The following is a 451,665-nucleotide window of genomic DNA, read 5'->3' as shown; positions in this document are numbered from 1 at the left end:
ACACCTTCGCCGCCACCTTCAAACCCGCCAAGTAGGCTGCACCGCGTGGAACGGCTGGTCAGCAACCGCTATCGCCTCATCGAGCCGATCGGCGAAGGCGGCATGGGCGTGGTGTGGCGCGCCCACGACGAGCTGCTCGACCGTCCCGTGGCCGTCAAGGAGGTCCGCTACTCCGGCGTCGGCGAGGCCAAGCGGAGCGAGCTCAACCGGCGCACGATCCGGGAGGCGAGGGCCGCCGGGCGACTGGAGCACCCGTCGGTGGTCGTGGTGTACGACGTGGTCGAGGAGGACGGCCGCCCCTGGATCGTCATGAACCTCGTGCGCTCGCGCTCGCTGGCCAAGGTGGTCGGCGACGGCGGCCCGCTGCCGCCCGGCACGGTGGCGGCGATCGGCGCGGCGCTGCTGGACGCGCTGCGCACCGCGCACGCCGCGGGCGTGCTGCATCGCGACGTGAAGCCGGAGAACGTGCTGCTGGCCGACGACGGCCGCGTGGTGCTGACCGACTTCGGCATCGCCACGCTGGAGGCCGAGCAGGGCCTGACCGCGACGGGCCACCTGGTCGGCACGCCCGCGTACATGCCGCCCGAGCGCCTCAACGGCCTGCCCGCCGGGCCGGAGTCCGACCTCTGGTCGCTGGGCGCGACCCTGTACACCGCGGTCGAGGGCAGGCCGCCCTACCGCGGCGACTCGTGGGCCGCCACGGTGGCCGCCGTCCTGCGCGACCCGCCCGCCCCGTCGGCGCGCGCGGGCGCGCTCGCGCCGGTCATCGAGGGTCTGCTGCGCCGCGACCCGGCCGCCCGCATCCCCGCCGCCCAGGCCGCCGCACTGCTCCAGACGGCATCCGGTACGGCCCCGCCGCCCCACGGCCACGGCGGGCCACCCGGCGTCGCCGGCCACGAACCCACCCTCCACAACGACGGCCACCCCACGGGCGCGTCGCGGACCGGACGCCGCCCACGCTGGGTCGTCGCCTCCACCGCGCTCCTCGCCGTGGGCGGCCTGGCCACGGCCGGTTTCCTGCTGTCGGGCCGGCTGGCCGGCACCGCCGCGCCCAAGTCCACCCCCACGCCGCCCGCCACCGGCGTCACCGTCCCCCCCACCCCTTCAACGACCGCCACGCCGTCCCCGGCGCCGCCCGACGGCTGGCGCACGGTCACCAGCAAGACCGGCGCCTTCTCCGTGGCCGTGCCCGAGAACTGGAAGGGCAGCAAGAGCCCCGACCGCGACAGCATCTCCTGGACCGGCCCCGGCACCGGCGGCCAGCTCATCGTCGAATGGACCGACGACGTCTGGAGCGACCCCGTCCAGCACTGGAAGAACGTCGAAGGCGACATCCTGCGCAGGAACGAGTTCCGCGACTACAAGCGGATCGCGATCAGGCGGCTGACGTACCTGGGCCGGCCCGCCGCCGACTGGGAGTTCACCCGGGTGAAGGGCACGACGAGGGTGCACGTCATCACGCGCGGCTTCCGCGCCGCCGACGGCCGCCCCTACGCCGTCTACTGGGAGCTGCCCGACAGCCGCTGGGAGGACCACGTGAACTACTTCAACACCTTCGTGGAGTATTTTCGGGTGTTGTGAAGGAGCAGGCGAACTTCTGGCGGCACCCGGCGGTGCCCGAGGTCAACCTGCTCAAAGCCCGCTACGTCACCCACCGCTTCACCCGCCACACCCACGCCGAGTACGCGATCGGGCTGATACTCGACGGCGTCGAGGAGTTCCAGAACCGCGGCTCCACCCACCGGGCGGGCTCCGGCGAGATCGTGCTGGTCAACGCCGACTCGGTGCACACCGGTCACGCGGGGACGCCTGACGGGTGGGCCTACCGGATGCTGTACCCGTCGGCCGAGGCCATGGCGGAGGTGGCGGCCGAGCTGGGCCTGCCGTACGCGCGGCCGTTCTTCCCCGAGCAGGTGGTGAGCGATCCGGCGCTGGCGGGGCTGCTGGGGCGCACGCATCTGGCGGCCGAGCGCGGCGACGACCTGACGGCCTCGACGCTGATGCGGACCTTCTTCGCCCAGCTGATGTCGCGCCACTCGACGCCGCCGCACGCTCCGCCGGACGGTCCGCGGGCGGGCGGGCGTGAAGTGGAGGCGGCGCTGGAAATGCTGCGCGCGCGCATGGTGGACCCGCCGACGCTGGAGGAACTGGCGGCGGCGGTGGGCGCGCGGCCGTTCCCGCTGCTGCGGGCGTTCAAGGCGGCGACGGGCCTGCCGCCGCACGCCTACCTCACCTCTTTGCGGGTACGGCAGGCCCGCTCGCTCCTGGAGACGGGCACCCCGCCGGCCCTGGTGGCGGCCGAGGTGGGCTTCACCGACCAGGCCCACCTGAACCGGCACTTCAAGCGCATCGTGGGCGTGCCACCGGCGGCGTACCGGCGCTCCGCAGGAACGTACAAGACGGAGGAAGGCCCAGCTTCCTAGCCTTACCCTCATGGAACAGACAACAACCCGTTCCGCCGCGATCCGGGACGGTTTGGGCGTCGGACTGGCGGTGGGCCTGTCCGGCGTCGCCTTCGGAGCCGCGGCCGTCACCGCGGGACTGGACGTGGCGCAGGCGTGCGTGCTGAGCCTGCTGACCTTCACGGGCGCCTCGCAGTTCGCCCTGACCGGCGCCGTCGGCGCGGGCGGCGACCTGGTCTCGGCCACCGCCGGGGCCCTGCTGCTCGGCACCCGCAACACCCTGTACGGCCTGCGCCTGGCCGACCTCCTCCAGGTCCGCGGCGGGCGCAGGGCGGTGACGGCGCACGGCGTCATCGACGAGAGCACCGCCGTCGCCCTCGCCCAGCCGAACCCGGCGGCGGCCAGGGCCGGGTTCACCACCACGTTCGTCACGCTCTACGTCATGTGGAACCTCACCACGCTCGCCGGCGCGCTCGGCACCTCCTTCCTGGGCGACCCGGGCATGCTGGGCCTGGACGTCGTCGGCCCGGCCACGTTCCTGGCCATCCTGTGGCCGCGGCTGCGGGAACGTTCCGAGCTGCGCACACTCGCGCTGACCGGCGCGCTCATCGCGCTGGCCGCCACGCCGTTCCTGCCGCCGGGCGTGCCCGTGCTGGTGGCGGCGGCGGCCGTGCTGGTGGTGATGGTCCGATGACGCTCTGGTGGGCGATCGCGATCGTCTGCGCGGGCTGCTACGCGCTGAAGCTGGCGGGCCTGGCCGCTCCGCGCAAGGTGCTGGACCACCCGCTCGTGCACCGCTTCTCCGAACTGGTGCCCGTGGCGCTGCTGGCCGCGCTGATCGCGGTGCAGATGTTCACCGCGCAGGGCCGCCTGGACTTCGACCTGGCCAGGACCGCCGGGCTGGGCGCCGCCGTGGTCGCGCTGCTGTTGCGCGCGCCCTTCCTGGCCGTGCTGGCGTCGGCGGCCGTCGTCACCGCGCTTGTCAGGCTCTTTACCGGGTAGACGCCCCGCATGTCCGAATCTGCGGGGATCGTCGGCGGCCGCTACCGTCTGCTCAGGACCATCGGCAAGGGTGGCATGGGCACCGTCTGGCAGGCCCATGACGAGGTGCTCGGCCGGGACGTGGCGGTCAAGGAGATCCAGCCGCCACCCGGCCTCAGCGGCCCCGAGCGCGAGGTGTTCACCGTACGGACCTTCCGCGAGGCGCGGGCCGCAGGACGGGTCGCCCACCCGGGCGTGGCCACCGTCTACGACGTGCTGGAGGAACACGGGCACCCCTGGATCATCATGCAGCTCGTGCCCTCGCGCACGCTGGGTGAGCTGGTGCGGGAGGAGGGCGCGCTGCCGCCGGTCCAGGCGGCGGCGATCGGCCTGCAGCTCATGCGGGCGTTGCGGGCGGCGCACGCGGCCGGGGTCCTGCACCGCGACGTCAAACCGGACAACGTGCTGCTCACCGACGACGGCCGGGCGGTGCTGACCGACTTCGGCATCGCCACCACCGAGGACGACGCCTCCCTCACCAGGACCGGCGTCCTGGTCGGCACCCCCGCCTTCATCGCCCCGGAGCGCGCCGCGGGCACCACCGCGCGTCCCGCCGCCGACCTGTGGTCGCTCGGCGTCACCCTGTACATGGCCGTCGAGGGCCACTCCCCCTTCCAGCGCGGGCACGCGCTGGCCACGCTGGGCGCCGTCATGCACGATCCCCCGGGGCCGCTGTCCAAGGCGGGGCCGCTGGGCCCGGTCATCCTGGGACTGCTGGAGAAGAACCCCGCCGACCGCCTGACCGCCGAGGACACCGAGCGCCACCTGCACGCCATCACCACCGGCCTCGCCCCCGAACCCACCGCCCCCATCCCGGGGACCGGAGCCGCAAGCACGGGCGGCGTGGGAGCGGGCGGCTCGGGCTCGCATGGCGCGGGCGTCGCGGGAGCGGGCGCGGGCGTCGCGGGAGCGGGCGCGGGCGTTGCGGGTGCGGGCGCGGGTGTCGCGGGTGGGTATGGCGGGCCGGGGGCTGGTGGCGGGAGCGGTGGCCGTGGCGGGCGTGGGTCCGGACGGCATGGGCGGGGCAAGGGGCGGGCGGGGCGAGTGGCCGCGCTGAGCGGGCTCGTGCTGGCGGCGGGCCTGGTGACGGGCGGGGTGGCGTGGTGGTCGGAGCGCGACGTGGCCACCCCGACGCCCTCGACGCCCGTGGTGAAGAGCACCCCCACGCGCGGCTCCTCGCCGTCCGGCACTCCCCCGCCGTCCTCCGCCCCGCCCACCGAGTCCCCGGTACGGCAGAGCCCCACCGCCCGGCCCACCACGCGATCCCCGGACCCCGATCCCACCCCGTCCAGGAAGCCCACCCCCACCCGCTCGGCCACCGAGAAGGGCGACGACGACAAGCCCGGCGAGGTCGACCCGTCGGAGAACGGCGACGGGAAGGGCGGCGAGAACAAGCAGGACGAGGGCAAGAACGAGGACCAGCAGAACGAGGACCCCGGTTCCGGCGTCGCGATGGGCCGGTCCGGCGCAAAGGGCTGAAGCACCCGGGCCCGAAGACGCCCTGGGCTCGCGAAGGCCACAAAGGCGTGGGGGTCAGGTCAGAGCGGTAGCCGTACCGTGAAGGTGGTGCCTGTGCCGGGGGTGGACGCGGCCCCCACCTCGCCGCCATGGGACGCCACGACGGCGGCCACGATCGACAGCCCCAGCCCCGACCCCCCGAGCCGGCGCCCGTCGGCCTGCCGGTGCTCGCCGCGCCAGAAGCGCTCGAACACCCGCTCGGTCTGCTCCTCGCTCAGGCCCGGTCCCTCGTCGGCGACCTCCAGCACCGCGTGCCCGCCCTCCCTGTCCAGGCGGACGACGGCGGGGGTGCCGGGCGGCGTGTGGTCCAGGACGTTCTTGAGCAGGTTGCCGACGACCTGGCGGAGCCTGAGCGGGTCGCCGGTCACGGTGACGGGGGTGGCGCACTCCAGTCCGATCACGCGCCCGGGGTCCATGGCGTGGGCGTCGGAGACGGCGTCGGCGGCCAGCGCCATGAGGTCGACGGGCGTGCGCTCCAGGGGGCGGCCCTGGTCGAGGCGGGCCAGGAGCAGCATCTCGTCGACCATCGAGCCCATGCGCCCCGCCTCGGCCTCGATGCGGTGCATGGCCCGCGCCAGGTCCTCCGGGCGGCCGTCGGCGCCGCGGCGGAACAACTCGGCGTAGCCGCGGATGGTGGCGATCGGGGTGCGCAGTTCGTGGGAGGCGTCGGCGACGAACCTGCGCAGCCGTTCCTCCGAGGACTCCCGCTGGCGGAACGCCCCCTCCAGCTGGCCGAGCATCGCGTTGAGCGCGTGGGCCAGGCGGCCCACCTCGCCGACCGGGCGGGCGGCCTCGACGCGGCGCTCCAGGTTGCCCGCGCCGATGTCGGCGGCGGCCTCGACCATGCGGTCCAGCGGGCGCAGCCCCTTGCGGATCAGGTGGGCGGCCAGGAACGTCAGCAGGACCAGCGCCGCCGCCGAGGTGCCGGCAAGGACCCAGGCCACTCGCGAGGTCAGCTCGTCGGAGGCGGCCACGAGCGCCTCCGGCGTGTTCATGGCCAGCAGCCTGCTGCCGCCGGATCCGCGCCAGTCCTGCAGCGCGCCGAACGTGGCCCCGGCCACGAGCCCCAGCGCCAGCGTGACCAGCCCGACCGTGGTGAGCACCAGCCGGGTGCGCAGGGTCATCGGTCCTCCCTGGGCAGGCGCAGCACGTAGCCGATCCTGGGCATGGTGTGGATCAGCGGGGGCTCGAAGGCGTCGACCTTGCGGCGCAGGTAGCTGATGTAGGTCTGGACGACGCCGTCGTTGCCGCCGAAGTCGTAGTCCCAGACGTGGTCGAGGATCTGGCGTTTGGACATGACCTTGCCCGCGTTGGCGACCAGGAAGCGCAGCAGCTTGAACTCGGTCGGGGTCAGGTCGATGCGCCGGCCGGCCCGCCAGACCTCGTAGGTGTCGTCGTCCACGACCAGGTCGGCGAACCCGGCGCGGGCCGGGCTCTGCGCGGCCCCGCTGGTCCTGCGCAGCACGGCGTGGATGCGCAGGATCAGCTCCTCCAGGCTGAACGGCTTGGTGACGTAGTCGTCGCCGCCGACGGTCAGCCCGGTGATCTTGTCCTCGGTGGCGTCGCGCGCGGTGAGGAAGACGACGGGCACCTGGGAGCCGGCCGTCCTGATCCGGTGGCAGACCTCGGTGCCGAGGATGTCGGGCAGCAGCACGTCCAGCACGATCAGGTCGGGGTCGAAGCTCTGGGCCAGCGCGACCGCGGACGCCCCGCTGCCGGCGATCCGGGTCTCGAACCCCTCGTAGCGCAGGGCGGTGGAGACCAGGTCGGCCAGGTACGGTTCGTCGTCGACGACCAGGATTCGGCTCACGGGACCAGTCTTTCCCGTCCGTTCTGTGAAAGCCCATAAAGATCTCTGTGAAACCGCACTCACATGCTTTCCTCAGAACGCCCACAGAGCGGGCACCGGCGGCGCTGCTCGACTGTTCGCATGGAGAGAATCTCGGCCTTCGTACTCGGCCGCAAGGGCCTCGTCACGCTGCTGGCCGTCCTTGCCTTCCTGATCGGCATGGGCGCCACCCCGATCGCGATCCAGCGGCTGTCGGAGGAGTACTCCCACGCCGGCATGCCCGCCTTCGACGCCAACCAGGAGATCGTCCGTCTCTACGGCAACGGCGGCTACCAGCGTCCGTTCGTACCGGTCGTGGTGCTGCCCGAGGGCACGACCGCGACCAGCCAGCGGGCGGCGCTCGCCCGCGCGTACGACGCGGTGTCCGCGGCGATGCCCCAGGCACGTGTCGTGTCGTTCGCCGGTACCGGGGACACGAAGCTGGTCGGCTCGGACGGCCGTACCACCTTCGGCCTGGTCTACCCCGGCACCTACTCCGACGGCAGCCCACCGGGCGGCGGCCTCGGCGAGACGCCCGACGAGGGCCCGGTGATCAGGGCGGCGATGAGCCCGCACCTTCCCCAGGGCAGCCGGGTCGAGGTGACCGGCCTGGACGCGCTGGCGCCCAGCGTAGACGCCGGCGGCGTGGACGTGCCCACGAAGATCGGCATCGGCGTGCTGGCCGCCGTGCTCGTGCTGCTGCTGGTCTTCCGCTCGGCGCTGGCCCTGGTGCCGGTGCTGATCTCGGTGCTGGCGGTGTTCGTGTCGTTCATCGCGATCCTGCTGCTGACGTTCGTGATGACCGTGCACGACGTGGCGCTGACCACGATGCCGCTGCTCGGGCTCGGCATCGCGGTGGACTACTCGTTGCTGATCGTGGCGCGCTGGCGGGAGGAGCAGGCCAACGGCCACCGGGGCGACGAGGCGGTCCACCGGGCCATGGCGGGGGCCGGGCGGGCGGTGCTGTTCAGCGGCGTGGCCGTCGCGATCGGGCTGGTGACCATGGTGGTGCTGCCGGTGCCGTTCCTGCGCAGCCTGGGCGTCGCCGGGATGATCATCGCGGCGGTGAGCGTGCTGGTGACGCTGACCGTGCTGCCGGTCCTGCTCGCCCGCGCCGGCCGGCGCCTGGACCGCAGGAGGAGCGGCTCGCAGGACGGCGGCGTACGCTTCGCCCGCGAGGCGCGCGCGGGCCGGGCCTGGTCGGCGTGGGCGCACGCGGTGGTGCGCCGGCGCTGGCCGGCCGCGATCGTGGCCGGCGGGCTGCTGGCCGCGCTCTGCTACACCGCCCTGGGCGTCAACCTCGGCCTGCCGGAGAGCGCGCACCTGCGCACCTCCGGTTCGGGGTACGCCGGGCTGACCGCGCTGCGGCAGGCGGGTGTGCCGACCGGCTCCATCACCCCGTTCGACGTGCTGGTGAAGGGTGACCCGGCGACGGCCACCGCCATGATCGCCGGGGTGGAGGGCGTCTCGGCGGTGCTGTCGCCTGACACGCCCGGCTGGCGCCGCGAGGGCACCGCCGTCCTGGCCGTGCTGCCCTCGGCCGAGAACGGCACCGACGCCGGCGAGGCGACCATCGCCCGCGTGCGCGCCGCGGTGCCGGACGGCGTGCTGGTCGGCGGCAACGCGGCGCAGAGCATGGACTTCCGTGAGCACACCTACGGCGCCTTCCCGTGGATGTTCGCGATGATCGCGCTGGTGACGTTCGTGATGCTCGCCCGCGCGTTCCGCTCGCTGCTGCTGCCGCTGAAGGCCGTTCTGCTCAACCTGCTGTCGCTGGGCGCGGTGATCGGCGCGATGGTGCTCATCTGGCAGTACGGCTGGGGCACCAGGGAGATCCTGGACATCCAGCCGACCGGGGCCATCGGGGAGTTCGTCCCGCTGACCATCTTCGCGTTCCTGTACGGGCTGAGCATGGACTACGAGGTGTTCCTCCTGGCCAGGATGCGGGAGGAGTACGACAAGTCCGGAAACACGGCGCAGGCGGTCGTGGAGGGGGTCGGGCGGACCGGGCGGCTGGTGACCTCGGCGGCGCTGATCCTGTTCATCTCCTTCGCGGTGCTGGCGATGACGCCGGAGCTGGACGTCAAGGTGTTCGCCAGCGGGCTCGCGCTCGGGATCGCCCTGGACGCCACACTCATCCGGGCCGTGCTCGTGCCGGCGGCGGTGGCGATGATGGGGCGCTGGAACTGGTGGCTGCCGGGGTGGGCGGCACGCGTGCTGTTCGTGCGGCCCTCGCCGCTGCGGCACGAGGATCGGGTGGCGCCGGCCGTACCGGAACCCGTGGGCTGACCCCCGACCGGGCCGCCGCCCCACCCGGGGCGGCGGCCCCTCCCGGACCAAAGCCCCCTCCCGGACCAAAGCCCCGCACAGACCCAAAGCCCCGCACAGACCCAAAGCCCCGCACAGACCCAAAGCCCCGCACGGATCGTAGGCCCCGCACAGGTCCAAAGGCCGGTGCGGAGCGCAGGGCCTGTCGGAGCGCAAGGGCTGTGCGGGCGCCGAAAAGCCCGCCCCCGGACGGGAGGCGGGCTGGTCGGGACGGGTGGTCAGGGGCGGGTGAGGACGGCGGCGGAGTTGAAGCCCCCGGCGCCGCGGGCGGTGACGAGGGCGGCCGACAGCCCGCGCACCAGGCGCGGCTCGATGACCAGGTCCAGGTCGGTGGAGGTGGTGTTGATGGTGGGCGGGATGACCCCGTCGGCCAGGGCCAGCGCGGCCCACGCGAGGTCGAGCGCGGCGCCGCCCGAGCACAGGCGGCCGGTCATGGTCTTCGGGACGGTCACCGGTACCCGGCGCCCCCCGAAGACCTCCCGGAGCGCGGCCACCTCGGCCGCGTCCCGCTCCCGGCTGCCCGCGCCGTCGGCGAAGACGACGCCGACGTCGGCGGGGGTCAGCCCGGCTCTGGCGATCGCCTCGCGCATGGCCCGCGCGTACTGGCGGTGGTCGGGGCTGGGGTCGGTGACGTGGTGGGCGTCGTGGGTGGAGGCGGTCCCGGCGATCTCGGCGTAGACCGTGGGCGCGCCCCTGCCGTAGGCCGAGTCTCTCTCCTCGACCAGCAGGATCGCGCCTCCTTCCGCTGGGACGTACCCGGCGGCGTCCGGCGAGAAGGGCCGGTAGGCCAGGTCCGGGTCGGCGCCGCCGGACAGGGCCGTCTCGCTCGACTGGCAGGCCAGCGCGTAGGGGGACAGCGGCGCCTCGGTGCCGCCGGTGACGACCGCCTCGGTCCCGCCCCGTACGAGCCGCGCGGCCTCGGCCAGCGCGTCGATCGCCCCGGCCGCGTCGGCGACCAGGACGCCGCAGGCGCCCTTGAGCTGGTGCTTGATCGACAACTGGCCGCTGCTGGCGGTGCCCGCCCCCGGCCCGCCGCAACTACCTCTACGTGCCGGCGATCATCGAGGCGGCGCTGCGGACCGGGGCGGACGCGATCCACCCGGGCTACGGGTTCCTGTCGGAGGATGCCGACTTCGCCCGGATCTGCGCCGCCCACGGCATCACGTTCATCGGCCCGCGCCCCGAGGTCATGGACCTGGTCGGCGACAAGGCGCGGGTGCGCGCGCTGATGGCGGAGGCCGGGTTGCCGGTACTGCCCGGCAGCGACGGCGCGGTGCCCTCACTGGCCGACGCGGAGAAGGTCGGGGCCGAGATCGGCTACCCGGTGATCGTCAAGGCCGCGGCGGGCGGCGGCGGCCGCGGCATCGCGGTCGCCCGCGACGCCGGCGAGCTGCGCGAGGTCTACCGCGCCACCACCGCGCTGGCCCAGCAGGTCTTCGGCGACGGGTCGGTGTACGTCGAACGGTTCGTCCCCGCGGCCCGGCACGTCGAGGTGCAGCTGCTCGGCGACGCCTCGGGCAGCGTCATCCACCTGGGCGAGCGCGACTGCTCGCTGCAGCGCCGCAACCAGAAGCTGGTCGAGGAGGCGCCCTCCCCGCTGCTGCCGGACGAGCTGCGCCGCCGGCTCGGCGCGTACGCGGTGGCCGGGGCCCGGCACGTCGGCTACACCGGCGCCGGCACGATGGAGTTCCTGGTCGACGCCGGCGGCAACGCCACCTTCATGGAGATCAACGCCAGGATCCAGGTCGAGCACCCGGTTACCGAACTGCTCACCGGCGTGGACCTGGTCGCCGAGCAGATCAGGGCCGCCTCCGGGGAACGGCTCTCGCTCACGCAGGAGCAGGTCACGCCGACCGGGGCGGCCATCGAGTGCCGCGTCAACGCCGAGGACCCGGCCGCCGGCTTCCGTCCCACGCCGGGGCTGCTCACGGTGTTCCGCCCGCCGGGCGGGCCGGGCGTCCGCGTCGACTCGGGGTTCGCGCAGGGCGACCGGGTGCCGCCCGACTACGACTCGCTCGTCGCCAAGCTGGTCGTGTGGGCGCCGACGCGGGCACAGGCGATCGCCAGGGCCGACCGGGCGCTGGCCGAGTTCGCCGTCGAGGGTCCCGGCGTGGCCACCACCGTCCCGCTGCTGCGCGCGCTGCTGGCCCAGCCCGAGTTCGCCGCCGGCACCCACACGACCGCCTTCGTCACCGACTTCCTCTCCCGAACCCCGGTCCCCACCGGATAACGCGATCCCGGCCCTTTTCGCGAGCGGGCCGGGCCCAGGCGGTCAACGACCGTCTGGGCTCGGCCCAGACGGTCAAGGAACCCATGGGGCCGGTCCGGGTGGTCAAGGGTGGCCGTGACGGCGGTGCGTCTGTCCGGCGTGAGAAGCGACCCCCACGATCGGCGCCCGCGCGCGGCGGCGGGTGGCGTGGGGGCGGCTCGCCGTAACGGAGAGAGCGCCGGAAAGCCCCGCGGCGACGGAGAGCTACGACTCGGCGCGCACCAGGTCGAGGGCTTTCTGGAGGTCTTCGGGGTAGTCGGTGGTGAAGGAGATCCACTCGCCCGAGGCGGGGTGCTCGAAGCCCAGGGAGACCGCGTGCAGCCACTGCCGCGTCACGCCCAGCCGGGCCGCCAGCGTCGGGTCGGCGCCGTAGAGCAGGTCGCCCACGCACGGGTGCCGCAGGGCGGACATGTGCACCCGGATCTGGTGCGTGCGGCCCGTCTCCAGTTTGATGTCCAGCAACGACGCCGCCCGGAACGCCTCGATCGTGTCGTAGTGCGTCACCGACGGCTTGCCGCCCGCCACCACCGCCCAGCGCCCGTCCCCGGCCGGATGCCGGTCGATCGGCGCGTCCACGGTGCCGCGGAACGGGTCGGGATGTCCCTGGACGAGGGCGTTGTAGCGCTTGTCCACCGTACGCTCCTTGAAGGCGCGCTTGAGGTGGGAGTACGCGTGCTCGCTCTTGGCCACGACCATCGCCCCGGTGGTGTTGGCGTCGAGCCGGTGCACGATGCCCTGGCGCTCGGCCGCGCCGCTGGTGGCGATGGTGTGCCCGGCGCCGAGCAGGCCGCCGATCACGGTGGGGCCGGTCCAGCCGACGGTCGGGTGGGCGGCCACGCCGATCGGCTTGTTGACCACGACGATGTCGTCGTCCTCGTACACGATCGTCATGCCGGGCACCGGCTCGGCGACCGGCATCGGGGTGGTGACCGGGGGCGGCATCGTCACCTCCAGCCAGGCGCCCGCGTGCACCCGGTCGGACTTGGCCGCCTCGTTGCCGTCGACCAGCACCTCACCGGCGCCGATCAGCTCGGCGGCGCGCGTACGGGAGAAGCCGAACAGCCGCGAGAGGGCGGCGTCCAGCCGCTCTCCCTCCAGCCCGTCCGGGACGGGCAGGCTGCGCTGTTCGCTCACTTCTTCACCTCGCGGGTGCCGTCGATCTGCAGGCCGCGCCAGGCCAGGATGACCGCCAGGATGCCGCCGCACACGATCGCGGAGTCGGCGATGTTGAAGACCGGGAAGTAGTCGATGATCGGGAAGTTGCCCGGCAGCACCTCGATGAAGTCGACCACGTGCCCCTGCAGCTGGGTCGACCGGCCGAAGCCGGACGGCCAGCGCAGCAACCGGTCGGTGAGGTTGCCCAGCGCGCCGCCCAGCAGCAGGCCCAGTGTGATCGCCCACGGCAGGCTGCGCAGCTTGCGGGCGGTGCGGATGATCGCCACCACCACGCCCGTGGCGATGATGGTGAACACGAACGTCATCCCGGTCCCGATGCTGAACGCGGCGCCGGAGTTGAAGATCACCCGGAACTGGAGCACGCCCGGGATGATCACGTTGGGCGGCTCGCCTTCGAGCGTCCGCAGCACCACGGTCTTGGTGACCAGGTCCGCCACGTAGATCACGAAGGCGAGCGCGCCCAGCAGGAGGAGGAGCTTGCGCTTTACCTGCGCTCCTCCCGCTGCTTGCACGTCACGCACAGCGTCGCCCTCGGGAACGCCTGCAGGCGCTCCTTGCCGATCGGCTTCTGGCACGATTCGCACACTCCATAGGTCCCTGCGTCGATCCTGGCGATCGCACGTTCGTTCTGCGCGACCAGGTCGCGCGCATTCAGGGTAAGGGCGATCTCGCGTTCGCGCTCATAGGTCTTGGCTCCGGCGTCCGCCTGGTCGTCGCCGGCGCCCTGCGTCACGTCGCCCGAGGCGATCTCCGACTCGTGGCGGCGAATGTCCGCGTTGAGCTCGTCTATCTCCCTTTGCAGGGACTCGCGTACCTCGGCCAGCTCCTGCTCCGACCACATCGACGGTGTTGCGGTCTGCGTGACTGCCGCCATGGCTGCCTCCATGCTGATCAAGGCCGGTGAATGGTGCGGGCAGCTTAGGTGCCCGATAACGGATCGGCAAACGACCCGCCGTGCGGTTTACCCCTCCCGTACTATCCCGCCCCGCGCATTCAACTCCTCCGCTGGAGAGTCCATTCCCACCGCTTTGCCCGCCACGGACGCGGCCCGCGGAAAACGGGGAAGTCTTTCGCTCCACTCTGCGTTATGGTTTGAGCCTGCAAGGCGTTGATGGGGCCCGACTGTGAGGGATATCACCCCGGAGCCGCCGGAAGAACGGCTCGTCACCGAGCTCACTAGAACCGGCCGCAGCCCTGAACGAAGAGGGCCCTTTCCGGGGCCAAGAAGGGTGGTACCGCGGAGCCCTCCGGCTTCGTCCCTTCACGCACCTGTCAGCTTGTGACCAGCGTGGAGGTCCCGCCCGAGATGTCTTCCCACTCTTTCCGCTCTCTTCCCGCGCAGGTCGACCTGCCCGCGCTCGAGCGCGAGGTCCTCGACCGCTGGCGCGACGGGAAGATCTTCGAGCGCTCGGTGGAGCAGAACGAAGGCAACCCGTCGTGGGTCTTCTACGAGGGCCCGCCCACCGCCAACGGCCTGCCCGGCGTCCACCACGTCGAGGCGCGCGTCTTCAAGGACCTGTTCCCGCGCTACAAGACCATGCGGGGCTTCAGCGTCCCCCGCAAGGCCGGCTGGGACTGCCACGGCCTGCCCGTCGAGGTCGGCATCGAGAAAGAACTCGGCCTGTCCGGCAAGAAGGACATCGAGGCGTACGGCATCGCCGAGTTCAACGCCAAGTGCCGCGAGTCCGTGCTGCGCCACGTCGACGCCTTCGAAGAGCTCACCGAGCGGATGGGCTACTGGATCGACCTGTCCACCGCCTACCGGACCATGGACCCGTCCTATGTCGAGTCGGTCTGGTGGTCGCTGAAGGTCATCTTCGACAAGGGCCTGCTGTTCCGCGACTTCCGCATCACCCCGTACTGCCCGCGCTGCGGCACCGGCCTGTCCGACCACGAGCTGGGCCAGCCGGGCGGCTACGAGACCGTGTCGTCGCCCTCGGTGTACGTGCGCATGCCGGCCACCTCGGGCCGCCTCCAGGAGCTCGGCGCCTCGCTGCTGGTCTGGACGACGACGCCGTGGACGCTGGTGTCCAACACCGCGGTCGCCGTACACCCCGACGTCACCTACGTCGCCGCGCGCACCGCCGACGGCGAGGTGCTCGTGGTCGCCGAGCCGCTGCTGGGCGTGCTGGGCGACGGCGCCACCGAGGTGGCCCGCTTCACCGGCCGCGAGCTGGAGCACACCTCCTACGCGCGCCCCTTCGACCTCGTCGACATCCCGGGCGCGCACTACGTCGTGCTCGGCGACTACGTCACCGTCGAGGACGGCACCGGCCTGGTCCACCAGGCGCCCGCGTTCGGCGCCGACGACCTCACGGTCTGCAAGAAGTACGGCATGCCGGTCGTCAACCCGATCGGCCCCGACGGCCGCTTCCTCGACGACGTGCCCATGGTCGGCGGCCAGTTCTTCAAGGACGCCGACGAGGGCCTCACCGAGGACCTGCGCGCCCGCGGCCTGCTGTTCCGCGGCGGCCACTTCGAGCACAGCTACCCCCACTGCTGGCGCTGCCACACCGCGCTGCTCTACTACGCGCTGCCCTCCTGGTACATCCGCACCACCGCGGTCAAGGACCAGATGCTCGCCGAGAACGAGAAGACCAACTGGTTCCCCGACACGATCAAGTGGGGCCGCTTCGGCGAGTGGCTGCGCAACAACGTCGACTGGTCGCTGTCGCGCTCGCGCTACTGGGGCACGCCGCTGCCGCTGTGGGTGTGCACCGCCGACGAGAGCCACGTCACCTGCGTCGGCTCCCTGGAGGAGCTGGGCGAGCTGGCCGGGCGGGAACTGTCCGCGCTCGACCCCCACCGCCCGTTCGTGGACGACGTGTCCTTCCCCTGCCCGTCCTGCTCGGCCGAGGCGCGGCGCGTGCCCGACGTCATCGACGCCTGGTACGACTCCGGCTCGATGCCGTTCGCCCAGTGGGGCGCCCGCGGCAAGCCCGAGGGCGTCTACCCGGCGCAGTTCATCTGCGAGGCCACCGACCAGACCCGCGGCTGGTTCTACTCGCTCATGGCCGTCGGCACGCTGACCTTCGGCCAGTCCTCCTACGAGAACGTGCTCTGCCTCGGCCTCATCCTGGCCGAGGACGGCCGCAAGATGAGCAAGCACCTGGGCAACGTGCTGCAGCCCATCCCGCTCATGGACCAGCACGGCGCCGACGCCCTGCGCTGGTTCATGGCCTGCTCGGGCTCGCCCTGGGCGGCGCGCCGGGTCGGCCACGGCACGCTGGAGGAGATCGTCAGGAAGGTCCTGCTGACCTACTGGAACACCGCCTCCTTCTTCACCCTCTACGCCAACGCCTCGTCCTGGACGCCGCAGGACGCCTCCCCCGGCGCCGAGCGGCCGCTCATCGACCGCTGGGCGCTGGCCGAGCTCCACCGCACCGTCGCCGAGGTGAGCGCGGCGCTCGACGAGTACGACACCGTGCGGGCCGGGCGCCGGCTGGCGGAGTTCCTCGACGACCTGTCCAACTGGTACGTGCGCCGCTCGCGCCGCCGGTTCTGGCAGGGCTCGCAGGACGCCTTCGCCACCCTGTACGAGTGCCTGGGGACCGTCACGCGGCTCATGGCGCCGATCACCCCGTTCGTCACCGACTACCTGTGGGACGTGCTGCGCCGGGAGGGCGACCCCGCCTCGGTGCACCTGACCTCGTGGCCGGCCGTACGCGAGGACCTGCTCGACCCCGCGTTGTCCCAGCAGATGGCCCTGGTGCGGCGGCTGGTCGAACTGGGCCGCTCCGCGCGCGCCTCGTCGGGGGTGAAGACCCGCCAGCCGCTCGGCCGCGCGCTGGTCGGCGCCCACGACTGGCCCGCCCTGCCCACCGAACTGCGCGAGCTCATCGCCGACGAACTGAACGTGCAGACTCTGGAGGACATGTCCGGCTACAGCGCCGACCTCGTCTCCTACACGGTCAAGCCCAACTTCCGCGCGCTGGGCAAGCGGTTCGGCTCCCAGACCAAGCTGGTCGCCGCCGCCGTCTCCGCCGCCGACGCCACCTCCCTGGCGCGCACACTGCGCTCCGGGGGTACGGCTTCGCTGGAGGCGGCCGAGCTCGGCACGGTCGAGGTGGGCCCCGACGACGTGATCGTCACCGAGCAGCCGCGCTCCGGCTGGGCGGTGGAGACCGGCGCCGTCGACACCGGCACCGGCGAGACCGTCGCCCTCGACCTGGCCATGACCGGCGAACTGCGCAGGGCCGGGCTCATCCGCGAGGTCATCCGCCTGGTGCAGGACGCCCGCAAGTCGAGCGGCCTGGCCATCACCGACCGGATCGACCTGTGGTGGACGGCCGCCTCGTCCGACCTCGCCGAGGCGCTGCGGGCCGACGGCGGGCTGGTGGCCGACGAGGTCCTGGCCCTGTCGGTCACGGAGGGCTCGTCCGAGCTGCCGGTGTTCACCGACGCCGACCTGGGGCTGACCTTCCAGCTGCGCCGCGCCTAGATGGGACAAGACGCGGTCCCCGATGCCCGGGGGCCGCGTCTCTTCGTGTGCGGGCCGCTTCGTCCTGGAGCGCGGGGCGGTCAGCCGACCGATTCGCGGTCGTTCTGGCAGACCGAGCAGCTCGTCAGCCCGGCGGCTTCGGCCTGGGCCAGCGTCATGGTCTCCACGCCCGTGTCGCCGGCGCCGCGGATCAGCGGGCAGGCGGTGCTGTGGTAGCGGCGCGTGCCGACGATGACCTTCACCGTGCCCGGCCGCGTGTCCTTGGCGGACGCGTCGTCACCGGCGTCGTCCTCGGCCGGTCGTGACTTCGGCTCCGGCTTCGGGGACGGCGCCTCCGGCTTGCCCTCCGCCGAGGACTCGGCGGGCGTGGGCCGTGAGCCGGGCTCAGGCTTCTTCTCCGGGGTCGCGGGCTTGGCCTCGCCGTTGGCGGCCGTGGGGGCGACATAGGGCGCCACACGAGGTCCTGACGGGCTTTTGCCGGTGGCCCTGCCCTCGTCGGCGACCGGCGCCTCGGGCCGCCGGCCCGCGCCGTTGTCGCCGGTGACCGGATGCCCGGCCGTGACCGGCCGCTCGGGCTCGTCCGTCCCGGGCATGTCGTCCGTCCCGGGCCTCTTGTCCGTCGCGGGCTTCTCGTCCTTCCGGGCCTTGTCGTCCGCGGGGCTCGCGGGCCCGGCGTCCGCACTCGCGGGCTTGCCCGTCATGCTCGTGGGACCGCCCGCCGGCGGCTTGGACGGGGACTCCATGGCGGGAAGCCGGAGGTGCGGGTTGGTCGTCTCGGCGTCGGACTCGTCGTCCGGTCCCGGGGCGGGCGGGGTGTCGTCACCGGCCGCGGAGGGCTTCGCCGTACCGGAGGAAGAGGCTTTGGGGGCGAACCAGCCGCCAGGCTGGCCGGGCCCGGACTCCGGAGTGGGGGTGGAAGCGGCGGGGGCCGGCTTCGGCGCTGCGACGGGGCCCGGAGGCCGGATGTCGCGGGTCGCCTCGGAGGGTTCCGCCGGAAGCTCGGCGGAGACGGTCCTGGTCTCCGGCGAGGCAGCGGGGTGGGGCGTGACGGGCTCGGGGTCGGCGGCAGGCGGCAGCTGCCGTCCACCGAGCGCCGCGTCGGGCAGGCAGCTCGTGCAGGGCGTGAAGCCCTCCTCGCGCGCCTCCTCGAAGGTGAGCTCCTCGTGATCCCGTCCGATCAGCTGACGGCATCCCGGTACGTGGTAACGCTTGCGCCCGGGGATCACCAGGACGAGAGCGTCGGGGGAGATCCCGCGTGCCGCGGGCCGGCGGGGAGCCGGTGAGGGGACGGTCGCCGTCTGCTGGAACGTCTGGGGACGCGGAGGAGACGGCGGCGCTCCCGCGGGAGCCTGGTCGGAGTGCGGCGGCTGCGGGTACCCGAACTTCGCGGGTTCGGGAGGGGTGGCCGTGGCCCCGGCACGCCCGCCGGGGAACAGCTCATGACGCCGCAGCAGCGCCCCGATCACCAGGAACAACGCGGAAAGCACGCTCACCACGATGGACCACATGATCAGGAACGGCTTTGCCAGCACGAAGCCCGCGATCAGTAGTACAACCGCCGCGAGCACCAAACCAGCACTGATAAGGATCACTAGGGGGCTCTCTCGAGTGACGGGTCCTTGTGTTGACCCGCTACTTTACCGGCGGTCGTTGTGCGGGCCGTCGGCGCCGGGGAAGGCGCCCTGGGGAGCCTCGCCGCCGAACGGGCTGGGACCGCCGGGAAGCGGCTGCTGACCACCCTGGGGTACGGCGTGCGTCATGGCCGGAGCGCCGGGGTTCGGCAGAACCGGGAACCCGCCGCTGCCCTCCGCGGAGACGTTCAGCTCGGCGAGCTGGTTCTCCAGGTAGAGCTTGAGGCGGCTGCGGTACTCGCGCTCGAAGCTGCGCAGCTCCTCGACCTTGCGCTCCAGCTCGTCACGGGTCTGGACGAGGGAGCCCATGGCCTGGCGGTGGCGCTCCTGCGCGTCGCGCTCCAGCGTCTCGGCGCGGGCACGGGCGTCACCGATGACCTGCTCGGCCTGGCGGCGAGCCTTGGTCAGGATGTCGTCGGCCTCGCGGCGGGCGCGGGTGACGGTCTCGTCCGCCTCGCGGCGGGCGTCGGCGATGGCCTGGTCGGCCGTCTGCTGGGCGAGGGCGAGCACGCGGGCCGCGGTGTCCATGTTGTCCTCGGCGGGAGGCATGTTCATGGCGACGGGCTGGGGCTGCGGCTGCATGGGCTGCATGGGCTGCATCGGCTGCGGCTCGGGGGCCCGCATGGGCTCCGGCTGCGGGGGCAGCTGCATCTCGGCCTTCGGCTCCTGCACCGGGGCGGAGGCCATGGGCATGTTCATGCCGCCGGGCACCTTCCCACGCAGGCACTCGGCCAGTTTGGCGCGAAGCTCCTCGTTCTCTTGGATCAGGCGGTCAAGCTCAGCTTCCACCTCGTCGAGGAAGGCGTCTACTTCTTCCTCGTCGTAGCCCGGCCGTAGCCGGGTGGTACTGAACTGCTTGTTCCGCACGTCAGCGGGCGTCAGCGGCATTTTTTGGTCTCCTTGGCGCGCTTGGAGTCTGTCCGGAGGGGGCAGACCCGAATCACTTCAGCGCGGACACGAGTCGGTTCTCGACCGGACCTCGCAGGCCCGTCACCTGGCGAGTGACCCAGCGATCTGGATCAGGATCAGCACCACGATGAACAGGACTGTGAAGCTTAGGTCAAAGGCCACCGTACCCAACCGGAGGGGAGGAATGAAACGGCGGAGAAACTTGAGAGGTGGGTCGGTTGCGGTGTATGTGGCCTCTGCGAGGACCAGCACGACGCCGGAGGGCCGCCACTGGCGGGCGAACGCCTGCACCGTCTCAAAGATCATTCTTCCGATGAGCAACACCAGGTAGAGGGACAGGACAACCACCAAGATCTGACCTACGATCCCCACGGCGTGGCCGCGCCTCCACTTCTGATGAGCCCTCCCGTCGGTCTCGGTGAGACCAGGTTGGGTCCGATAGACATACAGAGACTCTAACTCTGGTTGAAGAATCCGCGTTCCGCGATTCGAGCCTTGTCCTCGGCGGTCACCTCGACATTGGCAGGGGACAACAGGAACACCTTGTTGGTAACACGTTCAATGCTGCCATGTAGGCCAAAGACCAGACCTGCCGCGAAATCCACTAGCCGCTTGGCGTCGCTGTCAACCATTTCAGTCAAGTTCATGATGACCGGGGTACCGTCCCGGAAGTGCTCTCCGATCGTACGCGCCTCGTTGTACGTGCGCGGATGGAGTGTGGTGATCCTCGCGAGGTCGGTGGTACGCCGCTCCAGAACCGTCGTCGAGGGCCTCGGCGCGGGTACGCCGGGGTCGGTCTCGTCGTCGCGGTCCTGGACCGTGACGGCCCGCTCCTCACCGGTCCGCGGCGACTCCTCCTCGTACGGAGGGTCGTAGTCCGCGTAGGCCTCGTACCTCTCGTAACGGTCGTCCTCCACGAGACCGAGGTAGACCGCCATCTTGCGCATCGCGCCGGCCATACTACGTCGTCCTCCTGCTCATGGTCGCACTCGCTCGGGCGGGGACCCGAGGCGGTAGCCGTACCCCCTTGGAGCTCACCGCGGATCGACCTCTACTAAGACCCACTTGAGGGGACATTACCTGACGAAGGGCTTGCGGCGACCGAGCAACGCCGTACCGACCCGCACGTGTGTCGCGCCGTGAGCGACAGCCTCGGACAAATCCCCACTCATCCCCGCGGACACCATGGCCGCGCCCGGATGGCGCGACTGAAGCGCGAGCGCGATCTCCCGCAGCCTGCCGAACGCCTTGCCCGGATCCTCCCCCAGCGGCGCCACCGCCATCACCCCGCCCAGCCGCAGACTGTCGGCCGCCGCGATCACGTCGGCCAGCGCGGGCACGTCGGCGGGCAGCGCGCCGCCGCGTTCCGGGTCGTCGTCGAGCGCCACCTGGACCAGGCACGTCACCTCACGCCCCGCCCGGACGGCCTCCTTCGAGATGGCCCTGGCCAGCCGCTCGCGGTCGACGGAGTGGATCACGTCCGCGTACCCGACCACCGACCTGACCTTGTTCGTCTGCAACTGCCCCACGAAGTGCCAGGTCAACGGCAGATCGGCGCATGCGGCGGCCTTGCCCGCGGCTTCCTGGTCGCGGTTCTCGCCGACGTCGTGGACACCCAGCTCGGCGAGGATCCGCACGTCGTCGGCGGGGTAGGTCTTGGTGATCGCGATCAGCGTCACCTCCGCCCGGTCCCTGCCGGCGGCGCGGCACGCCCGCGCGATCCGCTCCTCCACCTCGCCCAGCCGCTCGCCGATCTCCGCCTTGCGCGTCACTGCACACCTTTCTCCCTGTACGGCAGGCCGCCGTCACCAGGAGGCCTGCGGTAAGAACGCTACTCCAGGGCAGGGTGGGGCCTCGCACGTGAGTTCGATCACTCTGCGCCCACGGCGGCATGTCGCCGGCGGAAGAGCACCGGTCCGGATGTGGGCGGAACCCGGCAGCAGGGCATCCCCGCCCTGGGTCACCGGGTCCGGCGGCAGAGCATCCTCGCCGCAGGCCGGCGGGAACCGGCACAAAGACGTCTCCCGCCGTGGGCCGGCGGGGCGGTGGACAGCAGAGCGCCCGCGCCGGTTGCGGCGCGGGCGCACAGTGAAGCTGCGGCTACTTGAGGAAGTCCGGGACGTCCAGTTCCTCTTCCTGCTCCTCGAAGACCACCGGACGGCGCTTGGCCGGCTCCGACATCCGGGAGTTGATCGGTGTCGGCGGGTTCGGGGGCTCGGGGGCCGGGCGGGGGATGGAGACCGGGGCGGGCGGCTCCTCCGCGACCGGCTCCACCGCGGGTGCCACCTGGGCGGCGGCGGGCGCGGACTGCGCGGGCGCCGGTTCCGGCGTGTGATGCTCGGCCGCGCGGACGGGCTCGGGCCTGGGCTCGGGCCGCTGGTCGGGGCGCATCGGCTCGGCGCGCAGCTGCGAGTAGGGGACCGAATCCGCGCGTACGGGCTCGGGACGGGCGGGCTCCGCGCGCGGCGGCGCCACCGGCTCGGCCTTCACGCTCGGCGCCTGGACGCCGCTCGGGCGCACCGGGGCCGAGGCCTGGGCGGCGGTGGCCGACGAGGCGGCCGGCCGTACGGCGGCCGGAGGCAGCTTGGGCACCTCGTCGAAGCCGGCGGCGATGACGGTGACCCGCACCTCGTCGCCGAGCGCGTCGTCGATGACCGTGCCGAAGATGATGTTGGCGTCCGGCGCGGCGGCCATGGACACCAGCTGAGCGGCCTCGTTGATCTCGAACAGGCCCAGGTCGGAGCCGCCCGCGATGGACAGCAGCACCCCGTGGGCGCCGTCGATCGACGCCTCGAGCAGCGGGCTGGATACCGCCATCTCGGCCGCCGCCACGGAACGGTCGTCACCGCGCGCATGCCCTATCCCCATGAGGGCCGAGCCGGCGCCGGACATGACGGATTTCACATCTGCGAAGTCCAGGTTGATCAGACCGGGCGTGGTGATCAGATCCGTGATGCCCTGGACACCGGACAGCAGCACCTGGTCGGCCGCCTTGAAGGCGTCCAGAACACTGACCTGGCGGTCGGAGATCGACAGCAGGCGGTCGTTCGGGATCACGATCAGGGTGTCGACCTCGTCGCGCAGCGTCTCGATGCCGGCTTCGGCCTGCGAGGCCCTGCGCCGCCCTTCGAAGCTGAACGGCCTGGTCACCACACCTATCGTCAGCGCGCCAAGTGACCTGGCGATGTTGGCCACCACGGGCGCGCCACCGGTGCCGGTGCCGCCGCCTTCGCCCGCCGTGACGAAGACCATGTCGGCGCCCTTGAGCACCTCTTCGATCTCTTCACGGTGGTCTTCGGCCGCCTTGCGCCCCACATCGGGGTTGGCGCCCGCGCCAAGTCCGCGCGTGAGCTCACGGCCCACGTCCAGTTTCACGTCGGCGTCACTCATCAGCAGCGCCTGGGCGTCGGTGTTTATCGCGATGAACTCGACGCCCTTGAGTCCCTCTTCGATCATCCGGTTGACGGCGTTGACTCCGCCGCCGCCGATGCCGACGACCTTGATGACCGCGAGGTAGTTCTGCGGTGCTGCCACGACGAGGGGCCTTTCCGCTCGTTGACTTGCCATTTCGGTGCGGATTGTTCTCCGCCATTTCTCACTTCGGGTAACTCTCAACCTCAGGTTGAGATTTAGATTTATGTCAACCTGAGGATTGATACGGACAGTAGGAGTTACGCTCCGGGCGGGTCAACTAACCGCGCCGCAAGCACGTCCGGCGTGTCGCGGGCTGTCCGATTCGTTCCCGTGTCATGCCTGGCCGGGCTCCCGTCCGGGATACAGACTCTCACGCTCCACCCCCCGGATCGGACAGGCTCCACCCATTCTCCTCCCAAACCCTCACCACCCCAAGCCACCGCGGCCTGCCCTGGAACTACCACGCACCGGGCAATACATGTGTTAACCCACTCCCACCCCAGCTCACGCCCCTCATCAAGGGGCAGGGCAGCCCCTTGGGCCACCCCCGCGGGGGACACCCGCCAAGGGCCATCCGGCGAACCGCACAGCCACCACCGAGGCAAGGGCTCCGGGCCACCCGGAAGACGCCACCAGGCGAGACAGGCAAGGCAAGTGGCGGAGAGCGGGGAAGGGTGCGCCGGGGCGGCCGGCGCGGCGGGAGGGCGGGTGCCAGGCGGGAGGGTAGCTCCTGGCAAGCCGTCGGCCCCATGACCGGGGCCGTGACGGCGGGGGCCACGTCCGACGTGAGAAGCGATCCCGCCGACCTGCGCCAGGGCACGTCGGCGGGTGGCGTCAGCCCGGCTTGCCGTAACGGAGAACAAGCACGACGCAACGAGGACGCATCACTTGAGAGTGACCACGTCCGGCGAGCTGACGTCGTACACGTCCGCCTTGCGGGACAGGAGGGAGAGCAGCACGGCCGCCTTGTCCTCGCCACGGTCGGTGCCGCCCCACACCACGGTCCGCCCGTCGTTGAGACCGAACGTGATCCCCTCGGCCGACGACGCCCGCACCGTCCTCACCTTCCCCGACAACGTGTCCGGCAGGGTGCTGACGACCTTGAGCGCCGCCAGCGTCACGGGGTCGGTCGGGCTGGGCCGGGCCATGTGCAGCACCGGCAGGTCAGGCGGCCCGACGGCGCGGATCTCGGTCACGACGCCCTGCTTGTCGACGAGCGCCGCCTTCCCGCCCACGGGCAGCACGGCGACCGGCTCGCGTTCGGCGACGGTGATCTCCAGCGTGGACGGCCACACCCGCGCGGCCTTCACGGTCGCGAGCTGCCGGATGCCCAGCACGCGGCTCTCGACCGAGGCCAGGTCGACGGTGGCCAGCGGGTGCAGGGCTGCGATCGCGGCCTGCTGCTCGATCTGGTCGGCGGGAACTGTGAGATTCCCCACGATCTCGACATTTCGCACGCCGAGGACAGGTGAGTAGAAAACCAGCCATACCGCCGTGCCCACGACCCCGGCGGTCAGCAGCCCGATGAAGGCGGTCCGTGCCCTCACCGGGTGGACAGCTCCGCGACGATCTGCGGCCCGAGCTCGGTGACGTCGCCCGCGCCCATGGTCAGGACGATGTCGCCCTGCCGCGCCTTGTCCGCCACCAGCGCGGGCACGGCGGCCTTGTCGGGCGCGTAGTCGACGTGGGATTCGGGCAGGTCGACCCGCTCGGCGACCATGGCCCCGGACACCCCGGGCTCGGGATCCTCGCGGGCGCCGTAGACGTCCAGGACGATCGCGCGGTCGGCCAGGCCGAGCGCCGCGCCGAACTCGTCGGCGAAGAACCGGGTACGCGAGTACAGGTGCGGCTGGAAGACCGCGATGACCCGGCCGTCACCCGAGTAGGAGGCGACCACGTCGCGGGCGGCCCGCAGGTCGGCGGCCAGCTCGGTGGGGTGGTGGGCGTAGCTGTCGAAGACCGCCACGCCGCCCGCCTCGCCCTTGGCCTCGAAGCGCCGCTTGGCCCCCGTGAAGGCCGCCAGACCGTCCCTGATCTCCTCGAACGGCAGGCCCAGGGCATCGGCCACGGCCACCACCGCGGTGGCGTTGAGCGCGTTGTGCGCCCCGGGAACGGCCAGCCTGACCTCGCCGCGCCCCTCGATCGTGAAGCGCGTGCCGAACCCGTCGGGCCGCACCCCGGTGACGCGGTAGTCGTCGGACTCGGTGCCGTAGGTCCTGACCCGCAGCCCGCGCCTGGCGGCCACCTCGGCCAGCGCCGCCGACCCCGGGTCGTCGGCGCAGATGACCAGCAGCGAGCCGACCCGTTCCACGAAGCGGTTGAAGCTGTCGTACACGGCCCGCGGGTCCCCGTAGTTGTCGAGATGATCCGCCTCGACGTTCGTCACCAGCGCGATGTCCGGCGCCAGCATCAGGAACGACCCGTCGCTCTCGTCGGCCTCGGCCACGAACACGTCGCCGTTGCCCTCGTCCGCGCCGAGCCCGGTGGTGACCAGCTGCCCGCCCACGCAGTAGGACGGGTCGGCCCCGCTCTTCTGCAGCGCCACGGTCAGCATCGAGGTCGTGGTGGTCTTGCCGTGGGTGCCGGCGATGGCCACGGCGGTGCGCCCGGCCATCACCGAGGCGAGCGCGGCGGCCCGCGGGATGACCCGCACCCCGCGCTTGAGCGCCTCCCCCAGCTCGGGGTTGGAGTCGCGGATGGCGGTGGAGACCACGACGGTGTCGGCGTCCTTGACATGAGAGGCGGCGTGCCCGATGTGCACGGTCGCGCCGAGCTCGCGCAGCTCGTTCACCAGGTCGGAGCCGCGGGCGTCGCTGCCGGTCACGCGTACGCCGCGCTTGAGCAGGATGCGGGCGATGCCCGACATCCCGGCGCCGCCGATGCCGATGAAGTGGACCCTCCCCAGGTCCTCGGCGGCGACCGGATCGACCAGCTTCACGAGACTCATTGGGCTATCTCCAACACTTTCCTGGCCAGCGTGATGTCCGCGTCCTTGCGCCCCAGTCTGACCGCGGCCTCGGACATGACGGCGACGCGTTCGGGGTCCCGCAGGATGGGCAGCACGTTCCGGATGATCCAATCAGGTGACAAATCGGCATCGTCGATGAGCAGCCCCCCGCCGCCGCCGGCGATGCGTTCGGCGTTGATCCGCTGCTCGCCGTTGCCGTGGGGCAGCGGCACGTACGCCGCGGGCAGGCCGACCGCGGTCAGCTCCGCGCAGGTGAGCGCGCCGCTGCGGCACAGGGCCAGGTCGGCGGCGGCGTAGGCGAGGTCCATGCGGTCGAGGTAGGGCAGCAGCACGTACTGCGGGTCGCCCGGCGGAGGCTCGCGCTCGACGGTGTTCTTGGGGCCGACGACGTGCAGCACCTGCACCCCCGCCGAGCGCAGGGCCGGCGAGGCGGCCAGTGCGGCCTGGTTGATCGAGCGGGCGCCCTGGGAGCCGCCGAAGACGAGCAGCGTCGGCCGGTCGGTCTGCAGGCCGAACCAGGAGCGCGCCTTGTCGCCCATCGACAGCCGGTCGAGCTGGACGATCTCGCGCCGCAGCGGCGTGCCGATGTACTCGGCCTTGGCCAGCACGCAGTCGGGGTGCCCGGTGAAGACGTGGTCGGTGAGCTTGGCGCCCAGCCGGTTGGCCAGGCCGGGGCGCGGGTTCGCCTCGTGCACGACGATGGGCACGCCGCGCCGCTTGGCCGCCAGGTACGCGGGCGTGGCCACGTACCCGCCGAAGCCCACGAGCACGTCGGCCCGCACCCGGTCGAGGACCGCGGCCGCGGCGTTGACCGCTCCGGCCAGACGGCCCGGCATGGTCAGCAGCTGCGGGGTGATCGCCCTGGGCAGGGGTACGGCGGGCACGAGCTCCAGCTCATACCCCCGGCCGGGCACCAGCCGGGTCTCCAGGCCGCGGTCGGTGCCCATGCAGGTGATGCCGATGCCCGGGTCCAGCCCGCGCAGCGTGTCCGCTAGGGCGAGAGCGGGCTCGATGTGCCCGGCCGTCCCGCCACCGGCGAGGACCACCCTCATGATCGGTCACTCCCTAACGTCTCGCTCGGCCCCTGCTCGTTCTTCCCCCCAGGCCAAGCCAGCTTAGAGCCCGAGCGGCCGGTCCGGGGCCACGAGCGGCCAGCGCCTCGCGCGCGCCGGGTTCCTGTTTGGCGAACGACAGGAGCATCCCGAGCGCGGCCAGCGTCGGCAGCAGGGCCGAGCCGCCGTAGGAGACCAGCGGCAACGGGATGCCGGTGATCGGCAGCACGCCGATCACCGCGCCCATGTTGACGATGGCCTGGCCGCAGATCCAGGCCACGACCGCGGCGGCGGCGAGCCTGATGAACGGGTCCTTGACCCGTCCCGCCACCCGCAGCCCGGCGTACCCGAGCAGGCCGAACAGCGCGACGACGACGAGCGTGCCCATGAGGCCGAGCTCCTCGCCGAGGATGGCGAAGATGAAGTCGCTCTCGCCGTGCGGCAGCCAGCTCCACTTCTGCCGGCTGGACCCGAGCCCCAGCCCGAACCAGCCGCCGGAGCCCATCGCGATCTGCCCCTGGACGGCCTGGTACCCGGCGCCCTGCGCCTCGGCCCACGGGTCGAGGAAGGCGCCGATGCGGGCCATGCGGTACGGCTCGACCTTGATCATGATGACCGCGGCCAGCACCGCCACGCCGAGGATGCCGCCGAACAACTTCAGCGGCGCCCCCACCACCCACAGCAGCGACAGGAAGATCATCATGAGCACGAGCGTGGTGCCGAGGTCGCGCCCGAGCATGACCATGACGGCCAGGATCGCGGTGCCCGGCATCAGCGGGATGAGCATCTGCCGCCACTCGATCCGCCCGGCGCGCGCCCGGCGGGCCAGCATGTCGGCGCCCCACAGCGCCAGGCCGAGCTTGGCCGGCTCCGACGGCTGGACGGTCAGCGGCCCGATGTAGATCCACCGCTGCGCGCCCAGCTCGGAGGAGCCGATGAACAGCACCATGACCAGCGCGATGATCGACAGCACCATGAGCGGGTAGCCCGCCCAGCGGAAGAACTTGTGCGGCAGCCGCGAGCACACGTACATGACCGGCACGCCGATCGCCGCCGACAGCGACTGCTTGATGAACCACGAGAAGGGGCTGCCGGTCTTGTTCAGCGCCTCGATGCTGGAGGCCGACAGCACCATCATGAGCCCGAGGATCAGCAGCAGCGCGCTGCAGCCGATGATCAGGTAGTAGGTGGTCAGCGGCTTGCCGAGCAGCTCGCGCAGCGCGCCCATCTGCTCGCGCGCCCACACCGACGGCCCCTCGACGGCGCCGCTCTTGCGGGGCCGCTCGTCCGTGGTCGCGCTCACGTCCGCGGCTCCCGGCGCAGGCCGTGCTCGTGTACGGCTCGCGCGAAGGCCTCCCCCCGCGCCGGGTAGTTGGCGAACATGTCGAGCGAGGCGCCCGCGGGCGCCAGCAACACGGTGTCTCCGGGGGAGGCGAGCGCTGCGGCTTCGGTGACGACGCGGTCCATCACCCCAGTGTCTTGGTCGGCGATGTCCACCACGGGGACATTCGGCGCGTGTCGCGACATCGCTTCGGCGATCCTGGCGCGGTCCACGCCGATCAGCACGGCTCCGCGCAGCCTCGGCGCGGCCTTGCGGACGAGGTCCTCGACGTCGGCGCCCTTGAGCTGGCCGCCGGCCACCCAGACGACCGACGGGTAGGCGGCCAGGGCCGCGGCGGCGGCGTGCGGGTTGGTGGCCTTGGAGTCGTCCACGTAGTCGACCTCGGCGACCCGCTCGACGAACGCCACGCGGTGCGGGTCGGGCACGAAGTCCCGCAGGCCCTGCCGTACCGCCCCGGCCGGTACGCCGTGCGCGCGGGCCAGAGCGGCGGCGGCCAGGGCGTTGGCCACGTTGTGCGGCGCGAACGGGTGCACGTCGGCCAGGTTCGCGAGCTCCTCGGCGGCGTGCACGGGGTCGGGGCAGAAGGCCCGGTCGACGATGAGGTCCTCCACCACGCCGATCTCGCCCGCCCTCGGCACCCGCAGCGTGAACCCCACCGCGCCCGGGTACGGCGCCGCCAGCTCCGCCGCGATCGGGTCGTCGGCGTTGTAGACCACGGTCGCCGCCCGCTCGAAGATCCTGGCCTTGGCGGCGGCGTACTCCTCCAGCGAGCCGTGCCAGTCGAGGTGGTCGGGGGCCACGTTGAGCAGCGCGGCCGCCTTGGGCGCCAGCGATCCCGACCAGTGCAGCTGGAAGCTGGACAATTCCACGGCCAGCACGTCGTACGGCTCGGCGACGGCCTCCACGACCGGCACGCCGACGTTCCCGACGGCCAGCGCCTTCTCCCCCGCCGCCAGCAGCATCGAGGTGAGCATGCGCACGGCGGTGGTCTTGCCGTTGGTGCCGGTCAGGGCCAGCCAGGGGGCCGCCCGCTCCGGGCGCAGCCGCCAGGCCAGCTCGACCTCGCCCACGACCTCGACGCCGGCCGCGAGCGCGGCGGCGATCAGCGGGTGGTGGGGCGCCCAGCCGGTGGTGACCAGCCGGGTGGCCTCCCCGGGCAGTTCCATGGGGCCGAAGCGCACCTCGACGCCCAGGCGGGCCAGCTCGGCGGCGGCCAGCCGCTGGCGCTCCCCCTCGGCCGCCTCCAGGACGACGACCCGCTCGCCCCGCTCGGCCAGCACCCGGGCGGCGGCCGTACCGGAGACTCCGAGCCCCGCGACACACGTCAACGTCATGGGCGCGGCATCCACTCCACGTAGAACAGGCCGAGTCCCACGGCCGCGCACAACCCGGCGATCAGCCAGAAGCGGACCACGATCGTGGTCTCCGCCCAGCCCTTCAGCTCGAAGTGGTGCTGCAGCGGCGCCATGCGGAAGACCCGTTTACCGGTCATCTTGAAGAACCCGACCTGGATGATCACCGACATCGTGATGATCACGCAGAGGCCGGCCAGGATGATCAGCAGGAGCTGGGTGCGGGTGGCGATCGCCAGCCCGGCCAGCACGCCGCCCAGCGCCAGCGACCCGGTGTCGCCCATGAAGATCTTGGCCGGCGGGGCGTTCCACCACAGGAACCCGATCAGCGAGCCCAGCACCGCCGCCGCCACCACCGCCAGGTCGAGCGGGTCGCGCACCCAGTAGCAGTTGGGCCCGAGCTGGTCGATGCAGTTGTTGCGCAGCTGCCAGTTGCCGATCAGCACGTACGCGCCCAGCACCACGGCGGTCGCGCCGCTGGCCAGGCCGTCGAGGCCGTCGGTGAGGTTCACCGCGTTGGAGAACCCGACGATCATGATGAGCACCCAGATGGTGAACCCGACCAGGCCGATCGACGGCCCGAAGTCCCGCAGGAACGACAGCCGGGTCTCGGCGGGCGTGATGCCGTACACGTTGGCCTGCTGGGTCACCAGCACCGCGAAGACGGCGCCGACGATCAGCTGGCCCAGCGCCTTGGCGCCCGAGCGCAGGCCGAGGCTGCGCTGCTTGTAGATCTTGATGAAGTCGTCGAGGAAGCCGACCGCGCCGAGCCCGGTCATCAGGAACAGCACCAGCAGGCCCGAGATCGTCGGCGACTCGAACGTGACCAGGTGCGAGGCGCCGTAGGCCAGCAGGGAGGCCAGCACGAACACCACGCCGCCCATCGTGGGCGTGCCCTTCTTGCTCAGGTGCGCCTGGACGCCGTCCTCGCGGACCTCCTGTCCGTAGCCCCGCCTGGCGAACAGGCGGATGGCGAGGGGGGTGCCGAGCATCGACAGGATCAATCCCACCGCGCCGGCGATGATGATGTTGGTCACCGCGCACTCCCGAGTACACGCTCGGCCGTGCGTTCGAGCCCCATCGCCCGCGGGCCCTTGACCAGCACCGCGTCACCGGGCAACAGCCACGAAGCGAGCTCCTGCGCCGCCGCCTCCGCATCGGCCACGTGCACGATCCGCGTGCCCTGCTGTGGGTACGGCCCCGCCGGCGGCGCGCCCGGTGGCGGCGCCCCCTGGACCGCCGCCACCTGGCTGGAGGCGGCGAACGCGCCCTCCAGCACCGGCCCGGCGTCGGGCCCAGCCACGATCAGCCCGGCCAGGCCGGCGCTTCCCGCCAGGCGGCCCAGTTCCTCGTTGAGCGTGGCGCTGTCCTCGCCGAGCTCGCGCAGCGCGGCGATGACGGCGAAGCGGCGCCGCCCGCCGCCGACCACGCCGAGCGCCTCGAAGGCGGCCCGCATGGAGTCGGGGTTGGCGTTGTAGGCGTCGTTGATCACGGTCACGCCGTCGTGGCGGTCGGTGACCTCCATGCGCCAGCGGCTGCGGGGCTCGGCCTCCGACAGTTCCTCGGCGATCGTGGCCACCGGCAGCCCGAGCTCGTAGCCCGCCGCCGCCGCGGCCAGCGCGTTGTCGACGGCGTGCCCGCCGTACAGCCGCAGCCGCACGTAGGCGACGCCGGACGGCGTGCGCAGCCGGAAGGAGGCGCGGCCACGCTCGTCGACGGTCACCTCCTCGGCGCGGATGGCGGCTTCCTCGCCGCGGCCGAAGAACGTGACGCGGGCGTCGGTGCGCCCGGCCATGTCGCGCACCAGCGGGTCGTCGGAGTTGAGCACGGCCACGCCGGTGGCGGGCAGCGCCTCGACGAGTTCGCCCTTGGCCTTGGCGATGGCGTCCTTGCCGCCGAAGACGCCGAGGTGGGCGGTGCCGACGTTGAGCACCACGCCGATGCTGGGCGGCGCGATGGCGGCCAGGTGGGCGATGTGCCCGGCGTCGCGGGCGCTCAGCTCCAGCACCAGGAAGCGGGTGTCGAGGTCGGCCTTCAGGACGGTCAGCGGGTGGCCGATCTCGTTGTTGAACGAGCCGACCGGCGCGATCGTGGGCCCGATGCGGCCGGTCAGGCGGGCCAGCAGGTCCTTGGTGGTGGTCTTGCCGGCCGAGCCGGTCACACCGAGCACGGTCGCCTGCGGCAGCGAGCCGGCCACCGCGGTGGCCAGGGCCGCCAGAGCCGCGGCCACGTCGGGGACGATCACCGTGGGCGCCTCGACCGGACGGCTGGCCAGCACGGCCACCGCGCCCGCGCGCACCGCCTGGACGGCGTACTCGTGCCCGTCGACGTTGGCGCCCCGGAAGGCGGCGAACAACGATCCCGGCTCGACCTGCCGCGAGTCGATCACGACGGGGCCGCGCACCACGGCCCGAGGGTCGGCCATGCCCGACAGAGCGCCCGAGGTGAGCTCGGCGATCCTGGCCAGTGGCAACGGGATCATTGGTAAACCTTCCTGTGGATCGCTTCGGCGACCACCTCGCGGTCGTCGAAGGGGATCACTTCGCCTGAGACGTACTGGCCCTGCTCGTGGCCCTTGCCCGCCACGACGATCACGTCGCCGCGCCCGGCCCGGCGCACTGCCAGGTCGATCGCCGCCGCGCGGTCGGGCTCAATGATCACATGAGCGCGCTCATGCTGGGGAACGCCGAGCGCCCCCTCCATCATCGCGGCAAGAATATGGAGAGGATCCTCTGTGCGTGGATTGTCGCTGGTGAAAATGGCCACATCCGCGAGGCGCGCCGCAGCTTCTCCCATCATGGGCCTTTTGCCCCTATCGCGGTCGCCGCCGCAGCCGAGCACGATGGTGAGCCTGCCAGAAGTCACCTGGCGCAGCGAATGGAGCACCGACTCGACGGCACCGGGCTTGTGGGAGTAGTCGACCACGGCCTGGAAGTCGTCCTCGGACGTCGTCACCCGCTCCATGCGGCCGGGAACGCCCTTCAGCGTGCCCACGCCGTGCACCGCGGCCTGGAGCGGCACGCCCGCCTCCACGAGCGTCACGATCGCGCCCAGCGCGTTGGCGACGTTGAACGAGCCCGGCAGCGCCACCTGGGCGTCGGCCTCGACGCCGCCGGGGCCCACGACGCGGAAGGAGCTGCCGTCGGCGCCCAGCCGTACGTCGAGCGCCCGCCAGTCGGCCTCCGGGTCACCCGTGGGTGAGAACGTCGTCATCGGGATCTTGGCCACCGTCAGGAGCTCGCGCCCGTGGGGGTCGTCCAGGTTCGTCACGCCGGCCCGGCTCAGCTCCGGCTGGAACAGCCTGACCTTGGTGGCGAAGTAGTCGTCCAGGTCGCGGTGGAAGTCGAGATGGTCCTGCGACAGGTTCGTGAACAGGGCCACGTCGTAGAAGATGCCGTCGATGCGGCCCAGCGCCAGCGCGTGGCTGGAGACCTCCATCACCGCCGAGGAGACGCCCTGCTCGCGCATGAAGGCGAACAGCCCGTGCAGCTCCGAGGCCTCCGGCGTGGTCAGCCGCGACTCGAAGCGCACCTCGCCCGCCCGGATCTCCACGCCGCCGATCAGGCCCGTCGTGTGGCCCGCGGCGCGCAGCCCGGCCTCCAGCAGGAACGTGGTCGTGGACTTGCCGCTCGTGCCGGTCACGCCGATGACCGACAGGTCGTGGGACGGCTGGCCGTACACCCAGGAGGAGAGCTGCCCGAGCAGGCCGCGAGGTTCCGGCACGACCAGCACCGGCAACCCGGTCGCGACCGCGGCGTCGCGGCCGGCCGGATCGGTGAGGACGGCGACCGCGCCGCGGGCCATGGCCTCGGCGGCGAAGCTCGCCCCGTGGGCGTGGCTGCCGGGAAGCGCGACGTAGAGGTCTCCGCGCCGCACCTGGCGGGAGTCGATGGTGACGCCGGTGATCGCGGCATGCGGCGAACGCGCCGTGCCGGAATCGGCGTCGAGCATGGTGGCCAGGCCGGTCAGCGGGCGCGGCGGGCTGGTCGTGGGACGCATAGACGACGGGGGACGCACGGCGAGAGCGTACCTTCCCCGGTCACTGTCCGGCGCTCAACCGCACCGGAGGCGCGGTCGAGCTTGTGGGCGGAATCTTCCTGCTCTTGATGGCGAACGTCATCACCTGCTTGAACACGGGGGCCGCGAGCTGCCCGCCGAAGTGGCCCTTCTGCGGGTTCTGCAGCACCGACAGGACCACCAGGCGGGGCGCGTCGGCGGGCGCGAAGCCCACGAAGGATGCGGTGTAGCCGTCGTAACGGCCCAGCTTCGGATCGTAGCGGTTCGCGGTACCGGTCTTGCCGGCCACGCGGTATCCGGGGATGGCCGCCAGGCCGCCGGTGCCCTCCTCGCTCGCCGCGCTCTCCAGCATCGCGGTGATCTCCGTGGCCGTCCGCTCGCTGACCACCCTGGTCTGCTTGCCGGCGCCGGCCGCTGTGAACCTGCCGTCCTCGCCGGTGGTGCCGGCGACGATCTGCGGAGGCACCCTGACGCCGCCGTTGGCGATCGTCTGGTACACGCTGGCCATCTGCAGCGCCGTGACCGAGACGCCCTGGCCGTAGGCGATCGTGCAGCTCTGGCTGCCCGACCAGGTCTTGTAGTCGGGCAGCAGTCCGGCCTCCTCGCCCGGCACGCCGCCGCCCGGCTTGGCGCCGAACCCGAAGGACTTCAGCATGCCGTGCAGCCGCTGCGAGCCCACCTTGCGGGCGGCCATGATCGTGGCGACGTTGCTGGACTTGGCGATCGCCGTCTGGAACGTCATCGTCTCCGTCGGGTGCGGCTCGGCGTCGCGCAGCGTGCGGTCGTAGCAGCGGATGTTGTCCTTGACGCGGAAGCTCGTCGTCGGCCTGACCGCGCCGCTCTCCAGCGCCGCCGCCGCGGTGATCACCTTGTTGGTGCTGCCCGGCTCGAACACGTCGGCCGCCGCCCGGTTGATGTAGTTCTCCTGGGGGGCCTGACGCCAGTTGTTCAGGTCGAGCTCGGGGGCGTTGGCCATGGCGACGATCTGCGCGGTCTTCACGTCCATGACGATGACCGTGCCGCTCTCCGCGCCCACCGCCTGCACCTGCTCGGCGATCGACTTCTGGGCCGCCCACTGGATGTCGCGGTCGATCGTCAGCCGCACGTCGCTGCCCTCCAGGGGCGCCTGGCGCTGGCTGTGCGTCATCGGGATGCGCTGGCCGTCACGGCCCTGCTCCACCCGCTGCTTGCCGTCGCGGCCGGCCAGGAGCGAGTTCTTGGCCTCCTCCAGACCGCCCAGGCCGGTGCCGTCCACGCCCACGAAGCCCACCAGCGTGCCGGCCAGGTCGCCGGCCGGGTAGATGCGCTTGTACTGCTTCTTCGCGGTCAACGCCGGGATCTGCGCCTTGAGCAGGCGACTGGCCACGACCGGGTCGACGTCCTTGGCCAGGAGCTGGTACCGGGTGGTGTCCTTGGCGAGCTTGCCGGCGATCTCCTGCTGCGACTTGCCGAGCTCGGCCGCCAGGACGTTGGCCACCTTGGCGCGTACGCTCGGATGCACCTTCGACGGGTCGATCGCCACCTCGCGGGCCTCGACGGTCATGGCCAGGGCGTGGCCGTTGACGTCGGTGATCGAGCCGCGCTTGGCCGGGATGACCTCGGTGATCATGCGCTGGCCCACGGCCTTGGCCTCGTAGATCTTGGAGTCGAGCCCCTGCATCTGGATCAGGCGGCCGGCGAAGATCGACAGGATGAACGTCATGACGATCATGCCGATGTTGATGCGGCGGCGCGGGTTGCCCAGCCTGAGCACCAGCGGCGGCCTGGGCGGGCGCGGCGGAATCGGTGGCCTGCGCGGCGGCACGCCGCCCCTGCGCGCGCCGCGCTCCGGGTCTCCGGGCCCGCGCGGCGCCCCGCCACGCGGTCGCGGCACCTCGCTCCTGGGCCGTCCTCCGTCGGCGCCGGGCCTGCCGGGCCGTGTCCGCGGGTCACGCGCCTCGCGCTCGTCCCGCCCGTCGGGCCTGGCCGGCCGCTGCCTGGACTCGCGCGCACCGTCCTGAGCGCCCCGCCGTTCGCGGGAAGCGCGCCCTTCTTGAGACGTGCGGCCCTCCTGAGACGCACGGCCTTCTTGAGACGTGCGGCCCCGCGGCTCCTGGGGCGAGCGCCCGCCCTCCTGGGAGGCGCGGCCGCGTGGACGCTCGTCCTGCTGCCCGTCGCCGGTCTCGGGGCGGCGGCGGTCGTCGGTGAAAGGCAGGTCGAACGGGTCGTCGCCCGGCGCCGGTCGCCCGGTCCTGCCGGTCCGCCCGGTGCCGCCCGTGCCCCGGGGCGTACGCCGAGCGGCGCCGGGCCCTCCTTGAGCGCCGGCGCCGCCTGGTCCGCGGCCGGGTCCCTGCCCTCGGCCGCCTGAGTCCCTCACCGGTTCGCGCCGCCCACCTTGCTGGAGTCCTCGCTGGCGGGAGTGATGACGTTGGGGTCCTTCCAGTCGGGCTGGAGGTGCTGCCGCTTGCCGGCCTCGGCGATCTCGCCCGGCTGCTTGCGGCGCTCGTTGTCCACCCCGAGCTGCTGGTTGCCGAGCTCGAGCTGGGCGATCTCGGACTTCAGGTTGCCCGCGCGGATGGAGTCCTGCGCCAGCACGGTGTTGAGCAGCAGCAGGCTGACCAGCCCGCCGCCGAGCAGCCCGAGCACCAGCACGATGAACGGACCGCGCTGCCGCCGCGCCGGACCGCGCCGCGCGCTCGCCGGCCGCCGCGCCCCCTGGGGCCGCACCGGCCGCCCGCCGCGCGTCCGCGGAGCGACGCCGGGCTCACCCTCGGCCTGGGGCGAACCGGCGGACCGCCCGTCGCGAAGCTCGTCACCCTGACGCGTCCGCAGCGCACCGGCACGCTCGTCGGCCATCTCCTCCGCACGCCGCGCACTGACATGCTCGCCACCGTCGGCACGCCGGGTCGTCACACGCTCCTCGCCGTCGGCACGCCGCGCGCCGACACGCTCGGCGCCGCGCGTCGAGGCGCGGTCGTCGGTGTCCTCGGCGCGGCGGGCGCGGCCGGTCGGGCCGCGGCGGGCGCGGGTGGTGGCGGTGCGCTCGTCGCGGGGCTCGCCCTGGCGGGGCCGTACCGAGCCGGTGCGCTCGTCGCGGGCCTCGTCGGCGTGGTCAGGGGTGGAGGCGGCGGGACGCGGGGGCGGGACGGGCTTGTTCGCCGAACCGGACCTGCCGGCGCCACTCTTCGGCGTGCCGGCGCCGCGTGCGGGCGCGCTCCTCCTGATCTCCTGCTCAGTCCTCGTCGTCAACACGGATCCTCTCTGCCGCCCTCAGCCGGGCCGATGTCGCCCGCGGGTTGCGGGTGACCTCTTCTTCACTTGGGAGCTCCGCTCCCCTCGTCAGCAGGCGGAACCTCGGCTGGTGTGCCGGGAGCGGGACGGGCAGCCCGTGCGGGCTGGTGTCCCTGGTTCGCGCCGTGAGGACCTGCTTGGCCAGCCGGTCCTCCAGGGAGTGGTAGGCGAGCACGACGACTCGCCCACCCAGCACCAGCGCGTCGAGGGCGGCGGGCAGCGCCGCCTCCAGGGCGGCGAGTTCCGCGTTCACCTCGATGCGCAGCGCTTGAAAAGTCCTCTTGGCGGGGTTTCCCCCTGTGCGCCGGGTCGCGGCAGGAATCGCCTCTCGGACGATGTCGGCAAGCCGCTTAGTCGACGTTATGGCCTCCTTGGCCCTTTCCTTGATAATTAGGCCCGCGACACGCGGTGCGAACCGTTCCTCTCCGTAATCACGAAGGATGCGCGTTAGCTCCCCAGCCGAGTAGGTATTGACCACCTTCTCCGCCGTGAGGTCCTGGCTCGTGTCCATCCGCATGTCGAGCGGAGCGTCGTAGGAATAGGCGAACCCGCGCTCGGCCTCGTCGAGCTGAGGCGAGGAGACGCCCAGGTCGAACAGCACTCCGTCGACCTTCTCACGGCCCAGCCGCGCGAGCACGGAGGCCAGCTCGTCCGACGTCGCGTGGACGAGCGAGGTCCGCTCGGCGTACGGCACGAGCCGCCGCGTGGAGAACTCGATCGCGAACGGGTCGCGGTCGATCCCGATCACGTGCAGTGAAGGGTGGGCGGCGAGCAGGGCTTCCGTATGGCCACCGAGGCCGAGGTTGGCGTCGACGACGACTGGGCGCGCACCGGTCAGCGCCGGCGCCAGCAACTCCAGAACGCGCTCGAGCATCACCGGAACGTGAGCGCTCTCTGCCATCTCTCCAACCCCCCTCTCGCGTCCTTGCTCGCGGATGACGCGACGGCCGATCCTTCCAAAGGTCCCCACCCGGTGCCCGTCCGGCCAGGTCCCCATCCGCATCCTCTTCGAGATACCGGTACATCTGACACCGGGGAAGGTGCATCAGCTGCCGGACAGTGGTTGCGGGTGGAGACCTCGCCGAACGACCACACCGTCGAATCGACCGTGACGATTACAGAATCCCTGGCAGCACCTCCTCCGAGAGATCGGCGAAGGCCTGCTCCTGTGCGTTGAGATAGGTCTCCCAGGCCTGCGCGTCCCAGATCTCCAGGCGGGTGTTGGCCCCGATGACCACGCAGTCACGTTCCAGGCCCGCGTACGTGCGCAGGCCCTGCGGGATCGTGATGCGTCCCTGCTTGTCCGGAGTCTCGTCGGACGCACTGGCGAAGAAGACACGGCTGTAGTCACGCACCGCCTTGGCGGTGACCGGGGCGGTGCTGAGAGCCTCGGTAATGCGCTGGAACTCCTCCACCGGAAAGACGTAGAGGCATCGCTCCTGGCCTTTGGTAATCACAAGACCCTCCGCCAGCTCCTCACGGTACTTAGCCGGCAGGAACAGCCGTCCCTTGTCGTCGAGACGCGGCTGATGGGTGCCGAGGAACATCGGCCCCACCTCCCGTGCCTCATGAAGCGCCTAGCGCTGGTGCACCGGCCCTCCACTGCGCACCACCATACTCCACTTCTCCCCACCGTCAACTGATTACAACCCAGGTCGCCGCCTATGCGTCTTGCAAAACCCCAGGTCAGAGCGATGGCGCTCGGTGGAGCGGGCTGGGCGGCCGGTCAACCCTCATGGGCGTGTCGAGAGTTGAAACGCCCCACGGAATAGGGCCTGGAGGGGCCCCGCGGGGGCAGTGGTGGAGGAAAGTGGAGCGCTTCGCGCCACCGACTGTCACGGGATTCGCACCGCGACGGGACAAGAACACGAAGGTTCCTTCGGACACTGATCGAACGCTCTCAGGGCTGGAGGAATACCGACAAATGTCGCTCAAGAACCCCCAGCGTCGTAGGGTCGGTACACACAATGGAAAAGGAATGGCATGGCTCCCGCCAAGGCACGCTCCAGCGGGACAGCCGTCGCACTTCTCATGGAGGCCTGGTGGCAGTAACCCATGACGTCCCTCAGCGGCTGGAAGAGCTCGTGTCCACCGCGCACCGTATTCGGCAGGCTATCGAGTCGGTGATCGAGGGCAAGAGCGACGCCGTCCGCCTCACCCTGACGGTGCTGCTCGCCGAGGGGCACCTGCTCATCGAGGACGTGCCCGGAGTCGGCAAGACCATGCTCGCCAAGGCCTTGGCGCGCTCCATCGACTGCCCGGTGCGCCGCGTGCAGTTCACGCCCGACCTGCTGCCCAGCGACATCACCGGCGTCAGCGCCTACAACCAGCAGACGCGCGAGTTCGAGTTCAAGCCGGGTCCCGTCTTCGCCAACATCGTGGTCGGCGACGAGATCAACCGCGCCTCCCCCAAGACGCAGAGCGCCCTCCTCGAGTGCATGGAGGAGCACCAGGTGACGGTCGACGGCGTGACGTACCACCTCGAGTCGCCCTTCATGGTCATCGCCACGCAGAACCCGATCGAGATGGAGGGCACCTACCCCCTCCCCGAGGCACAGCGCGACCGCTTCACCGCCCGCGTGGCGATGGGCTACCCGGAGCCGGCCGCCGAGCTGGAGATGCTCGACGTGCACGGCGGCACCCCTCCGCTGGACAAGCTGGAGCCCGTGGCCACCACCGCCGAGGTGCGGGCGCTGATCGAGGCCGTGCGCGGCGTGTACGTCTCGCAGCCGGTCAAGAAGTACGCCATCGACCTGGCGGTCGCCACCCGCCACTCGCCCGACCTGCGACTGGGCGCCTCCCCGCGCTCCACGCTGCAGCTCGTGCGCGCCGCCCGCGCCCACGCGGCCCTGTCCGGACGCGACTACGTCATCCCCGACGACCTCCAGGACCTGGCCGTGCCGGTCCTGGCCCACCGGCTGCTGCCCAGCGTCGAGGCGCAGGGCCAGCGCCGCCTGCCTGAGCAGGTCGTGGGCGATCTGGTCAGGAGGGTGCCCGTACCGGAGACACGGGCGTGAGAACGGGACTGCGCGCACTGACCGCGCGCGGCAGGTCGTTCCTCGCCGCGGGGCTGGCGGCGCTGCTCATGGCCCTGTTGCTCGGTGAACACGACCTGCTGCGCATCGGCGTGCTGGTGACGGCGCTGCCGCTGCTGGCCGCGATGGTGGTGGCGCGCACCCGGTACCGGCTCAGCTGCGCCCGCCGCCTGTCGCCCTCGCGGGCCGAGGTCGGCGGCGAGGCCACCGTGACGCTGCGGCTGGAGAACGTCACCCGGCTGCCCACCGGCCTGCTGCTGATCGAGGACACCGTCCCGTACGCCCTGGGTGTGCGCCCGCGCTTCGTCCTGGACCGGGTGGAGGCCAAGGGCATCAGGGAGATCGACTACCGGGTCCGCTCCGACCTGCGCGGCCGGTTCACCATCGGGCCGCTGTCGGTGCGCATCGCCGACCCGTTCGGGCTGGTGGAGCTGGCCCGCGCGTTCACCATCAGCGACACGCTCGTGGTGACGCCGCAGGTCGTGGCGCTGCCCCACGTACGCCTGTCGGGCGAGTGGACCGGCGGCGGCGACAGCCGTACCAGGAGTGTGGCCGCGGCGGGCGACGACGACGTGGCGCCGCGCGAGTACCGGCAGGGCGACGACCTGCGGCGCGTGCACTGGCGCTCCACCGCCCGCCACGGCGAGCTGATGGTGCGGCGCGAGGAGCAGCAGTGGCAGAGCCGCGGCGCGCTCCTGCTCGACACCCGGCGCTCCGCGCACCGCGGCGAGGGCCCGCGCTCGTCGTTCGAGGTGGCGGTCTCGGCCGCGGCCTCCATCGGCGTGCACCTGGCGCACGAGGGGCTCGGCCTGCGGCTGGTCACCGACCAGGGCGCCGAGCACCTGACCGACGGCGGGCTGAGCTGGTCGCTGCTCGACACGCTCGCGATGGTCCGCAACAGCCCGGCGCGCTCGCTGGAGATCGGCGTCTCGGCGCTGCGGCAGGGCAGCGGCGACGGCCTGGTCGTCGCCGTGCTCGGCGCCATGGACCCGGAGGAGGCCCGCGACCTGGCCAGGATCAGGCACAGCGGCATCACCGGCGTGGCCGTCCTGCTCGACGTCGACACCTGGGACGCCGCCCAGCCGAACACCTCGGAAAGCTACCTGGCCGTCCAGACCGTCCTCGCCGGGTACGGCTGGCGCACGGTCAGGCTCCCGGCCGGCACGTCCATCGCCTCGGTGTGGCAGGACGCCGCCAGCCGGGGCCGCTTCGCCGTCCATCCCGGAGGTGCGGCATGAGGCTGTCCGTCGCCGCGGCCGTCGCCACGTTCTGCGCGGCCATCCTGCTGCACCCGTTGTTCGAGGGCGGCGCCTGGTTCTGGGGCTCCCTGGGCGCGGTCCTGACCATCCTGGTCGCCAGCGCGATCAGCGGCCGGCTTTCGCTGCCCACGTGGGCGGCGGCGCTGGTCAGCCTGGCCGCGCTCGGCGTCTACCTGACCGCCTCGTTCGCCGGTGACAAGGCGTGGGCGCTGCTCGTGCCCACGAAGGGCTCGGCGGCCGAGCTGCTGAAGCTGCTGGCCACCGGCTGGGACGACATCCAGCGCTTCGCCGCGCCGGTGCCCGGCGACAACCCGGGGATCGCGCTGCTGACCACGGGCGGCGTGGGGATCATCGCGATCGCGGTGGACCTGCTGGCCGCCCGGATGCGGCGGGCGGCGCTGGCCGGGCTGCCGATGCTGGCGCTGGCGACCGTTCCCGCGACGATCCTGCTGGAGCCAATCGCCTGGTGGGCGTTCATCATCGCCGCGCTCGGCTTCACCGGCCTGCTGATCGCCGACGGCCGCGAGCGGGTCGGGCACTGGGGCCGGGCCGTCCTGGTACGCAGGACCCGCGCGGCCACCACTCCGTCGCCGGGCGAGAGCGCGGACACGCGGGGGCTGCGACTGTCCGGCAAGCGGATCGGGTTCGCCGCGATCGCGATCGCCGTGGTGGTGCCGGCGTTCCTGCCGCCGCTGGAGCCGGTGTCGTTCTTCAGCTTCGGCGTGGGCGGCCAGGGCACCGGCGGCAAGGGGAACATGATCCAGATCCCCAACCCGGTCACGAACATGAAGGGCCAGCTGACGCTTCCGGAGAAGCGGACCGTGCTGACCTATACCAACAACGACGACGTGCCGCGTTATCTGCGGATCTACTCGCTGGACGTCTTCGACGGCGATCAGTTCGGCCTGACCAAGCCGAAGGGCGCGCCGGAGAACCGCACCGACGCCGGCCCGCTGCCGCCTCCTCCTGGGCTGGGCGGCGGCGTCGAGACCGTGAACGCGGTGACCGACATCAAGATCAGCGAAGAGGTCGAGAACCTGGCGTTCCTGCCGCTGCCGTACCCGCCGCGCGAGGTGCGGGCGGACGGGGACTGGCGGGCGGACGTGAGCACGCTCATGGTCTTCTCCACCCGCGACAGCGCCTCCGGCCTGGAGTACCAGGTGGCGACGAGCGAGCCGCGGCCGACGCCCGACCAGTTGCGCGCGCTCCAGCGCCCGCAGCAGCCCAACGTCGAGGCGCGCTACCTGCGGCTGCCGGAAGACTTCCCCTCCGACCTGCGCGACCTGGCCTACGAGCAGACCAAGGGCGCCGAGACGCAGTACGACGCGGCGCTGAAGCTGCAGGAGTTCTTCACCAAGACCGGCAACTTCACCTACGACCTGCGCACGCAGGGCAGCAGCACCTCGGCGCTGCGCGACTTCCTGCTGAGCAGCAAGGTCGGGTACTGCGAGCAGTTCGCCAGCGCGATGGCGGTGCTCGCCAGGGCGATCGGCATCCCCGCCCGGGTCGCGATCGGCTACACCGGCGGCGACAAGACCGGCGACCAGTGGACGGTCGGCACCGACGACTCCCACTCCTGGCCGGAGCTCTACTTCGAGGGCGTCGGCTGGCTGCCGTTCGAGCCGACCCCGGCGGGTTCCGCCGGTCAGGGCAGCGCGCGGGTCCCGGAGTACGCCCGCCCGCAGCCGACTCCGGCCGCGACCTCCTCCAGCCCGACGCCCGGCTCCACCGCCCAGGGCGAGGAACTGCCGCCCGGTCAGCAGCCCGGCCGCAACCCGCGCGAAATCGACGACCGCGAGGCCAGGCTCGGCGGCAACGGCCTGCCGGCGGAGGAGCCGACGCCGCTGATCGCCAAGATCGGCATCGGGGTCGCGATCCTGCTGCTGATCCTGCTCATCCCGGCGGCGATCCGGCAGATCACCCGCAGCCGCCGGGTGCGCGCGCTCGGCTGGAAGGTCTCCGCGCCCTCCGACGAGCTCACCGCGCGCGTGATCGCAGGCAGCCATCCGTCGGTGGCCGCCGCGTGGGCGGAGCTGGACGACATCCTGTACGACTACGGCATGGCCCGCGAGCCCAGCGAGACGCCACGGGCGCTGGCCCGGCGGCTGACGCAGCGCTACGAGTTCGACGCCGAGTCGGCGGCGGCCATGACCTCGATCGCCGCGACGGTCGAGCGGGTGCTGTTCGCGCGCGACCCCGGCGTGGTCGGGCCGATGGGCAAGGACCTGCGCAAGGTACGGCGGGCCCTGGCGTCCACGCTCTCGCGGGGACGGCGGATCAGGGCGGCGCTGCTGCCCCCGTCGACGCTGCGCAGGCTGCGGTCCATGGGCGAGGGCGTGCTGGACGGCTTCGACCGCCTGGAGAACCTCAGGTTCAGGAGAGGCGCGACCAGGTAGATCAGATGAAGGAAGGTGGCTTGCCCGGTTCTGGGCAGGCCACCTTCGTCTGTCGCCCTGGTCGGCTCGTCCCCGTCGGCCGGTCGAGGCCGGCCGTTTCGGCGGGGACCACGTCCGGCGTGAGAGGCGATCCCCCGATCGAGGCCAGCCCTCATCGGCGGGTGGCGGTGGGGCGGCACCGCCGTAACGGATGGAGAAAGGTCAGCGGTCGTCGTGACGACGCCGCCAGCGCTCCTCCATACGTTCCATGAACGTGCCACGGCTCTTCCTGGCTCCCTTGCCGCTGCCGGGCACCGGAGCGCCTTGGGCAGAGCCGGAGTCACCGAACCCGTTCATACGTTTCCAGCTGGACAGACCCCACAGACACGCGGCGAGCATGACCACGAAACCGCCGACGCCGAGCGGGATCATCTGGATGACGACGCCAACCATCATGATGACGACGCCCAGAGCAAAGCCGATGGAGGCTTTGATCAGGCGACGCTTGTAATGGCTGCGCGGGTCACTGATCCTTACGGTGTTGGCCCACTTCGGGTCCTCGGCGTAGAGGGCCTGCTCGATCTGGTCGAGCAAGCGCTGCTCGTGCTCAGAGAGCGGCACGGCGCCTCCCAAGGACGGCCCCAGGACGGGGAAGACGGCAACGGACGACACGGGGTGTCCGAACCTCGCGGTCGGTTATCCCCAGAATACGAGCCTGTAGACGTAGGCGAAAGGAAACGTCCAACGCAGACCAAACCGGAGGTGACGTCATACCTCCATTTTGGGCTATTCGCGACATGGGCGTCATGCCTCCATTTCATCAAGTCTGCCCCGAACAAGCGAAGCCGGGAGTACCGCATCCGGCCCGAAGCGCCGGATCGCCTTGTCCATCGCCTGTTCGGCCTCGCGCCAGCCGGTCTCCCGCGCACCCAGGCTGAGCTGGCGAGAGGCCGCCTGCGCCGGCCCGAGGTTCTCCATCCGGACGCCCACCAGGCGCAGCCGCACGCGCTCCAGGCCCGCCGCGTCGAACAGGTCGCAGGCCGTGGCGTAAATCTCCTGGGCCACGTCGGTCGGCTCCCTGAGCGTGCGGGAGCGGCTGATCGTGGAGAAGTCGGCCCGGCGCAGCTTCACACTCACCGTCCTGCCCACGTGCCCGCTCTTACGCATCCTGGCGGCGACCTTCTCCGACAGGCGGAGCAGCTCACGCTTGATCATCTCGGGATCGTCCACATCTGTGGCGAATGTCTCTTCGTTGCCGATGCTCTTGTCGGGCGTGTGGACGGTCACGGCGCGCTCGTCGCGCCCCCAGGCCAGCGCCGCGAGGTGACCGCCCGCGGCGGGGCCCAGCTCGCGCTGGAGCGTCGCGGGCGGCACTCTGGCCAGATCGCCCACGGTACGGATGCCGAGGCGGACCAGGGCCTGCTCGGTGCGCTCCCCCACCCCCCACAGCGCCGAGACCGGCAGCGGGTGGAGGAAGTCGACGATCTCGTCGGCCGGCACCACCAGCAACCCGTTGGGCTTGCACTGTTTTGAGGCGAGCTTGGCGATGAACTTGCTCGCCGCCACGCCCACGGAGCAGGTGATGCCGTATCTTTCCCGAACCTGTTCCCGGATCAGCACCGCGATCTCCGCGGGCGAGCCCAGCCGGCGCCGCGCCCCGCCGACGTCGAGGAAGGCCTCGTCGGAGGCGATCGGCTCGACCAGCGGGGTGATCGAGTGGAAGATCTCCATGACGCCCTTGGAGACCTCGGAGTACTTCCCGTGGCCGGGCGGGATGATCACGGCCTGCGGGCACACGCGGCGCGCCCTGCTCATGGGCATCGCCGAGTGCACGCCGAACGCCCTGGCCTCATAGGTCGCGCTGAGCACCACGCCGCGACCCGCGGGCGAGCCCACGATGACCGGGCGGCCCCTGAGCTCGGGCCGCTCCAGCAGTTCGACGCTGGCGAAGAAGGCGTCCATGTCGACGTGGAGGATCGGGCAGCCGGTGTCGTCGGCCCCGGTGGTGGGAGCGGGGCCGATGCCGGTGATCTGCTTGCGTGCCACTCCGTGATTCTATCCGAACAGACGTTCTACGGCTTGTGGGCGAGGATGTGGACCTGGGCGGCGATCTCCCGCAGGACCGGATGGGCGGCGGCGGCCTGCTCCAGCGCCACCAGCGCCTCCACGGCCCCCGGCTCGCCGTCGACCAGCCTGCTGGGCACCAGGTCGGCGAAGACCCGCACCCCGAGCGCCGGCCCGACCGCGAGCCCGGTCACCGCCAGCAGCTCCGACAGCGCGGCGGGCGTGAAGCGGCGCGGCGTGGGGTCGCGATCGCCCCAGCGCCCCCGAGGATCGTCCAGTACGGCGAGCGCCTCGTCGAAATGGCCGGTGAGCGCCCGGTGCAGGGCGCTGGCGAGCGGGTTGGCGGCCAGCACGCTGACGGCTCCCCCGTGGCGCAGCAGCCCGGAGACGGCGGTCAGCGCGCTGATGGGGTCCTCGACGTACTCCAGGACGCTGTGGCACAGCACCAGGTCGGCGCTGTCCTTGGGCAGCAGCTCGCCGAGGTCGGCGGCGTCGCCCTGGATCGCCCTGACCCCGACGCCCTTCTCCTTGGCCCGCCGCTCCAGCGCGGCCAGCGAGTCGGGGCTGGGGTCGACGACCGTGACGTTGTGCCCGAGCTCGGCCAGCGGTACGGCGAAGCCGCCCGTGCCCCCTCCGGCGTCCACGATGTCGAGCACGCCGCGCCCGGCGGATCCGGCCCGTTCGGCCAGCACTGCCCGCAGAGCGTCCCAGACCACGGCAGTGCGCACCGGGCTCCTCGTCACGTGTTCCCCTCCCACTCGAGCCAGCCGGTGTCAGCCTACGCTCTCCGGCGGCACCCTGGTGTCCGGGGCGAGAACGCTGATGCCCCGCCCGGCGAAGAAGTCGCCGAAGCGGGCCAGCGGCAGCCTGGCCCGCCTGCTGTCCTCGGTGTGGCCGGAGGGGTTGTTGAAGAGCACCGTCCCGTCCGCGGCCCCGGTGACCAGGACCAGGTGCCCGCCCCGGCCGGGCGCGGGGCGCTCGGGGCGGCGGATCTCCGGGTGGACGGAGGCGATCACCATCCGGCCCGCGGCCAGCAGCTCTTCGAGCTCGCCCAGCTCCATCAGGGGGTGGACCTCGGCGGTGAGGCCGTGCTCGGCCCGCGCGTAGTCGGCGAAGGGGGCGTAGTAGAGGCCCTTGATGCCCTCGGGCTCCTCGCGGTAGCCGCCGTAGGCGCGGCAGCCGTACACGAGGTCGAGCAGGGGTGGCGCGTGGCCGTCGCGGTGGTGCAGGAGCATGCGCAGGCAGGCCATCCCGCACGCGTGGCGGCACCAGCGGGAGTACTCCTCGCGGGTGCGCGCGCCCGACCGCCGCCACAGCGGGTCCTCGCCCGGGTCGGCGCCGCCGTAGACGTAGGAGGCGATCCGGTCGGCGCTCATGAACTGCGTGAAGGCGGCTACCTGCATGAACGTTCAGGGTAGCGGGCTCAGGGGACGAGGGGTCGCAGCCTCTTGGGCGCGCGCAGCCGCCAGGCGTCGGTGAGCAGTTCGGCCATCTCCTGCTCCCCGACCACCGGCATGCGGACCAGGACGACGGCGTGACCGTCGTAGTGAGGCAGGGTGAAGAAGACGTCCGGGTCGGCGGCGATCAGCTCGTGCTTGTCCTCCTCCGCGGCCAGCGGCAGCGCCAGCACGTCGCCCTCCTCGCGGATACGGGCGAACCACCTGGCCTTCACGTAGAAGGCGGGCGTGCCGTACATGGGCTTCTCGCCGGTCTCCGGCAGGGCCAGGGCCAGCCGGCGGACGTCTTCCTCGGTCACCATAAACCGATTGTCACCCCCGGCGGCCGGCGAGATCGAGCGCGATGTCCACGATCATGTCCTCCTGGCCGCCGACCATGCCGCGGCGGCCGACCTCCACGAGGATGGCGCGGGTGTCGAGCCCGTAGCGGGCGGCGGCGTCCTCGGCGTGGCGCAGGAAGCTGGAGTAGACGCCCGCGTAGCCGAGCGTGAGGGTCTCGCGGTCCACCTGGACGGGGCGGGTCTGCAGGGGGCGGACGAGGTCGTCGGCGGCGTCCATGAGCGCGAACAGGTCGCAGCCGTGCTCCCAGCCCATCAGGTCGGCGACGGCCACGAACGCCTCCAGCGGGCAGTTGCCCGCTCCCGCGCCCATGCCGGCCAGGGAGGCGTCGACGCGGGTGACGCCGTTCTCGACGGCGACGACGGAGTTGGCGACGCCGAGCCCGAGGTTGTGGTGGGCGTGGATGCCGAGCTCGGTGCCGGGGTCGAGGACCTCGCGGTAGGCGCGCACGCGCTCCTTCACGCCGTCCATGGTCAGCCGGCCGCCGGAGTCGGTGACGTAGACGCAGTGCGCGCCGTACGACTCCATGAGCCCGGCCTGGCGGGCGAGCTCGGCGGGCGGGGCGAGGTGGGACATCATGAGGAAGCCGGAGACGTCCATGCCGAGCTCGCGGGCGACGCCGATGTGCTGGGCGGAGATGTCGGCCTCGGTGCAGTGGGTGGCCACGCGTACCGAGCGGACGCCGAGCGCGTGGGCGCGGCGCAGGTCGGCGATGGTGCCGATGCCGGGCAGCAGCAGCGTGGTGAGGACCGCGCGGTCCATGGCGGAGGCGGCGGCCTCGATCCACTCCTCGTCGGGGCAGGCGCCGAAGCCGTAGTTGACGCTGCTTCCGGCCAGCCCGTCGCCGTGGGCGATCTCGACGGCGGCCACGCCGGCGGCGTCGAGGGCGCGGGCGATGGCCGCGACCTGGCCGGCGGTGTACTGGTGGCGGATGGCGTGCATGCCGTCGCGCAGCGTCACATCCTGGATGTAGAGCTTCATCGGGCCGCCATCCTCTCCGCGACGCGCAGCGCCGCCGACGTCATGATGTCCAGGTTGCCGGCGTAGGCGGGCAGGTAGTGGGCGGCGCCCTCGACCTCCAGGAAGACCGAGACGAGCGTGCCGCCGTCGGCCGGGCGGAACTGCACGTCCTGCTTGAGCCGGTAACCGGGCACGTAGGCGGCCACGGCGGCCACCATCTCCTTGACCGAGGCGGCGACCTCGGCCTCGTCGCAGCCGGGCACGAGGCAGTAGACGGTGTCGCGCATGATCACCGGTGGTTCCGCGGGGTTGAGCACGATGATCGCCTTGCCGCGCCCGGCGCCGCCGACGCTCTCCAGTGCGCGCGCGGTGGTCTCGGTGAACTCGTCGATGTTGGCGCGGGTGCCGGGACCGGCCGAGCGGGAGGCGATCGAGGCGACGATCTCGGCGTAGCGGACGGGCGCGACGCGGGAGACGGCCGCGACGATCGGCACCGTGGCCTGGCCGCCGCAGGTGACCATGTTGACGTTGTCCTCGCCGAGGTGGTCGCCGAGGTTCACGGCGGGCACGACGTAGGGGCCGATGGCGGCGGGCGTCAGGTCCACGACCTTCTTCCCGTACGGCGCCAGCGCCGCCGCGTTGTGCCGGTGGGCCCCGGCCGAGGTGGCGTCGAGCACCACCGCGACCTCCTCGAAGCAGGGCAGCGCGAGCAGGCCCTCGACGCCCTCGTGGGTGGTGGCCACGCCCATCCGCCGAGCTCTGGCCAGGCCGTCGGAGCCGGGGTCGATCCCGGCCATCGCGGCGACCTCCAGCGACGCGGACGTGCGCTTCACCTTGATCATCAGGTCGGTGCCGATGTTGCCGGACCCGATGATGGCGATCTTGCTCATGTGTCCTCCTCGCCGCGGCAGAACCGGGCGAACTCCTGGGTCATCTCCGGCACCGGCTTGTGGCCGGTGAACGGGGTGCCGTGGTTGCCGAAGTACAGCGGCACGTCGGCGAGGTGGCAGGCGCCGAGTTCGGCGCCGTCGCGCGTCATGGGTGAACGCGCGTCGCTGACGAGATGGCGGGCGGGGCCGGGGTGGATGCGCACCAGTTCCCGCGCGGGCTCGGTGAAGATCTCGCGGGTGGACGGCCGGCCCATGCCGGCCGCGGTGAACAGCCGCCCCTCCTGCGCGGTGGTGGTCACCAGCAGCGGCACTTTCGCGAGATTTCCTGACATGGGGTGTTCCTTCAGCAGGTCGCCGTCCAGCACCGGGGCGACGGGCAGCAGTCCTCCCGCCGGGGGCCGGGCGCGGGCGGCCCGTTCCTCCCCCGCCAGCAGCGTCTCGATCGGCGCCGTGGCGGGCTCGGGGACGGCGGCCGCCCTGGTCCAGGCCTCCGCCTGGCCGGGGGTGGCGAAGCCGTAGGGGACGGGGCTCATGGCCGCCGCCCGCGCGTACAGGCCGGGGGCGCAGGCCAGCAGGGCCAGGACGCTGGTGCCGCCCGCCGAGTGCCCGGCGAGCGTCACGTCGCCCGGGTCGCCGCCGAAGGCGTCGATGGCGTTCCTGACCCACTCCAGGGCGGCGATCTGGTCGCGCAGGGCGAGGTTGGCCGGTACGGCGCCGCCGTACCACAGGCCGGTGGCCCCGAAGCGGTAGTTGACGGTCACCACCACCAGGCCGTGCTCACGCGCGAGCACGGTCCCGTCGTACATGGCCTGCGCGCCCGAGCCGAACACGAACGCGCCCCCGTGCAGGAACACCAGCACGGGGCGGCGGCCCTCGGTCCCCGAGGTCCAGACGTTGAGGAACAGGCAGTCCTCGCGGCCCGCGGCCGGGTCGATCTCCAGGCCGGGCACCCACGCCATCCGGCCCGGCCGCTGCGGGGCCGGCGGGCCGGGGGCGAGCGCGTCGCGTACCCCCTCCCAGGGCCGGGGCGGCTCGGGGGCGGTGAAGCGGCGGGCGGGGGCGGCGTACCTGATGCCCTTGAACGCCAGCGCTCCCCCGAGTCCGAGCCCCCGCAGCGTGCCCTGCGGGGTGTGGGCGAGCGTCATGCGCGTGGCGCGCTCTCGGTCAGGCCCAGGAAGCGGGCGGCGTTGCCGCCGAGGATCGCCTCGCGTTCGGAGTCCGTCAGCCCCGGGCAGGCGCGCACGACCGAGCCCGGGTCCTCCTCGCCCAGGGGGAAGGGGAAGTCGGTGCCGAGCATGACCCGTTCCGCGCCCATGACGTCGACGAGCAGGCGCAGCGCCCGGGGGTCGAAGACGGCGGAGTCCACGGAGAAGCGGCCGGTGTAGGCGGAGGGCGGCTTGGGCGAGTCGCGGCGGACCAGGTCGCGCCGATGCCAGGCGTTGTCGGCCCGGCCGAGCAGGAACGCGAAGCTGCCGCCGCCGTGGCAGAAGCACAGCCGCAGGTTGCCGGGCAGCTTCTCGAAGGCGCCGGAAAGGATCATCGTCAGGATGCCGAGCTGGGTCTCGGCGGCCATGCCGACCAGCCAGGGCAGCATGTAGCCGCGCATGCGCTCGGCGGCCATCATGTCCCACGGGTGCACGAGGACCGGCATGTCCTGGTGGGCGCAGTGCTCCAGGAAGGCGAGCAGGTCGGCGTCGTCGAGGTTGCGCGGGCCGACGTGGTTGCCGATGTGCACGCCCCGGTGCCCGGCGGCCTTCGCCCTGGCCAGGGTCTCGATGGCGTGGCCCAGGTCCTGCAGCGGCACCTGGCACAGCGGGACGAGCCGGGCGGGGTCCTCCGAGCAGTACGCGAGGATCCGGTCGTTGACCATGTCGCACCAGTCGGCGGCGCGGCCGGGATCGGCCTCGTAGCCGAACAGCAGCGGCGTGGAGGAGACGGCCTGCACCGCCACGCCGGTGCGGTCCATGGCGGCCAGGCGCGCCCCGGCGTCCCACAGCTCGGGGGTGACGGGGCGGTAGTCCTCGTCGCCGCTCATCATCATGCCCTCGCGCAGCCACGGCTCGCCGGCGCCCGCCAGGGTGCGCGCCTCCTCGCGGGAGATCCGCGGGAAGACGTGGGCGTGGATGTCGATCACTGGACCACCGGGCGGAGCGCGTCGGGCCAGTCCTTGCCCGGGTGGACGGCGCCGCAGTGCGGGCAGGTGCGGTCGCTGCCGTAGAAGGCGTTGAAGACCGGCGGCAGGTCGTCCACGATCGACTCCAGCTGCACCTCGGCGCGGTGCACGAGGCGGTGGCAGTTGACGCAGTACCACTCGAAGGCGTCCAGGTCGCCCTGCGGGCGGGCGTACTCGACGACCAGGCCGATGGAGCCGGGCACCGGCCGCTGCGGGGAGTGGCGCACGTGCGGCGGCAGCAGGAAGACGTCGCCCTCGCGGATCTGGATGTCGACCGGCGGCTTGCCCTCCTCCTCCATGACGCGCAGCACCATGCCGCCCTTGAGCTGGTAGAAGAACTCCTCGATCGGGTCGTCGTGGAAGTCGGTGCGCTGGTTGGGGCCGCCGACGACGGTCACCATCAGGTCGGCCTCCTTCCAGATCTGCACGTTGCCCACGGGCGGCTTGAGCTGGTCGGCGTGCTCGTCGATCCACGTGGCGAGATTGAACGGCGGGATCATGGGGTGCTCCTCGTCGGGATGTGGGCGGTGCAGGAGATCTCGATCAGCAGGTGCGGGTGGGGCAGCTGGTGGACGGCGACGGTGGTGCGAGCGGGGCCGTGCTCGTCGAAGTAGGCGCCGTAGACCTCGTTGTAGCCGCCGAAGTCGTTCATGGAGACCAGGTAGGTGGTGACGTTGACGACGTCGGCCAGACCGCCTCCGGCGGCCTTGAGGATGTCGGCGAGGTTGCCGATGACGGCGCGGGTCTGCTCGCGGATGTCGAGGCTGGTGGTGCCCATCTCGTCGGCGCTCGCCCCGGCGAAGGTGCCGTCGGGGCGGCGGGAGCTCGTACCGGAGACGAAGACCAGGTCGCCGGCCCGCCTGAAGTGCGGGAAGCGCCCGCGCGGGCGCGCCTTGCCCGGCACCAGCATCGATTCTTCGCTCACGTGGTCACCTCCGCGTGGCCGAGGCCCTGTCCGCTGACGCGCACGTGGGCGCCCGGCGGCAGCGGGACGGCGGCGGTGGCCGCGCCCGCCAGGACGATCCAGCCCGCCTCCAGCTCGATCCCGGCGGCCTGGGCCAGGCGGGCGGCGGCGTGCAGGGAGCGCATCGGGTCGCCGAGGATGGCCGCCGACGACCCCGAGGCGACGGTCCGCCCGTCGATCTCCAGGGTCAGGCCGACGTTGGCGACCGCGCGCGGCGTGTGCCAGGGACCGAGGCCGAAGCCGCTGGCGGAGGCGTTGTCGGCGATGACGTCCTCCAGCGTGAAGGAGAAGTCGGCGAAGCGGGAGTCGAGCACCTCGTAGCCGACCGCCACGCCGCCGACGGCCGCGCCCACGTCGGCGGGCGAGCGGACCGGGCGCTCCAGCAGGAAGGCGATCTCGGGCTCGACGCGCGGGTGGATGAGCGTGCCCGTGTCCAGATGCGACTCGATCAGCATGGCGTCGGTCAGCAGGCCCCAGATGACGTCGTCCACGCCCATCTGGATCATCTTGGCCCGGCTCGTGAAGCCCATCTTGACGCCGATGAGCTTCTCGCCGCGGGCCTCGCGGCGGGCGATGACCTCGCGTTGCACCCGGTAGGCCGCGGGCACGTCGAGCGCCGTCTCCTCGGTCAGCTTCGCGATGGCCGTACGGCTCAGCGCCGCCTCGTCCAGGCGCTGCGCCAGGCGGTTCACAAGGTCTCCTTCGCGAAGGCGGCCCGGACGTCGCCGAGCCCGTCGATCCTGGCCTCCAGCACGTCGCCGGGCACGACCGGCACCACGGGCCCGAGCGCGCCGGTCAGCACGGTGTCGCCCGCCCGGAGCGGGCGGCCGAGGCGGGCCAGGGTGTCGGCCAGCCAGACGGCGGCGTGCAGCGGGTGACCCAGGCACGCGGCGCCGATCCCGGTCGAGACCTGCTCGCCGCGGCGCTCCATGACCATCCCGGCCAGGCGCAGGTCCAGGTCCTTCAGCGGGACGGGCCGGTTGCCCAGCACGTACAGGCCGGAGGAGGCGTTGTCGGCGACGGTGTCGGCCAGCGTGATGTCCCAGCCGCGGATCCGGCTGCCGACCACCTCGATCGCGGGCAGCGCGAACGCGGTCGCCCCGATCACGTCGGCCACCGTGTGGCGCTCGTGCGGCAGGTCGTGCTCCAGCACCAGCGCCACCTCGGCCTCGGCGCGCGGCTGCAGCACGGTCCCCGCCGGGATCTCGGCGCCGTCGGGAACCGCCATGTCGGCGAACAACGCCCCGAAGTCCGGCTGGTCCACGCCGAGCTGCTTCTGCACGGCCGCGCTGGTCAGGCCGATCTTGCGGCCGGTCAGCCGCCGTCCCTCACCCAGCCACCTGCCGGTCAGCCAATCCTGTACGGCGTACGCCTCCTCGACCCCGCCGACCAGATCGCGCACGGGCTCGCAGGGCACGCCGGAGGCGTGCGCCCCCAGCAGCCGCTCGGCGGCCTGTTGAACATTCGTCACCGATGACCTCATATCTTCACGCACACGTTGACCGGCTCGGAGAAGAAGTCGAGCGAGTACTCGCCGCCCTCCCGGCCGATGCCCGACGCCTTCACCCCACCGAACGGGGTGCGCAGGTCGCGCAGGTTCCAGCAGTTCACCCAGACGATCCCGGCCTCGATCCTGGGCGCGACCCGGTGGGCGCGCGACAGGTCGCCGGTCCAGACGGTGGCGGCCAGGCCGTACGGGCTGTCGTTGGCCAGCCGGATCGCCTCGGCCTCGTCGTCGAAGGGCGCGAGGTGGCAGATCGGGCCGAAGACCTCCTCGCGGACGGTCCTGGCGCTCTCGGGCAGGCCGGTGACGACGGTGGGCTCGACGTAGAAGCCGCCGTCGCGCTCGTCGCCGAAGCTCGGGGCGCCGCCCCCGGCGAGGACCGTGGCGCCCTCCTCGACGGCCAGGCGGAAGTAGGACAGCACCTTGTCGCGGTGCTCGGCCGAGATCATCGGGCCGTAGTCCTTCAGGTTCCTTGCCCGTTCGGCGAGCTTCGCGGTGAACGCGTCGAAGATCGGGCGCTGGACGTAGACGCGCTCGGTGCACAGGCAGATCTGGCCGGAGTGGGTGAAGCTCGACCGGATCGTGCCCTCGACCGCCTCGTCCAGGTCGGCGTCGGCGAAGACCAGGGCCGGGTTCTTGCCGCCGAGCTCGAAGGAGACCGGGGTGACGTGGTCGGCGGCGGCGCGCATGATGGCCGAGCCGGTGGCCGACTCGCCGGTGAACGCGATGGCGTCCACGCCGGGGTGGGAGGTCAGGAACTCGCCCGCCGCCGCGGCGCCGTGGCCGTGGATCAGGTTGAAGGCGCCTGGCGGCAGCCGTACCTCGTCGATGACCTCGGCCAGCAGCGTCGCGGTGGAGGGCGTCTCCTCCGAGGGCTTGGCCACCACGGCGTTGCCCGCCGCCAGGGCGGGCGCGACCTTCCAGGTGAGAAGCAGCAGAGGGAGGTTCCACGGGGAGATGACGGCGACGACGCCGAGCGGGCGGCGCACGGTGTAGTTGAGCGCTTCGCCGGTGCCGCTCCAGCCGGGGACGCGGGTGTGGTAGGCGCGTTCCGGGCGGCCGTAGGACAGGTCGGCGTAGGCGCGGAAGTTGCCGATCGCGCGGGGGACGTCCACGGTGGCGGCCAGTTCGCGCGGCTTGCCGGTGTCGGCGACCTCGGCGGCGACGAACTCGTCGAACCGGGCCTCGATGCCGTCGGCGATCCGCCGCATCCAGGCGCAGCGCTCCTCGGTGCTCGTGGCGCCCCAGGGACCGGCCAGCGCCGCCCTGGCCGCGGCGACCGCGGCGTCGACGACCTCGCGCGGGGCCTCGGGCACGGTCCCCGTCCGGCGCCCGTCGACGGGCGAGATCAGCGGGAAGGGGGTCCCCGTGGTCTCGAAGACCCCGTTGACGTAATGCTTCATGGCGCCATTGTCCGGCCGCATCGCCATATCAGGCCAATACCTGATCGCGGCCCAGCTATGACAATTCCGATATATAACGCTTTTTACATACGTGACGGCCAGAACAGTATTCGCCGTGACATAGCACCTGCGTGCATCCTCGTCCGTACCCCCTGATCGGAAGGTACAGACGAAAATGGACACTGACCGCCGCAGGGCGGCGCGCCGCGTCTCGTGGGCGGCCTTCATCGGCACGACCATCGAGTGGTACGACTTCTTCCTGTACGGCACGGCCGCCGCGCTCGTCTTCAACAAGCAGTTCTTCCCCGCCATGGACCCCGTCGCCGGATCGATCGCCGCCTTCGGCACCATGACCGTGGGATTCCTGGCCCGACCGCTGGGCGGCATCGTCTTCGGCCACTTCGGCGACCGGCTCGGCCGCCGCAACACGCTGGTCGTCTCGCTGCTGATCATGGGGATCGGGACCACGCTCATCGGCGTGCTGCCCACCTACTCCAGCATCGGCATCTGGGCCGCGGTGCTGCTGGTCGTCATGCGCATCGCCCAGGGCATCGGCCTCGGCGGCGAACTCGGCGGGGCCGTGGTGCTGACCATGGAACACGCGCCGAAGGGCCGTCGCGGCCTGTTCGGCGCCTTCCCGATGATGGGCACGCCCGCCGGGATGCTCTGCGCCAACCTCGTCTTCCTGGGCACCTCCTCGGCCCTGAGCGAGGAGGCCTTCATGTCGTGGGGCTGGCGGGTGCCGTTCCTGCTGAGCGTCGTGCTCGTGGTGGTCGGCATCTACCTGCGGCTGCGTATCGAGGAGAGCCCCGACTTCGTCGTCCAGCGCAAGCCGGTCAAGCTGCCGATCGCCGAGGTCCTGCGCGGCCACTGGCGCGGGGTCGTGCACAGCATCGCGGTCATCATCGGCAACAGCGCCGTCGCCTACGTCTTCATGGTCTACATCCTCCAGTACGGCCAGGCCCCCGCGATCGGCCTGTCCCGCACCTTCCTGCTGACCTGCGTGATCGGCGGCGCGACGGTCTGGCTGGCGACCGCGCCGCTCTGGGCCCACCTGGGCGACCGGTTCGGGCTCCGGGCCCTGTTCTCCCACGGCTCGTGGGTCCTGCTGGCCGGAGCCGTCGCCATCCTGCCCGTCGTCAACACCGGCAGCAACGTGCTGATCGCGGTCTTCATGGTGGCGATGGGCGCCGTGCTGGCGATGACCCACGCCGCGCAGGGCACGCTGACGGCCAGCTTCTTCCCCGTCGCGATCCGCTACTCGGGCACCTCGGCCGCCTATCAGCTCGCCGCGCTGCTCGGCGGCGGCATCACCCCGCTGGTGGCAGCCTCCCTGCTGGCCTCGACCGGCTCGTCGTGGTCGATCACCGCGTACCTGGCGGTCGTGACCGCGATCAGCCTCGTGGCCGCGCTGGTCCTGCCCCGCAACGACGCCGAACGCTTCGGCGACGTCCCCGAAGCCATACCCAATCGGGTCGTCCAGGGCTGAAAGCTATGCTGAAATGGTGATGACCCGCGCTCTGGACCTGCTCGCCGGCCGCCTCAAGCTCCGCCACCTCGTGCTGGTCACCGCCATCGCCGACCACGGCAGCGTGCTGCGCGCCGCCGAACACCTCCGCCTCGCCCAGCCCGCCGCCACACGCGGCCTGCGCGAGGTGGAGCAGATCCTCGGCGTCGAGCTGTTCACCCGGGGGCCGCGCGGTGTCACCCCGACCGTGTTCGGCACCGCCTTCGTCGACCACGCCCGCGCCGTCCAGGCCGAGCTGCGCCGGGCCGGCGACCGCATCACGGGCCTGGCCAACGGCGAGACCGGCACCGTCACCGTCGGCACCCTGCTGGCCGCCACGAACGTCCTGCTGCCCCGCTCGATCGCCGCGCTCAAGGCCGAACGGCCCGGCATCACGGTCATCGTGCGCGAGGGCACGTTCGACTCGCTGGTCCCCCGGCTCATCGACGGCGACACCGACCTGGTCCTCGGCCGTCTCAACCCCATCGACGACCGGCACGGCCTGCGCCAGATCCCGCTCTACGACGAGCCCATCCTCCTGGTCGCCCGCTCCGGCCACCCCGCCTCGGCCGCCTCGACGCTGGCCGGGCTGCTCGGCTACCCGTGGATCCTGCCGCTGGAGCAGACGTCGCTGCGGCAGGAGCTGGAACAGGTCTTCAAGAACCAGGACCTGCCGTTGCCCGAGGACCGTGTGGAGTGCACGTCGATCCTGACGATCCGGTCACTGCTGCTGCAGACCGACATGGTGGCCGCGCTGCCGGCGCTGCTGGTCCGGTCCGACCCGCAGCTCGTGTGCCTGCCGGTGCCGCTGGCCTCGGTGAAACGCTCGGTCGGCGTCACGCTGCCGGGGTCGCGGGCCCTGACTCCGGCGGCGAAGGTCATGCTCGACCACCTGCGAACCCAGTCGGCGACCCTTGAGCCCTGACGGCATCCGGGTGGCACACCGTTCGGTCTTGACCGGGGTCCTTTGGTCTTGACCGGGTCAACGGCGGAGTCGTCGCGGCGGGGACCCGTGAGCCCTCACGAGCGGCGGTGCGGGTGGGGTGGCGGGAGCCGTAACGGAAAAGAGCGCGCCATGAAGATCACGGCGCGCCCTCCCCCGAGTGCGCCGTGATGATCACGGCGCCCCCTTCAGAGCGACAGACTCGGCTTGAGCTGCTTGAAACGGGCCAGGAGGCCGTTGATGAAGCTGGGCGACTCGTCGGTGGAGAGCTCGCCCGCCAGGTGCACCCACTCGCTGATGACCACGCCCTCGGGGACGTCGGGCATCCACAGCAGCTCGTAGGTGCCGCCGCGCAGCAGGTTGCGGTCGACGGCGGGCATGCGCTCCAGCGTCCAGCCCTCGGAGTAGGTGGTGATGAGCTCGTCGATGCGGGCCCGGTGGCGGGCCACGCCCTCCACGATCGCCGAGGTGTACTCGTTGACCGGCGGCTCACTCCGCTCCACCCGCTCGGCGAGGATCTTCAGCGGGTCCTCTTCCCTGGCCTCCGCCTCGAAGAGGATGTCGAGGGCGCGCCTGCGTGCTTTGCCGCGTGCCGACACCTCAGGCCCGGCCGAGGTATTCGCCGCTGCGGGTGTCGACCTTGACCTTCTCGCCGGTGGTGATGAACAGCGGGACCTTGATCTCGGCGCCGGTCTCCAGCGTGGCGGGCTTGGTGCCGCCGGTGGAGCGGTCGCCCTGCAGGCCCGGCTCGGTGTTGGAGATCAGCAGCTCGACCGCGGCCGGCAGGTCGACGTAGAGCGCGGCGCCCTCGTTGAAGGCGATCGTGGCCATGGTGTTCTCGAGCATGTAGCTGGCCGCGTCGCCGACGGTCTTGGCGGGCACGTTGACCATGTCGTAGGTCTCGGTGTCCATGAAGACGAAGTCGTCGCCGTCCTTGTAGGAGTACTGCATCTCGCGCTTGTCGACGTTGGCCACGTCGACTTTCACCCCAGCGTTGAAGGTCTTGTCGACGACCTTGCCGGAGAGCACGTTCTTGAGTTTGGTGCGCACGAACGCGCCGCCCTTGCCCGGCTTGACGTGCTGGAACTCCACAACGGCCCACAGCTCACCGCCGTCGAGCTTCAGCACCATGCCGTTCTTGAGGTCGTTGGTCGTCGCCACTCGTTTTCTCCCGCGTGTTGCCGCTCTTAAAGGACGAGCAGCTCTTTGGTCGTCTTCGTGAGGAGTTCCGGCCCGCCCGCACGCGTGACCAGCGTGTCCTCGATGCGGACACCGCCCTGTCCCGGGAGGTAGACCCCCGGCTCGACGGTGATGGGAACTCGATCCTCTAGTCTACCGGTCCTGGCGGGGCCCAGGAACGGCTCCTCGTGGATCTCCAGGCCGACGCCGTGTCCGAGGCCGTGCCGGAAGTGCCCGGCGTGGCCCGCTTCGGCGATCACGCCGCGCGCGGCGGAGTCGACCTCCTTGGCCGTGGCGCCGGGCGTGAGGGCGTCGCGACCGGCCTTCTGCGCGGCGGCGACGAGGTCGTGGATCTCGCGCTGCCAGGCGGCGGGCTCGCCCAGGCTGACGGTGCGGGTCATGTCGGCGTGGTAGCCGCGGTAGTTGGCGCCGAAGTCGAGGGTGACCAGGTCGCCTGCGCGCAGCTCGCGATCGGTGGGGGTGTGGTGCGGTACGGCCCCGTTCTCGCCCGCGGCGACGATGGACTCGAAGGCGATCTTGTCGGCCCCGAGTTCGATCATCCGGTGCTCAAGGATGCGGGCTACGTGGCGTTCGGTGGCGCCTGGGCGGATTTCTTGGGAAATATCGCTGAATGCCTGGTCGGAGATGGCGCAGGCCGTACGCAGGAGCTCGATCTCTTCTTCGTCCTTGACCGTCCGCAGGAGCTCCACCAGCGGCTCCAGCGGGACCAGGCCCTCTCCCAGCCGCCGGTACGTCGCGACCGACATGTGCGCGGCCTCGATCCCCGTGCCCGGCGCGGCCAGGGCGCCCGCGGTGTCCGGCGCCTCGACGACCTCGACGCCCAGGTCGCGGGTCATCTCGATGTAGCGGGAGTCGGTCGCGAGCGTGGCGCTACCGTCCTCGCGCACCAGAACCGCGGCGTTGGAACTGTCGAGTCCGGTCAGGTACCTCACGTTGACCAGGGAGGTGACGAGCACCGCGGGGACCGCGCGCTCGGGCAGCAGCGCGGCCAGGGCGGCTCGGCGCCGCGCGTGAGTGTCGGTCATTTCGTCAATGTACGCGTATTGACCTTCCTCACGCTCCGCGGCTACCGTGCGCAGCAAGGTTAGTAAGGTTTCCTAACCTTCAAGGAGCGTGCATGAAGCTGGCAGCGGCGTTGACCGCGTTATCCGTCCTGATCGCAGGGAGCCCAGCGATGGCCGAGAGCGCGTCGTTCATCAGGGTCGACCAGGTGGGCTTCGCGCCGGAGGAGGCCAAAGAGGCCTACCTCATGGCGGATCGTCCCCTCCCCTTCACCGTCGTCGATCGCCGGGGGCGGGTGGTCCTGCGCGGTACGGCGGGCCGCGACCTCGGCAAGTGGAACGACACCTACCGTCATGTCTACCACCTGGACCTTTCCAGGCTCCGTACCCCCGGCAGCTACCGGGTCAAGGCGGGCGGGCAGACCTCCGCCGAGTTCGCCGTGGCCCCCTCGATCGCCCTGTCGCTGCCCGCGGCCAAGATCGTGACGTTCTTCGGCGGCCAGCGCGACCGCTGGCACAAGAGCGACAAGGCCGCCTCCGTCTATGACTGGCCCGAGTTCACCGGCCCGGACACCGACCAGATCAAGGGCGACCTCACCAAGGTCGGCGGCCCGGTGGACGTGTCGGGCGGCTGGTTCGACGCCGGCGACTACCTGAAGTTCACCCACATCCTCGCCTATGTCGACACCCTCCTGTGGGCGGCCAAGCGCGACGGCGCCATCGACCCCCGCCTGCGCGGCGAGGCCGACCACGGCCTGAGGTTCCTCGACAAGATGTGGGACGAGACGTCGAAGACCCTCTACATCCAGGTCGGCATCGGAGCCGGCAACGCCGAGGGCACCTTCGCCGGCGACCACGACATCTGGCGCATGCCGGAGGAGGACGACCACTCCACCGAGAAGTACATCCGCGACCGGCCCGTCTTCCGCGCCGCCGCGCCCGGCCAGCCGATCAGTCCCAACCTGGCCGGCCGTACCGCCGCCGCCTTCGCCCTGGCCGCGCAGGTGGAGCCCGACCGCGGGCGCGCCCGCGAACTGCTGGAGAAGGGCGCCTCCGTCTACGCCATGGCCAAGACCGAGAACGTCGGCCGGCTCGTCACCTCGCTCCCCCACGCCTTCTACCCGGAGAGCGTCTGGCGCGACGACATGGAGCTGGGCGGCGCCGAACTGGCCCTGGCCGCCCAGCGCCTGCGTGACCCGCGCGCCGGCGAGTGGCTGCGGCAGGCGGCCCACTGGGCCGGCGAGTACCTGAAGCACGACGCCGGCGGCGACACCTTCAACCTGTACGACGTCAGCGCGCTCGGCCACACCGACCTCGTCAAGGCCATCCGCCAGGCTCGGGGCGGCACGCTGCCGGTCACCGAACGGCAGCTCGTCGGCGACCTGAAGGCGCAACTGGAGATCGGCGCCGCGCGGGCCGGCCAGGACCCGTTCCAGGCGGGTGCGAGCTATGACCAGTTCGACTCGGTGCCGCACGCGTTCGGGCTGGCGGCCACCTCGCGCCTCTACCGGTCGGTGAGCGGCGACCGCTCCTACGACTCCTTCGGCACCCGTCAGCGCGGCTGGGCCCTCGGGGCCAACGCGTGGGGCGTGTCGTTCGTCTCCGGGGTCGGCGACAACGCGATCACCTGCCCGCACTATCAGATGTCCAACATCACCGGCAGGCCGCCGACCGGCGCCGTGGTCAACGGCCCGAACAGCGCTTCCCTGTTCGACGACGGGCTGGGGGGTCACATGGACCGCATGAGCCCCTGCCCCGCCGACGGAGTCGACCGCTACGCCCCGTTCACCGGGCGCGGCAGCCGCTTCGTCGACGACGTCCGGTCGTGGCAGGCGTCCGAACCCGCCGACGACTTCGCCGCGGTGGCGCTCTACGCGCTCACGCTGATGTCACGGGGCGGGTAGATCCCCCCGCTCACGCGGAGGTCCCGGGGCGGTTGAGACCCCAGTCGGCGAGGAAGTTCGCGAGGGGGCCGGTGGCGGCCATGTCGCCGTCGCCGGCCGCTTCGCGCAGGTCCGCCGCCGCCTCCAGCGCGTGGCGGCGGGCCTGGTCCTCGCGGCCCTTCCTCATCCGGTCCATCGCTTTGGCGATCTTCTTGCGGGCGTCGGCGGCCACCCCGCCGTCGATGCCGTTCAGCTGCTGCTGGAGCCGCACCGCCTCGTCGAAGCGGCCCAGCCAGTTCTGCCAGCCGCCCGGCGGGGTCTGCCGCAGGCCGGTGGTGTCGCGCGGCTGGGGGGTGAGGGTGTCCAGAGGGTTCGCCGGGCCCAGCGTGTCGACCAGTCCTGTGGGTTCTGGTGTCGGCTCTTCCGGGGTGAACGTCGGGTCCGGCTCCTCCCGGGTGGCCGTCGGTGTCGGGTCTGGCTGTTGCGGGGTGAAGGTCGCGCTGGGTACGGGCGTCGCGGCCGGCTGGTCACGGCCGGACAGGACGATGAAGCCGATCGTGACCAGAGCGATGACGGCCAGGGCCGCGACCATCTGGATGATCAGGCGGCGGTTCTGGTTGGGCGGGTCCTGGATGGGGCCTTCGAAGATCTGGGTGTGGCCGTCCTTGAAGGGCGGCTGACCGCCCGGGGCTGTGTGCGGACCGGTTCGCGGGCCTGGTTGTGAGCTGTATTGGCCTGGTTGTGGGCTGTATTGGCCTGTTTGCGGACCGCCCAGACCTGAGGCGCCGTAACCCACCTGTGTGTCCCCGAGACCCGGGCCCCCGTGGCTTTGGCCCCCGTGACCCGTTTGTGGGCCCCCGATGCCCGGCGCGCCGTGGGCCGCTTGCGGTCCTTCGTGACCTGGGGCGCTGTGGCCTGGTTGCGAGCCCGGTCCGGCGTAGGCGGGTGGCCGGCCGTCGGTGGTTCCGGGGGCGTTGAAGGGGGTCTGGGCGTCCGGGAGGTTGGGGAGGGGGCCGGTGCGCTGGGTGGCGCCGGGGCGGGCGATGCTCGCCAGGCGGCGCCGTACCGTGTCACCCCCCGCGGGACGTGCGGCGGGATCCTTGGTCAGCAACGCCAGCAACAGCTGCTCCAGCTCGGCCGGAACGGCGGGACGGTGGCGCGTTGGCGGCTCGGGCTCGGCGGTGCGGATGCGCTCGGCGAGCTCCTCCCCCTCGCCCTCGAACGGCGGCCGCCCGCACAACATCTCATAACAAACCGCAGCCAGCGCATAGAGATCGGCGGCGGGCCCGCCCTGCCCGTCAAGCTGCTCAGGCGCGCGGTACGGCGTCACCGGCCCCGGATCCGCCCCCTGAATCCCGAACCCGACCACCTTGAGCACCCCGCTGCCCGCCCGGCGGAAGGAGTTCGGGTCGATCTGCCCGTGCACCACCCCCGCCCGGTGCGCCGCGTCAAGCCCGGCCGCCGCCTGTCCGAACAGGTCGCACGCCTCGACGATCCCCAGCGGCCCGTGCGCGACGCGCTCCTCACCGAGGCTCGCCCCCGTCAAGAACTCCATCACCAGGTACGGCACGCCGTTGTGGCCACCGATGTCCAGAACCATGGCCACATGGGGATGCACGACCTTGGCCACGGTCTGGGCATGTTTGTGAGCCAGTTCGCTGGAGCCCGCGGTGAGCATCTTGACCGCCACGGTCCAGTCGGCGTTCTCGTCGTGCGCCCGCCACACCTCACCGGCCTGCCCTCGGCCGATGAGCTCGTCCAGCCGGTAGCGGCCGGCGACCAGCGTCTCCTCGGACATATCCCCGCCAATGCACTCAAGGTTGGCAATTTGCCCCCAACCTTAGGGGCTTCAACCGCCCTCAAGCCCCCGAACTCCACCACCCGGCCCCCAGGCCCACGGAGATCACCCACCCGGCACCGGACCACGCCGCAACCTCCCCATTCCCCCACACACCGCGCAGACCGCCCCGACCGCACCCCCACAGCCCGCCGCCACGTCCCCACCGCCGGCCATCCGCCACACCCCACCCGCGCGGGCCGCCGCACCCACACCCGCCCGGACCTCCGCACTCCCACCGCAGGCCGTCCGCCAGATCCCCGCGTCAGGCTGCGACCGGGCGAAGAGCCCGGACGCGGGCCACGCGAGCGGAAGCCAGGGACTCCCTGTCCGCGCGTCCCGCCAAACGGGGGTGGTGGGGTGGGGTCAGCGGAGGAAGGCGGCGGGGACGCCGGCGTCGACCGGGATGTGCAGGCCCGTTGTGAGGGCCAGGTCGCCGGCGGTCAGGGCGAACACCGCGGCCGCCACGTGTTCCGGCAGGACCTCGCGCTTCAGCAACGTGCGCCGGGCGTAGAACGCGCCGAGTTGCTCCTCGGGCACCCCGTAGACGGCCGCGCGGTTGGCGCCCCACCCGGAGGCGAAGATGCCGGAGCCACGGACGACGCCGTCCGGGTTGACGCCGTTGACGCGGATGCCGTGTTCGCCCAGTTCCGCGGCGAGCAGGCGGACCTGGTGGGCCTGGTCGGCTTTGGCGGCGCCGTAGGCGACGTTGTTGGGGCCGGCGAAGATCGAGTTCTTGGAGGAGATGTAGATGACATCTCCCCCCATGCCCTGATTTATCAGGACTCGGGCGGCTTCGCGGGAGACCAGGAACGAGCCCTTCGCCATGACGTCGTGCTGGATGTCCCAGTCGTCCGCCGTGGTCTCCAGCAGGGGGCGCGACAGGGACAGTCCCGCGTTGTTGACGACCAGGTCGAGGCCGCCGAAGGCCAGCACGGCCCGCCGTACCATGTCCTGGACCTGCGCTTCGTCGGTCACGTCCGCGCGGACCGCCACCGCCGCGTCCGCTGTGCCGATCCGCGCGGCCACCTTCTCCGCGGCGGCGAGGTCGCGGTCGGCGACCACCACGAGGGCCCCCTCGGCGGCCAGGCGGCGCGCGGTCGCCGCGCCGATGCCGGAACCGCCGCCGGTGACCAGCGCGATCCTCGTGGCCAGCGGCTTGGGCGGCGGCAGGCGGCGGAGCTTGGCCTCCTCCAGGTCCCAGTACTCGATGCGGAACTTCTCACTCTCCTCGATCGGCGCATAGGCGGACAACGCTTCGGCGCCGCGCATGACGTTGATCGCGTTGAGGTAGAACTCGCCGGCGACGCGGGCGGTCTGCTTGTCCTTGCCGAAGGAGAACATGCCGACGCCGGGCACCAGCACGATCGCGGGGTCCGCGCCGCGCATGGGGGGTGATTCCGGTACGGCGTGGCGGGCGTAATACGCGGCGTACTCCGCGCGGTAGGCGGCGTGGAGCCGCCTGATCCGTTCCTCGTCGGGGTCCGGGGGCAGGACGAGGGGGGCGACCTTGGTGCGCAGGAAGTGGTCGGGGCAGGAGGTGCCGAGGGCGGCCAGGCGGGGGTGTTCGGCGCGGGCGAGGAAGTCGAGGACCTCGGGGGTGGCGGTGTAGTGGCCGGCCATGGGCGCGTCGGTCGAGGCCAGGCCGCGCAGCAGGGGGAAGAGCCGGGCCGCCGCGGCCAGCCGTACTTCTTCGCCGGGGGTCTCGTGCACGATCGGGCCGAAGGGGTCGGGGCGGCCGTGGGCGGCGATGTACCGCTCGGCGGTGCGGATGATCTCCAGCGAGTTGGCGCGGCACTCCTCCGAGGTGGCGCCCCAGGCGGTGATGCCGTGGCCGCCGAGGATGACGCCGATGGCCCGCGGGTTCGCGGCCTGGATGGCGGCGATGTCCAGGCCGAGCTGGAAGCCCGGACGGCGCCAGGGCACCCACACCACGCGGCCGGCGAAGATCCGCTCGGTCAGGGCGGGGCCGTCCTGGGCGGCGGCGATCGCGATGCCGGCGTCGGGGTGCAGGTGGTCGACGTGCGCCGCCTCGACCAGGGCGTGCATCGCGGTGTCGATGGACGGCGCGGCACCGCCCTTGCCGTGCAGGCAGTAGTCGAACGCGGCCACCATCTCGTCTTCGCGTTCAACGCCGGGATAGATCGTTTTAAGCGCGCGGACGCGGTCGAGCCGCAGGACGGCCAGGCCGCTCTCCTTCAGCGTGCCCAGGTCGCCGCCGGAGCCCTTGACCCACAGGAGATCGACGTCCTGGCCGGTGACGGGGTCGTGGCCGGCGGCCTTGACCGAGGCGTTGCCGCCCGCGTAGTTGGTGTTGCGGGGGTCGCCGCCCAGGGCGTGGGCGCGGTCGAGCAGTTCCCTGACCTGCGCGGGAGTGTCGTGGCGCGTGCTGCTCATCAGGCTCCCCAACCTGCCTGGGCGCCGCCGACGCGGGCGGCGCTGATCTCCTGGAAGTATCCGGACCTGGCGTAGGCGGCCATGGGGTCCGGGTCGAGGCCCGCCTCCTGGCGGAGGTCGGCCAGCAGGAGGCGTACGTCGGTGTTGTAGGCGTCCATGAGGACGGCGTGGGCGGCGAGGATGTCGCCCACGGCCTGCGCGGACTTAAGCGCATTCTTGTCGACGAGGAGGGCCTTCGCGGTCGCCTCCTGAACGTTCATCACCGAGCGGATCTGGCCGGGGATCTTGGGCTCGAGGTTGTGGCACTGGTCGAGCATGAACGCGATCCCGGGCTCCTCCGCCACCTCGTACATGATCCGGAACAGCTGGAACGGGTCGGCCGCCCCCACCATCAGGTCGTCGTCGGCGTAGAAGCGCGAGTTGAAGTCGAAGCCGCCGAGCTTCCCCTCCCTGAGCAGGAAGGCCACGATGAACTCGATGTTGGTGCCCGGCGCGTGGTGGCCGGTGTCCACGACGACCTGCGCCTTCGGGCCCAGCTTGACGCAGTGGGCGTAGGCGGTGCCCCAGTCGGGCACGTCGGTCGTGTAGAAGGCGGGCTCGAACAACTTGTACTCCAGCAGGAACCGCTGCCCCTCCCCCAGCCGTGCGTAAACCGATTCAAGAGCCTCGGCCAGGCGGTCCTGGCGGGCACGGATGTCGTCCTGGCCCGGGTAGTTGGTGCCGTCGGAGAACCAGAGCTTGAGCGTGTCCGACCCGGTGGCGTCCATGATGTCGACGCATTCCAGCAGGTGGTCCAGGGCCTTGCGGCGGACGCGCGGGTCGGGGTTGGTGACGCTGCCCAGCTTGTAGTCGTCGTCCTGGAAGACGTTGGCGTTGATCGCCCCGATGCTCAGCCCGAGGCCGTCCGCGTGGCGGCGCAGGCCGGCGTAGTCGTCCACCTTGTCCCAGGGGATGTGCAGGGCGACGCTCGGGGCGATCCCGGTGAAGCGGTGCACCTGGGCGGCGTCGGCCAGCTTCTCGTAGGGGTCGCGGGGGACGCCGGGCTGGGCGAAGACCTTGAAGCGCGTGCCCGAGTTCCCGTACGCCCACGAGGGGGTCTCGATCCGTTGCTCCCTGAGCCGCGGTCTGATGTCCATGGAGGCAATCCTTTGAATCGTTTTAACGACGTGTGCGACGCTAGACAGCGATCTCGCTGCCGTCAATTGCCGTTTCGTGGTTGTTACGTTTTAATCAGGTCTTGTGGTGAACATCAAGGAGGTCGCCGAACTGGCCGGAGTAAGCCCCGGCACGGTCTCGAACGTCCTGAACCGCCCGGAGAAGGTCTCTCCCACGACCCGCCGGCGGGTGGAGGCGGCCATCGAGGACCTCGGCTTCGTCCGGCACGCCTCGGCCTCGACGCTGCGCGCGGGCCACAGCCGGACGATCGGCCTGTCGGTGATCGACATCGGCAACCCGTTCTTCACCGACGTGGCCGCCGGAGTGGAGGAGACCGCCAGCGCCCTGGGGTACGCGGTCATCCTGGGCAACTCGGCGGGCTCGCGTACCAAGGAGGAACGCAACCTGCGCGTCCTGGCCGAGCAGCGGGTACGCGGCGTCCTCATCACCCCGTCCGACGAGGACCCCGCGCGCCTGGACCGCCTGCGCGCCCACAACATCAACGTCGTCCTCGTCGACCACCCGCCGCACCGCGCCGACCAGTGCTCGGTGGCGGTGAACGACGTGGTCGGCGGCAAGCTGGCCCTGGAGCACCTCCTGGCCGGCGGCGCCACCTCCGTCGCCTACGTCAGCGGCCCCCTGACCATCCGCCAGTGCCAGGATCGCTTCGACGGCGCCTCTCAGACGTTCCCCGGCACCATGCGCCTGATCCAAATGCCCGCCATGACCGCCCGCGCCGGCGAAAGAGCCGCTCAGCTCCTTCTGGACTCCGGCATCCCGGACGCCGTCTTCTGCGCCAACGACCTGCTGGCGCTGGGCGTCCTGCGCGGCCTCACGCAACTCGGCGTCCGCGTCCCCGACGACGTGGCTCTGATGGGCTACGACGACATCGACTTCGCGTCGGCCTCGGCCGTCTCGCTGACCTCCATCCGCCAGCCGACCTACCAGTTGGGCAAGGTGGCCACGGAACTGCTGCTCGACGAGTGCGACCGCCCCGGCACCCACGCCCACCAGCAGATCGTCTTCCAGCCCGAACTGGTCGTGAGAGAGTCCACCCGATGACCCGCTTCGCCGCCATCGACCTCGGCGCCTCCAGCGGCCGCGTCATCGTCAGCGACGAGTCCCTGACGCTGACCGAGATCCACCGCTTCCCGAACGGCGCCACCCGGCGCGAGGGCGCCCTGCGCTGGGACATCCACCGCATTTTTCACGAGATCCTGTACGGCCTGGCCAAGGCGGGACCGGTCGACTCGATCGGCATCGACTCGTGGGGCGTCGACTACGGCCTCCTGGGCCACGACGGCGCCTTGCTCGGGGACCCGGTGAGCTACCGCGACAGCCGTACCGAAGGCGTGGTGTCCGCCACGATCGACCGGCTCGGCGCCGCGGCTCTCTACGAGGCCACCGGCATCCAGCCCCACCCCATCAACACCATCTTCCAGTTGCTGGCCGACGACCTGACCGACGCCGCGACCATGCTCCTGATCCCGGACCTGATCGCGTACTGGCTGACCGGCGAAGTGGGCGCGGAGGTCACCAACGCCTCCACCACCGGCCTCCTGGACATCCACTCCCGGACCTGGTCGTACGACCTGGCGGGCAAAGCAGGCATCCCCACCCACCTCTTCCCACCGATCCGCCACCCCGGCACCCCCATCGGCGTCATGGCCCCCGCCCACGCGCCGACGTCGTGCTGCCGAGCCGCCTTCCCGGACTGGTCGGCCCCGGTCGTGACCGTGGCCTCCCACGACACCGCCTCCGCCGTGATCGCCACCCCGGCCGCCACGGACGCCTTCGCCTACATCTCCTGCGGCACGTGGTCGCTGGTGGGCGTGGAGCTGTCGTCGCCGGTGCTGTCAGAGGCCAGCCGTACCGGACATTTCACGAACGAGACCGGTCTGGACGGCACGACCCGCTACCTCCGCAACGTCATGGGCCTGTGGCTTCTCCAGGAATGCCTGACCACCTGGGGCACGCCCGACCTCCCCACGTTGCTGCGGTCAGCCGCGGAAGCCGAACCCCACCGCTCCCTGATCGACGCCGCCGACCCGTCCTTCCTGGCCCCCGGCGACATGCCCGCCCGCATAGCCGAAGCCTGCCGAAGAGCGAACCAGCCCGCCCCGAGAACGCAGGCCGAGACAGTCCGCTGCATCCTGGAAAGCCTGGCCCTGGCCCACCGAAACGCGGTGACCGACGCGACAGCGTTGTCCGGCCACCCGGTGGAGGTCATCCATTTGCTGGGCGGCGGCGCCCGCAACCGTCTCCTGTGCCACCTGACCGCCGAAGCCACCGGCCTGCCTGTGCTGGCCGGCCCCGTAGAGGCCACCGCCTTGGGCAACATCCTCGTGCAGGCCCGAGCGGCCGGAGTGGTCGACAGCTTCCGCGAAATCCGCACCCTGGCGCGTGACTTTCACAGCGGACCGAGGGCTCCGCTGGGGCACACCTAAGTCCTTCGGCACGACGAAAGGGCGAGAGGCAGGAAGCCTCTCGCCCTTTCGCCGTCTTGCGGTTATGCCAGCGCCGGTTCCCTGGCGGGGGACTTGGCGGCGGGGGCGTCGTCGTCGAGGGCCTGGGGCGGGGCGTTGAAGACGGCCTCGTCCAGGCGGCCCTCGGAGCGGGCGACCAGGACCGGGACCACTGCCTGGCCCGCGACGTTGGTGGCGGTGCGGATCATGTCCAGGATGGGGTCGATGGCCAGGAGGAGACCGACGCCCTCCAGGGGCAGGCCCAGGGTGCTCAGGGTCAGGGTGAGCATGACGATGGCGCCGGTCAGGCCGGCCGTCGCGGCCGAGCCCACGACCGAGACGAAGGCGATCAGCAGGTAGTCGCCCACGCCGAGCGGGACGTTGAAGACCTGGGCCACGAAGATGGCGGCCAGCGCGGGATAGACCGAGGCGCAGCCGTCCATCTTGGTGGTGGCGCCGAACGGGACGGCGAAGGAGGCGTAGTCGCGGTCGACGCCGTTGCGCTCCACCGTCACGCGCTGGGTCAGGGGCAGGGTGCCCACGGAGGAGCGGGAGACGAAGGCGAGCTCGATGGCGGGCCAGGCGTTGCGGTAGAACTTCAGCGGGTTGACCTTGCCGAAGACGGCCAGCAGCGTCGGGTAGATCGCCAGCAGGACGATGAAGCAGCCGATGTAGACGCCGGCCGAGAACTTGGCCAGCGGGGCCAGCAGGTCCCAGCCGTAGGTGGCCACGGCCTTGCCGATCAGGCCCGCGGTGCCGATGGGGGCCAGGCGGATGACCCACCACAGGGCCTTCTGGACGAGTTCGAGGACCGAGCGGCTCAGGTTCAGGAACGGCTCGGCCTTGTCGCCGATCGCCAGGGCCGCGGCGCCGAGGACGACGCCGAGGAAGACGATCTGGAGGACGTTGAGCTCGGTGAAGGCGGTGACGATGTTCGTGGGGATGATGCCGGTCACGAAGTCGAGCCAGGTGCCGGCGCCCTCGGTGTCGACGGGCTTGGCGGTGCTGGTGTCGAGGGTGACGCCCTGGCCGGGGTTGATGATGAGGCCGAGGCCGATGGCGAAGGCGACCGAGATCAAGGCGGTCGCGAGGAACCAGAACAGGGTCTTGGAGGCCAGCCTGGCGGCGCCGTTGACGTTGCGCAGGTTGGCGACGCTGACCAGCACCGCGGTGAACACCAGCGGCGGGACGGCCAGCTTCAGCAGCTGGACGAAGATCTTGCCGACTTGGGTCAGGGTCTCTGCGAGCCAGGAGACGTCCCAAATTTTGGCGACGAATCCGAGGGCGATGCCGGCCACGAGGCCGGCGAGCAGTTGCAGCGAAAAGCTGAATCTCTTCACGAGAGGAAGGCTCCGGAGATGACGGCATGCCGAAGGCGCACCGGAAAGGAGAAAAGGGGTGAGTGGCGATCTAGCGCGTCATGGCGCGATCAGCGACAGCTCGTCCCCGTCACGCGGCACAGGTCGATGTGCAGCCGCTCAACGAGCCACACGATGACTACCGAAAACCTCACGAATCGTCACAACACCGCTCTTATCTCTGGCTATTCCCGCCGCCCTGCGTGATCCAGGTCACTGTCCCTTACGGCTCCGCCCCCGAACCACCGCCCGCCGCCCCGGCGCGCCAGCCCGGCCGATGCTCCCCACCGCACTTCGGCTGGGCGCCGCGACAGCCATCCGCCGGCCAGGCGCCGTGGCCCACGCCGGGCACCGCACCGGGTGCGCCGAGCCCCGCCGCAACCCTTCCGTCCGCGCGGCGCACAAAACCCCAGAAACCAAGACACCCCAAGACCGAAGCAAGTCCAGGGCAGGCCGGACCCTGGGCACGAGCGACCGGCGCGGAGGCGGGCGGACCCAGAGCGCTGGAGTGCGGGGCGCCAGGACGCCGGGGTGTCAGGTGGTCAGGTGGTCAGTTCTTTCATCTTTTCCACCAGGCGCAGGCGCTCCTCGTGGGTGTTGGCCAGAGGCGTCACGTTCAGCGTCGTCACCCCCGACTCGCGCAGAGCCTGGATCCGGTCTCGGACGAAGCCCTCCGACCCGATCAGCGACATCTTCTCCAGCAACTCCTGCGGCACCAACGCCGCCGCCTCCTGCTTCTTCCCCTCCAGGTACAGGTCCTGGATCTGCTCGGCCTCCTTCTCGTAGCCGTAACGCCGGGCGAGCTCGTTGTAGAAGTTGCGCCCCTTTGCCCCCATCCCGCCGATGTACAGGGCCGCCATGCCACGCCCCAGTTCCAGCAGCCCCTGCACGTCGTCCCCGATCGCCAGGGCGGCCTGCGCGATCGTGTCCAGCGGGCCGAGGGACGGGTCGCGGCGGGCGGCCCCGGCGGCCAGCGACGGCCCCCAGACGTCGGCCGCCTTCTCCGGTACGTAGAAGATCGGCTCCCAGCCCTCGGCGACCTCGGCGGTCAGCTCGACGTTCTTGGGGCCGATGGCGGCGACCACGATCGGGATGCGCGGCCGTACCGGATGATTGATGATCTTGAGGGCTTTGCCGAGTCCGGTGCCCTGCTCGGGAGGGAGCGGCAGGGTGTAGTGCTTGCCGGAGTAGGTGAGCTTCTCGCGGCGCCACACCTGGCGGCAGATGTCGATGACCTCGCGGGTACGGCCCAGCGGCGCCGTGTAGGGCACGCCGTGGAAGCCTTCGATCACCTGCGGGCCCGAGGCGCCGAGGCCCAGGGTGAAGCGGCCGTCGGAGACGTAGTCGAGCCCGGCGGCGGTCATCGCGAGCAGGGTCGGGGTGCGGGAGTAGATCGGCAGGATGCCGGAGGCGATCTCCAGGCGGTCGGTCTTGGCGGCGATGTAGCCCATCTGGCTGACCGCGTCGAAGCTGTAGGCCTCGGCCACGAAGACGATGTCGAGCCCGGCCCGCTCGTAGTCGGCCAGTTCGGCGACCGTCTCTTTGAAGCCGCCTGAATAGTTGAGCGCCATACCGATCCGCATGCCGGGCTCCCTCGAACCGAGTAGTAACCGAACTATATTCGGCACCAGGTTAGCCTGTCCGCATCCCGAGCCCGCACCGGCTAGCCTGGGACAGGTGCTGAGTCGGGTCGTCATCGTCGTGTCCGCCCTGGTCGCCGTGGCCTTGGCGGGTCATCAGCTCTTTCCGGCCATGGGTGGATTCACACCTATCTGGGAGAGCATGCTGCCCTGGGTGGGGCTCATGGTGCCCGTGCTTCTGCTCGGCGCGGCGCTGTCGCGCTCGAAGGGCGCCGCGATCGCGGCTCTGGTGCCCGGCCTGGTGTGGGCGCTGATGTTCGGCTCGACCATGCTGCAGTCGCCGCCCGGCGGCGCGAGCGACCTGAAGGTGGCCACGGTCAACGTCGGCGTCACCAACAGCGCCTCCGGCGAGGCCATGCGCAAGATCGCCGAAGGGCTCGACCTGGTCGCGGCCCAGGAACTCACCCCGGGCGGACCGGCCGCCAAGCAGCTCGACCGGATGTTCCCGCACAAGTACCCGGTCGGCACGGTCGGGCTGTGGAGCCGCTACCCGCTGAGCAAGCAGCAGAAGCTCGACGTCGGCATGGGCTGGCCCAGGGCGCTGCGGGCGGTGGCCGACACGCCGAAGGGCAAAGTGACGGTGTACGTGATGCACCTGGCCTCGGCCCGCCCCGGGCACACCGCCTTCCGCGACAAGTCGCTGGCCCACGCGCGCTCGCTGGTCGACAAGGACTCCAGCAAGCGCATCCTGCTCATGGGCGACCTCAACACCGCCACGACCGACCGCGGCATGTCCGGGCTGACGCCGCCGCTGCGGGACGCGCAGCGCGAGGCGGGCGACGGGTTCGGGTTCACCTGGCCGTCGTCGTTCCCGATCACCCGGCCCGACCACATCCTGTACAAGGGCATGACCGCGACCAAGGCGGGCGTCGCCCCGGCCGTCGGCAGCGACCACCGCGCCGCCCTGGCGTCGCTGCGCCTGTCATAGGAGCCCTTGACGGGCGGTGGCGGCGACGGCCGAGACTCGGCTAGAGGCCTTTCAGAAGCTCCAGGTCCTCGGGCGTGTCGATGTCGGCCGGGCTGCCCAGCCCGTCGCACGGCACGTCGGTGATCAGCTCCGGGTACGCCTTCAGGAACGGCCTGGCCCCCACGTCCCCCACGGCCAGCCCGGCCACCTCGGCGAAGTGGTCCCGGCCGAACAGCACCGGGTTGCGCCGGGCGCCGCCGTACGTGGCCACGGCCACCTCGCCCCCGCTGGCGATCAGCGCCGCCACGGCGGCGGGCGTCACGAACGGCTGGTCCACCAGCGCGACCACGACGGCGGCGGCGTCCGGCGGCAGCGCGGCCAGCCCGACACGCAGCGAGGAGCCCATCCCGGTGCGCCAGTCCGGGTTGCGCACGACGACGGCGCCGCGCACGGGCACGGTCGCCGCCCCGAGCACCACCACGACGGGATGGCAGCCGCCGGTCTCCAGCAGCCGCACCCCGCGATCGACCAGCCGCTCGCCCTCGTACTCCACGAGCGCCTTGGGCGTGCCCAGCCGCGCTCCGCGCCCGGCCGCGAGCAGCAGCCCGGCCACGCTAGATCGCTTCATCCCGCTTTTCTGCCCATCCGTGAATGCGTCCACGCGTCTCGCTCAGCGGCCGTCCGGAACCGCCCCACCGCAGCTGGATGAGCTCGGCGGCGATGGACACCGCCGTCTCCTCCGGGGTGCGGGCGCCCAGGTCGAGGCCGATGGGCGAGCGCAGCCGTCCCAGCTCCTTGGCGGTGAGCCCGGCCTCGCGCAGCCGTTCCAGCCGGTCCTCGTGGGTACGGCGCGAGCCCATCGCGCCCACGTAGCCGGCGTCGGTGCGCAGGGCCAGCTCCAGCAGCGGCACGTCGAACTTGGGGTCGTGGGTGAGCACGGCGATGACCGTGCGCTCGTCCACCTTCTGCGTGGCCAGGTAGTCGTGCGGCCACTTGACCACGACCTCGTCGGCCTCGGGGAAGCGCTTGGGGGTGGCGAAGACGGGGCGGGCGTCGCAGACGGTGACGTGGTAGCCGAGGAACTTGCCGACCCGGGAGACGGCGGCGGCGAAGTCGATGGCGCCGAAGACCAGCATGCGCGGCGGCGGCGCGAAGGAGTGCACGAACACCGCCAGGTCGTCCAGGCGGCGCTCGCCGTGGCCGCCGTAGTGGCGGATGCCGGTCAGGCCCTGGGCGAGCATGCCGCGGGCGTCGTCGTCGACGGCCTGGTCGAGGCGGTCGAGGCCGAGGGTCCCTGCGGTGCGGTCGGGCCAGATCACCCTTCTGGCCCCCATCCGGCCGGGGCCGCCGACGATGGTGGCGACGGCCACGGGCTCGTGGGCGCGTACCGAGGCGTAGATGTCGCCGAGCTCGGGGAAGGTCTCGATGGAGACCGGCTCGACGAGGATGTCGATGATGCCGCCGCAGGTGAGCCCGACCGCGAAGGCGTCGTCGTCGCTCACGCCGTACCGCCGCAGGACGGGGACCTCGGTCTCGGCGGCCAGCTCGAACACCGCGCCCTCGACGCAGCCGCCGGAGACGCTGCCGACGACCTCGTCCCCGCGCACGGCCATCGAGGCGCCGGGCGGCCGGGGCGCGCTGCTGAACGTGCTCACCACCGTCGCCAGCCCGAACCTCAGCCCGGAGCGCCACCACCGCATGATCTCCGGGAGCACCTCACGCATGGCCGAGCCTTTCGCTGAGCGCCTCGAACGCGGCCAGGCTGTGCCCGGCCACGAGGTCGTCTATGTACGGCAACGCCGCCCGCATCCCACCGGTGAGCGGCTCATAACCCTCATACCCCTTGTGCGGGTTCACCCAGATCACCCGGTACGCCTGCCGGGCGAGCCTGGCCATCTGGGCGCCGAGCAGTGCCGGGTCGCCGCGTTCCCAGCCGTCCGAGGCGAGGACCACGATCGCGCCACGCGCGTCATGATTTTTCAGGAAACTCCGGAGCTCCTCCCCCAGCCGGGTGCCGCCGCTCCAGTCCGGTATCACCCGCGACGCCGCGTTCAGCGCGGTGCCCGGATCGCGGTGACGCAACTCGGCGGTGACGTGCGTCAGCCGCGTCCCGATCGAGAACACCCTGGTCGCCCTGGGTTCGCCGCGCACCAGCGCGTGCGCGTACCGCAGCAGCGTCTCCGCGTACGGCGACATCGACCCGCTCACGTCGACCAGCAGCACCACTTCACGCGGGCGCGTGGCGTGCGCCTTCCTGCGCAGCCGCGCCACCTCGCCCTTGCGCAGCGCCTCGCGGATCGTCCGCCTCGGGTCGAGGACGCCGCGGTGGGCGGGATGGTAACGCCGCGAGCGCCGGCGGGCCCGCCGATCGCGCAGCATCGCCAGCATCCGGTGCACTTCTGCGCGTTCGGCCTCGGTCATCCTGGCCACGTCGCGGTGGCGCAGGATCTCGGTGCGGCTGGCCGTGCCGGGCGCCGCGTCCGCGTCCTCCTGCTCGCCGTCCTCGCGCGCCTCGCCCGCCGCCACGTGCCGCGTGACGACCTTGTCCGCGGTACGGCCGGCCGCCCGCAGCCCGCCGAAGTAGGCGGCGAAACAGCGGTCGTACCGGGGCAGGTCGTCCGGCGCGGCGCACAGCGTCAGCCGCCCGGCCCAGTACACCCGTGCGGGGTCGCCCACGTCGAGGTGGTCCAGTGCGAGCAGCAGGTTGCGGGTGCGCTCGTGGTCGGCCGCGACCCCGGCCGCTCGCAGCGTCCTGGCGAACCCGGTCATCGTCGCGGCGAGCTCATCCATGGCGCAGCAGCCCGTTCGCGAGCACGGCCTCGACGTCCTCCCGGTACTTCAGCGCCGCGCCCAGCGTGGCCGCCGCCAGACCCGGGTCGAGCTCGCGCGCGCCGAGCGTGAGCAGCGCCTCGGTCCAGTCGAGGGTCTCGGCCACGCCGGGCGGCTTGATCAGCTCGGCCGCCCGCAGCCGCTCCGCCGCCCCCGCCACCTGCAGGGCAAGCGTCTGCGTGCACCCGGGCAGCCTGCGCAGCAGGATCGCCACCTCACGGTCGAATCCCGGATGCTCCAGCCAGTGGTACAGGCAGCGCCGCTTCAGCGCGTCGTGCACCTCCCGCGTCCGGTTGGAGGTGACGACCACGACCGGCGGCGTGGCCGCCCTGATCGTGCCCAGCTCGGGGATGGAGATCGTGAAGTCGGACAGCACTTCGAGCAGGAACGCCTCGAACTCGTCGTCGGCCCGGTCGATCTCGTCCACCAGCAGCACGCTGGGCTGCGTCTCGACCGCCTTCAGCAGGGGCCGGGCGATGAGGAAGCGCCGGTCGTAGATCTCGCTCTCCAGCCGGGCCACGTCGGTGACCCCGGCCGCCTCGGCGGCCTTGAGATGGAGGAGCTGGCGGGCGAAGTCCCAGTCGTAGAGGGCCTGGGCGGCGTCGAGGCCCTCGTAGCACTGCAGCCTGATGAGCGGCGCCTTGAGCAGGTCGGCCAGCGTCTTGGCCAGCTCGGTCTTGCCGACCCCCGCCTCCCCTTCCAGGAACAGCGGCCGGCCCATCCGCAGCGCCAGGAACGCCGCCGTCGCCAGTCCTTCGTCGGCCAGGTAGGAGTGCCGGTCGAGCAGCTCGACCAGCTTTTCCGGTGACTCGATGTCCGCCGCCCTGATGGTCCGCCTCAGCACCCCTTCAGGCTACGCCGACATTCAGAGGATCGTTCGGTAGTGCGTCGTCACGCGGCCCTCGTCGAGCACGTGGAAGGCCAGGGACGGCGGCTGGTCGAGGTCCACCACGCCCTTGGGCAGCTCCCACGGGAGCCGGAGCGTCGAGACGACACCGGGCGCCACGAGCAGGGGCCGGCCCGCGAACGTGGTGGCCGCCGGGGTGTGGGCGTGCCCGGCCAGCAGGGCGGCGACGTGGGGGTGGCGCTCCAGGAGGTCGGCCAGGCGCCGCTCGCCGTACTGCCGGATGCCGTCGATGAACGGCACGTGCAGCAGCGCGGGAGGGTGGTGAAAGGCGACCAGCGCCGTCCGCTCCCCCGCCTCGGTCAGGATCTGGTCCAGCCACTGGAGCGTCTCGTCCTCCAGCAGCCCCTCGTCCTTGCCCGGCACCGAGGAGTCGCACGCCGCCACGACGAAGCCGGAGCCGTGGTGCGCCTGGTTGACCGGGCCCCGGCCGGCGTCGCCGCCCAGAAGGTGCGCGCGGAAGGCGGCGCGGTCGTCGTGGTTGCCGGGGCAGACCAGGACGGGGTGCCGGGAGTCCAGCAGCTCGCGGGCCCGCTCGTACTCCTCCGGCAGGCCGTGGTCGGCGATGTCACCGGTGACCAGGACGAGGCCGAGGTCGTGCGGGAGGTCGTTCAGGTAGTCCATGACGGCGCGGGTCCGGTCGGAACTGCGCGGATCGGCGTCGATGTGGACGTCGCTGAGATGCGCGATCACGTTCATGTCCGTGCAGCGTAGCCCCGGGGTGGTCGCCGGCAAAGGTCCACCTCACCCCCGAATTCCCAGGCCACTTCAGTCTTCGCCGGCCTCGCCCCGGGTGCGGATGAGGGCCCTGAGCTCGGCCGTGGCCTGCTTGGCGCGAGCCTTCTCCGAGCCCTGGATGCCCATGGCGCCGACGGTGCGGCCGTCGGAGAAGTCGATCTTAGGCCAGGGGTCGCCGACCAGCAGCGTGACGTCCAGGACCTCGGGCCAGGTGTAGCGGTGGGTGCGCAGGGCGTTGACGAGGGTGATGCCCTCGTCGTCGGCCTCCACGCGGACGCGGCCCAGCAGATGCAGGATGTACGCCACCGCGCAGCCGAACAGCACGATGGCGATCCGGTCGGCCAGCTGGAACGGCTCGGCGATGAACAGGGCCATCAGCACGGCGCCGATGAGGATGACCACGGCGAAGCCGTACGGGACGATTCTGCCGCGGCGCGGACGGAAGGTCACGGGCAGCGGCGGCGGGCTGACGGGCTCGGGCACGCAGGAAACTTACCGCACGTCGGGGTCGGTCCGGCGAGCGGACGGCCGCCGCCACCTGCCACAGCCCGTGGCAGGCCGCCCGCGACCGCGCCGCCCGCTTCGTGCGCCGGCGCCCCGGCGATCAGACGGTCAGCCCGCGGAGCAGCAACGCCGTCTCCAGCGCCGCCATGGCCGACTCGTAACCCTTGTCCTCCTTGGCGCCGGGCCCTCCCGATCGGTCCTCGGCCTGCTTGAGGTTCTCGCAGGTCAGGACGCCGTTGCCGACCGGGGTCTCCTCGTCGAGCGAGATCCTGGTCAGTCCCGCCGTCACCGAGTCGCAGACGTACTCGAAATGGGCGGTCTCACCCCGGATCACCGCTCCCAGCGCCACCACCGCGTCGCAGCGCCTGGCCAGCGCCTGCGCCACCACGGGGATCTCCAGCGAGCCGGCCACCCTCACCACGGTGGCCAGGGCGCCGCTGTCGTCGCAGGCCTGTACGGCCCTGGCCACCAGCCGGTCGGTGATCCCCGCGTGCCAGCTCGCCGCGACGATCCCGACCTTGAGTCCGGATGCGTCCACCACGGACGCCCCGGGCCGTCCTTCGCCGCTCATGAGGTCTCCTCCACGAAGTGGCCGAGGCGTTCCCGCTTGGCCGTCAGGTAGCGCTCGTTGTGGGGGTTCACGGCCACCGGCATCGCCTCGCGGCCCAGCACCTTGATGCCGTAGCCGTCCATGCCCTTGAGCTTGGCCGGGTTGTTGGTCAGCAGCCGGATCGACTTGACCCCCAGATCGGCCAGCATCTGGCCGGCGTTGGAGAACTCGCGGGCGTCCACCGGCAGCCCCAGCTCCAGGTTGGCGTCGACCGTGTCGCTGCCGTTGTCCTGCAGGCTGTAGGCCTTGAGCTTGGCCAGCAGGCCGATGCCGCGCCCCTCGTGCCCGCGCAGGTACACGACGACGCCCCTGCCCTCCTCGGCGATGGCGGCCATGGCGTGGTCGAGCTGGACGCCGCAGTCGCAGCGCAGCGAGCCGAAGACGTCGCCGGTCAGGCATTCGGAGTGGGCGCGGACCAGCACGTTCTCGCCGTCGCCGAGCTCGCCGAGCACCAGCGCGAGGTGCTCGCCGCCGTCCAGCGAGCTGGAGTAGCCGTAGGCGCGCCACATGCCGTGGCGGTTGGGCAGGCGGGTTTCGGCGACCCGGGTGACCATGCTCTCGGTGCGCCGCCGGTGCTCGACGAGCTGCTCGATGGAGATGAGGGCGAGGTCGTGCTCGTCGGCGAAGGCGCGCAGCTCGGGCAGCCTGGCCATGGTGCCGTCGTCGTTGACGATCTCGGCCAGGACGCCCGCGGGTGACAGCCCGGCCAGGCGGGCCAGGTCGACGGCGGCCTCGGTGTGGCCCCTGCGCATCAGGACGCCGCCGTCGTGGTAGCGCAGCGGGAAGATGTGGCCGGGCCGTACCAGCTCATTGGGTTCCGTGGCGGAGTCGGCGAGCGCGCGGATGGTCTTGGCGCGGTCGGCGGCCGAGATGCCGGTGGTGACGCCGTCGCGCGCGTCGACGCTGATGGTGTACGCGGTCCGCATGCGCTCGCGGTTCTGGAACACCATGAGCGGCAGGCCGAGCCGGTCGAGCTCCTTGCCCTCCATGGGCACGCAGATGACGCCGCTGGTGTGGCGGATGGTGAAGGTCAGGAGCTCGGGGGTGGCCTTCGCGGCGGCGAAGATGATGTCGCCCTCGTTCTCGCGGTTCTCGTCGTCGACGACGATGACGGGCCTGCCGTCGCGGATGTCGTTGATGGCCCGTTCGACTTGGTCCAGCATGGTCATGTCGCCACCGCCATGGGCTTGAGCTCGGTGGTTCGTGTGCGGTACTCGCGCAGCCACTTCACGAAGCCGATGAGGACGAGGATGAAGAAGAGGCCGTAGACGGCGCCGGAGACGTAGAGCTGGGAACGGAACAGCAGCGGCACGCCGACCAGGTCGACGGCCATCCACACGATCCAGAAGTCGACCAGCGCCCGCCCCTGCGCCCAGGTGGCGACGGCCCCGCCGACGAAGATGTAGGCGTCGGCGGCCACGAGGAAGAAGGCCTCCGGCGCGGGCGCGTGCACGCCCCAGGACAGCGGCAGCTCGAACAGCACCCACGCCCCGTAGAACACCGTGCCGACCAAGGCGGTGCCGAGCAGCATCGCGGTGACCAGACCGACGCGCTCTCCCATCCGGGCCGGGCGCACCTCGAGGGCCTGACCGTCCTGGGTGCCCTGGCGCCACTTCCACCAGCCGTAGACCGCCAGCGCGCCGAACAGGACCTGCTTCAGGGCGTTTCCGGTGACGTGCGCGCTGACCGAGGCGATGAACAGCAGCACCGCCCCGACGAACTGCACCGGCCACGTCCAGATGGACTTGCGCATGGCGAACAGCACGGTCGCCACCGCGAACACGTTGCCGAGCAGATCGGTCCACTTGACCGGCAACCCGAACACATTGATTGAGGCATCTGCCCAGCTCACCGCAGTGCCACCAGCCTTTCCACATACTTGGCGATCACGTCGACCTCCAGGTTCACCAGCTCCCCGGCCTCGCGCCCGCCCAGGTTGGTCAGGCGCAACGTGGTCGGGATGAGGCTCACCCCGAAGCTGTCGTCGTCAACCGTCGTGACCGTGAGACTGATTCCGTCGATCGCGATCGAGCCCTTCTCCGCCACGTACCGGGCGAGCTGGGCGGGCAGGCTGAAGCGCAGGTTGTCCCACGCCTCGCCGGGCTCCCTCGACAGCAGGACGGCGGTGCCGTCCACGTGGCCCTGCACGATGTGACCGCCGAGCCGCTGGTCGGCGCGGACCGCGCGCTCCAGGTTGACCGCCGAACCCTCCTTGAGCCCGCCGAGCGAGGTGCGTTCCAGCGACTCCTTCATCACGTCGACGGTGAACACCCCGTCCGCCGACTCCACGACGGTCAGGCAGACGCCGTTGACGGCGATGGAGTCGCCGTGGCGGGCGTCGGAGGTGACGACCGGGCCGCGTACCGACAGCACGGCCGAGTCCCCGCGCGTTTCGAGGGCGACGACCTCGCCCATTTCCTCGATGATTCCGGTGAACATCACTTCTCCTTAGGGGAGCCCGGCCGCGCGGTGAGCCGCAGGTCCGGGCCGATCATGGAAACCTCTTCGAAGACGAAGGAGTGGATGCCGGCGATCGTGGACACGCCCGCCTGCCCCAGCGCCGCCCGCCCCGAGCCGAGCAGCGCGGGCGCGACGTAGGCCACGACCCGGTCGACCAGGCCCTGCCTGACGAAGGAGCCCGCGAGCGTCGGCCCGCCCTCCAGAAAGACGCTGACCACGCCGCGCCGGCGCAGCTCCGCGAGCAGCGCGTGCAGATCCAGCCCGTCCGGCCGGTACGGCAGCCGCACGAGTTCGGCCGTCAGCCCGGTGCGCGTGGTGTCGGCGACGGCCACGAGGGTCGGCGCCGCCCCGTCGAGCACCCGCGCCCCGGCGGGCGTACGGGCTCCGGAGTCGACCACCACCCGCAACGGCGGCCGCGCCCGCCGCCGAGCCTCGGCGAGCTGCTCACGCATCACCCCGCCCAGCCCGCCGTCGCGCCGGTCCCGCCCGCCGTCCCGCCCGTCCTGCGGCCCGCCGTCCGGCCCGTCCGCCGGCCTGTCGTCCGGTACGGCTTCCGCCGGCCGGGCGGTCAGGAGCGGGTCGTCGGCCAGGACGGTGCCGATGCCGGCGACGATCGCGTCGGAGGTGGCCCGCAGCCGGTGGACGTCCTGCCTGGCCTGGGGCGAGGTGATCCACTTGCTGGTGCCGTCCGCGGCGGCCGAACGCCCGTCCAGGGTGGCGGCGAACTTCCACGTGACATGCGGCCTGCCCAGCCGCACCGAGGTCAGCCACGCGGCGTTGACCCGCTCGGCCTCCTCGCCCAGCAGGCCGTGCGCGACCTCGACGCCGTGGGCGCGCAGCCGCTCGCCGCCGCCGGCCGCGAGCGGGTTGGGGTCGGGGACGGCGTAGACGACCCGGGCGAGGCCGGCGGCCAGGAGCGCCTCGGTGCACGGGCCGGTGCTTCCGGTGTGGTCGCAGGGTTCGAGGGTGACGTACGCGGTGCCGCCACGGGCCCGCTCACCGGCCGCGCGCAGGGCCACGACCTCGGCGTGGGGGCCGCCGGCGTAGGCGTGGAAGCCCTCGCCCGCGACCTCGCCGTGGGCGTCGAGGATGACGCAGCCTACGACGGGGTTGGGGCTGGTCGTGCCCAGGCCGAACGCGGCCAGTTCGACGGCCCGCGCCATGTAGCCGGCATCCCGCTCGTCCGCGGTGCGCCGTTCATCGGAAAGGGGGTCATCCCGGAAGGGTTCGTCCACCCCCGGACCTCCTACTCGCCAGTAGCTCCAAGCCACGGCGAACCCCGGGGGTGCGTGGTGCGCGTACGCCACCACAACGGCGCCCGGCCACGGCCGGACGCCTGCGCGCTTCCTCCCATCCGGACTTTAACCGTCGGTCCCGGAATTTCACCGAGTCAACCGGCCGATGGCATCGGCCGGGTCGCGGACTGTAACCGCCGGTTCGGAATTTCACCGACCCCGGAGCACGCTAGCTCTTCTTTCGCCTATCAGTCTGCCATGCCCGAATCGGCATCTGCGACCGCCCCCATATTCTCAACCAAGCGCTCGCTTGGTCAAGCGGCCATGAGCTTCCGTGCACGGCGGGCGTCGGGGGCGTAGCGCATCTGGGCGGGCACCAGGCCGAGTCCCGCGTGCAACGCCCGCAGGGTGGCGGTGGCCCACAGGTCGCCGACGGGGGTGGCGGGCAGGCCGTACAGGCGGCGCGCCCAGCGGGGCAGGGTCGCGAACGCCAGCAGCGTCAGGGCGGGAAGCACGGGCTTGAGCGGCGCCAGCCGCAGGGGCAGCGGCGCGGTCAGCGACTGCCGCAGCGGGTGCGCCGCCTCGGGCACCAGGCGCAGGCCCGGCCGCTTGGACTCGATGTAGTCGCGCAGCTCGGCGACACTGCCCGGGGCGTCACCGGGGTTCAGGCCGACGACCTCCGCGGCCCGCCGCCATTCCAGCACGAACCGATCGGCGTCCCCGGCCGACAGCCGCACCCCCGCCCGCCGCGCCACCGACAGGTAGGAGTCCACCTCGCCGACGTGCACCCACATCAGGGCGCCGGGCTCGTCCAGCCGGAAGCGCTCACCGGTGTCGGGGTCGTCGGCGCGGAGCGTGGAGTGGATCTTCCGTACCCGCCTGCCCGCCCGCTCGACCTCGGGCAGCGTGCCGTACGTCCGGACCCGGACGAACTCGGTGGTCCGCATGAACCGCGACCAGGCCTCGTCGGGGTGCATGAGCGCGGAGTTCTGCAGGACACCGCGCATCGCCCTCGGGTGCAACCCCTGCATCAGCAGCGCCCGGAACCCGCCCACCAGCAGGATGGGCTCCCCCATCACCCGCCACGTCACCGATTCCGGCCCGAACAGCCCATGGTCCGTCATAAGTAAACAGTTACCCATAACCCCCAACCAGACAAACGTTCCAGAACGCCCCCGAGCCAAGGAACGCCCACCCGTTCCCGGCGCTCGGAGACACCCGCGATCCGGATGCCCGGCACCGGAGGCTTCTGGGCGCGCGACAAGCCCAGGGCACCCAGCGCGGAGAACGGCCCTCCGGCCCCCGTGCCGGAAGGCCGGAGGCTTCTGGGCGCACACAGGGCCAGGGCCGCGGCGCGACGAACTCCCGAGAGAGAGCGGGGCACCGCAAGGGCGGGTGTCGTCCTGGGGCGTGCCTCTGGAGGGTTAGATCGCGCCGCCTGGGCGGGGGACGCTCTCGGCCAGGGCGCGCAGGTGGTCGATGGCGGCGCGTGGGTCGGTGGCTCCGTAGACGGCGCTGCCCGCCACGAACACGTCCGCGCCCGCCTCGGCGCAACGTTCGATCGTGTCGGCCGCCACCCCTCCGTCCACCTGGATCCAGATCTGGCCCCCGTGCCGGGACACCAGCTCACGGGCGCGGCGGATCTTGGGGAGCACCACGTCGAGGAAGCGCTGTCCGCCGAAGCCGGGTTCGACCGTCATCAGCAACAGCATGTCGATCTCGCCCAGCAGGTCCTCGTACTGGGTGACGTCGGTCGCGGGGTTGAGGGCGAAACCGGCCCGCGCCCCCAGAGCCCTGATCTGGCGCAGCGTCCGTACCGGCGCCTTGGCCGCCTCCGCGTGGATGGTCACGCTGCCCGCCCCGGCCTCGGCGTAGGCGGGCGCCCAGCGGTCCGGGTCCTCGATCATGAGGTGGCAGTCGATCGGCGTGGACGTGGCCTTGAGCAGCGCTTCGACGACGGGCAGCCCGAGGGTGAGGTTGGGCACGAAGTGGTTGTCCATGACGTCCACGTGGAGCCAGTCGGCGTTGGGCACCGCGGCGGCCTCGTCGGCGAGCCGGGCGAAGTCGGCGGACAGGATGCTGGGCGAGATCTGCACGCTCCGATTCTAGGGAAGCCCCGGACCCGCGACGGGCACCGGCCATGATGCGGGAAGGCCCGGCGGCGCCAGGAAGCCCTTTACGGCACCTTGCGTTCGGCTCCGCTCATCAGGCCCAGCCGGATGAAGGTCAGCGGCGCCCCGAGCTGCACCCACAACGTCAGCAGCGCATAGCGGAGATATCTCAGCACATCATGCTCCGGCAGCAGTTCCCGCAGCCCGAACCACAGCGCCCCCACCACCACCGACCCGAGCGCCCACCGCGCTGCCTTCCGGCCCAGCGTCCCGCGCACCGAGAACCACCCGAGCCGGTACATCACCGACGCCCCCGCCAGCATCCCCAGCACCGACCCGCACATCGCCACCAGCGTGTCGAGCGCGGCGGGGTCGACGTCCCCGGCCAGCCGCCACGCCGCCGGCAGCGACCACCCGGCATGGGGCACGTCGGCCAGCGCGGCCGCCCCCAGCGGGAGTACCGAGACCAGCGCCGACGCGGCCAGCTGCCGGCCCAGCGTCAGCCCCCGCCACCACCGTACGGCGGGCGGCTCCAGCTTCACCACCAGCACCAGTACGGCCACGCCCAGCAGCACCCCCGCCACCACGTCGGAGATGAAGTGCACCCCCAGGTAGACCCGGGACAGCCCGATGAGCGCGACCGCCGCCACCGCGCCCCACCACGCCCACGGCCGGCGCACGGCCGCGGCCAGGGCGCCCCACGTGGCCGTGGCGATCTGCGCGTGACCGGACGGCAGCCCGAACGTCCCCTCCAGCGACAGCGGCCTGACGCGGGCGTCCACCCAGTAGGGACGCGGCGCGTGGAACAGCAGTTTGAGCACCGCGTTGCCGGCCGCCGCGCCCAGCACGACCACGCCCATCCGCAGGCCGAGGCGGGGGCTGACGCACCAGTACAGGACGGGCAGCAGGAACAGGAAGGTCTGCTCGCTGCCGAACAGCGACACCGCCTCCATCACCGGTTCCAGCCAGCCGGGCAGCCCCTGGAGCGCGATGATCGGCCCGAGCTCGGCCCCGCGCAGGCCGTCGAGGATGTCCACGTGGCCGATGGGACCACACCGGCCCAGGGCAAGGACAGGCTTAGAAGGCGAATTGTGACCTAACGCTTGCTTGTTACCGCTTGCGGAGCAGGGCCAGGAACATGGCGTCCATGCCGTGCCGGTGCGGCCAGAACTGCGCGTGCGGGCCGTCGCCCAGGTCGGGCACCTCGGTCAGGTACGAGCGCGCGTCCAGCTGCTCGACGTCCTCGCGGCCCCGCAGGACGTCGGAGACCACGATCCCGGTCTCGGCCAGGTGGGGCGAGCAGGTGACGTAGGCGACGACGCCGCCGGGCCGTACCGCGTCGAGGGCGGTGCCCAGAAGACCGCGCTGCAGCGCGCCGAGGCCGGGCACGCCCGCGGGGTCGCGCCGCCACCGCGCCTCGGGACGGCGGCGCAGCGCGCCCAGGCCGGTGCAGGGCGCGTCGAGCATGATCCGGTCGAAGACGCCGGACCGCCAGGCCGGCTCGGTGCCGTCGGCGGTGATCACCGAGGCCTCACGGGTGGTCTGCCAGACCAGGCGGGCACGGTGGTACTGGACGTCGGCGGCCAGCAGGTGCTTGCCGCCGGGGAAGCCCTCGTCGGGGTCGCCGTAGGCGGCGATGGCGTCGAGCAGGCCCGCCTTGCCGCCGGGGCCCGCGCACATGTCGAGCCAGAACTCGTCGCGACCCTCCACCGGCACCCTGGCCAGGGCGAGGGCGACGAGCTGACTGGCCTCGTCCTGCACGGCGGCGCGATACTCGGCCACCGCCCGCACCTGGCCCGGGTCGCCCTCGGGCAGGTACGCGGCATAGGGCGAGTAGCGGCCGGCCTCGGCGCCGGAGTCCTGCAGCTCGGCCACCGAGCTACGGCCGGGACGGGCCACGAGCGTGACCAGCGGGCGTACGTTGTCGGCCGCCAGCAGATCGGCCGTCTCCGCGTCGTCGCCGCCGAGCGCGTCGCGGAAGGCGGACACGATCCAGCGCGGATGGCTGTGGGCGATCGACATGTGACCGACCGGGTCCTCGGGGGCCACGATCGGGATCCAGTCGTCGAGGGGCCTGGCGGCCACCTTGCGCAGGACGGCGTTGGCGAACTTGGAGGCGCCGACGCCGACGCGCAGCCGTACCAGATCGACGGTCGTGCCCACCGCGGCGTGCGGCGGGACGCGCATCTTGAGCAGCTGGTGGGCGCCGAGCCGCAGCGCGTCGCGCACGTCGGGGTCGGGCGCGCGGTCGGTGCAGTACTCGATGATCGCGTCGTAGGTGCCGAGCCCGCGCAGCGTCCCGTAGGCCAGTTCGGTGGCGAGCGCCGCGTCACGCCCGCCCAGCCGCCGCTCGCGCAGCAGGCGCGGCATCAGCAGGTTGGCGTAGGCGTCCCGCTCGTCGACGGCGCGTAGCACGTCGAAGGCCGCGTTGCGCGGCTCGTCCCGCACCGGCCCCTTCCCGGTACGGCTCCCGCCGCCCCTGCCCCGGCCGTAGCCGCCGTCACCACGACCGCGGCCCCGTGCGCCGCCGTCTCCCCGTGAAGCCGTCACGCGAACTTGTCCCCTTCGCCCAGGCGCGAGCCGCGGGCCCACTCGGCCGCGCTCATCGCCCGTTTGCCCTGCGCCTGCACCTCGGTCAGCTCGACCGGATGGGTGGCGGTGCCGACCAGCACCTCATGCTTGGTGGCCGCGATCACGCCGGGCTCCAGCCGGGCGGCGTCGGGCCGCGGCCGGACCGGGCCGAGCTTGACCCGCTGACCGCGGAACTCACTCCACGCGCCGGGGTTGGGTGTGCAGGCGCGCACGAGCCGGTCGACCCGCATCGCGGGCGCCTGCCAGTCGGCCCTGGCGTCGTCCACGTTGATCTTCGGTGCGTAGCTGATGCCGTCGGCGGGCTGAGGCCGGGGCTCCAGGGTGCCGTCCTCGATTCCGTCGAGGGTGGCGGCCAGCAGCCCGGCGCCGGAGATCGACAGGCGCTCCAGCAGCGCGCCGCTGGTGTCGCCGGCGCGGATCTCCTCGGTGACGACACCGTAGACGGGTCCGGCGTCGAGCTCCTTGACGATCTGGAAGGTGGCAGCGCCGGTGATCTCGTCGCCGTGGAGCACCGAGTGCTGCACGGGGGCGGCGCCGCGCCAGGCGGGCAGCAGCGAGAAGTGCAGGTTGATCCAGCCCCGGCGGGGCACGTCGAGCGCGGACTGCGGCAGCAGCGCCCCGTAGGCGACGACCGGGCAGCAGTCGGGCTCCAGCGCGCGCAGCCGGTCGAGGAACCCTGGGTCGCCGGCCTTGGCCGGGCGCAGCACCTCGATGCCGGCCTCCTCGGCCAGCTCGGCGACCGGCGACGGGTGCACCTTGCGGCCGCGGCCGGTCTGGGCGTCGGGACGGGTGACCACGGCCACGACGTCGTGGCGTGGCGAGTCGATGAGGGCGCGCAGCGAGGGCAGGGCCGTCTCGGGCGTGCCGGCGAAGACCAGGCGCATGGTCAGAGAGCCTTCCCGCCGGTGGCGTGCGGGGAGATCTTGACCGCCGGCGGGGTCAGACCGCTCCACTCGGCCTCTCGGATGGCCTTCATCGCGAGCTTGCGCTGCGCGGAGTCCATCCGGTCGATGAACAGGACGCCGTCGAGGTGGTCGGTCTCGTGCTGGAAGCAGCGGGCCATCAGGTCGGTGCCTTCGAGGGTGACCGGCTCGCCGTGCATGTCGAGTCCCTTGGCGACGGCGCGGATGGCGCGGGGCGTCGGGAAGGACAGGCCGGGGAAGGACAGGCAGCCTTCCTCGCCCTCCTCGTCGAGGTCGGCCGACAGGTCGAGGTCGGGGTTGATCAGGTGGCCGAGCTGGTCGTCGACGTAGTAGGTGAAGACCCGCAGGCCGACGCCGATCTGCGGGGCTGCCAGGCCGGCGCCCGGCGCGTCCATCATCGTGTCGGTCAGGTCTTTGACCAGTTTGCGCAGCTCCTTGTCGAAGTCGACGACCGGGGCCGCCGGGGTGCGCAGCACCGGGTCTCCGAACAGCCGGATCGACTGGATCGCCAAGAGGCCAACTCCGTTCCGCGAAGGCAGGGTGGGATCAGCCCAGTTTAGTGGTCTGGAGAGACCTGGCTTTCATCGCTGCTTTGCGCGCCGCCTTGGCGACGGCCGCGTCACTGTGGGTGGAGGCCAGGAGTTCGAGGACGGCCACGGTGTCGGGGTGGCTGGAACCGGCCATCTCCCCCACGCTCCTGACCAGGTCCTCGCCCGACTCCAGCGCGCCGAACTCGCCGACGGACTCCGGACTGCCGGAGATGTGGAGCAGGGCGGCCACGGAGTCGACGGCGATCCAGGTGTGGTCGTCGGAGCTGAGCGGCGGCGCGTCGAGGTCGCGGATGTGCAGCCAGGAGGCGGCGTAGCGCCACAGGGTGGGGTCGGCGAGCGAGTCGCGTACCGGCGACTGGGCCTCGGGGCCGAGCTCTTCGAGTATGGCGCCCACGGCGCCGCGGTGGCCGGCGCCGCCGGCCGTGGCGACGGCCAGGAGGTCGCGGGCGGCCTGCTCGGGCGGGCGGCGTTCCAGCCAGGTCGTCACCGCGCTCTGCGTGACCGCGCCACTGACCAGGGACTCCACCAGCGCTTCCGCGTCGAGCCCGGCGAAGACCTCGACCTCGGCCAGCGTGGGCGCCTCGTGGCCCTCGCGCAGCAGGTCGTGGCGGACGGCCCACACGCCGAGCGGGGTCAGCGCGATCCGGCCGGTGCCGGTCTGCTGCACCAGGCCGCAGTAGGTGAGCAGGGACAGCGCCTCCAGCAGTTCGCCCGGCAGGCTGCCGCTGAGCTCGCGCAGCTCGGCCTGGCTCGGCTCGCAGGCCACCTCGTGCGACTGCAGCAGGCCCTTGGCGAGGTTGGCGATGGCGACGCCGGAGCGCACGGAGTAGATGGTGGCGAGGGTCTCGGCCAGGTGGCCGTCGATGACGCGCGAGCCGGTCAGGCGGGAGGACTCGGCCTGGTCGAGTACGTCCATGACGACGCCGTCCCAGAACTCCAGCGTGCCCTCGACGGGCAGGAGCAGGGGCAGCGCGCCGCGCGAGGCGGTGCCGCGCACGATCTGGAGCAGGCGGGTGTTGACCGCCACGATCCAGGCCAGCTGCAGCCGGGCCCGGGAGACGCCGAGCTCCTTGGCCGCGGCGCCGGCGTCGGTCTCGGACAGCAGTCCCTCATCGGTGACCGGGCGCTCGCCGGTCCAGGAGGTGAGCTTGATGGCGTCGGCGACGAGCGGCACCCCGGGCACCGCGGCGGCCAGCTCCGCGTCGGCGGCCAGCGCGACAGGCGGGAACGTCAACGCCTCCCTGACCTGGGGCGCGGGCGTCTCCACGGGAGCGGGCTCCTCGATCAGCTTGCGGAGCTCGGCGAGGTCGAAGACGTTGTTTGCCACCCACGAAACTTACTGCACACGAGTCACAGGGATGTACTTCATCGGATGGCTCGTGAGCGCGCTTTGAACGCCGCCTTGCGCGCCGCCTTGGCCTCTCCGCTGCCCGGCAGCGACTGCCCGAGCAGTTCGAGCACCTCGACCACGTCGGGGTGGTCGACCCGCCACATCTCCTCGATGAGGTGGGCGGGCGGGCCGGAGGCGGCCATGTTCTCGGCGAAGATCTCGGGGTCCTCCCGGGCCGCGGGCATCGCCAGCGCGAGCATGTCCACGCTGACCCACAGGAGCTCGTCCTGGGTGAGCGGCGGCGCGGGCATGCCCCTGGAGGTCAGCCAGTGGATGGCGTGCGGGCGCAGTTCCTCGTCGTCGAGCACCGCGCGCAGCGCCGGTTCGGCGGCGGCGCCGAGGTGGTCGACGATGGTGACCGCGATGCCGCGGGCGACGGCCGGGGCGCCGGTGGCGGCGGCCAGCAGCTCGGTGGCGGCCTGCTCGGGCGTGCGCCCGGCCAGCCAGCGTTCGATGTCGTGCTCGGCCGCCTCGGTCGGCATGCCGTCGAGCAGTCCCTCGATGAGGCCGACCGCGTCGGCGACGGCGAGGTCGGGCGCCTCGGGCGCCTCGCGGCCGTGGGCGAGGTAGAGCTCGCGCAGCCCCCATACGGCCAGCGGGCTCAGCCCGGCGCCGTCATGCCGGCGCTCGACCAGCCCGCACCAGGCCAGCCGGTCGAGCACCGCCTCCACGTCCACGTCCGCGTCGGCCAGCTCGACCACGTGGTCGGCGATTACCTCGTCCGGCACCCGCGTCTGCATGCGGTAGAGGCGGTCGAGCAGGTCGTAGAGGGCGTCGTCGAGCTCGGGCAGGCCGGTGACCGCGCCGGCGGTGTCGTGTTCGACCAGGTAGGCGACGGTGCTCGCCCAGCCGCCGAGACCCGTGTGCCCGGCCAGCGCCCACAGCAGCCTCGGCTCGGGCACCGGCGCGGCGGCGGCGTCCTTGGCGCGCAGCGCGCCCTTGGCCGTGGGGGTGCTGCCCCGGTCGCCCAGCCAGGCCAGCAGCCGGTCGCGGTCGGCCAGCAGGGCCACGCCGCCGAGCGCGTCCGCCAGCTCCCGCGCGGGGGCCAGCCGTACGGCGGGCAGCGGCGTGCACGCCGGGCAGTCGCAGGGCGCCTCCTCGATCTCGGGAAGCTCACTCCCGGGCGCGTCGGCGGAGGGGATCGCGATGTCCTGCTCGAGCGATTCCGGTCCGATCGAGCTGAACAGGCTCTTGGCCATGCCGAAATTGGCCGGGTCGGCCAGGGCGGCGGGCATCTCCTCGGCGATCTCGCTCAGCCGCGCGCGCATGGCCCGCGCCCGGTCGGCGCCGGCGGCGCCGGAGGACTCCAGGTAGTCGACGAGCGTGCCGGCCGCGGCGATCGACTCGGGGGCGCTCTCCGGCGGCGCGATCACCTTGCGCGGGTAGATGGACAGCAGCAGGTCGTCGAAGGTCGAGGGAGCGAAGTCCGCCAGCTCGTTCACGCCCAGATAGTCGCTGGCGTAGTCGCAGAGCAGCCGCACCTCGTCGGCGTCCACCTCGACGCCCCGCGCCCGCCCCCATGCGCGCAGGTCGTCGATGGCTCGGTTCACCCATTCGATCGACACAGGGAGACGCTAACGGCTGGCCAACAGATGAGCGAATCGGGGAAAGCGGCTAAATCAGGTCGAGAGGGTCGACACTCACCCGGACGACATCAGCCGCCTTACGCGCCGCACGCACCCCGGTGGCCCCTTTGAGCGCGGCGGCCAGCACGCCGCCGGAGGCTCTCGGGACCCGGATCATGGCGCGTTCCCGCTCGTCGTCGACCTGGACCGGGCCGAGGACCTGGGCTTCCTCCGGCAGGCGGACCTCGTCGAGCATCTGGCGGACGGCGGCGGCCGTACCGGTGAGCGTGGCCATCCGTACCGCCGGCGGGAAGCCGAGCTCGGCGCGGTCGGCGAGCTCGCGCTCGGCGTGGGTGACGGGGTCCCACCGCAGCAGCGCCTGTACGGCCGGCAGCGCCATGTCCGCCAGCACCACCAGCTCGGCGCCGGGCCGCAGCAGGGCGGCGGCGTTCATCCAGCGGCGCACGCCCTCCTCGGCCGCCCGCAGGTCCGCCCGGCCCAGCAGGGCCCAGCCGTCCAGGAGCACGGCCGCCGTGTACCCGCCGCCGGCCACCGGCTCCGCGCCCGGCGTGGCCACCACCAGCGCCTTGCCGGGGCCGACGCGCGCCAGGACCCCGTCCCTGCCGGACGTCTTGACCGGCACGGACGGGAAGGCCCGCCCCAGCTCCTCGGCGGTGCGGCGGGCGCCGACGACGACCGCGCGCACGTGCGCGCCGCCGCAGTGCTCGCAGCGCCAGGCGGCGTCCACCCGGCCGCACCAGCGGCAGTAGGGCGCGCTGTGCCCGCTGCGCAGCGCCAGCGGCCCATGGCAGGCGGCCTTCCCCGGTACGCCGTCGTCGATCCTGTTGCCCTGGTCGGGGGCGGTGCGGGTGGGCGGCAGGGCGCAGCGGGCCGGGCGGCGGCACTGACGGCAGGCGATCGAGGGCAGGTAGCCGCGCCTCGGAACCTGGACCAGCACCGGGCCGGACTCCAGCCCCTCGCGCAACGCCCGCCAGGCGACGCTGGGCAGGCGGGCGGCGCGTGCGGCCTGGTCCTTGGCCAGCTCGGCGTCCTCGCCCGCCGGGCGCACCCTGGGGGCCTTGGCGCGCACGGTCTCACGGGCGGCCACGATCGGCCTGGCCCAGCCGGTGGCGATGAGCTGGGTGGCCTCGGCGGTGCGGGCGTAGCCGCCGATGAGCATGGCCGCGCCGCCGCGGTGGGCGCGCAGGGCGAGCACTTCGCGGGCGTGCGGGTAGGGCGCCAGCCGTTCGGCGTGGAGGTCGTCGCCGTCGTCCCAGAGGGCGACGAACCCCAGGTCGGCGACCGGCGCGAACATGGCCGCACGGGTGCCGACCACCGCGCGCGCCTGCCCGCGCAGCACCCTGAGCCAGCGCCGGTAGCGCTCGGCCGGCCCCAGGCCCGCGGTGAGCGCCACGTGCGCGCCGTCGCCGAGCAGCCGCTCGAGCACCTCGTCGGCGAGCGCCACGTCCTTGCCGTCCGGCACGACGACCAGCGCGCCCCGGCCGCCGGCCAGCGTGGCGCGCACCGCCTCGCCGATCGCCTCGGCCCACCCTCCGGCCCCGGGCAGCGCCGACCACACGGCTCTGGGCGCCCGCCCGTGCTCCAGCGCGTCCAGGAACGACGGCCCCATCGGGTAGTCGGCCCAGGCCTGGCCGTCTCCGGGCTCCGGCGGGCCGCCGGCGGCGGCCGCCTGCCGGGGCTCCGCCTCGACCTTGGCGTGACGCGGGGGTACGGCCAGCCGCAGCACGTCGGCCAGCGTCCCGGCGTAGCGGTCGGCCACGGCCCTGGCCAGCGCGGCCACCTCGGCCGTGAGGACCGGCTCCGCCGACACCACCCGCTCGATCGCGGCCAGCTTCCCCCGGTGCTCGCTCTCCTCGGTCCGCTCCAGCAGGAACCCGTCCACGAGCTTGCCCGCGAACCGCACCCGGACCCGCACCCCCGGCCGCGCGCCGTCGTGCAGGGCGGCGGGCACGAGGTAGTCGAAGGGCCTGTCGAGGTGCGGCAGCGGGTTGTCGACCGCCACCTTGGCCACGGGCGCCTCGGGGGCGGGAACGACCGAGCCCTTGGCCTTCTGCGCGGCCGGGCGTACCGCATCCAGCGGCAGCAGGGCGTGGTCGGTCTCGGTCACGCACTACGTCTACCAGACCGTGGCCTCAGGTAAGGCCGGTCGGTCACTGGCCAGGTCGTGGTGGATGCGGGCGCGGGGCACGCCGTCGCGCAGCAGCCTGCGTACGGTGGCCTCGACCATGGCCGGCGGCCCGCAGACGTAGGCCTCGTGGTCGGTCCAGGCGCGGAAGCGCTCCAGCGCGTCGGGCAGCATGCCGCTCAGCGTTTCCCCGGAGGCGAGCCCCCTGGCGGGGCCGCCGTGGGAGACGACGGGCACCAGCCGCAGCCGGGGGTGGCGGGCGGCCAGGACGAGCAGGTCGGGCAGGTCGTAGAGGTCCTGGGCGCTCCTGGCGCCGAACAGCAGGTGGATGCCGGGCCGCCGGCCCGAGGCGAGGATCTGCTCGATGATCGCCTTCAGCGGCGCGAGGCCGGTCCCGCCCGCGGCGAACAGCAGTTCCCGATCCCCCTCCGGCGCGGCCATGGTGCCCATCGCGGGCCCGACGGTCAGCTCCTCTCCCGGCCTGGTGTCCTTGACCAGGGCGGTGGAGACGTGCCCGCCGGGCACCGCCCGTACGTGCAGCCGGATGAGGCCGTCGGGCGCGGGCGCGTTGGCGACGGAGTAGGTGCGCCAGATCCGGGGGTGGCGCGAGGTCAGGACGCTCACGTACTGCCCGGCGCGGTACGGCACGCGCCCCGCCGGCCGGAGCGTGAGCACGGCGACGGACTCGCCCCTGCGCTCGTGCGCGACCACCTCGGCCCGCGTCCAGGCGGGCCCGTCGGTCTCGGCGGCGGCGCCGATCATGTGGTTGGCCGCCATGGTGTAGGCGCTGACCCAGGCGGACTCGGTGGCGCTGTCCCATGAGTGTCCGCTGTAGCGGCGCACGGCCGCGATCAGGGCCCGGCCGACGGCGGTGTAGTGCTCGGGGGCCACGCCGTACTTGCGGTGGTCGCGCCCGAGCTGTCCCAGGTACTCCCGCAGGTCCCGCGGCCGGTCGAGGAGGGCGACGATCTGGCCGAGCGACACGAACAGCCGTTCCCTGCGCACGTCCATGACCGGCGGGAACATCGCCCGCAGCGCGGGGTCCTCCGCGAACAGCCGCCCGTAGAAGTACGCGGCCGCCCGCTCGGCGTGCGGTTCCACGCGGGCGAGGCTGGCCCGCACCAGGGCGGGGTCGATCGGCATCGGCTTCCCCTCGTCGCTGTGGTGCCGGCGGATGGACGCGGGGCGCCGGACCCTGGGACCCCTCCCCTGGACGACGCCGGTGGTCACCCGCCGGCATGACAACAGTTCGCCGTGGACCCGGCCTCCCGCATCCAGAGAAGTGCCGATTAATCGCTGGAAGCCACCCACGCGGCGACGTGGGTGCGGGAGGCGAGGTGCCCCTTCGCGAGGATGTTGCGGACGTGCGCGTCGACCGTCCGCTTCGAGATCACCAGCCGCCCGGCGATCTCCAGGTTCGTCAGGCCCTCGGTGATGAGCCTGGCGACCTGCAGCTCGCGGGGGCTCAGAACCACGTCACCGGCCTCGGGGCCACCGCCGGGCGCGGGCACGGGCGCGGCCGTGGCGGCGCCGTAGCGGGCCGTCAGGCGCCTGCGCGCCCGCGCCTCGAGAAGCTCCAGCCCGACCTGCCGGTACGGCCGCAGCAGCCGGTAGCCGGCCTGCTCCCGCAGCACCACCGAACCGGCGACGAGATCGCCCAGCACCGCGGCCACCCGCACCCTGGGCAGGCCCGCCTCCACGCCGATCGCCTCGGCCGTGTCCCGTGCGAACCCGCCGTCCACCACCGACAACGCCGCCCACAGCGCGCGCTGCTCCGTCCCGCACAGCGCGTGACTCCACTCGACCGTGGCGCGCAGGTCGCGCTGGCGCGGCAGCGTGCTGGTGGTCCCCGCCGCCGGCAGCGGGCAGCGGTCGCGCAGCCGGTCGCGCAGTTCGGGCGCGGTCAGCGAGCGCAGGCACGCCGCGGCCAGCTCGATGGCCAGCGGCAGGCCGTCCAGGCTCCGGCAGATCTCGGCGACCGCGGCGCGCGTGCCGCCGCCGGACAGGGAGAAGTCGGGGTCGACGGCGGCGGCACGCTCGGCGAACAGCGTGACGGCGTCGGCCTCCTGCAGCGGGCGCACGTACAGCACGCGCTGCCCGGCCAGGTCGGGCGGCTGCCGTCCGGTCACCACGATCTTGACGTGGGGCGCCCGGCGCAGCAGCACCTCCGCCAGGCGCGCGACGGGGCCGGTCAGGTGCTCGCAGGTGTCGAGCACGACCAGCGCCCTGCGCTCGCGCAGCGCCGCGGCGATCCCCTCGGCAGTACGCGCCTGCGGCCGGCCGATCGCGGCCGCCACGCGGGCGGTCAGCGCCGGTTCCCCGGTCACCGCCGACAGCTCGGCGTACCAGGTCCCGCCGGGGAAACGCCGCCGGGCGTGCCGGGCGACCCTGACCGCCACGCGGCTCTTGCCCACCCCTCCGGGCCCCGTGACCGCGAGCAGTCGCGTGCGCGCCAGCGCCCGCAGGCCCTCGGCCACCTCGGCCGCGTGGCCGATCATGCTGGTGAACTCGGCGGGGAGATTCCCCCTGCCTCGCTCGACCATGGACTCTCCCTCCTGGCGGCGGGAGGCCCGGCGGGCCGTCCGTGCCGCGGACCATACGGGCTCGCGTCAGCGCGCGAACCGCCCCCGCACCCCCCGGCTACGGACACGATGAGTATTCACCGTCTCACCCAGGGCAACATCGGGGACTATGCCTATCCTGCTCAGCCTTCCTCCCTCTGCCGGCGCCTGATCACCCACGCGGCGATCTGGCTGCGTCCGGAAAAGCCGAGCTTGGCGAGGATGTTCTCGACGTGGGTGTCGACCGTGCGCCGGGCCACGACGAGCCGGTGGGCGATCAGCCGGTTGGTGAGCCCGGCGGCGACCAGGCCGGCGACATCGGCCTCGCGCGGCGTCAGCGGCGCCCACGCCGGGACCGCCCGCGGCTCACTCTCCTCCGGCTCGCCGGACAGCGCCTCGGCGATCGCCTCCTCAGCCGACAGCGCCCGCCCGGCGGCCTTGACGCGTTCCAGCTGCGACCCCAGGGCCTCGGCCAGCTCATCCTGGTAGCGCTCGCGCTCGGCGGCCATGTGCGGCGAGCCCAGCAGCGGCCGCACCTCGGCGCCCCAGAGCCGGTGCGCGGCGCTCAGCAGCCGTGCGGCCCGCGCGTGCGCGCCGCGGTCGGCCGCCAGCCACGCCAGCACCTCCACGCAGAACGCCCGCCCGAACGTCGTCTCCACCCGCGCGTGCGTGCGCAGCGCCGCGCGGGCATGCCCCTCGGCCTCGGCGGTCCGTCCGCACCGCCGCAGCAGCAGCGCCAGCGCCAGGTCCGCCCACGCCGCGCCGCACCCGTCACCCGCCTGCCCGCACAGCCGCGCCGCCCGCGTCAGCACCCGTTCCGCCTCTTCGGTACGGCCCGCCGTCAGCAACGTGAACCCCAGCTCGATCAGGCCGTTGAGCAGGTGGATGCCGCCGTGTCCCGCCAGTCCGTCCACGCTCTCGCGCAGCAGCCGCTCGGCCGCCTCCAGGTCGCCCTCGCAGAACAGCAGCGTGCCGCGCATCTTCGTGAGATGCAGGCCGCCGAGCGTGCCCAGCCGGGCCGCCGGCTCCCCGGCCCCGGCCAGCGCGCGCCGGGCGGCGGGCAGGTCGCCCTGGCCGATGGCGATGTGGGCGAGCTCCAGGTGGGCGCCCAGGCGGATCCAGTCGGGGGCCTCGGTGCCGGGGAGCAGGCGGTCGAGGTACTGCCGGCCGTACCTGGCCATGCCGCCGAACACCCACAGGTAGCCGAGGCGCAGGCCCATCTCCAGACCGGCGGCGCGCCCGGCGGGGTCGGCGGCGTAGGACTCCAGGGCGGCCCGCAGGTTCGGCCAGTCGGAACGCGCGCGCAGCACCTCCTCCACGCGGTCGCGCCCGGCGCGCTCCACGCCGAAGCGGCGGGCGACGGCGAAGTAGTGCTCGCGGTGACGCGTCCGCAGCCGCTCCGCCTCGGGCTCCGGGACGCGTCCCATGGCGTACTCGCGCAGGCCGTCCAGCATCCGGTACACGGTGCGCCGCCCGTCGTGCTCGCGGACCACGATCGACTTCTCGACCAGCGCGGCCAGCGTCGGGTAGACGAGGGTGCCGGGCAGGTCGGCGCCGGAGCAGACGCGCTCGGCGGCGTCCAGGTCGAAGGAGCCGGAGAAGACGGTCAGCCGCTCCCACAGCAGCCGTTCCTCCTCGGCGCACAGGTCGTGGCTCCAGGCGATGGCCGCCTGCATCGTCGAATGGCGTCCGCCGCGGGCGCGCGAGCCCGTGTGGCCCAGCGAGCCGTGGGCGTCCATGAGCTGCAGGAGCCGGGCGACGGGCAGCAGCCGGGCGCGCACCGCGGTCAGCTCGATGGCCAGCGGGATGCCCTGGATGCGCCGGCACAGCTCGGCCACGACGGGCGCGTTGCCGGGCCCCAGTTCGAACGCCGGGTCCACGGCGGCCACCCGATCCAGGAACAACGCGACCGACTCGACGTGCGCGACCGCCGCCGGCTCGGTCTCCGGCCCCGGTACGGCCAGCGGCCGGACGATCACGATGTGCTCACCGGGTGCGCGTAAGGCCTGGCGGCTGGTGACCAGGATGTGCAGGCCGGGCGCGGCGCGCAGCAGAGCCTGGGCCAGCCTGGAGCAGGCTTCCGCGACGTGCTCGCAGGTGTCGAGGACCAGGAGCATGCGCCGATCGGCCACGTGGGCCGCCGACTCGGCGGGCGCGCCGACGCCCAGGGCCTGGGCGATCGCCTCGTCCACCGCTTCCGCCGTGGTGGCGCCGGAGAGCTCGACGTAGGTGACGCCGTCGGTGAAGGCGCGCCGCATGAGCTGCGCGGCGCGTACGGCCACGCGCGTCTTGCCCACGCCCGCTATCCCGGTGACCGTGACCAGGCGGCTGCGCTGGAGCATCCTGCGTACCCCGGCGATCTCCTGACGGCGGCCCACGAAGCTGGTGACGGCGGTGGGGAGGGCGGCCCGCGACAGCATGGTCCCGCACCCCCAACGAGCCGCACCCGCGGCCCCGTGTGGCAGGCCCGGTTCTGGAAGATCCCTGGGAACACGTTATATGGATCTTGGACCGGACAAGACACGGCCCTCCCCTTCCGGGCCGCCCCCGGCCGCACGGGAGTCAGCCCCGCGGACCGCTCTTCCCCGGCCGTGACCGCGTCCGGGGCTCCTCGGTGTCCTGTCCGGGCATGCGTGAGCCCTGAGGCCGCCGGGTGGCGGAACTCAGGGCTCAGGCGGTGGAACGGGCGCCGGTCAGAGGCCGGCGGCGGTGCGGAGGGACTCGGCGCGGTCGGTCGACTCCCAGGAGAAGCCCTCGCGGCCGAAGTGGCCGTAGGCGGCGGTCTCGGAGTAGATCGGGCGCAGCAGGTCGAGGTCGCGGATGATGGCCGCGGGACGGAGGTCGAAGACCTGCAGCACGGCGGCCTGGATCTTCTCGATCTCGACCTTCTCGGTGCCGAAGCACTCCACGAACAGGCCGACCGGCTGGGCCTTGCCGATGGCGTAGGCGACCTGGACCTCGCAGCGGTCGGCCAGGCCGGCCGCGACGACGTTCTTGGCGACCCAGCGCATGGCGTAGGCGGCCGAGCGGTCGACCTTGGACGGGTCCTTGCCGGAGAAGGCGCCGCCGCCGTGACGGGCCATGCCGCCGTACGTGTCAATGATGATCTTGCGGCCGGTGAGGCCGGCGTCGCCCATGGGGCCGCCGATCTCGAAGCGGCCGGTCGGGTTGACCAGCAGGCGGTAGCCCTCGATGTCGATCTCGAGCCCGGCGAGCACGGGGTCGACCACGTGCTCCTTGATGTCGGGGGCGAGCATCTCCTTGAGGTCGATCTCGGCCGCGTGCTGCGTGGAGACGACCACGGTGTCGAGGCGAACCGGCGTGTCGCCGTCGTACTCGATCGTGACCTGGGTCTTGCCGTCGGGGCGCAGGTACGGCACGGTGCCCGACTTGCGGACCTCCGACAGGCGCTGGGCGAGCCGGTGCGCGAGCATGATCGGCAGCGGCATCAGCTCGGGGGTCTCGCGGCAGGCGTAGCCGAACATCAGGCCCTGGTCACCGGCGCCCTGGCGGTCGAGCTCGTCGCCGACGCCCTCCTCGCGGTGCTCGTAGGCGTCGTCGACGCCCTGGGCGATGTCGGGCGACTGCGCGCCGATCGAGACCGAGACGCCGCAGGACGCGCCGTCGAAGCCCTTGTGCGAGGCGTCGTAGCCGATCTCAAGGATCTTCTCGCGGATGACGCCGGGGATGTCGACATAGGTCTCGGTCGTCACCTCGCCCGCGACGTGGACCTGGCCGGTAGTGATCATCGTCTCGACGGCGACCCTGCTCTTGTGGTCGTCCTTGAGCATGGCGTCGAGAATCGCGTCACTGATCTGGTCGGCGATCTTGTCCGGGTGGCCCTCGGTGACCGACTCGGAGGTGAACAGGCGACGTGACAACTCAGTGGCTCCTCATGCAGCGGCTGCTGACGTATGTGCGGCACGGACAGGTGGACACCAGCCTGGGCCTCGCCGAAGTCTAGCCCCACGGGAGGCCAGGTAGCGAAACCGCGGGCCGATTCAGAGATCCGGCAGGGGGTCGGGCGGAAGCGTCTCGGGCGCGAAGATCTCCGCGTCCGCGGCTCCCACCACGGCGGCGTACTCCTCATCGAACTCGAAGGCCATCGAGCCGAGCTCGATGATCGATCCAGTCATGATGGGGCCCAGGCGTGTCGCCCTCGGGAACGTGGCGTAGACCGACACCGGCCGGTCGCTCCTGAGCATCCTGGTGGCGAGCACCGAGATCGCCCCGTCGCTGACCACGATGAGGAAGTTGGCCATCCCCGGCGGCCCCACCGACAGCGCGGGAAACACGTATCTGATCTGTTCGCCGGGCCCGAGCAGCGTCCTGCAGCGGTCCCTCACCGCGGTTCCTACCGGCATCTGTGTTCTCCCCCTTTGTGTAAGTATCCGCAGGGGTACGGCAACGCGGCAACATCCAAATCCCGATCCACCCACCCCAGCCCGAGGAGACGACCACGGCGCAGACCCGAGGCGAGGTCACCACGGCGAGGCGCAGGGCGACAGCGGCGTGGGCGGAGGCGTCCCGGCGGCCGGCCACCACGGCGGGCCCAGGGGTGAGCCCAGGGTGAGCCACGGCAGTGGGCCGGGGCGGAGTCGTCACGGCGGGAGAGCCGTTGGCCTTCACGACCGGCGCTCGACGGGCGCCCGCCCGCGACGGCGGGGCGGGCAGGCCGGCGGAAGCCGTAACGGATGGCGGGCGTGACGGACGCGAGCGCCAACGGACCAGCGCCGAAGCAAGACGGGGCCCTGGAGAGCCGCCCGGCCGCGCCGGGGAGAGCAGGCGCGGCCGGGATGGGTCAGTTGGGGCTGGGGGACTGGATGGGGAGGGGCTTGCCCATCTTCAGGGCGGCCAGGCGGGCCTCGATCTCGGCCTGGGCGCTGACGTCCTCCAGGCTCTCGAACTGCGCGTCGAGCGACGAGGCGGCCAGTTCCTGCTGTCCGATGACCTTCGCCTCCTCCCGCTTGATCTTCTCTTCGAAGCGGCTGACCTCGCTGGTCGGGTCGAGGATGTCGATGCTCTTGATCGCGTCCTGGACCTGCGACTGGGCCTGGGCGGTCTTGGCGCGGGAGACGAGTTCGTCGCGCTTGCCCCGGAGCTCGCCGAGCTTGTTCTTCATCTGCTGGAGGCCCGCCTTGAGCTTGTCGACGACCTCCCGCTGCGCCGTGATGCCCGGCTCGGCGGCCTTCGCCTCCTGCTCGGCGGACATCTGGCGGCCCAGGGCGATCTTGGCGAGTTCGTCGAACTTGTCGCCCTCCGCCCGCTGCCCCGACGCGCGCAGCTGGTCGGCGCGCTGGCTGGCGGCCATGGCCTTCCTGCCCCACTCCCCCGCCGCCTGGACGTCCTCGCGGTAGTCGGCCTCGACCATCCGCAGCGACCCGATGGTCTGCGCGATGGCCTTCTCCGCCTCGGCGATGTTGTCGGTGTAGTCGCGCACCATCTGGTCGAGCATCAACTGCGGATCCTCGGCCGAGTCCAGCAGCGCGTTGATGTTGGCCCTGGCCAGCTGGGCGACACGGCCGAAGATGGACTGTTTGGACATTGCTCATTCCCCCGATATGTGATCGTTTCCGGGTCAGAAGGCTCCCCCTGAGCCCCTCCGCCCTCGTGTACCCGAGCCGCCGAAGCTGCCCGGCGCCTGGCCGCGCCTGCCCGTCCCCGCGGTCTGGCGGCCGCCCGCGCGGCCCGCGCCGCGGCCGGACATCATGCCGCCCATCATCCCGTCGATGAGGATGCCGCCCAGGACCGCGCCCATCATCGCGTCGGCGCCGCCCCTGCCGTTGCCGGTCCTTCCGTAGCCGAACGCCGACACCTCGCCCCGCGCCGCCTGCCCGGCCTCCTGGGCGAGCTGGTCGGCGCGCTGGGCGGCGGCGAGCGCCGCCGACGGGTCCTCCCCTGCCCGCGCCCGCGCCTCGGCCAGCAGGCGTTCCGCCTCGGCGATCCGGGTGCGCGCGGTGCTGCCGACCGCGCCGCGGTTGGTGGTGATGAAGTCCCTGGTGGCCGCGATCTCGCTGCGGGCCGTGAGCATCGCCTGGCCGAGCATGCTGCGCGCCTGCTCCTGACGGGCCTTCTTGTCGCGTACGCCCTTCAGCGCCTCGTCCAGCGTCGCCTGCGCCTCCTCCACGCGGCGCAGCAGCGCGATCGGGTCCACGCGGGTCGCGACGACGTCCTCGGCCACCTGGGTCGCGGTGCTCTCCGCGTACGCGATCTGGGGCGCCAGGTCCGCCGCGTACGCCTGGTCGGCGGCCAGCGCCTTCGCCGCCGACAGGTTGGCCGCGACGGTCTCCAGGGCGGGCTTGAGCCCGGCCGCCGCCTGGTGGATGTCGTCGGCCCGCCTGGTCACCGCCTCCATGAGCTGCCGGGCCTGGTCCACGGCCGACTGCGCGGCCAGCACCTGGGCGACCGCCTTGCCCGACTCCCCCGCGTCCAGCGACGCCTGCGCGGCGGCGAGCGTCTGACCGGCGAACTCCAGGCGGTTGGCCGCGTCGTCCGCGTTGTCCTCGACGGGGGTCAGGGCGCTGTGGGCGAAGCGCTCGGCGGTGGCGGCCATGGCCCGCCGTACCTCGGCGAGCTTGGGGGTGAGCTCGGCGTGCGCCTGCCGGACCTCGGCCAGTACGCGCGGGGTCTGCTGCTCCATGTCGCGCAGCTTGTCGAAGGCCTCCGACTCGGCGTCGAGCCGGGCGTTGGCGTCCGCGCACCGCCTGACGATCTCCTCCAGCATCGCCTGGCGGGTCACGTCGTCCTCCGGGACCTCGTCGTCGAGCTGCTGGCGGAGCCGGAAGGCCTGGTCGAGCTCGCCTTTGGCGTACTCGAGCGCTTCGGCGAACGGCTGGGCCGCCTCCTCGCCGAACTGGGCCGTCGCGAAGCCCACCTCCTGCTCGGAGGTCTTGACCGCGTCGTCGGTGTGGACGAGCGCCTGTCCCGCCCGGGTCTCCAGGTCCTTGGCCGCGGCGGCGTGGCGGGAGGTCGTGCGGCGGCGCGAGTACAGGTAGACGCCCCCGCCGGCCGCGGCCAGCACCCCCGCCCCCGCCAGCCACCAGGCGCTGCGGCCTTCGGGGTTGGCCGGGTTCGCCATGGCCGTGCCGTACCCCTTGGCGGCGCCGACGGCCGCGCCCGCCCAGTCGTCCTCCCGCAGCGCGGGGACGATGGCGTCCTGCGCGACCGCGTTCATCTGCTCGGTGGACAGGGGGAAGTTCGCGTCGGCCGATACGGCGTAGCGGCGTTCCTGCGTGGCGACGGCCATCAGCAGGTCGTCGCGGCCCAGGCGGCTCAGGCCGGCGGTCTGGTCGGCCCAGGTGGTGGCGTTCCAGCCGGAGAAGCCGGTGACGTAGACGACGTAGAGGCGGATGCCGTGCTCGGCTTCGAGCTGGCTGATGGCGGCCTGGACCTCGCCCGCCCGGTCGCCGAGGGCGCCGGCGTGGTCGGTGACGGTCTGGGTGACGGCCTCGGGCGCCTCGGCGGAGGCCGCCGCGGGGACGGACAGGAGGGCGCCGGCGATGAGCAGTACGCGTATGACGTGCCTGAATGCTGACAACCCCGACCGCCCCCAGTCGTAGCTTCACTGACCCCTGAGGCGTCTCATCCCCACATTACGGAGCGTGTACACATTTGTCCCATTAGTGAGGAAGCCAGGTCACGGGGGGCTCGATCACGCCAGGCGTGGGGCGACCAGGGACCAGAGGGTGTCGGCCAGATCGTCCTTCGGGCCCCTCGGGACCTCGACCGGGTCTCCCCCGGCGACCAGGATCGTGGCCGCGTTGTCGGGGGTGCCGAAGGCGAGGTGCTCGCCGACCTGGTTGACCACCAGCAGGTCGCACCCCTTGCGGGCCAGCTTGGCCTGGCCGTTGGCCAGCACGTCATCGGTCTCGGCCGCGAACCCCACGATCACCGCGGGGGTGGCGCCGTTCCCGGCCTGGGTACGCCGCACGCCGAGCTCGGCGAGAATGTCGGGATTCTTCGTCAGCCGAATGGCCTCGGGATCGCCGGACGTCTTCTTGATCTTGGACGTGGCCCGCGCCACCGGCCGGAAGTCGGCCACGGCGGCGGCCATCACCACCGCGTCGGCGTCCTCCGAGGCCGACAGCACCGCCTCGCGCAGCTGCTCCGTCGACTCCACCCGCACGATCTCGGCCCCGGCCGGATCGGGCAGCGTGACGTTGGCCGCGATCAGGGTCACCTCGGCGCCGCGTGCCACGGCCGTGCGCGCCAGCGCGTACCCCTGAAGGCCGGACGAGCGGTTGCCGATGAAGCGGACCGGATCGATCGCCTCGCGGGTGCCGCCCGCGGAGACGACCACGCGGCGGCCGGCCAGGTCGCGCGGGGCGCCGCGCAGCACGCGGCGGCAGACCTCGAAGATCTCTTCAGGGTCGGGCAGCCGTCCGGGGCCGGTGTCGGCGCCGGTCAGGCGTCCCGAGGCGGGGTCGATGACGAGGGCGCCGCGCTCGCGCAGGGTGGCGACGTTGGCGCGGGTGGCGGGGTGGTCCCACATCTCGGTGTGCATCGCCGGCGCGAACACCACCGGGCAGCGCGCCGTCAGCAGCGTGGTGGTGAGCAGATCGCCGGTCAGCCCCTGGGCGGCCTTGGCCAGAACGTCCGCGGTGGCCGGGGCGACGATCACGAGGTCGGCGTTCTGCCCGATGCGCACGTGCGGCACCTCGTGGACGTTCTCCCACACCTCGGTGGTCACCGGGTTGCCGGACAGCGCCGCCCAGGTCGGTTCGCCCACGAACCGGAGCGCGTCGCGGGTGGGCACCACGCGCACCTCGTGCCCGGACTCGGTGAACAGGCGGAGCAGCTCACACGCCTTGTAGGCGGCGATGCCGCCGCTGACGCCCAGTACGACCCTCATCGGCGCGCCGCCACCCCTCTCCTCCGCACGAACCGCCCCAACCCTAGAGCTCCGCGCCGGTACGGCTCCGCCCGGGGTCCGGACATGGCGCAGCTCCCGGCTCCGCCCTGGGCGGCGTCGAGAGCTGGAGTCGAACGGTCAGACCGCGCCTTCGATGGGCTCGGCGTTGAGCAGCCCCTCGGAGACCTCGCGCAGCGCGATGGACAGCGGCTTCTCCTGGGCGTGGGTCTCGACCAGCGGGCCGACGTACTCGAGCAGGCCCTCGCCGAGCTGCGAGTAGTAGGCGTTGATCTGCCTGGCGCGCTTGGCGCCCATGATCACCAAGGAGTACTTGCTGTCGACGATGTCGAGCAGAGAGTCGATCGACGGGTTGGTGATTCCCTCAGCGACCGGGGCAATGCCTGCCACGATTGTCAGACCTCTCGGTTGGTGGATGTCGTGACCCCCTGAGGGTCCGTCATCAAGGCTATCAGCCGATGACATACATCCTGGACACTCGTGTTCACAAGTGTGATGTCGAACTCGGGTTCCGCGGCGCATTCGACGCGCCCGGCGGCCAGGCGGCGTTCGATGACGTCCTCCGGCTCGGTGCCGCGGCCGCGCAGCCGGCGTTCCAGCTCCTCCCACGTGGGCGGGGCCAGGAAGACCAGGAGCGCCTCCGGCATCGTCTTGCGCACCTGCCTGGCGCCCTGGAGGTCGATCTCCAGGAGGGTGGGCACGCCGCTCGCGAGCCGGTCGAGCACGGGCCGGCGCGGCGTACCGTAGCGGTTGCCGGCGAACTCGGCCCATTCGAGCAGTTCGCCCGACTCGATGAGCCGGTCGAACTCGTCGTCGCCGGCGAAGAAGTACTGCACGCCGTGTGACTCGCCGGGCCGGGGCTTTCTGGTGGTCACCGAGACCGACAGCCACACCTCGGGGTGGGACCGCCGGATCTCGGCGACGACCGTGGACTTCCCCACGCCCGACGGCCCGGACAGGACCGTCAGGCGCCTGGAGGGAAGGAGGTCGACCTGTGTGTCGTGGGCCCTCAAACTGTCGGACCAAGACATGTCGGTCACTTCCTACCCCCCGCTGAAGCTGCGCTTTCGTGTGAAGACGAGATTAGCTCTCGCCGCCACCGAACTCGCGCTCAAGGGCGGCCCTCTGGTTCGCGCCGAGGCCGCGCACGCGGCGCGACTCGGCGATGGTGAGCCGCTCCATAAGCTGCTTGGCGCGGACCTTGCCCACGCCTGGGAGCGACTCCAAAAGCGCCGACACCTTCATCTTGCCGATGACGTCGTCGGTCTGCCCATCCTTGAGCACCTCAGCCAGAGAAACCGCGCCATGCTTGAGCCGGTTCTTGACCTCGGCACGCTCTTTACGGGCCTTGGCAGCCTTCTCCAGGGCTGCGGCGCGCTGCTCGGGGGTCAACGGAGGAAGAGCCACGCCGGGTCACCTCGAATTTCTGTCGATGTACTCGGACGAGAGGGGAAACTAGCTGGTCATCGCCACCTAAGCAACGCCAAGAGCGGTTTCTCTCACCACAAAATCCAGTTCTTAACTCTCCGTGTTTGTAAAACTACGATGAGCTGATCAAATCGCGCTCACTTCCCGGTTCTCGAAGATCGTCGCCCGCCAGGGGCGATAACGATCATGACTACTGACCGTCACCCGAAAACCCTCTTACCGCGACCCGAAAAGCCGTTATCAAACCGAGACCTTCCATGCGCCCGAACAGCTCCGCCGCCCCCGCGATCACACCCGCGGGTGGAGGATTCTTCTATCCGGTGGAAGGTTCTTCCACCCGCCGACGGCCGGCGGAGTGATCACGTACTGACTCCGGGTTAGCTTGGCGGCACGCGAGTCTCACTCGCGATCGACGTGGGGATCGGCGAGGGCAGGCGAGGGGGAAGCACCGCACGACCGGAACACGTTCTTGGTCGTGCGGTACTTCCGGGAAGCCGGCCCACCGGGCAACTCCCGGAAGACCCCGCGCGCGGCTACGAACGGAGTTCGGCGGTGGCGGCGGTTCTCGCCGCCCACGTCGTGACGGCCAGCACCGCCACCGAGCACGCGGCCGCCGCCGGAAGGTTCGCCGGATCGTCGATCCAGCCGAGGGTGACGCCCATGAGCGGCGACACGATGAGCACGGCCCGCCGCCCCACAGGCGACCGCACCGCGACCACCGCGAGCACGAGGATGGGCAGGAACCCGGCCGCAGGCAGGGGAATCCGCGTACTCACCACGACGCCGGCGAGCAGGGCGGCTGCCCACCCGATCAGCCGCCGGGCTTCCGGGCGCGCGGGGCCGGACGACGGGGCGAGCGTCAGCATCACGGCGACCAGGCAGGCGGGCAGGACGAGCCGCCATCCGGCCCCTCCGACGAGGAGCACGCCGTCCCGCACCACGTAGATGGGCGAAAGGCCGAGCTCCGACCAGCCGGCGACGAGCACGGTCCACCCCCATGCGACGGAGGCCGCGACCTTGCGCGCGTCCCGCCATGCCAGGAAGGCGATCACCCCGTACGGCAGGGCGAGAACGAGGGCTTGCAGGGCCGCTTCCGGGTACGGCGGCGCGTCCCCGGCGTAGGCGGCGGCCCGGCCGGCTTCGAGGACGAGCGGCCAGATCGGTGCGAGCAGCGCCGCGAGGCGGAAGGCGGCGTTCCAGTGCCGGCGGGAAGCGGCTCCCACGGCGCGGCGCAACCGGATGGTGAAGGCTCCCCGCAGCAGGTCGAACGTCTCGCGAGCGCTTGGCCGCTCGCGACCGGCGTCGGCCCCCGCCAGGAGAACCGCGACCATTTCCTCCTCGTGCGACGCGCGGTGCTCTCTCGGATACCACGCCAGCAACCGCCGGTAACGATCCTCCAGGCTCACGTGGCGCTCCCGAAGGAGGCGGCGAGGCCGGGCGGCGCCGCTCTCATGCTGAACGCCGGGCGCAGCCCGCCGCCGCGCAGACGGGAGGCGGCGGTGTCGGCGTTGCGACGCAGTCGCTCCGCCTCGACCGCCAGCCGGGCCTCGCCGTCGGAGGTGAGCCGGTAGTAGCGCCGCGCGCGGCCGTCGACGACTTCCTCGCGATCGGTCTCGACCAGCCCCTCCCCCTGCAGCCGGTCGAGCGCGGCGTACAGGGTGCCGGCCTGCAGCCGTACCCGATCACCCGAGATCTGCAGAACATCCGTGATGATGCCGTAGCCGTGCTGGGGCTCGGCGGCGAGCGCCGTCAGGATCAGGAAGGTCGGTTCCTGCATGGATCTTCGACTCATGTGATCTATATATACAGATTATCTGACCTTCGTGGGATGACTTCAGGAAATCGGTGGCGCGCGAGAGGGCGCTCGGGCAGGCTCCCGCTCATGGTCTCAGTCGTGCAGAACGTGGCGATCGATTGTGCGGACGCCTTTGAGCTGGCCGGATTCTGGAGCGAGGTGACCGGCGGGCCCCGGCATCCGGAGGACCGGCCGGGTGACCACGAGACCCAGGTACTGCTGCCCGAGGGCCCCGTCCTGCACTTCAACCAGGTGCCGGAGAAGAAGACGACCAAGAACAGGTTCCACCTGTGCCTGCGTCCGGAGACCTCCCGGGAAGAGGAGGTGGAGCGGTTGCTGAGCCTCGGCGCCACCCCGGTCGCCGACCACCGGAACCCCGACGGCTCGGGCTGGGTCATCCTGGCCGACCCCGAAGGCAATGAGTTCTGCGTCCTGCGCAGCGACTCCGACCGCGCCTCGACGCCTTCCTGATCCCGAAACGGGCCCGGGTCGCGGCCCACAGCTCATACCCCGACGAGGAACAGGATCGCCGCCACCTACACCCCGGCTTCGAAGACACGGGCGCTCATCCGCATGACGCTACGGCCGGGGTAAGGATCAGCCCGAGCCGGAGCACCTGGAGGCGGCGACCTTGGTCAGATGGATGAACAGCGACGCGGCGGCTTTCGGCGCCGGCGCAGGCACCGGTGACCAGGCTCTCGCACTCCCGGACGAACTCAAGACCGGCCTGTCCGAGGATGCCTGGCAGATCGAGCACAAGGGCCGCTCCGGAGAGGACGCGTGAGCACTGTTCGCCTTGTCAGTGGGTCCGCTTGGGAGTGGGCCCGGCCGCATGCGCCGACTCCACGCTGATCCTCGATGAGGCGACCACCGCGACCTGCCACGTGGCCACTGGGGACAAGGGCAGAGAAGCCGACGCCTCTCCGCTCAAAGCCAAGACGCGGTTCTCAACCGGCCAACGCTCGGGGAGCGCGAGGGGCCGGAGGCCTCTCGCCGGGGTTCGGGGCGAAGCCCCGATCAGAACAGCCCGAAGGCCCGAGCTCTCAGGTGGTGCGGCGCAGGGAAGCGGCCAAGGCCGCTGCCGTGGCTCCCGGGTCCGCCGAGCCCGTGATCGGGCGGCCGATCACCAGGAGGTCCGCGCCGTCGGCCATCGCCTGTGCCGGGGTGGCCACGCGGGCCTGGTCCTGGGTTTCCGCGCCCGCCGGCCGTACACCAGGAGTGATCAGTGTGATCGCGGGGCCGACTTCGGAGCGGACGGCGGCCACCTCGTGCGGTGAGCAGACCAGCGCGGTCGCGCCCGCCCCCACCGACAGTACGGCCAGCCGCCGCACGGCGTCGTCGGCCGGCCCCGACAGTCCGATCCGGTCGAGGTCGGCCTCCGACAGCGACGTCAGCACGGTCACCGCGGCGATCTTGGTGTGTGGAGCGGCCTGTACGGCCGCCTGGATCATCGCCGGGCCTCCGGCGGCGTGGACGGTCAGGATGGCGGGCCGGAGCCGGGAAACGGCCTTTGCGGCCCCCGCGACGGTGTTGGGGATGTCGTGCAGTTTGAGGTCCAGGAAGACCTGCACCCCGCTGCCTCCGCGGACGGAGTCGATCACGTCGGGCCCGTAGCGGAGGTAGAGTTCGAGCCCGACCTTCACCGTGCTGACGTGAGGGGTGACCATCGCGGCCCAGCGGGCCGCGGTCTCGAGGTCCGGCGCGTCCAGGGCGACGGCGATCGGGGCGGGCGTCACGGTGGTCTCTCCTCGTGCGGGTGCGAGCGTCAAAGGGAACTCTCTTCGTGCAGGTGCCGGGCGGCGCTGCCGGGCGGGCGGTGGGCGAGGCCGACGGCGTCGGCCAGTCGCTGGAAGCCGCGTGCGCGCAGCAGGTCCTCGAGTTCGCGCTCGATGCGCAGGCACGCGTACGGGTCGTGGAACAACGCGGTGCCCACGCCGACGGCGCAGGCTCCGGCGAGGATGAGCTGGAAGGCGTCGGCGCCGGTCATGACGCCGCCTACGCCGATGATGGGCGTGCCGGGCAGGGCGGAGTGGACCTGCCACACGCACCGTACGGCCAGCGGCAGGATGGCCGGGCCCGACAGCCCGCCGGTCACCGCGGCGAGGGCGGGTTTGAGCGTGACGGTGTCGATGCTCATCCCGAGCGGGTTGTTGATCATGGAAAGCGCGTCGGCCCCGGCGTCCACGCAGGCGCGGGCGACGGCGGCGATGTCGGCCACGTCGGGCGCCAGCTTGGCGATGACGGGCACGTCGTAGCGCATCACCGAGCGGACGGAGGCGATGACCTCGGCCGCCGCTCCGCCTTCGCGGGCGAAGACGCGCCCGCGGTCCTCGATGTTGGGGCAGGACAGGTTGACCTCGACGGCGGTGACGCCGGGCGCGTCGGCGAGCCTGCGGGCCAGGGCGGCGTACTCGGCGACGGTGCCGCCGCCGATGGAGACGATGGTCTTGATGCCGCGCTGGGCGAGCCAGGGCAGTTCGCGTTCCAGGAAGGCGTCGACGCCCGGCCCTTGGAGGCCGACGGCGTTGAGCAGGCCGGCGGGCGTCTCGGCCATGCGGGGCGTGGGGCGGCCGGCGCGCGGCGCCATGGTGATGGAGCGGGTGACGAGCGCGCCGAGCCGGTGGAGGTCGAAGAACTGGGCGAGTTCGCGCCCGGAGGCGGCGCAGCCGGCCGCGGTGGTGATGGGGTTCGCTAGCTCGACATGTCCCAGAAAAGTCCGCATATCAACTGACATGTCGGGCTCCACCTCCGGGCGCGCCCAACGCGTCGAACGGGATCGTTCCCACGTCCTCGAAGCGCACGCGCTCCCCCCTGAACACCGGCCCCTCCGCGCACGCCCGCGTCATCCTCGTCACCCCGTCGTCGCCGATGACCGGCAGCACGCAGGTCATGCAGATGCCGATCCCGCACGCCATCGACTCCTCCACCGCCACCTGCACCGGGATGTCGGCCTCCATGGCGACGGCGGTGACCGCGCGCAGCGTCTGCATCGGCCCGCAGGCGTAGACGACGTCGGCGCGGGTGCCGGCCACGACCGCCGGCAGCGCGTCGCTGACCGTGCCGCGCACGCCCAGCGAGCCGTCCTCGGTGGTGAGCGTGACCGTGGCCCGCTCGGCCATCCGCCTGGCCCGCATCGCGCCGAACACCCGGTCGGCCGAGGCGGCCCCGAGCACGAAGTCGACCCGGCAGCCCCGCTCGGCCAGCGCGTCGGCGAGCGGGAACAGCACGGCGGAGCCGTACTCGGAACCGACGAGCACGCAGTGGACGGGGTCGCGCGGCAGCGGGAACGGCCGCCCGAGCGGTCCCACCAGGTCGATCGTGTCGCGGGCGCGGCGCTCGGCGAGCCAGGCGGTGCCCGGCCCGCCGGTGCTGAAGACCAGCTCGACGGTGCCGCCGTACTCCGGCTTGACGTCGTGCACGTAGAAGGCGCGGCGCGTCACCATCGCGGTGTTCGCGCCGCCGACCGACACGGACACGAAGTGGCCGGGGCGGAAGCGCTCGGCGATGCCGGGCGCCACCACGGTCAGCGCATGATAGGCGTCGACCCGGCGCGTCGTCAGCACCGTGCCCGTCACCTGCACCGGAGTGCCGGCCAGTGTCGCTCACCTCCCGCGGGGGCTCACCCCCGAAGCGCTCGTGCGTGCTCCTGGAGGGACCGTACGCCAACATCGCCCCGCACCTTGGCCTGGATGCCCGCGGCGGCCGCGGCGAGTCCCTGGACCGTGGTGATGCACGGGATGCCGCGCAGCACCGCGGCGGTGCGGATGTCGTAGCCGTCCAGGCGCGGCCCGGACTGGCCCGGACTGCCGAACGGGGTGTTGACGATCAGGTCGACCTCACCGTCCAGGATGCGCTGGACGATCGTGGGCTCACCTCCGGGTCCCGTGCCGTCGCTCTGCTTGCGCACGATCTTGGCATGGACACCGTTGCGGCGCAGCACCTCGGCGGTGCCCTCCGTGGCGAGGATCTCGAATCCGAGATCGGCCAGCGCCCGCACGGGGAAGATCATCGCCCGCTTGTCGCGGTTGGCCACCGAGACGAACGCGCGGCCCTTGACGGGCAGCTCGCCGTACGCGGCGGCCTGCGACTTGGCGAAGGCGATGCCGAAGAACTCGTCGATGCCCATGACCTCGCCGGTCGAGCGCATCTCCGGGCCGAGCACGGTGTCGACGCCCCTGAACCGGTTGAACGGCAGCACCGCCTCCTTGACCGCGATCGAGGCGTCCAGCGGCAGCGTGCCCCCGTCGCCCTCGGCCGGCAGCATGCCCTCGTCGCGCAGTTCCTTCAGCGTGGCGCCGAGCATGACGCGGGCCGCCGCCTTCGCCAGCGGCACCGCCGTCGCCTTGGAGACGAACGGCACGGTACGGCTGGCGCGCGGGTTGGCCTCCAGGACGTACAGCACCCCGGCCGACATCGCGTACTGGACGTTGAGCAGCCCGCGCACCCCGACGCCGCGGGCGATGCCCTCGGTGGCGGCGCGGATGCGCTTGATGTCGGCCCCGCCGAGCGTGATCGGCGGCAGCGCGCACGCCGAGTCGCCGGAATGGATTCCGGCCTCCTCGATGTGCTCCATGACGCCGCCGAGGTAGAGCTCGTGGCCGTCGAAGAGCGCGTCCACGTCGATCTCGATGGCCTCGTCCAGGAACTTGTCGACCAGCACCGGGTGCCCGCCCTCCTGGGCCGACATGTACGTGGTGAGGGTCTCGTCGTCGTAGACGATCGCCATGCCGGCCCCGCCCAGCACGTACGAGGGACGCACCAGCACCGGGTAGCCGATCTCCTCGGCCACCGCCAGCGCCTCCGCCACGGTGGTGGCGGTGCCGTGCTTGGGGGCGGGCAGGTTCGCCTCGGCCAGCACGCGCCCGAACGCGCCGCGTTCCTCCGCGAGGTGGATCGACTCGGGAGAGGTGCCGACGACGGGCACGCCCGCGTCCTTGAGCGCCTGCGCGAGGCCCAGCGGCGTCTGCCCGCCGAGCTGCACGATGACGCCGGCGACCGGGCCGGTCTGCTGCTCGGCGTGGACGACCTCCAGGACGTCCTCCAGCGTCAGCGGCTCGAAGTAGAGCCGGTCGGAGGTGTCGTAGTCGGTCGAGACGGTCTCCGGGTTGCAGTTGACCATGACGGTCTCGAACCCGGCCCTGGACAGCTCGAAGCTGGCGTGCACGCAGGCGTAGTCGAACTCGATGCCCTGGCCGATGCGGTTGGGCCCGGAGCCGAGGATGAGGACCTTGGACCGCTCGCCGTAGGGGACCTCGTTCTCCTCGTCGTAGGTCGAGTAGAGGTAGGGCGTGGTCGCCGCGAACTCGGCCGCGCAGGTGTCGACGGTGTTGTAGACCGGGCGCAGGCCGAGCGCGTGGCGCAGGTCGCGTACGCGCGTCTCGTCGAGGCCGCGGATCTCGCCGATCTGGACGTCGGAGAAGCCGTGCCCCTTGGCCCGCTCCAGCGTCTCGCGGGTGAGCTCGGGCGCGGCGGCCAGCGCCATCGCCTCCTCGTGCAGCAGGAAGAGCTGGTCGACGAACCACGGGTCCACGCGGGTGGCCTCGAAAAGCTCCTCCGCGGTGGCGCCCGCCCTGATGGCCTGCTGCATCGTGCGCAGCCGTCCGTCATGGGGGGTACGGCACGCGTCCAGCAGTTCCGCCTTGCCGGTGTACTCCCCGACCCAGGAGAACGACGAGCCCTTCTTCTCCAGCGACCGCAGCGCCTTCTGCAGCGCCTCGGTGAAGGAACGGCCGATGGCCATGGCCTCGCCCACGGACTTCATGTGCGTGGTGAGCGTCTGGTCGGCCCCGCGGAACTTCTCGAAGGCGAAGCGCGGCACCTTGACCACGATGTAGTCGAGCGTCGGCTCGAAGGAGGCCGGGGTGACCCGGGTGATGTCGTTGGGGATCTCGTCGAGCGTGTAGCCGATGGCCAGCTTCGCGGCGATCTTCGCGATCGGGAAGCCGGTGGCCTTGGAGGCCAGGGCGCTCGACCGGGACACGCGCGGGTTCATCTCGATGACGATCATGCGGCCGGTGGCCGGGTCGACGGCGAACTGGATGTTGCAGCCGCCGGTGTCGACGCCGACCTCGCGGATGACCGCGATGGCCACGTCGCGCATGTTCTGGTACTCGCGGTCGGTGAGGGTCAGCGCGGGCGCGACGGTGACGCTGTCGCCGGTGTGGACGCCCATCGGGTCGATGTTCTCGATGGAGCAGACGATGACCACGTTGTCGTGCTTGTCGCGCATGACTTCGAGCTCGTACTCCTTCCAGCCGAGGATGGACTCCTCCAGGAGCACCTCGGTGGTCGGCGAGGCGTCGAGGCCGGCTCCGGCGATGCGGCGCAGGTCGGACTCGTCGTAGGCGAAGCCGGAGCCGACGCCGCCCATGGTGAAGGAGGGCCGCACGACCAGCGGGTAGCCGAGCGTCGTGGCGGCGGCCAGGCAGTCGTCCATGGTGTGGCAGATCACCGACTCGGCGCTGGAGGCGTTGAGCCCCTGCTCGCGGGCGACCTTGGCGACGATCTCCTTGAACCGCTCGCGGTTCTCCCCCGCCTGGATCGCGTCGAAGTCGGCGCCGATCAGCTCGACCTCGTAGCGCTCCAGCACGCCCGCCTCGTGCAGGGCGACCGCGGTGTTGAGCGCGGTCTGCCCGCCGAGCGTCGGCAGCAGCGCGTCGGGCCGCTCCTTGGCGATGATCTTCTCGACGAACTCGGGGGTGATCGGCTCGACGTAGGTGGCGTCGGCGAACTCCGGGTCCGTCATGATCGTCGCGGGGTTGGAGTTGACCAGGATCACCCGGAACCCCTCGGCCCGCAGCACGCGGCAGGCCTGGGTGCCGGAGTAGTCGAACTCGCACGCCTGCCCGATCACGATCGGCCCCGAGCCGATGACCAGGACCGATTGGATGTCTGTTCTCTTAGGCACGCTGCATGACCTCGCAGAACTCGTCGAAGAGGTACGCGGCGTCATGCGGGCCCGCCGCGGCTTCCGGGTGGTACTGCACGCTGAAGGCGCGCCCGTCGAGCAGGCGCAGTCCTTCCACGCAACGGTCGTTGAGATTGACGTGACTGACCTCGGCCGGGCCGTACGGGGTGTCGAAGGAGCCGTCGAGCGGCGCCTCCACCGCGAAGCCGTGGTTGTGCGCGGAGATCTCCACTTTTCCGGTACGCACGTCCTGGACCGGCTGGTTCACCCCGCGGTGACCGTAGGCGAGCTTGTAGGTGCCGAGCCCGAGCGCGCGGCCGAACAGCTGGTTGCCGAAACAGATGCCGAAGAACGGCACCCGCGCCTCCAGTACCCGCTTCAGCGCGCCGACGTCGGCGGTGGCCGGGTCGCCCGGCCCGTTGGAGAAGAAGACGCCGTCCGGCTCGACGGCCATGATCTGCTCGAAGGTGGCGGTCGCGGGCAGCACGTGCACCTCGCAGCCGCGCTCCGCCATGCGGTGGGGCGTCATGCCCTTGATGCCCAGGTCGACGGCGGCCACGGTGAACCGCTTCTCGCCCTGGGCGGGGATCACGTAGGTCTCGCCGGTGGAGACCTGCTCGGCCAGGGAGGCTCCGGTCATCTGCGGGGCCTGCCGTACGCGCTCGACGAGCTCCTCGACCGGGACGGTGGGCGCGCTGAAGACGCCCGCCCGCATCGCGCCGCGCTCGCGCAGGTGGCGGGTGAGCGCGCGGGTGCCGCGCAGGGCGATCCCGACCACGCCCTGTTCCTTGAGGTAGGCGTCGAGGGAGCGGTCGGCGCGCCAGTTGGAGACGATGCGGGACGGCTCGCGCACGACGTATCCGGCGACCCAGACCTTCGACGACTCGGGGTCCTCGTCGTTGACCCCGGTGTTGCCGATGTGCGGGGCGGTCATGGCGACGATCTGCCGGTGGTAGGAGGGGTCGGTGAGGGTCTCCTGGTAGCCGGTCATGCCGGTGTTGAAGACCATCTCGCCGAACGTCTCACCCTCGGCGCCGTAGGGGGTTCCCTGGAAGACACGACCGTCTTCCAGGACAAGCACCGCGTTCACATGTGGCTCCCTCTGGTCGTGCACGGGTGTCAAACCAGCTTTCCTTCCAGAACGGTCGGCTTGCCCCGGAGGAAGGTGGCGACGACCCGGCCCGGGAGGGTCATCCCCTCGTACGGGGTGTTGCGGCTCTTGGAGGCGAAGGCGCGCGGGTCGACCTCGGTGCGGGCGCCCGGGTCGTACAGGGTGATGTTGGCCGGGGCGCCGGCCTCGATCGGGTTGCCGTGGCCGGACAGGCGGCCGATCTCGGCGGGCTTGAGCGACATGCGCTCGGCCACGCCCGCCCAGTCGAGCAGGCCGGTGTCGACCATGGCCTCCTGGACGACGCTGAGCGCGGTCTCCAGGCCGATCATGCCCATGGCCGCCGCCGCCCACTCGGTCTCCTTGTCCTCGACCGGGTGCGGCGCGTGGTCGGTGGCGACGACGTCGATGGTGCCGTCGGCCAGGGCCGCGCGCAGCGCCTCGACGTCGGCGCGGGTACGCAGCGGCGGGTTGACCTTGTAGATCGGGTTGTAGGAGCCGTTGGGCGACTCCTCGACCAGTTCATCGGTCAGCAGCAGGTGGTGCGGGGTGACCTCGGCGGTGACGTTCCAGCCCTTGGACTTGGCCCAGCGGATGATCTCCACGGAGCCGGCGGTGGAGACGTGGCAGATGTGCAGGCGGGACCCGACGTGCGCGGCCAGCAGGCAGTCGCGGGCGATGATCGCCTCCTCGGCGACGGCGGGCCAGCCGGCCAGGCCGAGGCGGCCGGAGATGACGCCCTCGTTCATCTGGGCGCCGGAGGTGAGGCGGGGCTCCTGGGCGTGCTGGGCGACGACGCCGTCGAAGGCCTTGACGTACTCCAGCGCGCGGCGCATGAGCACGGCGTCGTCGACGCAGTGGCCGTCGTCGGAGAAGACGCGCACGCGGGCGGCGGAGTCGGCCATGGCGCCGAGCTCGGCCAGTTGCCTGCCCTCCAGGCCGACGGTGACGGCGCCGACGGGCTGCACGTCGCAGTGGCCGCCCTCCTGGCCGAGCCGGTAGACCTGCTCGACGACGCCGGCGGTGTCGGCGACGGGCGAGGTGTTGGCCATGGCGTGCACGGCGGTGTAGCCGCCGCGGGCGGCCGACTGGGTGCCGGTCAGGACGGTCTCGGCGTCCTCGCGGCCGGGCTCGCGCAGGTGGGTGTGGAGGTCGACCAGGCCGGGCAGCGCGATCGCGCCGCGGCCGTCGACGATCTCCTCGGTGCCCTGCAGCCCCGCGCCGATCTCGGTGATGGTTCCGCCGGAGACGCGGATGTCGGCGGGCTCGCCGCCCAGGACGCGGACATTGCGAATGATCATGCGGACTCTCCCCCGAGGAGCAGGTACAGGACGGCCATGCGGGTGGTCACGCCGTTGGCGACCTGCTCGACGATGGTCGAGCGCGGGGAGTCGGCCACGTCGGCGGCGATCTCCATGCCCCGGTTCATCGGGCCGGGGTGCATCACGATGGCGTCGTCCGGCATCTTGGCGAAGCGGTCGCGGTCCAGGCCGTAGCGCCTGGAGTACTCGCGCTCGCTGGGGAAGTAGGCGGCGTTCATGCGCTCCTTCTGCACGCGGAGCATCATGACCACGTCCGACTTGGGCAGCACCGCGTCGAGGTCGTAGGAGACCTCGCAGGGCCAGGTGCCGACGGAGACCGGCAGCAGCGTGGGCGGGGCGACCAGCGTCACGTCGGCGCCGAGCGTGGCCAGCAGCAGCACGTTCGAGCGGGCCACGCGCGAGTGGAGCACGTCGCCCACGATGGTGATCTTGCGGCCTTCCAGCGAGCCGAGGCGGCGGCGCATGGAGAAGGCGTCGAGCAGGGCCTGCGTGGGGTGCTCGTGGGTGCCGTCGCCGGCGTTGACGACGCTGCCGCGCACCCAGTTGGCCAGGCGGTGCGGCGCGCCGGAGGCGCCGTGGCGGATGACGACCGCGTCGGCGCCCATGGCCTCCAGGGTCAGCGCGGTGTCCTTGAGCGACTCGCCCTTGGAGACGCTGGAGCCCTTGGCGGAGAAGTTGATGACGTCGGCCGACAGGCGCTTGGCCGCGGCCTCGAAGCTGATGCGGGTGCGGGTGGAGTCCTCGAAGAACAGGTTGACCACCGTACGGCCGCGCAGTGTCGGCAGCTTCTTGATGGACCGTTCCGAGACGGCCGCCAGTTCCTCCGCGGTGTCGAGGATGAGCAGCGCGTCGTCCTTGGACAGGTCCGCGGCGGAAATGAGGTGCTTGTTCACTTGATCAACTCCACTGCGTCGCGCCCGTCGATTTCGTCGAGGAAGACCTTGACCTTCTCGCTCTTGGCGGTCGGCAGGTTCTTCCCGACGTAGTCGGCGCGGATGGGGAGCTCGCGGTGGCCCCTGTCGACCAGCGTGGCGAGCTGCACGGCCGTCGGGCGGCCCAGGTCGTTGAGCGCGTCGAGCGCGGCGCGGACGGTGCGGCCGGAGTAGAGCACGTCGTCGACGAGCACGACGGTCCTGCCGTCGACGCCGTCCGGCGGAAGCTCGGTGTGGCCGAGGGGGCGGGCGGGCTTGAGCCGCAGATCGTCGCGGTACATCGTGATGTCGATCGAGCCGACGGGGATCTTCACGCCTTCGAACTGCTCGATCCGCTCACCGAGCCGGCGGGCCAGAGTCACGCCGCGGGTCGGGATGCCGAGGAGGACGACGCCGTCGGCGCCCTTGGTGCGCTCGAGGATCTCGTGCGCGATCCGGGTCAGCGCCCGGTGGATGTCCGGGCCTTCGAGAACGGCCCTTGATTCGGACATGGGAAATCATCACCACCTTCCCCGCCTCACGGGACGGGACTTAAAAGGGTGTCGGTCGGGACACACAGTACCAGGCGCCACCAGCCACGATGCGGCGCCCCCTCGGCGCGCTAGCCTGATCGCGCACACCATGTAGTCGGGGGGTCACATTGGGTGCTCAGCTACGCCTGATCAGGCAGCGGATCAAGTCCGTGAAGTCGACCGCGAAGATCACACGAGCTCAGGAGCTGATCGCCTCGTCGCGCGTGGGCAAGGCCCGCGACCGCGCCGACGCGGCGCAGCCGTACGCGCGGGAGATCTCCGCGGCGGTCTCGGCGCTCGTCAGCCACCACATGAAGATGAACCACGCGCTGCTGAACGAGCGGCCGGACACCTCGCGGGTGGCGGTGCTGGTGCTGACCAGCGACCGGGGCTTCGCCGGCGGCTACAACCACAACGTCATCAAGAACGGCCAGGCCCTGCACGCCATGTTCGAGGCGCAGGGCAAGGAGGCGGTCTACTACGTGGTCGGCCGCAAGGGGGTCGACTGGTTCCGCTTCCGGGGCCGGGAGATGGCCGGGCACTGGTCGGGGATGAGCGGCCGGCCGGGCTACGACACCGCCGCCGAGATCGGCAAGACGCTCATCTCGGCGTTCGACATGCCGACCAGGGACGGCGGCGTGGGCGAGGTGCACGTGGTCTACACGGAGTTCGTCACGATGCTCACGCAGACGCCGCGCGTCACCAGGATCCTGCCGCTGCTGGTGGAGGAGGTCGAGGGCGAGGCGGAGGCGGCCCCGGGGCCGCCCAAGGCGCCCTACGAGTTCGATCCCTCGGCGGAGGCGGTGCTGGACGAGATGCTGCAGAAGTACGTGCGCTCGCGGATCTGGTACATGCTGCTGTCGTCGGCGGCGGCCGAGCACGCGGCGCGCCGTACCGCGATGACGGCGGCGACCGAGAACGCGCAGGAGCTCATCGAGAAGCTCACGCGCGAGGCCAACGAGGCGCGGCAGGCGGAGATCACGACGGAGATCACCGAGATCGTCGGCGGCGCGGAGGCGCTCAAGCACTCCTGACGGATTTGGCACAATCGGACAATGCAGTATAAAACCTCCTTCAAGGTCTCTTGGGGGAGGTTTCATCATGGCGCTGTCCGCGCGCGAGCAAACGGTCCTGGACGCGATCGCCCGCCAGATCGCGGTCGAGGACCCGGCGCTGGTCAAGGACCTCTCCGAGCACGGCAGCGGGGTCGTGAGCGCCGAGCGCATCCCCCGGGCCTGGGACGCCTGGCCCGTGGCGCTGATCGCGCTGTGCCTCGCGGTCTTCACGGTCGTGCTGCTGCTGAGCGGTTCACCGTCCGATCTGCCGCATGCCGTGATCAGGTAATTTCCGGACAAGGCCCCGTGTCAGCGCTCTGAGTGCCGGGCACGTCACCGTGAGTCGCACGCGTTCCGCCTGCGGCTTTCCACGGACCGACGTGCACGGGGGCACCGCATGGGGGAACCACGACCGCCCGAGGGCGGTGTCACGACCGCGATTCCCACCGAGACCGCTCCCGGCTCCGGCGGACTCGGGCTCGGCTCGGCCATCGCGCTCATCATCGGCAACGTCGTCGGCACCGGGATCTTCCTGCTGCCCGCCTCGCTGGCCGCCTTCGGCACCGTCAGCCTCATCGCCATGGGCGTGGTCACGATCGGCGCCGTCGCCATGGCGATGGTCTTCGGCAAGCTCGGCGAGCGCATCCCCGCCGGCGGCGGCCCCTACGCCTACGCGCGCAGCGCCTTCGGCGAGTTCGCCGGCTTCTGGAACGCCTGGTCGTTCTGGCTGACGGCGTGGATCGGCAACGCCGCGATCGCCGTCGCCTGGGTCGGCTACGTCCAGTACTTCGCCCAGCAGGTCTTCGGCCTCGACTGGAACGGCGTGCCCATCGCCATCGGGCTGGTCGGCCTGTGGATCCCGGCGGTCGTCAACCTGATGGGCGCCAAAAACATGGCCGCCTTCCAGCTCGTCACCACGATCCTGAAGTTCGCCCCGCTGCTGTTCGTCGGCGTCATCGGGCTCTTCTTCATCCAGGGCGCCAACTTCGGCGCGTTCAACGCCACCGACGGCAACTGGGTCGGCGCCATCTCGATGGCGGGCGCGGTCGCCCTGTTCATCTACTCCGGCGTCGAGAGCGTGTCCATCGCCGCCGAGAAGATCAGGAACCCCGAGCGCAACATCGGCAGGGCCAGCGTCATCGGCGTGCTCGCCTGCGCGGTGCTCTACATCCTGAGCACCGTCGCCGTCATGGGCACCGTGCCGCACGAGCGCCTGGTCAACTCCACGGCGCCCTTCGCCGACGCGCTCAACAACATGTTCGGCGGCTCGGCCGGCGGCATCCTCATGGCCGCCTGCGCGATCATCTCCGGCATCGGCGCGCTGAACGGCTGGACCATGCTGGTGGCCGAGATGCCGCTGGCCGCGGCCAGGGACGGCATGTTCCCGCCGGTCTTCGGCAGGGTCTCGCGCCGGGGCGTGCCTGCCGCGGGCATCCTGGCCGGCACCATCCTGACCTCGGTGATGCTGCTGGTCGGCTACGCCTCGGAGAACGCCTTCAACACCATCGTGCTGCTGGCCTCCTTCACCACGGTCATCCCGTACTTCTTCTCCGCCGCCGCCCAGATCTTCTGGCTGGCCACCGGAGGGCGCCTGGTCGACAAGCGCCGCCTGGCCAGGGACATGGTCATCGCGGTCATCGCGCTGCTGTTCGCGTTCTGGATGGCCTTCGGCTCCGGCGCGGAGGCGGTACTCGGCGGGACGCTCATGCTCCTGGTGGGTGTTCCGGTCTACATCTGGGTCAAGTCCAAGAGGGGCGAGTACGGCCCGCGTGACGCCCGCGTTTCCTGAGGGGATAGAGAAGAAATGACCTTTCACGTCGATTCCGAGGTGGGCAGGCTCCACCAGGTGATGCTGCACAAGCCCGAGCTGGCCCTGAAGCGCCTCACACCCTCCAACAAGGACGAGTTCCTCTTCGACGACGTCCTGTGGGTGCAGCGGGCGCTTGAGGAGCACGAGGAGTGGCAGCAGGTCCTGCGCGACCGCGGCATCACGGTCTACATGCTGGCCGACCTCCTGCGCGAGACCCTCGACATCCCCGAGGCGCGCAAGCACGTGCTGGAGCACGTGGTCGACGAGCGCTGGATCGGCCCGCTGGCCGTGGACGCCGTGCGCAACGTCCTGGACGCCATGCCCTCGGCCGAACTCCAGCAGTACCTGACCGGCGGCATCACCAAGGGCGAGCTGATGGAGCGCGGGGTCGACCCCAAGAGCGTCGCCTACCACGTGCTGGAGGTGTCCGACTTCGTGCTGCCGCCGCTGCCCAACCACCTGTTCACCCGCGACACCTCCTGCTGGATCTACAACGGCGTCTCGATCAACGCCATGAAGAAGAAGGCCCGCCAGGCCGAGACGATCAACCTGGAGGCCGTCTACCGCTACCACCCGGTCTTCGCCGCCGGGTTCCGCCGTCCCGAGGCGGGCGGCTTCAACGTGTGGATGCCCGGCACCGCGGTCGCCCCGGCCACGATGGAAGGCGGGGACGTGCTGGTCATCGGGCGCGGGGCCGTACTCATCGGCATGAGCGAGCGCACCCAGCCGCAGGCGGTGGAGATGCTCGCGCGCAACCTCTTCAAGCACAACGGCGCCAAGAAGATCGTGGCGCTCAACATGCCGAAGGCCCGCGCCTTCATGCACCTCGACACGGTGATGACCAACGTGGACGTGGGCGTGTTCACCAAGTACGCCGGCCTCGGCATGCTGCCCTCCTACACGATCGAGCCCGGTGACAACGACAAGGAACTCAAGGTCACCGACCACCGCCCCGAGGACATGCACAAGGCGATCGCGCGCGCCCTGGACCTGGACGACATCAAGGTCCTGACCGCCCACCAGGACGTCTACGCCGCCGAGCGGGAGCAGTGGGACGACGGCTGCAACGTGCTGGCCATCGAGCCCGGCGTGGTCGTCGCCTACGAGCGCAACACCACCACCAACAACTTCCTCCGCTCGGAGGGCATCGAAGTGATCACCATCAGGGGCAGCGAGCTCGGCAGGGGGCGCGGCGGCCCGCGCTGCATGAGCTGCCCGCTGGAACGCGACGGCATCTGACCTTTCAGGTTCTCGGGGGGAACTTCATGGCATTCAACCTGCGCGGGCGCAGCTTTCTCAAAGAACTGGACTTCACGCCCGAGGAGTTCGGGTTCCTGCTGCGCCTGGCGGCCGACCTGAAGGCGGCCAAGTACGCCGGCGTCGAACAGCAGCGGCTCAAGGGCAAGAACATCGCCCTGATCTTCGAGAAGTCCTCGACCCGCACCCGGTGCGCGTTCGAGGTGGCCGCCCACGACCAGGGCGCGCACGTCACCTACCTGGACCCGTCCGGCTCGCAGATGGGGCACAAGGAGTCGGTCAAGGACACCGCCCGGGTGCTCGGCCGGATGTTCGACGGCATCGAGTACCGGGGCAGCGCCCAGTCGAACGTGGAGGAGCTCGCCCTGTACTCGGGCGTACCGGTGTGGAACGGGCTCACCGACGAGTGGCATCCCACGCAGATGCTCGCCGACATGCTCACCATGAAGGAGCACAGCGACAAACCGCTGCACGACATCTCCTTCGCCTACCTCGGCGACGCCCGCAACAACATGGGCAACTCGCTGCTGGTCACCGGCGCGATGTTCGGCATGGACGTACGGCTGGTCGCCCCCAAGGCGCTGCAGCCCGACCGGCAGATGGTCGTCAAGCCGGCCAAGGATCTCGCCAAGCAGACCGGGGCCACGGTCACCATCACCGACGACGTGGCCAAGGGCGTCAAGGGCGTCGACTACCTCTACACCGACGTGTGGGTGTCGATGGGCGAGCCCAAGGAGGTCTGGGACGAGCGGATCAAGCTGCTGAAGCCGTACCAGATCAACGACAAGGTGGTGAAGGCCACCGGCAACTCCAAGGTGAAGTTCATGCACTGCCTGCCGGCCTTCCACAACCGGGAGACGAAGGTCGGCGAGGACATCTACGAGAAGACCGGCCTGGACGCGCTGGAGGTGACCGAGAGCGTCTTCGAGTCGCCGCGCTCGATCGTCTTCGACGAGGCCGAGAACCGCCTGCACACGATCAAGGCCATCATGGTGGCCACCCTCGGGGACTGACCGCGATGCGCGTCATCGTCGCCCTCGGGGGCAACGCGCTGCTCAAGCGCGGGGACCGGCCGGACGCCGACACCCAGATCGCCAACGTCACCATCGCGGTGAAGACGCTGGCCAAGCTGGCGGAAGAGCACGAGCTGATCATCACCCACGGGAACGGTCCCCAGGTCGGGATGCTGGCGCTGGAGAGCGCCTCCGACGCCAGCCTGTCGCGGCCCTACTCCTTCGACACGCTCGGCGCCGAGACCCAGGGCATGATCGGCTACTGGATGCTGCAGGCCCTGCAGAACGCCCTGCCCGGCCGTCAGGTCATGGCGCTGGTCACCCAGACGCTCGTCTCGGCGGTCGACCCGGCCTTCGACAACCCGACCAAGTTCGTCGGCCAGGTCTACGAGCAGGCCGAGGCCGAGAAGCTGGCCAGGGAGAACGGCTGGGTGGTCAGGCAGGACGGCCCGTACTGGCGCCGCGTGGTGCCTTCTCCGGCGCCGCAGCGCGTGGTGGAGACCCGGCTGATCCGCAAGGCCGTACGCGACGGCGTCGTGGTGGTCTGCGCGGGCGGCGGCGGCATCCCGGTCGTCCGCGACGCCCAGGGCCGGCTGTCCGGGGTCGAGGCCGTCATCGACAAGGACCTGACCGCGTCGATGCTGGCCGAGGCGCTGGACTGCGACGCGTTCCTCATCCTCACCGACGTGCCGAGGGTCATGAAGGACTTCGGCACGCCGCAGCAGAGCGAGATCGGGCACACCACTCCGTACGAACTGCGCTCCATCGACTTCCCCGCCGGCTCGATGGGGCCGAAGGTGGAGGCAGTGTGCAGGTTCGTGGAGACCACGGGTGACATGGCCGCGATCGGCAAACTCGACCAGGCCGTCGAGATCCTCAAGGGGAAGGCGGGCACGATCATCACGCCGAGCGCCACCTGGCCGTTGACGAGCACGCTTTAGTCACATCGGGGCCGGTGGCCCCTTCTTTGGGGAGGTGCCGGTGGCACTGACACAGTTGTTCCGCATCAAGCCGACGGACGAGATCGTCGCGGAGGCCGGCAGGGGCGAGGGCGGCGAGCTACGGCGCACGATGGGCCTGTGGCAGCTCACCCTCTTCAGCGTCGGCGCCACGCTCGGCACGGGCATCTTCGTCATCCTCGGCCAGGCCGTGCCGAAGGCGGGCCCGGCGGTGGTGCTGGCGTTCGTGCTGGCCGCCATCACGGCCCTGTTCTCCGCGCTGAGCTACGCCGAGCTGGCCGGGACCATCCCGGTGTCCGGCTCGTCCTACTCCTACGCCTACGCCACGCTCGGCGAGATCGTGGCCTGGGTCTGCGGCTGGTGTCTCATGCTGGAGTACGCCGTGTCGGTCGCGGCCGTGGCCGTCGGCTGGGGCGAGTACCTCAACACGTTCCTGCAGGGTCTGTTCGGCTGGCAGCTGCCCGCCGAGATCACCCACTCCCCCGGCGACAAGGGCGGCGTCGTCAACGTGACCGCCATCCTCATCGTGCTGCTGTGCACCTGGCTGCTGCTCGGCGGCTCCTCCGAGTCGGCCACCGCCAACGTGGTCTTCGTGCTCATCAAGGTCGCGGTGCTGGCGTTCTTCTGCGTGGTGGCGTTCACCGCCTTCCAGGCGAAGAACTTCACCCCGTTCGCCCCGCTGGGCGTCCTGGGCATCACCGCCGCCGCCTCGCAGGTCTTCTTCTCCTATATCGGCTTCGACGCCGCCTCCACCGCCGGTGAGGAGGCCAAGAACCCCAAGCGCGACCTGCCGCTGGCGATCATCTTCTCCCTGGTGATCGTGACGGCGATCTACGTACTGGTCGCGGTCGCCGCCATCGGCGCCATGCCGTGGACCGACTTCGACCCGGAGAACACCGAGGCCAGCCTCGCCGTCATCGTCGACATGGCCACCGGCGCCACCTGGCCGGGCCTGGTCGTCTCCTTCGGCGCGGTCATCGCCATCGCCAGCGTCGTCCTCACCGTCATGTACGGCCAGACCCGCATCCTGTTCGCGATGTCGCGCGACGGGCTGATCCCGAAGGTGTTCCAGAAGGTCAACCCACGCCGCCAGGTCCCGGTCGCCAACACGCTGATCGTGACGTTGTTCATCAGCGTCCTGGCCGGGCTCATCCCGCTCGGGCAGCTGGCCGAGGCCACCAGCATCGGCACCCTGTTCGCCTTCGCGATCGTCAACGTCGGTGTGATCGTGCTCCGCCGTACCCGGCCCGACCTGCCGCGCAACTTCAAGACACCGCTGTTCCCGATCACGCCGGTCCTCGGTGTGATCATGTGCGTGGTCGTGATGGCGGGCCTGCAGGGCGTCACGTGGCTGGCGTTCGCGCTGTGGATGGCCGTCGGTTTCATCTGCTATTTCCTGTACGGCTACCGCCACTCCAGGCTCCGCACGGAGGTGCCCCGATGAAGATCGAGAACGTGCTGACCGGCTTCATCGCCGAGCCCCGTGGACGCGACGGGCTGGCGCTCGCCGTACTCCTGGCCAGGCAGGCCAGGGCGAAACTGACGGTCGCGACCGTGCAGCCGCCCGCCTGGAACACGCCGGGACCCGCCAAGGCCGACGAGAGCGCCTGGCGCGCCTACCTGCGCGAGCAGGCGGACGCGACGCTGGAGCAGGCCCGCGAGCTGGCCGGCGACGAGGCGGACTACGTCGTCCACACCAACAGGGGCAGCGGCCGCGGCCTGGTGGAGCTGGCCCGCAAGCGCGAGGCGGACGTGGTCGTGATCGGCTCGGCGCCCTCGGGCGCCAAGGGCCGCATCTCGCTCGGCAGCACCGCCGACCAGCTGCTGCACTCCTCGTCGGTTCCGGTACTGCTGGCGCCCAAGAGCTGGTCGGAGGAGCCGCCGGCCGAGTTCGAGCGCCTCACGGTCGCCTACCGGCGCGGCCCCGGCTGCGACCACGCGGTGGCCGAGGCGGCGCGGGCGGCGGTGAGCCTGGACGTGCCGCTGCGGCTGGTCACGCTGGTCCTCAGCAGCGCCAGGAAGGCGAAGATCGAGCAGGAGATGTCCGAACGGCTGCGCGAGCAGGCGGCGGCGGACCTGAAGGCGGCCGCGCGAGGGCAGCGCCGCAAGCTGCAGGTGGACGTGGAGATCCTGGAGGGCAGGAACGTGGCCCAGGCCCTGGGCGCGGCCACGTGGCTGGACGGCGAGCTGATCATCTGCGCGTCGAGTAGTTCCGGGCCGCTGCGCCGGGTCTTTCTGGGCGACACCTCCATCAAAATCGTCAAGGCGGCAACATGCCCCGTGATGATCCTGACTCGAGAGCCATAGCTGGATATCCCTCGTCAAACTATGACGAAGTACTGTTATCAACGGGACAAGAGGGGCGTTTGAGGCGATCCATACCGGACCGGATTCGGCATCTTTTTTCCAATCAGCTTGACCTTCGGCTTAACCCCCTTTACCGTCACTGTGCGTAACCACTTTGCGCGGCGTTCTGGGGTAAACCCGGGGCCATGGCTACCGATGGTGCCGAGCTTGGCACCAGACCCCCCGGTGGCCGGGTCAATCGTCGCAAAGGCGCACAATCTACTGAGAGCAGTACATAACACGAGCCGGGGGGCCACAACGATGCCGTCTGAGTACGCAAAGTCGCTGGGTGCACGACTCCGCGCGATCCGCACCCAGCAGGGGCTTTCCCTGCACGGAGTGGAGGAGAAGTCGCGCGGACGCTGGAAAGCCGTGGTCGTGGGCTCCTATGAGCGCGGCGACCGGGCCGTCACGGTGCAGAAGCTTGCCGAGCTTGCCGACTTCTACGGGGTACCGGTGTCCGAGCTGCTGCCGGGCGGCGCCGCCCCCAGCCCGCTCGGCCCGACACCCAAGCTTGTGATCGACCTCGAGCGTCTGGCGACGCTGCCGAAGGAGAAGGCCGGGGCACTCGCCCGGTACGCGGCGACGATCCAGTCGCAGCGCGGTGACTACAACGGCAAGGTGCTCTCGATCCGGCAGGAGGACCTGCGCTCCCTTGCCGTGATCTATGACAAGTCGCCGAGTGAGCTGACCGAGGAACTGATCAGCTGGGGCGTACTCGACGCCGAGGCCCGGCGGGCGGTCGAGTCGTTCTGACCTGGTTCGTGAGAGGGCGCGCCTGAACACCTCAGGCGCGCCTTTCGCGCTTCCCCGGGGGCTTTGCGGTGTCCGCCGTGGCCGGGGTGCGGCCATGTGGGCTCCCGGGGGCTTGGGGAGCCGCAGGATCTCCAGGCCGGGCATCCAGCGGAACCCCGTGCGCTCGCCACACACGAGCTCAGGAACACGCGGGCTCGCGAGCTCCGGGACGCTCGACCTCGCCCGGGGCTTGAGGGCCGCAACGGCCGAGGCGCACCGGCTCGCCGGCCCCCTGGAGCCTCTGGGCCGGGAGGGTGCCGCGTGGTTGGGCTGGTTGTGGGCTTGGCCGGTCAGCAGTGCGCCGTTGCAGCGGGCACCACGTCCGACGTGAGAAGCGATCCCCACGATCGGCGCCCGCTCACGACGGCGGGTGGGGTGGGGGCGGCTGTGCCGTAACGGAGGGAAATCTGGACACCCACCGCCGCTGCCAGGGGGTTTCGACGGCGCGGGGGTGGTGGTGGGCGCGGGTCCAGGCGATCGCGTCGGCGGGGGCGAGGCCGGACAGCACGGCGAGGCACGACAGGACGGTGCCGGTGCGACCCACTCCGCCTCCGCAGGCGACCTCGGCGTGTTCGCCCGCCTGGAGCCGTTCGTGCAGGGCCCGGATCAGGCGGACCGCTTCGACCGTGTCGCGTGGCAGCAGAAAGTCCGGCCAGTCGATCCAGTCGTGCGGCCAGGTGTGCTCGTGCTTGCGTCGTAGCTTGGAGGTGCCGAGGTACAGGCCGTAGCCGGGGTTCGGTCCCTCGGGTGCGGGGTTGCGCAGCCCGCGCCCGCGCACCCAGCCACCGTCCGGCAGTTGGATCGCGCCGGTGAGTCGATCGTTCATCCGGCGACGATAGACCCGGCCGCTCCCCCTGGGCCCTGCCCAGACGCGGCGGCCGGTGCGGTCGACGACATCGGTGACCGCACCGACCAGGCATGAAGGCGCTCGCCCCAGGCCAGATCGGCCCATAGCGAAACCACCAAGCTCTGCTCAGAGCAGCGGGCTTCGGCCACATCTGCCAGCCGCCTGCGCACGCGCCGCCTGCGCCCACCACTGCCGCCCCTCGCGATGGCTGTTACCCCGTTGCTGTCGCCGCCAGGTGCCCGATGGCGTGCTGCCGCTGGGCAGGCGGCGCGGACCCGATAGAGCGCTGTTGCCGGGCAGGCGGCGCAGCCCGGATGGCGAGCTGTCGTCGGCCAGCGGAGGGCGCCTGATGGTGTGCTGTCGCTGGGCGGTGCTGCGGGTGGCTGGGTGGCCGCTAGCAGCCCGGGTATGCGCCTGCCCGCCTGCGCGGGGCGCTGTTGTCCTTGGCGGCTTCGGTGGGCGGCTCGTCGGTGGGTGGGTCGTCGGTTGGGTGATCCGGATTGCCGGGGGAAGCGGCCTCCGTAGTGGCCTGGGGCATTTTGCGGGCGCCCGGGGCGGACCGGGAGCGCGCTGGGATGGTGGTTGGGGTGCCCCCTCGCCGGTAGCGGGAGCCGGCATGGGGGAAGGCCATGCCGTGGTGCTCGTGCTAGCCGGCGAGGGGGATGTCCATGGGGAGCTGGGGCTGGGCGGGGACGCCCAGGAGGGACTCGGCCGTCGTGACGAAGGTCTCGGCCTCGGCCAGGAGTTCGTCGGCGTCGGCCGAGGTGATGCCGCGGACCACGCCCGCCTCGGCAGCCGCGCGCTTGGCGGCGCTCTGCGCGAAGTAGGCGGCCCACGGGGCAAGGTCGGGTTCGGCTTCGGGCAGGAGCTCCCAGGCGCTGCGCAGGCGGCGTCTGCGGCCCTCCATCGGCCTCGGGTGGGCGGCCAGGATCGCGGCGGACGCTCTCAGCGCCGCCAGGTGGGCCGCCACATATCGTGTCGCCGGGGTGCGGGCCGTCATCGCCTCAGCCAGGCAGGCACGTGAATCCGCCAGGTGTGCCCGCACCGCGGGCGACAGCCGGGGGCCGGTGTTGTCTGTCTGCCGTCGGGACATCTTGCGCGCCTCCTTGGGGTTATGAGGGCTTCCGGCGTTTCCACCGGTGGTGCTAACAATTTCAGAGCCCACCGACATTTCCGCCGGGCGGCCGGACGAGGAGCTTCCCCTCACCCCGTCCGGCCGGGACGCGCCCACTCGTCTCCGCCGACGACGAGGACACGCCCTTCGCCCGTGGACCCTGATCGCGGACCCCGCCATGGGGGAGGCGGTTCGCCCGCGACCAGGACCTGCAGACGCGAGCCGCGAGCCCCGCGTCCAGCATCGAACATAATTTCGATCACGTTGGATGTCAACCAATTCTGCGAACACGGGTTCGATCAGCGACAGGCATCCCAGCTCCGGCACCCCGCCCCCTGCCGACGCCACCCGATACACCCCCACCCCGCCCCGGGCGGCTCACAGCCCTGCCCGGGAGGCGGGACCCGCCCTCCGGGGCCTCATCCACGGTGTCGAGGAGCCGCAACGCTCCATCGGGTACGCGCCGCGAAGAAGAGCCGCGCCACAACCCCTGGCCACCCGGCACGAGGGGCCGGACACGAAGCATCGCGCCGAGAAGCGTTGGTGATCGTTTGCTCGGGGTTGGGGAGCGCTTTACCGGGCGTAGGGGTGGGACGCGGAGGATCTGGCACGCAATTACCGACAATAGGAGCATTGCGTGCGATTCCCCCTTCGAGGCGCGGTCATCGCCGCGGCCATAGCCGTCCTCAGCGGGACCCAAGCCGTCGCCTTCGCCGGCACGCGAGCCGCCGAACCCCCCGCCGCGGACTCGGCCTCCGGCGGCCGGTCCGTCGACGTGCAGCTGCTGTCCCTCACGGACTTCCACGGCTACATCCGTCCCCACACCGACGCCGGCAACGGCACCATCAAGGACGCCCAGGGCAAGACCATCGTGGTGGGCGGCGCGCCGTACATCGCGACGCATCTCGGCAACCTGCGCCAGGGCAAGCGCAACACCGTCACCTTCACCACGGGAGACAGTTTCAGCGGCTGGCCGCCGGAGGTGGCCAGGCTGGCCGACGAGCCGACGATCGAGTTCCTGAACAAGATCGGCGTGGACTTCTCGGCCGTGGGCAACCATGAGCTGGACATCTCGCTGGAGTTCCTGCGTGACCACATGGGCCGCGGCAAGTGCTTCGGGCAGCGTGGCGTGGACAGCTGTTTCACCGACTCCGACGGGCGCCGATTCCGCGGCGCGCGCTTCGACTTCTCCGCGGCCAACGTGACGCGCAAGGGAAGCACGCGGCCGGTGCTCAAGCCCTATGTGATCAAGTACTTCCAGGGAGTGCCGGTCGGGTTCATCAACCTGACGACCACGACGACGGTGGACGGCTCGACCTCGTTCCAGCCGTCGCTGGACAACCTGCCGCTGGTGGAGACGGCCGACAAGTACGTGGCCGAGCTCAAGCGGCGCGGCGTCGAGGCGATCGTGGCCAACGTCCACGAAGGCGGTACGGCCGGCGACGTCTACGACCGGTGCAACGCCAACCCCACCGGCCCGGTCATCGACTTCGCCCGCCAGGCCTCGGCCGAGATCGACGCGATCGTGACGGGCCACTGGCACGCGCCGTTCAACTGCTCGATCCCCGACCCGGAGGGCAACCCGCGCCCGGTCGTCGAGGCCGCCTTCCACGGCAAGCTGATCAACGAGATCAACCTGAAGATCGACCGCCGCAGCCGCGAGGTGATCCGCTCGGCCACGGTCTCCACGAACCACCCGGTCACCAGGGACGTCCCCGCCGACCCCGCGATGGTCAAGCTGGTCGACCACTGGGTGGCGGCCGAGAAGGGCGTCTCCGCCCGCCAGGTCGGTACGATCACCGGCGACCTGACCAGGACCCGCGACGCCGACGGCGAGAGCACGCTCGGCAACGTGCTGGCCGACGCCGAGCGCGCCGACAGCGCCGACGCCGACCTGGCCATGGTGGCGGTGGCGCCGGCGAAGGGCTCGAACTCGTTGCGCGGCGACCTGCGCTTCGCCAAGGGCGCCGACCCGGCCGACGGCGACGGCAAGGTGCTGTTCGGCGAGGCTTGGAACACCTGGGGCTACGCCAACCCGGTGGTCACCGCGACCGTCAAGGGCGGCCAGATCGACCAGGCGCTCGAGCAGCAGTGGCAGACGCAGCCCGACGGGACGATCCGGTTCGCCCCGCTGGCCGTATCAGGAAATGTCCGCTTCTCGTATGACGTGAGCAAGCCGGTCGGCGAGCGCGTCCAGAACGTGCTCATCGACGGCAGGCCGCTCGACCCGGCCCGCGGCTACCGGCTGGCCGCCCTGGCCTACACGCTGATCGGCGCCGACGGCTACAGCGCCTTCGCCGGGTACACGGACGCGGTCCGCGGCAGCCGGGACTACGAGGCCTTCCGCGCTTTCCTCGCGAAGGGCCCCGTCTCCCCGCCCGCCCTGGACCGCGCCGTCGCCGTGAACGCCGCTTCCTGACCCGTGCTCAGACGCTGATCGCGCCCGAAGGGCACTGCTGGACGGCCCGCCGTACCAGAGCCTCCTGCCCTTCCGGAACGGGTGAGACGAGCACCACGACGGTGCCCTCCTCCTCGCTCTGGTCGAACACCTCGGGCGCGGTCAGCGCGCACATGCCGGCTCCGATGCAGACGTCCGTGTCCGCTTTGATCTCCATGCCTACCTCTCTACCAGGTCACGGGGAGGCGGTGCACGCCATAGATGGCCATGTCCGAGCGCATCGGCACCTCCGACGGCGCGCACGCCAGCCGCAGCCCGGGAAAACGCCGCAGCAGCGCGGGGAAGGCGATGCGCATCTCGATCCTGGCCAGTTGCTGGCCGAGGCACTGGTGGATGCCGTGCCCGAAGGTCAGGTGGCCGCTGGTGGCACGGGTGAGGTCGAGCCGGTCGGGCGCCTCGAAGTGGGCGGAGTCGCGGTTGGCCGAGGACAGCGAGATCGTGACCGACTCCCCCGCCTTGATCTGGTGGCCCTCGATCTCCACGTCCTCCAGCGCCGCCCTGATCGGGCCGGCGTGGATGATCGTGAGGTAGCGGAGCAGTTCCTCGACCCCGTTGTCCACCGCCGAGGGGTCGTCGCGCATGAGCGCGAGCTGGTCCGGGTTGGTGAGCAGGGCGTAGGTGCCGAGGCCGAGCATGTTCGCGGTGGTCTCGTGACCGGCGATGAGCAGCAGGAACGCCACGCCGAGCAGTTCGTCGTCCTCCAGGTCGAGCAGCCCGCTGAGCAGCGCCTCGTCGGGCTGGGCGCGCTTCTTCGCGATGAGCCCGTACAGGTATCCGGCCAGGTCCTGGTAGGCGGCGATCATCACGTCGGCCTCGCCGTCGAACGACAGCAGCGTGGCCGAGTCGCGCTGGAAGGTCTCCCTGTCCTCGTACGGCACGCCGAGCAGCTCGCAGATGACCAGCGACGGGATCGGCAGCGCGAAGTCCTTGACCAGGTCGGCCGGCGCCGTCATGGCGTCGAGCCGCTCCTCGGTGATCTCGGCGATCCGCGGCTCCAGCCCTTTCATCCGCCGGACCGTGAACTGGCCGGTCAGCAGCTTGCGGTAGCGGGTGTGGTCGGGCGGGTCCATCCGCAGGAACATCCCCGCCGGCGGCTTGCTGTTCGGCATCTGCTTCTTGAACTTCTCCGCGATCGCCGCCCGCGACGGGACGGCCTGGTGCTGGAGCTCCATCCGGTTGCTGAAGCGGTTGTCGGCGAGGATGGCGCGGGCGACGCCGTATCCGGTGACGAGCCAGCCCTCGTGGCCGTCCGGGTAGGTCATGCGGTGCACGGAGCCCTGCTCCCTCAGGACGCCGAACTCGTCGGGCGGGTCGAGCGGCCGCTGCCGCCGCATGGGAAAGGTTGTCATGAGTCCAGAAAACCTCAGTTGATGTAATTTTTCAATGGATGCAAATCATAAGGCAGTGTAGAGTTTCGCCATGACGGGGCTACGCGAGCGCAAGAAGGTGCGCACCAGGCACGCGCTGATCGAGGCGGCGCTCCGGCTCTTCGCCGAGAAGGGCTACGAGGAGACCACACTGGCCGAGATCGCCGCGGCGGCCGACGTGTCGACACGCACGTTCTTCAGCTACTTCGACAGCAAGGAAGACGTGCTCTTCCATGACGGCGGCCTGCGGCTGGAGGCCGTACTCGACATGGTCAGGCAGCACCCGCCCGGCGAGCCGATCGGCGACCTTCTGCTGCGGGTGTGCGAGACCAGCCTGAACTGGACGGCCAAGGAGGACCTCGCGATCGACCTGAGCCCCGAGCGGGCCAACCTGATCATGAGCGTGCCCGCCCTGCAGGCCAAGGCGCTGCATCTGCTGTTCGACAGCCAGTTGCGGCTGGCCAAGGCGCTGCACGAGGCCTACCCGGACGAGCTCGACCTCCTGGAGGCGGCCACGATCGTCGGCTCCCTGGTGGGGGCGGCCAAGCTGACCGTGATGGCGGCCATGGACCGGGGCGACTCGCTGGAAGTGGTCTGGCAGGCCGCCCGCACCGCCGCCACCGTGACCATCAGCCGGTTGCGCTAGCCGGGACCCAGGCCGATGAGGGTCATGATCGTCACCGCCGCCGCGGCGCGCGCCCACGACTCGGGGGGCAACGGCTCGACGATCAGCGGGCAGCCGCCCGCCGCCCCGAACGCCTGCGGGCCGTAGGCGGCCCGCAGATCCCTCTCCAGTACGGCCACACTGTCCCCGGTGACCACGACCTTCTCGGGCCCGAACATGTTGACCATGGCCGCGATGCCCCGCCCCACCGCCCGTCCGGCCGCGGCGAACGACTCCAGCGCCGCGCGCTCGCCCGCCTGGGCCAGGGCCATGGCGCCGGGCAGGTCCAGGGCGGCCCGGCCGGTCGCGGCGCGGATCCGGGCCACGACGGCGGGCTCGGCGGCGATCGCCTCGACACAGCCCCGGCCTCCGCAGTGACAGCGCGGGCCGGCGTCGTCCACCGGGACGTGGCCGATCTCGCCGGCCACGCCGTATCCCCCCTCGACCAGCGTGCCGTTGACCACGAGCCCGCAGCCGACCCCCTCGCCCACCGTCACCAGCGCGAACGAGCGGGTTCCCGCTCCCTCCCCGAACCACTGCTCGGCGACGGTCAGCGCCCTGACGTCGTTCTCGACGGTGGCCGGCAGGCCGGTCGCCTCGCGCACGAGCGCCGCGAGCGGCACGTCGCGCCAGCCCGGGTACGGCCCGCGCCGCACCGTGCCGGAGCCCCGGTCCACCTCCCCCGGCACCGCCACACCGACCCGCCGCACCAGGGCGCCGGGCTCGCCCACGACGGCGACGGCACGGGCGATGGCGGCCACCGCGGCGGCCACGTCGGCGCCGGGCAGGGGGACCTGGTGCGCGGCCCGCACCCCGGCCCGCAGGTCCGCCAGCACCACGACCAGTTCCCCCGCCCGCAGCCACACCCCGGCGAAGAACTCCCGATCGGCCCGTACGGCCAGCGGCGCCGCCGGCCGTCCCGACCCGGCCGAGGCCGGCCCGACGGGCAGTTCGTCCAGGTACCCGGCGGCCAGGATGGGCCGGACCACTTTGGTGACCGCCGCCGTCGACAGCCCCGTCACCCGCGACACCTCGGTCCTGGAGATCGGCCCGCGGGTGAGCACGGTGGCGAAGACGGCGGTGGCCGCGGGCGTCAGCGTGACGCGGTCCATGCGGCTCAGACCCGCACCGGCAGGCCCGTCTCGATGGACGTGTTGGCCGCGATGCCGATCCCGGCGGCGCGGATGCCGTCGGTGTAGTCGGCGCGGCGGCCCAGCGGGTCGGGGGCCGGCGTGCCGAACAGGTCGTCGAGCAGGAGCCGGTCGCCGCCGCCGTGCCCGCCGGAGCCGGTCGGGATCTCGATCTCCTCGGCGGGTTCCCAGTGGCGCTGCAGGACGAGGCGCTCGCCGCGTACCCGGCCCTCGGTGAGCCGCCTGGCGCCCTTGCCGAGCTTGGCGGCGGAGCCGGGGTCGGCCCATTCGCGTTCGACGACGTCGAGCTCGATCCGGCCGAGCGTGCCGTTGAGCGCGACCCGGTAGCCCTCCCAGGGCGCGTGCGCGTGCAGCGAGTAGGTCAGCAGGGCCCGGGAGTCGTAGCGGACGAGCACCGCCATGTTGTCCTCGATGTTCACGCCGGGGGCGAAGACGTCCTGGTCGCGGTGGTAGCCGTCCTCGTGCTCGGCCTGGAGGTAGAGGGTTTCGAGGCGGGGGTCGGCGGCGAGGTCGATGGAGAAGCGGTCGGCGCCGATGAGGCCGGAGCCCCGGCTGCGGGGCGGGCGCGGGCCCGGCGCGTTGGCGGGGCCGTAGAAGCGCAGGTCGCCTTGCGCGTAGACGGTCCGCGGGGCGGCGGCCAGCCACCAGTTGACCAGGTCGAAGTGGTGGCCGGACTTGTGCACGAGCAGGCCGCCGGAGTTGGCCTTGTCGCGGTGCCAGCGGCGGAAGTAGTCGGCGCCGTGCATGGTGTCGAGCAGCCATTCGAAGTGCACGGAGGTGACCTCGCCGATGGCGCCCTCGGCGACCAGGCGCTTCACCGCGGAGTTGCGCGGCGAGTAGCGGTAGTTGAACGTGATCGTCACGTCTCCCGCGGCCTTGGCGATGGCCCGGCAGCCCTCGGCCGTGGTGGCGAGGGGCTTCTCGACGATGACGGCGCAGCCGCGTTCCAGGGCGGCGACGGCGTAGACGTGGTGGGTGCGGTCGGGGCTGGTGACGATGACGACGTCGGGGCGCGCCCGGTCGAGCATCTGGCCGAAGTCCCGGTAGGCGGGCACGTCGGCGCCGTAGGAGGCCATGCGGGAGGCGTTGGTGTCGCAGAAGGCGACCAGGTCCCCGGCGTGGTTCCAGTCGCCTCTCAGGGCGTTGACGTACATCCCGGCGCGGTGTCCGAGTCCGACGACGGCGTAGCGGCGGGTCACGGCTGCTCCTTGCGCAGGCGGATGAGGGCGCTGGCGTAGTCGTCGCCGGGGAAGGGGGGCAGCAGGCCCCGGGAGGTCAGCAGCACGCCGTGGTGGACGGCGCCGGTGTCCTCGTCGCGGTAGCGGGCGTCGGGGTCGAGCCCGGACAGGCGCAGGGGCACGCCGGGCGCGCCGAACGCGGCGCGGCGCCTGAAGGCGAGCACGACGACGCGCTCGCCGAGCGTGTACTGCACGGCCTCGCGCAGCCGGTGCAGCTCGCCGTGCTGGACGACCGGGCGGATGTCCTTGTAGACGGCGACCAGTTCGGCGGCCTCGTCGAGCTCCCGCTCGCTCCAGTTCGGCAGGTCGCCGCCGAGTCCGAGCACGCCGGCCATGGCCACGTGGAAGCGGAAGGCGAGCGGGACGCGCCGGCCGGTGATCGGGTTGGGGCTGTCGGTGACCCAGGCCGCCATCGCGCCGGCGGGGTAGATCTGGGTGAAGCCGTGCTGGATGGACAGGCGGTCGGCGGCGTCGGTGTTGTCGGAGGTCCAGACCTGGTCGGTGCGGGCCATGATGCCGAGGTCGGTACGCCCGCCGCCGCCCGAGCAGGCCTCCACGCGCAGGTGCGGGTGGTCGGCGCGCAGCCGGTCGAGGATGGAGTAGACGGCCCGCACGTGGCCGACCAGCAGGTCGCCCGGGTCGGCCTGGGTGAAGGTGCGGTTGCAGTCCCACTTGAGGAAGTCGATGGCGTGCTCGCTGACCAGCCGGTGCAGCCACTTGTGCGCCCAGTCGGCCACCTCGGGGCGGGAGAAGTCGAGCAGGAGCTGGTGGCGCAGCTCGGTGCGCGGCCGTCCCGGCATGTGCACGACCCAGTCGGGGTGCTCGCGGTAGAGGTCGCTGTCGGGGTTGACCATCTCGGGCTCCACCCACAGCCCGAACTTCATGCCGAGCCCATGGACCTCCTCGATGAGCGGCGTCAGCCCGTGCGGGAAGCGCCCGGGGTTGGGCCACCAGTCGCCGAGCCCGGCCCGGTCGCTGGTGCGCCCGCCGAACCAGGCGTCGTCCATGACGAACACCTCGGCCCCGACCCGCGCGGCCAGCGCCGCCATGCGCTTCTGGCTCTCCTCGCCGACGTCGAAGCCGACGGCCTCCCACGAGTTGTAGAGCAGGGGCCGCAGCTCGCCGGCGGCCGGACGGACGTGCTCGTTGACATAGCGATGCCAGGTACGGCTGGCGCCCCCGAACCCGCCGTCGGAGTAGAGCCCGGCGAAGACCGGCGTGCTCCACTCGGTCCCCTGCCAGGACACCCCTTCGTGGCCGAACCCGCCGGTCCAGCCGGTGCGCCCGGAAGGGGTGCGGCCGATGGTGACGCGCCAGCTCCCGCTCCAGGCCAGGGCGCCGCTCCAGACCTCGCCGTGCTCCTCGCCCGCGTCACCGGCGTCCACCATGAGCCAGGGGTTGGCCTGGTGGCTGGTGATGCCGCGCCGGCTGGTCAGCACGGTCTCGCCGACGGGCAGCTCCACGCGGCGCACCGCGTTCTCGGCGGCCCATCCGCCGCTGGCGTGGCTGAGCCGGTATCCGGGCAGCGGGGGCGGGTTCCAGGCGGCCGAGTCGCAGCGCAGCAGCGTGACGGGCTCCTCGGAGCGGATCTCCGTCCAGCGCTCCACCACGTCGGCGTCCGCGTACACGCGGTAGTGCAGCGCCACCTCCACCGGATGGGCGCGGTCGCGCATGAGGATCGTCAGGTGGCCGTCCTCGATCTCGTGCCCGGTGTGCTGCCACTCCACGCCGGTGTCGCCGTTGGCGAAGCGGATCTGCAGGGAGGCGGCGCCGTAGCGGGCGCCGGCCTCGGTGAGGAGTTCCTCGGCCACGCCGGATTCGTCGAAACTGCTGGCCCTGAACGGCGCGGCCCCGGGCAGCGCGGCGGCCTGCACGGGTGTGAGCCTCGGCCCCCAGTGCAGGCAGGCGGGCACGTCGTCGTCGGTGAGCCCGATGACGTAGCTGGTGCGTGGAGTGGTGAGCGACCAGCGGCGTCGCGAGGGGTCGAAAGCGATGAGGCTCATGATCTGGAGCCTAGGCACGGCCTCGCGCGAATTCAATTCTTGACGAAGTTAATTACTGCTACTATGCGGCCATGCTGGATCCCTCGCGCGGGCGGGCGGCGACGATCACGAGCCCGGCCTCCGCCACCGTCTTCACCATGGTCCTGACGCAGGGTCCGGTCTCCCGCGTGGAGATCGCCAGGCGCACCGGCCTGTCGTCGGCGGCCGTCACCAAGGCGGCGAGGCCGTTCATCGACGCGGGATACCTCTTCGAGATGGCGGCCACCGAGCGTACCGGCCCCGGCGCGGGGCGCCCGGCCAGCCCTCTGGCCATCCACCCCGACCGGGAGTTCTTCGCCGGAGTGAAGATCACCGACGACGACCTCATCGGCGTCGTCACCGACCTGCGCGCCCAGGTCGTCGAGGAGGCCCACCGGCCGCTGACCGCGCGCACGCCCGAGCACGTGGTGACGGAGCTCAAGGCGCTCACCGGCGAGCTGCTCGGCCGCGCGCCCGGCTACCGCGAACGCTGCCACTCGCTCGGCCTGGCCATCTCCGGCGACGTCGACAAGAGCACCGGGCTGGTGCGCTACTCCCCCTTCCTGCGCTGGCGCGAGGTGCCGCTCGGCGAGCTGGCCGGGGCCGCGACCGGCCTGACCGTCACCGTGGAGAACGACGTCAAGGCGCTCACCGTGGCCGAGCACTGGTTCGGCGAGGGCGTGGGCGCCTCGTCGTTCGCGCTGGTCACGGTCGGGCTCGGCATCGGCTGCGCGGTCGTCGTGGACGACCGCCTGGTGGCGGGGGCGCGCGGCGTGGCCGGCGAGATCGGGCACGTGCCGGTCGGCGGCGACAGCCCTCCGTGCCACTGCGGCGGCCACGGCTGCGTGGAGGCCATCGCGGGCACCCCGGCCGTCGTCGCGGCGGCCCGCGCGGCGCTGGGCGACGACACGCTGACGCTCGACGCCGCCATGGCCGCGGCGCGTTCGGGCTCGCCGGCCGCCATGGCGGTCTTCGCCCGCGCGGGCGAGACGATCGGGCGGGCGATGGCGGCCATGGCCAACCTCATCGGCCCCGAGCGCATCATCGTCAGCGGCGACATGCCGGGGCTGGCGGCCTATGAGCTGTTCGAGGACCAGCTCCGCGCGGCCTTCGCCCAGCAGGCCTTCGGCGCGGCGGCCGACTGCCGCCTGGTCCTGCGGCCCTCGCCGTTCGAGCAGTGGGCCCGCGGCGCCGCCGCGGTGGCCATCCAGACCCTCTTCACCCTCCAGGAGAGATGAGTGACCGCGACCATCTGGCAGCCCCACGACACCGCCGCGGCCTCGGGCGTGGTGGAGATCCCCCTGGGCCTCGGCGACCTGGTGGCCCAGGCGAGCGCGGTGGCCGTGGACGCCGCCGACGCGCCCGTCGAGCTGGCGTGGGAGGTCGTGCCCACCGGCGACGGCGTGGTGGAGGTGCGGGTGACGCCCGGGGCGCCGGCGGCGGTGCGCGTGGCGTGGCGCGTGCCGTGCGTGGACGTGACCGCCTTCTGGGCGCCCGACAGCGGCGAGCACCGGGGCCTGCCGCCGTTCTGGCGCCGCCCGCGCCGGACCTCGCTGGAGAAGGGCGCGCCGGTGGGCGCGCTGATCGGCGCGGGCGACGTGTCGGTGTGCACGTACGCGGTGGCCGAGGTCGTGCGGCCGGTGCTGATCCGCACCGGCGTGGTCGAGGAGACGGGTGACTTCGGCTTCTGGGCCGAGCATCGGGCCGCCCCGGGGGCCGGCCTCGTGCTGCGGCTCGACCTCGGCGGCAGGCACTTCGCCGACACGCTGGCCGGCGTCGCCGCCTGGTGGTCGGCCGGGCGCGGCGCGCGGGAGGTTCCGCGCGCCGCGCGGATGCCCGCCTACTCCACCTGGTACGCCATGCAGCAGCACGTGAGCGCCGAAAGCGTGGAACGCCAGGCCGCGGCCGCCGCCGCCCTGGGCTGCGAGGCGATCATCGTGGACGACGGCTGGCACAGCGACGACCGGGGCCGGGGTTACGGCTACGTCGGCGAGTGGCTTCCCTCCCCCACCGCATTCCCCGACATTTCCGGGCACGTCGCCAAAGTCCGCGCCCACGGCCTCGCCTACCTGCTCTGGTACGCGCTCCCCTTCGTCGGCCGCCACACCCCGCTCTGGGACCGGGTCCAGGACTACAGCCTCACCTACAAACCGCACATGAACGCCGTCGTCGTCGACCCCCGCTACCCCCACATCCGCGACCTGCTCACCGGCAACCTCGCCCGCGCCGTCGAGGAGTGGGGCATGGACGGGCTCAAGATCGACTTCATCGACCAGTTCGCCGTCGAGGACCCGCCGGAGCCCGGCCCCGAGGCCGACTGCGCCACGGTCGACGAGGGCGTGCGCCTCCTGCTGGACGAGCTGGGCGCGCGCCTGCCCGCGGACGCGCCGATCGAGCTGCGGCAGCCCTACGTCAGCCCGGGGCTCTGGCGGCACGCCGCGATGGTGCGCGCCTCCGACTGCCCGCTCAGCGCACTGCACAACCGCCAGCGCACGATCGACCTGCGCCTGGTCGCGGGGCCGCTGGCCGTACACGCGGACATGATGATGTGGCACCCGGCGGAGAGCGCCGAGCGCGTCGCCGTGCAGCTGATCAACGTGTTGTTCGCGGTGCCGCAGATCTCCGTGGACCTCACCGCGCAGAGCGCCGCGCAGACGGCGGCGCTGCGCTTCTGGCTGGCGTTCGTGAAGGAGCACGCCGAGGTGCTGCAGCGCGGGCAGCTGCGCCCGTCGCGGCCCGACCTGCAGTATCCGCTGGTCACCGCGCGGGGCGACGGCGTGGTGATCGCCGCGCGCTACGCGCCGGTGCCGGTTGCGGTGCCCTCGTCGGGCACGCTGTGGCTGGCCAACGCCGACGACGACACCGCCGTCCTGCTGACCTCCGCCCTCGCCGGTACGGCCCGCGCCACCGTCCACGACTGCCGCGGCGAGGTCGTGGGCCGGGGCACGCACACGTTCGAGGCCGCCGGCACGCACCGGATCACGGTGCCCACCGGCGGCCTGCTGAAGCTGGTCAGATCTGGATGACCGACAGCACGTTGCCGGCCGGGTCGGTGAACCACGCGATCGGCGGCCCGCCGGCCCGCATGACGCCGTTGGCCTCCTGCTCGAAGCCCGGATAGCGGACGAACTCCACGCCGCGCTCGCCGAGCCGCTCGACGGCCTTGTCGATGTCGTCGACCGGGAAGTTCAGGATGGTGTAGCCGGCGGGCTCGTGGGCCTCGCCCTTGGGATAGACGAGGGTGTCGCGATCGCCGGCGAGGTGCAGGGTGAGCATCCCGTTCTCCTCCGAGACCCGCAGGCCGAGCACGCCCTCGTAGAACGCCTTGGCCCTGGGCACGTCGTCGACGGAGAACCCGCTGAACGCCTTGGTCTGGCCGAACATCACTTCGCCTCCATTTCCGCGCGGTGCTCGGGGCTGAGCTGGATGACCTGGACGTAGTTGCCGTCGGGGTCGATCGCGGTGGCGAACAGGCTGCCGTCGCGCTCCTCCAGCGGAGCCAGCCAGGTCACCCCGAGGCCCTCCATGCGGGCGGTGACCTCTCTCGCATCGTCCACCTGGAAGTTGAGTATCATCCTGGCGGGCTCCGGGTTCTTGGCGCTGACGTCGGCACGCCGGTCGAAGAGCACGCCGAACGTGCCGAAGCGCAGGAAGAGGTAGTCGCCGAGGTCGGCCTTCTCGGCCGGCTCCAGCGCCGCGGCGTACCAGTCGCTGAGCCGGACCGGGTCGGTGCTGGCCAGCAGCATGCTGTCCAGGGCGGGGCTGGTCATGTCTTCCTCCAGGGTCGTGGATCGCTTTCCCGTACAGACCCCGGAGGAAGCCGGAACTCATCGGTGGCGGTCGAAGAACTGTGCCTGATAGAGCGAGGGCGGCAGCAGGCCCGGCCGGTTGGCGCCCTCGATGTAGCCCGCGGGCTGGGCGAACGGGCCGTCGCCGGTGATCGTCCCGCGGCAGCCGATGGCGTAGTTCTGGGCCGTGGGCGGTTTCTGGACGATCAGCCTGCTGGTGGACACGTCGCAGTTCCAGGCGACGGAATGGGCCGCCGACCAGCCGTGCGAGGTGCCGTAGCGGCCGCGGTTGTACAGGCCGAGCGTGTAGTCGTGATGCGGGTCGAGGTCGCGGCGGTCGTGGCGCACGAGGGCGGACTGCCAGAGGGCGCCCGCCCGTGCGGGCGCCGGGCCCGCGGCGGCGAACGCCAGCGCGCCGCCGGCGGCCAGTATCCCGCGTCTGGTGAGATCCATGCTCCGCTCCTACCTGATGACGATCTTGTCGAGCTCGGGCGTCCTGGCGGTGAGGTTGAAGAAGCGGACGTTGTTGACGCCGGCGATCAGCGGCACCTGGACGGTCGTCGTGGTGATCGTGCCGAGGGTGCCGGTCATGGGCACCTCGAAGGAGTCGGCGCCGTTCACGCTGACGCGGAAGGACTGGGTGCCGTCGACGACGGCGTGGACGGTCATCTCCTTGGTCGCGGTGGTCTCGGAGAGGATGCCCTTGACCGTGGTGTAGTCGTAGGTGTTGCCGCCGATGAGGATGGTCTTGAGCCCGCCGGAGCAGATCCCGCAGTAGGCGGGTTCCGCGGCGCCCTCGAAGATCGTGCCCTTGCGCTCGGCCTCGTACGCGGCCGGGTCGGGCGCCGGCAGCCGGACCGGCGGGTTGACCGGCCCCAGCGTCCATGCCTTGAGGTCCCTGACCAGCATGTGGGTGTCCTGCAGGCCGGTGCTGCGGATGCTGCGGTAGATGCCCCACTTCGGACGGTTGTACTGCTCCTCGGTCCAGAAGAAGTCGATGTCGTCGATCCGCTGGTCCACCAGCGTGCGGTGGCCGTCCTTCAGCACCCACCGCATGTAGCCCTTGTCGCTGGACTTGATCTCGATCGTGGTGGTGACCCACTTGTTCTGGATCGCCTCCAGGTCGTAGGAGGCGAAGCCGTGCGTGGCGTTGTCGGCCAGCGTCCAGTAGCGGGCCTCGATCTTCTGCACGCCGCTCTTGACCGGCAGGGAGAGCTGGGCGACCGGGGTGCCGATGTCGGAGGTCTTGAGCTGCCAGATGTGGCTGAAACTGGAGGTGGCGTCCAGGGTGTCGGGAATGTACATCTGCCAGCTGATCCGCCAGGTCTCGTCCTTGCGCATCTCCAGGGCGCGGCCCCGGCCGTCGCGCATGCCGCGTACCTCGTTGCGCTGGCGGTCGGAGCCGTCGCGGTCCACGGTGTGCATGTCGAAGCGCCAGGCGTTCCTGTCGGTGGAGACGTGCGGCAGGCCGTCGGCGTGCGAGCCGCGCCGGTCGTCCTCCAGCGCCTCGAAGGCGCCGACGCCGTCGCGCGAAGGGCTGGGGTTCCAGCGCAGTTCCCAGCGATCGCCCGCGGCCTGCGCCGCGGACGGGGTGAAGGCGGCCACCAGCACGAGCGCCGCCGCGATCTGCCTGATCATCGAATCTCTCCCACGGCGTAGACGTTTCCGGTCTGCACGGTCTGGTCCTGGGTCCCGGTGTTGGTCTCGGCGAGCATGCGGACCGGGTCCTTGCCGCCCTCGATCACGTTGCCCTTCTGGAGCTTGGTGTCGGTCCAGACGTACTGCCCCTGCCGCCAGTTCCGGCCACGGTCGAGGGTGAAGGCGGTGATGCCCGACTCGCTGCCCCTGGTGGTGTAGACCCGGAGCGTGTGGGGGCCGGTCTTCTCGCTGTCGAGCAGGCCGTACTCCTGGGTGAGGCGGGTGAAGTCCCACGAGCGGCCGTTCCAGCGGCCCGCGGTCAGCCAGGCGCGCTGTCCGCCGGTCTGGTTGTCGTAGAAGACGATCACCGGCTTGCCATCGGCCATGACCTGGACCGAATGGGTGAAGCCGGTGCCGTGCAGCAGTTCCCTGTTGCTGCGCCAGACGATCGCCTTGTCCAGCATCTCGGCCTGGTCGAGCTGGGTGCCGAGGTCCTCGCCGGCGACGGTCGAGAAGCGCCGGGTGGCCGGGTCGAAGACGGCGTAGAACACGTCGTGGATCTGGGTGCCGTGGCCGTGGACGTCGGGTTTGCCGCCGCCCGCCATCGTCCAGAGCATGTGGAAGCGGCCGCCGTACTCGGTCATCTCGGCGACGTAGACCTCGTCCATGTTGTCCGCGCGCTCGGAGCCGAGGATGTACGGGTGGCCGGTCAGCTCGCCCGAGCTCTTCCAGGTCACGCCGTCGTCGGTGGACATGAGGTACTGCATCGGCCGGTCGTCGACGAAGGCCGTCCCGTCGTCCTCCTTGAGCGTGTCGCGGAAGAAGACGTAGACGTCGCCGTTGCGGGCCTTCAGCGCCATCGGGTAGGAGGCGTAGTAGGGCGCGACGTCACCGAGGCCGCGGTCGCTCCACGTGCCGTCGGCCGCCCGCGTGGCCAGGCGCAGCGGCGAGTTGTGCGCGCCGTGGAAGACCAGCAGCTTGCCGTCGTCGGCCTGGACCATGACCGGGTAGTTGTGCTTGTCCTTGAAGGAGGAGCCGATCTTGACCGGCGTGCTCCAGCGGCCGCCCTGGTGGTCGTAGTCCTGGAAGTAGGCGTCGGAGTCCTTGCCCATCCAGGAGACGTAGGTCCGGTCCGCCTCGCGGTCGTACAGGCCCGCGCCCATCGGGCGGCGGTCGCTGTGGACGCGGGCGTGGGTGGCGGTGGTCTGCGCGACGAGCGTGCCGCCCCTGTCGTGCTGGGGTTCGGCCCGCGCGCTGGTGAAGACACCGAGAGCGAGGGCGGCCGCCGCCGTGGCGGCGCCGATCCGGGTGGGGTGCACGGGTCCTCTTTCCGCTCTTTACGGCTGGCGCCGGGCCAGCCGTAAGGTGAAACCGCCGTTGGCGGCCACGGGGATGTCGAGCTTGGCGCCCGGGGCGACGTCGGCCTCCTCGGCCGCGAGGCCGTCGCCGGGGGCGTCCTGGTAGATCTCGGCCGTCCACTCCCCGTCGCCGAGGAAGCCGAGCGCGACCGTGATCACGCGGGACTCGCCCGCCGTGCCGCAGGCCACGTACCAGACCTCGCCGTCGCGGCGGGCCAGTACGAGGTGGTCGGCCGGGTCGCCGGACAGCAGGCGGGTCTCGTCCCAGGCGACGGGGACCCGGGCGAGCAGGCGCCGGGCTTCGGGGCGCGCGCCGTACGCCTCTATGCTGTCGGCGAAATGCTGCACGCCGGACTCGAACAGGACGGCGAGCGCGAGCTCGAACCCGGCCGAGATGCTCCGTACGGCGCTGAAGGTGACGGGGGTGAAGTCCATCGGGCCCTGCACGTTGCGGGTGCAGGCCAGCGACAGGTAGTGCGTGGGCGGGTAGAGCGGTTCCTTGCCGGGTTTCGGCTTGATCCACTCGGCGCCCTTGACCGCCTCGGCGGTCATGAAGTGCGGCCAGGTGCGCTCGGTGCCGCGCGGGATCGTGCCGCCGTGGAAGACGACCATCAGCTCCAGCCGCGCGGTGGCCTCCAGGATGGAGTCGAACCAGCGCATGCGGTCCTGGCCGTCGGACTCGGTGAAGTCGATCTTCACGCCGACGGCGCCCCACTCCTTCCAGAGGGCGAGCTTCTCGCGGTGCTCCAGCGGGGTGTCGACGTGCTGCCAGTGCGACCAGAGCCAGATGCCGACGCCGCGCTCGCGGGCGTAGGCGATGAGCTCGGGCATCCACTCCTTGTTCCATCCGGCGTCGGCCAGCACGTACGGCCAGCCCATCCCGGCGGCGAAGTCCACCCAGACCTTCTGGGCCTCCAGGTCGCGGGTGGAGGGACCGTCCGACCACCAGGACCAGGCTGCGGCGCCCGGTTCGACCCAGGAGGCGTCGGCCACCTTGGACGGCTCGGCCAGGCTGGTCACCAGGTCGCTCGCGACGATGGCGGCGAGGTCGCCGACGATCGCCGTACGCCAGGGCGTGACCAGCGGGGAGGCCGCGGTGACGTACGGGTCGGGCAGGTCGAGGCGGAAGGCGGTGCCGTCGAAGGCGAGACGGGTGCCGGCATAGCCGCTGTCCAGGTTCGACTCGGTGACCAGCATCCAGCTCTCGCCGATCTGGAACAGCGACGGGTAGCCGTACAGGATCGGCTCGGCGCGCCCGACGGTGGTGTGGTGGTGGATCTCCTCGTAGTCGCAGCGGCCGTTCTCGTAGGGCAGGAGGATGGCGCGGGCCGCCGCCGGCACCACATACTCCGAAATTTCATCGCAAATCGTGACAGGGCCGGTCCAGCTGACCCTGTACCGGCACGCGACCCCGCCCGAACCCACCCGCACCTGGAATTCCAGGCCCGGAGTGAACGAGAGGGTCCATTCGGTGGCGGTGTAGCGGTGCGCGCGGCTCTTGCCGGTCACGGTCTCGTAGCTCTCGTCGACGGCCCGGCTGGTGATCCCCTCGAACGCCAGGCCGCGGGTCAGGTCGGCGTGGGCGGCCTTCAGGCCCAGCCGGGACGGGCAGACGACCACCCGGCCGGCGTGCCGTACCTCCCATGAAAGCTCGCCGTCGGGCGAGAGTTCGATCACTGCTTCCAGATCGTCGGCAGCACAGGTCCATTTGGGCACGAAAGCCTCCATGGCTAGCTCACAGTGCGCCCGAGCCTAGGTTGCAAGCGATTGCAATTCAATTCTTGACGAAGTTAATTACCAGGTCTACGGTACGGCCATGCCCCTGAGTCATCGGACCTTTATGGCGAGACTGACCGAACCGGGCCTGGGTGCGCCCGGCACCTTCACCCTGCGACCGCCGGTGCGGCCATCGAGATCTTCCTCGGAAAGAGGTCATCCATGGACATGAACCGCCGCCGGATGCTGGCCCTCGCCGTAGCCGCCGCGTCCATGCCCGTCCTCGCCGCCTGCGGGGGCGACACGCGCCAGCAGAAGCAGGCCGCCGCGCCGGTCAAGACGGGCATCCAGACCATCGACCCCAACCGGCCGGGCAACGACACCTGGCCGTTCGAGGAGGCCGAGAAGCTCAACGACTCGCTGCGGTGGCCGAGGTCGGACGTGGCCGACCCCGCCGCCAAGGTGACGATCACCATCGCCTCCACCTCGGACGTCATCGCCGAGGTGCGCAACATGCAGTTCGACTACTTCTTCAGGAAGCGCCACCCGAACATCGAGATCAAGCGCGAGACCTCGACCTTCGACGGCTTCCTCACCAAGTACATGGCCCAGGCCGCGGGCGGCTCCCTGCCCGACGTCATGTACAACCACTACTCCTGGACCCAGAACTTCATCTCCAACAACATCGTCGCCCCGCTGGAGGACTTCATCGCCAGGTCCCCCGACTTCGCCAGGGACGACCTGCCCAAGGCCGGGCTCGCCTACTTCGAGCGCGGCGGCAAACTGTACGGCCTGCCCACCGACATGGCCCCCAAGCTGCTCTTCTTCAACAAGGACATCTTCGACAAGGCCGGCCTGAAGTACCCGGACGAGACCTGGACCTTCGAGCAGATGATCGAGACCGCCCACAAGCTCAAGAGCGGCTCCGGCGCCACGAAGATCTTCGGTTTCTCGCCGACCCCGAAGCCCGCCCCCGACCTGTCGACGGTCTTCCTCATGCCGTACGGCGGGCGCTTCCTCTCCCCCGACGAGACCCAGGTCCAGGTCAACTCCCCCGAGGCGGTCAAGACGCTCGGCATGTGGCTCGACCTGCTGCTCAAGGACGGCGTCACGCCGAGCCTGGCCGAGGAGCTCCTGCTGGAGAAGGTCGACCCGTGGAAGTCCGGCCACGCCGCGATGCACATCAACGGCGCCTGGATCATGACGGAACTGGCCAAGCAGAAGGCGTTCAAGTGGGGCGCCACGCACGTGCCCAAGGGCCCGCAGGGCCGCTTCTCCCCCGCCGTCGGCAGCGCCCTGGTCATCACCGAGGCCTCCCGGCAGAAGGAGGCGGCGTGGCTCTACATCTACGAGTACCTGTCGTCGTCCGGCTACCAGTTCCGCCGCATCAGCGCCCCGGCGCGCCAGTCGGCGTGGCTGCCCAACGCCGAGGCGCTCGGCATCCCGGCGGAGACGGCGGAACTGGTCAAGGAGATCCTCGCCGACTACGCCACCAGTGACGGCGTGCTGCGCCTGCCCGCGACCAAGAAGGCGGTCGACACGGCCAAGCCCATCTGGGAGCGCGCGATGCTCGGCAAGATCGACGCCAAGGCGGCGCTGGACGAGATCGCCGCCAAGGTCGGCCCGTTGCTCGCCGAGAACAAGATCGCGTGATGGCCACGCTCGCCCAGCGCGAGGCGCGGCGCTTCCACCTGTTCGTCTCGCCGTGGCTGCTGGGGTTCATCCTGTTCACGGCCGGCCCGATCCTCGCGGCCATCGTCATCAGCTTCATGGAGTGGAACCTGCTGAAAGCGCCGCAGTGGGTGGGCCTGGCCAACTACGAGCGCATGTTCGGCGACCCCGAGTTCTGGGAGTCGATCGAGAACACCGTCCAGTACGGGGTCGGCTACGTCGCGCTCGGCGTCACGTTCACGTTCGTGATGGCGCTGCTGCTCAACCAGCCGCTGCGCTTCCAGGGCCTGTTCCGCACCGTCATGTACATGCCGTCCGTGGTCTCCGGGCTGGCGACGGCGCTGCTGTGGCTGAACATCCTGCACCCCGACTACGGCCTGATCAACAAGGTCCTGGCCACGGTCGGCATCTCCGGCCCCGGCTGGCTGGCCTCGCAGGAGTGGGCCATCCCGGCGCTGGTGCTCATGGCCGTGTGGGGCGCGGGCAACACCATCGTCATCTACCTGGCCGGGCTCCAGGGCATCCCGAAGTCGCTCTACGAGGCGGCCGAGATCGACGGCGCCGGCTGGTGGCGGCGTTTCTGGAACGTCACCGTGCCGATGATGTCGCCGGTCATCTTCTTCAACGTGGTCACCGGCTTCATCGGCGCCCTGCAGGGCTACGTGCTCATCCTGGCCATGACCGAGGGCGGGCCCGGCAACGCCACGATGGTGCTCGGCCTCTACATCTACCGGCACGCCTTCGTCTACTTCGACATGGGGTACGCCGCCGCGCTGTCGTGGGCCATGTTCGCCATCATCATCGCCGTCACCGCCATCCAGTTCGCCCTGGCCAGGCGCTGGGTGCACTACGAGTTCAGGTGAGGTCACGATGCTGCTGAAGAGAGCGGAGCCGAGGACCCTCACCCCGGCGCAGACCGAGCGGATCCGGCGGGCGCAGCGGGCGGGCGCGTACGTGCTGCTCATCGCGAGCACCGTCGTGTTCGTGCTGCCGTTCCTGTGGATGATCACGACGTCGCTGAAGTCGGACGCGGAGAACCTCGCCTTCCCGCCGCAGTGGCTGCCCGACTCCTTCCACTGGGAGAACTACTCGCGCGGCTGGTTCGGATCGCTGGACTACACGCGGTTCATGCTCAACACCGTGCTGATCACCGCGCTGTCGATGGCGGGCAACCTGATCTCGTGCGTCCTGCCGGCCTACGCGTTCGCGCGGATGCGGGCGCGGGCGGCGACGCTGATGTTCGGGGCACTGCTGGCCACCATGATGATCCCGCGCGAGATCACGCTGGTGCCGAAGTTCATCCTGTTCTCCAAGATCGGCTGGGTGGACACGTACCTGCCGCTGATCGTGCCGGAGTTCTTCGGGGTCGCGCTCTACATCTTCCTGCTGCGGCAGTTCTTCACCACGATCCCGCAGGAGCTCATCGACGCCGCCCGCATCGACGGCGCCTCCGAGCTGCGGATCCTGTGGCGGATCATGCTGCCGCTGTCGAAGCCGGCGCTGGCGGCCATCTGCCTGTTCTCCTTCGTGGGCAACTGGAACCAGTACCTGGAGTCGGTCATCTACATCAGGACGACCGAGAAGTTCACGCTGCCCATGGGGCTCGGGCTGTTCACCGACCAGTTCGCCACGCAGTACAACCAGATGATGGCCGTGGCCCTGATCGCCATGATGCCCATCGTGATCATCTTCTTCATCGCCCAGAAGACCTTCATCAGGGGCGTCACTCTGACCGGAATCGCAGGAAGGTAGGACGTGGACTATCGACGGTGCGGGCGCAGCGGTCTGCTGCTGCCCGCTGTCTCCCTCGGGCTCTGGCACAACTTCGGCGACGGCCGTACGCCGGAGAGCCGGCGCGCGATCGTGCGCGCGGCCCTCGACCTCGGCATCACCCATTTCGACCTCGCCGACCGGTACGGCCCGCCGCTCGGCGCCGCCGAGCGCACGTTCGGCTCGATCTTCCAGCTCGACCTGCGCGGCATGCGGGACGAGATCGTGGTCACCACCAAGGGCGGCAACCCCATGTGGGACGGCCCCTACGGCAAGGGCAACTCCCGCAAGCACCTGCTGGCCACCCTGGACCAGTCGCTCGGCCGCCTCGGCCTGGACCACGTCGACATCTACTACCTGCACCGCGACGACCGGGACACGCCGCTGGAGGAGCAGGCCGCGGCCCTGGACCACATGGTCCGCACCGGCCGGGCGCTGTACGTGGGGGTGTCGAACTTCGCGCCCGGCCGCACGGCGGCCATCGCCGGGCTGCTGCGCTCCCTGGGCACGCCGCTGCTGGTGCACCAGCCCGTCTACTCGCTGCTGCGGCGCGACATCGAGGAGGAGTTGCTGGGGGTGCTGGAGCGGGAGGGCGTGGGCTGCGTGGTGTACTCGCCGCTGGCCCAGGGGTTGCTGACGGACCGGTATCTGGCGGGCATCCCATCGGACTCGCGGGCGGCCGAGGGGCGGTTCCTGACGGCTGACCGGGTGACGGAGGAGGTGCTGTCCTTCGTACGGCAATTGTCGGAAATTTCGGCTGATCGTGGGCAATCGGTGGCGCAGCTGGCCCTGGCCTGGGCGCTGCGCGACGAGCGGATCACCTCCGTGCTCGTCGGCGCCTCCAGCCCCGAGCAGCTCGCGGCCAACGCCGCCGCCGTGGACCGCCTCGGCTTCACCGCCGACGAACTGGCCGCCATCGAGCGGGCGGCCAAGGAGAGCGGCGTCCTCGGCTGACGGCATTTCGGCCGACGGCGTTTCAGCCGACGGCGTTCGCGCCGCCACGGACCGCGTGCGCGCCCGGTGCCAGGGGCGCGCACGCACCCTTTCTTCCTCAGAATCTCCGGAAAGGAGCCCCGATGCGCAGGAGCACGCTGGCCGAGCACGGCGACGGGATCTCGTTACCCGGCTACCGGGTCGAATCCGGCGGCGTCTCCACCCTGCCCCCCGGCCAGATCAGCCACCACCGGGGCCCGCACACCCATCCCGACCCCGAGATCTTCCTCATCCTGTCCGGCACGGGCCGCATCCACCTCGACGGCGAGGCGTCCGGCTTCGCCGCCGGGGACGTGCTCATCGTCGAGGCCGGCGAGGACCACCACCTGGAGGCCGTCACCGAGGTCGTCACCACCTGGCTCCACCTGGAACCCGCCCCGTGACCCTGCCCCACCTGCCCGAGCTGGGGCTGGGCGGCGGCCCGCTCGGCAACTACCTGCGCCCCATCAGCGACGGGCAGGCCCGCGAGGTCGTGGACGCCGCCTGGGAGTCGGGCATCCGCTACTTCGACACCGCCCCCTACTACGGGCTCGGGCTGGCCGAGCGCCGTCTCGGCGCGGCACTGCGCGAGCGGCCCCGATCGGAGTACCTGCTGTCGACCAAGGTGGGCCGGCTGATCCGGCCGGGACCCGGCGGCCCGGGGATCTTCGCCGTCGACGACGACCGGCACGCCGTCCACGACTTCTCCCGCGACGGCGTCCTGCGCAGCCTGGAGGAGTCGCTCGAACGGCTCGGCACCGGCCATGTCGACATCCTGCTCGTCCACGACCCCGACCGCCACTGGCCCCAGGCCCTCGACGAGGCGTTCGCGACGCTGGCCGACCTGCGCGCGCAGGGAGTGATCAAGGCGATCGGCGTCGGCATGAACCAGCCCGCGATGCTCGCCGCCTTCGTCAGGAACGCCGATCCCGACGTGCTGCTGGCCGCCGGCCAGTGCACGCTGCTGCGCCGAACCGCGTTCGACGAGCTTCTGCCGCTGTGCGCCGAGCGGGGCGTCCCGGTGGTGGCGGCCGGCCTGTTCCACCGCGGCCTGCTGGCCGAGCCGCCCGCCGATCCGCCGCCGGAGGTCCGGCCGATCCTGGACGCCTGCGCCGCGTACGGGGTGCCGGTGGCCGGTGCCGCGATGCGTTTCCCACTGCGCCACCCGGCCGTGCGCTCGATCCTCATCGGTGCCCACACTCCGGCCCAGGTGCTGGCCAACGTGGCGGACTTCCGTACCCCGGTCCCCGAGGAGTTGTGGGCCGCGCTCTAGGAGGCCTGGACGACGGCGGCCAGCTCGGCGCCGAGCGGGTAGGGACGCTCGTCGGGCAGCAGCCCGGCGACGTCCCGCTTGGCCCGCAGCGCCGCGTGCACGGCCTTGACCTGCGGGGTGATGTCGCGGATGGCGGTGATCCACTCATCGGTGTAGCGGGTGACCGCCTCGCCGGACAGCCCGATCTGGATCGAGCGGTGGGGCAGCGGGTTGTGGTGGAGGTCGCGCTCCGGATCCCACTGCACCCGCACCGGCCTGCCGCGTGCCTCCGCGCCGCCGTGGTGGCTCAGCGACGCGTTGGCCAGCGCCCACGCGAAGCCGTCGCGGCTGATGTCGACGGCCAGCACGCGGGCCTGGCCGGGCTTGGTGGCATAGCCGCAGCGGTACATCATCCAGAGGAACGACGGCTTGATCCACGTCATCCGCTCGCGCTTGAACGGCGCCACGAACCGCTGCGCCGCGACCGCCGGAGCGGCGATGGCCGGATCGTAGGCCTGGTAGACGGTGATCGTCTCCTCGGTGTAGACGGCACGGATCTGCCGATAGGGCACGTTCATCCGCCCAGCGTGGCGAAAGCGGCGACAACCCCGCAACGCGTTTACCCGTGTCGGTCGATACGCGGGCCGCCCGATCGTGTAAAGGGAGAGGACCGCCGCAGAAAGGGAGACACGGCATGACGTTCACCGACGAGGAGCGCGCCTACCTGCGTTCCCAGTCCCTCGCCCGCCTCGCCACGCTCGACGCGGGTGACCAGCCCGACGTGACGCCGGTCGCCTACGAGTTCGACGGCACGCACTTCTGGGTCGGCGGCGGGCAGAGCGTGGTGGCCACCCGCAAGTTCCGCAACGTCGCCGCCGGACGCGCCAAGGTCGCGCTGGTGGTCGATGACCTGCCGTCCTTCGACCCGTTCGTCGCGCGCGGAATCCGCGTGTACGGCGTGGCCGAGCAGCCCTTCGAACGCACCGGCATGGTCGGGCCCGGCGTGTACCTGCGCGTCACGCCCACGATCTCCTGGAGCTGGAACCTGGCCGGCGAGCCGGTCTGCGAAAGCTGGTACCCGTCCCGCCGCGCCGTACATCAGACCTGAGCCTCCTTGAGCTTGGCCGCGGCCAGGCGGGCCGCGCGCCGGCTCAGCGCCGGGTCGAAGGTGCCGAAGTAGCCGTCGCTCACGACCAGCGTGACGGCCTGGCCGACCCGCATGAGCACGACGTCCTGGGCGTGGATCGGGCGGGCGAACTCCTGGGGATGGTCGCTGTAGCGGATCGCGTACACCCAGGTGCCCACGCGCCCGACGGACAGCCGCTTGATGCCCTCCTTGCGCTTCTTGGTGCTCTTGTCCACCCCGGCGCAGTCACGCGCCATCGCCTTGCCCGCCGCCTGCCAGGAGGCCAGCCCTGCCGGGGTGGCGCCGAGCGCGAACTGCCGCAGCCCGGACGGCTTGCCCTGCTTGTCGATGAAAGCGGCCGCCTTGCTCCTGAGCAGCGGCTTCAGCCTGCCTATCGCCGTCCGGCAGGCCTTGGTGTGCGCGGAGTCCTTGTCGAGCGCCTCGCGCGGGCGCTTGGGGTTGTCGGTGTAGCCGTCACCCAGGTCCTCGGGCGTGAGGACGGCCTCGGCGAGCTGGGCCGGGGCCGGCGGCTTGGCCGACGCGGGCGTAGCCGACAGCACCATGGCGGCGACGCCGCCTAAGATCACGAAACGCATGGCACCGGATCCTAGTGTCCTAGGGTGGGCGGCATGACGCGGAGCTGGACCGACGCCGGCGTCGGGCGCTACTTCACCCCGCGGTACGTCAGGGGCTGGGTGGGCGTCGAGCCGCCGCCTACGACGCGTCCAGGCGCCGGTAGCCCTCCCCGAACACCCAGGGATCGGCCTCGCACTCGGCCAGGAAGTCCCCGGGGAAGCCGGCCTCGAAGGCGGCCGCCGCCTCAAGCCTCCTGACCGCCTCCTCGTCCAGCACGACCTCGGCCGCCCCGAGGTTGTCGGCCAGCTGCCGGACGTCCCTGGCCCCGACGATCGGATGCACGAACGGATGCCGCGCCCGCGTCCAGGCGATCGCCACCTGCGACGGGCTCGCGCCCACCTCCCCCGCGACCTCCCGCACGGCCCGCGCCACGGCGTGATCCCGGTCGCCGAGCGTCCCCGGATCCACCCGGGTGGGCCCCTCCGCCCCCTCGCCGCCGCTGAACTTGCCCGACAGTACGCCCCCGGCCAGCGGCCCCCACGCCGCCACGCTCAGCCCGAGCTCACCCGCCATCGGCAGCAGCTCCCGCTCGACGTCCCTCTTGAGCAGGCTGTACGGCACCTGCACCCCCGCGAACGGCGTCCACCCGCGCCACTCCGCCAGCGTGTCGGCCCGGCTCACCACCCACGCGGGCGCATCCGAGATCCCCACGTACAGCACCTTCCCCGCGCGCACCGCGTCGTCCAGCGCCCGCATCGTCTCCTCCAGCGGGGTGCGCCGGTCCCACAGATGCACCCAGAGCAGGTCCACGTAGTCGGTACGCAGCCGCCGGAGGCTCCGCTCCAGCGAGTGCACGAGGTTCTTGCGGTGGTTGCCCGCCGCGTTCGGATCCGTCTGGTCGCGGGAGATCGAGTACTTGGTGGCCAGGACGAGCCGCTCGCGCCGCCCGGCCAGCAGTTCGCCGAGGACGCTCTCGCTCTCGCCGTAGGCGGAGGCCGTGTCGATCACGTTGCCGCCCGCGCCCTCGTAGGCGTCGAGCATCGCGCGGTGCTCCTTGCCCGCGCCGCCCTCGTAGAAGCCCATCGCGCCGAAGAAAAGCTCCGACACCCGCAGTCCGGTACGCCCCAGCAGCCGGTACCTCACGCCGCCACCTCCCTGGCGGCGAAGTCGCCCTCGATGCCCCAGGCGAGGATCCGGCGCGGCAGGATCAGCATCCACGCCTCCTCGAACGGGAACGGCGCCGCGAGCCGCTCCCCCACCTCCACGCCGCCCTCGTCGAACGTCCGCGCCACACCCCTGATCTCGATACCCCGCGGAGTCCACGGCTCGACCGAAGCCAGATCGTCCACCACGAACGCGACGTCCGGGTGCCGCCGGGCGTCGCGGAACTTCTTGCTGCGGGCCATGCCGGAGCCCGTGACGCCGCCCACGATCAGCCCGCCGGAGCCGGGATCGTAGATCACCCCGACGGGGCGCACCGACGGCCTGCCGTCGGCTCCGGTCGTGGCCAGGCGGCCGAGGGGCTGGCTGGTCAGGTAGGCGATCTCGCCCGGTGTGAATGCGCTCATGGGACGAGACTGCCGGGCCGTGCACGGGAGAGGGAGACCGCCGTGAGCCTGGCTCCCGCAGGGCCACCCTCTACACTCGGGCCATGGGTAACAACGAGCTGGGCGCGTTCCTGCGCGCCCGGCGCGAGGCGGTGCCGCCCGAGGCGGTCGGGTTCCCGTCGGGAGCGCGCCGCCGCACCCCGGGCCTGCGCCGCGCCGAACTGGCCACGGTCGCGGGCGTCAGCGTCGACTACCTCACGCGTCTGGAGCAGGGCCGCGACCGGCGCCCGTCCACCGAGATCCTCACCGCGCTCGCCGACGCCCTGTCGCTCTCGCCCGACGAACGCATCCACCTGCACCGCCTGCACAAAGCGGAAGCCGGCGGCGTCTGCGCGGGCGTCCCGCCGCTGTCCCGCACGCTGCGCCCCACGGTGGAGGCGATGCTGGCCCGCCTGGCCCACACCCCCGCCGTGGTCGTCAACCAGCTCACCGAGATCCTGGCCCACACTCCCGCGTACGCCCGCCTGCTCGGCCCCTTCGGCCTGCTCGACGACGACCCGCCGAATCTGTCCCGCTACCTGTTCACCGACCCCCGCGCCCGCGACGCCTTCCCCGGCTGGACGGAGGTGGCCGCGCAGCGCGCCGCCGACCTGCGCGCCGGGGCCGCGCTGGGCGACCGGCACGCGGCGCACCTGGGCGACGAACTGTCCCTGACGGCCGGAACCACCTTCACCCGGCACTACGCGAACGCGATGCTCCCCGCCCGCATCGGCACCGAACGATGGGCGCACCCGGAAGGCGAACTTCTGCTCGCCTACGAGACCCTCACGCTGGCGGGCACCGAGGACCAGCGCCTGATCGTCTACGTCCCGGCCGACGAGGCGACCACCGCCCTGCTGGCCGAGCCCACCCGCACCAGCCTGCCGTAGGACACCCCGCCCGGAGCGGTTCACGCTCCGGACGGGACGTCATGCCCAGCCCCGAACGGCCAGTGCTGGACCCCGAACGGCGGTGCTAGATCCCGAACGGCGCCGCGTACCGGATGGTTCCGGATGGCAGCCGCTCACCGGGCACGAGCGCCAGCGCCATCAGCGCCTCGTCGGGCACCTCGAACGTGACCCCGATCCCGTGCTCGGACGCGCGCCCGAACCCGAACCTCGGGTAGTACTCCGGATGCCCGAGGACGACGACGAACCGCTCGCCCATGTCGGCCGCGGCCCGGAGCGCGGCCCGGGTGGCGGCCGACCCGGCGCCGGTCTTCTGCCGGTCGGGCCGCACCGAGACCGGCGCCAGGCACAGCGCCGGCGTGTCCCCGATGTGGCACCGGGTGAGCAGCGCGTGGCCGGCCGGCCGGTCGTCGTCGTCGACCGCGACGATGGACAGCCCGTCGATCCAGGCGGAGTCGGTGCGGAGCGCGTCGACGAGATCCGCTTCCAGCGGGGTCTCGAACGCCGCCAGGACGATCTCCCGGACAGCGGGGACGTCGGCGGTGGTCTCGGCGCGCGTGATCCACTCAGAACGTGAAGACATGATGGATGAAGATCCGTTTCGTGATGAGTTGACGATGTCCTCCGGCGGGCTCACGCACCCGGCCGGTCAGAAGGGCGCGAATCAGGCCGTCGTCCGGGACGTGAGGATGCTCCGGACGCTGTGCACGACAGTGGCCTCCAGCGCGGTCATCAACTCACCTCCCCCTCTCTCCATCTCGATCGCCCACTCTACCAGCCGCACATGCCTCCTCGCCCTCCGCGGGAGGAGGACGAGGAGACATGGGTCAACCGGCCGCGCGCCGCATGATCTCCCGCTCGGTGAGCGGATCCGGCGGGTGACGGCTCAGGCAGTGCGGTCTCCGAAAAAGGAACCGCATAGTAGTTTGCAGGCATGCCTAGATCACCAGCATTCCTCCGGCGTAAGCCCGTTGTGTTAGCCGTGGTCGCGGGAGTTGTCGCGCTCGGCACGCCGCCCGCGTACGCCGCGGATTCACCGCCGAATGCCATCATCGTCTGGGACAAGAACGCCGAAACGGCGATCTGGGAAATCGCCCGGCAGCAGCCGCAGGTCCAGGCCCGTAGTTTCGCCATGGTGCACGGCGCCGTTTACGACGCGGTCAACGCGATCGCCGGCCGGCCGTACCAGCCCTATCTGCGCGCGCCCCGCGCGGACGGCGGTGAATCGACGGAGGCCGCCGTCGCGACCGCGGCTTTCCATGTTCTGCGCTCGCTTTTCCCGGCGCAGCGGGAAAGGCTGCTGACGCAGTACGACGCGTCGCTCGCCGCGATCCCCGACGGCACGTCGAAACGGCGCGGTATTGACGTCGGCGGACAGGCCGCCGCCGCGATGATCGCCGCCCGGGAGAACGACGGCGCGTTCGGCGGCCAGACCTGGCCGGTCGGCACCGAGCCGGGTCAGTGGCGGCCGACCCCGCCCGTGCCGAGCACGGATGGCGCCTGGGTCGCCTACCTGAAGCCGTTCATGCTGGCGAGGGCGTCGATGTTCCGCACCGCCGGCCCGCCCGCCCTGACCGGCAGCCGGTACGCCCGCGACTTCAACGAGGTCAAGACCGTCGGCTCGGCCACCAGCACGGTCAGGACCCCGGACCAGACCCAGGCCGCCATCTGGTGGCACGACCGGCACCTGGCCGAATGGGAGATCAAGCGCCAGCTCGCCACCACGCGGCGCCTGACCCCGCTGCAGACGGCGCGCATGTTCGCCATGGTCGACCTCGCGGAGGCCGACGCCACGACCGCCTGCTACAACGAGAAGGCCGCCTGGAACTTCTGGCGCCCCATCACCGCCATCCGCCTGGCCGACACCGACGGCAACCCGAGGACCGCCGCCGACCCGGACTGGACGCCGCTCCTGGTAACCCCGCCGCACCCCGACTACACCTCCGGCCACACCTGTTTCACGGGGGCGAGCATGTCGGCGCTCAAGCACTTCTTCGGCCGCGACGACATCTCCTTCAGCGGCTACAGCAACGACTCGGGCACGACCCGCCACTTCCGCAGTTTCTCCCAGGCTCTGGAAGAGGTCACCAATGCCCGTATCTGGGGTGGAATTCACACCCGCACCGCCGACGTCGAAGGCGCCAAGATCGGCAAGCAGGTGACCGCGTATATGGTCAAGCATTACTTCAAGCCCAGGAATCACTGACGCCAGAGCTCCTATCGGCCGAATGCGGACACGCGGAAGGTGTAACGGCCACGAAGCCCCGGCTGTGAGCTGGGCGGAGTGGCCGGCGCGGCCTGATCACCCACAACGGGCATCACGTCATGGGGCTGGGCGGTCCGCGAATCCGGTGGGACGATGCGGATGTGGAATATCTGAACGCGGTCGAAGCTGAATTAAAGTCCGTCTCGCCCGGGATGGAAGGGAAATTGTGGAGCCGCACGCCAGGCAACAAATTCGACACGACCGGCGATGACGCCGCGTCCTGGATACTGCAGGTTCCCGACTGCTGGGGATGGACCGCCTCCAAAGGCATCCCGATAGGCGCCGAAAAGCCCGGCGTCAAGAAGCTCCTGAACCGGCTGCGGCACAACCTCGCCCAGGCGAGCAGAACCGTGGACATCACCGGCTTCGGCCCGCCGGACATGATAGGTTCCCCGGCCGGGCCGTTTCCGGACGGTGATTTCCTCGACGCCATGTTCGACGGAATCAAGGAAGCCGTCGAACGCCGCGACGAAGGCGATGACCGGTTGATCGTGCGGTTCATGACCGGTGTGGTGGGCGTGGACCGCACGGCCGATCCGTGGGTGTTCCGCGACGCGCTGATCAAGCGGTTCGGCACGCTGGCCCGTGAGATCGACCTGCGGGTCTGCTCGATGACGACGCGCGGCGTGTCGTCCTACAACCACACCAAGTTCGTGATCGTGGACGGCCGGTCCGTCATTCACGGCGGCATCAACTGGATGACGAACTACTACATCGAGGAAGGCCCGTTGTTCAGCCGGGGCTTCGGCGACACGGCGCCGGTGACCGACCTCGACATCGCCCTGCGCGGCCCCGCGGCCCTGTCGGCCGGCAAGTTCCTGGACATGTTGTGGGAGTGGGCCCGCACCCACGCGGGCTGGGTCAAGTCAGGCTGGATCAAGAACCGCAAACAGTATCCGGCCTGGATCGCCGTCGAAAAGCCCAGTCCACCGGCCGAGGGATGGTCGTTGTACGACGAGGAGGAAGAAGAGCCCTACACCCCGGGCACCCTTCAGGTGATCTCCGTCGGCAGCCTCGGATACGGCATCCTGGACCGCGACAAGGACTCCGCCTACGAGCGGCCGTACGCCGAACGAGAAGAGCAGGCGGCGAGCTACCTGAACAACGAGACCAACCTCGACAGCGCGTTCATGACGGTCAATCCCGACGCGAACGCCATCCGGGCCTTGGTCGCCCACGCGAAAACCAGCATCGTGCTGTCCCAGCAGGACATCAACGGATTCACCGGCCTGCCGCTGATGCACGCGCTGTTCGACGTCAGGCTGCTCGACGTCCTCGCCAAGAAGATGATGGACGGGGTCAAGGTCCGGATCGTCATCAGCAATCCCGGGAGCCCGGACTACTCCAACATCAGCAGCGTGGACGTGGCCTACAAATCGTTGTACCAGCGGGTCAGGCTCAAGACCACGTATGACGCGGAGGCGCATCGGGTGCTGAGACACGGCCTGCAACTGGCGCCGTTGCGCGTGTCGAATGAGCAGACCTGGCCGGGCGGCTACAAATACCGGCTGCACAGCAAAGTCGTCTGCGTGGACGACACGGCGTTCTACGTCGGCTCCAGGAACGTGTATCCCGACACGACCCAGGACCACGGATTCATCATTCAGGACGAGGCCGCGGCCGCCCACCTCGTCGAGCATTTCCTCGACAAACTCTGGCTCTATTCCAGGAACGCCGCTATCTGCGACTGGGAGTGGTGACCTTCGGGATCCGCCGGGTCGCACGGCGGTGACGGTGTCGTGGGCGTTCGGCCCGTGATCACCTGGGTCGCCACCAGTCCGGTCCGCCCGTGGCCTGACCATCCGGCTTCAGCGGGCTCGCTCCGGCAGGCGCACCCACAGATCCGGCGGGCCGATGACGGCCCGGGCGCCGGGCGGTCGCGGCCCTGCCTTGGCGCACACATAGGCCACGGCCTCGCCCTGGTAGAGGTATTCGACGGCGTCGGAACGCGAATCGGGACCACGCCCGACAGGACCGCCTGGTGGAGACCCGCCAGAGGTCCTGGAACGTCACCGGCACGTAGGTGATCTTCGCCGGGTCCACGCCGTACCGCTTGAGCACCTGGGCGAGGGCCAGTTCCTGGAAGTTCTTGAGGACCTGGACGTTGATCGTCTTGCCTTCCAGGTCCTCGGGGGTCTTGATCGGCGAATCGGGCAGGGCCATGATGCTCAGCGATCGGGGGGCGGCTCGTGAGCCTACCGCCAGGATTTTCACCTGGAGGGCGCCGGTGTCGTTCGCCTGGAACAGGGAGACGTAATCGGCGAAGATGATGTCGGCTTCGCCGTTGAGAAGCATGGGGACGCCCTGCGGGCCCGCCTGGACGGGGACCGGGGTCACCCATGTGCCGTCCTCTCGATTGTGCGGCATCCATGCGCGAAGATCAGGCCGCCCTTTCCAGGGTTTCGCAAGGACGAATTCGCGCGGGGTCGGCGCGGTGGCGTACATGCTGGAGTCATGACTGATGATCAGATGGCCGCCGTCCGTGCCTTGATCAAGGAGTATGACCCCGAAGGGTTGCTGGGTATGGGGGCTCCTGACGACGAATACGACCCCGAAGTGCGCGATCTCGTCGCTCTCGTGCGCGGCGAAGAAGAGATCACCCCCGACGCTGTCGGCACCATCTGGAACAGGTGGTTCAACAACGTCTCCGACTGGTGCGCCCGGGAACCGGAGCAGGTCCGTGAGGTCGCGGCCGCACTCGAGAGACTTCGCGGCCGGGCAGCTGACTCCGCGGGACCTGGCTGTGGCGTGGGCCCGGGCGAATAGAGCAGGCGCCCTTTCCGCGTCGACCGCTACCGACGCCTCGGCTTCCGCCGATGACCCGTGCCGGAGGAAAGCCTTGTCAGCACACAGTCGGCTTCTGGATGGCGTCCTTTCACAACGCCAGAAGGGCTACACCACTTGCCCCGCTTGGTAGCGAGATTCGAACCCTTGATCTTCTGATCTTGCCGCCGTGCCCGGGGGCCGGGCGCCGGCGGGCCACCGGCGAGGGGGAACTGGGCTCCCCCGTCGGGCCGGTCCTCCCCCTGACGCGCGAAGCGCGCCCATGGGGAGGACCGTGCCTTTTGAGGTCAGCGTTTGAAGGCGCCGCGTACGTGGACCGGGACGCCCTTGCCGAGCATGCCGGGCAACGTCTGGGCCACGTTCATCGGCAGACGTACGCAGCCGTGCGAGGCCGGGGACAGCGGAACCGACAGCGCTCCGTGGAACGCGATGCCGCCGTTGAAGAAGATCGGGTTGTACAGCTGGCCCAGGTAGCTCTTGTGCCAGCCGCTCCTCCGCCACGTGGTCCGGAAGTTGCCGGTCGGGGTGCGGGCCGAGCCGCAGAAGCGCTGGCTCTTGCCCTGCCACGTCGTCGTCTCGCAGTAGGGGATGCCGCTGCCCGACGAGATGTGGGTGATCAGCTTGGGCTCGCCCTTCACGTACATGACCATGATCTGGGTGCTGAGGTTCACCTCGGCCCGGGTCGGCTTGCCGTTCTTGACGAGGACCTTGGGGAGCTTCGGGGTCTCCAGGGCGTTCCAGGTCCTGTTGCTGATCGTGCTGGTCGGCCTGATGCCGTTGACCTTCTGGAAGGCCCAGATGGCGGTCAGCGTCGAGCCGCCGTAGCGGCCGTCGGCCTTGCCCGGGCGGTAGCCGAGCTCCGCCAGTCGCTTCTGGAGCAGGACGACCGTCTTGCCCTTGGCTCCCAGCTTCAGCTTCTTCTTCGGGGCGGCGAACGCGCTCGCGACCGCGCCGCCCGCGCTCACCGCCGCCTGTGTGCGCGTGCCGGCTGCCGTCTGGCTTGCGGCCGGTACGGCCTCGGCCCCGGCCGTACCCGCTCCCGTGAACGCGACGGCCCCCACCGTCATCAGAGCGGCAAAGCCGAGCGCCCCGCGCCGACGAGGTCCCCCCACGTACATCACCCCTCATATCACTAACAATCGAATCAAGGGACCCTACACCACCACCATGTCGAGGTAATCCGCGGGTCAATCTGTTTAGAGTGTCGGCATGCCGGAGAAGTTGCCTGCCAACGCCGTCCATGTGGCCGATGTCCTGCGCGGACTCGGAGCGACGGGTGAGATCGTGATATTGCCGGAGACAGCGCCGACGGCGGCCACGGCCGCGGCCCAGCTCGGCTGCGAGGTCGGCGCCATCGCCAACAGCCTCATCTTCGACGCCGACGGCGCCCCGCTGCTGGTGCTGACGAGCGGCGCCCACCGCGTCAACGTGGAGCTGATCGCGGGCCTCGTGGGAGTGCGGAAGGTACGCCGGGCCTCGCCCGAGTTCGTCAGGGAGGCTACCGGCCAGGCCATCGGCGGCGTCGCCCCGGTCGGCCACCCCGCCCCGGTCCGTACGCTGGTCGACACCTGGCTCGGCAAGCACGAGGTGGTGTGGGCGGCCGGTGGCCATCCGCACACGGTCTTCCCCACCTCGTTCGACGAATTGGTCCGGATGACCGGCGGCACCCCCGCGGACGTGGAGTAGCGTGCACCGGGTGATCGAGTTTCGCGGCGCGGGGCCGGCGGAGTTCGCCGAGCGGCTGGACACCGTGATCGACGTCTATACCGCCGCCATGCGCCCGCCGGTGGAGCAGGTCACCGGTCGCAAGAGCATCATGCACAACCACAGCACGTACCCGCTGTTCCAGTGCTATTTCGCCGAACTCCGGCACGTGCCCGCCGTCCGCGCGGGCGCCGTGGACCTCGGCCCGGCCGGTGAGGGGGCGGACGAGCATCGGGTGGTCGGCTTCGCCTACGGTTTCCACGGCGCGATCGGCCAGTGGTGGCACGACGTGGTCACCCGGGCCCTGGCCGAGAAGTCGGGCGGCGAGGCCGCCGACGCCTGGCTGGGCGACGCGTTCGAGCTGGCCGAGATTCACGTGCACCCGGACTTCCAGGGCAAGGGCATCGGCCGGGCGATGATCAACACGTTGTGCGCGGGCAGGAAGGAGCGTTCCGGCGTCCTGTCCACGCACGACCGCCCGACGGCCGCCCGCCACCTGTACGCCGCGCTCGGCTTCACCGACCTGCTGACGCACTTCGTCTTCCCCGGCGGCTACGAGGAGTACGCGATCGTCGGCCGCCCCCTCCCCCTTTCTTGACCCGCGGCGGCGTTTGACCGCCGGCACTCCGGGCATCCCTTCGATCGCAGAGCGTGACCGTTCATTGACTCCATGAAGGGGTTGCCATGCCCAGCGCCCCGGACCGCCTCGACGCGCGGCTCAACGCCTTCCACCTGGCGCGGATCTCGGGCACCTGGGCCGGGCCGCTCATGCTCGCCAGCCGGCCGCCGGACCCCGACGCGATCATCCTGACCGGCAGCGACTGTCTGGCGATCGCCCGGCATCCGCGCATCGTCTCGGCGATGGCGCGGGCGATGGAGGCGGCAGCCGTACCGGAGAGGCAGGATCGTCTGGAGGCGGAGTTCGCGGCCTTCCTCGGCGCGTCGGCGGCGGTGCTGTGCCCGTCGGGGTGGGCGGCGAACACGGGGCTGATGCAGCTGATCGCCGACCCGCACCTGACCGTCTACCTGGACGAACGCGCGCACCACTCGCTTCGGGAGGGCGCGCACGCCGCCCGCGCGCCGGTGGTGTGGTTCCGCCACAACGATCCCGACCACCTGCGCGGCCGTCTGCGCAGGCACGGCTCGGGTGTGATCGCCGTGGACGCGGTCTACGGCGTCGACGGCGCGGTCTGCCCGCTGGCGGAGATGGCCGCGACGGCGCGGGAGTACGAGAGCCTGCTGGTGGTGGACGAGTCGCACGCGCTCGGCACGCACGGGCCGCACGGCGAGGGGCTGGCCGCGCGGGTGGGCGCCGACTTCAGGACGGCCAGCCTGGCCAAGGCGATACCGGGGCGGGCGGGGCTGATCGTCTGCGACCGTCCGGAGTTCGTGCCGTATTTCCGGGCGGAGGCCTTTCCCGCGGTGTTCAGCTCGCCGCTGCAACCGCACGACGTCGCCGGGCTGGCCGCGGCGCTGGCGCTGGTGCGCGAGGAGGACTGGCGGCGTACCCGGCTGCGCGAGATCACCCGCCGGCTGCGCCAGGAGATCACCACGCTCGGCTACGCCCCCGAGCCCGGCCACGCCCACATCCTCGCGCTGGGCGCGCGCAGCAGGACCGACGTCCTGCTCGCCCGCGACCTGCTGGAACAGCGCGGAGTCTACGCCTCGGTCTGCTTCCCGCCCTCCGGCTCGCACGAGCGCGGCCTGGTGCGCCTGGCCCTGCACGCGGCCCTGTCCGACCAGGACGTGGACCGCGTGGTGGGCGCCTGCCGCGACATCCGCACGCTGTGCGGCTTTTGAGCGGGTACGGCGGGCCTCAGGTCAGACCGCCACCGCCGAGTGGTTGAGCCGCTGGAAGACCTCGGCGGAGGCGCTGGAGCGGTTGAACGTGATGAAGTGGATGCCCGGCGCGCCCTCGTCGAGCAGCCGCTGGCACAGCTCGGCGCCGTGGTCGATGCCCAGCCGCCGCACCGCCGCGGGGTCGTCGGCCACGGCCTCGAAACGCGCGGCCACGTCCGGCGGGAACGGCGCCCCGGACAACTGCTCGGAGCGGGCGATCGTGCTCATCTGGGTGACGGGCATGATGCACGGGATGATCGGGGTGGCGCAGCCCTTGGCCGCCACCCGGTCACGCAGCCGCAGGTAGTCCTCGGCCTGGAAGAACATCTGGGTGATCGCGTAGTCGGCCCCCGCGCGGCACTTCTGCACGAAGTAGTCGGTGTCGGACTCGATCGACGGCGAGCGGGGGTGCTTGTAGGGGAAGGCGGCCACGCCCACGCAGAAGTCTCCGGCCTGGCGGATCAGCCGGACCAGTTCCTCGGCGTAGAGGACGCCTTCCGGGTGCTGGACCCACTCGGCGCCCGGGTCGCCGGGAGGGTCGCCGCGCACGGCCAGGATGTTGCGCACCCCGGCGTCGGCGAAGCGGCCCACCAGGTGGCGCAGTTCGCGGATGGAGTGGTTGACGGCGGTGAAGTGCGCCACCGGGGTGAGCGTGGTCTCGTGGGCGACGCGTTCGACGATGTCGACGGTGCGGTCGCGGGTGGTGCCGCCCGCTCCGTACGTCACGGAGACGAAGGTGGGGCGGAGCGACTCCAGCTCGCGGATGGCTCGCCACAGCTGCCGCTCGCCTTCGTCGGTCTTCGGCGGGAAGAATTCGAAGGAGAACGACCGTCCACCGGAGGCGAGCAGCTCGCGCACGGTGGGAACACGATCGGGCAGGATGGAGGGTCGACCAAGCGCCATGCACCAAGGTTACCGCCCGCGGATCGAGCGGAGATCGAAGCCTGGTCCACCGCCCGTTAGTCTCATGAGCATGACCACTGACGCCCTGCGCCAGCAGGTGGACCGTTCGCTCAGGCAGTTCGTCGGCCGGCAGGAGCCTGCCCTCGGCGACCCCGACCTGGAGCCGCTGCTGGCGGCGGCGAACGACCTGCTGTCGGGGGGCAAGCGGCTGCGCCCGGCGTTCTGCTACTGGGGCTGGCGCGGCGCGGGCGGCGAGGACGGGCCCGGCATCTTCGCCGCGGCGGCCTCACTGGAGCTGCTGCAGGCCAGCGCTCTTGTCCACGACGACGTCATGGACAAGAGCGATCTGCGCCGCGGCATGCCGTCGGCGCACCGCCGTTTCCAGGCGCTGCACGAGAAGGCCGGCTGGCACGGCGCGGCCGAGCAGTTCGGCGAGGGCGCCGCGATCCTGCTGGGCAACCTGCTGCTCATCTGGTCGGGCGAGATGTGGCGCACCAGCTCGCTGCCGCCGGAGTCGCTGGCGGCCGCGCAGCCGTTGCACGACCACATGCGCACCGAGCTGATGTGCGGCCAGTACCTGGACCTGCTGGAGCAGGCCCACGGCGAGAACTCCTTCGACTCGGCGCTGCGCGTGGCGCTGTACAAGAGCGGCAAGTACTCGGTGGAGCAGCCGTTGCGGCTCGGGCTCGTGCTCGCGGCCCGCAGCGCGCAGCCGTGGATCGACGAGCTCTGCGTGGAGTACGGCCGGCGCGTCGGCATCGCCTTCCAGCTGCGCGACGACATCCTGGGCGTGTTCGGCGACCCCGCGCAGACGGGCAAGCCGGCCGGGGACGACCTGCGCGAGGGCAAGCGGACGATGCTGGTGGCCAAGACGCTCGCGGCCGCCTCTTCCGACGACGCCCAGATCGTGCGCCGCCTGCTGGGTGATCCGGCGCTGGACGAGCAGGGGGTGGCGACGCTGCGCGGCATCATCGCCGACACCGGGGCACTGCAGGAGTGCGAGGACCTGATCGCGTCCTACCTGGACGAGGCGCTCGCGGCGCTGGCCAGGGCGCCGATCACGGAGGAGGCGCGGGCGGCGCTGGACGGCCTGGCCGTCGCCGCCACGTCCCGCAAGTCCTGACCTTCCTGATCGCCCGCTCCAGGCACTCCGGCAGAAGGGCGAAGCCGTACGTCTGACCGACGCACGGCCCCGAACACCTACCGCATCAGGCGGCGGACAGCCGCTTGGCGAACTCGGCCGCCGCGGCGCCCGGGTCGGGCGCCTCGGTGATGGCACGGACGACCACGGCGCGGCGCACCCCGTAGGAGAGCACCTCGTCGAGGTTGTCCAGGTCGATGCCGCCGATGCCGAACCACGGCCGGTCCGTGCCGAGCGCCGCCGCGTGCCTCAGCAGCGCGGGTCCGGGCGCGTGGCGTCCGGGCTTGGTCGGCGTCGGCCAGATCGGGCCGCAGCAGTAGTAGTCGACGCCCGGCTCCACCGCGGCGGCGGAAGCCTCCGCGGCGGAGTGGGTGGACCGTCCGATGACGATGTCGTCGCCGAGGATCTCTCGCGCGACCGTCACGGGAAGGTCGTCCTGCCCCAGGTGGAGCACGTCTGGTCGGGCCGCGTAGGCGATGTCGGCCCGGTCGTTGACGGCGAGCAGTTTGCCGTGCCGGTCGCAGGCGTCGCGGAAGACCTCGAGCAGCGCGAGCTCTTCGCGCGCCTCGAGTCCCTTCTCCCGCAACTGGACGATGTCCACGCCGTTGGCCAGCACGGCGTCGAGGAAGTCGGCCAGGTCGCCGCGCCCTCGCCGCCCGTCGGTGCAGAGGTAGAGGCGGGCCTCAGAAACCGAGGGCTTGGGCACGCCGCTTGACCTCTGTGTGTCTACCGGCCTTGATCGCGTCAACGGGCGATCCTGGCAGTGAGTCATCTGGGGTGAAGAGCCAGCGCAGGGCTTCGGCCTCGTCGTAGCCGGCGTCCTGCAGCACGGTGAGCGTGCCTGGCAGGCCCTTCATCACTTCCTTTCCGTCGAGGAAGACCGCGGGCACCTGGGGCCCGCCGCTGCCTCGCCGTACGCCGAGGAGCTTGTGGTCTTTGAGGAGCTGCTTGGCCCGCCCGATCGTGAGATCCAGGCGCGCGGCCACTTCGGGGAGAGTGAGCCACTCGCTGACGAGCTGGTCGGTCTCCCGGTCGATCTGTGCAACAGAAAGCGTCACGAAACCACAACTACCACATGGAGTGCTTGCTCAAACAACACAATCTCGTAGGGTCACATCCGGATCTACCAGGCGTTCCACATCAAGACGGGCGCCAGCCTCGATGAGACGGCGGCCCTGGACGAGGTCGCGGGGCCGATCGGCGGCCAGCACGGCGGTGATCCGATCTTCTGAGGTCAGCCACACCGCCGACCACTTCTGCCCCTCGCGGTACACGACCCGGCCGCCCGCCGGGTGGTATCCGGCGTACTGCAGCATGTGACCGAACTGCTCCGACCAGAAGTACGGCACCGGGTCGTAGACCGCCTTCTCGCCCAGCAGCGTGGCGGCGGCGACGTCGGGAGAGTTGAGCGCGGTGTCCCAGTGCTCGACCCGCATCCGGGTCTGGAACCGGCGCGACCACCAGTTGGCGCAGTCGCCGACGGCCACCACGCCGGGCAGGGAGGTACGCAGGTGCTCGTCGGTGACGACGCCGTTGTGCAGGTCGATGTCGGCGTCGGCGAGCCATTCGAGCACCGGGCGGGCGCCGATGCCGGACACCACCACATGGGCGGGCACGAACTCGCCGCCGACCAGCTCCACACCGCCTTCGACGACCTCGCTGACCATCGTGCCGAGCCGCAGGTCGACGCCCTCGTACCAGGGCAGCGTGCGCGCGCCCATCTCGCCGATCGCGTGCGACAGCGGCGTTCCCGCCGCCTCGATCACGGTGACCACGCAGCCCGCCTTGCGCGCCGCGGTCGCCACCTCGGCGCCGATCCAGCCCGCGCCCACCACGGCCACCCGCGCGCCGGGCACCAGGGCGGCCCGCAGCACGTGGGCGTCGTCGAGCGTACGCAGGACCAGCTGGGGGCCCTCGCCCGGCAGCCGGATCGGCTCGGAGCCCGTCGCGATCACCAGGCCGTCGTAGGGCAGGTCGCCCTCGGTGGTCTCGACCACGCCCTCACGCAGGCTCTTCGCGGCCACGCCCGGCCGGAAGTCGGCCCGCAGGGCGGCCAGGTCGGTGTCGACGAAGCTGTCGTCGCTCGTGCCCAGCAGCACCGCCTTCGACAGGGGTGGACGGTCGTAGGGCCGGTGCCTCTCCTCGCCGAGGAGAGTGATCCTTCCTTCGAACCCGCGCCCGCGCAGCGATTCGACACTGCGTACTCCGGCCAGGCCGGCTCCCACCACCACCACGTGATCCACGGTTCCGACCATACCGGGGTCAATCGTGAGAGTGCCTGCCGAGGCCGTAGGCTGGGACCGTAAGACGCGCGGGAGTCCGGCCTTAACCGGACTGAGAGGAAGGCTTCATCGGGCCTTCGACCGCAAGACACCTGATCCGGATCATGCCGGCGTAGGGAGCGGACATGCACGTGATCGTGGGCGGCGGCGTCGTCGGGCTCAGCGTGGCCTGGCGCCTTGCCCGCTCAGGACGGCCCGTCACCGTCGTCGACCCCGCGCCCGCCTCGGGCGCCACCCACGCCGCCGCGGGGATGCTCGCGCCGGTGAGCGAGGTCACGTTCACCGAGGAGCCGTTGCTGCGCCTGGGCGCGGCCTCCCTGGCGCGCTGGCCCGCCTTCGCCGCCGAGCTGACCGCCGACGCGGGCCTCGCCGCCGGGGCGCTCGACTACCGCGCCGACGGCACGCTCGACGTGGCCTTCGGCGCCGACGACCTGGCCGTCCTGGAGGAGACGGCGGGCTTCATGGAGAAGCTGGGGCTGCGGGTCGAACGACTCGGCGGGCGCGAATGCCGCCGCCTGGAGCCCATGCTCGCGCCGTCCGTGCGCGGCGGCCTCCTGGCGCCCGACGACGCCTGGGTGGACCCGCGCAGGGTCGCCGGCGCGCTGCTGGCCGCCTTGGAGCGCCTCGGGGTCCCGATCGTGCGGGCGCGGGTGCGCGAGCTGCTGCGCGGCGATGAGGGCGTCCAGGGGGTACGGCTGAGCCCGGGTGACACCGGTGACGGGGCGCACCGGGAGGCCGGTGGCGGCCCTTACCGGCAGGAGCGCGGCGAGCCTTACCGGGAGGAACACGGCGGGCCGTTCCGGGAGGAGCTGCGCGCCGAGCGGGTGGTGCTGGCGGCGGGGGCGTGGAGCGGGTCGCTGGCCCCGGTGCCGGTGCGGCCGGTGAAGGGGCAGATTCTTCGCCTGCGCTCGCCGGAGCCACTCCTGGGCAGGTGCGTGCGGGGCACGGTGCACGGCCTGCCCGTCTACCTGGTGCCGCGCGGCGACGGCGAGCTGGTCGTGGGAGCCACGCAGGAGGAGCTGGGGTTCGACACCCGGGTGACCGCGGGCGGGGTGTACGAGCTGCTGCGCGACGCCCGCGAGCTGGTGCCCGGGGTGACCGAGCTGGAGCTGGCGGAGGTGGTGGCGGGGCTGCGGCCCGGCACGCCGGACAACCTGCCGCTCGTCGGGCCGGGCGGTGAGCGGGGGCTGCTTCTGGCCACCGGGCATCACCGGGGCGGGGTGCTGCTGGCTCCGCTCACGGCCGCCGTCCTCATGGGCGAGGAGCGCGAGCTGTCGTCGTTGTGCTCGCCCGCCCGGTTCGCACCCTGAGCAGCCCTGCCGCCCCATACCGGCCGACCAACTACCCGCCTCCCGAACCCGACCACCCGAAGCTCGCCTCCCCAAACCTGGCTTCCCGAATTTTCATCCCGAAGGGGGATATTTCATGAATGTGACGATCAACGGGGCCTCGCATGAGGTGCCCCACGGGACGACGGTGGCGCAGGCCGTACGGACGCTGACGGAAGCCACCAAGGGGGTCGCGGTGGCCGTGAACGACGAGGTGGTCACGCGCAGTTCGTGGGAGACCACGGCGCTGGCCGACCGCGACCGGGTCGAGGTGCTGACGGCGGTGCAGGGTGGATGAGCTGATCATCGGCGGGGAGAAGTTCGCCTCCCGCCTCATCATGGGCACCGGCGGCGCCCCCTCGCTGGACGTGCTCGACCAGGCGCTGGCCGCCTCGGGCACCGAGCTGACCACGGTGGCGATGCGGCGGCTCGACCCGTCCGCGCCCGGATCCGTGCTCGACGTGCTGCGCGAGCGCGGCATCAAGGTGCTGCCCAACACCGCGGGATGCTTCACCGCGGGCGAGGCCGTGCTGACCGCCCGGCTGGCCCGCGAGGCGCTCGGCACCAACTGGGTCAAGCTCGAGGTCATCGCCGACGAGCGCACGCTGCTGCCCGACCCGATCGAGACGTTCGACGCGGCGGAGCGGCTGGTGGCCGACGGGTTCGTGGTGCTGCCCTACATCGGTGACGACCCCGCGCTGGCCCGCCGCCTGGAGCAGGCCGGATGCGCGGCGGTCATGCCGCTCGGCGCGCCCATCGGCTCGGGGCTCGGCATCCGCAACCCGCACAACATCGAGCTCATCGTCGAGGCCGCCTCCGTGCCGGTCATCCTCGACGCCGGGATCGGCACCGCCAGCGACGCCGCGCTCGCCATGGAGCTGGGCTGCGACGCGGTGCTCCTGGCCACCGCCGTGACCAGGGCGCAGCGGCCCGAGCTCATGGCCGCGGCGATGAGGCAGGCCGTCCAGGCGGGCCGGTTGGCGCGCCAGGCCGGGCGCATCCCCCGCCGCCGCTATGCTGAAGCGTCCTCGCCCATGCACCCTTAGTGACGACGGAGTGCCACGTAATGGCATCGGTTTCGGATGGTCAGGCCCCTCCAGTGGCAAAACGACCGTAAACTCGGCCACGTGGACACGACGACCGCGGACCCTCTCGTCGGGCGACTGCTCGACGGGCGCTATCGCATCGAGTCCCGGATCGCCCGGGGCGGGATGGCGACCGTCTACCTGGCGCTCGACGTCAGGCTCGACCGCACGGTAGCGCTGAAGGTCATGCACCGCTCGCTGGCCGAGGACCCCGCGTTCGTGCGCCGGTTCATCGGCGAGGCCAAGTCCGTGGCCAGCCTCTCCCATCCCAACGTCGTGCACGTCTTCGACCAGGGCACCGACGGCGACGTCGTCTACCTGTCGATGGAGTACGTGCCGGGCAAGACGCTGCGCGACATCCTGCGCGAGCGGGTCAGGCTGCCCGCCCGCGAGGCCCTGGAGATCATGATCCCGGTGCTGGCCGCGCTCGGCGCCGCCCACCAGAGCGGGATGGTCCACCGCGACGTCAAGCCGGAGAACGTCCTGCTGACCGACGACGGCCGGGTCAAGGTCGTCGACTTCGGCCTGGCCCGCGCCATCGAGGCCACGAACCAGACCCGCACCGGCGTGATGATCGGCACGATCGGCTACATGTCGCCCGAGCAGGTGACGACCGGCGGCGCCGACGTGCGCAGCGACGTCTACGCCGCGGGGATCATGCTGTTCGAGCTGGTCACCGGGCAGCAGCCCTACGACGGCGAGACGCCCATGTCGGTGGCCTACCGGCACGTGCACGACAGCGTGCCGCCGCCGTCGTCGCTGGTGCATGAGACGCCGCCGCTCATCGACACGCTCGTCACCCACGCCACCGCCCGCGATCCGCAGGACCGTCCGGCCGACGCCACCGCGATGCTGGTCGCGGCCGTCGACGCCCACCGGATGCTGCCGAGGCAGAGCACCCCGCCGCACGCCCCGCCCCACAGCGGGGCGCACGCCCGCATGTCGGGCCCGCAGCACGTGCCGCCGCCCAGCCACACGCTCATCCAGCCGCGCGCCGACCTCCACACCGCCCCGCCCGCGCCGCCGCGCGGGTCGCGCGGCGGTGGCAAGGGGTTCAGGCCCAGCTGGTTCCTCATCGGGCTGGCCACCGTGATGGTCGCCGCGATCGCGATGACCGGCGCGTACTTCGCGCAGACCCGCTACGTCAAGGTGCCCATCCTGATCGGGGAGAACGTCGACGTCGCCATCAAGAACGCCCAGGGGATGGGCTTCGTGGTCAAGCCCGCCGAGGGCCGCCACGACGAGAAGTACGGCAAGGGGCTCGTGCTCAGCACCGACCCCGTCGCCGGGTCGGAACTGGCGGAGGGCTCGACGCTGACGATCGTGCCGTCGCTGGGGCCGAAGCGCGTGGCCGTACCCAAGACCCAGGGCATGTCGGAGGCCGACGCGCGCGCGGCGCTGGCCGCGGCGGGGCTGCAGGTCGGCAACGTGCGGCGGATCGAGAACCTCCAGGTGCCCCGCAGCACCGTCATCCGCTCCTCGCCCGACGTGGGCGAGCAGGTCAAGGAGGGCTCGAAGATCGGGCTGTTCGTCAGCGCCGGGCTGATCATGCCGGACGTCGGCGGCATGCCCAAGGACGAGGCCGCCGCCTACCTGGGCGAGCGCGGGCTCGGGGTGCAGGTCAACGAGGTCGACGACGACGCCGAGCCGTGCACGGTCATCGCGCAGAGCCCCAAGGCCAAGTCCGAGGTGGACAAGGGCACGCCCGCGCAGCTCACGATCTCGCGCTGCCGCGACTTCTTCGACTGGTTCCGCGGCGATGACGACGAGGCCCGTGACGACGCCGAGTTCCGGATCGTGCCGCAGGTGATCGGCAAGACCGTCAACGACGCCAGGAGCGAGTTGTCGGCGCAGGGGTTCAAGGTCAGGGTGCGCAGCCTGATGGGCGGGGACGTGGTGCGCTTCCAGCGGCCCACGCCGAACAGCGAGCGTCCGCCGGGAGCGTTGGTGTACCTCTGGCGGTGAACCTTTCGCCGTCTGGCGCGGTATGAGGTTCATGAGAGTCGCTGTGGTGCCGGCCGCTGTGGTGGTCGTGGCCGGGTGCACGTCATCGGGTACGGCCGCGCCTTCTCCCACCGCCTTCCCCCGGGGCGATCGGCCCATGGCGCCGCTGACCGGCGGGCCGCTGACCGGCGGCGGGTTGCGGTTGCTGGTGACCGGGGCGCGGGCGTACCTGCTGGAGGTGGACTCCGGGCGGCGGACGGCCGTCGAGGGGCTGCCGCCCGGCAGGGAGTACTGGGGGTTCGTGGCGGGGCGGACCGCGGTGGCCGCGGTCAGGCCCGGGCGGCGCGATCCCGGGCGGGTCTATGTGCTCGACGGCGCGCGGGCACGGGCGCTGGCGGACGGGGTGTGGATCCGGCGTTCCCGGGCCCCGGCAGTACCTGGACGTGTGGGTGCTGGATGTCGAAACGCTCCGGTGGACCCGGCTGCCGTCGATGCCGGTGCCCGCCTCGATCAAGACCACGTCCATGGCGTGGACCCCGGACGGGCGGCTGGTGCTGACGGGGGACTACGTGATGACGGACAAGGTGTATCCCGCCGAGCCGGACTACGCGTCGATGGTGGTGGACTGGCGGCCGGGTGAGGGTGCTCTGCGGGTGAAGCGGCTGCCGGTCGCGCGGGGCGAGATCGCCGTCCTCGCCCCACGCTGACCGCTCCCCCGCTACCCCTGCCGCCCCGCGCTCCGCGGGCTCGCCGGGCCGTCCGGTTGGTCCGGGCAGAGGACCGACTCCGCGGCCTTGGAGATGGCCCTGACCACGTTCAGGCTCTGCTCGGCGTCCAGCGTGGTGGAGATCGCGAAGTGCTTGCGCCCGTCGCGGGTGCTGATGGTCGCCGAGGTGAAGCCGGGGGCGCCGCCGTTGGTCTGCACGATCTGCCCGCCGCACGGCGGTGACGGCATCGGGGGCGCGCCCTCGGGCGGGTCGGTGATCACCCGCTGGAGGTCGGCCGGCAGGAGCCTGCCCTGGAGGAAGGCCCGCCGGTAGGTGCTCAGGTCGCGGGCCGTGGAGATGACGCCGCCGGCGCCGTGTCCCCAGCTGGCGTTCAGGCGGTCCATGTCGTGGAGCCTGCCGTCGGGGCCGGGCGCGTAGCCGTGGCCGTGCGGGCCCTTGATGGCCTGCGGCGGCCGGATCGGCAGGTAGGTGTCGCTCATCCCCAGTGGCCGGAACAACCGCCGCTCGAACTCGGCCGCCAGGCTCCTGCCCGCGATCCGCTCGATGATCATGGTGAGCAGCGTGTAGTTGGCGCTGGAGTAGGAGAACTTCTCCCCCGGCTCGCCGGTACGCGGCTGCGCCCGCGAGAGCTTGAGCAGGTCGGCCGGGCGGTGGTAGGTGGTGAAGTCGAAGACGTCGACGAGCTCCGGCCTGAACCACTCCGGTACGCCGGAGGTGTGCCTGATCAGCTGCCGCACGGTGATCTCGCCGGCCCGTTCGACCAGGTCCTTCTCGGCCACGACCGGCAGCACGTCGGCGACCTTGTCGTCCAGGCCGAGCCTGCCCTCCTTGACGAGCTGAAGGATCACGGTGGCGGTCATCCCCTTGGTCTGGGAGCCGATCCGGTAGCGGGCGTCGGTCGGGATCTTCCCGCCCGTCCCGCCGAGCAGCCGCGACCCGGCGCTGCTCCGGCCGACGCGCCTGCCGTCCACGTAGAGCTCTCCGATCGCCCCCAGCACCCCGTCGGCGTCGGCCAGCTCGGCGATGGCCCGCCGTACGTCACCCGTGCGGGCGTCGGCCCCGGCGGTGGCGGGCTGGGCCAGACCTAGCGCGAGAGCGGCACCGGCCAGTCCCGCGGTCACACGTTTCCCCACAGTGGGTCCTTTCCACGTCCGGCGGCACGAGGGTGTCCCTCACGCCGAGGTCGAGGATCTTTGTAGGCCCACCGGTGCTAAGTGCCGATAAGTCAGGCGGTCAGGGCGCGTTCCAAGGGGGTGCGGAAGCGGGGAGTCACCTTGGCGCCGTCCAGCCAGGTGGCCAGGCCCGCCGCCTCCGACTCGATGGCGGAGCGGGCCTCGGAGCTCACGTCGGACAGCAGGCGCCAGACGATCTCGCCGTCCGCCCGGGTCGCCCAGCCGCCCACCACCTGGCCGTTCCACCACACGGTCGGGCCCACGTTGCCGCTGCGGTCGAACAGGTCGGCGCGGTGCTCCTGGGGGAGGTACCAGTCGCGTCCCTGCCAGCCCATCGGGGTCGGGTCCAGCGCGGGGAGCAGCGCCGCCCACGGCTCGGGTGACGGGGACGCCAGGTCGCCGGGGAGGACGTAGCCGGTGCCCTCGTCCAGTTCGACCCGCACCGCGTCCAGCGCCTTCAGCGCGCGGCGGGTGTCGCCCAGCGTCCAGCCGGTCCACCACTTGATGTCGGCCTCGGTCCCCGGGCCGAAGGCCCGCAGCCACCGCTCCACGAGCGCGGACTGGGCCTCCTCCACCGGCAGGCCGGGCATCGGGCCGCCCAGAGCCCATCTGTGCTGGCCGCTGATCCACGTGCCCGCCGGGCGGCCGCGGCGCACCACCGTGCCGTCCATGGCCATCAACGTCAGCAGGCGCGTGGCCACTCCCTGGCGGGTCTCTTGACGGGTGCCGGGGGCGTACACGATCTGCCGGCGCAGTTCGGGCACGACGGCGCCGAGTTCGGTGGCGGCGGCCTCGCCGAGCTCGCCCAGGGCCGTGACCACCGCGGCCTCCGCGGCGGCGATCCACTCCTCGTCGTACGGCCCGCCCTCGGCGAAGTGCTTGACCAGCGCCCTGCGCTCCCTGGCGGCGATGGCCACGGTCGAGGAGTGGTGCACGACGGGTACGAGCGCCTCGGGCACGACGAAGACGGTGCGCCGCATGCCGGTCATCCGCACGAGGGTCCGGTCGGCGTAGAGGGCCTTCTCCACGGCCGAGACCGCGGGCAGGGCGAGGCGGGCGCCCGCCGACAGGAACACGGTCGCGGGGTCGGTCGCGTGGAGTGCCACGACCGACTCCACGACCTGCTCGACGCCGGCCGCCTTGCGCGCCAGCGCATGCCGTGCGCCCAGGCGGGCGCGCCGCTGCCGCGCCGTGATCCGCTCCACGAGTGCCTCCGTCCTTTCGCCGAGGCCACCATCGCACACAACGCGCTCCTCAGCCGCATGGGCTTGGCACAACGCACAAGCTGATCGCGTACGGCACGCGCCGGCTTCGGACGTCTGGCGGCTAGACCGGCCACGAGGCCGCTGGGTGTACTGAAACGGCACTCAGGCACCGCGCTGCCCGCCACCGGGCAGACCTACGGGCCCCGTCCCCGGCGAAGGAGCCTGCATGACCCTGATGTTCCTGAACGGCGGCGCCATGCGGGGCGGACCGCTGCACCATCTGCTCGGCGACGCGCCACTTGTGGCCGAGACCCGGACGGCGGCCAAGTACCGCTTCTACTCCGTCGGCGGCCGCTGCCCCGCGCTGTACCCGGTCTCGCACGGCGGCGCCGAGATCGACGGCGAGCTGTACGACCTGGACCTGGACCGGCTGCGTGACCAGGTCCTGCCGGCCGAGCCGCCGGAGCTGGAGCTGGGGGTGATCGAGCTGGCCGACGGCAGGTCGGCGCTGGCCATGCTGCTGCGCCGGCCGAACACCTCGCACGCCGAGCTGGCCGACATCACCGATTTCGGTTCCTGGACGACCTACAAGGAGAGAGCGTGAGGTTCGACGTCAACTGCTCCATCCTGTTCACCGGCCTCCCCCTGCTGGAGAGGCCGGCCGCGGCCAAGGCCGCCGGGTTCGAGGGGGTGGAGTTCTGGTGGCCGTTCGCGGCCGCCGTACCGGATGACCATGAGGTGGACGCGTTCGTCGCCGCGGTCGAGGACGCGGGGGTGCGGCTGGTCGGGCTGAACTTCGCCGACGACATCGCCGAGGGCGGGCGCGGGCTGTTCTCGCGGCCCGCCGACCGGGCGCGGCTGCGCGACAACCTCGACGTCGCGGTCGGCATCGCGCAGCGGCTGGGCTGCACGGCGCTCAACGCCCTGTACGGCAACCGCGTCACCGGCCAGGAGCGGCAGCAGGACGCGCTGGCGCTGGAGAACCTGGCGCTGGCCGCGCGCAAGGCGGCGGCGATCGGCGCGGTGGTGCTGGTCGAGGCGCTCAACAGCTACGAGTCGCCGTCCTACCCGCTGGTGTCGGTGAAGGGCGCGATCGACGTGATCGAGAACGTCGGGGAGCCGAACGTGCGCTTCCTGTGCGATCTGTACCACCTGGCCCGCATGGGCGAGGACCTGACCGCGGCTCTCGCACATCCGCTGGTCGGCCACGTCCAGATCGCCGACGCGCCGGGCCGGGGCCGTCCGGGGACCGGGGAGATCCCGCTCAGGAACCTCCTGGACGGCTACGACGGCTGGGTGGGGCTGGAGTACAAGGACCCCGGCCTCGACTTCGACTGGATCAAGGAGTTCAGCTAGTGAAGATCGGTTTCATCGGGCTCGGGATCATGGGCAGGCCCATGGCCGGGCATCTGGTCAAGGCCGGACACGAGGTGACGGGCTACGACCTCAACCCCGTGGAGTTCGGGGGCGCCCTCGCGGGCGGCGTGGCCGAGGCGGTGAGCGGGGCGGACGTGGTGATCACGATGCTGCCCGCCGACCCGCAGGTCGAGGCCGTCTTCCCGGAGATCGCGGCGAACGCCCGGCCGGACGCCCTGTACATCGACTTCTCCACCATCACCCCGCGGACCTCGCAGAAGGTCGCCCAGCGGTGGAAGCGCAGCCTCGACGCCCCGGTCTCCGGCGGGGAGAAGGGCGCGGCCGACGCGGTCCTGTCGATCATGGTGGGCGGCTCGGCGGACGACTTCGAGGCCGCGAGGCCGGTCTTCGAGGCCGTCGGCACGACGTACAAGCTGGTCGGCGGCCCGGGGGCCGGCCAGTACGTGAAGGCCGCCAACCAGCTCGTCGTCGGCGGCACCTACGCGCTCGTCGCCGAGGCGATCGTGCTGATGGAGGCCGCGGGCGTGGACGCCGCCGCGGGCCTGGACGTGCTCGCCGGCGGCCTGGCCGGCAGCCGCATCCTGGAGCTCAAGCGCGTCTCGATGCTGGCCCGCGACTTCCGGCCGGGCTTCCGCGTCGACCTGCACCACAAGGACATGGGCATCATCCTCGACGCCGCCCGCGGCGCCGGGGTGGCCGTCCCGATGGGCGCGCTGACCGCGCAGCTCATCGCCGCCGCGCGGGCGCAGGGCCACGGCGGCCTCGACCACTCCGCCCTGCTCAAGGTCGTCGAAGGGCTCAGCCGATGAAGATGCCGGCGATGGAGGCAGTCGTCCACGTCCTGCGGTCGGAGGGCGTCGACGTCGCCTTCGGCTGCCCGGGCGCGGCCATCCTGCCCCTGTACAAGGCCATGGAACGGCTCGGCGGCATCGAGCACCTCATCGTCAGGCACGAGGAGGGCGCCACCCACATGGCCGACGGGTGGGCGCGCACCAACGGCCGGGTCGGCCTCGCGATCGGCACCTCGGGCCCGGCGGGCACCAACATGATCACCGGTCTGTACACCGCGATCGCCGACTCGATCCCGATGATCTGCGTCACGGGCCAGGCCGCCTCCACGAAGCTGCACCAGGAGGCGTTCCAGGCGGTCGACATCGTGGAGATCGCCAAGCCCGTCACCAAGTGGGCCGTGCAGATCAAGGAGGCCGCGCAGGCGCCCTGGATCTTCCGCGAGGCCTTCCGCATCGCGCGATCGGGCCGTCCGGGGCCGGTCCTGATCGACATCCCGGTGGACATCGCCAAGCAGGAGATCGAGTACGACCCGGCCATCGACGCCCCGCTGCCCGTCACCCGGGCGCACCCGCACCCGCCGCGGGTCGAGCGCGCCCTGGACATGCTGCTGGCCGCCGAGCGGCCCATCATCCTGGCCGGCGGCGGCGTCATCCTCGCCGACGCCTCGCCGGAACTGGCCGAGCTGGCCGAGCTGCTGCAGATCCCGGTGCAGGCCACGCTCATGGGCAAGGGCTCCATCGACGAGGACCACCCGCTGTACTGCGGCATGACCGGCATCCAGACCTCCCAGCGGTACGGCAACGCCTCCTTCCTGGAATCGGACCTGGTGCTGGCGCTCGGCGCCCGCTTCGGCGACCGGCACACCGGCACCCTCGACGTCTACCGGGGGTCGCGGAAGTTCATCCACGTGGACATCGAGCCGACCCAGATCGGCCGGGTCTTCGGCCCCGACCTGGGCGTCGTTTCCGACACGCGGCTGTTTTTGCGGGCGGTCACCGCGCTGGCGCGCGAGCGCGGCGTGAGCCGTACCCCGGGGGCGTGGGTGGAGCGGGTGCGGGAGCTCAAGCGCACGCTCACCCGCCGCGAGGACTTCGACGAGGTGCCGATCAAGGCGCCGCGCGTCTACAAGGAGATCAACGAGTACTTCGACGACGAGACCTACTTCGTCACCGCGATCGGCCTCTACCAGATCTGGGGCGGCCAGCACCAGAAGGCCGGCAAGCCGCGCCGCTACCAGGTGTGCGGGCAGGCCGGGCCGCTCGGCTGGGAGATCCCGGCGGCCATCGGCGTGAAGAAGGCCAGGCCGGAGGCCACCGTCGTGGGAGTCGTGGGCGACTACGGCTTCCAGTTCCTGGTCGAGGAGCTGGCGGTGGCGGCGCAGTACAACGTGCCGTTCGTGCTGGTGATGCTCAACAACGAGTACCTGGGTCTGATCCGGCAGGCCTCGATCGGCTACGACATGAACTACGAGGTGAACATCCACTACGACGCGTTCGGCTCGGACAACGTCAAGATCATGGAGGCGTACGGCTGCGCCGGCACGCGCGTCTTCGACCCGGCCCAGATCCGTTCCTCGCTGGAATGGGCCACGAAGGAGGCCGAGCGGACCTCGCGGCCCGTGCTGGTCGAGATCATGATCGAGCGTGAGGCCAACACCCCGCACAGCCTGTCGTCCATCGACGCGGTGAGGGAGTTCGAACCCCTTCCGGAGCAGGTGTGATGATAGGCACGCCTTCCTGCCCGCTCGCACCGGGCAGGAAGGCGCGTCCGGCCATTCTGTAACAGCTCGCGAGGAGTTCGTAGTGGTGGAGCACGTGCTTGTTGCCCCCGACAAGTTCAAGGGGTCGCTCACGGCGGCCGAGGTGGCCTCCCGGGTCAGCGCCGGCCTGGGTGTCGCGACGGTCGAGCTGCCCGTGGCCGACGGCGGCGACGGAACCGTCGATGCCGCCGTGGCCTGCGGTTTCGAGCGCGTGCCCCTGACCGTCACCGGTCCCACCGGCGAGCCCGTCGAGGCCGCGTACGCCTGGCGGGCGCCGGTCGCCGTCGTCGAGATGGCCGAGGCGTCCGGGCTGCGCAGGCTGCCCGGCGCGCCGGACGCGCTCGGCGCCACCAGCTACGGCACGGGCGAGCTGATCGCGGACGCGGTCAAGCGGGGCGCCACGCGCGTCGTGCTGGGCATCGGCGGCAGCGCCTGCACCGACGGCGGCGCCGGGATGGCGCGTGCGCTGGGCGCCCGGTTCCTGGACGAGGCGGGTGCGGAGCTGCCGGAGGGCGGGGCGGCGTTGCGGAACCTGGCGAAGATCGACATGTCCGCTTTTATCGAGCTTTCTGGGGTCGAGGTGGTGGTCGCCAGCGATGTCGACAACCCGCTGCTCGGCCCGCACGGCGCCGCCGCCGTCTACGGGCCGCAGAAGGGCGCCTCGCCCGAGGACGTCCAGGTGCTGGAGGCCGGGCTGTCGCGGCTGGCCGCCCGCGCCGCCGCCACGCATGGCCTGGTCGGCGCGGTGGAGCACGACGGCACGCCCCGGCCGATGGGCGTCGCGGGCGCGCCCGGCGCGGGCGCGGCGGGCGGGGTCGGGTTCGCCGCCCTCGCCTTCCTGAGGGCCGAGATCCAGCCGGGCATCGAATACCTGCTCGACCTGCTCGGCTTCGGCGAGCACGTGCGCGGCGCCCGCCTCGTCGTCACCGGCGAGGGCTCGCTCGACGAGCAGTCGCTGCGCGGCAAGGCTCCCGTGGGCGTCGCCAGGGCCGCGGCCAGGGCGGGCGTGCCGGTCGTGGCCGTCTGCGGGCGGCGCACGCTCACCGACGAGCAGCTCAGCGCCGCCGGGATCCGCGCCGCCTACGCGCTCAGCGACATCGAGCCCGACCTGGACCGCTGCATGGCCGAAGCCGGCCCGCTGCTCGAACGGCTGGCGGCGCGCATCGCCGCCGACTGGAGGTGAGATGGACGACCTGGTGATCCGGTCGCGGCGCGTGGTGACCCCGGAGGGGGTCCGCGCGGCGGCGGTGGCCGTACGGGAGGGGAAGATCGCGGCGGTACGCCCGCACGAGGCGAGCACGCCCGCGGCCACCGAGCTCGACCTCGGCGAGGTGGCCCTGCTGCCCGGCCTGGTCGACACCCATGTGCACGTCAACGAGCCGGGCCGCACCCACTGGGAGGGGTTCGCCTCGGCGACGCGCGCTGCCGCGGCGGGCGGCGTCACCACGATCGTGGACATGCCGCTCAACTCGCTGCCGCCCACCGTGACGCCCGCCGCGCTCGCCGCCAAGCGGGCCGCCGCCGCCGGGCAGTGCTTCGTGGACGTCGGATTCTGGGGCGGGGCGGTGCCCGGCAACGTCAAGGAGCTGCGGCCGCTGCACGAGCTGGGCGTGTTCGGCTTCAAGTGCTTCCTGTCGCCGTCGGGCGTGGAGGAGTTCCCGCCGCTGTCACTCGACGAGGTACGCCTCGCGCTGGCCGAGATCGCCGCATTCGACGGCCTGATGATCGTGCACGCCGAGGACCCCGCGCTGCTGGCCGACCCGGCCGGCCCGAGCTACCCCGAGTTCCTCGACTCGCGCCCCGGCTCGGCCGAGCGCAGCGCCGTCGAGCAGGTGATCAGGCTCACCCGGGAAACCGGCGCGCGCACGCACATCCTGCACGTCTCCAGCGCCGGCTGCCTGGAACCGCTGCGCGCCGCCCGGGACGAGGGCCTGCCGATCACCGCCGAGACCTGCCCGCACTACCTGACCATCGCCGCCGAGCAGGTGCCCGAGGGCGCGACCGCGTTCAAGTGCTGCCCGCCCATCCGCTCGGCCGCCAATCGCGACCTGCTCTGGCAGGGACTCGCCGACGGCGTGCTGACCTGCGTCGTCTCCGACCACTCGCCGTCGCCGGCGGACCTGAAGGTGCCCGACTTCGCCGCCGCGTGGGGCGGCATCGCCTCGCTGCAGCTCGGGCTGAGCGCCGTCTGGACCGAAGGATCGCGCCGCGGGTACGGCCTGGCCGACCTCACCCGCTGGATGGCGGAGAATCCCGCCCGGCTGGCCCGCGTCCCCGGCAAGGGCGCCATCCGCCCCGGGTACGACGCCGACCTGGTCGCCTTCGACCCCGAGGCCGGTCACCGGGTCGACGCCCTCGCCCTTCACCACAAGAACCCCGTCACCCCCTACCACGGGCGCGCCCTGCGGGGCGTCGTCCGCACCACCTGGCTCCGCGGCCGGCGCGTCGACGTGACGGCGGGGCCGTTCGGAACCTTTCTGCAGTTGGGAGCACACTGAATGCCCGCCTTCACCAGACTTCCCGACCTCGCCCTGCGCGGGTACGGCGGCGCCGTCATCGCCGCGAGCGACGAGTCGTTCGCCGAGAAGGAGGCGCTCGTCCGGCCGGGCAGACCGGCCTTCCAGGCGGAGACGTTCGGCAACAAGGGACAGGTGTACGACGGCTGGGAGACCCGCCGCCGCCGCACGCCCGGTCACGACTGGGCGATCATCCGGCTGGGGCTGCCCGGCACGGTGCGCGGCGTGGTGATCGACACGGCGTGGTTCAAGGGGAACTTCCCGCCGCACGCCTCGGTGGAGGCGTGCGAGGTGACCGGGACCCCGTCTCCGGAGGAGCTGGCGACGGCCGGATGGGTGGAGATCGTGCCGCGCGCCGACCTCAAGGGCGATGCCGAGCATCACTTCGAGGTGCGCGACGAGCGCCGCTACACCCATGTGCGGCTGAACATGTACCCCGACGGGGGGATCGCCCGGCTGCGCGTGCACGGCGAGGTACGCCCTGACCTGTCGCTGTATGACGGGCTGAGCCTCGACCTGGCCGCGCTGGCCAACGGCGCGGTGGTGACCGGGTGCTCGAACGAGTTCTACTCCGCGCCCCACAACGCCATCGCCCCCGGTCTGGCCAGGCACCAGGCGGAGGGCTGGGAGACCGCGCGGCGGCGCGACGAGGGCAACGACTGGATCGAGGTGCGCCTGGCCGGGCGGGGCGTCATCGGGCTGGCCGAGATCGACACGACGAACCTGCTGTTCAACGCGCCGGGCGCGATCAGGCTGCGGGGCAGGGACGGCGAGGGCGACTGGTTCGACCTGCTCCCCCGGACCGGCCTGCAGCCCGACACCCCGCACCGCTTCCGGGTCGGGGAGGCCCGGCCCGTCACCCACGTGCGGGCCGACATCTACCCGGACGGCGGCCTGGCCAGGATCCGCCTGCACGGCAACCTGGCGTGAGACGCCTTATGCCATCGCCGCGTCCGTGGTGACCCGGCGGCGTTCGGCCACGGAGGAGCCCAGGGCGACCAGGGTGCTCAGGGCCACGCACAGGCCGATGGCGGGCTGGGCGCCGACGCGCTCCACGAGCCAGGCCACGGTCATCCCGGCGGCGCCGTAGCCGAGCCCGCCGGCGGCGTACATGCCGGAGAAGCCCACGGCCCACTGCGACTCCGGCAGCCGGTCCTGCAGCGACACCGCGCGGGCGGTCAGGGCGGGCGTCTGCAGGAGGCCGGCGACCGCGAACAGGGCCACGACCAGGCCGAGCACCGGGACCAGCGTGGCCGCGCCCAGCGCGAGACCGATGCCCGCCGACAGCAGCGCCGCCTGCGCCGGCGGGGTGCCCGGCCAGGCGCGGGCGCCGTACAGGAGGCCGCCGCCGATTCCGGCCAGGGTGTACGCGGTCAGGACCGGGCCGGCCAGGGCGGCGTCGGCGTCGTGCGCGGCCAGGAGGACCGGCAGCGCCAGGCTGACGGCGCCGAAGGCGAACATCATCGCCCCGTCGTACGCCATCGCGGGCCAGCTGATGCGCCACAGGCGGGCGCGGTGGGCGGTGGCGGTCCTGGGCGGGTCGAGGAGGCGGCGTCCGGCCAGCGCTCCCGCCGCCGCCACGGCGGCCATGAGCAGGATCGGGAGGCGGGCGTCCACGACGGCCAGGAGCGCCACCACCGCGGGGGCGACGGTCCAGACGGTCGTGCCGGCCACCGATTCGAGGCTGAGCGCGGGCACGCGTCGCTCGGGTGGCGCCAGCCGTACCAGGAGGGCGCGCAGGCCGCCGTGGGCGCCCGCGGAGATCGCGCCGCCGAGCCCGGCCAGGGCGAGCATTCCCGCGGGCGTCCACCACTCCGCGCGGGGGGAGGCGGTGGCGAGCAGGGCCAGCAGGGCGAAGGCCGCGGCCTCCACACCCAGGACCAGGGCGATCTCGGAGCGGGCGGGGCGGCGGTCGAAACGCCTGCCCAGAGGGCCTGCCGCGACCGCCTCGGCGAGCGCGTGGCCGCCGCCCAGGAGGGCGCCGACGGCGTAGGAGCCGGTGGCGGCGTGCCCGAGGAAGACCAGCGCGAGCGGCGCGGCGGCCACCGGGAACCGCTGGCAGACCAGGACGGCGAACCAGACCCCGACCCCCGGCGAACGCAGTACGGCCAGATACTGTTTACCGGTCATACTTATAGACAGTAACAGTTACCGGCTATCGAGTAAACTGGTTACATGACGGAGAGCGTGGCGCCGGGAGCGCTGGAGCAGGTGCGGTCGTTCCTCAACACGTGGTGGGTGCCCAACGACACGCGGGTGGCCGAGGACACGCTGCCCGGCACGCTGGCCGATCCGGCCGACCTCGGTGAGATGTCGGAGCTCAGGGCGGCGTTGCGGGCGGCTCTGGGGGTCGAGCGGCCGGCCGTACTGGCGTCATGGCTGGAGCGGCACCCGCTGCGGGCCGGGCTCTCGTCCGACCCCGGGAGCCCGCCGCTCGTGCTGACCCCCGAGGACGGCACGGCGGCGGGCCGGGTTCTGGCGGTGGTGGCGGAGGCGGTGCGGGCCGGGCAGTGGGCGCGGCTCAAGGCCTGTCCCGACTGCTCGTGGGTCTTCTACGACCACAGCCGCAACGGCAGCCGCCGCTGGTGCGTGATGAGCCCGGGAGGTTCGGATTCGCGGGGGTGCGGGAGCATCGCGAAGGTGCGCGCCTATCGGGAGCGCAGGCGCGCCTAGCGGGTGAGGGCGTGGACGGGGCCGGAGGTGGTGGTCAGGGGGCGGCAGGTGCCGCCGCGCCGGGTGGCCACGAGCTCGGCGGCGATGGAGACGGCGACCTCCTCCGGGGTGCGGGCGCCGAGGTCGAGGCCGATCGGGGAGCGCAGGCGCGACAGTTCGGCCTCGGACAGGCCCGCCTCGCGCAGACGGCGCGACCTCTCCTCGTGGGTACGGCGCGAGCCCATCGCGCCCACGTAACCGGCTTCGGTGCGCAGGGCCCGTTCCAGCAGGGGGATGTCGAACTTCGGGTCGTGGGTCAGGACGGCGATGGCGGTGCGGGCGTCCACGGGGGTGCGCTCCAGGTAGCGGTGCGGCCAGTCGACGACCACCTCGTGGGCGTCGGGGAAGCGCTTGGGGGTGGCGAAGACCGGGCGGGCGTCGCAGACGGTCACGTGGTAGCCGAGGAAGCGACCGGCGCGGGTGAGGGCGGCGGCGAAGTCGACGGCGCCGAAGACCAGCAGCCGGGGCGGGGGCGCGTAGGTCTCTGCGAACATCCGCAGGCCGTCACAGCCCACCTCCCTGACGCCGGTCAGGCCGGTGTCCAGCATGGCCGCCGCCTCCGCCGCCACGAGGCGGCCGACGACGGGGTCGCCGGAGGCGCCGGTGACTCGCCCATCCGCCTCAACCGTCAAGGAGAAGGGGTCGCCACTGGCCGGGGGCAGGATCCGGGCCAGGGCGACCGGCTCATCGGCGGCCAGCGCCTCCAGGTAGGTGCGGAAGGCGGGCTCGGCGGTGTTCGGCCATACGAGGATCTCGATGACGCCGCCGCAGGTCAGCCCGACCGCGAACGCGTCGTCGTCGCTGTAGCCGAACGTCCGCAGCAGGGGCCGGTTCTCTTCGAGGGAGCGCAGGCACAGCTCGTACACCGCGCCTTCCACGCAGCCGCCGGAGACGCTGCCGACGGCGGTGCCGTCTTCTGCCACGGCCAGCGCGGCTCCCGGCTCGCGGGGCGCGCTGCCGCCGACCCCGACGACGGAGGCGACCGCGAACCGCCGGCCCTCCCCGGTCCAGGCCAGGAGGTCGTCGACGAGATCACGCATGGTGTCTCCCTGAGCTGTAGGCGGGGGAACGCCCGCGGGCGTTCCCCCGGGCGGAAGGGGCCTAGCCGAACAGGCCCTCGATGAACGAGATCCCGAAATAGGCCACGAAAATGGCGGTGATCAGCCACAACAGCCAGTGGATCTCGGAGAACCTGCCGCGCGCCGCCTTGATCACGGTGTACGCGACGATCCCCGCCCCGACCCCGTTGGTGATCGAGTAGGTGAACGGCATCAGGGAGATCGTGAGGAAGGCCGGAACGGCCAGCTCCAGATCGTCCCAGGAGATCTTGCGGGCGGCGGTCATCATGAGCGCCCCCACCAGCACGAGCGCGGGCGCCGCCGCCTGGGCGGGCACGACGGCGGCCAGCGGGGTCAGGAACATCGCGCCCGCGAACAACCCGCCGGTGACGAGGCTGGCGAGGCCGGTGCGAGCGCCCTCCCCGACTCCCGCCGCCGACTCCACGACGACCGTGTTGGCCGAGGCCCCGGTGGCGCCGCCGATGATGGCGCCGAAGCCGTCGATGGTGAGGATCTTGCCGATGCCCTTGATCTGCCCCTTGTCGTCGGACAGCCCGGCCTCCTCGCCGACGCCGATGATGGTGCCCATCGCGTCGAAGAAGCCCGACAGCACAAGCGTGAACAGCACCACGGTGGCGGTCAGGATTCCGGCCTGGCCGAAGCCGCCGAACAGGTCGACGGAGCCGAGCAGCCCGAAGTCGGGGGTGGCGAAGACGTCCTTGGGCACGGCCGGGGTGACGACGCCCCACTTCAGCCCGTCGACGGCGGCGTTGACGACGATGGCCAGCGCGGTCGCGGCGACGATGCTGATGAGGATGGCTCCGGGCACGCGGCGCACGTACAGGCCGAGCATGAGCAGCAGCCCGGCGCAGAAGACGACCACGGGCCAGCCCTGCAGGTGGCCGCCGGCGCCGAGGGTGATGGGCGTGCCCTCGCCCCTGCCGACGAATCCGGCGTCCACGAGGCCGATGAGCGCGATGAACATGCCGATGCCGACCCCGATGGCGTGTTTCAGGCCGGTGGGGATGGCGTCCATGATGAGCTGCCTGATGCCGGTGAGGGCGAAGACGACGATCACGACGCCTTCGAGCACCACCAGGCCCATGGCCTGGTCCCAGGTCATGAACGGCGCCGCCTGGAAGGCCACCACCGGCGCCACGCCGAGCCCGGAGGCCAGCGCGAACGGGGCGTTCCCCACCAGGCCCATCAGGATGGTGGTGAGCGCGGCCGACAGCGCGACGGCGGTGGTCAGCTGCGGGATGGTGAGCTGGGCTCCGGTGACGTCCTTGGCGCCGCTGAGGATGATCGGGATGAGCAGGATGATGTAGGCGACGGCCACGAACGTGGTGATGCCGCCGCGCACCTCCCTGCCGACGGTGCTCCCCCTGCCCGACAGGTCGAAGAACCGGTCCAGCGCTCCGGTTGGGGGTTTTGTCTGGAGTTGGGTCATGGTCGGGGCCCTCCTCGGGCGTGGTCGACCTGCGGCTGCGCTGCCGCTGGGTGCGGTTGTGGAGTCTGTCCCGCTGACATGGGGGGTGCGGGCTGCCCCTGTTGATCAACTCACCCGGAGTGGTTCATCCCGTGATGTGCTCCGGACGCACAGGCACTCGGTGGAGTGCGAGCCCCGTGGCGTCGCGGATGGCCGCGACGATGGCCGGGGTGGAGGAGAGCGTGGGTGGCTCTCCGGCGCCACGCAGCCCGTATGGGGCCCGCGGGTCGGCGTTCTCGAGGATCTCCAGCCGCATGGGCGGCATGTCGAGGATGGTGGGGATGAGGTAGTCGGTGAAGGACGGGTTGCGTACCTTGCCGTCGCTGACCACGATCTCCTCCATCACGGCGAGGCCGAGGCCCTGGGCGGTGCCGCCGTGGATCTGGCCTTCCAGGGAGAGGCGGTTGAGGATCTTGCCGACGTCCTGGACGGCAGCCAGCTCGACCACCTTCACCAGGCCGAGTTCCACGTCGACGTCGACGACGGCGCGATGCACGCAGAGCGCGACCTGGGTGTGGGTGTCGCCCTGGCCGGTGACCGGGTCCATGCCGGTGGTGGGGTGGTGGTGGTACTCGCGGGTCTCCTCGATGACCTGGTCGCCCAGGACGTCCTCGATGCTCGCGACCACTCCCCGCGAGGCAGAGATGATTTTTCCCCCGGCGAGCGACAAATCGTCGTACACCCCGTCCACGAGGGCGAAGAGGCGATCGCGTACGGCCCAGCAGGCCGCCTGGACCGAGCCGCCCGTCATGTACGACTGCCGCGACGCCGACGACGACCCCGCGCTGCCCACCTGGTTGTCGGCCGGATGGATGACCACGTTCTCGATTCCCAGCTCGGTGCGAGCGATCTGGGCCTCGATGGTCACCAGCCCCTGGCCGACCTCCGCGGCGGCCGTGTGCACCAGCGCGGTCGCGGCCCCGCCGATGACCTCCAGGCGCACCCGGGCTGTGGAGTAGTCGTCGAAGCCCTCGGAGAAACAGATGTTCTTGAGGCCGACGCCGTAGCCGACGCCCCGCCGTACCCCCTCTCCGTGGGTGGTCTGGGAGGCGCCGCCGGGCAGGTTGCGGAGGTCGGAACTGTCGAGCGGAGGGGGCATGGGCAGGTCGCGGGCCTGGGCGAGCATGTCCTTCATGGGCAGCGGCGCGTGGATGATCTGCCCGGTGGCCAGCGCGGACCCTTGGGAGGCGGCGTTTGTTCGCCTGATGGTCACCGGGTCGATCCCGCAGGCTTCACCCAGCTTGTCCATCATGGACTCGTAGGCGAAACACGCCTGGACCGCGCCGAACCCCCGCATCGCCCCGCAGGGCGGGTTGTTGGTGTAGACGCCATAAGCGTCGATCTTGACGTTCGGGATCTCGTAGGGGCCGACGCCGAGCGAAGCGGCGTTGCCCACGACGTTGAGCGTGGCCGAGGTGTACGCGCCGCCGTCCAGGACGATCTCCACGTCGGCGTAGAGGATCTTGCCGTCCCGGGACGCGCCGTACTCGTAGCGCATCTGGGCCGGATGCCGGTGCACGTGGCCGAAGAACGACTCGTGCCGGTTGTACATCATCTTGACCGGCGCGCCGGTGCGCAGGGCGAGCATGGCGGCGTGGATCTGCATGGACAGGTCCTCGCGCCCGCCGAACGCGCCGCCGACCCCGGACAGCGTCATCCGGATGCGGTCCTCGGGCAGGCCGAGGCAGGGGCCGATCTGCTTGAGGTCGTTGTGCATCCACTGGGTGGCGACGTACAGCTCGACGCCGCCGTCCTCCGCGGGCACCGCGAGGCCGGATTCCGGGCCGAGGAAGGCCTGGTCCTGGATACCGACCTCGTAGGTGCCGGTGACCACGACCTCGGCGGCGGCGCGCACGGCCTCGACGTCGCCGACCCTGACCGGCTGGTGGCGGGCCGGGTTCGGCCGGTCCTGCACCCGCGGGTAGGAAGGGTCGAAGGCGGCCCGCCTGGCGTCGGTCAGCGGCTCCAGGATCTCCCACTCGATCGCGATCTTGTCGAGCGCGCGGCGGGCGGTCTCGGGGTGGTCGGCCGCGACGAGCGCGATCGCCTCGCCCTGGTGGCGTACCTCGCCGATGGCCAGCACGGGCTGGTCCCAGGTGAGGTCGAGCCCGTAGTGCTTGCGGCCGGGGACGTCCTCGTGCGTGAGTACGGCGCGCACCCCCGGATGGGCGAGTGCGGCGGCGGTGTCGATCGAGACGATGCGGGCACGCGGATGGGGGCTGCGGAGCGTCGCGCCCCACAGCATCCCCTCCGCCCACAGGTCGGAGGCGTAGGCGAACTCGCCCTTGACCTTGAGGGTCCCGTCGGGCCGCAACGTGCTCTCGCCCACTCCCCCGATGCCGGGGGCGGCGATCTCGTGCGGCGCGCGCAGCGGGAGTGTCACGTGTGTACCTCCTTGGCGACGGAGAATCCCCGCTCCCGCGCCAGCCGCATCAGGCGCCGGTGCGCCTCGGCGCCCGCGCGTCCCGACGCGTCCTGGTCGACGGTCTTCAGCTCGTCGTTCTCGACGACGCTCTCGCCGCCGACGAGCAGGCGGGCCAGTGGCGGCTGCCGGGTGGCGAACACCAGCTGGCAGACGGGGTCATCGACGGCGCCGGCGAAGGCGCCGTCGACGCGCCACAGCGCGATGTCGGCGAGCTTGCCGGCCTCCAGCGAGCCGAGCTCGCCGGCGCGGCCGAGGTTGCGCGCGCCGCCCATGGTGGCCATCTCCAGCGCCTGGCGGGCGGTGAGCGCGGTGGGCCCGTGCGCGGCGCGCTGGAACAGCAACGCCTGGCGCATCTCGCCGGACAGCGTGGTCAGCTCGGAGGAGGCGTTGCCGTCGACGCCGAGCCCGACGTTGGCCCCGCGCCGCAGCATCTCGGAGACGCGGGCGATGCCGGCGCCGAGGCGGCCGTTGGAGGAGGGGCAGTGGGCGGCGCCGGTGCCGGTCGCGGCGAACTTGTCGATGTCGGCGTCGCTCAGGTGCACGGTGTGGGCGAACCACACGTCGGGGCCGAGCCAACCGAGCTTCTCCATGTAGTCGACCGGCCGCACGCCGAACGCCTCGACGCAGTGCTCGTCCTCGTCGAGCGTCTCGGCCAGGTGCGTGTGCAGACGTACGCCCTTGGCCCTGGCCAGCTCGGCGGCGTCGGTCATCAGCTCGGCGGTGACCGAGAACGGCGAGCAGGGCGCGACCGCGACGCGCAGCTTCGAGGAGAACGACGGGTCGTGGTAGGCGTCGATGGCCTCGGAGGTGGCGGCCAGGACGGTGTCGCGGTCCTCGACCACCACGTCCGGCGGCAGGCCGCCCTGCGACTGACCGCGGTCCATGGAGCCGCGGGCGGGGTGGAAGCGGATGCCCAGCTCCCTGGCGGCCTCGATCTCGGCGGCGAACAGGTCGCCGCGGCCCTTCGGGAAGACGTAGTGGTGGTCGCTGGAGAGCGTGCAGCCCGACAGCGCCAGGTAGCCGAGCCCGGCGGCGGCGGCGCCCTTGACGACCTCGGCGTCCATGGCGGCCCACACCTGGTAGCTGGCGACCAGCCACTCGAACAGGGTGGCGTCCTGCGCCAGGCCCTGCGAGGCCCACTGGTAGAGGTGGTGGTGGGTGTTGACAAGGCCGGGCGTGGCCAGGCAGCCGGTGCCGTCGACGCGGGTCTCGCCGGGGTCCGGCGCGGCGGCGCCGGAGCCGACCTCCGTGATCCGGTCCCCCTCGATCCGGATGTATCCGGACGGGATCTCGGGGCCGGTGACCGGCGCGATGTAGACGTTCTCGATGATCATGGGGTGACGGCCTTTCGGGACGCGGCCAGCCGTACCGCGTCGAGGATCTTCTCGTAGCCCGTGCAGCGGCACAGGTTGCCCGCGAGCGCCTCGCGGATCTCCGCGTCGGACGGGTCGGGCACTCTGCCGATGAGGTCGTGCGCCTGCACGATCAGCCCGGGTGTGCAGAATCCGCACTGCACGGCGCCGCACTCGACGAACGCCTCCTGCACGGGGTCGAGGCGGTCGCCGTCGGCCAGGCCCTCGACCGTGCGGACCTGGCGGCCCTCGGCCTGACCCGCGGCGACCAGGCAGGCGCAGACCGGCGTGCCGTCCAGGTAGACGGTGCAGGAGCCGCACTCGCCCTGCTCGCAGGCGTTCTTGGAGCCGGGCAGGCCGACCCGCTCGCGCAGCACGTACAGCAGGCTCTCTCCGGCCCACACGTCGTCGACGGACTCTTCGCGGCCGTTGACGGTGAAGGAGACCCTCATCAGGCGGCCCTCACTTTCCGGTAGTCGTTCCACGCCCAGGTGAGCGTGCGGCGCGCCATCACGGCGATGGCGTGCCTGCGGTAGTCGGCGGTGCCGCGCACGTCGTCGATCGGCGAGGCGGCGCGGGAGCACAGCTCGCCGAAGCGCCTGAGCACCGCGGAGTCGAGGCGGGCGTCCCAGTCGAGTTCGTTCGCCAGGAACTCCTCGGCCTCAAGGGCGCGGCGCGGGGTGGGGGCGGCCGAGCCGATCCCGGTTCCGACCCGGCGCTCGCCGGGGTGCAGCGCGACCGAGAACGAGCAGACCGCGATGACCATGGCGTTGCGGGTGCCGACCTTGGAGAAGTACTGCGGTCCGCCCGCTGCCTCGACCCGCACCGCCCTGATCAGCTCGTCCGGCTCCAGCGCGCTGCGCTTGACGCCCAGGTAGAACTCGTGCGCCGGGATCATCCGCACGCCGCGCGCCCGCGACTCCACCTCGACGACCGCCCCGGCCGCCAGCAACGGCGGATGGCTGTCGCCCGCGGGCGAGGCCGCCCCGAGGTTGCCGCCGACGGTGCCGCGGTTGCGGATCTGCGGCGAGCCGACCGTCCGCGAGGCCTGCGCGAGCCCCGGCAGCACCCCGCCGAGCTCCTCGATGATCTTCACGTACGGCAGGCCCGCCCCGACCCGGTAGGTGCCGCCCTCCCGCGACCAGGTGGCCAGCTCGCCCACCTGGTTGAGGTCGAGCAGCGCCGGCGGCCGGTGCACGTCGAAGTTGATCTCCACCATCACGTCGGTGCCGCCCTGGATGGGCACGGCCTCCGGCTGGTCCGCCTTGGCGGCCAGCGCCTCCGCCCACGTGGTGGGCCGCAAGAACTCCATCAGTCAGTCACTCCCAGGCGAAGGCGGCCTCAGGGGCGTCGTCCCGCAGGACGGCGCCCTCGATCAGCCCGTAGGGCCGGTCGGCCGCGTAGTAGACCTCGTTGTCGTTGTCGAGCCCGAACGGCGCCAGGTCCACGAGGAAATGGTGCTTGTTCGGCATCGCGAACCTGATCTCGCAGACCTCCTCGCGGGTGTCGAGCACCCGCCTGCCCATGGCGTAGAGGGTCTGCTGGAGGGAGAGGCTGTGGGTGTCGGCGAAGGCTTCGAGCAGGCAGCGCCGTACCTCGTCGTAGGACGTGCCGAAGGAGGAGGCTTCGCCTGTGTGCCGCCACCCGGCGCTGACGGCGGTCGCGAGGATGCGGTCGGTGGTGGGCTTCAGCGTCGTGTACGCGTCCTCGATGTAGCCGTGGAACTCCGAGCCGGTCGAGTTGAGCACCACGAGGTCCTTCAGGCCGGACACGACGGTGGTGCGGCCGTCCCTGTCGTGGTGGACCACGCAGGTGCGCACCTCCTGCCCGTCGCGGACGAAGGAGTGCCGGTGCTCGCCGGAGACGGGGATGCGCCGCCAGGCGTACTCCTCGATCTCCACGCGGGCGTGGCCGATCGTGGGCTGGCTGTCGACGTAGTGTCTGGCCAGCAGGAGGGCGAAGTCCTCGATCTGGTCGACGCCGTGCTTCCTGGCGAAGGCGAAGGCCGTGTTCTTCTGCGTGTCGGTGGGGAGAACGGCCGCGTTGCTGCCGGTCAGGTGGACATCGGCCATGTCGCCGGACAGGGCCGAGCTGACGTTGATGTCCTTGATGTGATGGACACCGCCGTCCCGCACGACCCGGACGACCCTGGTCTCCGCCTTTCCGTAGCGGTTGGGCCCGAGAATGACAGGCATCTAGCTCCCTCGATAAGTGGAGTACGCGAACGGGCTGAGCAGCAGCGGCACGTGGTAGTGCTGGTCCGGGTCCTCGACGGCGAAGGTGATGACCACCTCGGGGTAGAAGGCGCTCAGCGCGCCGGTGTCGAAGACGACGCGGTGCACGCCCCGGCCGGGGTTCCAGCCCTTGATCCGGCCGTCGTCGTCGGTGCGGCCCTCGGCCACGACCTCGCCGTCCCGCTCCAGCCGTACGGGGACTCCCGCGGCGGGGCGGCCCGTCGCGGCGTTCAGGATGTGGGTGGAGAAGCTCATGCCACGCCCACCAGCTTCGCCATGCGCAGCCGGGTGATCTTGGCGAGCTCGTCGCGTACCACGCGGCGTTCGGCCTCCTCGTCGTTGAGCAGGCGCTCGTTGAGGCGGTCCAGCATCTGGCGGCCGCTCAGGCCGGTCGCGCAGATGAGGTACACGTGGCCGAACCTGTCCTCGTAGTCCCGGTTGCCCCGCGCGAGCTCGGCCAGCACGTCGTCGCCGACTCCCGCCTGCTCCTGACGCGACCACTTCTCCGTGGTGCGCTCGCCGATCCTCGGGTGGGCGCCGAGCGCCTCCAGCACCTCGGGCCACTCCAGCGCGCGCACCGCGGTGTCGGCGGCGGCGGTGAGCTGGGCCAGGTCCCGGTGGGGCCGCAGCGCGGCCACGGTCCTGGCGAAGGCGGGCGAGGCGCAGCAGGCCATCAGCTCGCGCTCGGCGTCGGCCGGGCCGAGGGCGTTGAAGTCGGCCAGCCCGGACACGGTCTGCAGGTTCGGCATGTCAGAAGTACACACAGGGCTCTCGTGCCCGGTCCATCCGCAAGAACTCCGAACTGCTCCAGGGGTTGGTCAGGACTTTTCGTGTCATGCTCCAAGTTCTCGGGGCCCGCACCCGCGGGTACTGTCCGTGCATGCGACTCAACGCGCTGCTGGAGATGCCCGAACTGGGCCTGTCGACCGTGGTCGGGCACGACGAACTCGACCGGCCGCTGCGCTGGGTCGTCACCACCGACCTGCTCCACCCCGGCCGCTACCTGAGCGGCGGCGAACTCGTCCTGACCGGCCTCATCTGGCGCGACTCCCCCGCCGACAGCGAGACGTTCGTGGCCGCGCTGGCCGCCGCCGGGGTCTCGGGGCTGGGCGCCTGCGAGGCGGCCTCCGGCGGCCTGCCCGCCGACCTGGTGGCCGCGTGCGAGAAGCACCGGGTGCCGCTGTTCCACGTGCCGCAGGCGCTCGGGTTCGCCGAGGTGACCGAGCACATCGTGCGCCGGCTGTCGGGCGCGCGGGCCTCCGACGTCAAAGCCGTGCTCGACCGGCACCGTCAGCTCGTCTCCGGCGCCGGGCTCGACCCCGTGATGGAGATGATCGGGCGCGACCTCGGCATGCGCGGCTGGGTGCTGACCGCCTCCGGCCGTACCGTGGCCGGCGCCGAGCCGCCTGCCGACCCGGCCATGCTGGCCAGGGCGTTCCTGACGGCCAAGCGGCTGCCGTGCGTACGCGGCGGCCACACGATCTTCCCCGTGGACGAGCAGACCACCTCGCGGGTGGCCGACTGGTTCGTGGCCTTCGAGGGCTCCATGGACGACTGGCCGGAGGAACGGCTCGCGCTGGCCGCGGAACTGGCGGCCGTCGCCGCGCTGGAGCGCATGCGGCTGGACGACCGGCTCAGCCCCGAGGGCCGCATCGGCCAGGAACTGGTCCGGCTCGTGCTCACCGACGGACGGCCCAGCGACATCCTGCCGCGCCTGCAGGTGACCGGCCTGGCCGAGGCGGCCGGTTACGTCGCCGTCGCCGCCGCGGCGGGGGGCAGCCTGCGCCCCGGCGAGCTGCGGGCGGTCGTCAAGGAGATCCTGTACGGCCTGCGCCCCGTCGTCGGCGTCGTCGAGGACGAGACGATCGCCCTCGTGCCGGCGACCGGCGAGGACGTCACCGGCCGGGTACGCGACGCCGTACACGCGCTGGCACCCGGGCTCGGCGGCAGCAGGCTCAAGGTCGGGGTGAGCGGCCAGGCGCAGGTGGAGGGCCTGCGCGGCGCGGTCGAGGAGGCCCGCTACGCGCGCCGGATGGCCGAGGGCAGGGCCGAACCCGACGCGGTCGTGGGCCACGACGAACTGGCCACGCACGTGCTGCTGCTGGCGTCGGTGCCCGACGACGTGCGGCACATGTTCCGGGTGCGGCTGCTGGACCCGCTGCGCTCCTACGACCAGGTGCACCGGGCCGACCTGGTGCGCACGCTGGAGGCGTTCCTGCTGTGCTCGGGGTCGTGGACCAAGTGCGCCGAGCTGCTCCACGTGCACGTCAACACGCTGCGCTACCGCATCCAGCGCATCCAGGACCTCACCGGGCGCGACCTGTCGCGGCTGGAGGACCGGGTGGACTTCTTCCTGGCGCTGCGGCTGGGCTAGACGGGTAAAGAGAGGTCAGGGCGACGGAGACGGGCGGAGCGCGGCGATAGACTGGACGCCATCATGACTCCCACTTCACTCATCGGCGGGCACGTCTCCGTCGCGGGCGGCCTGGCCACCGGCGGCCTGAAGTTCATGGCCGACATCGGCGCCGAGATGATGCAGGTCTTCGTCACCAACCCGCGCTCGTGGGCGCTGACCGAGCGCAAGCCCGACGAGGACGCCAAGCTCGCCGAGTCGGGAGTGGAGAGCTTCATCCACATCCCCTACCTGGTCAACTTCGGCTCGCCCAGCCCCGACACGCTCGCCAACTCCATCGAGCTGACCCGCTACACGCTGCGGCGCGGTGTCGAGACGGGCGCCAAGGGCGTGGTCGTGCACACCGGCTCGGCGGTCACGCAGCCGCGCGAGGCCGCGATGGCGCAGTTGCACGAGCACCTGCTGCCGCTCCTGGAGGAGATCCCCGACGGCGGCCCCGACCTGCTGCTGGAGCCGATGGCCGGGCAGGGCGCGATGTTGTGCGCGACGGTCCAGGACCTGGAGCCCTATCTCGCGGCGCTCGACTGGCACCCGAAGGCGGGCATCTGCTTCGACACCTGCCACGCCTTCGCCGCCGGGCACGACCTGGCCAAGGAGGGCGGCGTCACCGAGACCCTCGACGCGCTGCACAAGATCGCGCCGGGCCGGTTGAAGCTGGTCCACGCCAACGACTCCAAGGACGTCTGCGGCTCCAAGAAGGACCGCCACGAGAAGATCGGCCAGGGCGAGATCGGGCTGGCCGCCTTCGGCGAGCTGTTCCGGCACGACATCGTGGCCGGGGTCCCGGTCTGCATCGAGACGCCGGGCAAGCCGCCGGAGTACCGCATCGACATCCAGGCGCTCAAGGACCTGCGCGACGCCCCGCTCTAGGACGGGGCCGCGGCGGTGCTGTTCCTGACGTTCAGCTCGTGCGGGAGCAGCAGCCGCTCGGGCCGCGGGTCGCCCGACAGGAGCAGCCGGCCCGCGGTCTGGCCGGCGAGCTGGCTGTGCTGCCTGACCGAGGTGAGGTCCGCCTCCTCCGCCGCGCTGTCGGAGAAGCCGACCACCGACAGCTCGTCGGGCACCTTGACGCCCGCCTCCGCCGCCGCGTCCAGCACGCCGAGCGCCAGCACGTCGGTGTTGCACAGCACCGCCGTGGGCCGGGGTGAGCGGGCCAGCAGCGCCCGGCCGGCCTCGCGGCCCGCCTCGCGCTCGTTGCCCACCACCTCGTAGACCGGCACGTCCGCCCAGTCGACTCCTCCGGCCTCGAAGGCGGCGCGGTAGCCGAGGATCCGGTTGCGCATGGCCTGGAAGACCGCGCTCTCCTGCCGTCCGACGTCGGCCCAGCCGTGGCGGCCGTCCTGGTGGAGCCCGACGACGGCCAGCCCGACCCGTCTGTGGCCGAGGTCGAGCAGGTGCCGCGCGGCCGATCCGGCCGCGGCCGGTTCGTCGATCCCCACGAACGGCACGCCCTCCACGAACGGCTCGTCCACCATCACCGTCGGCAGCCGCCTGGCCAGCACGGCGTCGAGCGCCGCGTGCCCGTCGGGCAGCGAGAACACGCAGAAGGCGTCCACCACGGCGTCGCGCACCAGCTCGGTACGTTCGACGCCGCGCGGCTGCTGCAGGATGAGCAGCCCGACCGCGGCCTCCTCGGCCGCGACCGCGAGCCCTTGCAGGAAGCCGATCGCGTACGGGTCGGCGAAGGCGTAGGGCAGCGTCTCGGTGAAGATCAGGCCCAGCGCCCCCGCCCTGCCGAGTCTCAGGGATCGCGCGGTCGGGTTGGGGCCGGCGTACCCGAGCTCGTCGGCCACCCGCAGGATGCGCTCGCGCAACTCGGCGCTGAGCTGGTCGGGGCGGGAGAAGGCGTAGGAGACCGTGGCGCGCGAGACGCCCACGCGGTCCGCGATCGTCTGCAGGGTCACTCGCTCGGTCATCCACACACCCTAGCGAACCGTTTCTTAATCAGTTAAGCTCTTAATGGATTAAGGAGGCAACATGGATGCCATGCAAGTGCTCGCCCACCAGACGGCGATGGGGTACGAGGACGGCCTTCGCACCGCGCTGCCCGATGCCCCGCGACAGCCCGGCCGAGACGTCGAACGCGTCAGGGTCCGGCTGGCCCGCACCCTGCGCCGCACCGCCGACCACCTGGACCCGGCCCCCGCCAGGACGGTCACCGAGTAGGTCAGAACGTGGCCGCGCGCAGGGCCAGCGCGATCACCGCGGCGTCCTCGGGTGCGCGGACGTCGCGGCCCGTCAGGTCCTTGAAGCGGGCGAAGCGGTGCTGGACGGTGTTGCGGTGGCAATACAGGGCGGCGGCGGTGGCGGCGATCGCCCCGTCGCCGGCCAGGTGCACGCGGACCGTCTCCAGGAGCCGTTCCCGCTCGGCCGCGCCCACCGTGTAGAGGGGGCCGAGGACCCGGGCGGCCAGTTCGGCCGACAGCTCGGGATTGTGGGCGGTGAAGACCTCCAGCCAGCTGTCCTCCAGGCGGACCGGGCCGCCCTCCGGCGCCGAGGCGCGGGCGGTCGCGGCGGCCAGCCGTACGGCGTGGGGGATTCTCGCCAGGCCCGCCACCTCGGGCGAGACGCCACAGGGGACGCCCGCCAGCGCGTCGAGCACCACGCGTTCCGCCCCGCCCGCGCGGGCCGGGAGCTGGACGACGAGGATGTCGCCGGTCGGCGCGTCGTGGCGGTGCAGGCGCAGGCCGAGCGAGCTCAGCGTGGAGAGCGCCGCACGGAGCGAGGCGCCCGCGGCGGGGTCGGCCAGCGATGAGGACGGCGCGGAACCTGACCGGAGCGGGCCCGTGCTGCCGTCGGTGACGACGGCGACGAAGGCGGCAGCGGTGTCGAAGCCGAGGACCCGTCCGGCGTCACGCACCACGTCGGGGTTGCGGCCGTCGTTGTCCAGCAGCCGGGCGAACCACGTGCGCCGCTGGTCCTCGCGCTGGCGGCCCATCTCCAGCACCGCCCGCTGGTAGCCGGTCATCAGGCCGGTGTTGTGCTGCTCGACCGCCTCCCACACCAGGTTCGCCGAGCGCAGCAGGCCGGGCAGGTCGTCCGGTCCGGCCTGGGCGATGAGGCCGTGCCACAGCACCTTGGCGTCCAGCCGCGCCGCGGCCAGCAGCGACTCCAGGGGCACGCCCTGCCCGGCCCGGCGTTCGCCCATGCCCTCCGAATGCGAGGCGAGCTCCTCCGGGGTACGCCCGTCGGCCAGCACGCGCAGGATCAGCGCGAACCCCACCCGCGCCCCCGCCCGCACCTCCTCCGGCGGCACGAGCCCGCGCGCGTAGGGCTCGATGGCCATCACCTCGGGCAGCCAGGCGTCGATGAGGTCGTCGTAGCCGCTCAGGCATCGCGTGGCCAGCCGCGAGACGACATCGTTGGTCATATGCACAATCTAACGCGTTGTTTACGCGCCGTATCACCGTTGGCCACCTCCGTGACCTGGGCTTACGGTGGCCGCAAGGGAGGTAGCACGTGCATCTGACGCCTCGTGAGCAGGAGCGGCTCACCATCTTCACGCTCGCGGAGCTCGCCCGCCGCCGCCGCGCCCGCGGCCGCCCGCTCAATGCGCCCGAGTCCATCGCCCTCATCTGTGACGAGATCCTGGAGCTCGCCTGGGACGGCCTGTCCCTGGAGGAGGTCATCGCGGGGGCGAAGGCCGTCCTGGACGAGGGCGAGGTCATGGACGGCGTCGCCGCGCTCGTCACGCACGTCCAGGTCGAGGCGCTCTTCCCGAACGGCACCGCGCTGGTCGCCGTCGACGCCCCCATCGGCCCGGCCCGCGAGGGCGGCCCCGGCGCGGTGCGGACCGCCGCCGAGCCGGTCGAGATCAACCCCGGCCGCCGGCGCGCCAGGCTGCGGGTGACCAACGAGGGCGCGCGCACGGTCTTCGTCTCCTCGCACTTCCCGCTCGGGGAGGTCAACGCGGCGCTGACCTTCGACCGCGACCCATCCGGCCTGCGCCTGGACATCCCAGCCGGTACGGCTACCGCGTTCCGCCCCGGCGAGAGCGTCGACGTGGAGGTGATCGAGTCATGACCACACCCGGAATCGACCGCGAGACCTACAACGCGATCTACGGCCCCACCACCGGCGACCGGATCCGCCTGGGCGACACGAGCCTGTGGGCCGAGGTCGAGCACGACGACGTCCCGCACGGCGACGAACTGCTGGGCGGGTGCGGCAAGACGCTGCGCGACGGCCTGCTGGCCCGCCCGCGCGGCGACCGGGAGTCGGCGCTGGACCTGGTCGTGGCCGGCGTCGTGCTGATCGACCCGGTGCTCGGGGTGCGCAAGACGCACATCGGGGTCAAGGACGGGCGGGTCGTGCCGTTCCAGGGCGCGATCGTCGACTCGCACACCGCGATCGTGCCGGGCGAAGGTCTGATCGCGACGCCGGGCATCGTGGACTCGCACGTGCACCTGTCCTCTCCCCAGATCGCCCCGGCGGCGCTGGCCTCCGGTGTCACGACCGTGGTCGGCATGGGGCTCGGCGGAGTGTGGGACGTCGGCGTGAACCCGGCGCGCAACCTGCACATGCTCATGTCCGCCTGGCGCGGGACCGCGCTGAACGTCGCCTTCCTGGCCCGCGGCTCCTCCAGCTCGCGGCGGCTTCTGGAGGAGGCGGTGCTGGCCGGCGCGGGAGGCTTCAAGATCCACGAGGACTTCGGGGCGACGCCGCGCATCATCGACACCTGTCTCGGGGTGGCCGAGGACGCCGACCTGCCGGTGGCGTTGCACTCCGACTCGATGAACGAGTCGGGCTACCTGGCCGACACGATCTCGGCGACGCGGGGGCGGACCGTGCACGCCTACCACGTGGAGGGGGGCGGCGGGCATCCCGACCTGCTGGAGATCCTCAGCGAGCCGCACGTGCTGCCGTCCTCGACGACGCCGACGATCCCGTACACGACGAACACGGTCGGCGAGCTGTTCCCGATGACGATGACCGTGCACCGGCAGAACCACCACATCGGCAGCGACGTCGAGGTGACCAGGAGCCGGGTGCGCGCGCACGGCATCGCGGCCGAGAACGTCCTGCACGACCTGGGCGCGATCAGCATCGTGAACTCCGACTCCATGGGCATGGGCCGCGTGGCCGAGACGGTGCGCCGTACCTGGCAGCTCGCCCACCTGCACGAACTCCGCGAGCTCGCGGTGACCGGCGCTGCCGGGCCCGGCGGGGGCGCGCGGAACGCCAATGAGCGGATTCTGCGGTATCTGGCCAAGCTCACGGTCAATCCGGCGGTGGCGCACGGGATGGTGCACGAGGTGGGCACGCTGCTACCGGGGCGGCTGGCCGACATCGTGCTGTGGCATCCGGCGTGGTTCGGGGCGAAGCCGGAGCTGGTCATCAAGTCCGGATTTGTCGCCCATGGGGTGTCCGGTAGCGGGTCCGGATCCACGCGGCTGACCCAGCCCCGCGTCTACCGCGACTACTTCGGCGGCCTCGGCGACGCGCCCGCGCAGCTGTCGCGGATCTTCGTCGCCCACGACGCCCTCGACGCCGCCGACAGCAGGGACGCGCTGCCCCGCGGGCTCCGGTACGCGGCGATCAAGAACGCGCGCGGCCTCACCCGCATCGACATGTACCGAAACATCGCGACGCCGTCGGTGGTGGTCCCCCGCGAACCCGGACCCGTCCTCGTGGACGGCGCCGAGGTGAGCATGGACCCCGCCACCCAGGTGCCGCTGGCCCAACTCCACCACTTCGCCTAGGAACCCCCCTCATGAGCAATCCCCGTGGCGCCGGAATCGCGTCCTTCGTCGGAACCTCCATCGAGTGGTACGACTTCTACATCTACGGCACGGCCGCCGCGCTGGTCTTCGGCAGGCTGTTCTTCCCCGAGGCCAGCCCGACCGCGGGGGTGATGGCGTCCTTCGCCACGTTCTGGGTGGGTTTCCTGGCCAGGCCGCTGGGCGGCGTGATCTTCGGCCACCTCGGCGACCGTATCGGCCGCAAGGGCACGCTCGTCGCGACGCTGCTGCTCATGGGCGGCGCCACCACCCTGGTCGGCGTCCTGCCCACCTACGCCTCCATCGGCATCCTGGCCCCGATCCTGCTGGCCACGCTCCGCTTCGTCCAGGGCATCGCCGTCGGCGGCGAGTGGGGCGGCGCCGTCCTCATCGCCGCCGAGCACGCCGGGCCGAAGCGCGTCTTCTACGCCGCCTTCGCCCAGCAGGGCTCCCCCGCCGGATCCATCCTGGCCACCGGCGTGTTCGCCCTGGTCAGCCTCATGCCGGAGGACGCCTTCCTGTCCTACGGCTGGCGCATCCCGTTCCTGATGTCGGCCGTCCTGGTCATCGTCGGCCTGGTCATCCGGCTGCGGGTGGAGGAGTCGCCGGAGTTCGTGCGGATGCGCGAGAAGCGCGAGGTCGTGAAGCTCCCCGTCGCCGAGGTCTTCCGCACGTCGTGGACGCTCGTCCTGCTCGGCATCGGCGCCAGCGGCGTCGGCATCGCCTCCGCCTACTTCACCAACACCTTCATCCTGTCCTGGGCCACCACCGACCTGGGCATCACCAAGAGCACCATGCTCAACGTGCTGCTGATCGTCTCGGTCACCCAGTTCGTCACCCAGCCGATCGGCGCGGTCCTCGGCCAGCGGATGGGCGCGGCCAAGTACATGCTGATCGCGTTCACCGCGCTGATCGTGTGCACGCCGGTCACGTTCCTGATGGTCGGCACCGGCTCGCCGGCGTGGGCCACGATCGGCCTGGCGCTCAGCGTCGTCTTCAGCGGCTCCTCCTACGCCGCGCTGGCCGGCTTCCTGGCCGAGGCCTTCCCCGCCCGGATCCGCTACACCGGCATCTCGCTGGCCTACCAGCTGTGCGGGGCGCTGATCGGCGGCACCACGCCCATGATCGCCCAGGCGCTGCTCAGCTCGACCGGGACGATCTGGGCCGTCGTCGGCCAGTACCTGGTCGTCATCCTGCTCACCATGGCCTGCGTACTGGCCCTGAGCCGCCGCTCGGCCACCCGCCCGACTCCTGTGGAGGTGTGATGCGCCTCGACGCGCTCTACGTCAACGGCCGGTTCACCACGCTGGACCCCGACCGGCCATCCGCCTCCCGGCTCGGCGTGTTCGGCGGCCGGATCGCGGGGCTGGACGAGGAGCTCGACGGGCTCACCGCCGAGCGGGTGGTCGACCTGGGCGGGCGGCCCGCCGTACCCGGATTCAACGACGCCCACCACCACCTCAGCATGCGCGGCCAGCGGCTGCGCGAGCTGGACCTGCGGGTCGGCACGCTCGGCGAGCTCTACGCGCTCGTGGCCGCGCGCGCGGCCGAGCTGCCGCGAGATGCGTGGGTACGCGGCGCCGGCTACGACCAGAACAAGCTCGGCGCGCACCCGGAGCGCGAGGCGCTCGACCGCGCGGCCGGCGGGCGGCCCGTCTGGCTGCAGCACAACTCGGGCCACATGGGCGTGGCCAGCACCGCCGCGTTCGCGCTGATGGGATTTCCCGGCCTGGACGTGCCGGACGTGCCCGGCGGTTCGGTCGGCCGGGGCCGGGACGGCCGGCCCGACGGGCTGCTGACCGAGCAGGCGCAGGACCTGGCGCACCGGGTGCTGCGGCCGGTGGCGCAGGAGGAGTTCGTGGAGGGCATCGGCCTGGCCTCGCGGGTCGCGGCCGCGGAGGGGCTGACCAGCTTCGCCGAGCCCGGCGTCGGCCGGGGGCTGGCCGGGAACGGCCCGCAGGACGTGGCCGCGTTCCAGGAGGCGGTGCGCCGCGGGCTGCTGCTCCAGCGCGCCGTCCTGATGCCGGGCTCGCCCAACCTGCACGAGGTCGGCGACGGCTTCGGCCTCGATCTCGGCATCGGTCCCGGGCTGGGCGACGAGCGGCTGCGCCTGGGTCCGGTGAAGGTCTTCTCCGACGGCTCGCTGATCGGGCGTACCGCCGCCATGTGCTGCGACTACGCCGGCGAGCCGGGCAACCGGGGCTTCCTGCAGGAGGAGGCCGAGGCGCTGCACGCGTTCATCCTGCGCGCCCACCGGGCCGGCTGGCAGGTGGCCGCGCACGCCATCGGCGACCGCGCCGTCGACGTGGTCCTGGACGCCTACGCCGAGGCCCAGTCGCGCTGGCCGAGGACCGACGCCCGCCACCGCATCGAGCACTGCGCCGTCACCAGCCCCGCGCAGGTGGCCAGGATCGCCGCGCTCGGCGTCATCCCGGTGCCGCAGGGGCGGTTCATCTCGGAGATCGGCGACGGCATGCTCGCCGCCTTGGGACCCGAGCGGTCGGCCGGGTGCTACCGGCAGCGTTCGTTCCTGGAGGCCGGGATCGTGCTGCCGGGCAGCTCCGACTGCCCCGTGGTCGAGGGGGCGCCGCTGCTGGGCATCCACGACCTGGTCAACCAGCGGACCTCGGGCGGGCGGCCGTTCAATCCCGGCGAGGCGCTGACCGCGGAGCAGGCCCTGCGCGCCTACACCTCCGGGTCGGCGTACGCGGTCTTCGACGAGCATCTCAAGGGGACCCTGACGCGGGGCAAGCTGGCCGACTTCGCGGTCCTGTCCGACGACCTGCTGGCGGTGGCGCCGCGGAGCATCGGGGACATCGCCGTGCTGGCCACCGCGATCGGCGGCGAGCTGGTCCACGACCTGCTCGGCTGAGCAGGGGCATCCCTGCGTCGTCGGTTGAACGGCTGAGCCACGGCATCAGCCGTAACGGCCCCGCGCCGGGGCATCAGCCGTAACGGCCCTGTGTCGCCGGGAGGACGGCGGCGGCGAGGGCGGTCGCCACGGCGGGGATTTCCCGCAGCGTCAGCGCCGCCACCGTGACGCGGATCGCGGGCGGGGTGGCGAGGCGGTTGCGGGCCCCGGGGGCGGCCGCCCAGCCGTGGGCGAGCAGGCCGGTGATGGCGGTGGTCTCGTCGGCGACGGGGATCCAGACGTTGAGTCCGCTGCGGCCGTGCGCGGGGATGCCGTGTCCGGCCAGGGCGTCCATGAGGGCCTGGCGGCGCGCGGTGTAGGAGGCGGCGACGTGCGCGGTGGACACCGCGCCGGCCTGCCAGAGGTGGGCGACGGTGCGCTGCAGGAGGTGGCTGACCCAGCCCGCGGCCAGCCGCTGGCGGCCGCGCAGGCGGTCGACGGTCTGGGCGTCGCCGGTGACGACGGCCAGGCGCAGGTCGGGCCCGTGGGACTTGGCGGTGGAGCGGGTCAGGATCCAGTGGGCCGTGGTGCCGGTCAGCGTGTGGACGGGCAGGTTGGCCAGGCCCGCGGCGTGGTCGTCCTCGATGAGCAGGACCTGCGGGTACGCCGCCAGCAGGGGGCGCAGGGCGGCGGCGCGGCCGGCCGATACGGCCGCTCCGGTGGGGTTCTGGGCGCGGGCGGTGACGATGACCGCCCGTGCGCCCGCGGCCAGGGCGCGCTCCAGCCCGGCGGCGCAGGGGCCGTCGTCGTCGACCGGCACCGGGACCGGGCGCAGCCCCAGGGCGGTGACGAGGTCGAGGGCGGCCGACCAGCCGGGGTCCTCCACGGCCACGCCGTCGCCCGGTCGCAGGCGCATGGTCAGCACGCGCTCCACCGCGTCCAGCGTGCCCGAGGTGACCGCCGGGCGGGCGCCGCCGAGGATGCCGTCGGCCTCGAAGGCCGCGGCGGCGTGGGCCACGAGGTCGGGGAGGTCCGCGGTGCCGTACAGGGCAGGGCCGGCGGCGTGGGCGCGGGCGGCGGCGGCCAGGGCGTCGGTGAGGTCGGGCAGCAGCGCGGGGTCGGGGTTGCCGCGCGACAGGTCGCGGGCGCCGGGCGGGACGTGGATGCGGATGTCCTCGCGGGCGGTGCTGGCCGGGCGGGGCCTGACGCGCGAGCCGCGGCGGCCGGCGGTCTCCACGACGCCGCGCTCGCGCAGCAGGCGGTAGGCGGAGGCGGCGGTGTTGGCGTTGACGCCGGTCCTGGCGGCGAGCTCGCGCACGGTCGGGAGGGCGGAGCCGGGCGCGAGCGCGCCTTCGGCCACGGCGGCCTCGATGCCGGCGGCGATCTCGCTGGCCGTCCCGCCAGCGAACGTGTAGCTTACTAGCACAAAGTCTATTTTGTATTAGTACAAAGGGATTTTCAAGATGCTGATTCATCCTTGGGACGCCGCCCGCAGCGAGGACGAGTGGCACGAATGGCTGCGAGGGCGCGACTTCGGCCTGCTGGCGGCCAACGGGGTGGACGGCGGGCCGCCGGTGGTCGTCCCCTCGCACTTCCTGTTCGACGGCGAGCGGGAGGTGTGCCTGCACCTGGCCAGGCCGAACCCGATCTGGGCGGCGCTGGAGGCCGACCCGCAGGTGACGCTGACCGTCGCCGACGACTACGCCTACATCCCCTCCACCTGGCGCGCCCCCGTGGACGGCGTGCCGACCAGCTACTACGCCGCCGTCCAGCTCATCTGCCGGGCCGAGATCCTGGACGAGCGGGAGGGCAAGGCCGAGATCCTGCGCCGCCAGCTCGCCCACCACCAGCCCGGCGGCGGCCACGGCGCGATGTCGGCCACCGAAGGGCCGTACCACAAGATGCTCTCGGCCATCCGCGGCCTGCGGCTGGAGGTCGTCGAGGCGCGGGCGAAGTTCAAGTACGACAGCCACAAGCCGGCCGAGCTCCGGGAGCGGGTGGCCGGCCGCCTCGCCGCCCGTGACCAGGTCCGCGACGCCGGGGCACGGGCCCAGGTGCTACGCCGCCTCGCCGCCGGGGCGGGCGGCTGAGCCGTACCTCATCCGGCGACGGGACGGCGGCGCGGAACGGGCAGGAGCGCGCGCTCGGCACCCCTGGTCGCCCAGAGGGCGACCGCGATGAACAGCACCTGCTCGGGCGTGCGGAACCACAGCGGCGTGGCCTCGCCGCCGGCGAACGAGACCCCCGCCAGCGCCGCGTGGACGTTGGCCGGGAACATCGCCACGAACAGCGCCGCGAGCGCGAACCCGGCCGCCCAGCGGGTACGGGCGAGCAGGAGCCCGGCGGCCCCGAGCAGTTCCAGCACCCCGGTCAGATAGACGACGGCACTCGGGAACGGGACGAACGGCGGCACCATCGCCACCATGTCGGCGTGTCCCGGCATCGGCAGCGGCGAGCCCGAGGGCACGAAGTGCGCGCTCGCGGTGACCACCAGCAGCACGGCCATCCCGTGCGCCGCGCTGACCGGCCACGACGCGAACCTGCCCACCCCGAGCGCCCCCAGCAGCCGGAATCCCAGCACGGCGACCACGAGCACGATGACAGTGAGAAACATGACCCCTCCACGTGGATAGCGTTCTATTAGATAGTACAGCTATCTAATGAACTTTGCCAAGGGTAGGGACAGCCCTACCCCCACGACGCCGGTACGCAGGGTCGTCGCGCCCGCGCCCGCTCCGTAGCGTCTTCGCCATGAGAACCCTCCAGCACCGCATCACCACCGACACCCGCTATGTCCTGATCGGCTTCCCGGTCACCGTCATCGCCTTCGTGCTGGTCGTCGCGGGCGTGGCGGCAGGTCTGGGCGGCGCCGTGGCCTTCGTCGGCCTCCCGGTGCTCGCCGCGACCGCGGTCCTGGCCAGGAAGTTCGCCGACGCCGAGCGGGCCGCCCTGCCCGACGTCGTCGGCCGGCCGCTGGCCCGGCCCGAGTACCCGGCCGCCCCCGTGGGCGCGGGCTGGTTCCGCCGCACGATGACCCCGATCGCGAACGGCCAGGCCTTCCTCGACCTGCTGCACGCGATCGTGGCGCTGCCGTTCGCGATCGTCTCCTTCGTCCTGACGGCCGTGTGGTGGGCCGGCGCCATCGCCGGGCTGACCTTCCCGATCTACGGCTGGGCGCTGGCCAAGCTCCCCGGGCTCGACGGCGGCCTGCCGGCGCTGCTCGGTCTGGGTGACGGCGACGGCGTCTTCGTCGCCTTCAACACCGCGGCCGGTCTGCTGTTCGCCCTGACGCTCCCGGCGGTCGTGCGGATCGCCGCGACGCTCAAGGCGAACCTGGCCGAGGCCCTGCTCACCCGCCCGGCCCCGCGGCCGCAGGCGGTCCGCCACCCCTACGAGGAGAGCGTGCTCGCCGCGTGAGCGCCCTTCCGGGGCCGTCGCCGCATCCCGCGGCGGCGGCCCTTGCCGCGTGCGGCCCTCCGAGGCGGTCCACCACGGCGATCAGCCGGGGCGGTCCTCCGGCGGGGCCTGCTCACGGAAGGCCTGCTCGCGGAAGGCCGTCGGTGACATTCCCGCCCGCTGGGTGAACACGCGGGTGAAGTAGGCGTGGCCGGTGTACCCGACCCTGCGGGCGATGGCGCCCACGGGCAGGTCGGTGTCGGCGAGCATCACCTTCGCACGGTCCAGGCGGTGCCGGGTGAGGTAGTCGATCGGAGTGTCCCCGGTGACGGCGCGGACCGCCGCGATCAGCGTGTCGCGCGAAACGGACAGTTCCCGGGCCACCTCACCGATCCGCACCGGGCGCTCCAGATCGGCGGTGAGCAGCGCGATCGCCCGGTTGCCCAGCGGCGAGGCGGGCGCCCGGTCCGGCGGAAGCCGACGTCCCGGGCCGACGGCGTGGATCACCGCGTGGAGCGCCGCGCCGAGCGCGACGTGGTCGGGCAGGGACGTGGCCCGTCCGGTCAGCTCGACCAGCCGGGTCATCGCCACCCCCACCCAGGCGGGATCGGCCACCTCCACGGCCGCCACTCCCCCACCGAGGTAGCCGAGGCTCTCGTAGCCGCCGGTGCTCGGTCCTTCGAACAGCACCCAGTGCTCGTCCCAGGTCCCGCCCGAGGGCCCGTACGTGTGCCGGACTCCGGGTGGGAGCCAGAAGAAGGTGCCGGGCCCGATCCTGTGCCGTCCCGGGCGGTCGTGCAGGACGAGATGCCCGGTGCCCGAGGTGACCATGACCCCGGCGTACCCCGTCAGCGCCCGCCTGGGCCGGGGCCGGCCCTGGCCCAGGATGGTGCCGGCTCCGGTGACGGCCAGGCCGAGGGCTCTGACGCCCTCGGGCGGGGTCCGATAGTGGGCGATCTGCACCGGCACCCCCACCCAACTCCCGACAAAAGTGCAAACGGCTCCGGAAACACTGCATACCATGACGGCCGCCCATGCCCTGAACATGGGGTCATGTTCCGCACCGAGACCGCACCGGCATCGACAGATGTCCTGACCTCCAACGGCCACCGGCTCGATCCGAGCCCCCAGCGGCTCGGCCGGCTCGAGCCCGTCCGCGCCGCCGAGCGCCACGACCGGGCCGCGTTGCGGCGCCGGCTGGCCCGCGACGGCTACCTGTTCCTGCCTGGCTTCCTCGACCGGGCGGAGATCCTGGAGTTCCGCCGCCACTACTTCGCTGCCCTGGAGGGGACGGGCGTCACCGAGCCGGGCAGCGACCCCCGGCTCGGCAGGGCCGGCGGCGGCGACCTCGACCGGGCGACGATGCGCCGCGTGCTGTTTCGCGACATCGTCCCCGGCGCCGAGTACGAGGCGTTGTGCCGCCACCCCCGGATAGCCGGCTTCTACCGGTGGCTGCTGGACACCGAGGAGGTGCATCTGCACCGCAGGAAGCTGATCCGGCACGTCGGACCCGGCGAGACGGGCGTCGGCACCGCCACCCAGGCCCACTACGACCTGGTCTACCTGCGTGAGGGCACCGACAAGGTGCTGTCGTCGTGGATTCCGCTCGGAGACTGCCCCGTGGAGCGCGGGCCGCTCATCTATCTGGAAGGCAGTCACCGCCGTGTGCTGGCCGAGGAGGCCGCGGGCACGCTCCGGCGTCCCGCCGCCTCGATCACCGCGGACCTGCCCGCGCTGGCCGAGGAGCACGACGCCCGCTGGCTCGTCACCGGCTTCCGGGCCGGCGACATGATGGTGCACGGCGCGCACATCATCCACGCATCCCTGGACAACGTCGACCCGGAGGGACTGGTCCGCCTGTCCACCGACATCCGCTACCAGTCGGCCACCGAGGTCATCGATCCGCGCTGGCAGAACCACTGGCACGCGGACGACGGGCTCTAGGCTCCGGTCTGCGCGACCGCCCCGAGCACGCAGCAGGTTGTCCCCGCCGCGGACGACCGTCTCGACCGGCGGCCGTCATCCCGCCGAGGGCAAGGTCACACGGGGAAAGCGCGGACGTGGCGAGCAACGACGCCGAACCTGGGCGGACATCACCCCAAGAGGTGTGATCTCAGCGCGGCAGATCGTCGCGGCCCACGAGCCCGTTCTCGTAGGCGTGGATCACCGCGTGCACACGATCGCGCAGGTCCAGTTTCTGCAGGACGGCCCGGACGTGCGACTTCACGGTGTTCTCGCTCAGCACCAGTTCCGCGCAGATCTCGCCGTTGGACCTGCCGCGGGCCAGCAGGCCGAAGACCTCGACCTCGCGCGGGGTGAGGCCCTCCAGGGCCTTCGCCCTGCGCATCGGCACCTGCCGTACGAGATCAAGGACCGTCGCTGCCACTCCCGGGGCCAGCGCGGACGTCCCGGAGGCGACGTCGCACACGGCCTGGGCCAGGGCGGCGGGCCGGACGTCCTTGGTCAGGTAGCCGCTCGCGCCGGCCCGGATGGCGGCCACGACCAACTCGTCGTCGTCGAACGTCGTCAGCATGAGCACCCGGGTCGCCGGTGCGATCCTCACGATCTCCGCGGTGGCGGCGACCCCGTCCATGCGGGGCATGCGGATGTCCATCAGCACCACGTCGAGGCGATGGCGCCGGACGACCTCGATCGCCTCGCCGCCGTTCCCGACGTCGTGGGTGACCTCGATGCGCTCGTCGGCCGACAGCACCGTACGGAGCGAGGCCCGCAGCAGTTCCTGGTCGTCGACGAGCATGACGCGGATCATGCGCCCTCCTTCGTGGGGAGCCGCGCCCGCAGCACCCAGCCGTCGTGCCCGTCGTCGATCGACAGGGTGCCGCCCGCGGTACGCACGCGTTCTTCGATTCCCAGGAGTCCGGTTCCCGCGCTGCCGGCCTCTCGAGAAGCCTTGCCGCCGTCGTCGCGTACCTCCACCGTCACCTCGTTCGGGCTCCAGCGCAGGTGAACGGCCACCTTGACCGGTGGTTCGAGGTGGCGCAGCGCGTTGGTGATGCCCTCCTGCACGGTACGGACCGCCGCGACCTCGGCGCTCAGGCTCAGCGGCCGCCGCTCACCCGCCTCCGCGAACGTCACCGTGTGGAGCGGGCTCGCCGCCGAGGCCACGAGGTCGGGGAGGGCGTCGAGCGAGATCGGAACCTGTCCGCGCGGCGCCGCGGTGGCCGGGCCCAGCGTGGCCAGCATCGCCCGCAGGCCTTGGTGGGCGTCCCGGCCGGCCTCGGCGATGTCGCCGAGTTCGCGGCGGGTGGCCGGATCCGCCGTCGTCACCGCCGCGGCCTCGATCCGCACGACCATGACGGTGACCGTGTGGGCGATCACGTCGTGCAGGTCGCGGCGGATGCCGGCCCGTTCGTCCGCGATGGCCGCGGCCAGTCGTTCGCTCTCGGCTCGCCGGCGGCTCTCGTGCCTGCGGCGGAGCAGAAGGGCCGCGAGCCACACACCGCCGACCACGAGCATCAGCAGCCCGCCCTCACTCAGGCGGGTCCACCAGGGAACGCCAGGGGGCAGCCGGGCCCACGAGACCAGCTCGTTGAGGACGATCCCGAGCACGGCGACGGCCAGCGCGAGCGCCGAGGACCTGACCGGGACCTGGCCGGTCAGCCGCCACAACGTCAGGGGGAAGAACACGGCGGAGGGCAGCATGACCGGTGACCAGCCCGGGAAGGGCAGCGTCACCAGGACGAGCATGCCCAGCGCGCCGATCGCGTACCCCGCCCACGGCCGCCGGAGGGCCACCTCCGCTCCCGCGTGGAGCAGGGCGGCGGCGCCCGCGGCGGTGAGGACCTGCCACAGGTCCGCGCCGAGGTACCGGGCGGCCGCCAGGATGATCACCGTCAGGAGGGCCAGGACCACGTGCGCCGCCACCGTCGTCGCCAGCCATGGGCTCCGGCGCTGGACGGCTGTCACGGTGGTCGCCTCCCGGTGGGCTCGTGGTGGGGAGCCGTACCTGGCTCGACGTGCCACAGGATAGCCAGCGGCGGGCGGCCCGCCGCCACGAACCCGCCGTTGAGCCCCGTGCTCTCAGCGGTAGGACGCGATGAGCCGGGCGAGGTGGCGGCCCGCGATGCGCAGGGGTTCCTCGCTCTCGGCGACCTGGGCGGCCATCTCGGCCCCCTCCAGCGTGCTGATCACCGTGTGCGCGAGCTCGTGGGCGACGTCCTCGGGGAAGCCGCTACGGCGCAGCTTGCCGCCGACCAGCTCCCGCCAGCCGGCGAACTCCTCCTCCGCGGCCCGCTGGATGTCCGGCGCCGTGCCGGTGCTCTCCAGCGCGGTGATGACGATGGGGCACCCGTCCAGCCATTGGGAGGCGCGCAGCCCCTCCGCCAGCTCGTCGGCGCAGGCGGCGATCGCCGTGGCCGGGTCGTCCTCGCGCTCCAGCGCCTCGCGCAGCATGCCGGCGAACTCCTGGCCGCCGTGCCGCAGGGCCGCGATCGCCAGCTCCGTCTTGCCTCCGGGGAAGAAGTGGTAGACCGAGCCGAGCGTGGCCTCGGCCTCCTGGGAGATCTGCTTGAGGCCCGTGGCCGCGTACCCCTGCCGCTGCATCAGGCGGGCGGTCGAGCGGACGATGCGCTCCTTGGTCTTCATGACTCCGCATCCTATTGGATAGAGCGTTCATTTTAGCGCCGTGCTACTGTCCGTCTTATTAGATAGAACGTTCATTTTAGGGAGAACGCATGTCCGTCACCGTCATCGGCCTCGGCCTCATGGGCCACGCCATGGCCGCCGCCTACCTGGACAAGGGCTACGACGTCACCGTCTGGAACCGCACCGCCGGCAAGGCCGACGCCCTGGTCGCCCGAGGGGCGCGCCTGGCCCCGGACGTGGAGGCGGCGCTCAGGGCCAACGAGCTCGTGGTGCTGAGCCTGACCGGCTACGACGCCGTCTACGCCGTCCTGGAGCGGGCGCCCCGGGCGCTGGCCGGCCGTACCGTGGTCAATCTGACCTCCGGCACGCCCGCCGAGGCGCGGACGGCGGCGGAGTGGGTGGCCGGGCACGGCGGGACGCAGATCACCGGGGGCGTGCAGACGCCGCCGCCCGGTATCGGCACGCCCGGCACCTCGACGTACTACAGCGGCCCCGCCGAGGCCGTCGAGACCCACCGAGCCGCCCTCGAAGCGCTGACCGGGATCGACTACCTGGGCGAGGACCCAGGCCTGGCCGCCCTGTACTACCAGATCGGCATCGACATGTTCTGGACCGGGCTCGTGGGCTACCTGCACGGGCAGACGGTGGCGCGGGCGTACGGAGTGTCGGCGCGGCAGTTCCAGGAGCATGCGGTCAAGTCCATCGATCTCCGGTATTTCGTGGAGCTCTACGCACCGCGGATCGACGCGGGCGACCACTCCGGGGACATGGAGAACCTGGGGATGGCGGCGGCGAGCCTGGAGCACGTGGTGCGCACGGCCGAGGCGGCGGGGGTGGACGGTTCGATCCCGCGGGCCATGCTGGACACCTTCCGCCGCGGCATCGCCGCCGGTCACGGCCAGGACAGTCTCACCCGCCTCACCGACGTCCTGCGGGGGTGATGTGAGGGGGCGCCCGCTCGCGCGATCCGGCCGCCCCCGTCAGGCCGGATCGCGGTCCGGATTCCGCGGCCCAGCGGGCGCCCCTCCACATTCCGGCCGGCGGGCCCCACCCCCCGGTCGAGGGCCCGACCGCCGTGGTGACCGCGTGGTCACCGGTGAACCCGCCACATCAGGTCTGTGTGAGCCTTCCGGCTCGTCCCCCCCGATGCGGCGGTGCGGCTTCGATGCGGGCAACACTACGGTTGCGATCTTGTGGGCGAAACCCCGTTTACGGACAGCTCGTTGAACGGTCTGTAGTCATCGATATGCGGAGCGTGTCAGGAGGTCGAACGGTCGTCCTCGCGCGACGAACGGTCGGTCAAGAGGCCGACGGCCGGCTCGGGAAGGTGCATCCGCGCCATCATCGCCGCCACCCCGGCAGGGATCCGACCGGGCGTGAGCAGGGAAATCATGACCATCACGACGAAAGCCAGCGGCACGCCGGCGGCCGGCGGGACGAACGGCTTCACGCCCACCCATTCCAGCCCCACGAGCGCCGCGGTCAAGCCTCCACCCGTCGCGAACCCCGCGACGGCGCCCGGCGCGGTCAGGCGCCGCCACCAGATGCCCAGCACCAGCAGCGGGCAGAACGTGGCCGCCGACAGGCTGAAGGCGGCGAGCACCAGCTCCACCGACCCGACCGGGACGGTCGTCGCCGTCAGGACCAGGGCGGCCACGGTCACCCCGGCCAGCGAGGCACGGAACGAGCGCACCCCGGGCCGCGCCACACAGGCCGACACCGCCCCCGACACCGCCCCGAGCACCCCGCACGACGTCGCGAGGAACGCCGCGAAGGCGCCCGCCGACAACACCCCGGTCAGCACGTTCCCGGCGACGCCGGGCAGCATCCGGGACGGCAGCAGCAGGACGATCTCCTCTCCCCCCGTCCCGGGAAAGTGCACATTAGCCAGAATTCCATATAAAGGGGGCACCACGGCGAACACCCCGAGTAACACCTGCGCCGCCACGATCGACCGGCGCGCCCCGCGCCCGTCCGCGGCGGCGTAGACCCGGACCACGACGTGCGGCAGCCCTATGGTCCCGAGCGCGCAGGCCAGCAACACCGTCAGCACGCCGGGCAACGACTGGTCGCCAGAGCCGTACCCGCCGGAAAGCCCTTCCGCGGGCACCTGACCGCAGTGCCACGTGCACCACAGCGCCAGCCCCACGCCGAGGAAGGCGACCAGCTTCACCCAGAACTGCGAGGCCTGCACGCTCGTGACGCTGCCCATGCCACCGGCCAGCGCCACGCAGGCGGCGGTCCCGGCGACCGCCGCCCAACCGGCCCAGGGCGGCAGCCCGGTCAGCAGCCGCGTGACGATCCCGGCCGCCTGGAACTGCGCCACCAGGAACAACAGCCCGATCCCCAGCACCCAGCACGTGGTGAAGCGCCGAAGGCGCGCCGAGCCCAGCCGCCATTCGGCGAAGTCGGGCAGCGTGAACGTCCCGGACCTGCGCAGCGGCGCGACCACCAGCGCCAGCACCACCACGAACCCCGCCGCCGCCCCCACCGGGTACCACAGCATCGGCGCCCCGTGCGTGGCGATGAGCCCGGCCAGCCCCAGGCAGACGGCGGCCCCGGTGAACTCGGCGCCGATGGCCGCGCCGTTGCGCCACGGCCGCACCGCCCGCGCCGCCACGTAGAACTCCGGCACGCTGAGGTAGCGGCGCGGCCGCACGGTGCCCACCGTCACGGCGAGGACGAGCACGACGACGATCCCGGCCAGCGCCGCGACGGTCACGGTCCCGCTCGTTCGGCCTGTTCCGCATGCCGCAGATGGCGTACGGCCAGCAGCACCCACACCGGCTGGACCCCCACCGACAGCACCACCCACCAGCGCACGTCGGCGAACCCGGCGGCCAGCACCGGCGCCCCGACCAGCACGGCCAGCCCGGCGCCCGCGGTGACGGCGCCCGCCGAGAGCTGACGGCGCATGGCCGCCCGCGTCTCGGTGTCGCGGGAGACGTCGGCGGGCGGCACGGGATCCAGGCGCCCGACCGCCGCGGGACGCCGCTCGACCGGCACGCGCCGCACGGTCACTGCGCGACCCGATGCTGGTTGACGAGCTGCTCGCGCACCTGCCTGGTGTGACGGCGGCTGACGGGCAGCGTCTCGGTGCCGACGGTGAGCGTCACCTTGCCGCCCTCGAAGCGCAGTTCGCTGACGTGGCGGGCGGAGACGAGCGTGCTGCGGTGCACGCGGATGAAGCCGACGCCGGCCCAGCGGCGTTCGAGCGCGGCCAGGGACATGCGCACGAGGTAGCTGCCGTCGACGGTGTGCAGCCGCACGTAGTCGCCCTTGGCCTCGGCGAACCAGACGGCCTGCTGCGGCACGAACCTGGTGCGCCCGCCCAGCTCCACCGGGATGACGTCGTCGAGACCGCAGTCGTCGGGCGGCGCGGAGACCGCCTCCAGCCTGCGCACGGCTTCGGCCAGCCGGTCGGCGCGCACCGGTTTGAGCAGGTAGTCGACGGCCTGCAGCTCGAAGGCCTGCACCGCGCAGTCGTCGTGCGCGGTGACGAACACCAGGCGCGGCGGGCTGGGGAACCCGCCGATGAGCCGGGCCAGGTCGAGCCCGTCGAGGCCGGGCATGCGGATGTCGAGGAAGACCCCGTCGAGGCGCTCGCCCGCGCCGATCATCTGCACCATGTCCTGCAGCGCCGAGACCCCGTCGGCCGCGGTGAGGACCTGCTCCACCCTGCTGTCGCGGCGCAGCAGGTAGGCCAGCTCTTCCAGGGCCGGCACCTCGTCGTCAACGGCCAGAACGCGTAGCATGCCGTCCACGCTGCCGCAAGAACGCCCTGCTCACAAGCGACACGCCTACGTTGAGTAAAGAATTGACTACAAAGAGCTAGGTCGGGTCTTGGGGACGCGCAGCCGTACGCGGGTGCCGGCGCCCGGCGCGGTCTCGACCGCGAGCCCGTAGTCCTCGCCGTAGATCTGGCGCAGCCGCACGTCGACGTTGGCCAGGCCGATGCCGCCACCCTCGCGGCACGGGCCGTCGTCGAGCACCTGCCTGGCGTGCTCGGGGTCCATTCCGGCGCCGTCGTCCTCGACGGTGATGTGCGCCTCGGGGCCGGCGTCGCGGACCACGACGCGTACCTCGCCCGCGCCGCCGGCGGCGCGCGTGCCGTGCTTGATCGCGTTCTCGACGAGGGGCTGCAGGCACAGGAACGGCACCGGCACCGGCAGCACCTCCGGCGAGACCTGGACGGTGAAGCGCAGCTGGTCGCCGAACCGGGCGCGCTCCAGCAGCAGGTAGCGGTCGACGCAGGTCAGCTCGTCGGCCAGGGTCGTGAAGTCCTGGGCGCGGCGCAGCGCGTACCGGGAGAAGTCGGCGAAGTCGAGCAGCAGCTCGCGCGCGCGGCCGGGATCGGTGCGCACGAAGGAGGCGATGGTGGTGAGGGCGTTGTAGACGAAGTGCGGCGAGATCTGCGCGCGCAGGGCGCGCATCTCGGCTTCGAGCGCGCGGCGGCGGGAGGTGTCGAGCTCGGCGAGCTCGAGCTGGCCCGAGACCCAGCGGGCGACCTCGGTGACGGTGCGCACGAGCGCCGCGCTCAGCTCCTCGTCGTAGGCGGCCAGCGCGCCGACCACCCGGCCGTCGACGGTGAGCGGCACGACGACCGCGCCGTGCGGCTGACCGGCGAAGACCTCCGCCCGGCCGGAGGTCAGCGCCGCGCGGGCGTGGTCGAGGACCTCGTCGGTGCAGGGCCCGTCCCACGCGAGGGCCGCGTCGGTGGAGGTGATCGCGAGCGCGTGGGTGCCGAGCAGTACGCGCAGATGCCTTACGGCCTTGCGTGCGGACTCCTTCGTGAGCCCGCCCCGCAGGGACGGCGCGGCCAGCGCGGCGATGTGCAGCGTCGTGAACGTCGCCTCGTCCTTCCAGCCGCCTTCGGGCAGCTCGGGGCGGCGGCGCGCGACGAGGTAGCCGAGCGCGAATGCCAGGAGGGAGGCGAGCGCCACGGAGGCGGCGATCGACATGCGGGAAACCGTAGCCCGTCACGCGGGGTGTCCGGGCGGAAACGCTACGGCGGCCCCTCCCCCGGTTCCTCTTGGTATGAGTAGCGCTGCTCTCGCCACGGATCCGCCACGTTGTGATAGCCGCGTTCCTCCCAGAAGCCGCGCCGGTCCTCCAGCAGATACTCGATGCTGCGCACCCATTTCACGCTCTTCCAGGCGTAGAGATGGGGGACCACGACACGCAGCGGGAAGCCCCGGTCGGGGCTGATGGGCTTGTCGTCGAGCTCGGTGGCGAACAGCGTCTCCGGGGCGGTGAAGTCGGAGAGACGGACGTTGGCGCTGTAGCCGTACTCCGCCCAGATCATCACGTGCGTCACTCCCTCGGCGGGCGGCGCGGCGGCCAGGATCTCCCGCGGGCTGACGCCGCGCCACTCGTTCCCCATGATCGAGAACTTGGTGACGCAGTGGAAGTCGGCGAGCACGCCGGTGCGCGGCAGCTTCTCGAACTCCGGCCAGCTGAAGCGGTGCATCTCCCCTGAGGCGGTGGCGCCGAAGACGCGGAAGTCCCAGCTGTCGGGCTTGAACTGCGGCACCCGGCCGTAATGGATGACGGGCCGGCCGCGCGGGACGTACTGGCCTGGGGGCAGGCGCGACTCCTCCTCGTTCATTCGGCCATCCTGTCATCGCCCGGCGTACGGCTCGTCGCCGGGTAGGAGTGCGCTACTATTGCGGCCTATGCGCACCGCATTCATCTTTTGGTATGGCGACGGACCCGTGAGGACCGATCGCCATGTGGCGCTGCGCTAGCAGACACAGACGATCGAAAGGCCCCGGGTCCGTAAGGATCCGGGGCCTTTCGCATGTTCAGAGGAGAAAACCATGGTCATCGTGATGGGCCCCGAGGCCACCCAGGACGACGTCGCCGCGATCGTCGCGGTCGTGCAGGCGGCCGGGGTGGAGGCGTTCGTGAGCCGGGGCGTACGGCGCACGATCGTCGGACTGGTCGGCGACGTGGCCCAGCTCGACCAGGGCAACCTGCGCGGCATGGCCGGGGTGCGGGACGTGATGCGCGTGTCCACGCCGTACAAGCTCGTCAGCCGGGAGAACCATCCCGAACGCTCCACCGTGCACGTGGGCGGGGTGCCGATCGGCCCGGACACCGTGACGCTGATCGCCGGGCCCTGTGCGGTGGAGACGCCGCAGCAGACGCTGGACGCGGCGCTGATGGCCAAGAAGGCCGGGGCGACGCTGCTGCGGGGCGGGGCGTACAAGCCGCGCACCTCCCCGTACGCCTTCCAGGGCCTCGGCGAGGCGGGCCTGCGCATCCTGGCCGACGTGCGCGAGGAGACCGGGCTGCCGGTCGTCACGGAGGTCGTGGACGCCCACGACGTCGAACTGGTCGCCTCCTACGCCGACATGCTGCAGGTCGGCACCCGCAACGCGCAGAACTTCGCCCTGCTGCAGGCGGTCGGCGCGGCGGGCAGGCCGGTGATGCTGAAGCGCGGCATGAACGCCACGATCGAGGAGTGGCTGATGGCGGCCGAGTACATCGCCCAGCGCGGCAACCTGGACATCGTGCTGTGCGAGCGCGGCATCCGCACGTTCGAGACGGCCACGCGCAACACGCTGGACGTGTCGGCGGTGCCGGTGGCGCAGCGCCTGTCGCACCTGCCGGTCATCGTCGACCCGTCCCACTCGGGCGGCCGCCGCGACCTGGTGCTCCCGCTGACCCGCGCGGCCATCGCCGTGGGCGCCGACGGCGTGATCATCGACGTCCACCCGGCGCCGGAGACCGCCCTCTGCGACGGCCCCCAGGCGCTGGTGGACTCCGACCTCGACGTTCTCGCCGACGTGCTCGCCACCTTCCCCCCGCTGCTGGGCCGCGCCGCCGCCGTTCCCGCTGCCCCGGCCCAAGGTCGCTGATCCTTTACGGCACAGCCACCCCCACCGCCACCCGCCGACGCGCGCCGGCGGGTCGGCGGGATCGCTTCTCACGCCGGACGAACGCGCCACCGTCACGGCCCTTCGTGAACCACCCGACGGGGCAGGCAAGAACCCGCGACGACCTCGTGGACCCCGCCAGGCGACACACCCGGGAACCGGGCCCGCGGAGACCCCGTGGACCGGCCGGGCGGGGAGCCCGTGGTTGCGAAGGTCTTGGGGGTGGGCCGGGGAAGGTCCCGGGGTTCTTCGTGGGTGGGGTTCAGGCGGTGGGGCTGACGCCTTCCAGGGTGTACTCCTGGATGGAGTCGGCCAGCTGGACGGCCAGTTCTTCGGCGTCGAGGCGCTTCTCGATCTGCTTCAGATCCTCGATCTTGGCCCGGGTCTCGGCCCGCTTCGGCGCCAGCAGGGAGCAGCAGTCCTCGTCCGGCAGCTCGGAGATGGCCAGTGTGTCGATCCGGCGCGCCTCCGCCATGATCTCGGTCTTGTCCCAGCCGACGAGCGGCCGCAGGATCGGCAGCTCGACCGCGTGGTCCTGGGCGGTGATGTTGGCGAGGGTCTGGGAGGAGACCTGGCCGAGCGCGTCGCCGGTGATGAGGGCGGCGGCGCGGATGCGGTGGGCCACCTCCTCGGCGGTCTTCAGCATGAGCCGCCGCTGCGCGATGACCGCCAGCCGGTCCTGGCCGGAGTTGCGGATGGACTGCTGCGCCTTGCCGAACGGCACCACCCACAGCCTCGACCCGCCCTGGAAGCGGTCGAGCTTGCGCACCAGCGCGTACGCCTTGTAGATCGACTCGCTCGTCGTGAACGGGATGCCGGAGAAGTGCAGGAAGTCCACGTGCAGGCCGCGGCGCATCATGCGGTAGGCGGCGACGGGCGAGTCGATGCCGCCGGACATGAGCACGAGCGCCCTGCCGCTGGAGCCGACGGGCAGGCCGCCCTGGCCGGGCAGGCCGTCGGTGAACACGAACACCTCGTCGCGGTCGACCTCGATGTGGAGGGTGAGCGCGGGGTTCTTGAGGTCGACGGGCAGGCCGTACTCGTCGTTGATGGCGCCGCCGACCATGCGGTCGAGCTCGTTGGAGCGCAGCGGGAAGCGCTTGTCGCGGCGGCGCGAGCGGACGGCGAAGGTGGCCTTGCGGGCCGCCTGCTCGGTGTCGCGGACCAGTTCGAGACCGGCCTTGACGACCGTGTCCGGGTCCTTGGCGACCCGCCAGGCGCGGTGGATCCACACCAGCCCCGGCACGTCGGCGACCCGGGCGGCCACCGCGTCGGCCCGCTCGACGGTGGTGCCGGTGGGCAGGAAGATGGCGATCACGCCGTGCCGCTTGCGCACGTCGACCTTGATGTCGAGCTCGCGCAGCGCGTTGCGGATGTTGCCGATCAGGCGGCGTTCGAACAGCTCGCGGTTCTTGCCCTTGAGGACGATCTCGCCCAGCTTGAGCAGTACGCACGGCTCACCCAGGGCGGTGATCGTCATGGGGGTCCTCCGATATGTCCAGTGCTTTCGACCTACCGAGTTTAGTCCTCGTCCAGACCACGCTCGATCGCATATCGGACGAGCTCCACCCGGTTGTGGAGCTGGAGCTTGTTGAGCGTGTTCTGGACATGGTTCTGCACGGTCCGGTGGGAGAGCACGAGCCGGTCGGCGATCTGCCGGTACGACAGCCCCTTGGCCACGAGCCTGAGCACCTCGGTCTCCCGTTCGGTCAGGCGCGGCCCGTCCTCCTCCTGCGCCGGTTGGGCCGCCAGCCTGCGGTACTCCCCCAGCACCAGCCCCGCCAGCCCCGGCGTGAACACCGCGTCGCCCTCGGCCGTCCGCCGTACCGCGTCGAGAAACTCCTCCCGGGAGGCCGACTTCACCAGATACCCCGAGGCCCCGGCTTTGACCGCCGCCAGCACGTCGTCCTGTTCGGCGCTGGCCGACAACACCAGCACCCGGGGCGGGCTCTCCAGCCCGCTGAGCCCCTGCGCCACCTCGGCGCCCGACAGGTCCGGCAACTGCAGATCGAGAACCACGACCTCGGGCCGCACCGCCCCGGCCACCCGGATCGCCTGCCGCCCCTCCCCCACGGCCGCCACGACCTCGTACCCGGCCTCCGCCAGATCCCTGGCCACCCCGTCACGCCACATCGGGTGGTCGTCCACCACCATGACCCGCACCATGCCCGCAGCGTACGGCAGCGCCCTACTCGAACTCGCCCAGCGCCCCGGGATCGAAGGAGAAGACGAACGGGAAGTCGCCGCTGAACATCTGACCCGCTTTCACCTCACGCGCCAGCACGTAGACGTCCCCGTCACGGTCAAAGACGGTGATCTTGGGCTCAGGTTCAAGGTCCACAATCCAGTACTGGGGGATCCCGGCCTCCGCGTACTCCCGGACCTTCCGCACCCGGTCCGTCTGCTCACTGCCGCTTCGAGGTGACACCACCTCGACGACGATCAGGATGTCTCCGGCGTAGAAGGTTCTCGCGTGGCTCTCGATCGTGGCACGGGCCGCGTCCTTGCTCATGACGAACACGTCCGGTTTGCGCACGCCCGCCGGAGTGGTCACGTCGTTGGAACCTCCAGCCACGTACATCTCCGCGCCCGCCGCCTTGGCGGCCTCCTTCAACACGTCCTTCAAACGATCGGCCGTATGGTCATGCAAAGCGCTCGGGGACGACTCGAACAACCACCCGTCGGCGAGCTCGTAACGCTTGCCTTCTTCCGGCATCGCGTCCAGGTCATAGATGGTGTAGCGACCATAGTCGTGGATGGGAGCGACTCTCCTTCCCGTCTCCATGAGGCCTACCCAACATTACGTGTTCCCTCCTGCCGGGATCCTGATTTCGACCTCGGTGCCCTCGCCGGGGGCGGTGATGATGGTGACGGTGCCGCCGGCGTCGGCGATGCGACCCTTGATCGACTGGGCCACGCCCATCCGGCCGTCCCGCTCGGCCTCCTCCAGGCGGCCCGGCGGGATGCCGTTCCCCTCGTCCCTGACGCTGACGATGACGCAGTCCTCCTCCTGCTCGGCGAAGACCCAGGCTCGGGCGTCCGGCCCGACGTGGGTGCGGACGTTGTCCAGTGCCGCGCCGACCGCCGCCGCGACCTCGGCGGCCGTGGCCGGGGGCAGGACGATCGGGGTGGCGGGGGTGGAGACGGTGACGGTGGCGGAGCCGTACCTGGTGAGGAGGGAGCGCAGGTCGCCGGAGGGGGCGGGGCGCAGGGAGATCAGCTCGCGCAGGGCGGCTTCCTGCTCGCCGGCCAGGCGTCCGAGTTCGGCCGCCTCGCCGCCGATCTCCTGGCCGCGCCGCTGCACCAGCGCGAGCACCTGGAGCACGGAGTCGTGGATGCCGCGCGAGAGGCGGTCGCGCTCGCGCTGGGCGGCCTCCATCTCGGCGGCCCGCTGCATGCGTTCCTCGGCCTGCTTGGCCAGGCGCGCGACGTGGCCGACCACGACGCCGGACAGGAACAGCAGGACGGCGCCGTTGATGAGGACGGGCGCCTCGGGGGTGCGGACGCGCAGCCACACGTCGGCCGCGGCGACGATGGCCGCGCCCAGCGCGCCCAGGCGGCGTCCGCCGTAGACGGCCCAGGCGAGCACGGGTCCGGCGATCCAGGTGGCGGGCAGCGGCATGACGCCTTCGGCGTATTGGTAGGGCCCTTCCACGTACGGCGAGGCCAGCAGGCAGGCCAGCGTCACCAGCATGTCGATGACCAGCAGCGGCCAGCCGCGCAGCGCCTCCACGGAGTAGGCGAAGATCGACGCCGCGGTCCACAGCGCCATGAGGCTGAGGACGAACCACCCCATGACGGGCCGGGCGTACCCGTCGTGCTGGACCAGGAGCACACCGGCGTAGACCAGCGACGCGACCCTGAAGACGGCGATCGCGCGCCAGAACGGTCCCTCGATACCCATGAATCTTTCTCACGTTTCCGACAGAGACGGTTGACAGATAGTCGAAGTATCCATGCGAATCGGGCCACACCACTGCCAGAATCCGGTGATCCCTAATGCAAGGAAATATCGATACATGTCTTCCGCTGTTAATCATTTCACCCACGGCCCGCTCACCCCGGCCCTCGCCTACGTGATGTCGTGCATCGGGTCAATGCTCGGACTGCGGCTGACCGCTCAGGCCCACGCCTCGCGCGGGGGTTCGCGGGTGCGCTGGTTGCTCGGCGCGGCCGTATCGATCGGCGGCACCGGCATCTGGGTCATGCACTTCATCGCCATGATGGGCTTCGACATCGAGGGCACCCCGATCCGCTACGACGTCCCGCTGACCGTGGCCTCCGCTGTCGTGGCGATCGTGGTCGTGGGCACCGGCCTGTTCCTCGTCTCCTACGGCGGCGGCCGGGTGCTGGCGCTGCTCGGCGGCGGACTGCTCACCGGCCTCGGCGTGGCGAGCATGCACTACCTCGGCATGTACGCCATGAACATGTCCGCCCACGTCTCCTACGACCGCCTGACGGTGGCCCTGTCGGTGGCGATCGCGGTCGTGGCCGCGACGGTGGCGCTCTGGTTCACGCTGCGGGTCAGGCGGCCCATCTGGATCGCCGCCGCCGCCCTGGTCATGGGCGTCGCCGTGGCCGGCATGCACTACACGGGAATGTTCGCGATGACCGTCACCCCGCACCACACGCCGGCAGCGGTGCCGGGTGCCGACGCGCTCGACTTCCTCGTGCCGCTCATGACCGTGATCAGCCTGATCACGCTGACCATGCTGCTCATGGTCATCCTGTCGCCCTCGGAGGAGGAGCTCCACGAGGACGCCGAACTCCTCGCCAGGCTGGAGCTGCGCAGGCGGACGTCGCAGCAGCTCACCTACCCCGCGCCGGTCCCCAGGCCGCAGCCCGCGGGGAGGTCGCGCCGCCGGTAGTTGCACAGACAGCGACCTGGGCCTCATACTCCCCTTGCTTTTCTCATCAAGGGACGAATGCCCATGTCAGCTGTCGATCACTTCTCCTTCGGGTTCCTGACACCCGCTCTCGCCTACGTGATGTCAAGCGCGGGCTCCATGCTCGGCCTCCTGCTGACCTCCCGCGCCCGCCTCGTCGGCGGTCGCGAGGGCCGGTTCTGGCTGGCCGGCGCGGCGCTCGCGATCGGCGGCACGGGCATCTGGACGATGCACTTCATCGCCATGATGGGCTTCGCCGTCACCGGCACGCCCATCCGCTACGACGTCCCGCTCACGGTGGCCTCCGCGGTCCTGGCGGTGGCGGTCGTGGGCGCCGGGCTCTTCCTGGTCGGCCGGGGCGGGTCGCGCCCGCCGTACCTGCTGGGCGGCGGCGCCCTGACCGGGCTCGGCGTCGCCGGCATGCACTACCTCGGCATGGCCGCCATGAACATGTCCGGGCACGTGCACTACGACCCGCCGGTCGTCGTCCTGTCGATCCTCATCGCGATCGTCGCGGCGACGGTGGCGCTCTGGTTCACGCTGCGGGTGCGGGGCGCCTGGCGCATCGGCGGCGCCGCGCTCATGATGGGCGCGGCGGTGTCCGGGATGCACTACACCGGCATGTTCGCGATGTCCGTGGAGCTGGTGCCGCCCGCCGGTCCGATCCCGGGCTCGCGCGCCCTGGACTTCCTGCTGCCGCTCATCGTGGGCCTGTGCGTGGTCACCGTCGGGCTGCTGCTGCTGGTGATCCTCTCCCCCTCGGAGAAGGAACTGCGCGGCGAGATCGCCTTCCAGGCCAGAAAGGCCGCCAGAGACGACGAAGGCGCGCCGGAGGTGAATCTCTTCGGCACGCCTCGCGGTTGAGCTATGTCCTGGGTACGGCTCGCGCCCCGGTGGGCCGCCGATGCTTCCGCGGCGCGAGCCGTACCCTGAGAGGGGTTGCAGCGGTTCGTCTAACCCCGCTGCGTTGAACGGTACGGCCCGCCACTTGCAAGCCGCTTACGGATGATCACGGTCCGCTTGCACGCTCAGCCGAAGAAGACCTCGGCCTCCGCGTAGCGCTCGTCCGGGACGGTCTTGAGCTCGGCCGTCGCCTCGTCGAGACCGACCCTGACGATGTCGGTGCCGCGCAGCGCGACCATGGAGCCGTAGGCGCCGTCGTGCACGGCGTCGATGGCCTGCAGGCCGAACCTGGTGGCCAGGACCCGGTCGAACGCGGTCGGGGTGCCGCCGCGCTGGATGTGGCCGAGCACGGTGGTGCGGGCCTCCTTGCCGGTGCGCTTCTCGATCTCCTTGGCCAGCATCTCGCCGATGCCGCCGAGGCGGACGTGGCCGAAGGAGTCGAGCTCTCCGGTCTGCAGGGTCATCTGGCCCTCGATCGGGTGGGCGCCCTCGGCGACGACGATGATCGGCGAGTAGCGGGTGCGGAAGCGCGACTCCACGTACTCGCAGACCCGGTCGATGTCGAAGGGCTTCTCCGGGATGAGGATGACGTTGGCGCCGCCGGCCATGCCGGCGTGCAGCGCGATCCAGCCGGCGTGCCGGCCCATGACCTCGCAGATCAGCGCGCGGTGGTGCGATTCGGCCGTGGTGTGGAGGCGGTCGATGGCTTCAGTGGCGATGTTGACCGCGGTGTCGAATCCGAAGGTGTAGTCGGTGCCCGACAGGTCGTTGTCGATCGTCTTGGGCACGCCGACGACCTTGACCTCGCGATCCCACAGCTGCTTGGCCACGCCGAGCGTGTCCTCGCCGCCGATGGCGATCAGCGCGTCGACGCCGCCCGCCGCGAGGTTCTCCTTGATGCGGTCGACGCCGCCCTCGATCTTGATGGGGTTGGTCCTGGACGAGCCAAGTATGGTGCCGCCGCGCGGCAGGATGCCGCGTACGGCCTGGATGTCCAGCGGCATCGTGTCCCCCTCCAGGGGGCCACGCCAGCCGTCACGGAATCCGACGAACTCATGACCGTAAACACTCACGCCCTTGCGGACGACGGCCCTGATCACAGCATTGAGACCGGGGCAGTCGCCGCCGCCGGTGAGCACTCCAATACGCATGGCGGGTTCCTCCCAATGGGGTTCACGACCCAGAATCGCATTGTGCCCGTGGCCTCGGGCAGTGGTCTAGACCAAAATTCACGGCCCAGATTAGTAACAGGAAGGCGGTTCCGTGACTGTTTTGGCCATTGACGCGGGAACGACTGGAGTCACCGCCCTGATCGTGACCGAGGACGGCCGGATCGAGTCCCGGGGATATGAGGAGTTTCCGCAGCACTTCCCCGAACCGGGCTGGGTCGAGCACAACCCCGAGGACATCTGGCAGGCCACGCTCGCCGCGTGCGCGACGGCCCTGCGCGGCGCGGGGACGACGCCGTCGTGCGCCGGGATCACCAACCAGCGCGAGACCGCCGTCCTGTGGGACCGGCGGACGCTGGCCGCGCCCCGCAGGGCCGTGGTCTGGCAGGACCGCCGCACGGCCGGGGTCTGCGAGCGCCTGCGCGCCGCCGGGCACGAGCCGCGCGTGTCGGAGCTGACCGGCCTGCGCCTCGACCCGTACTTCACCGCCACCAAGCTCACCTGGCTGGCCGAGCGCGACCCCGCCGCGTGGGCGGGCGTCACCTCGGGCCGCACCGCGCTCGGCACCGTGGACAGCTACCTCGCCGCCCGCCTGACCGCGGGCGCGCGCCACGTCACCGACCCGTCCAACGCCTCGCGCACTCTCCTGTACGGCCTGGCCTCCGGAACCTGGGAGCCGGAGCTGTGCGAGCTGTTCGGCGTCCCGGAGTCCGCGCTGCCGGAGATCGTCCCGAACTACGGCCCGATCGGCCGCACGGACCCGGACGCCTTCCTCGGCCTCGACCTGCCGATCAGCGGCATGGCCGGGGACCAGCAGGCGGCCCTGTTCGGCCAGACGTGTTTCGCGCCCGGCGAGGTCAAGTGCACCTACGGCACCGGCTCGTTCATCCTCACCAACACCGGCTCGGAGATCGTCCGCTCGGATGCCGGGCTGCTGACGACGGTGGCGTGGCAGAAGCCGTCGGGCGAGCTGACGTACGCGCTGGAGGGCTCGATCTTCGTGACCGGCGCGGCCGTGCAGTGGCTGCGCGACGGCCTGGGCGTGATCGGGACGGCGCCCGAGTCGGAGGCGGTCGCCCGCACGGTCCCCGACAGCGGCGGCGTGGTCTTCGTGCCCGCGCTGACCGGTCTCGGCGCCCCGCACTGGAACCCGGAGGCGCGCGGCCTGATCACCGGCATCACCCGCGGCACCACGCGCGCCCACCTGGTGCGCGCGACGCTGGAGGCGATCGCGTTCGAGGTGCGCGACGTGGTGGAGGTGATGGGCGGTTCGGTCGCCGGGCTGAAGGCCGACGGCGGTGCCAGCGGCAACGACCTGCTGATGCAGGTGCAGGCAGACCAGCTGGGCGTAGCGGTGGAGCGCCCGGTCATTCAGGAGACCACCGCGCTGGGCGCCGCCTTCCTGGCCGGTCTCGGCTCCGGGGTCTGGGACTCGGCCGAGGAGTTGCGCGCGACCTGGCGCCTGGACCGCCGCTTCGAGCCCGGCGCCCGCGACGACGCCGCCTACGACCGCTGGCGCGCCGCCGTCGCCCTGACCAAGCACTGAAATCGTCAACCAAAGGTTGACGTTTCGCGCATCGTCAACCTATCGTTGACGCATGGATGGAACCGTTCGTCTCGACGACATCATCAGCGCGATCAAGCAGCGCCACCCCGACGGCGACCCTCTCGGCGAGTTGTCGGACGCCGTGTACATGGGTGAGCACCTGGGCGAGGTGGCCGATCATCTCATCGGCCACTTCGTCGACCGGGCCCGCCACTCCGGCGCTTCCTGGACCGAGATCGGCCGCAGCATGGGCGTGACCAAGCAGGCCGCCCAGAAGCGGTTCGTCACCAAGGAGGGCTCGCTGAGCGACGACCTCTCCGCCTACACCCGCTACACCGACCGCGCCCGCCGTTGCGTCGTCGGCGCGATGGAGGAGGCCAAGGGCACCGGCCACGACCACATCGAGCCCGCCCACGTCGTCCTGGGACTGCTGCACGAGCCGGAGGCGGTGGCCGGCAGGTGCATGGTCGCGCTCGGCGCCCCCCTGGACACGGTCAAGGAGGCGATGCGCAACTCGCTGCCGCCCGGCACCGGCGCCCCGGGCCCGCAGGTCCCGTTCTCCGCCCAGGGCAGGAAGATCATGGAGCTGACCCTGCGCGAGGCCCTGCGGCTCGGCCACAACTACGTGGGCACCGAGCACATCCTGCTCGGCACGCTGTCCCTGACCGAGTCGGCCGAGGTCCCCGCGCTGATCGTGCTGGAGGGCCTCGGCGTCACCAAGGAGGGGGCCGAGCGGGAGATCCTGCGCATGCTCGGCGAGATCACCGGCGGGTCGTAGCCGGCCGGCCGGCGGGGCCCTTGGCGAACCTGGCCAGGATGTTCGCGGTGGCGCGGCGGGTGAAGGCGGCGGCGTCCTTGGTGACGCCGTGGCCGCAGCGCCGCCCCCGCATTCCGCAGACCCAGCGCATGGTCCCGCTGGCGAACACCCCGGCGCCGCTGGGCGCGACGTAGTAGGTGCTGTGGGACACGGTCTCTCGGCCACCGCAGTCGACCGGAGACTCGGCCAGCACCTCCACCCCGCGCGGCGAACCGCGCGAGACCCGGTCCGTCTCCACTCCGGCCATCCCGGGGAAGCGCCGTCCGCGCGTGCCCTCGAAGATCCAGTGGCCCGGTTCGCGCACCACGTACGCCGCCTCCGCGGGGAAGCAGTCGTACATCTGCCCCACCAGCGAGCTCTCCGGCGCGACGCTGCGCCAGAGCGGGCAGCGCGTCTCCTTGTCGCACTCGACCACCCGCCCGGTCAGCCCGATCTTCCAGTAGACGGCGTTCGCGCCGAGGAAGGCCAGGTTGACGCCGCGGTCGCGGGCGCGGGTGACGGTCTCGCGCATGCCGGCCGTCCAGTACTCGTCGTGGCCGAGCGAGACCACGGCCCGCGCCCCGTCCAGGACGCCGGGGCGCAGGTCCGGCGAGGTCAGATAGGCGAGGCGGACGCCGCTGCGCTCGGCCACCTCGATGGCGTCCTTCTCCAGGTCGAGGAAGAGGCGGGCGCCGTTGGTGTCGTAGGGGCGGTCGAAGGTGACGGCCCGGGAGCGCGCGGCGAAGCCGCCGGGTCCCTCGTACAGGTTGCGGCCGCCCCAGCGGTTGTAGGCCTGCCAGGTCGTGACTGCGTTGACGATCACCACGCGGCCGGAGGTGGCGGCCGACCTGACGGTGATCGGCACGTACCGCTGGCCGCCGGTGGAGGCGTCCAGGCGCAGCAGGTAGGCGCCTTCCGGCCAGCCGCCCGTGTGCACGCGCAGCGACGGCTTCCAGTGGGCGGCGGTGACCATGCCGCGCGCGCCGGTCCTGGGCGCGGCCTGCCGTACGCCGGAGACCTGACCGGAGGCCCACACCTGCGTGACGGGCGCGCCCATGCGGAAGGCCCGCACGGTGAAGCGCGGAGCCGTCGTGGACACGCGCAGCCCGAACCGCTCGCCCGGCAGGACACTGACGCGGTCGGCGTAGCCCTCGATCTCGTGTTCGGCGCCCTGCTCGGTGATCCGCCACGGAACCGCACGCGACGGCGCGGCGGCGTCCGGCGGCGCCGCGGGCGGGGCGACGGCGGCGGGGGTGACGGCGGTGCAGCCGGCGGCCAGGGTCAGGGCCAATGCCAAGGCCGCGGCCGGGGCGGCGGGCGGGAAGAGCGTGCGCACGAGCGCTCATGATCACCGTCGCCGCCCGGGGACGCGGGCGGGTTTGCCTACACCGGCAGCACGCAGGCGGGACTCTTGACCGCGATCGCCTCGCCCGTGGGGACGGGCAGGGCGTCGTCCAGGGTGAAGGCGTCGAGGGTGCCGGAGTTCTGGTTGGCGATCCAGAGGGTGTCGCCGGCGATGGCGAAGTGGCGCGGCCAGTCGCCGCCGGAGGGGAGTTCGGCGAGCTTGTCCCCGTCGGCGGTGAAGACGGAGAGGGTGTTGGGGCCGCGGTTGAGTACGTAGAGGCGGCCGTCGGCGGCGTCGACGTGGGAGGGGAAGTTGACGCCCGCGGCGGCGCTGGCCGGCGCCTGCCACAGTTCCCGCCAGCCGGCGGCGTCGTAGGCGCGCAGCGTGCCGTCGAGCTCGCCGGCCACGTAGACGCGCCCGTCCGGGGTGAAGACGAGGTGACGGGGGCCCATGCCGGGCGCCAGGCGCACCGGTTCGAGCGGGTCGCCGGTCAGCGTGTAGCGGCGGATCTCGTCGGTGCCGAGGTCGGAGACGTGGAGCACGTCCCCGTGGAAGACGCACTGGTGGGCGTGCGGGCCGCGCTGGCGGTCGGGGTGGGGGCCGGAGCCCTGGTGGGGAAGCAGGATCGGCTCGCCGGTGAAGCGGCCCTCGGCGTCGAGGTGGTGCAGGCTCGCGACGCCGTCGCCGTAGTTGGCCGCGGCCAGCAGCGCGCCGGACGGGTGCACGGCCAGGTGGCACGGGCTGTCGCCGCCGCTCGGCCGCCGTCCGGTCTCGCTCAGGCCGCCGCCGGTCGCGTACGACAGCAGCAGGCCCTCGCCGAGCTCGCCCGCGGCGTACAGGACGGGCAGCGCCGGGTGCGCGGCCAGGAAGGAGGGAGACGGGGCCGGGGTGATGCCTTCACCGGCGGTGAGAATGCCGTCGCCGTAGGAACCGACGTAGAGCTGCGTCACGGGAGAGTCCTCTTCATGGTTGACTAGGGCAATGAGTTCGTTGACGGAAGCAAGGGTTTCTGAGGTCAGGGCCTTCAACCGGTTCTATACGAAGGTGATCGGCGTCCTGCAGGCAGGGCTGCTCGACTCCCCCTACTCCCTGACCGAGGTGCGGGTGCTGTTCGAGATCGCGAACGCCGGCGAGCTGGAGACCGGCGGGTTGCGGGCCCTGCTCGACCTCGACGCGGGCTACCTGAGCCGCATGCTCACGCGCTTCGAGAACGACGGCGTCATCTCCCGCCGCCGCTCCCCCCACGACGCCCGCAAGCAGCTGGTACGGCTCAGCCCCCTCGGCGCCGCCACCTTCGACCGGCTCGACGACCAGGCGGCCGGCGAGGTCGCGAGGCTGCTGGCCGGGCTGACCGAGGAGGACCAGGGGCGGCTGGTGGGCGGTATGGCCCTGATCCGCCGCCTGCTCGGCGATCCGGCGGCGGCGGCCGGGCGGGAGCCGTACCTCATCAGAGCGCCCCGCGCCGGAGACCTGGGCTGGGTCGTGCAGCGTCACGGCGCCCTCTACGCCGAGGAGTACGGCTGGGGGCTGGCCTTCGAGCAGACCGTGGCCGGGATCTGCGCCGCCTACTCCCCCGAGCGCGACGCCGGGTGGATCGTCGAGGTCGACGGGCAGCGGGTGGGCTGCGTGTTCTGCGTGCGCAGGGACGAGGAGACGGCGCAGCTGCGGATGCTGCTGGTCGAGCCGTCCGCCCGGGGGCTCGGGATCGGGCAGAGGCTGGTCGGGGAGTGCCTGCGGCACGCGCGGGAGCAGGGGTTCGAGCGGATCATGTTGTGGACGCGCGACGGCCTCGTGAGCGCGCGGCGGATCTACCAGGCGGCCGGGTTCGCGCTGGAGTCGGAGGAGAAGGGCGAGGAGAACGGCGTCGCGGTGACCGAGCAGATCTGGTCGCGCGCGCTCTAACCCTTCCTGGGCCACCGGTTCAGCGGGCCGGCCAGGCGCATGGCCGCCGGGACCAGGATCGCCCTGACCCGTTACCTCGCCCCCTGAGCGCGGGGTCAGAGGGCGGCGGCGATCCGGGCGGCGGCTTCGGTGACGAGCTTGCCGTATTCCGGGCGCAGCTCGTCGGTCATGCGCGTGGCGGGGCAGGAGACGCTGAGGGTGGCCACCGGCCCGTCGGCGCCGAGGACGGCGGCGGCCACGGCGGCGATGTCGGAACGCCACTCCCCCCTGTTGGCCGCCCAGCCCTGGGCGCGGATCGCGGCCAGTTCCTCCTTCAGGACGACGGGGTCGGTGATGGTGGCCGAGGTGTAGGACTCCAGCTCAGGCAGTTCCCCGGACAGGTGGGCCAGGACGGCCTTGCCGTTCGCCGAGGCGTGCAGCGGCAGCCGGATGCCGAGCGGAAGGACGATGCGCAGGGGCTTGTCGGTCTCCAGGCGCTCGATGAGCACGACGGCGTCGCCCTCCGGGACCATCAGGTGCACGGTCTCGCCGGTGCGCTGCCGCAGTTCCTCCATGACCGGCAGCGCCACGTCGCGCAGGCCCAGCTCGGCGCGCCGGCCGACCTGCAGCGCCTTGGTGGTCACCAGCCAGCGGGTGACCTCGCCGCCGGCCGGCCGGATCCAGCCGGCCTCGTGCAGTGTGCGCAGCGAGCGCTGCACCGTGCTCTTCGGCAGTCCGAGCGCGCGCGACAGCTCACCCACGCCGATGGGCTGGCGGGCGGCGACCTCTTCGAGCGCGCGCAAAGCGTTGACGACGTTCTGCATCCATTGACTCCTTCGACGACCCGCTTCTAAGGTTAGTGAACCGCACCACGGCACGCTGTGCCGCTACACGGCACGGAGGAATCGTGCACTTCCTGCAGATCCCAGGCCCCACCAACGTCCCCCACCGCGTCCTGCAGGCGATGGCCCGCCCGACCATCGACCATCGCGGACCGGAGTTCGCCGCGCTCACGCTCGACCTGCTGCCCCGCCTCGCCGCGGTCGTCCAGACCGGCGGCGACGTGGTCGTCTACCCGTCCTCCGGCACCGGCGCGTGGGAGGCCGCGCTGGTCAACACGCTGTCGCCGGGCGACCGGGTGCTGGCCTTCGAGACCGGGCACTTCGCCATGCTCTGGTGCCGCATGGCCGCCAACCTCGGGCTGGAGGTCGACCTCGTCCCCGGCGACTGGCGGCACGGAGTGGACCCCGACCTGGTCGCCGAGCACCTGACCGACGAGACCGCCGCCGTCATGGTGGTGCACAACGAGACCTCGACCGGCGTGCGCAGCCGCGTCCCCGAGATCAGGGCGGCGCTCGATCGCGCGGGGCACCGGGCGCTGCTGCTGGTCGACACGATCTCGTCGCTGGGCTCCATCGACTACCGGCACGACGAGTGGGGCGTCGACGTCACCGTCGGCTGCTCCCAGAAGGGCCTGATGCTCCCGCCCGGCCTGGCCTTCAACGCGGTCAGCCCCAAGGCGCTGGACCACCGGGGCCGCCTGCCGCGCGCCTACTGGGACTGGCGGCCGATCATCGAGGCCAACCACTCCGGCTACTTCCCCTACACCCCGCCCACCAACCTGCTGTACGGCCTGGCAGAGGCGCTGTCCATGCTGGAGGAAGAAGGACTGGCCCAGGTCTTCGCCCGGCACGACCGGCACGCGGAGGCGACGCGGCGGGCCGTACGGGGATGGGGGCTCGAAGTGTTGTGCGCCGACGAGCGGGAGTACTCAAGCGCGCTGACCGCGGTCATGGTGCCGAACGGCTTCGACGCCGACGAGGTGCGGCGGATCGTGCTGGAGCGCTTCGACATGTCGCTCGGCACCGGCCTCGGCAGGCTCGCCGGCCGGGTCTTCCGCATCGGCCACCTCGGCCACTTCACCGACCTCATGCTCGCCGGCACGCTGAGCGGTGTCGAGATGGGACTGCGGGCGGCCGGGGTGCCGATCAAGGACGGCGGCGTCCAGCGGGCCCTCGCCTACCTGGAGGGCGGGGCGTGAGCCTCGCGCGGACGCTCGGGCCGCTGCTGGCAGGCGAGGTCAGGGACGACGACTACACCCGCCACCTGTACTCGTCCGACGCCAGCATGTACGCCATCGAGCCCCTGGCCGTCGCCTACCCCAAGCACACCGACGACGTACGCGCGCTGGTCACGGCCTGCGGCGGGCTCGGGGTGCCGGTGCTGCCCAGAGGCGCGGGCACCAGCCTGGCCGGGCAGACCGTGGGCGCGGCGGTGATCGTGGACTTCTCCCGGCACATGAACCGCATCCTGGAGCTGGACGGCGACCTGGCCCGGGTCCAGCCCGGCGTGGTCCAGGACCAGCTCAACCGGGCCGCCGCCAAGCACGGGCTGATGTTCGGTCCCGACACCTCGACGAGCAACCGGGCCACGATCGGCGGCATGATCGGCAACAACTCCGCCGGCAGCCACTCGATCCGCTACGGCTCGACGATCGACCACGTGCGGGCCCTGAGCGTGGTCCTGGCCGACGCCTCCACCCCCGACCTGGCCACGGACGGACGGCTGCGCGCCGGGGTGGACAGGATCCTCGAGAACCTCGACCTGGCGGGCTACCCGCGCTTCTGGCGCCATTCCGGCGGCTACCGGCTCGACCGGGTCACGCCGGACGACCTCACCCCGCTCGTCGTCGGCTCCGAGGGCACGCTGGCCATCGTCACGGAGGCGACCGTGCGCCTCGTGCCGCGCCCCACGACGCGGGCGATCGCCGTCGGCCACTTCACCGGGACCCTGCCCGCCATCGCCGCCACCCACGACGCCCTCGCCCTGGACGCCGCCTCCGTCGAGCTCATGGACAAGGCCATTCTCGACCTGTCCCGGCAGCGGGTGGACTACGCCCGGCTCGGCGACATCCTGGAGGGTGACCCGGAGGCGCTGCTGTTCGTGGAGTTCTTCGGCGACGACGCGGCCGGCAAGGTGGAGAAGCTGGCCAAGGCCTGGAAGGCGGGCGGGCACGGCTATCACACGCTCCGGGCCGTCGACAAGGAGCAGCGCGAGGCCGTGCTGAAGGTGCGCAAGGCCGGGCTGGGGCTGCTGATGGCCTCCAGCGTCGGCAGCCGGCGCCCGCTGGCCTTCGTCGAGGACACCGCCGTGCCGCCCGAGGCGCTGGTGCCGTACGTGGCGGAGTTCGAGAAGATCCTGGAGCGGCACGGCATGAAGGCCGGCTTCTACGGCCACTGCTCGGTCGGCTGCCTGCACGTACGCCCGTTCGTCGACCTGCGCGCCCCCGGCGAGATCGCGGCCATGCGGGCGGTCGCCGAGGAGATCGCCGACCTGGCCGCCCGGCACGGCGGCGTGAACTCCAGCGAGCACGGCGACGGCCTGGCCCGCTCGGAGTTCAACGAGAAGCTGTTCGGCCCGGCCGTCTACGCGGCGATGCGGGAGGTCAAGCGGTTGTTCGACCCCGGCAACCTGCTGAACCCCGGCAAGATCGTGGACGCCGCCCCGATGACCGAGCACCTGCGCGACCCCTCCCGCCCCGAGCCTCCGCCGCTGCGGACGGCACTGGCGTTCGCGGACGGCATGCACGCCGCCGCCGACCGCTGCATGAACATCGGCGCCTGCCGCAAAGAGGACACGGGCGTCATGTGCCCCTCGTACATGGCCACCCGCGAGGAGGAACATTCCACCCGCGGCCGGGCCAACGCCCTGGTCAAGGCGCTGTCCTCACCCGACCCCCGGGCGGCGCTCGGCGAGGAGCGGCTGCACGGCATCCTCGACCTCTGCCTGGAGTGCAAGGCGTGCACGTCGGAGTGCCCGCTCGGCGTGGACATGGCCTCGCTGAAGAGCGAGGCGCTGCACCAGTACCACCAGACCCACGGCGTGCCGCTGCGCTCGCGGCTGTTCGGCGCGATCCGCACCCTCAACCGGCTCGGCTCTGCCACCGCGCCGCTGTCCAACCTGCTCGCCGCCCCGCTGCGCGGCGCCCTGGGCCTCGCCCGGCAGCGCCCGCTGCCCCGCTTCCAGCGCGACACGCTGCCGCGCTGGCACGCCCGCCGCACCCCCGCCCCCGGCCGGCTGGGCGAGGTCATCCTCCTGGCCGACTCCTTCACCTCCTTCACCGAGCCCGCCATCGGCCGGGCAGCCGTCGAACTGCTGGAAAAGGCCGGCTACACGGTACGGCTGGCCGCCGAAGGCTGCTGCGGCCGGTCGAGCCTGTCCAAGGGCCTGCTCGACCGGGCGAAGAGCATGGCCGAAGCCATGGTCGAACGCCTGTCGGCCTCGGACGCCCCGATCGTCGGCCTGGAGCCGTCCTGCCTGCTGACGCTCAAGGACGAGTACGCGACGCTCCTGCCCGGCGACCCCCGCGTCCAGGCGGTGGCCGGGCGCGCCCGCCTCGTACCGGAACTGCTGCTCGAAGCCATCGACGGCGGCGCGCTGCCGCTGGGCGACGCCCTCAGCGGCCGCACGATCCTTTTCCACGGCCACTGCCATGAGAAGGCCGTCACCGGCACCGCGGCCACGCGCGAACTGCTCGCGCGCATCCCCGGCGCGCGGGTGAGCGAACTCGACGCCGGCTGCTGTGGCATGGCCGGATCGTTCGGGTTCGAGGCCGAGCACTACGAGTTGTCCATGAAGATCGGCGGCCTGCGGCTGTTCCCTGCCGTGTCCGCCACCGCCGAGGACACCCTGGTCGCGGCCACAGGGGTGTCCTGCCGCCAGCAGATCGCGCACGGCACCGGCCGCACCGCCCGCCATCCCGTCGAACTCATCCGACTGCTGACCTGACTCGGGGGAGAACGGAGTCATGTCATGTCCGCCGAACTTCTGTCCATACTCGCCCTCATCCTGATGTTCGTGGTGGCCACGGCCTTCCCGGTCAATCTGGGAGCCCTGGCCCTCGTCGGGGCCTTCCTCGTCGGCACCCTCGCCGCCGGGATGGGCACCGACGACATCCTCGGCGCCTTCCCCGGCAGCCTGTTCGTGATCCTGGTCGGGGTGACGCTGCTGTTCGCGATCGCCACCAACAACGGGACCGTCGACTGGCTCGTGCGCGCCGCCGTCCATCTCGTGCGCGGGCGCATCGTGGCCATCCCGCTGGTGATCTTCGCGATCGCCGCGCTGCTCACCGCGGTCGGCGCGCCCGCGCCCGCCGTCGCCGCGATCCTCGCCCCCATCGCGTACGGCTTCGCCGCCCAGTACAAGATCCACGCCCTGCTCATCGGCCTCATGGTCGCCCACGGCACGCAGGCCGGGGCGTTCTCCCCGATCTCTGTGCTGGGCGGCATCGTGAACGGGGTCACCAAGGAGGCGGGGCTGCCCAGCTCGAACCTGGTGTTGTTCCTGTCCAGCTTCGCGTTCAACGCTGCGGCGGCGGTCATCGTGTTCCTGCTGTTCGGCGGGCCCGCGCTGGCCCGCCGTACCGCGTCGGACGGGCCTTCGGAGGAGGAGGTCGCGGAGGAGAAGCTCGCGGAGGAGCACGGCGGCGGGACCGGGGTTTCTGGCGGCACGGTTCCCGGCGGCGGCGGGACCGCCACGATCGCCAGGCCGGGGACGGGGCTGCGGCTGACCGTGCACCAGGCGCTCACCCTGGCCGGGATCGTGGGCCTGTGCGCGGGAGTGCTCGCGTTCAAGCTGGACCTCGGCCTGACCGCGGTCACCGTCGCGGTCGTCCTGTCGCTCACCTCGCCCAAGGCCAACAAGGGCGCCGTCGAGCGGGTGGCGTGGCCGACGGTGCTGCTGATCTGCGGCGTGGTCACCTACGTGGGCGTGCTGCAGGAGATCGGGACCATCGACTGGGTCGGCACGCACGTGGCCGCGATCGGCGTCCCGCTCGTGGTCGCGCTGCTCATCTGCTACGTGGGCGGCGTGGTGTCGGCCTTCGCCTCGACCGTCGGCATCCTGGGGGCGCTGGTGCCGCTGGCGGTGCCGTTCCTGTCGCAGGGGACGCTCGGCCCGATCGCGATGATCGCGGCGCTGTCGGTGTCGTCGGCGATCGTGGACGTCAGCCCGTTCTCGACCACGGGCGCGCTGCTCGTGGCCAACGTCCGGGGCATGGACCGCGACGTCTTCTACCGCAAGCTCCTCGGCTACGGCGCCGCCGTCGTGGTCGTCGGCCCGCTGGCGGCGTGGGCGCTGCTGGTGGTGCCGGGCTGGCTCGGCTGACGCCGCTTGACCGACCCCTCGTCAGCCGATAGAAAACCAATAGGTTATAGAAACGAGGGGTTATGAACGAGATCACCGACGTCTACCGCCGCCGGGCCGACGCCTTCGAGGCGAAGGTCGCCGCCGTCAGGCCGGAGCAGTGGTCGGAACCGTCGCCCTGCGCGCAGTGGACCGCCCGCGACGTGGTGGGGCACATCGTGGACATGCACGCCGTCATGCTGAGCCCGATCGGCCGCGCGCTCAGCCCCGCCCCCTCGGTGAAGGAGGACCCGCTCGCCGCCTTCCGCGCCGCGCGCGCGGACGTCGAGGCCCTGCTCGCCGACCCGGTCGCGGCCGCGACCGAGTGCGACACCCCGGCCGGGCGGTTCACCGCCGCCCGGCACGTCAACGAGGTCATGAGCGCCGACCTGCCCCTACACGGCTGGGACCTGGCCAAGGCCACCGGGCAGGACGCCACGATCGACCCGGAGGACGTGCGGCTGTCGTGGGAGTCGGTCTCCGGACTGCCGCCGGAGCTGATCGAGCAGTACCGGACGCCGGGGGCGTTCGGGCCGGGAGTGGAGGTGTTCGGACCCGAGGTCAAGGTCGGGCCCGACGCCTCCCCGCAGGACCGGCTGCTCGGGATGATCGGCCGCGACCCGAACTGGCGGCGCCCCTGACGATCGTGCGCGTCATCCCCGGGGCCGCGCCCGTCGCGCCGGCGCCGGGCGCCTTGTCCAGGCTTGGGGACTACGACTTGTCCAGGTTCAGTACTACGACAGCGCGCCCGCCCGGTGCGGCAGGTGTGGCCGCACCTGCCGCGCCTGCCGCACCGGATCCCCGGGGAGCCGGGTGGGGGCTGCCGGGGAAGGTGGGCGGCGGTGGTGGAGTGCCGCCGCCCGGGTGATGGAGTCAGCCCGCCCCTACGGCCTGGCCGCCGTCCTCCCAGCGATTGTTGCTCCAGAGGTTGCCCTCGGCCTTGGCGTCGAAGTGGGCCATCGGGCCGTAGAAGCCGCACTTGCTGAAGACCTGGCGGCTGAAGACGTTGTCCTTGATGACCACGTTGTACGGCGAGTACGGGTGCTCGATGTGCTTGGCACCGCCGTAGATGCAGTAGCCGCCGCCGGCGAGCAGGTTGCCGGTGACCTCCACGTCGTGGATCGGGCCGAAGACCGGGCTCAAGATGATGGCCGAGGTCTGGTTCTCCGGGTTGATGATCGTGTTGTGGCGGATCACCAGCTTGTTCTTTTCCTTATTGCCGTTGGTCTGGATGCCGTCGGTGTGGTCGCCCGGGTTCGCCTGCCACATGTCGTGGATGTAGTTGTCCTCGATGAGTCCGGACTTGGCCATGATGGCGGCGTTCGACGTGGTGTGGATGTTGTTGCGGCGGACGGTCATGTTGCCGGTGCCGTCGTTCCAGATGCCGATGTCGAGCTTGGTCTTCTTGTTCGAGCCGATCTCGCAGTTCTCGACCGTGAGGTTGGTGTGGCCCTCGCGTAGCTGGATGCCCCAGTAGCCGCCGACGATGATCTTGCAGTTGCGGATCGTCACGTTGTCGGCCCAGATGTCGAAGCCCTCACTGACCTCCACCCCGTCGAAGACCGCGCCGTCCTGCTTGACCTCGCCGCCCTTGATCTTCTTGAACGTGGAGACGGTGGGGCCGGTGTTGCCCTCGTTGGGGAAACCGGTCATGGGGGGCGGGTCGGTGGGCTTGGTGGGCGTACTGGTCGGCTTCGTTGGCGTGCTGGTGGGCTTGGTCGGGGTGCTGGTGGGCTTGGTGGGGGTGCTGGTCGGCTTCGTTGGCGTGCTGGTCGGTTGCGTCGGGGTGCTGGTCGGCTTGGTGGGGGTGCCGGTCGGGGTGGTCGTGGGGGTGCCGGTCGGCTTCGTCGGCGTGCTCGTGGGCCTGGTCGGCGTGGTCGTCGGCGTCGCGGTCACCGTGGGCGTGGGCGTGGGCGTGGGCGTGGCGGTCGGGGTGGGACCGGGTGACGGACGGTAGTTGAAGATCACGTCCGTGAAGTAGTTGAACTTCGCCGGGTTGGCGTAGGCGGGGAAGCGGGAGCGCTTGCCGTACGCGAAGACGCCGTTACGGTCGGACGGCGCGGAGAGCGGACCGGAGACGACCGGCTGCGAGAAGCCGCCGCGCTGGGCGACGTAGGTGCCGTGGCGGGTGTGGTAGGAGGCGGTGTAGACCGCGCCCGCCCAGACCGGGACGGGGGTGCCGAAGAGCGCCGTCTGCCATCCTTCGCGGGTCTCGCCGGTGAACTGCACCCTGGCCAGCGCGCGGCCCCGGGCGTCCCAGAGGGTGCCGACGTGGCGGCCGCGCTCGCCGCGCGGCTTGTAGAAGCGGATGCCGGCGATCTCGCCGTTTCTGTCGGCGGTGAAGCGTACGCCGAGTTCCAGGGGGATCCGCTCGGCGCGGCGCGGGGCTGTGACCGGGCCCTTGCTCCACAGGCTCGCCTGAAGCGTGCCGGGCACGGCCTGCGCCCGCATCTTTTCGGCTTTCTGCGCTTTCTGCGTTTTCTGGGCCTGGCGGGCTGACTCCCCCGCCACGGCGCTCGTCGTCGGTATGGCGACAAGCGCGATGGCCACGAGCACCCCTAACGCCAGTCGCGATCTTTTACGCTTCGACCTGGCAGCATGAGATCCCACTGTTCGGCGCTCCGTCGTTTGAGGGTATCCGAATTTATGGATTTGAGATAACCGCTTTCGAGCCCTCGTTCTAATCTCGGCGCCAGATCATACCGAGGCGATAAGCGCGCGCAAGGGAAATACGAAATTCCCGTCTATTTACGCATGGCCCCCACAGATCGCCCCCACCCCACCCGACACGGTACGGCCGCCGCGACCATCCAGCCGCCCCGGGCCGCTCCCTCGCCTGCCGCAACCGATGCTCACGACCTGACTCGCGCGATGCGACGGGCGCCCCCCATGACGCGCCACTCCCGCATGGCGCTCCGTCGGCCCGCCTGTCCATGCCCCTTGCCTGGAGCCTTGGGAGCCGGCCAGGCGGAGGGCGGGAGCCAGGCGGTGCGGACCGGAGGCGAGGGGCGGCAGTGCGGGCCGAAGGTGGAGGGGTGGGTGGGTGAGGCTGAAGGGAGGGGTGGGGGGCGCGGGAGCATAGCGAGGTCGTGGGGCCCGGGGTGCGGTTGCCGGTGAATCATGCTAAGTCGCTATGAGACATATATTTCGGTCTTTATACCGCTAACTGGGGACCTGCCGCCTGTACGGTGGTTGACTACTCACTGAATCACCCACAGACTCGCATCATACTGAATCATGACGAATCACTGCGCATCGGATACGCGCGGGGATCTCGGGCGATGCGGGAGGCACGTGCCTGTGGTGACGGACGACGGTATGGATCCGCAGATCAAGCGGCAATGGCTTGGAGCAGAGTTGAGGCGTTTGCGTGACATGGCCGGCGTCTCCGGACGAGATCTCGCCGAGCAGATCGGGATCAGCCAGTCCAAGGTCTCGCGGATCGAAGCCGGTGCGGCGATGCCGTCGTTCTCACAGGTGATGGCGTGGGCGGAGGCCGTGAACGCGCCCGACGACACCCGGCAGGTACTCGCCTCGCTGACTCAGGCGGCCTTCACCGAGGTGCAGACGTGGCGGGCGGCCCTGCGCAACCGGCCGCATCTGCAAGGGGAGATCCAGAAGCTGGAGCGGGGGGCGCAGGTGATTCGTACGTTCCAGCCGGCGCTCGTGCCCGGCCTGCTGCAGACGGCCGAGTACGTGAAGCGGGTGCTGACGTTGTTCCAGCCCGGGTACGCGGAGGACAAGCTCGCCACCGTCCTCGCCGCCCGGCTGGACCGGCAGCTCGCGCTGTACGACGAGGCCAAGCGCTTCGAGTTCCTTGTCACCGAGGCCGCCCTGCGATGGCGGCCGGGACCGCCGCGCCTGCTGCTGGCCCAGCTCGACCGGATCGCGTCGCTCAGCACGCTGGAGAACGTCTCCATCGGCCTCATCCCGCTCGCCACCGAGGCGGTCACCAGCATGGCGCACGCGTTCGTCATGTTCGAGGCGGACGGTGGCGCTTGCGGCCACGACCACGAAGACGAGGAGGAGGACGGCGCGGTGGTGACGGTGGAGACGGTGCACGCCAACCTGGTCGTCAAGGGGGCCGAGAGCGTGAGCCTCTACCACGACCGGTGGACGTCGCTGCGCCGGATGGCGATCTTCGACGACGAGGCCCGGTCCTTCCTGTCCCAGATCAGCACCACCATCCGGGCGGGAGGCTGACATGCCCACACCACCCTTACCACCCGCCCCACCCCAGCAACCCCGCGGCCCACGCCCGCCAGACCCACCACCGCCTGCCCAAAAGCCGCCCACTCCCGGGCCGCCAACCCCCGAGTCGGCCAGCCCCATGTTGGCCGGCCCCAGGCCGCGAACCCCCGAGATGGCCAGCCCCGAAACGGCGGGCCGGCGAACATCCGGGCCAACGGTGGCCGGGCAGGAGACGGCCGGACCGAGGACGGTGGTCGGACAGGAGGGGGTCAGGCCACAGACCGTCGGACCACCGGCCGTCAGACCGGGGGCCGTCGGACCACAGGCTGCCAGCTCACCGGCCGTCGGACCTGGGGCCGTCAGACCGGGGGTGGGCTGGGGGCGTTGGGGTTCGGGGCGGGTTCGGGTGTGCGGGGGCCTCGGGGTGTGGAGGGCCGGGTCCTCGGGGGGCGGGCTCATCGGGCGCGAGCCCGTCAAGACGCTCGGGCCGCCGCCGGCCGGGCGCCCGTCGTCCGCGCGAGGGCCGCGTGAGACGTGGGCGCCCGGCCAGGCGGGTCCCGAGTCGCGGCCGTCCGGGTGGGGGTCGCCCGGACGGCCGCTCAACGTGTCACGCGATCGCGGCCCACCCACCCGGCGCGTCGAACTCGCCGGCCTTCACGGCCCCGGTGAACTCCTCCCATTCCTTGCCGTCGAACAGCAGCACCGGCCCGTGCGGGTCCTTGGAGTCGCGCACGGCCACGACCTGCACCATGGCCACCTCCACGCAGGTGCCGCCCTCGCACGCGCTGCGGAACTCTGCCTGCGTCTCCAGCTTGATCTTGCTCATGTCGCGCCCTTCCTGGTGTCGAGTGTTTCTTCCTGACTCCAGAGTCCAAGGCTTCACTGGCAATCATCTGGTCCGTGACCTGGGAGTACTCCGAAATTCTCCTGGGCAGCGCCCAGCCGTTTCTCCGGGTGTCCGGAGACTTTCGAAGGAGGTAGACGAGGGAAATGACAGCGGAAATAGCGGTCCGCGAGGGCCCGTCGCCGGTGCTGAGCCTGCTCGGCCCGGTGGAGGTCCTGCGGGGAGACTCGCGCTTCTCCCTGGGCGGCCCGCAGGTCAAGCGCATGATCGTGGCGCTCGTGGAAGCCGGGGGCAAACCCCTCTCCCACGACAGATTGAAGGAGTGGGTCTGGCAGGGCCGGCCCGCCGACGGTTACCCGGCCGACGCCCTGCACGGCCTGGCCAGCGCCGTACGCAAGGCGTTCAAGGACGCGGGGGTCACGGCGTCCCTCGGCAAGGAGGGCCTGTCCTACCGGCTGCGGATCGCCGATGAGCACGTGGACGTCCGTCTGTTCCGCGCGGAGGTACGGCAGGCCGTCCACCTCCTGGCCGCAGGCAGGGACACGCCCGCGGTCCGGCTGCTCAACCAGGCGCTGGCCCGATCGAGGGGCGAGCCGCTCACCGGCCTGGACGGCCGCCTGATGGGCCGGTACCGCGAGGCGCTGAGCGCGGAGGTCACGCAGGCGCGGCTGGTCCTGGCCGCCGCCCGCATCAAGGGCGGGGAGCACGCCGAGCAGATCGCCCCGCTCAAGGCGGTGGTGGAGCAGGACCGGAACAACGTGGCCGCGGCCTGGCTGCTCATGCACGCCTACTTCCGCGACCACCGCTGGGAACTGGCCCATCGGGTGCTGCAGGGCGTCCCGACCGCGCCCGAGTTTCTGCGCGACCTGGAACGCAGGATGCTGAAGTCGGACCCGGACCTGTACCGGCCCGAGGCGATCGACCTCCCCGGCGCGCCCGCGCCGCCCGTCACCGTGACCCGCGCCGACACCCCGGAACCCGAGGAGCCACAGCAAGAGGAGAATCCACCGGCGAAGCGAGAAACCCCTGGTCAGCGGGACACCGTCACCAACACCAGTTACGGCGACGGCGCCATCCACTCCTACCATGCCGACACCATCAACCTCGGGAACCGGCCATGACCGAGCTCGTGCCGTACGGCGGGCCGTACCGGAAGGAAGAGCCGCAGCCCGGCCCCGCGCAGGACCAGAACGACCCCACGCCACGCAAGGCACCCGAACCCAGCGCGGAGGAGGAGCAGCGCCAGGCCGACACCGAGCGCGGACGGCGGGCCGACGGGCTGCGCTACCTGTTCGGCCCGGCCTGGTACGCCGGCCCCGGCGGCGCGGGCCGTGACCGGACGACGTCGTGGGCCGCCCGCGACGTGCACAGTTACCACGCCGACACGGTCAACATGCACACCGTCTACCAGGTCGCCCAGGACTTCGTCACGCCTCCCAGGTTCGGCGGGCTGACGCGGGACGACCTGGATCTGCGCCACCGGCTCCACGTCGGCACCGGCTCCGACGAGTGGCTGCGCGCGAGCGTGGCGCGGCATCGGGCGGTCGTGCTGTGCGGGGAGGCCTCGACGGGGCGGCGCGACAGCGCGCTGCGGGTGTTGTCGGCGATCGTCCCGGTGCCGCGGGCGCACGAGTTCCCGGTGGAGATCGCCGAGGTGGGCACGATCGAGGCGTTGTTCCCCGAGCCGCCGGGCGATCCGGCGCCGGGCAGGTGGGCGGGCTGGCGGGTGGAGCCGGAGCGAGCCTATGTGCTCGACGCGTCCGGGCTGAGCGGGCGGGTCAACCGCGCCCATCTGGACGCGCTGAAGCGGGCGGCGGGCGGGTGGTCGTGGGTGATCGTGCTGGCCGCCGAGCCCGCCCTGGCCGAAGATCTCCACGGGGCGGCGGAGGTGGTCGGGCACGAGTGTCCCGACCTGATGAGCGTGCTGGAGAACCACCTGTGGGGGCGGCTGGAGGACGCGGCCGCCGAGGTCATGGAGAACGCGCGCCGCCTGCTGAGCTCCGACGCCCTCCTGCTGGAGGTGGGCACGCTGCGCTTTCCGGCGGAGGCGGTACGCCTGTCCGGCGACCTGGCCATCCAGCTCCTGGCGGGCACGTCGGCCAGGGACGTGCTGACCCGGCTGCCGGGGCGGCGCAGGGAACGGCTGCGCGAGTGCTTCCACGACGTCGATCCCCGGCATCTGGCGCTGCCGCTGGTGGCCGCCGCCGCGTTCCAGGGGCAGCCGGTCGGGAAGGTCGTGCGCGCGGCGGACCGGCTGCGGGAGAGCATGCCCGGCCAGGAGATCCCGCCGGACCCGTTCCTGCGCTGCCTGCCGGACAACCTGGACGTCTTCGTCAGCGGCTTCAAGGGCATGGACGAGGAGGCCGCCCGGCGTGGCCGCGACCCGCGGGTGATCCTGCTGCCCGAATCGCTCGGCCGGGACGTGCTGACCGTGGCCTGGCGCGACCTGCCGGGCCTGCGGGCCACGATCCTCGGCTGGCTGCGGGCGCAGGCCGAGCAGGAGGACCCGGCCATTCGCGTCCAGGCCGCGCAGGCCGTCGGGATGTTCGCCGTACTCGACTTCGAGCACGTCGCCGGCTCCACCCTGCTCCCCTGGCGCGACTCGCCCAGCCCGCTGCACCACCGCGCCTTCAGCCTGGCGCTGGAGGCCGCCGCCGGCGCCGACGAGCGCACCGCCGAGCGGGTCCGCCGCCTGCTGAATCCGGGCGGTTCGCGGCCGGCGCGCGGCGCCCTCATCGACGCGTACGGCACGCGGATCGGCGCCCTGTTCCCCGGCGACGCGCTGCGGGCGATCGACGGCTTCCTGCGCGAAGCCGCCACGAACGCCGATCCCGAGGACGGCGCCCAGGTGGCGGCCGAGGTCGGGCTGTCCAGGATCGCCCGCGTGGTCACGGAGATCTTCGCGGGCGGCGCGGCCCACCAGGTCCTGAACCAGCTGCGCGGATGGTCGGGCGGGCCGCGGCACGGCAGGGAGCCGGTGGTGGCGTTCGTCCGGCGCAAGGTGGCGGTGCGCGCGATGGTCCGCGTGGCCAGGTTGCCCGCGCCCGGCACGGCCGTACCCCGTCCGCCCGCGCTGTTGCGCATGCTGGCCGGCGGCGAGGTCTCCGCGGCCAGGCTGCGCCCGCTGTGGCAGCTCAGCCTCGCCGACCGGGACATGGGCGACAGCGCGTGGCAGGTTCTGCGCCGCTGGGTCGAGGCGGCCGACGGCGACGAGGCCCTGATCGAGCCGGTACGCGCCCTCGTGGTCCCGCTCGCCACCCGCAGCCGCCTGGAGCGCAAGCGGTTCTACCACCAGATCGAGCAGTGGAAGCGGCGCCGTGGGGGCGCCGCGTTCCAGGCATTCCCCTATATCTGACACCTGAGGACGTCATATGACGGCAACCACGGCAACACCCCGGCCTTCGCGGCCGGGTCTGGGCCGGCGCATGCTGAGCTGGTTCCGGCGGCTCACCCCCGAGGTCCCGCCGGTGAACGTGATCGGCGGCTTCACCTTCACCTCCCCCGCCCGCGACGACGCCTTCTCCTTCACCGTGACCGTGCGGTGCTGCTGGTGCGCGCGCGGCGGGCCCGACCGCGGCAAGATGGAGGCCTTCGTCGGCGAGCGGCGGCGCCTGGACGAGCAGGCCATCCGCCGGATGGTACGCGCGGCGGTGCGGGAGTTCCCGCCCTACGCGGCCAAGGACGCCGAGGACGCGGCCAACAAGACACTCACCGACGACGGACCGGTGCTGCTCGGCACCACCACGCGCGAGGACATGAGCGCGACCTGCACCGCCTGGGTCGAGATCGACGTGGCCGAGCCGGTGCGCGCCTACCAGGAGAAGGAGTGGCGGGCGAGCCTGTCCTGGGCGGCGCACGCCCACGACTCCACGCAGGCCATCGGCACCCTGACCAAGCTGCGCGACGAGTGGCTGGTGTTCCTGGGCGCCGATCCGGGCAAGCTCACGCACGATTGGCGGCTGCCGTTCGCGATCCGGCTGGCAGAGCACGGACGGCAGGTGACCGAGACGGTGGCCAGCATGCACTGGCGGCGCAGGCGCGACGTCACGTTCGCCGCGGGCTTCTACCAGGACGTCATCAAGCAGCTGCGCGGCGCGGGGCACTACGACTTCGCGGTGAGCGTGGAGGACCTGCTGCGCAAGATGGTCAAGGCCTACGACCTGCCGAGGTACGACCTGGTGGGCGAGATGCTGCAGAACGAGCTGCTGCCCTACAACGAGAACGACCCGATGCTTCACGTGTTCGGCATGGGCCAGGACACGGAGGGTCCCGAGCCCGAGATGTTCGGCACCTCTCCGGGCGAGGACGCGGAGCCGGACTGGCGGACCTGGCACGGGGAGCGGCTCCAGGAGCCGGTGGCCGTGCCCGATCCGGACGACGAGGAGCCCGAGGAGCCCGCCGCCGAGCTTCCGCAGGAGCCCGACGGGCAGGCCGGCGCCCAGATTCCGCAGCCGCGCACGGCCGACGAGGGCGAGTGAGCCGATGAGGACGCCCAAACGCGTCGCCGGCCTGCTGGCGGTGATCTGTCTCACCGGCTGCGTGCGCACGGAGCTGCAGCCGCGGGCCGGCGCCGGCGATCCGTGCGCGGTGATGTCGCGACCCGGCGCCAGGCCCGTGTCCACGAACGTCGTCCTGGTCGACCGCTCCGGCTCCACGCTGGCGAAGGGTCAGGGCGCGTTCGTGCCCGTCTGGGCGAAGCGCCTGGGCGGGGTGCTGCCCGTCGGGGACGGCGAGCAGTACCTGATCGCGCCGTTCGCCGGCGGCGACTACCTGTCCTTTCCCGACGAGCCCCTGGTCGCGCCGCCGATCAGGGGGACGGGCAAGAAGCAGGCGCCGCTCAAGGACGCGGTCCGCGAGTGCCTCCGGCTGCGGGTCGGGGGCGCGGCGCTGAAGCCCGGGATACCCAAGGGCACCGACATCCTGGGCGCCCTGAACGCGGCGGGCCGGCAGCTCACCGGGCTGCCGCCGGGCTCGGCCAAGCACATCTTCGTGGCCACCGACGGCTACGCCAGCACCGGCTGCGCCGAGATCAAAATGGGCCGGCGGCTCAGCGACCGCGACATCGCCCGCATCGCCGACGGCTGCGCCGGTGAGCTGCCGACCAGCGTGAGCGGCATCCCGATCACGATGGTCGGCATCGGCACCGCCTCCAGCAAGATGCGCCCGGTGCCGCCCGACGCGGTCACCTCCCTGGCCAGGCTCTGGCACACGTTGTGCCGCCGGATGACCACGACGTGCGTCGTGCTGAGCGGCGCACCGACCGACGACGCGTCCGCCACCGCGGGTTAGCGGATCGCGAGAGGAACACGAATGGTCCTGACCGAAGAACATCCCCGCGCCGCGGCCTCCCGCGGCCGGCCCCGCAGGGAGGCGCCCGCCTACTGCGCCGACGGGTGCCGTTGCGCGCTCTGGGAGAGCCTGGGCGAGGCGGAGCCGGGTGCGGAGGAGCCGGCCGTACAGAAGGAGCATCATCCCGATCCCGCGGTGCTCAGCTACGCCGAGACCTGCGCGCTGCTCGGCGGGGCGCAGACGGGCCTGCGGCGGCTGCTGGAGTCGGCGGAGACGATGCGCGCCCGCAGGCAGGCGCTCATCCGCGCGCACCACGACGCCGACGCGGCGGTCAACGCCTACGAGCGGTTCGTGGCCGAGGGGCGGCACGCGCGCCAGGTGGGGCGGGCCTGCCGGGACGAGCGCGCGCTCGCCGACCGCGACCGGCCCGCGCCGCCGACCTGGCTGCGGATCTTCCGCTGGCCGGCGGTCCTGCTGATCGGCGCGTTCGACGTGTGGTTCTTCCAGCAGTACTTTCTCGACGTCGGCTACACCGGCGCCGACGAGGACCCCGGCCTGATCCAGAACCTGATCGCCCTGGTTCCCGGCATCGCGGTGGTCTTCATGGTGCTGCTCAGTGCCACCCTCGTCAGCGGCCTGATCCGGCGGCGGCCGGCCGGCGGCCGGGTGTCGCGGTTCCTGAGCGGGCTGGTGCCGGTGGTCTACCTCGCCCTGGTGCTGGGGCTCGTCGGATACTTCGCGTATCTGCGGGCCTTTGACTCCTTCGCGGCCGAGACTCAGAGGCAGATCGCCGTGGACGACCAGGTGATCCTCATCGCGGCGCTGATCGGGCTGCTCACGCTCACCTCGATCCTGATGAAGATCAAGGGCGACGATCCGGAGGCGGACGCCGTGCTCGTCGCGCGACTGCGGCGCCGGCGCAGCGAGAAGCGGTGCGCCAAGGTCCAGGCTTCCGCCAAGGCGTCGCTGGCCAGGCACGTCGAGGCGTACTCGGACCTGCGGGCGGCCCGCGACGAGGGCCTCAGCCGCTTCCGCGAGGCGATGCTGGAGGCCTACCGGCGCGGCATCCTGGAGCCGAGGGCGCAGCAGCGGCCCGGCACCGAGGTACCGCCCGCGCTGACCCTGCCGCCCACCCTGCAGGCCCCGGCGGTGAACGGCGCCGGCCCGGCCAGGGGGGCGGCGGCCCGCGAGTACGCCCGTCTGCTGGACGACTCCCTGGTGGACGGCGCCGGCCCGCTGCTGCCGGAGTTCGAGGACATCCGGCAGCCCCGGCCCTCGCTGGGACCGCTGCCGGAGATCTGCCGGGTGCTGGCCCGGCTGGACCCGGTGCCGCTGCAGGAGCGCTGGCAGCGGGTGGAGAGGCGGCTCACCGACGACATCGCCCGGCTGTCGTGACGGCGGACTGGGCCAGGCTGCTCGACTCGGCCGCCGCGCTGGTGAGCGCGCTGGCCTGGCCGCTGGCGCTCGTGCTGTCGGTGCGGCTGGTGATCAGGAGGCAGCGGGCGGCGTTCGAGCGGCTGGTCGACCGGGTCAAGGCGGTGTCGTACCCGGGCGGGCAGATCGACCTGGCGGTGATCGAGGCCAGCCAGGAGGCGCAGGTCGAGGAGCTGGCCGAGCGGCTGACCAGGGCCAAGGCCGACGACGCCGAGCGGCTGCGGGCGGCCCGGCTGATCGTCGGGCGGGCGGTGGAGCTCGGCAGGCTGCGCGAGGCCACCTGGTGGGGCGCCAAGTACCGGGGGTGATCACCGGCAGCCGTCCTGGCTGCCGGTGATGCCGGGTCGATACACACCTGAGCGCCGCCCAACACACGCGTACGGCGGGCCGGATGCGTCCACCACCCACTGTGGGCTGTATGCGACTTTTCCTGCTGTTCCTCCTGCTGGCAGGCGCGGTGTCCGGCTGCGCCGCCGTATCGGCGACCCCCAAGTCCGGCGTGCCGCTGCCCTGGCCGGATGAGGGGCAGGCCGCGGTCGAGGTCGAGGGCATGGGCAGCCTGGGCACCAGCGGTGACGGCGAACCCGTCCCGATCGCCAGCGTGGCGAAGGTGATGACCGCCTACGTGGTCCTGCGCGGCCACCGCCTGCGCCCCGGCGAGCGGGGCCCGCTGATCGAGGTGGACCGGACGGCCGCCGACGAGTCGCACTCCCGCGAGGAGTCGACCGCCCCGGTCAGGGAGGGCCAGCAGGTACGGCTGCGCCACCTGCTGGAGCTCATGATGGTCCCCTCCGGCAACAACGTGGCCCGCCTCCTGGCCCGGTGGGACGCCGGATCGCAGGAGCGTTTCACCGCGAAGATGAACGCCGCCGCCCGCCGCCTCGGCATGCGCGACACCACGTACACCGGGGCGAGCGGCAACGAGGACAGCACGGTCAGCACCGCCACCGATCAGCTGAAGCTGGCCAGGGCGGCCATGGCCGACCCGGTCTTCCGCGAGGTGGTGGCGCTGGCCAGGACGTCCGTCCCCGGCGGCGGGCAGAGCCTGCCCAACACCAACACCCTGCTGGACGAGCACGGCGTCATCGGCATCAAGACCGGCTCGGGCACGGCCGCGGGCGGCAACCTGATGTGGGCCTCCCGGGTGCGGGGCCGCCTGGTGCTCGGTGTGATCCTCGCCCAGAAGCCCGGCACCACCCCGGCCGCGGCCAAGGCGGCGGCGCTCCTGGCGGGGGCGAAGATGACCGGCGCGGTCGAGCGGTGGCTGCTCAGGCCAGAAGCTCTCGTGCCGGAGCCCGCCGCCACCACGCCTCGACGCGCTCCGGCGTCCGGCCCCGCTCGCTGACGAGCGTGATGGAGACGTCGACGCTGCACAGCGCCGCGTGGACGTCGACCGCGGTGGCCACGTCCACCCCCGGCCCGAGGGCGCCCTCCGGCCAAGAGGAGAAGACGCGCACCCGGGTCTCGGGCGCCTGCGCGGTACGGCGCAGCGAGTCGTCTCGGCGCGCCAGGTCATGATCTCTCCATTTGACTTAACGCTACTTCTAATGAATATAGTGCAGGTCATCCACCTGGAGAGGCAAGCACATGAAGCTCGTGATCTTCGGCGCCAACGGCCCCACGGGCCGGCTCACCACGGCCCGGGCGCTCGGCGACGGGCATGTCGTCACCGCGGTGACCCGTCATCCGGAGGAGTTCCCGATCACCCATCCGGGCCTCGACGTCGTCCGGGCCGACGCCCTCGACCCCGCTGCCGTCAGCCGCGTGGTGCAGGGGCACGACGCGGTGATCTCCTCGCTCGGCGTGCCGTACAAGTCGCCGGCCGTCACCACGGGCTCGCAGTCGGCCCGGCACATCACCGCGGCCATGGCCGAGCACGGCGTACGCCGCCTGGTCTGCACGACCTCGACCGGCGTGCCGATGAAGCCCCCGCCCGGCGAGACCCTCGTGTACCGGAAGGTGGTCGTGCCCCTGTTGCTGCGGATGGGCCGCCCGCTCTACGAGGACGCCGCGCTCATGGAGCGGATCGTCTCCGGCACGGACCTCAACTGGACCATCGTGCGCCCGTCCGGGCTGTTCGACGGCGCGGCGGTCACCCGCTACACCGTCGGCGCGCCCCAGATGATCGGCCGGTTCACCGCACGCCGGGACCTGGCCGACGCGCTCGTCAGGGAGGCCGTGGAGCATCGCCACGTCCGCTCCGTCGTGGAGGTCATCACCACCGAGGGCACCCCGAGCATCTACCGCGTCTTCCTCAAGGAGGCACTGCGCATCGGTTAATTTCAGAAGCGACTAAAACAACTGAAACACGATAGAGTGCCCCCATGACCTCTCCGCACGGCCCCGACCGCGAGCAGGCACTCGAGTGGGTCGAGCGCGTGGCCACGTTCGTCTCGGAGGAATGGGGGCTGGCGCCGATCACCGGCCGCGTCCTGGGCTGGCTCATGGCCTGCGACCCGCCCGAGCAGACCGCCGGCGAGATCGCCGAGGCCATCGGCGCCAGCCGCGCCTCGCTCACCACGAACATGCAACTGCTCACCTCGATCCGGCTGGTACGCCGCTTCCGCAAGCCGGGCGAGCGGACCGTCTACTACCAGATCGAGGACGACGCCTGGTCCAAGGTCCTCCAGCAGAAGCTGGCCGCCTTCTCCGCCTTCGGCGACCTGGCCGAGGAGGGGCTGAAGCTCGGCTGGAAGGACGAGGCGGGCAGCGCGCGCATCCGCTCGGCCCGCGCCTCCATCGCCGCGCTGACCGCCATCCTCAGCCAGGCCACCGCCATCGAGGACCCGGACCGCAAGCGATAGCGCCGGCCAGCTTCGCGACTGCACGCCAGGTAGTAGACGTGTGCCGCCACCAGGTCCTTCAGCGTCGCCGTCGTGAGGAGCGGGTCGCGGTGCCGCCGTGCAGTCATTTGATCACTTGCTGCCAGACCTGTTTGGGAGCGCTCCCGAAATCGCTTCTTCTCGCGGACCGGAAGCGGTCTTGACGACGACCCGCCGGAGGCTATCTTCGCTTTTAGGAAACTTTCTTAACAGAAAGCGAGGATTCGCCGGTGAGATCCAGGAAGCGGGCAGTCGCCCTCACGTGCTCCACGTTGCTCGCGACCGCCGCGTTCATGAGTTTCTCCCCCAGCGCCCATGCGATCCCCGAGAACTGCACCAGCAGCCACCAGCCCGCCGCCAACACCGTCTCCAGCCACTGCGCCGGTGGCACCGGTGAGCACCAGGTGGCCGTGACGCTCATCCACGTCAACCCCATGGTCGGCTACGTCGCCACCACCGGCCCGTGGGTCGCCGCCGGCCAGACCTCCGTCGCCACCCTTCCGCCCGGCACGATCGTCTCCCTGCGCGTGAACAGGCGCTGACCACCCCCCACGCGGCGGGCTCCCGCACGAGCCCGCCGCAACCCCGCTCGCCCTCAGCGGCTGCCCTTCCGTTCGACGACCAGGATGCGGGCCTCGGGAACCGGATGGGCCACGTGCTCGTCACCGGGCTCGGCGTAGCAGACGCGGCCCGGGGTGAGCCGCTCGACGAACTCCTGGCCGTCGCGCCGGTAGCGCATGTCCACGGCGCCGTCCAGGACGACGAAGACCTCGGGACCGTCGTTGACGTGCCACACGTACGGCGTGTCCGTCCAGTGCAGGCGCACGGTGGCCCGGTCGATCTCGGCGATGTCCAGAGCGCCCCAGGGGCGGCTCGCGGTGTAGGACGGGGCGTCGATGAATCGCATGCCCCGATCCTGTCGGGGCCCGGCGCCGGCTGACGAGTGACAGGAATGCCGATATCCGTAAGAATCCTGCCATGCATCGGGTGGTGGCGCTGGCGCTGCCGTCGGTGGTGGCCTTCGACCTGGCCATCCCGGCGGAGGTCTTCGGCGGCGAGGAGTACTCCTTCGCCGTCTGCGCGCGGGCGCCCGGCCCGGTGCCGGCCACGACGGGGTTCGAGATCGCCGTCGCGCACGGCCTCGACGCGCTGCTTGAGGCCGACACGGTCGTGGTCCCCGGGTACGCGCCGCTGGACGAGCCCGCGGAACCCGTCCTGGAGGCGCTGCGCACGGCGGCCGCACGTGGCGCGCGCATGGTCTCGGTGTGCACCGGGGCGTTCGCCCTCGCCGCCGCCGGGCTCCTCGACGGGCTCCCCGCCACCACCCACTGGATGGACGCGCCCGCGCTCGCCGCACGCTATCCGGCCGTCGAGGTGAACCCGGGCAAGCTGTACGCCGGCGCCGGCAACGTGCTGACCAGTGCCGGGTTCGCCGCCGGCATCGACATGTGCCTGCACCTCGTGCGTACCGACCACGGGGCGGAGGCGGCGGTGCGGGTGGCGCGGCGGCTGGTGGTGGCGCCGCACCGCGAAGGCGGGCAGGCCCAGTATCTGGAGCAGCCGATCCCCGCCGCCGGCGGCGGGATGGCGCAGGTGTGCGCCTGGGCCCTGGAACGGCTGGCCGACCCGCTCACCGTCGCCGACCTGGCCGGGCGGGCCAATCTCGCGCCGCGTACCTTCGCCCGCCACTTCACCGCCCAGACCGGCGTCAGCCCGCACCGCTGGCTGGCCGCCCAGCGCGTACAGCTGGCCCGCCGCCTCCTGGAGCGCACGGACCTGCCCGTGGACGAGGTCGCGCGCCGCTGCGGCCTCGGCACGGCCGCCAACCTCCGCCTCCATCTGTCCCGTGACGCTGCCACGACCCCGACCGCCTACCGCCGCACGTTCCGCGGCCCCTGACCGCTCACCTCGTCCGGCGAAGAGCGCCTGGCCGCCCACGGCGTCCCGCGAAGAGCGCCGCACGGCCCCTGACCGCTCGCGGCGTCCCGCGAAGGACGCCGCCCTCACCGCACTCACGCCTTCTGAGAGGGTGGTGGGGTGCGGATCGAGCTACTGGGACGGGTGCGGGCGGTCGGCGACGACGGGTCACCGCTGGAGATACGCGGCGCCAGGCTGCGCGTCCTGCTGGCCAGGCTCGCCCTCGACCCGGGCCGGGTCGTCCCGGCGGACGCGCTGGTCGACGACCTCTGGGCCGCGGGCCTGCCGGCGGACGCCGCCAACGCCCTGCAGGCGCTGGTGTCGCGGCTGCGCAAGGCGCTGGGCGGCCCCGAGACGGTCGAGTCGGTCGCCGGCGGCTACCGCCTCGCGGCGCGGGCCGAGGACGTGGACGCGCACCGCTTCGAGGACCTGCTCGCCCGCGGCAGGAAGGAACTGGCGGCCGACCGGCCGCAGGCCGCGTCCACCCTGCTCACCGAGGCCCTCGGGCTGTGGCGCGGACCGGCGCTGGAGGATCTGGACGGCGCCGCGTTCGCCGGGGCGTCCGCCGCCCGGCTGGAGGAGCTGCGGGCGGCGGCGGCCGAGGAACGGTTCGAGGCGGAGCTGCGGCTGGGCAGGCACGCCGAGGTCCTGGCCGACCTGGAGGCGGCCGGCGCCCGCCATCCGCTGCGCGAGCGGCTGGCCGTCCTGCGGATGCGGGCGCTGACCTCGGCGGGACGGCAGGCGGAGGCGCTGGCCGTGTACGAGAACGTCAGGGCGGCGCTGGCCGACCAGCTGGGCGTCGATCCCGGCCAGGAGCTGCGCGAGGCGCATCTGGCCGTGCTGCGCGGCTCCTACGACCGGCCCGCCGCCCGTGCGGAACCCCGGCTGCCGGCCCGCCTGACCAGCTTCGTCGGCCGCGACGAGGAACTGCGCACGGTGCTCACGCTCATGGAGGGCTCCCGGCTGGTCACCGTCGTGGGGCCCGGCGGCGCGGGCAAGACGCGGCTGGCGGTGGAGGCGGTGGTCCGGCACCGGGCCTACCGGGACGGGCGGCTGTGGTTCGTGCCGCTGGCGGGAGTGGAGACGGCCGACCGGCTGGCCGACGCGGTGCTCGGCGCGCTCAGGTCGGCCGACCTCCGGCCGCCGGAGGGGCGTCCGCTGCCTGCCGATCCGGCCGGGCAGGTGGCCGAGCTGCTCGCGGGCGGGGAGGCGGTGCTGGTGCTCGACAACTGCGAGCGGCTGGTCGACGGCGTCGCCGAACTGGTCTACGCGTTGCTGGGGCGGCTGCCGTACCTCATCGTGCTGGCCGTGAGCAGGGAGCCGCTGGCGATCACGGGCGAGGCGCTGTGCCCGCTCGGCCCGCTCGGGCGGGAGGCGGCGGCGCGGCTGTTCACCGACCGCGCGCTCAGCGTGCGGCCGGGCCTAGCGCCCGACCCGGAAGCGGTCGCGGACATCTGCCGGCGGCTGGACGGGCTGCCGCTGGCGCTCGAACTGGCGGCGGCCCGGCTGCGCTCGATGAGCGTCGAGCAGGTCGCGCGCCGGCTGGACGACCGGTTCCGGCTGCTCACCTCGGGTGACCGGGTCGCGCTGCCGCACCAGCGGACGCTGCACGCGGTGGTCCAGTGGAGCTGGGACCTGCTGAGCGAGCCGGAGCGGGCGCTGGCCAGGCGCTTCTCGGTGTTCCAGGGCGGCGTGGACGAGGGGGCGGTCTCGGCGGTCTGCGCCGAGCAGGACGGCCCCTACGTCCTGGACGCGCTGGTCGAGAAGTCGATCGTGGAGGCGGCCGGCGGCCGGTACCGGATGCTGGAGACGGTCAGGGCCTTCGCCGCCGACGAACTGGCGCGCAGCGGCGAGCAGGAGGCGGTCCGCGACCGGCTGATCGGCCACTTCACCCGGCTGGCCGAGGCGCACGAGCCGCTTCTGCACACGCGCGACCAGCTCGACGCGTTCGCGGTCTTCGACGCCGAGTACGACAACGTGGTGGTGGCGCTGCGCTCGGCGGTCGCGGCCGGGGACGCCGCCGCCGCGGCCCGGCTGACCGTTTCGCTGTTCTGGTACTGGAACGTCCGCTACGACGCCAGGGCCGAGAGCTTCATGGCCGAGGCGCTCCAGCTCGGCGAGGCGGTCCCCGAACGACCGCGGGCGGCCATCGCCGCGATGCACGAGCTGGCCAACGACCGCTCGTGGTTCCCCAGCGTCGAGCGGATCCGCACGCTGATCGGCGACTGCGTGCGGACCGGAGCCATCGAGGAGTATTGGGTGCTCGTGCCGGTCATCCTGGGCACCGCGTTCACCCAGGGCCTGGACGACCTGGCGGATCAGGAGCTGCGGCGCGCGCTGGAGCACCGCGAGCCCTGGGTGCGGGCGTGCGCGCACTGGGTCGAGGCCTTCGTCCTGGTCGAGCGGGGCGACTGGCGGGCCGGCACCCGGGCGCGGGCCAAGGCCCTGCGCGGGTTCGAGGAGCTGGGCGAACGCTACGGCATGGCCTGGACCCTGCTCGCCGCCGCCCAGGCGGCCTCCGTCGACGGCGACCACGGCACGGCGCTGGAGCACTACCGGCGCGGCGTGACCGTGGCCACCGAGCTCGGCGCGGGCGAGGAGATCTGGCACCGCACCTGGCTGGCCGCCGAGCTCGTGCGCGCCGGCGACGCCGCCTCCGCCTGGCGCGAGATCGAGGCGGTACGGCGCCGCGCGGAAGGCGGCGTGCGACGGCACTCCGAGATGGAGCTGCACCGCCGGATCGCCGACCTGCACCGCCGGGCCGGCGAGCTGGACGAGGCGGAACGCGCCCTCGACGCCATGGAGGCGCTCGCCCGCGAGCTGTCGGTCGAGGAGGAGGCGATCGCAGACCTGGCGGCGCCGGACCGGATGGCCATCCTGCTGGCGGCCGGGCAGGCCGGGCGGGCCCGCGCGTTGCTGCCTTCGGCGGTCAGCGGCACCGCCGCGCAGGGCGCCGCCGCGAGCGCCGCGGAACTGCTGGCCCGGCTGCTCCTGCTGGAGGGCGATCCGGCGGGCGCGGCCACCGCGCTGGGCCTGAGCGAGGCGGTCCGCGGGGCCTTCGACCGCGGCGAGCCCGAACTGGCCGCCCTGGCCGGGGACCTGCGGGCACGCCTCGGCGCCCCGGAGTACGAACGCGCGTACCGACGGGGCGCCGGGCTGTCGCGGCAGGAGGCGCTGTCGCGGCTGTGACCGCCGTCAGAACCAGGCGGCCAGCAGCTCCGCGTCGAACACCATCGGCGCGATCCGGTGCTCCGGCGGCTCGGCGCCCATCACGTGCCGCACCAGGAAGTCCCACCTGCGGCGGGTGACGTGGTGCTCGTAGCCGAAGAACAGGTGCTCGGCCCCCGGCACGATCAGCATCTCGACGTCCTTGTCCAGCATGATCAGCCGTTCGGCCAGCCGCATCGTCTGGTCGGGCAGCACGTTGGGGTCCATGGCACCGTGGATCAGCAGCAGCTTGCCCCGCAGCCGCTCGGCGTGGTCGACCGTGGAGACTCCGGCGTAGTCGGCCTCGCCCCTCATGCCGTGGTAGAGCTCGCCGTACCCGGCGTGGGTGTGGCGCAGGTCCTGGTTGCCGCAGCTGGAGACGCCGGCCTTGTACAGGTCGGGGTACTCGAGCATGGCGCGCACGGCCTGGTGGCCGCCGGCCGAGGCGCCGGCGACGCCCACGCGGTCCATGTCCATCCACGGCCTGGTCTCCGCCAGTTGCCGCAGCGCCGCGACGTGGTCGGCGGGGTCGCCCAGGTTGCCGAGCGAGGCGTCGGAGAACGCCTTGTCCCTGCCCGGTGAGCCGCGTCCGTCGAGCGCGACCACGACGAACCCGAGCGCGGCCATGCCCTCGGCCTCGTAGCCGTAGTAGCCCTGGTCGAACGTCGGCTGGACGCGGTTGGTCTGCGGCCCCGGGTACGGGTGGTCGACGACCGGGTAGCGCAGCCCGGGGTCGAAGCCGTGGGGCAGGTGGAGCAGGCCGTACAGGTCGGTGCGGCCGTCGGCGGCCTTGACACGGAACGGCTCCGGCGGGGTCCAGCCCGTCGCGCGCAGGGCCGTGACGTCGGCGCGCTCCAGTTCGGCCAGGATGCGGCCGTCCCAGTGGCGCACGGTCGTCACCGGCGGGATGCCGGTGGTGGAGGCCGAGTCGACGAAACATGATGTGTCCGGCGCGACGACGACCTCGTGGTCCAGGTCGTCGGCGGTGAGCCGGGCGAACCCGTCGCCGTCCAGCCCGATCCGGCAGACCGTGCGGCGGTACGGGTGGCCGGCGACCAGGCCGGAGGCGGTGAAGTAGACGACCCGGCGGGACTCGTCCACGTGCAGGATCTGGCGTACCGCCCAGGCGCCCGAGGTGACCTGGCCCTTGAGCGTGCCGTCCGCGGCGTACAGGTAGAGGTGCCCCCAGCCGTCGCGCTGCGAGTACCACAGCACCTCGCCTCCGCCGGAGATCACCTCGACCATGGGCGCCTGGCCTTCCGCCCACTGGTTCGGCTCGACGCGGGTGCGGCCGGTCTCGGTCAGCAGCGTGTCCACCCGGCCGGTGACCGGGTCGAGGCGGCGCAGCGACAGGCCGTGCCCGTCGCGGGTCTGGTGCAGGTAGTACACGGCGTGGCCGTCGGGCGACCACCACACCCAGCGCGTCATGATCGGCGAGACCACCGACATCGGCAGCGGCTCGGCCTGGGCGCGGACGACGGAGCCGGTCGTGATGTCGAGGACGACGAGCTCGGCCAGCGGGATCCGCTCGTCGCCGGGGTAGGCGTAGCGCTGGGTGTGCAGGAGCGCGGGCCCCTGGTCGGCGGGCAGCGCCTCGACGAAGGCGTTGCGGCGCACGCCGCGCTGGTCGGTGCGGTGGGTGACCACCCGGGTGCCGTCCGGCGACCAGGCGGCGGCCGGCGGCATGGTGGGGAATCCGAGCCGGCGCACCAGCACGGAGTTCTGCCACCAGTCGGGGCTCGTGCCGTACTCGCGGTCCGGCTCGCCGTCGGAGGTCAGCGCCCGCTCCCGGCCGCCGCCGAGCTCGCGCAGCCACAGGTTGTGCTCGCGGCGGAAGAGCGCGCGCGCCCCGCCGGGCGCGGCGAGCTCGACGAAGGCCGCCGCCGGCCGCGGCTCGGCGCGCTCCACCGCGTAGGTGTCCAGGGGACAGCGCCAGTACTGACCGAACGCGGCGAACTCGACCGCTCCCCCGTCCGTCTCGATGGCGGTGAACGGCAGCGCCGCCGCGTCCACTTCCTGCCCCGAGGCCTTGGCCAGCGCATCGGCCAGGCGGGCGTGGTAGAAGGCCGGCTCGCGGGTCCCCGCGGCCGGATCCACGAGCAGGAACCGGCCACCGGCCCGGTACCAGAAGCGCGGCCCGCCGCCGATCCACATGGGCCGTACCTTGGCGCCGGTGACGAGCTCGTGCCGGTGGTGGGGCAGCAGCTTCTCGGCGCTCCGGTAGGCGGTGACGTCAAGGTGTCGCATAGTCCTCGTCCTTTCTCTGCTCGACGGGAGCGACGGGAGCGGCTGGACGGCGGAGCCCGACGAGGGCGAAGACGGTCCCGGCCACCGACAGCACGGTGGCCACGACGCTCACGAGGGACATGGACGACAGGAACGCCTCACGCGCGGCCTGCGCCAGCCCGTCGGAGCCGGTCGCCGCGGCCACGGCCAGCGCGTCGGTCAGTGAGACCCTGGCCGCCTCCGGCGCGGACTCCGGCAGCGCCGAGGTGTACCCGAGCGAGAGCACGCTGCCGAGCACGGCCACCCCCATGGCCGTGCCGCCCTGCTGGATGGTGTCGTTGACCGCCGAGCCCACCCCCGCGTGCTCGCGCGGGATGGCGCCCATGAGCGTGGCGTAGATGGACGGGCTGGCGATGCCGGTGCCGACGCCCATCAGCGTCAGCGACACGGCCAGCAGCGGGTATCCGTCGCCGGGGCCGATGGAGGCCAGGACGGCCTGCGCGGCGGCGACGACCAGCATGCCCGTCACGATCAGCGTCTTGTTGCTGAGCCGCTTGCCCAGCGTGGCGCCCACGACGTTGAAGACGAGCACCGCGATGGCCATCGGCACGAACGCCAGCGCCGCCGTCATGGCCCCGTAGCCGAGGACGAGCTGGAGGAACTGGGTCAGGGCCAGCTGCATCGCGGCCGTGGAGAACACCAGCAGCACCACCGACAGGGCGGCCACGGTGAAGTCGCGGTTGCGGAAGATCCCCAGCGGCAGCATCGGATGCTCCGTGCGCGCCTCCCACCACGCGAACCCGCCCAGCATGATCACGGCGCCCCCCAGCGCCACGATCACCGGCGCCGACCAGCCCTCGTGCGGCAGCGAGATGATCGCCCAGACCAGCGCCGCCATCCCGACGACCGACAGCAGCACGCCCGGCGGGTCGGCGCGTCGTGCCGGCCCCCGAGACTCCGGCACGACGACGAAGACGCCGATGAGGGCGGCCACCACGAGCGGCACGTTGACCAGGAAGACCGCGCCCCACCAGTAGTGCTGGAGCAGCAGCCCGCCGAGCGTGGGACCGGCCACGAGGCCGACGATGCTGACCATGCCCCACACCGACATCGCCTTGCGCCGCTCCGACTCCTCGAAGACGACGATGACGATGGACATGGTGCTGGGCATCGCCAGCGCCCCGCCGAGGCCCATGACCGCCCGGCAGGCGATCAGCTGCCAGGGCTCGCTCGCGAACGTGGCGAGCAGGGACGCGGCGCCGAGGACGACCAGCCCGAGGATCAGCATCCTGCGGCGGCCGAAGCGGTCGGACAGGCTGCCCGCGGTGATCAGCATCCCGGCGAAGACCAGGATGTAGGCGTCCAGGATCCACTGGACGTCGGCGGGGCCGGCTCCCAGCTCACGCATGAGCGAGGGGATCGCCAGCGTGAGGATCATGTTGTCGACGGTCAGGACCAGCAGCGCCGTACACAGAACGCCGAGAATCCACCATCGGCGTGGATGGGACATCGGGAACTCCCCCGGATCGTTGGGATCGATTGCGTCCCCAACGATGCGGCGGAGAGCTGACGCGGACCTGACGCCCCGGAGCCGCGCCTGTCAGGTCACGTCAGCTGACGCCGGCGGCCACGTGCCTGATGTGCTCGGGGGTGGTACGGCAGCAGCCCCCGATGAGGGAGGCGCCGAGCTCCTGCCATTCCTTGGCCGCCTGGCCGAACTCCATCGGGTCGGACAGGCCCAGCCAGCGGCGGTTCCCGGCGTCCCAGGTCTCGCCCGAGTTCGGGTAGACGACGACCGGCAGTTCGGTCAGCCGGGAGATGAGGCCGGGGATGTGGCGGGGCGCGGTGCAGTTGACGCCGACCGCCACCACCTGCGGGTTTCCGGAGAACAGCGCGGCCGCCTCGGTGATGGGCGTGCCGTCGTTGAGGTGCGCCTCGTCCCGGCAGGAGAAGCTCACCCAGACCTTGACCTGCGGCGTCTCCTCCAGCAGGCGGGCGATCGCGCGCGCCTCCTGGTAGGAGGGGATGGTCTCGACGGCCATCATGTCCGGCTCGGCGGCCGCCAGGATCTCCCAGCGCGGCTCGTGCCAGGCGCGCAGGCCGTCCTCGTCGAGGTCGTAGTCGCCGGTGTACTCGGCGCCGTTGGCCAGATAGGCGCCGTACGGGCCCACGGAGGCGGCGACCAGGCCGCCGCCGGCCTCGTCGCGGGCCTGCGCGGCCAGCTCCACCGACAGCGTGATCAGCCGCGCGGCCTCGGAACCGTCCAGCCCGCGGGCCATGAAGCCGTGCACCGAGGCCTGGTAGCTGGCCGTGGTGGCGACGTCGGCTCCGGCCGCGAAATAGGCGGCGTGCACGGCGCGGATCAGGTCGGGGTTCTCCAGGAGCAGCCGCGCCGACCAGAGCTCGTCGCGCAGGTCGGCGCCGAGCGCTTCGAGGTGGGTGGCCAGGCCACCGTCCAGGACGAGGGTTTTCACCTCAACAGCCTATTCGCCCTATTCAAAGCGTAAGCCGATCTCCCTGACCAGATCCACGAAGTTCGCCCCCGCGTCCGGCGCGACGTCACCCGGTGTGTAGCACACCTCACGCAACCGCCCGCTGAACGGGAAGGGCCCATGGCGTTCGAACACCTCCCACGATACCGGCGAGCGCCGGTCGGCCCCCACGTCGATGCCCTCCATCGGGCAGAACGCCGCCAGCATCGGCAGTCCGGCCAGCTTCCCGCGTTCGCGGCCGTCCACCCGGACCGCCGCCTCCCACACCCAGTCGCCCGGCGCGCGCACCTCCACCTCGATCCGCTCCCCGGGCGGCCCGGCCCGCAGCTCGCGTAACTCTCCGTAGCCGTTGTGGACGAAGACGACCTCGCCGTCCTCCACGTACAGCAGGTAGCCGCCGCCCTGGCCGCCGTGCGCCACCAGCACGCCCTGTCCCGGCTCCGCGACGTCCACTGTGATCGTGAACGAGCGCCACTGGATCAGCTGCAGCGCCCGCCAGCGCTCCAGCGTGGGGACGGGGGGCGTCAGCCGTACCGGGGAGGGGTCCTGCTGCCACGGCGGGCGCAGCAGGTAGCGCAGGCGCGAGCCCTCGTCGAGCGGGTAGACCTGGCCGTCGCGGGCGGCGCGCTCCCACGCCGCGGCGAGTTCGCGCACGATCCCGGGGTGGCGGCCGGCGAGGTCGCGCGTCTGCGTGCGGTCCGACGGGCGGTGGTAGAGCTCCCACTCGTGCTCGCCGAACGGCGTCAGCGGCGCGTGCCTGGTCACGATCTCCCACTCGCCGCGCACGTGTCCGCGGTGTCCCTGCAGCTCCGTGTACTGCTCCACATGATCGTGTACGGCCTGCGGATCGCGCAGCGCCTTCACCAGCGAGGCGCCCGAGCGCGGCAGCCCCTCGGCCGCCTCCACCCCGGTCAGCTCGATCAGCGTCGGCAGCACGTCGGTGACGTAGGCCCACTGGTGACGCAGATCGCCGCGCGCGGGCAGCCCGTCCGGCCACGAGACGAGCAGGGGCACGGCGTGGCCGCCCGCGTGGGCGTTGCGCTTGTACAGGCGGAAGGGGGTGTTGGAGGCCATGGCCCAGCCGCGCGGGTAGTGCGACAGCGTGCGGGGGCCGCCGATGAGGTCGATCCTGGCCAGATCGGCCGCCGGGTCCTCGCGGTCGTGGCGGCTGTTGGCCGACAGCAGCGTGCGCAGGTACTGGGTGGTCCCGTGCCGCTCGCCCTCGCGGGAGGCGCCGTTGTCGGAGGTGAACACGAAGATGGTGTTGTCGAGCTTGCCCAGCTCGCGCAGGGTCCGGCGCAGGGCGCCGACGCTGCGGTCGATCCCGGCGATCATGGCGGCGTAGACCTCCATGTAGCGCTGGAACAGGCGGCGGGTGTCCTCGTCGAGTGAGTCCCAGGCCGGGACGTCGTCGCCGTCCTCGGCGTTGCGCTCGGGCAGGACGGCGCCCTCGGGGTGGAGCCCCAGCTTCTGCTGACGCTGGAAGCGCCGCTGCCGGACGGCGTCCCATCCCGCGGCGTAGTGGCCGGCGAACCGCGCGATGTCGGCCTCGGGGGCCTGCAGCGGCGCGTGGGCGGCGCCGTGGGCCAGGTAGAGCAAGAACGGCTGGTCGCCCGCCTGCCTGACCATCGCGACGGCCTCGCGGGTGAGGTCGTCGGTGAGGTGGTAGCCGTCCGGGTAGCGGTCGACCTCGACGGCCGAGTTGTCGCGGATGAGGCGGTGCGGGTGGTGGAAGTTGGTGAACGCCTCCAGGAAGCCGTAGAAGCGGTCGAAGCCCCGCTGGAGGGGCCAGGCGTGGCGGGGACCGGCATCCGACATGTCGGAGTCCTTGGTCAGGTGCCACTTGCCGACGGCCAGCGTGAGCCAGCCCGCGTCCCTGAAGATCTCCGCCATGGTGACCGCGTCACGGGAGGGCTCCCCCGCGTACCCGGGGAACCCCGGGTCGGAATTGGCCACGTGCCCGACGCCCACGCGGTGCGGGTCGACCCCGGTGAGCAGGGCCGCCCTGGTCGGGGAGCACATGGGGGTGACGTGGAAGTCGGTCCACTGGGTTCCGTGGGCGGCCAGCTCGTCCAGGTGGGGGGTGGGGATCTCCGACCCGTAGCAGCCCAGGTCGGCGAAGCCGACGTCGTCCACCAGGACCAGCACGATGTTGGGCGCCCCGGAACCCGGCGACGGCCGCGGCGGCCACCAGGACTCGGAACCTGCGAACGTCCGCCCTACGCGTCCCTGGAATTCCATGGTTCGGGTTATAACCCGAAAAGATCACCCCAGCCAACCGCAGACCGCCCCACCCTTCCCCGCGCCCCCACCGGAGCCGCCGGCCCCACGGGCCCCAAGCCCACAAGCGCACAGACCCGACAGATCCGGCGAGTCGGGAGATCTCCAGCCGCGCTTCGGAAGGCCCGTCGCTTCGGGGTGGCCCCCCGCTGTGGTGGATGCCGTGCGCGCCGGGCTGGCCGACGCCCACGGCGAGGTGGTCAGGGGCGCTTCCAGAAGGCGGCTCTGGGGGTGCCGTCCGAGGTACCTCCGTCCGAGGTCAGGGAGGTGAGGACCTCGATGGCGCGGGCCCACAGGGCGGCCAGGTCGGCGCCCGGCCGGTCGGCGGACTCCAGTTCGCGGGCCAATGCCGCCAGCTCCGCGTGTCCGCCCAGGAAGGCGGCGAGCACGGACAGCCGGGAGGCCAGGTCGGCCAGGTACAGCGGGTCGGGCACGCCTCGGGTCGCCTTCAGGCGGTCCAGTTCGGCCACCAGCTGCGGGCGTACCGCGTCGAGGGAGTGACGCACCGCGCCCGGGGCCATGGGCCGGGCGGCGGGCATGGCCCTCGCGAAACCCCGTCCGCGCTTCATCGCCTGGCCGCCGCCCGTGGGAGGAGGCGGGGTGAAGCCGCGCGAACCGGCGGCGCCGCCCGCGCTGCCGTAGCTCGCGATGCCGTCGGCCGCCTCGTGGATCTCGGCGGCCGGCCCGGCCAGGGGTGAGCCGGGCGCCGGCATGTGGAAGGCGGCGGCGGCCATCGGGGCGGCGGCGGGCATGTCCCAGCCGCGTGGCATCTCGACCGGCTGTATCACCCGGTGCTCCGGCCCGCCCTCGGCGACCTGCCGGGTGTCGGCGGCCACGTAGGCGGTGAAGCGGCACAGCACGCCGTACTCCAGAGAGGTCCGCACGATCTGGCCCTCCAGCTCGTGCTCGCCCATCGCGTAGCGGTCCTCCAGCTCGCGCAGGTGGGCGCGGGCCCAGACGGCCCTGAGCGCGGGGTTGTCCACGACGGTCGCGGGCACCTGCTCCTCCCACGGTGCGCCCGCGGCCAGCCCGCGCACGGTCACGGCGGCCGCCTCGCGGTAGCGGCCGTACACGCGCAGCGGCACCCCGGGGAAGATCGAGCCCAGGTGCGTGACGGTGCCCGGCTCGGTCTCCAGGCCCTTCAGCGACAGGTCGGTCACCAGCGGCGCGCCGATCCTGCGGTGGATCTGCTCCATGGCGGCGTCGAGCCGGTCCTCCGACTCGACCAGTTCGCAGCGGCCGGCGCCGAGACCGGCCAGACGGCTCAGGAACCCGGCGTTGACCGCCTGGTCGATGCCGACCGTGTGCACCCGCATGGCCGACAGCGCGCCGCCGGTCTGCTCGAGGATCTGGTCCTCGTTGCCGACCTGGCCGTCGGTGACCAGGACGATCACGCGCTCGCGGGTGGTCTCGCCGAGCAGGGTGATCGCCTGGCGCAGGGGTTCGAGGAGCTCGGTGCCGCCGCGGGCGTCCATGCGCGACAGGTGCTCGACGGCCCGGTAGCGGTTGCGGTCGCTCGCCTCGCGCAGGCCGTCGAAGGCCGCCTCGACGTAGGAGTCGAAGGCGAGTACGGCGAAGCGGTCCTGGTCGGTGAGCGTGTCGACGATGCGGGAGGCGGCACGGCGGGCGGCGACCATCTTCCAGCCGCCCATGCTGCCCGAGCGGTCGAGCAGCAGCACCAGGTCCCGCGGCGTACGCGTCCCGGCCGGCGGCGGTGGCACCACGGTGAGCGCGAACGTCCCGGCGCCGTCGAGCTGCAGCGCCGTCGAGGCGTCGAACCCGAGGCGCAGGATGAAGTCCCGGTCCAGCCGTTCGCCCGGCTCCAGGCTGAGCCGGTTCCCCTCCCGCCGGACCAGGTGCAGGCTGGAGGCCAGCTCGCGCAGTTCCAGGCCGGCGGCGTCCACGTCGACCGTGAGCGACAGCCGTACCGGATTCGGGAAGCCCGGCAGCAGCACCGGCGGCGAGACGCGGGAGGCGTCCGGCACCGCGTCGGTGTCGGGCGCCACGCCGTCACCGGCCGGCGCCCCGTCCAGTGGCGTGCCGGGAACGTAGCGCGGCGCGACCACCAGCGGGAAGCGGAAGGTGGCGGCGCCGTCCTCGTAGGGAAGCGGCTGGCTCAGCGTGAGCCGGACGGTGACCCGCTCGCCCGGCACGATGTTGCCCACCCGGATCGTGAACACATCCGGCCGATCCTCCTCCGCGATCGCCGCCCGCCGCCCCTCGCGCAGCGCCTGGTCGTAGTCGGCCCTGGCCTCACCGCGTTCCTTGAGCACACCCTCGATCACCCGGTCGCCGGCCTCCATGCGGAAGGCGGTGACGGCGGCGCGGTCGGGCAACGGGAAGACGTAGGTGGCCTCCAGCGGCACCTCGAACGGGTTCCTGAACCCCTGCGCGACCTCCACCCCCGCGACCAGCCCCGAGATCGAGGCGGCCACGTCGACGCTCTCCAGCGGGAGGTTGCCGCGCCCGGTCTCCAGCGCCCCCAGCCCGGCGTCGGGCAGCGGCAGGCAGCGGGCCGGATCGAGAGAAGTGATCTTCATGTGAGCTTCCTCTCCTGTAGCACCTGAAGAAGCGGTCCGGCCGCGGCGAGGACTGCCTCGATGTCATCGTCTGTGGGGGTACGGCCGGCGCTATCCAGCACCAGCGCCACTCCGGGCGCCAGCCACACCCCAGAAACCCGCCCGCCCCGCCCGTCCCGGCCGGAACCCCGATCGGGTCGCCGGACGCCTTCCCGGACGGCAGCCGGCGCCTCTTCACGAGCAGCCGCCGGCGCGGACTTCGGGGCCGCCTCCGGCGCGGTTCCCTGGGCCGCCTCCGGCGCGCTTTCCTGGGCGGCGTCCCTCGCGCTTTCCTGGGCGGCGTCCCTCGCAAGCCCATGGACAACCTCCGAGGCGGAACCCTGGGTGGCCGCGCCCGGGGCGGCCTGCGGCGCGCCGACGGCGGAGGCCGGGAAAGGCTCCGCCGGGGCCCGGGACGAGCCTTCCGGCCCGGCCGCGGTGGGTGCCGCCGGGGCCGGTGTGGCGGGTGCCGATGGGGTGTGTGGGGTGGGTTCTGTTGTGGGGTGGGAGGCCCAGAAGTGGGGGCGCGAGCCCTGGTCCCGGGTCCCGTCGGGAAGGTCACCGCCCGAGTGGCCGCCCAGGTCGCCGCCTGGGTCGCCGCCTGGTGGCTCCAGGTGGGCGGTGGCTTCCAGCATGGAGTCGGTGGCGCCGGTCAGGCGGGTTTGGATCTCGGCTATCGAGTGGCCCTCGGCCTGCAGACGTTTGACCGCCACGACCTGGAGCAGGTGCCGCCTGCCGTACTGGGCGAGGCGGCCGCGTCTGGTCAGGGGCGGGTCGACGAGGCCGATGGTCGTGTACCAGCGGATGAGACGCTCGCCGGGCACCTCGCGGATCCGGCCGTTGGCGCGCTGGAGGCCGGGCCGCAGCGCGTCCGCCGCCCGCTCCGCCAGCTCGCCGATGGTCCAGGTATCCCTCATACCCTCACAATTACACTGTCACTATTGCAGTGTCAATGCGGAAGAATCGGGCAGCAAGATCTGTTGAACCAGACGAAGCGGATTTACAAGGAGGATTCAGATATGGCACCGATCACCGGACCTCTCTCCGGAGACGCCAAGAAGGTCGTGGCCGACGCGCTCCAGGGCGCGCTGGTGGACCTCATCGACCTCTCCCTGGTCGCCAAGCAGGCGCACTGGAACGTCATCGGCGCGCACTTCCGCCCCCTGCACCTGCAGCTCGACGAACTCGTCGCGATCACGCGCGAGCACGCCGACACGCTCGCCGAGCGGGCCGTGGCGCTGGGGCTGAACCCGGACGGCCGGGCCGCCACCGTCGCCGGCGCCACGAAGCTGGCCCAGCCCGAGCGGGCGTGGATCGAGGACGGCAAGGTCGTCGCCCTGTTCACCGACATCCTCGAGGGCGTCGGCCGGCGTCTGCGCGAGCGCATCGCTGCCACCGACGAGCCGGACCCGGTCACCCAGGACCTGCTCATCGCGGTCGCGCAGGACATCGAGAAGCAGCACTGGATGTTCCAGGCCCAGCGCTAGAGACAGACCCGGCGCCAGAGACAGACCCGGCGCCAGAGACGGACCCGGCGCCCAGCGCCAAGGCGCTAAAGCAGGGTGCGGGCCAATGCGGCGATCGGCGGCCGGGTGGCCAGGAGCTGGCGCAACGCCTCCTCCTCAGCCAGCCCGGCCTCCGCCATCGTGCGGGCCCACCCGTCGCCGTCGCACGCCAGCGCCGCCTCCTCCAGCCGTTCGAGCACCGTGGCCCCCGGGTGCGCCTCCTGCGCCAGCGCCCACAACAGGTGCGGCCACCTGATGGTCAGCGCCGCCACCTTGGCCACGCACTCGTCACCGTGATGCGGCTGCCCGGCCAGATGGCGGCGGTAGGTGATGAAGGAGTAGAAGCGGAACACGTTCAGGTACCGCTTCACCTCGCGCGGATTGGTGAGGTTGAGCGCGGGCAGCGCCGTCTCCACGGCCCTGCAGGCCCGCTCGTCGCTGTAGAGCTCGTCGAACACCCGGTCGGCGGCCCTGGCCGCGGCGAGGGAGGCCGCCTCGGACGGCCCCGCCGCCGCCTGCGCGCTGCGGGCCGCCTGGTCCAGCGTCTCGATCGTCGGTGACAGGCTGCGGATCGCGGTCTCCAGCCGGTCGACGAGCTCCGCTCTCGGCTCCGGCACCGGCTGGGCGAGGGGCGCGGACGAGCGCAGCCCCAGTACCTCCTTGATGTAGTCGGGCGCGCCCTCGTCCAGCGACGGGACGCTCAACGGCAACTGCACGATCTTCTCCAGGAAGCGCCAGCCGAGCCGGTAGGTGCGCTCGTCTGGCAGCGTCCCCATCAGCTCCCGGTAGGCCAGCCCGACGTGCGCCGCGACCACCTCGGGCTCCATGCCCAGCACGAACACGCAGTTGCCGAAGTCGCCGGCCACGAACAGGTTGATCGCCTCGATCACCTGCGACACCGTTCCCGGCGAGCAGCGGTCGAGGTCGTCGACGAAGACCACCAGCGGGCGTTCCTCGGTGGCGACCAGGTCCAGGACCCGGCGCATGTCGCCCTGGACCAGGTGCAGCAGCCCGGCCTGGTTGCGGTAGCCCTGGTCGGCCACGCCGAAGCGGGCCAGCGGATCGGGCTGGCGCACCAGCGGGCCGAAGGCGCCGTCGGCCGACTCGGCCAGGAACCTCGCCATCCGCATCACCCCCGCGCCCACCGAGGCCAGGCAGCCGGCCGAGGCGACGGCGGCAGCCGTACCCTGCAAGGAGGGGAACAGGGCGCTGGCCGCCGTGCAGGCGGCGGTGACCAGCCCCGTGGCCAGCAGCCCGAGCGCCACGGGCGCGAGGCGGGTCAGCGCCAGCCAGTACATGCGCCGGCGCACCTCCTCGGTGTCGATGCGCGACAGGTTCAGCTCCAGCCAGAAGCGCTCGCGCTCGGCGGCCGGCAGCCGGCCGGTGATCTGGCTGATGATCTCGTGCGCGAGCCCGGCCCAGACCTGCTCGCCGTTCTGGTACATCCAGGGGTTGAACCACACCGTCGGCCGCCAGCCCGCGTCCGCGGGCGCCTGCGCGCACGCGTCGGCGGGCCGCCGCACGCGCAGCCGGCCGAGCACGTCGAGGTTGGTCAGCCTCCCCGTACGGCGCCGCAGCCGCAGCCCGCCCGACCCGGGCGGATCCAGCAGGTCCTGCACCATCCGCATGAGCGAGGTCTTGCCCGCCCCCCACGGCCCCTTGATGCCGATCGTCAGCGGCGGCGAGGTGTCCCGGTGCCGCAGGAACGCCGCGATCGCCTCGGCGTAGACGCGGTGGCCCAGCCGGTCGTCGAGCGTCCAGCGGTCGGAGGCCAGCAGCGTGCGCGGCCGTACGGCCCGCCCCTGGGCGTCCCTGCGCCGCCTGGCCGGATCGGCGGTGAACCGCTGCCCGGTGCCGACCGGCACGTGCGCGATGTCGCCGTGGCTGAAGAGCATCGCGGTCAGCCCCGAGCCCGCGTACCTGGCGGTGGCCAGTTCGTGCAGGTCGGCGATGGTGAGCGGCCCGTCGGCTGCGAGCAGCGCGTCGGCCAGCACCCCGGTGAGGCTGGGCGCGCTACCGGGCCTGTCGCTCGTGGAGGCCATGGAGGCGGTCAGCGCGGCGGCGACGACGGGCGGGTCGCCTGGCACGTTCAGCCGGGCCTCGCCGTCGCCGTTGACGACCCAGCCGAAGTCCACGACCAGTACGAGCGCGGCGGCGGGCGAGTCGCCGAGGCGGCGGCCGAAGTCCACGATGAGCCGCGTGAACGAGCTCGGCGCCCACCCGGCGCCCGACGGCCAGCGCACCAGCAGGAGTTCGTCCGGCTGGGCAGAGGTCAGGAACGCCGCCAGTTCCCGCGGAGCCGCGTCGGCCGCCTCCACGGTGCGCACGTCGTATCCGGTCATGCGCAGCGCTCGGGCCAGGCGGGGCGCCGACGGCGTCCCGTCGAGATAGACCAGGGCCCTGCGTGCTTTGATCGCGGGCGCCAGCCGTAGAGCTGTCATGATCGAAATGTGCCGACTCCGCGGTACCGGTGGCCCCAGGTTTGCGGAGAGTTTGGCCTTGCGAGTACCTCCCATTCACGTCGGTGCGATCGACTGACGGCATGTTGCCCAGCACGCCCCTCCGCGCGAGCGCCGCCGTGGCGGTGGGCACGCTCGGGCAAGATACGGCCGGGGCCGGCGCCGGCCCGTACGGGCCGCTGCTGCCGCCCAACGGCGACGGGCTCGCGCTCCCCGAGGGGTTCACCAGCCGGATCGTGGCGAGAAGCGGGCGGAAGGTGGCGGGCCTGAAGTGGCACGCGGCGCCCGCCGGCGGCGCCTGTTTCCCCGACGGCGACGGCTGGATCTATGTCTCCAACTCGAAGGTTCCCCTGCTGGGCGGGGCGTCCGCGCTGTGCTTCGGCGCCAACGGCACCGTGATCGAGGCCTACCGCGTCCTGCCGGGCACCACGCTCAACTCCGCCGGGGGCGCGACACCGTGGAACACCTGGCTGTCGTGCGAGGAGACGGAGAGCGGCCGCGTGTTCGAGTGCGACCCGTACGGCGAGCGCGCCGCCCGCCCGCGCCTGGCGATGGGCAGGTTCCGGCACGGGGCGGTGGCCTGCGACCCGGAGCGCCAGGTGGTGTACCTGACCGAGGACGAGCCCGACGGCTGCTTCTACCGCTTCCGCCCCCGCGACTGGGCCGACCTCACCGAGGGCACGCTGGAGGTGCTCGCCACCGGCGGCGCGTGGCGCCCGGTGCCCCATCCGGCGGCGCCGGTCGAACCGACCCGCTTCCAGGTGCCCGACGCCCTGCGCTTCGACGGCGCGGGAGGCTGCCGCTACGCGGACGGGATCTGCTCCTTCACCAGCGAGGGCGACGGCCGGGTGTGGAGCTACGAGGCCGGCACCGGCCGGCTGGAGACGCTCCGTGACGTGAACCGGGACGGCGGCACCATGGAGATCAGCGTGATCACCCGTGCCGGGGAGGCGGCGCCCTTCGCCCGGCTGGAGGGGCACGGACGCTCCGAGCCGGCCGGTCCCGCCTTCAGCCCGGACGGCACCCGCCTCTACTTCTCCTCCCAGCGCGGCCGCACGGGGGCCAGGGCCGGCACCGACGGGCACACGTTCGAGGTGACCGGCCCGTTCCGCGCGTGAGAGGTGATCGCGCGGGCGCCCGCCCGGGGTGGTGCAATGGTGGGGTGACACAGACACGGTGGCTCGACGAGACGGAGGCGGCCGCCTGGCGGGCCTTCCTGTTCACCGCGCATCTGCTCGAACGGCGCATCGAGGAGCAGCTGAAGACGGAGGCCGGCCTGACGCATCCGCAGTACGAGATCCTCGTACGGCTGTCCGACGAGCCTGACCGGCGGCTGCGGATGACGCAGCTGGCCAGGGAGGTCGTGGTCACCAAGAGCGCGCTGACCTACCAGATCACCCAGCTGGAGAAGGCGGGGCTGGTGGAGCGCACCACCTGCCCCTCCGACGACCGGGGCGTGCTGGCGGTGCTGACCGACGACGGCCTGCGCTGCCTGGAGCGCACCGCGCCGGGGCACGTGGACGTGGTGCGCGAGTACCTCATCGACCATCTCACGCCCGACGAGCTGCGCACGATGACACAGGCGCTGCTCAAGGCGCAGGCGGTGCTGCGGGACTAGGACTGCTGGCGCGCCGCGCGGGCGGCGCGCTCGATCTCGACCCTGGCGCTGGCGGCGTACTTGTCGACGTACTCCTGGCCGGACAGCTCCATGAGCGCGTACATGATCTCGTCGGTGACCGCCCGCAGCACGAGCCGGTCCTCCTCCATGCCGTAGTAGCGGGAGAAGTCGAGCGGCTTGCCGAAGCGCACGCCCGGCCGGATGCCGAGCTTGGGCAGGACGCGGCCGGGCGGCATCATCTCGTAGGTGTTGACCATCGCCCACGGGATCACCGGGACGCGCGACTCCAGAGCCATGCGGGCCACGCCGGTCTTGCCCTTGTAGAGGCGGCCGTCGGGCGAGCGGGTGCCCTCGGGGTAGATGCCGAGGACGTTGCCCTCGCGCAGGATGCGCTTGCCGGTGCGCAGGGCGGCTTCGCTGGCCTTGCCGCCGGAGCGGTCGATGGGCACGGTGCCGACCCCGCTGAAGAACATCCGGGTGAAGAAGCCCTTGAGTCCCCGGCCGGTGAAGTAGTCGGACTTGCCGAGCGAGATGACCTTACGGCGGAGCTGGAGCGGACCGAAGAAGTGGTCGGCGAACGACAGGTGGTTGCCGGCGAGGATCGCCGGGCCGTGCTTGGGCACGTTCTCGACGCCCTCTGCCCAGGGGCGGAACACCACGTGGAGGATCGGCGCCAAGATGGCCTTGACCACCCAATAGAACACCCGGCCACCCCTTCGCGAATCTGGTTCTGCGAGCAGAGTCATCTTCGCATCCCAGGGCCGATGCTCCTACACATGCTCTCGCACAACGGCGATAACCGTGCGACGATCGGGCAATTCCGGGATGAATTACAACCACGCCGATGTTGTGGGAGCTGTCATGCCGCTCATGTCTGGCGCTGAGCCATACCACCACGAGGCCGGTCCGGTCGGCGTGTTGTTATGCCACGGATTCACCGGCACGCCGCAGTCGCTGCGGCCGTGGGGTGAGTTCCTCGCCGGGCACGGGCTGAGCGTGTCGCTGCCACGCCAGCCGGGACACGGCACGACGTGGCAGGAGATGAACCGCACCCGCTGGGAGGATTGGTACGCCGAGGTGGAGAAGGCGTTCCAGGATCTTCTCGGCCGGTGCTCGGAGGTGTTCGTGGCCGGGTTGTCGCTGGGCGGCTGCCTCGCGCTGCGGCTGGCGGAGGTCCACGGACCGGCGGTGAAGGGGGTGGTGGTGGTCAACCCGTCGATCGCGCTCGACGTGCCGCTGCTCAGGCTGGCGCCGGTGCTCAAGTGGTTCCTGCCGTCGGTGCCCGGAGTGGCCAACGACGTCAAGAAGGCCGGGGTACAGGAGCTGGCGTACACGCGGACCCCGGTGAAGGCGGCGGCGTCGCTGCCGAAGTTGTGGTCCTTGGTCCAGGCGGACCTGACCAAGGTCACGCAGCCGCTGCTGGTGTACCACAGCACCGATGACCATGTAGTCAAGCCGACATCTGTCGGGATACTACGACAAGTCCTCAAACACGCGACGATCGAGGAACTCTCCGATAGCTACCATGTTGCGACGCTGGATAATGATGCCGACAGGATCTTTGCCGGGAGCCTCGACTTCATCCGGACACATGCCTCGGTACCCTTGCAGAGGGACTGAACGCACCCAGGGGGAAGGCGCGTAGGTGACGCCCCAGAGTGACGAGGACGAGGTCTGGCGTCAGATCGTCGCGTCCTTCAACGAGACAGCCGAGCGCGACTCGGCCGACCAACCATGGCCCGACAGCGAGAACGTGCCGGAGGAGCCGACCCGGCGGGTGGTGCGTCCGCCTGAGTTCCGCGAGGTCGACACCGACCTCGCCGAGCCCGAAGGCGAGACCGAGCCTGTGCGCGAGGAGGAGGAAGAGGGGCATTACGTGCCGCCTCCCCCGCCCCCGCTGCCCAAGCTCGACCTGCCCACCAAACTGGCCTGGGTGGCGCTGTTCGGCGGCCCCGCCTATCTGCTGCTGGCCGCGATGGCCGAGTGGGAGATGGAGGGCTGGGCGCTGTTCACCGCCGTGGCCGCCTTCATCGGCGGCTTCGTGGCGCTGGTGGTGCGGATGGGCGACGGCCCGCCCAACGACTCGGGCTGGGACGACGGCGCGGTCCTGTAGCGCCCGCCCTCAGGACTGGGTGGGCGTCTTCAGGCCGAACGTCTCCACGACGTCGGTGTAGCGGTCGGTGGCGTCCACGACGTGCCCGACCGCCCACACCGTGCCCTTGCCCGGCAGATAGGTCACGGCCTGCAGGCGTACGGCGTCGCGGCCCTTGAGCGTGCCGCCGCCCCTGATCACCTGGAAGCCGTCCTTGCCCTGGCGCATGAGGAAGCCCTCGGTCGGTCGCGCCGCGTCGTACCCGGCGATCCAGTAGCGGCCCTTGCCGTCGCCCGTGACGCCGTAGAGGCGGGCCTCGACGGCGGGCAGCTTCTCGCGGGTCCACTTCTTGCCGTTCCACGACAGCACGAGCGGCTCGACGCTGCCGGGCCCGTGGTAGACGCCGCCGACGGCCAGCGCCCGCTTGGCGTTGTCGACCTGGATGTCGCGCAGGTAGCCGCCGGGCACCGACGGGACCGGCATCGCCTTCCACGAACCGCCCGACTGCCGCACGATCAGCGGCTGCTCCCCCGTGTCGCCGACCGCGAACCCCGAGGAGACCGCGTAGAGCGCGCCCTTCTCCTTGGTCTTCTGCACCGTCCAGGAGTTGCCCTGGCCCGTGACGATCAGCCCGGTCTTGTCGCGCCGCCCGACCGCGACGACCTTCCCGCCGCGCGCGTCGAGCCCGCCGAGCCAGTCACCGCTCCAGAGCCCCGGCACCTGCACGCGGTCGAAGCCCGCGAGGTCGCCCTTCGCCAGGTACGGCAGGCCGTCGTGCCCGTCGCCCAGCGCCCAGACCTCACCCGGCGCCGCGGCGGCCACGCTGCGCAGGTTCCCCGCGCCCGTGGAGTCGCGGATGGCGACCTCGCCCCAGGCCTTGCCGTTCCAGTGGCGGATGGTGCCGCGGTTCTTCCAGACGTCCCAGATCGCCTGCTGGCCCACGGCCCAGATGTCGCCCGCCGACAACGCCAGCACGTCGGAGAGTGAGCCGTCGGCGTCCAGCCGCGCGCTCGTCGACTGCTGCCACGCCTCGATCGTGGCAGGGCGAGGGTCAGCATGCGCCACTCCGGCCGGGGCGACCAGCGAGGACGCCAGACACACCGCCGCGGTCAGGGAGAGCGCACGCCGCCGAGAGCGACGGGTCATGAGCAAATGGTACGGGCTGCGCGAGCACGCCCGCCCGGGGACCCCGCCATCAGGCCTCGCGCGGCGCCCAGGCCCGTGGCCCGCGGGGATCCCGTATCACCCGGTCTGACCTGGGCAAGATCACCCAGCGTGCGCGGAACGACACGGGAAGATGTTCAGCTGACCGTTGCCTGGGCGTGACCGGCCAGCTCGGCGACGACGGGCAGGTGATCGGTGGCGGAGATCAGGTCGTCGCGGGCGGCCCCGACGCCCCCGCAGGCCATCACCCGGACACCGGCGCCCGTGAACACCCCGTCGATCCGCTTGCGCGGCTCCCGGGCCGTGAACGTCATCCCGTCCCCCCGCGGCGCCCACACGTACGCGTCCGACAGCCGCCCGGCCAGGTACCGCCAGGTGGGCGCGTCACTCTGCTCGTTGACGTCCCCGCACACCACCGGGACGGCCCCGAACCGCGCCGCGGCCTTCTCCAGCCGCCCCAGCGCCTCCACCGCGTGGTGGAAGCGGGCCGCGGCGCTCAGGTCGAGGTGGATGGAGGCGACCGCCAGCCGTACCCCGTCGAGCTCCACCACGGCGATCGCCACGCCCCGGATCTCCAGCCCCAGGAAGATCTTCAGCACGTGGTGCTCGGCGTGCAGGACCCGTGCCCGCGGACCCACGTAGACCGACACCCCGCCGAGCCGCCCGCCGGCCGCCACCCGCATACCCGCCGCCTCGGCCAGCGCCTGGCGCCGTCCGCGCCAGTAGAGGAAGCGCGGCGCCTCCTGCACGCACAGCACGTCCGCGCGCATCGCCGTGATCACGCGGACCAGCGCGGGCACGCTGTCCTTCAGCCCGCGCACGTTGTACGTGCCGACCCTCACGCTGGGGAATCTAACCCCGTCCGGCGCCCCTGTCAGCGCTGCCGCGCCAGGTCGGCCGCGCCGACGACCCCGGCGGAGGCGCCGAGCTCGGCCAGCCGGATGTCGGCGACGGGACGGTGCCCGCGGCCGGTGAGCTGACGGGCGAAGGTCTCCTTCGCCTGGTCGAAGAACAGGTCGGCGGCGCGCGAGACGCCGCCGCCGATGATGAAGCAGCCGGGGTCGAGGACGGCGGCCAGGTCGGCCATGCCCTGCCCCAGCCAGTCGGCCAGCGAGGCGAAGGCGGACAGCGAGGCGTCGTCGCCCTTGCGGGCGGCCTCGGTCACCTCCTCGCCCTCGATCTTCTCCCCGGCCAGCTCGAACAGGATCCGCGCCCGCTCGGGCTGCTGCCTGGCGATCTCCCGGGCGTCGGCGACGAGGGCGTTGCCGCTGGCGTACTGCTCCCAGCAGCCGAGGTTGCCGCACCCGCACAGCCGTCCCTCGGGAACGACCTGCATGTGCCCGAGTTCGGCGCCCATCCCCCACCGGCCGCGAAACAGCTTGCCGTCGAAGACGAGCCCGCCGCCGATGCCGGTGCCGACGGTGATGCAGACGACGTGGGTCTGCCCGCGTCCGGCGCCGAAGTTGGTCTCGCCCCACGCCATCGCGTTGGCGTCGTTCTCGACGACGACCGGCAGGCCCACCAGGCCGGTGATCTTCTTCTGCAGAGGTTCCTCGCGCCACGCGAGGTTCGGGGCGAAGCGCACGACCGAGCGGGTCTCGTCGACGAACCCGGCCGCGCCGACGCCGATCGCCTCGATCTCGCGGCCCTCGGCGAGCTCCTTGACCACGTCGGCCACGGTCTCGGCGACGAGGTCCGGCTGGTCGGCCGGCGTCGGGCGCAGCGCGTGCGCGACGATCTCGCCGTCCTCGTCGACCACGCCGGCGGCGACCTTCGTGCCGCCGATGTCCACCCCGATAGTCAGCATGCTCACCCCAGGTCGATGTGTTCCACGTCGTCGCCGCCGCGCTCGTCGCGCGTGCGGTCGCGAGTCCTGTCGGCGGCCCCGGGGGTGGGCCTGTTCAGCGCGTCGAACGCGCCACGGACCGCGGCGAACAACTCTCCGCCCGCGGCCACCAGGTGCCCGGCCACGTCCGAGCCGGATTCCCGCCGCGCCGCGATCGCCCGGCAGACCGGGCAGGCGCGGCAGATGTACTCGTCGTGGGGCTCGGACACGGCCTCGCCCCACACGTCCTTCTCCTTGCGCCCGCCGCCGGTGACGGTGCTGGCGACGGAGTTGAAGACGGTCTTGCCGACCTGCCTGGTCGCGCGGTCCTGGATCACGCCGAACAGCTTGCGCGCCTCGTCCGCCACGGATCCGATCGGGTCCCTGTCGTTGCTCGTCTCAGTCATCTGGCCCTCCCTGCCGAAGAGTCGCTCATCCTCCTCACTCACTACGCGGCCGACCTCCTCCGCCGGTCGTCCGCTCCGTTCGCTGCGTCGGATTCGCTTCTGAGACGAACCGTACCTTCAGGAACCCGTCCTGGAGCGCCGCGGCACCGATCTTCCTGCGGGCGAGCGCCGCGGGCAGCGCGATGATCCTGCGGTACGGCCCCGCCGTCACGATCAGCTCGTCCCGCTTGCGGGCCAGGTCGACCTCGCCCTTGCTGGCCCCGGGCAGCGCCAGGCTGAGCTCGTCGGCGGTCAGGACCAGCGGCGCTTCGACGGCCGGCGGGGCGAACGGGTCGGTCTCGCCGTAAAGGCTCTCGCCGAGGGCGGTCAGGGCGTCGGCGCCGACGGGTTCGGCGGGCAGGTAGGGCACCACGTGGATGGGCAGGGGCGCGAACGACTCCTCCGCCTCGGCCAGCAGCCGGGCCTGGGCGCGTACCCACTGGGCGCGCCACTCGTCGGCGTCGCCGGCGGGGAAGACCCGATTGGCGATGACGGCGTCGACGCGGTAGCCGTACAGATTGAGCGAGGTGAGGGTGCGGCGCGCCTCGGCGAGCACCACCGACTCGGGCGTGAGCACGAGGCGCACGGACGCGCCGGGGCCGGTGAGCAGTTCGCGGATCTCCATGAGCCCGCGGTGCAGGCGCTCGCCGGCGCTGACCACGTCGTCGCCGGGCGCGCTGACGTGGGCGACGCTGCGCATGAACGGCGAGACGACCTTCATGATCCGGCGGCCGACCGGCAGCAGGCGGCTGACGTGCCAGTCGAGCGCCTCCGGCAGGGCGAGCAGGCGCAGCGTCTCGGCGGTGGGCGCGCAGTCGACCACGATGACGTCCCAGCCGCCGGAGCGGGCGTGCTCGCGCAGCTCCAGCAGCGCGATGACCTCTTCGGCGCCGGGCAGGACGGTGATCTCCTCGGCGGTGATCTGGTCGAGGCCGAGTTCGCCGAGCAGGCCGCGGGCGTAGTCCTGCAGTTCGCCCCAGTGCTCCTCCAGGGACTTCTGGGTGTCGACCTGGTGCAGGCGCAGGCCGGGGGCGATCTCGCCGGGCTGCACGGCCAGGGCGTCGGCCAGCGAGTGGGCGGTGTCGGTGGAGATCACCAGCGTCTTGAGCCCGCGGCTGGCGGCGAGCGTGGCGGTGGCCGCGGCGACGGTGGTCTTGCCGACGCCGCCCTTGCCGGTGAACAGCAGGACGCGAGGACTCACCGGCGTCCCTCGACCCGCTTCTTCAGGCCCTTCAGCGCCGTGTCGACGATCACCTTCTCGGCCTTGCGCTTGATCATGCCGATCATCGGGACCTTGAGGTCGACGGCGAGTTCGTAGGTCACCTCGGTGCCACTGCCCGTCTCGGCGAGCCGGTAACTCCCGCTGAGCTCGGAGATCATCTTGCCCTGCTCGACGACCCGCCAGCTGACGCCGGTGTCGTCGTCCCAGGTGTAGCCGAGAGTGTAGGAATCGCTGATCACGCCGGCGTCGAGCACGAAGCGCACGTCGGCCGGCCGCCCGTCGGCGCCGGTGGTGCGGACCTCGGCGCTCTTGACCGCGCCGGCCCATTCCGGGTACGCGGGCAGGTCCGCGATGACCGCCATGACCGCGGCCCTGTCGGCGGAGATGGTGATGCTCGAAGTGGTGCGATCAGCCATGCGACCACAGTATCGGTCCGCTCACCACTCCAGCACGAACGGCCGTCCCTTTCCCCGGAAATGGCCGACGTTCACACATTCGGTGCGGCCGATCCTGGTGCGCTGGTAGAGCGGCTGGTGGACGTGCCCGAACAGGGCGTAGCGCGGCTGGACGCGCCGGATGTAGTCGAGCGTCGCCTCGCTGCCGCGCTCGAAGCGCCTGGCGACCGTGTCGTACAGCAACTGCGGCACCGCGGGCGGGATGTGCGCGCACAGCACGTCCACCTCGCCGAGCGCGGCGACCTTCGCCGCGTACTCCTCGTCCTCGATCTCGTACGGCGTGCGGTACGCCGTCTTCAGCCCGCCCCCGACGAACCCGAAGCGCCATCCCCCGATCTCCGCCTCCTGCCCGTCGAGCACCCGGTGCCCCGGCTTGAGGTAGTCGGCCCACAGGCGCGGCACGTCCACGTTGCCGTAGGTGAGGTAGGCGGGCTCGGGCATGGCGGCGAACAGCGCGGCGTACTGCCTGCGCACGTTGGCCTCGATGTGCTCGCGCGGGTCGCCGCCGAGCCCCTTCCACAGCTCCGCCGACATGGCCCTGGCCTCGTCGAAACGCTGGGCGGTGCGCAGCGCGATGAACGCGGCCGCGTTCTCGGCGCCGAACAGGTCGGCGAAGATCCCCTGCGCGTGGTCGTCGTAGTCGATGTAGAGGATGAGGTCGCCGAGACAGATCAGGGCGTCGGCCCCGTCGCCCGATCGGGCCAGCGCTTCGGCGCTTCCGTGGACATCGCTCACGACATGGACCCGCATGCGGGAAATCCTATGAGTGGCGGCGGCTAGCATGAGGTTTGCCCTTCATAACGCCTGTATGACGAAGCTACCGGTGCGTAACTTAACGCGGTAACGTCTCGCCGGTCCCCGAAGAGGAGTTTGATCCGTGCGCGAGTACAGCGTCCCCGTCCTGGTGGATGTGCCGGCTTCGGCCAGCCTGACCGACACCGTGTTCAGGCGAGGCGAGCAGGAGCCGGGCGCGGTGGTGCTTCGGCGCAAATCGGGTGACGACTGGCCGGCCGTGACCGCGGCCGCGTTCAGGGACCAGGTCGTGGCGCTGGCCAAGGGCCTGGTCGCGGCGGGCATCGAGCCGGGCGACCGGATCGCGATCATCTCCCGCACCCGCTACGAGTGGACGCTCGTCGACTACGCGATCTGGGCCGCGGGCGCGGTCTCGGTGCCGGTCTACGAGACCTCCTCGGTCGAGCAGGTGCGCTGGATCCTGTCCGACAGCGGCGCCAAGGCGGTCTTCGCCGAACTGGACAACCACGTGGAGACCGTACGCGAGGCCGCGCCCGAGCTGAAGCCGATCTGGCGGATGGACGAGGCGCTCGACGGCTCCGCTGTGAGCGGCGAGGAGATCGAGCGCCGCCGTACCGCCCTGACCGGCGCGGACCTGGCCACGATCATCTACACCTCGGGCACCACCGGGCGGCCCAAGGGCTGCCGCCTGACCCACGACAACATGCTCTTCACCGCGCGCAACGTGGCCGGCGGGCCGCTGGAGACGGTGTTCATGACCGACGAGCCGGGGGTGCTGCTGTTCCTGCCGCTGGCCCACGTCTTCGCTCGGCTGATCCAGGTGGTCGCGATCGAGACCGGAACGGTCCTCTCGCACACGCCGAACATGAAGAACGTGGCCCCGGACCTGGTCTCGGCCAAGCCGACGCTGCTGCTGGGCGTGCCGCGGGTCTTCGAGAAGGTCTACAACGGCGCAGAGCAGAAGGCGATCCAGGGCGGCAAGGGCAAGATCTTCGCCCGCGCGGTGGACGTGGCGGTCGCCTACAGCAAGGCGTCCGGCAAGGCGGGGTTCGGGCTGCGGCTCAGGCACACGGTGTTCGACAAGCTCGTCTACTCCAAGCTGCGCGCGGCCACCGGCGGCCGGCTGTCCACGGCGATCTGCGGCGGCTCGGCGCTGGGCGAGCGCCTGGGCCACTTCTTCCGCGGCGTGGGCATCGAGGTGCTCGAAGGCTACGGCCTGACCGAGACCTCGGCCCCCTCGACGGTCAACCTGCCCGGCGGCAACAAGATCGGAACGGTCGGCAAGCCGCTGCCCGGCGTCACGGTGCGCATCGGCGAGGACGGCGAGATCCTGGTCAGGGGCCGCCACGTCTTCGCCGGCTACTGGAACAACGACCAGGCCACGGCCGAGGCGGTCGACGCCGAAGGCTGGTACCGCACGGGCGACGTGGGCGAGCTGGACGACGACGGCTACCTGCGCATCACCGGCCGCAAGAAGGAGATCCTGGTGACCGCGGCGGGCAAGAACGTCGCCCCCGGGCCGCTGGAGGACGCGCTGCGCGCGTACACGATCATCTCCCAGGCCATGATCGTGGGCGACGACCGGCCGTTCGTCGGCGCGCTGGTCACGCTCGACCCCGAGGCGCTGGAGCACTGGAAGAAGGAGAACGGCGCGCAGAGCGAGACGGCGGCCGAGCTGACCCGCGACCCGCGGATCCTGGCCGAGGTGCAGAAGGCGGTCGACACCGCCAACCTGATGGTCTCGCGGGCCGAGCAGATCAAGAAGTTCGTGGTGCTCGACATCGACATCACCGAGGAGAGCGGCCACCTGACGCCCACGCTGAAGATCAAGCGCAACATCGTCATGCGCGACTTCGCGGACACGGTCGAGGACCTCTACACCCCGTAACCCCTCCGATCACTTTTCTGTTTGAGAACGGTTGCAGGGCCGATATTGACAACTTGAGACGGATCACAGCTACTAGAGGTCGTATCATTCAGCGGCCCTGACTAGCAGTGCTCCGATGAATGGGCCGCACAGTCAACCCGCCGGTTCGTCACGCCCGGCGAGGAAGGCGGCAAGGGTGTACAGGACCCTCGCAGCAGGCTTAGCGGCCCTGCTCGCGCTCACCGCGTGTTCGGTGAACGAGGCGGCCGCGCCGTCGTCGCCGGCCCCGGCAGGCGCCAAAGAAGTCACGTTTCTGCTGTTCGAGTCGCCCAACCTGAACGCGGCCTACTGGGACGCGCAGATCAAGCGGGCGACCGACGCGGTTCCCGGCATCACCGTGAAGAAGGTCGTGGCGCCCGCGGCGGGCAGCCGCGACGAGTTCGCCAAGCAGCTCATCGCCTCGGGCCAATTCCCCGACGTGCACATCGGCCTGCAGGACATCCTCGGCTTCGCGCCGAACCTCTACGCCTGGACGCCCGAGGACCTCAAGGACTTCGAGTGCGCCACCTGCGGCGCGACCGGCGGCAAGGTCGTGCAGCTGCCCACCAACACGCAGACGCACTCCAACGTCTACTACAACAAGGGCCTGTTCGCGAAGGCCGGCATCACCGCCCCGCCCACGACCTACGCCGGACTGCTCGACGCCGCGGCCAAGCTCAAGGCCAAGGACATCACGCCGTTCGTGACCGGCGGCGGCCCCGACGCCTTCGCCTCCACCCTGGCCTGGACCGGCGTCCTGACCACCGACGTGTACGCCAAGAACCCCGGCTGGATGCGCCAGCGGCGCGAGGGCAAGGTCAAGTTCTCCGACCCCGGCTTCAAGGCCGCCACCCAGAAGTTCGCCGACCTCGCGGCCAAGGGCTACATCGACAAGAAGGACCTCTCCCGCGACTACGGCGCCACGCAGACCGCCTTCCTCGAAGGCAAGGGCGCCATGTACCCGATGGGCAGCTGGTTCGCCTCGCCCGGCGCCGGCGACAACCCCGAGAACAAGATCGAGATCGGCCGCTTCAACTGGCCCGGCGAGACCGGCTCCGCCCAGCTGGCCGGGTTCACCGGCGGCGGGCTCACGGTCAGCGCCGCCGCCAAGGACCTGGAGTCGGCCAAGAGGTTCGCCCTGGCCTTCCAGCTCGACAAGGCCAACCTGGACGCCTCGGTCAAGGCCGACGCGCTCTTCCCGGCGATCAAGGGCTACGCGCCGCCGTCGATGGGGCCCGTGTTCACGGAGTCGTACAAGGCCTGGTCGGACGCCAAGACGGCGGGCGCGATCGTGCCGTCGTTCGGCTGGGAGGCCGGCGACGACGCCATGCTGCCCGGCATGAAGGAGAAGTGGTGGTCCTCGGCCCAGGACCTCGTCAGCGGCAAGAAGAACGTGGACGACGTGCTGAGCTACCTCGACGACGAGTGGGACAAGTCCTCTTGAGAGTCGCGTACAGGAGGGCCTGGTACTTTCTCAGCTTCGGCGCGCCCGGACTGCTCGTCTACGTGTGCTTCGTGCTCGTGCCGATCCTGCTCAGCGTGGGCTACAGCATGACGAACTACAGCCTGCTGCGCCCCGGCTGGACCTGGGTGGGGTGGCGCAACTACGAACTGCTCCTCACCGACCAGGCGTTCCTGACCTCCCTGCGGGTCACCACGATCCTGACCGTCATGGTCCTGGTCGCGCCCAACCTCCTCGGGCTGGCGATCGCGGTGCTGCTGGATCGCCGCGGATGGTTCTACAACGCCATGCGCAGCGTCTACTTCACCCCGATGGTGCTCAGCTCCGTCGTGGTCAGCGTGATCTGGACCCGCGTACTCGACGACGAGGGCCCGCTCAACCAGGCGCTGCGCTTCCTCGGCGTCGCCGACCCGCCGGGGTGGCTGTCCGACCCCGGCTACGCCCTGTTCTCCCTGGGCGGCATCGTCTCGTGGCAGATGCTCGGCTTCTGCGTCGTGGTCTACCTGGCCGGACTGCAGGGCGTGCCGAACGAGCTGGCCGAGGCCGCCTCCATCGACGGCGCGGGACCCTGGACGCGCTTTCGCCGCATCACCTGGCCGCTGCTGGCCCCCGCCCTGACCGTCAACACCGTGGTCCTGCTGATCACCACCTTCAAGATCTTCGACCACGTCAAGGTCATCACCAACGGCGGGCCCGGCACCGGCACCACCGCCACCGTGGCCTTCACGATCATGCAGGAGGGCTTCGTCGAGAACCACCAGGGCTACGCCTCGGCCATGGCCGTGGTCATGCTGGTGATCATCGCCGTGGCCTCCGTCGTCGCGCTGCGCGTACTCCAGAGAAGAGAGGTGCAGCTGTGAGACGTCCGCTCGTCACGCTCGCAGTCACCAGCGTCTTCTTCGTGCCGCTCTACGTCGCGCTGGTCAACGTCGTCAAGCCCAGCGCGCTCATCCCCGGCGCGGGCGCGATCGCGCCGCCGATCCCGCCGACGCTGGACAACCTGAGCGCGGTCCTCACCGACCCGACCAACCTGTTCTGGGCGAGCCTGGCCAACAGCGTCATCGTCACGACGCTGTCGGTGATCGCGCTGACGCTGCTGTCGGCGATGCTCGCCCACTACCTCGCCCGTACGGCGGGCCGCTGGGGCCGGCTCATCACGGTGCTCCTGCTGTGCGGCCTGATGATCCCGCCCCAGGTCATCCTGGTCCCGATCACCCAGGTGCTGCGGGCCTTCGGCCTCATGACGACGGTTCAGGGGCTGGTGCTGTTCAACGTGGGCTACTACATCCCGTTCGGGGTGTTCGTGTTCACCGGGTTCCTCAAGGGCATCCCCGCCGACCTGGAGGAGGCGGCGGCGATCGACGGCGCGGGGCGCGGGCAGGCGTTCTGGCGCATCGTCTTCCCGCTGCTGCGCCCGGCCACCGCCAGCGTCCTGATCTTCCTGTCGGTGTGGATCTGGAACGACTTCCTCAGCCCGCTCATCATCCTCGGCCCCGGGCAGGGCACCACGGTCACCACCGGCATCTACCGCTCGCTCGGGCAGTACTCCTTCGACTACGGCGGCGTGTTCGCGCTCATGTTCCTCTCGACGCTGCCCGTCCTGATCTTCTATCTCGCCCTGCAGAAGCAGTTCGTCAAGGGACTCACCGGCGGTGCCACGAAGGGGTGAGTTTAGCCGGCCTGACAAACGGAAAAAGATCTCAGTCAACGCAAGGAAGCAGGTGCACCCCCCATGATCCTGCCGTCCACCAGAACCGCCGCCGCGTTGCTCGTCGCCGCGCTGGTGCTGGCCGCGTGTTCGTCCGGCAAGGAGGAGACCACCGCGGGCGCGGGCAAGGCGCCGGCGGGCGGCAAGGTCTCGATCGCCTACCTCCAGAAGCAGGGCGACCAGGAGTACTTCATCGGCGAGGCCCAGGGCGCCAGGGACAAGGCCGCGGAGCTCGGCGTCGACCTGCAGGTCGTCGACCTCGGCGAGGACACCAACAAGGCGGTCACCGAGACGCAGGCGGCCATCGGCAAGAAGGTCGGCGGCATCATCATCGTGGTGCCCTCCCCCGCCGTCGGCCCCCAGATCGTCCAGCTCGCCAAGGACGGCGGCATACCGCTGCTCACCTCCGACGACCAGGTCTGCGTCGACGGCCCCGACCCGGCCGCCTGCGACAAGTCCAAGCTGGTGCCGCGGGTCGGCTTCTCCGGCGCCCAGATGGGCGAGTCCGTCGGCACCCGGGCCGGCGAGGAGTTCAAGAAGGCCGGGTGGAAGAAGGAGGACTCCGCGATCATCACGGCCTGGCAGCAGGACGTGACCGTCTGCACCGACCGTGTCAAGGCCGCGGTGCCCACGTTCGAGGCGGCGGCGGGCGTCACCGGCGTGAAGGTCATCGAGGTCGGCACCGACAACACCCCGACCGGCGCCCAGGACAAGGTCGCGGCCACGATCAGCGGCAACCGGGCGGTCAAGAACTGGGTGATGCTCGGCTGCAACGACGAGAACGTCAGCGGCGGCGTCACCGCCATGCAGAACTCCGGAATCAAACCGGAGAACATCATCGGAGTGGGTTTGGGCGCCTATCTCGCGTGCAAGGACTGGAACAGCGGCAAACCTTCAGGTATGAAGGCAGCGTTGTTCATCAACGGATACGAGGTCGGCAAGCTCGCCGTGCAGACGATGTTCGACAACATCAAGAACGGCACCGCCATGCCGGCCGAGGCCTTCGCACCGACGAAGATGGTGGATGCGACCAACTGGCAGGCCGAGGGAGTCAAGTGCAGCGCCTGACACGGTTATCGGTGGCCGCCGCGGCGGCGGCCACCGCTCTGGCAACGCTCGCGAACCCGGCGGCGGCCGACGAGGTGCCGGAAGGCGCCCTGCTCGGCGACGGCAGCCGGGTCGTTCGCGTCGAGGACGGCCGCTGGGTGGTGGCCAAACACCTGCCCAACGGCGACATGGCGGTGGCGCTCTACAACGACAGCGGGCACCCGCAGCGCATCGCCACCACGGTCACCGACATCGGGCTCCCGGCGGCGGCGCCCGCCTACCGCGTACGCGAGCTGTTAACCGGCGCCGACGCCCACACCGCGGGCGTCCTGGCCGCCAACGTGCCCGCCAGGCAGGCGATGCTCTACCAGATCTCCCGGGACGCGGCCTGGTCCTCCTACCCGCCGCTTCTCGAGTTCGACCTCCAGGTTCCCGCCCCCTACCAGGGGGCCGCCGCGCTCATCGAGCCCGGCGCCACCGCCCAGGTGACCACCGTCGTCACCAACCACGGGCTCACCAACGCCGCCGACGTCACCTCGGCCCTGCGTGTGCCCGACCGCTGGCTGTCGGCCGCCGCGACCCCGGCCGGCGCCAAGATCCTCGGTCCCGGCCAGCGCCTGGCCACCGCCTGGAACCTCACCACCCCGGCCGACCTGCCCCGCAACGCGTACTGGCTGGAGGCCAGCGCCGCCAAGCTCCGCGCCGCCTCGGTCTTCGTCGTGCCCCCGCCCGCCCCCTCCGGCACCGCCTACGTCAGCGACCTGCGCTGGCTCAGCATGGCCAACGGCAAGGGCGCGGTCGAGCGGCGCAAGATCGTGGTGAACGGCGCCACCTACGCCAAGGGCCTGACCGCCCACGCCCCCGGCACCCTCGACTACTACCTCGGCGGGCGCTGCACCAAGCTCACCGCGCACGTGGGCGTCGACGACACCGCCGGCACGGGCGGCACCGTCACCTTCGAGATCTGGGCAGACGGCCGCAAAGCCGCCGGCTCCGGGGTGCGGACCGGCGCGATGGCCGCGCTGCCTCTCGCCGCCGACGTCACCGGCGCCCGTCTCGTCAGGCTCGTCGTCACCGACGCGGGCGACGGCCCCACCGGTGACGCGGCAGCCTGGGGAGACCCGGTGATCGCGTGCTCAGGGTAGAGGAGCTGGCCAAACACTTCTCCGGCGTCCAGGCGCTGCGCGGCGTCACCTGCGACTTCCCCGCCGGCCAGGTCACCGCCCTCATGGGCGAGAACGGCGCCGGCAAGTCCACGCTCATCAAGATCGTCAACGGCGACCACCGTCCCGACGGCGGCCGCGTCCTGCTCGACGGCCACCCCCTCGACCTCCGCTCCCCCGCCGACGCCCGCCGCCACGGCATCCGCGTCATCCCCCAGGAGCCGGAGATCATCCCGCACGTCTCCGTCGCCGAGAACGTCCACGCCGGCGCCCTGCCCCGCCGCCGCGGCCGCCTGCTCGACCGCGCCGCCCTGCGCGAGCGCGTCCAGTCCCAGCTGGTACGGCTCGGCTTCGAGCACGCCCTCGACCCCGGCGCCCTAGGCTCGGCCCTGACCCCCGCGCAACGCCAGCTCGTCGAGATCCTGCGCGCCCTGACCGGCGAAGCCCGCGTCATCGCCTTCGACGAACCCACCTCCTCCCTCGGCGAACACGAGGCCGAAGCCCTCTTCACCCTCATCACCCGGCTGCGCGAACAGGGCCTGGCCATCGTCTACGTCTCCCACCGCCTCAAGGAGATCTTCCGCCTGGCCGACCGCATCGCCGTCCTGCGCGACGGCGCTCTGGCCGGCGTCCGGCAGGCCGCCGAGGCGAGCGAGGGCGAGATCGTGCGCATGATGGTCGGGCGGGACCTGTCGTCCCTGTTCGAACGCCCCGGCACCGAGCCCGGCGACGTCGTCCTCGACGTACACGAGGTCACCACCGACGACGTGCGCGGCATCACCTTCCAGGTGCGGGCCGGCGAAGTCGTCGCCCTGGCCGGACTGGTCGGCGCCGGCCGCTCAGAACTCTCCCGCGCCCTGGCCGGCGACCTGCCCATCCGCTCCGGGACCGTCAGCGTGGGCGGCCGGATGCTGCGGCTGCGCCACCCGGGCGACGCCGTACGGGCCGGGCTGGGCTACGCCCCAGAGGAACGCAAGGCCCAGGCCCTCTTCCTCGACCGGAGCGTACGCGACAACACCTCCCTGGTCATCCTCGACCGCCTGCGCACGTTCCGCTTCGTCCGCCGCGCCGCCGAGAACCGGGCCGTCGCCGAGTTCGTCGACCGCCTCCGCGTCCGCACCCCGTCCCTGGAACACGAGGTACGCAAGCTGTCCGGCGGCAACCAGCAGAAGGTGGTCCTGGCCCGCTGGCTGGCCCGCCGCCCCAAGGTGCTCATCCTCGACGAGCCGACCCGGGGGATCGACGTGGGGGCGAAGGCGGAGATCTACCACATCGTCGCCGACCTGGCCCGCTCCGGCGTGGCCGTCCTCGTCGTCTCCTCGGAACTGCCCGAGGTCCTGGGCCTGGCCGACCGCATCCTGGTCATGCAGAACGGCCGCATCACCGGCGAACTCCCCCGCGCCCGCGCCACCGAGGAAGCCATCCTCTCCCTCGCCATGGCCGACGACCTAACCCCCACCCCCTCCTAACCCCACCCCCTCCTAACCCCACCCCCTCCTTGCCCCCCGCCCCAGGGCCCACTCCCGCCCAAACCCGTCCTCACCCCCACCCCGGGCCCACCCATCCCCCGACCACACCCCCCAACGCCCGCCCCTCTCCCGGCCCGGCACCTCAACGCCCGCCTCTCTCCTGGTCCGGCGCCCCACCCCACCCTCAAACCCCGCCCGATACGCCCCTTCCCTCAGCCGGTGCATCCCCACAACCCCCGCCGTCCGCACCACGCCCGCGCCACGGGTCGCAGCGACCCCGCTCAGCCCGTGACACCACCACGACCACGCACCACGACGGCCGACCTGCCCACGGCTTGGCCGGCGCACCGCCGTACACCTGACCGCCACTCCCCGCCGAGGCCCGCACACCCATGACGACCGCAGCAGAACACGCCGACCCCATGCCAGGAGGCGCGCGATGACCTCCCAGACCAGCGCCCACCAGGCCCCCACCGACCCGCGCGAGAACCGCGGCCGGTGGGCGGGAGCCGTCGCCGCCATCGGCGCCCAGAACCTGATCCTCGTGCTGGCCATCGTGGCCGTGGGCGCGCTGTTCGGCGTCCTGGACCCCGGCTATCTGGCGTGGAGCAACGTCCGGGTGATCGGCGACGCCGTGACGATCGCCGGGCTGCTGGCCGTCGTCCAGACGGTAGTGATCATCTGCGGCGCCCTCGACATCTCCGTCGGCTCGGCCACCGGCGTGGCGTCCGTGGTCAGCGCGATGGCCTTCATGTCCACCGGCCGTGACCCGATGCTCGGCATGGCCGCCGCCCTGGCCGTGGGACTGCTGCTGGGTCTGATCAACGGCATCATCATCGTGTACGGCCGCGTCAACGCCGTCATCGCCACCCTGGCCACGCTGGCCGCGTACAAGGGCCTGGCCCAATTGCTGTCCGGCGGCGCCGCGCAGGGCTATGTGCTGGGCGACGACCTGTTCATCTTCATCTCCCGGGGCAGCCTGGCCGGTCTGCCCACGATGGTGTGGATCCTCATCCTGGTCGCCCTGGCCATCCACATCCTCCTGAAATACACCGACATTGGCCGCAACCTCTACGCCATAGGCGGCAACGACACCGCCGCCCGCCTCGCAGGCATAAACATCAACAAATACCTCATAGCCGTGTACGCCCTGGCGGGCCTGGTAGCCGCGATAGCCGGCATCATCCTCACCGCCCGAATCGGCTCCGGCCACCCCACCTCGGGCAGCGCCGGCCTGGAACTGAAGGCCATCACCGCCGCGGCTCTGGGCGGCTGCGCCCTGAAGGGCGGAAAGGGCGGAGTGGGCGGCACGCTCCTGGCGGTGGTGTTGCTGGGCGCCCTGGAAAACGGCCTCACCTTCCACGGCATCAGCACCTTCTGGCAGAACGTCGCCCAGGGCGCCCTCCTCGTCGTGGCCGTGGTGATCCAGCAACGCCGCAGCGGCGAACGCGCCGTGGGCCTCCCCACCTGACCACCGGCCCTCGGAAGGCCAGGTCAAGGGGTGAGAGAGCGAACTCCAGGGCGAGGAGCGCGCCGGGGGCCCAGTACTTGGGCGGTCGATGAGCGAGGGTCGAGGCCGGCGCGGGGGTTGGGACCAGAAGCGTGAGGTTCAGACCAAAGCGTGGTGGCGACGTTCGAGGGCGCGTCGACGCTCGGACACGGTGTTCAGGTCCAGGCGGTGTTGAGGTTGGGGCGATGTTGAGGTCCGGGCGGGGGTGGTGGGCTAGCGGGGTGTCGGCTGGGGGTCGATGGCGTTGGCGAGGGTGTGGAGCGCTCGGGCCGCTCGATGGCGGAGGCCGTGCGTGGCACCGGAGAGGGCGGGGCCGGAGAGAGTGGGTCTTGAGGCGGTGGCTCCTGAGGGGGCGGCTCCGGAAGTGGCGGCTCTGGCTCGTTGGTCGGGTGGTGGGGAAGGGGCCCGGCGACTGTGGTGGGTGATGGTGCGTTCGTTGGCGGCCTCGGATATCAGGTCGGCGTGGCGGGTGCGGACGTACTCGGTGATCATGTATTCGTTCATCGGGTGGACTCCGCTCGGGTGATGGCGATGCCGCCGCTCAGGCTGCGGGCGGTGATCTCGACGGTCCGCTCCGCGGGGGACGGCTCGGTGGCGTCCTGGGTGAGGGCGGAGGTTACGCGGCCGGTCAGGGAGTTGATGTCGAGCCAGGCGGCGGTGCCCTCGTGCACGGCCACCGTGGCGTCGCCCGAGGTGGTCCGGATGCCGATCTTGCCGCTGGTCACGCAGCGGAGGGACACTTCGCCGGAGGTCGACGTGATGGAGGCGTCGGAGGCGGCCTTTCCGATCACCAGGTCGCCGGAGATGACGGTGGCGGTGACGGGGCCTCGGGCTTCGGTGATGCGGACGTCGCCTGAGGCGGTGTTGATGCTGGCGACGCCATCGATGACGTCAATGTTGACGTCACCTGACGCCGTCTTGGCGATCGCGGTGGCGGCGTGGGTGGCGTCCAGGTCGCCGGAGGCGCTGGAGAACTCGATTCCGGCCAGTTCGCCGCGGATTCTGACGTCGGCGGAGGCGGTCTCGACCACCACACGCGAGCCGGTGGGAACCTCTACGACGATGTCCAGGCTGGGAGTACGGCGCAGGCGCGAGCTGTCGGGGGCCTTCACCCGGACGACGCCGTCACGGTGGGTGATCTTGACCGATTCGGCGTAGTCGGCCATGCCGTGTTCCAGGTGTTCGGGGGTGACCTCGACGGTGGTGTCGGCACGGTCGGACGCGGTGACGACCAGGTCACCGGCCGGGAAGTTCACGTGAAGGGCGATGGGGTCCGGGGTGCTGAACGTGGGCATGACGAGATCTCCGATCGGCGTGGTCAGAACACCCCCGAGGTCGAGCACGGCGAGGGTGCGATGGGTACCGCCCTGGACAGGCCGAGGACGGGAGTGCTGCCCGCGGATGACTTCCGCGGGCGGGCCGGGCTGAGGTGTAGTTCTGCCTGAAGAGCGTCCACCTTGGGGCGCGTCTCCAACAGGGGCACAACGGCCCCTGCCTGGGGTCCGCCCCCGACGGGTCCGTCTCTGGCGAGGCCCGTCCCTGAGGACCCGTCCCTGGTGGGGCCGTCCCTGGCGGGGGTGGGGGTTAGCGGGCCCAGCCGGTGATGCGCTGGCCGGGGAAGCCGGAGGGTGGTGGGGCCGGTTGGCCGGAGACGGCCTGGCTCAGGGCGCGGACCATCCAGGCGTTCACCGACATGCCCGCCTGGCCCGCGACCTGTTCGATGCGGGACTTCAGCGGCTCGGGCAGGCGGAGGGTCATCCTGGCGGTTCCGGCGTCGCCCTCTCCAGGACCGGGTGGCTCGGGGGGCGAAGGCGGGACCGGGGGCGTGGGAGGCATGGGCGGGGTCGGTCCCGGCCACGCGGCGTCGGGCCAGCCGGGCGGACCGGGAGGGCCGTAGCCGCCAGGGCCACCAGGGCCGTGGCCACCACCGGGCCCGTAACCAGCACCAGGGCCGTAGCCACCGGGACCGAAGCCACCTGGGCCGTAGCCACCTGGGCCGTAGGCGCCGGGACCAGGGCCACCGGGACCGGGATCACCCGGACCGCCTGGACCGTAACCGCCGGCGCCCTGGCCGGTGGCGGCGCCCCAGCTCGGGTCGTGGCCGGGCGGGGCGGTGACCACCAGCTCCGGCTCCCTGCCGCGGATCCGCAACTCGACGAGGCCGGGCTCGATCTGGCTGGTCACCGACTCCGCCGCGTCCGACAGCACCTCCAGCAGCGTCAGCCGCACGGAGGACTCCAGCGCCGAGGTCAGCGACTCGGCCGCGGCACGCATCTCCGCGCCGCCCACGTCCGCGGCGGCGGTGAGCTCCCTGCGGAGGGTGTCGATGTGGGGCGTCAAGTCCATGACGTCATCATGACATCAGAGTGCTGTCATGGCAAGCGGCGACCTGACACAACCACGCACCACCCCGACGTCACCCGTCGAGAATGTCGTGGAAACGCCTCGCCACCAGCTCCCACGACCACGCGGAAGTGATCCACTCCCGCCCCAGCGCCCCCATCTTCCCCGCCCGCTCCCGGTCCACCAGCAGCTCGACCAGCGCCTGAGCCACCGCCCCGGCCGACCCGCCGTCCACGACCAGCCCGGTCTCCCCCTGACGTACGGCGTCCGGCGCCCCGCCAGAGGCCCCGGCCACCACGGGCAGCCCGCTGGCCGAAGCCTCCAGGAAGACGATCCCGAGCCCCTCCACATCCGCCCCCCGCAACCGCGTACGGCAGGGCATGGCGAAGACGTCGCCGGCCGCGTAGTACCCCGGCAGGCTCTCCCCCGGCACCGCCCCGGCGAACACCACCGACCGGGTCCCGGCCGCCAGCCGTTCCAGGCGCCGCCGGTCCGGCCCGTCCCCCACCAGCAGCAGCACCGCGTCCGGCACCGCCCGCAACACCCTCGGCCAGGCCCTGATCAGCTGGTCCTGCCCCTTGCGCCGCACCAGCCGGGACACGCACACGACCACCGGTCCCCCGAAGGAGCCGGCGGGCGCCACACCGGGGTGGAAGGCCGCCGTGTCGACGCCGGGCGCCAGCCGTACCAGCTTGGCGGCGGGAACGACCCCGGCGAGCCGCGCGCGTGTGTACTCCCCCAGGTAGGTCACCACGTCGGCGTGCGCGCCGATGCGGCGCAGCACGCCGCGCAGGAGTGGCGTGCTCGCCCAGGACGCCTCGTGGCCGTGCGTCAGCATCACCACGCGCCGCGCCCCCGCCGCGCGCAACCGGGGCGCGAGCAGCCCCAGGGGAGCCGCGGCGCCGAAGACCACCGTGTCGGCGCCGAGGCGGGTCACGAGCCGCGCGGCCCGCCGCGCGACGCCGGGCGTGGGCAGCATGAGCGAGGTGGGGTGCCGGACGATGGGGTACGGCTGCCGCCGGTCGAACTCGGCGCTGCCCGCCCAGGCGGGCGCGTAGACGACGACTCCGGGGGTGCGCACCGCAAGCCCGTGCACGAACGACTGGATGCCACCCTGACGCGGCGGGAAGTCGTTCGTGACGATGAGGACGCGCCTCACGGCTCCGGGACGCCGTTCAGCAGCGCCCAGGAGCGGGCCATGGCGATGCGCTGCGGCGCGGTGGGGTGGGAGGAGTACAGGACGTACTCGACGGCGTCCGGCGCGAGGTCGGAGATGTTGGTCGTGGCCAGCCGCTTCTGCATGGCCGTGAACGTCGCCGGGTCGCGGGTGAGGTCGAGCGCGTGGGCGTCGGCGCGCGCCTCGACGTGGCGGCTGACGACGTTCTGGGCGGGTCCCGACAGGACGGTGGCCAGGCTCATCAGGCCCATGACGGCGCCCACGGCCAGGGGTTCGGTGATGGCGGTGACGCGGGCGCGCCGCCGTACCAGCGGGAAGAGCGCGAACAGCAGGGCGGCGCCGAACGCGGCGCCCAGCGCGCCGATGAGCGTGCCGTTGAGCACGTCGTTGTACTTGGCGTGGCCGAGTTCGTGGGCGACGACGAGCTCGACCTCCCGCTCCGGCGCCTTGAGCAGCGTGTCGTAGACGACGATGCGGCGAGTGGCGCCGAAGCCGGAGACGTAGGCGTTGAGCGCGGTCGTGCGGCGGGAGGCGTCGGCGACGAGCACGTCCTCGACCGGTACGCCGTCGCGCTCGGCCATGGCCAGCAGGCCGGTACGCAACTGGGACGGCGGCATGGGCCGGAAGTCGTTGAACAGCGGCTCGAAGACGACCGGATACACGAACGAGGCGGCGACGGTCAGCGCGGCGGCGCCCACGGCGGCGGGCACCCACCAGCGCCGGAACCTGCGCGCCAGGCCCACCAGCGCCACGATCATGATGGACAGCAGCACGACCCTGACCGCGATGTTCTTCAGCCGGTCGCCGCTCCAGCCCGCCCAGTCCTGCGTGGACAGGCCGAACTCGCGCAGCCGTACCTCGAACCACATGCCGAGCGGCCAGCGCACGACCTCGACCAGCACGGTGAGCAGCAGCACGCCCAGCACGACCCGCACCCACCACGGGCCCTTGAGCCGCCCGAGGACCTTCGCGCCGAGCGGCGTGGCGACCAGCAGCCCGGCGAACAGGATCGTGAGACCGAACGACAGGTACGACGGCACGCTGGTGGCCGCGTCGAACGCCTGCGACCTGGCGATCTCGGCGGCGGAGAAGTCGCGGGCCGGATCGGGGGCGACCCGGGGCGCTCCCGGCGGCAGCGCCCGCCAGGGCGTGGTGAACGCGGCGACCGCGACCACGACGGCGCCGAGCGCGACGGCGGCGATCCCGGCCTGCCGGTGTACCCGCGCGGGGGCCTTGTCCCGCTGATCGGTCACTCGAGTTCCTCCCGTAGATAGGCGCGCCATCCGGCGACGAGCTCGCCGGACGGCAGGGGCAGGGCCCGCTCCACGCCCAGCCGCCGCGCGTCGCGGTAGAGCCTCACCAGCCTGTCCTCGCCGAAGCGCGCGGCCAGGAAGCGACACGCCAGCCAGGCCTCCTGGTAGGACTGTGCCAGCCGCGCGGCCCCGGGCGCGAACGCGTCCGCCCCGGGCAGTTTCCCTGGCACCCGTCCGGCCCGTACCTCGGTGGCGAGTTCGGCCGCCGCCACGGGCACGGCCAGGCCCGCGTCCTTGTAGGCCACGTAGTCGGCGAACCCCTCGTACAGCCAGGCGGGCAGTCCGGCGGTGCCGGCGGCGACGTGGGTGAGCTCGTGGGCGAGGACGACGTCGCGTCCGGTGGGGGTGAGTTTGGCGTAGTTCTCCGGGATCACGATGACCCTGCCGTCGTGGGCGATCGCGGCCAGCCCCTCGACCGAGCCCACGCCGGCGGTCCGCGCCGCGTGTGCGGCGTCCTCGGCGAGTTCGACGCTGGGCCGTACCCGCTGGCCGAGGATCGCCGCGACGCGCACCGCCGCCCGCTCGGCGCGCCGCTGAAGGTCCGCTTCCGCATCGGGCGCCCGTTCGGGGGCGCAGCCCAGCGTGAGGACCAGGAGGGCCGCGAGCGCGGCGCGACGGCTCACGACCACGGCCCCGATGGTAGCCGGACGCGCGAAGGCCCCGTCCCGGGAGGGGACGGGGCCTTTCGGACCGGGCGACTACAGACCGGGCCGGACGGCTCCCGCGAAGGACGACTTGCGCCATCCGCTGAGCCGCTCGATGCGCACCCGCTTGCCGGAACTCGGCGAGTGGACCATCTTGCCGTTGCCGACGTACATGCCGACGTGGCCTCGACCGCGGAAGAACAGCAGGTCACCCGGCTGTAGAGACTTCCACGAGATCTTCTTCTTGATGCGCGCGTACTGGCTGTGCGTCACGCGGGGGATCTTGACTCCGGCCTTCTTCCAGGCGAACTGGACGAGACCGGAGCAGTCGAAGGCGCCGGGTCCCGTTCCACCGTAGCGGTACGGGTCGCCGATCTGCGCCCTTGCCGCGGAGACGGCCTTGCGGGCCTTGCTCTTCTGCCGGGCAGTCGTCGACTGCGTCGCCGTCTTGGCCGAGGTGGTGGTCTTGGCCGTGGTACGCGCCTGGGCCGCCGGGGCATGGAGGGCGAACCCTCCGGCCGTCACGGTCATGGCGAGCGCCGCGCCACCGAGAACAAGACGGGGGTTGTGCAGGGAGGTAGACAGGATTTCTCCTTGGTTCTTCCACGAACGCCTACCGGGTTAGCTGACGGATTCGGGCCTGGAAGTCGCCCTACGGCACGCTGAACGCGCCGATTCACCCCTTGATCCCGGGGGAATGGGATCGGTGGTTCCCCGGCTCCGTGCCTCCTGGCTGCACGGACTCGGCAGGTCGCGGCCCCTGGTCATACGGGGGCGACCGGCGGATCTCTATGGGTCCTCATCGAGCCCGGACGGGGCCGATGCCGGTTCGCGGCGCCATGGCTTGTTCGCCGCGACGCCAGAACGTACTCCCGGGTTCATGACCCGGCAAAGTCCCGGCAAAGTTGTAAAGATCAGATAAAGGACCTTGTCAGGACGGGAACTCCTGCTGGACAGCGGGGTCCCGTTACTCAAATGTGACCCTCCTCACACTTGGAGCTCCAGGGGTGAGTCAGGTCCCATCCGCCCCTCCTGTCACACGCGTCACAGCGGTCAGCCGGAAGCCCGTCGGCGTGTGCCGTACCTCTTCGATCTCCTTCAGCCGCGCGGCGTGCTCGCCGCCGAGATAGCGGAACAGGTACGGCACGCGCCGCCTCCGCCGGATCTCGAACCGGGCGGCGATGGCGTCGAGCATGTCCTCCGCGGGCGAGTGATCGACGTGCGCCTCGCGCCAGCGGGTCATCGGGTCGCGCTCGGGCCCGTCGAAGCGGCCGAGCAGGGTTCCGGCGTCGTAGAACCAGGTGGCGGCGGCCTCGTCGGCCCAGTCCCAGGCGAACTCGTCCACCACGAGCAGCCCGCCCGGCCTCAGCAGCGCGGCCGCCCGGTCGAGTGCGGCCTCCAGCGGATGCATGTGGTGCAGCGACAGTGACAGCACGATGACGTCGAACGGGTCGTCCTCGTAGACGGTCAGGTCGGCGCGCTTGGCGGGCACGCCCGCCGCGAGCGCCGCGGCCGGGTCGAGGTCGATGGCGGTGACGTCGTGGCCGCTCGCGATCAGCGCACCGGCCAGCGCGCCGTCGCCGCAACCGGCGTCGAGAACGCGGGCGGGAGCCTCGGGCAGCGCGGAGAGAATCCAGGTATCCATGGGTCCGATCGTGCAGCGAGCGATCCATGCGCACCACTGCGGGTTCGGCATGAAAGACATAAGCTCCATGCATGCTTGACGTCTGGTCGCTGAAGGTGCTGTCAGAGGTGGGACGGCTCGGGTCGTTCTCGGCGGCCGCCGAGGCGCTGTCCATGACCCAGCCGGCCGTCTCCCGGCAGATCGCCGCGCTGGAGCGCCGGTCGGGGGTGCTGCTGTTCCACCGCCTGCCACGCGGCGTACGGCCCACCGGCGCCGGGCAGGCCGCCCTGGAGCAGGCCGCGCACGTGCTCGACGGGATCGCGCTGCTGGAGACCCGGCTGGCCGCGCACGCGTCGGGCGAGCACGGGCGGGTGCGCGTACAGGCGTTCCCGAGCGCCGTCACCGCGTTCGTGCCCGAGTGCTTTCGCGTCTTCGCCGCCCGTCACCCGGCGGTCGAGCTGTCCCTGACCGTCGGCGGCGGCGGCGCGTCCGCCGTCCTCGCGGGAGAGGCCGACCTCGCGCTGCTCACCTCGTGGGACCCCGAGCCCGCCGGCCTGGAACTGGTGCCGCTGCTCGACGACGAACTGCTGGTCGCGCTGCCGGAAGGCCACCCGCTGGCGGCCGGGGAGAGCGTGCGGCTGCGTGCGCTGGCCGGTCAGGCCTGGATCGACGGCAGCCACCCCGACTGCCTCGGGCCGCTGTCGGAGCTCGCCGCGGCGCTGGGGGCGCCGCCGCGCGTCAGCCACCTGTGCGACGACTGGAACGGCCGCCAGGGCCTCGTGGCGGCCGGCGTCGGGGTGATGGTGTTCCCGTCGATCGCGGGCGGCGCGGCCCTGCGCCCGGACATCAGGCTCCTGCGGCCGGATCCGGCCCTGCCCGCGCGCCGCGTCCTCGCCGCCGTCCTGCCCGCGCCCGGCCGCTCACCGGCCGTGGAGGAGCTGCTGCGGACCATGCTCGGGTACGGCAGGCCGTAACGCCGGCCGGGGCTTCAGGGCCGGATCGCGCCCACGACGCGCCTGCCGTACGAGGTGAACTTGACGACCTTGATGACGTCACCCGTCTGGGGCGCGTGCACGATGTTGCCGTTGCCCGCGTAGATGGTGACGTGGCCGAGGCCCTCGCTGAAGATCAGGTCACCGGGGCGCAGCGCGTCGAGCGAGACCCGGCGCTTGGCCCCCCACGCCCACTGCTGCCAGGTCGTACGCGGCAGCGAGACGCCGGCCGCCCGCCAGGAGGCCTGGGTGAAGCCCGAGCAGTCGTACCCGCGCGGACCGGTGCCGCCGTAGATGTACGGCTTGCCGACCTGCCCGAACGCGAACTTCAGCACCGCCGCCGCGTTCCCCGTGGCCGGGCCCGTGTACTTGATGCCGGTGCTGTTGGGATCGCCCGACTTGTACGCGCCGAGCTCACGCAGGAGCTTCTTCTGCTCCTGGATCAGCTTGAGGATCTCGGCTCGTTCCTTCTCGACCTTGTCGCGCTCCTCGTCGGCCGCGACCAGCGCGTCCTGGGCCAGGTCGCGCTCGGTCTTGAGACCCTTGTTCTCCCGGTCGAACGCGGCCAGCTTCTCCGCCCGCTCCGCCTGGAGCTGGCCGGTGAGTGCCATGCCGTTGAGCATGCTCATCGGGTCGCCCTGGCCCAGCATCGCCGGCCACGAGGTCACGTCGGCGCCCAGCTGGTAGTCGTTGACCGCCATGGTGATGACCTGGGCCCTCAGGCGGGCGACGGTGGCCAGCTTGTCCTTGTAGGAGGAGTTGAGCCGGCCGTACTTCTTCTTCGCGGTCTTGTGCCGCTCGGTGGCGGTGTTGAAGCGCTCGACGACGTGGTCGGCCTTGTTGTTGAGGCGGGAGAGCTTCGCCTTGGCCTGTTTGATCGTGGGCTTGGGATCAGCCACGGCCACGCCGACCGGCGACGCCAGCAGCCCGATCGCCAGACCAGTCGCCAACGAAACCCGGCCAAACCTCACAGCGTCGCCTCCCAGTGATCACACCTGGGGGCAAATAGTACAGAAGTGATGGGTGTGTTCTCAGCCTTTAGCCTGATTTGTAACCCACACCCCACCATCCCCACCTCCCCCACCCATCACCAGGCACAACGACGGGCGACCCGTCGGCGGGCACAGCGGACGCCCCACCGCGCGACCGGCCGCCGTCCGGATGCCCGGGACCGCTGAGGGAGCCCGTCGAGCGGCCGGCCGCGCCGATGGGCGCAGATCGGAACGTACGCCCAGCCGGGGCGCCCGCGCACCCAGGCAGACCAATCCGGTCTGAACACCCCTCACCCCAGAGGCGTCACGTGGCAGCCGGCAAGGAGCACGACAACTTTTCCGTGCGAGACCGAGGAGCCGTGGGAGGGATCAGACGCGGCCGAGGCGGCGCAGGATCAGGGCGGAGGGGACGGGCCGGGCGCCCATGCGGCGGACCGACTCGGCCACCTCGCGGTCGGACGACACCACGGCTATCGCGCGGCCCGGCGGCTCGGCGCGGACCAGCTGGCGGATCACGTCGTCGGCGATCTCCCCCGGAGCGCTGAACAGGACGCGGACCCCCCGGGGAGCCACCACCTGGACGGGTGAGTTGAGTTCGGCGCCGTCGAAGACCACCGTGACCTCCACCCGGGTCTGGGCGACCAGACCGCCGAGGCCGGTCATCAGGCGGGCGCGCTGGTCGGCGAGGGTGAAGTTGCCGTAGCCGGTCTTGGTCACGTTGTAGCCGTCGATGATCAGATGCACCTGCGGCAACGCCAGCAACTGGTCCAGCAGCTGCGGGTCGTCGTCGGCCAGGGCACGCGCCGGCACGCCCCGGACCCCGGGGGCGCCGGGAGACACCGCGGCCACCGAGTCGGCGGGGCGGCTGATGGTGGTGGGCAGGGCCAGTTCCCTGCGCAGACCGGCCGACGCGTCCTGGAGCGCGTCGAGCAGGACCCTGATGCGGGCGTCCTCGATGCTCCTGCCCTCGCGCGCGGCCCGGCGGGAGGCCTCCAGCTGTTTCTCCACGTCGCTCAGCCGCTCACGTACCCGGCGCAGCTCGGCCTCGCCCGCGCTTCCGGCGGCCGTGGCGGCGGTCTTCACCTCGACGGCGGCCTGCTCCACCGCGCTCACGCGCTGCTCGGCCGCCTTGGCGCGCTCGCGGGCCTCGTGGAGTTTGCGGCGCAGGTCCGAGTTCTCGGCGCGGGCGGTCTTGAGCTGCTCGCGCAGCCGGTCGGACTCCTCCTTGGCGGCGGTCTTCGCCCCGGCCAGCTGTTCGCGCAGCCGTACGACCTGCTGCTCCTGCGCCGAGCCCTCGGCCGCGACGGCGGACTGCTCCAGGTCGGCCCGCGCCATCTCCACCATCTCCGCCCAGCCGGGCGGGCGGGTGAGGTAGGCGGCGGCGGCCACCAGCACGGGGTCGGCGGCGGGCGGCACGTTGCCCTCGGCCAGCGCGGCGACGAGCTCGGGCCAGCCGGCCGCGACCGACTCGGCGACGGCCTCGCGGAACTCCTTGTCGCTCTCCAGCTGAGCGGCGATGGGCGCGCTGCCGAGCTTCGCGCGCTTGCGCGGATCGAACCTGGCGATCCCGCGCAGCGGCGGAGGCACGATGGCGGCCGGCATCGACCCCAGGACCTGCGCCGCGAGGTCGACGACGTTCAGTCTTACCTGCTCAGGGAGCGGGCGAGACAGGCCTTCACCGGCTGAACTCATCCCGTAGTGTCCCTTCGCGCCTTGCTCTTTCAGTCAAGGGTACGGCTGCCGCGTACCTAACCGTAACTGTGCGTTGCATCTGGACAAGCGCTTGGTTGGCGGTATACGACTGTGCCAGGCCAGGGAGGTCCAGGGTGACGGAGCAGATGCGCACCTCCACGCGTGACCTGGAGGAACTGCACGATCGGGTGTCCGCGTGGCTCGGGGCCAAGCTCGGCCGGGCCGTACCGGTGTCGGGGCTGGAGCGTCCTTCGGGCAACGGAATGTCCAGCGAAACGTTATTTTTCACAGCAGAATGGGCTGAAAAGCCCACACGGTGCGTCGCTCGCATGGCGCCGACCGCCGAGGCGGTGCCCGTTTTCCCCGCCTATGATCTCGGTGCCCAGTTCGAGGTCATGCGGCTGGTCCGTGAGCGCGCGGGCGTGCCGGCGCCCCGGGCGCTGTGGTTCGAGCCGGACCCGGCGCCGCTCGGCATGCCGTTCTTCGTGATGGAGCGCGAGGAGGGGCTGGTCCCGCCCGACGTCATGCCGTACACCTGCGAGGGCTGGCTGCTGGAGGCCGGGCCAGAGGGGGCGCGGACGCTTCAGGACGAGACCGTGGCCATCCTGGCGGCGGTGCACGAGGCGCCCGTCCGCCCCGCCGAACTGGCCTTCCTCGGCGCCGCCGGGCTGCGGGCGCATGTGGAGGACCAGCGCGCCTACTACGCCTGGGCGCACGGCAGGCGCCGCATCCCCGTGCTGGAGCGGGCCTTCGACTGGCTGGAGGCGCACTGGCCGAAGGACCCCGGACCCGACGTGCTGACCTGGGGCGACGCCCGGCCGGGCAACGTGATGTACCGGGACTTCCGCCCGGTGGCCGTGCTGGACTGGGAGATGGCCGCCGCGGCCCCGCGAGAGCTCGACCTCGGCTGGATGATCTTCCTGCACCGCTTCTTCCAGGACATCGCGGAAATGCTGGAACTGCCCGGCATGCCAGACTTCATGCGCCGCGACGACGTCTGCCGGAAATATCAGGAACTAACCGGCTACGAGCCCCGCAACATGGACTTCTACGAGATGTACGCCGCCCTCCGGCACGGCATCATCATGGCCCGCGTCTGGCAGCGGCGCATCCACTTCGGCGAGCAGGCCGACCCCGAGGACCCGGACGACCTGGTCATGCACCGCGCCGCCATCGAGCGGATACTCGCCGGGGATCAGGGGCCCGCGTCGTAGACGGTCAGCGCGATCTGGACCCGGTTGTTCAGCTCCAGCTTGGTGAGGATGCGCGACACGTGCGCCTTCACCGTGGCCACGCTCATGTAGAGCTCGGCCCCGATCTCCGCGTTGGACCTGCCCTGCCCCACCGCGACGGCCACCTCCCGCTCGCGCTCGCTCAGCCGCGCCAGCAGGACCCGCGCCCGGTCGGTACGCTGCCCCACGCCCCCGTCGGACACATGCGAGATGAGCTGCCGGGTGACCACCGGCGACAGGATCGGCTCCCCCGCCGCCACCTTGCGGATCGCCGCCACCAGGTCGCCGGGCGGAATGTCCTTCAGCAGGAACCCGGCGGCCCCGGCCCGCAGCGCCCGCAACACCTGGGCGTCGGCGTGGAACGTGGTCAGCACCACCACCTCCGGCGGCGACGCGGTGGCCCGCAGGGCCTCGGTGGCGGCCAGGCCGTCGACGCCGGGCATGCGGATGTCCATGAGCACCACGTCGGGCCGGTGCTCGGCCACGCTCGGCGGCACCTGCGCGCCGTCGGCAGCCTCGCCGACGATCTCGATGTCGCCCGCCCCCGAAAGGATCATCGAGAGCCCGGCTCTGACCAGGGCGTCGTCGTCGACGATCAGTACGCGGATCGGAGCGGTGGTCATGTCGTCCACGGTAGCCATGCCTTCACCAGAAAATCCCCATCGGGTCGCGGGCCGTGCTCCAGACGGCCGCCGGACAGTTCCGCGCGCTCGGTCAGGCCGATCAGCCCGGCCCCCGCGCCGGGGATGCGCGGGCCGAGCCGTACCCCGACCGGATTGCGCACCTCCACCGTGAGGCCGTCGCCGGGACCGCCCGAGACCCGCACCGTCACCGGCGCGCCGGCGGCGTGCTTGCGGGCGTTGGTGAGCGCCTCCTGGACGATGCGGTAGGCGTTGCGGCCCAGCGCGTCGGGGACGCCCTCCCGGTCGGGCAGGATCAGCGCGACGTCCATGCCCGCCCGGCGGCACTCGGCGACCAGGGCGTTGAGGTCGGCGAGCGTGGGCTGCGGGCGGTCGGGGACGGGGTCGTCGCCCGCGGCGTGGCGCAGCACGCCGATCACGCCGCGCAGGTCCTGCAGGGCCTGGTGGGCGCTCTCGCGGATGGCGCCGGCCGCCTTGGCGATCTCGGCGGGCTTGGCGTCGGGGCGGAACTCCAGCGCGCCCGCGTGCAGGCTCAGGATCGACAGGCGGTGGGCGAGCACGTCGTGCATCTCCCTGGCGATGCGCTCGCGTTCGAGATGCTTGGCCTGCTCGGCCGCGGTGTCGGCCTGGACGCGCAGCGACCAGACGAGCTGCCGCCTGGCGCGCACCACCAGCCCCCACGCGAACAGCACGGTCACGATCGAGGCCCCGAGCGTGAAGTTGCCCCAGAAGCCCAGGTCGGGGCTGGGCCGGAAGTAGGCGAAGGGGAAGAGCGTGACGAGGTTCGCCAGCGCCACCGGGCCAGAGATCTTGAACGGCCGGTGCACGGCCACGGTGAACAACGCCACCGCGGAGGCCCCGCCCACCAGCACGAGCCCGGTCGACAGCAGGGTGAGCGCCAGCGCCAGCGTGACCGGCCAGCGACGCCGCAGCCACAGCGACGCGCACGCCAGCGCGCCGACCACCTGCTCGGTGGCCTGGAGCGGCTCGGGAACCCGGCTGATCTCGGGCAGGGTGAGCAGCGTGAGGCCGCAGGCCAGCACGAACATGAGCGTGTCGACGATCCAGTCGCGCGTCGAGCGCTTGACCGGCCGCCCCTCCTCGCCGTCACCGAGCAGGACCGAGGGCAGCGCCCATCGATATTCCTGCCCGGGTGACCGGGCGCCGTCCGACTCCTTCATCGTTTCCCGAGGTTAGAGCCTTCCTACGACAGAAGGCCAGCGACCAAAGTCGATGTCTCGCTCAACCTACGGCCGAGGCGGCGTCAAGGGCCGCGGGGCCAGGCTGGAGCCATGAGAGTGGTCCTCGAGATAGCCGGCTGGCTCCTCCTGCTGCAGGGAGCGGGCGGCGTGATCAATACCTTGTTCGGCTGGTGGAGCTGGGCGCACGACCTGCTGCTGGTCAACAGGCTGTCGTTCCTGAGCGGATACGAGGTGTTCGCCAGCATCGTCCTCGGCGTGCTCGGCGCGGCGCTCCTGGCCGCCACGAGCGCGGCCAAGAACAGGGAGGCCTGAGATGAGCACGCTCGCCCTGCGCCCGCCGCGCCACCAGGCTGACCCGAGGGCCGTCTCCTGGTGGACGGTTCAGTCGCTGCTGCTGGCGGTGCCGCTCGCCGCGGCCGCCGGGGCCGCCTATTGGTTCTTCTCCGACCGGCCGTTGTGGCTGGGGCTGGTGGTGGCCGCGTTCGTCCTGATCTGCCTGGTGCTGGCCCTGGTGGCGCCGCGTGCGTACTACCGGGTGAAGCGCTGGGAGGTCACCGACGACGCGGTCTACACCCGCCAGGGGTGGGTGACCCACACCTGGCGGGTGGCGCCGATGTCGCGCATCCAGACGGTCGACACCGCGCGGGGGCCGGTGCAACGGCTGTTCGGGCTGGCCGACGTCACCGTGACCACCGCCTCGGCCGCCGGCCACATCAAGATCGAGGCGCTCGACCACGAGCTCGCGGCGCGCCTCGCCGAGCGCCTGACCGCGATCACCCAGGCCACTCCCGGAGACGCCACATGACCGCCGTGCCGGACGAACAGGAGGTCCTGCCCGAGCAGGACGGCTGGCGGAAGCTGGCGAGCAGGAGCGTGGCCGCCTCGACGGTGATGTCGGTGGCCATCATCGTGCCCGTGGTCGTGGTGCTCGGCCGGATCCTGCTCGGCCAGGACTGGTCGTTCGCCGCCGTGGTCGGCGTCGGCGCGCTCGCCGCCGTCGTCATCATGGCCGCCGTGGCCGTCTACGACGTGCTGCGCCTGCGCACCACCCGCTGGCGGCTGACGGGCGAGCGCCTGGAACTGCGCTCGGGCATCGCCGAGCGCCGCCACCGGTCCGTGCCGCTCGATCGGGTGCGCAGCGTGGACATCACCGCCGATCCGGTACGGCGGGCGTTCGGGCTGGCCGTGGTCAAGATCGGCACCGGCGAGCACACCGGCGAGACCAAGGAGCTGACCCTCGACCCGCTGGTCAGGCCGGAGGCGGAGGCGCTGCGCCGTACGCTGCTGGAGGGAGAGCGCCCGCGGGCGGAGACGGCGGAATCCGCCGACGCGGCGGTGGCGCGGCTGGACTGGGCCTGGATCAGGTACGCCCCGTTGAGCATCTGGACGTTCGTGGGCGGCGCGATCGTGGCCGGAGCGCTCTACAAGCTGCTCGACGCGCTCGGCTTCAACCTGGTGAGCGACGGCACGCTGAAGGAGGCGTGGTCGTGGGTGCGGACGCACCCGTGGCTGGCCGTGCTCGCCTTCGTCGGCGCCAACGCGTTCGTGGGCCTCGTGGGGGCGCTGGGGCTCTTCGCCGAAACGTGGGGACGCTACCGGCTGGAGCGCGAGCCGGGACGGCTGCGCCTGCACCGCGGCCTGCTGACCACCCGCTCGCTGACGCTGGAGGAGCGGCGGCTGCGCGGCGTGGAGGTGGCGGAGCCGCTGCTGCTGAGGCTGGGCGGCGGCGCCAAGGTGAAGGCCGTGGCGACAGGCCTGCGCAAGGCCGAGGACAACGAGACCGAGGACGTGGCGGCGCTCACCCCGCCCATGCCGCGCGAGCTGGCCTGGAAGGTGGCCGCGGCCGTCTACGGCGCGCTCCCCGGCGAGCGGCACCCGGTGCTGCTGCGCCACCCGCGCGCGGCCAGGCTCAGGCGGCTGCGCTGGGCCGTGGCGTACGTGGTGGTGCTGGCCGCCGCTGTGGGCGTCCTGGACGCGGTGTTCGCGTGGGTGCCGGTCTGGGCCTGGGCGGCGCCGGTCGTGGCCCTGCCGGTGGCGCTGGGGCTCGCGGTGGACGCGTACCGGGGGCTGGGGCACGGGCTGGGGCCCAGGCACCTGCTCACCCGGTCGGGTTCGGCGCTGCGCAGCACCGTGGCGCTGGACCGCTCGGGCATCGTCGGGTGGACGGTGCGCCAGTCGTTCTTCCAGCGCCGGGCCGGGCTGCTGACGGTCTCGGCGACCACGGCGGCGGGCAAGGGCCACTACGACGTCCTGGACGTCGCCCAGGACGAGGGCCTGCGCACGGCGTCCGTCGCGGTGCCGGGGCTGCTGGAGCCCTTCGTCGTCAGGCGATGAGGCAAGCCGCGCTTTGCCCAGGCCCCTGTGCTGGGCAAAGCGTGACTTTGGCTGACAACCCTAGTCATCGCACTTGCAACCCAGTTGCAGGAACCTCAACTGCCGATCGGCTGTTCCTTCATCGCCGCGGCGAAGGCGCGGGCCAGCTTGAGCGCGCCCTCGCGGGCCTCCCGCTCGGCCAGCAGCCGCGCCTTGGCGGTGTTGGGCGCGGCGCCCTCCGGGACGTCCACGCCGGCGTAGTCCACGAGCACCACCTTGGCGCCGACGCGCAGGACGATCGTGCCGCTGCCGTTGTGGAGCAGCCCCTTCTGGTACTTGACGTACTGGCTGAAGGCGCCGTCGCCCAGGTCCTTGATGTCCGTCATCTTGCTCCAGGTGATGCCGCCGAAGCCCATCTCCTGGTTGGCGCCGCGCTTCTGCGCGTACATGCCCCTGGCCGCGCCCTGGTCCTCGGCGCCCGCCCGGTTGGTGAACTCGTGGACCGTGATCATGGCGCTGCGCAGCTTGTAGCCCGCGCCCTCCATGGGGATCTTCTTGTTCAGCCAGCGGCACTCGCTCTGGCGCTCCTGGCCGGCCTCGGCGGCGCGGGCGCGGGTCTCGCCCTCCGGCACGAGCTCCAGCGCCACCCGCGCGACCTTCTGGCACACCGGCGGGAAGACCGCCACCGGCGTGGGTGACAGCGTGGGCCGGGCGGTCGGCGACGCGGAGACCTTGGGCTTGGGCTGGGCGAGCACGTCCGGGTTGGCCGCCTGCCAGGCCGCCATGCCCTTCACCACGTGGCCGACCAGGGCGCTCGCCTCGCGCAGGGCGTTCTCCTCGTTGATGGACTTGGTGCCCTCGTTCGTGAGCATCTTGGCGTCCTTGGGCTGCTGGCTGGCCTGGAACTTGACCTTGACGGTCATGTCGCCGTTCCTGGCCTGGGCCTCGCCGAAGGAGTACCACAGCAGGTCACCGGAGCGCCGCCAGGTGTACTGGACGAAGGCGCCCTCGCCCACGCCCGGGACCTCCCGCATCGGGGAGATGTACTCCTTCTCGTCCTTGCGCAGTTCGGGCTTGGCGGTCTCGCGGTACTTGGCGCTGCTGAGGTTGAGCTCGTAGGAGCTCTGGGCCATGGAACGGCCGGTCTTGGCGCCGTCTCCCTTGTGCTGCTCGACGCGGATGTCGATCTCGCGGCTGCGCCAGAACTCGTTGTAGGAGATGCGGCGGTTGGCCCAGTTGCAGGTGAAGGAGATCGTGTAGGAGTCGGGGGTGTCGCGCGAGTCGCCGCTGACGGTGGCGCCCGGCACCAGCCGCTCGGTCTCCTTGCCCGGCACCATCGCGCAGACGTCGAGCGCGGACGGCGCCGCCGGCTTGCCCGAGCCCGAGCCGGAAGGCGCGCCCGTCGGCTTGGCCGCGGGCGGCCGGGTGCCGGGCAGCGCGACCTTGCCCGTGAGCACGAGCGCGGCCACGGCGCCGGCGCCCAGGACCACCACGACCGCGGCGGCGACCAGGGCGACGATCCAGCTCCTTCGCCGGGGCGGGGGCAGTTGGGCCGGCGGCATGGTCGGCTGCTCGAACGGTCCGCGGTACGGGTTGGTCGGCGGCTCGAACTGGCTACCGGGGTTCACTGCGTCACTCCTGACTTGCCCGGGAACGGTGGGGAAACATGCTAGTCATGGGGCTTGCAAGGCACTTGCAGGTATCAGCCCCTTACGCTCCGTCCCATACGCATCAGCCCCTCAGGGCGCCCGCCACGGCCTTCGCGGCCCGCGCGGCCAGGTCCTTGTCATCCGCGCCGACTTCGCGGGCGTCCTGCTCGTACACCAGGACCTCCCCGATGAGGTTGCTGTCGCGGAACAGCACCCGCGCGGTGGCCTGCCCGTTGCTTCCCGTCAGGTGCCTCTTGAACGTCGACTGCGCGAACGCCGCCTCGCCCACCCCGGGCACGTCGGCGACCTCGCCGGTGGTCAGCCGGAACGTGGTCCCCTTCGAGGCGTTGCTGTTGACCCGGTCGGCGTCGAACAGCGTGCGTGCAGCGCCCGGCCCGTCCAGGCCCCCTCGGGGCTGCTCGGCACGGGTGCGCACGGTCAGCTCGCGGGCCGGCCGCGAACCCCGCCAGACCCGCCAGCGGCACTCGCCCTCGCGGGTGCGCTCGGCCTTGGCCGCCGTCTTCAGCAGTTCGGCCGCCTGGGCCGCGGGGAGCAGGGTGCACGGGTCGGGGGCGGTGGCGTACCTTCCGGCGTCCGGAGCGGTCAGTACGGCCACGCCGTACCAGACCCCGGCCCCCAGCACGAGAACGGCGGCGAGCACGGCCGGCAGCAGCCATCGGCGCCGGCGCGGCCCGGAAGCCTGGACCCGGGGCGGCGGGCCGCCCGACAGCGCGGTGCGGACCTGCGCGGCCGTGGGCCGGGCGGCGGGCTCCTTGGCCAGCATCGCCATGAGCAGCCCGCCCAGTTCCGGGCCCGCGCGCGTGGGGAAGGGCGGCTCGTGCAGCAGGACGGCTGCGGCCACCGCGGCGGGCATGGCCCGTTCGAACGGCGGGCGCCCCTCCACGACGGTGTACAGGCTCGCGCCGAGCGACCACAGGTCGGAGGCCGGCCCGGAGGCGTGGCCGTTGAGCCGCTCCGGCGCCATGTAGCCGGGCGAGCCCGCGCTGCCGTAGCGGTCGCCGCGCCCGCCGACGGGGGCGGCGATGCCGAAGTCGGTGAGCATCGCGGTGCCGTCGGCGTCGAGCAGGATGTTGGCCGGCTTCACGTCCTGGTGGACGATCCCGGCGGCGTGCGCCGTCTCCAGCGCCGACAGCACGCGCAGCCCGATCCCCGCCACCAGGCCGGGCGGCAGCGGGCCGTGCTCCTTGACGACCTTGTCGAGCGAGCGGCCCGTGGACAGGTCCATGATGATCCACGGCTGGTCGCCGTCGAGCACCACGTCGTGGATGAGCACGATGGCCGGGTCGCGCAGGCGTCCCGCCGCCCTGGCCTCGTGGATGGCGTTGTGGGCGAACTCGGCGCGCTCGTGCGGGCTCAGCCCGCCCGGCACCCTGACCTGCTTGACCGCGACGGAACGGTGCAGGGTCTCGTCGAGCGCCCGCCAGACCGTGCCCGCGCCGCCTTCGCCGAGCCGCTCGAGGAGGCGGTAGCGGCCGGCGAGGAGATAGGAGCCGTCAGCCCGCACGGCGCAGCCCCTGCTCGACCAGTTGGGCGGCCTTCTGGGCGGTGTTCCTGATCTCCACGTCCGTGGGCTTGTTGTTGATCGTGGTGTACTCGACCTGCACGACCAGGTTCGCCGTCCTGAACAACACGAACGAGCTGTGGATCCGCCCGGTCTTGCCGGACAGCTCGAAGGCGAAGCCGCCCTCTCCCGGGGCGGTGACCTTCCTGATGGCGCCGCGGCTGGCGGGCAGACTCTGCTTGACCCCGATCTCCGGCCAGGTCCACTGGAGCTTGCCGGAGCGGTTCCAGTAGCGCTCCTGGTTGGTCAGGAGGCGTCCGGCCGTGGCGGAGGTCATCCGCCAGGGGTCGGGGGTGTCGGAGTCCTTCTGCACCTGCAGTCCGAGACCGGTGCCCTGCAGCGTCCAGCCGCACTTGGGCCCGACCTCGTCGGCCGACGGCTTGACCGCCGGCGCCTGGCGGGTGTCGAGCAGCGTGCCCACCTCCTCCGGGGTGAGCAGCTTGCACAGGTCGAGCGGCACGTTGTACGCGCTCGGCGGCGCGTTCTCCCCCGGCCGCAGCAGGAAGAAGCCGCCCACGCCCGCCACCAGCAGCACGGCGGCCGCGGCGGCGATCCAGATCCAGGCCCGGCTCCGGCCCTTGCGCCGCGTGGGCACGGTGGCGTCGTGGCCTCTGGGCAGCTCGGGGTTCTGGCCGGCGGCAAGCTGCCGCAGCGCGTGCAGGGCCGTGGCCGCGTCGGGGCGGGCGGCGGGGTCGCGGGCGAGCATGGCGGCCAGGAGGGGGCCGATCTGGCCGCGGGCGGGCCTGGGCGGCCTGGTGAGCGTGTTCTTGATCCGCTCGGCCACCGGCCCGTCGTACACGGGGCTGCCCTCGGCCGCCAGGAAGAGCGTGGCGGCCAGGGACCACAGGTCGCTGGCGGGGCCGCCCGGGTGGCCCTCCAGGCGTTCCGGCGCGATGAAGCCGGGCGAGCCGATCATCAGCCCCTGCTCGGTCAGCGTGGCCTGGCCCTCCTGGCGGGCGATGCCGAAGTCGGTCAGCACCACGCGGCCCGAGTCGGTCAGGAACACGTTGCCCGGCTTCACGTCCCGGTGCTGCAGGCCGCGGGCGTGGGCGGCCGACAGCGCGTCGAGCGTCTCGGCGCCGATGCGGGCGACCTGGGCGGGCGGCAACGGCCCCTGGGCGGCCACCAGCGCGCCGAGGTCGCGGCCGCGCAGCAGTTCCATCACCAGCCAGGGCCGGTCGTGCTCGACGATGACGTCGTGCAGCGCGACGATCCCCGGGTGGCGTAGCTGGGCGGTGGCCTGCGCCTCGCGTACCGCCCTGGTCACGGCCTCGTGGCGCTCGCGCGGGGCCAGGTGTTCGGGCAGCGTGAGCTCCTTGACCGCGACCTCGCGATCAAGCATCTCGTCTCGTGCCAGCCAGACGCGGCCCATGCCGCCGCTGCCGAGCGGCCGGATCAGGGCGTACCTGTTGGCGAGTCGTCCCCCGGACATAGATAGGAGACTAACGAAAGATCAGGATTTATCGGTCAGGTACGCTCCCGAACCCCCGGCGCGATCGGTGAGACAGGGGATGCGGGCGGATAACTGTCGGTCCTCCCTTCTATGGTCTTGGGTCGTGGACGCGGTTCAAGGCACTCTCGACGAGCTAGGCACTCCCCTCAGCGAAGTCACGTTCGTCGTCTTCGACCTTGAGACGACCGGCGGCTCCCCCGCCGAGCACGCGATCACCGAGATCGGCGCGGTGAAGGTCAAGGCCGGCGAGGTGCTCGGCGAGTTCTCCACGCTGGTCGACCCGGGTGGACCGATCCCGCCGTTCATCTCGGTGCTGACCGGCATCACCGACGCCATGGTCGTGGCCGCGCCACGCATCGAGTCGGTGCTGCCGAGCTTCCTGGAGTTCGTCAGCGGCGCCGTCCTGGTCGCGCACAACGCCGGGTTCGACACCCGCTTCATCAAGGCCGCCTGCGCCGCGCTCGGCTATCCGCCCCCGCTCAACCCGGTGGTCGACACCGTCGACCTGGCGCGCCGCGTGCTCACCCGCGACGAGGTGCCCAACGCCAAGCTCGGCACCCTCGCCCGCTTCTTCCGCAGCCCCACCGAGCCCTGTCACCGCGCCCTCCAGGACGCTCGGGCCACCGTGGACGTCCTGCACGGCCTGATCGGCCGGGCCGGCTCGTTCCAGGTCCACACGCTGGAGGAGCTCAAGTCGTTCGTCCGCGCCCCCACGCCCGAGCAGCAGCGCAAGCGCCACCTCGCCGAGTCGGTGCCCCACGCCCCCGGCGTCTACCTGTTCGAGGACGAGCGCGGCGAGGTCCTCTACATCGGCAAGTCCAACAACCTGCGCAACCGCGTCCGCTCCTACTTCACCGCCAGTGAGACCCGCCCGAGGGTGCGCGAGATGATCGGCATCGCCGAACGCGTGCGCCACGTGGTCTGCGCCACCGCCCTGGAGGCCGAGGTACGCGAGCTGCGCCTCATCGGCGGCGCCAAACCCCGCTACAACCGCCGCTCCCGCTTCCCCGAGAAGGTCGTCTGGCTCAAGCTGACCCAGGAGCCCTTCCCCCGGCTCTCGATCGTGCGCGAGGTACGCGACGACGACGCCGCGTACCTCGGCCCCTTCAGCAGCGCCAGAGCCGCCGACGACGCCAGAACGGCCCTGCACGAGGCCGTCCCCCTGCGCCAGTGCACCCAGCGCCTGACCGCCTCCACCCGCGTCGCCGCCTGCGCCCTGCACGAGATGGGCCGCTGCGGCGCCCCGTGCGCCGGCCACGAGAGCCCCGCCGACTACTCCCTGCACACCGAGGCCGCCAGACGCGCCATGCAGCACGACGCCGGCGCCGTCTACACCGCCGTCAGCGCCCGCATGGAACGCCTGTCGGTCGAGCAGCGCTACGAGGAGGCCTCCGTCGACCGCGACCGGCTGGCCACGTTCATCCGCGCCGCCGCGCGCATGCAACGCCTGTCCGCGCTGACCGGCATCCCGCAGATGGTCGCCGCGAGCCCCGCCTTCGACGGCGGCTGGGACATCCACGTCATCCGCTACGGCCGCCTCGCCGCCGCCGGCGTCATGGCCCGAGGCACCCACCCCGTCCCCTATGTGGAGTCACTGGTCGCCGCGGCGGAAACCGTCATTCCCGGCCCCGGCCCCACCCACGCCGCCACCGCGGAGGAGACGGAGTGCATCCTGCGCTGGCTGGAGTCCCCCGGCATCCGCCTCGTGGAGGTCGACGGCGAATGGAGCCTGCCCGCCCGCGGCGCCGCACGCCACAAGGCCCGCATCGACCTGGCCTACCGCGGACTCGACCACAAGGCGCTGCGATAAGGTGGCAGCCATGGTCACGGCAATCGTTCACATCAACGCCGAAGTCGACCGCATCCCGGAGGTCGCGCAGACGATCGCCGAGATCGACGGGGTCAGCGAGGTCTACTCCATCACCGGCGAATACGACTTGCTGGCCATGGTCCGCGTGTCGGCCTACGAGCAGATCGCCGAGGTCATCCCGGGCCGCCTGAACAAGGTGGCCGGCGTGCTCCACACCGAGACCCACATCGCCTTCCGCACGTACTCCAAGCACGACCTGGAGTCGGCGTTTTCCATCGGCCTCCCCGAGACCGACTGATCTTTCTCTCCTCAAGGCCCTTTTCCATTACGGCCCGCCGCGCCCCCCACCACCCGCCGCCGTGGGCTCAGGCCGATCGTGGGGATCGCTTCTCACGTCGGACGACACCCCACCGCAACGGCCATAGGCAACACGCGGCCGCGCCCCGCCCGCGGCTCCTGGGCCCTCTGGGCTCTTGAGCCGCCCAGTGCCTTCAGGCCGCCTGCCGCTCTCCCTGGGTTGGCCGCCTCCCCCGGCCGGCAGAGCCGTGACGGAGGCGCCCGAACGGACAGCCCACCACACGAAGAGCCGGAAACGCGCGAAGGGCCCGAACACCTGGTTCGGGCCCTTCGCGGTATTACTGGTGAACTAGTGGCGCGTGATGGACTTGTCCTCGCCGGCGCCGACCGCGGCGTGTTCGTCCTCGTGGCCGTGGCCGTCGTCGAGGGGGATCTTCTCCCCGCCGTACGACTTGGACATGGCCGCCCGCAGCCTGCCCAGCGGCCCGCGCATCCCCTTGGGCGGAATGCCCGCACTGTCCTCGGCGACCGCCACCATCGGCACCGCCTCCTTGGCCCGCAGCGAGTCCTCGACCGTGTCGATCGGCGGCGTGTGCACCTCGATGAACTCACCATGCGGCAGCCGCTTGATCACACCCGACTCCACCCCATGACCGATCACCGCGGCATCCGAACGCTGCAGCCCCAGGCAGATCCGATAGGTGATCACATACGCCAGCACCGGCCCGATGAGCACCAGCACCCGGCCCGCATACGTGGTCACATTCAAGCTGATCTGGAAGACGTTGGAGATCTCGTCGTTGGCCCCCAGCAACCACAACACGCCATAGAACACGATGGCCGACATGCCGATCGAAGTCCGGTGCGGGTTGTTGCGCGGACGATCGGAGACATGCAGGGCACGATGATCACCGGTCACCCAGCGCTCCAGGAACGGATACAACGCCAGCCCCGTCATGATGATGCCCATCGGCAACAACGCCGGAATGATCACACTCAACGGCAGCGTCCCCGCATGGGACGTACCGAACAGATTGATCTCCCAAGCCGGCATCAACCGCAGCGACCCCTCCAGGAAACCCATGTAGAAGTCAGGCTGCGACCCCGCCGAGATGTCCGCCGGGTTGTAAGGCCCGAAAATCCAGATCGGGTTGATCTGCGCGAACGTCCCCAGCCCCGCCACCAGCGCGAACGTGAACAGGAACATCGCCCCGGCCTTGAGCATGAACGCCGGATAGAACGGCGCGCCCACCACATTGTGGTTGGTGGCGCCCCGGCCGGGCATCTGCGTGTGCTTCTGCACCCAGGTCAGCACCACATGAGCGCCGATCAACGCCAGCAAAATGCCCGGAATGAGCAGAATATGCAGCGAGTAGAACCGGGAAATGACATCCATACCCGGATACTCACCACCGAACAGAAAGAACGTGATGTACGTCCCCACCAGCGGCAGCGAGATCGCCACACCCTCGGTGATCCGCAACCCCGCACCCGACAGCAGGTCATCCGGCAGCGAGTAACCGGTCAAACCCTCGGCCAGCGCCAGCGTCAGCAGAATGACACCGATCAGCCACGTCAGCTCACGCGGCTTGCGATAGGCGCCCATGAAGAACACCCGCAGCATGTGCACCATCATGCTCGCCACGAACAACAACGCGGCCCAATGATGCATCTGCCGCATCAGCAGGCCGCCACGCACATCGAAGCTGATCTCCAGCGACGACGCGTACGCCTGCGACATCCCCACACCCTTCAGCGGGGCGTAGGAGCCGTCATAGATCACATGCTCCATACCCGGCTTGAACCACAGCGTCAGGAACGTACCGGTCAGCAGCAAAATGATGAACGAGTAGAGCGCGACCTCGCCCAGCAGATACGTCCAGTGATCCGGGAAGATCTTGCGCAGGTTGCGCTTGAGGAAGTTGCCCGCCCCCAGCCGGTCGTCGAGGAAACTCGACGGCCCGCTGATGGCCTTGGGCACTGACGTGAGCTCACTCATGCCGTGCTCCCTTCCCTGGCCGCCTTCTCGGCGTCACCGCGCTCCCAGTAGCTGGGGCCGACGGGGACGTTGAAGTCTTCCTTGGCGATGAGGAAACCCTCGGCGTCGACACCGATGTGCAGTTGCGGCAGCGGCCGCGCGGCCGGGCCGAAGATGACCTTGGCGCCGTCGGCCGCGTCGAACGTCGACTGGTGGCAGGGGCACAGGATGTGGTGCGTGGTCTGCTCGTAGAGGGCCGCGGGGCAGCCGACGTGCGTGCAGATCTTGGAGTACGCCACGATCCCGTCGTGCGTCCAGTTCTTGTTCGTGCCCGGCTTGAGGTCCTCCGGCCTGAACTTGATCAGGATCAGCGTGGCCTTGGCCAGGGCGTTCATGTCGTGCTCGTAGCCCTCGGGCACGACCGACAGGATGCCGCCGGGCGAGTTGAAGTCCGCGGCGCGGATCGGCTGCCCGGTGCCCTCGACGATCAGCTTCATCGGCTTCTTGAGCGTCTCGGCCCACACGGTGTGGCGCAGGAGCTTGTTGAAGTTGGCGCCGGTCATCTTGGAGTTGTCGAGGTCGCGCAGCAGTACCAGCGGCAGCAGGCCGAGCGGCGCGGAGGCCAGCAGCAGCGTGCGGCGCAGGAGCGGCCGCTTGACGAAGCCGCTCTCGTTGGCGCCCTGCAGGAACGTGTCGGCGACCTCTTCACGGGTCGTCTCGTCCGTGGCGAGGTCGTGGCGTTCCTGGATCAGGTTGTACTTCGGCATGATCGACCGCACCCAGACGGTGACACCGACGGCCAGGCCGAGCAGCGCCAGCGTCAGCGTGCCGCCGAGGGCCAGGTTGGACTGGCCCGTCGACTCCGGCGTGCCGACCTGGATCTGCACGTACAGGATGATGAAGGCGATCGCCGACAGGAACGTGATCGTGAAGCAGAGCGCCACGACCTTCTCCGCCTTACGCGCCGACTTCTCGTCGGGGATCATCACGCCGGGCACGTCGGCGTCCTCGACGGTCTCCTTCGCACCGAGCATCGAGGTGCCCGGTGCGGGAGTGCCGATGACACGCTTGGGTACGCGCTCGTCCGGCTGCTCGATCTCGTGCTCGTTGTCTGTCATGACTTCTTCCGCTTCTTCGCGGTGATCCAGATGGCGACGAGCGCCATGAAGCTGATACCCACGACCCACGCCACGAGACCTTCGGTGACCGGGCCGATGCGGCCCAGGCCGAAGCCTCCGGGGTCCCTCTGGGAGCGGACCTCGGTGATGTAGGCGATCATGTCGCGCTTTTCCTGCGGCGTGATCGTCGTGTCGTTGAAGACCGGCATCGCCTGCGGGCCGGTGACCATCGCCTCGTAGATCTGCTGAGGAGAGGACTCGTTGAGGCTGGGGGCGTACTTGCCTCGGGTCAGCGCGCCGCCGGCGCCGCCCCAGTTGTGGCACTGGATGCAGTTGGCGCGGAAGAGCTCACCGCCCTTGGCCGCGTTGCCCATGGCCGGGTCGATCTGGTCCTTGGAGGGGATCGTCGGCCCGCCGCCCAGCGACTGCACGTATGCGGCCAGCTGGCGGGTCGTCTCCTCGTTCACCCACCGAGGGGTGGGCTTGCGCGGCGCCTGGGCGCCGGGGTTGGCCGCCGGCATGCGGCCGCTGCTCACCTGGAAGTCGACGGCCGCGGCGCCCACGCCCACGAGCGTGGGGCCCGTGGAGGTGCCCTCCGCGCTGAGGCCGTGGCAGCTGGAGCAGTGGGCCTGGAAGAGGCTCTTGCCCTGTGCGACGTCGTCGAGCTTGCCGGACGCGAGAGCCGCGTCCGCCGGCCGGCTTCCCTGGACGAGCGTGGCGTAAGCCACCCCGATCAGCGCCAAGGCCAGTACCAGGACGGCATATCTCGCGAGGGGATGCCGCCGCCAGGCGGTGGTCCTAGTCACAGAGATCCCGTTCCTTAACGAATGATGTAGATGGTCGCGAAAAGACCGATCCAGACGACGTCGACGAAGTGCCAGTAGTAGGACACGACGATCGCGCTGGTGGCCTGCTCATGCGTGAAGCGCTTCGCGGCGTACGTGCGTCCCAGCATGAACAGGAACGCGATCAGGCCACCGGTCACGTGCAGGCCGTGGAAGCCCGTCGTCAGGTAGAACACCGAGGTGTAGGCGTTCGCCGACAGGGTCGCGCCCTCGCTCGCCAGCTCCGCGTACTCATACAGCTGACCGGCCACGAAGACCGCGCCCATGAGGAAGCTGACGAAGTACCAGAATCGGAGCTTGCCGACCTGGCCCTTTTCCGCGGCCCACACGCCCAGCTGGCACGTCACGGAGGACAGAACCAGGATGATCGTGTTGACCGTCGCGAACGGGATGTTCAGGTGAGCAGCCGCCTCCGTGCCCGCAGGCTGGAGGGACGGGCCCCATTCGAAGCCGTCACCGATGCTCACCGACCGGATGGTGAAGTACATCGCGAACAGCGCCGCGAAGAACATGAGCTCAGAGGACAGCCACACGATCGTCCCGACGCTGACCAGGTTCGGTCTGCGCGACGAATGTGCTGTCGTCGTCGAAGTTATTGCGGATGCTGTCGCCACGGGCAGCATTATTGCGGTTCCTGTGGTCGGTCCGGCGCACGACCCCCCGTTAGCAGGAACAAACATGCCACCAACCAGGGATAATCAGGGCAAATCACCCGCCAGGCCCGGCGGCCTGGGATTCCGTCCCGCGCCCCCGGTACGATCCAGTTGACCCTACCTCTACGACCGATAGCGAGCGCAGCAGTGAGCACCACTGGGAGCACCGACGAGACCATGAAGGTCCTCGTCTACAGCGACGACGCCGGCACCCGGGACAAGGTGCGGCAGGCGATCGGGCGCCGCCCCGCGGCCGACGTGCCGTTCGTGGAGATCGTCGAGTGCGCCACCGAGCCCAAGGTGCACCAGTGGCTCGGCTCCGGCGAGATCGACGTGGCCGTACTCGACGGCGAGACCCAGCCCGCGGGCGGCATGGGCGTCTCCCGCCAGGCCAAGGACGAGGTCTACGACTGCCCGCCCATCTGCCTCATCATCGCCCGCCGCGACGACCGCTGGCTGGCCGACTGGTCCAAGGCCGACGCCGTGGTCCCCCAGCCGATCGAGCCGATCGTGCTGGCCGACGCCGTCGCCGGTCTCATGCGCCGCCGTTCCTCCTCCCGACTCAACGCGAAGTAGGTACCCGACGATGGACTCCCGCACGACCTGGCCCGCCCTGCTGTCGGCCCTCCTCGCCGGAGAGCACCTCACCGCGGACGAGACCGCCTGGGCCATGCGGGAGATCATGTCGGGGTCGGCGACACCCGCCCAGATCGCCGGGTTCGCGATCGCGCTGCGGGCCAAGGGTGAGACCGTGGCCGAGGTCGTGGGCCTGTCGCGCACCATGCTCGACCTGGCCACCCCGCTGCACGTGGACGGTCCCGTGGTCGACGTCGTGGGCACCGGCGGCGACCGCGCCCACACCGTGAACGTCTCCACGATGGCGGCGATCGTGGCCGCCGCGGCGGGCGCCCGCGTCGTCAAGCACGGCAACCGGGCCGCGTCCTCCTCGTGCGGGGCCGCCGACGTGCTGGAGCACCTGGGCATCCGCCTCGACCTGACGCCCGAGCAGACGGCCGGTGTGGCGCGCGAGGCCGGCATCGCCTTCTGCTTCGCGCCCGTCTACCACCCGGCGCTGCGCTTCGCCGGTCCCCCGCGCAAGGAGCTGGGCGTCCCCACCGTCTTCAACTTCCTGGGCCCGCTCACCAACCCCGCCCGCCCCTCCGCGCAGGCCATCGGCGTCTACGACCTGGACATGCTGCCCGTGCTGGCGGGCGTGTTCGCCGAGCGCGGGGTCTCCGCGCTCGTCTTCCGCGGCGACGACGGCCTCGACGAGCTCACCATCGCGACCACGTCCACGGTCTGGGTGGTCAGGGACGGCACCGCCACGCAGACCACGTTCGACCCGGCGGTGCTCGGCATCCCGCGCGCCGAGGTGGGCGCGCTGCGCGGCGGCGACGTCGATTTCAACGCCCAGGCGGTGCACAACCTGCTGCGCGGCGACAAGGGCCCGATCCGCGACGCGGTCCTGCTCAACACGGCCGCGGCACTGGTCGCGCTGGACGGCGCGGGCGACGACCTCGACTCGGCCATGATCGACGGCTATGCGCGCGCCGTCCAGGCCATCGACTCCGGCCGCGCCGCCGCCACCCTGGACCGCTGGATCGAGACGAGTCGTTCTCATCGGCCGCTGTGATCTTCAAGGGCTTTTCCATCTGTTACGGCTTTCGCCGTGGCCGCCCGGACTCGCCGCCGTGAGCTGAGGTCTGTCGAGCGCCGGTCGTGAGGGCTCACGGGGTTGCGCGCCGCTACGACTCCGTCCTTGACCGGCCACCGCGCACCACGCCGGCCACCGCCCAACGGCGCCGCCCACTACCGACCCCCACCCATCGCGCGGCGCCGCAACACCCGTGTGGGGTGCCCGTCTCACGGACACCCCACCCGCAGACCTTCCCTGCGCCTTCCACCAAGGCCCCGGCGACCTCCCGGGAGCTCGTATCCCCCGGGAGGGTCTCGGCGGGTTCGAGGGGTCAGCGGGATACCTGGTCGAGTTCTTCCGCGGGGTGTGCGCCGGGGCTTGGCTGGGTGGGTGGGATGTGGCGCAGGAGGCGGGCTATAAGGACGGCCATCGCGGCCAGGGCTACCGCGGCGACCAGTGCCACGACGTTCAGGCTGGTCGTGAAGGCCTCTCTGGCGGTCGTCACGAGGGCTGCGCCCGTTTCTCCGCCCACTCCCTCGGCTGCGGCCAGTGCGGTCGCCAGCGTGTCTCTGGAGGCCGTCTCCACGGCAGGTGCGAGCGAGCCGGGCAGGGACAGGGCGCCTCGGTAGAGCGCGGCGCCCAGGCTGCCCAGGATGGCGATGCCGAGGGAGAAGCCCAGTTCGCCGCTGGTCTCGTTCAGGGCGGCGGCCGAGCCGGCCTTCTCGGGCGGGACCGAGCCCACGATCAGGTCGGTGCTCAACGTCACCAGCGGGCCCGCGCCCAGGTTGATCAGGATCCAGCCGCAGGCCAGCGTCAGCGGGCCCGAGACCGTGTCCACCTGCGTGATGACGAGGAGACCGGTGACCGAGACGGCCAGGCCGTACCCGATCAGGTAGGCGGGGCGCACGCGGCGGGCCAGCAGCGGCGAGAGCAGGAAGCTGACGCCGTTGGCGGCCACGGCGGGCAGCATCCACAGGCCGGCGGCCAGCGGCGACAGGCCCTCGACGAGCTGCAGGTGCTGGGTGAGGAACAGCATGAGGGCGCCCATCAGCAGGGTGGCGGCCATCATGCCGGCGAGTGCGGTGCTGAAGGCGCGGCGGGTGAACAGCTTCAGGTCCAGCAGCGGGTGGGCGAGCCTGCCCTGTCTGCGGGCGAAGAGGATGCCCATGGCCAGGCCCAGAGCGAGGCAGGCGAGGGCGGCGGGCTCCCAGCCGTGCTTGGCGATCTCCTTGAGGCCGTAGACCACGGGGAGGATGGCGGCCAGCGAGAGCGCGACGCTGACGAGGTCGATCCGGCCCGCCGACGGGGCGCGGTACTCGGGCAGGAGCACCGGGCCGAGGATGAGCAGCAGCACCATCGCCGGCACGCCCAGCAGGAACGCCGACCCCCACCAGAAGTGCTCGAGCAGCGCGCCGCCCGCGATCGGGCCCAGCGCGGCGCCGCCCATGAAGCAGGCCAGCCACACCCCGATCGCCAGCCCGCGCTGGCGGGCGTCGGTGAACATGTTGCTGATCAGCGCAAGCGTGGACGGCGCCAGCGTCGCACCGGCCAGTCCCAGCAGCGCCCGCGCGGCGATCAGCATGCCGGGGCTGGTGGAGTAGGCGGCGGCGACCGAGGCGAGGCCGAAGGCGGCCGCGCCGATCAGCAGCAGCCTGCGGCGGCCGATCCGGTCCCCGAGGGTGCCCATCGTCACCAGGAACCCGGCCAGCACGAACCCGTAGATGTCGGTGATCCACAGCTGCTGGGTGCTGCTCGCGCCCAGGTCGGCCGCCAGGTGGGGCAGGGCCAGCAGCATCACGAACACATCGATGGAGACCAGCAGCGAGGTCAGGGCCAGCACCGCCAGCCCGATCCATTCGCGGCGTCCCGCTGTCGTCGCCGTCATGGCGCGTCCTTCCGTCGTCTCTCCCGCGTTCACGGGAGAGTTCTCCTGTCCGCGCAGGAGAGTTCTCCTGCTTTCACGGGAGAGTCGGAACGGCACGCGCGTTCTCTACATGACCGGGCGCGCTACATCGCGTCGGTGCGGCCCGACTTGATCGAGCTCCACTGCAGCCACTGCTTCCAGTCCTCCTGCCAGTGGCCCCAGCCGTTGGTGGGCTCCAGCTTGCGCGGCGTGCCCGTGATGATGATCGGGTCGCCGATCAGGGTGTTCCTGATGAACCAGGAGGCGTTGGCCGGGCTGATGTTCACGCAGCCGTGGCTGACGTTGGAGTAGCCCTGGGATCCGACGGACCAGGGGGCGCTGTGGACGTACTCGCCGCTGTTGGAGATGCGGACGGTGTTGTAGACGACCATGCGGTAGTAGCCGGGCGAGCCGGGGCCGATGCCGGGCGAGATCATGATGGTGACCGGCTCGCGGGACATCGCCAGGTGGACGCCGGAGGTCGTGTAGTACTTCCAGACTCCGCCCTGGCCGGCGCTCATCGGGATGTCGCGGATCTTCTTGCCGTCTCTGCGCACGGTCAGGTAGTGGGCGTCGGTGCTGCCCTTGGTGATCTGCTCGCGGCCGATCTTGAAGTCGAGCACGTGGTCGCGCTTGCCGTACATGCCGGGGCCGCCGCGTACTCCGGCCAGGCGCGCTTCGAGGCGGACCTTGGTGTGCGCGGGCCAGTACGTCTTGGGGCGGAAGTCCACGTGCCGGTCGTCGAACCAGTGCCAGGCTCCCTCGACGGGCTTGCTCGCCTTGACGTACAGGTTGCGCTCGACACTGACCCGGTCGGTGATGTCCCGGTCGAAGGCGATCATGATGGGCATGCCGACGCCGACGGTCAGGCCGGTGTTGTCTTTGTGCGGGGTCAGCTGCTCGATCTCGAAGCTCTTGGTGGCCTTGACCGTGGTGAACGTGCTGGTGCTCTGCTTGCCGTCGCCGGTCGTGACGGCGACCGTGTAGGTGGTGCCCGGCCTGGCGGTGCGGGTGCTGCGCCAGCGGGTGCCGTCGCCGCTGAGCACGCCGGGCAGCGTGGTGCCGGGGCCGGTGACGCGGACGCTCTTCAGCGTGCCGCCGCCCGGCGCGGCGACGATCACGGTCTCGTCGGTGCCGATGTTCACGGCCTGGTTGGCCGGAAGCACCGACACGGTGGTGGTTCCCGCCGCGGCCGCCACCGGGCTCGCGCCCTCGTCCGCTCCGGCCGCGTTGCTCGCCGAGCACGCGGTCGCCAGTGCCAGGGCAAGCAGCCCGGCCGATCCAGTCGTTACGCGCCCCACGACAACTCCCCCGTATGTGATCACTCCGCCCACGTCCCCTTACTACCCTCAGTGAGCGAAACGCCACGTATGGCAAGCGGTAAAAAACGCGAAAAACGGGTGCCCTCCCCCGGTTCGGAGGAGAACACCCGTGATCGCGGTCTCAGTGGGAGAAGTTGCCCCGGTAGTACTGGAACACGAACCCGATCATGGCCATGACGACCATGAACAGCCCGATCAGGAACATCCAGAGGCCGATCGCGAACCCGGCGAAGGCGAACGCCGCCGCCAGGCAGAGGAACAGCGGCCACCAGGAGCTCGGGCTGAAGAAGCCGATCTCACCGGCGCCGTCGCTGATCTCGCCCTGCTTGTTGTCCTCCGGCTGGTCGCCGATCCGGCGCGCCGTGAACATCAGGTAGTAGCCGATCATGAAGGCGAAGCCGACCGAGATGGCCATGGCCGTGGTGCCGACCGGCTCGCCCTGCCCGGTCGCCGACTTGGTCCAGAACCAGTAGGCGACGTCGACGGCGGCGAAGAACAGGCCGCAGAGCAGGAACAGCCAACCCTGTACCTTCATCAGGCCTCAACCTCCTGCTTGGCCGAAACGTGCGGGTAGTGCAGGTCGAACGCGGGCCGCTCGGAGCGGATGCGCGGCAGCGAGGTGAAGTTGTGCCGCGGCGGCGGGCACGAGGTCGCCCACTCCAGCGAGCCGCCGTAGCCCCACGGGTCGTCCACGGTGACCTTGGGCGCGCTGCGCGCGGTCTTCCACACGTTGTAGAAGAACGGCAGCACCGAGATGCCCAGGACGAACGCGCCCACCGACGAGATCATGTTGAGGTCGGTGAAGCCGTCGGCCGGGCTGTAGTCGGCGTAGCGGCGCGGGAAGCCGAGCACGCCGAGCCAGTGCTGGACCAGGAACGTCATGTGGAAGCCGATGAACAGCAGCCAGAACTGCAGCTTGCCGAGCCGGTCGTCGAGCATCTTGCCGGTGAACTTGGGCCACCAGAAGTAGAAGCCCGCGAACATCGCGAACACCACGGTGCCGAAGACCACGTAGTGGAAGTGGGCCACGACGAAGTAGGTGTCGGAGATGTGGAAGTCGAGCGGCGGCGAGGCCAGGATGACGCCGGTCAGGCCGCCCAGGAGGAAGGTCACCAGGAAGCCGACCGAGTAGAGCATCGGCGACTCGAACGACAGGTGTCCCCGCCACATCGTGCCGATCCAGTTGAAGAACTTCACGCCCGTCGGCACCGCGATGAGGAACGTCATGAACGAGAAGAACGGCAGCAGAACCTGCCCGGTCGGGAACATGTGGTGCGCCCAGACCGTGATCGACAGACCCGCGATGGAGATGGTCGCGGCGACCAGCGAGATGTAACCGAAGATCGGCTTGCGGCTGAAGACCGGCAGGACCTCGGTGACGATGCCGAAGAACGGCAGCGCGATGATGTAGACCTCGGGATGGCCGAAGAACCAGAACAGGTGCTGCCAGAGCAGCGCGCCTCCGGTCTCGCTGGCGAAGATGTGGGTGCCGAGCTTGCGGTCGGCCTCCAGGGCGAGCAGCGCGGCGGCCAGCACCGGGAAGGCCATCAGCACGAGCATGCTGGTGAGCAGGACGTTCCAGGTGAAGATCGGCATCCGGAACATGGTCATGCCGGGCGCGCGCATGCAGATGATCGTGGTGATGAAGTTGACCGAGCCGAGGATCGTGCCCAGGCCGGACAGCGCCAGGCCCATGATCCACAGGTCACCGCCGAGTCCCGGCGAGCTGATCGCGTTCGACAGCGGCGTGTAGGCGAACCAGCCGAAGCTGGCCGCGCCGTTCGGGGTGAAGAACCCGGACACCGCGATGATGCTGCCGAACAGGTAGAGCCAGTAGCTGACCATGTTCAGCCGCGGGAACGCCACGTCGGGGGCGCCGATCTGCAGCGGCATCAGCTCGTTGGCGAAGCCGGCGAACAGCGGCGTCGCGAACATCAGCAGCATGATCGTGCCGTGCATGGTGAACAGCTGGTTGAACTGCTCGTTCGAGGTGAACTGCAGGCCCGGCTGCGCCAGCTCGGCGCGCATGATCAGCGCCATCACGCCGCCGATCAGGAAGAACGCGAACGACGTGATGAGGTACAGGTGACCGATGATCTTGTGGTCGGTCGAGGAAAGCCACTTTGCGATGATCCGGCCCTTGGGAGTCGGACGCGCCGTGGTGATCGGCTCTTGGATGGCGGTCACTGGGTGCTCCCGGCCTGTGCGAGGTACTTGTCGTATTCATCCTGCGCAACGAGCTTCACCGAGAACAGCATGCGGCTGTGGTCGACACCGCACAGTTCCGCGCAACGGCCCGCGTAGACACCGGGCTCGTTCAGCGTCTTGACCTCGAAGGTCCGGCCGGGGTTGCCCTCCTTGATGCCGGGGATCACGTCACGCTTGAACCGGAACGCGGGCACCCAGAAGGAGTGGATCACGTCAGGAGAGGACAGGTCGAACTGGACCGTCTTGCCGACGGGCAGCACGAGCTGCGGACCCTGCCTGTAGTCGCTCACCGGCTGGCCCACCACGGGCGTCAGCTTCTTGCCGCCGACCTCGGTGGTGAAGCGCCAGCTCCACTGGAAGGCCTCGACCTTCACCTTGACGTCGGGAGTGGCCGACACCTTCTCCAGCGTGTTGCTGTCACGCGCGGTGTAGAAGAAGAACACCGAGACCATGACCAGCGGAACGAGCGTGTAGAAGATCTCGATCGGCAGGTTGTAGCGAACCTGCGGCGGCAGCTCGGCCGACTTTTTCCGCTTGCGGTGGAAGATGCATGCCCAAAGGATCAAGGCCAGGACAACGGCACCGGTGGCGAGAGCGGCGATCCAGGCCCCGTTCCAGAGGCTCTCGACGACATTTCCCTGCTCGGTTACGCCCTTCGGCAGGAGGCCGCTGGACCAGTCGGCCTCGGGAACATCATTCGCACACGCCGTAGCGGAGGCCAGCAGCAACGCCAAAGCGGCGGCGCGTGGCACTCTGCCCCGGACCAACGAACGCCGCGTCGAACGGCGAGTCGGACTCACGGATCGCCTACCCCACAGATGAAGCCCAGGAGTCACTCCTGGGCGCTCGTATTTCCAAATGCACAGCTGATTGCAGACACATTAGCGCGGAGGGGCCTCGCCCTCCCGCCCGCCCCCTCGATGGCGCGCCGGGAGTGGGACGATAAGTCGCGTGGCGTACTTCGACGCGGCCTCCACCGAGCCGCTTCACCCCCAGGCACGCGAGGCGTATCTGGCGGCCCTGGACGTCGGCTGGGCCGATCCGGCACGGCTCTACAACCAGGCCCGCCGCGCGCACATGCTGCTGGAGCAGGCTCGCACGGAGGTGGCAGAGGCGCTCGGCGCGCGTCCCGACGAGGTGTCGTTCACCTCTTCCGGCACGCAGGCCGTGCATCTCGGCGTGCTCGGCACCCTACACGGGCGGCGCCGTACCGGCCGCCATCTGGTCACCAGCGCGGTCGAGCACTCCAGCGTCCTGCACGCGGCCGGGGTGCACGAGCGCGACGGCGGCACGGTCGAGACCGTGGGCGTCGGGCTGACCGGCCGCGTCGACCTGCCCGCCTTCACGGCGGCGGTCGCGGCCGAGGGCACGGCTCTCGCCTGCCTGCAGACCGCCAACCACGAGGTCGGCACGCTCCAGCCGGTGGCGGAGGCGGCGGCGGCCTGCCGCGAGCACGGCGTGCCGCTCCTGGTCGACGCCGCCCAGACGGCGGGGCGGCTGCCGATGCCGGAGGGCTGGTCGGTGCTGACGGCCAGCGCGCACAAGTGGGGCGGACCGGCCGGGGTGGGCGTGCTCGCGGTGCGCAAGGGCACCAGGTTCCGCTCGTTCCTGCCGGAGGACGAGCGCGAGCGCCGCCGGGTGCCCGGCTACGAGAACGTTCCGGCGATCGTGGCCGCGGCGGCGGCGCTGCGCGCGATGAGCGCGGAGGCGGCGCAGGAGCACGCGCGGCTGTCGGCCCTCGTGGACCGGATCAGGAACACGGTGCCGAAGGTCGTCCCCGACGTGGAGGTCATCGGCGAGCCGGTCGAGCGGGCGCCGCACATCGTCACCTTCTCCTGTCTGTACGTCGACGGGGAGGTGCTGCTCACCGAACTGGACAAGGCGGGATTCGCGGTATCGTCCGGGAGCTCGTGCACCGCTAGTACGCTTCGTCCATCGCATGTTTTGGAGGCGATGGGCGTGCTCACGCACGGGAACGTCAGAGTCTCGCTGCCCCGTGGAGCTTCCGCGGCGGAGGTGGACAGGTTCCTGGAGGTCCTTCCCGACATGGTGCGCCGGATCCGGCAGGACGCAGGAGTGGCATGACAGAAGTGACTCAGCCCGCACTGACGATCGACGCGCTCGGGAAGAAGTGCCCGATCCCGATCATCATGCTCGCCGAGCAGATCAACTACGTTCCGCTCAACGCGGTGGTGGCGGTGCTGGCCGACGATCCGGCCGCCTACACCGACGTGCCCGCCTGGTGCCGGCTGAAGTCGCATCCGCACGTGGGCACGTACGAGCTGCCCGGCGGCGGCTGGGCGATCCACGTGCGGCGCAATTACTGACCTGCGATTGTGGGTAGGACCGTGCGGGAATGTCATCTCATTTCGGGGGGAATCCGATGACCGCTGGACACCCGCACGAGACCGCCCGCGACCTGATGAGCGCGGGCGTGGAGTGCATCGCCGCCCACGAGACCCTGGACCGGGCGGCGCAGATGATGCGCGACCGCGGCGTCGGCGCGCTGCCGATCTGCGGTTCCGACGACCGGCTCAAGGGCATCATCACCGACCGTGACATCGTCACCAAGTGCATCGCCGAGGGGCACGACCCGTCCAGGGTCACCGCCGGCGACCTGGCCACCGGGCTGGTGTGGGTCCCGGCCGACGCCACCGTGGAGGAGGCGCTGGCCCGGATGGAGGAGAACCAGATCCGCCGGCTGCCGGTGATCGAGAACCACCGCATCATCGGGATGATCAGCGAGGCGGACCTGGCCAAGCACCTGCCGGACGACCAGCTCGCCGGGTTCGTGCACCGCGTCTACGCGGGCGTCTGACGGCCGGGCCGTACCGGGGAAGGAGCGGGCGCGGCGTTGACGGCCGCGCCCGATGCCGTCGTCAGGCGTAGTGGCACGTGACGTGGCCGGAGATCTCGGCGGCCGCCTCGGCGCCGTAGGCGGCCGTGAAGCGCTCCAGGAAGGACTTCTGGCCCAGTTCGTACTCCTGGCCGCCGACGCGCTCCAGCACGTGCGTGGCGGTGAGGTTGCCCACCTGGCCGCAGCGCTCCAGCGACAGGCCCCACGCCAATGCCGACAGGAAGCCCGCGCGGAAGGCGTCGCCGACGCCGGTCGGGTCGGCCTTGCCGAGCTCGGGCGCGGGCGCGACCTGGATGGACGGCTCGCCCTTGCGCGCGATGACCGCGCCCTTCGGGCCCAGCGTGGTGATGCGCACGCCCACGCGGTCCAGGATCTCCTCGTCGGACCAGCCGGTCTTCTGCTCGATGAGCCCCTTCTCGTAGTCGTTGGAGAAGAGGTACGCAGCCCCGTCGACGAGCTGACGGATCTGCTCGTCGGCCATGCGGGCCAGCTGCTGGGAGATGTCGGCGGCGAACGGGATGCCCCGCTGGCGGCACTCGTCGGTGTGCCTGAGCATCGCGTCGGGGTCGTTGGGGCTGATCAGCACCAGGTCGAGCGCGCCCACGCGGGCGGCGGTCGGCTGCAGCTCGATGTTCCTGGCCTCGGCCATCGCGCCCGTGTAGAAGGAGGCGATCTGGTTGTGGTGCTCGTCGGTGGTGCACAGGAACCTGGCGGTGTGGTGAGTCTCCGACACGTGCACCGAGTCGCAGTCGACGCCGTGGCGCTCCAGCCAGGAGCGGTAGTCGGCGAAGTCGGAGCCGACCGCGCCCACCAGGATGGGGGTCAAGCCCAGGCAGCCCATGCCGAACGCGATGTTCGCCGCACAGCCTCCCCGCCGGATCTGCAGGTCGTCGACCAGGAACGAAAGTGACACCCGATCCAGTTGTTCGGCGATGAGCTGATCGCCGAAGCTTCCTGGGAACGTCATCAGATGGTCTGTCGCGATGGAGCCGGTGACGGCGATGCGCACGGGATTCTTCTTCCTCGTTGTCTGCAGGCCAAGTAGAGCCTCACGAGGATATGCGAAGGCCACGTCCACACCAAGGTGAACGCGGCCTCCCACCAACCGGCCACCAGACCGGCTGGACGACGACCACAGCCCCGGCGCCCTCAGGCGGTCCGGGGCGGATCGGCGCGGACGCCTTCTTAGTTGAAGGAGTCGCCACAGGCGCAGGAGCCGGTGGCGTTGGGGTTGTCGATGGTGAAGCCCTGCTTCTCAATGGTGTCGACGAAGTCGATCGTCGCGCCCAGCAGGTACGGCGCGCTCATCCGGTCCGTCACGACACCGACGCCGCCGAAGTCGGTCACCACGTCGCCGTCCATCGAACGGTCGTCGAAGAAGAGCTGGTAGCGCAGGCCGGAACAGCCACCGGGCTGGACGGCCACCCGCAGCTGCAGGCCTTCCTCACCCTGCTGCTCCAGCAGGCTCTTGACCTTGGCCGAGGCCGCGTCGGTCAGGATCAGGCCCTGCGTCGTGGTCTCGCTGCTCTCAACCGTCATGTGCGAACTCCCGCGGTCTGTTTCTGACTTCCTACTAAGACGTTAGCAACACCGGCCGGCCTCTTCACATTCCCCACCGTCCGTGCGGCCGGCCGTACCCCCTCAAAAGGGGTGGGGTACGGCAAAGCGCAGGGAAGGGTATGTCATCATGAGTATCGTCAATCCGACGATAAGGGGTTCGGCCATGACCACCACCCAGCTGTTCATCCTTGGCAGGAGCGCCGACGCGGGCAGCGAGCGCGGCGTCGACTGTCCCGGCGAGCTTCCCGCCGCCTCCGACCCTGACCTGGTCGAACGGGCGCGCAAGGCGAAGGAGGCGCTGGGCGAGCGCGTGTTCGTGCTCGGCCACCACTACCAGCGCGACGAGGTCATCCAGTTCGCCGACGTGACCGGCGACTCCTTCAAGCTGGCCCAGCAGGCGGCCGCCCGGCCCGAGGCGGAGTTCATCGTCTTCTGCGGCGTGCACTTCATGGCCGAGTCGGCCGACATCCTGACCGGGCCGGATCAGCGTGTGGTCCTGCCGGACCTGGCGGCCGGGTGCTCGATGGCCGACATGGCCACCTTCGACCAGGTGGAGGAGTGCTGGGAGGCGCTGGAGGACGCGGGGCTGGCCGGCGACGTCGTGCCCGTCACCTACATGAACTCCAGCGCCGACATCAAGGCCTTCTGCGGACGGCACGGCGGCGTCGTCTGCACGTCCTCCAACGCCAGGCGGGCTCTGGAGTGGGCTTTCGAGCAGGGCAAGCAGGTGCTGTTCCTGCCCGACCAGCACCTCGGGCGCAACACCGCGGTGCTGGAGATGGGCATGTCGCTGGAGGACTGCGTGGTGTGGAACCCGCACCGGCCCAACGACATGGGCAAGGTCGCCGAGGCGAAGATGATCCTGTGGAAGGGCCACTGCTCGGTGCACGGGCGCTTCACCGCCGAGTCCGTGGACGACGTGCGGGCCCGCATCCCCGGCGTCAACGTGCTGGTGCACCCGGAGTGCCGCCACGAGGTGGTGCTGAAGGCCGACCAGGTGGGCTCGACCGAGTACATCATCAAGACGCTCCAGGCCGCTCCGGCCGGGTCCAGCTGGGCCATCGGCACCGAGCTGAACCTGGTCAAGCGGCTGGCCCAGATGTTCCCCGACAAGAGCGTCTCGTTCCTGGACAAGACGGTCTGCTACTGCTCCACCATGAACCGGATCGATCTGCCCCACCTGGTGTGGGCGCTGGAGTCGCTCGCCCTCGGCGAGACGGTCAACCAGATCACGGTCGACGGGGACACCGCCCACTGGGCCAAGATCGCCCTCGACCGCATGCTGGCGCTGCCGTAACGGCTCAGCCGAAGGCGTAGACGACCCGGACCGACACCGTGACGGACTGCTCACCCGGGCTGATCGAGGACTGGTCGGCCATGGCCGCCGCGGCCATCATCATCGGCCGCGGCGGGGCGTCGGCCTCCTCGCTGACGGACACGACCTGGCCGAGCGGGCGGCCCGCCAGGCCCGCGTACTGCTCCGCCTTGGCCCTGGCGTCCTTGAAGGCCCGGTCGCGCGCGTCCCTGAGCGCCGCGACCGGGTCGGAGATCTCGAAGCTCACGCCGTTGAGCCTGGCCTCCTCGCCGACCCCCGCCACGAGGTCGATGATCCGGTCGGCCTGCGACAGGTCGCGCACCACCGCCTCGACGCCCTGGGCGGCGCGGTAGGCGGAGATCTTCGGGTAGTTCTCGTACTCGGGCCCCAGCGACAGCTCGCTGGTGCGCAGGTCCTTGGCGGCCAGGCCCGCCTCGGCCAGCGTCCGCAGGAGCCGCACCGCGGCGGCCCGGACGGCGGCGAAGGCCTCACCGGCGCTCGCCTTGCGCACCTCGACGCCGGCGTTGAGCCGCATGGCGTCGGGGGCGGCCGAGACCGCGCCCTGACCGAGCACGGTGATCTGCTGGCTGTCCACGTGTACCCCCTTCGAGGCGTCCGGAGCTTCTTGATCCTAAGCGCCTAGTGTGCTCCTCGCGTGTAGAGGAAGCCCATGGCGTCGAAGTCCTTCTTCTTGGGCGCGGTGGCCAGGATCCGCTTCGTGTCGCCCTTCATGTCGACGACCACGGCCTGGTAGCCGCCGGCGTGCACGCGCCAGATCGCCACGTGGTCCTCGTCCCACCAGCCGATCAGCCGGTTGGTCTGGACCGGGATGGGCGGCCTGCTCTCGCCCTGGCCGGTGACGGGCTTGGCGCACAGGCTGCTGCCCGCCTCGTCGCAGTAGGCGAGGTAGTGGGTGCCCGAGGGCGACAGCACGTCGCTCTCGACCCACAGCGGGTGGCCGCCGTCCGGCAGGGTGCGGGTGACGGGCTTGCCTTCGAGATCGAAGAAGCGCATGTCGCCGTTCGCCCACGTGCCGACAGACTCGCCGTCGCCGTCCCAGAAGTAGTCGTAGGTGCTGGTGTCGACGTCCTTGATCTGGAAGACGCGTGGTTTGCCGGTGGCGATGTCGAGGATGGCGTAGCCGTACGGGACGCTGTCGTTGTCGGTGGCCTTGTACAGGGTGAACAGGCCCAGCCTGCCGTCCGGCGACCAGCGCGGCGCGCTCGGGTAGACGGGGGCGGCGGTCAGCTTGATCGTGCGCTTGACGCCGGTGACGTGCTCGACGATCGAGACCTGGGAGTAGCCGTCGCTGCTGTAGTCGGCGTCGGTGGCCAGGGCGCGGGCGCCGGTGGTGTTGAGCGCGTACTCGAAGTAGGCGCGGTTGAGCACGAAGCGGTCGGCGCCCGCCTTTCTGACGTAGACGCGCTTGCCGCTGTCGGCGCTGTAGGAGACCAGCTTGATCGGATCGTCCTCGTGCTCCTCGACCGTCACCACCGTTCCCGGCAGCGTGAACCGCTTGGAGGCCACCGGTGGCGGCGTGGGGTTCTGGGTGGTGGGGGCGGGCGTGGCCGGGCGCGACGTCCTGGGGGTGGCGGAGGTCGTCACCGGGCCGCCCGCCAGCCGGGTGGCCGTGACCACGCCGACGACCGCCAGCACCAGCACCGCGACGGCGGCCGCCGCGATCACCCAGCCCGTGCGCATGCCGCGCGGCACGGTGGCCGGCGCCTGACGCATGGGCCGCGAGTGCTGCGGGGGCGGCAGATGAGCAGCCGGTACGGCCGGCGGCCCCACCCACGTCCCCTGCCCGGGAGGCGGCCCTTGACCGGGCATCCCTTGACCGGGAGGCGGCCCTTTACCGGGCATCCGCTGTCCGTGCGGCATCCCCGGCGGCGGCGTCGGCTGCCCCGGCGGGACGCCCTGCCGCGGCGGCATCCCGGGACCCCGCATGCCGGTGTGCTGCGGCGTACCGGGGCCCGGCGGCGTCCCGGTGTGCGGCGGCGCCCCGGAGCCCGGCGGCGTCCCGGCGGGGCCGGTGTAGGGGCGGGCGTCCGGGGGCGCGAACGGCGCCCCACCCGGCCCCGCGGCCACGGCCGTGCCCTCGACCAGCAGGCCGGGCGGCTGCGGGCCCGAGTCGGGCCCCTGCCCGAACGGGCCGCCCGGCGCGTGCCCCAGCAGGCGCATCAGCGCGTCCCCCGCGCTCGGCCGCCGGTTCGGGTCCTTGGCCAGGCAGTCCTGGACGAGCGCGCGCAGCTGCGGATCGGCGATGCCGCTGATGTCGGGCGCCGCGTTGAGGATGCGGTTGACCATGGCGGGCAGGCTGTCGGCCCCGAAGGGCGTGTGCCCGGTGGCGGCGTACAGCATCGTCGAGGCCCACGCGTGCATGTCCGCCCGTGGGCCGGGCACCGCGTCGGTGAGCTGCTCCGGCGCCATGAACGCGGGTGTGCCGATGGCGGTGGCGGTGAGCGTGGAGGTGAGGTCGAGCGCCTTGGCGATCCCGAAGTCGATCACCCGCGGGCCGTCGGGGGCGAGCACCACGTTGGACGGCTTGAAGTCGCGGTGCACGATCCCGGCCTGGTGGATCGCGACGAGCGCGGTGACGGTGCCGATCGCCAGGCGGTGCAGCGCGGGGCCGGAGCGCGGCCCCTCCCGCTGGACGACCTCGTGGAGCGTCGGCCCGTCGATGTACTCGCTGACGATGTACGGCCGGCCGTTCAGCAGCCCGGTCTCGATCACCTGGGCGGTGCAGAAGGGCGCGACCCGGCGGGCCATGGCGACCTCGCGGACGAAACGTTCGGAGGCGTCCTCGTCCCCGGCCAGGTCGGCGCGGAGCAGCTTGACGGCGACCCTGACGCCGGCGGAGTCCTCGCCGAGGTAGACGGTGCCCTGTCCGCCCTCGCCCAGGCGGCCGGTCAGGTTGTAGGCCCCGACCCTGCCGGGGTCTCCCGCCCGCAGGGCAACGAGCTCCGGCATCCCCACCCCCACATTTGGCGACTTTCCCGGCCATTGTGGTGGGTGTCTGGCAATCTCGTCATCTCTTTGCGGGACGTACCAGCGGGAAAGGCAGCGTCTGGCGGATGGGCGCGCCGGTCAGGAGCATGACGAGCCGGTCCACGCCGAGGCCGAGCCCGCCGGTCGGCGGCATCGCGTACTCCAGCGCGGCCAGGAAGTCCTCGTCCAGCTCCATCGCCTCGGGATCGCCGCCGGCGGCCAGCGACGACTGCTCGGCCAGCCGCCGCCGCTGCTCGGCCGGGTCGGTCAGCTCGGAGTAGGCGGTGCCCAGCTCCGCCCCGAACGCCACCAGGTCCCAGCGCTCGGCCAGCCGGGGGTCGTCGCGGTGCGGGCGCGTCAGCGGCGAGACGTCGGCGGGGAAGTCGACGTAGAAGACGGGCGCGGTGGTCCGCGCCTCGACCAGCCGCTCATACAGCTCCAGGACCAGCTCCCCGCGCCGCCACTCCGGGTGGTACGGCACGCCGAGCCGGTCGCAGAGCTTCCTCAGCTCCGGCGCCCCGGTGGCCGCGCCCACCTCCTCACCGGCGGCAGCGGAGATCGCCCGGTTGACCGGGACGACCGGCCACTCGCCCGAGATGTCCGCCCCTCGCACGACCAGTCCGCCCAGCGCCGCCTGGGCCGCTTCCTGGATCAGCGAGCGGGCCAGGTCCAGCATGTCCCGGTAGTCGGCGTACGCCTGATAGGCCTCCAGCATGGTGAACTCCGGGTTGTGCTTGTACGACACCCCCTCGTTCCTGAACGTCCTGCCCAGCTCGAACACCCGCTCCACCCCGCCCACGCACAGCCGCTTGAGGTAGAGCTCGGGCGCGATCCGCAGGTACAGGTCCAGGTCGTAGGCATTGATGTGGGTGCGGAACGGGCGTGCGCTCGCCCCGCCGTGCACCGGCTGCAGGATGGGGGTCTCGACCTCCAGGAAGCCCCGCCGTACCAGGCCGTCGCGCAGGGCCCGGACGGCGGCGGCCCGTACCCGCAGCATCTCCCGCGCGGCGGGCGAGGTGATCAGGTCGAGGTGGCGGCGGCGCACGCGGGCCTCGGGGTCGGTCAGCCCGCGGTGCTTGTCGGGCAGGGGGTGCAGGCACTTGCCGGTCAGCGTCCAGTCCTGGGCCAGCACGGAGACCTCGCCCGTGCCGGAGCGCTCGACCCGCCCGCTGACCCCGACGTGGTCGCCGAGGTCCACGACGCGCCGCCAGCGCGCCAGCAGCTCCGGGTCGGTGACCATGAGCTGCCGCTCCCCCGCCCAGTCGCGCAGCGTCGCGAACAGGATGCCGCCGTGGTCACGCACCAGCATCACCCGCCCGGCCACCGCCACCGTCTCGCCGACCCGCCCGGCCTGCGCCGTCGTGTGCGTGCGCGGGAAGTTCACCGGGTACGGCTCCGCCACCAGCGCCAGCTTCCCCGCCCGGACCCCGTCCTGCTCCGGCGGCCCGGCGGAGCGCGTGGCCGCGGGCGCGACCTCGGCGGCGGTCGCTTCGAGGGCGACCGGCGTCACGGACCCGGCCGCCCGGCCCTCACCGCGCCGCAGCAGCGTGGGCAGGCTCGGACCGGCCAGGAACCCCTCGGCCACCGCCGAGGCCAGCCCGACCTTGGGCAGGTCGCGGGTGTCGGCGTAGGCGAGGAAGCGCGGCACCCACTCGGGCCGGTACTTCACGTTCGACCGGTAGAGCGACTCCAGCTGCCACCAGCGCGAGAAGAACAGCAGCAGCCGCCGCCACGCCCGCAGCACCGGGCCCGCCCCGATCCTGGCGCCCTCCTCGAAGGCGGCGCGGAAGACGGCGAAGTTGAGCGAGATCCGCTCGACGCCCAGCTCGGCCGCCCGTTCGACCAGGCCGGCGACCATGAACTCCATGAGCCCGTTGTCGGCGCCCCGGTCGCGGCGCATGAGGTCGAGCGAGAGGCCGCGCTCGCCCCACGGGACGAACGACAGGATCGCCGCCTCGTCCCCACCGGCGGTGAGCGCCTCGACGAGCACGCAGCGGCCGTCGGCCGGGTCGCCGAGCCGGCCGAGCGCCATGGAGAAGCCGCGCTCGGTCTCGGTGTCGCGCCAGGCGTCGGCCTTGGCGATGACGCTGCGCATCTCCTCGGGTGACAGCTCGGCGTGCCGGCGTACCCGCAGCGTGTATCCGGCGCGCCCGACCCGGTTGACCGCCTGCCGCACGCCGCGCATCTCGCGGCCGTCCAGGGTGAAGGCGGCCACGTGCAGGATCGCCTCGTCGCCGAGTTGCAGGATCTTGAGCCCGGCGCGGGCGTAGGCGCGGGCGCCGTCCTCGCCGGCGCCGATGGCGGCGGGCGTCCAGCCGTACTCCTCGGCCTGGCGCCGCCAGCGGGCGATGGCCGGCTCCCACGCCTCCACATCGCCGATCGGGTCGCCGCCCGCCAGGCTCACCCCGCTGACGACGCGGTAGGAGACCGCGCTCTTGCCGCTCGGCGAGAAGATCGCGGCCCGGTCGCGGCGGGTGGCGAAGTAGCCGAGCGAGTCGCGCTCGCCCGCGGCGGCCAGCAGTTCGCGGAGCCTGGCCTCGTCGCCGGGCAGCAGTTCGGCGATGGCCCACTGCGAGCGGAACAGCACCGCGAACGCCCACAGCAGCGCGATCGCGCTCAGCAGCCCGATCGTGAACGCCACCCAGGCCGGCCCGTGCCCCTCGCGGTCGAAGTCGAGCGTGATCGCGCCGCCGAGCGCCTTCTCGATCACCCACGGCAGCCGGTCCTGCCGCCGGAGCGTGCCGTGGAAGGCGCTGATCAGCGCGTACCCCACCCCGACCGAGACCAGCAGCCCGGCCACGAGCGTGAGCAGGGCCTTGCGGAAGGCGGCCCGCTGGGTCTTGGCGAAGAACTCCGCACGCGCGGCCACCAGCAGCACGAGCAGGACGAGCGTGACGCCGAGGTTGACCGCGACCCTCCAGAGCGGGTAGTCCTCGCCCGCCGCCGGCTCCAGCCAGACGATCAGCCAGTAGAGCGCCAGCAGGACCAGCGTGAAGATCAGGAAGACCAGCATCAGCCGGTACGCGGCCCGCTTGCGCCGGGCGACGGCCCCGGCCAGCAGGGCCAGGAAGACGGCGTAGGCGAGGTTGGGCTCGGCGGGGAAGACGAGGTCGTTGAAGGTGTCGGTGACCGGCCGCAGCAGCGCGCGCAGGGGCCGGACCAGCGCGATCAGCGCGCAGTAGACGGCCAGGGCGGCGAGGATCCCGGCCAGGACCTTCGGCACCCACCTCCAGCGCGTCGTCATTGGCCGGATATACCCGGCTACTTTCCGTTAAATGACCTGGTGATGGCCTCGGGAGCGTCAAGCTGGACCTGGTGCCCGGCCCGCGGCAGCCGCAGCAGGTCCGCGCCGAGCGCGTCGGCCAGCCGCTCGTGGCAGCCGTCGGTACGCCCGGCCGTGATCACCAGCGTCGGCACCCGCGGATAGGGATGCTCCCGCCGGATCAGCTCCAGCTCGGCGGCCATGTCCCGGTAGGCCAGCCACTCCCCCGCGACCGCCGCCAGCACCTTGCCCTCGCGGTAGACGCCCGCCAGGTCGGGCCCGCCACCGGCCAGCCGGTGCGCCAGCGGACCGAAGCAGCGCGCCAGCGCCGCGGCGGCCCACGTGCCGCCGAAGGCCGGCAGCCAGCGGCCCAGCGCCCTGCCGGGGGCCGAGGTGCCGCGGCCCGGCTTCGTGCGGCAGCTCGGGTCCACCAGGACCACGCGGGAGACACGCAGCGGGTGCAGGCGGGCGAAGGCCTCGGCGTGCCAGGCGGCCACGGAATGGGCGATCACCGCCACCTTCTCGGGGTGGGAGGGGGCCAGCGCGGCCAGGCGGGCGGCCTCGCCGTACAGGGTGGGCGGGGTCTGGGGGGCGGGGCTGCGGCCGAGTCCGGGACGGTCGAAGCGGATCACGCGGTGCGCGGAGGCGAGCCCGGCGGCCACGGCGTCCCAGTGGAACCAGGCGCCGCCCATCCCGGCCGCCACCAGGACGGCGGGGCCGCGGCCGTCCTCGACCACGTGCGGGCGGCTCTCGCCCCGGACGGGCTGGGGCGCGGCCAGCAGGCGCGCGGCCACGTACACCAGCCAGAGCGCGATCACCAGGACCTGGACGCGCTGGGCCACCCCGATGAGGTGGGCGGCGGTGACCGCGGCCAGCGTGAGCACGCTTGCCAGCACGTACGCCCCGGCCAGGAAGACGGCGGCGCGCGTACGCCAGCTCCTGGCCAGCTCCACCATCGCGGCCAGGGCGGCGACGGAGGCGAGCGTGCTGGTGAGCGTGTGGAGGTGGTGCGGCAGCGAGAGCGGCCCGCGCGCGCACGCGGGATCGCTGACGACCGCGCAGTCCAGCGGCAGCGCGCCGTCGGCGATCGTGAACACCCCGAACAGCGCCAAGGCCAGCCAGCCGCCCCACGCGACGGCCGCCCTGGGCGCGAGCGCGACGCCGATCACGACGGCCAGCCCGGCCAGCACGTCGGCCAGCCGGAACAGCCGCGACCAGGGCTGGTCGCGGGCGGCCAGCTCACTGAGGTAGCCCTCGGCCGAGTCGACCGCCGGGCTGGCGAACTGGCCAGGCACCCAGGCGCTGTACACCACGCCCGCGACGAAGAAGGCGCAGGCCGAGACCATGATCAGACGACGCTCCACGTCGCCATTAGATCACTCTGCGTGACAATTCCGGCGCTCCGGGGCACCGTCTCAGAGACCGGGCGCGCCCCAGACCGGGAACCAGCGCGACAGATCCTCCTCGATCGGCAGCTCACCGGCCAGCGCGCCCCTGGCCTGGAGTTCGAGCGCGTTGTCCCGGCGCTCACCCGGCCGCGGGGCGAACGGGTAGAAGGTCCCGCGCTTGTAGAGGTAGACCACGGCCATGCGGCGGCCGGCCGGGTCGGCGAAGGACACCAGCGAGCACAGCAGCGACGGGCCGAACCCGGCGCCCTCCAGCGAGGAGTTCACCGCGTGGAGTTCGGTGACCAGGTCGCTGAGGTCGGACGGAGCCCGCCGTACCAGGAGCCAGGTGTAGCCGTAGGCGTCCGTGGAGCGCTCGACGCGCTCGCCCAGCAGCGCGCGCACGTCGCTCTCCAGCGTGGCGAACGCGCCGCCCTCGGCCGCGCGGAAGCTCACCGAGCCGAGCCCGGTGGGCGCCAGCCCGGTCGCGGCCCGCAGCGTCACCGCGGCCGACGGCAGCGCGAACAGCGCGTCGAGGTTGGGTTCGGCGGCCTTCGTCCGGCCCAGGAGGGAGTCGAGCCACTTCATCGGCCCAGCTCCGCCGAGATCTTGGCCAGGTTGTCCAGGCGCTTCTGCAGCGGCGGGTGCGTGGCGAACAGGTTCGCCAGCGACTGCCCCTTCGACAGCGCCGGGGCGAAGTAGAAGGCGTTGAACGGCTCCGCCGCGCGCAGGTCGCGGGTCGGGATCCTGGCCATCTCCCCGCTCACCTTGGTCAGGGCGCTGGCCAGCGCGCTCGGCCGCTGCGTGAGCAGGGCCCCGGCGCGGTCGGCGGCCAGCTCGCGGTAGCGCGACAGGGCTCTGGTCAGCAGGAAACTGACCGCGTAGACGAGGATGGAGACGAGCAGGATGATCAGGCCGACGGGCAGGCCGCCCCGGTCGTCACGGCTGCGCCCGCCGAGGCCGGCGTAGAGGGCGAAGCGGGTCATCAGCCCGGCCACGATGCCGAGGAACGAGGCGATCGTCATCACCGCGACGTCGCGGTGGGCGACGTGCGAGAGTTCGTGGGCCAGCACTCCTTCGAGCTCCTGCGGCTCAAGGCGGCGCAGGAGGCCCGTCGTGACGCAGATCACGGCCTTCTTCTGATTGCGGCCGGTCGCGAAGGCGTTGGGCACATCGGAGTCGGCGATGGCCACGCGCGGCTTGGGCATGTCGGCCAGCGCGCACAGCCGGTCGATCAGGCCGTGGAGTTCTGGCGCCTCCTGCGGAGATACTTCCCGCCCGCCCATCGCGAACAAGGCGATCCGGTCGGACAGGAAGTACTGCGCGAACAGCATGACACCGGCGATGACCAACACGGTCAGCGCCCTCACCCCCAAAGCGATGAGAACGCCGACGAAAGCAACGTAGAGCAACCCGAGCAGGAACATCGTCACGACCATGCGGCGAGTCAGGCCGCCGTCGGACGCGAACCGCGTGCGCACGGGTTAACCAGGGATCAAGCCCTGGTCGCCCAGCATCTCCCGGACTTCCTCGATCGAGGCGTCCGCGGGGGGAAGGATCAGCTCTGACGGCTCAAGGCTGTCGTCGGAAAGCGCCTTGCCCACGTGGCGCACCTTGTCGAGCAGGGCGTGCAGCCGTACTCGGAAGTTCTCCTCGTCGTTGGCCTCGATGGCCGACTCAAGCTCGCTGTCCAGCTGGTTCAGGACGGCGATGTCGTCGGCGGAGATCTCCACCTGACCCTCGCCCATGATCCGTACGATCATGCTCCATCCCCCTGCCTGGGAAGCTGCTGGGTCTGGGGCTGCTGCTGCGGCTGGGCCTGCGGCTGAGGCTGCTGGGCCTGCTGCGGCTGCCCCTGCTCGATCGAGCCCTGCGGCGCCGGGCCCTGGCCGAGCTCGGCCTTCATGCGGGCCAGCTCGAGCTCGACGTCCATGCCGCCGCCCATGCGGTCGAGCTCGTTCTGGATGTCGTCGCCACGGGTGCCGCTGAAGTCGTCGAGCGCGCCGCTGGCCAGCAGCTCGTCGATCGCCCCCGCCCGCGCCTGCATCTGCGCGGTCTTGTCCTCGGCACGCTGGATCGCCAGGCCGACGTCGCCCATCTCCTCGGAGATGCCGGAGAAAGCCTCGTTGATGCGCGTCTGCGCCTCGGCGGCCGTGTAGGTCGCCTTGATCGTCTCCTTCTTCGTGCGGAAGGAGTCGACCTTGGCCTGCAGGCGCTGGGAGGCCGTGGTGAGCTTCTCCTCCTCGCCCTGAAGGTTGTCGTGCTGGATGCGCAGATCGGCGATCTGCGTCTGCAGACCGGAGCGACGGCTCAGCGCCTCACGCGCGAGGTCCTCACGGCCAACGGACAGCGCCTTGCGGCCCTGGTCCTCCAGCTTCCTGGATTGCTGCTCCAGTCCATTGATCTGCAGCTCGACCCGCTTACGGGAGGTGGCGACGTCGGCCACGCCCCTGCGTACCTTCTGCAGCAGCTCAAGCTGGCGCTGGTACGAATAGTCGAGGGTCTCGCGCGGATCCTCCATTTTGTCCAGGGCCTTGTTGGCCTTGGACTTGAAGATCATCGAAAGTCTCTTCATCACGCTCATGCGCGTCGGCCGTCCCCTTCTTAGGTCGTGCTGTTGGTCACCCACTGCAGCGCAGCCGCCTTGGGATTACCCTACGCATAACGCACGAGGGCGTCACTAAGTTGCAGTACAGGTAGGGTTGACGACGTGTTGCGACGCCGTTCCCAAACCTCCGTGGACGACACCCCCGTCCCCGCTGACGATCCTAAACCCCAGGGTAAGGGTCGTCCCACACCCAAGCGCCGGGATGCCGAAGGCAGAAGGCGCCAGCCGGTCTCCGCGCCGAAGGACCGCAAGGAGGCCTACCGCGCCGCGCGGGCGAAACAGGCCGCCGAGCGCGACCGTGCCAGAAAGGGCATGCTGGCCGGTGACGAGAAGTACTTCCCGGTCCGTGACCGGGGGCCCGCGCGCAAGTTCGCCCGTGACTGGGTCGACTCGCGCCGCCTGCCCAGCCAGTACTTCCTGCCGTTCTCCCTGCTCATCCTGCTGCTGACCTGGATTCCCTGGCCGGCCGGCCAGCGGGAGGTCGTCCTTTACTGGGTGATGCTGACGGGCTGGCCGATCATGATGGTCGGCGTGCTGTTCACGTCGGTGTACGTCTCCTGGAAGGTCAAGAAGGAGGCGGCGGCCAAGTTCCCGAACGAGCCCATGAAGGGCGTCGGGTTCTACGCCGCGATGCGGGCGCTGCAGATCCGCAAGCTGCGCTTCCCGCCGCCCCAGCTTCTTCCCGGCGGCAGGCCCGTCCCGCCCAAGAAGTAGGAGATCTTTTTCCGGTACGGCGGCGCGGTCAGTATTCCAGGTACTCCAGCTCCCACTGGAGTACGCCGCGCTCCGCCTTCGGCGTCCAACCGGCGACGTCACCACCGCGTTCCAGCACGTCCGCGGTGGTGCGCAGCAGGAAGGTGACGGGCGTGGGGTCCGCGTCGAGGCCGAAGCCCGCGACGTCGTCGTCCCAGCTCACGTTGTGTGACGCGGCGTCGACCACGGCCCAGCGCCCCGACCATCGGTACTGGAACGGGATCATCCGGGGAGCCTGCCACCACTCCCCTTCCACGCGGCACTGCCCGCGCCAGGTGTCGCGGATCTGCCTGATCGTCAGGTCGAGGCCGCCGGCGATCACGTCGTTGCCGCCGTTGTGGCGCAGCAGGGAGGCCCGCAGGTCGTCGGGGAAGTTCACGCCCATCTGCGACTCGGCTACCGCGATCGTGCGCGCCCGTCCCGGGCCGCCCAGCGTGCGGTAGGTGGTGGGGGCGTTCGCCTTGAGCCAGCGCTCGATCCTGCGCCATTCCCTCGTGACCTGCCGCTTCACCGCCGGGTCGATGGGCCGGACCGCCACCGGCCGCCTGGCGGGGGTGCACGTGGCAGGCCCGGCGAGCGCCTGCGGCGTGGCCTCCCCGGCTGACGGCGTGGCCTCCGCGGGGGACGGTGTCGCCTCTGCAGGGGACGGTGTCGTCTCCGCGGCGGCGGGTGTCGCGACCGGCATCACCTGCTCATGCGAGTTCGGGGTGAGCGCCCGCCCGGGTTCCTCCTGGTCCGTCCCTTCGGCCCGGTCCCGGCCCTGCGCGGGGATCAGCGCCACGGCCAGGACCACCGCGACCACCGCCGCGATGACCGCCCAGGCGAGCCACATGCCCGTCTTCTCCCGGACCTCCACCGGCCGGGGAGCGGGAGGGGGCGCCGGGCTCGGCCTCCTGGCGCGGCGGCGCAGCCGTACCCCCAGTGCGACCAGAATCGCGGCCGTCAGCGCGACCCGCACGAGCTTCAGCACGCCGGGCACCCTATCCCGAAAACTCCGCCCGGACGGCCCGGTGGCGGGGCGCCCCGCCCAGAGCACCTAAGGTCGGACGTATGGAATTCCGTCACCTCGGCCGCAGCGGTCTCCTGGTCAGCGAGATCAGCTACGGCAACTGGATCACCCACGGCTCACAGGTCGAGGAGGACGCCGCCAAGCTGTGCGTGCGGGCTGCGCTCGACGAGGGCATCACCACCTTCGACACCGCCGACGTCTACGCGGGCACGAAGGCCGAGGAGGTCCTCGGACGGGCGCTCAAGGGTGTGCGCAGGGAGTCGCTCGAGATCTTCACCAAGGTCTACTGGCCCACCGGCCCCGGGCCGAACGACCGCGGGCTGTCGCGCAAGCACATCACCGAGTCCGTCCACGGCTCGCTGCGCCGCCTGCAGACCGACTACGTCGACCTCTACCAGGCGCACCGCTTCGACAACTCGACACCGCTCGAGGAGACGCTCAAGACCTTCGACGACCTGGTACGCCAGGGCAAGGTCCTGTACGTGGGCGTCAGCGAGTGGACCGCCGGCCAGATCGCCCAGGCGTTGAGGATCGCCGACGAGATGGGCTTCGACCGGATCGTGTCGAACCAGCCGCAGTACTCGGCGCTGTGGCGGGTCATCGAGGCGGAGGTCGTGCCGCTGAGCGAGAAGGAAGGCGTCAGCCAGATCGTCTGGTCGCCGATCGCCCAGGGCGTGCTGAGCGGCAAGTACCTGCCCGGCCGCCCGCCGCCCGCGGGCTCGCGCGCCACCTCCGAGTCGGGCGCCGGGTTCATCTCCCGATTCCTTGACGACGACGTGCTCACCCGCGTGCAGGAGCTCAAGCCGATCGCCGCCGACCTGGGCCTCACCATGGCCCAGCTCGCCGTCGCCTGGGTCCTGCAGAACCCGAACGTGGCCAGCGCCATCGTCGGCGCCACCCGCCCCGAGCAGGTGCGCGACAACGTGAAGGCCGTCGGCGTCAAGCTCGACGCGGAGGTGCTGAAGCGCATCGACGACGCGCTGGGCCCGATCGTGGAGCGCGACCCGGCCAGGACGGTCAGCCCGGAGAAGCGCCCCTGACGTCTTTTGACGTCGTCCCGGCGGAAAACAAAAACCCCTTGAGTCACTCAAGGGGTTTTTCGTTACTCCGAGCGCAATGTCATTCCCGTGTATTCGACACGGTCCTCTTCCAGCAACGCAACTTGTTCGACACCGGCTTCGAGCAGCTCACGGTAGTTTTCCCCGAGCCAGGACTCGGCATCGGCCTGGCTCGGAAAGACTTCTCGCGGCAATGGGCGGTCGGTTACCTCACCACCATTTGCATTTTCATAACGCCACCGCCATGTCATGCCATACGCTCCTTTTTCCGCGGGTTCGCCGGTGCACCTTCCGACGGTTATGGAACCCTACTCCCCAGCTGGAGGTCATTCGATGCTGCGCAGAATTCGTGTTGCCGCGGGAAGTGCGGCGGCGGCACTGGCCATCCTCACCGTTCCCGCCCTCGCCACTCCGCCGGTCTCACCCGGCGATCCCGTGCCGGGGGCGCCCGATCCGAACGCCGTGCGCGTCTGGAGCGTATGGGAGAGCGACGGCACCGCCTGGCTGGCCGCCGCCCCCGCCGACGTGCCCTCCGACGGCGACGTGGCCGGCTGGCGCTTCGCCGCCTCCCCCGACGGCACCGCCGCCGAGCCGCCCGGCGGCGAACTGGCCGACTTCACCGCCGTGTGCGGGCAGCAGGCCGGCGGCGACGGCAAGCGCGTCGCCGTGCTCGTGGACTTCGGCGACGCCGACAACGACGCCTACCCGGGCGAGCGTCCCCCCGCGCCGATCCGCACCTGTGTGCGGGGCGCCACGGAGGCGACCGCCGCGCAACTGCTCGCCCAGGCCGCCAGGACGCGCGTGGACGCGCAGGGGCGGGTCGTGGCGGTCGACGACTACCCCGCGCAGGAGAAGGGCGGCACCGAGGCCTCGGCGCCCGCGGCCGCGTCCTCACCGGGCGGGCCGCCGCTGCCGCTGATCCTCGGCGGGGCCGGCGTCCTGGTCCTGCTGGCGGGCGGCGTCCTCGTCGCCACCCGCCGCCGCGCCAGGCCCGCCGCCCACGGCACCCGCTCCTGACGCCCGCTCCTGACGCCCGCGCGTCCGGCGCTAGGCTCCGGACGGTGAAGATCGTGCTCTCCGGTACGGCGGGGCCGCGCGGCCGCCCGGAACCCGGCTGCCCGTGCGCCTCCTGCCTGACCCTGCCCGGCGGCCGGCGGCGGCCCGCCGAGGTGCTCGTGGACGGACGGCCCCTGTCGCCGGGCTCGCACGTGCTCGGAGGGGTGCGGCTGCTGTACGAGCCGGACGCCGCTCTGGCGTGCGGTGAGCCGGGCGGGCCGTACGACGTGGTGCTGCTCGATCTGCTCGGACGGCCGGAGCGGCTCGGGGAGCTGCGCCGGGCCGGGATGGTCGCCGAGCGCGCGCAGGTCGTGGCCGTGGGGCTTGATCACCGGGTCCGCTCGGAGGAGGAGCTGGGCAGGCGGCTGGAGTTGTGGGGGGCGCGGGCCGTACCGGATGGAACGGTCCTTGACCTGCCCGGCCCCGCGCGGGTCCCGCACCCGCGCAGGACGCTGCTGCTGGGCGGGTCGCGGTCGGGCAAGTCGGCCGAGGCCGAGCTGCGGCTGGCGGCCGAGCCGCACGTGACGTACGTGGCGACCGGGCCGTCGGGGGCCGGTGACGGCGAGTGGGCGGCGCGGGTGCGCGCGCACCGGGAGCGGCGGCCCGCGCACTGGGAGACCGCCGAGACCACGGACCTGGCCGGGACCGTCGCGGCGGCCACCACGCCGCTGCTGGTGGACGGGCTGGGGACGTGGGTGGCGGCGGTGTTCGACGAGCACGGGGCCTGGGAGGGTCCGCGTGAGCCCGTCTGGCGGCGCTGCGACGAGCTGGTCGAGGCGTGGCGGCGGACGCCGGTCGCGATCGTGGCCGTCTCGGACGAGGTGGGCCTGGGCGTGGTGCCGTCGACCGCGAGCGGGCGGGCCTTCCGCGACGTCCTGGGCAAGCTCAACGAACGGCTGGCGGCCGAGTCCGAGTACGTGGCGCTGGTGGTCGCCGGGCGGCTGCTGCCCCTGTGATCACGGGAGGCGGGCCAGCTCGCCGGCGGTCAGCACGAGATCGGCGGCGGCGGCCGAGTCCCCGATGGAGGCGGGCCTGGTGGCGCCGGGGATGGGGATCACGTTCGGCGCGAGCGCGAGGTGCCACGCCAGGCAGACCCGTTGCGGGCTGACCCCGCGCTCGGCTGCGACCTCGTGGAAGGCGCCGGGCCCCGGGACGGCGGCCCCGGCCGCGCTGGAGCCCGGGGCGGCGGTTCCGGCGTCCAGGGCGCTGGGGGAGATGCCGCCAAGCGGGCTCCAGGGCAGGAACGCGATGCCCAGCTCCGCGCACAGCCGCAGCTCCCCGATCCCCTCCGGCGCCGCGGGCGAGAAGCGGTTCTGCACCGAGGCCAGCCGCCCTCCGAGGATGGCGGCGGCCTGCCGGATCTGGCCGGTGTCCACGTTGGAGATCCCGGCCATGCGGATCTTCCCCTCGTCCAGCAGGTCGCGCAGCGCCCCGACGGACTCCGCGAACGGCACCGCCGGGTCGGGCTTGTGCAGCTGGTAGAGGCCGATCGCCTCGGCACCCAGGCGCCGCAACGACGCCTCGCAGGCCCGGCGCAGGTGGCGGGGGTCGCCGTCGACGGTCCACGAGCCGTCTCCCGGACGCCCGCGCCCGCCCTTGGTGGCCACGAGCACGTCGGCGGGCCCGTAGGCGGCCAGGGCCCGCGCGAGGAGCCGCTCGTTGTGCCCGGTCTCGTGCGCGTGCCAGTGGTAGGAGTCGGCGGTGTCGATGAGCGTGACCCCGGCGTCCAGCGCCGCGTGGACGGTGGCCAGCGCCCGCCCCTCCTCCGGCCGGCCCTCGACGGACAACGGCATCGCCCCGAACCCCACCGCTCCGACCTTGACGGCTCCGATCAGACGCATGCGCGTGCCTCCTCCACGACGCCGGGCAGCCAGTCGCCGACGTTCGAGAACGTGAAGCCAAGCGCCGTGGCCCGGCCGTTGTCCATGGTGTAGTCGCGCTCGAAGGAGTACGGCGACTCCCCGCGCGTGTAGAGCGGCCGCCCGATCGCCTCGCACAGCCGCCTGACGTCGAGCGTGCCGTGGGAGCAGGCGTTGACCGGCCCGCCGAAGTCGCCGAGCGCGGCCCAGGCCAGGAAGGCGGCGATCTCACGCTCCTCGATGAAGGAGGCGGGACGCGGATCGGCGCAGATCCCGACGGGAAGCCCCGCGTCGACCCGCCGGACGTAGTGCTCGAGCCGCCCGGTGAAGTCGTCTCCGCCGAGCACGTGGGCGGTCCGCACGGACGCGAACACGTACTCCGCCGGCCGCGCCAGCAACGCCTCGGCCAGCCGCTTCTCCGCGCCATAGGGACGTTCCCCGCTGCGGAGCAGGTCCTTGTGGACGATCTCGGCCGTCAGGTCGAGCGCGTCCTCCCGGTACGGCCCGCCGCCGCCGAGATCGGCGTAGACCTCGACCGTGGAGGTCATCACGTACCGCCGGGTCCTGCCCTCGAAGACCCGGCGGGCGACGGCGGCGTGCCCCGGGGTGTAGCAGACCTGGTCGACGACGACGTCGAAGGTACGGCCGGCCAGCGCCAGCCGCATGGCCTCCTCGTCACCCCGGTCGGCGCGCAGGTGGGTGACCCCCTCGGGCGGCGCGGACGAGCCCCGGTTGACGACGGTGACGCGAGCTCCGTGGTCGCGCAGGTTCTCGACCAGCCGCCGGCCGAAGTAGCGGCTGCCGCCGATGACGCAGATCTCGTTCATGCGGCCAGCATGCCGACCGTATAGTCGACAGTGGTAGTGACGACCTACTCAATCGGTCATTAGGAGAACTGTTGATCGACGTTCACCGGCTGAGCATCCTGCGCGAGGTGGCCAAGCACGGCAGCTTCAACCGCGCCGCCGGCGCCCTGCGCTTCACGCCGTCGGCGGTCTCCCAGCAGATCGCCGCGCTCGAACGCGGGCTCGGCGTCGCCGTGGTCCAGCGCAGCACCCGGGGAGTGACGCTGACCGAACCCGGCCGCATGCTCGTGGAGGCGGCCGACGCCATCGCCGCCGAGCTGAGCGACGCCCAGGAGCGCATCGACCGCCTGTCGGCCGAGCGGGCCCAGCTGACCGTGGCCGCGTTCACCAGCGGCGGCCGGGCGGTGCTGCCCAAGGCGCTGGCCACGTTCGTGGCCGAACATCCCGAGGTGGAGCTCACCATCCTCGAACGCGAGCCCGAGGACTCGCTCCCGCTGGTCCGCGCGGGCCGGGCCGATCTGGCGCTCGGCTACCACTTCGACGGCCTGCCGCCCGCCCGGCCCGGCGACCGCTCGGGACTCGACTGGACGCCGCTGGCACGCGATCCCCTGCGCGTGGTCCTGCCGCGCGGGCACCGTCTGGCCGGGCGGGAGCGGGTGGCCCTGGGCGAGCTGAGCGGGGAGCGCTGGGTGCTCGGCTGCATCAAGACCATGGATCTGCTGCGGCAGTACGCGGCGCTGGCCGGGTTCGAGCTGCGGGTCTCGTGCAGCGCCACCGACTATTTCTTCGCGCAGTCGCTCGTGTCGGCGGGCGTCGGGGTGGCGCTCGTCCCGGAGATCGCCCTGCACGGCGCTTCCGATCTGGTCGCGCTCGCGCTGGAGGCGCCCAGCCCGTCGCGGTTCATCGGGGTGGCCACCTCCCGGCGGCGGGGCGGGGCGGCGCGGCCGTACGTGGACAGGCTGACCGAGCTGCTGCTGTCAGGGGCGGACGGCGCGGGCGTACCAGCGGCCGTCGAGGCGGTCGGCGTGTAGCGGGCGGCCGAAGCAGTCCGAGAGGTTGTCCGGGGTCAGGACCGCGTCGACGGGGCCGGCGGCGAGGACGCGGGCGTCCTTCATGAGCATCGCGTGCGTGGTCGTGGCCGGCACCTCCTCCAGGTGGTGGGTGACCGTGACCGTGGTGAGGACGGGGCGGGTGGCGGCCAGGTCCTCGATCGCGGAGATGAGGTCCTCGCGGGCGGGCAGGTCGAGGCCGGCGGCCGGCTCGTCGAGCAGCAGGACGGCCGGGTCGGCCATGAGCGCCCTGGCGATGCGCACCCGCGCCCGCTCCCCCTGCGAGCAGACGCGGAACTCCCGGTCGGCCAGGTCCTTGCAGCCGAGGTCGGCCAGCAGGCGCAGGGCGCGATCGCGCTCGGCCTCGCCCAGTTTGTCCCACAGCGGAACGCTGGTTCCGGTGTGCCCGGTGAGGACCACGGTGAGCGCGGTGGCGTCCTCGTCCTCCATCAGGCTCTCGTCGACGAGCCGCTGGCTGGCGGCGACGAGGCCGATGTGGCGGCGCAGCTCGCGCAGGTCCACCCGGCCGAGGCGGTGGCCGAGCACGTGGACCGACCCCTCGGTCGGGTGGCGTACGGCCGAGGCCAGCGACAGCAGGGTGGTCTTCCCCGCGCCGTTGGGGCCGAGCACCACCCAGTGCTCGCCGAATTCGACCCGCCAGTCGATCGAGGACAGCAGAGTCTTGCCGACGACACGGACACCGACACCTTCGAGTTCCAGCACGTGCATCCGGCCACGATAACGTCCTCAATCATGCTAAGTGACAAGGTCCGCCAACTGATCACCTACGACGCGCGGCGGCGGATGGCCGTTGCGGACCATCCGAAACTCCGCGCGCTGGTGGAGCGGGCCCCGTCCGGCGAGGCCGCCGATCACGGGTCACTGCGGGCGCTGGGTGTGGCGCTGCTGGCGCTGGGCGAGTACGAGCGGGCGGCCGGGCACCTGCGGCGCGCGGTGGAGCTGGCCGGGTCGCCCCGCCAGGTGATCGCCGCCCGGGTCGACCTCGCCGAGGTGTACCGGCACGAAGGCGACCTGCCGGGCTCGGAGCTGATCTGCCGGATGGCGCTGGAGCTGGCCAGGGCGCAGGCGCCCGAGATGGCCGCCCTGCCGCTGCTGCGCCTGGGCTGGACCCTGGCCGGGCAGGGGCGCCCCGAGGCGGCCAGGCAGGCGCTTGGCGAGGCGCTGGAGCTCCGCCGGAAGTTCGGCCGCGCGCCGGAGCCGGGCCGGGAACCCGGCCATGCGCCGGAAGCGGGCCCGGGGTCCTGCGAGATGCCGGAGGCGGAGCTGTTCGCGGAGGTGGACGCGGAGGTGGACGTGGAGGGGCTCGCGGCGCCGCTGCCGCCTTCCGTCTCCGCGCTCCTGGGCGCGGAGCCCGAGTGGGACCTCGACCACGACGGCGCCAGCGGGTCGCTGGCGCGGGCGGGCTCGTACTTCGTCCGCCGGGGGCCGGAGGCGGTGGCCGAGCACGCGCGGCTCGTGTGGCTGCGGGAGCGGGCGGGGGTGGCGGAGGTGGCGGCGTTCGAGGGCGACGTGCTGGTCACCGGCGACACCGGGGTGGAGACGCTGGCCGCCGCCGAGGGAACGGACGATCCGGGCGTCGGCGCGGCCATGGGCAGGGCCTTGCGGGCGCTGCATGCCGTACCCGTGACGGACTGTCCTTTCGACGGGCGGCTGGACGTGCTGCTCGCCCAGGCGTGGCGCAACGTCGTCGAGGGGCGGGTGGACGCGGGCGACTTCGACGACGACAACCTCGGCCGCACGCCCACGCAGGTCTACGAGCGGCTGCTCGCCGAGCGGCCGGAGGGGGAGGATCTGGTCGTGGCCCACGGCGACTTCACCCCGTCCAACGTGATGGCGAACGGCGTGCTCATCGACCTGGCGCGGCTGGGCGTGGCCGACCGCCACCGGGACCTGGCCATCGCGCTGCGGGACCTGAGCGGCGATTTCGGTCCGGCGGCCGTGGCCGCCTTCCTGTCCGCCTATGGGCCGCAGGCGCCCGACGAGGCCAAGCTGGCCTACTACCGGCTGATCGACGAGTTGTTCTGACCGTGGACGGGCTGAGGTTCGCGATCGGCACGCTGTCGGTCTTCCCGGTGCGGGTCTCCCGGGTGGACCGGGAGGTGGCCGGGCGGGCGATGGCGCTGGCGCCCCTGGCCGGGCTGGCCCTGGGCGTGGTGGCGGCGGTGCCGTTGCTGCTGCCGCTGGTGTCGCCGGGGCCGCCGCTCCTGGCCGCCGCGCTGTCGCTGGGGCTGCTCGCCGTTCTCACCCGGGGCCTGCACCTGGACGGCCTGGCCGACCTCGCCGACGGGCTGGGCAGCGGCAAGCCCGCGCCCCAGGCCCTCGACATCATGAAAAAGTCGGACATCGGGCCCTTTGGGGTGGTGACGCTGGTCCTCACCCTGCTCATCCAGGCCGCCGCCCTGTCCGGCCTGCCCGCGTGGCTGGGGGCGGCGTCCCTGGTCACGGCCTGCTCCACAGGACGGCTGGCGCTCACGTGGGCCTGCCGGGCGGGCGTCCCCGCCGCCCGCCCCGACGGCCTGGGCGCCATGGTCGCCGCCACGGTACGGCCCGCCGCCCGCTGGACCGCCACCCTCGCCACCCTGGCCCTGGCCCTCGTCCTGTCGCTGCCCCTCATGACCGGCATCTCGCAAAGCCCCCTGCCGGTCGCGGTGGTGCTGCCCTCGGCCGTGGTGGCGGGGCTGGCGGCGGCCATGGCCCTGCTCGGGCACGCGAGGCGGCGGCTGGGCGGGATCACCGGGGACGTTCTCGGCGCCCTGGTGGAAACGGCCACCACCGCCGCCCTGATCACCTGCGCCCTGCTCGCCTGAGGGCGGCCACGGCCCACCTCGAACCGACGCACTCGCCCTTGCCCAGACCGGGCCGGGGTCAGGCGGCGGCCGGTTCGGCGGGCCGTACCGGAGAGAGCTTGAGGAGGGCCACGCCCAGCAGGGCGAGGACCACCCAGCCCACGAGACCGGTGACGCCGATGACGGCCGGGTTGGGCGGGGCGGCGGCGTCGCCCAGCAGGAGGGACGTGCCCGCGATGCCGTTGAGCGCGCCGTGCGCCACCACGGCGGGCCACACGCTGCCGGTGCGCAGGCGCAGCCAGCCCATCGCGACCCCGAGCAGGACGCAGGTGACGACGAAGTACGGCCCCGCCCACGGACCCAGAGCCGGGTAGTTGTAGCCGAGCAGGGTGAGAGGGAAGTGCCACACGCCCCAGATCACCCCGGACAGCAGCAATCCGCCCAGCACCCCGCGCGCGGCCACCAGGCGCGGCAGCAGCCATCCCCGCCAGCCCAGTTCCTCGCCGAGGACGGGCAGCGCGTTGAGCAGCGGCGTGGCCACCACGGCGAACACGATCTGCGCGATCAGCACGCCGCTCGCGTCGGCGGGCACCGCGACGCCCGCCGCCTCCATGCCCTGCCTGAACAGGCTGAGCCCGCCCAGGTCCAGCGAGACCAGCCCCAGCGCCGCGCTCAGGGCGAGGCAGAGCGCGACCACCAGCGGCGTGCCGATCCAGGCGGCGGCCAGGAGCAGGAGCGTGCGGCGGCGATCGGGACCGAACGTGAGGCCGTTCTCGCGCGCCCAGTCACGGAACGGCGTGCGGGTCCTGGCCCACACCGCCAGCACGCCCAGAGCCGGCGTGAACATGAGCGCCGTGGCGCAGATCATGAACGCGGGAGAGGCCAGCCCGTCGCCGAGCCACAGCGGCAGGCAGAACGCCCACGCCAGCCCGAACGTGACCACCAGGAAGAGCGCCATCACGCCACCTTCTCCTCGATCAGGGCGTTGATCAGCGAGGCGCCGCGCCGGGCGTCGTCGACGCTGATGAGCAGCTGGCCGCCGGAGTGGTAGCGCAGGACGAGGCAGTCGCCGCCGCGCAGCATGATCGCGGCCATGCCGGGCACCCCGCGGATGCCCCAGCCGCCGACCTGGCTCGGGTAGCGGACCTCGGACCACGCCTTCTCGATCTTCGACAGCCGGATCCGCCGCACCGGCCAGCCGAACGGGCCGAAGCCGAGCGCCAGCCCGTCGTCGGTGACCCGCACGATGGCGGCGCTGGTGAACAGGCCGGACACGAACACCACCGCGCCGGCGAACAGCAGCGAACTCCACACCGGGGTCGGGGTGGCGCCGATGAAGGCCACGCCGGAGGCCGCGATGAACACCGCTCCGCCCGCCACGGTCAGGGCCAGCAGCCAGGGGTTGCCGACCCGGCTCACCCACACCGAGCGCTGGCCGGCGCGCAGGCGCAGCTTGGGCGGCGCCTCACCGGCGGGGGGCGGCTGGTCGTGCTCGCCCCTGCCGAGGAGGCCCGCGGCCAGCCCGCCGCTCACGGCCGCCACGGTGACGGCCAGCACGACCCAGCCCGGCAGCTCGGCCTCGGTCCAGACGGGACGGCCGAGGTTGGCGTAGACGGTGGTCAGCGTGATGCCCACGGCGAACAGGCCGACTCCGACCAGGAAGCCCCACCAGTAGCCGCGGCTGAGGCGGCGGCGCAGCATCCGGCCGTGTACGGCCATGCCCAGCATCACCGCCCACGTCACCACCCACGGCACGACGGCCATCAGCATGAACTGGGTGAACGACGAGGACCGGTCGGCCCTGTCGGACCAGTGGGTGGCGAGCGGATCGGGCAGGCGATCCTGGAAGGAGAGGGGCACCGTGACGAGCACAGCGGTGATGATCAGTCCCCACACTGCGCCGAAGATCCGGGTTGTCATGGCAGTTCCTCCAAAATCGCGATGAGGTCGTCACGGCGGTAGCCGTACCGTCGGGCCTCTTCCAGCAGTTCGCGGGCGCGCTGCACGAGCAGCGCCCGGCCGTCCGCCTGGCCGGCCACGCTGACCCCGCGCCCTCTCCTGAACTCCAGCAACCCCTCGTCGCGCAGGTCGCGCAGGGCGCGCAGCACGGTGTTGGCGTTGATGCCGAGCACGTCGGCCAGGTCGCGGGCGGACGGCAGCCGGTCGCCGGGGGCGTAGGAGCCGTCGCCGATGGCGCGCCTGATCGCGCCGGCCACCTGCTCGTGCAGGGGGCGGGCGTCGTTGAGGTCGAGAGTGAGCAACATGGTGCTAATGACACTAGCACCATTCATTCGATGATGCCCACCTGCGATTCATGGGATGAACCCCTGTTTGTGGGTACACTGAAAGCGCGGATAGCATCGGTTTACGTGACCACTGTGCGGCTGAACTCAGCAGATCCCGTCTCGTTCGACACCGACGCACTGATCGTCGGTTTCCACCCCGGCGCTGAGGGCCCGCGCCCCGTCGCCGAAGGGCTCGACGCCGCGTTCGGCGGGAAGCTGGCCGCCTCGCTCACCGCGGTGGGCTTCACCGGCAAGGCCGGCGAACTGGCCAAGATCCCGGCGTTCGGCGCCATCACCGCGCCGCTCCTGGTCGCCATCGGGCTGGGCGAGGACCCCGACGCCGAAGCGCTGCGGCGGGCGGCCGGCGCCGCCGTACGGTCGCTGGCCGGAACCACGCGCGCCGCGCTCGCGCTCGGCGGCGAGCCCGAGGCCGTCGCGCTCGGCGGGCTCCTGGGCGCCTACTCCTTCGCCCGCTACCGCACCGACGGCGAGCAGAAGAACCCGGTCGCCGAGCTGACCGTGCTGGCCGCCGAGACCGCGGGCGCCGCCGAGCGCGCCGGCGTCCTGGCCGAGTCCGTCACGCTGGTGCGCGACCTGGTCAACACCCCGCCCTCCGACCTGTTCCCCGCGCGCTTCGCCGAGATCGCCGAGGAGGAGGGCGGCAAGGCCGGGCTGAACGTCGAGGTGCTCGACGAGGTCCAGCTCAAGAACGGCGGCTTCGGCGGCCTCGTCGCCGTCGGCCAGGGCTCGGTCAACCCGCCCCGCCTGGTACGCCTGTCCTACAGCCACGCCGACGCCGCCAAGACGCTGGCCTTCGTCGGCAAGGGCATCACGTTCGACACCGGCGGGCTCAACCTCAAGCCGTCCGCCTCCATGGACTGGATGAAATCCGACATGGGCGGCGCGGGCGCGGTCCTCGGCGCCCTGCTCGGCATCGCCAAGCTGGGCCTCAAGGTCAACGCGGTCGGCTACCTCTGCCTCGCCGAGAACATGCCGAGCGGCACCGCCCAGCGCCCCTCCGACATCATCCACAGCTACAGCGGCAAGACCGTCGAGGTGCTCGACACCGACGCCGAGGGCCGCCTGGTCCTCATGGACGGCATCGCCCGCGCCGCCGAGGACGAGCCCGACCTCATCGTGGACGTGGCCACGCTGACCGGCGCCCAGATCGTCGCGCTCGGCTGGCGCACCGCCGGCGTCATGGCCAACGACGACGACCTGCGCGAACTGGTCGTCGACGTGGCCGGCTCCGTCGGCGAGGGCGCCTGGGGCATGCCGCTGCCGGAGGAACTGCGCAAGGGCCTCGACTCCCCCATCGCCGACATCGCCAACCTCCAGCCGGAGCGCTGGGGCAGCATGCTGGCCGCGGGAATCTTCCTGAAGGAGTTCGTGCCCGACGGTGTCAAGTGGGCGCACATCGACATGGCCGGACCCGCCTTCAACAAGGGCGAGCCGCACGGTTACACCCCCAAGGGCGGGACCGGCGCCATCACCCGGACCCTCATCGGACTCGCAGAGCGGCACGCGAGCGCCTGAAACAAATGAAAAGATGACGGCATCACGATCCCGACAAGGAGCCTTCCTGTGGCCTACGACATCGTCGTCCTAGGTGGCGGCAGCGGCGGTTACGCCTGCGCGCTCCGGGCGGCCGAGTTGGGCAAGTCGGTCGCCCTGATCGAACGAGACAAGATCGGCGGCACCTGCCTGCACCGGGGTTGCATCCCCACCAAGGCCCTCCTGCACTCCGCGGAGGTCGCCGACGAGACCCGCGAGAGCGAGTCCTTCGGCGTCAAGGCGCGCTTCGAGGGCATCGACGTGCCCGGCGTCCACGCCTTCAAAGACAAGATCGTCACGCGTGCCTGGAAGGGCGTGCAGGGCCTGCTGAAGTCGGCCGGTGTGACGGTCGTCGAGGGCGAAGGGCGCCTGGCCGGCGCCAACAGCGTCCAGGTCGGCTCCGAGGTCTACGAGGGCCGCGCCGTCGTACTCGCCACGGGGTCGGCGCCCAAGTCGCTGCCCGGTCTGCGGATCGACGGCGAGCGCGTCATCACGAGCGAGCACACACTGACGATGGAGCGCGTGCCGAGCTCGATCGTCGTGCTGGGCGGCGGCGTCATCGGCGTCGAGCTGGCCAGCGTCTACCGCTCGTTCGGCGCCGAGGTGACCATCGTCGAGGCGCTGCCGCACCTGCTGCCGGCCGAGGAGGAGTCCAGCTCCAAGCTGCTGGAGCGAGCCTTCCGCCGCCGCGGCATCAAGTACGAGCTCGGCGTCTTCTTCGACGGCGTCAAGACCACCGACACCGGCGTGGTGGTGACGCTCGCCAACGGCAAGACCCTCGACGCCGAGCAACTGCTCGTGGCCGTCGGCCGCGGCGCCGTCTCGGCCGGCATGGGCTTCGAGGAGCAGGGCGTCCAGATCGAACGCGGCGCCGTCGTGGTCGACCAGCACTGCCAGACCTCCGTCCCCGGCGTCTACGCCATCGGCGACCTGATCGACACCCCGCAGCTGGCCCACGCGGGCTTCGCCGAGGGCATCCTGGTGGCCGAGCACATCGCCGGGCTCAACCCGCCGCCCATCGACTACGCGGGCGTGCCGCGGATCACCTACTCCGACCCCGAGGTCGCCTCCGTCGGCATCACCTCCAAGCAGGCCGCCGACCGGGGCATCGAGACCGTCGAGCAGGTCTACGACCTCGCGGGCAACCCCAAGAGCCAGATCCTCGGCACCTCCGGGGCGGTCAAGGTGATCGCCCAGAAGGACGGGCCGGTCGTGGGCGTCCACATGGTCGGGCGCCGCATCGGCGAACTCGTCACCGAAGCTCAGCTCATCTACAACTGGGAGGCGCTGCCAGCAGAGGTCGCCCAGCTCATCCACGCGCATCCCACCCAGTCAGAAGCCATGGGCGAGGCGATGCTGGCACTGGCCGGCAAGCCCCTGCACGTCCACAACTAAGAACTCGAGGAAGACATACCCATGCCGGTCTCCGTACAGATGCCCCAGCTCGGCGAGAGCGTCACCGAGGGCACGGTAACCCGTTGGCTGAAGAAGGAGGGCGAGCGCGTCGAGGCTGACGAGCCGCTCCTCGAAGTGTCGACCGACAAGGTCGACACCGAGATCCCGTCGCCGTCCGCGGGCGTCATCACCAAGATCGTCGTGGCTGAGGACGAGACCGTCGAGGTCGGGGCCGAGCTGGCGATCATCGACGAGAACGGCCAGGCGGGCGCCCCGGCGGCCCCGGCCGAGGAGGCCCCCGCGCCGCAGCCGGAGCCGGCCCCCGCCTCTTCGATCCCGCAGCCCGAGCCCGCCCCGGCCCCCGCCCAGGCGCCCGCCGCCCAGGCTCCGGCCGCCCCGGCCCCCGCCCCGGCCCCCGCCCCGGCCGCTCCGGCCCCTGCTCCGGCGCAGCCCGCCGCTCCGGCGCCCGCGCAGGCCCAGGCTCCGCTGCCGTCGTCGGGTGAGAGCCCGTACGTGACGCCGCTGGTGCGCAAGCTGGCCAACGAGCACGGCGTCGACCTGGAGGCGATCTCGGGCACCGGTGTGGGTGGCCGCATCCGCAAGCAGGACGTGCTGGAGGCCGCCAAGTCCCAGCGCGAGGCCGCCGCCCCCGCTCCCGCCGCACCGGCGCAGCCCGCGGCTCCCGCCGCTGCCGCCCCGGCCGCTGCCGCCGCTCCGGCCGCGCAGGCTCCGGCTCCGGTCAGCGCCTCGCCCGAGCCGGTCGAGGTGGACACGACGCTGCGGGGCCGTACCGAGAAGATGACGCGGTTGCGTCAGACGATCGCCAAGCGCATGGTGGAGTCGCTGCAGACGGCGGCGCAGCTCACCTCGGTCGTCGAGGTGGACGTCACGAAGATCGCCCGCCTGCGGGCCAAGGCGAAGGACGACTTCCTGCGCCGCGAGGGCGTGAAGCTGACCTTCACCCCGTTCTTCGCGATGGCCACGGTCGAGGCGCTCAAGCAGCACCCGAAGCTCAACGCCACGATCAACAACGAGACCAACGAGGTGACCTACTTCGACGTCGAGAACCTCGGCGTCGCGGTGGACACCGAGCGCGGCCTGCTGGCCGCCGTCGTCAAGAACGCCGGCGACCTCAACCTGGCCGGGCTGGCCCGCAAGGTCACCGACCTCGCCGAGCGCACCCGCAACAACCAGGTGACGCCCGACGAGATCACCGGCGGCACCTTCACGCTCACGAACACCGGCAGCCGCGGCGCCCTGTTCGACACGCCGATCCTCAACCAGCCGCAGGTCGGCATGCTGGGCACCGGCGCGGTCGTCAAGCGTCCCGTGGTGGTGGACACGCCTGAGGGCGAGGTCATCGCGGTGCGTTCGATGGTGTACCTGGCGCTCACCTACGACCACCGCCTGGTCGACGGCGCGGACGCGGCCCGCTTCCTGACGACGATCAAGCGTCGCCTCGAAGAAGGCCGCTTCGAGGCCCAGCTGGGCCTGGCCTAGTTTTTCGCCCCCAGGGCCGTCCGACGGATCGTCGGACGGCCCTGTGCGTTTTCTCAGTGCGGTCCTTTCCGGCGGCCTATCGGTTACGGCAGGCCAAGCGGGCCACCGACCGCCGCCGTGGGCGGGCGGCCTCTTCCGAGCGGCCGGCAGCCGGACGGGGTTCCCGCCGCCACAAGGCACGATGGGCCGGGCACCATGGCCCGGCTCAGGACCGCACAAGGGCGCCGAGCCCCGCCCGTCCGCCCCGCGCGCCATGGCCTGTGTGCCGTGTGATTGGAGGGCAGGGCGTGGTTGTTGTTTGGGGTGCGTGTCTCGGTTTCCCCGGGGTTGCCTGACCGGCTTGCTGGGTGGGTGGAGCGTAGGGTGGGGGCATGGTGATCACCGTGACCGGGGGTTCTGGGCTGCTTGGGCCGGCGTTGATGGCGGCGCTTCGGGAGCGTGGGCACGAGGTGCGGCAGCTGGTGCGGCGGCCGGTGCGGGCCGATCATGAGTCCTTCTGGGATCCGGGTGCGGGGGTTGTTGATCCGGGTGTGCTTGAAGGGGTTGCCGCGGTTGTGCACCTGGCCGGGGCTTCGATCGCCGGGAAGCGGTGGAGCGGGCCGTACAAGAGGCTGCTGGTGGAGAGCCGGGTTCGTAGCACGGCCACGCTCGTCGATGCGATCGGGAGGCTCTCGGCGCCGCCCGAGGTGCTGGTGTCCGCCTCCGGGGTGGACTTCTACGGGGATACCGGGGATCGGGTCATCGATGAGGGTGCGCCGCTCGGGCGTGGGTTCCTTGCCCGGCTGTGTGAGGCCTGGGAAGGGACGGCCCGGGACGCGCCGGTGCGGAACGTGCAGCTTCGGACGGGGCTGGTGCTGAGCGGGAAGGGCGGGGCGCTCGGGCCGATGTTGCCGATCTTCCGGATGGGGCTCGGGGCGCCGCTGGGCTCGGGGCGGCAGTACTGGTCGTGGATTGCCGTGGAGGATTGGGTAGGTTCCGTGCTCCATGTCCTGGAAAATCGCGAAATCTCGGGACCAGTGAATCTTGTGGGGCCTTCTCCCCTGACCAACGCGGAGTTCACGAAAACTCTCGGGCGGGCGCTTCGGCGGCCGACCATGCCGATCGGGGTGCCGGGGTTCGCGCTGGAGCTGGGGCTGGGCGAATTCGCCAAGGAAGCGCTGCTCCCGAGCCATCGCATCGTGCCGAAGAAGCTGGTGGACAGCGGCTACGGCTTCATCCATACGCGTCTCGATCAGGCACTGGCCGCCGTAATCTAGTCTGTCCGACACGATGTGGGGGAGCACAGTCATGACCAGAACCGGCCAGTCACACATCCTTGCCATCGGTGGTGGATCGTTCCGCCCGACGCGGCGCCACGGCTTTCTCCAAGCCAGCCCGCTGCTGCGCTACGGACTCGACCTCACCGGGCAGGACCGTCCCAAGCTGGGTCTCCTCGCCACGGCGATGGGCGATGACGCCGACTGGTTGCTGAAGATGTACGGCGCCTTCTCCCAGTGGGACGTCGAGGTGAGCCACCTGACGGTGTTTCCCATGCCCAATCTGGAGGATCCGCGGGCCTGGATGCTCGACCAGGACATGATCTACGTCAGCGGCGGCAGCGTGGCCAACCTGATGGCGTTGTGGCGGCTGCACGGCTACGACGAGATGCTGGAGGAGGCCTGGCAGTCCGGCGTGGTGCTGTCCGGGCAGAGCGCGGGCGCGCTGTGCTGGCACGTGGGCGGCAACACCGACTCGTTCGGCCCCGACCTGCACGTATGGGCGGAGGGCATGGGCCTGCTCCCCTACTCGTGCGGCGTGCACTACAACTCCGAGCCGCAGCGCCGCGAGATGCTGCAGGCCTCGGTGGCGGGCGGCGAGCTGCCCGGCGGGTACGCCGCCGACGAGGGCGTCGGCCTGCATTACGTGGGCACCGAGTTCATCCAGGCGGTCACCGTCGACCCCAGGGGCTACGCCTACCGCCTGGAGCACGACGGCGACGCCGGCGTGAAGGAGTTCAGGATCGAGCCCCGGCTGCTGACGTCCTGAATTACCCTTCATAGGTGAGGGAACGGCACAATGGACACATGCGCCACGCCTTGGCCATTGTGCGGCTCGGTGTCGATGTCCCCTACGAGCAGGCCTGGAACCTCCAGCGCTGGGTGCACGAGAAGCATCTCGCCGGAGAGCTGGGCGACACCGCCCTGATCCTGGAGCACGCGCCCGTCTACACCGCGGGCAAGCGCACCGCCCCGCACCAGCGCCCCGCCGACGGCACCCCGGTCATCGACGTCGACCGGGGTGGCCGGATCACCTGGCATGGGCCCGGCCAGCTGGTCGGGTACCCGATCGTGGCGGTCTCCGACGTCAGCGACTACGTGCGCCGCCTCGAAGAGGCCATGGTGCTGGTCTGCGCCGACTTCGGGGTCAGCGCGCGGCGCGTGCCGCGCAGGGGCGGGGTGTGGGCGGTCGGGGACGCCGCCCTGGGCCTGCCGGACCGCATGCTGGGCGCGGTCGGCATCCGGGTGACGCGCGGGGTGGCGATGCACGGCTTCGCCCTCAACTGCGCCAACGACCCGCGCTGGTTCAACCGCATCGACCCGTGCGGCATCCCGGGCGCCGGCGTCTCCACCCTCTCCGCCGAGACCGGCCGCCGCATCGTGGTCGAGGAGGTCATGCCGATCATGGAGAAGCGGCTGGCGGACGTGCTCGGCCTCGAGTCCTACGACGTCCACGAAGAAGACCTCCTCCGCCACCGCTGACCCACCCCGCCCGGCCCGGACGGGATGTGCCCGACCGGCCAGGACGGGAGTGTGCCTGGCCCGGCCCGACGAGTCGACACGCCCGGATGGCCGAGCCAGGTGGGCCAGACCCGAACGGATGGGCCGCGAGTTCGGCCACCGAAGGGTGCAGGCCTGGCGGGAGGGACAGTGGGCCGGGCAATGGGGTCGAGGCCGACAAGCGGGCGACCGTGTCGGAGGTTGGCGCGCGGAAGAGCGGTGGAGCCGGGCAGACGTGAGGCCGGCACCCGTGCAGCCGCACAGATGTGAGACGGCACAGGTGTGAGGCCGATGGCGAGTGAGGCGGGGTTGGCGGAAGGCGGGGGCCGGGGCCGGGGCTGGGGCGGTGGGTGGGATGGATGGGGTGGGGTGGGACGAAGAGGCCGGGGTTGAGGAAATGTCGGGCCGGTAATCGAATCGGCATCCAATTGCGGTTGATTCCGGATGAGGCGTTTCTACGATCGGGCCTGTGAAGCGTCTTCTGGCTCTCGTGCTGTCGCTGATCGTCCACGCGCTGACCCTGGCCTTCATCCTGGCCGGTGGCGCGCTCATCGCGGTCAATCCCGGCGAGGTTCCCGCCTGGGTCGCCGGGGCTCTTCTGCTGGCGGTCGGGGTCATGCTGCGGCCGCGTCTCGGGCGGCTGGCCGCCGATGCCGAGGTGCTGGCGCGCTCGTCCGCCCCCGAGCTGTACGGCGCCGCCGCCCGCGTGGCCGGCGCGCTGGCCGTCAAGCCGCCGGCCACCGTGGCCATCATGGATCTGGGCGTCGACGCCACCTACACGCGGATCGGCCTGCGGCGTACCCCGGTGGTCGTCGTCGGGCTGCCGCTGTGGCTGGCGCTGACACCGAGGCAGCGGGTGACGCTCCTGGCCAGGGCCTACGCCGAGGGCAAGATCGGCGAGGGGCTCATCGTGGGTGAGGCGCTGTCCACGCTGGCGGAGTGGCGGATGGGGCTGGTCGGCGCGGCGCCGCTGAAGCAGCGCGAGGAGGCCAGGGTGGTCATGGACCGCGCCTCCCTGGGCGTGATGCACGCGCCCGGCGCCTCCTACGAGGCGGCGGGACTGCTCGGCCGGATCTTCGGGCGGGTGCTGGGCGGCCCGGTGCTGCTGGCCGAGTACGCGCTGACCCGCCTGGTACGCGCGGGCGACGGCCGTACCCGGGAGGAAAGGCGGGTGCTGACGGCCAGGGTGACGTCGGCGGAGGAGCTGGACGAGCTGGAAGGCCTCATGGCCAGCGGCCGCTATCTCGCGCCGATCCAGGCGGCGGCGCTGCGCGGGGAGAGCGTCTCGGCGATCAGGCAGGACGCGCTGACCAGGGCCAGGCTCTCCGACGACGGCGTGCTGACCTCGGCGCCGGGCTCGGAGCTGCTGGGGGCGCGGGAGTCCGGGCTGATCGACGAGGAGTTGCTGAAGCACTACACGCGGGCCATCCGCGGGTTCGGGCTGATCTCGTGATACTGGTCGGGTCATGGGATGTTCTCGAGGGGACGTAAGCTGGGTCCGTGACCGTTGCCCCTGAAGGCCGAAAGCTCCTCCGCTTGGAGGTGCGCAACGCCGAGACCCCCATCGAGCGCAAGCCCCCGTGGATCAAGACCAAGCTGAAGACGGGCCCCGAGTACACCGAGCTCAAATCGCTCGTGCGCCGGGAGGGCCTGCACACGGTCTGTGAAGAGGCGGGCTGTCCCAATATCTACGAGTGCTGGGAAGATCGCGAGGCGACCTTCCTCATTGGCGGCGACCAGTGCACCCGCCGGTGCGACTTCTGCCAGATCGACACGGGCAAGCCCAAGGAGTACGACAAGGACGAGCCGCGCAGGGTCGCCGAGTCGGTTCAGCAGATGGGCCTGCGCTACGCCACCGTGACCGGCGTCGCCCGTGACGACCTGCCCGACGGCGGCGCCTGGCTCTACGCCGAGACCGCCAGGCAGATCCACACGCTGCTGCCCGGCTGCGGCGTCGAGCTGCTGGTGCCCGACTTCAACGGCGACCGCGAGCAGCTGGAGGAGGTCTTCTCCAGCAAGCCGGAGGTGTTCGCGCACAACGTCGAGACCGTGCCGCGCATCTTCAAGCGGATCAGGCCGGCCTTCCGGTACGAGCGTTCGCTCGGCGTCATCACGATGGCCCGCGAGGCGGGGCTGGTGACCAAGTCCAACCTGATCCTGGGCATGGGCGAGGAGCGCGAGGAGATCGTGCAGGCGATGCGCGACCTCCACGAGGCGGGCACCGATCTGCTCACGATCACGCAGTACCTGCGGCCCACGCCGCGCCACCACCCGGTGGAGCGCTGGGTGAAGCCGGAGGAGTTCGTGGAGCTGCAGGCCGAGGCCGAGGCGATCGGCTTCGCCGGTGTGCTGTCCGGTCCGCTGGTCCGCTCGTCGTACCGGGCGGGCAAGCTCTACAAGCAGGCGATCGAGGCGCGGCAGAGCGCCTGATCCGGCTGACGGGAAACCGCATCCCTCACCGAGGGGTGCGGTTTTTTCAGGCCCTCTATGTAACGCAAAGGTCACAAACCTAGCTCTCGGTCGGTTTTCTGGTTAACACTGACGGGGTGGATTTCGACGAACTGATCAACAAGCTGGATCTCAGCACCAAGATCCGCCTGCTCACCGGGGCCGACATGTGGTCGCTGCCCGCGATCCCGGAGATCGGGCTCGACCGGCTCGTGATGAGCGACGGCCCGATCGGCGTACGCGGCGAGCAGTGGAGCGCCGTGGACCCGTCGATCGCCCTGCCCAGCCCCACCGCGCTGGCCGCCACGTGGGACGTCGGCCTGGTCAGGCAGGTCGGCCGGCTGCTCGCCCAGGAAGCCCGGCGCAAGGGCGTCCACGTGCTGCTGGCCCCCACCATCAACCTGCACCGCACGCCGCTCGGCGGACGGCACTTCGAGTGCTTCTCCGAGGACCCGTTCCTCACCGGGGAGGTCGGCGCGGCCTACGTCGAAGGCGTCCAGGACGGCGGGGTCGGCACCACGCCCAAGCACTTCGTGGCCAACGACTTCGAGACCGACCGCTTCACCGTCGACGTCAAGGTGACCGACAAAGTGCTGCGGGAGACGTACCTGGCGCCGTTCGAGCGGGTCGTGCGGGCGGGCGCGTGGGGTCTCATGAGCGCCTACAACTCGGTCAACGGCACGACCATGACCGAGCACTCCGACCTGGTCAACGGGGTGCTGAAGGACGAGTGGGGCTTCGACGGGTACGTGGTGTCCGACTGGACGGCGGTGCGCTCCACCGAGGCCGCCGCGCTCGGCGGCACCGACGTGGCCATGCCGGGACCGAACGGGCCGTGGGGCGAGAAGCTGTTGGCCGCGGTCCGCGAGGGGCGGGTGCCGGAGTCGGCCGTGGACGACCGCGTCCGCCGCATCCTGCGGCTGGCCCAGCGCACCGGCGCGCTTCACGGGGGCGCGGGCCGTACCGGCGGATCGGCGGTTTCGATCGACGGGGTGGCGCTCGCGCGTGAGGTGGCCGCGCGCTCGTTCACGCTGCTCAGGAACGAGGGCGGCGTGCTGCCGTTCGCGGGCGTGCGGACGCTCGCGCTCATCGGGTCGGCGGCCGACGAGGCGCGGATCATGGGCGGCGGCAGCGCCCAGGTCTTCCCCGACCGGATCGTCTCGCCGCTGCAGGGGCTGCGCGAGCGGGACGGCGTCGAGGTGCGGTACGCGCTCGGGACCGACCCGCGGCTGCGCTTCTCGCCGCTCAACGCCCCCGCCACCGCGCTCTTCCTGGACGGCGAAGGCCAGGTGCTGACCGAGGCGGCGGTGCCGATCGCCGAGGCGCGCTGGGTGGGCCAGCCGCCCGCGGGCGTGGAGCTCGACCGGCTGGCCGCGGTGGAACTGCGCACCAGTTACACGGCGGACGTCGCCGGGGAGCACCAGTTCTCGGTCGCGGGCGTCGGCCGCTACACCTTCACGATCGACGGCGCGACCGTGTTCGACGACGCCATCGTCTTCGAGGGCGACGACCCGGCCGCCGGGCTGCTGCACGCGCCGGAGCGGCGCTTCACGCACGCGCTCGAGGCCGGGCAGAGCGTCGAGCTGTCGCTGCGCCAGCACGAGGTGGCCAGCTTCAACGGGATGACGCTGATCCTGTTCACGATCGGGCACGCCAACCCGTCGGCCGGCGAGGACGAGCTGCTGGCCGAGGCGGCGCGGCTGGCCGCGGGGAGCGACGTGGCGGTGGTGGTGGCCTCGACCACGCTGGAGGTGGAGAGCGAGGGGTTCGACCGCGAGGACCTCAAGCTGCCCGGCCGCCAGGACGAGCTGATCGCCGCCGTGGCCGCGGCCAACCCGCGCACGGTGGTCGTGGTCAACGCCGGCTCCCCGGTCGAGATGCCGTGGGTCTCGGACGTGGCGGCGGTCCTGCTGACCTGGTTCCCCGGCCAGGAGGCCGGACCGGCGCTGGCCGACGTGCTGTTCGGCGACGCGGAGCCGGGCGGGCGGCTGCCCACGACCTGGCCGGTGTCGCTGGAGGACAGCCCGGTGGTCAACGTCACACCTCTGGACGGGGCGGTGCCGTACGACGAGGGGTCCTTCATCGGTTATCGGGGCTGGGAGAAGGCGGGGCGGACTCCGGCCTTCTGGTTCGGGCACGGCCTCGGGTACACGTCGTGGGCCTACAACGCCGTGGACGCCAACACCGAATCGGTCACGGTTTCCGTCACCAACACCGGTGAGCGGCGCGGGCGGGAGGTCGTGCAGGTGTACGTGGCTCCGGCCGGTCCCGGTGAGCGGCCGGCGCGCTGGCTGGCCGGGTTCGCTGTGGTAGAGGCGGAGCCCGGTGAGACCGTCGTGAGCACGGTGTTCCTGCCCGAGCGCACGTTCCAGGTGTGGGGCGGGGACGGCTGGACCACCGTGCCCGGCGCGTACACGGTCGAGGTGGGCGCCAGTGTCGCCGACCGGCGGCTGACGGCGGACATCAGCGTCTGAGACCGGTGAACAGGGGCGTGCCCGGTCCGGGCGCGCCCCTTTCCCGTGGTCACGTTTTCATCTCGGGGGGCTGGGCTTTGTATCCTTCAAAGCATGGCAACCGCAGAAGAGAAGCCGGGGCGTATCAAGCAGCTCCGCATGATCGCGCAGATCATCAAGCAGGCCAACCCCAAGGGGCTGCCGATCGTCTTTCTCTCGGCGGTCGCCACCCTGGCCGTGGCCGTGGTCATCGGCCTCGTCATCGACCAGCTGATCTATTCGATCATCCTCGGCATCATGCTGGCCTTCACCGTCGGCCTGGTGGTCTTCGGCCAGCTCGCCCAGCGCGCGCAGTACTCCATCCTGCACGGGCAGACCGGCGCCGCCGCGGCGGTCCTGCAGGGCATGCGCGGCAACTGGCAGGTCAGCCCGGCCATCTCGGTCAACCGCGACCAGGACCTGATCCACATGGTCGTCGGCTTCCCCGGCGTCGTGCTGGTCTCGGAAGGTCCGGGCAACCGGGTGGCCAAGATGCTCACCGCCGAGAAGAAGCGCATCTCCCGCGTGGCGCTCGGCATCGAGATCTACGACCTCCAGTGCGGTGACGGCGAGGGCCAGATCCCGCTGGCCAAGCTGCAGCGGCACATCATGAAGCTGCCGCGCAACCTGAAGAAGCCCGCGGTCAACGAGGTCAAGGACCGGCTGCGTTCGCTGCCCAAGAACATGCCGCTGCCCAAGGGCCCGATGCCCAAGGGCGCGCGGGTCCCGCGCGGCCCCAAGATGCGCTAGTGCTGTCGCCGTCGTCGCGGGCCAACCGCTGGTGGTGGGACGGCAACGCCGACGAGTACCAGGTCGAGCACGGCCACTTCCTCGGTGACGCGCGGTTCGTGTGGTGCCCGGAGGGTCTCGACGAGGCCGAGGCCCGGTTGCTGGGCGAGGTGCGCGGGCGCGAGATCCTGGAGATCGGGTGCGGGGCCGCGCAGTGCGCGCGGTGGCTGGCCGGGCAGGGCGCCCGGGTGGCCGCCTTCGACATCTCTCACCGGCAGCTGCGCCATTCCCAGCGCATCGACCTGGAGACCGGGGTGACGGTTCCGGCCGTCCAGGCGGACGCCGAGGCGCTGCCGTTCCTCGACGCCCGGTTCGACCTGGTCTGCTCGGCTTTTGGGGCGCTGCCGTTCGTGGCCGATCCGGCGGCCGTCTTCCGTGAGGTGCGCCGGGTGCTGCGGCCGGGCGGGCGGTTCGTCTTCTCGGTGAGCCATCCGATCCGGTGGGCGTTTCCCGATGATCCCGGGCCGCGGGGGCTGACCTCCGACCGGTCCTACTTCGACCGCGCGCCGTACACCGAGACCGGCGAAGGCGGCGAGGTCACCTACGTCGAGCACCATCGCACGCTGGGTGACTGGATCGGGCTCGCGGCCGCGGCGGGACTGCGGATCGACGGGCTGGTCGAGCCCGAGTGGCCGCCGGGGCACGAGCGGGTGTGGGGTGGCTGGAGCCCGTTGCGCGGGCGCAACCTGCCCGGCACCGCGATCTTCAGCTGTAGCGCCTAGCCATGGCGCGGAAGACCGCCTTCGGCTCCCAGCGGGTGTCGTCGAGCATCCTGACCACGCCGTAGGAGCCGAGGTCGCCGGCGTTCTGGCGGGTGTAGCCGGCGAAGGTGAACCACAGCGCGGTGTCGACGCCCTCCCGCTCGAAGACGTCCATCAGGTCCTCGAGGTAGCGGACCTGCTCCTGCTCATCGGGTACGGCGTCCGCCGGCGGCTGCCAGGCCATGCCGCCGAGCAGACCGGCGCCCGTGTAGGCGCAGGTGCCGAACTCGGTCACCACGACGGGCTTGCCGTGGCGGGCGTGGGCGCGGATCTCCTCGGGAAAACTCTCCAGGTTGTACGCCGCGCGGTAGGCGTCGACGCCCACCAGGTCGAACGGCGTCCAGTCGATGGGCTCCCACGGCGCGCTGGCATAGGTGACCGGGCCGTCGAAGTGCTCGCGCACCGTCTGGGCGGCCTCGGCCAGGAAGGTGTTGAGCCGCTCGATGATCGGGCCGAGGTTCTCCCACCAGGCGGTCTCCGCGTCGGCCATCAGCTCCAGGCGCTCGGAGTAGGTGTCACCGGGCATGAAGCCCTGGCCGAAGGCGCTGGTCTCGCAGCCGGTCACCATGACCGTCCGGCCGTCGAGCGCCTGGGCGCGGCGGGCGCACTCGGCGTAGAGGTCGAGCATCTCGGCCGTGGACCGGTCGACGGGGAACGGCGCGAAGTAGACCTCCAGCCCGGCAGCGACGGCCTCCTCCGCCGCGACGCTCAGCCGCCCGGGGTCCCTGCCCGACACACGTACGGTCGAGCAGTGCAGGTCACCGGCGATGACCCGCATGTCGGCGCGGGCCGTCTCCCGGTCGAACACCGCTCGCGTGCCGGGCTCCGGCAGGAAGCCGGTGTCGTAGTTGATGCCCTTCTTCATGTCCCATGTCCCCTTTCCAGCAGGTCGAAGGCCCGATCCACGTCGGGACGCAGCGACTCCCCCGCCTCGCGCAGGCCCATGCCTCCGGCCAGGCGATCGAAGAAGGCCTCCTGCAGCAGCAGGATCGTCGCGGTGATCTGGGCCGCCATCAGGTCGGCGGTGAGGTCGTCGGCGGGCAGGTGCCAGGTGTCGCGCCCGCTCAGGACCATGGCCAGGGCGGCGCGCTGGCCGTACTGGATCTCCTGCATGGCGGCGGTCAGCGTGGGGCTCGCGATGATCACTTTCATCCTGGTCATGAGCTCCGGTATGTCCACCTCCGCCTCCAGGTGCTCGGCGAAGAGCAGGTAGTGCTCGCGCAGGGCGCGCAGGGGGGTCTGGCCACGTCTGCGGCAGCCGACGACGCCGGCGATGTCCTCTTCGACGCCGTCGAGTACCAGGGCCTCCTTGTTCGGGAAGTAGTTGAACAACGTCACCTTGGCCACGCCGGCCGCCTCCGCGATCTCGTTGACCGTGACGGCCTCGAAGCCTCGTTCGGCGAACAGGCGCAGGGCGGTGTCGCCGATGTGCTTGCGCCGCTGCGCCTTCTTCTCCTTGCTCACGCCGACCATGAGAGGAACGATAATGCGTACCGGGTTCAAAAGTAAACCCGGTATGGTTCTGTGCTTCGGCCATTGACAACGTTGTCTTTTGGGTTTCTTCTGGTGACAACGTTGTCAGGGAGGCTCGTATGCGCAGAACGCATCTGGCGGTCGTGACGGCCGTCGCCGTGGCGGTGTTCGCGGGGTTATCCGGGGTGGCGGCGGCCGATCCACCGCCGTCACCGCTGCCGTCGGACGCCCCGTCCGCGGCCCCCACCCATCCGGCTCCGATCGAGGAGCGGCCCTCGGCCCCGCGGGCGGCGGGCCCGAGCCGGGTCGGCGCGGCGCCGCCCGGGGCGCTGTTCCACTCCTCCTTTGAAACGGGGCAACCCCAGCCCGACTGGGTCAATACCCCCGAGGAGGGCAGGCCGGCGGAAGGGGTCACCGGGAGCACCACGGGCGGGATTCCGGGCAACATCACCGACGAGATCGCCGAGGTGGCGGCCAGCGGCGAGTACTCCCAGGCGGGCGAGGTCAAGGAGAACCTGCTCGACGGGGACGTCAACACCAAGTGGCTCGTGTTCACCTCGACCGGCTGGGTCTCGGTCAGGCTGACCAAGCCGATCAAGGTCGTCCGCTACGCGCTGGCCAGCGCCAACGACGCGGCCGAGCGGGATCCGCGCGACTGGGCTCTGGAGGGATCCCAGGACGGGCGGAGCTGGACTGCCGTCGACACCCGTGCGGGCGAGGTGTTCGACGCACGGCTGAAGACGCGGGAGTTCGAGGTGGCGAACGCGGCGCCGTACCTGCACTATCGCTTGAACGTGACCCGCAACGGGTCCGGCGGGATCGTGCAGCTCGCCGAGCTGCAGTTGTCCGACGGGGACACGGCGCCGAAGCCGCCCTCGCCGATGCGCGGTGTGGTCGGGCCGGGCCCCGGCAGCGGGTTCGCGGCCAAGCTGCGCGCCGGGTACACGGGGCTGCAGGCCTTCCGGTACTCGGGCAGCACCACGCGTGAGCAGGGTGGGCGGGCCACGAACAAGGTGTTCGAGACCGACATCGAGGTGGCGGCCGACACCGAGCTGTCCTACAAGATCTTCCCCGAGTTCACGGGGGCGTCGACGGCCTATCCGAGCACCTTCGGGGCGGTGGATCTGGCCTTCGCCGACGGGACCTATCTGAGCGACCTCAAGGCGGCCGACCATCACGGGGTCACCCTGAGCCCGCGCGCTCAGGGGACGTCCAAGACCCTGTACGCCGATCAGTGGAACCACAAGAAGGTACGCGTCGGTGACGTGGCCAAGGGCAAGCGGATCAAGCGCATCCTCGTGGGCTTCGACGCGCCGGCCGGGCCGCTGTCGTTCAAGGGATGGCTGGACGACGTCACGCTCGCCCCGGCCGACGACAGGAAGCCGGGCAGCGTGGCGGACTACGCGCTGACCACGCGGGGCACGCACTCGACGGGCGGCTTCTCGCGGGGCAACAACTTCCCGGCCACGGCGGTGCCGCACGGGTTCAACTTCTGGACGCCGATGACGGGGTCGGGGTCGAACTCCTGGCTGTACGAGTACCACCGCAACGGCAACGCCGACAACGTGCCGACCATCCAGGCGTTCGCCGCCTCGCACCAGCCGAGCCCGTGGATGGGCGACCGGCAGTCGTTCCAGGTGATGCCGTCGCCGCTGGCCAGGCCGAACGCGGACCGGGTGGCCAGGGCGACGCCGTTCTCGCATGACAAGGAGACGGCGCGGCCGTACTACTACGGGGTGGATCTCCTGAACGGGATCCGCACGGAGATCGCGCCCGCCGACCACGCGGCGGTCTTCCGCTTCACCTTCCCGGGTGACGGCGGCAGCCTGATCTTCGACAACTACAACAACGACGGCGGGCTCACCGTCGGCGCCGACGGCGTGGTGAGCGGCTTCACGGACGCGCGCAGCGGACTGTCCGCCGGGGCGACGAGGATGTTCGTGTACGCCGTGTTCGACCAGCCCGTCACCGCCGGTGGCAAGCTGACCGGCGCGGGCCGCGACAACGTCACCGGCTACACCGCCTTCGGCGCCAAGCAGGTGACCATGCGCATCGCCACCTCGTTCATCAGCGTGGAGCAGGCGAGGCTGAACCTGGCCGAGGTCGCGGACGGGTTCGAGCCGGTGAAGGCGCGGGCCAAGCGGGCGTGGGAGGACAAGCTGGGCGTGATCGAGGTGGAGGGCGCCCCGCAGGACCAGCTCACCACGCTGTACTCCAACCTGTACCGGCTGTTCCTGTATCCGAACTCGGGCTTCGAGAACACGCCGCAGGGGCCGAGGTACGCCAGTCCGGTCTCGCCCCCGGCCGGGCAGAACACGCCCACGCAGACCGGGGCGAAGGTGGTGGACGGCAAGATCTACGTCAACAACGGGTTCTGGGACACCTACCGCACCACCTGGCCCGCGTACGCGCTGCTGTCGCCGCAGGCCGGGGAACTCGTGGACGGCTTCGTCCAGCAGTATCGCGACGGCGGCTGGATCGCGCGCTGGTCCTCGCCCGGCTACGCCGACCTGATGGTGGGCACCAGTTCGGACGTGGCCTTCGCGGACGCGTACACCAAGGGCGTGCGCGGGTTCGACGCCAAGGCCGCCTACGCGGCGGCGCTGCGCAACGCGACCACGGTGCCGCCGAACGCCTCGGTGGGCCGCAAGGGCATGGCCACGTCGGTCTTCCGCGGGTACACGGCGCTCAACGAGGTCGGCGAGGGCCTGTCGTGGGCGGTGGACGGCTACATCAACGACTTCGGCATCGCCGAGATGGCCAAGGAACTGGCCAAGACCGCCACCGGCCCAGAGAAGACGAAATATCTCGATGAAGCCGAATATTTCGGCAATCGGGCGCTCAACTATCTGAACATGTGGGATCCCGCCACGGGCTTCTTCCAGGGCCGCGACTCCACCGGCAAGTGGCGCCACAGCAAGGCCACCTACGATCCCCGCGTCTGGGGCTTCGACTACACCGAGACCAACGGCTGGAACATGGCCTTCCACGCGCCGCAGGACGGCGTGGGACTGGCCGGCCTGTACGGCGGCCGCCCGGCCCTGGCCAAGAAGCTCGACGACTTCTTCACCACCCCGGAGACCGCCACCTTCCCCGGCTCGTACAACGGCGTCATCCACGAGATGCGCGAGGCCAGGGACGTGCGCATGGGCCAGTACGGCCACAGCAACCAGCCCAGCCACCACATTCCCTACATGTACAACTACGCCGGGCAGCCGTGGAAGACGCAGGCGAAGGTCCGCGAGGCCCTGTCCCGCCTGTACCTCGGCAGTGAGATCGGCCAGGGCTACGCCGGTGACGAGGACAACGGCGAGATGTCGGCCTGGTACCTGTTCGGCGCGCTCGGCTTCTACCCGCTCCAGATCGGCAGCCCGCACTACACCGTCGGCTCGCCTCTGTTCACCAAGGCCACGGTCCACCTGCCCTCGGGCCGCGACCTGGTGATCAACGCACCGGCCAACAGCGCGAAGAACGTCTACGTCCAAGAGCTCAAGGTCGACGGCAAGGCGTGGTCGTCGACCTCGCTGCCGCACGACGTGCTGGCCCGCGGCGCCGTACTGGACTTCGCGATGGGACCGGAGCCGTCGGCCTGGGGAGAGCCGCTGAACTCGATCACCCCGGACGGCGCGACGCCGCGCCCGCTGCGCGACATCCCCGTGAGCGGCGGCCCGGCCGCGCTGTCGGACGACACCTCGGCCACGACCGCGCAGCTGTCCGGCCCGGTCACGCTGCGCGCGGGCACCAGGGAGAAGGTCTCCTTCTACACGCTCACCTCGGCGCAGACGGGGCCGTCGTCGTGGACGCTGGAGGGCTCCCTGGACGGCACCACCTGGACGGTCGCCGACCGGCGGCAGAACGAGCCGTTCACATGGTCCCGCCAGACCCGCCCCTTCAAGATCGCCAACCCGGGCCGTTACGCCCACTACCGCCTGACCGCCACGGGAACGCTGGCTGAGCTGGAACTCCTGGCCCGGCCCGACCCGGCCTGCACCCAGACCGTCGCCGGCACCCATCCCGGCCCGCTCACCGTGAACTCCGGCGTCACGTGCCTGGCCGCCGGGGCGAAGGTGACGGGGCCGGTGGTCGTCCGCGAGGGCGCCGGCCTGTACGCGCTGGACTCGGCCACGATCGGCGGCCCGCTCAGCGCGGCGGGCGCCGAGACGGTCGCGCTGCTCGGCACGTCGATCGGCGGCCCGCTCTCGGCCACCGGCGTGGCGGAACTGTCGCTGGAGGCGGTGACCATCGGCGGACCCGCGGCGCTGACCGGCAACACGGGCCCGCTGATCGCCGCCTCGGCCGTGCGGGGTCCGCTGACCTGCACGGGCAACCGGCCGGCCCCGACCGCCAACGGCCTGCCCAGCACCGTGGGTGGACCGGTCACCGGGCAGTGCCGTTCACTCTGACCCGTCAGGGCTCACCCGGCGAACGGTGTGGGCGGGACTCCCCCGCCCACACCGGCCACCGCCAGCAGCGACCCGCCGTCGGGGGCTGCGGTGGTCACGTAGAGCGTGCCGCCGCCGAAGGCGCAGCTCGTCGGGCGGGCGCAGGGCGTCTCGACGACCGTGTCGAGCCGCCCTTCAGGCGTATAGCGGTGTACGGCGGCGCCGTCCCAGACCGCCACCCAGACACAGCCGTCCTCATCGACGGCCAGACCGTCGGGCAGCCCGCCCCGGACCCGCGCCACCACGCGCCTGCCGCTGATGCGGCCCTCGTGGACGTCGAAGGCGTCGAGGGTGCGGGCCGGGGTGTCGATGTAGTACAGGGTGCGGTGGTCCGGGGCCCAGCCGAGGCCGTTGGAGCAGGTGACGCCGGCGAGCTCGGTGCTGGTACGGCCGTCGGGAGCCACCCGGTAGAGGGCGGCCGTGCCGGGGCGGTCGGTGCACATGGTGCCGATCCAGAAATGTCCCCACGGGTCCACGGCGCCGTCGTTGAACCGGGTGTCGTGCGGCAGCTCCCACCGCCCCAGCGGCACTCCCCCGGGCTCCAGGGTCAGCCGGTCGCCGCGGGCCACCACCAGGCCCCCGCCCCGTCGCGGGGCGATCGCCGTCACCATCCCGGCCCGAGGATCGCCACCCCGCCCTCCGGAGCCCCCGCCTCGCAACCCCGTGCCTGGGGCGCCCCGGCCGGGAAAATCCGTGCCTTCCAGCAGATCGGGAGAGGAGGTTGCGCGGCCACGGGAGGGGGCCGAGCCGAGGGCGACGGAGCTCATGGAGCCGGGAGTCGTGGAGCCCCAAGGGGTGGCGAGGTTGGAGCTCGTGGAGTCGAGGGAGGTGGAGGTGGTCGTGCCGGGAGGGGTTGGGGGCGGGCGTCCGTGAGAGGGGGCGGGGGTGCGAGGGGTGGGGGTGTGAGGGGTGGAAGGGGTGGGGGTGTAGGTGTGGATCATGCCGCGGGGGAGGTCCACCCAGAGCAGGAGGCCGCGGCCCTCGTCCCATACCGGGCACTCCCCCAGCTCGGCCGTCCCCGGTACCACGACCTCCGCCCGGAGCCGCCTCACAACGAGTTGCGGTAGGGCGGCATGAAGCGTAGCCGCGGCATCTGGTCGGCCAGGACGCCGCCATCCACCACGAGGGTGGCGCCGGTGACGTAGCGGGCCTGTTCCGAGACCAGGTAGCGGACCGCCCCTGCCACGTCCTGCGGCGTGCCGTACCCGCCGTGAAGGGGGATGCGCTCCTCCCACGCCCCCTCGAACGCGGCGCGGTCGAGCGGGAAGTCGCCGTCGATGGGGGTGGCGATCATGCCGGGGGCGACCGCGTTGACGGTGATGCCGTGCGGGCCCAGTTCGGCGGCGAGCGACTTGGTGGTCAGCTCCAGCGCGGCCTTGGAGGCGTTGTAGTGGGCCAGTCCGGCCTCGGCCATGAGGCCGTTCTTGGAGGAGATGTTGACGATCCGCCCCCGGACGCCGTCGGCGATCATGTGCTCGGCCACCCGCTGCGCCAGGAAGAAGGGCGCCTCGCTGTTGACCCGCATGACCCTGCGCCACTCCGCCACGGTGATCTCGTTGAAGTGGCGCAGCGAGGCGATGCCCGCGTTGTTGACGAGGACGCCGATCGGGCCGTGCTCGCGCCGGACGCGGTCGACCAGTGCGGCGATGGCCTCGGTGTGGGCGAGGTCGAAGGCGTAGGAGGGCGGGGGTTCGGTGCCGGGCAGGTCGACGGACACCACACGGAGGCCGGCGGCGAGCAGGTCGGCGGCGATCGCCTGGCCCAGGCCGCGGGCGGCGCCGGTCACCACGGCCAGTTCGGCGCTCACGACAGGCCCAGCAGGTCGAGCGACGGGCGGTGGATGAGCTTCTCGATCTCCTCGCGGTCCAGTGGGGGCAGGCCGGGGATGCCGGGTACCGCGCCCACCGCGCGCAGGCCGTCCACGGAGGCGTTCACCGTGGTGAAGGGGTAGTCGCTGCCGAACAGCAGCTTGTCCCACACGCCGTAGTCCTGGACCAGCCGCAGGCTGTGCCACAGCTGGAAGGGCCGGTAGTGCAGGGCGGAGACGTCGGCGTAGACGTGGCGGTGTTTGCGGATGACCGCGATGCACTCCCCCTCGTACGGATGGCCCAGGTGGGCCAGGACCATCCGCAGCCCGGGATGGCGGATCGCGACCTCGTCCAGGTGGACGGGCAGCGCGTACCGCAGGGGCGCGGCCGAGACGAACGTGGTGCCGGTGTGCACGAGCAGGGGGAGCCCATGGGTCTCGGCGTAGGTGTAGAGGTCGTCCAGTTCCGGGTCGGCCGGGTCGAATCCGGCGTACATCGGCATGAGTTTGATGCCGCGCAGTCCCAGGTCCTGGTGGCCGTGGACGAGTTCGTCGCGCCAGCCGGGCTGGGTGGGGTCGAGCGCGAGGTAGCCGATGAGGCGGCCGGGGTGGGCCGCGGCGTAGGCGGCCACCTCGGCGTCGTCCACCCACAGGCCCGACCGGCGCGCCTTGCCGCCGACGACGATGGTCGTCGTGTCCTCGGGTGCGGTGGCCGCGTAGCCGGCCCAGCGCACGGTCAGGTCCACCTCTCCCCCGTGGGCCCTGGCCGACTCGGCCGCGAACGGGTCGCCCAGGTCGCCGGGGCAGGAGAACAGGTGCGAGTGGACGTCAACGATCACGCTTTTCCCAGCCTTCGGCGAACATGTTCCAGAAGCGGTGGGACGGCGGGTGCTCGGCGAAGACCTCGTCGACCAGTTCGATCCCGAGCCCCGGCCTCTCAGGAATGCTGATGTATCCGGACTCGACGGGCAGCGCGCCCCGCACCGCGTCGTGGACATGCGGGTCCACCATGCCGTCGAACGTCTCCAGGATCAGGAAGTTCGGCATCCCGAGCACTGCGTGCACGCTGACCGTGGTGCAGACCGGCGAGTTGGAGTTGTGCGGCGCGACCAGCATCGCGTGCACGTCCGCCTGCGCCGCCAGCTTCCTGACCTCGGTGAACCCACCGGCCATCGACAGGTCGGGCTGGATGATGTCCACCGCGCCGGTGGCGAACAGCCGCGCGTACTCGTAGCGGTTGTGGAAGTGCTCCCCGCCCGAGATCGGCATCGTGGCCCGCTGCCGCAGCTCGGGGTAGCGCTCGATGTGGGTCCAGGGCAGCGGCTCCTCGAACCAGCCGAGGTCGAACGGCTCCAGCTCCCGCACCAGCCGCTGGGCGGTGGGCATGGCGAAGCGCGCGTGCCCCTCCACGAACAGGTCGGCATCCGGTACGGCCGCGCGCACCGCGGCCACGATCTCCACCGACAGCCGCAGCTCCTGCCTGGACAGGGACCCCAGCCCGGCCCCGAACGGGTCGAACTTGAGCGCGGTGTAGCCACGCGCGGCGACCTCGCGGGCCTTGGCGGCGAACGTCTCGGGGTCGCGCTCGCCGGTGTACCAGCCGTTGGCGTACACCCGGACCCGCTCGCGGCAGGCGCCGCCGGTCAGCCGGTAGGCGGGGACGCCGAGCGCCTTGCCCATGATGTCGTAGAGCGCCTGGTCGATCCCGGAGACCACGATCCCGCCCACGTCGCCGCCGCGCAGGAAGTCGCCCTGGTACATGCGCAGCCAGATCTCCTCCACGTCGAAGGGATCGGCGCCGATCAGGTGGCGTTCGGCCATGGACTCGGCCAGCGAGCACGTCTCGCGGCCCCGGTAGGGGTGGGTGATCTCGCCGACGCCCGACAGTCCCTCGTCGGTGTGGACGCGCACGTAGGAGAAGTCCCGCCACGCCGTACCCAGGGAAAGGGTCTCCACGCGGCTGATGCGCCCGGCCGGTCCGGTGGGGCGGCTCTTGTCGACGGTCAGCATCAGCGGGTCCCGCCCATCGTGCTGGCGCCGCTGAGGTCGAGGTCGGCGCCGGTGGCGAGCTGGGCGCTGGCGGCCAGGGCGGCCGCCTCCAGCAGGTGGTCGACGTCGGCGTCGGTGTGGGCGTAGGAGACGTGGCTGCGCTTGAGGTTCAGCGGCAGCTCGAAGATGCCGTGTTCGAGCAGCCGGCGCCGGTAGCCGATGAACATGCTGGCATCATTGCGCAGCAGGTCGTCGTAGGTGCGGGCGGGTCCGTCCATGAAGTACTCGACGAAGACCGAGCCGTATCCGGTCACCAGTGAGGGGACGCCCAGCGAGGAGAAGATCCCGGAAAGGCCGGTGCGGATGCGCTCGCCCAGCCGGAAGACGTGCTCGTGCACCGGCTCGGACTGCAGCTTGCGCAGGGTGGCCAGCGCGGCGGCGACCACGGCCGGGTGGCCGTTGTAGGTGCCGGCGAAGAAGGCGGGCCCGCCGGGCCGGGAGCTGAACAGGTCCATGAGGTCGGCGCGGCCGCCGATCGCGCCCACCGGGTAGCCGTTGGCGATGGCCTTGCCCATGGTGGTCAGGTCGGGTGTGATCCCGCTGATCGCCTGCCAGCCGCCGAGGTGGTGGCGGAAGCCGGTGATCACCTCGTCGAAGACCAGCACGCTGCCGGCCCGGGTGCACTCCTCGCGCAACGTCCGCAGGAACTCCTGCTCCGGAAGCAGGCAGCCGACGTTGTGCGGCACCGGCTCGACGATGACCGCGGCGATGTCGGCGCCGTGCTCGGCGAAGGCCTGCCGTACCGCCTCGGCGGAGTTGAACGGCAGCACGAGCGTCGCGTCGAGCACCTCGGGCAGGATCCCGGCGGAGATGGGGTCCTTGCCGCCCACGCGGTCGGGGGCGGAGATCACGTTGAGGCTGACCGCGTCGTGCCAGCCGTGGTAGCAGCCCTGGAACTTGACCACGAGCCGCCGCCCGGTGGCCGCCCTGGCCACGCGCAGCGCGTGGAAGGTGGCCTCGCTGCCGGTGCTGGTCAGCAGCACCTGCTCGACGCTCGGGACGAGCTCGGTCAGCGCCTCGGCGAGCTCGACCTCGTCCTCGGTGACGCCCACCCCGCACAGGTCGACGGTACGGCCGGCCTCGGCGACGGCCGCCGAGACGTCGGGGTCGTTGTGACCGAGCAGGGGCGGGCCGAAGGCCGCGTGGTAGTCGACGTACTCCCGGCCGTCCCGGTCGCGGAAGCGGGCGCCACCGGCCTTGGCGATGACGAGGTCGCCGAGTCCCGGGACGTTGCGCTGCCCGCTGTTGACGCCGCCGGGGATGACCCGGCGGGCGCGCTCGGAAAGGACACGCTGATTCAAGATCTCTCCTCGAAGCGCGCACGTCGCGGCCCAGCCCGGCCGCGGCGAGCACTGACGATCCACCGCTGATGTGCATTTGCCGAACACTGTTTGGCATAACCGAACAGCTTGGAAGGACCATAAACAGCCCAAGGCCTGGGTGTCAACGACGAACTCCGCTAAGCTGTTCGGTTGTGACGAACACTCCTGCTGAGGATTCGCGATATTGGGTGCGGAGCGTGGCCCGCGCCGCCGAGGTTCTGGAGGCCCTGAGCAAGAGCGACGGCGGCGTGAGCGTGACCGACCTGGCCGCCGCCTGCGGGCTGAGCAAGAGCGCCGCCTTCGCGACCCTGTACACGCTGCGCCAGTACGGCCTCGTGGCCGACGACGGCGAGGGCATGAACCGCCGCTACCGGCTCGGCATGGCGCTGGCCAGACTCGGCTCCCGCGCCCAGGACCAGCTGAGCCTGCGCGACGTGGCCCGGCCCGCGCTGGTCGAGCTGACCCGGCAGACCGGGATGAACTCCCGCCTGGCGGTGCCCGACGAGGGTCAGGCGGTCGTCGTCGACCAGGTCAGCAACGGCGAGCGCATCCAGGTCGACCTGCGCATGGGCACCCGCGAACTGCCCCACTGCACCGGCCTGGGCAAGGCGCTGCTGGCCGAGATGGCCGACGAGGAGGTGACAGCGCTGGTCGGGCGGGTCGGCCTGCCGTACCGGACGGGGCACACGATCACCGACCTGCCGGTGCTGCTCGCGCACCTCAAGACGGTCAGGGAGCTCGGCTACGCGGTCGACGACGAGGAGGACGCCGACGGGATCTTCTGCATCGGCAGCGCGCTGCGCGACCACACCGGCGCCTGCGTCGGCGCGATCAGCATCACCTCGCTGAAGCGCGACCTGCCGGCCTGGCGTTATCAGGAGCTCGGCCGCCAGGTCAGGGCCACCGCCGAGCAGATCTCGGGGGAACTCGGCGCTTGACAGAACCCACGGACGCTGTCTAGCGTCCACGGCTAATCGTTTCGGGCGCATCACTGGCTCCCGCCGCCGCAGCCCCGGCGCCGGGAAGTACGGCCAGCAGCACCGCCGCCTGCACGCCTCAATGCGTGTCGCCCGGCCTTCCATCCCCTTTGAGGCCAGAACCATGAAACAGGTGGCCAGTGTCGCGCGCCTTCTCACGCTCGACGCTTCCAAGCTCGCCGACGGCACGGTGCTCCGTGTCGCCGGCTACCGCGCCGCGGGCGACGGCGGCGGCATGCTCGTCCGATGGGACGCGCGCTCGACCGCCAAGGCGAACGGCGGCACCGTCCTGGGCGCCGCCGGAAGGGGCCGCTGGCTCCAGATTCACGACGGATGCCTAGATTTCCGGAAATTTGGCATCTTCGACGCCAAAACCCCCGCAGACGCCGCACTCGACGCCATGGTCAACGACCCCGGCGTCAGCCGGATCGAGGCCCGCACCGACCTGAACTTCACCAAGCGCCACACCTTCCACCGCTCGGACCTCGTGCTCGACTTCGGCGGCCACCTGATGACCACCGAGGGCATCGAGAAGAACTCCCATGACAACCCCTTCGGCGCCGTCCTGTTCTTCCAGGGCGAGCGCACGAAGACCACCCACGTCCACAAGCTCACCGCCGTCCTGCCCGATCTGTCCGACGTCTTCGAGGTGGGCGACTCGGCCGGCTTCGCGATCGGCCAGTGGTGGGCGGTCGAGGTGGACGCCCTGTCCGGGACGTACGAGCGTGAGCTCCAGCGCCTGGTACAGATCACGCGGATCGTGGACGGCTCCCACATCCGCGTGAACTACAAGAACGGCTGGGAGCTGGCTCCCGGCCGGTCGCTCACCTGGACGCGCGTAATACCGGTCGAACGCGTCCAGGTGAGCGGCCTCCGCTTCACCGGCGTCCCCGGCGGCGACCAGTACACCGGCTCCCACCCGCTGGCCTACGAGTACGCGGTCCACTGCGACGTCGCCGACGTCCAGGCCGAGGGCTCCTTCTGGCCGGTGATCATGCGCCGCTGGTGCACGTTCTTCCGTACCGAGCGGTGCGGGCTCAAGAACCCGCCCACGGTCATGTACGGCGGCGCCGGTTACCTCACCCAGCAGATCTACTGCCTCTACGGCCACGTGGCCGACTGCACGACCTCCAACGTCCGCCACCTCAACGACTTCACCGCCAGCGCGTACTGCACGGTCGAGAACCGCCACGGCGACGGCGACGACGAAGGCGGCAACCCCTTCACCACCCACGGCCAGTACGAGCACGACCTGGTCTTCACCGGCAACTCCGGCCTCATGGACCTGGCCAACAGCGGCGCCCTGTGGGGCACCAGCGCCAAGCGGATCACGGTCAGGAAGCATCTGTGCTCCTGGTTCGTGGCCGGAACCAAGATCACGGATCTGACGCTGGAGGACGTCAGGGTCACCCCCCGCTCGACGTTCGACCCGGCGGGAACGCTCCAGGTGAACGCCGACGGCGTCCAGATGCGCGGCTGCTCGGCGAAGACGTTCGCGATCGGCCAGCGCTCCAGCCGCTCCACCCGGCCCAACGTGATCGAGGGCTGCTCCTTCGAACTGCCCAAGGGCCAGGTGGTCGTGCAGACGCCGGTCACGAACGCGGTGCACTTCAAGGACTGCGTCCTCACCGGCCTCGACGGCGCGACCCTGCGCGGCTCCGGCCCGCTCACGTTCACGGACTGCGTCCTGGACGGCGCCGGCCCCCTCCTGCTGGGCTCGGCGAGCGTCACGGTCAGGGGCGGGCGCATCACCGGCACCCCGGTCCAGCTCACCGCCGTGCGCGACCAGATCCTCAGGCTTGAGGGCGTGGAACTGGACGGGTCCCCGCTGACCAGGGCGGACGGCCCCGGCGCCATCACCTGGGAACTGGCCGGCGTGCGCAGCCGCGCCGAGCGATCCCACCTGGAGCTGACCGGCGGCGAGAACCGCTACCGGGCCACCGGCTCCGCCTTCACCGGCGGCACGCTCGCCCTGACCGGGGCCGCCGAGGTCCTGCACACCGGCTGCGTCGAGGACGGCGTCGAGCGCCGGTTACCGCCGCCGGGCCCGCGCGTGCTGGTCAGCCACACCATCACGCTCTGAGCCGATCACCCCCACTCCCAGCAAGGAACCACCCATGGAACGTCGTGACATCCTGCGCGCCTCCGGCCTGGCCGCCGCGGGCACCCTCCTGCTCGCCCAGCCCGCGCTGGCCGACCCGGGCAAGAAGCCCAAGGAGGAGGTACGCGCTGCCGCCACCGTCGCCGAGCTGCTCGCCTTCGAGGCGGCGAAGCTGGCCGACGGCACCCTGGCCCAGGTCGCCGGCTACCGCTCCCCCGGCGACGGCGGCGGCATGCTGGCGCGCTGGGACGCGAACTCCACCGCCCCGGCCAACGGCGGCACCGTCCTGGGCGCCGCCGCGAAGGGCCGCTGGCTCCAAATTCACGACGGATGCCTAGATTTCCGGAAATTTGGCATCTTCGACGCCAAAACCCCCGCAGACGCCGCACTCGACGCCATGGTCAACGACCCCGGCGTCTCCCGGATCGAAGCCCACACCGACCTGAACTTCACCAAGCGCCACACCTTCCACCGCTCCGGCCTGGTGCTCGACTTCGGCGGCCACCTGATGACCACCGACGGCATCGAGAAGGCCGGCGCCGACGACCCCTTCGCCGCCGTGCTCCTGTTCCGCGGCAAGGTCACCGAGACCAAGGTCACCCACAAGCTCACCCAGGTCATGCCCGACCTGTCGGACGTCTTCGAGGTCGGCGACTCCGGCCGGTTCAAGGTCGGCCAGTGGTGGGCGGCCGAGGTCGACCAGGGCGCCGGCCGCTGGGAGAAGGAGCTGCAGAAGCTCGTCGAGGTCACGCAGATCGTCAGCCCCACGCAGATCCGGGTCAACTACAAGAACGGCTGGGAGCTGAAGGCCGGCCGGAGCGTCACCTGGACGCTGGTCGAGCCGGTCGCCCGGGTCCACGTCCGCAACCTGCGCTTCCGCGGCGTCGTTCCCGGCGACCAGTACACCGGCTCGCACCCCCTCGCCTACGAGTACGCCGTCCACTGCGACGTCGAGTCGATCCACGCCGAAGGCACGTTCTGGCCGGTGATCATGCGCCGCTGGGCCACGCACTTCCGTACCGACCGCTGCACGCTGAAGAACCCGGCCAGCGTCACGTGGGGCGGCGCCGGCTACCTCACCCAGCAGATCTACTGCCTGTACGGCCACGTCGCCGACTGCCACGTGGCCAACTCCCGCCATCTCAACGACTTCACCGCCAGCGCGTACTGCTACGTCGAGAACTGCCACGGCGACGGCGACGACCAGGGGCCCTTCGTCACCCACGGCCAGTACGAGCACGACCTCACCTACACCGGCAACTCCGGCCTGATGACCTTCGCCAACTCCGGCGCCGCCTGGGGCTCGGCGGCCAAGCGCATCACCGTGCGCAAGCACGTCTGCTCGTGGTTCGTGGCCCGCGTGAAGATCACCGATCTGACACTGGAGGACGTCCAGGTCATCGGCAAGCCCTCGCTCAGCGGCTCGGGCATGATCTGGGTCAACGCCGACGGCGTGCAGATGCGCGGCTGCTCGGCCAGCCACACGCTGATCGTCTCGCAGCAGTCGAAGCTGTCGGGCCGCCCCAACCTCATCGAGGGATGCACGTTCACGCTGCCCGCCAAGAGCGAGGTCGTGCAGGCCGGCGTCACCAGCCCGGTGCACCTCAGCCGCTCGGTCCTGCACGGCCTGGACGGCAACACGTTCAACGGCGCCCAGACGGTCTTCACCCACGTCGTCTTCAACGCCGCCCAGAACGCCGCGCCGCTGACCTTCGCCGGGTCGGCGACGCTGACCGGCTGCACGCTCAACGGCCTCGGCCTGCGCGCGGCGGGCAAGGCCGACCAGCGCCTGCGGCTCGACGGCGGCACGGACATCTCGGGCGGGGGCGAGGGCGGCGCGCTGCTCTCCCGCGCGGAGCCGGCCGGCCTCGTGTCCTGGGAGCTGTACGGCATGCGCAGCCGTACCACCGGAGCCCACGTCCTGCTGGAGGCGGGGCGCAACCGCTACACCGCGACCGGCAGCCAGTTCAGCGGCGGCAAGCTCACGATCAAGCAGTTCGAGCTGGTCCAGCACACCGGCAACGTCGAGGAGGCGGTGACCAGGGAGCTGCCGCCGGACGGCCCGAAGGTCCTCACTTCCGGAAATCTGGTGATCTAGGTGCGGAAAGTCACGCTGGCCATCGCCGGAGCGGGCAACAGGGGGCAGACCTACGCCTCCTGGATCGCCGCCCATCCCGACCGGGCCGAACTCATCGCGGTCGCCGACCCCGACCCGGCCAGGCGCCGCGCGATCGGCGCCCGGAGCCCCGGCATCCAGGAGTTCGGCGACTGGCGGGACCTGCTCGCGGACAGGGTGGCCGACGCGGTCATCCTGTCCACGCAGGACCGCATGCACGTCGAGCCCGCCATCGCGCTGGCCGGCGCCGGCTACGCGCTGCTCATGGAGAAGCCGCTGGCCCCCACCGAGGAGGAGTGCCGGCGCATCGTGCGGGCCGTGTCCGAGTCGGGGGTGCTGTTCGCGGTCTGCCACGTGCTGCGCTACACGCCCTACACCGAGCTGGTGAAGCGGGTCACCGGCAGTGGGGTGATCGGCGAGATCATGAGCGTCGAGCACCTGGAGCCGGTCGGCTGGTGGCACCACGCCCACTCCTACGTGCGCGGCCCCTGGCGCAGCGAACGGCTGGCCAGCCCGATGCTGCTCGCCAAGTCCTCGCACGACCTCGACTGGCTCACCTACGTCACCGGCCGCCGGATCCGGCGGGTCTCCAGCTTCGGCTCGCTCGGCCACTTCCGGCCGGAGCGGCGCCCGCCCGGGGCCGCCGACCGCTGCCTCGACTGCCCGATCGAGCCGGTCTGCCCCTACTCCGCGCCCAAGCTGTACCTCAACCGCGGCTACGACTGGCCGACCAGCGTGCTCGGCGGCACCGAGGCCGAGGTCATGGACGCCCTGCGCACCGGCCCGTACGGCAGGTGCGTCTACGCGAGCGACAACGACGTGGTCGACCACCAGGTGCTGGCCATGGAGCTGACCGGCGGGGCCACGGCCACGTTCACGATGACCGCCTTCACCGAGCAGACGCACCGGCAGACGAAGATCTTCGGCACCCATGGGCGGCTGATCGGCGACGGCGAATCGGTGGAGGTCCTCGACTTCCGCGACAGCCGTACCACCCGGTGGGAAGGCGTGAGCAGCGGGTCGAACGCCGGCGACGGCCACGGCGGCGGCGACGCCGGCGTCATGGACGCCTTCGTGAGCGCGCTGGCCACCGGGGACCGCTCGTTCGTGCGCTCGGACCACACCGAGTCGCTCCACAGCCATCTCGCGGTCTTCGCCGCCGAGCGGGCCCGTCACACCGGCACGGTCGTCACCGTGCCCTATGCCTAAATGCCCGAATCCTAGAAGAGGAACGATCATGCGACCTCGCGCACTGGCAGCCGCGCTGCTCGCCGTCGGAACGCTCGCCGCCTGCGGCGGGTCCGGCGGCGACGGCAAGCAGGCCGTGACCATGTGGATCTACCCCATCATCGCCGACCAGGCCAAGCACCAGGCGTTCTGGGACGGGCAGATCAAGGCCTTCGAGTCGGCCAACCCGAACGTGGACGTCAAGGTGGAGATCTACCCGTGGGCCAAGCGGGACGAGGCGCTGTCCACGGCGATCGCCGGCAACAAGGCGCCCGACGTGGTCTACCTCATCCCCGACCAGCTGCCCAAGTACGTGAAGACGCTGGAGCCGGTCGACGCCTACCTCGCCGACAAGGCCGGCTACCGGCCCAACGCGCTCCAGGCGGTCACCGTCGACGGCAAGGCCATGGGCGCGCCCGTCCTCATGTCGGCCAACCCGCTGGTGTGCAACCAGAAGGCCTTCGACGCCGCCGGGATCAAGGACTTCCCCAAGACGTGGGAGGACGTGCTGCGCCTGGCCCCGCAGTTCAAGGCCAAGGGCGTGGACGTCACCAACTACTGGGCCGACCCGGCCGCGACGCTCAACCAGTCGTTCTACCCGCTGCTGTGGCAGGCCGGCGGCGACGTCTTCACCGCCGACGGCAAGGCCAGCGCGTTCGGCGGCCCCGAGGGCGTCAAGGCGCTGACCTTCCTCAAGCAGCTCGCCGACGGCGGCTTCGTGGAGAAGGACCTGCTGACGGGGCTGCCCAAGTTCGAGCAGACGCGCACCGCCCAGAACAAGGTGGCCTGCACCTGGCAGCAGCTGCCCGCCGACGTCGAGCCGTTCTGGGGCAAGGAGAACATCAAGGTGGTGCCGCCGCTGACCGGCGCCAAGCAGGTCGCCTACGGCACGGTCGGCTCGCTGAGCATGCTCAAGGCGAGCAAGAACAAGGAGGCGGCGGGCAAGTGGATCGCCTTCGCCACCGGGGCCGAGCCGAGCAAGGCGTTCAACCTGGCCTCGGGCTTCTTCTCGCCGCGCACCACGACCGGCGCCCTGTACGCCGCCGACCCGGTCCAGTCCGAGGTGGAGAAGACGCTCGACCTGACCACGGCCGGGCCGCTGCACGACAGGGCCCGTGACGTCATGGGCGTGCTGGCGCCGGAGATCCAGGCCGCGCTCATCGGCAAGAAGACGCCCGAGCAGGCGCTGGCCGACGCGACCAAGGCCGCCGACGCCCTGCTGGGCCGATGAGGTTCACGCTGCGCTGGGAGGCGCGGACCGGACTGCTGTTCGTCCTGCCGTGCCTCCTGCTCTTCCTGGCCTTCCGCTTCGGCCCGTCGATCGCGGGCGTGCTGCTCGGCTTCTTCGAGTTCGGCATCGGCGAGAGCCCGGCGTTCACCGGCCTGGACAACTTCCGCCGCATGGCCGGCGACCCGGTGTTCTGGGACTCGCTGCAGGTCACGCTGATCTACACCGTGCTCTACGTGCCCATCTCCATGGCCGCCTCGGTCGGCATGGCGCTGCTGGTGCGCCGTTCCTTCCGTGGCGCGCGCTTCTTCCGCTCGGTCTTCTTCCTGCCGGTCGTCACCAGCCTCGTGCTCGCCGGGACCGTCTTCACCTGGCTGTTCTCCTCCGAGGGCCCGATCACCAAGCTGACGGGCCTGTCCTGGCTGGCCTCGCCGACGCTGGTCCTGCCCGCGCTGGTGATCGTCTCGGTCTGGTCGAGATTCGGGTACGGCATGCTCATCGTCCTGGCCCGCCTGCAGGATCTCCCCCGCGAACTGGAGGAGGCGGCGCTGTCCGACGGAGCCTCGACCTGGCAGCGCTTCCGCCACATCGTCCTGCCCCAGCTGCGCCCGGCGCTGTTCTTCGTGGCCGTCATCGAGACGACGACCTCCTTCCAGGTCTTCGACCTCGTCTACGTGATGACCGGCGGCGGACCCGCGCACGGCAGCTTCACACTCGTGATGGCGCTGTACGAGCAGGGGTTCAAGAACTTCGAGTTCGGCTACGCCAGCGCGATCGGCGTCGCCCTGTTCGTCATGACCCTCGTGGTGGCGCTCATCCAGCGCCTGATCATCGGGAGGAGCAAGTGACCATGCAGGCCACGCGTCAGGCCACGCGGCCGCCCGCCGTACGCTCGAAACACCCGTCCTACAAGGCCCTGGAGCCCACGCGCGGCGGGAAGATCGCCAGGATCGTCCTGCTGGCGATCGCGACGCCGGTGACGCTCTTCCCCTTCTACGCGATGGTCGTGCTGTCGCTGAAGCCCGGAGCGGCCGTCACCTTCCCGCAGAGCATGTTGCCCTGGCCGGTCGACTTCAGCGCCTACGGCGAGGTACTCGGCGGGCGCGACCTGCTGAAGTGGACGTTCAACACGCTCGTCTACTCCGTGGTCAGCGTCGTGGCCGTGCTGCTGCTGGCCTCGCTGGCCGGGTACGCCTTCGCCAAGAAGCGTTTCCCGGGGCGCGAGCCCATGTTCTGGTCGTTCCTGGCGATGGTGATGGTGCCCTACCACGTCACGCTGATCCCGACGTTCGTCCTCATCGCGCAGCTCGGCGGCGTGGACACCTACTGGGGGCTGATCCTGCCGACGCTGGCCAACGCGCAGGCGGTGTTCCTGATGCGGCAGTTCATCATGGGGCTGCCGGACGAGCTGTTCGAGGCGGCGCGGCTCGACGGCGCCTCCGAGTGGCGGATCTTCACCAGGATCGTGCTGCCGCTGTGCAAGCCGATCCTGGCCACGCTGGGGGTCTTCGTCTTCCTGTGGCACTGGAACGACCTGCTGTGGCCGTTGATCGTGGGCGGCAGCGCGGACATGCGGACGCTGACGGTCGGCATCGCCTCGCTGCACCAGGAGAACGTGCCGCTCAGCGTGGTGCTGGCCGGGGCGACGGTGGCGTTCGTGCCGATCTTCGCCGCGTACCTGGTCGGGCAGCGCTACTTCACCGAAGGCGTCACGATGTCGGGGATCAAGGGCTGATGGGCGGACGGGTGGTGGTCGCGGTCCCGCCGGGGCTGCGGGAGCAGTTCTTCCCCGGCCCGGTCCCGCCGCCCGGGGCGGACGGGGAACTGACGGCGGAGGCCGAGGTTCTGGTCACCTCGTGGGGCGTGCCGCCGCTGACACGTGAGGTGCTCGACCTGGCTCCCCGGCTACGGCTGGTCGCGCACACGGGCGCCTCGGTCAAGCCGTTCGTGACGGACGAGGTGTGGGCGCGCGGCATCCGGGTGACGCAGGCGGGCGCGGGCATGGCCAGGCCGGTCGCGGAGGTGGCGCTGGCCTTCACCCTCGCGCTGCTGCACCGGGTGCACCGCTTCGACCACGCGCTGCGCGGCGGCCTGCCGTGGGCGGTCGCCGAGCGGGCCCCGGCCAGGCACGAGATCGGCGGCTGCCCGATCGGCGTCATCGGCGCCTCGCGCACCGGCCGCGCCTACATCGAGCTGGTCAGCGCGCTCGGCGCCGAGGTGAAGGTGGCCGACCCCTTCCACCCGGGCGCCGTCGAGCTGGACGAGCTGCTGGCCGGGAGCCGCGTCGTCGCCGTGCACGCGCCCGCGCTGCCGGAGACCCGCCATCTGCTGGGCGCGCGCGAGCTGGCCCTGATGCCGGACGGCGCCATGCTGGTCAACACGGCCCGCTCCTGGCTGGTGGACGAGGCGGCGCTGCTGACCGAGCTGCGCTCCGGCCGCCTGGACGCCGCGCTCGACGTCTTCGACGAGGAGCCGCTGCCGGCCGGGCACCCCTTCCGCACGCTGCCGAACGTGCTGCTGACCCCGCACCAGGCGGCCGCGACCGTCGAGGGCCGCCGGCGCCAGGGCGAGATCGTGGTCGCCGAGATCGCCCGGTTCCTGGCCGGGGAGCCTCTGGAGCACGAGGTCACCGCGGACATGCTGGCGAGGATGGGATGATCAGGACGGCCCGCCCCGGCGACCGCGACGCGCTCTACGCGCTGTGGGCGACGTGCTTCGACGCACGGCACCTCGTGCCGTTGTACGAGAGCGACCCCGGCCGCCACGGGCGCACCTTCGTCGTGCCCGGCCCCGGCGGCCTGCTGGCCGGCGTCTACTACCTGCCGCGCCCGATCCGCGACGGCCGCGGCGGGGTGCTCCGCGTGGGCGGCCTCGCCAACGTCGCCACCCGCCCCGACGCCCGTGGGCAGGGCCACGTCCGCCGCCTGCTGGCGGCAGCGGCGGCCGCGATGGCCGCCGACGGCTGCGCGTGGTCGCTGCTGTTCACCGGCACCCCCGCCGTCTACTCCGGCTGGCGTTCGTTCGAGCTGCCGCTGGTCAGCGGGCCGCTGGCCGTTCCCGGCCGGGTCCGGGCGCCGTTGCGGGCCGCCGTTCCCGAGGAGCTGGCCGCCCTGCACGAGGCGCACAACCGCCGCCGTCCGCTGACCACCGTCCGCGATCCGGCGCACTGGCGGGTCAGGGTGCCCGTCTGGTACGGCGAGCTCCTCCGCACCGACGACGCCTACGCCGCCGTGCGCTGGCACGCCGACGAGCTGGAGATCCTCGAGGTCGCCGGGGACCTGGAGACGCTGCTGCCCGCGCTGGCCGGTGCGGCCCTGCGGCGCGGGATCCGGCGGGCGCGGGCGCGGCTCGCGTGGGACGATCCGGCGGTGCCGTACCTGCTGGCGAGTGTGCGGCGCGGCAGCGACCGGACGGGGATGGCCCGCGCGCTGCTGGCCGACCCTGACCCGGTCGTGCGGGCGCCGGGCGCGGCCCACTGGCCCGCCGACTACTTCTGAGCTACATGGTGACGGTGATCGTGTTGGACGCGCGGTCGTGCATGCCGCGGTTGTCGCGGTCGTAGATCACCGCGGGCACCGCCAGGCAGAGCAGCACGGTCCGCACGAACACCGGCAGCAGCCTCGGGATGCCGCCGTCCATGGCGACGACCTTGATCTTCATCAGCCGGTGCCCGAACGTCTGGCCCAGGAAGGCCACCAGCAGCAGGTACTGCAGGGCGAAGATGAGCACCGGCGCCCACGGCGACCCGGTGGGGCTGATGCCCAGGATGAGCTGCGCGATCGCCCAGGTGCAGATCATCCAGTCGATGACCAGCGCCGCGATCCGCCGCCCCCACCCGGCCACCGACCCGCTGCCCCGCTCCGGCAGTCCCAGCCGCTGACCCGGGTACCCGAGGTCGACCCCGGCGGCGCGCACGCCGCCGAGCCAGGTCTGCGTCCAGCGCGGCTGCTTCTCACTCATGCCCACCACGGTATCCGGCGGGGGCGCCGGTCGCGATTGTGACCCAATCGCGCTTCTGCCTGGGCGTTTCCGCACGCATGATGTCTCCTCATGGACGACCTCGACGCACGCTTCCAGGAGCTGGTGTCCCAGATCGGGGAGGACGAACAGCGCAGGATGCGCGAGGCCGCCGCCAAGGCCGCGCGCCGGGCCGCGCCGCCCTCGTCCCGGCGGCCGTCCTCACGCGCGCGGCGGTGGGCGCTGGCCGTCGTCCTGGTCCTGGCCGTGCTGGTCGCCGCGGCGAGCGTGCTGGCCTTCCGCCCCGAGTTGCTGACGCCCGAGCCCGCCGTGCGGCGGATCCAGCCCGCGCCGACGAGCACGCCGGAGCCGCCCGCGCCCGCCGACCCCTTCGAGGGCTCGCCCGCCGCCGGATACGCCTCGGGAGCGGCGGGTTTCGAGCTGCCCGCGCCCAAGGCGATCGGCGGGCTGTCGGCGAAAGAGGCGGGCAAGGGGCTGGCGCGGGTGCGCGACCTGCTGACCGCCGCCTACCTCGACCCCGCGACGCTCATGGGCGGCGAGCCCAGGGCCTTCGCCGCCCTGGCCGACGCCGAGCAGCGTAGGAAGGTCACCCGGGCCTGGGTCAACAGCTTCGCGCCCGGCACCACCGAACTGGCCACCGACGTCATCAAGGTCCGCGGCGAGGCCACGCTCTCCCGCTACCGCGAGGGCGCCCGCGTGAAGGTCACCTACCTGGTCGTCTACGCCGTCCAGCCACCGGGCCGCCCCGACCAGGTGGTCCGGCTGGTGACGCACGCGCGGGGCTCGTTCGACATCTTCGAGTCGGCGGGCAAGGTCCGCGTGTGGGTCGAGAGCCTGGGCGCCGGCGCCACCCCGGTGCGTTGCGACACCGACGACTACATCCACCCGCAGTTCCCCGTGTCCGACCCGGGCCAGGTACGTGGCACCGGCGCGCCGAGCGACCCCTATGACCTGCATCAGCCCCAGGGCGACGGATGCACGGCCTCGTCGGCCACGTGAGGCCCCTTAACACCGGCGAAACAAACGAGACACGGCGTGGAAATCGCCTCGCCCTAACGTCGGGCTGATACCCGTCCCCAGGGAGGTTCGAGAGTGTTCAACTCCGCCGACGACGTCCTGAAGTTCATCCGGGACGAAGGGGTGCAGTTCGTCGATGTCAGGTTCACCGACCTGCCGGGGACGACGCACCATTTCACCTTCCCGGTCGAGAACTTCGGCGCCAGCGTCTTCACCGACGGCCTCATGTTCGACGGCTCGTCGATCCGCGGGTTCCAGGCCATCCACGAGTCGGACATGCTGCTCCTGCCCGACCCGACGAGCGCGGTCGTGGACCCGTTCCGCCAGCACAAGACGCTCAACATCAACTTCTTCGTGCACGACCCGCTGACCGGCGAGGCCTACAGCCGCGACCCGCGTAACGTCGCCCGCAAGGCGGAGGAATATCTCAAGGGCACGGGCATCGCCGACACCGTCTTCTTCGGCCCCGAGGCGGAGTTCTACATCTTCGACGACGTCCGCTTCGAGACGAGCGCGAACGCCGGCTACTACTACATCGACTCCATCGAGGGCGCCTGGAACACCGGCAAGTCCACCGAAGGCGGCAACCTGGGCTACAAGCCGCGCTACAAGGGCGGCTACTTCCCCGTCCCGCCCATGGACCACTTCACCGACCTGCGCTCGGAGATGGTCCGCAACCTCATCGAGTGCGGCATCGACGTCGAGATGCAGCACCACGAGGTCGGCACCGCGGGCCAGGCCGAGATCGACTTCAGGTTCGGGACGCTGCTGAAGACCGCCGACAACCTGATGCTCTACAAGTACATCATCAAGAGCACCGCCCTGGAGTACGGCCACACGGTCACCTTCATGCCCAAGCCGATCTTCGGTGACAACGGCTCCGGCATGCACTGCCACCAGTCGCTGTGGAAGGACGGCTCCCCGCTCTTCTACGACGAGGTGGGCTACGCCGGCCTGTCCGACACCGCCCGCTACTACATCGGCGGCCTGCTCAAGCACGCCCCCTCGCTGCTGGCCTTCACCAATCCGACGGTGAACTCCTACCACCGCCTGGTGCCCGGCTACGAGGCCCCGGTCAACCTGGTCTACAGCCAGCGCAACCGCTCCGCGTGCGTCCGCATCCCGATCACCGGCTCCAACCCGAAGGCCAAGCGCATCGAGTTCCGGGTGCCCGACCCGTCGTGCAACCCGTACTTCGCCTTCGCCGCCATGCTGATGGCCGGCATCGACGGCATCCGCAACAAGATCGAGCCGCCGGAGCCGGTGGACAAGGACCTCTACGAGCTGCCGCCCGAGGAGGCGCGCAACATCCCGCAGGTCCCGGGCTCCTTGACCGACGTCCTGAACGCCCTGGAAGCCGACCACGACTACCTCCTGGAGGGCGGCGTCTTCACGCCCGACCTCATCGAGACGTGGATCGCCTACAAGCGCGAGAACGAGGTCGACCCGATCCGCCTGCGGCCCCACCCCCACGAGTTCGAGCTGTACTACGACGTGTAGGCGGCGGCCTGGGCCCGGCATCGACCTCGGTGCCGGGCCTTCGCCTGTTCAGGGCCCGGCCGGGTCGTGTGGCCGGGCGAGGGTGGCCAGGTGGGATCGGGCCTGTTCGGTCACCACGTGGCCGGGGCCGAGGACGCGTTCGCCGGTTTCCAGCAGTTCCGCGTACAGCGTGAGCGCGGTGGCGGGGGCGCCGGTCAAGGCCAGGAAGTCGGCGAACACCAGCTTGGTCTGCAGGGTGAAGACGTTGTCGGCGCCGAGTACGCGCTCGTATCCGGCGATGCAGGCGCGGTAGAGCTCCGTCGCGCGCCGGTCGTCTCCGGAGTTGCCCACCACCATCGCCAGGCCCCGCTGGGCCATCAGCGTGTCGGAGTCGTTCTCGCCCAGTGACCGGACGCAGTCGGCGCAGGTTGACTCCATGAGGGCGATCGCGCGTTCGTGCTGGTCGGCGTGGCTGACGGTCAGGGCGAGGAGGCCGCGGCGGGCCAGCGTGGTGCGGTGGCCGGAGCCCAGGACCCGGACGTGTTCGGCCACCGCCCGCTCCTGCAACGGCACCGCGTCGACCGGGTCGTAGTTCAGGCTGTAGACATCGGCCAGGCCCGCGTAGGACTTGAGGGTGCCGCGGTGGTCGGGGCCCAGGACGCGGATGTAGTCGACGATGGTGCGCTCGTAGAGTTCCACCGCTCGTTCCGGCTGGCGTAGGTGGCTGTAGGAGAAGGCCAGGTCGGCCCTGGTGTTCAGGGTGATTTCGTGGTGGGGGCCGAAGACGCGTTCGAAGTCGGCCACGCACTGCTCGTAGAGTGCCACGGCGTCGGCGTTGCTGGAGTGGCGGGCCCGGTAGCCCACGGCCAGTTGCCTCAGGGCGGCCAGTACGGGAACCGGGCGCTCGCCCACATGGGCGTAGACCGCCTCTGTCTGAGTGACGAAGGACTCCCATTTGTCGCGGTCCACCCAGGTGTCCAGCGGGCGGTAGTCCTGGAGGAGTTCGGCGGCGCGGTCGAGGGCGTGGCCCGTGGCGCCGGGGTCGCGTTCCCTGAGTACGCGCTGCGTCACCCGGTGCACCACCACGGACAGGCGGTCCTGGCTCCAGGTCAGCAGCGACCTGCGCACGAGGGCGGCCAGGCGGTCCAGGGCGTCGTCGTCGATCGCCGGGTAGAGCAGGCAGCGCGGGACGCCGTCAGGGGACAGGACGGACAGGACGTTGAGGACGTCGGCCGCGCCGTCGATCTCGGCCTCCGCCGCCTCCACCGCGAGGGTCACGGCCTGCACGGCGCTGTCGGGATAGGCGTCGCTGTCGAAGCTGCGCAGGCTCCTGGCCAGCGGTACGCGGCGCAGCGTGGCCAGATACGCGGCGTAGGTGGAGCCGCGATCCTCGATCAGGGCCGCGGCCTGCGCCAGGGCGAGCGCCAGGTGGCCCAGTTCGCGGGCCAGGGCGGCGGCGCCGGCGGGGTCGTCCAGGCCGGTGGCCCGCTCCAGGAACGCCACCGCCTCGCGCTCGGTGAACACGTCCACGGGCACCCGCGCGCCCAGCCGGTCGAACGCCCGGTCCCTGGTGGTGATTACCGTCTGCACATTGCCGGTCGCGGGCACCCATCGGCGCAGCTCGCGTACGCTGGCCGCGTTGTCGAAGACCACGAGGCAGGGCTCGCGGGCGGCGGCCAGCCAGTCGCGGGCCTTCTCGGCGGCCTCGGCCGCGGAGTCGCCGGCGCCGCGCAGGCCCGCCCGATCGGCGAGACGGCCGAGCCCGGCGACGATCTGCTCATGCGTCTCGGCGTGGACCCAGGCGACGACGGCGAACGAGGCGCCCTGGCATTCGCGGGCGTACGCGGCGGCCATCGTGGTCTTGCCGACGCCCGGCGCCCCGCTCACCGAGCGGACCACGCTCACCCGGTCCTCGCCGCGCAGTCCGGACATGATGCCGGGACGCTCCTGGAAGGAGGCCGGGGGCTGGGGGATGTCCCCCACGACGAGCCGCCCGGCGGCAGCCGGAGGCGCCCCTACCTGAACGGTGTTGTGATCGCCTGGGATGACGATGGCGCGCTCGCCGACAGAGCCGGCGGCCACGGCCCGGTCGCCCGCCGCGTCCTGGGTCATAGTCCAGTATGTGCATTTCGGGGGTCCGTCGCAGGCGTGATCGGCCGATCGCATTGCGGGCCGTACGTGCCGGGGTGTATCAAGGCGCGGGGTGATCCATTGTGCTGTCTCTTTACGTTGATCTCGCGATCGGGCTGATCCTGTCGTTCCTGCTGCTGTCGTTGCTGGTCAGCGGCATCAACGAGGGCATCGTGCGGCTGCTGGCCATCCGCAGCAAGTTTCTGTGGGCCTACCTGCGCGACACCCTGGACGGGTCCTCCGGAGGCAGGGCGTGGCTGCCGGCCAAGATCCGCGACGTCTTCACGGCGCTGCCGTTCCTGCGCGACCCGCGGCCCAAGCACAGCGACCAGCCTGCGCCGGTGGAGTCCACGATGCCGGCCCACGAGTCGGCGGGCGACGACGCGATGACGAAGCTGCTGTACGAGCGGGTCCGCGAGATCGACCATCCCAAGACGGGCAAGACCAGCATCTCCAACATCCCGCCCGCCCGCTTCGCCGTGGCACTGATGGAGCTGGCGGCCACCGACCCCAACGGCGTCGAAGGCTGGCTGGCCAAGCTCAAGGCGATGAAGAGCCCGCTGTACGGCCACCTCATGGGCGTCTGGGAAGGCGCCCAGCGCGACCTCGACCGCTTCAGGCAGGGCGTCGAGACCTGGTTCGACGGCGAGATGCAGCGCCTGTCGATGCTGTACAAGCGCTACGTGAAGTGGGTCATGGCCGCGCTCGGGCTGGCGGTGACGCTGCTGTTCAGCATGGACGGCCTGGAGTACGCCAAGACGCTGCTGCGCGACAACGCGCTGCGCGCCGGCGTGGCCGCGGTGGCCGCCGGTGACCCGGCCACCGTCAACGAGCTCAAGGCCAAGTGCACCGAGAACATCCAGCTGACCGACTGCCTCACCGAGACCCTCAGCTCGCCCGCGCTGGTCAAGATCTTCGACAACGCGATCATGAGCATCGCCATCCCGGCCGACGGCGACCCCAGCGTCCACTGGAACGGCGGCGTGTGGTGGGAACGCCTCACCACGCTCAGCCACTGGCCCGGTTACCTGCTGACCTACGTGGCGCTGCTGTTCGGGGCGCCGTTCTGGTGGGACCTGTTCCGCCGCGTCACCGGGCTCAAGGGCCGCCGATAAGATCGTCCTCACTCCCGGCAGTGAGGACGATCGTGATCGACGACTACGCCCGCGCGATGGGCCGCACCCCCGACGGCCTGCGTCTGGTGCGCGGCGAGCACGCCGACGTGGTGCTCGACGACGACGCCGGGCTGGCCTGGCGATTCCCCCGCTACGGCGCCCCGGTGGAGCCGCTCGCCGAGCGGATGCGCCTGGTGCGCGCCCACGGCCTGCCCGCTCCGGAGGTGGTGCTCGTGCGCGCCGGCTGCCTGGTGACCCGCCTGCTGCCGGGCGTGCCGCTGTCGGAGCTGACGCCCGTGGAGCCGGACGCGCTCGCCGCGCTCCTGGCGCGCCTGGCCGCCGTCCCGCACGACGGCGCCGCATCCTGGCGCGCGGAGTGGCGGACCCTCGCCACCGAGGTACGGCACCGCGTCGTCCCCCTGCTGTCCCCCGAGGCGGGCCGAAGGGCGCTGGCCGAGGTCACCGCGGCCGCCGAGACCGCCGCGAGCGCCCCGGCCGGGTTCGTCCACGGCGACCTGGGCGGCGCCAACGTCCTGATCGAGAACGGCCGGGTGAGCGGCGTCCTCGACTGGGACGAGGCGGGGCCCGGCGATCCGGCGGTCGACTTCGCGGCGCTGTCGGTCTCCTCGCCGGATCCGGTCAGGCGGCGGCTGGCCGTACGGTTTCCCGATCTCGCGGAACGGGCGCGCGCCTATGCCGCGACCTTCGCCCTCCAGGAGGCCGTGCACGGGCTCCTGCACGACGAGCGGGAGGCTGTGGAGGCGGGGCTTTCGTCCTATCGTTGACAGGATGGAGACCGAGCGACTGATCATGCGCCGCTGGCGCGAGGAGGACCGCGAGCCGTTCGCCGCCATGAACGCCGACCCGGAGGTGATGGAGCACTTCCCGGCCCGGCTGACGCGTGCGCAGAGCGACATGATGATCGACCGCATGGAGATGGGCTTCGCGCGCGACGGCTACGGGCTGTGGGCGCTCGAGGTGCGGGAGAGCGGGGAGTTCGTCGGCTTCACCGGGCTGATCTACTGGGACTTCCCCGCCCATTTCACCCCGGCCGTCGAGATCAGCTGGCGGCTGACCAGGTCCGCCTGGGGCCACGGGTACGCCACCGAAGCGGCCGGGGCGGCGCTGGCCCGCGGCTTCGGCGAGCTGAACCTGAAGGAGATCGTCTCGATGACCGCCGTGCGCAACGTCCGCTCCCGTGCCGTCATGGAACGCCTGGGCATGACCCGCGACCCGGCCGACGACTTCGACCACCCGAACGTTCCCGAGGGCAGCCCGCTCCGCCGTACCGTTCTTTACCGGCTGAGCCGTCCTTAGAGCGCGCCGTCCCCGAGGATCGTGTTGAACGCCGTCGTGGCCAGGTCACCCTTGGCGCCGCCGTAGTAGGCGAGCAGTTCCTGGCCGACCCAGTCGCCGGCGACGAGCTCGTCGGCCCGAGCGGTGTCGGCGCCGGGGAACAGCTGGGGCAGCAGGCGCGCGGCGTACACCAGGGCCAGCACCGCGGCGGTGCGGGGCGTGACCTCCGCGCCGCCGAGCCCCGCCTGGATCCGCTCCCGCACCTCCTGCTCGAAGGCCGGGTCGCCCTGCGGGTAGCGGGTGCTGGTGAAGACTCCGAAGCTCCTGCGCCGGTCGGCCCGCAGCGCTCCGGTCCTGGCCAGGCCCGCCAGGATCGGGGCCGGGTCCTGCTCGGCGTGCAGCCTGGCGAACCACGTGCGCGGCAGGAGCGTGGTCTCGACCTCGCCGAACCTGGCCAGCACCGCGTCGAGCGCCGCGTCGCCGGTCGGCGCGCCGTCCAGCAGCAGGACGCCGCCGTCCTCGTCGAGCTCGATCCGCTCCCTGAGCGCGAGCTCCGCCATCAGCGCCGCGACGAGGACGAGCTTGAGCCGCTCCTCCTTGACCAGCGGCTTGCCGTCCTCGTCCCCGTGTGCGAGGAGCACGAACTCCTCGGCGATGCTCAACGTCATGCCCCGAGTGTGCCTCCTGCCGCCGGGGCGGGTGCAGACTCCCCCGTCATCGATCCCGCCTGACAAACGTCATCCCGGCTCAGGAGCCGTAGAAGACGCGTTCCACCACCTGGCGGGCGCGGCGGGTGACCCGGCGGTAGTCGTCCAGGAGGTCCTCGGAGCCGTCCGGCGGGTAGCCGAGGGTGCGGGCGATGAGGCGGCGCTCCGGGGCTCCGGCCGGGAGGCTGTCGCCCGGACGGCCCTTGACGAGCATGATGGCGTCCCGGATGCGGGAGGCGGCCCGCCACGCCTCGCCCAGCACCGTCTCGTCGGCCGCGTCGAGCAGGCCCTCCTCCACCGCCGCGCGCAGCGTGCGCAACGTCCGGGTGGTACGCAGGGGCGGGTGCTCGTGGGCATGCTGGAGCTGGAGCAGCTGGGCCACCCACTCCACGTCGGACAGGCCGCCGCGGCCCAGCTTGGTGTGCAGGGCCGGGTCGGCTCCTCGGGGCAGGCGCTCGGCCTCCATCCTGGCCTTGAGCCGGCGGATCTCCCTGACCGCCTCCTCGCCGATGCCGCCCTTCGGGTAGCGCAGGCCGTCGGCCGCCGCCGTGAACTCCGCCCCCAGCCCGGCGTCCCCGGCCGAGAAGCGGGCGCGCAGCAGCGCCTGCGACTCCCAGGGCGAGGACCACCGGGCGTAGTAGGCGGCGTAGGAGGCGAGCGTACGCACCAGCGGGCCCTGCCTGCCCTCCGGCCGCAGGTCGGGGTCGATGAGCAGGGGCGGGTCCTGGGCGGGCAGCGCCAGCAGCCGGCGCAGCTCGTTGGCCACCGCGAACGCGGCCTCCGACGCCTCCCGTTCCGCCGCGCCCGTGAGCGGCGAATGGACGAACATGACGTCGGCGTCGCTGGCGTAGGAGCACTCCATCCCGCCCAGCCGGCCCATCGCGATCACCGCGAAGCGGGTCGGCGGCGGGGCCCGGCGTTCCAGGGTGACCTTGGCCACAGCCGCGTCGAGCGCCGCCTGGATGGTGACGTCGTTGAGCTCCGACAGGGCCACGCCCACCTGTTCGATGTCGATCAGGCCGGAGATGTCGGCGACGGCCGTACGGAAGAGCTCCTTGCGGCGCAGCGCGCGCACGGCGGCCACGGCCGCTTCGGCGTCGTCGTGCCGGGAGACCGCCGCGGAGGCCTCGGCCAGCAGCGCGGCGGCGGGACGGGTGGCGAGCTCGTCGTCGGAGCCGAGCAGCGCGACGGCGTCGGGGGCGTTGGTGAGCAGGCCGGTCGCGTAGCGGCTGGTGCCCAGCACGCGGGCCATCCGCGCGGCCACGGCGGTCTCGTCGCGCAGCAGCCGCAGGTACCACGGCGTCGAGCCCAGCTTGTCGCTGACCTGGCGGAAGCCCAGCAGTCCGGCGTCGGGATCGGGGGTGCCGGCGAACCAGCCCAGCATCACCGGCAGCAGCGTGCGCTGGATGGCGGCGCGGCGGGAGACTCCGCTGGTCAGTGCGGCGATGTGGCGCAGGGCTCCGGCGGGGTCCACATACCCGAGCGCCTCCAGCCTGGCCGCCGCGGCCGACGGGGAAAGGCGCGCCTCCGACTCGGGCAGCCGGGCGACCGCCTGCAGCAGCGGCCGGTAGAACAGCTTCTCGTGCAGCCGCCTGGCCTCCATGGCGTGGCGGCGCCAGCGCGCGGTGAACTCGCCCACCGGGTTCACCTGCGTGCCGAGCGCGCGGCCGAGGCGGCGCAGGTCCTCGTCGGCGGTCGGCAGGACGTGGGTACGGCGCAGCCGGTGCAGTTGCAGCAGATGCTCGACCTGGCGCAGGAACGTGTAGGCCTCGGCCAGCTGGCGGGCGTCCTCACGGCCGACGTACCCGCCTCGGGACAGCGCGGCCAGGGCGGGCAGCGTGGCCTTGCGACGCAGCAGCGGGTCGAGGCGGCCGTGGACGAGCTGCAGCAACTGCACCGCGAACTCGATGTCGCGCAGGCCGCCGGGCCCCAGCTTGATCTGCCGCTCGCCCTCCGCCCGCACGTGCCGCTCGACGCGGCGGCGCATCGCCTGGACGTCCTCGACGAAGTTCTCGCGGGTGGCGGCCGACCAGACCAGGTCGTTCACGGCGGCGACGTAGGAGGCGCCCAGCTCCAGGTCGCCGGCGATCGGGCGGGCCTTGAGCAGCGCCTGGAACTCCCACGTCTTGGCCCAGCGGCGGTAGTAGGCCAGGTGGCTGGCGAGCGTGCGTACCAGCGGGCCCGAGCGGCCCTCCGGGCGCAGGCCCGCGTCGACCTCCCACAGGGCGCCTTCTGAGGTGGCGGCCGAGCAGGCGCGCATCATCGCCTGGGCCAGGCGGGTGGCGGTGCGCAGCGCCTTGGTCTCGTCGGCGCCGTCGCGCGGCTCGGCCACGAAGATGACGTCGACGTCGCTGATGTAGTTGAGCTCGCGGGCGCCGCACTTGCCCATGCCGATGACGGCCAGCCGTACCGTGTCCAGGCCGTCGGGGGCCTCGGCGCGGGCGATCGCGAGCGCCGCCTCCAGCGCCGCGCCCGCCAGGTCGGACAGCTCCGCCGTCACCTCGGCCGGCGCGGCCTGACCGGTCAGGTCGCGCGCGGCCAGGTGGAGCAGGCGGCCGCGGTAGGCGACCCGCAGCGCCACCAGGGTGTCGGTCGCCGCGCTCGCGCGGGGCTCGGTCGCGGCGGGCTCGGCGCCGACCGCGCGCAGCAGCTCGGCGCGCACTTCACCCGGCTCCGGTACGGCCAGCAGCCCCACCTGCCCGGGATGGCGCACCAGGTGTTCCCCGAGCGCCGCGCTCACCCCGAGGACGGCGAACAGGCGCTCGCGCAGCGGGCGGTCGGCGTGGAGGGCGGCCAGGACGGCGGGGTCGCGTTCGGCGAGCCGGGTGAGCGAGGTCAGCGCCAGGTCGGGATCGGCCACCCGCACCAGGTCGTCGAGCAGTTCTTCCACGACGGACGCGCCGGACGGGTCCGGGGTGAGGCCGGCGACCAGGCGGGCCGCGCGGGCGCCGTCGGCGAAGCCGAGCTTGGCCAGGCGGGCTGCGGTGGACTCGATCCTGGGCACCTCCCCATCTTGACAGGTGGCCTCGTGAAACGCTTAGAGTGAAACGCAACGGTGCGTTGTGTTTTGTCGGGAGGGCGATGATGGGGCAGGTTCCGAAGACCGTGACGTGGGGGCTGCTGGCGGCGTGGGCGGTGCACGACGCCGAGGAGCTGGCGACGATGGCCGGGTGGGTGCGCGACAACCGGGAGCGGCTGGAGGAGCGGTTCCCGCAGGTGCCGTGGGAGCGGCTGGAGATGTCGCAGCGGCAGGTGAACGTGGCGATCGGGCTCATGGCCGGGGTGATCGCCGGCGCCGCGGCCGACGGGGCGCGTACGGGTGGGCGCAGCCCGCTGTTCCAGACGGTGCTGGCCGGGTTCGGGCTGCACGGGCTGGTGCACCTGGCCCAGGCCGCGATCACCCGCGGCTACACGCCGGGGCTGGTGACCTCACCGCTCGTGGTGCTGCCGTTCTCCGTGTGGGCGTGGCGGCGGTTGAAGGCCGAGGGGGTTACGGTGCGCGGGAGCACGGCGGGGCTGCTGTACTTTCCCGTGGTGCTGGGCGGGGTCCACGCGCTGGCCCACCTGCTCACCCGGCCGCGGAAGCCCCGGGAGAACGACCGCTGGTTCTGACGACGGCGGCGAAGGCCTCGGCGACCGGCCGCCAGGTCGCGACCAGGGCCGCGTCGGCGGCCTTCACCTCGGCCGCCAGCTTCTGGTCCTGCCCGGAGGCGGCGATCCAGCGGTCGAAGATCTCGGGGGTGACCTCGGGGTGGAACTGCACCGCCCACGCGCTCGTCCCCAGCCGGTAGGCCTGGTGGGGGTAGCGCTCGCCGGTCATGAGCGGCGTCGCGCCCTCCGGCAGGGTGGTCATGGCGTCCCTGTGGAACTGCGCGGCGGGGACCGTTCCCACCAGGCCGGAGCCGGACAGAAGGGGGTCGGCGACGGGGAGCAGGGTCACCCGGCAGGCGCCGACCTCCAGGCCGGCGGCGCCGCGTTCGACCGTTCCGCCGCAGGCCAGCGTCATGAGCTGGGCGCCCAGGCAGATGCCGAGCACCGGGGTCTCCTCGGCTACCGAGCGGCGGATCAGGTCGCGGGTGGCGGGCAGCCAGGGGTAGGCCTCGTCCTCCCAGGCGGCCATCTCGCCGCCGAGCACGATGAGGCCGCCGGCGGCGCGGGCGGGGATCGGGTCACCGAGGTAGGGGCGGACGATGTCACAGGGCAGGCCGAGCCAGGCGGCGAAGTACCCGAGGGGCGCGTCGGCCTCGTGTTCGATGACAGTGATCCGCATATGGCGTAATTTACCGGCAACTTTCCCCAGATCAGACGCATCCAAGTGGCCATGGGGAAGTTGATCGACGGGGACCCGCAGCGGCTCGGCTCGTACTGGCTGGCGGGGCGGCTGGGCGCGGGCGGGCAGGGCGTCGTCTACGAGGGGTACGGCGAGGACGGCCGCCGGGTCGCGGTCAAGGTGCTGCACGGCGACCAGACCGCCCAGCTGGTCAGGGAGGCGGAGGCGGCCCAGCGGGTGGCGTCCTTCTGCATCGCCGAGGTGGTCGGGGCCGATCTGGAGGGGCCGCGGCCGTACATCGTGAGTGAGTACGTCGAGGGGCCGAGCCTGCGGGCGGCGGTCGCCGGCGGGCGCCGGTTCGCGGGCGGGGACCTGCACCGGCTGGCCACGGCGATCGCCACCGCGCTGACCGCGATCCACGACGCCGGGGTGGTGCACCGCGACCTCAAGCCGGACAACGTGCTGCTCGGGCCCGACGGGCCCCGGCTGATCGACTTCGGCATCGCCAGGACCGCCGAGATGTCGCTCACGACGACGGGGCTGGTGACCGGGACGCCCGCCTACATGGCGCCCGAGGTGTTCACGGGGCAGCGGGCGGGGGCGCCGGCGGACGTGTTCGCCTGGGCCGGCGTGCTCGTCTTCGCCGCCACCGGCGCCGACCCGTACGAGGCCGACAGCCTGGGCGCCATCATGCACCGCGTGCTGTCGTCCACGCCCGACCTGAGCGTGCTGCCCGGCTCGCTGCGCCCGATGGCCGAGGCGGCGATGAGAAAGGACCCGGCCGAGCGCCCGAGCGCCCGGGAGCTGCTGCTCGCCCTGGTCAGCGGCGACACCCGGCTCGACGCCGCGCATCTGAGCCGCGGCGGGCCGGGCGGCTTCGACACCGGGCGCCTGCTGGCAGCGGGCGGGCGCGAGGCGGCGCGGATGGGCGCCGAGGCCGACGACCCCGCTCTGGGCACGCTCGCCGAGGAGACCTACGGCCTCCTCGATCCGGCCGTGCGGGAGCTGGCGCCCGAGGTGTTCCTGCGGCTGGTCACGGTCGGCGCGCGCGGCGAGCTCACGGTACGGCGGGCCGCCCTGGCCGAGATCCTCGACGGCCGCCCCCTGCCCGAGGCGGCCGCGGCCAAGCGCCTGCTGGATGTCTTCGGCTACCTCCTGACCAGGACGGACGACGAGGTGACGCTGGCCCGCCCGGCACTCCCCCACGCCTGGCCGCGCTACCGGCGCTGGATCGAGGCCAACCGCGACGGCCTGGCCGTACACCGGGAGATCCTCGCCGCGGCGAGCCGGTGGGAGGCGGCGGGACGCAGGGACGGCGACCTGTTCCAGGGCAGCGGCCTGGAGAACGCCCTGCAGTGGGCGGCCACGGCGCGCCGGAACATCACGCTGTCCACGGCCGAGCGCGACTTCCTGGAGGCGGCCGCGCGGCTGTCGCGCAGCCGGGCCAGGCGCTCGCGGCTGGCCGCGCTGAGCCTGGCGGGGATGCTGGTGATCGCGCTGGTGGCCGGCGGGCTGGCGATCCACCAGGGGCGGCTGGCCGACGAGCGGGCCGAGCAGATCGCCGGGCAGTTACGCAGGTCGGAGGCGGACCGGCTGGCCACGCTGGCCGCCTCGACCCGGCGCGCCGACCCGATGCTGGCGGCGCTGTTCAGCGCGACGGCGTGGAGGCTCGACCGGACGCCGCGCACGCGGGCGGAGCTGACGGTCTCCGCCAACCAGCGTGAGACCGGCATGTTCCGTGATCCCGCGACCAGCCCGGACACGATGCGGGCCATCAGCGCGAACGGCCGCCTGCTGGTGAGCGTCGACGACGACGAGGCCCGGTTGTGGGACCTGCGGACGGGGCGGCGCGCGGGCGGGGTGCGCGCGCTCGGGCTCAAGGGTGCGTTGGTGGGCGCGGTGGAGTTGTCGCCGTCCGGGCGCACGCTCGTCGTCGTGACGGCGAAGGGCGCGAAGGCGTGGGAGGCGCGCTCGGGCCGTCCGGTGCGGAGCCTGGCCTTCGCCAAGCCGTTCGACCTGGTCGACGAATGGGCCGGCGTGGTCTTCCGCTCCGAGGACACGCCCGTGGTCGTCGGCCCCGACACGGGCCTGCGGTGGGACCTGCGCACGGGCGCGAGCGGGCCCTCGCGGGTGCGCGACGGCATGGTCTTCAGCCAGGACGGACGCTGGCGAGCAGAGGAGACCGGCGTGCCCGACCCTGATCGGGTGCGGCTGACCGGGCGCGGGCGGATGGAGGAGCTCGGTGACCTCGACGGCGCGGGCACGCAGGGCGTCTGGAACAAGGGCGCCCCGGTCTTCGACGGCGACGGGCGGCTGGTGGCCACCGTGGCGGAGGAGACCGTCCAGTTCTGGCGGATGTCCGACACCCAGTTGCTCGCCTCGGTGCCGGTCAGGGGCGAGGCGGAGGAGGCGTCGCGGCCGACCGGCGGCTTCGACGGCACGACCTTCCGCTACCTGCAGGCCGACCAGGTCTTCTCGCTCGACGTCGCCGACCTGCGCGGCGGGCCGGTCAACCCGGTGGAGGTGGGGCAACTGGCGCCGGGCGGGGCCAGGATGGCGATCGGCGGCCTGGACGACGGCGTGCGGATCCGGCGGGTGTCCGACGGCAGGCCCGAGGGCGGGGCGCTGGAGCTGGAGACGGCCCACTTCAGCCCGGACGGCCGCCTGATGGTCAGCACCGACCTGGATGGACGGCGGGTGACGGTGGTCGAGGACGGCACGGTCCACACGTTCACCCCGGACGCGAAACTGGGGCCGGAGCTGGTCTCCGTCAGCCCGGACGGCGCCCTGCTCGCGCTGTCGATGACCTCGCCGGGGTTCAAGCGAAAAGATGACTATCTGGTTCAGGTCTGGGACTGGCGGACCCGCCGGATGCTGTGGCAGTTCAGGCACGACGGTCAGCCGCTCACGACCTTCTCCCCCGACGGCCGGCGGCTGGCCCTGGGCGGGCGGCAGGTGACGGTGATAGACGTGGCCACCGGCAACCCGATGGGCCCGCCGTTCGCCGGCAGCGGCAGGGACAGCGCCGTCGTCGGCCTGCACTTCGACCGTGCCGGCGGCACCCTGTTCGTGATCGACTCCCGCGAGCGCATGACCGGCTGGGACCTGGCCACCTGGCGGCGTACGGGCGGGGTCTCCACCGGCGTCGGCACGATCAGCGCGCGCTCGCCCCGCGAGGACGTGGTCGCGGCCTGGACCACCGCCGACGGCAGGGTCCGCCTGTACGAGCCGGTCAGCGGCACCGAGCTCGCGACGCTGCGCGACACCGGCGGCGCCATGGACCCCCAGGTGCGCGAGGTGCTCTCGCTGGCTTTCAGCGCCGACGGCTCCACCCTGCTGACGCTGGACCGCGACGGCCGGCTGAACGAGCACCCGGTCGCCCCGGCCAAGGTCGCCGCCGCCGTCTGCGCACGCGCCGGCCGCTCGCTCAGCGAGGCGGAATGGCGGACCTACGTGAATCCGGGACTCCCCTACGCGAAAGGCTGCTCCTAGGATCACGTCATGCGATACGACGAGGTGGACGGGATGCGGTTCGCGGTCTTCGGATCCGGGCCGAAGCTGATCGTCGCGGTGCACGGCATCACGGCCTCGCTGATGGCGTGGAACGCGGTGGCCGCGCACCTGCCGCCGGAGTGGTCGCTGGTCGCCATGGACCTGCGCGGACGCGGCCACAGCGCGGACCTGCCCGGCCCCTACGGTCTTGAACGGCACGCCGAAGACGTGCTGCGGGTGGCCGGGCACGTGGGCGCCGGCCCCGGCACGGTGCTGACCGGGCATTCGATGGGCGCGTACGTGGCGGTGCTGGCGGCGGCGCGGCGCGCGTTCGAGCGGGTGGTGCTGGTGGACGGCGGGCTGCCGTTCCCGCCCTTGGCGCCGGGGGCGGACGTGGACGCCGAGATCGAGGCCACGCTCGGCCCGGCGATCGCCCGGCTGAGCCAGACGTTCGCGTCGGCGGACGACTACGTGGCCTTCTTTCAGGCGCATCCGGCCTTCGCCGGCCGCTGGACGCCCGCGGCCGAGCAGTACGTCCGCTACGACCTGACCGGGCCCGAGGGGGCGCTGCGCTCACGGGCCGTCGGTACGGCGGTACGCGAGGACGGCCGGTGGATGCGGCTCAAGGGGGCGGAGATCGGGTCGGCGCTGGCCGCGATCGAGGCGCCGGTGACGTTGCTGCGGGCGCCGCGCGGGCTGCTCGACCAGGAGGTCGGGATGCTGCCCGGCCCGCTGGCCGCGCACTGGGCGCAGCGGGTGCCGGGGCTGCGCGACGAGCTGGTGCCCGGCTGCAACCACTACACGATCATGTTCGACGGGCGGTGCGCGGCGCTGGTGGCCGCCCGCCTGTCAGGGGTACGGCCGGGCCGTACCCCTTGACGGGTCAGCGTGGAGCGATCCACGTGGCGCGCGCGGCGGCGACCAGGGTGCCGTCGCCGTCGTAGATGGCGCTCTCACCGAAGAGCTTGCGGCCCTCGCGGCCGGTGGCGCGGCCGACGACCGAGTAGGTGCCGTCGGGGTAGACCCGGCGGTGGATCTGTACGGCCAGCCGCCCGAGCAGGGCCGACTCGCCGGGGCCGAAGTGCGCCCAGCCGGTGACGCAGTCGAGGGCGGCGCCGACGATGGCGTCGGGCACGCCGTCGTCACCGGCGACGTTGTACGGCACCCGCCAGCCGGCCGCGACCAGGTCGGTGCCCTCGACCGGGCCGGGGTAGATCCGCAGGCCGTCGCCGGGGGCGCGCAGGCCGCAGACGAAGCACTCGGGGAAGGCGTGGCCCTGCCAGCCGGGGAACCCGGCCTCGGCGCGGGCGGCGTCGGCGAAGCGCACGTACTCGGGGGCCTTGAGGTCCTCGTGCACGGGGATGGCCTCGACCAGCAGCTTGTCGCCGTGGTAGAGCGAGGCGGTGTTGGCCACGTGCTCCAGGCGCAGTTCGGTCTCCACGGGGGTGGGGGCGTGGAGGGTGACCTCGACGGCGTTGCCTCGGCCTCCCAGAGCTTCGGCGACCGTACCGGCCAGCCAGCCTCCGTTGACGATCCCCTGGGGACCCTGGAAGCGCTCAGGAACGGTCAAAACAGTCTGCAGAGCAGCCGTCGTCATGCGTCATCCTCCTTCATCGCGATATAACGCCCACGCCAGAAAGTTCATTTCAAACAGACCTATTTTAGGGGCTCTTGCCTGGACCATTGCGCTCGCCCCAGGCTGTTCGGGGACCCCAGGTGTGCGAGACATCCGGAAAGGTCCGTAATATACGGACCTCATTGAGACGGATGTGACTCGGGGGTCACCTGTGAGACTACCCGGCCGCGGCCGGGACGCAGCTGACCCGTCGTACCCCTAGGAGATCCCACCCGATGACCGTCAGCCGCCGGACCCTGCTCAAGACCGGCGCGGGACTACTGCCCGCCGCCGCGCTCGTCACCCGCCCCGCGCAGGCCGCGCCCGTGCCCGTCGTCGAGGCGAACGGCGTCGCCCCGTCGCAGCTGGCCGGGTTCGACAACCTGATGAAGAAGTTCGTCAAGGACCGCAACATCTCGCAGTCCCAGCTGGCGATCATGAAGAACGGCCGGATCGTGCTGGCGCGGGCCTACCGCTACAACGACGGCTCCCGCGCGGTGCCCGCGATCACGCCGACGTCGCCGATGCGCATCGCGAGCCTCAGCAAGAACATCACCGCCGCCGCGATCATGCGGCTGGTCCAGGACGGCAAGCTCAACCTGTCGGCGAAGGTCGCGCCGCTGCTCGGCCTGTCCACCACCACCGACCCGCGGCTGGCCCAGGTCACCGTGCTCCGGCTCATCCACCACCTGGGCGGCTGGGACCGCGACGTGTCCAAGGACCAGCTCTGGCTCGACCACACCATCGCCGCCGCCCTCGACGTGCCGCTCCCGATCGGGCACGCCCAGATCATGAAGTACGGCTCGCAGCGCCGCCTCGACCACGACCCCGGCACCAAGATGGTCTACAGCAACTACGGCTACATGCTGCTGGGCCGGATCATCGCCAAGGTCTCCGGCCAGTCCTACGAGTCGTACGTGCGCTCCAAGCTCCTCGCGCCGCTCGGCATCACCCGGATGCGGCTCGGGCGCAGCCTGCGCGCCGAGGCGTTCCCCGGCGAGGCGATCTACGAGTCGAAGTACACCAACAAGAGCGTCGTGGACGCCTCGGGCAAAGTCCTGCCCTACCCGTACGGCGGATTCAACATGCCCAACCAGGACGCCAACGGCGGCTGGCTGGCCTCCGCCGTCGACCTCGTGCGCTGGACGCTCGCCATGGACCGGCCCGGCAAGGTGCTCAGCTCGGCGTCGATCGCCCGGCTCATCGCCAAGCCGGAGACCGGGGTCAACGAGTTCGGCTCCTGGTACGGCGGTGGCATCTGGGTGCGCCAGGTGCCCGGGAACATCAACACCTGGCACAACGGCTCGATGCCGGGCACCTACACCTACCTGTGCCGGATCCAGAACGGCTTCAGCTACGCCGCCTGCTTCAACCGGCGCGAGGAGCAGGGCTCGCCCGACTTCGACGGGTTCTCCGAGCAGATGAACAAGGTCCCGGTGAGCTCGTGGCCCACCGGGGACCTCACGTCGCGCTACTTCTAGAAGCTGGTGGTCACCTTTAGAAGCTGGTGGTCACCGCCGCTCCGGTGAAGGCGGCGGTGCCGTACAGGCTGACGTAGTGGTAGCCCGCGGGCGGGTTGGTGACGGTGAGCGTGTGCGCGTTGCCGGCGCCGGTCGCCCGCTGGGTGTAGGAGCCGGTCGTGGCCCACGACGAGGAGCTGTAGTAGAGGTCGGCGTCACCGGTGCCGGCGTCGCTCTTGATGGTGAGCTTCGCCGTACCGGCCGGGACGAGGATGTACAGGTAGGCGTAGTTGCCCTGGGTGGCCGACAGGCCGCTGCGGCGGCAGTTCTGGCCGAGCGCCCGCGCGTCCGAGCCGGTGCACTCGGGGACGGGCGGCTCACCGGTGTCGCCGCCGCAGGCTCCGGCCGCGCAGGCCGTCAGCCAGGTGTCGAAGCTCGCGTTGTGGTTCAGTGACCTGAGGTGGGTGCGGGCGGCGTTCCAGTTGCCGGTGCGGTAGTGGCCGAGGACGGTGTTGACGTCCGCGCGGTGCTTTTCGAACATGTAGCGGACCGCGAGGTAGCCCCACCGGTAGACGCGCTGGGTGTCGTGGTCGTAGGTGGTGTCGAAGAGCGTGCTCAGCTGGTACGTGTGCTTGGCCGCCTCCTCGATCGCGGCGTCGTAGACCAGGCGGCGGTAGCCGTAGGAGACGTACTCGGCGAAGCCCTCGATCCACCAGATCGTCGGCGTGCTCACGCCTGCCCCGAAGTCGCCGTGCATGTTGAAGCGGCCGTCGAGGTAGTGCGTGTACTCGTGGTTGAGGTTCCAGATGTGGAACGCCGGGCGCAGCCACTCGGCCTCGTAGGCGATGAACCTGGGCAGGTTCCCTGCGGCCGACGGGTCGCCCTCCAGGTACATGCCGCCGTTGTTGGTGTCGATGCCGAAGATGGCGCCGGCGTAGGTCTGGTAGTCGTCGCTGGAGTCGAAGGCGTTGACCTCCAGCGTCGTGTTGTTGTCACCGGCGACCGGGCCGTTGTCGGCGGCCAGGTTGTGGAAGTAGGCGTCCTGGCCGCTCAGGCTGGAGCAGGTGCCGCTCAGCTCGGCCGCGGTCATCTGCTGGGCGCGGATCCTGAGCGTGGGGCCGCAGGTGTGCCGCACGGGCAGGGCGGCGGCGGTCAGGCGGTTCTGCAGGTCGCAGGTGTCGTAGAAGGCGCAGTTGGCGCGGTCGTAGAAGTCGGCCATCTCGGCCACGCCCACCCAGAGCTTGGCGGTCGGGCCGGTGATCCGCGAGCGCTGCAGCAGGTCGCGCAGCATAGGGCGGACCGTCGCCTTGAGCTGGGCGTGCTGCACGAAGCGGGCCAGCTCGCGGCCGGCGTTGCCGGTCAGGTAGGCGCGCTCGGTGCTGAGCAGGTTCAGGTGGTTGACGGCGAAGTCGCGCAGCGTGGTCAGGGTGCTGGGGTCGTTCTGGACGGCGGTGACGAACTCCGGCAGCTGGTGGCCGCGGAACAGGACGGTGTAGACGCTGTTGACCGCGTTCACCATGGACCACGAGGCGTCGTAGGTGCTGTTGTAGGCGGTCAGCAGGCGGCGTACGACGGGCAGGTAGCGGGCGTTCTCCTGGGCGCTGTCGATCAGGATGACCGCCTCGCCGAGCACTTCGCCGTTGGCGTCGCTGACCGTGCCGGACCGGGAGTTGTTGTGGAAGGCGTCGAGCCCGCCGCGGATGGCGGTCCTGAGCGCGGCGCCGTACTGGCCGACGTCCTGCGGGTAGTACCACTGCACGTAGTAGCCGGCGCGCAGGTACAGGACGAGCTGGAGTGTCTTGGTGCTGTTGTCGCCGGGGTAGGCGGCGGCGGTGGCGCGCAGGGCGTTCGCGACCGTCACCATCTGCGACTCCTGGAAGGCCGCGCGGGCCCGGGAGCCGGTGAGCGAGAAGAGCCCGTTGAGACAGCTCAGGTCGGCGGCCTTGACGGCGGTGACGAGGGCGGCTCCGGTGCGGCCCTCGACCTCGCAGGCGGCCAGCGATCTCTGCTGCCGGGCGGGCTCGTCGTAGTCCTGCTTGAGCTGGTCCGTGGTGGCGGGGAGGGGCGGCCGGACATCGGCCTTGAGGGGTTCGTCCTGCTGGTGCCGGGCTTCGGTGGTCTCGGTCGCCGGGCGGGGGGCCGGGTCGGTGCGGGGGGCGGGGTCCGTGCGCTGGGTGACGGTCTGTGAGGCGGGCGTCTGGGCATGGGCGGGTACGGCGAGGCCGCCGAGCACCAGCCCGGCCGCCACGAGTAAGGATCCTGCGACTCGCATCGCATACTCCTGAGTTGGGGGGTAGGTAATGTGATATGTAAAATTTCACATTGCGCGTAGGCGAATCAAGCCCAAACCTCACGGAAAATCCGCCGCGCACGCCTCGGCAACAGAGGCGCATCCCCAAGGGACCGATCCCACCTGGCCCGTTGCGCGACGCTGGACGACCCCCAGGGCGCCAACCCTTCCAGACCGGCGCCGGCCGTACCCCCGGCTGCCCGGCGCCAGGACCCGCAGGGCTCAAGGGACCGCAAGACCCGCACAACCGCAGGATCTGCGACAACCACGAGGCCCGCCCCCGGGGCCGGTGGTGTGTGAAGGGGGCGGGCGCGGCGGGTCGGCGCAGACGTTAGAGGGCGGTGGCCGTCACCACGCTGGACGCCGTCAGCGCGTGGACGCCGTCGGCGTCGGTGCGGTCGGCGAGGTTGGCGCGGACCGCGTCCAGCAGAGCGGTACGCCGCTCGTCCCCCAGCCCGGCCACCTCGGGCCCCACGGCCGAGAACGAGTACAGGCACGACAGCGCCTCGGCCCCGCCGGACACGGTGACCGGCACCGTCCAATGGTCCAGCCGCACCTGCCCGAACCCGGCGAACGCGACCAGGTCGGCGACCTCCTCACCGCCCAGCGACCACGGTTCCTCGAACAGCGCCGCCGTCTCCCGTCCCAGCACGGAGGTGAGCGCGGCGTGCAGGGCCTGGAAGAGCGGGTTGCGGTCCAGGGGCAGCCAGGTGGCGATCGCGAGACGCGCCCCCGGCCGCAGCGCGCGGCGCAGTTCGGCGACGGCGGCCCGGCGGTCGGGGACGTATTGGAGGACCTGCTGCATGGTGACCAGGTCGAACGCCTCGTCGGAGACGTGGAGCGGCGCTGCGCCGCACTCGACGTACTGGATGGCGGCGCTGCCCGCCGCGGGCGGCTCCTCCTTGGCGAGGGCGAGCATGCCGGCGCTGATGTCGGTGCCGACGACGGCTCCGGTGGGTCCCACGGCGGCGGCCAGGAGGCGGGCGACCGTACCGGGGCCGGTGCCGACGTCGAGGGCCCGTGCGCCGGGCGCGGGGGCGAGGGCGCCGACGAGCGCGTGGCCCCACGGCTCGAAGATCCCGGGCATCAGGATCTCCTTGTACGGGCGGACGGGGCGGGTGTCGGTCAGCTCGGGCGGGGTGGCGTAGACGGTGGTGGTGGAGCGGGTGCGCTCCAGGGTGTCGGCCAGGAAGTCGACCTCGTCGGGGGTGTTGTACAGGTAGAACGAGGCGCGCACGGCGGCGGGGATGCCGAAGCGGCTGCAGGCCAGCTGGGCGCAGTGGTGTCCGGAGCGTACGGCGATGCCGGCCTGGTCGAGGGCGGTCCTGACCTGCTGGAGCGGTACGCCGTCCAGGACGAAGGACATGAGGGGCAACCGGTCGGTGGTGTCCTCCGGGCCGATGAACCGGATGCCGGGGACCTGGGCGAGCCGGTCGAGCGCGTACTCGATGAGGGCCTGGTCGTGGTCGGCGATGGCGTCCATGCCGAGGGAGTCGAGGTAGTCGCAGGCGGCGCCGAGCCCGACGGCCTGGGCGACCGGCGGCGTGCCTGCCTCGAAGCGCAGGGGCGGCGGCGCGTAGGCCATGGCGTCCAGGGTGACGGTCTCGATCATCTCGCCGCCGCCGAGGAAGGGCGGCAGTTCGGCGAGCAGGTCGTACTTGCCCCACAGGACCCCGATGCCGGTGGGCCCGCACATCTTGTGCCCGGAGAAGGTGACGAAGTCGGCGCCGAGCGCGTTCACGTCGATGCCCAGGTGCGGCACCGACTGGGCGGCGTCGACCACGAGCAGCGCGCCCACCTCGGCGGCGCGGGCGGCGATGGGCGCGATGGGGTTGACGGTGCCGAGGATGTTGGAGGCGTGGACGACGGCGACCAGCTTGGTGCGCTCGGTCACCCGCTCTTCGAGCGCGGACAGGTCGAGGCGGCCGTCGTTCGTGATGCCCAGGTAGCTGATCTTCGCGCCGACCCGCTCGGCGAGCAGCCGCCACGGGATGAGGTTCGAGTGGTGTTCCATCTCGGTCACGACGATCTCGTCGCCGGGGCCGATGCGGTGCTCGTCGGCGGCCCACATGAGCGAGTTGGACAGCAGGTTGACGGCTTCCGTCGCGTTCTTCGTGAACACGATCTCCTCGCTGCGCCGCGCGCCGACGAAGGCGGCCACCTTGCTGCGGGCGCCCTCGTACAGCTCGGTGGCCTCGACCGCGAGGCGGTAGACGCCGCGGTGGACGTTGGCGTTGGAACGTGTGTAATAGGCGTTGAGCTGGTCCAGCACCGCCGCGGGTTTCTGCGTGGTCGCCGCGCTGTCCAGGTAGACCGGTGGGCGGGAGCCGTCAGCGGCCGGGTCGAAGAAGGGGAACGCCTTCCGAATCGTTTCGACGTCCAGTAGCCCCATCGTGATCTCCTTCTGCCGAAAGGTGTAGGGGCAGTCTGGGCACTGGAGATCGGGCTAGATCCAACTGCTGTTGTACGGCAGGCGATCCTTTCCACGGTAACCCGGATCCGGCCCCGCGGAACCGGCAGCAAGTGGCCGCCCTTCCTGGCCGCCGGGAGCCGCGGGGCGCCGCCGGATCCTCGCCTACGGTGAAATCATGACCAGCGACTTCATGGTCGACGGAGCCAGGATCATGGCCGTACGCCGCTCGCGCGGCATCTCGCGGCGGATCCTGGCGAACCTCGTGGGCTGCAGCGAGGAGTGGCTGCGCCTCATCGAGAACGGCGCCCGGCCGCTGGACCGGCTGTCCACCATCCTGCGCATCGCCGACGTCCTGCGGATCAGCGACCTGTCGGAGCTGGTCGGCGGCGACGTGGCGCTGCCGGCGATGGGCGCGCAGGGCGAGTACGACGAGATCGGCCACGCGCTGCTCTACCCCAGGCGGCTGTCCGGGGACCCGGCCGAGAGCGCGCACCGGATCGCCCGCCACGTCTCGGCCGCGTGGGACGTCTGGCAGCGTTCGCCGCGCCGCTACTCGGAGGTGCGCAGGCGCCTGCCGGAGCTGCTGGTGATGGCCGAGAGCGCGCCGCCGGACGAGGAGCCGGGGGCGGCGGGGCTCACGCAGGTCTACCGGCTCTTCTCCACGTTCCTGCGCGGCTGCGGCCAGCACGCGCTGGCTCTGCTCGCCGCCGACCGGGGCGTGGCCGCCGCCGGGCGCGCGGGTGACCCGCTGCTGTCGGCGGTGGCGCGCGCGGAGCTGGCCGAGGTCCTCATCCACCTGCGCAGGTACGGCGACGCCCGCCAGCTCTGCCTGGCCGCGATCGACGGCGTCGGGCAGGCGGGGCCGTCCGCGATCGCCGTGGCCGGTGGCTGCTACCTGACCGCGGCGCAGGCCGCCGCCGAGGAGAACGACGTCCCGCACACCGAGGAGCTGCTGCACCGCGCCAGGAAGATCGGCGAGTCGCTGGGCGAGGACCGCGACGATCTGCACGCCCCGTTCGGCGCGGCCGAGGTGGAGGCGCAGGCGGTGGCCGTGGCGGTGCGCCTGGGACGCTACCGGCAGGCCATCCGCCTGTCCGGGGGGATCGACGCCGCCCGCCTGCGCGCCAGGGACCGCCAGGCCCGCTACTTCCTGTCGCTGGCCAGGGCCCATTCGATGGAGCGTGACGCGGCCGGCGCCACGGCGATGCTGCGCAGGGTGCTGGACGGCTGCCCGGAGGAGCTGACCTACAACCCGCAGGCCGCCCGCGTCATGGAGCAGCTGCGGCTGGTCGACTGCGCCACGACCCGCGGCGAACTGCGCGAGATCACGCTGTCGACGCGGCTCAGAAGAGCGTCCCCCGCTCGAAGTCGAGCAGGTAGCGCTTGACGGGCAGCCCGCCGCCGTACCCCGTCAGGTCGCCGTTGGCGCCGACGAGCCGGTGGCAGGGGACGATGATGCTGACCGGGTTGTGGCCGTTGGCCAGCCCGACCGCGCGGGCGGCGCTGGGCGGGCGGCCGAGCCGTTGCGCCAGCCCGCCGTAGGTGAGGGTCTCGCCGTGCGGGATCTCCATGAGCGCCGTCCAGACCTCTTTCTGGAACGGCGTGCCGACCAGGTTCATCGGCAGGTCGAAGATTTTCAGGTCACCGGCGAAGTACGCCCGCAGCTGGCCGGTCACCTCGCCGAAGGGTTCGGGGTCCGGATGCCCGAAGAACTCCTCCGGCGGCCGGTAGCGCTGCTCGCGCATGTAGAGGCCGGTCAGCAGCCCGTCGAGGGCGACCAGCGTGAGCGGCCCGACGGGGCTCTCGATGATGGTGTGCGTGCGGATCATGACATCTGCCAGCGTTTCATACTTTGCGGCGCCGGTAGGCCTTCTGCTGGCAGGCGCGCGAGCAGTAGGCGCGGGGCCGTCCGGTCTCGGCCGGATCGATCACCTTCTCGCAGACCGCACATCGAGTTTCGTCACGCACTTCATCACGAATGAGCGCCTCGATCCCGTCGAGCACCCGCTGCAGCCCGAACTCGAACGGGTCGAGCGGCTCGTCGAAGCCGCCTTCCCCGTAGATGCGGGTGAGCGTGGGATAGCGGTCGAGGTGCCGGTAGAGCGAGTCGCGCGCGCCCCACCACTCGTCGTGGCCGACGCCGGTCCGCCGCTCGACCTTCGCCGTCTCGACGACCTCGCGGGCCGCGCTCTCCACGAAGGCCCCGACCAGCCCCACCACGGCCACCACCTGGGCCGGCGGCAGCCCGGTCGCCGCCATGATCGTCAGCGCGGACTCGAAGGACGCGATGGCGTTCGGCCCCGGCACGTGCCGCACGCCCGCCGACTCGAGCAGCCACGGATGACGCCGGTAGAACTCCAGGCCCGAGCGCGCCCACTCCTCCGTGTCCGCCCGCCACCCGCGCGGCGGGCCGAGGTCCGGCTCGTCCCCCAGCACGGCGTCGCGCATGAGGTCCACGAGCTCGGCCTTGCCGGGAACGTGACGATAGAGCGACATCGTGGTGTAGCCGAGCCGCTCGGCCACCCTCCGCATCGACACCGCCGCCAGCCCCTCGGCGTCGGCGAGCTCGATCCCGGCCCGCACGATGCGCTCCAGGTTGAGCCCGCCGCGCCCCTTGGCACCCCACAGCAGTTCCGTGCTGCGCTCCGGATCGGCCACCTGTTGACTCCTCTCCCTGTCTATGCTGTATACCAGATGTGTACACCGCATACCTGGAAGGAATTCCTCATGATCTTCGTCGACCCCTCCGGCGACGACTCCGGCCCCGGCACGATCGAGCGCCCCTTCGCCACCCTGGAACGCGCCCGCGCCGCCGGCGGCGTGATCACCCTCAGGGCCGGCGTCCACCGGCTGACCGAGACGCTCCGGCTGACCGAGGCCGACTCCGGGATCGTCCTGCAAGCCCACGGGTACGGCACCGCCGTACCGGAAAAGGTGGTCGTCAGCGGCGGCACGCCGATCACCGGCTGGCAGGAGGGCGACGGCGGCGTGTGGACGGCGGCGGCGCCCGCCACCCCCGTGCGCCAGCTCTACGTGGGCGGACGCCGCGCCGAGCGCGCCTCACTCTCCCTCGGCGAGACGGCGATCACCGCCACCGAGACCGGTTACGTCCTCGAGGAGGCCGTGGACTGGCCGGGCGCGGTCGAGTTCGTCTACCGCGGCGCCTACCCCTGGTCGGAGGCGCGCATCCCGGTGGCGTCGATCTCCGGCACGAGCGTCACCATGGTCCAGCCCGCCTTCGGCTGGGCGCGCGAGCTCTACCACTCGATCATCACCTGGGAGGGCGGCGGCGAGCACTACGCCGTGGACGCGCCGACCTCGGCGGAGAACAGCCCCGCCTTCCTGACCCCGGGCACGTTCGCGGTGAGCGAGGGCGTGATCCACTACCTGCCGCTGCCCGGCGAGAGCCCGGACGACGTGGTGGCGCCGGTTTTGGAGACGCTGGTGCACGCCGACGGGGTACGCGGCGCGGCCTTCCGCGGCATCACCTTCGCCGAGGCGGCGTGGACCCGGCCGAGCGGGCGGGAAGGGTTCCTCCACTACCACGGCAACGGCTTCTACGCCGGCGGCGACCTCCAGGTCGTCACGTTCGACGGCGGCCAGGTCACCGTGCCGGGCGACCCGGCCGACATCCCCGGCAACGTGGTCGTCGACGGCGCCTCGGACGTGCGCGTGGAAGGCTGCCGGTTCACCCGGCTCGGCGGCGTCGCGCTGGAGTTCCGCGGCGCCGGGGCGCGCAACGCGCTGCTCGACAGCGAGATCGACGAGGTGGCGGGCGGCGGCGTGGTCATCCGCGACGGCGCCCGCGAGCACCGGATCGAGCGCACCCGCCTGCGCCGCGTCGGCCTCGACTACCACGGCTCCCCCGCGATCCTGATCGCCGGGACCGAGTCCACGGTCGTGGCGCGCAACGACGTCGGCGAGGTGCCGCACAACGGCGTCGTCGTCAACGCCGGCCGCGGCACCCAGGTGCTCGGCAACCTGATCCACGACACGATGCAGGTGCTGGCCGACGGCGGCGGCCTGTACGTCTCCGGCCCCCAGGGCTCCTCCTACGCCAGCGGCGCCCTGATCCGCGGCAACGTGATCAAGGACACGGTCACGCCGTACAACTACGGCCTCTACACCGACTACGGCGCGGCCTGGGTGACCGTGCAGGGCAACGTGGTGCACCGGGCCGACAACCCGGTGGTGCTGGAGGTGTCGCCGCCGCTGGAGCACGTGGCGTTCATCGGCAACTTCTGGGACGCCGACCCGGGCGAGGCGCCGAAGGGCGTGACGCTGTCCGACAACACCGTGCTCGGTGAGGGCGCGCTGGAGTCCGACCCGGCGGTGGCCGACATCGTGGCGGGCGCCGGGATCTAGGCGGCCAGCGCCTCGTGCCAGCGGGCCGTGTCGGTGTACTGGTGCAGCCGGGAGATCCGGCCGTCGGCCACCCGCCACAGGTGGACGAACTCGGCCTCGTACTCCCGGCCCGTGGCCCGGGCGCGGCCCCGGTAGTGCCCGGTGACCACGACCGTCCCGTCGGCGGTCTCCTGCCAGGTCTCGTCGTAGGGCGCGGTGTCGTACTCCGCGAACACCGCGCCCCACACCCGGGTCAGCGCCTCCGTCGGCCCGCTGAAGACGCCACCGGCGCCGCACGGCATGCCCGGCGCGGTGCGCGCCTCGAAGTCCGGATGCAGCAACGCCAGGATCGCGCCCCCGTCGGCGGTCTGCGCGGCGCTGTAGAAACCCTTGACGACGTGGCTCGCGGCGGACATGCCTGCCTCCTCAATTAGATGATACATTCTAGAACCAATCCACTAATACCATCGAAGGGCGAGCGTGGGAAGACCGGCGAAATTCACCCAGGACCAGATGCTGGACGCCGCGCTGGCCATCCTCGGCGCCGACGGCCCCGCCGCCGTCACCATGACCGCCGTCTCGGCCCGCACGGGCGCCCCGATCGGTTCCCTCTACCACCGCTTCGCCTCCCGCGACCTGCTGCTGGCCACGCTGTGGCTGCGGTGCGTGAAGGGTTTCCAGGAGGGCTTCGCCGCCGCCATGGCCGACGACGACGTCGAGGCGGCGGCCCTGCACACGCCCCGCTGGTGCCGCGCCAACCCCGCCGCGGCCGCCGCCCTGCTCCTGCACCGCAGGGAAGACCTGGCCGCCCAGTGGCCGGACCAGCTGGGTCCCGAACTGGCGGCGGTGGACGAGCGGACCACCGGCGCCCTCGACGCCTACCTCGCGCGTCACCCCGGCACGGACCGGCAGCACCTGATGTTCGTCCTGGCCGACGTCCCCTACGGCGCCGTCCGCCGCCACCTCCTGGCCGGACGCACCCCTCCCCCGGAGCTGGACGACCTCATCCTGACCACCTGCCGGGCCGTCCTGGCCGCGGGTTAGACCTCCTCGCGCCAGCGGCTGGTGATGGGCAGGCGGCGGTCACGGCCGAAGTTCTTCGGGGTGATCTTGGGGCCTGGCGGGTACTGGCGGCGCTTGTACTCGGCCAGGTCGACCAGCCTGATGATCCGCGTGACCAGCGCCGGATCGTGGCCGGCGGCGATGAGCTCGGCCGAGCCCATGTCCTTCTCCACGTAGTCGTCCAGCAGCCGGTCCAGCACCTCGTACGGCGGCAGCGAGTCGGTGTCGCGCTGGTCGGGGCGGAGTTCGGCGCTCGGCTCCTTGGTGATGGAGTTCTCCGGGATGGGGGACGGGGCGTCCATCGCGAACAGCGGGCTGTGGTGGGCGTTGCGCCAGCGGGCCAGCTCCCACACCATCGTCTTCGGCACGTCCTTGATGGGCGCGAAGCCGCCGGCGGAGTCGCCGTAGAGGGTGGAGTAGCCGGTGGCCAGCTCGCTCTTGTTCCCGGTGGTCAGCACCAGGTGGCCGTGCTCGTTGGACAGGCCCATGAGGATCATGCCGCGTACCCTTGCCTGGAGGTTCTCCGCGGCCAGGCCGGACAGCTCGATCTCCTTCTCGAAGCCGTTGACGATGTCGCCGATGGGCACGACGCGCGCGTGGACGCCCTGCCGCCGCACGAGCTCTTCCGCGTCGCCGATGGAGTGCTCGGAGCTGTAGCGCGAGGGCATGAGCACGACGTGGACCCGCGAGGGGCCGACGGCGTCGGAGGCGATGGCCGCGGTCAGGGCCGAGTCGATGCCGCCTGACAGGCCCAGGATGACCGACTGGAAGCCGTTCTTGGCCACGTAGTCGCGTACGGCCAGCACAAGCGCGTGGTAGACCTCGGCGGGCGCGTCGAGCGGCGCGGCCAGCGGCGCCGGGGCCGGCTCGTAGGGGGCGAGCGGTTCGGGGGACAGCACGAACCGGTCGACGGTGATCGTGGAGCCGTCGCCGGCGTCGTAGGCGACCTGCGAGGGCGGCGCGTCGGACACGGCCAGCTCCAGGTCCACCACGAGCAGGTTCTCCTGGAACTGCGGCGCCCGCGCCACCAGCGCGCCCGTCGCGTCGACGACCAGCGAGTCGCCGTCGAAGACCAGCTCGTCCTGCCCGCCGACCTGGTTGACGTAGACGAGCGGGCAGCCGGCCTCGCGCGCGCGCCGCGCGCACAGCTCCAGCCGCACGTCGTCCTTGTCCTTCTCGTACGGCGAGGCGTTCGGCGCGACCAGCAGCCCGGCCCCCGCCTGACCGACGACGGCCACGGGCCCCCCGTCCTGCCAGAGGTCCTCGCAGACCGCGACGGCCACGTCGACCCCGTGCAGCCGGAAGATCGGCAGCCGGTCGCCGCGGACGAAGTAGCGGTACTCGTCGAACACGCCGTAGTTGGGCAGGTGGTGCTTGGCCGTACGGTAGACGACCTCGCCGCGGTGCAGCAGCGCGGCGGCGTCGAGCGGCGCGCCCCTCGGCCGGCCGGCGCGCGGCGCGAGCCCGGCGCGGTCGACGTAGCCGACCAGCACCGGCAGCTCGCCGAGCCCCTCCGCGGCCAGGCGGGCCGCCGACTCCTCCAGCGTGCGGATGCTGGCCTCCACGAAGGAGGTGCGGAGCACGAGGTCCTCGACGGGATATCCGGTGAGGAACATCTCGGTGAAGACCGCGAGGTGGGCGCCGCGCCCGGCCGCTTCGCGGGTCCACGCGAGCAGCTTGTCGGCGTTGGCGGACAGGTCGCCGACCGTCGGGTTCGTCTGGACGAGCGCGATGCGCAGTTGAGCCACGTGACCAGCCTAGTCCGCGTCGCATTCGTACCTGCGGAAGCGTTGCCGCGCGGGGATGTCCCGGGGCTCTAGGCCGCCAGGGCGCTTCTGCGGCGGACGGCGGGCCCGAGGGCGATCATCCCGGCGGCCGAGAGGATGCCGACGCCGCCGAGCGTGAACCACAGCGCGCCGGCGCTCACGCCGAGCAGCGCGCTGCCGGCCAGCGGCGCGAGCACGGTCGAGACCGACCAGGCGAAGCCGAACAGCCCGGAGTAGCGTCCGCGCAGGTGGGCGGGGGCGAGGGCGGCGACGATGGTGCCGACGATGCCCGCGGTCACGATCTCGCCGGCGGTCCAGACGACGATGGTGAACGCGAGCATGGCCACGTTGGTGACGAAAGCCGTGAGGGCGAAGCCGACGGCCATGACGGCCAGCCCGGCGGCCAGCGTGACGGGCGCGTCCAGGCGGCCCAGCCAGTTGGACACCAGCGGCTGTACCACGACGATGAGCACTCCGTTGAGCGCCATCGCCAGCCCGAACTCGCCGGTACTGAGCCCGACGACCTTGGTCATGGCGACGGGCAGCATGGTGAACGTCTGCGAGTACATGAGCGCGTCGCCCAGCACCACGAGCGTGAAGCCCACCATGACCCGGTCGCGCAGCACCGTGCCGAACCCGCCGCCGGCCGTCCCCTCGGCCGGGGGCGGCGCGGTCTCCGGCACCGCCCGCCACACCAGGACGGCGAAGGCCACGCTGGTGGCGGCGTTGATCCAGAACAGCCAGACGAACCCGAGCTCGGCCAGCCAGCCGCCCGCCGTCATGCCCACCGCGTAGCCCAGGTTGATCGCCCAGAACAGAAGCCCGTAGGCGCGCGGCCGTTCGGCGGGCGGGACCAGGTCGGCCACGAGCGCGTTGGAGGCGGGCCGGTAGGCGTCGATCACGATGCCGAGCACGAACATGGCGGCCAGGATCGACGGCAACGAGGTGCTGTAGCCGAGCCACATCATGGTGGCGGCGGTGGCCAGCATGCCGCCGGCCAGCGTGGCGCGGCGGCCGATCCGGTCGGTCAGCACCCCGGCCAGCAACTGGGAGATCAGCGAACCCGCGCCGAACACGGCCATCACGAGTCCGGCGGCGGCGACCGACAGCCCGCGCGCCTGGGTCAGGTACACGCCGGTGAACGGCAGCACCATGGTGCCGAGGCGGTTGACGAGCGTGCCGCTCCACAGGGCCCAGAAGGGCCTGGGCAGCCCGCCGACCTTCGATCGTAGGAAAGACGGCTTCTCGGCAAGTGCGTTAGTCACCCCCAGAGCATGAAATATCCGCTTTTGAGGCTCCAACGATTTAGGGCACACTAAAACCTATGGGAGTGACCTGGAAGCTGAAGAGCGAGGACGTCGCCAGGATCCGCTTCGGCTTCTCCCCGCTGTGGGAGCTCGTCGCCAGCCTGCGCACGCTCCAGGACCCCGCCCGCCAGCTGGTCCACCTGCCGTGGATCAAGGCGGTCCGCCCCCGCCTGGCCCAGCTCGACATGGACGAGCTCTTCGCGCTCGTGCCCGCCGAGGGCTACCTCGCCGACTTCCTCACGCCGCCGCCCGACACCCCGCTGCCCGACTTCGCGCAGGAACTCGACCGGGTACGGCGAACGCCGCCCGAGACCGCCGCCCTGGAGGCGTCCAAGGTCGCGAACGTCGACCGGGCGGTGACCGAACGTTTCCGCGCCGACCCCGCCACCGGTCTGCGGCGGACCGCCGACGCGCTCCAGGCGTACTGGGACGCCTGCTTCGCCGAGTACTGGCCGCGCGTCTACGGCCTGCTCGAACGCGACGTGCTGCGCCGCTCGCGGCAACTGGCCACCGGCGGCGCCCGCGAGCTGTTCGCCTCCCTCGACCCCGCCGTCGTCTGGACCGGCGAGCGGCTGCTCGTCGACCGCCCCTGGTGCGACGACAGCGACCTGCACGGCGACGGCCTGGTCCTGGTGCCGAGCGCCTTCTACTGGCCGTCGGTCGCCGTGATGACCGCGCCGTACCAGTCGGCGCTCATCTATCCCGTGCTGGGCGTCGGCACCCTGTGGGAGGACGGGCCGCCGCCCGCGCCCGGCGCGCTGGCCGCCCTCATCGGCAGGAGCCGGGCGCAGATCCTGCTCGCGCTGGCCGAGCCGGCGACGACCTCGGCGCTGGCCCGCCGCATGTCGCTCACCGCCGGCGCGGTCAGCCAGCATCTCGGCGTGCTCAGCGACGGCGGGCTCGCGGTCGGCATGCGGGTCGGCAAGCAGGTCGTCTACCGGCGTACCTCAACAGGCGACGCGCTGGCTGTCGGCAGCGGCGGGAGCCGGCGTGGGAGCGGGTGAGGGGCGGGCGGGGCCGTACAGGAAGACGCCCGTGCGCTGCACCTCGCCGGGAACCAGGTCCAGGTCGTCGACGGTCCTGCGGTGCGCGCGCACGTCGGTCACCCGGAACGCGAACGGGCCGTCGCCCGCGCCGTCGCGCGCCACCCAGGAGCCGTCGGCGCGCCGCCGCAGGTCGCGCCAGTGGCCGTCCACGCGGACCTCGACGCTGCGCAGCGGCCCGCCGTGGTCGAGCACCTGTACGGCCAGCCACTCCTCGTCCGAACCCGGCTTCACCACGAAGCCCAGCGACCGCTCCAGCTGCGGATCGGCACGCGGCGCCGCGCAGGCGGGCCCGTTCAGCAGGTTCACCGTCCACAACACCACGCCCGCCGCGCCCAGCGCCGAGATCGCACTGAGCCCCCGCCGCCGCCTACGCCGTCTGTGCCGCGCCACATGAGTACATAGCGAGATCGTGCGATCACGTTACGTATAGCGCGCCGACTCCAGCAGCCAGTCCAGGTGGGCACGCGGCGCGGCCAGGTAGGCGCAGGCCACCTTGCTGGCGTCGCGGGCCTCCTTGGGCTCCAGCTCGTCGAGCGGCAGCATGCGGGCCGCCGCGCGCATGTCGGCGCACCGTTCCTCGACGCGGTCGAGCACCCACGCGGTCGCCGCCCGTTCGTCCAGGTCGAGCTCGTGCATGGCGATGACGACCAGGTTGTGCGCGTCGCCCTGCTCCTTCGGGCGCGAGGCCACGTCGTTGCACCAGGCGATCGTGTCGCTGCACGCCTCCACCAGCTCGCGCCAGGCGTCGCAGGCGTGCACCCAGTCCGGGACCTCGACGCGCAGGCACGGCTCGACCAGGTCGTACAGGTAGGGGCCGACGGTGCCCCTGCGCAGCGCCGGGTACTCCTCGATCGTCGGGATCCGGCCCGTCGCCCGGTTCCTGGCCTCGGTACGGCAGGCGTCGTGCTGGCGCTGCAGCCCCATCGCGAACCTGGCCCGCCACCGGTCGCTCATCCTGGCACTGGTCACCCGCCACAGATCGGCGAACGCCGACTCCAGCGGATGCTGCGCCGTACCTTGGAGCAGGCCCTGGAAGATCTCCAGCGGGCACGGGCCCTCGTCGAGCTCGTCGTCGAAGTGGAACAGCCACGTCAGCCACTGCGCGAACAACGCCGCCGCGGCCGCGTCGAACTCCGCGAACGCCCGCCCGGCCATCCGGTGGAAGCCCACGCCGGGATCGGCGCGCAGCCCCGTCCTGCGGGCCCAGTCGAGGACGGCGGCCTCGATCGCGTACACCGACGGATGCATGCGGCAGGGCGCGGCCATCGCCGGGACCCGCTCGACCAGCGGCAGCAGCGCCTCGGCCGGAATGCCGCCGCGGCGGGGCGCGGGAAGCACCGGCTTCCTCGCGAGCACGGAACGCAGCGCGTCCCTCATCGAGGCGATCACCATCACAGGGGCCCGAAGAGCCAGTTGCCGCAGGCGTGCGGGTCCTCGCCGGTGTAGTACTCCTTGGCCGCCTCGACCAGGTCCGTCACTGAAAGCACCCCCTGCCCGGCGCGGTCGAGGCGGTCGAAGGCCTCGTCCACGTCGTCGTAGGCGGTGCCGAAGGCGCTCAGCATCGTGCGGAACTCGCCCGGCCTGACGAACCCGTCGCCGTCGGCGTCGCAGAGTTCCGCCACCGCCTGGATCGCCGGACGGAAGACCGGCTCGTAGCGCTCCCCGTCGATGAACGCCGCCGCCATCGCCTTGTGGAAGTCCTCCCGGGTCATGCGCGCGTCCGCGTCGCGGTCCAGCGCCCCGGACAGGGCGGCCCAGATCCCGTCGAAGCTGTCGACGAGCTTGGTGCCGGTCGCCGAGGTCGGCGACTCGCCGAAGCCCACCAGGATGCGCGCGCCCAGACCCAGAAGGTCCGCACGCTCGATCTCGCCGCCGCCACTCACGTCGATGTGGTCGAAGGCGCGGTCGAGTTTGTGATTGCGCAGGTCGATAGCCACGAAATGCCTCCCCCGAGACTGATCTGCGTGCTCACATTAGGTGGGCGCGGGTGGTTTGTCAGTGAGCCACGCACCGGAGGGGCACGTAACGTGTGCGAAACACGGACACGGCATCCTGTAAGCGACCACCGATGTCTTCACGAGGGGCTGCCTTGGACCGCCAGCAGGAGTTCGTGCTCCGCACGCTCGAGGAACGCGACATCCGGTTCATCCGGCTGTGGTTCACCGACGTCCTCGGCTTCCTCAAGTCGGTCGCCATCGCCCCCGCCGAGCTCGAAGGCGCCTTCGCCGAGGGCATCGGCTTCGACGGCTCGGCCATCGAGGGCTTCGCCCGCGTCTACGAGTCGGACATGCTCGCCAAGCCGGACCCGTCGACGTTCCAGATCCTGCCCTGGCGCAGCGAGAATCCGGGCGCCGGCCGTATCTTCTGCGACATCCTGATGCCGGACGGCTCGCCCTCCCACGCCGACCCGCGCTGGGTGCTGAAGCGCACGCTCGCCAAGTGCGCCGACATGGGCTTCACCTTCTACACCCATCCCGAGATCGAGTTCTTCCTGCTGAAGAACCGCCCGGTGACCGGGGAGAAGCCGGAGCCGATCGACGCGGGCGGCTACTTCGACCACACCCCGCACAGCTCCGGCCACGACTTCCGGCGCCAGGCGATCATGATGCTGGAGTCGATGGGCATCTCGGTGGAGTTCAGCCACCACGAGGGCGCGCCCGGCCAGCAGGAGATCGACCTGCGTTACGCCGACGCCCTCACCACCGCCGACAACATCATGACCTTCCGCCTGGTCATGAAGGAGGTCGCGCTGGAGCAGGGCATCTGGGCCTCGTTCATGCCCAAGCCGTTCACCGAGCACCCGGGCTCCGGCATGCACACGCACATGTCGCTGTTCGAGGGCGACCGCAACGCCTTCTACGAGGCGGGCTCGGAGTACCAGCTCTCCAAGACCGGCCGCTCCTTCATCGCCGGCCTGCTGCGGCACGCCGCCGAGATCACCGCGATCACCAACCAGTGGGTCAACTCCTACAAGCGCCTCTGGGGCGGCGCCGAGGCCATCGCCGGCCAGGGCGGCGAGGCCCCCTCCTACATCTGCTGGGGCCACAACAACCGCTCGGCGCTGGTCCGCGTCCCCATGTACAAGCCGCACAAGGGCGGCTCGACCCGCATCGAGTTCCGCTCACTGGATTCCGCCTGCAACCCCTACCTCGCCTTCGCCGTCATCCTCGCCGCCGGCCTGAAGGGCATCGAGGAGGGGTACGAGCTCCCGGCGGCCGCCGAGGACAACGTCTGGACCCTGACCAGCGCCGAACGCCGCGCCCTGGGCATCCGGCCGCTCCCCCAGTCGCTCGATGAGGCCATCGGGGTCATGGAGCAGAGCGAGCTGGCCGCGGAGACGCTGGGCGAGCACGTCTTCGACTTCTTCCTGCGCAACAAGCGGGCCGAGTGGCGCGACTACCGCCGCCAGGTCACCGAGTTCGAGCTGGGCCGTTACCTGCCGGTTCTGTAGCGGGTTCCGGAGGGGCCGAGGGGCGCATCCCCTTGGCCCCTTTTTTGTGAGCTTCGTTACGAAACGGGACCGTTGCGTATCGGAATCTCTTGCGATACGGTGACGTTGCGAAACTTTCCCGTATCGAAATTAAGGACCCTTCCCCCATGGAAACCACCAACGGACACCCCCGCAGATGGGCGATCCTTGGCGTGCTCGTCTTCAGCCTGCTGGCGGTCGTGCTCGACAACACCATCCTGAACGTGGCGATGAAGACGATCGCCGATCCGGTCCAAGGACTGGGCGCCACCCAGAGCGAGCTGGAGTGGGCGATCAACTCCTACACCCTCGTGTTCGCCGGCCTGTTGTTCACCTTCGGCGTCATCGGTGACCGTACCGGGCGCAAGAGGATGCTGTTCATCGGCATGCTGCTGTTCGGGCTGGCCTCCCTGGCCTCCGCCTACAGCCAGGATCCGACACAGCTGATCCTGGCCAGGGCGGCCATGGGCATCGGCGGCGCGGCGATCATGCCGGCCACGCTGGCCATCATCTCCAACGTCTTCCCGCCCCACGAGCGCGGCAAGGCCATCGGCGTCTGGGCCGGCGGCGTCGGCCTGGCGGTGGCGATCGGCCCCATCACCGGCGGCCTGCTGATCGAGCACTTCTGGTGGGGCTCGGTCTTCCTGATCAACGTGCCCATCGTGATCATCAGCATGATCCTCATCGGCACGATCGTGCCCGAGTCGCGTGACCCCAAGCCCTCCAGGCTCGACCCGGTGGGCGTGATCCTGTCGATCATCGGCCTGGTCGCGGTCGTCTACGGCATCATCCGCGGCGGCGAACTGGGCTCGGTCGTCAACGCCGAGGTCCTGCTGCCGACGCTGTTCGGCCTGCTCGTGCTGGGCGCCTTCGTCTGGTGGGAGCGGCGCGTCGAGCACCCCGCCTTCGACGTCCGCAACTTCTCCAACGTCCGCTTCAGCTCGGCCATCGGCATGATGGGCATCGTCTTCTTCGCGATGATGGGCGGGATGTTCTTCCTGACCTTCTACCTGCAGATCGTGCTGGGGTTCAGCGCGCTGCAGGCGGGGGCCATGATGATCCCGTTCGCCGCCGCGCAGCTCATCTTCGCGCCGCTCAGCCAGCGGATCAACGAGCGCTTCGGCGCCAAGCTCTCCTCGACCGTCGCCATGGCGATCATCGCGCTGATCCTGGCCAGTTACGCGCTGTTCGACCAGAACACCCCGATCGTGCTCATCGAGATCGTCTTCTTCATCCAGGGCGCCGCGATGGCCAACATCATGCCGCCCGCGACGACCGCGATCATGGAGGCGCTGCCCCGCGAGAAGGCGGGCGTCGGCTCCGCGATGAGCAACACCGTCCGCCAGGTCGCCGGCGCGCTCGGCGTGGCCGTCCTGGGCGCGGTCCTGTCCTCCGCGTACCGCAGCGAGGTGGCCCCCGCTCTGACCGGCCTTCCCGAGGCGGTACGGCACGCGGCCGGCGAATCCATCACCAACACGGTCGCCGCGGCGCAGGGCGACCCGGCGATCCTCGGCCCCGCCTTCAACGCCTTCATCGACGGCATGCACGTGACCGCTCTGGTCTCGGCCGTCATCGCCCTCGGGGGCGTCGGGGTGGTCGCCAAGTGGATGCCGGGCAAGGCCGCGGCGGTCCTGCCCGTGGACGACAAGGAACCAGCGGTAGTGTGAGGCCGCGATGACGATTCAGGATGCAGGGGCGGCCCGTCCGGCGGGCCGGCCGCGTAGCGAAAAGGCCGAGAAGGCCATTCTCGAGGCCACTCTCGACCTCATCGGCGAGGGCATGGGCATCTCCGAGCTGTCGATCGAGGCGATCGCGGCCAGGGCCGGGGCCGGCAAGACGACGATCTACCGGCGCTGGTCGAACAAAGAGGACCTCGTGGTCGACGCCCTGGCCACGCTGAAGGCGCCGGTGCCGCCGCTGGCGGGCGAGTCGGTGCGCGACGACCTGGTCACGCTGCTCGACCAGATGCGCGACGAGTCCGGACATGTCAGGACCAAGTGCGTGATGAACATCGCGCTGAGCGAGTCGGACCGCTATCCGCACCTGTTCGAGAAGTTCAGGAAGATCGCGATCGAGCCGCGGCGGGCGGCGATGCGCAAGGTCCTGGAGCGGGGCATGGCCAGCGGCGAGCTCCGCTCCACGCTGGAGGTCGAGCTGGCCATGGCCATCCTGACCGGCACGATGGTCTGGTTCACCAAGTGGGGCGACACCGCGGAGCGCGGCCCCGAACTGGCCGAGGGCATCGTCGATCAGGTCCTGGCCGGAATCGCACCCTGAACCATCCCTTGCCGGTACGGCGGAGACGGCCCGCCGTACCAGGGATGGGGAATGGCGTCGCTGGGCCTGGGCAGAACGTGAGCAATGTTCTAGTCTCGCGGCCATGCCCCCCATGCGCAGGATCGTGGCCTTAGGCGCCCTGACATTAGGGCTCCTGTTACCCGCCACCGCCGCACTGGCCCACGAGGAGCGCGAGGTCACGCTCCCGGACGGCAGCGGCAGTGTCCCGGCCCACCGGCAGGCCGAGCCCGATCTGCTGGTCTGCAAGAGCGACCGGCCCGACTTCGAGCGCCGCATCGAGAACTTCCCCGAAGCCCTCAAGCAGCGAAATATCCAGCTCTACGAGTTATGTCAGCAAAAGGGCTTCAGAAACCTCCAGGAAGCCGTCGACAAGGTCGGCAGGCCGGGCATGGCGATCGCCATCCTCCCCGGGCTCTACCTGGAAGAGCCCAGCCGGGCCGCCCCCACCGGCGCGTGCGCGAACCTCCCCGCCCGCTGGTCCAGCTGGGGCTACCAGATCCTCTCCTTCGAACAACAGCAGGCCTGCCCGCACAACCAGAACCTCGTCGCGATCCTCGGCAAGAAGGATCTGCAGATCGAGGGCACCGGCGCCGGGCCGCTGGACGTGGTCATCGACGCGGAGTACCGCAAGCTCAACGCCATCCGCGCCGACCGCACGAACGGCATCTACTTCCGCAACTTCACCGCCCAGCGCACCACCTTCAACTCCCTGTACGTCCTGGAGACCGATGGCTTCGTCATCGACAAGGTGCTGACCCGCTGGAACGACGAGTACGGCTTCCTCACCTTCGCCAGCGACCACGGCCTCTACACCGACTGCGAGTCCTACGGCAACGGCGACGGCGGCCTCTACCCCGGCAGCGCCTCCAACCTCAACGACGGCCGGGGCCACGACGTCCCGCGCTACGCCATCGAGATCCGCCGCTGCAAGAGCCACGACAACGCGCTCGGCTACTCGGGCACCGCGGGCGACTCGATGTGGGTGCACGACAACGAGTTCTACGACAACATGGTCGGCGCCACGATGGACAGCCTCTGGCCCGACCACCCCGGGCTCCCGCAGAACCACGCGAAGTTCGAGAACAACAAGATCTACAACAACAACCGCGACTACTACCGGTACACGCGCGACGGCACCTGCGCGAAGCCGCCCGCCGAACGCGGTTACGAGAAGGGCGTGGTCTGCCCCCAGGTCGGCGTGCCGCCGGGCACCGGCGTCCTGGTCGCGGGCGGCAACTACAACGTCTTCAGGAACAACCGGATCTGGGGCCACGCCGGCAGCGCGTTCCACCTGTTCGGGGTGCCGGCGTTCATCCGGGGCGAGGAGTCGCTCGCCAAGCAGGCCGACACCTCCAACCACAACCGCTACGAGGGCAACGTCTTCGGCCTCAGCCCGACCGGCGAACAACGTCCCAACGGGCGCGACGTGTGGTGGGACGGGCAGGGCACGGGCAACTGCTTCCAGGGCGACACCGGGCCGTCCTCGCCGCAGGCGCTGCCGGTGTGCGCGGCCTCGGCGCCCGGAGTGTCGGGCGGGTCGCACCGGTGGGTGGCCGAGCCGGTGAAGATCCTCAAGCTGTACCTGTGCTCGGACTTCTCGGCCCAGGACGTCCGGCTGCCCGCGGGGTGCGACTGGTTCGGGGCTGCGGGGCTGGGGAGGGTGGAGGCGCAGCTGGCGTTGGGCGGGTCGCTGGTGCTGGGGTTGCTGGCCGTTCTGTTCTGGTACCGCGGCCCGGCCCGGCCGTCCGCCGACGCGACCCCGCAGAAGACGGCACAGGCGCCTCCCGGGACACCGAGCCTCGGGGAGAGCGCGCCCGCCGAGGTGACGGTCCCCGCAACGGCTGAACCAAGCACCACCGCGAACGCTCGGGCCACGCCAGACCCGACGCGTGGGGTGGGGCTTGTGGTGGGGACGGTGGTGGGGGTGGCCGGGCTGGTGCTTGACGTGGTGGCCGCTTCCCTCGACTCGCCGCTGCTCACGGCGGTCGCGCTGGCCGGGGTGGCGGGGTGGCTGGTCTGCCTGGGTGCCGTGGCGCGGCGGGTCAGGCCGGTGTTCGGATGGTTCACGGTGGTGCTCGGGGTACTGACCGCGGCGGATGCCTTTGACCGGGCGGTTCACCTGATTCCGTTCATTCCGCTGGGTCCCGGCTGGGTGCGGGGGCTGCTCACCGGGGTCTGGGTGCTGTGGGCGGTGGTGGTGCTGGCGCCGCGCCGCCGTACCGGAGAGCGGGGGGTGGTCGGGTGAGACGGCTGCTGGTGGTGGCGGTCGTGCTGGTGGCGGGGTGCGGGCAGTTGTCCGAGACGCATCATCGGCCCGGCAACAGCCACGAGGTGGCCACCGCGCCGCCCCGTACGGTCAACGGCGAGGTCGTGGTGCCGATCGCGATCGCGCAAGGGAAGGTCAGCCCGCCGTCGGGTTGGGTGGAGATCAGGAAGGGACAGCGGGTCGCCATCACCGTGACCAGCGACGTCTCCGACGAGGTCCACGTGCACGGCTATGACGTCGAGGCCGAGCTGCTGGCGGGCAAGGCGGTCACGGTGCGGTTCACGGCGGACGTGGCCGGGGTGTTCCAGGTGGAGACGCATGAGAACAAGCTGGTGCTCACCCAGCTGGCGGTGAAGTGAGCGGGATTCTGGCGCACGGGGTCGGCAGCCGAGGTGACCTGCCGATCCCGCTGTTCTACGCGTACGCGGGGGCGTTCGCGGCGCTGGTGGTGTCGTTCCTGGCGCTGGGGCTGCTGTGGCCGGACTCGCGATTCCGCGGTGAGGTCGCGGGACGCGTGCTGCCGCTGCGCCTGCCCGCGATGTCGCGGATGTTGCGGGTGGTCACGCTTCTGATCGTCGGGTACACGGTGGGGTGGCTCGTGCTGGGGCCCGAGGAGGGCAACGCGGGGCCGCATCTGGTCTATGTGATCTTCTGGGTGGGGCTGGTGCCGGCTTCGCTGGCGTTCGGGCCGGTGTGGCGGGTGCTGAGCCCGTTGCGGCTGCTGCCGGACCGTGCGCGCCGCCCGCTGCCCCCACGGCTCGGCTACTGGCCGGCCGCCGCCGGGCTGCTGGCGTTCACGTGGGTGGAGCTCGTCTCGCCGGAGCCCGCCGCGCCGTACACACTGCTGGTCTTTCTGCTGGTGTACGGCTGCGCGCACATCCTCGCCACGCTCCGGTACGGCCACGCGTGGCTGGCCCGAGGCGAGGCCTTCGAGGTGTATTCGACGCTGATCGGACAGCTCGCCCCGTTCGGCCGGCGGGCTGACGGGCGGCTCGTGCTGCGCAATCCGTTCGACGGGCTGGATGCCGTCCGGCCGGCGCCGGGGCTGGTCGCGACCGTGTGCGTGCTGCTCGGGAGCACCGGGTACGACGGGTTCTCCGGCGCGCCGGTCTGGGTGGAGGCGCTGCAGTCGGGTGCACCGGGCCGGGTCGTGCTGGGCACCGCCGGGCTGGCAGGGGCGATCGTGCTGGTGGCGGCGCTGTACGCGGGCTGCCTGTGGCTGGCCGGGCGCATCGGCGGCGCGCGCGGGCTGGCGCCGAGGTTCGCGCACTCGCTGGTGCCCATCGCCGTCGGCTACCTGGTCGCCCACTATTTCTCGCTGCTGGTGATCGAGGGCCAGCGGGCGTTCGTGCTGGCGCTGGGGCTGCGGGCCGAGGTGGACCTGGAGGCGGTGAGCCCGGCGACGATCGCCGCGGTGCAGGTGCTGGCCATCGTCATCGGGCACGTGGCGGGCGTGGTGGCCGCGCACGACCGGTCGGTACGCCTGCTGCCGCCCGCGCGGGCGGTCGCCGGCCAGATCCCGATGTTCGTGCTCATGATCTGCTACACCGTCGGCGGCCTGACCCTGCTGCTGGCCGCATGAGGCGGGCACCGGTCCAGCGGCGCAGCGCCGAGCGGGTCGAACGCATCCTCGACGCCGCCGCCCGGCTACTCAACGAGGGCGGCTACGAAAGGCTCAGCACCCGCAGGGTCGCGGCGGTGACCGGACTGCCGATCGGCTCGGTCTACCGGTACTTCCGCGACAAGCGGGAACTGGCCGACGCGCTGGCGGCACGGAACCTGGCCGCGTTCGTGCGCCGGGTGCGCGGGCGCGGGATCACCCACTGGGAGCCGCTGGTGGAGGCCGTGGTCGACGAGTACCTGGAGATGAAGCGGACGGTGCCGGGGTTCGCGGTGGTCGACTTCGGGGCGAACGCCGAGGTGGCCGAGGCGCTGGCGGAGGTGCTGGCCGTACAGGCTGGGCTGGTTTGTGACAGCGGAGTGCTGCTCATCGCGGTGGAGGCGGCGGACGCGCTGCTACGCGCCCACCACGACGAGCCACACCTGATCGCCGAGACCAAGACCATGCTCCGCGCCTACCTCGCACTACGACTGGACGCACCTGCCCACGATCCCGGCGGCACACGCCTCCAGGGATAGCGGAGTTCACCGCCTCACCGGCACCCGGAGGCCTCGAACTTCCGCGGGTGCACGTCGGCGATGTCCTGAAGCACCGAGGCCGGGGCGGTCGTCGCAGCGGTGAAAATCCGCGAGCCCGGCGGCATCACGATCGCCTGAATGTCGCCGCATTTCTAGGCGGGAACGAAGCCTGCGGGAAACGCTCAGCTGCCCCGAGGTCACCGCGGGCACGGCGTCCTAGGTGACCAGGCTGCTCCAGTATGTCCAGAATCGGATGGTGATCAGTGCGAGGACGGCCAGGTACCACAGCGTCAGCACGATCACGTGGTTGCGGGCGAAGGGGCGGGCGAGGTTCCTGAGCGTGACGTAGAGGAAGACCGGGATCGTCACCGCCCACACGACCATGCAGTACGGGCAGAGCGCGCCGATCACGTAGAGGCTCTGGTAGATCAGCCAGTGCACGAACACGACGCCCGCGGTGACCCCGATCTGCAGCCCCGCCCAGAACCACCGCTTCGGCGCCGCCCCGGCCAGCAGCGCGGCGCCGGTGGTCGTGACGATCGCGAACCCGGCCACGCCCAGCAGCGGGTTGGGGAAGCCGAACAGCTCCGCCTGCGGCGTGGACATGATCGAGCCGCACGACAGGACCGGGTTGATGCTGCAGCTCGGGACGTACCCGGGGTTCTTCAGCAGCGCGATCTTCTCGACCGTCAGCACGAACGCGGCGACCAGCCCGATCCCGCCGCCGACCAGCAGCAGGTACGGCAGCAGCCGCGGGAACGGCTCCGCCCGCCGCTCACTTGGCGAGAGCCGCATCGATGGCCGCCTTGATGTCGTCGGTGGACTTGGGCTGGAGCTTCTGGCCGTTCAGGAAGAACGTGGGGGTGCCCTCGACGCCGAGCGCCTGCCCGTCGGCGACGTCCTTGTTGATGCGGGCCAGCGTGTCCTCGGCGGCGTAGGCCTTGTCCCAGGCGGCCATGTCCAGACCCATGCTCTGCGCGAACTCCCTGAACAGCTTGTCGGCAGGGGTCTGCTTCTCGGCCCACTGCTTCTGCGTCTGGTACATGCGCTGGTACATGGCGTCGAAGCGGCCCTGCCTGGCCGCCGCCTCGACCGCCCGCGCGGCGCGCTCGGCGTTGAAGTGGCTGGCGATCGGGAAGTAGCGGGCGACGAAGGTGACCTTGCCCTGGTACTGCTTGCGCAACTGCTCGATCACCGGGAACGCGGCGCCGCAGGCCTCGCACTCGAAGTCCAGGAACTCCACCAGCGTGACCTTGCCGTCCTGGGCGGTCTGGAGGCGGTGGCTGTCGGCGCGTACCACCTGGGCCCGCTCGGCCGGCGCCTGCCCGCCGGACCTGCTGACCACCAGGACGGCGGCGACCACGACCGCGAAGACGGCGATGGCGGTCAGGACGAAGGCGGTGTTGCGCTTTCTGGCGCGCAGGCGGTCGTCTTCCTCGCGCATGGCCTCGACCTTGGCGCGGCGCGCCTGGGCCCGATCCTGCTCGTCCGACACGTGGCCTCCCTGGAGTTTCTACGTCACGTAGAAAGTTGGATTTCTACATAGCGTAGAAGACGAGGGCAGTGGTCGGTCCGTCGGTCGGACAACATCGGGCTCAGCCGGGCCAGAAGGCGCCGCAGGCCACCGGGGCGACCAGGACCGCCACCGGGCCGCTCATCAGGACCAGCGCGGCGGTGTACACGGCGGCCGGGATCCACCTGCGGCCCCGCGACGTGCCGAGCAGGCGTTCCACCCGCTGCGCCACACCCTCGTCGGCCACCCGGAACGCCCCCTCGGGCCCCTTCGGGACGGCCATGAGCACGATCGCGCGGGCCAGCGTGCGATCGCCGCTCACCCGCCGCGCCCGGTCGTCGGCGAGCATCTCCAGCAGCACCGGTACGGCCCGCCGCGCCGCCTTCACCACCGGCAGCCACGGAAAGGCGGCGGCCAGCGCCGCGAACGGCATCAGGAACAGGTCATGCCGGCCCCGCGCGTGAGCCCGCTCGTGGACAAGCACCGCCCGGAGCTCGGCGGGATCCAGCAGATCGAGCGCCCCGCGGCTCAGCACCACCCGGGACCGCCACCCGGGCACGCAGTAGGCCACGGGCGCGGCGCCCGGCAGCACGTACACCTCACGGCCGGCCGGCAGGCCCACCTCGCGCTCGTCGACCCGTTCGGCCAGGATGTCCACGAGCGTGCGCTGGCGGCGTTGCCTGGCCACGGTCCTGACGGCGGTGCGGGCCGTGTGCGCCACGAGCCAGGCGATCAAGGCGCCCGACCAGGCCAGCGCCAGGTGATGACCGGGACCGAGCCCGTCCAGGCCGCGCCCGTCGACCACCTGGTGCCCGAACGTGTGCATCCCATGCGGAAAGGCCGCCGCCAGCGGGGCGACCGCCGCGACCAGCCCCACCCCCACGGCCCCGAGCCCACCGGCCAGCCCGATCGCCTGCCAGAGCACCAGCGCCGCCCGGGGATGGCGCCGCGCCCACTCCGCCCCGGCCAGCGCCGCGGCCACCCGCCCGCCGAACACCGCGGGCACGAGCGCCATCCCGGCCACGACCAGCCAGAACGTCACGACCCCCCGCCCCTGTCCGTACCCGGGAAACGGTCCACACCGCCGCTGTCCGCTTCCCGGGTCGCCGTCAGGTCGGGGCGGTCCACCAGGGCGGCCCGGAGGGCGGCCGCCACCTCCGGTGACACCGCGCCCACGAACCGGCTCACCGCCGCCTCCACGTCACCGGCCTCGTCCAGCGCCTCCCGCATGGCCTCGGCCACGAAGGCGTCCTTGCCCGCCGCCGCGCGGTACAGATGCGCCCGGCCGGCCCGCTCCCTGGTCGCCAGCCCCTTGCGCGACAGGCGCACCAGCACGGTCAGCACGGTCGTCACGGCGGGCGAGGAGGGCAGCGCGGCGGCGAGGTCCTGGGCCAGGATCCCCTCCGGGTGCGCCCAGAGTGCCTCCATGACCGAGCGCTCCAGGTTGCCGAGCCGCACCGCCGTACCCCTCTCGCGAGATGTCCCGCTCTACGGTAGACGCTCGCCCGCGATGGGGGGCGCAGGGGTCATCGCCGAGGTGAGGGGCGGGGCGGCCGTCTCCCCGGCGACCGGGGCGGGGACGAGGACGGCCGGGCGGCGCCGCCACAGCGGGAGGGCGATCAGCACCATGACCACGCCCACCAGGCCTGCCGCGGCGAACGCCCAGGCGGGGCCGTACCCGTCGATGAGGGCGCCCGCGATCGGCGCGGACGACGCGCCCCCGATCAGCAGCGCGGTGCCGTGGAAGCCCATCGCCTCGCCCCTGGCCGCGGCCGGGACCCAGCGGCTGGCCGTGTCGACGGTGCTGGACAGGGCGGGCGCGCACAGGACGCCCGCCGGGACCAGGGCGAGCAGCAGCAGGCGCCAGTCGCCGCCGACCAGCCCGACCGGGATCGTCAGCACGCCCATCAGCCCGATCAGCAGCAGCGGCGAGAAGCCCCGCGACAGGCCGCCGTAGACGAAGCCGCCGGCCAGCGAGTAGAAGCACCAGATCGCCACCGCCAGGCCCACCCAGCCGACGTGGCCGGCGTTCTTCATCGTGGCCACCATCGCGAGCTCGGAGGCGGTCAGGATGAACGTGGCCGCGGCGGTCGTGCCCAGCAGCGCCACGAACGCGGGCGTCAGCCACTGGCGGCGCGGCACCCGGGCCTGCTCCACCAGCAGTTCCTCGGCCGAGCGGGTGGGCGGGTTGAGCAGGGTCAGGGCGGTGCCGGAGCCGACCAGGCCGACGGCGACGACCGTCATCGTCCACGTGCTGCCGAGCGTCGTGACGCCCGCGACGGCCAGAGCGGGCCCGGCCATGTACGCCAGCTCGACCAGCATCGAGTCGAGGGAGAAGCCCATCCGGCGCTGCTCCGGCGGGACCAGGGCGGCCAGGCACTGCCTGATGACGCTGAACACCGGCAGCGCCAGCAGCCCGGCCACCGCCGCCGCGACCGCCAGCACGGGGAACGGCAGCGCCCAGGCGGTGGCCCAGAACACCGCCTGGGCGAGGGTGGTGGTGATGAGGACGGGGCGCAGGCCGTACTTGTCGACGAAGCGCCCCGACAACGGCGAACCCACCGCCATGCCGACCGTGCTGGCCATCGTGACCAGGCCGGCCTTGGCGAATCCGAGGTCGAGGGAGTATGCCACGTGCAGGGTCAGCGCCATGCCCGTCGCCGTGGACGGGACACGGGCGAACAGCCCGATCAGCAGCAGGTTCCGGACACCGGGCAGCCGCAGCAGGTGCCGGTAAGGCTCGATCGCCATGATTGTTACTTACCTCCGACCCCTATTGTGACGGGTCGCACTGACACTTCCCGCCCGGGTGAGGCATCATCGATGGTGTCCGGGTACGCCACTGGGGCGACTCGAGGCTTTGTTCAGGAGGGTTGTTCCATGTCCTCTCTGTATGGCGGCGTCACGGGCCGCCGGGTCACCATCCGCGATCTGGCCCAGGCCAAGGAGCGGGGCGAGAAGTGGCCCATGCTCACCGCGTACGACGCGATGACCGCCCGCGCGTTCGACCGGGCCGGGGTGCCGGTGCTGCTGGTCGGCGACTCGGCGGCCATGGTCGTCTACGGCTACGACTCCACCCTGCCCGTCACCGTCGACGACCTGCTGCCGCTGACGGCGGCGGTGGTGCGCGGGTCCTCGCGCGCGCTGGTCGTCGCCGACCTGCCGTTCGGCTCCTACCAGGGCTCGCCCGCGCAGGCCCTGGAGACCTCGGCCCGCTTCATGAAGGAGGCGGGGGCGCACGCGATCAAGCTGGAGGGCGGGCGCCGGGTGCTGCCGCAGGTGGAGCTGCTGGTGTCGGCGGGGGTTCCGGTGATGGGGCACCTCGGGCTGACTCCGCAGTCGGTCAACGCCCTCGGCGGCTACCGCGTCCAGGGGCGCGGCCAGTCGGGCGACGAGCTCATGGCCGACGCCAAGGACCTCGAACGGGCCGGCGCGTTCGCGGTGGTGCTCGAATGCGTGCCCGCCGAGCTGGCCGAGCGGGTCACGACGTCGCTGTCCATCCCGACGATCGGCATCGGCGCGGGTGCCGCTCCTGACGCCCAGGTCCTGGTCTGGCAGGACATGATGGGCCTGACGGAGCACCCGGCCAAGTTCGTGAAGGCCTACGGCACGCTGGCCGCCGACCTCGACCGCGCCGTCCGCGCGTTCTCGGACGAGGTGGTGTCGGGCACGTTCCCGTCCGCCGAGCACACCTACACCTGACGTCCGCGGTTCCGCAGGGCGGTACCTGGAGGCGGCTGCCGGAGGCCGGGCTGGCATGATCTGAGCCATGACAGACGTGAGCGGGCTTTCGATCGGCATTCTGGGCGGCACCGGAGACCAGGGCAAGGGGCTGGCGCGGCGGTTCGTGCTGGCCGGGCACACCGTGCTCATCGGGTCACGTAGCGCGGAACGGGCACAGCAGGCGGCCGAGCCCATCGGCGCGCGGGGCGCGGGCAACGCCGAGGTGGCCGCCCAGGCGGACGTGGTGATCGTCGCGGTCCCCTGGGACGGCCACAAGGAGCTGCTGGCATCCCTCCGCACCGAGTTGTCCGGAAAAATCGTGATTGATTGCGTCAACCCCCTCGGCTTCGACAAGCAGGGCGCCTACGCCCTGCCCGTCGAGGAGGGCAGCGCCGCCCAGCAGGCCGCCGCCGTGCTGCCGGACAGCCGCGTGGTGGCCGCCTTCCACCACGTCTCGGCCGTGCTGCTCCTGGACGAGAGTGTGGAGAAGGTCGACCTGGACGTGCTCGTCCTGGGCGACGACCGTGAGGCCACCGACACCGTCCAGGCGCTGGCGGCGGTCATCCCGGGCGTGCGCGGCGTCTACGGCGGCCGCCTGCGCAACGCCCACCAGGTCGAGGCGTTCACCGCGAACCTGATCTCCATCAACCGCCGCTACAAGGCCCACGCGGGCCTGCGCGTCACCGACGTCTGAGCGGTCCTGACGGCATCTGATCGCTCCCGACGACGTCTGAGCGGTCCTGACGGCGTCTGAGCGGTCCTGACGGCGACGACCCATCCCATACGGCTCCCGCCACCCACCCGCCTCCCGCCGACGTGAGCGGCCCCCGATCATCGGGCGCTTCTCACGTCGGACGCACTCCCCGCCGCCACGAGGCCCGTACACCGGCCAAGTGGTTCACAACCACCCGGCATCCTCGGCGATCCGCACCGCGTCGATCTTGTTCCGCGCCCCGGTCTTGGTGATGGCCGAGGTCAGATAGTTGCGTACCGTGCCCGGTGACAGATGCAGCCGCCCGGCCGTCTCCTCCGCGCTCACCCCCTGGGCCGCCTCCCGCAGGACCGTGGTCTCACGCTGGGTCAGGGGGCTCTCGCCGTACTCCATGGCCGAGCTCACCAGCTCGGGGTCCAGCACCCGCAGCCCCGCGTGCGTACGGCGGACCGCGTCGGCCAGCCGCTCCCCCGGCGCGTCCTTCACCAGGAACGCGGTGATCCCCGCCGCCAGCGCCCTGCGCACCTGACCTGGCCGGCCGAGCGCGGTCAGCACGAGGATGCGGCACTGCGGCAGCCGTTCGCGCAGTTCGGCGGCGGCCGTGATGCCGTCCACGACGGGCAGGTCGATGTCGACGATCGCGACGTCGGGGCGGTGCTCCAGCGCGGCGGGCACGATCTCGTCCCCGCGCGTCACCTCGGACACCACCGCGAGGTCGGGCTCCAGCCGCAGCAGCGCGGAGAGCGCCGCGCGGATCATGAGCATGTCTTCCGCCAGCAGGACCCGGATCACGCCGGCACCTCCACGACCAGCCGGAACGCGCCGCCGTCCGCGTGCGCGGCGACACTGCCGCCCGCCTGCCCGGCGCGCTCGGCCAGGCCCGTCAGCCCGCTGCCGTCTTCGCGGGGCGTGCCGGGCGCGCCGTCGTTGACGATCTCCAGGCGCAGCCGGCCCGCCTGGGCCGCCGTGGTGATGGTGCAGGTCGTGGCGGCGCTGTGGCGCAGGACGTTGGTGATTCCCTCGCGTACGGCCCAGGCCAGCGCCTCCTCCGACGCCCGGGGCGGCACGGCGTCGGCGAGGTTGACCTGCACGCTCACCCCGGACGCCTCCAGCAGCGAAGCGGCCCGCTGGGTCTCCCCCCGCAGCGTCAGTTCCCGGTACCCGCGGGCCACCTGCCGTACGTCCTGAGCCGCCTCCCTGGCCACCTTCACCAGGTCGCCGACCTCTGCGCGGGCCGTACCGGGATCGCGGTCCAGGAGACGGGCGGCCAGATCGCCCTTCAGCGCGATCGCGGTGAGGCTGCGGCCGAGACCGTCGTGCAGGTCGCGCGAGATGCGCAGCCGCTCCTTCAGCACGGCCGCCTCGGCCAGCCCGGCGCGGGCCGACTCGAGTTCGCGGCTGACGGCGACCAGGCGGACGACCACGTACACGATGATGCCGCTGATCGGGATCGTCACCGCGTAGAGGGCGGCGACGACGGGGATGTTCAGCGTGACCATGATGCCGCCCAACTGCACCGCCGTCATCAGCGCGAGCAGCGGACCGGCCGCCCACAGCGGCAGGTACAGCAGGAGCGTGCCGGCGAGCAACTGCGCGGTCACCCCCGACCAGCCACTCGGCAGGAACGGGTCGGGCAGATAGGTCGCCACGGCCTGGACCACGACCGTCAGCGGGAACAGCGGGGGCCGCACGCCCCGCAGCGCGGCCCACATGTTGAGGACGTGGGGGATCCAGCAGCCGGCGAGCGCGGCGAGCACGACCAGGGTGACGTCCAGGCGGCCCGAGCTCAGGTAGATCAGTCCGAGCATCGGGTAGCCGACAGAGATCACCGCGATCAGCCAGGTGGCGAGGCGTTGGGCGGAGGAAGCGGTCATTGTCCGACAAATCTACGAGCGTCGCGGCTCCCAGCGAAACCAGAGCCGGATCGCGACCAGCCCGGCGAGCGTCCAGACCGCCAGATTCAGGGCGGGCACCGCGAACTCCCCCGTCTTCATCGCGTGTACGGCGGCGCTGGTCGGCAGCAGGTCGAACCCGGCGCGCACCCAGGAAGGCAGCAGGTCGAGCAGCGGCCCCATCGCACCGGCCCCGACCCCGCACAGCAGGAACACCGGCACCGTCATCGCCGCCGCCAGCTCCGCCCGCGGGATCGCCGCGGTGTAGGCGACGCCCAGCACCGCCACGCAGACCGCGCCACCGAGCGCCGCCCCGACGAAGACCACCGGATCGCCGGGGAACGGAACGTCCGCCACGAATCGCACCACCAGCAGGCAGCCCACCACGAGCGCGACCGTCTGCGTGACCGTGCTGGCGACCTCCCCGGCCAGGATCTGCACGTCGGTCAGCATGGTGGAGCGCAGCCGCTTGAGCACGAGCTGGTCGCGCCGCATCGACAGCGCCACGACGATGTTCATGAACCCGGTGATCGACAACACGAGCGCGGTCGAGCCGTAGAAGGTCTGGGTGGCCCAGGCGACGCCGTCCGCCTGGACGTGCCGCATGAGCAGCGGCATCCCGATGGTCAGGCCCACCGGCGTGATCACCGACCCGGCCAGCATGGACTTGTCCCGCCAGAACAGGCGGGCGCCGAGCTTGTAGGTGGCGGCGAGGCTCATGAGGTGCTCCTGTCGAGGAAGAGGTCTTCGAGGGTGGCCGCGCGTACGTCGAGCCCGGTCAGCCGCAGTCCGCGCCCGGCCGCCCAGCTCAGCAGCGTCTGCGCGGCCAGGTCGGGGTCCTCGGCGCGGCAGACGGCCACCTCGCCGTCGAGCGTGACCGGCAGCGGCAGCTCGCCGGGGGCGACTCCGGGCGGCATCCGGAACGCCACCCGGCCGCTCTGGGCGGCCAGCGTCTCGGCCATCCCGCCCGCGGCGACGATCGCGCCGCCGTCCAGGATCGCCAGCGACGAGGCCAGCCGCTGCGCCTCCTCCAGGTAGTGCGTGGTCAGCAGCACCGTGGCGCCCTCCGCGGCCAGGCCGCGCACCACCTCCCAGGTGTCGCGGCGGGCCTGCGGATCCATGCCGGTCGTCGGCTCGTCGAGGAAGAGCACCTCGGGACGTCCCAGCGTGGCCAGCGCCAGATCCAGCCGCCGCTTCTCCCCGCCGGAGAGCTGCCGCACCTTGGTGCCCGCCTTGTGCCCGAGCCCCGCCAGCCGCAGCGCCTCGTCGCGGGGACGGGCCGCCGCGGTGAAGTCCCGCCAGGTGTCGACCGTGCGGGCCACCGTCAGGTCGGGGAAGAACCCCGCCTCCTGCAACATCACGCCGGTACGGCGCCGCGCCTCCCCCCGCTGCCCCGCCGGATCGAGCCCGAGCACCCGCACCGAGCCCGCGTCCGGCCGCTGGAACCCGGCCAGCACCTCGACCGTCGTCGTCTTGCCCGCGCCGTTGCGGCCGAGCAGCGCGAAGATCTCCCCTTCCGCGACCTCGAAGGAGACGCCCTTCACGGCCTCGTACGCGCCGTAGCGCTTGACGAGGCCGGATACCTGGATGGCTGTCATGCCTCCGATCGTCGCTGGGTCAGCGTTCGGGGAACAGTGAAGAATTCACGATCCGCAACAGCGTGTCCGCGACCCCGTCCGGGTCGACGACCTGGTGAAGGTGGGCGCCGGGGACGCGGGTGACCGGCCAGCCGCGGCCCGCCGCCCGCTCGGCCACCTTGTCGTACGGCGGGCCGTACCAGAGATAGCCGCACGGAACCGCGTCCCACCCGGCCGGGACCGGCACGAGCTGGGTGTAGTAGGCCAGCGGCAGCCGAGGCTGCTCATCGGCCACGCGCCGCCTGACCTCGGGGTCGGGGAGCATCGGGGCGACGTCCTCCTCGCTCCACCAGTCGGTCCAGCGAGGCAGCCGCCCGTCCTGGCCGGCGAGGTCGCGCAGAAACGGCAGGAACGCCTCCTCCGCCGTCTTCACGAGCCCGTCACGCGGCGGCAGATGGGCGTCCGCGAACACGCAGGCCACCACCCGCTCCCCCAGCCCCTCCTTCACGACCGGCAGGAACAGCCCCGCGTTGCTGTGCCCGGCCAGCACCAACGGCCCTTCCTCCGGTACGGCGGAGCGCACCGCCTCGACCACCCTCGGCCAGTGCGGCGGGCCGCCCTCGGTCACCGCGGTCAGATCCGGCACCACGGCCCGCCTCCCCCGCCGGCCGAGCGCCTCCGCCACGGGCCGCCACGTCGAAGGACCTACCGAGGGGCTGTGCACGAGCACGAAGATCGCCTGCATGCCCGCCACCTTCCCACGCCCGCGAACCCCTCCGCCGCGATATCGCTCCCAGCGTGGCCCCGCAGCCGAGGGCACCCGCTCCCTCCCCGGAGGCGAGGCCCGCGGCCCCAGGCAGTGACATGGCGGGGGAAGGCGTGGAGCCCCTGGTGAGGGGCACCCCGGAAGGGCATGGCACGAAAGCAGCCGGAGACGGCGTAGCCCGCAGAAGTGCCCCGCAGGGGCGTCCCGGGGGCCGTGGCCCGGGAGCGGTGTCCCGAAGGGACGGCCGGGAGGGGTGTCCTTTCGGGACACCCGTGGAGCGGTGACCGCGAGGCAGGGGGTCGGGAGGCAGGGGTTAGACGATCAGGGCGTGGGTGGTGGTGGGGTGGTGGGTGCCGTCATAGGAGTGCCAGGCGGCCGACAACCCGGCCACGGCCCGGCTGAGCTCGCGGGGCGTGAACAGGAAGTGCAGCCGCGTGTAAGAGCCCTGCCCGCCCACCGGGTCGAAGGCGCGTCCGGGCGGGATGGCCACGCCGTGACGCAGGGCGACCTGGGCGAAGGCGTCGGTGTCGCCGTGCGGCAGCCGTACCCAGATCGTCTGGCCGCCCAGGGCGGGCTCGAACGACCACGACGGCAGCCGCTCGCGCAGCTCCGCGCACAGGTGGTCGTGACGCTCACGCAGTACGGCGGTGCGGTCGCGGCGGATCTCCGGCAGGCGGCGCAGCAGCGCGACGGCGGCCAGCTGTGAGACGGCCTCGCCCGCCAGATCGTGGATGGCGCGCAGCCGTGCCAGGCGGGTGGCCAGCGGGGCGGCGGCGCGGATCCAGCCGATCCGCAGCCCGCCCCACACGACCTTGCTCAGCGAGGCGATCGTGATGATCTGCTCGCCCGAGGTGAACGAGGCCAGCGGCGGCGGGGTCTCGCCGGAGAAGCACAGTTCGGCGCAGACCTCGTCGTCGATGAGCGGCACGTCGTGCTCGGCGGCGAGCGTGGCCAGGCGGCGGCGGGCGGGCACGTCCATGACGGCGCCGGAGGGGTTTCTGGCGGTGGGGACCGTGTAGGCGAGGGCGGGGCGGGAGCGCAGCGCGCCGGCCACCCCGTGCTCGGCGCCGCGCACGACGGCGGCGGCGTGGCGGAAGACCTCCAGCGCGCCCGGGTAGGTGGGCGTCTCGGTCAGGACGGTGTCGCCGGGCTGCACGAGCAGGCCGGTGAGCAGCGAGAGCGCCTGCTGGGCGCCGGTGGTGACGACGATCTCGTCCGCGGTGGTGGGCAGGCCGCGGGCGCGGTAGTAGGCGGCGACGGCCTCGCGCAGCGCGGGCTGGCCCGCGGGGTAGTAGCCGAGGTCGTGGGGGCGGGCGGCGAGCCGTTCCGCGGCCTCGGCGTAGGCCTCCACCATGAACGGCGGCGGCACGTCCGGCGCGGCGCAGGTCAGGAGCTGGACCCCGTCGGGCGGGTGGAGCATGTGCTGGATCAGCGGGTTGGCGGGGACGCCGTCGACCACGCGGGCCGCCGACAACTGGGCGGCGGCGACGCGGGTGCCGCTGCCCTGGCGGCGTACGACACGGCCTTCCTGCTGGAGCAGGTCGTAGGTGGCCACGACGGTGCCTCGGCCGACGGCCAGGAGCTTGGCCAGCACGCGGTCGGGCGGGAGCAGGTGGCCGGGCGGCAGGACGCCGTCGTCGATGAGCGCGCGCAGCCGGGCCGTGAGCAGGAGGTACAGCGGCCCCCGGCCGGTCGCCCACCGGCCGAGCAGGTCCACCAGATTGGCTCCATCCATGGACCAATTCTCCACCATTGGATCTGACATCGCAGGACATTTCTGGAGATGCTGTTGACATGGAACTTCGTCCCGAGACCCGTGCCGTCCACCTGCCCCAGCCCAAGCTCACCGGCAGCAGGCCGATCACCGTGCCGATCTACCAGACGTCCGGATTCGTGTTCGACGATCCCGCGGTCTTCGCCGACGCCATGGGCCGCCCCGACGGTTCCTTCGTGTACGGCCGGCTCGCCAACCCCACGGTCCGCTCCCTGGAGGACGCGGTCTCCGGCCTGGAAGGCGGCGTCGCGGCCCTGGCCACCGGCTCCGGCATGGGCGCCATCAACTGCGTGCTGCTCGGCCTGCTCGGCCCCGGCGACCACCTCGTCTCCCAGAAGGCCATCTACGGCGGCACCGCCGCCATGATCAACGAGATGGTCCACCGCTTCGGCGTCACCGTCACCTACGTCCCGGAGGACGACCCGGAGGCCCTGCGCGCGGCCGTACGCCCGGAGACCAAGCTCGTCTACCTGGAGACGCTGGCCAACCCCGCCCTCCAGGTGGCCGACCTGCCCGGCATGTGCGCCGTGGCCCGCGAGCTCGGCGTCGTCTCGGTCGTGGACAACACCTTCGCCACGCCCCTGCTCTGCCGCCCGATCGAGCACGGCGCCGACATCGTGGTCCACTCCACCACCAAGTACCTGTCCGGCCACACCGACGTCGTCGGCGGCCTCGCGGTCTTCGCCGACGACGCCCTCTACCGCAAGGTGTGGCACTTCTCGGTGGAACTGGGGGCCACGCCGGACCCGTTCGCCGCGTGGCTGACGCTGCGCGGACTGCAGACCCTGCACCTGCGCATGGAGCGCCACTGCTCCAACGCCCGCTACCTGGTCTCCCGCCTGGCGGCCCACCCCGCCGTGTCCGCCGTCCACTGGCCGGGCCTGCCCTCGCACCCCTCCTACGAGCTGGCCGGCAAGCTGCTGCCCGACTTCGGCGGCGTCTTCTCCTTCGAGCTCGCCGGCGGGCGGGCGGCGGGAGAGAAGTTCATGAGCGCGGTACGACTGGCCCTGCTCGCCCCCTCGCTCGGCGGCGTCGAGACCCTGGTCATGCACCCGGCCACCACCTCCCACCGCTCGCTCAGCCCCGAGGAGCTGACCCGCCACGGCATCGGCGAGGGCACCGTCCGCGTGGCCGTCGGCATCGAGCACCCCGAGGACCTCTGGGCCGACCTCGAACAGGCGCTGTCCTAAGGTCGGATGGAACGACGACTCCGTAGCGAGGGGATGACGATGACGGTGACGCACGCCGACGTGCAGGCGGCCGGGGAACGCGTCGCGGGCCACGTCCTGCGCACTCCCGCCCTGGAGGTCTCCCCAGGGCTGATCTTCAAGCTGGAGCAGGTGCAGCGGTCCGGCTCGTTCAAGGTGCGCGGGGCGTTCAACCGCATCCTGTCGGCGGGGACCCTGCCGCCCGCGGGCGTCATCGCGGCCAGCGGCGGCAACCACGGCCTGGCCGTCGCCTACGCCGCCCGCGCGCTCGGCGTCCGCGCCGAGATCTTCGTGCCCACGGTGGCCAGCCCGGTGAAGGTCGCCGGACTGCGCGCCCTGGGCGCCGAGATCACCCAGACCGGCGCCATCTACTCCGCGGCCGCGGAAGCCGCGGCGAAGCGGGCCGCGGAGACCGGCGCGCTGACCGTGCACGCCTACGACCAGCCCGAGGTGATCGCCGGGCAGGGCACGCTGGCACTCGAACTGATGGAGCAGGCGCCCGGCGTCGACACCGTCCTGGTCGCGGTGGGCGGGGGCGGACTGGCGTCCGGCGTCTCGCTCGGCCTGCGCGAAGACGTGAAGCTGGTGGCGGTGGAGCCCGAGCTGATCCCCGCCCTGCACCGGGCGCTGCGTGCCGGCCACCCCGTCCCGGTCGAGGTCAGCGGCGTGGGCGCGGACGCGCTCGGCGCCACCCAGGTGGGCGGCCTGGCCTTCGGCATCCTGTCGGGCGCGGGCGTGGAGAGCGTCCTGGTCTCGGACGAGGCCATCATCGACGCCCGCCTCCGCCTGTGGTCGGAGCACCGGCTGGCCGTCGAGCACGCCGGGGCCGCCGCCTACGCGGCCCTGCTCAGCGGCGCGTACCGGCCCGCGGACGGGGAACGCGTGGCCGTGGTGGTCTGCGGCTCCAACACCGATCCGGCCACGTTGACCGGCTGACACCACCTGGCGAAGGACCTCCACGGGTCATCACGTGTCACAAGGCGCGGGAGGGGGGTGTGGGGTGCGGGAAGGGGTCGCGCTGGGGGGTGTGGGGCGGGCGCGACCCCTTGGTCCGCGGGTTTCAGCAGTTGCCGAAGGCGGGCAGGCCGTACATCCTCAGGGCCAGCCACTCGATCGCGAGGGGACCGCCCTCGACGGCGCCCAGCACGTGGTTGCCGCCGGGGATCGACAGCCAGCGCGCGTTCACGCCGGCCCGGCAGTACTCCGAGCGCAGCGTGGAGCCGACGGCGTGCGGGATGATCTCGTCGCCTCGGGCGTGGTAGAGGAAGACGGGCACCCGCGGGGGCCGGGCGCCCAGGCGGTTCTCGGCCAGGCGGGCCAGCCACTTGGGCTGGTTCATGAGGTCGATGGGCGACAGGTCGGAGAAGCGCAGGCCGGCGAGCTTGCCGAGGTCGCCCACGCAGTCGTCGGCGGCGTCGGTCATCAGGGCCTTGCCGCGGTCGTTGAGGTCGTTGAACAGGTCGAGCTCGTCGTAGGCGGCGTCGAAGCCGACACCGGCCGCGGCGGCGAGGCCGAAGTTGGCGCCGCCGTCGAGGCTCTGCGCGACGGCCTTCAGGTCGGCGGGTACGCCGCCCGCGGCGACACCCTTGAGCCGGAGGTCGGGAGCGTAGGAGGGCTGGAGCTGGCCGGCCCACCCGGCGGAGGCGCCGCCCTGCGAGTAGCCCATGATGCCGACGGGCGCGCCGGCCGACAGGCCGGAGCCGGGCAGCCGGATCGCGGCGCGTACGGAGTCGAGGACGGCCTGTCCTTGCGAGATCCCGGCCATGTACGTGTGCCGGCCGGGCGTGCCGAGCCCCTCGTAGTCGGTGACGGCCACCGCGAAGCCCTTGAGCAGGAACAGGCTGACCAGGGCCAGCTCGGCCTCTCTGCCCTCCCGCATGGCGAGGGACGGGGCGCACTGGTCGCCGAGGCCGTGGGTGCCGACGGCGTAGCCGATGACGGGGCGGCGGCCGAACGGGTAGGAGGCCTTGGG

The 451,665-nt window shown here is 71.8% G+C and carries 413 protein-coding genes, 1 pseudogene and 3 riboswitches (2 of these 417 cut by a window edge); of the genes and pseudogenes, 175 read left to right on the top strand and 239 right to left on the bottom strand.

Annotated features, from left to right (window positions below; translation table 11 throughout):
• The 6 genes in view from ACIBI5_RS12945 to ACIBI5_RS12920 are tightly spaced (at most 10 nt apart) and all read left to right on the top strand, a layout consistent with a single transcriptional unit that may run on beyond the window.
• On the top strand, positions 1-35 hold the end of the coding sequence (locus ACIBI5_RS12945; RefSeq protein WP_397246212.1) for a serine/threonine-protein kinase. The gene continues 1,906 nt to the left of window position 1, outside the view; the window shows 35 of its 1,941 coding nt (coding positions 1,907-1,941); its start codon lies beyond the left edge, outside the window; it ends in the stop codon at positions 33-35.
• A gap of 10 nt (positions 36-45) precedes the next feature.
• Entirely contained in the window at positions 46-1,581 is a 1,536-nt protein-coding gene (locus tag ACIBI5_RS12940; protein WP_397246210.1) for a serine/threonine-protein kinase, read from the top strand.
• Positions 1,578-2,423: an AraC family ligand binding domain-containing protein gene (locus tag ACIBI5_RS12935; protein ID WP_397246208.1), complete on the top strand. Its 846-nt coding sequence runs from the start codon at positions 1,578-1,580 to the stop codon at positions 2,421-2,423. The genes ACIBI5_RS12940 and ACIBI5_RS12935 overlap by 4 nt, the downstream gene beginning before the upstream one ends.
• A 10-nt stretch (positions 2,424-2,433) precedes the next feature.
• Positions 2,434-3,096 carry an AzlC family ABC transporter permease gene (locus ACIBI5_RS12930; protein ID WP_397246206.1) on the top strand — a complete coding sequence of 221 codons (663 nt, stop codon included), beginning with the start codon at positions 2,434-2,436 and terminating at the stop codon, positions 3,094-3,096.
• Positions 3,093-3,404 (top strand): AzlD domain-containing protein, encoded by a 312-nt coding sequence (locus ACIBI5_RS12925; RefSeq protein ID WP_379618507.1) that lies wholly within the window; start codon positions 3,093-3,095, stop codon positions 3,402-3,404. Before ACIBI5_RS12930 ends, ACIBI5_RS12925 begins: the two co-directional genes overlap by 4 nt.
• Before the next feature lie 9 nt (positions 3,405-3,413).
• The gene (locus tag ACIBI5_RS12920; protein ID WP_397246203.1) at positions 3,414-4,922 is read left to right on the top strand and encodes a serine/threonine-protein kinase; all 1,509 of its coding nucleotides are present in this window, start codon (positions 3,414-3,416) and stop codon (positions 4,920-4,922) included.
• Positions 4,923-4,981: 59 nt separating this feature from the next.
• On the opposite strand, the gene ACIBI5_RS12915 is transcribed toward ACIBI5_RS12920, so the two are convergent.
• Entirely contained in the window at positions 4,982-6,085 is a 1,104-nt protein-coding gene (locus ACIBI5_RS12915; RefSeq protein WP_397246201.1) for a sensor histidine kinase, read from the bottom strand.
• Positions 6,082-6,771, bottom strand: coding sequence for a response regulator transcription factor (locus tag ACIBI5_RS12910; protein ID WP_397246198.1), 690 nt, complete (start codon positions 6,769-6,771; stop codon positions 6,082-6,084). The genes ACIBI5_RS12915 and ACIBI5_RS12910 overlap by 4 nt, the downstream gene beginning before the upstream one ends.
• Before the next feature lie 120 nt (positions 6,772-6,891).
• Here ACIBI5_RS12910 and ACIBI5_RS12905 point away from each other — a divergent pair, with 120 nt between their 5' ends.
• Entirely contained in the window at positions 6,892-9,078 is a 2,187-nt protein-coding gene (locus tag ACIBI5_RS12905) for an MMPL family transporter (RefSeq protein ID WP_397246196.1), read from the top strand.
• Positions 9,079-9,335: 257 nt separating this feature from the next.
• On the opposite strand, the gene ACIBI5_RS12900 is transcribed toward ACIBI5_RS12905, so the two are convergent.
• Complete coding sequence (locus ACIBI5_RS12900) at positions 9,336-10,115, bottom strand: beta-ketoacyl synthase N-terminal-like domain-containing protein (protein ID WP_397246194.1); 780 nt, start codon at positions 10,113-10,115, stop codon at positions 9,336-9,338.
• A gap of 38 nt (positions 10,116-10,153) precedes the next feature.
• Between ACIBI5_RS12900 and ACIBI5_RS12895 the strand changes: the two are divergent.
• A pseudogene (locus ACIBI5_RS12895) lies at positions 10,154-10,297 on the top strand (biotin carboxylase N-terminal domain-containing protein); the annotation flags it as partial.
• Positions 10,298-10,306: 9 nt separating this feature from the next.
• Positions 10,307-11,347 carry an ATP-grasp domain-containing protein gene (locus ACIBI5_RS12890; RefSeq protein WP_397246781.1) on the top strand — a complete coding sequence of 347 codons (1,041 nt, stop codon included), beginning with the start codon at positions 10,307-10,309 and terminating at the stop codon, positions 11,345-11,347.
• 243 nt (positions 11,348-11,590) lie between these two features.
• Here ACIBI5_RS12890 and ACIBI5_RS12885 read toward each other — a convergent pair whose 3' ends face one another.
• From ACIBI5_RS12885 to ACIBI5_RS12875, 3 genes are read right to left on the bottom strand one after another with little or no spacing between them, the layout of a single operon-like run.
• Positions 11,591-12,520 carry an RluA family pseudouridine synthase gene (locus ACIBI5_RS12885; RefSeq protein ID WP_397246192.1) on the bottom strand — a complete coding sequence of 310 codons (930 nt, stop codon included), beginning with the start codon at positions 12,518-12,520 and terminating at the stop codon, positions 11,591-11,593.
• Entirely contained in the window at positions 12,517-13,083 is a 567-nt protein-coding gene (lspA, locus tag ACIBI5_RS12880) for a signal peptidase II (RefSeq protein WP_397246190.1), read from the bottom strand. Before lspA ends, ACIBI5_RS12885 begins: the two co-directional genes overlap by 4 nt.
• A complete protein-coding gene (locus ACIBI5_RS12875) occupies positions 13,047-13,436 on the bottom strand; it encodes a TraR/DksA C4-type zinc finger protein (RefSeq protein ID WP_184960723.1) in 390 nt (129 codons plus the stop codon). Before ACIBI5_RS12875 ends, lspA begins: the two co-directional genes overlap by 37 nt.
• A gap of 432 nt (positions 13,437-13,868) precedes the next feature.
• On the opposite strand from ACIBI5_RS12875, the gene ileS reads away from it, so the two are divergent.
• On the top strand, positions 13,869-17,003 hold the full coding sequence (ileS, locus tag ACIBI5_RS12870) for an isoleucine--tRNA ligase (protein ID WP_397246188.1): 3,135 nt from the start codon (positions 13,869-13,871) through the stop codon (positions 17,001-17,003).
• An 80-nt stretch (positions 17,004-17,083) separates the two neighbouring features.
• On the opposite strand, the gene ACIBI5_RS12865 is transcribed toward ileS, so the two are convergent.
• From ACIBI5_RS12865 to ACIBI5_RS12795, 15 genes are all read right to left on the bottom strand, one after another.
• Complete coding sequence (locus ACIBI5_RS12865) at positions 17,084-18,571, bottom strand: hypothetical protein (protein WP_397246186.1); 1,488 nt, start codon at positions 18,569-18,571, stop codon at positions 17,084-17,086.
• A gap of 69 nt (positions 18,572-18,640) precedes the next feature.
• Positions 18,641-19,522, bottom strand: coding sequence for a DivIVA domain-containing protein (locus ACIBI5_RS12860; RefSeq protein WP_397246184.1), 882 nt, complete (start codon positions 19,520-19,522; stop codon positions 18,641-18,643).
• A gap of 102 nt (positions 19,523-19,624) precedes the next feature.
• Complete coding sequence (locus ACIBI5_RS12855; RefSeq protein ID WP_184960716.1) at positions 19,625-19,915, bottom strand: YggT family protein; 291 nt, start codon at positions 19,913-19,915, stop codon at positions 19,625-19,627.
• Between the two features lie 83 nt (positions 19,916-19,998).
• Complete coding sequence (locus ACIBI5_RS12850) at positions 19,999-20,502, bottom strand: cell division protein SepF (RefSeq protein ID WP_397101592.1); 504 nt, start codon at positions 20,500-20,502, stop codon at positions 19,999-20,001.
• Between the two features lie 117 nt (positions 20,503-20,619).
• Positions 20,620-21,315 carry a YggS family pyridoxal phosphate-dependent enzyme gene (locus ACIBI5_RS12845; RefSeq protein ID WP_397246182.1) on the bottom strand — a complete coding sequence of 232 codons (696 nt, stop codon included), beginning with the start codon at positions 21,313-21,315 and terminating at the stop codon, positions 20,620-20,622.
• 328 nt (positions 21,316-21,643) lie between these two features.
• Complete coding sequence (gene ftsZ / locus ACIBI5_RS12840) at positions 21,644-23,077, bottom strand: cell division protein FtsZ (protein ID WP_397246179.1); 1,434 nt, start codon at positions 23,075-23,077, stop codon at positions 21,644-21,646.
• Positions 23,078-23,841: 764 nt separating this feature from the next.
• On the bottom strand, positions 23,842-24,504 hold the full coding sequence (locus ACIBI5_RS12835; protein WP_397246177.1) for a cell division protein FtsQ/DivIB: 663 nt from the start codon (positions 24,502-24,504) through the stop codon (positions 23,842-23,844).
• Positions 24,501-25,904, bottom strand: a complete 1,404-nt coding sequence (gene murC, locus ACIBI5_RS12830) for a UDP-N-acetylmuramate--L-alanine ligase (protein WP_397246175.1) — start codon at positions 25,902-25,904, stop codon at positions 24,501-24,503. The genes ACIBI5_RS12835 and murC overlap by 4 nt, the downstream gene beginning before the upstream one ends.
• The gene (gene murG, locus ACIBI5_RS12825; protein ID WP_397246172.1) at positions 25,901-26,977 is read right to left on the bottom strand and encodes an undecaprenyldiphospho-muramoylpentapeptide beta-N-acetylglucosaminyltransferase; all 1,077 of its coding nucleotides are present in this window, start codon (positions 26,975-26,977) and stop codon (positions 25,901-25,903) included. The genes murC and murG overlap by 4 nt, the downstream gene beginning before the upstream one ends.
• Before the next feature lie 13 nt (positions 26,978-26,990).
• Positions 26,991-28,280 (bottom strand): putative lipid II flippase FtsW, encoded by a 1,290-nt coding sequence (gene ftsW, locus ACIBI5_RS12820; protein ID WP_397101582.1) that lies wholly within the window; start codon positions 28,278-28,280, stop codon positions 26,991-26,993.
• A complete protein-coding gene (gene murD / locus ACIBI5_RS12815; RefSeq protein WP_397246170.1) occupies positions 28,277-29,653 on the bottom strand; it encodes a UDP-N-acetylmuramoyl-L-alanine--D-glutamate ligase in 1,377 nt (458 codons plus the stop codon). The genes ftsW and murD overlap by 4 nt, the downstream gene beginning before the upstream one ends.
• Entirely contained in the window at positions 29,650-30,708 is a 1,059-nt protein-coding gene (gene mraY / locus ACIBI5_RS12810; protein ID WP_184960705.1) for a phospho-N-acetylmuramoyl-pentapeptide-transferase, read from the bottom strand. Before mraY ends, murD begins: the two co-directional genes overlap by 4 nt.
• Positions 30,705-32,153, bottom strand: coding sequence for a UDP-N-acetylmuramoyl-tripeptide--D-alanyl-D-alanine ligase (murF, locus tag ACIBI5_RS12805; RefSeq protein WP_397246167.1), 1,449 nt, complete (start codon positions 32,151-32,153; stop codon positions 30,705-30,707). The genes mraY and murF overlap by 4 nt, the downstream gene beginning before the upstream one ends.
• Positions 32,150-33,670 carry a UDP-N-acetylmuramoyl-L-alanyl-D-glutamate--2,6-diaminopimelate ligase gene (locus tag ACIBI5_RS12800; RefSeq protein WP_397246164.1) on the bottom strand — a complete coding sequence of 507 codons (1,521 nt, stop codon included), beginning with the start codon at positions 33,668-33,670 and terminating at the stop codon, positions 32,150-32,152. Before ACIBI5_RS12800 ends, murF begins: the two co-directional genes overlap by 4 nt.
• A gap of 40 nt (positions 33,671-33,710) precedes the next feature.
• Positions 33,711-35,561, bottom strand: a complete 1,851-nt coding sequence (locus tag ACIBI5_RS12795) for a peptidoglycan D,D-transpeptidase FtsI family protein (RefSeq protein WP_397246162.1) — start codon at positions 35,559-35,561, stop codon at positions 33,711-33,713.
• A 195-nt stretch (positions 35,562-35,756) separates the two neighbouring features.
• Between ACIBI5_RS12795 and ACIBI5_RS12790 the strand changes: the two genes are divergently transcribed.
• Complete coding sequence (locus ACIBI5_RS12790; protein WP_397246160.1) at positions 35,757-36,035, top strand: hypothetical protein; 279 nt, start codon at positions 35,757-35,759, stop codon at positions 36,033-36,035.
• 5 nt (positions 36,036-36,040) lie between these two features.
• Here ACIBI5_RS12790 and ACIBI5_RS12785 read toward each other — a convergent pair whose 3' ends face one another.
• The 3 genes from ACIBI5_RS12785 to mraZ all read right to left on the bottom strand — a co-directional run bounded on the left by ACIBI5_RS12785 (position 36,041) and on the right by mraZ (position 38,505).
• Complete coding sequence (locus tag ACIBI5_RS12785) at positions 36,041-36,916, bottom strand: hypothetical protein (RefSeq protein WP_397246157.1); 876 nt, start codon at positions 36,914-36,916, stop codon at positions 36,041-36,043.
• Complete coding sequence (gene rsmH, locus ACIBI5_RS12780) at positions 36,900-37,859, bottom strand: 16S rRNA (cytosine(1402)-N(4))-methyltransferase RsmH (protein WP_397246779.1); 960 nt, start codon at positions 37,857-37,859, stop codon at positions 36,900-36,902. The genes ACIBI5_RS12785 and rsmH overlap by 17 nt, the downstream gene beginning before the upstream one ends.
• 214 nt (positions 37,860-38,073) lie before the next feature.
• Positions 38,074-38,505 carry a division/cell wall cluster transcriptional repressor MraZ gene (gene mraZ / locus ACIBI5_RS12775; protein WP_184960700.1) on the bottom strand — a complete coding sequence of 144 codons (432 nt, stop codon included), beginning with the start codon at positions 38,503-38,505 and terminating at the stop codon, positions 38,074-38,076.
• 420 nt (positions 38,506-38,925) lie between these two features.
• Between mraZ and ACIBI5_RS12770 the strand changes: the two genes are divergently transcribed.
• From ACIBI5_RS12770 to ACIBI5_RS12760, 3 genes are read left to right on the top strand one after another with little or no spacing between them, the layout of a single operon-like run.
• Positions 38,926-39,975, top strand: coding sequence for an AAA family ATPase (locus tag ACIBI5_RS12770; RefSeq protein WP_376773467.1), 1,050 nt, complete (start codon positions 38,926-38,928; stop codon positions 39,973-39,975).
• Positions 39,972-41,231 carry a DUF58 domain-containing protein gene (locus tag ACIBI5_RS12765; protein ID WP_397246155.1) on the top strand — a complete coding sequence of 420 codons (1,260 nt, stop codon included), beginning with the start codon at positions 39,972-39,974 and terminating at the stop codon, positions 41,229-41,231. The genes ACIBI5_RS12770 and ACIBI5_RS12765 overlap by 4 nt, the downstream gene beginning before the upstream one ends.
• Positions 41,228-43,648 (top strand): DUF3488 and DUF4129 domain-containing transglutaminase family protein, encoded by a 2,421-nt coding sequence (locus ACIBI5_RS12760; protein ID WP_397246153.1) that lies wholly within the window; start codon positions 41,228-41,230, stop codon positions 43,646-43,648. The genes ACIBI5_RS12765 and ACIBI5_RS12760 overlap by 4 nt, the downstream gene beginning before the upstream one ends.
• 201 nt (positions 43,649-43,849) lie before the next feature.
• Here ACIBI5_RS12760 and ACIBI5_RS12755 read toward each other — a convergent pair whose 3' ends face one another.
• The 14 genes from ACIBI5_RS12755 to ACIBI5_RS12690 form a co-directional block, all read right to left on the bottom strand.
• A complete protein-coding gene (locus ACIBI5_RS12755; protein ID WP_397101563.1) occupies positions 43,850-44,248 on the bottom strand; it encodes a DUF3040 domain-containing protein in 399 nt (132 codons plus the stop codon).
• A gap of 183 nt (positions 44,249-44,431) precedes the next feature.
• Positions 44,432-45,673: a DNA polymerase IV gene (gene dinB / locus ACIBI5_RS12750; RefSeq protein WP_397246151.1), complete on the bottom strand. Its 1,242-nt coding sequence runs from the start codon at positions 45,671-45,673 to the stop codon at positions 44,432-44,434.
• Between the two features lie 26 nt (positions 45,674-45,699).
• A complete protein-coding gene (locus ACIBI5_RS12745; RefSeq protein WP_397246149.1) occupies positions 45,700-46,419 on the bottom strand; it encodes a methyltransferase domain-containing protein in 720 nt (239 codons plus the stop codon).
• A gap of 45 nt (positions 46,420-46,464) precedes the next feature.
• Positions 46,465-47,094, bottom strand: a complete 630-nt coding sequence (locus ACIBI5_RS12740; protein WP_397246147.1) for a C39 family peptidase — start codon at positions 47,092-47,094, stop codon at positions 46,465-46,467.
• 20 nt (positions 47,095-47,114) lie between these two features.
• Positions 47,115-47,450 carry an MmcQ/YjbR family DNA-binding protein gene (locus tag ACIBI5_RS12735; protein WP_397246145.1) on the bottom strand — a complete coding sequence of 112 codons (336 nt, stop codon included), beginning with the start codon at positions 47,448-47,450 and terminating at the stop codon, positions 47,115-47,117.
• 10 nt (positions 47,451-47,460) lie between these two features.
• Positions 47,461-48,468 carry a 4-hydroxy-2-oxovalerate aldolase gene (gene dmpG / locus ACIBI5_RS12730; protein WP_397246142.1) on the bottom strand — a complete coding sequence of 336 codons (1,008 nt, stop codon included), beginning with the start codon at positions 48,466-48,468 and terminating at the stop codon, positions 47,461-47,463.
• Positions 48,465-49,337, bottom strand: a complete 873-nt coding sequence (locus tag ACIBI5_RS12725; RefSeq protein ID WP_397246140.1) for an acetaldehyde dehydrogenase (acetylating) — start codon at positions 49,335-49,337, stop codon at positions 48,465-48,467. The genes dmpG and ACIBI5_RS12725 overlap by 4 nt, the downstream gene beginning before the upstream one ends.
• The gene (locus ACIBI5_RS12720; RefSeq protein ID WP_397246138.1) at positions 49,334-50,482 is read right to left on the bottom strand and encodes an alpha/beta fold hydrolase; all 1,149 of its coding nucleotides are present in this window, start codon (positions 50,480-50,482) and stop codon (positions 49,334-49,336) included. Before ACIBI5_RS12720 ends, ACIBI5_RS12725 begins: the two co-directional genes overlap by 4 nt.
• The gene (locus ACIBI5_RS12715; protein ID WP_397246136.1) at positions 50,479-51,471 is read right to left on the bottom strand and encodes an amidohydrolase family protein; all 993 of its coding nucleotides are present in this window, start codon (positions 51,469-51,471) and stop codon (positions 50,479-50,481) included. Before ACIBI5_RS12715 ends, ACIBI5_RS12720 begins: the two co-directional genes overlap by 4 nt.
• Positions 51,468-52,010 (bottom strand): 3-hydroxyanthranilate 3,4-dioxygenase, encoded by a 543-nt coding sequence (locus ACIBI5_RS12710; protein ID WP_379618612.1) that lies wholly within the window; start codon positions 52,008-52,010, stop codon positions 51,468-51,470. The genes ACIBI5_RS12715 and ACIBI5_RS12710 overlap by 4 nt, the downstream gene beginning before the upstream one ends.
• A complete protein-coding gene (locus tag ACIBI5_RS12705; RefSeq protein WP_397246134.1) occupies positions 52,007-52,435 on the bottom strand; it encodes a RidA family protein in 429 nt (142 codons plus the stop codon). The genes ACIBI5_RS12710 and ACIBI5_RS12705 overlap by 4 nt, the downstream gene beginning before the upstream one ends.
• On the bottom strand, positions 52,432-53,166 hold the full coding sequence (locus ACIBI5_RS12700; protein ID WP_379618616.1) for a 2-keto-4-pentenoate hydratase: 735 nt from the start codon (positions 53,164-53,166) through the stop codon (positions 52,432-52,434). Before ACIBI5_RS12700 ends, ACIBI5_RS12705 begins: the two co-directional genes overlap by 4 nt.
• A complete protein-coding gene (locus tag ACIBI5_RS12695; RefSeq protein WP_397246132.1) occupies positions 53,163-53,945 on the bottom strand; it encodes a 2-keto-4-pentenoate hydratase in 783 nt (260 codons plus the stop codon). The genes ACIBI5_RS12700 and ACIBI5_RS12695 overlap by 4 nt, the downstream gene beginning before the upstream one ends.
• Before the next feature lie 8 nt (positions 53,946-53,953).
• Positions 53,954-55,381, bottom strand: coding sequence for a 2-hydroxymuconic semialdehyde dehydrogenase (locus ACIBI5_RS12690; protein ID WP_397246130.1), 1,428 nt, complete (start codon positions 55,379-55,381; stop codon positions 53,954-53,956).
• Between the two features lie 175 nt (positions 55,382-55,556).
• On the opposite strand from ACIBI5_RS12690, the gene ACIBI5_RS12685 reads away from it, so the two are divergent.
• Together ACIBI5_RS12685 and ACIBI5_RS12680 are read left to right on the top strand one after the other, a co-directional pair.
• Positions 55,557-56,870 (top strand): MFS transporter, encoded by a 1,314-nt coding sequence (locus ACIBI5_RS12685; protein ID WP_397246128.1) that lies wholly within the window; start codon positions 55,557-55,559, stop codon positions 56,868-56,870.
• A 19-nt stretch (positions 56,871-56,889) separates the two neighbouring features.
• Complete coding sequence (locus ACIBI5_RS12680; protein ID WP_397246126.1) at positions 56,890-57,813, top strand: LysR substrate-binding domain-containing protein; 924 nt, start codon at positions 56,890-56,892, stop codon at positions 57,811-57,813.
• A 206-nt stretch (positions 57,814-58,019) separates the two neighbouring features.
• Here ACIBI5_RS12680 and nusB read toward each other — a convergent pair whose 3' ends face one another.
• The 3 genes from nusB to ACIBI5_RS12665 are packed head-to-tail and all read right to left on the bottom strand — an operon-like array spanning position 58,020 to position 60,056.
• Positions 58,020-58,430, bottom strand: a complete 411-nt coding sequence (nusB, locus tag ACIBI5_RS12675; RefSeq protein WP_184960681.1) for a transcription antitermination factor NusB — start codon at positions 58,428-58,430, stop codon at positions 58,020-58,022.
• A gap of 1 nt (position 58,431) precedes the next feature.
• Complete coding sequence (efp, locus tag ACIBI5_RS12670) at positions 58,432-58,992, bottom strand: elongation factor P (RefSeq protein WP_379618626.1); 561 nt, start codon at positions 58,990-58,992, stop codon at positions 58,432-58,434.
• Positions 58,993-59,018: 26 nt separating this feature from the next.
• Positions 59,019-60,056 (bottom strand): M24 family metallopeptidase, encoded by a 1,038-nt coding sequence (locus ACIBI5_RS12665; protein ID WP_397246123.1) that lies wholly within the window; start codon positions 60,054-60,056, stop codon positions 59,019-59,021.
• A 92-nt stretch (positions 60,057-60,148) separates the two neighbouring features.
• Between ACIBI5_RS12665 and ACIBI5_RS12660 the strand changes: the two genes are divergently transcribed.
• Entirely contained in the window at positions 60,149-61,936 is a 1,788-nt protein-coding gene (locus ACIBI5_RS12660; RefSeq protein ID WP_397246121.1) for a glycoside hydrolase family 9 protein, read from the top strand.
• A gap of 10 nt (positions 61,937-61,946) precedes the next feature.
• On the opposite strand, the gene ACIBI5_RS12655 is transcribed toward ACIBI5_RS12660, so the two are convergent.
• The 3 genes from ACIBI5_RS12655 to rhaI all read right to left on the bottom strand — a co-directional run bounded on the left by ACIBI5_RS12655 (position 61,947) and on the right by rhaI (position 67,285).
• Positions 61,947-63,713, bottom strand: coding sequence for a protein kinase (locus tag ACIBI5_RS12655; protein ID WP_397246119.1), 1,767 nt, complete (start codon positions 63,711-63,713; stop codon positions 61,947-61,949).
• 405 nt (positions 63,714-64,118) lie between these two features.
• On the bottom strand, positions 64,119-66,149 hold the full coding sequence (locus tag ACIBI5_RS12650) for a bifunctional aldolase/short-chain dehydrogenase (protein WP_397246117.1): 2,031 nt from the start codon (positions 66,147-66,149) through the stop codon (positions 64,119-64,121).
• Positions 66,149-67,285, bottom strand: coding sequence for an L-rhamnose isomerase (gene rhaI, locus ACIBI5_RS12645; protein WP_397246115.1), 1,137 nt, complete (start codon positions 67,283-67,285; stop codon positions 66,149-66,151). The genes ACIBI5_RS12650 and rhaI overlap by 1 nt, the downstream gene beginning before the upstream one ends.
• A 106-nt stretch (positions 67,286-67,391) precedes the next feature.
• Between rhaI and ACIBI5_RS12640 the strand changes: the two genes are divergently transcribed.
• On the top strand, positions 67,392-68,366 hold the full coding sequence (locus ACIBI5_RS12640; protein ID WP_397246113.1) for a LacI family DNA-binding transcriptional regulator: 975 nt from the start codon (positions 67,392-67,394) through the stop codon (positions 68,364-68,366).
• A complete protein-coding gene (locus ACIBI5_RS12635; protein WP_397246111.1) occupies positions 68,363-69,751 on the top strand; it encodes a rhamnulokinase family protein in 1,389 nt (462 codons plus the stop codon). Before ACIBI5_RS12640 ends, ACIBI5_RS12635 begins: the two co-directional genes overlap by 4 nt.
• A gap of 62 nt (positions 69,752-69,813) precedes the next feature.
• Here ACIBI5_RS12635 and ACIBI5_RS12630 read toward each other — a convergent pair whose 3' ends face one another.
• The 3 genes from ACIBI5_RS12630 to ACIBI5_RS12620 all read right to left on the bottom strand — a co-directional run bounded on the left by ACIBI5_RS12630 (position 69,814) and on the right by ACIBI5_RS12620 (position 72,710).
• On the bottom strand, positions 69,814-71,109 hold the full coding sequence (locus tag ACIBI5_RS12630) for a dicarboxylate/amino acid:cation symporter (protein ID WP_397246109.1): 1,296 nt from the start codon (positions 71,107-71,109) through the stop codon (positions 69,814-69,816).
• An 89-nt stretch (positions 71,110-71,198) separates the two neighbouring features.
• A complete protein-coding gene (locus tag ACIBI5_RS12625; RefSeq protein ID WP_376773472.1) occupies positions 71,199-71,261 on the bottom strand; it encodes a putative leader peptide in 63 nt (20 codons plus the stop codon).
• 408 nt (positions 71,262-71,669) lie between these two features.
• Entirely contained in the window at positions 71,670-72,710 is a 1,041-nt protein-coding gene (locus ACIBI5_RS12620; protein WP_397246106.1) for an LLM class F420-dependent oxidoreductase, read from the bottom strand.
• A 94-nt stretch (positions 72,711-72,804) separates the two neighbouring features.
• On the opposite strand from ACIBI5_RS12620, the gene ACIBI5_RS12615 reads away from it, so the two are divergent.
• A complete protein-coding gene (locus ACIBI5_RS12615; RefSeq protein ID WP_397246104.1) occupies positions 72,805-73,695 on the top strand; it encodes an endonuclease/exonuclease/phosphatase family protein in 891 nt (296 codons plus the stop codon).
• A 40-nt stretch (positions 73,696-73,735) separates the two neighbouring features.
• On the opposite strand, the gene ACIBI5_RS12610 is transcribed toward ACIBI5_RS12615, so the two are convergent.
• The 33 genes from ACIBI5_RS12610 to ACIBI5_RS12450 all read right to left on the bottom strand — a co-directional run bounded on the left by ACIBI5_RS12610 (position 73,736) and on the right by ACIBI5_RS12450 (position 108,882).
• Positions 73,736-74,302 carry an NTP transferase domain-containing protein gene (locus ACIBI5_RS12610; RefSeq protein ID WP_397246102.1) on the bottom strand — a complete coding sequence of 189 codons (567 nt, stop codon included), beginning with the start codon at positions 74,300-74,302 and terminating at the stop codon, positions 73,736-73,738.
• On the bottom strand, positions 74,289-75,398 hold the full coding sequence (locus tag ACIBI5_RS12605; RefSeq protein WP_397246100.1) for an XdhC family protein: 1,110 nt from the start codon (positions 75,396-75,398) through the stop codon (positions 74,289-74,291). The genes ACIBI5_RS12610 and ACIBI5_RS12605 overlap by 14 nt, the downstream gene beginning before the upstream one ends.
• Positions 75,391-76,464, bottom strand: coding sequence for a VWA domain-containing protein (locus tag ACIBI5_RS12600; protein ID WP_397246098.1), 1,074 nt, complete (start codon positions 76,462-76,464; stop codon positions 75,391-75,393). The genes ACIBI5_RS12605 and ACIBI5_RS12600 overlap by 8 nt, the downstream gene beginning before the upstream one ends.
• Positions 76,457-77,347: an AAA family ATPase gene (locus ACIBI5_RS12595; RefSeq protein ID WP_397246096.1), complete on the bottom strand. Its 891-nt coding sequence runs from the start codon at positions 77,345-77,347 to the stop codon at positions 76,457-76,459. The genes ACIBI5_RS12600 and ACIBI5_RS12595 overlap by 8 nt, the downstream gene beginning before the upstream one ends.
• A gap of 21 nt (positions 77,348-77,368) precedes the next feature.
• Positions 77,369-78,106 carry a metallophosphoesterase gene (locus tag ACIBI5_RS12590; protein WP_397246094.1) on the bottom strand — a complete coding sequence of 246 codons (738 nt, stop codon included), beginning with the start codon at positions 78,104-78,106 and terminating at the stop codon, positions 77,369-77,371.
• A 69-nt stretch (positions 78,107-78,175) separates the two neighbouring features.
• Positions 78,176-78,628: a PH domain-containing protein gene (locus ACIBI5_RS12585; protein ID WP_397246092.1), complete on the bottom strand. Its 453-nt coding sequence runs from the start codon at positions 78,626-78,628 to the stop codon at positions 78,176-78,178.
• 121 nt (positions 78,629-78,749) lie between these two features.
• A complete protein-coding gene (gene ribH / locus ACIBI5_RS12580; protein WP_397246090.1) occupies positions 78,750-79,220 on the bottom strand; it encodes a 6,7-dimethyl-8-ribityllumazine synthase in 471 nt (156 codons plus the stop codon).
• Positions 79,217-80,428, bottom strand: coding sequence for a bifunctional 3,4-dihydroxy-2-butanone-4-phosphate synthase/GTP cyclohydrolase II (locus ACIBI5_RS12575; protein WP_397246088.1), 1,212 nt, complete (start codon positions 80,426-80,428; stop codon positions 79,217-79,219). The genes ribH and ACIBI5_RS12575 overlap by 4 nt, the downstream gene beginning before the upstream one ends.
• The gene (locus ACIBI5_RS12570; RefSeq protein ID WP_397246777.1) at positions 80,425-81,084 is read right to left on the bottom strand and encodes a nicotinamide riboside transporter PnuC; all 660 of its coding nucleotides are present in this window, start codon (positions 81,082-81,084) and stop codon (positions 80,425-80,427) included. Before ACIBI5_RS12570 ends, ACIBI5_RS12575 begins: the two co-directional genes overlap by 4 nt.
• A gap of 23 nt (positions 81,085-81,107) precedes the next feature.
• Positions 81,108-81,698: a riboflavin synthase gene (locus ACIBI5_RS12565; protein WP_397246086.1), complete on the bottom strand. Its 591-nt coding sequence runs from the start codon at positions 81,696-81,698 to the stop codon at positions 81,108-81,110.
• Complete coding sequence (gene ribD, locus ACIBI5_RS12560; protein WP_397246084.1) at positions 81,698-82,954, bottom strand: bifunctional diaminohydroxyphosphoribosylaminopyrimidine deaminase/5-amino-6-(5-phosphoribosylamino)uracil reductase RibD; 1,257 nt, start codon at positions 82,952-82,954, stop codon at positions 81,698-81,700. Before ribD ends, ACIBI5_RS12565 begins: the two co-directional genes overlap by 1 nt.
• Before the next feature lie 101 nt (positions 82,955-83,055).
• Positions 83,056-83,186: riboswitch (FMN riboswitch) on the bottom strand.
• Between the two features lie 82 nt (positions 83,187-83,268).
• The gene (locus ACIBI5_RS12555) at positions 83,269-84,078 is read right to left on the bottom strand and encodes an oxygenase MpaB family protein (RefSeq protein WP_397246082.1); all 810 of its coding nucleotides are present in this window, start codon (positions 84,076-84,078) and stop codon (positions 83,269-83,271) included.
• 300 nt (positions 84,079-84,378) lie between these two features.
• Positions 84,379-85,050 carry a ribulose-phosphate 3-epimerase gene (gene rpe, locus ACIBI5_RS12550; protein ID WP_397101476.1) on the bottom strand — a complete coding sequence of 224 codons (672 nt, stop codon included), beginning with the start codon at positions 85,048-85,050 and terminating at the stop codon, positions 84,379-84,381.
• A gap of 80 nt (positions 85,051-85,130) precedes the next feature.
• Positions 85,131-86,102, bottom strand: a complete 972-nt coding sequence (locus tag ACIBI5_RS12545; protein WP_397246080.1) for a phosphatase PAP2 family protein — start codon at positions 86,100-86,102, stop codon at positions 85,131-85,133.
• Positions 86,103-86,175: 73 nt separating this feature from the next.
• Positions 86,176-87,615, bottom strand: coding sequence for an RsmB/NOP family class I SAM-dependent RNA methyltransferase (locus ACIBI5_RS12540; protein WP_397246078.1), 1,440 nt, complete (start codon positions 87,613-87,615; stop codon positions 86,176-86,178).
• Positions 87,612-88,541, bottom strand: a complete 930-nt coding sequence (gene fmt, locus ACIBI5_RS12535; RefSeq protein WP_397246076.1) for a methionyl-tRNA formyltransferase — start codon at positions 88,539-88,541, stop codon at positions 87,612-87,614. The genes ACIBI5_RS12540 and fmt overlap by 4 nt, the downstream gene beginning before the upstream one ends.
• Positions 88,542-88,543: 2 nt before the next feature.
• Complete coding sequence (gene def, locus ACIBI5_RS12530; protein WP_397246074.1) at positions 88,544-89,092, bottom strand: peptide deformylase; 549 nt, start codon at positions 89,090-89,092, stop codon at positions 88,544-88,546.
• Between the two features lie 34 nt (positions 89,093-89,126).
• Entirely contained in the window at positions 89,127-90,458 is a 1,332-nt protein-coding gene (locus tag ACIBI5_RS12525; protein ID WP_397246072.1) for a hypothetical protein, read from the bottom strand.
• A 38-nt stretch (positions 90,459-90,496) separates the two neighbouring features.
• Positions 90,497-92,086 carry a hypothetical protein gene (locus tag ACIBI5_RS12520; protein WP_397246070.1) on the bottom strand — a complete coding sequence of 530 codons (1,590 nt, stop codon included), beginning with the start codon at positions 92,084-92,086 and terminating at the stop codon, positions 90,497-90,499.
• Positions 92,087-92,135: 49 nt separating this feature from the next.
• Entirely contained in the window at positions 92,136-94,214 is a 2,079-nt protein-coding gene (locus ACIBI5_RS12515; protein ID WP_397246068.1) for a primosomal protein N', read from the bottom strand.
• 9 nt (positions 94,215-94,223) lie between these two features.
• Complete coding sequence (locus ACIBI5_RS12510; protein WP_397246066.1) at positions 94,224-95,375, bottom strand: globin domain-containing protein; 1,152 nt, start codon at positions 95,373-95,375, stop codon at positions 94,224-94,226.
• Between the two features lie 146 nt (positions 95,376-95,521).
• A complete protein-coding gene (locus ACIBI5_RS12505; protein WP_397246064.1) occupies positions 95,522-96,775 on the bottom strand; it encodes a LuxR C-terminal-related transcriptional regulator in 1,254 nt (417 codons plus the stop codon).
• A 161-nt stretch (positions 96,776-96,936) separates the two neighbouring features.
• Positions 96,937-99,213, bottom strand: a complete 2,277-nt coding sequence (locus ACIBI5_RS12500; RefSeq protein WP_397246062.1) for an ATP-binding protein — start codon at positions 99,211-99,213, stop codon at positions 96,937-96,939.
• Between the two features lie 273 nt (positions 99,214-99,486).
• On the bottom strand, positions 99,487-100,674 hold the full coding sequence (gene metK / locus ACIBI5_RS12495; protein ID WP_379618693.1) for a methionine adenosyltransferase: 1,188 nt from the start codon (positions 100,672-100,674) through the stop codon (positions 99,487-99,489).
• Positions 100,675-100,794: 120 nt separating this feature from the next.
• Positions 100,795-101,157 (bottom strand): hypothetical protein, encoded by a 363-nt coding sequence (locus tag ACIBI5_RS12490; RefSeq protein ID WP_397246058.1) that lies wholly within the window; start codon positions 101,155-101,157, stop codon positions 100,795-100,797.
• A 437-nt stretch (positions 101,158-101,594) separates the two neighbouring features.
• Positions 101,595-102,338 carry a PspA/IM30 family protein gene (locus tag ACIBI5_RS12485; RefSeq protein ID WP_397246057.1) on the bottom strand — a complete coding sequence of 248 codons (744 nt, stop codon included), beginning with the start codon at positions 102,336-102,338 and terminating at the stop codon, positions 101,595-101,597.
• A 33-nt stretch (positions 102,339-102,371) separates the two neighbouring features.
• On the bottom strand, positions 102,372-104,330 hold the full coding sequence (locus tag ACIBI5_RS12480; protein WP_397246055.1) for a TPM domain-containing protein: 1,959 nt from the start codon (positions 104,328-104,330) through the stop codon (positions 102,372-102,374).
• A gap of 114 nt (positions 104,331-104,444) precedes the next feature.
• Positions 104,445-105,644 carry a bifunctional phosphopantothenoylcysteine decarboxylase/phosphopantothenate--cysteine ligase CoaBC gene (coaBC, locus tag ACIBI5_RS12475; RefSeq protein WP_397246053.1) on the bottom strand — a complete coding sequence of 400 codons (1,200 nt, stop codon included), beginning with the start codon at positions 105,642-105,644 and terminating at the stop codon, positions 104,445-104,447.
• Positions 105,645-105,782: 138 nt separating this feature from the next.
• Positions 105,783-106,052, bottom strand: coding sequence for a DNA-directed RNA polymerase subunit omega (gene rpoZ, locus ACIBI5_RS12470; RefSeq protein ID WP_184960643.1), 270 nt, complete (start codon positions 106,050-106,052; stop codon positions 105,783-105,785).
• A 5-nt stretch (positions 106,053-106,057) separates the two neighbouring features.
• On the bottom strand, positions 106,058-106,693 hold the full coding sequence (gene gmk / locus ACIBI5_RS12465; protein ID WP_397246051.1) for a guanylate kinase: 636 nt from the start codon (positions 106,691-106,693) through the stop codon (positions 106,058-106,060).
• 52 nt (positions 106,694-106,745) lie between these two features.
• Entirely contained in the window at positions 106,746-107,069 is a 324-nt protein-coding gene (gene mihF, locus ACIBI5_RS12460; RefSeq protein WP_157244637.1) for an integration host factor, actinobacterial type, read from the bottom strand.
• Between the two features lie 554 nt (positions 107,070-107,623).
• Positions 107,624-108,496 (bottom strand): hypothetical protein, encoded by an 873-nt coding sequence (locus tag ACIBI5_RS12455; RefSeq protein WP_397246049.1) that lies wholly within the window; start codon positions 108,494-108,496, stop codon positions 107,624-107,626.
• Positions 108,493-108,882 (bottom strand): PadR family transcriptional regulator, encoded by a 390-nt coding sequence (locus tag ACIBI5_RS12450; protein WP_397246047.1) that lies wholly within the window; start codon positions 108,880-108,882, stop codon positions 108,493-108,495. The genes ACIBI5_RS12455 and ACIBI5_RS12450 overlap by 4 nt, the downstream gene beginning before the upstream one ends.
• 90 nt (positions 108,883-108,972) lie before the next feature.
• On the opposite strand from ACIBI5_RS12450, the gene ACIBI5_RS12445 reads away from it, so the two are divergent.
• Both ACIBI5_RS12445 and ACIBI5_RS12440 read left to right on the top strand, forming a co-directional pair.
• Positions 108,973-109,356 carry a VOC family protein gene (locus ACIBI5_RS12445; RefSeq protein WP_397246045.1) on the top strand — a complete coding sequence of 128 codons (384 nt, stop codon included), beginning with the start codon at positions 108,973-108,975 and terminating at the stop codon, positions 109,354-109,356.
• A gap of 172 nt (positions 109,357-109,528) precedes the next feature.
• Positions 109,529-109,669 (top strand): hypothetical protein, encoded by a 141-nt coding sequence (locus tag ACIBI5_RS12440; protein ID WP_397246043.1) that lies wholly within the window; start codon positions 109,529-109,531, stop codon positions 109,667-109,669.
• 259 nt (positions 109,670-109,928) lie between these two features.
• Here ACIBI5_RS12440 and pyrF read toward each other — a convergent pair whose 3' ends face one another.
• The 8 genes from pyrF to pyrR are packed head-to-tail and all read right to left on the bottom strand — an operon-like array spanning position 109,929 to position 119,645.
• Complete coding sequence (pyrF, locus tag ACIBI5_RS12435; RefSeq protein ID WP_397246041.1) at positions 109,929-110,621, bottom strand: orotidine-5'-phosphate decarboxylase; 693 nt, start codon at positions 110,619-110,621, stop codon at positions 109,929-109,931.
• A 29-nt stretch (positions 110,622-110,650) separates the two neighbouring features.
• Complete coding sequence (locus tag ACIBI5_RS12430) at positions 110,651-111,619, bottom strand: dihydroorotate dehydrogenase (RefSeq protein WP_184960638.1); 969 nt, start codon at positions 111,617-111,619, stop codon at positions 110,651-110,653.
• A complete protein-coding gene (locus ACIBI5_RS12425) occupies positions 111,609-112,481 on the bottom strand; it encodes a dihydroorotate dehydrogenase electron transfer subunit (RefSeq protein WP_397246775.1) in 873 nt (290 codons plus the stop codon). Before ACIBI5_RS12425 ends, ACIBI5_RS12430 begins: the two co-directional genes overlap by 11 nt.
• 23 nt (positions 112,482-112,504) lie before the next feature.
• Positions 112,505-115,792: a carbamoyl-phosphate synthase large subunit gene (carB, locus tag ACIBI5_RS12420; RefSeq protein ID WP_397246039.1), complete on the bottom strand. Its 3,288-nt coding sequence runs from the start codon at positions 115,790-115,792 to the stop codon at positions 112,505-112,507.
• The gene (gene carA / locus ACIBI5_RS12415; protein WP_397246037.1) at positions 115,785-116,882 is read right to left on the bottom strand and encodes a glutamine-hydrolyzing carbamoyl-phosphate synthase small subunit; all 1,098 of its coding nucleotides are present in this window, start codon (positions 116,880-116,882) and stop codon (positions 115,785-115,787) included. Before carA ends, carB begins: the two co-directional genes overlap by 8 nt.
• A gap of 29 nt (positions 116,883-116,911) precedes the next feature.
• Complete coding sequence (locus ACIBI5_RS12410) at positions 116,912-118,201, bottom strand: dihydroorotase (protein WP_397246035.1); 1,290 nt, start codon at positions 118,199-118,201, stop codon at positions 116,912-116,914.
• Positions 118,198-119,115 (bottom strand): aspartate carbamoyltransferase catalytic subunit, encoded by a 918-nt coding sequence (locus ACIBI5_RS12405; RefSeq protein WP_379616470.1) that lies wholly within the window; start codon positions 119,113-119,115, stop codon positions 118,198-118,200. Before ACIBI5_RS12405 ends, ACIBI5_RS12410 begins: the two co-directional genes overlap by 4 nt.
• A complete protein-coding gene (gene pyrR, locus ACIBI5_RS12400) occupies positions 119,112-119,645 on the bottom strand; it encodes a bifunctional pyr operon transcriptional regulator/uracil phosphoribosyltransferase PyrR (protein ID WP_184960632.1) in 534 nt (177 codons plus the stop codon). The genes ACIBI5_RS12405 and pyrR overlap by 4 nt, the downstream gene beginning before the upstream one ends.
• Before the next feature lie 149 nt (positions 119,646-119,794).
• On the opposite strand from pyrR, the gene ACIBI5_RS12395 reads away from it, so the two are divergent.
• From ACIBI5_RS12395 to ACIBI5_RS12355, 9 genes are all read left to right on the top strand, one after another.
• A complete protein-coding gene (locus tag ACIBI5_RS12395; RefSeq protein ID WP_397246033.1) occupies positions 119,795-120,700 on the top strand; it encodes a F0F1 ATP synthase subunit gamma in 906 nt (301 codons plus the stop codon).
• 67 nt (positions 120,701-120,767) lie between these two features.
• On the top strand, positions 120,768-121,010 hold the full coding sequence (locus ACIBI5_RS12390) for a DUF3040 domain-containing protein (RefSeq protein ID WP_397246030.1): 243 nt from the start codon (positions 120,768-120,770) through the stop codon (positions 121,008-121,010).
• A 108-nt stretch (positions 121,011-121,118) separates the two neighbouring features.
• On the top strand, positions 121,119-122,510 hold the full coding sequence (locus ACIBI5_RS12385) for an amino acid permease (protein WP_397246028.1): 1,392 nt from the start codon (positions 121,119-121,121) through the stop codon (positions 122,508-122,510).
• 15 nt (positions 122,511-122,525) lie between these two features.
• Positions 122,526-123,770 (top strand): arginine deiminase, encoded by a 1,245-nt coding sequence (locus ACIBI5_RS12380; RefSeq protein ID WP_397246026.1) that lies wholly within the window; start codon positions 122,526-122,528, stop codon positions 123,768-123,770.
• 26 nt (positions 123,771-123,796) lie between these two features.
• A complete protein-coding gene (gene argF / locus ACIBI5_RS12375) occupies positions 123,797-124,801 on the top strand; it encodes an ornithine carbamoyltransferase (RefSeq protein WP_397101420.1) in 1,005 nt (334 codons plus the stop codon).
• A 5-nt stretch (positions 124,802-124,806) separates the two neighbouring features.
• On the top strand, positions 124,807-125,742 hold the full coding sequence (arcC, locus tag ACIBI5_RS12370; protein ID WP_397246024.1) for a carbamate kinase: 936 nt from the start codon (positions 124,807-124,809) through the stop codon (positions 125,740-125,742).
• 40 nt (positions 125,743-125,782) lie between these two features.
• The gene (locus tag ACIBI5_RS12365) at positions 125,783-127,204 is read left to right on the top strand and encodes an amino acid permease (RefSeq protein WP_397246022.1); all 1,422 of its coding nucleotides are present in this window, start codon (positions 125,783-125,785) and stop codon (positions 127,202-127,204) included.
• Positions 127,201-128,067: a universal stress protein gene (locus ACIBI5_RS12360; RefSeq protein WP_397246020.1), complete on the top strand. Its 867-nt coding sequence runs from the start codon at positions 127,201-127,203 to the stop codon at positions 128,065-128,067. The genes ACIBI5_RS12365 and ACIBI5_RS12360 overlap by 4 nt, the downstream gene beginning before the upstream one ends.
• A 300-nt stretch (positions 128,068-128,367) precedes the next feature.
• Entirely contained in the window at positions 128,368-128,862 is a 495-nt protein-coding gene (locus ACIBI5_RS12355) for a transcriptional regulator (RefSeq protein ID WP_026214021.1), read from the top strand.
• A 397-nt stretch (positions 128,863-129,259) separates the two neighbouring features.
• Here the strand turns inward: ACIBI5_RS12355 and ACIBI5_RS12350 are convergent, their stop codons facing one another.
• Together ACIBI5_RS12350 and ACIBI5_RS12345 are read right to left on the bottom strand one after the other, a co-directional pair.
• Positions 129,260-129,727, bottom strand: a complete 468-nt coding sequence (locus ACIBI5_RS12350) for a protein-tyrosine phosphatase family protein (protein ID WP_397246018.1) — start codon at positions 129,725-129,727, stop codon at positions 129,260-129,262.
• 667 nt (positions 129,728-130,394) lie between these two features.
• Entirely contained in the window at positions 130,395-130,841 is a 447-nt protein-coding gene (locus ACIBI5_RS12345) for an SAV_6107 family HEPN domain-containing protein (protein WP_397246016.1), read from the bottom strand.
• Positions 130,842-131,499: 658 nt separating this feature from the next.
• Between ACIBI5_RS12345 and ACIBI5_RS12340 the strand changes: the two genes are divergently transcribed.
• Complete coding sequence (locus tag ACIBI5_RS12340; RefSeq protein ID WP_397246014.1) at positions 131,500-133,281, top strand: bifunctional metallophosphatase/5'-nucleotidase; 1,782 nt, start codon at positions 131,500-131,502, stop codon at positions 133,279-133,281.
• 7 nt (positions 133,282-133,288) lie between these two features.
• On the opposite strand, the gene ACIBI5_RS12335 is transcribed toward ACIBI5_RS12340, so the two are convergent.
• Both ACIBI5_RS12335 and ACIBI5_RS12330 read right to left on the bottom strand, forming a co-directional pair.
• A complete protein-coding gene (locus ACIBI5_RS12335; RefSeq protein WP_184960620.1) occupies positions 133,289-133,477 on the bottom strand; it encodes a ferredoxin in 189 nt (62 codons plus the stop codon).
• Positions 133,478-133,487: 10 nt separating this feature from the next.
• Positions 133,488-134,669, bottom strand: a complete 1,182-nt coding sequence (locus tag ACIBI5_RS12330; protein ID WP_397246012.1) for a cytochrome P450 — start codon at positions 134,667-134,669, stop codon at positions 133,488-133,490.
• 70 nt (positions 134,670-134,739) lie between these two features.
• Between ACIBI5_RS12330 and ACIBI5_RS12325 the strand changes: the two genes are divergently transcribed.
• Positions 134,740-135,333 (top strand): TetR/AcrR family transcriptional regulator, encoded by a 594-nt coding sequence (locus ACIBI5_RS12325; RefSeq protein WP_397246010.1) that lies wholly within the window; start codon positions 134,740-134,742, stop codon positions 135,331-135,333.
• Here the strand turns inward: ACIBI5_RS12325 and ACIBI5_RS12320 are convergent.
• The 3 genes from ACIBI5_RS12320 to ACIBI5_RS12310 are packed head-to-tail and all read right to left on the bottom strand — an operon-like array spanning position 135,330 to position 139,743.
• A complete protein-coding gene (locus ACIBI5_RS12320) occupies positions 135,330-136,463 on the bottom strand; it encodes an ROK family protein (RefSeq protein ID WP_397246007.1) in 1,134 nt (377 codons plus the stop codon). The two genes, ACIBI5_RS12325 and ACIBI5_RS12320, sit on opposite strands and share 4 nt — an antisense overlap.
• Before the next feature lie 5 nt (positions 136,464-136,468).
• A complete protein-coding gene (locus ACIBI5_RS12315; protein ID WP_397246005.1) occupies positions 136,469-137,701 on the bottom strand; it encodes a Gfo/Idh/MocA family protein in 1,233 nt (410 codons plus the stop codon).
• Complete coding sequence (locus tag ACIBI5_RS12310) at positions 137,698-139,743, bottom strand: alpha-galactosidase (RefSeq protein ID WP_397246003.1); 2,046 nt, start codon at positions 139,741-139,743, stop codon at positions 137,698-137,700. Before ACIBI5_RS12310 ends, ACIBI5_RS12315 begins: the two co-directional genes overlap by 4 nt.
• Positions 139,744-139,814: 71 nt before the next feature.
• Here ACIBI5_RS12310 and ACIBI5_RS12305 point away from each other — a divergent pair, with 71 nt between their 5' ends.
• Positions 139,815-140,999: an ROK family protein gene (locus tag ACIBI5_RS12305; RefSeq protein WP_397246001.1), complete on the top strand. Its 1,185-nt coding sequence runs from the start codon at positions 139,815-139,817 to the stop codon at positions 140,997-140,999.
• On the top strand, positions 141,000-142,787 hold the full coding sequence (locus ACIBI5_RS12300) for a glycoside hydrolase family 36 protein (protein WP_397245999.1): 1,788 nt from the start codon (positions 141,000-141,002) through the stop codon (positions 142,785-142,787).
• Here the strand turns inward: ACIBI5_RS12300 and ACIBI5_RS12295 are convergent.
• From ACIBI5_RS12295 to ACIBI5_RS12270, 6 genes are read right to left on the bottom strand one after another with little or no spacing between them, the layout of a single operon-like run.
• Entirely contained in the window at positions 142,774-143,145 is a 372-nt protein-coding gene (locus tag ACIBI5_RS12295) for a VOC family protein (RefSeq protein ID WP_397245997.1), read from the bottom strand. The genes ACIBI5_RS12300 and ACIBI5_RS12295 overlap by 14 nt on opposite strands.
• Positions 143,145-143,531, bottom strand: coding sequence for a VOC family protein (locus ACIBI5_RS12290; RefSeq protein ID WP_397245995.1), 387 nt, complete (start codon positions 143,529-143,531; stop codon positions 143,145-143,147). Before ACIBI5_RS12290 ends, ACIBI5_RS12295 begins: the two co-directional genes overlap by 1 nt.
• Before the next feature lie 57 nt (positions 143,532-143,588).
• Positions 143,589-144,002 (bottom strand): hypothetical protein, encoded by a 414-nt coding sequence (locus tag ACIBI5_RS12285; protein WP_397245993.1) that lies wholly within the window; start codon positions 144,000-144,002, stop codon positions 143,589-143,591.
• A gap of 9 nt (positions 144,003-144,011) precedes the next feature.
• Positions 144,012-145,187: a hypothetical protein gene (locus ACIBI5_RS12280; protein ID WP_397245991.1), complete on the bottom strand. Its 1,176-nt coding sequence runs from the start codon at positions 145,185-145,187 to the stop codon at positions 144,012-144,014.
• Positions 145,184-146,506, bottom strand: a complete 1,323-nt coding sequence (locus tag ACIBI5_RS12275) for a BNR-4 repeat-containing protein (protein WP_397245989.1) — start codon at positions 146,504-146,506, stop codon at positions 145,184-145,186. The genes ACIBI5_RS12280 and ACIBI5_RS12275 overlap by 4 nt, the downstream gene beginning before the upstream one ends.
• Before the next feature lie 18 nt (positions 146,507-146,524).
• Positions 146,525-148,261 carry a glycoside hydrolase family 97 catalytic domain-containing protein gene (locus ACIBI5_RS12270; RefSeq protein ID WP_397245987.1) on the bottom strand — a complete coding sequence of 579 codons (1,737 nt, stop codon included), beginning with the start codon at positions 148,259-148,261 and terminating at the stop codon, positions 146,525-146,527.
• A 222-nt stretch (positions 148,262-148,483) separates the two neighbouring features.
• Here ACIBI5_RS12270 and ACIBI5_RS12265 point away from each other — a divergent pair, with 222 nt between their 5' ends.
• The 6 genes from ACIBI5_RS12265 (at position 148,484) to ACIBI5_RS12240 (ending at position 153,947) form a co-directional block, all read left to right on the top strand.
• The gene (locus ACIBI5_RS12265) at positions 148,484-149,914 is read left to right on the top strand and encodes an ABC transporter substrate-binding protein (RefSeq protein WP_397245985.1); all 1,431 of its coding nucleotides are present in this window, start codon (positions 148,484-148,486) and stop codon (positions 149,912-149,914) included.
• Positions 149,914-150,795 (top strand): carbohydrate ABC transporter permease, encoded by an 882-nt coding sequence (locus ACIBI5_RS12260; RefSeq protein WP_397245983.1) that lies wholly within the window; start codon positions 149,914-149,916, stop codon positions 150,793-150,795. The genes ACIBI5_RS12265 and ACIBI5_RS12260 overlap by 1 nt, the downstream gene beginning before the upstream one ends.
• A 7-nt stretch (positions 150,796-150,802) precedes the next feature.
• Positions 150,803-151,684: a carbohydrate ABC transporter permease gene (locus ACIBI5_RS12255; RefSeq protein ID WP_379621418.1), complete on the top strand. Its 882-nt coding sequence runs from the start codon at positions 150,803-150,805 to the stop codon at positions 151,682-151,684.
• Between the two features lie 3 nt (positions 151,685-151,687).
• A complete protein-coding gene (locus ACIBI5_RS12250) occupies positions 151,688-152,656 on the top strand; it encodes an aldo/keto reductase (RefSeq protein ID WP_397245981.1) in 969 nt (322 codons plus the stop codon).
• Between the two features lie 122 nt (positions 152,657-152,778).
• A complete protein-coding gene (locus tag ACIBI5_RS12245) occupies positions 152,779-153,078 on the top strand; it encodes a cupin domain-containing protein (RefSeq protein ID WP_397245979.1) in 300 nt (99 codons plus the stop codon).
• Positions 153,075-153,947 (top strand): aldo/keto reductase, encoded by an 873-nt coding sequence (locus ACIBI5_RS12240; protein WP_397245977.1) that lies wholly within the window; start codon positions 153,075-153,077, stop codon positions 153,945-153,947. Before ACIBI5_RS12245 ends, ACIBI5_RS12240 begins: the two co-directional genes overlap by 4 nt.
• Here the strand turns inward: ACIBI5_RS12240 and ACIBI5_RS12235 are convergent.
• The gene (locus ACIBI5_RS12235; RefSeq protein WP_397245975.1) at positions 153,944-154,504 is read right to left on the bottom strand and encodes a DUF4291 domain-containing protein; all 561 of its coding nucleotides are present in this window, start codon (positions 154,502-154,504) and stop codon (positions 153,944-153,946) included. The genes ACIBI5_RS12240 and ACIBI5_RS12235 overlap by 4 nt on opposite strands.
• Positions 154,505-154,620: 116 nt before the next feature.
• Here ACIBI5_RS12235 and ACIBI5_RS12230 point away from each other — a divergent pair, with 116 nt between their 5' ends.
• Entirely contained in the window at positions 154,621-155,034 is a 414-nt protein-coding gene (locus tag ACIBI5_RS12230; protein WP_397245974.1) for a PPOX class F420-dependent oxidoreductase, read from the top strand.
• On the opposite strand, the gene ACIBI5_RS12225 is transcribed toward ACIBI5_RS12230, so the two are convergent.
• From ACIBI5_RS12225 to ACIBI5_RS12215, 3 genes are all read right to left on the bottom strand, one after another.
• Positions 155,025-155,648 (bottom strand): hypothetical protein, encoded by a 624-nt coding sequence (locus ACIBI5_RS12225; RefSeq protein WP_397245972.1) that lies wholly within the window; start codon positions 155,646-155,648, stop codon positions 155,025-155,027. The two genes, ACIBI5_RS12230 and ACIBI5_RS12225, sit on opposite strands and share 10 nt — an antisense overlap.
• A 118-nt stretch (positions 155,649-155,766) precedes the next feature.
• Positions 155,767-156,771 carry an aldo/keto reductase gene (locus ACIBI5_RS12220; protein ID WP_397245970.1) on the bottom strand — a complete coding sequence of 335 codons (1,005 nt, stop codon included), beginning with the start codon at positions 156,769-156,771 and terminating at the stop codon, positions 155,767-155,769.
• Positions 156,768-157,196, bottom strand: coding sequence for a PPOX class F420-dependent oxidoreductase (locus ACIBI5_RS12215; RefSeq protein WP_397245968.1), 429 nt, complete (start codon positions 157,194-157,196; stop codon positions 156,768-156,770). Before ACIBI5_RS12215 ends, ACIBI5_RS12220 begins: the two co-directional genes overlap by 4 nt.
• An 83-nt stretch (positions 157,197-157,279) precedes the next feature.
• On the opposite strand from ACIBI5_RS12215, the gene ACIBI5_RS12210 reads away from it, so the two are divergent.
• Positions 157,280-158,104 (top strand): helix-turn-helix domain-containing protein, encoded by an 825-nt coding sequence (locus ACIBI5_RS12210; RefSeq protein WP_397245966.1) that lies wholly within the window; start codon positions 157,280-157,282, stop codon positions 158,102-158,104.
• Positions 158,105-158,189: 85 nt separating this feature from the next.
• Here ACIBI5_RS12210 and ACIBI5_RS12205 read toward each other — a convergent pair whose 3' ends face one another.
• Entirely contained in the window at positions 158,190-158,705 is a 516-nt protein-coding gene (locus ACIBI5_RS12205) for a GNAT family N-acetyltransferase (protein ID WP_397245965.1), read from the bottom strand.
• A 399-nt stretch (positions 158,706-159,104) separates the two neighbouring features.
• Here ACIBI5_RS12205 and ACIBI5_RS12200 point away from each other — a divergent pair, with 399 nt between their 5' ends.
• The gene (locus ACIBI5_RS12200) at positions 159,105-160,328 is read left to right on the top strand and encodes a hypothetical protein (RefSeq protein WP_397245964.1); all 1,224 of its coding nucleotides are present in this window, start codon (positions 159,105-159,107) and stop codon (positions 160,326-160,328) included.
• A 119-nt stretch (positions 160,329-160,447) separates the two neighbouring features.
• Positions 160,448-162,088: a phospholipase D-like domain-containing protein gene (locus ACIBI5_RS12195; RefSeq protein WP_397245963.1), complete on the top strand. Its 1,641-nt coding sequence runs from the start codon at positions 160,448-160,450 to the stop codon at positions 162,086-162,088.
• 58 nt (positions 162,089-162,146) lie between these two features.
• Here ACIBI5_RS12195 and ACIBI5_RS12190 read toward each other — a convergent pair whose 3' ends face one another.
• Positions 162,147-162,833, bottom strand: a complete 687-nt coding sequence (locus ACIBI5_RS12190) for an ABC transporter substrate-binding protein (protein WP_397245962.1) — start codon at positions 162,831-162,833, stop codon at positions 162,147-162,149.
• A 9-nt stretch (positions 162,834-162,842) separates the two neighbouring features.
• On the opposite strand from ACIBI5_RS12190, the gene ACIBI5_RS12185 reads away from it, so the two are divergent.
• Positions 162,843-163,154, top strand: coding sequence for a hypothetical protein (locus tag ACIBI5_RS12185; RefSeq protein ID WP_397245961.1), 312 nt, complete (start codon positions 162,843-162,845; stop codon positions 163,152-163,154).
• Positions 163,155-163,459: 305 nt separating this feature from the next.
• Here the strand turns inward: ACIBI5_RS12185 and ACIBI5_RS12180 are convergent, their stop codons facing one another.
• Positions 163,460-164,239 (bottom strand): L,D-transpeptidase family protein, encoded by a 780-nt coding sequence (locus ACIBI5_RS12180; RefSeq protein ID WP_397245960.1) that lies wholly within the window; start codon positions 164,237-164,239, stop codon positions 163,460-163,462.
• A 142-nt stretch (positions 164,240-164,381) separates the two neighbouring features.
• On the opposite strand from ACIBI5_RS12180, the gene ACIBI5_RS12175 reads away from it, so the two are divergent.
• The 3 genes from ACIBI5_RS12175 to ACIBI5_RS12165 all read left to right on the top strand — a co-directional run bounded on the left by ACIBI5_RS12175 (position 164,382) and on the right by ACIBI5_RS12165 (position 166,676).
• A complete protein-coding gene (locus tag ACIBI5_RS12175; protein ID WP_397245959.1) occupies positions 164,382-164,858 on the top strand; it encodes a YbaK/EbsC family protein in 477 nt (158 codons plus the stop codon).
• A gap of 10 nt (positions 164,859-164,868) precedes the next feature.
• The gene (locus ACIBI5_RS12170) at positions 164,869-165,474 is read left to right on the top strand and encodes a GNAT family N-acetyltransferase (RefSeq protein WP_397245958.1); all 606 of its coding nucleotides are present in this window, start codon (positions 164,869-164,871) and stop codon (positions 165,472-165,474) included.
• An 86-nt stretch (positions 165,475-165,560) separates the two neighbouring features.
• Entirely contained in the window at positions 165,561-166,676 is a 1,116-nt protein-coding gene (locus tag ACIBI5_RS12165; RefSeq protein WP_397245957.1) for an aminotransferase class I/II-fold pyridoxal phosphate-dependent enzyme, read from the top strand.
• A 21-nt stretch (positions 166,677-166,697) separates the two neighbouring features.
• Here ACIBI5_RS12165 and metF read toward each other — a convergent pair whose 3' ends face one another.
• Positions 166,698-167,618, bottom strand: coding sequence for a methylenetetrahydrofolate reductase [NAD(P)H] (gene metF, locus ACIBI5_RS12160; RefSeq protein ID WP_397245956.1), 921 nt, complete (start codon positions 167,616-167,618; stop codon positions 166,698-166,700).
• 70 nt (positions 167,619-167,688) lie between these two features.
• Here metF and ACIBI5_RS12155 point away from each other — a divergent pair, with 70 nt between their 5' ends.
• Positions 167,689-168,741, top strand: a complete 1,053-nt coding sequence (locus tag ACIBI5_RS12155) for a polyprenyl synthetase family protein (protein WP_397245954.1) — start codon at positions 167,689-167,691, stop codon at positions 168,739-168,741.
• Between the two features lie 85 nt (positions 168,742-168,826).
• Here ACIBI5_RS12155 and thiE read toward each other — a convergent pair whose 3' ends face one another.
• The 3 genes from thiE to ACIBI5_RS12140 are packed head-to-tail and all read right to left on the bottom strand — an operon-like array spanning position 168,827 to position 171,002.
• On the bottom strand, positions 168,827-169,465 hold the full coding sequence (gene thiE / locus ACIBI5_RS12150) for a thiamine phosphate synthase (RefSeq protein WP_397245953.1): 639 nt from the start codon (positions 169,463-169,465) through the stop codon (positions 168,827-168,829).
• Positions 169,443-169,817: an Rv2175c family DNA-binding protein gene (locus tag ACIBI5_RS12145; RefSeq protein WP_379621476.1), complete on the bottom strand. Its 375-nt coding sequence runs from the start codon at positions 169,815-169,817 to the stop codon at positions 169,443-169,445. The genes thiE and ACIBI5_RS12145 overlap by 23 nt, the downstream gene beginning before the upstream one ends.
• 30 nt (positions 169,818-169,847) lie before the next feature.
• Complete coding sequence (locus tag ACIBI5_RS12140; RefSeq protein WP_397245951.1) at positions 169,848-171,002, bottom strand: NAD(P)/FAD-dependent oxidoreductase; 1,155 nt, start codon at positions 171,000-171,002, stop codon at positions 169,848-169,850.
• A 58-nt stretch (positions 171,003-171,060) separates the two neighbouring features.
• Positions 171,061-171,177, top strand: a riboswitch (TPP riboswitch).
• On the opposite strand from ACIBI5_RS12140, the gene thiO reads away from it, so the two are divergent.
• The 5 genes from thiO (at position 171,167) to ACIBI5_RS12115 (ending at position 176,105) form a co-directional block, all read left to right on the top strand.
• Positions 171,167-172,351 carry a glycine oxidase ThiO gene (gene thiO / locus ACIBI5_RS12135; protein ID WP_397245949.1) on the top strand — a complete coding sequence of 395 codons (1,185 nt, stop codon included), beginning with the start codon at positions 171,167-171,169 and terminating at the stop codon, positions 172,349-172,351. It overlaps the preceding riboswitch by 11 nt.
• 115 nt (positions 172,352-172,466) lie before the next feature.
• A complete protein-coding gene (thiS, locus tag ACIBI5_RS12130) occupies positions 172,467-172,667 on the top strand; it encodes a sulfur carrier protein ThiS (protein ID WP_397245947.1) in 201 nt (66 codons plus the stop codon).
• The gene (locus ACIBI5_RS12125) at positions 172,660-173,415 is read left to right on the top strand and encodes a thiazole synthase (RefSeq protein WP_397245945.1); all 756 of its coding nucleotides are present in this window, start codon (positions 172,660-172,662) and stop codon (positions 173,413-173,415) included. Before thiS ends, ACIBI5_RS12125 begins: the two co-directional genes overlap by 8 nt.
• Positions 173,416-173,496: 81 nt before the next feature.
• Positions 173,497-175,419: a Stk1 family PASTA domain-containing Ser/Thr kinase gene (gene pknB, locus ACIBI5_RS12120; protein ID WP_397245943.1), complete on the top strand. Its 1,923-nt coding sequence runs from the start codon at positions 173,497-173,499 to the stop codon at positions 175,417-175,419.
• A 428-nt stretch (positions 175,420-175,847) separates the two neighbouring features.
• The gene (locus ACIBI5_RS12115; protein ID WP_397245941.1) at positions 175,848-176,105 is read left to right on the top strand and encodes a hypothetical protein; all 258 of its coding nucleotides are present in this window, start codon (positions 175,848-175,850) and stop codon (positions 176,103-176,105) included.
• A gap of 11 nt (positions 176,106-176,116) precedes the next feature.
• Here ACIBI5_RS12115 and ACIBI5_RS12110 read toward each other — a convergent pair whose 3' ends face one another.
• Both ACIBI5_RS12110 and ACIBI5_RS12105 read right to left on the bottom strand, forming a co-directional pair.
• Positions 176,117-177,259, bottom strand: coding sequence for a serine hydrolase domain-containing protein (locus ACIBI5_RS12110; protein ID WP_397245939.1), 1,143 nt, complete (start codon positions 177,257-177,259; stop codon positions 176,117-176,119).
• Between the two features lie 92 nt (positions 177,260-177,351).
• Positions 177,352-178,503, bottom strand: a complete 1,152-nt coding sequence (locus tag ACIBI5_RS12105) for a winged helix DNA-binding domain-containing protein (RefSeq protein WP_397245937.1) — start codon at positions 178,501-178,503, stop codon at positions 177,352-177,354.
• Between the two features lie 226 nt (positions 178,504-178,729).
• Here ACIBI5_RS12105 and ACIBI5_RS12100 point away from each other — a divergent pair, with 226 nt between their 5' ends.
• From ACIBI5_RS12100 to alc, 7 genes are all read left to right on the top strand, one after another.
• Entirely contained in the window at positions 178,730-179,107 is a 378-nt protein-coding gene (locus ACIBI5_RS12100; RefSeq protein ID WP_184960572.1) for a gamma-glutamylcyclotransferase, read from the top strand.
• Positions 179,104-179,859, top strand: coding sequence for a hydroxypyruvate isomerase family protein (locus ACIBI5_RS12095; protein ID WP_397245935.1), 756 nt, complete (start codon positions 179,104-179,106; stop codon positions 179,857-179,859). The genes ACIBI5_RS12100 and ACIBI5_RS12095 overlap by 4 nt, the downstream gene beginning before the upstream one ends.
• A gap of 29 nt (positions 179,860-179,888) precedes the next feature.
• Entirely contained in the window at positions 179,889-180,689 is an 801-nt protein-coding gene (locus ACIBI5_RS12090; protein ID WP_397246773.1) for an NAD(P)-dependent oxidoreductase, read from the top strand.
• A gap of 2 nt (positions 180,690-180,691) precedes the next feature.
• Positions 180,692-182,392 (top strand): glyoxylate carboligase, encoded by a 1,701-nt coding sequence (gcl, locus tag ACIBI5_RS12085; RefSeq protein ID WP_397246771.1) that lies wholly within the window; start codon positions 180,692-180,694, stop codon positions 182,390-182,392.
• A gap of 94 nt (positions 182,393-182,486) precedes the next feature.
• Positions 182,487-183,614 carry a glycerate kinase gene (locus tag ACIBI5_RS12080; protein WP_397245933.1) on the top strand — a complete coding sequence of 376 codons (1,128 nt, stop codon included), beginning with the start codon at positions 182,487-182,489 and terminating at the stop codon, positions 183,612-183,614.
• Between the two features lies 1 nt (position 183,615).
• On the top strand, positions 183,616-184,929 hold the full coding sequence (allB, locus tag ACIBI5_RS12075) for an allantoinase AllB (protein WP_397245931.1): 1,314 nt from the start codon (positions 183,616-183,618) through the stop codon (positions 184,927-184,929).
• Entirely contained in the window at positions 184,930-185,877 is a 948-nt protein-coding gene (gene alc, locus ACIBI5_RS12070) for an allantoicase (RefSeq protein WP_397245929.1), read from the top strand.
• 6 nt (positions 185,878-185,883) lie between these two features.
• On the opposite strand, the gene ACIBI5_RS12065 is transcribed toward alc, so the two are convergent.
• On the bottom strand, positions 185,884-187,077 hold the full coding sequence (locus ACIBI5_RS12065) for a hypothetical protein (protein WP_397245927.1): 1,194 nt from the start codon (positions 187,075-187,077) through the stop codon (positions 185,884-185,886).
• 45 nt (positions 187,078-187,122) lie between these two features.
• Here ACIBI5_RS12065 and ACIBI5_RS12060 point away from each other — a divergent pair, with 45 nt between their 5' ends.
• On the top strand, positions 187,123-187,620 hold the full coding sequence (locus tag ACIBI5_RS12060; RefSeq protein WP_397245925.1) for a CGNR zinc finger domain-containing protein: 498 nt from the start codon (positions 187,123-187,125) through the stop codon (positions 187,618-187,620).
• Here ACIBI5_RS12060 and ACIBI5_RS12055 read toward each other — a convergent pair.
• The 9 genes from ACIBI5_RS12055 to uraD all read right to left on the bottom strand — a co-directional run bounded on the left by ACIBI5_RS12055 (position 187,617) and on the right by uraD (position 196,966).
• Entirely contained in the window at positions 187,617-188,699 is a 1,083-nt protein-coding gene (locus ACIBI5_RS12055; protein WP_397245923.1) for an XdhC family protein, read from the bottom strand. The two genes, ACIBI5_RS12060 and ACIBI5_RS12055, sit on opposite strands and share 4 nt — an antisense overlap.
• Before the next feature lie 61 nt (positions 188,700-188,760).
• A complete protein-coding gene (locus tag ACIBI5_RS12050) occupies positions 188,761-190,167 on the bottom strand; it encodes an NCS2 family permease (RefSeq protein ID WP_397245921.1) in 1,407 nt (468 codons plus the stop codon).
• A gap of 124 nt (positions 190,168-190,291) precedes the next feature.
• A complete protein-coding gene (locus ACIBI5_RS12045) occupies positions 190,292-192,589 on the bottom strand; it encodes a xanthine dehydrogenase family protein molybdopterin-binding subunit (RefSeq protein ID WP_397245919.1) in 2,298 nt (765 codons plus the stop codon).
• Positions 192,586-193,965 (bottom strand): 8-oxoguanine deaminase, encoded by a 1,380-nt coding sequence (locus tag ACIBI5_RS12040; protein ID WP_397245917.1) that lies wholly within the window; start codon positions 193,963-193,965, stop codon positions 192,586-192,588. The genes ACIBI5_RS12045 and ACIBI5_RS12040 overlap by 4 nt, the downstream gene beginning before the upstream one ends.
• Positions 193,962-194,435, bottom strand: a complete 474-nt coding sequence (locus tag ACIBI5_RS12035; RefSeq protein WP_397245915.1) for a (2Fe-2S)-binding protein — start codon at positions 194,433-194,435, stop codon at positions 193,962-193,964. The genes ACIBI5_RS12040 and ACIBI5_RS12035 overlap by 4 nt, the downstream gene beginning before the upstream one ends.
• On the bottom strand, positions 194,435-195,295 hold the full coding sequence (locus ACIBI5_RS12030) for an FAD binding domain-containing protein (protein ID WP_397245913.1): 861 nt from the start codon (positions 195,293-195,295) through the stop codon (positions 194,435-194,437). Before ACIBI5_RS12030 ends, ACIBI5_RS12035 begins: the two co-directional genes overlap by 1 nt.
• Positions 195,296-195,302: 7 nt before the next feature.
• Positions 195,303-196,178 (bottom strand): factor-independent urate hydroxylase, encoded by an 876-nt coding sequence (gene pucL / locus ACIBI5_RS12025; protein WP_397245911.1) that lies wholly within the window; start codon positions 196,176-196,178, stop codon positions 195,303-195,305.
• Entirely contained in the window at positions 196,179-196,472 is a 294-nt protein-coding gene (uraH, locus tag ACIBI5_RS12020) for a hydroxyisourate hydrolase (protein WP_397245909.1), read from the bottom strand. It lies immediately after the preceding gene.
• Positions 196,469-196,966 (bottom strand): 2-oxo-4-hydroxy-4-carboxy-5-ureidoimidazoline decarboxylase, encoded by a 498-nt coding sequence (gene uraD / locus ACIBI5_RS12015; protein ID WP_397245907.1) that lies wholly within the window; start codon positions 196,964-196,966, stop codon positions 196,469-196,471. Before uraD ends, uraH begins: the two co-directional genes overlap by 4 nt.
• Before the next feature lie 131 nt (positions 196,967-197,097).
• On the opposite strand from uraD, the gene ACIBI5_RS12010 reads away from it, so the two are divergent.
• Both ACIBI5_RS12010 and ACIBI5_RS12005 read left to right on the top strand, forming a co-directional pair.
• Entirely contained in the window at positions 197,098-198,591 is a 1,494-nt protein-coding gene (locus ACIBI5_RS12010) for a PucR family transcriptional regulator (protein WP_397245905.1), read from the top strand.
• 63 nt (positions 198,592-198,654) lie between these two features.
• Positions 198,655-199,500, top strand: coding sequence for a deoxyribonuclease IV (locus ACIBI5_RS12005; protein WP_397245903.1), 846 nt, complete (start codon positions 198,655-198,657; stop codon positions 199,498-199,500).
• Here the strand turns inward: ACIBI5_RS12005 and ACIBI5_RS12000 are convergent.
• A complete protein-coding gene (locus ACIBI5_RS12000; protein WP_397245901.1) occupies positions 199,497-200,546 on the bottom strand; it encodes a LacI family DNA-binding transcriptional regulator in 1,050 nt (349 codons plus the stop codon). The genes ACIBI5_RS12005 and ACIBI5_RS12000 overlap by 4 nt on opposite strands.
• 61 nt (positions 200,547-200,607) lie before the next feature.
• Here ACIBI5_RS12000 and ACIBI5_RS11995 point away from each other — a divergent pair, with 61 nt between their 5' ends.
• Positions 200,608-200,796, top strand: coding sequence for a hypothetical protein (locus tag ACIBI5_RS11995; RefSeq protein ID WP_397105412.1), 189 nt, complete (start codon positions 200,608-200,610; stop codon positions 200,794-200,796).
• A 1-nt stretch (position 200,797) separates the two neighbouring features.
• Here the strand turns inward: ACIBI5_RS11995 and ACIBI5_RS11990 are convergent, their stop codons facing one another.
• Positions 200,798-202,000, bottom strand: coding sequence for a PucR family transcriptional regulator (locus ACIBI5_RS11990; protein ID WP_397245899.1), 1,203 nt, complete (start codon positions 201,998-202,000; stop codon positions 200,798-200,800).
• An 89-nt stretch (positions 202,001-202,089) separates the two neighbouring features.
• On the opposite strand from ACIBI5_RS11990, the gene ureA reads away from it, so the two are divergent.
• Genes ureA through ACIBI5_RS11970 form a run of 4 tightly spaced genes read left to right on the top strand, consistent with a single transcriptional unit; the run spans position 202,090 to position 207,222 of the window.
• A complete protein-coding gene (gene ureA / locus ACIBI5_RS11985) occupies positions 202,090-202,653 on the top strand; it encodes an urease subunit gamma (RefSeq protein WP_397245897.1) in 564 nt (187 codons plus the stop codon).
• Positions 202,650-204,332: an urease subunit alpha gene (locus tag ACIBI5_RS11980; protein ID WP_397245895.1), complete on the top strand. Its 1,683-nt coding sequence runs from the start codon at positions 202,650-202,652 to the stop codon at positions 204,330-204,332. The genes ureA and ACIBI5_RS11980 overlap by 4 nt, the downstream gene beginning before the upstream one ends.
• Before the next feature lie 11 nt (positions 204,333-204,343).
• Positions 204,344-205,615, top strand: coding sequence for an MFS transporter (locus ACIBI5_RS11975; RefSeq protein ID WP_397245893.1), 1,272 nt, complete (start codon positions 204,344-204,346; stop codon positions 205,613-205,615).
• Positions 205,615-207,222, top strand: coding sequence for an amidohydrolase (locus tag ACIBI5_RS11970; protein ID WP_397245891.1), 1,608 nt, complete (start codon positions 205,615-205,617; stop codon positions 207,220-207,222). Before ACIBI5_RS11975 ends, ACIBI5_RS11970 begins: the two co-directional genes overlap by 1 nt.
• A gap of 73 nt (positions 207,223-207,295) precedes the next feature.
• Here the strand turns inward: ACIBI5_RS11970 and ACIBI5_RS11965 are convergent, their stop codons facing one another.
• The gene (locus ACIBI5_RS11965) at positions 207,296-208,627 is read right to left on the bottom strand and encodes an aminotransferase class I/II-fold pyridoxal phosphate-dependent enzyme (protein ID WP_397245889.1); all 1,332 of its coding nucleotides are present in this window, start codon (positions 208,625-208,627) and stop codon (positions 207,296-207,298) included.
• 37 nt (positions 208,628-208,664) lie between these two features.
• Here ACIBI5_RS11965 and ACIBI5_RS11960 point away from each other — a divergent pair, with 37 nt between their 5' ends.
• Positions 208,665-209,291, top strand: coding sequence for an FMN-binding negative transcriptional regulator (locus tag ACIBI5_RS11960; RefSeq protein ID WP_397245887.1), 627 nt, complete (start codon positions 208,665-208,667; stop codon positions 209,289-209,291).
• 8 nt (positions 209,292-209,299) lie between these two features.
• Here the strand turns inward: ACIBI5_RS11960 and ACIBI5_RS11955 are convergent, their stop codons facing one another.
• Entirely contained in the window at positions 209,300-209,815 is a 516-nt protein-coding gene (locus ACIBI5_RS11955; RefSeq protein ID WP_397245885.1) for a hypothetical protein, read from the bottom strand.
• Between the two features lie 137 nt (positions 209,816-209,952).
• On the opposite strand from ACIBI5_RS11955, the gene ACIBI5_RS11950 reads away from it, so the two are divergent.
• Entirely contained in the window at positions 209,953-210,618 is a 666-nt protein-coding gene (locus ACIBI5_RS11950) for a sensor domain-containing protein (protein ID WP_397245883.1), read from the top strand.
• A gap of 81 nt (positions 210,619-210,699) precedes the next feature.
• On the opposite strand, the gene ACIBI5_RS11945 is transcribed toward ACIBI5_RS11950, so the two are convergent.
• Positions 210,700-211,566 carry a helix-turn-helix domain-containing protein gene (locus tag ACIBI5_RS11945; protein WP_397245881.1) on the bottom strand — a complete coding sequence of 289 codons (867 nt, stop codon included), beginning with the start codon at positions 211,564-211,566 and terminating at the stop codon, positions 210,700-210,702.
• Between the two features lie 84 nt (positions 211,567-211,650).
• On the opposite strand from ACIBI5_RS11945, the gene ACIBI5_RS11940 reads away from it, so the two are divergent.
• Entirely contained in the window at positions 211,651-212,541 is an 891-nt protein-coding gene (locus ACIBI5_RS11940) for a phytanoyl-CoA dioxygenase family protein (RefSeq protein WP_397245879.1), read from the top strand.
• A 169-nt stretch (positions 212,542-212,710) separates the two neighbouring features.
• Here ACIBI5_RS11940 and ACIBI5_RS11935 read toward each other — a convergent pair whose 3' ends face one another.
• From ACIBI5_RS11935 to ACIBI5_RS11925, 3 genes are all read right to left on the bottom strand, one after another.
• On the bottom strand, positions 212,711-213,367 hold the full coding sequence (locus ACIBI5_RS11935; protein ID WP_397245877.1) for a response regulator: 657 nt from the start codon (positions 213,365-213,367) through the stop codon (positions 212,711-212,713).
• Positions 213,364-214,524 carry a sensor histidine kinase gene (locus ACIBI5_RS11930; RefSeq protein WP_397245875.1) on the bottom strand — a complete coding sequence of 387 codons (1,161 nt, stop codon included), beginning with the start codon at positions 214,522-214,524 and terminating at the stop codon, positions 213,364-213,366. The genes ACIBI5_RS11935 and ACIBI5_RS11930 overlap by 4 nt, the downstream gene beginning before the upstream one ends.
• A 114-nt stretch (positions 214,525-214,638) precedes the next feature.
• On the bottom strand, positions 214,639-215,202 hold the full coding sequence (locus tag ACIBI5_RS11925) for a TetR/AcrR family transcriptional regulator (RefSeq protein WP_397245873.1): 564 nt from the start codon (positions 215,200-215,202) through the stop codon (positions 214,639-214,641).
• 89 nt (positions 215,203-215,291) lie between these two features.
• On the opposite strand from ACIBI5_RS11925, the gene ACIBI5_RS11920 reads away from it, so the two are divergent.
• Positions 215,292-216,143 (top strand): NAD(P)-dependent oxidoreductase, encoded by an 852-nt coding sequence (locus ACIBI5_RS11920; RefSeq protein WP_397245871.1) that lies wholly within the window; start codon positions 215,292-215,294, stop codon positions 216,141-216,143.
• 317 nt (positions 216,144-216,460) lie between these two features.
• Here the strand turns inward: ACIBI5_RS11920 and ACIBI5_RS11915 are convergent, their stop codons facing one another.
• From ACIBI5_RS11915 to ACIBI5_RS11895, 5 genes are all read right to left on the bottom strand, one after another.
• On the bottom strand, positions 216,461-217,924 hold the full coding sequence (locus ACIBI5_RS11915) for a cation acetate symporter (RefSeq protein ID WP_397245869.1): 1,464 nt from the start codon (positions 217,922-217,924) through the stop codon (positions 216,461-216,463).
• Positions 217,921-218,223 (bottom strand): hypothetical protein, encoded by a 303-nt coding sequence (locus ACIBI5_RS11910; RefSeq protein ID WP_397245867.1) that lies wholly within the window; start codon positions 218,221-218,223, stop codon positions 217,921-217,923. Before ACIBI5_RS11910 ends, ACIBI5_RS11915 begins: the two co-directional genes overlap by 4 nt.
• Positions 218,220-218,957, bottom strand: coding sequence for a LytR/AlgR family response regulator transcription factor (locus ACIBI5_RS11905; RefSeq protein ID WP_397245865.1), 738 nt, complete (start codon positions 218,955-218,957; stop codon positions 218,220-218,222). Before ACIBI5_RS11905 ends, ACIBI5_RS11910 begins: the two co-directional genes overlap by 4 nt.
• Positions 218,958-219,023: 66 nt before the next feature.
• Complete coding sequence (locus ACIBI5_RS11900) at positions 219,024-220,163, bottom strand: sensor histidine kinase (protein ID WP_397245863.1); 1,140 nt, start codon at positions 220,161-220,163, stop codon at positions 219,024-219,026.
• A 44-nt stretch (positions 220,164-220,207) separates the two neighbouring features.
• Positions 220,208-220,810, bottom strand: coding sequence for a sulfite oxidase-like oxidoreductase (locus ACIBI5_RS11895; protein WP_397245860.1), 603 nt, complete (start codon positions 220,808-220,810; stop codon positions 220,208-220,210).
• Between the two features lie 211 nt (positions 220,811-221,021).
• Here ACIBI5_RS11895 and aroF point away from each other — a divergent pair, with 211 nt between their 5' ends.
• Positions 221,022-222,065, top strand: a complete 1,044-nt coding sequence (aroF, locus tag ACIBI5_RS11890) for a 3-deoxy-7-phosphoheptulonate synthase (RefSeq protein ID WP_397245857.1) — start codon at positions 221,022-221,024, stop codon at positions 222,063-222,065.
• A gap of 280 nt (positions 222,066-222,345) precedes the next feature.
• Here aroF and thiI read toward each other — a convergent pair whose 3' ends face one another.
• From thiI to macS, 4 genes are read right to left on the bottom strand one after another with little or no spacing between them, the layout of a single operon-like run.
• A complete protein-coding gene (thiI, locus tag ACIBI5_RS11885) occupies positions 222,346-223,563 on the bottom strand; it encodes a tRNA uracil 4-sulfurtransferase ThiI (RefSeq protein ID WP_397245854.1) in 1,218 nt (405 codons plus the stop codon).
• Positions 223,564-223,604: 41 nt separating this feature from the next.
• Positions 223,605-224,249 (bottom strand): response regulator transcription factor, encoded by a 645-nt coding sequence (locus ACIBI5_RS11880; RefSeq protein WP_184975872.1) that lies wholly within the window; start codon positions 224,247-224,249, stop codon positions 223,605-223,607.
• 22 nt (positions 224,250-224,271) lie between these two features.
• Positions 224,272-224,868, bottom strand: a complete 597-nt coding sequence (locus ACIBI5_RS11875; protein WP_397245852.1) for a Uma2 family endonuclease — start codon at positions 224,866-224,868, stop codon at positions 224,272-224,274.
• Between the two features lie 15 nt (positions 224,869-224,883).
• Positions 224,884-225,987: a MacS family sensor histidine kinase gene (gene macS, locus ACIBI5_RS11870; RefSeq protein ID WP_397245850.1), complete on the bottom strand. Its 1,104-nt coding sequence runs from the start codon at positions 225,985-225,987 to the stop codon at positions 224,884-224,886.
• 115 nt (positions 225,988-226,102) lie between these two features.
• Here macS and ACIBI5_RS11865 point away from each other — a divergent pair, with 115 nt between their 5' ends.
• Together ACIBI5_RS11865 and ACIBI5_RS11860 are read left to right on the top strand one after the other, a co-directional pair.
• Positions 226,103-226,951: an MHYT domain-containing protein gene (locus ACIBI5_RS11865; RefSeq protein WP_397245848.1), complete on the top strand. Its 849-nt coding sequence runs from the start codon at positions 226,103-226,105 to the stop codon at positions 226,949-226,951.
• Positions 226,952-227,014: 63 nt separating this feature from the next.
• Positions 227,015-227,833, top strand: a complete 819-nt coding sequence (locus ACIBI5_RS11860; protein ID WP_397245846.1) for an MHYT domain-containing protein — start codon at positions 227,015-227,017, stop codon at positions 227,831-227,833.
• A gap of 164 nt (positions 227,834-227,997) precedes the next feature.
• Here the strand turns inward: ACIBI5_RS11860 and ACIBI5_RS11855 are convergent, their stop codons facing one another.
• On the bottom strand, positions 227,998-229,023 hold the full coding sequence (locus ACIBI5_RS11855) for a 6-phosphofructokinase (protein ID WP_379611692.1): 1,026 nt from the start codon (positions 229,021-229,023) through the stop codon (positions 227,998-228,000).
• Between the two features lie 112 nt (positions 229,024-229,135).
• Here ACIBI5_RS11855 and ACIBI5_RS11850 point away from each other — a divergent pair, with 112 nt between their 5' ends.
• Positions 229,136-230,587 carry an FGGY family carbohydrate kinase gene (locus ACIBI5_RS11850; protein WP_397245844.1) on the top strand — a complete coding sequence of 484 codons (1,452 nt, stop codon included), beginning with the start codon at positions 229,136-229,138 and terminating at the stop codon, positions 230,585-230,587.
• A 52-nt stretch (positions 230,588-230,639) separates the two neighbouring features.
• Positions 230,640-231,365, top strand: coding sequence for a Clp protease N-terminal domain-containing protein (locus tag ACIBI5_RS11845; protein WP_397245843.1), 726 nt, complete (start codon positions 230,640-230,642; stop codon positions 231,363-231,365).
• On the opposite strand, the gene ACIBI5_RS11840 is transcribed toward ACIBI5_RS11845, so the two are convergent.
• Positions 231,349-232,719, bottom strand: coding sequence for a N,N-dimethylformamidase beta subunit family domain-containing protein (locus ACIBI5_RS11840; RefSeq protein ID WP_397245841.1), 1,371 nt, complete (start codon positions 232,717-232,719; stop codon positions 231,349-231,351). The two genes, ACIBI5_RS11845 and ACIBI5_RS11840, sit on opposite strands and share 17 nt — an antisense overlap.
• 47 nt (positions 232,720-232,766) lie before the next feature.
• A complete protein-coding gene (locus ACIBI5_RS11835) occupies positions 232,767-233,678 on the bottom strand; it encodes a lactonase family protein (protein ID WP_397245839.1) in 912 nt (303 codons plus the stop codon).
• Between the two features lie 94 nt (positions 233,679-233,772).
• Between ACIBI5_RS11835 and ACIBI5_RS11830 the strand changes: the two genes are divergently transcribed.
• Positions 233,773-234,630, top strand: a complete 858-nt coding sequence (locus ACIBI5_RS11830) for a GNAT family N-acetyltransferase (RefSeq protein WP_397245837.1) — start codon at positions 233,773-233,775, stop codon at positions 234,628-234,630.
• Positions 234,631-234,725: 95 nt separating this feature from the next.
• Here the strand turns inward: ACIBI5_RS11830 and ACIBI5_RS11825 are convergent, their stop codons facing one another.
• Positions 234,726-235,433: an IclR family transcriptional regulator gene (locus ACIBI5_RS11825; protein ID WP_397245835.1), complete on the bottom strand. Its 708-nt coding sequence runs from the start codon at positions 235,431-235,433 to the stop codon at positions 234,726-234,728.
• An 83-nt stretch (positions 235,434-235,516) separates the two neighbouring features.
• Between ACIBI5_RS11825 and ACIBI5_RS11820 the strand changes: the two genes are divergently transcribed.
• From ACIBI5_RS11820 to ACIBI5_RS11805, 4 genes are all read left to right on the top strand, one after another.
• Entirely contained in the window at positions 235,517-236,650 is a 1,134-nt protein-coding gene (locus ACIBI5_RS11820) for a pyridoxal-phosphate-dependent aminotransferase family protein (RefSeq protein WP_397245833.1), read from the top strand.
• Positions 236,647-239,397 carry an FAD-binding and (Fe-S)-binding domain-containing protein gene (locus ACIBI5_RS11815; protein WP_397245832.1) on the top strand — a complete coding sequence of 917 codons (2,751 nt, stop codon included), beginning with the start codon at positions 236,647-236,649 and terminating at the stop codon, positions 239,395-239,397. The genes ACIBI5_RS11820 and ACIBI5_RS11815 overlap by 4 nt, the downstream gene beginning before the upstream one ends.
• Positions 239,398-239,421: 24 nt before the next feature.
• Positions 239,422-240,774, top strand: a complete 1,353-nt coding sequence (locus ACIBI5_RS11810) for an SLC13 family permease (protein WP_397245830.1) — start codon at positions 239,422-239,424, stop codon at positions 240,772-240,774.
• A gap of 62 nt (positions 240,775-240,836) precedes the next feature.
• Positions 240,837-241,433 (top strand): TIGR03086 family metal-binding protein, encoded by a 597-nt coding sequence (locus tag ACIBI5_RS11805; RefSeq protein ID WP_397245828.1) that lies wholly within the window; start codon positions 240,837-240,839, stop codon positions 241,431-241,433.
• Positions 241,434-241,665: 232 nt separating this feature from the next.
• On the opposite strand, the gene ACIBI5_RS11800 is transcribed toward ACIBI5_RS11805, so the two are convergent.
• Complete coding sequence (locus ACIBI5_RS11800; protein WP_397245825.1) at positions 241,666-243,243, bottom strand: DUF4082 domain-containing protein; 1,578 nt, start codon at positions 243,241-243,243, stop codon at positions 241,666-241,668.
• Between the two features lie 867 nt (positions 243,244-244,110).
• Between ACIBI5_RS11800 and ACIBI5_RS11795 the strand changes: the two genes are divergently transcribed.
• Positions 244,111-244,995, top strand: a complete 885-nt coding sequence (locus ACIBI5_RS11795) for a helix-turn-helix domain-containing protein (protein ID WP_397245823.1) — start codon at positions 244,111-244,113, stop codon at positions 244,993-244,995.
• Between the two features lie 595 nt (positions 244,996-245,590).
• Here ACIBI5_RS11795 and ACIBI5_RS11790 read toward each other — a convergent pair.
• Positions 245,591-245,809, bottom strand: coding sequence for a DUF397 domain-containing protein (locus ACIBI5_RS11790; RefSeq protein WP_397245821.1), 219 nt, complete (start codon positions 245,807-245,809; stop codon positions 245,591-245,593).
• Between the two features lie 164 nt (positions 245,810-245,973).
• Between ACIBI5_RS11790 and ACIBI5_RS11785 the strand changes: the two genes are divergently transcribed.
• From ACIBI5_RS11785 to ACIBI5_RS11740, 10 genes are all read left to right on the top strand, one after another.
• Positions 245,974-246,948 (top strand): BTAD domain-containing putative transcriptional regulator, encoded by a 975-nt coding sequence (locus tag ACIBI5_RS11785; protein ID WP_397245819.1) that lies wholly within the window; start codon positions 245,974-245,976, stop codon positions 246,946-246,948.
• On the top strand, positions 246,945-249,182 hold the full coding sequence (locus tag ACIBI5_RS11780; RefSeq protein WP_397245817.1) for a hypothetical protein: 2,238 nt from the start codon (positions 246,945-246,947) through the stop codon (positions 249,180-249,182). Before ACIBI5_RS11785 ends, ACIBI5_RS11780 begins: the two co-directional genes overlap by 4 nt.
• A 16-nt stretch (positions 249,183-249,198) precedes the next feature.
• A complete protein-coding gene (locus ACIBI5_RS11775; protein WP_397245815.1) occupies positions 249,199-250,305 on the top strand; it encodes a hypothetical protein in 1,107 nt (368 codons plus the stop codon).
• Between the two features lie 4 nt (positions 250,306-250,309).
• Positions 250,310-251,116, top strand: coding sequence for a hypothetical protein (locus ACIBI5_RS11770; protein ID WP_397245814.1), 807 nt, complete (start codon positions 250,310-250,312; stop codon positions 251,114-251,116).
• 21 nt (positions 251,117-251,137) lie between these two features.
• The gene (locus ACIBI5_RS11765) at positions 251,138-252,511 is read left to right on the top strand and encodes a hypothetical protein (RefSeq protein ID WP_397245812.1); all 1,374 of its coding nucleotides are present in this window, start codon (positions 251,138-251,140) and stop codon (positions 252,509-252,511) included.
• On the top strand, positions 252,508-252,858 hold the full coding sequence (locus ACIBI5_RS11760; protein ID WP_397245810.1) for a hypothetical protein: 351 nt from the start codon (positions 252,508-252,510) through the stop codon (positions 252,856-252,858). The genes ACIBI5_RS11765 and ACIBI5_RS11760 overlap by 4 nt, the downstream gene beginning before the upstream one ends.
• A 110-nt stretch (positions 252,859-252,968) precedes the next feature.
• Positions 252,969-253,895: a D-alanyl-D-alanine carboxypeptidase family protein gene (locus ACIBI5_RS11755; protein WP_397245807.1), complete on the top strand. Its 927-nt coding sequence runs from the start codon at positions 252,969-252,971 to the stop codon at positions 253,893-253,895.
• A 242-nt stretch (positions 253,896-254,137) separates the two neighbouring features.
• On the top strand, positions 254,138-254,830 hold the full coding sequence (locus ACIBI5_RS11750) for an NAD(P)-dependent oxidoreductase (protein ID WP_397245804.1): 693 nt from the start codon (positions 254,138-254,140) through the stop codon (positions 254,828-254,830).
• Between the two features lie 44 nt (positions 254,831-254,874).
• On the top strand, positions 254,875-255,354 hold the full coding sequence (locus tag ACIBI5_RS11745; RefSeq protein WP_397245802.1) for a GbsR/MarR family transcriptional regulator: 480 nt from the start codon (positions 254,875-254,877) through the stop codon (positions 255,352-255,354).
• Positions 255,355-255,602: 248 nt separating this feature from the next.
• On the top strand, positions 255,603-255,914 hold the full coding sequence (locus ACIBI5_RS11740) for a hypothetical protein (RefSeq protein WP_397246809.1): 312 nt from the start codon (positions 255,603-255,605) through the stop codon (positions 255,912-255,914).
• Positions 255,915-255,967: 53 nt separating this feature from the next.
• On the opposite strand, the gene ACIBI5_RS11735 is transcribed toward ACIBI5_RS11740, so the two are convergent.
• Positions 255,968-256,279, bottom strand: coding sequence for a hypothetical protein (locus ACIBI5_RS11735; RefSeq protein ID WP_397245800.1), 312 nt, complete (start codon positions 256,277-256,279; stop codon positions 255,968-255,970).
• 71 nt (positions 256,280-256,350) lie between these two features.
• Here ACIBI5_RS11735 and ACIBI5_RS11730 point away from each other — a divergent pair, with 71 nt between their 5' ends.
• Together ACIBI5_RS11730 and ACIBI5_RS11725 are read left to right on the top strand one after the other, a co-directional pair.
• Positions 256,351-257,271 carry a helix-turn-helix domain-containing protein gene (locus ACIBI5_RS11730; protein ID WP_397245799.1) on the top strand — a complete coding sequence of 307 codons (921 nt, stop codon included), beginning with the start codon at positions 256,351-256,353 and terminating at the stop codon, positions 257,269-257,271.
• Positions 257,272-257,409: 138 nt separating this feature from the next.
• Positions 257,410-260,478 carry a BTAD domain-containing putative transcriptional regulator gene (locus ACIBI5_RS11725; RefSeq protein WP_397245797.1) on the top strand — a complete coding sequence of 1,023 codons (3,069 nt, stop codon included), beginning with the start codon at positions 257,410-257,412 and terminating at the stop codon, positions 260,476-260,478.
• Positions 260,479-260,484: 6 nt separating this feature from the next.
• Here the strand turns inward: ACIBI5_RS11725 and ACIBI5_RS11720 are convergent, their stop codons facing one another.
• The 6 genes from ACIBI5_RS11720 to ACIBI5_RS11695 all read right to left on the bottom strand — a co-directional run bounded on the left by ACIBI5_RS11720 (position 260,485) and on the right by ACIBI5_RS11695 (position 270,969).
• Positions 260,485-262,743 (bottom strand): DPP IV N-terminal domain-containing protein, encoded by a 2,259-nt coding sequence (locus tag ACIBI5_RS11720; RefSeq protein WP_397245795.1) that lies wholly within the window; start codon positions 262,741-262,743, stop codon positions 260,485-260,487.
• Positions 262,730-264,232, bottom strand: coding sequence for an MFS transporter (locus tag ACIBI5_RS11715; RefSeq protein WP_397245793.1), 1,503 nt, complete (start codon positions 264,230-264,232; stop codon positions 262,730-262,732). Before ACIBI5_RS11715 ends, ACIBI5_RS11720 begins: the two co-directional genes overlap by 14 nt.
• A 100-nt stretch (positions 264,233-264,332) precedes the next feature.
• Positions 264,333-265,196 (bottom strand): homocysteine S-methyltransferase, encoded by an 864-nt coding sequence (gene mmuM / locus ACIBI5_RS11710; RefSeq protein ID WP_397245791.1) that lies wholly within the window; start codon positions 265,194-265,196, stop codon positions 264,333-264,335.
• A gap of 18 nt (positions 265,197-265,214) precedes the next feature.
• Entirely contained in the window at positions 265,215-267,455 is a 2,241-nt protein-coding gene (locus ACIBI5_RS11705) for an arylsulfatase (protein WP_397245789.1), read from the bottom strand.
• Positions 267,456-267,694: 239 nt separating this feature from the next.
• Complete coding sequence (locus ACIBI5_RS11700; protein ID WP_397245787.1) at positions 267,695-270,034, bottom strand: VIT domain-containing protein; 2,340 nt, start codon at positions 270,032-270,034, stop codon at positions 267,695-267,697.
• A complete protein-coding gene (locus tag ACIBI5_RS11695) occupies positions 270,031-270,969 on the bottom strand; it encodes a helix-turn-helix domain-containing protein (protein ID WP_397245785.1) in 939 nt (312 codons plus the stop codon). The genes ACIBI5_RS11700 and ACIBI5_RS11695 overlap by 4 nt, the downstream gene beginning before the upstream one ends.
• 102 nt (positions 270,970-271,071) lie before the next feature.
• Between ACIBI5_RS11695 and ACIBI5_RS11690 the strand changes: the two genes are divergently transcribed.
• A complete protein-coding gene (locus ACIBI5_RS11690) occupies positions 271,072-271,539 on the top strand; it encodes a Dps family protein (protein WP_397245783.1) in 468 nt (155 codons plus the stop codon).
• A gap of 65 nt (positions 271,540-271,604) precedes the next feature.
• On the opposite strand, the gene ACIBI5_RS11685 is transcribed toward ACIBI5_RS11690, so the two are convergent.
• Positions 271,605-273,998, bottom strand: coding sequence for a P-loop NTPase fold protein (locus ACIBI5_RS11685; RefSeq protein ID WP_397245781.1), 2,394 nt, complete (start codon positions 273,996-273,998; stop codon positions 271,605-271,607).
• Positions 273,999-274,099: 101 nt separating this feature from the next.
• On the opposite strand from ACIBI5_RS11685, the gene ACIBI5_RS11680 reads away from it, so the two are divergent.
• Together ACIBI5_RS11680 and ACIBI5_RS11675 are read left to right on the top strand one after the other, a co-directional pair.
• The gene (locus tag ACIBI5_RS11680) at positions 274,100-275,134 is read left to right on the top strand and encodes an alkaline phosphatase PhoX (protein WP_397245779.1); all 1,035 of its coding nucleotides are present in this window, start codon (positions 274,100-274,102) and stop codon (positions 275,132-275,134) included.
• A gap of 44 nt (positions 275,135-275,178) precedes the next feature.
• A complete protein-coding gene (locus ACIBI5_RS11675; protein WP_397105292.1) occupies positions 275,179-275,634 on the top strand; it encodes a MarR family winged helix-turn-helix transcriptional regulator in 456 nt (151 codons plus the stop codon).
• Here ACIBI5_RS11675 and ACIBI5_RS11670 read toward each other — a convergent pair.
• Positions 275,631-276,338 (bottom strand): lysophospholipid acyltransferase family protein, encoded by a 708-nt coding sequence (locus ACIBI5_RS11670; RefSeq protein WP_397105290.1) that lies wholly within the window; start codon positions 276,336-276,338, stop codon positions 275,631-275,633. The genes ACIBI5_RS11675 and ACIBI5_RS11670 overlap by 4 nt on opposite strands.
• A 157-nt stretch (positions 276,339-276,495) precedes the next feature.
• Between ACIBI5_RS11670 and ACIBI5_RS11665 the strand changes: the two genes are divergently transcribed.
• Both ACIBI5_RS11665 and ACIBI5_RS11660 read left to right on the top strand, forming a co-directional pair.
• A complete protein-coding gene (locus ACIBI5_RS11665; protein ID WP_397246769.1) occupies positions 276,496-277,254 on the top strand; it encodes an alpha/beta hydrolase in 759 nt (252 codons plus the stop codon).
• A 25-nt stretch (positions 277,255-277,279) separates the two neighbouring features.
• The gene (locus ACIBI5_RS11660) at positions 277,280-277,747 is read left to right on the top strand and encodes a hypothetical protein (RefSeq protein ID WP_379631131.1); all 468 of its coding nucleotides are present in this window, start codon (positions 277,280-277,282) and stop codon (positions 277,745-277,747) included.
• A 9-nt stretch (positions 277,748-277,756) separates the two neighbouring features.
• Here ACIBI5_RS11660 and ACIBI5_RS11655 read toward each other — a convergent pair whose 3' ends face one another.
• The 7 genes from ACIBI5_RS11655 to ACIBI5_RS11625 form a co-directional block, all read right to left on the bottom strand.
• Complete coding sequence (locus ACIBI5_RS11655; RefSeq protein WP_379611647.1) at positions 277,757-278,872, bottom strand: hypothetical protein; 1,116 nt, start codon at positions 278,870-278,872, stop codon at positions 277,757-277,759.
• 155 nt (positions 278,873-279,027) lie between these two features.
• On the bottom strand, positions 279,028-279,732 hold the full coding sequence (locus tag ACIBI5_RS11650) for an endonuclease/exonuclease/phosphatase family protein (RefSeq protein ID WP_397245777.1): 705 nt from the start codon (positions 279,730-279,732) through the stop codon (positions 279,028-279,030).
• Positions 279,733-279,764: 32 nt separating this feature from the next.
• Positions 279,765-280,697 carry an ROK family glucokinase gene (locus tag ACIBI5_RS11645; RefSeq protein WP_397246767.1) on the bottom strand — a complete coding sequence of 311 codons (933 nt, stop codon included), beginning with the start codon at positions 280,695-280,697 and terminating at the stop codon, positions 279,765-279,767.
• Positions 280,698-280,699: 2 nt separating this feature from the next.
• Entirely contained in the window at positions 280,700-281,122 is a 423-nt protein-coding gene (locus tag ACIBI5_RS11640; protein WP_397245775.1) for a DUF5304 family protein, read from the bottom strand.
• 34 nt (positions 281,123-281,156) lie between these two features.
• Positions 281,157-282,362, bottom strand: a complete 1,206-nt coding sequence (locus tag ACIBI5_RS11635; RefSeq protein WP_397245773.1) for an ArsA family ATPase — start codon at positions 282,360-282,362, stop codon at positions 281,157-281,159.
• Positions 282,359-282,799, bottom strand: a complete 441-nt coding sequence (locus ACIBI5_RS11630; protein WP_397245771.1) for an SRPBCC family protein — start codon at positions 282,797-282,799, stop codon at positions 282,359-282,361. Before ACIBI5_RS11630 ends, ACIBI5_RS11635 begins: the two co-directional genes overlap by 4 nt.
• 21 nt (positions 282,800-282,820) lie before the next feature.
• Positions 282,821-283,588 carry a metallophosphoesterase gene (locus ACIBI5_RS11625; protein WP_397245769.1) on the bottom strand — a complete coding sequence of 256 codons (768 nt, stop codon included), beginning with the start codon at positions 283,586-283,588 and terminating at the stop codon, positions 282,821-282,823.
• Between the two features lie 127 nt (positions 283,589-283,715).
• On the opposite strand from ACIBI5_RS11625, the gene ACIBI5_RS11620 reads away from it, so the two are divergent.
• The 8 genes from ACIBI5_RS11620 (at position 283,716) to ACIBI5_RS11585 (ending at position 293,817) form a co-directional block, all read left to right on the top strand.
• On the top strand, positions 283,716-285,479 hold the full coding sequence (locus ACIBI5_RS11620) for an AMP-dependent synthetase/ligase (protein ID WP_397245767.1): 1,764 nt from the start codon (positions 283,716-283,718) through the stop codon (positions 285,477-285,479).
• 175 nt (positions 285,480-285,654) lie between these two features.
• Positions 285,655-286,941: an ABC transporter substrate-binding protein gene (locus ACIBI5_RS11615; protein WP_397245765.1), complete on the top strand. Its 1,287-nt coding sequence runs from the start codon at positions 285,655-285,657 to the stop codon at positions 286,939-286,941.
• Positions 286,938-287,819, top strand: a complete 882-nt coding sequence (locus tag ACIBI5_RS11610; RefSeq protein WP_397245763.1) for a carbohydrate ABC transporter permease — start codon at positions 286,938-286,940, stop codon at positions 287,817-287,819. The genes ACIBI5_RS11615 and ACIBI5_RS11610 overlap by 4 nt, the downstream gene beginning before the upstream one ends.
• Positions 287,816-288,628, top strand: coding sequence for a carbohydrate ABC transporter permease (locus tag ACIBI5_RS11605; RefSeq protein ID WP_397245761.1), 813 nt, complete (start codon positions 287,816-287,818; stop codon positions 288,626-288,628). The genes ACIBI5_RS11610 and ACIBI5_RS11605 overlap by 4 nt, the downstream gene beginning before the upstream one ends.
• Positions 288,629-288,691: 63 nt before the next feature.
• Positions 288,692-289,735, top strand: coding sequence for a substrate-binding domain-containing protein (locus ACIBI5_RS11600; protein WP_397245759.1), 1,044 nt, complete (start codon positions 288,692-288,694; stop codon positions 289,733-289,735).
• Positions 289,723-290,859, top strand: a complete 1,137-nt coding sequence (locus ACIBI5_RS11595; protein ID WP_397245757.1) for an NPCBM/NEW2 domain-containing protein — start codon at positions 289,723-289,725, stop codon at positions 290,857-290,859. Before ACIBI5_RS11600 ends, ACIBI5_RS11595 begins: the two co-directional genes overlap by 13 nt.
• A complete protein-coding gene (locus ACIBI5_RS11590) occupies positions 290,847-292,346 on the top strand; it encodes a sugar ABC transporter ATP-binding protein (protein WP_397245755.1) in 1,500 nt (499 codons plus the stop codon). Before ACIBI5_RS11595 ends, ACIBI5_RS11590 begins: the two co-directional genes overlap by 13 nt.
• 439 nt (positions 292,347-292,785) lie before the next feature.
• Positions 292,786-293,817, top strand: a complete 1,032-nt coding sequence (locus tag ACIBI5_RS11585; protein ID WP_397245753.1) for an ABC transporter permease — start codon at positions 292,786-292,788, stop codon at positions 293,815-293,817.
• A 539-nt stretch (positions 293,818-294,356) separates the two neighbouring features.
• Here ACIBI5_RS11585 and ACIBI5_RS11580 read toward each other — a convergent pair.
• The 7 genes from ACIBI5_RS11580 to ACIBI5_RS11550 form a co-directional block, all read right to left on the bottom strand.
• Positions 294,357-295,151 (bottom strand): DUF4097 family beta strand repeat-containing protein, encoded by a 795-nt coding sequence (locus ACIBI5_RS11580; RefSeq protein ID WP_397245750.1) that lies wholly within the window; start codon positions 295,149-295,151, stop codon positions 294,357-294,359.
• 289 nt (positions 295,152-295,440) lie between these two features.
• Positions 295,441-296,202 carry a hypothetical protein gene (locus ACIBI5_RS11575; protein ID WP_397245748.1) on the bottom strand — a complete coding sequence of 254 codons (762 nt, stop codon included), beginning with the start codon at positions 296,200-296,202 and terminating at the stop codon, positions 295,441-295,443.
• Positions 296,203-296,272: 70 nt separating this feature from the next.
• Entirely contained in the window at positions 296,273-297,358 is a 1,086-nt protein-coding gene (locus ACIBI5_RS11570; protein WP_397245746.1) for a glycosyltransferase family 4 protein, read from the bottom strand.
• On the bottom strand, positions 297,355-298,629 hold the full coding sequence (locus ACIBI5_RS11565) for a M48 family metallopeptidase (protein WP_397245744.1): 1,275 nt from the start codon (positions 298,627-298,629) through the stop codon (positions 297,355-297,357). Before ACIBI5_RS11565 ends, ACIBI5_RS11570 begins: the two co-directional genes overlap by 4 nt.
• Positions 298,626-299,318: a hypothetical protein gene (locus ACIBI5_RS11560; protein WP_397245742.1), complete on the bottom strand. Its 693-nt coding sequence runs from the start codon at positions 299,316-299,318 to the stop codon at positions 298,626-298,628. The genes ACIBI5_RS11565 and ACIBI5_RS11560 overlap by 4 nt, the downstream gene beginning before the upstream one ends.
• A 69-nt stretch (positions 299,319-299,387) precedes the next feature.
• On the bottom strand, positions 299,388-299,864 hold the full coding sequence (locus ACIBI5_RS11555; RefSeq protein WP_397245740.1) for a C40 family peptidase: 477 nt from the start codon (positions 299,862-299,864) through the stop codon (positions 299,388-299,390).
• Positions 299,865-299,928: 64 nt separating this feature from the next.
• A riboswitch (cyclic di-AMP (ydaO/yuaA leader) is annotated at positions 299,929-300,092 on the bottom strand.
• Positions 300,093-300,345: 253 nt separating this feature from the next.
• Complete coding sequence (locus tag ACIBI5_RS11550; RefSeq protein WP_397245738.1) at positions 300,346-300,978, bottom strand: class I SAM-dependent methyltransferase; 633 nt, start codon at positions 300,976-300,978, stop codon at positions 300,346-300,348.
• Positions 300,979-301,049: 71 nt separating this feature from the next.
• On the opposite strand from ACIBI5_RS11550, the gene ACIBI5_RS11545 reads away from it, so the two are divergent.
• A complete protein-coding gene (locus ACIBI5_RS11545; RefSeq protein ID WP_397245736.1) occupies positions 301,050-301,931 on the top strand; it encodes a LysR family transcriptional regulator in 882 nt (293 codons plus the stop codon).
• A gap of 14 nt (positions 301,932-301,945) precedes the next feature.
• On the opposite strand, the gene ACIBI5_RS11540 is transcribed toward ACIBI5_RS11545, so the two are convergent.
• Together ACIBI5_RS11540 and ACIBI5_RS11535 are read right to left on the bottom strand one after the other, a co-directional pair.
• Positions 301,946-302,899: an NlpC/P60 family protein gene (locus tag ACIBI5_RS11540; protein ID WP_397245734.1), complete on the bottom strand. Its 954-nt coding sequence runs from the start codon at positions 302,897-302,899 to the stop codon at positions 301,946-301,948.
• Positions 302,900-303,310: 411 nt separating this feature from the next.
• A complete protein-coding gene (locus ACIBI5_RS11535) occupies positions 303,311-304,633 on the bottom strand; it encodes an NYN domain-containing protein (RefSeq protein ID WP_397245732.1) in 1,323 nt (440 codons plus the stop codon).
• Between the two features lie 134 nt (positions 304,634-304,767).
• Between ACIBI5_RS11535 and ACIBI5_RS11530 the strand changes: the two genes are divergently transcribed.
• Positions 304,768-305,847 carry a phosphotransferase family protein gene (locus ACIBI5_RS11530; protein ID WP_397245730.1) on the top strand — a complete coding sequence of 360 codons (1,080 nt, stop codon included), beginning with the start codon at positions 304,768-304,770 and terminating at the stop codon, positions 305,845-305,847.
• On the opposite strand, the gene ACIBI5_RS11525 is transcribed toward ACIBI5_RS11530, so the two are convergent.
• Together ACIBI5_RS11525 and ACIBI5_RS11520 are read right to left on the bottom strand one after the other, a co-directional pair.
• On the bottom strand, positions 305,829-306,488 hold the full coding sequence (locus tag ACIBI5_RS11525; protein ID WP_397245728.1) for a response regulator: 660 nt from the start codon (positions 306,486-306,488) through the stop codon (positions 305,829-305,831). The genes ACIBI5_RS11530 and ACIBI5_RS11525 overlap by 19 nt on opposite strands.
• On the bottom strand, positions 306,485-307,687 hold the full coding sequence (locus ACIBI5_RS11520) for a sensor histidine kinase (protein WP_397245726.1): 1,203 nt from the start codon (positions 307,685-307,687) through the stop codon (positions 306,485-306,487). The genes ACIBI5_RS11525 and ACIBI5_RS11520 overlap by 4 nt, the downstream gene beginning before the upstream one ends.
• Positions 307,688-307,798: 111 nt before the next feature.
• On the opposite strand from ACIBI5_RS11520, the gene ACIBI5_RS11515 reads away from it, so the two are divergent.
• From ACIBI5_RS11515 to ACIBI5_RS11505, 3 genes are read left to right on the top strand one after another with little or no spacing between them, the layout of a single operon-like run.
• Positions 307,799-308,020, top strand: a complete 222-nt coding sequence (locus tag ACIBI5_RS11515) for a hypothetical protein (RefSeq protein ID WP_397245724.1) — start codon at positions 307,799-307,801, stop codon at positions 308,018-308,020.
• 1 nt (position 308,021) lies between these two features.
• The gene (locus ACIBI5_RS11510; protein WP_397245722.1) at positions 308,022-308,513 is read left to right on the top strand and encodes a PH domain-containing protein; all 492 of its coding nucleotides are present in this window, start codon (positions 308,022-308,024) and stop codon (positions 308,511-308,513) included.
• Positions 308,510-310,042, top strand: a complete 1,533-nt coding sequence (locus tag ACIBI5_RS11505; RefSeq protein ID WP_397245720.1) for a PH domain-containing protein — start codon at positions 308,510-308,512, stop codon at positions 310,040-310,042. The genes ACIBI5_RS11510 and ACIBI5_RS11505 overlap by 4 nt, the downstream gene beginning before the upstream one ends.
• A gap of 95 nt (positions 310,043-310,137) precedes the next feature.
• On the opposite strand, the gene ACIBI5_RS11500 is transcribed toward ACIBI5_RS11505, so the two are convergent.
• The 3 genes from ACIBI5_RS11500 to ACIBI5_RS11490 form a co-directional block, all read right to left on the bottom strand.
• Entirely contained in the window at positions 310,138-311,649 is a 1,512-nt protein-coding gene (locus ACIBI5_RS11500; protein WP_397245718.1) for a hypothetical protein, read from the bottom strand.
• A gap of 103 nt (positions 311,650-311,752) precedes the next feature.
• A complete protein-coding gene (locus ACIBI5_RS11495; protein ID WP_397245716.1) occupies positions 311,753-313,195 on the bottom strand; it encodes a serine/threonine-protein kinase in 1,443 nt (480 codons plus the stop codon).
• Positions 313,185-314,684, bottom strand: a complete 1,500-nt coding sequence (locus ACIBI5_RS11490) for a serine/threonine-protein kinase (RefSeq protein ID WP_397245714.1) — start codon at positions 314,682-314,684, stop codon at positions 313,185-313,187. The genes ACIBI5_RS11495 and ACIBI5_RS11490 overlap by 11 nt, the downstream gene beginning before the upstream one ends.
• 124 nt (positions 314,685-314,808) lie before the next feature.
• Between ACIBI5_RS11490 and ACIBI5_RS11485 the strand changes: the two genes are divergently transcribed.
• Both ACIBI5_RS11485 and ACIBI5_RS11480 read left to right on the top strand, forming a co-directional pair.
• Positions 314,809-316,515, top strand: coding sequence for a DEDD exonuclease domain-containing protein (locus ACIBI5_RS11485; protein WP_397245712.1), 1,707 nt, complete (start codon positions 314,809-314,811; stop codon positions 316,513-316,515).
• Positions 316,516-316,525: 10 nt separating this feature from the next.
• On the top strand, positions 316,526-316,813 hold the full coding sequence (locus ACIBI5_RS11480; RefSeq protein ID WP_184970864.1) for an Lrp/AsnC family transcriptional regulator: 288 nt from the start codon (positions 316,526-316,528) through the stop codon (positions 316,811-316,813).
• Positions 316,814-317,161: 348 nt separating this feature from the next.
• On the opposite strand, the gene ACIBI5_RS11475 is transcribed toward ACIBI5_RS11480, so the two are convergent.
• From ACIBI5_RS11475 to ACIBI5_RS11460, 4 genes are read right to left on the bottom strand one after another with little or no spacing between them, the layout of a single operon-like run.
• The gene (locus ACIBI5_RS11475; RefSeq protein ID WP_397245709.1) at positions 317,162-318,811 is read right to left on the bottom strand and encodes a cytochrome bc complex cytochrome b subunit; all 1,650 of its coding nucleotides are present in this window, start codon (positions 318,809-318,811) and stop codon (positions 317,162-317,164) included.
• On the bottom strand, positions 318,808-319,908 hold the full coding sequence (locus ACIBI5_RS11470) for a Rieske 2Fe-2S domain-containing protein (RefSeq protein ID WP_397105213.1): 1,101 nt from the start codon (positions 319,906-319,908) through the stop codon (positions 318,808-318,810). Before ACIBI5_RS11470 ends, ACIBI5_RS11475 begins: the two co-directional genes overlap by 4 nt.
• Complete coding sequence (locus tag ACIBI5_RS11465; RefSeq protein ID WP_397245707.1) at positions 319,905-320,714, bottom strand: c-type cytochrome; 810 nt, start codon at positions 320,712-320,714, stop codon at positions 319,905-319,907. The genes ACIBI5_RS11470 and ACIBI5_RS11465 overlap by 4 nt, the downstream gene beginning before the upstream one ends.
• Before the next feature lie 14 nt (positions 320,715-320,728).
• Complete coding sequence (locus tag ACIBI5_RS11460; protein ID WP_184970856.1) at positions 320,729-321,376, bottom strand: heme-copper oxidase subunit III; 648 nt, start codon at positions 321,374-321,376, stop codon at positions 320,729-320,731.
• A gap of 207 nt (positions 321,377-321,583) precedes the next feature.
• Between ACIBI5_RS11460 and ACIBI5_RS11455 the strand changes: the two genes are divergently transcribed.
• Complete coding sequence (locus ACIBI5_RS11455) at positions 321,584-321,982, top strand: hypothetical protein (protein WP_184970982.1); 399 nt, start codon at positions 321,584-321,586, stop codon at positions 321,980-321,982.
• A gap of 10 nt (positions 321,983-321,992) precedes the next feature.
• Entirely contained in the window at positions 321,993-323,039 is a 1,047-nt protein-coding gene (gene trpD, locus ACIBI5_RS11450) for an anthranilate phosphoribosyltransferase (protein WP_397245705.1), read from the top strand.
• Between the two features lie 334 nt (positions 323,040-323,373).
• Here the strand turns inward: trpD and ACIBI5_RS11445 are convergent, their stop codons facing one another.
• From ACIBI5_RS11445 to ACIBI5_RS11425, 5 genes are all read right to left on the bottom strand, one after another.
• Complete coding sequence (locus ACIBI5_RS11445; RefSeq protein ID WP_397245704.1) at positions 323,374-324,927, bottom strand: MFS transporter; 1,554 nt, start codon at positions 324,925-324,927, stop codon at positions 323,374-323,376.
• A gap of 122 nt (positions 324,928-325,049) precedes the next feature.
• Entirely contained in the window at positions 325,050-326,246 is a 1,197-nt protein-coding gene (locus ACIBI5_RS11440; RefSeq protein ID WP_397245702.1) for an Ig-like domain-containing protein, read from the bottom strand.
• Between the two features lie 142 nt (positions 326,247-326,388).
• Positions 326,389-326,802 carry a cytochrome c oxidase subunit 4 gene (locus ACIBI5_RS11435; RefSeq protein ID WP_184970847.1) on the bottom strand — a complete coding sequence of 138 codons (414 nt, stop codon included), beginning with the start codon at positions 326,800-326,802 and terminating at the stop codon, positions 326,389-326,391.
• Complete coding sequence (gene ctaD, locus ACIBI5_RS11430) at positions 326,802-328,454, bottom strand: cytochrome c oxidase subunit I (protein ID WP_397245700.1); 1,653 nt, start codon at positions 328,452-328,454, stop codon at positions 326,802-326,804. Before ctaD ends, ACIBI5_RS11435 begins: the two co-directional genes overlap by 1 nt.
• On the bottom strand, positions 328,451-329,041 hold the full coding sequence (locus ACIBI5_RS11425) for a cytochrome c oxidase subunit II (RefSeq protein ID WP_397245698.1): 591 nt from the start codon (positions 329,039-329,041) through the stop codon (positions 328,451-328,453). Before ACIBI5_RS11425 ends, ctaD begins: the two co-directional genes overlap by 4 nt.
• 385 nt (positions 329,042-329,426) lie before the next feature.
• Here ACIBI5_RS11425 and ACIBI5_RS11420 point away from each other — a divergent pair, with 385 nt between their 5' ends.
• Genes ACIBI5_RS11420 through ACIBI5_RS11410 form a run of 3 tightly spaced genes read left to right on the top strand, consistent with a single transcriptional unit; the run spans position 329,427 to position 331,293 of the window.
• Positions 329,427-330,560, top strand: a complete 1,134-nt coding sequence (locus ACIBI5_RS11420; protein WP_397245696.1) for a cysteine desulfurase family protein — start codon at positions 329,427-329,429, stop codon at positions 330,558-330,560.
• Entirely contained in the window at positions 330,557-330,802 is a 246-nt protein-coding gene (locus ACIBI5_RS11415; RefSeq protein ID WP_379611596.1) for a sulfurtransferase TusA family protein, read from the top strand. Before ACIBI5_RS11420 ends, ACIBI5_RS11415 begins: the two co-directional genes overlap by 4 nt.
• 56 nt (positions 330,803-330,858) lie before the next feature.
• The gene (locus ACIBI5_RS11410) at positions 330,859-331,293 is read left to right on the top strand and encodes a CBS domain-containing protein (RefSeq protein WP_379611595.1); all 435 of its coding nucleotides are present in this window, start codon (positions 330,859-330,861) and stop codon (positions 331,291-331,293) included.
• A 61-nt stretch (positions 331,294-331,354) separates the two neighbouring features.
• Here ACIBI5_RS11410 and ACIBI5_RS11405 read toward each other — a convergent pair whose 3' ends face one another.
• The gene (locus ACIBI5_RS11405) at positions 331,355-332,341 is read right to left on the bottom strand and encodes a carbohydrate kinase family protein (protein WP_397245694.1); all 987 of its coding nucleotides are present in this window, start codon (positions 332,339-332,341) and stop codon (positions 331,355-331,357) included.
• A 176-nt stretch (positions 332,342-332,517) separates the two neighbouring features.
• The gene (locus tag ACIBI5_RS11400) at positions 332,518-332,871 is read right to left on the bottom strand and encodes an iron-sulfur cluster assembly accessory protein (protein ID WP_184970832.1); all 354 of its coding nucleotides are present in this window, start codon (positions 332,869-332,871) and stop codon (positions 332,518-332,520) included.
• A 184-nt stretch (positions 332,872-333,055) separates the two neighbouring features.
• Between ACIBI5_RS11400 and nadA the strand changes: the two genes are divergently transcribed.
• Entirely contained in the window at positions 333,056-334,189 is a 1,134-nt protein-coding gene (gene nadA / locus ACIBI5_RS11395) for a quinolinate synthase NadA (protein ID WP_397245692.1), read from the top strand.
• Positions 334,190-334,193: 4 nt separating this feature from the next.
• Here nadA and ACIBI5_RS11390 read toward each other — a convergent pair whose 3' ends face one another.
• Genes ACIBI5_RS11390 through ACIBI5_RS11355 form a run of 8 tightly spaced genes read right to left on the bottom strand, consistent with a single transcriptional unit; the run spans position 334,194 to position 344,426 of the window.
• Complete coding sequence (locus ACIBI5_RS11390; RefSeq protein ID WP_397245690.1) at positions 334,194-334,802, bottom strand: SIMPL domain-containing protein; 609 nt, start codon at positions 334,800-334,802, stop codon at positions 334,194-334,196.
• A gap of 44 nt (positions 334,803-334,846) precedes the next feature.
• On the bottom strand, positions 334,847-337,177 hold the full coding sequence (locus tag ACIBI5_RS11385; protein ID WP_397245688.1) for a protein kinase: 2,331 nt from the start codon (positions 337,175-337,177) through the stop codon (positions 334,847-334,849).
• 58 nt (positions 337,178-337,235) lie between these two features.
• Positions 337,236-340,439, bottom strand: coding sequence for a bifunctional lysylphosphatidylglycerol synthetase/lysine--tRNA ligase LysX (gene lysX, locus ACIBI5_RS11380; protein ID WP_397245686.1), 3,204 nt, complete (start codon positions 340,437-340,439; stop codon positions 337,236-337,238).
• Positions 340,440-340,456: 17 nt separating this feature from the next.
• A complete protein-coding gene (locus ACIBI5_RS11375) occupies positions 340,457-341,821 on the bottom strand; it encodes an alpha/beta fold hydrolase (protein WP_397245684.1) in 1,365 nt (454 codons plus the stop codon).
• 51 nt (positions 341,822-341,872) lie between these two features.
• On the bottom strand, positions 341,873-342,430 hold the full coding sequence (locus ACIBI5_RS11370) for a hypothetical protein (protein WP_397245682.1): 558 nt from the start codon (positions 342,428-342,430) through the stop codon (positions 341,873-341,875).
• Entirely contained in the window at positions 342,427-343,323 is an 897-nt protein-coding gene (gene htpX, locus ACIBI5_RS11365) for a zinc metalloprotease HtpX (protein WP_397245680.1), read from the bottom strand. The genes ACIBI5_RS11370 and htpX overlap by 4 nt, the downstream gene beginning before the upstream one ends.
• A 3-nt stretch (positions 343,324-343,326) precedes the next feature.
• Positions 343,327-343,605: a hypothetical protein gene (locus tag ACIBI5_RS11360; protein ID WP_397245678.1), complete on the bottom strand. Its 279-nt coding sequence runs from the start codon at positions 343,603-343,605 to the stop codon at positions 343,327-343,329.
• On the bottom strand, positions 343,602-344,426 hold the full coding sequence (locus ACIBI5_RS11355) for a PspA/IM30 family protein (protein ID WP_379611584.1): 825 nt from the start codon (positions 344,424-344,426) through the stop codon (positions 343,602-343,604). The genes ACIBI5_RS11360 and ACIBI5_RS11355 overlap by 4 nt, the downstream gene beginning before the upstream one ends.
• A gap of 126 nt (positions 344,427-344,552) precedes the next feature.
• On the opposite strand from ACIBI5_RS11355, the gene ACIBI5_RS11350 reads away from it, so the two are divergent.
• Positions 344,553-345,164 carry a DUF3043 domain-containing protein gene (locus ACIBI5_RS11350; RefSeq protein ID WP_397105179.1) on the top strand — a complete coding sequence of 204 codons (612 nt, stop codon included), beginning with the start codon at positions 344,553-344,555 and terminating at the stop codon, positions 345,162-345,164.
• A 28-nt stretch (positions 345,165-345,192) separates the two neighbouring features.
• Here the strand turns inward: ACIBI5_RS11350 and ACIBI5_RS11345 are convergent, their stop codons facing one another.
• Entirely contained in the window at positions 345,193-346,173 is a 981-nt protein-coding gene (locus tag ACIBI5_RS11345) for an SMI1/KNR4 family protein (protein WP_397245676.1), read from the bottom strand.
• An 80-nt stretch (positions 346,174-346,253) separates the two neighbouring features.
• On the opposite strand from ACIBI5_RS11345, the gene ACIBI5_RS11340 reads away from it, so the two are divergent.
• Complete coding sequence (locus ACIBI5_RS11340; protein WP_397245674.1) at positions 346,254-347,252, top strand: aldo/keto reductase family protein; 999 nt, start codon at positions 346,254-346,256, stop codon at positions 347,250-347,252.
• Positions 347,253-347,314: 62 nt separating this feature from the next.
• Here the strand turns inward: ACIBI5_RS11340 and ACIBI5_RS11335 are convergent, their stop codons facing one another.
• Positions 347,315-347,521 carry a hypothetical protein gene (locus tag ACIBI5_RS11335; RefSeq protein ID WP_397245672.1) on the bottom strand — a complete coding sequence of 69 codons (207 nt, stop codon included), beginning with the start codon at positions 347,519-347,521 and terminating at the stop codon, positions 347,315-347,317.
• Between the two features lie 82 nt (positions 347,522-347,603).
• On the opposite strand from ACIBI5_RS11335, the gene ACIBI5_RS11330 reads away from it, so the two are divergent.
• Both ACIBI5_RS11330 and ACIBI5_RS11325 read left to right on the top strand, forming a co-directional pair.
• Positions 347,604-348,287 carry an SCO2322 family protein gene (locus ACIBI5_RS11330; protein WP_397245670.1) on the top strand — a complete coding sequence of 228 codons (684 nt, stop codon included), beginning with the start codon at positions 347,604-347,606 and terminating at the stop codon, positions 348,285-348,287.
• A 44-nt stretch (positions 348,288-348,331) separates the two neighbouring features.
• Complete coding sequence (locus ACIBI5_RS11325) at positions 348,332-349,282, top strand: bifunctional adenosylcobinamide kinase/adenosylcobinamide-phosphate guanylyltransferase (protein ID WP_397245668.1); 951 nt, start codon at positions 348,332-348,334, stop codon at positions 349,280-349,282.
• On the opposite strand, the gene ACIBI5_RS11320 is transcribed toward ACIBI5_RS11325, so the two are convergent.
• Together ACIBI5_RS11320 and ACIBI5_RS11315 are read right to left on the bottom strand one after the other, a co-directional pair.
• A complete protein-coding gene (locus ACIBI5_RS11320) occupies positions 349,283-350,167 on the bottom strand; it encodes an aldo/keto reductase (protein ID WP_397245666.1) in 885 nt (294 codons plus the stop codon).
• Entirely contained in the window at positions 350,158-351,012 is an 855-nt protein-coding gene (locus ACIBI5_RS11315; RefSeq protein ID WP_397245664.1) for an NAD-dependent epimerase/dehydratase family protein, read from the bottom strand. The genes ACIBI5_RS11320 and ACIBI5_RS11315 overlap by 10 nt, the downstream gene beginning before the upstream one ends.
• 71 nt (positions 351,013-351,083) lie before the next feature.
• Between ACIBI5_RS11315 and ACIBI5_RS11310 the strand changes: the two genes are divergently transcribed.
• Positions 351,084-352,022: a LysR family transcriptional regulator gene (locus tag ACIBI5_RS11310; RefSeq protein ID WP_397245662.1), complete on the top strand. Its 939-nt coding sequence runs from the start codon at positions 351,084-351,086 to the stop codon at positions 352,020-352,022.
• Here the strand turns inward: ACIBI5_RS11310 and ACIBI5_RS11305 are convergent.
• Positions 351,969-352,769, bottom strand: coding sequence for an ABC transporter ATP-binding protein (locus ACIBI5_RS11305; RefSeq protein WP_397245660.1), 801 nt, complete (start codon positions 352,767-352,769; stop codon positions 351,969-351,971). The genes ACIBI5_RS11310 and ACIBI5_RS11305 overlap by 54 nt on opposite strands.
• Before the next feature lie 24 nt (positions 352,770-352,793).
• On the opposite strand from ACIBI5_RS11305, the gene ACIBI5_RS11300 reads away from it, so the two are divergent.
• Positions 352,794-354,086, top strand: a complete 1,293-nt coding sequence (locus ACIBI5_RS11300; RefSeq protein WP_397245658.1) for a phosphotransferase — start codon at positions 352,794-352,796, stop codon at positions 354,084-354,086.
• A gap of 2 nt (positions 354,087-354,088) precedes the next feature.
• On the top strand, positions 354,089-354,868 hold the full coding sequence (locus ACIBI5_RS11295; protein WP_397245656.1) for an adenosylcobinamide-GDP ribazoletransferase: 780 nt from the start codon (positions 354,089-354,091) through the stop codon (positions 354,866-354,868).
• A gap of 58 nt (positions 354,869-354,926) precedes the next feature.
• On the opposite strand, the gene ACIBI5_RS11290 is transcribed toward ACIBI5_RS11295, so the two are convergent.
• The 3 genes from ACIBI5_RS11290 to ACIBI5_RS11280 are packed head-to-tail and all read right to left on the bottom strand — an operon-like array spanning position 354,927 to position 357,111.
• A complete protein-coding gene (locus ACIBI5_RS11290) occupies positions 354,927-355,805 on the bottom strand; it encodes a CPBP family intramembrane glutamic endopeptidase (protein WP_397245654.1) in 879 nt (292 codons plus the stop codon).
• A complete protein-coding gene (locus ACIBI5_RS11285) occupies positions 355,805-356,767 on the bottom strand; it encodes a hypothetical protein (RefSeq protein WP_397245653.1) in 963 nt (320 codons plus the stop codon). The genes ACIBI5_RS11290 and ACIBI5_RS11285 overlap by 1 nt, the downstream gene beginning before the upstream one ends.
• Positions 356,764-357,111 (bottom strand): GntR family transcriptional regulator, encoded by a 348-nt coding sequence (locus ACIBI5_RS11280; RefSeq protein WP_397245651.1) that lies wholly within the window; start codon positions 357,109-357,111, stop codon positions 356,764-356,766. The genes ACIBI5_RS11285 and ACIBI5_RS11280 overlap by 4 nt, the downstream gene beginning before the upstream one ends.
• Before the next feature lie 105 nt (positions 357,112-357,216).
• Here ACIBI5_RS11280 and ACIBI5_RS11275 point away from each other — a divergent pair, with 105 nt between their 5' ends.
• The 11 genes from ACIBI5_RS11275 (at position 357,217) to ACIBI5_RS11225 (ending at position 370,788) form a co-directional block, all read left to right on the top strand.
• A complete protein-coding gene (locus tag ACIBI5_RS11275; RefSeq protein ID WP_397245649.1) occupies positions 357,217-358,668 on the top strand; it encodes a leucyl aminopeptidase in 1,452 nt (483 codons plus the stop codon).
• Positions 358,669-358,716: 48 nt separating this feature from the next.
• Positions 358,717-360,081, top strand: coding sequence for a dihydrolipoyl dehydrogenase (gene lpdA, locus ACIBI5_RS11270; protein WP_397245646.1), 1,365 nt, complete (start codon positions 358,717-358,719; stop codon positions 360,079-360,081).
• A gap of 21 nt (positions 360,082-360,102) precedes the next feature.
• Complete coding sequence (gene sucB / locus ACIBI5_RS11265) at positions 360,103-361,581, top strand: 2-oxoglutarate dehydrogenase, E2 component, dihydrolipoamide succinyltransferase (RefSeq protein ID WP_397245644.1); 1,479 nt, start codon at positions 360,103-360,105, stop codon at positions 361,579-361,581.
• Between the two features lie 371 nt (positions 361,582-361,952).
• On the top strand, positions 361,953-362,837 hold the full coding sequence (locus ACIBI5_RS11260) for a TIGR01777 family oxidoreductase (protein WP_397245642.1): 885 nt from the start codon (positions 361,953-361,955) through the stop codon (positions 362,835-362,837).
• A 31-nt stretch (positions 362,838-362,868) separates the two neighbouring features.
• Positions 362,869-363,606, top strand: coding sequence for a Type 1 glutamine amidotransferase-like domain-containing protein (locus tag ACIBI5_RS11255; protein WP_397245640.1), 738 nt, complete (start codon positions 362,869-362,871; stop codon positions 363,604-363,606).
• A 38-nt stretch (positions 363,607-363,644) separates the two neighbouring features.
• Complete coding sequence (gene lipB / locus ACIBI5_RS11250) at positions 363,645-364,319, top strand: lipoyl(octanoyl) transferase LipB (protein WP_397245638.1); 675 nt, start codon at positions 363,645-363,647, stop codon at positions 364,317-364,319.
• Between the two features lie 487 nt (positions 364,320-364,806).
• Positions 364,807-365,790 carry a hypothetical protein gene (locus ACIBI5_RS11245; protein ID WP_397245636.1) on the top strand — a complete coding sequence of 328 codons (984 nt, stop codon included), beginning with the start codon at positions 364,807-364,809 and terminating at the stop codon, positions 365,788-365,790.
• 47 nt (positions 365,791-365,837) lie between these two features.
• Positions 365,838-366,767, top strand: a complete 930-nt coding sequence (gene lipA, locus ACIBI5_RS11240) for a lipoyl synthase (protein ID WP_379611560.1) — start codon at positions 365,838-365,840, stop codon at positions 366,765-366,767.
• Between the two features lie 116 nt (positions 366,768-366,883).
• Positions 366,884-369,259: a beta-glucosidase gene (locus tag ACIBI5_RS11235; protein ID WP_397245634.1), complete on the top strand. Its 2,376-nt coding sequence runs from the start codon at positions 366,884-366,886 to the stop codon at positions 369,257-369,259.
• Between the two features lie 93 nt (positions 369,260-369,352).
• Positions 369,353-370,027 (top strand): DUF4191 domain-containing protein, encoded by a 675-nt coding sequence (locus ACIBI5_RS11230; RefSeq protein ID WP_397245632.1) that lies wholly within the window; start codon positions 369,353-369,355, stop codon positions 370,025-370,027.
• The gene (locus ACIBI5_RS11225; protein ID WP_397245630.1) at positions 370,027-370,788 is read left to right on the top strand and encodes a class I SAM-dependent methyltransferase; all 762 of its coding nucleotides are present in this window, start codon (positions 370,027-370,029) and stop codon (positions 370,786-370,788) included. Before ACIBI5_RS11230 ends, ACIBI5_RS11225 begins: the two co-directional genes overlap by 1 nt.
• On the opposite strand, the gene ACIBI5_RS11220 is transcribed toward ACIBI5_RS11225, so the two are convergent.
• Both ACIBI5_RS11220 and ACIBI5_RS11215 read right to left on the bottom strand, forming a co-directional pair.
• Positions 370,772-371,692: a hypothetical protein gene (locus tag ACIBI5_RS11220; RefSeq protein ID WP_397245627.1), complete on the bottom strand. Its 921-nt coding sequence runs from the start codon at positions 371,690-371,692 to the stop codon at positions 370,772-370,774. The two genes, ACIBI5_RS11225 and ACIBI5_RS11220, sit on opposite strands and share 17 nt — an antisense overlap.
• Positions 371,689-372,300: a TetR family transcriptional regulator gene (locus tag ACIBI5_RS11215; protein WP_397245624.1), complete on the bottom strand. Its 612-nt coding sequence runs from the start codon at positions 372,298-372,300 to the stop codon at positions 371,689-371,691. The genes ACIBI5_RS11220 and ACIBI5_RS11215 overlap by 4 nt, the downstream gene beginning before the upstream one ends.
• Positions 372,301-372,419: 119 nt before the next feature.
• On the opposite strand from ACIBI5_RS11215, the gene ACIBI5_RS11210 reads away from it, so the two are divergent.
• The gene (locus tag ACIBI5_RS11210; protein ID WP_397245622.1) at positions 372,420-376,703 is read left to right on the top strand and encodes a GH92 family glycosyl hydrolase; all 4,284 of its coding nucleotides are present in this window, start codon (positions 372,420-372,422) and stop codon (positions 376,701-376,703) included.
• Positions 376,704-376,714: 11 nt separating this feature from the next.
• On the opposite strand, the gene ACIBI5_RS11205 is transcribed toward ACIBI5_RS11210, so the two are convergent.
• The 5 genes from ACIBI5_RS11205 to ACIBI5_RS11185 form a co-directional block, all read right to left on the bottom strand.
• Positions 376,715-377,353: an SMP-30/gluconolactonase/LRE family protein gene (locus ACIBI5_RS11205; RefSeq protein WP_397245620.1), complete on the bottom strand. Its 639-nt coding sequence runs from the start codon at positions 377,351-377,353 to the stop codon at positions 376,715-376,717.
• Between the two features lie 437 nt (positions 377,354-377,790).
• A complete protein-coding gene (locus tag ACIBI5_RS11200) occupies positions 377,791-378,549 on the bottom strand; it encodes an SDR family NAD(P)-dependent oxidoreductase (protein WP_397245618.1) in 759 nt (252 codons plus the stop codon).
• On the bottom strand, positions 378,546-379,388 hold the full coding sequence (locus ACIBI5_RS11195) for an amidohydrolase family protein (protein WP_397105126.1): 843 nt from the start codon (positions 379,386-379,388) through the stop codon (positions 378,546-378,548). Before ACIBI5_RS11195 ends, ACIBI5_RS11200 begins: the two co-directional genes overlap by 4 nt.
• Positions 379,378-380,559, bottom strand: a complete 1,182-nt coding sequence (locus tag ACIBI5_RS11190; RefSeq protein ID WP_397245615.1) for a mandelate racemase/muconate lactonizing enzyme family protein — start codon at positions 380,557-380,559, stop codon at positions 379,378-379,380. Before ACIBI5_RS11190 ends, ACIBI5_RS11195 begins: the two co-directional genes overlap by 11 nt.
• On the bottom strand, positions 380,559-381,899 hold the full coding sequence (locus ACIBI5_RS11185; RefSeq protein ID WP_397245613.1) for an aspartate aminotransferase family protein: 1,341 nt from the start codon (positions 381,897-381,899) through the stop codon (positions 380,559-380,561). Before ACIBI5_RS11185 ends, ACIBI5_RS11190 begins: the two co-directional genes overlap by 1 nt.
• Before the next feature lie 209 nt (positions 381,900-382,108).
• On the opposite strand from ACIBI5_RS11185, the gene ACIBI5_RS11180 reads away from it, so the two are divergent.
• The 9 genes from ACIBI5_RS11180 to ACIBI5_RS11140 all read left to right on the top strand — a co-directional run bounded on the left by ACIBI5_RS11180 (position 382,109) and on the right by ACIBI5_RS11140 (position 393,066).
• Entirely contained in the window at positions 382,109-382,858 is a 750-nt protein-coding gene (locus ACIBI5_RS11180) for an IclR family transcriptional regulator (protein WP_397245611.1), read from the top strand.
• 172 nt (positions 382,859-383,030) lie between these two features.
• Positions 383,031-384,980 (top strand): hypothetical protein, encoded by a 1,950-nt coding sequence (locus tag ACIBI5_RS11175; protein ID WP_397245609.1) that lies wholly within the window; start codon positions 383,031-383,033, stop codon positions 384,978-384,980.
• Between the two features lie 34 nt (positions 384,981-385,014).
• Positions 385,015-387,096: a hypothetical protein gene (locus ACIBI5_RS11170; RefSeq protein ID WP_397245607.1), complete on the top strand. Its 2,082-nt coding sequence runs from the start codon at positions 385,015-385,017 to the stop codon at positions 387,094-387,096.
• A complete protein-coding gene (locus ACIBI5_RS11165) occupies positions 387,097-388,323 on the top strand; it encodes a Gfo/Idh/MocA family protein (RefSeq protein WP_397245605.1) in 1,227 nt (408 codons plus the stop codon).
• A 28-nt stretch (positions 388,324-388,351) separates the two neighbouring features.
• Entirely contained in the window at positions 388,352-389,572 is a 1,221-nt protein-coding gene (locus ACIBI5_RS11160; RefSeq protein WP_397245603.1) for an ABC transporter substrate-binding protein, read from the top strand.
• Entirely contained in the window at positions 389,569-390,417 is an 849-nt protein-coding gene (locus ACIBI5_RS11155; RefSeq protein WP_397245601.1) for a carbohydrate ABC transporter permease, read from the top strand. Before ACIBI5_RS11160 ends, ACIBI5_RS11155 begins: the two co-directional genes overlap by 4 nt.
• A 2-nt stretch (positions 390,418-390,419) precedes the next feature.
• Complete coding sequence (locus ACIBI5_RS11150; RefSeq protein ID WP_397245599.1) at positions 390,420-391,304, top strand: carbohydrate ABC transporter permease; 885 nt, start codon at positions 390,420-390,422, stop codon at positions 391,302-391,304.
• Positions 391,304-392,227 (top strand): hydroxyacid dehydrogenase, encoded by a 924-nt coding sequence (locus ACIBI5_RS11145; RefSeq protein WP_397245597.1) that lies wholly within the window; start codon positions 391,304-391,306, stop codon positions 392,225-392,227. The genes ACIBI5_RS11150 and ACIBI5_RS11145 overlap by 1 nt, the downstream gene beginning before the upstream one ends.
• On the top strand, positions 392,224-393,066 hold the full coding sequence (locus tag ACIBI5_RS11140; RefSeq protein WP_397245595.1) for a GNAT family N-acetyltransferase: 843 nt from the start codon (positions 392,224-392,226) through the stop codon (positions 393,064-393,066). Before ACIBI5_RS11145 ends, ACIBI5_RS11140 begins: the two co-directional genes overlap by 4 nt.
• Position 393,067: 1 nt before the next feature.
• Here ACIBI5_RS11140 and ACIBI5_RS11135 read toward each other — a convergent pair whose 3' ends face one another.
• Positions 393,068-393,529 (bottom strand): RDD family protein, encoded by a 462-nt coding sequence (locus ACIBI5_RS11135; protein ID WP_397245593.1) that lies wholly within the window; start codon positions 393,527-393,529, stop codon positions 393,068-393,070.
• Between the two features lie 90 nt (positions 393,530-393,619).
• Between ACIBI5_RS11135 and ACIBI5_RS11130 the strand changes: the two genes are divergently transcribed.
• Entirely contained in the window at positions 393,620-394,546 is a 927-nt protein-coding gene (locus ACIBI5_RS11130; RefSeq protein ID WP_397245591.1) for a hypothetical protein, read from the top strand.
• Positions 394,547-394,639: 93 nt separating this feature from the next.
• A complete protein-coding gene (gene glnA, locus ACIBI5_RS11125; RefSeq protein ID WP_184970754.1) occupies positions 394,640-396,064 on the top strand; it encodes a type I glutamate--ammonia ligase in 1,425 nt (474 codons plus the stop codon).
• Positions 396,065-396,112: 48 nt separating this feature from the next.
• Here glnA (ACIBI5_RS11125) and ACIBI5_RS11120 read toward each other — a convergent pair whose 3' ends face one another.
• A complete protein-coding gene (locus ACIBI5_RS11120; RefSeq protein WP_397245589.1) occupies positions 396,113-398,155 on the bottom strand; it encodes a tetratricopeptide repeat protein in 2,043 nt (680 codons plus the stop codon).
• 101 nt (positions 398,156-398,256) lie between these two features.
• On the opposite strand from ACIBI5_RS11120, the gene ACIBI5_RS11115 reads away from it, so the two are divergent.
• Genes ACIBI5_RS11115 through ACIBI5_RS11105 form a run of 3 tightly spaced genes read left to right on the top strand, consistent with a single transcriptional unit; the run spans position 398,257 to position 400,605 of the window.
• Positions 398,257-399,288: a hypothetical protein gene (locus ACIBI5_RS11115; RefSeq protein ID WP_397245587.1), complete on the top strand. Its 1,032-nt coding sequence runs from the start codon at positions 398,257-398,259 to the stop codon at positions 399,286-399,288.
• Positions 399,289-399,308: 20 nt separating this feature from the next.
• Positions 399,309-400,073 carry an aminoglycoside phosphotransferase family protein gene (locus ACIBI5_RS11110; protein WP_397245584.1) on the top strand — a complete coding sequence of 255 codons (765 nt, stop codon included), beginning with the start codon at positions 399,309-399,311 and terminating at the stop codon, positions 400,071-400,073.
• A 4-nt stretch (positions 400,074-400,077) separates the two neighbouring features.
• Complete coding sequence (locus ACIBI5_RS11105; protein ID WP_397245582.1) at positions 400,078-400,605, top strand: GNAT family N-acetyltransferase; 528 nt, start codon at positions 400,078-400,080, stop codon at positions 400,603-400,605.
• Here the strand turns inward: ACIBI5_RS11105 and ACIBI5_RS11100 are convergent.
• Both ACIBI5_RS11100 and ACIBI5_RS11095 read right to left on the bottom strand, forming a co-directional pair.
• A complete protein-coding gene (locus ACIBI5_RS11100) occupies positions 400,602-401,252 on the bottom strand; it encodes a GPP34 family phosphoprotein (RefSeq protein WP_397245580.1) in 651 nt (216 codons plus the stop codon). The two genes, ACIBI5_RS11105 and ACIBI5_RS11100, sit on opposite strands and share 4 nt — an antisense overlap.
• A 79-nt stretch (positions 401,253-401,331) precedes the next feature.
• Positions 401,332-404,295, bottom strand: a complete 2,964-nt coding sequence (locus ACIBI5_RS11095) for a bifunctional [glutamine synthetase] adenylyltransferase/[glutamine synthetase]-adenylyl-L-tyrosine phosphorylase (RefSeq protein WP_397245578.1) — start codon at positions 404,293-404,295, stop codon at positions 401,332-401,334.
• 77 nt (positions 404,296-404,372) lie between these two features.
• On the opposite strand from ACIBI5_RS11095, the gene ACIBI5_RS11090 reads away from it, so the two are divergent.
• Entirely contained in the window at positions 404,373-404,903 is a 531-nt protein-coding gene (locus ACIBI5_RS11090) for an HXXEE domain-containing protein (protein ID WP_397245576.1), read from the top strand.
• Here ACIBI5_RS11090 and ACIBI5_RS11085 read toward each other — a convergent pair.
• Positions 404,860-405,561 (bottom strand): type 1 glutamine amidotransferase, encoded by a 702-nt coding sequence (locus ACIBI5_RS11085; RefSeq protein ID WP_397245574.1) that lies wholly within the window; start codon positions 405,559-405,561, stop codon positions 404,860-404,862. The genes ACIBI5_RS11090 and ACIBI5_RS11085 overlap by 44 nt on opposite strands.
• Before the next feature lie 51 nt (positions 405,562-405,612).
• Here ACIBI5_RS11085 and ACIBI5_RS11080 point away from each other — a divergent pair, with 51 nt between their 5' ends.
• Together ACIBI5_RS11080 and ACIBI5_RS11075 are read left to right on the top strand one after the other, a co-directional pair.
• Positions 405,613-409,053, top strand: coding sequence for a protein kinase (locus ACIBI5_RS11080; RefSeq protein ID WP_397245572.1), 3,441 nt, complete (start codon positions 405,613-405,615; stop codon positions 409,051-409,053).
• Between the two features lie 9 nt (positions 409,054-409,062).
• Positions 409,063-409,932, top strand: coding sequence for an alpha/beta hydrolase (locus tag ACIBI5_RS11075; protein WP_397245570.1), 870 nt, complete (start codon positions 409,063-409,065; stop codon positions 409,930-409,932).
• A 4-nt stretch (positions 409,933-409,936) separates the two neighbouring features.
• Here ACIBI5_RS11075 and ACIBI5_RS11070 read toward each other — a convergent pair whose 3' ends face one another.
• Positions 409,937-410,650, bottom strand: coding sequence for a PaaI family thioesterase (locus ACIBI5_RS11070; protein WP_397245568.1), 714 nt, complete (start codon positions 410,648-410,650; stop codon positions 409,937-409,939).
• Positions 410,651-410,904: 254 nt separating this feature from the next.
• On the opposite strand from ACIBI5_RS11070, the gene ACIBI5_RS11065 reads away from it, so the two are divergent.
• The gene (locus ACIBI5_RS11065) at positions 410,905-412,149 is read left to right on the top strand and encodes a serine hydrolase domain-containing protein (protein ID WP_397245566.1); all 1,245 of its coding nucleotides are present in this window, start codon (positions 410,905-410,907) and stop codon (positions 412,147-412,149) included.
• A 16-nt stretch (positions 412,150-412,165) separates the two neighbouring features.
• On the opposite strand, the gene ACIBI5_RS11060 is transcribed toward ACIBI5_RS11065, so the two are convergent.
• Both ACIBI5_RS11060 and ACIBI5_RS11055 read right to left on the bottom strand, forming a co-directional pair.
• Positions 412,166-414,400: a M9 family metallopeptidase gene (locus ACIBI5_RS11060; RefSeq protein ID WP_397245564.1), complete on the bottom strand. Its 2,235-nt coding sequence runs from the start codon at positions 414,398-414,400 to the stop codon at positions 412,166-412,168.
• A 349-nt stretch (positions 414,401-414,749) separates the two neighbouring features.
• Positions 414,750-416,810, bottom strand: coding sequence for a SufS family cysteine desulfurase (locus tag ACIBI5_RS11055; RefSeq protein ID WP_397245562.1), 2,061 nt, complete (start codon positions 416,808-416,810; stop codon positions 414,750-414,752).
• Positions 416,811-417,006: 196 nt separating this feature from the next.
• Here ACIBI5_RS11055 and ACIBI5_RS11050 point away from each other — a divergent pair, with 196 nt between their 5' ends.
• Positions 417,007-418,218, top strand: coding sequence for a helix-turn-helix domain-containing protein (locus ACIBI5_RS11050; protein WP_397245560.1), 1,212 nt, complete (start codon positions 417,007-417,009; stop codon positions 418,216-418,218).
• On the opposite strand, the gene ACIBI5_RS11045 is transcribed toward ACIBI5_RS11050, so the two are convergent.
• Both ACIBI5_RS11045 and ACIBI5_RS11040 read right to left on the bottom strand, forming a co-directional pair.
• On the bottom strand, positions 418,175-418,660 hold the full coding sequence (locus ACIBI5_RS11045) for a methylated-DNA--[protein]-cysteine S-methyltransferase (protein ID WP_397245558.1): 486 nt from the start codon (positions 418,658-418,660) through the stop codon (positions 418,175-418,177). The two genes, ACIBI5_RS11050 and ACIBI5_RS11045, sit on opposite strands and share 44 nt — an antisense overlap.
• A gap of 16 nt (positions 418,661-418,676) precedes the next feature.
• Positions 418,677-419,489: a TetR/AcrR family transcriptional regulator gene (locus tag ACIBI5_RS11040; RefSeq protein ID WP_397245556.1), complete on the bottom strand. Its 813-nt coding sequence runs from the start codon at positions 419,487-419,489 to the stop codon at positions 418,677-418,679.
• Between the two features lie 69 nt (positions 419,490-419,558).
• Here ACIBI5_RS11040 and ACIBI5_RS11035 point away from each other — a divergent pair, with 69 nt between their 5' ends.
• The gene (locus tag ACIBI5_RS11035) at positions 419,559-421,196 is read left to right on the top strand and encodes a right-handed parallel beta-helix repeat-containing protein (protein ID WP_397245553.1); all 1,638 of its coding nucleotides are present in this window, start codon (positions 419,559-419,561) and stop codon (positions 421,194-421,196) included.
• Here the strand turns inward: ACIBI5_RS11035 and ACIBI5_RS11030 are convergent.
• Positions 421,193-421,591: a nuclear transport factor 2 family protein gene (locus ACIBI5_RS11030; RefSeq protein WP_397245551.1), complete on the bottom strand. Its 399-nt coding sequence runs from the start codon at positions 421,589-421,591 to the stop codon at positions 421,193-421,195. The genes ACIBI5_RS11035 and ACIBI5_RS11030 overlap by 4 nt on opposite strands.
• A gap of 64 nt (positions 421,592-421,655) precedes the next feature.
• Between ACIBI5_RS11030 and ACIBI5_RS11025 the strand changes: the two genes are divergently transcribed.
• A complete protein-coding gene (locus tag ACIBI5_RS11025) occupies positions 421,656-422,219 on the top strand; it encodes a TetR/AcrR family transcriptional regulator (RefSeq protein WP_397245549.1) in 564 nt (187 codons plus the stop codon).
• On the opposite strand, the gene ACIBI5_RS11020 is transcribed toward ACIBI5_RS11025, so the two are convergent.
• Both ACIBI5_RS11020 and ACIBI5_RS11015 read right to left on the bottom strand, forming a co-directional pair.
• The gene (locus ACIBI5_RS11020) at positions 422,216-423,985 is read right to left on the bottom strand and encodes an NAD+ synthase (protein WP_397245547.1); all 1,770 of its coding nucleotides are present in this window, start codon (positions 423,983-423,985) and stop codon (positions 422,216-422,218) included. The two genes, ACIBI5_RS11025 and ACIBI5_RS11020, sit on opposite strands and share 4 nt — an antisense overlap.
• A 68-nt stretch (positions 423,986-424,053) precedes the next feature.
• Positions 424,054-425,268 carry an MDR family MFS transporter gene (locus ACIBI5_RS11015; RefSeq protein ID WP_397245545.1) on the bottom strand — a complete coding sequence of 405 codons (1,215 nt, stop codon included), beginning with the start codon at positions 425,266-425,268 and terminating at the stop codon, positions 424,054-424,056.
• Between the two features lie 59 nt (positions 425,269-425,327).
• On the opposite strand from ACIBI5_RS11015, the gene ACIBI5_RS11010 reads away from it, so the two are divergent.
• A complete protein-coding gene (locus tag ACIBI5_RS11010; RefSeq protein ID WP_397245543.1) occupies positions 425,328-426,314 on the top strand; it encodes a DUF5937 family protein in 987 nt (328 codons plus the stop codon).
• Here the strand turns inward: ACIBI5_RS11010 and ACIBI5_RS11005 are convergent.
• The 3 genes from ACIBI5_RS11005 to ACIBI5_RS10995 are packed head-to-tail and all read right to left on the bottom strand — an operon-like array spanning position 426,258 to position 428,293.
• Positions 426,258-426,746 carry an expansin C-terminal domain-related protein gene (locus ACIBI5_RS11005; protein WP_397245541.1) on the bottom strand — a complete coding sequence of 163 codons (489 nt, stop codon included), beginning with the start codon at positions 426,744-426,746 and terminating at the stop codon, positions 426,258-426,260. The two genes, ACIBI5_RS11010 and ACIBI5_RS11005, sit on opposite strands and share 57 nt — an antisense overlap.
• Before the next feature lie 30 nt (positions 426,747-426,776).
• Entirely contained in the window at positions 426,777-427,733 is a 957-nt protein-coding gene (locus tag ACIBI5_RS11000) for a terpene synthase family protein (protein WP_397245539.1), read from the bottom strand.
• 14 nt (positions 427,734-427,747) lie between these two features.
• On the bottom strand, positions 427,748-428,293 hold the full coding sequence (locus ACIBI5_RS10995) for an EF-hand domain-containing protein (protein WP_397245537.1): 546 nt from the start codon (positions 428,291-428,293) through the stop codon (positions 427,748-427,750).
• Positions 428,294-428,445: 152 nt separating this feature from the next.
• Between ACIBI5_RS10995 and glnA (ACIBI5_RS10990) the strand changes: the two genes are divergently transcribed.
• The 7 genes from glnA (ACIBI5_RS10990) (at position 428,446) to ACIBI5_RS10960 (ending at position 436,528) form a co-directional block, all read left to right on the top strand.
• Positions 428,446-429,807: a type I glutamate--ammonia ligase gene (gene glnA, locus ACIBI5_RS10990; RefSeq protein ID WP_379611505.1), complete on the top strand. Its 1,362-nt coding sequence runs from the start codon at positions 428,446-428,448 to the stop codon at positions 429,805-429,807.
• 146 nt (positions 429,808-429,953) lie between these two features.
• Positions 429,954-431,492: an MFS transporter gene (locus ACIBI5_RS10985; protein WP_397245535.1), complete on the top strand. Its 1,539-nt coding sequence runs from the start codon at positions 429,954-429,956 to the stop codon at positions 431,490-431,492.
• A gap of 7 nt (positions 431,493-431,499) precedes the next feature.
• The gene (locus tag ACIBI5_RS10980) at positions 431,500-432,102 is read left to right on the top strand and encodes a TetR/AcrR family transcriptional regulator (protein WP_397245533.1); all 603 of its coding nucleotides are present in this window, start codon (positions 431,500-431,502) and stop codon (positions 432,100-432,102) included.
• Positions 432,103-432,205: 103 nt separating this feature from the next.
• Complete coding sequence (locus ACIBI5_RS10975) at positions 432,206-434,368, top strand: right-handed parallel beta-helix repeat-containing protein (RefSeq protein WP_397245531.1); 2,163 nt, start codon at positions 432,206-432,208, stop codon at positions 434,366-434,368.
• Positions 434,365-434,748 (top strand): hypothetical protein, encoded by a 384-nt coding sequence (locus ACIBI5_RS10970; protein ID WP_397245528.1) that lies wholly within the window; start codon positions 434,365-434,367, stop codon positions 434,746-434,748. Before ACIBI5_RS10975 ends, ACIBI5_RS10970 begins: the two co-directional genes overlap by 4 nt.
• Entirely contained in the window at positions 434,745-435,971 is a 1,227-nt protein-coding gene (locus ACIBI5_RS10965) for a hypothetical protein (RefSeq protein WP_397245525.1), read from the top strand. The genes ACIBI5_RS10970 and ACIBI5_RS10965 overlap by 4 nt, the downstream gene beginning before the upstream one ends.
• On the top strand, positions 435,968-436,528 hold the full coding sequence (locus tag ACIBI5_RS10960) for a TetR/AcrR family transcriptional regulator (RefSeq protein WP_397245523.1): 561 nt from the start codon (positions 435,968-435,970) through the stop codon (positions 436,526-436,528). The genes ACIBI5_RS10965 and ACIBI5_RS10960 overlap by 4 nt, the downstream gene beginning before the upstream one ends.
• A 216-nt stretch (positions 436,529-436,744) precedes the next feature.
• On the opposite strand, the gene ACIBI5_RS10955 is transcribed toward ACIBI5_RS10960, so the two are convergent.
• The 5 genes from ACIBI5_RS10955 to ACIBI5_RS10935 form a co-directional block, all read right to left on the bottom strand.
• The gene (locus ACIBI5_RS10955) at positions 436,745-437,323 is read right to left on the bottom strand and encodes a vitamin K epoxide reductase family protein (RefSeq protein WP_397245521.1); all 579 of its coding nucleotides are present in this window, start codon (positions 437,321-437,323) and stop codon (positions 436,745-436,747) included.
• Entirely contained in the window at positions 437,304-438,023 is a 720-nt protein-coding gene (locus ACIBI5_RS10950) for a DsbA family protein (RefSeq protein WP_397245519.1), read from the bottom strand. The genes ACIBI5_RS10955 and ACIBI5_RS10950 overlap by 20 nt, the downstream gene beginning before the upstream one ends.
• Before the next feature lie 100 nt (positions 438,024-438,123).
• Positions 438,124-439,083, bottom strand: coding sequence for a M56 family metallopeptidase (locus tag ACIBI5_RS10945; protein WP_397245517.1), 960 nt, complete (start codon positions 439,081-439,083; stop codon positions 438,124-438,126).
• Complete coding sequence (locus ACIBI5_RS10940) at positions 439,080-439,499, bottom strand: BlaI/MecI/CopY family transcriptional regulator (protein WP_397245515.1); 420 nt, start codon at positions 439,497-439,499, stop codon at positions 439,080-439,082. The genes ACIBI5_RS10945 and ACIBI5_RS10940 overlap by 4 nt, the downstream gene beginning before the upstream one ends.
• A gap of 30 nt (positions 439,500-439,529) precedes the next feature.
• The gene (locus ACIBI5_RS10935) at positions 439,530-440,792 is read right to left on the bottom strand and encodes an MFS transporter (RefSeq protein WP_397245513.1); all 1,263 of its coding nucleotides are present in this window, start codon (positions 440,790-440,792) and stop codon (positions 439,530-439,532) included.
• Between the two features lie 129 nt (positions 440,793-440,921).
• Here ACIBI5_RS10935 and panB point away from each other — a divergent pair, with 129 nt between their 5' ends.
• Entirely contained in the window at positions 440,922-441,743 is an 822-nt protein-coding gene (panB, locus tag ACIBI5_RS10930; protein WP_397245511.1) for a 3-methyl-2-oxobutanoate hydroxymethyltransferase, read from the top strand.
• A 67-nt stretch (positions 441,744-441,810) separates the two neighbouring features.
• Positions 441,811-442,458: an NADPH-dependent F420 reductase gene (gene npdG / locus ACIBI5_RS10925; RefSeq protein WP_397245509.1), complete on the top strand. Its 648-nt coding sequence runs from the start codon at positions 441,811-441,813 to the stop codon at positions 442,456-442,458.
• Between the two features lie 204 nt (positions 442,459-442,662).
• Here the strand turns inward: npdG and ACIBI5_RS10920 are convergent, their stop codons facing one another.
• The 6 genes from ACIBI5_RS10920 to ACIBI5_RS10895 form a co-directional block, all read right to left on the bottom strand.
• On the bottom strand, positions 442,663-443,268 hold the full coding sequence (locus ACIBI5_RS10920; RefSeq protein WP_184970679.1) for a DNA-binding response regulator: 606 nt from the start codon (positions 443,266-443,268) through the stop codon (positions 442,663-442,665).
• Positions 443,265-444,350 carry a sensor histidine kinase gene (locus ACIBI5_RS10915; protein WP_397245507.1) on the bottom strand — a complete coding sequence of 362 codons (1,086 nt, stop codon included), beginning with the start codon at positions 444,348-444,350 and terminating at the stop codon, positions 443,265-443,267. The genes ACIBI5_RS10920 and ACIBI5_RS10915 overlap by 4 nt, the downstream gene beginning before the upstream one ends.
• Positions 444,351-444,362: 12 nt before the next feature.
• A complete protein-coding gene (locus ACIBI5_RS10910; protein WP_397245505.1) occupies positions 444,363-445,088 on the bottom strand; it encodes an ABC transporter permease in 726 nt (241 codons plus the stop codon).
• Positions 445,085-445,966: an ABC transporter ATP-binding protein gene (locus ACIBI5_RS10905; protein ID WP_397245503.1), complete on the bottom strand. Its 882-nt coding sequence runs from the start codon at positions 445,964-445,966 to the stop codon at positions 445,085-445,087. The genes ACIBI5_RS10910 and ACIBI5_RS10905 overlap by 4 nt, the downstream gene beginning before the upstream one ends.
• A gap of 19 nt (positions 445,967-445,985) precedes the next feature.
• Positions 445,986-446,690 carry an alpha/beta hydrolase gene (locus ACIBI5_RS10900; protein WP_397245501.1) on the bottom strand — a complete coding sequence of 235 codons (705 nt, stop codon included), beginning with the start codon at positions 446,688-446,690 and terminating at the stop codon, positions 445,986-445,988.
• A gap of 334 nt (positions 446,691-447,024) precedes the next feature.
• Complete coding sequence (locus tag ACIBI5_RS10895) at positions 447,025-448,446, bottom strand: PLP-dependent aminotransferase family protein (protein WP_397245499.1); 1,422 nt, start codon at positions 448,444-448,446, stop codon at positions 447,025-447,027.
• 59 nt (positions 448,447-448,505) lie between these two features.
• Here ACIBI5_RS10895 and ACIBI5_RS10890 point away from each other — a divergent pair, with 59 nt between their 5' ends.
• Positions 448,506-449,675, top strand: a complete 1,170-nt coding sequence (locus tag ACIBI5_RS10890) for a trans-sulfuration enzyme family protein (RefSeq protein WP_397245497.1) — start codon at positions 448,506-448,508, stop codon at positions 449,673-449,675.
• A gap of 6 nt (positions 449,676-449,681) precedes the next feature.
• On the top strand, positions 449,682-450,629 hold the full coding sequence (locus ACIBI5_RS10885; RefSeq protein ID WP_397245495.1) for a threonine/serine dehydratase: 948 nt from the start codon (positions 449,682-449,684) through the stop codon (positions 450,627-450,629).
• Between the two features lie 124 nt (positions 450,630-450,753).
• Here the strand turns inward: ACIBI5_RS10885 and ACIBI5_RS10880 are convergent, their stop codons facing one another.
• Positions 450,754-451,665, bottom strand: partial view of a lipase family protein gene (locus tag ACIBI5_RS10880; protein ID WP_397245493.1) — the 3' portion only. The gene runs 219 nt beyond the window's last position; the window shows 912 of its 1,131 coding nt (coding positions 220-1,131); its start codon lies off the right edge, out of view — the gene reads right to left on this strand; it ends in the stop codon at positions 450,754-450,756.

Source organism: Nonomuraea sp. NPDC050540 (assembly GCF_044457485.1).
GTDB lineage: Bacteria > Actinomycetota > Actinomycetes > Streptosporangiales > Streptosporangiaceae > Nonomuraea.
Note: the sequence above shows the minus strand (reverse complement) of the source record. Positions and strands in the feature narration are given on the sequence as shown.

Excerpts from the sequence above, each read along its gene's own strand:
- ribH (WP_397246090.1), bottom strand. The coding sequence starts at position 79,220 with ATGAGCGGCGAAGGACGGCCCGGGGCGTCCGTGGTGGACGCATCCGGA.
- ACIBI5_RS12850 (WP_397101592.1), bottom strand. The coding sequence starts at position 20,502 with ATGGCCGGCGCGATGCGCAAGATGGCGGTCTACCTCGGTCTCGTGGAG.
- lysX (WP_397245686.1), bottom strand. The coding sequence starts at position 340,439 with ATGACGACGCGCTGGAGGTGGGTGCCGAAGGTCCTGGCCGGGATCCTC.
- ACIBI5_RS11355 (WP_379611584.1), bottom strand. The coding sequence starts at position 344,426 with ATGAGCGTGATGAAGAGACTTTCGATGATCTTCAAGTCCAAGGCCAAC.
- alc (WP_397245929.1), top strand. The coding sequence starts at position 184,930 with ATGCCCGCCTTCACCAGACTTCCCGACCTCGCCCTGCGCGGGTACGGC.
- ACIBI5_RS11625 (WP_397245769.1), bottom strand. The coding sequence starts at position 283,588 with ATGCGGGTCCATGTCGTGAGCGATGTCCACGGAAGCGCCGAAGCGCTG.
- ACIBI5_RS12035 (WP_397245915.1), bottom strand. The coding sequence starts at position 194,435 with ATGAGGGTCTCCTTCACCGTCAACGGCCGCGAAGAGTCCGTCGACGAC.
- gcl (WP_397246771.1), top strand. The coding sequence starts at position 180,692 with ATGCCGGCGATGGAGGCAGTCGTCCACGTCCTGCGGTCGGAGGGCGTC.
- ACIBI5_RS12735 (WP_397246145.1), bottom strand. The coding sequence starts at position 47,450 with ATGGTGACCGAGGAAGACGTCCGCCGGCTGGCCCTGGCCCTGCCGGAG.
- ACIBI5_RS12680 (WP_397246126.1), top strand. The coding sequence starts at position 56,890 with ATGACCCGCGCTCTGGACCTGCTCGCCGGCCGCCTCAAGCTCCGCCAC.
- npdG (WP_397245509.1), top strand. The coding sequence starts at position 441,811 with ATGACAGACGTGAGCGGGCTTTCGATCGGCATTCTGGGCGGCACCGGA.
- ACIBI5_RS11315 (WP_397245664.1), bottom strand. The coding sequence starts at position 351,012 with ATGAACGAGATCTGCGTCATCGGCGGCAGCCGCTACTTCGGCCGGCGG.
- ACIBI5_RS12060 (WP_397245925.1), top strand. The coding sequence starts at position 187,123 with ATGACGGAGAGCGTGGCGCCGGGAGCGCTGGAGCAGGTGCGGTCGTTC.
- aroF (WP_397245857.1), top strand. The coding sequence starts at position 221,022 with ATGGTCATCGTGATGGGCCCCGAGGCCACCCAGGACGACGTCGCCGCG.
- ACIBI5_RS11585 (WP_397245753.1), top strand. The coding sequence starts at position 292,786 with ATGACCTCCCAGACCAGCGCCCACCAGGCCCCCACCGACCCGCGCGAG.
- ACIBI5_RS11880 (WP_184975872.1), bottom strand. The coding sequence starts at position 224,249 with ATGGTGCGGGTCATGGTGGTGGACGACCACCCGATGTGGCGTGACGGG.
- ACIBI5_RS11100 (WP_397245580.1), bottom strand. The coding sequence starts at position 401,252 with ATGACGTTGAGCATCGCCGAGGAGTTCGTGCTCCTCGCACACGGGGAC.
- ACIBI5_RS11035 (WP_397245553.1), top strand. The coding sequence starts at position 419,559 with ATGATCTTCGTCGACCCCTCCGGCGACGACTCCGGCCCCGGCACGATC.
- ACIBI5_RS11130 (WP_397245591.1), top strand. The coding sequence starts at position 393,620 with ATGGACGACCTCGACGCACGCTTCCAGGAGCTGGTGTCCCAGATCGGG.
- ACIBI5_RS11190 (WP_397245615.1), bottom strand. The coding sequence starts at position 380,559 with ATGCTGACCGTCGACAAGAGCCGCCCCACCGGACCGGCCGGGCGCATC.
- metF (WP_397245956.1), bottom strand. The coding sequence starts at position 167,618 with ATGGCGCTTGGTCGACCCTCCATCCTGCCCGATCGTGTTCCCACCGTG.
- ACIBI5_RS12185 (WP_397245961.1), top strand. The coding sequence starts at position 162,843 with ATGACTGATGATCAGATGGCCGCCGTCCGTGCCTTGATCAAGGAGTAT.
- ACIBI5_RS12800 (WP_397246164.1), bottom strand. The coding sequence starts at position 33,670 with ATGCGTCCCACGACCAGCCCGCCGCGCCCGCTGACCGGCCTGGCCACC.
- ACIBI5_RS11340 (WP_397245674.1), top strand. The coding sequence starts at position 346,254 with ATGGAATTCCGTCACCTCGGCCGCAGCGGTCTCCTGGTCAGCGAGATC.
- murD (WP_397246170.1), bottom strand. The coding sequence starts at position 29,653 with ATGACGTTGACGTGTGTCGCGGGGCTCGGAGTCTCCGGTACGGCCGCC.
- ACIBI5_RS12860 (WP_397246184.1), bottom strand. The coding sequence starts at position 19,522 with ATGCCGCTGACGCCCGCTGACGTGCGGAACAAGCAGTTCAGTACCACC.
- nadA (WP_397245692.1), top strand. The coding sequence starts at position 333,056 with ATGACCACCACCCAGCTGTTCATCCTTGGCAGGAGCGCCGACGCGGGC.
- ACIBI5_RS12720 (WP_397246138.1), bottom strand. The coding sequence starts at position 50,482 with ATGACGCTCGCCCACACCCCGCAGGGCACGCTGCGGGGGCTCGGACTC.
- ACIBI5_RS11655 (WP_379611647.1), bottom strand. The coding sequence starts at position 278,872 with ATGACCCGTCGCTCTCGGCGGCGTGCGCTCTCCCTGACCGCGGCGGTG.
- ACIBI5_RS11770 (WP_397245814.1), top strand. The coding sequence starts at position 250,310 with ATGAGGACGCCCAAACGCGTCGCCGGCCTGCTGGCGGTGATCTGTCTC.
- ACIBI5_RS11825 (WP_397245835.1), bottom strand. The coding sequence starts at position 235,433 with ATGCAGAACGTCGTCAACGCTTTGCGCGCGCTCGAAGAGGTCGCCGCC.
- ACIBI5_RS11060 (WP_397245564.1), bottom strand. The coding sequence starts at position 414,400 with ATGCGAGTCGCAGGATCCTTACTCGTGGCGGCCGGGCTGGTGCTCGGC.
- ACIBI5_RS12665 (WP_397246123.1), bottom strand. The coding sequence starts at position 60,056 with ATGACCGACACTCACGCGCGGCGCCGAGCCGCCCTGGCCGCGCTGCTG.
- ACIBI5_RS12225 (WP_397245972.1), bottom strand. The coding sequence starts at position 155,648 with ATGCGTTTCGTGATCTTAGGCGGCGTCGCCGCCATGGTGCTGTCGGCT.
- ACIBI5_RS11640 (WP_397245775.1), bottom strand. The coding sequence starts at position 281,122 with ATGACTGAGACGAGCAACGACAGGGACCCGATCGGATCCGTGGCGGAC.
- ACIBI5_RS11940 (WP_397245879.1), top strand. The coding sequence starts at position 211,651 with ATGTTCCGCACCGAGACCGCACCGGCATCGACAGATGTCCTGACCTCC.
- ACIBI5_RS11955 (WP_397245885.1), bottom strand. The coding sequence starts at position 209,815 with ATGTTTCTCACTGTCATCGTGCTCGTGGTCGCCGTGCTGGGATTCCGG.
- ACIBI5_RS12235 (WP_397245975.1), bottom strand. The coding sequence starts at position 154,504 with ATGAACGTGCCCTATCGGCAGATCCGTGCCGTCTACACCGAGGAGACG.
- ACIBI5_RS11050 (WP_397245560.1), top strand. The coding sequence starts at position 417,007 with ATGACCAGCGACTTCATGGTCGACGGAGCCAGGATCATGGCCGTACGC.
- ACIBI5_RS11255 (WP_397245640.1), top strand. The coding sequence starts at position 362,869 with ATGACCAGAACCGGCCAGTCACACATCCTTGCCATCGGTGGTGGATCG.
- ACIBI5_RS11785 (WP_397245819.1), top strand. The coding sequence starts at position 245,974 with ATGACAGCGGAAATAGCGGTCCGCGAGGGCCCGTCGCCGGTGCTGAGC.
- ACIBI5_RS11055 (WP_397245562.1), bottom strand. The coding sequence starts at position 416,810 with ATGGGGCTACTGGACGTCGAAACGATTCGGAAGGCGTTCCCCTTCTTC.
- ACIBI5_RS11490 (WP_397245714.1), bottom strand. The coding sequence starts at position 314,684 with ATGTCCGGGGGACGACTCGCCAACAGGTACGCCCTGATCCGGCCGCTC.
- ACIBI5_RS11070 (WP_397245568.1), bottom strand. The coding sequence starts at position 410,650 with ATGACGACGGCTGCTCTGCAGACTGTTTTGACCGTTCCTGAGCGCTTC.
- rsmH (WP_397246779.1), bottom strand. The coding sequence starts at position 37,859 with ATGGCAGAGAGCGCTCACGTTCCGGTGATGCTCGAGCGCGTTCTGGAG.
- ACIBI5_RS11065 (WP_397245566.1), top strand. The coding sequence starts at position 410,905 with ATGACCGTCAGCCGCCGGACCCTGCTCAAGACCGGCGCGGGACTACTG.
- ACIBI5_RS11550 (WP_397245738.1), bottom strand. The coding sequence starts at position 300,978 with ATGGATACCTGGATTCTCTCCGCGCTGCCCGAGGCTCCCGCCCGCGTT.
- ACIBI5_RS11105 (WP_397245582.1), top strand. The coding sequence starts at position 400,078 with ATGGAGACCGAGCGACTGATCATGCGCCGCTGGCGCGAGGAGGACCGC.
- ACIBI5_RS12305 (WP_397246001.1), top strand. The coding sequence starts at position 139,815 with ATGCTGGATCCCTCGCGCGGGCGGGCGGCGACGATCACGAGCCCGGCC.
- ACIBI5_RS11030 (WP_397245551.1), bottom strand. The coding sequence starts at position 421,591 with ATGTCCGCCGCGAGCCACGTCGTCAAGGGTTTCTACAGCGCCGCGCAG.
- ACIBI5_RS12690 (WP_397246130.1), bottom strand. The coding sequence starts at position 55,381 with ATGAAGCATTACGTCAACGGGGTCTTCGAGACCACGGGGACCCCCTTC.
- ACIBI5_RS11765 (WP_397245812.1), top strand. The coding sequence starts at position 251,138 with ATGGTCCTGACCGAAGAACATCCCCGCGCCGCGGCCTCCCGCGGCCGG.
- ACIBI5_RS11795 (WP_397245823.1), top strand. The coding sequence starts at position 244,111 with ATGGATCCGCAGATCAAGCGGCAATGGCTTGGAGCAGAGTTGAGGCGT.
- dmpG (WP_397246142.1), bottom strand. The coding sequence starts at position 48,468 with ATGAAGCTCTACATCCAGGATGTGACGCTGCGCGACGGCATGCACGCC.
- ACIBI5_RS12310 (WP_397246003.1), bottom strand. The coding sequence starts at position 139,743 with ATGAGCCTCATCGCTTTCGACCCCTCGCGACGCCGCTGGTCGCTCACC.
- ACIBI5_RS12065 (WP_397245927.1), bottom strand. The coding sequence starts at position 187,077 with ATGACCGGTAAACAGTATCTGGCCGTACTGCGTTCGCCGGGGGTCGGG.
- ACIBI5_RS11980 (WP_397245895.1), top strand. The coding sequence starts at position 202,650 with ATGACCACACCCGGAATCGACCGCGAGACCTACAACGCGATCTACGGC.
- ACIBI5_RS12350 (WP_397246018.1), bottom strand. The coding sequence starts at position 129,727 with ATGAACGATCGACTCACCGGCGCGATCCAACTGCCGGACGGTGGCTGG.
- ACIBI5_RS11745 (WP_397245802.1), top strand. The coding sequence starts at position 254,875 with ATGACCTCTCCGCACGGCCCCGACCGCGAGCAGGCACTCGAGTGGGTC.
- ACIBI5_RS11680 (WP_397245779.1), top strand. The coding sequence starts at position 274,100 with ATGTTGCCCAGCACGCCCCTCCGCGCGAGCGCCGCCGTGGCGGTGGGC.
- ACIBI5_RS12215 (WP_397245968.1), bottom strand. The coding sequence starts at position 157,196 with ATGAGCGCATTCACACCGGGCGAGATCGCCTACCTGACCAGCCAGCCC.
- ACIBI5_RS12930 (WP_397246206.1), top strand. The coding sequence starts at position 2,434 with ATGGAACAGACAACAACCCGTTCCGCCGCGATCCGGGACGGTTTGGGC.
- ACIBI5_RS11480 (WP_184970864.1), top strand. The coding sequence starts at position 316,526 with ATGGTCACGGCAATCGTTCACATCAACGCCGAAGTCGACCGCATCCCG.
- thiO (WP_397245949.1), top strand. The coding sequence starts at position 171,167 with ATGCACGTGATCGTGGGCGGCGGCGTCGTCGGGCTCAGCGTGGCCTGG.
- ACIBI5_RS11215 (WP_397245624.1), bottom strand. The coding sequence starts at position 372,300 with ATGGTCGGCGTGAGCAAGGAGAAGAAGGCGCAGCGGCGCAAGCACATC.
- ACIBI5_RS12155 (WP_397245954.1), top strand. The coding sequence starts at position 167,689 with ATGACCACTGACGCCCTGCGCCAGCAGGTGGACCGTTCGCTCAGGCAG.
- ACIBI5_RS11895 (WP_397245860.1), bottom strand. The coding sequence starts at position 220,810 with ATGAACGAGGAGGAGTCGCGCCTGCCCCCAGGCCAGTACGTCCCGCGC.
- ACIBI5_RS12555 (WP_397246082.1), bottom strand. The coding sequence starts at position 84,078 with ATGACGGACCATGGGCTGTTCGGGCCGGAATCGGTGACGTGGCGGGTG.
- ACIBI5_RS12565 (WP_397246086.1), bottom strand. The coding sequence starts at position 81,698 with ATGTTCACCGGAATCATCGAGGAAATGGGCGAGGTCGTCGCCCTCGAA.
- ACIBI5_RS12180 (WP_397245960.1), bottom strand. The coding sequence starts at position 164,239 with ATGACGGTGGGGGCCGTCGCGTTCACGGGAGCGGGTACGGCCGGGGCC.
- ACIBI5_RS11505 (WP_397245720.1), top strand. The coding sequence starts at position 308,510 with ATGACCGCCGTGCCGGACGAACAGGAGGTCCTGCCCGAGCAGGACGGC.
- ACIBI5_RS12770 (WP_376773467.1), top strand. The coding sequence starts at position 38,926 with ATGGAAAAGGAATGGCATGGCTCCCGCCAAGGCACGCTCCAGCGGGAC.
- mraZ (WP_184960700.1), bottom strand. The coding sequence starts at position 38,505 with ATGTTCCTCGGCACCCATCAGCCGCGTCTCGACGACAAGGGACGGCTG.
- ACIBI5_RS11330 (WP_397245670.1), top strand. The coding sequence starts at position 347,604 with ATGCTGCGCAGAATTCGTGTTGCCGCGGGAAGTGCGGCGGCGGCACTG.
- ACIBI5_RS12335 (WP_184960620.1), bottom strand. The coding sequence starts at position 133,477 with ATGGAGATCAAAGCGGACACGGACGTCTGCATCGGAGCCGGCATGTGC.
- ACIBI5_RS11925 (WP_397245873.1), bottom strand. The coding sequence starts at position 215,202 with ATGAAGACCAAGGAGCGCATCGTCCGCTCGACCGCCCGCCTGATGCAG.
- allB (WP_397245931.1), top strand. The coding sequence starts at position 183,616 with ATGGACGACCTGGTGATCCGGTCGCGGCGCGTGGTGACCCCGGAGGGG.
- ACIBI5_RS11990 (WP_397245899.1), bottom strand. The coding sequence starts at position 202,000 with ATGACCAACGATGTCGTCTCGCGGCTGGCCACGCGATGCCTGAGCGGC.
- ACIBI5_RS12710 (WP_379618612.1), bottom strand. The coding sequence starts at position 52,010 with ATGATCCCGCCGTTCAATCTCGCCACGTGGATCGACGAGCACGCCGAC.
- ACIBI5_RS10985 (WP_397245535.1), top strand. The coding sequence starts at position 429,954 with ATGGAAACCACCAACGGACACCCCCGCAGATGGGCGATCCTTGGCGTG.
- ACIBI5_RS11475 (WP_397245709.1), bottom strand. The coding sequence starts at position 318,811 with ATGAGTGAGCTCACGTCAGTGCCCAAGGCCATCAGCGGGCCGTCGAGT.
- ACIBI5_RS11810 (WP_397245830.1), top strand. The coding sequence starts at position 239,422 with ATGTCCGCCGAACTTCTGTCCATACTCGCCCTCATCCTGATGTTCGTG.
- ACIBI5_RS11135 (WP_397245593.1), bottom strand. The coding sequence starts at position 393,529 with ATGAGTGAGAAGCAGCCGCGCTGGACGCAGACCTGGCTCGGCGGCGTG.
- ACIBI5_RS11400 (WP_184970832.1), bottom strand. The coding sequence starts at position 332,871 with ATGACGGTTGAGAGCAGCGAGACCACGACGCAGGGCCTGATCCTGACC.
- ACIBI5_RS11805 (WP_397245828.1), top strand. The coding sequence starts at position 240,837 with ATGAACGAGATCACCGACGTCTACCGCCGCCGGGCCGACGCCTTCGAG.
- ACIBI5_RS12295 (WP_397245997.1), bottom strand. The coding sequence starts at position 143,145 with ATGTTCGGCCAGACCAAGGCGTTCAGCGGGTTCTCCGTCGACGACGTG.
- ACIBI5_RS12010 (WP_397245905.1), top strand. The coding sequence starts at position 197,098 with ATGCGACTCAACGCGCTGCTGGAGATGCCCGAACTGGGCCTGTCGACC.
- ACIBI5_RS12255 (WP_379621418.1), top strand. The coding sequence starts at position 150,803 with ATGCTGCTGAAGAGAGCGGAGCCGAGGACCCTCACCCCGGCGCAGACC.
- ACIBI5_RS11320 (WP_397245666.1), bottom strand. The coding sequence starts at position 350,167 with ATGCGTCTGATCGGAGCCGTCAAGGTCGGAGCGGTGGGGTTCGGGGCG.
- ACIBI5_RS12450 (WP_397246047.1), bottom strand. The coding sequence starts at position 108,882 with ATGAGTCGAAGATCCATGCAGGAACCGACCTTCCTGATCCTGACGGCG.
- ACIBI5_RS11000 (WP_397245539.1), bottom strand. The coding sequence starts at position 427,733 with ATGAGGGACGCGCTGCGTTCCGTGCTCGCGAGGAAGCCGGTGCTTCCC.
- ACIBI5_RS10955 (WP_397245521.1), bottom strand. The coding sequence starts at position 437,323 with ATGCGGCTCTCGCCAAGTGAGCGGCGGGCGGAGCCGTTCCCGCGGCTG.
- ACIBI5_RS11695 (WP_397245785.1), bottom strand. The coding sequence starts at position 270,969 with ATGAGGGATACCTGGACCATCGGCGAGCTGGCGGAGCGGGCGGCGGAC.
- ACIBI5_RS11875 (WP_397245852.1), bottom strand. The coding sequence starts at position 224,868 with ATGGAGACGGGAAGGAGAGTCGCTCCCATCCACGACTATGGTCGCTAC.
- ACIBI5_RS11715 (WP_397245793.1), bottom strand. The coding sequence starts at position 264,232 with ATGTCCCATCCACGCCGATGGTGGATTCTCGGCGTTCTGTGTACGGCG.
- ACIBI5_RS12685 (WP_397246128.1), top strand. The coding sequence starts at position 55,557 with ATGGACACTGACCGCCGCAGGGCGGCGCGCCGCGTCTCGTGGGCGGCC.
- ACIBI5_RS11790 (WP_397245821.1), bottom strand. The coding sequence starts at position 245,809 with ATGAGCAAGATCAAGCTGGAGACGCAGGCAGAGTTCCGCAGCGCGTGC.
- ACIBI5_RS11385 (WP_397245688.1), bottom strand. The coding sequence starts at position 337,177 with ATGCCGGAGCTCGTTGCCCTGCGGGCGGGAGACCCCGGCAGGGTCGGG.
- ACIBI5_RS11150 (WP_397245599.1), top strand. The coding sequence starts at position 390,420 with ATGCAGGCCACGCGTCAGGCCACGCGGCCGCCCGCCGTACGCTCGAAA.
- coaBC (WP_397246053.1), bottom strand. The coding sequence starts at position 105,644 with ATGAGGGTCGTACTGGGCGTCAGCGGCGGCATCGCCGCCTACAAGGCG.
- ACIBI5_RS12610 (WP_397246102.1), bottom strand. The coding sequence starts at position 74,302 with ATGAAGCGATCTAGCGTGGCCGGGCTGCTGCTCGCGGCCGGGCGCGGA.
- ACIBI5_RS12605 (WP_397246100.1), bottom strand. The coding sequence starts at position 75,398 with ATGCGTGAGGTGCTCCCGGAGATCATGCGGTGGTGGCGCTCCGGGCTG.
- pucL (WP_397245911.1), bottom strand. The coding sequence starts at position 196,178 with ATGCCTGTCATTCTCGGGCCCAACCGCTACGGAAAGGCGGAGACCAGG.
- ACIBI5_RS11900 (WP_397245863.1), bottom strand. The coding sequence starts at position 220,163 with ATGTCGATCGCCGCCTCCGTGGCGCTCGCCTCCCTCCTGGCATTCGCG.
- ACIBI5_RS11905 (WP_397245865.1), bottom strand. The coding sequence starts at position 218,957 with ATGCTACGCGTTCTGGCCGTTGACGACGAGGTGCCGGCCCTGGAAGAG.
- ACIBI5_RS11935 (WP_397245877.1), bottom strand. The coding sequence starts at position 213,367 with ATGATCCGCGTCATGCTCGTCGACGACCAGGAACTGCTGCGGGCCTCG.
- ACIBI5_RS12030 (WP_397245913.1), bottom strand. The coding sequence starts at position 195,295 with ATGGAGTTCTTGCGGCCCACCACGTGGGCGGAGGCGCTGGCCGCCAAG.
- ACIBI5_RS11645 (WP_397246767.1), bottom strand. The coding sequence starts at position 280,697 with ATGCTGACTATCGGGGTGGACATCGGCGGCACGAAGGTCGCCGCCGGC.
- ACIBI5_RS12165 (WP_397245957.1), top strand. The coding sequence starts at position 165,561 with ATGCCCAGCGCCCCGGACCGCCTCGACGCGCGGCTCAACGCCTTCCAC.
- ACIBI5_RS11290 (WP_397245654.1), bottom strand. The coding sequence starts at position 355,805 with ATGGCGCTCTTCCTGGTGGTCACGTTCGGGCTGGCGTGGGCGTTCTGC.
- ACIBI5_RS11920 (WP_397245871.1), top strand. The coding sequence starts at position 215,292 with ATGTCCGTCACCGTCATCGGCCTCGGCCTCATGGGCCACGCCATGGCC.
- ACIBI5_RS11755 (WP_397245807.1), top strand. The coding sequence starts at position 252,969 with ATGCGACTTTTCCTGCTGTTCCTCCTGCTGGCAGGCGCGGTGTCCGGC.
- ACIBI5_RS12055 (WP_397245923.1), bottom strand. The coding sequence starts at position 188,699 with ATGCGTGATCTCGTCGACGACCTCCTGGCCTGGACCGGGGAGGGCCGG.
- ACIBI5_RS11260 (WP_397245642.1), top strand. The coding sequence starts at position 361,953 with ATGGTGATCACCGTGACCGGGGGTTCTGGGCTGCTTGGGCCGGCGTTG.
- ACIBI5_RS12005 (WP_397245903.1), top strand. The coding sequence starts at position 198,655 with ATGACTCCCACTTCACTCATCGGCGGGCACGTCTCCGTCGCGGGCGGC.
- uraH (WP_397245909.1), bottom strand. The coding sequence starts at position 196,472 with ATGAGCTTCTCCACCCACATCCTGAACGCCGCGACGGGCCGCCCCGCC.
- ACIBI5_RS11535 (WP_397245732.1), bottom strand. The coding sequence starts at position 304,633 with ATGAGTTCAGCCGGTGAAGGCCTGTCTCGCCCGCTCCCTGAGCAGGTA.
- ACIBI5_RS11085 (WP_397245574.1), bottom strand. The coding sequence starts at position 405,561 with ATGCGGATCACTGTCATCGAACACGAGGCCGACGCGCCCCTCGGGTAC.
- ACIBI5_RS10885 (WP_397245495.1), top strand. The coding sequence starts at position 449,682 with ATGGAACGACGACTCCGTAGCGAGGGGATGACGATGACGGTGACGCAC.
- ACIBI5_RS12175 (WP_397245959.1), top strand. The coding sequence starts at position 164,382 with ATGCCGGAGAAGTTGCCTGCCAACGCCGTCCATGTGGCCGATGTCCTG.
- ACIBI5_RS10910 (WP_397245505.1), bottom strand. The coding sequence starts at position 445,088 with ATGAGCCTCGCCGCCACCTACAAGCTCGGCGCCCGCCTGTTCTGGCGG.
- ACIBI5_RS12230 (WP_397245974.1), top strand. The coding sequence starts at position 154,621 with ATGACGTTCACCGACGAGGAGCGCGCCTACCTGCGTTCCCAGTCCCTC.
- ACIBI5_RS12195 (WP_397245963.1), top strand. The coding sequence starts at position 160,448 with ATGGGGCTGGGCGGTCCGCGAATCCGGTGGGACGATGCGGATGTGGAA.
- ACIBI5_RS12590 (WP_397246094.1), bottom strand. The coding sequence starts at position 78,106 with ATGAACGTGATCGCGCATCTCAGCGACGTCCACATCGACGCCGATCCG.
- ACIBI5_RS12620 (WP_397246106.1), bottom strand. The coding sequence starts at position 72,710 with ATGCGGATCGGTATGGCGCTCAACTATTCAGGCGGCTTCAAAGAGACG.
- ACIBI5_RS11555 (WP_397245740.1), bottom strand. The coding sequence starts at position 299,864 with ATGACCGTGACGGCCGGAGGGTTCGCCCTCCATGCCCCGGCGGCCCAG.
- ACIBI5_RS11080 (WP_397245572.1), top strand. The coding sequence starts at position 405,613 with ATGGGGAAGTTGATCGACGGGGACCCGCAGCGGCTCGGCTCGTACTGG.
- ACIBI5_RS12385 (WP_397246028.1), top strand. The coding sequence starts at position 121,119 with ATGGGGGAACCACGACCGCCCGAGGGCGGTGTCACGACCGCGATTCCC.
- ACIBI5_RS10915 (WP_397245507.1), bottom strand. The coding sequence starts at position 444,350 with ATGACCGCTTCCTCCGCCCAACGCCTCGCCACCTGGCTGATCGCGGTG.
- fmt (WP_397246076.1), bottom strand. The coding sequence starts at position 88,541 with ATGCGCCTGGTCTTCGCCGGCACGCCCGAGACGGCCCTGCCCTCGCTG.
- ACIBI5_RS12330 (WP_397246012.1), bottom strand. The coding sequence starts at position 134,669 with ATGACAACCTTTCCCATGCGGCGGCAGCGGCCGCTCGACCCGCCCGAC.
- ACIBI5_RS12355 (WP_026214021.1), top strand. The coding sequence starts at position 128,368 with ATGCCGTCTGAGTACGCAAAGTCGCTGGGTGCACGACTCCGCGCGATC.
- lipB (WP_397245638.1), top strand. The coding sequence starts at position 363,645 with ATGCGCCACGCCTTGGCCATTGTGCGGCTCGGTGTCGATGTCCCCTAC.
- ACIBI5_RS10890 (WP_397245497.1), top strand. The coding sequence starts at position 448,506 with ATGGAACTTCGTCCCGAGACCCGTGCCGTCCACCTGCCCCAGCCCAAG.
- arcC (WP_397246024.1), top strand. The coding sequence starts at position 124,807 with ATGCGCGTCATCGTCGCCCTCGGGGGCAACGCGCTGCTCAAGCGCGGG.
- ACIBI5_RS11445 (WP_397245704.1), bottom strand. The coding sequence starts at position 324,927 with ATGACGGCGACGACAGCGGGACGCCGCGAATGGATCGGGCTGGCGGTG.
- ACIBI5_RS11580 (WP_397245750.1), bottom strand. The coding sequence starts at position 295,151 with ATGCCCACGTTCAGCACCCCGGACCCCATCGCCCTTCACGTGAACTTC.
- ACIBI5_RS11415 (WP_379611596.1), top strand. The coding sequence starts at position 330,557 with ATGACAGAAGTGACTCAGCCCGCACTGACGATCGACGCGCTCGGGAAG.
- ACIBI5_RS11285 (WP_397245653.1), bottom strand. The coding sequence starts at position 356,767 with ATGACAACCCGGATCTTCGGCGCAGTGTGGGGACTGATCATCACCGCT.
- ACIBI5_RS12600 (WP_397246098.1), bottom strand. The coding sequence starts at position 76,464 with ATGGATGAGCTCGCCGCGACGATGACCGGGTTCGCCAGGACGCTGCGA.
- ACIBI5_RS11155 (WP_397245601.1), top strand. The coding sequence starts at position 389,569 with ATGAGGTTCACGCTGCGCTGGGAGGCGCGGACCGGACTGCTGTTCGTC.
- ACIBI5_RS10960 (WP_397245523.1), top strand. The coding sequence starts at position 435,968 with ATGAGGCGGGCACCGGTCCAGCGGCGCAGCGCCGAGCGGGTCGAACGC.
- ACIBI5_RS11775 (WP_397245815.1), top strand. The coding sequence starts at position 249,199 with ATGACGGCAACCACGGCAACACCCCGGCCTTCGCGGCCGGGTCTGGGC.
- ACIBI5_RS11460 (WP_184970856.1), bottom strand. The coding sequence starts at position 321,376 with ATGCTGCCCGTGGCGACAGCATCCGCAATAACTTCGACGACGACAGCA.
- ACIBI5_RS11230 (WP_397245632.1), top strand. The coding sequence starts at position 369,353 with ATGGCAACCGCAGAAGAGAAGCCGGGGCGTATCAAGCAGCTCCGCATG.
- ACIBI5_RS11630 (WP_397245771.1), bottom strand. The coding sequence starts at position 282,799 with ATGGCTGATCGCACCACTTCGAGCATCACCATCTCCGCCGACAGGGCC.
- ACIBI5_RS11705 (WP_397245789.1), bottom strand. The coding sequence starts at position 267,455 with ATGGAATTCCAGGGACGCGTAGGGCGGACGTTCGCAGGTTCCGAGTCC.
- ACIBI5_RS12345 (WP_397246016.1), bottom strand. The coding sequence starts at position 130,841 with ATGTCCCGACGGCAGACAGACAACACCGGCCCCCGGCTGTCGCCCGCG.
- ACIBI5_RS11700 (WP_397245787.1), bottom strand. The coding sequence starts at position 270,034 with ATGAAGATCACTTCTCTCGATCCGGCCCGCTGCCTGCCGCTGCCCGAC.
- ACIBI5_RS11335 (WP_397245672.1), bottom strand. The coding sequence starts at position 347,521 with ATGACATGGCGGTGGCGTTATGAAAATGCAAATGGTGGTGAGGTAACC.
- ACIBI5_RS12485 (WP_397246057.1), bottom strand. The coding sequence starts at position 102,338 with ATGTCCAAACAGTCCATCTTCGGCCGTGTCGCCCAGCTGGCCAGGGCC.
- ACIBI5_RS11970 (WP_397245891.1), top strand. The coding sequence starts at position 205,615 with ATGCGCCTCGACGCGCTCTACGTCAACGGCCGGTTCACCACGCTGGAC.
- ACIBI5_RS11950 (WP_397245883.1), top strand. The coding sequence starts at position 209,953 with ATGAGAACCCTCCAGCACCGCATCACCACCGACACCCGCTATGTCCTG.
- ACIBI5_RS12245 (WP_397245979.1), top strand. The coding sequence starts at position 152,779 with ATGCGCAGGAGCACGCTGGCCGAGCACGGCGACGGGATCTCGTTACCC.
- ACIBI5_RS11665 (WP_397246769.1), top strand. The coding sequence starts at position 276,496 with ATGCCGCTCATGTCTGGCGCTGAGCCATACCACCACGAGGCCGGTCCG.
- ACIBI5_RS12490 (WP_397246058.1), bottom strand. The coding sequence starts at position 101,157 with ATGCCGGTAGGAACCGCGGTGAGGGACCGCTGCAGGACGCTGCTCGGG.
- ACIBI5_RS10900 (WP_397245501.1), bottom strand. The coding sequence starts at position 446,690 with ATGCAGGCGATCTTCGTGCTCGTGCACAGCCCCTCGGTAGGTCCTTCG.
- uraD (WP_397245907.1), bottom strand. The coding sequence starts at position 196,966 with ATGCCGAACCTGCAGACCGTGTCCGGGCTGGCCGACTTCAACGCCCTC.
- ACIBI5_RS11730 (WP_397245799.1), top strand. The coding sequence starts at position 256,351 with ATGCATCGGGTGGTGGCGCTGGCGCTGCCGTCGGTGGTGGCCTTCGAC.
- ACIBI5_RS11975 (WP_397245893.1), top strand. The coding sequence starts at position 204,344 with ATGAGCAATCCCCGTGGCGCCGGAATCGCGTCCTTCGTCGGAACCTCC.
- ACIBI5_RS11685 (WP_397245781.1), bottom strand. The coding sequence starts at position 273,998 with ATGACAGCTCTACGGCTGGCGCCCGCGATCAAAGCACGCAGGGCCCTG.
- ACIBI5_RS11510 (WP_397245722.1), top strand. The coding sequence starts at position 308,022 with ATGAGCACGCTCGCCCTGCGCCCGCCGCGCCACCAGGCTGACCCGAGG.
- ACIBI5_RS12100 (WP_184960572.1), top strand. The coding sequence starts at position 178,730 with ATGACCCTGATGTTCCTGAACGGCGGCGCCATGCGGGGCGGACCGCTG.
- ACIBI5_RS11140 (WP_397245595.1), top strand. The coding sequence starts at position 392,224 with ATGATCAGGACGGCCCGCCCCGGCGACCGCGACGCGCTCTACGCGCTG.
- ACIBI5_RS11170 (WP_397245607.1), top strand. The coding sequence starts at position 385,015 with ATGGAACGTCGTGACATCCTGCGCGCCTCCGGCCTGGCCGCCGCGGGC.
- ACIBI5_RS11750 (WP_397245804.1), top strand. The coding sequence starts at position 254,138 with ATGAAGCTCGTGATCTTCGGCGCCAACGGCCCCACGGGCCGGCTCACC.
- ACIBI5_RS12905 (WP_397246196.1), top strand. The coding sequence starts at position 6,892 with ATGGAGAGAATCTCGGCCTTCGTACTCGGCCGCAAGGGCCTCGTCACG.
- ACIBI5_RS12500 (WP_397246062.1), bottom strand. The coding sequence starts at position 99,213 with ATGCTGTCGCGGGCCGCCCTCCCCACCGCCGTCACCAGCTTCGTGGGC.
- ACIBI5_RS11735 (WP_397245800.1), bottom strand. The coding sequence starts at position 256,279 with ATGCGATTCATCGACGCCCCGTCCTACACCGCGAGCCGCCCCTGGGGC.
- ACIBI5_RS12430 (WP_184960638.1), bottom strand. The coding sequence starts at position 111,619 with ATGTCAGTTGATATGCGGACTTTTCTGGGACATGTCGAGCTAGCGAAC.
- ACIBI5_RS12325 (WP_397246010.1), top strand. The coding sequence starts at position 134,740 with ATGACGGGGCTACGCGAGCGCAAGAAGGTGCGCACCAGGCACGCGCTG.
- ACIBI5_RS11045 (WP_397245558.1), bottom strand. The coding sequence starts at position 418,660 with ATGATCCGCACGCACACCATCATCGAGAGCCCCGTCGGGCCGCTCACG.
- ACIBI5_RS11470 (WP_397105213.1), bottom strand. The coding sequence starts at position 319,908 with ATGACAGACAACGAGCACGAGATCGAGCAGCCGGACGAGCGCGTACCC.
- ACIBI5_RS11575 (WP_397245748.1), bottom strand. The coding sequence starts at position 296,202 with ATGGACTTGACGCCCCACATCGACACCCTCCGCAGGGAGCTCACCGCC.
- ACIBI5_RS12660 (WP_397246121.1), top strand. The coding sequence starts at position 60,149 with ATGAAGCTGGCAGCGGCGTTGACCGCGTTATCCGTCCTGATCGCAGGG.
- ACIBI5_RS11995 (WP_397105412.1), top strand. The coding sequence starts at position 200,608 with ATGGATGCCATGCAAGTGCTCGCCCACCAGACGGCGATGGGGTACGAG.
- sucB (WP_397245644.1), top strand. The coding sequence starts at position 360,103 with ATGCCGGTCTCCGTACAGATGCCCCAGCTCGGCGAGAGCGTCACCGAG.
- ACIBI5_RS12090 (WP_397246773.1), top strand. The coding sequence starts at position 179,889 with ATGGGCAGGCCCATGGCCGGGCATCTGGTCAAGGCCGGACACGAGGTG.
- ACIBI5_RS12040 (WP_397245917.1), bottom strand. The coding sequence starts at position 193,965 with ATGATCATCGAGAACGTCTACATCGCGCCGGTCACCGGCCCCGAGATC.
- panB (WP_397245511.1), top strand. The coding sequence starts at position 440,922 with ATGTCCTCTCTGTATGGCGGCGTCACGGGCCGCCGGGTCACCATCCGC.
- ACIBI5_RS11525 (WP_397245728.1), bottom strand. The coding sequence starts at position 306,488 with ATGACCACCGCTCCGATCCGCGTACTGATCGTCGACGACGACGCCCTG.
- ACIBI5_RS12285 (WP_397245993.1), bottom strand. The coding sequence starts at position 144,002 with ATGGATCTCACCAGACGCGGGATACTGGCCGCCGGCGGCGCGCTGGCG.
- ACIBI5_RS12390 (WP_397246030.1), top strand. The coding sequence starts at position 120,768 with ATGGCGCTGTCCGCGCGCGAGCAAACGGTCCTGGACGCGATCGCCCGC.
- gmk (WP_397246051.1), bottom strand. The coding sequence starts at position 106,693 with ATGTCTTGGTCCGACAGTTTGAGGGCCCACGACACACAGGTCGACCTC.
- ACIBI5_RS11860 (WP_397245846.1), top strand. The coding sequence starts at position 227,015 with ATGTCAGCTGTCGATCACTTCTCCTTCGGGTTCCTGACACCCGCTCTC.
- ACIBI5_RS12875 (WP_184960723.1), bottom strand. The coding sequence starts at position 13,436 with ATGGCGGCAGTCACGCAGACCGCAACACCGTCGATGTGGTCGGAGCAG.
- ACIBI5_RS11720 (WP_397245795.1), bottom strand. The coding sequence starts at position 262,743 with ATGCGACACCTTGACGTCACCGCCTACCGGAGCGCCGAGAAGCTGCTG.
- ACIBI5_RS11220 (WP_397245627.1), bottom strand. The coding sequence starts at position 371,692 with ATGAAGAAGGGCATCAACTACGACACCGGCTTCCTGCCGGAGCCCGGC.
- ACIBI5_RS12190 (WP_397245962.1), bottom strand. The coding sequence starts at position 162,833 with ATGTACGCCACCGCGCCGACCCCGCGCGAATTCGTCCTTGCGAAACCC.
- ACIBI5_RS11145 (WP_397245597.1), top strand. The coding sequence starts at position 391,304 with ATGGGCGGACGGGTGGTGGTCGCGGTCCCGCCGGGGCTGCGGGAGCAG.
- ACIBI5_RS12380 (WP_397246026.1), top strand. The coding sequence starts at position 122,526 with ATGACCTTTCACGTCGATTCCGAGGTGGGCAGGCTCCACCAGGTGATG.
- thiS (WP_397245947.1), top strand. The coding sequence starts at position 172,467 with ATGAATGTGACGATCAACGGGGCCTCGCATGAGGTGCCCCACGGGACG.
- ACIBI5_RS12760 (WP_397246153.1), top strand. The coding sequence starts at position 41,228 with ATGAGGCTGTCCGTCGCCGCGGCCGTCGCCACGTTCTGCGCGGCCATC.
- ACIBI5_RS11780 (WP_397245817.1), top strand. The coding sequence starts at position 246,945 with ATGACCGAGCTCGTGCCGTACGGCGGGCCGTACCGGAAGGAAGAGCCG.
- ACIBI5_RS11960 (WP_397245887.1), top strand. The coding sequence starts at position 208,665 with ATGCTGATTCATCCTTGGGACGCCGCCCGCAGCGAGGACGAGTGGCAC.
- ACIBI5_RS11205 (WP_397245620.1), bottom strand. The coding sequence starts at position 377,353 with ATGGTGACGGCGATCGCCCCGCGACGGGGCGGGGGCCTGGTGGTGGCC.
- ACIBI5_RS12920 (WP_397246203.1), top strand. The coding sequence starts at position 3,414 with ATGTCCGAATCTGCGGGGATCGTCGGCGGCCGCTACCGTCTGCTCAGG.
- ACIBI5_RS11455 (WP_184970982.1), top strand. The coding sequence starts at position 321,584 with ATGAAGGTCCTCGTCTACAGCGACGACGCCGGCACCCGGGACAAGGTG.
- ACIBI5_RS11435 (WP_184970847.1), bottom strand. The coding sequence starts at position 326,802 with ATGAAGGTACAGGGTTGGCTGTTCCTGCTCTGCGGCCTGTTCTTCGCC.
- ACIBI5_RS12210 (WP_397245966.1), top strand. The coding sequence starts at position 157,280 with ATGGGTAACAACGAGCTGGGCGCGTTCCTGCGCGCCCGGCGCGAGGCG.
- ACIBI5_RS10980 (WP_397245533.1), top strand. The coding sequence starts at position 431,500 with ATGACGATTCAGGATGCAGGGGCGGCCCGTCCGGCGGGCCGGCCGCGT.
- ACIBI5_RS12050 (WP_397245921.1), bottom strand. The coding sequence starts at position 190,167 with ATGACCCAACTCCAGACAAAACCCCCAACCGGAGCGCTGGACCGGTTC.
- murF (WP_397246167.1), bottom strand. The coding sequence starts at position 32,153 with ATGATCCCGTTGCCACTGGCCAGGATCGCCGAGCTCACCTCGGGCGCT.
- ACIBI5_RS11865 (WP_397245848.1), top strand. The coding sequence starts at position 226,103 with ATGTCTTCCGCTGTTAATCATTTCACCCACGGCCCGCTCACCCCGGCC.
- ACIBI5_RS11090 (WP_397245576.1), top strand. The coding sequence starts at position 404,373 with ATGATGGGGCAGGTTCCGAAGACCGTGACGTGGGGGCTGCTGGCGGCG.
- ACIBI5_RS12505 (WP_397246064.1), bottom strand. The coding sequence starts at position 96,775 with ATGGTCGAGCGAGGCAGGGGGAATCTCCCCGCCGAGTTCACCAGCATG.
- murC (WP_397246175.1), bottom strand. The coding sequence starts at position 25,904 with ATGAGTCTCGTGAAGCTGGTCGATCCGGTCGCCGCCGAGGACCTGGGG.
- ACIBI5_RS12915 (WP_397246201.1), bottom strand. The coding sequence starts at position 6,085 with ATGACCCTGCGCACCCGGCTGGTGCTCACCACGGTCGGGCTGGTCACG.
- ACIBI5_RS11520 (WP_397245726.1), bottom strand. The coding sequence starts at position 307,687 with ATGAAGGAGTCGGACGGCGCCCGGTCACCCGGGCAGGAATATCGATGG.
- ileS (WP_397246188.1), top strand. The coding sequence starts at position 13,869 with ATGTCTTCCCACTCTTTCCGCTCTCTTCCCGCGCAGGTCGACCTGCCC.
- murG (WP_397246172.1), bottom strand. The coding sequence starts at position 26,977 with ATGAGGGTGGTCCTCGCCGGTGGCGGGACGGCCGGGCACATCGAGCCC.
- ACIBI5_RS11370 (WP_397245682.1), bottom strand. The coding sequence starts at position 342,430 with ATGAAGTGGCTCGACTCCCTCCTGGGCCGGACGAAGGCCGCCGAACCC.
- ACIBI5_RS12000 (WP_397245901.1), bottom strand. The coding sequence starts at position 200,546 with ATGACCGAGCGAGTGACCCTGCAGACGATCGCGGACCGCGTGGGCGTC.
- ACIBI5_RS12650 (WP_397246117.1), bottom strand. The coding sequence starts at position 66,149 with ATGAGCAGCACGCGCCACGACACTCCCGCGCAGGTCAGGGAACTGCTC.
- ACIBI5_RS12635 (WP_397246111.1), top strand. The coding sequence starts at position 68,363 with ATGACCCGCTTCGCCGCCATCGACCTCGGCGCCTCCAGCGGCCGCGTC.
- ACIBI5_RS12410 (WP_397246035.1), bottom strand. The coding sequence starts at position 118,201 with ATGATCATTCGCAATGTCCGCGTCCTGGGCGGCGAGCCCGCCGACATC.
- ACIBI5_RS12260 (WP_397245983.1), top strand. The coding sequence starts at position 149,914 with ATGGCCACGCTCGCCCAGCGCGAGGCGCGGCGCTTCCACCTGTTCGTC.
- ACIBI5_RS11075 (WP_397245570.1), top strand. The coding sequence starts at position 409,063 with ATGCGATACGACGAGGTGGACGGGATGCGGTTCGCGGTCTTCGGATCC.
- ACIBI5_RS11800 (WP_397245825.1), bottom strand. The coding sequence starts at position 243,243 with ATGCGGGCGCAGGCCGTGCCCGGCACGCTTCAGGCGAGCCTGTGGAGC.
- ACIBI5_RS11010 (WP_397245543.1), top strand. The coding sequence starts at position 425,328 with ATGGGAGTGACCTGGAAGCTGAAGAGCGAGGACGTCGCCAGGATCCGC.
- ACIBI5_RS11600 (WP_397245759.1), top strand. The coding sequence starts at position 288,692 with ATGATCCTGCCGTCCACCAGAACCGCCGCCGCGTTGCTCGTCGCCGCG.
- ACIBI5_RS12740 (WP_397246147.1), bottom strand. The coding sequence starts at position 47,094 with ATGCAGGTAGCCGCCTTCACGCAGTTCATGAGCGCCGACCGGATCGCC.
- ACIBI5_RS12925 (WP_379618507.1), top strand. The coding sequence starts at position 3,093 with ATGACGCTCTGGTGGGCGATCGCGATCGTCTGCGCGGGCTGCTACGCG.
- ACIBI5_RS12510 (WP_397246066.1), bottom strand. The coding sequence starts at position 95,375 with ATGCCGATCGACCCCGCCCTGGTGCGGGCCAGCCTCGCCCGCGTGGAA.
- rhaI (WP_397246115.1), bottom strand. The coding sequence starts at position 67,285 with ATGGACATCAGACCGCGGCTCAGGGAGCAACGGATCGAGACCCCCTCG.
- ACIBI5_RS11210 (WP_397245622.1), top strand. The coding sequence starts at position 372,420 with ATGCGCAGAACGCATCTGGCGGTCGTGACGGCCGTCGCCGTGGCGGTG.
- macS (WP_397245850.1), bottom strand. The coding sequence starts at position 225,987 with ATGGGTATCGAGGGACCGTTCTGGCGCGCGATCGCCGTCTTCAGGGTC.
- ACIBI5_RS11160 (WP_397245603.1), top strand. The coding sequence starts at position 388,352 with ATGCGACCTCGCGCACTGGCAGCCGCGCTGCTCGCCGTCGGAACGCTC.
- argF (WP_397101420.1), top strand. The coding sequence starts at position 123,797 with ATGGCATTCAACCTGCGCGGGCGCAGCTTTCTCAAAGAACTGGACTTC.
- ACIBI5_RS11515 (WP_397245724.1), top strand. The coding sequence starts at position 307,799 with ATGAGAGTGGTCCTCGAGATAGCCGGCTGGCTCCTCCTGCTGCAGGGA.
- ACIBI5_RS12265 (WP_397245985.1), top strand. The coding sequence starts at position 148,484 with ATGGACATGAACCGCCGCCGGATGCTGGCCCTCGCCGTAGCCGCCGCG.
- ACIBI5_RS11305 (WP_397245660.1), bottom strand. The coding sequence starts at position 352,769 with ATGCACGTGCTGGAACTCGAAGGTGTCGGTGTCCGTGTCGTCGGCAAG.
- trpD (WP_397245705.1), top strand. The coding sequence starts at position 321,993 with ATGGACTCCCGCACGACCTGGCCCGCCCTGCTGTCGGCCCTCCTCGCC.
- ACIBI5_RS12655 (WP_397246119.1), bottom strand. The coding sequence starts at position 63,713 with ATGTCCGAGGAGACGCTGGTCGCCGGCCGCTACCGGCTGGACGAGCTC.
- pyrR (WP_184960632.1), bottom strand. The coding sequence starts at position 119,645 with ATGTCCGAATCAAGGGCCGTTCTCGAAGGCCCGGACATCCACCGGGCG.
- ACIBI5_RS11300 (WP_397245658.1), top strand. The coding sequence starts at position 352,794 with ATGCTAAGTGACAAGGTCCGCCAACTGATCACCTACGACGCGCGGCGG.
- ACIBI5_RS11120 (WP_397245589.1), bottom strand. The coding sequence starts at position 398,155 with ATGACCCAGGACGCGGCGGGCGACCGGGCCGTGGCCGCCGGCTCTGTC.
- ACIBI5_RS12890 (WP_397246781.1), top strand. The coding sequence starts at position 10,307 with ATGGACCTGGTCGGCGACAAGGCGCGGGTGCGCGCGCTGATGGCGGAG.
- ACIBI5_RS12360 (WP_397246020.1), top strand. The coding sequence starts at position 127,201 with ATGAAGATCGAGAACGTGCTGACCGGCTTCATCGCCGAGCCCCGTGGA.
- thiI (WP_397245854.1), bottom strand. The coding sequence starts at position 223,563 with ATGACGATCACCGCCCTGGGTGAGCCGTGCGTACTGCTCAAGCTGGGC.
- ACIBI5_RS11410 (WP_379611595.1), top strand. The coding sequence starts at position 330,859 with ATGACCGCTGGACACCCGCACGAGACCGCCCGCGACCTGATGAGCGCG.
- ACIBI5_RS10935 (WP_397245513.1), bottom strand. The coding sequence starts at position 440,792 with ATGGCGATCGAGCCTTACCGGCACCTGCTGCGGCTGCCCGGTGTCCGG.
- ACIBI5_RS12320 (WP_397246007.1), bottom strand. The coding sequence starts at position 136,463 with ATGGACCGCGTCACGCTGACGCCCGCGGCCACCGCCGTCTTCGCCACC.
- ACIBI5_RS11855 (WP_379611692.1), bottom strand. The coding sequence starts at position 229,023 with ATGCGTATTGGAGTGCTCACCGGCGGCGGCGACTGCCCCGGTCTCAAT.
- ACIBI5_RS11545 (WP_397245736.1), top strand. The coding sequence starts at position 301,050 with ATGCTTGACGTCTGGTCGCTGAAGGTGCTGTCAGAGGTGGGACGGCTC.
- ACIBI5_RS11690 (WP_397245783.1), top strand. The coding sequence starts at position 271,072 with ATGGCACCGATCACCGGACCTCTCTCCGGAGACGCCAAGAAGGTCGTG.
- ACIBI5_RS12205 (WP_397245965.1), bottom strand. The coding sequence starts at position 158,705 with ATGTCTTCACGTTCTGAGTGGATCACGCGCGCCGAGACCACCGCCGAC.
- ACIBI5_RS10975 (WP_397245531.1), top strand. The coding sequence starts at position 432,206 with ATGCCCCCCATGCGCAGGATCGTGGCCTTAGGCGCCCTGACATTAGGG.
- ACIBI5_RS12445 (WP_397246045.1), top strand. The coding sequence starts at position 108,973 with ATGGTCTCAGTCGTGCAGAACGTGGCGATCGATTGTGCGGACGCCTTT.
- ACIBI5_RS11845 (WP_397245843.1), top strand. The coding sequence starts at position 230,640 with ATGGATGGAACCGTTCGTCTCGACGACATCATCAGCGCGATCAAGCAG.
- ACIBI5_RS12440 (WP_397246043.1), top strand. The coding sequence starts at position 109,529 with ATGAACAGCGACGCGGCGGCTTTCGGCGCCGGCGCAGGCACCGGTGAC.
- ACIBI5_RS10905 (WP_397245503.1), bottom strand. The coding sequence starts at position 445,966 with ATGACAGCCATCCAGGTATCCGGCCTCGTCAAGCGCTACGGCGCGTAC.
- ACIBI5_RS12575 (WP_397246088.1), bottom strand. The coding sequence starts at position 80,428 with ATGACCATGCTGGACCAAGTCGAACGGGCCATCAACGACATCCGCGAC.
- ACIBI5_RS12725 (WP_397246140.1), bottom strand. The coding sequence starts at position 49,337 with ATGAGCAAGATCGCCATCATCGGGTCCGGCAACATCGGCACCGACCTG.
- ACIBI5_RS11360 (WP_397245678.1), bottom strand. The coding sequence starts at position 343,605 with ATGATCGTACGGATCATGGGCGAGGGTCAGGTGGAGATCTCCGCCGAC.
- ACIBI5_RS12280 (WP_397245991.1), bottom strand. The coding sequence starts at position 145,187 with ATGATCAGGCAGATCGCGGCGGCGCTCGTGCTGGTGGCCGCCTTCACC.
- ACIBI5_RS11280 (WP_397245651.1), bottom strand. The coding sequence starts at position 357,111 with ATGTTGCTCACTCTCGACCTCAACGACGCCCGCCCCCTGCACGAGCAG.
- ACIBI5_RS10895 (WP_397245499.1), bottom strand. The coding sequence starts at position 448,446 with ATGGATGGAGCCAATCTGGTGGACCTGCTCGGCCGGTGGGCGACCGGC.
- ACIBI5_RS12290 (WP_397245995.1), bottom strand. The coding sequence starts at position 143,531 with ATGACCAGCCCCGCCCTGGACAGCATGCTGCTGGCCAGCACCGACCCG.